We start from the raw sequence: 461,373 nt of genomic DNA on the forward strand, positions 1-461,373 counted from the left end.
TTTCAGAAGGAACAACAGGAAATAGTTGCATTAATAGGCGCACTTCTTGTTTCTTTAAAATCTTTGAATGACATGATTGTGGAAAATGTAGATTTAGCTAGTGTTAGAAGGTTACAACCAATTGTAAGTGGTTTCATATCTAAAGCCGGTGAGATGAATAAATTTTTCACTAAATATCATTATCCAACATATCACAAAGCGATTTTTAGACCTCCTAGCAATATAGCTACTTTACTCGGAAATCAAACACTTCCAAGCAAGCAATTGACTGTAGATGAATTCAAAAAACAATTAAATACTCAAATTGAAAGCCTCAGTGAGGTAATGATAGCCACAGCTCAAATCGTATCACCACCAATTGATGCTAACGTGAAGGCAAATAATCCTTTTTCAGCATATTGCTTTCTTGCATCAATGATGGACGCAATTAGTGAGGAAATGATTATTGTTGATCCATATATAGATCAAAGTATTTTTTATAGATATTTATCTAGATTATCTAAAAAAGTAACAATTAAGATTGTTTCCGACATAGATAAATTAAAAGGAACCAAGCTAAGTCATTTTGAAGATGTAGAAAATCTATTTAAGACAGAATACCCTAATTATACTAGGGAGCTTAAGAGTTCACTTCATGACAGGTATTTAATAAACGAAACTAACGCTTATACATTGGGGGGCAGTATCAAAGACGCTGCAAAGAAATCTGATTACTCAATCGTACAGCTAAGTGATGAAAAAAGATTAGAAATACGTTTAATATACGCCTAACAACAGCAATTCAACAGGGACAATGATTGAGCGTTAGGTTTTCCGATATCTCGGCACATAAAGTTTTAACTAAAGAGGTTATATGTATAAAAAAGTCCTTGGCTTAATAATATTAGTTTGTAGTACTGGACTTATTTTCTATGGCCTTTATTTCGTAGGTTTAAAATTGTGGGGAATATTTTCTTCAGTAGATCCTAAATTAGGGGCCGGTTTAATTACAGCATTCGCTACTATCATGGTGTCTTTATTTTCAGTGTTAGTTTCAAAGAACCTAGAAAGAAAAGGAAATATTCAAGCCCAATTAAGGGAAAAGAAAATACCAACCTATGAAAAATTAATGGACTTCATGTTTAAAATGACTGTTGGGGAAAAGCTTGGTGGGAAAAAGCATTCAGCAATAGAGAAACAGGCTGTTTTAACTGAAATTGTTCAAGAGCTTATTATATGGGGATCTGACGATATGTTATGTGCATTTTATAATTTCAGACATGGAATTTTAAATAACAACGAAAATATTATAACTAATAAAGACCTATCTGCTCACAAAGGGGTTCCCGCATTATACTTAATCGAAGAGATACTAATTGCGATAAGAAAAGATTTAGGTCATAAAAATAAAGGTATACATAGAGGTAAAATTTTAGGAATGCTTGTAAATGACCTTCCTCAGCATACTAAGAAAACCTAACAAGAGACTATGGTGATTTTTCAATACAAAATATAATGTAAAATAAGTATTTCTATATTGAAGCTAATGTCTCGAATGTGGCAAAAGTTAGTGTTTTACTAATACTTATCACTGACGACTTTGAGCTTAACCCCGCCTTTGACTCAAGTCTTATGTATCAGAACACAAGCACCTAGATACTCTTTATTGACATCATTTTTATTATTTTTAACAACTCAACATTTGTTTTTATTGGGTTAGGTATTTTTGATAATCATTAATACCAAAATACCTAACCGATTTTTTCTGAGTTAACTTTTTAGCAATAAGCATCTCGCCACAATAAATTCTCACCACTTGTTTATCACCGTTTGAATCTGTGTCGTAACAGTGATTGTCGTTGTCTCTGAGGTTATCAAATTCAGTTTTCATGATTAATTTCATGGGGTTACTCGCTACAAATTATTAATGTCTTTTTGTACTTGGTAGCCTTCATCAGTCACTATTTTTTCAAGCACTTGTACTCGCTCAGTTAATTGGTCAACTTTTTGCTTTAATTGAATACTGTATTCGTCTGATGTTTTATTATGTTGTATCGTTTTTGTTTTAAATTCTAAGTGTTTTTTATACATTTCATACAATACGCCAAACACGACACAAGTAATAACCACAACCATGGTAGTTCCACTCATATTCTTCTCCTTATAACTTTATGTTAATCAAGTTAATTTGTTCATGTTTTTTTGTTTATATTCATAACGAAAATAAACAACATTGATTATAATTAATATTACAATAAATGGCAGACTCGTTAATACAACATAGTTCCAACCACTCGTAAATAACACCCAACCGACCATTAAAGAAGCAAAGGCCTGAAAACCAAATAAAATAAAATCGTTGGCTGCCTGCACTTTATGGCGTTCGCAAGGTTGATAACTTTGCGGTAAAAGCGAGGTGCCAGTTAAAAATAGAAAGTTCCGCCCAATACCAAGTAAAATTAGTGCCCACCAATAATGCATGACTTCTTGACCTGAAAAAGCAATTACGGCAACCACTATATAAATGAAACTACCAAGGAAGAGTAACCCCTTTAATGCTATTTTTTTCACTAACCAAGGTGTTAATAAAGAGGGTAAGTACATTGCAGCAATGTGGCTTTGTATAACCCACTTAGTTTCGTTTAAGCTATGCCCTTGCATATGATGCATACTGAGAGGTGTGGCTGTCATTAAATAACTCATCAGTGCATAACCTATGGTGGCGGTGCAAATAGCAATAATAAAAAGTGGTTGTTTAGCGATAATCGATAATGGCCTAGCCGCACCATTATTGGATGTTTGTTTCATGTCAGGCTCTTTAAAAAATATCATGATCATAGCCGCTAAACAAATGAACAAGGCTAATAAAAAGAATGAGCCTGCATAACCATGGGGTGAGCTAAGCCAGTTTTTAGCGGTAACCGCAATTTCAGGACCTAAAAATGCAGCAAAGACACCACTTAGCATTAAAATAGATAATACTTTGGGAATATCTTCTTCGTTTTTGACACTTTCTATTGCTGCAAACCTCAGCTGTTGTGTGAATGAACCACCCATGCCAAATAAAAAGCCGGCAACAGCAAAAAGTTCGAATACGGCAAGTTTAGTGGCTAAAATAGCGAATAATGACGCAACTAATAAACAGCTAAATCCAGTGAATACCGCAAACTTTCTTCCTTTTATTTTAGCTATCATAGCAGCAGGAATAGAGGCAGCAGCGACACCTAATATCATTAAGGTAATGGGAAGAGTAGCAAGTGAAGCATTACTGGTTAGTTCACTTGATAATAAACCACCAATAAATACAATAATAGGCGCCGCGCACGTTACTAAAGGTTGAGCTATAAACAGTAAACCGATGTTTCTAGGTAATTGAAATTTTTGGGTAAGCAAAATAGCGGAAACAACAATCAGCCCCATAACGACTAAAATAATAGTCATTGTTAACCTGATTCCATGGCTAAAATCATTTTAACGTCGAGTTCACCTTCATATTTAATAAGACTTGTCTGTTTTTTTACTCGGGCTAAAACAGCCATTCGATCAGATAATTCATTACCCTCAATATTAGCATGTCCTTTTACGTGACTGATGATAAGCCGGTCTTTAATTTCTTGGTAATGAGAAAAGCACAATTTTATTAATTCTAAATTTTTAATTTCTTCACCTTTACCGCGAGTCCAACCTTTTGCTTGCCAACCTTTTGCCCATTTTGTGATACAGTCTATTGAATATTTTGAGTCAGACAGTATTTGAATTTTCCCCGTTTTGTCTAAATATTGATTAGCGAGTTTAAAAGCATAAAGTAGGCCATTTAATTCGGCGGTATTGTTAGTACCATTTTCCTTAAATAAACCATAATAAAGCGAATGTATTTTACCTTGATGGTACACGGCTAAACCCGTACCTGACTTTCCTGGATTGGGAGAACAGGCTCCGTCACAATATATTTGAATTTCTGCCGCTTGCGATCTAACTAAGTGGCTAGTCTCACGGTTAGGATGAGGTGTTGTTTGAGCATAAGGTGTGCTTGCTTTATTGTCTAAAGCACGTTTCATTAAGGCTTTAGTATAAGTTGAAGCAAAAGCAGCTTCTGCGTCATTTTTTGAAGGAAACCCCATAAATTGTGCATCAGATCGTCCATGTGTGTGTTTTTGAACTTCACTCCAAGTTGAAAAAACACCTGTTTTAGCACCTTTCCAGATCACGTAAAATTTCTTACTCATACAAAAAGTTATCTATCTTTTATTAATAATATAGGTGGATATTATCAATAAAATAATTGCTTTTAGCTAGAGAAAAAGTGTTATTAGTTTAACTAACTTGAGTTCAGCTTACTAAAGTTATCTCTAGCAGCAATTTTTCCTACTACGTCGTTAAATTTATTTATAATAGATCCCTATTGTGACGCGAAATTTAGACGCGAAATTTTCCTTGAATTAAGAAAAACTGTCAAACTTGCGTGTAAGTTAGAATATTATTTATATATTTCAATAAATTAAAAATAACTTAAACCGAGTTCAGGTTAACTAGATTATTATGCGTAATTCTTTTTTATGGCGACGGTTCTTATTTAGACGCGACTCAACATAACGTCCTCGATCCTGGTCCTCTTTACGCCTATCATTACCTGCACGGCGATCGTTTTCTTGTTCGATATTTTCTTGTTCGATATTAGGAGTAGTTTCTACCAATTCTTCAGGTTCATTTTCTGAGATTGAGTCGTCATTCAACAATACCGTTTGGCGATATTTGTTCTTTTGTTTTTTATCTTTAACCAATTGTTTCGTTTGTGCAATATGGCTGAGATAGGTTAAATCGTTTATATACTTCATCTAATTTACATTTATACACAAGAGATTTAAGGTTTATCCTTGAGTATACCCCCATATTTTTGATACTTGTATAATTAATCGGCACGTAAATGAAAAAGTTTAATGTTTAAAGACAATTTTTATTTTAGTTTTCGATTAACCTTTGTACACAAGCTAAACCTTGCTAAAATTCCGTTACAAACTTCGCACAACGTTAGGATATTTCATGGCAATTAACTGGTTTCCCGGTCATATGCACAAAGCTCAAAAAGAAATCAAAGAAATTTTGCCCCAAATAGATGTAGTAATCGAAGTATGTGATGCGCGATTACCATTTAGTAGTGAAAATCCCATGATTACTGAAATAAGAGGCGATAAGCCTCTTATCAAAATTCTCAATAAAAGTGATTTGGCTGACCCTATAAAAACGGCTATTTGGTTGAGCTATTTTGAGTCTCAGCACAATGTTAAGGCTATTGCCTTAACGACTGAAAATGCAGCAATAGCCAAAACCATTCCCAATTTGATTAAAAAATTGGTACCCAATAAAGATGAAGATGGTAAACAGATTAATGCCGTAATTATGGGTATTCCGAATGTAGGAAAGTCAACTTTAATTAATACCTTAGTCGGTAAAGCTAAAGCAAAAGTAGGTAATGAACCCGCAGTCACAAAAGGGCAACAGCGTATTAAACTTGAGGAAGGTTTATACCTTTTTGATACGCCAGGGATGTTATGGCCAAAAATTGCTAATGAGAATAGTGGTTATCGTTTAGCTGTTTCTGGTGCTGTTAAAGATACGGCATTTGATCATGATGATATCGCTTATTTTGCGGCAGAGTACTTACTTAAAGCCTATCCTGAACGTCTGATGGAACGCTATAAATTAAACGAGTTACCCATACACGAAGAAGATTTAATTGAAGCGATTGGTAGAAAACGTAGTTGTATTAAAAATGGTGGTCATGTTGATATGCATAAGGCTTCAGTGATCTTGATTAATGAAATCAGAGACAAAACGCCGGGTGCGATTACTTTTGAAATGCCAGAAAATATAGAAGATGAAAATGCTTACTTTGCAGATAAAGAAGCTAAAAAAATTGCTGCCCGTGAAGCTAAAAAATTAGCGCGTGGACGCGGAAGAAAAAATAAAAGATAGTTTCAGTATTATCATTAATACCCGTAACACTACCTGAGGAAAATACAATGTCAGAAAATGCACCGTTAAAAAATACCCAAGCATCAGACACGTTTGCTTTACATCCACAATTAGCTCATGACTGTTTTGAATTAGCTGAGTTTCCTCTTTGTAAATTGTTGTTATGTAATGATAGTACTTACCCTTGGTTTATTCTGGTTCCAAAAGTGGCAGGTGTTACTGACATATACCAGTTAGAATGGCAACAGCAACAACAGCTATTAAATGAGTCAAGCTTGTTAAGCGAATTACTTATGCAGGTATTTGAGGGGGATAAAATGAATGTGGCAGCCCTTGGTAATGTTGTAGAACAATTACATGTACATCACATTGTTCGCTTTAAAACTGATAGTAGTTGGCCTAAACCTATTTGGGGTCAACTACCCTTAACCCCTTATACAGGAGAGGGATTAGCGAGATTAAAGGAAAAATTATTACCTAAGTTAGTTATTATCTTTCAAACTACTTAAGTTGTTTTGAATAGAAAATTCAACTATTTAATTTGTATTTCAGCGAGAGTGTAACAAGAGTATAACATTAGGATTTTTCTAGAATTATACATACATAGAATAATATTGGGAATGAGGCGGGTCTCAATGTTTAATGATGATTTAAAATCATTTTTAAACATGAGACAGCACTATTATATATTTTCTACCGATTAAAGTCTTACTTTAAGTATTAATCAGACAGTTCAGCTACACTTTCATCGTTTGACGCGGGGAACTGTTGTCGCATATTGACTAAGTTGCTGCTCGTAATAGGATTGTTATCAATAGCAAAAGCTGCTTCAAAATCTGATAATGCTGCCGTTAGTTGTTTTTGTTTAAACCGAGCTACACCACGGTTACTATAATTAAGAGCAGTTAGGTACTTCACTCTATCTTTTGATTTAGGCATTGACTCTAAGCTTTTTATTGCTGATGTACAGGCTGATTCAGATTTAGCATTGTCATCTGAGTGTAAATAAGCAACACATAAATTCATTTTATTAGCGTAGAATTCTTTTTTCATTTTGTTAGCAGTCAACTTTTGAATACTTGTCGCTATTTCACCTTTCGTGAGATCTACCGTGCCAACAGCTCCTTTTACTACAGCCACTTTAAATGCTGTTTCACTTGATGTTGCACTTACTGTCGCACTACCCATTGTACTTAATAATAAAGTAGTCAATATTGTATTTTTAAACAAAGACTTATTCATGTTCATTTCTCCATCAAATTATGTATCCAATCGATACAAGACGAACTATAGAGATAGGGTTAACTACTGACAAACGATTAAAATAAACTCGTTAAGTGAATAAAACTCATGTATAGCTAACCCTATGAATATATTTAATAATTAAGTGGAAAAGTTACTTTTAACCCATTCTGCAAATAATGCCAATTCTGGTCGTTCATCCATATTCTCATGCTGAATGAGGTAATATTTATCATTAGTGAATAATTCTTCGTCAAATAGCTTGATTAAAAGCTCTTCACTAAACCAGGCTTTACTCATAGGTAAAGGAATTAACGCTATACCCATACCTTGTTGTGCTGCTCTTGCGACGCCAAACATGCTATCAAATTGAATAATTTGTTTGGGATCAAAATCATCAATACCATTTTTATCAGCCCATTGATGCCATGACCAAGGGCGCGAACTGTGCAAAATTAATGGCGTAGTTTTTAAAGCTGAAAATCCAGAGCTTTTTAATTTTTTATACAATTTTTTATTGCAAGTCGGAGCATAACGTATAGGAAACAATTCATGCACTATATTGGCGTTAGGTTTTCCATTAGCAAGCACAATGGATAAATCAGCTGATTGCGATTGTTCTTTACTTGATTTAACTGTTTCTAGTTGCAAATTAATTGTAGGGTTACTTTCAGACCATAATGTAAGGCTTGGAACAAATAACTCACTTGCAAAAAATTCAGGCAAACTAATGATAATAGTTTGATTTTGTTGTTTTTGAGTAAAGTCAGATATCGTTGATTCTAACTGGTGAATTATAGGTTGAATTGATTGATAGAACTGTTTTCCTGCACTGGTGAGCTTAATCGTACGTGTACCACGTTTAAATAGTGGTGTGCCTAATTGTTCTTCTAGTTGCTTTATTTGATGACTTACTGCGGATGGTGTTAAGAATAATTGCGAAGCGGCATGTTTAAAGCTCAAACATTTTGATGCTACGCAAAATGAACGGAGGCCGCGTATGGGGGTTTGTATTGGCATAGTAACTATTTTTTTTGAGAATGAAAAACTGTAATAGCAAAACTCGAGCCGTATTTTAATTGGTTGATTTATAAGTGTTTGTTTGGGTTTTTGTTTGTGGCTAAAGACTATTGCACTATAGTGGTGCTTTAAGGGATATTTAATTGCACCAAAATAATATAATTATTCAGTATTTAAGCGGTAAGTAAAAAAAGGACATCAATTGATGTCCTAAAATAAAACAAGTTAATCATATAAAAACGTTTTAAAAATCGGGGAGACTTAAAAACAAGGTAATCTTATGGTTATTTTTTATTGGTGACAAACGAGATAAATTCACTTAACAGGTTAGTTATTTTCACCTATAAAGTCGTATTAGCAAACTTATGACAACAAAGTTTGTTTTTTGAGTATTTAATTTATTTATAGCATACTTGGGTATTATGGTATGGTTAAATACAAGGACGCTTACACGACTTACTAAAAGCATTATTTATTAGGGTTAATAAAATTAAAGGTAACGTTTAGTGAAAAAATTATTACTCGTTTTTTTTCTATTTGTATTGATGAGTACAAAGACAGAAGCCAATGCATTTAAAGAAAACGATGCATTCTCACAATTAAATAAGCATATTTCGCAGAATGAAAATGATATAGCTTGGCAATATGCTCGAAATCTTGAAGATGAATATTTAGGCGATGCTGATTTTGATTTTCTGTATGGCCTAGTCGCGCTTAGGGTGAATGAAAATGAGCGGGCTGTGTATGCCTTCGAGCGAGTGGTAGCCAATAAATCAAATTGGCTAGATGCTCAATATTACCTTGCTATTTCATATTTTAAGATGAAAAACTATCATGCAGTTATCGCTATAATAAGTGGACTTGAACAACGTGATAATCTGTCAGATAAATTGAAAAGCTCACTCAATCAACTCAAACAACGCACTCTAACATTATTAGACAAACAATCACTTTACCTAAATCAAGCGGCCAATATTTCTTTAGGGCATGACTCAAATATCAATGCAGGAACCAGTGAAGATAAGATATTCCTTCCTCTATTAGGAGAAGAAGTATTGTTATCTGACAGTAGTCGTGAAAACAGTGATAATTATATTGCTGTTGATTACCAATTGCATGGTAGTAAAGCCTTAACACAATCGTCAGAAATAAAATTCTCTGGCATGGGGCAGTTACATACTTTTACTAATGAATCTGATTATAACCGCGTTATAGTGAATACGAATGTGGAATATATAAAAGAGTTTGATGCTTTCAAAACAAGTATCGGCCTCAGAGTTACTCCGCTTTGGTTAAACGATTGTTTTTATCGAACCCAATTTGGTATGACATTAGGATTGAAAAAAATAATTAATGACCGCCGGGCTTTTGCTGTAGATACTTATTTAGGAAAAACTAAAAATGAAGTTAATGATCTTCTAAATACTGACGATAAATTAATACAAGCCTCGCTACAGTATACTAATGATACATGGCAGCATGTATTATCGATTGTCTATTCTGAAGAAATTAGTGAATCTGATTTAAGCAAGCATAATGATCGTAAAATTAATGGCGTAAACTATTCGTCGTATTGGGCTATAACCCTTGAAGATTGGCTTTTTAATACAAGTATTAGTTACCAACAGCAGGCTTACCAATTTGAACACCCTTTTTATTTCGAAAAACGCACTGATGATATGTGGCTTTTGGCAGTAGCTATTCAATACCAAGCTTCGAACATGTGGTCTTACCGTTTCAGTGCTAATATTCAAGATAAAGATAGCAATTTATCACTTTTTTCCTATCAACGAGCAGACATAAGCTTATCGGCACGCATGAACTTTTAGGGTATTACTATGACATATTTAAAAACAAATATTACAAAGCAGTCCCATCTGATAAAAATTGCATTTGTGCTGTGCTTTTCAATAGCGAGTATCTTCTCGATTAATACTGATGCAAGTGAGCTAGTTGCAGGTAAAACGATATTAGCAAAAGGCAATGTACAGGCTATTGATCAAGCAACTAAAGAAACCAGAAAACTTAAAAGACGTTCTAACATTTTTGATGTTGATAACATTACCACGGGCGAAAAAAGTAAAGCGCAATTTAGTATGTCTGACGGTGGTTTGATCACATTAAAAGCCAATACAGAAATTATTATCAGCGAATATAAATTTAATGATGAAACGGGCGAGGGCTCAGCAACATTAGAAATAGTTAATGGCGGCTTGCGCTCTATTAGTGGGTTAATAAAAAAATCAGGGGGCGATTACCAAGTTAAAACACCTGTGGGTAGTATCGGTATTCGAGGCACTCATTTTTCGGTTGATGTTGTTGGTGAAAATGTTTTCTTTGGTGTTTATAGTGGCAATATTGACGTTAAATTGTCAAATCAGCAAACTTTGTCATTAGGAGCATCTGAAGATTATTCTTTTGCTTCGATTAACTCCTTAGGTCAGATAACACCAATGACACAAGCACCAGAGGTAACATCTTTAGGCTACTCAGATAGTAATATAGATGACTCAGCTGCCAATGAATCTGATGAGGACTCAGCGAATGATACATCCATCGTCGATGATACCACGAGCCCTCAAGTGGCATCACAAGTTACTGAAGAAACTGAAGATCTTGAATATGGTAGTGTTTATAACGAATCTGAATTGCAAGGGGTGAGTAATTCACCTATTGCAGAATTATTGTCTACTCGCACTGGCTCTTTGTCTTATCAAACTGTGATACAAAGTGCGGTAAACTCGAGTGTTGGACCGGCCGCCGATTTTAATATGAATATGGTTGTTGATTTCGATAATGCCTCAGTTCCAGGGGGAAGCTTAAGTTTTTCAGATGAACAAGGGGAATGGTTTGCTGCCTATTCGGGCCTTATCAATATTGATAAACTTGATCTAGGGATAAATTTTGCTTCCCATGGCAACAACAAGGCAAATGGAAAAATATTTGCAGCTTTCTCAAATGGTTTAGATGAGATAACCGGTGGATTTAATTTACAGGAAACAAATAACCCCTCAGTGAATGCTGATGGTTCATTTAAGTTACAGCCATAAGTAAAAAGGTGCTCAATAATGAATAATTTTAGAAGTATATTGGTTATTGGTTTGCTTACCTTAACAGCATGTGGAGGCGGAGAGTCAGAAACATCAGCAGGTAATGTCGATAATTCATCTAGCAATAGCACTGCAACGTCCAAAGTAGACCTTGCCGGTCAGGCGGGTGCTAATTTGTCATCAGCCAAAAAAGTAGCGGGAGTCACATCTTTTGACCGAGCTACGGTAGACAATAGCTTTTCAAATGCGTCAGGCACGTTAAGACATGCAAGCGCTGATGAAAACGTACAGGGAAACTTAACCTTAGGGGTGACTGCCTCAGATACTGACCAACTTCAAAAAGTATCACTGTTTCTGCCAAGTGTTAATCGTACTTATACATTATGTGATAATACTTGTTCCACGGCTTTTCAATCTACAATATCAGGGTTTAGTCCACAGCTAGCTAATATGAGTGCAGGACCATTACGGATAGAACTTGTAGTTGAAGACAGCGCGGGTAATAGTGTTATTGTTGATGCACTTAATTTAAATTGGCAGCCAATCCAAATATCATCAGTAACGGCAACACGTGTGAAAATGGCATAGTGTCAGTATCATGGTCGGGCGATTCTAATCTTCAACGTTATAATTTATTTGCTGCAACCAATCATCTTATCACTTCATCTAATGCGCTTTCTTTAGATAATGGGGTTCAATTGCTTGCTATTTCAGGAACATCGGTCGAGTTTCCTGACAATGATCCGTCTAAATATTACCATTTACTTATAACGGGTATTGATGGTGGTGGCGAAAGTGGTGTTTCTTCACTTTTTAGTATACCGCGTATTGATGGTGCTCCAAATCTCCCCCCAATTGCTAATAACGACACTTACCCGATTAACGAAGATGAAACAATATCGGTTAATTTTTTAGATAATGATCAAGATCCAGAAGAACAATTGTTGTCGTTTGACAGTATTGTGCAACAACCGCTTAATGGGACGATTGAGCTTGATGAATTGGGTAATTTTATTTATACGCCACAGGTAAATTTTCACGGTAAAGATACTGCCCGTTATCGGATTGTCGATTCAGAAGGAGGACTATCTGAAGGCGCAGTTAGTTTTGAAGTTGCGCCAGTAAATGATGACCCCATTGCCCTTGATGATGTTTATGGTGTTGATGTTAATGGGCAAGTAAGCTCACAAGATAATAATGTGTTATTAAATGATTCAGATATTGATGGTGATGTATTATCTGTTTCAACCTCCATTGTTGAAAACCCTATTCATGGCACAGTTACCATGAATGCTAATGGTAGCTTTTCATATATATCAACTGATGTGTTATTGGAAAACGATCAATTTGTATATCAAATATCAGATAATAATGGCGGTGTAAGTAATGCAACTGTCACTATTTTACCTAATGTAGAACTGCTTGCCCCTGTAGCAAAAAATGATGATTATCTGATAGATGAAGATACTACATTGCTTGTTAGCCAAGTTGCCAATGGGATACTAGCGAACGATAGTGATCCCAACAACTTTTCGTTTGAATTAAATACTACCTTGCTTGTTCAACCACAACACGGACAGCTTAACTTATCGTTAGATGGCACTTTTACTTATATTCCAGACAGTAATTTTTATGGTGTTGATCAATTTCAATACCAAATTGAAAATGTAGCAAATATTGTTTCACAGGCCTTTGTTAGCATTAATGTGAATAGGGTAAGTGATATACCCATTGCCGTAGATGATAATTATCAGGTAATAGAAGACGAAACTTTAACGGTAACTGACGTAATTGGTGTTCTCGCTAATGATAGCGACATAGATAATGAAACCTTAAGTGCAACCATTGTTAGTTCACCGCTAAGTGGTACAGTAAATTTAGCAGTGGATGGTAGTTTTACTTATTTACCTAATGCGGATTTTAATGGTGTTGATAGTTTTACCTATAAAATCACGAACGAGGGAGAATTAAGCAGTACCGGCATTGTCAATATTGTTGTTGATGCCATTAATGATGCACCTACTACGGTTACTGATAATATAGTGGTTGATGAAGACAGTAACGTTATTGCTGATGTGCTTGCTAATGATAGTGATAAAGAGGGCGATTTACTTAGCCTAGATTCCGTTGACGTTGACAATGGTACAGCCGTTATTGTCAATAATTCCATTAGTATTACCCCACAACAAAATTTTTATGGCGTTTTAAATGCTAGCTATATAGTGTCTGATATTCATGGTGCCACAAGTGTTGGTGATATTGTCGTCTCAGTTAGTCCGGTAAACGATCTCCCTATAGCAAATAATGATAATTTCAATACACGAGAAAACGATGTACTCAGTATAGCATTGGCACAGTCATTACTAAGCAATGACAACGATATCGACAACGATACACTCACGGTCAATACCACACCTATTATCAATGTAAGTAACGGCAGTTTAGTACTCAATAGTAATGGTACATTTAACTACACACCCAATATGAATTTTGATGGAACGGACAACTTTACCTATCAAATTAACGATGGTATGGGAGGTACCTCACAAGCCAATGTTGTACTAACCATTATAGATACAGTAACGCCAAACGTCGCTCCTATCGCGGTAAATGATAACTTTACAATAGATGAAGGTAGTTCGCCGGTTATTACTAATCTTGTTTCTAATCATTTACTAGCAAACGATACTGATTTTGAAAACAATCAACTGACTGTCAATACAACGCCTATTTCCAATGTGAGTAATGGTAGTTTAACATTGAGTAATGACGGATCGTTTACTTACATACCTGGTATAGAGTTTAATGGAACGGATAGTTTTACTTACCAAATTAGTGATGGTTACGGTACATCACAAGCAACGGCTACTATCACAATAAACCCAATTAACGATCTGCCCCAAGCCGTAGCAGATACTTACACCCTTAACGAAGATATAACCTTTGAAAGGCTTGTTAGTGATGTTGATCAGCTATTAAGTAATGATACTGACATCGACTTGGATACATTAACTGTTTATACAACACCCGTAACCAATGTCGCACACGGTGGTTTAACACTAAATGCGGATGGCTCTTTTACTTATATCCCTAATGCTGATTTTAACGGCACGGACAGTTTTATTTATAAAATTAGTGATGGTAATGGTGGTACTAGCCAAGCCAGTGTCGATTTGACTATAACGGCTATTAATGATGCGCCTACAGCAGTGAACCAGGTGTTTAGTATTGATGAAGATAAAACTAATAATGATGTTGTTGGTACGGTAATCGCGACAGATAAAGAACTAGATAACCTTTCATTCGCACTTACCGGAGGCGATACGGGGTTATTTAATATTGGTTCAACAACAGGGGTTATCACTGTTAATGGATTAAGCCCGCTAGATTATGAAACCAGTATTCAACATAATTTAACGGTGACTATTGCTGATGATGGAGTTCCGCTAAATGAATCAACTGAAATTGAAGTTACTATCAACTTAATCGATACAACTGAACCTGTAACATTAAATGAAACGGTAGGTTTTGGTCGTCCGACCATTGGTTTTGTTGAATTAACAGGGATTAAAACCCAAGCAAAATTAACGGATTCTGTCCGTGTAGGTAGTCAAATTTATTTTGTTGGTAATATAGATAATGTCGACAAAGATATTTATATCATTGCTTATGATCAAGATGGCAAGTTAGATAGCGGATTTGGTAGTAGTGGCATTCAAACCTTTGATTTTGGTCATGATGAATATGCTACCAAGCATTGTTGAAACAGGTGGCAAATTTTATGTTGCCTTTAACAGTAACGACGGTACTTATACTGAAGTGTGTTTTTTAAAAATTGATAACGATGCTGATTTAGTCACTGATTTTGGTTTAAACGGTGTTCGGTGTACTACTGAAAAATCTTCTTTATCTGTAAACGACACAGCGTATAACGGAAAAGATATCTTTGCAGTTGGCAAGGTAGAGGCGGGTGATAACAACCTTTTAGTTATCCAAATAGATAAAGACGGAGATTTTATTGACCATACGCCTGGTGATCTTGCCGATTCTCCACATATTATGCAGGATATTAGCGGCATTAATCTTAATGACGAAGGTATGGCGGTTTATAACCCAAACAATAACGAGATACTCGTTGTCGGCAATGTTGAAACTTCTGATGGTGACAAAGATGTCTTTGCCTGGTTACTTGATGAAGATGGTATAGCAATGTCAACCTTTAACGGTGGTAATGCCCGTTTTTATGATGTGAATAGTACTGATGATACGGTGAATGCTGCTGTTAGTAAAAAAGAAAGTGACTTTACGGCACACCTTGTAGGTGCAACTGTTTTAGCAAATGGTAAAAAAGAAGCGCTTATTATTGCGCTAGATAAAACAAGTGACTTAGAAACAAATTTTGGTGGCTCAGGTATTGTAACTTACGATGCTGACGGTGATTTAGGCGCGGGTACCGGCTCTAGTGAATTTACCGACATTGTCTTTGAGGGCTCAAAACTCTATGTCAGTGGTACTTTATTTGATTCTCAAACAAAGCAATTTGCAACGCATATTAAAATGTCTGATGGCACCATTGATGATGAAGATCTACCTGCAAGTGGCTATAAAAAAATTAGCTATGGTGGCGATAGTGCTTTCGCACAATCTATTAGCCTGGATGGCCATAAAACAATGTGGTTATCTGGCTATGTGGAAGCGGGTGGCGAAACCGACATGATCATTAGTGCCGTTGATGATGAAGGGGATTTGTGTAATAACGACTGCGAAAATGACTTTGCTGATGGTAAAGAGACATTTTCTCATTCGGCACTGCTTCAAACGATAGTGTAGCGGGCATGATTCAAATCCAAAATGGCACGCAACAAGGTAAGTTCTTAATTGCGTCTGTCGCTGATGATGGCACTAATGATCATATTATACTTAGCCGAGTGACCAATACGGGAGCATTAGATACTAGCTTTAGTGGTGATGGTCATAAACAGCTAAAAATAGGCACTAATGCAACAGTTAAAGGGCTGTTTGAATTAGCTAATGGCAAGTTTATTGTTTATGGTAATGTCACCGAATCAACTGTGGTTAACGGATTTATTGCCCGTATTGATCAAAATGGCGTGCTCGATAACAGTTTTGCTGATAATGGAATTTATACTACTGCGGCAATCAGCGCGACCAGTATTCAATTTAGTCAGGCAATTAATGATAATTCGGGTAAGTTTATTGCCGTTGGCAATTTAGAAAGTGGTAGTACGCGATCTTTTATTCTACGTTTAACGAGTACAGGTGTACTTGATACCGGCTTTAATAGCCAAGGATATATTATTGGAAACTCTACAGACGATTTTGCTAGCGTTATAGTTGATGCGAGTAATAACCTCTATGCAGCAGGAAGCCGTACTAGTCTATTTAAAGATATGTTAGTCATTAAATACTTAAATAATGGTTCAATTGATACCTCATTTAATGGTTCTGGTGTTTTAACGGTTGATGTTAATATTTTGACAAATGATAGCGTTAAAAAAATTACTTTTGATAATAGCAACAACTTATATTTAATTGGGAACGCCGCAGCGTTATTATCTGCGAAAGTAGCGGTCGTCAAAATATCAACAACGGGAACATTAGACACAAGTTTTTCAGGTAATGGCGTTGCTAGTTTTATTATGGCACCACTTTCAGGTAAAGCAGGCGTTTATGATGCGGTAATCGATAATAATAACAATATTGTCGTTGTGGGGTTCGGCCGAGTTTTAGGTGAGGATGCTGAAATGATTGGGCGAATAAAAGCTAATGGCTCCCTTGATACTAGCTTTAATGGCCAGGGCTATTTTGAAGCAAACGTTTGTACAAATGCAGCGCAATTAACCTCAGTGCTTTTGTTGAGCAATAACTCTTTGGTCGTTGCGGGTCAGTGTTATATTGATGCAACCTTCAGAAATGATATTGAATTTAGCCAATATCAACTGAATTAACATTTTCTATAGTAATAAGTGATTATATGAAAATTGAATTTTATGGTGTTCGTGGCTCACCAACACCAGGTAAAGATACCGTAATATTTGGGGGTAATACATCTTGTGTGTATGTTTGCCTAAATGATGGTAATGATGTGATTCTCGATGCCGGTACAGGTATTATTGGATTAGGGAGTAGATTATTTGAAAAGGAAAATTCGATTACTATCTTGCTAACACATAATCATTGGGATCATATTCAAGGATTTCCATTCTTCAAACCCATCTATCAGCCAAGTAGAAAAATATCAATAATAACAGGAGCTGTTGATTTTGAAGATAAGGATATGATATTAAAACAAATGTCTGGTTCTAGTCATCCTGTTAAATTTGATCAGTTACCTGCTGATATTGGTATTGATACGAAAATCACGCTAAATAAAAGGTTCAATATTCCAGGTTTTACGGTTGAAACACAAGCGTTAAATCATCCTGACGGAGGCACCGCTTATTGTCTATATGCTGACGGTAAAAAATTGGCTTATGTAACTGATAATGAACTGAACACACCAACTACACCTACGACAAGCCGGCAACAATGGCTTGATTTTATTGCCGATGCTGATGTGCTTATTCATGACGCACAATATACCGAAGATGATTTACCCTTAAAGTTAGGGTGGGGACATAGTATTTTTGAAGAGGTAGGCAGGCTTGCTCGTGAAGCAAATGTCAAAACGCTTTTCATTATTAGCCATGACCCCGAAAGAAAAGACGACGAATTATTACGCGAAGAAAAAAATTACAAGCTAAGTACCGAGATGAATTACGTATATATTGCGCAAGGGAAGGTACGCTGTTTGATTTGGACAATTCAAGTTATACATGATTAATCATTTACGCTCAAAAGACTTTTTTGTTGGTTTAATCATCACGCTACTCGTGATTAGTTTGAATTTTATTAAAGTAGACAATATTCAAAAAGTATTACAACGTATTGAAGGGATATTATACGACGCACGGCTAATAATTACCTTACCGGATGAAAAACGTCAATTTGATGAACAAGTGGTTATTATTGATATTGATGAAAAAAGCATGAGAGAGCAGGGACGATATCCTTGGAGCCGGAGTAAAGTTAGCGAGCTAGTTGAAAAATTAATGGCGGCAGGAGTTGTCGTTGTTGCCTTCGATATCTTTTTTTCTGAGCCAGAGAAAAATCCCATTGATGTCATTATTGACAAAAATAAAGAGCTTGATGAACAGTCGCGTCAAACACTTGCGGTTTATGCAGATTCTGTCAATTTTGATAAAGAATTTTCTAACACACTTAGCCAATCAGAAGTCGTACTTGGTTTTCTGTTTGATAATAGTGCACAAACGTCTGGAGAATTACCTAAAAGTGTTATTGAGTGGAATCTAACTCCGCAAACGTCAGAAATAGGTACATTTAAACAGGTTTTAGGAAATATCGCAGTATTACAGTCTTCTGCCACGGGTGCCGGATTTATTAACTCGGTTCCTGAAAGTGATGGCTTTATTAGAAAAGCCTCATTGGTATTAAATTACCAAGGACAATTATATCCATCATTAGCCTTAGAGGCAGCCAGAGTGTATACGCCGGCAGATACTATTAAAGCTGAAACAATTAGTAGTGGTAATGCTAGTTGGTTACAAGGTCTTAGTTTCGGGAAGCATTTCATACCGACGAATGAAAAGGGGCAAATTTTTATACCTTACAAAGGGGTAAAACATAGCTTTCCTTATATTTCTGCGACCGATGTATTAAATAATCGAGTCGCGAGTGAAGTACTTGACGGAAGTATTGCTTTTGTTGGTACTTCTGCCGTGGGTTTGTCTGATTTAAGAACTACTTCTGTAGGTGTGCAATACCCAGGGGTAGAAGTGCATGCCAATGTATTCGAAGGGCTTATTCATCCTGAAATACTCCCGATAGAATTAGATATTACCCTAGCGATAGTGTTTACTTTATTACTATTTACAGGGGTTTTACTGTCCTTATTCATGACAAAGCAAGGACCGATTAAAATTTTAATGATTTGTCTTGTGAGTTTATTTATTCACATCGGTTTGAATTGGTATTCTTTGGGCAGTGTTGAAAATAAGTCTGCCATTGTTTCAGGTATTATTACTCATTGTTGTACTTACCGCGTATTACGGTGCTACCGGGTTTTTATCTGAAAATATCAAAAGAAAGCAAATAAAGGATATGTTTAATCAATATGTACCTCCTGCCTATATTGAAAAACTCATTCATTCAGCCAAGGGAACAGAGCTTAAAACAGAGCGCAGAGAAATGTCAGTACTGTTTGCAGATATCAGAAATTTCACCACGCTATCAGAACAATTTACGCCTGAAGAGCTCAGTGATTTTCTAAAAGAATATTTAACGCAAGCTACAGGGATTATATTTGAAAACAAAGGTACCATTGATAAATATGTTGGCGATATGGTTATGGCCTTTTGGAACGCGCCGTTAGAAGATGCTGACCATGCACTGAACGCGGTTGTGAGTGCATTAAATATCATAACGCTAACAGAAACGCTAACCCCTATTTTTCTTGCAAAAAAATGGCCCGCCATACGTGTAGGCATTGGTATCAGTACCGGAGATATGGTCGTGGGTGACATGGGGTCAAACTATAGAAAAGCCTATACAGTACTTGGCGATGCCGTTAATTTAGGTTCTCGAATTGAATCACTTACTAAATATTACGGTGTTGATATTTTGATTACAAACAGTACGTATAATGCTATTTTATCTAAAGGAATTATTTGCCGAAAAATTGATAAAATACGCGTGAAAGGGCAAAAGGCTGTTGTTGATGTGTATGAACCGCTCGGCTTTAATCATCAGTTAGATGATATGACACTCAAAGTGCTTGATATGCATCATGATGCACTTAACAAATACTTAGCAGGAAACTGGCAAGAATCCCAAGCGCTTTTCATAAAATTAAAGCAAAACACTTATTTATCAACTATTATCTATGATATATACCTAGCGCGTATAGAAACAATGGCAAATAAACAAAATATTAAAGATTGGGATGGTGTTTATAGCCATGAAAGTAAATAATTATGAAATATAGATCACCAGAGCAAGCGGCATTCGAACATTTATTGAATATTAGTATTGAACTAAGTAAAGAAGACGATAGTGATATTTTAATGGAAAAGATTCTTTTGGCTGCGGTTGAAGTATCCAATGCTGATGCGGGCTCCATCTATTTAGTGACTGAAAGTAAAGAATTAGAATTTCGTACTATCTACAATAAAAGTTTAGGTCTGCATCTAGGGGGCAGTTCATCTCAAGAAATTACTTTTCCGCCTATCCCCTTATTTGTCGATAATGAGCCTAATCAATCGGCGATTGTTGCCCATGCAGCAAATTCTGGTGAAGTGATTAACATTGAAGATGTGTATGCAACGGTGCCATTCGATTTTAGTGCCGCAAGGAAAATGGACAGTAAGACAGGGTATAAAACGAAGTCGATGCTAACGTTTCCTCTCAAAGATCATACTGATGATATTATTGGTGTTATTCAGTTGATAAATGCAATGGATGGAGACCAAATTACGACTTTTTCAGTCCCGATAGAACGACAACTTTTATCTTTTGCTTCGTTAGGTGCTATTGCTTTAACAAACAAAGCCTTAATTTCAAATATGGAAAAGCTCTTTGAATCGTTTGCCAAAACTATTGCCATAGCCATTGATGCAAAATCGCCTCATACGGGGGGGCATTGTAAGCGTATTCCTGAGTTAACCCTAATGATTGCTGATGCTGTTCATGACTATAAAGAAGGACCGTTAGCCTCATTTACATTGACGGAAGAAGAAAGATATCAGCTTAATATTCTTCGGTTGGCTTCATGATTGTGGCAAGATAGCTACCCCTGATCATGTGATTGAAAAGTCGAGAAAATTACAAACTATATTTGACCGTATTGATTACGTAACAGCTAAACTGGAAATTGCTAGCAGAGATATAGATATTAAAGTGCAAGATGAAATTATTGCCGCATTAAAAGAAAATAAAAAGATTAGAGTTCAGCAATTAGAACGTGAAAGAGACGTGGCTCAAAAACAATTACAACTCGATCGATCTTTTCTGCAAAGAATTAATATTGGTGGAGAATTTTTAACTGATGACCAGGCAGAAAATATTGCAGACATTGCCTCTCGTTATCACATTTCTATCGACAGCAAAAATCAGCCATTACTAACAGACGATGAAGTGCTTAATTTAAGTATTAAGCGTGGTACGTTAAATAATGAAGAAAGACTCATAATACAAAAGCATATGGATGTAACTCTCGATATTCTTGAAGCATTACCCTTTCCTAAGCATTTATCCAATGTTGCCGAGTATGCCTTGGGGCATCATGAAACTTTGGATGGAAAGGGATACCCTAGAGGTTTAGTAAAAGCGCAAATGTCTGTTCCTGCTAGACTAATGGCAATTGCCGATATTTTTGAGGCATTATCGGCGTCAGACAGACCTTATAAAAGTGCAAAACCGGTCAGTGAATGCTTATCAATCATGAGTAATATGGTAAAAAATAATCATCTTGATCCTGATTTATTTACCATCTTTGTTCGTTCAAAAGTATATGAAAAATATATACAAAAGTTTGCAGATGTTGCTCAACTTGATCATGTTGATATTGACGCTATTTTGCCTTAAATGGCCAATGTTAGTGTTAGTGTTAGTGCGAAATCTCAAGTTGTTTACAATAATAAGATGACGTAAAGGAATAGTATTTAAAAAAAAGGACATCAATTGATGTCCTTAAAATAAAACAAGTTAATCATATAAAAACGTTTTAAAAATCGGGGAGACTTAAAAACAAGTTAATCTTATGGTTATTGCTAACCCTTGACAAACGAGAAGAATTCATTCGACAGATTAATTTTTTTCACTTATTAAATTTTATGAGCATGTTTTATTGAACGATCGAGTTGTCGTGACAAGTTGTGCCAAAATTGTTACTTCAAGCATGTATATGACAATAATCCTTAAAATGACTCGTTCCTAGATATGATAAAAGACAACATTATATGATCAAAGACAACCTTGAACTTTTCCAATATTCTAATACCAATTTACTCACGGTTTCAGAATATGATCCTTTGTTAGTTGTATTATCAATTTTTATTGCAATTTTTTCTTCTTACATGGCCATTCAAGTTGCTTCTCAGGCTGCAAGAGCCTCATTTGCACGTAAGCAAGTTTATTTATTTATTGGTAGCTTGGCGTTAGGGGGTGGTATTTGGTCTATGCACTTTATTGGTATGTTAGCACTAGAGCTCTGCACATCAGTATCTTACCAATTTGATTTGACAGTAATATCAATATTACCTGCTGTTTGCGCTTCTTGGGTGGCATTGAATTTGATTACTCGAGGTAATTTAAAATATTTTCAATTGGTTATTGGTGGAGTACTTGTTGGTGGTGGAATTGGCGCAATGCATTATATCGGTATGGCAGCGATGGAAATGGCGCCGCTGCTTCGCTATGATTTGCCAATGTTTGTTGTTTCTATTTTAGTGGCTATTATTTTGGCTATTTTGTCGCTTTGGGTGAGGTTTGGCCTTGACGATATAGGTAAAATTCAACTCAGCCGAACTCTAAAAGTGACAGTATCAAGTTGCGTAATGGGAATAGCCATTTCTGGTATGCACTATACCGGTATGGCAGCAGCACGATTTGTTCTACCACCTGGTTTTGAAGCATCAAAACAAACGGATGATATTTCACTTTACTTAGCACTTGGTATTACTATTGTTACCACTTTTGTTATTTCGGTAGTATTAGCCGTTAATTTGATTTTTAGATATAAAAATATTTCTGCTAAAGCGCTACAAAATGAAAGACGACTTTCCGCTATTATGGAAACTGCCGTGGATGGCATTATAACTATTAACGCGAAGGGTATCATTGTTAGTGTTAATAAAATGGTGACAATATTATTAGGTTGGAAAAGTGAAGAGTTACTCGGTAATAATGTAAAAATGATCGTTCCAATGCCGTTTCAACATAACCATGATCAATATATTGAGAACTATTTACAAACGGGTGTTGCAAAAATAATCGGTACTGGACGTGAAGTAGAAGCCATGACAAAAAGTGGTGAGAAAATACCAATGCGTCTTGGTATTGGGCACGTTGAAGTAAATGATCAACATATGTTTGTTGCTTTTATCTCGGATTTACGTGATAGATTTAAAATGGAATCAACGTTACGTGAAAATGCGACAAGAATTCGCTCCTTATTGACTAATATTCCTGGAATAGCTTATCGATGCCTTGACACACCCGGTTGGCCTAATCTTTTCATCAGTGATGAAGTTGAAAAAATAACGGGATACCCGACCCAAGACTTTTTGTTACCTGATCCTAAACGTAGTTTGAGTGATTTTGTGCATCCAGATGACTTTAGCATCATTGAAGCAACAGACTTACGTCATCCTGATGGCTATCAGATTGAATTTAGGTTTATTGATCGATATAACACAGTAAAATGGATGTTGGGTTATGGTCGCGCAACTCAAATTGAAAACAGTAATAACCACTATCTTGATGGCTTTATTATGGATATAAGCGACCGAAAAAAAATGGAATCTGAGATGGTGTCGGCTAAAAATAAAGCCGAAAAAGCAGCGGAAACACGTGCCGCATTTTTAGCTAATATGAGCCATGAAATACGAACGCCGATGAATGCTATTATTGGTTTTAGCGATATTTTGCTTGATAGCGAACTTAATATTAAACAACATAAGTATCTTAATACTATTAATCAATCAGCTAAATCATTACTACATATTTTGAATGATTTATTAGACAGTGCAAAATTAGAAAAAGGGAAATTTCAATTAGAATTTCGTGATTTTTCACTTGTTGAAGAGGTTGATGCCGTTGTTTCTACTTTATGGCTAGAAGCTCAGAATAAAGGATTAGTGCTTAATCTTAATATTCACCCTAAAGTACGAGGATATTATAATGGAGCACCTGATCGTATCAGACAAGTATTAACCAATTTGCTAGGTAATGCCATTAAATTTACAGAGCAAGGCACAATCAATATTAAAATTGAAACACTGCCAGATCAAATGATTCAATTTATTATTAAAGATACTGGTATAGGCATGACGCCCTCACAATTAGAGACAATATTTGATGCATTTGCACAAGCAGATGAGTCAATGAGTCGACGTTTTGGTGGAACCGGACTTGGTACAACCATAAGTAAACAATTGGTTGAATTAATGGGTGGTAACATTATGGCAACCAGTATTGAAGGAAAGGGATCTGAATTTAGATTTACACTACCTTTAAAAGCGATTGAGTCTATGGATAAGGTAACAGATCAGCAAAGTTTTCAAACATTGCCCAATCTTCACATACTTGTTGTTGATGATATTGACCAAAATATTGAATTACTCACTCTCATACTTAAACGACATGGTCATACTGTATTTGAAGCAAGAGATGGGGAGCAAGCATTAGTACAAATGGAAAATAACTCGATTGATGTTGTATTAATGGATATTCAAATGCCAGTGATGGACGGTTTAATGGCAGCAGAATTACGCAGAAAATTTGAAACAGATCATCACTTAAAGAGAATACCTATTATTGCCTTAACAGCGAGTGTTTTACCACAAGATAGAATTTCGGCAGAACGAGCAGGTATGGATGGCTTTGCTAATAAGCCTATTAATATACGAGAACTTTTTAATGAAATTGCGAGTGTGCTTAAGCTACAAAATATACCCGTTGAAACAAATGAAATCGGGGACAAGTCGACATTAAAAATCGATGTTGATATGGGCATGACTTTATGGGGTTCAAAAACTAACTTTTACGCAGAAATAAGTCGATTTATAAAAAATGCCGAATCCGAAGTATGTAGTTTTAAGCAATATTTAATTGACAATGATTGGCAAACATTAGAACAATTAGCGCATAAATATAAGGGAAGTGTAGGAAACCTTGCTTTAAACCGTTTGATGAAGATGTTTGAGTTATTAGAACAGACAGCCAAAAACCGTGAGATTAAACCTAGTCAAATAAACATTGCCAATATTGAAACTGAAGTACAAATTATTAAAGATTGTGTTATTAAAATGAGTGATGGCACAGATGAAATTATTCAAGTTGATCCAAATGTTAGTGACGAGAGTATAAATAGCCTGATTGAACTTTTACAACAGCTTCAATATAGTGTACAAAATAATGAATTTGATGACGCGCTTTTGGATAAGCTGCAAGCTTTAAATCCAGTAAGACCAAAAGAAATTAATGATATTATTAATGCATGTAATGATTTTGAGTTTTTAGATGCCGCCAATTTAATTAATATATTAATAAGCGAGTCGGGATAGATAAAGGAAAAGTCTATGGAGAAAAATATACTACATAATAGGCCACTTGTGTTAGTGGTTGATGATGAGCCTGCTAATTTACGAGTACTGAATCAATTATTAAATGATACCTACAAATTGGTGTTTGCAAAAAGTGGTCAAGAAGCGATACGTTTAGTTGAAAAAGAGCGACCAAATTTAATTTTGCTCGATGTTATGATGCCAGACATGACCGGTTATGAGGTCTGTGAACAACTTAAGAAAAATATAAAATTTAAATCTATTCCAATTATCTTTGTTACCGCGTTAAGTGATCCTATCGATGAAGCTAAAGGGTTAAACCTTGGTGCTGTTGATTATATCTCTAAACCTATTTCTCCTGCAGTAGTTAAAGCTAGAGTGAAAACTCATTTGTCTTTGGTTGATTTGAGGAACTTAAAAAAAGTCGATTAGAAGTTATACAGCGTCTTGGAAGGGCTTCCGAATATAAAGATAATGAAACCGGTATGCATGTTATGCGCATGAGTCATTATTCTCGCGTTGTTGCTGAAGCTTATGGTTTTTCAAAAGCAGATACTAATAACTTATTTAGTGCGGCACCCATGCATGATATTGGTAAAATAGGCATACCTGATAGCATTATGTTAAAACCGGGTAAGCTTACTGAGGAAGAATTTTCTATTATGAAAAAACACCCTGAGATTGGAGCAGAAATTTTAGGGGAGTCTGACTCTGGATTAATTGCGCTAGCCAAGGTAGTGTCATTAACACATCATGAAAAGTGGGATGGGACGGGCTACCCAAATCAGCTTAAAGGAGAAAATATACCAATAGAAGGAAGAATTGTTGCATTAGCTGATGTGTTTGATGCACTCACAAGTGTGCGGCCCTATAAAGACGAATGGCCAGTAGAGAAAGCTATGGAATTTATTCATAGCCAAAAAGGTAAGCATTTTGATCCTGAATTAGTTGATTGTTTAGAACAGCAGTTAGATAAAATTCTTGATATCAAAGAACGGTGGAAGGATTAAATTTTTGTTGAGATATAAGCTAACGTGATGATCCATACACAAACAGGGTAACAGTCGAATCAGGTGTTTTCCAATATTACCCTAGTACTAAAGCACTGGACTTGATTAACCGCGGGTACTATTATTAATACAATAGATTCCGAAAGATATGGAGAAGTTATGGTGAATCAATTTTTACTTGTGTTATCACTTTTATTGGCCTGTTACTTTATTCGTGTTGCAGTCACGAGTGTTGCAAAACGTGTAGCATTGCCATTATCACTCTTCCAATCTATCTCTATATGAAGGCTGAATTTCCTACAAATGAAGCTTCACGTATCGTGGCCATACACAAGTATAAGGTATTAGATACACCCCCCGAGCCTAGTTTTGATGATTTGGTGCTGCTCGCGGCACAAATTTGTCAAACACCCATGGCGCTAATGTCGTTTGTTGATGAAAATCGACAGTGGTTTAAATCCCAGATTGGGTTGAATGTTACTGAATTTTCACGTGATGATACCCTGTGTTCGCATACTCTATTAGTATCTGATGGGATATTTGAAGTTTATGATGCGAGAAAGGATTCTCGTTTTGCCGATAACCCCTTAGTTATTGGCGATCCAAATATCGTTTTTTATCTTTGGTGTACCCTTGATAACACAAGACAATTATGTACTTGGAACAATCAGTGTCATGGATATTAAGCCCAAAAAATTGAGTGAAGATCAAAAGCTAGCCTTACGTGCGCTAGGCCGACAAGTAATGTCACTACTTGAGCAACGTAAAAAAATCAACCAATTCCAAGAAGCACAAAATCAACGTGATCGCTTATTTAACTATGCACTAGATTTATACTGTATTGCCGGATTTGACGGTTATTTCAAACAGATCAATCCTGCGTGGAAGCGCACTTTAGGTCGGAGCAACGAAGAACTACTTGCTAAACCGTATATGGAATTTATTCACCCTGACGATTATGAAGAAACCTTAAATGCTTTTACTACAATGAAAAATGGTAAGAATTTATTGTTATTTGAAAATCGTCATCGATGTAAAAATGGCAGTTATCGATGGTTAAGTTGGGTTGCTTCCCCAGAGTTTGAAGAAGGATTGATTTTTGCAGTTGCTCGTGATGTCACTAGCCAAAAACATGCAGAAAAACAACTTCAAAAAATAACGGAGCTTCATCGTGCTATTCAAGAAAATGCCGGTTATGCAATTGTCAGTACAAGTTCTGAAGGCGTAATCACCTCCTTTAATCCTGCGGCAGAACACATGTTTGGATATTCTGCCACAGAAGTGGTTAACTTGAAAACACCTGCTTTATTCCATAAATCGTCTGAGGTTGTGGCCCGTGCTCAGGAATTATCAAATGAGCTTAGTAAAACAATAACGCCAGGGTTTGAAGTTTTTACTGCGAAAGCAAGACTGAACTTACCCTGTGAAGATGAATGGACATACATACGTAAGGATGGCACGCATTTCCCTGTAATTCTTTCAATTACAGCACTACGGGATGAGTCTGGTGAGATCAATGGTTTTCTGGGCATTGCCATTGATATTACCGAGCGAAAACAAATGGAACGGGTGTTAGAACAATTCAAATATACGTTGGATCAAACGGTTGATTGTGTTTTCATTTGTGATTCAAAAAATTTTCGTTTCGAGTATGTTAATGAAGGTGCCAAACAACAAGTTGGTTATAGTGAAGCCGAGCTGTTTGAGATGACGGTACCAGAGATTAAAACACAATATTCTTTGGACGAATATCGTGTCTTGGTACAGCCACTACTCGATGGTAATAAACCTTCCTTAACCTTTGAGACAATCCATAAGCATAAATCTGGTCAAGAGATCCCCGTTGAAGTTACCATGCAGCTTGTGCGTCAGGAAAACGAAAAGCCTCGATTAGTTGCGGTTGTCCGTGATATTTCAGATCGTAAACGAGTTGAAAAATTATTACGTACTAAAAATGAAGAATTAAAGAGTTTTGCTTATACCGTCTCCCATGATCTCAAGGCGCCATTGCGTGGCATTTCGGGATACGGACAAGAGCTTATTCGACGCCATCAAGAGGGATTATCTGAACGTGCCCAGTTCTGTATTGAGCAGATTATTACGGCTTCACACAACCTAGACCGTTTGATTGAAGATTTACTTATTTATTCCCGCGTTGATAGTGAAATGCCTACCACGACAGAAATTGATCTTTGTGTATTAATACAGGGAATTATGCAAGACCGTAGTTTAGTAGTTACTGAACGGGATATTGATGTAATTATTGACGTACCCGCTATCAAATTAAAAGTATGGGAACGAGGGCTGCATCAAGTGTTGACTAATTTAATTGATAATGCCATCAAATATAGTTGCAATGCTAAACCGCCGCGTTTAAGCATTAGTGCTAAACAAACAGCCACTCATTGTATTATTTCAGTCAAAGACAATGGTGTTGGCTTTAACATGAAATATCATGATCGTATCTTTGGATTGTTCAACCGTTTAGTGCGTGCTGATGAATTTGAAGGCACGGGAGCAGGTCTAGCAATTGTTGCCAAACTGCTCAAAAAGCTTAATGGTAAAATCCACGCTGAATCGAAAGTAGAGCAAGGAGCAACTTTTTTTGTTGAATTACCTATTAGTGCTATGAGTGTTTTAAGGAAACCTGAGTTATGAATTTAGTGAAAAACTTGCATTCATCTTTACGACCTATTCTTGTTGTTGAAGACAATGATATGGATCTAGATTTCTGCCTTCAGGCTTTTGAAGAAAATGCGGTAGTTAACCCTGTGATTGCTTGCCGTGATGGTGAAGAAGCGTTGGACTTTATTGATAGCCATTCGACATATGAAGATAAATTTTTACCATTATTGGTGTTACTCGATTTACGTTTACCGAAAATAGATGGTATTGAAGTACTGCGACACGCGCGTCAACATCCAGTGTGGAAACAGGTTCCTTTTGTGATACTTACCACGTCAAGGGAGAACATTGATATTAATACTGCTTATAATTTAGGGGTTAACTCATACATTGTTAAACCAGTGGATTTTGTTTCTTTCACTGAAGTGGTAAAGCATATCAAAATGTATTGGGTGCTCACTAATGAGTTACCATTTTCACCCCATATTTAATACCAAATAATGTGAGTAATATGATCCACTTATTATATATTGAAGACAATTTGCAAGATGTTGATCTAACCAGAATGCATTTCGAAGAAACAACCACTGATTTTGAAATTGAAGTTGTTAGCACCGGAGAAGATTGCCTTAAGTGTTTAGCTGAACAATCATTTGATATATTACTACTTGATAATCGACTCCCTGATATGGACGGCATCGATTTGTTAGGGCAATTACGTACGAACGGCCATATCATGCCCGTGGTCATGGTGACCGGGATGGGCGACGAAGAAACCGTGGCACAAGCATTACGCTCCGGTGCCGCCGACTATGTTTCTAAATCTGAGCCAGACTACTTGATAATGTTGCCAGATCTGCTGCGCCAAGTAGTGGCTCGTCAACATCGTCGAAACAATAGAAATGATGCTGAACAACGTAAATCCCAAATACTCTATATCGAGCCAAACCCGATGGATGTGGAGTTGACCGAACAACATTTTGCTAGTGCTGCACCGCATTTACAGTTACATATTGTCAACTCAAGTCGTGAAGCCTTGGCAGTGTTAACGAATGAACATAATTTTGATTTGGTATTGACAGATTTACGGGTGCCAGACATGAATGCATTAGAGTTGCTTCATGAAGCGCAACATCGTGGTATAGATCTTCCCTTTGTGGTTATTACAGGTAGAGGCGATGAGGCGACGGCTGTCGCAATATTACGTCTTGGTGCTTATGATTATATCGTTAAACGAAGTAATTATTTGATGCAACTTCCGCATGCAATAGATCATGCACTCCATCGTTTTGAGTTTGATCAAACAGCGTATCGCCTCAATACCGAGTTGACAGAACTTAACGCGTCCTTAGAGAAAAAAATAGAAATACGTACAGCCCAGTTGAGAAATGAAGTTATCGTTCGTAAAGCGGCAGAGCTAAAAGCGCGCGAACGTGAGTTAAAATTTGCTGCTGTTATCGAAAATCTGACCGAAGGACTGATTATTGCTGATCTTAATGGCCATATTGTACATTGTAATCAAGCCGCATTGAATATTCACCGTTTTAATCCTAGACAGAAATGGCATTCCTCTTTTTAGAATTTGCTGATATATTTGAATTATCGACACTTGACGGTGAACAACTTACGGTAGAGCAATGGCCGTTAGCTCGAGTTTTACGAGGTGAGACTCTAAGCGAGCTTGAGTTATGTGTTAAAAATTCGCGAGATGGTTGGCAAGGTATTTTTAGCTTTGGCGGCACAATTGTCAATAACGATATCGGTAATGCTTTAGTGGCTATCATAACCATAAACGACATTACCGAAGAAAAACAAGCTGAAATAAATCTACGTATTGCTGCCGTATCCTTTGAGTCACAAGAAAGTATCATGATCACTGATGCAGAAAATAGAATTTTACGGGTTAATTCAGCATTTACCGAAACAACCGGTTATTCTGCAGCAGAGATCGTCGGTAAATCACCAAGTTTACTAAAATCAGGTCGGCATGATGCGGAATTTTTTCAAGCAATGTGGGAAAGTATAAATGATACGGGAAGTCGGGCAGGGTGAAATATGGGACAAACGAAAAAATGGCGAGGTATATCCTAAATGGCTTACCGTTACTGCTGTTAAGGGGGATGACGGCATTATTACTCACTATGTTGGCTCTCACCTTGACATTACTGAGCGTAAATTAACGCAAGAAAAAATTCAACACTTGGCCTTTTATGATCACCTAACAAATTTACCTAACCGCATGTTGTTAACAGATCGGCTTAAAAAAGCATTAGCTACCTGCACTCGAAGCAAGCGAAAGGGCGCATTACTGTATATCGACTTAGATAATTTTAAAAACCTTAATGATACTTTAGGTCATGACATTGGTGATCAATTACTAAAACAGGCTGCGCTGCGATTACAATCTTGCATTCGTGAATCCGATACGGTGGCCCGTTTGGGGGGTGATGAGTTTATGGTGATGTTGTGTGATTTAAATGTTCAAACACTTGAAGCTGCAGCGCAAGCCGAAGTTACGGGCGAAAAAATTCTAGCTATGCTTGACCAACATTATCAGTTGGGTACTTATTCACACCATTGTTCTGCAAGTATTGGTATTACCTTATTTGAAGATCATCAACAAAACACTGAAGAATTATTAAAGCAAGCTGATATTGCCATGTATCAAGCCAAAAACGCCGGCCGTAATACCTTGTGTTTCTTTGACCCAAAAACGCAGATTAATATAGCTGCCCGAGTTTTAATGGAGGAAGAATTACGCACAGCACTTGAACTGCAGCAATTCCAATTACATTATCAATTACAAATTGATAATTTAGGAAAACCATTAGGGGCTGAGGCATTAATACGCCGGCACCATCCAGAGCGGGGGATGGTGTCACCTTTAGATTTTATCTCATTAGCAGAAGAAACTGGCTTGATTTTACCCATAGGAAATTGGGTACTGGACACCGCCTGTGCCCAACTAAAGACGTGGGAACAAACGGCACGAACTTGTGATCTTATTTTAGCTGTAAACGTGAGTGCTAAACAATTCCACCAGACAGAATTTGTGAAACATATAAAAGCCATGTTGATGCGCTATGCAATAAAGCCCGGAAGGCTCAAGTTAGAGTTAACAGAAGGAATGTTGTTGGAAAATATTGAAGATACTATCGCAAATATGAACGCGTTGCGAAAGGTAGGGGTTAAATTTTCTTTAGATGATTTTGGCACGGGGTATTCGTCACTTCAATACCTTAAACGCTTACCGCTTAATCAGCTTAAAATTGATCAATCCTTTGTGCGCGATATTATTACAGACAGTAATGATAGGGCAATTGTGCGTACCATTATTGCCATGGCAAAAAGTATGAGGCTAGATGTGATTGCTGAAGGCGTAGAATTGGAAGAACAACAGCAATTATTGGTTAAAAAAGGTTGCACAAATTTTCAGGGGTATTTATTTGCTAAACCTCTACCAATAGCACAATTTGAGGCGTTATTAGGTAAATAAAAATAGATAACCTCAGCTAAGCTTAGTAAACCTTTCTATAGTGGCTGTTTTTACTAACTTCTACGTTGAATTTGTTGCATACTAACTCTTTGGTATGCAACATTTACTTTATACTCAATACATATTAATCAATTAAGAATTTTTTAGTTTTTGGTAAATTTCGCCACCAATAAATTGTGCTTTACTAGCTAATTCATGCTGTATACGTATTAACTCATTCCATTTTACCATGCGCTCACTGCGAGTGAACGAACCTACTTTCAGTTGGCCTGAATTAGTAGCAACGGCTAAATGACTAATAAAAGCATCTTCAGTTTCACCCGAGCGGGCTGAAACAACAGGTAACCAACCGGCAGATTGCGTTAAATGTATTGCATCAATAGTTTCACTGACGGTCCCTATTTGATTCAACTTTATTAAAACACTATTGGCTAATTTGTTTTTAATACCGTGTTCAATGCGTGTTGGGTTGGTAGTAAATAAATCATCGCCAATAATCTGTACTTTATCGCCAATTTGTTCTGTTAGTGCTTGCCACATTTTATCATCAGTATCAGCAAAGGGATCTTCAATTGACAAGACATGATATTTTTCACACCAGGTTAATATTTGTTGTAAAAACTCTTCTGAAGTGAAGGATTTTCCATCTAAAGGTAAATGATATTTATTGTCTTTATATAAATCACTGGCGGCAATATCTAATGATAACGAAACATCTTTACCTGGAATATAGTTCGCTTCCTCAATGGCTTCAATAACAAACTCGAATATTTCATCATGAGAATTAAAGCTTGGCCAAAAGCCTCCTTCGTCAGCACAACCACCAATAAATTTCTGGATTTTAGTAATTTCTGGCCTGCTTGATATACATTGTATGTGACTTCAAGACATTCATCGTAGGTTTTTGCACCATTAACAATTAATAAAAAATCTTGAATATCGGTACGCCACTGAGCATGTGCGCCACCACCAACAAGTTGTATCTCGGGTAATGGGATCAAGGTGTTGTCACAATTTATATCTAATGTTTGATACAAAGGTTTGTTCTGATTTTTTGCTGCTGCACTAGCAACGGCCAAAGAAATCCCTAAAATGGCATTAGCGCCAAGGCGAGATTTGTTTGCTGTACCATCTAGTTCACACATGCTTTGATCTATTAGTCGTTGATCGTTAACATTTTGGCCAATGACTATGTTAGCTAAATCGACCTTAATGTGTTTTATTGCTTTTGTAACGGCTTTACCCGCAAAGTATGTTGAATCACCATCGCGCAATTCTAATGCTTCAAATTGACCAGTAGAAGCACCCGACGGCACCAAACCATAGCCTTTAACGCCGTTTTCTAATGTCACAACCGCTTCTATGGTAGGTTGTCCGCGTGAATCAAAAATTTGATAAGCATCAATGTCTTTAATTTTCATTTTTTATCTCTTCTTGTAAGTCTGTATAAGTTGTTATTTGCTTAGTAAATAAAGCCAGTGCTTTTGCTCGAACATGTTGGCGATCTATTTCAGATAAATATTCAACCGGTGATTTTCCGTCAATACGCGCAATCATTAACAATGCCGTAATTTTTATAATATGTGCAAAGGCTATTTCACTGAAAAGCTCTTCACCTAGCGCTGATTTATATGCTGTTATAAAGGCGTAGCTTAAATCTAATAAGGCGGTTTGTTTAAAGTGAAAAAATTTAATCAATAAATGATGTAGCATGAAGGCAATATCAAATGCCGGGTCGCCATACCAAGCTACTTCACAATCAATAATTTTTATATCACCTTGTTTAACGAGTATATTTTTAGGACTGAAATCGCCATGCACCAGACAATATTTATTCTGTTGTATTTGTTTACACAAGGCTAAAATCGCTTGGCTATGTTCAGGATAAATATCCACTAAGGTCATAAAGTAAGGCGATAACCTTAACTGGTTAAAATTCTCGTCAGAATCAAATAGTGTTGCAACAACAGGATCTAGCCAACTCTTTTTATGAATAAGCCCTAGTGCTTTGCCAATCAGCTCTGCGGTGTGTATATCAAACTTGCTTTGCATGAGATCTTGCTTCCAATCACAGTATTGGTCACCTAAATATTCCATCACAAACAAGTTTTCATTTTCAAAAGAGGCAAGCACTTTTGGCGCATAATCAGGTAGTATTTTGTTAAGATACTTAAGGTACCTTTGCTCATACATATTACGATTAGTATCTGCAAACCAATCTTGTTTCACTTTCAATTTGGCTAATGCTTGTTTTACCACATAGCTGTGCGAACCATCTCGAACTAAAGCAATATCACAGCTTACCCCGCCAGAAAGCGAAGTAAGTGTGGTATTTTCTGATAGCTCAAAACCTTTGGATTTGAGTAATTCAATCATTTGACTACCTTCTAACGAATTGATGCAATAGATTGATGACGTAAATAACCTTCAAAAGTTGCCACGCTATTAACGCCACCACCGCAACCACTTTGATTACACGCACCATAATTTAAGCCGTATTCAAAAACGTTATGAGCGTTAATCCAGGTATTGCCACCAACCAGTTTATGGGCAAGTTTAATTGCTTTGTCGCTATCTTTTGTCCAAATACTGTTTGCTAAGCCGTAGTTGTTTTTATTTGCACGATCAATAACTTCATCTTCATCGTTAAATTTTAATAAAAAGGCAACTGGGCCAAATATTTCTTCTTGTGCCCATTGGTTGTCGTCGCTGCCGCCGAGCAAAGTAGGCTCAATAAAGTAGCCATTTTTATAATCACCTTCGGTTAACCGGTTGCCACCGCAAAGAATAGTCGCGCCTTGTTTTTGAGCATCGTCAATACAGTGAAGCACGCGGTTTAATTGTTTTTCAGTACAAATAGGCCCCATTTCTGCGTCTGGGTTGGCTCCGTTGTGTACCTTGGTTGCATTAAAGGTTGCAATGGCTTTTTCAACAAATTGATCATAGATATCTTCATGAATATACCAACGAGACGCGGTACAACATACTTGGCCTGCATTTAAGGTGACAGCGCCACACAAACCTTCAACGGCAAGATCTACATCGCTATCGCTGCATATAATTGCTGCGCCTTTACCACCGAGTTCAAGTTTTGCCGGCACCAAGTTTCTACCACACACTTCGCCCACATGACGACCCACAGCGGTTGAGCCGGTAAATGACATTAATTTAATGTTTGTGTTAGAAATTAACGCTTCACCTGCCTCATCACCAGTCCCTGGTAATACGTTAACAACGCCTGCAGGAAAACCTGCTTCTTGGCAAAGTTTAGCTAAAAATAGGGTTGATAATGGCGTTTCAGACGCGGGTTTAACTACCACGGTATTACCTGCCGCAAGGGCTGGTGCAATACCCCAAGCACATAAGGTTAAAGGGAAATTCCACGGGAATACGAAACCGCCCACACCATAGGGTATCTTAACTACATGGCTGTCAGTAGTAGTGAGATTATTGTCACTGACATATTGATATTCTTGGGCGACATCAGCGAAGTAGGTAAAACAATCTGCGGCAAAAGGAACATCGAACCCTAGTGCTGCTGATATCGGTTTACCAACATCAATACATTCTAGTTCAGCTAATATCTGCGCATCTCTGGTGATTAAATTGGCTAATTTACGTAAACACGTTGCTCGATATTCAACACTTTCAGTTGACCATGTTTTAAAGGCAATAGCAGCTTTATCTACCGATTCATTGATGTCGTTTGCTGTAGCAAGTGCTATGGTTGCTATCTGTTGAGTTGTTGCCGGATTAATAACCTCAACGGTTGAAGAAGAATTAACCCATGAACCGTTTTGGTAAAATGGCAATTGTGTTGGCTCTAAAAAATCCAAAGTAGATTGACTCAGTTCTGTCGTTTTCATTTCTTTCCCCAATGCTAATTATTATTGACTCCATCATTCTGCCATTAAGAAATTTAAAAGAAGCGGCAGAAAGTAACCAATGTCAGTCTAAAATTAGCCAGTTAGTACCATATATCACTTGAACTTTTGTAAAAAGTTAACCATATTGGAGTCCATTTCTTGTGCGTTTAATGTGTTAATTCAATTATTTTTATATGAAAGCTATAAAAGAAGATGTGTTGTATCAGTCAGGTTCATTTAGTGCCTACCTTTATGAAGGTAGCTCTTTTGATCATCCTTATCATTTTCATATTGAATATGAAATTGTATTGGTTGATAAAGGGGATGGTAAGTTAATAATGAATGAGCAGGTTTGCGAATTCGAAGAAGGCGACATTTTTATTTTAGGTTCAAACACCGCCCATTCATTTATCAGCAAACCCGATACCGATAATGTAAGGTCTTTAGTGATTCAATTTAGTGGTACTTGTTTTGGCGAAACGTTTTTTCAACTGCCCGAATTTAAAAATATCGGTAAAATGCCGGAAAACTCAAAGTATGGCTTAAGAGTTAAACGCAATAAATCGCCGGTCGGCGAGATGATTGAAAGTACATGTGCCTCTAAAGGCGCGTTATCTGTGGTGCATTTGTTAACCTTGCTGACTAATATTAGCCAACTGGATAATATTGAACAGATCATTCCAACGAGTTCATTTTCTTCTGGGCAGTTAGAGTCACATAAACTTAACGCGGCAATAGACTGGATTAATACCAATTATTTTAGCACTATTCATTTAAATGAAATTGCTAAAATTACCAATTTAACGAAAAATGCTTTTTGTCGAAGTTTTAAAAAAGCGACGGGCAAAACTTTCTTGCAGTATTTAAATGATAAACGTATAGAAGAAGCGGCGAAGAAATTAATTCAGACTGATGATTCAATTTTAAAAGTGGCTTACGATGTTGGCTTTTCGAATATTAGCAGTTTTAATCGTTACTTTAAAAAAGCCAAGGGAACGTCACCCACTTTGTTTAGAGATAACTTTCTCAAGATGGTAAATTAAATTATTTCATTTAATTGATGATTTAATTTGCAATCAATCCTAATGATTTACGATATAAAGCAGGCGTTGTACCCATCATTTTTTTAAATCGCCGATGAAAAAAAGCCATATTATTGTAGCCACATAAAAAAGCGATATCTTCAACTTGTTTGTCACTGTTTCTCAGTAAAATACAGGCTTTACTGATACGAAGTTCATTAAGATAAGCGGTAAATGTTTTTTGAAATGTTTTCCTGAAAAACTTTGAAAATGAAGAAGGTGTTAAGTAAGTTATGCTAGCTAAATCAGCGGCGGAAATCTGATTTTGATAGTTATTCTCAACAAAATCTATTAACTTATCAATACGTTTAGACACTTGGTGATTGATAGCAAAATCCGCTTCATGACTAATTGTTTCGGTGTCGTAAGCCGAGAGTGTGTGTAAAAGATCGACAAAATGCCATAAGCGTTCAAACGGCTGAAGTTGATTGAGAGACTTTATTTTATCTATTACGTTAGCCGCTGCTTTAGTGCTAAATAATACCCCTTTATGGCTTTGGTTTAATAAATAAGCAATGGCATGAAATTCAGGATGCTCTAACCAGTTTTCGCCTAATAAATTTTCATCCCATTGAATAAATACAGATTCTACCGTTTCGCCTTTAATTGTTTCATTTCGCCAACAATGAGGTAAATTTTGCCCAACAAGCACTAATTCGCCTTCACAAAAATTTCTAATAGTATTCCCTATATATAAAATACCTGTACCTTTTGTGATATATGTCAACTCCCATTGTGGATGATAATGCCACGGCGAATTAAACTGTAACCCTTCATGTTTAGCACAATGAAAAGAGTGCCTAAAGTCTTGTGTGATTTGTTCTAGAACCGCTTTCATCAAGTTTTATTCTGTTTGAATTATGCTTTTTATTAAAGCTAATTTAAGTCAATTAGTCAATTTATTGAATAGGGCAAAATAGTACATGTTTACCCAAAATAAGTGTTTATAAAGAAATAGCTTTTTATTTTATTGTTATAACCAGTATTTAACGGTGGGAAAAGCAATGAAACGCAAAGTTATTGTTTCAGGGTTAAATGTTGTTGATTTACTCATAACATTACCTAAAGAAATAAATATTGGTGGTAAACAACAAGTTGATGATTTAATTATTCAAGGTGGCGCCCCTGCAGGTAATGCTGCTAGCGTTATGGCGCAGCTTGGTTTGCAAACGTCATTTATTGGCTATTACGGTGAAAGTACCCTAAATAAAATTGCGTTAGGTGAACTTGAGCGCTGTAATGTTGACACGTCATTAATGATTAGAAATGAAAATCATGATCCTGCGGTTGCGTTGGTAGAAGTTAATCCAATCAATGGTGAACGAACCGTTTTCTATTCTTTAAACAATTATCAAGCACTCGAAAAGGAAGATATTAACAATGATCTTCTTGACAATACTCAGCCGGTTTTTGTCGATGGTTATGATATTGAAGGCAATATTGCCTTGCTTACCTTGGCTAAAGAAAGAAATATTCCTACCGTTTTAGATATAGAAACAGGGGAAAGAGCGCAGCTAATAGAGATGCTTGCTTTAGGAAGCCACTGTATTTTACCCCTAGAAGGCGCGCAGTTTATTGCCCAAAGCCATGATATGAATGTGTGCTTTGAATATTTGGCAAGCATTACCTCTGGGCAAATTATCATTACCGATGGTGGTAATGGTAGTTGGGCCAACACACCACAAGGTATTCATCATCAAGCTGCGTTTAAAACAAATGTAGTTGACACCACAGGTTGCGGTGATGCTTTTCATGGCGCGTACGCGTTTGCACTTTTATCTGGCAGAGATTTACCTGCACGTATGCAGTTTGCATCAGCTTATGCCTCAATTGTTGCTCAATACCTTGGTGGCCGTACGTTTCACCCAAGCGAAGAGCAAGTTGTTAATTTTATCAATTCTAATTATTAGGACTCATTATGACCGTAGATTTTTTATCACGAAAGGGCGTTGTTGAAGATGAAATGAACGCACTGATTGCTGCGCCGAAAAAAGAAAACAAGTACCCATTGGTTTAATTGGTATTGGTTTTGAAATGCATTTTGACTGGGCAAAAGCAAAAGAGAGTTTTACCGAAGCTGTGAGCGAAACAACGCAATTGATACCAAAAAACGCTCAGCTGCTACATGGCACAACGCCAGTTCAAACTAAAGACGACATCTTAGCGATGCTAAATGATTATAAAGCGGTAGGCGTAAAAGGGATCATTATCTATCAAGCCTCTTATATTGCGGGTGATTTAGCATTAGCTATTGCTACATGGCTTCGCGAAAACGACATGCCGATACTAAGTTGGTCACATACGGAAGTAACGGGGGGAAATTTAACGGCGAACCGTTTTTGTGGGCAAAACTTTTTATTGAATATTTTATCCTCTATGCAAATTAAATATTCTTGGATTTTTGCTGACTTAGGATCTGACGAGTTAAAAACACAGTTAAATCGTTTTGCGAGAGTAGTTTGCGCGAAAGCAGAAATGAAATATTCTAAATTGTTAATGATCGGCGGTATGCGAGTACCCGGTTTTTACGATTGTGAACTCAATGAAATGTCAATTGCCAGACACTTTGGTTTGGATATTGAGCGTATTGATATTGAAACTATATGGCAATACAGCAAAAAATTTGATGCTGAGCAAGTGAATCCTGTGGTACAGAAACTGATCAATTCGCCAAGCTGTACTCAATGTCAGGTTAACGACAATGAACTATTTTTATCGGTTCGACTGGGCGGCAATTGCCGATTATACGCGTGTTAATGGTTACCTTGGCGTTGCACTAAAAAACTGGCCTGAATTGTTCGAGCGTTATGGTATTGCCGGCGATGGTGCAGGTGGTTTGGTACAAGATTTAGGTATTCCTGTTGCCGATGAGTCGGATATGGGCGGCTTATTAACCATGGTTACTTTTAACGAGTTATGCCAAGGGAAAAGCTTACCTACCTTAATGGATATGTCTTATTTAGATCCCAAAGGCGACAAAGTAGGTATGTGGCATTGCGGTGGTTCAGCCACTAAATTGATTAAAGAGGGTAGCCAATTTCAAGTACGTAATCACAGTATTTTAGATAATTACGATGAAGATACCTCGTGCGGTATGTTGTTTGAATTTTTACAAGAGTTAGGGCCAGTAACGATTGCCAAATACCAATACCCGCACGCCTCATCTATTTTAGCGTTTGAAGGCGATATTGTTGAATCGACCATGCGCTTTAGAGGTTGTTATGGTGAAGTTCAACCTAAAGATACGGATACCCGTTCAATTATCAACACCGTATTAAGTTCAGGCCTTGACCATCATTGGATTGTTGGTCGAGGGTATTTTATGGAAGATTTACATGAATTTAACCACTGGATTGGGGTAACTAAAACCCCGATGATGCCGTCGCAAATTAGCGGACGTAGCGTAACTAAAAATATGGATTACTAGGAAAATTATAATGATGAAATTAACTGACTTATTAAAACAATATCGCCGCGAGCATAAATGTTTAGGGGGATTCAATGTCAATGATATTTACGATATGCATGCTGTTGTTGATGCGGCTAATATCATGGAACAACCCGTAATGATGATGACATACGGCCCTGTAGTTGAACTAAACTCAACCTACTTATGTCGTAAAATGGTTGATGGTTTTTTGCCCCAATCTAAACATGGAATTTACCTTCATTTAGATCACTGTACTTCGGTAGATTTATGCAAGCAAGCAATTGATGACGGATATGATTCAGTCATGATTGATGGCTCACAAGAAAGTTTAAAAAAGAATATTGCCATGACCAAAGAAGTGGTTGAATATGCTCGTAGTGCAGGCGTGGCAGTAGAAGCTGAAATTGGTAAAATAATGGGACGTGATGTGCAAGTAAACTCTGAAGAGGACTACTTGGCAAGTGTTGCCGATGTTGTCGCCTTATATGAAGAAGCGGATCCAGACTCTATTGCTGTTGGCATTGGTACGGCTCATGGCTTTACGCCAACAACCCCTAAAATTCATTTTGATCGTCTTAACGAAATTGCAAACGCTGTACCAAAGACCGCTTGTTTTACATGGGGGAACTGGCATTCCAGATGCCGATATACAAAAATCAATTCCTATGGGGATCGCCAAAATAAACGTCGGTACCATAGTACATACTACTTATATGCGTGCTATGTATGAGGAAATAGGAAAAGATATTCAAGGAGCCTATCCTCCGTTTATCATTAAAAATATTTTACCTGAACTAACTGAAGTGATTTGTTCAAGGTTACGTGCTATTTCTTAAGTACTTTTTTCTTAAGTAATATTGGGAACGTGAAATAGAGATTTAGTGATAAAACATAAAAGGTGAGCGATAATAGTATCGTACACCTTTTCTTTTAAGTTTTAATATTTAGATAAATCAAGCACTTAGTTTGAATTGGTTGTTTCTATTTGATCAAAGAACCAGAGCGTTTTTGCTAAATTATTATGCCAATATGGCCATTCGTGACTGCCGGTTAATGCTTCAAACTTATAGTTAACTCCAAGGCTGTCGAGTGATTCACATAACAGTAAATTACTTTGAAATAGGTCGTCACTCTCACCGCAATCAAAACGTATTGGCGGTAATGATTTAGCATTTTTATCAAACCAAAAATTGAGTTCAGCTTCTTGTTCAAAATCACATTGATAATCTGTTATTGGGTTTTCAATAAATGTTTGCAAATCATCTAATGACGTTACAGATGAATGAGCTGAAATACCTTTAAATTTTTCAGGGTATTTTGCCCCTAACCTTAAAGCACCGTATCCGCCCATGGAAAGGCCACAAATGTAGACATTACTTTGCCGGCTTAACCCGTCAATGTTTTCAATAACGCCATTAATTACATCTTCGACAATCCAAAAGCGCTCAAAGTCTCCATGTTGAGTTAACGGAAGATACCCAGAACCCTCCCATAAACTACCGTCAGAAGGCATCACCAGTACAAAATCATTTAAACCTTGTTGCTTTAACTGTTCATATACAAGATGAGCGCCACCGAGTTCCATCCAGACCCAATGAGCACCATACACACCATGTAATAATACTATAATGGGAGTGTTGTTACTTAGGTGTTTTGAGTGGTAAATAGTGATATTTTCACGTTTGCCAAGAAAACTACTATACAAGGTTAATGTTGTTGTATTTTCCTGGGTATAAGCAGAATTAGATTTTTCTACGCGTAAAATTGCCATAGGATTTAAGCCTGTTCTTCCGTTGATGAATCAATCACGATCACGCCCTTAGCGATTCGCCCATTTAGCATATCGTCAAATCCGTCAGCAAGGGTTTCTAAGGTATAGGTTTTCGTGACTAATTCTTCAAGTTTCATGTCGCCGTTGTCATATAATTGAAGAATACGGTCAAAGTCACGGGCAGGGTTACACATGCCATAAAGTGGATTGATATAAATTTTATCCCATTCAAACAATTCACAATCAAAATTAATGCGTTGTTCTATACCACTGACTTGAACTGCGGTACCCGCATTACGAATTAGCGCAAGTGGGGCAGACCCTAATCCGGAATGGCAGTACATTCAAAGGCGTAATCTGCACCACGGCCATTCGTTAATGCGCGCACTTGAGCTTTAACGTTAACAAAATCAATATCGTCTTTAGTTGAGATTACACCGTGAGTTGCACCAAATGTTTTGGCTTGCTCAATACGATCTTCGTTTAGATCAATAGCAATAATTTTTGTAGCACCGGATTGTTTTGCTGCTTGAATAACATTTAAACCCACGCCACCACAGCCAATAACACAAACGCTACTTCCAACGCCAACTTTGGCAGCGTTAACCACAGAACCCCGCCCGTCATTACCCCACAACCAACGATAGACGCTGCGGTGTAGGGTATTTGACTATGTATTTTTATTGCAGCTTCTGCTTTAACCACAGCATATTCACACATAGTGCCTAAATGAAAAGAGCGCTCAATGGGGGCTTTGTTATGAATTGTACTTTCGACATGTGCATGTCCGGCTAATTCACAGCCACAAACGGGAGAGTTCTGCTCGCATATGTGCAAATTACCCTCGTGACATTGAAAGCATTTACCACAGGGGATGGCCCAATTTAAAATAACTTTGTCGCCAATAGCTAAGTCAGAAACACCTTCACCGATGCTTTCAACAATTCCTGCTCCTTCATGCCCCACAATAAAGGTTTTATCCCAATGCTGAATTGAATCCCAATCTGTGTGACAAATACCAGAGGCTTTAATTTTAACACGTACCTCGCCAATACCTGGCTTGCCAATATTTACCGTTGTTAATTCAAACTTTCCTTTTCCATTTGAAATAACTGCTTTTGCTTTTATCATTGTAATACACTTCTTGGTATTATATTTTTCTGATTTAATCATTCAATTCTATTAACTACGACTCTGTAGACGACGGTTGTAAACAAGAATAAAAATGAAAAAACGATCAATATATGCTTTGTTTTAAGAATTTAATAACACTGTTGCCTTATCAATTTATTGACTTAATGTTTCTAGGCTCAGTGCTATATCGCTATTAGATAATGAATTTTTATTAATTATCATTTGGTTTTTTATTATTTTTGTGCCTAAAACATAGGCTTTAGCATGATTAATGGTGTCAACTGAAAGTAATTCTTCATCTTTAAAATACCAGACAGAAAATTTTTCTTCATCATCAGCTTCTTTTCGAACAATTAAATTGTTGTAGCCTGTTGATAAACCAACAATCTGTAATTTTATGTTGAATTGATCAGACCAAAACCAAGGTAAAGCATCATAACAAGCATCTTGTTTGCATATAGATAAAGCGGCAACTTTGGCTTGATCTACCGCATTTTGTACTGACTCTAGTCGCAACCAACAGTTATAATGTTTGTTGTGGTGGTAAGCACAATCGCCAATAGCATAAATGTTCTGGTGACTTGTTTGGCATTGGTCATTAACTACAATGCCATTATCAATGGTTAATCCCGCTTGTTGAGCTAGCGCTTGATTAACTTTAACGCCAACACCAACAATAATTATATCATTTGGGTATTCACTGCCATTTTCACAAACAATTGTTTGAGTATTTTCTGTGGTTTTAATTGCTTGTACATTTTGTTCTGTACTAATAGTAACGCCATTATTTTCATGTAATTGGTGAAAAAAAGCTGACATTTCAGGTGAAGTAACACGGGCAAGCAAACGAGGTTCTCGTTCTAGTACGCTAACATCTCCCCCCATTTTTTTTATAGATGCGGCGGTTTCAAGGCCTATATAACCGCCGCCAATAATAACAACACGTTTTTGTTCACTGGCCAGAAAAGCGGAACGAATATTTTCGACATCTGCTTGGGTACGTAATGTAAACAGATTCTGAGCAGTGTCGATACCAGTAATGGGCGGAATGAATGGACTAGCACCTGTTGCCAAAATAAGTTTGTCGTAACTCAGTAAGTCACCGTTTTGTAACGTGATGTTGTTATTACTACTGTCAATTTTACTCACTTGCTTACCTAGCATTAGTGTAATATTGTTTTTTTCATAACTCGCGATGGGTTTTAATAGGGGAGGGGTAACCTCATTACTATTGGCTAAATAAGCTTTTGATAAGGGTGGTCGATGATAAGGAACCGCAGGGTCACTATCAATCATAATGATTTCACCTTGCCAACCCTCTTTACGAAGCGCAAAAGCCGCGGTAACACCACTATGGCTAGCACCAATAATAATACAGGTTTGAGTAACTGATAATGGCATTGTTTTATCCTTCATAGTCTATTTTGGTGGAATAATATTAAACAGCAACGGTTAAAATAATGCCGTCAATTTCATCAGATACATCTATCTGACAGCATAGTCGACTATATTCGTTAACATTGTCATCAAGGGATAACATATCCTGTTCAATTTCACTTGCCGCACCTATTTTATGTTGGTGCTCTGGTGCAACGTAAACATGGCAGGTTGCGCAAGAACAAACCCCACCGCAGTCACCGTCAATACCCTCAATACCATTTTCAACCGCAAGTTGCATGACTGACCCAGACTCTGCTTCAACAGTGATCTCGTCGTTGCTTTGTGTAATAAATGTAACTTTAGCCATTGTTTTTCCTTTTTAATTTTAATTGGTTTATCTTTAACGTTAGTTTTTTACGATGATCTTATTAACGGTTGAATGAAACGTTGAGTGAGTGAAACCCAACCTTACGTTGAAACTGCTGTAAATCTTCTATGTTTTCTTCTTTATTGATAATATCAATAGAGCTTGTTTTTTCTGATAACGAGCCTATTAAAATGGCAAGTAATTGTCTTGCATGAGTAGCACCTAAACAATTATGGGTACTGAAACCAAAACCCACGTGTGGATTTAATTTACGATCAAGCACTACATCATTAGGGGTTTCAAATACAGAAGCATCACGGTTTGCTGACGCCCAAGACAGTGAAATTCTGCTGTTAGCTTTTGCCGCATGTTCGCATACTTGCGTGTCTTCTGTTACTACTCTACCCATTTGAGTTAATGGAGAGAAATAGCGCACAAGTTCTTCTACTGCCTTGGTCGTTATTTCGGGTTCTTTCTTCAAGCGTTCTAACGATTCAGGGTGTTCTGCTAAATACGCAACTGTATTGGTAACCGCATTAATTATTGTGTCTCGACCACCTGCAAACGTTAGACTTAATACACCTTTTACCTCTTCTTTTGTAAGAGGTTTACCATTGACTTCACTTCCGAGTAAAAATGAATATAAGTCTTCACCTGGCGTAGCAATCGCTTTTTCTATTTGTTCATCTAAATAATCGTAAAGAACGTCGGCTTTATCTTTGTTTAATTCTGTGTCTTTACTACGAAAAACATGTGTTCCCCAACTAATCCAAAGTTTAGATTCTTCATAAGGGGTGTTTAATAATAAGGTTAATGCCCGTGATTGTAGTTTAAGTGAAAAATCTTCGACGACTTCAATAGTATCCAAACTAACCGCTTCATCAATCAGTTCATCAATGATCTTTTTGAGTTTACGTTGGTAGTCAGCCTGCAGTGGTCGTTTAAACCATGGTTCTATTAATTTTCTATAGGAACCATGTTCCGGTGGATCCAGTTCAAATGGAATTTGGCGTGTATCTCTAATGGCTGCTTCAGAAGGCACGACGATCCGCCCAACTTCTTCTCCACCAGATTGAAATGTTTTCCAATTATGAGCACATTTGCGTACATCTTTTAAGCCTAAAACCATTGTTACTGGATCGTTTTGATCATCAATTGTACTCGTACCCTCGTTTAGTCGAGCTTGTTCGAATGGATCAGGGAAAGTGCTTGTTGTCATAAATGCCTCAATTTATTTAATAGGTTATTTTGTCAATTGTTAACCATGTTACTGCATGTCGGTAGGCTGAAATACAGTATTTTTAGTCAAAAATATCAAATTAATGCTTTTTCTTACGTTTGTTTCGCAAGTTTTTCAATTTAGTTGATTCAGGTAATAAAATTAGGTGTGCCAATCTGAACAGCACAACGTGAATTAAACTTGATTACCGGTTATCGTTTTATAAAAAGATGACGAATTAATTATTTGAACTCGTCATCCATTGTTAATCTTTGCGGATTATTTTTTAAAGATATTTTGGTCGTTACCACCAAGTACTATAGATAAGTACTAAAATAATGACGCAACCTAATGCGGCAATATTAAATGACTTCTCAGTTGCAAAATTGATCGTGTCCATATGAACAGAAGTATCGTGATCGCTTGGTTTATCAATTAAAGATACTAATACCGAAATTAAAATGCATAGAATAAAGACAACACCAATGCGATCCATAAAGGGTAATTCTGGCCATAAAAATTTGAACGCGATAGAAAATAAAGCTGAACCAATTGCAGCCGATAACGCTCCGCTTGAGGTCGTTCTCTTCCAAAACATGCCCATAATAAATATGGCCGTAATACCTGGCGAGAATAAACCAGTAAACTCTTGAATGTATTGGAAGGCTTGATCGAATTTACCTAGTAATGGTTCAGCAGTCATTAACGCTAAAGCAAGTGAAACCAGTGTTGCTATTCTCCCTATATGAACATAATGACGTTGGCTTTTATTTGGTTTAAGGTTTCTATAAATATCCATAGTGAAAATAGTAGAAATACTATTGGTCATAGACGCGAGAGATGAAACGATTGCTGCGACTAAGGCCGCAAACACTAAGCCTTTAATACCGGAAGGCATTAATCCCATCATAGAAGGGTAGGCTTGATCAGATGCTGTGAGTGTGGGGAATAATATCAAGGCAGCTATGCCTGGAAGTACTACTATAAAAGGCATTAGTAGTTTTAAGTATGCAGCAAATACAATACCCTTTTGTGCTTCTTGAATGCTTTTAGCCGCTAAAGCGCGTTGAATAATATATTGGTTAAATCCCCAATATCCTATGTTCATTACCCATAAGCCACCAATAAGCACAGATATACCCGGTAAACTCATGTAATTTGGGTTATCTGAACTTAAAATCATATCAAAATGACCGGGTACTTTTTCTGTTAACACCTTAAACCCGGCGATAACACCTTCGCCATTTGATACTTGCGTTAGTGCAAGATAACTTAAGAATAGGCCGCCAAAAACTAACAAAACTACTTGGATAATATCGGTAAACGCAACAGCTTTTAAACCGCCATATAACGAGTAAGCAACAGAAAAAACAGCAAGAAAAATCATACCGAACATCCAATCTACACCCGCAACCGTTTGTATTGCTAGCCCACCTAACCATAAAACAGACGTTAAATTAACAAAGATAAAAACTACTAACCAAAACAATGCTAAGGTGGTTTTAACTCGTCCATCAAAGCGTTGCTCAAGGTATTGTGGCATGGTGAATATTTTATTTTCTAAAAATATTGGCAATAGATATTTTCCCACTAATACCAAAGTAATAGCGGCCATCCATTCATATGATGCAATGGCTAACCCAATAGCATAACCCGAGCCAGACATGCCTATGATTTGTTCTGCAGAAATATTTGCTGCAATCAACGAAGCACCAATTGCCCACCAGGGCAGGGATTTACTGGCAAGAAAATAATCCTCAGTATTTCGATCCCCTTTATGGTCGTTACGTGAAATCCATAAAGCGATACAGAGTAGCCCTATGACATAAGCGATAAAAACAGTGAAGTCTAAGTTGTCTAGCATTATTGGCATTACCTTTATTATGATTAAATAACGGACAGAGTAACGTTATTTAACTATTTATTGAAAGGTAATTGAAACATGAAAACCAAGGGTTTTATATCAACTGTCTACCTATAAATATCAAATATTTGCTATATTTATGTTGTAAGTCGTGTTATTCATAATAACTAGTATCAGATATATGTCTATTGATGTCATTTTTACTTCGAGGGTTAGTATGAGCAAAGAACAAGTATATTGTGAACCTTTTTGTATTGAAGAGGGGTATCAGTTTGAAATTCATAAAGTGCAATATGAGCCTAATGCACCTTATTCTTGCTTTATGCACTTTCATGAAGTACATGAAATTATTATCTTTGAGCAAATCGAAGGGAATTATTTTTATAGTCAGGGTGAATCTGAACTACGCGATAATGATATTGTTTATACACCTGCGCTTGAAACCCATGATTTTGAGTTAAACAATAAGCAAAAATCATGGTATATCATTCAGTTTACACCTGAACTTTATACGGAAGCTGAATTAAAAAAAGTCGCTAATTATTTTGAACACGGACAGCATTTACGACTTGAAGATGATCACCTAGCCATTGTACAAAACCAAGTTAAATGGTTGCATCAAAGTTATCTTGAAAACCCTATGAGTAGTATTAGCTTAACGTTATTACGATTATTAATTCTTTGGATTGCGGAGCATGCACACCCAGTCAAACCTCCTAACACCGAAACCGATATACTCGAGTGCGGGCTATAAAAAGTTATCACCAGTTATTAATTTATTTCGTCAAAAATCCTGTGTTGAAATAACCCTAATTGAAGCAGCAGAGATGTGCTTTGTTTCACCATCTCACTTTTCTCGCATGTTTAAAACGGTTTTTAGGTGTAATTTTTCTGAATATTGTTTACGTCATAAACTCTATAGTGCCGCAAGATTAATTAGCCAAACTGAACGTTCTATTACCGATATAAGTTATGAATTATACTTTTCTAGCCCCTCTCATTTTATTGCTCAATTTAAAAGACAATTTGAAGTAACCCCTTTTAAATATAGGCAAAATGTCCAAAAACGAACACGAACAAAGCCCCAATAATTTTTTTGTTTTACCTGATATTTGACATTTTTAATTTAACTACTTCTTTAGGAAGGTGGGTTATGTTATGTGACTGGTATGTAATGCATTGTTTTAATTGGTTTTATTGTTAGTCTTTTTGTTTTTCATCATTGTTTTATTTTTAGTTATGTGATTGCAAAAGCAAATATGTGTTATTTCTTGATTGTATAATGTTAGTTTTGTTTAGTGCCTCGCTATAGCATGAAATGGTGTCTGGTAATTGTTTCATCAATTAATTTTAGGTTTTACCTAACAGGCAATGCATGACTTAAGTCATTTTTTCCATGGATTGATCAAAAAAATATTACAAATATGATGATAAAAATAGAGGGGAAGACATGAAAACATTAGGTAAATTCAATTTATTGCCAATAAGTATTGCAATTTCAACTGCATTAGGTGCATTTCAGGCTACAGCTGAAGAAGTTGACAAGGCAAAATCAGAAGCGTCAGTAGAAGTTATCCAAGTAACTGGCATAAGAAGTAGTTTAACGGAAGCGATGGATTTAAAGAAAAATGCTTCATCAATTCAAGACAGTATTGTTGCTGAAGATATTGGTAAATTTCCCGATCAAAACGTTGCAGAATCATTACAGCGTATTCCTGGGGTAATGATTTCTCGAACGAATGGTGAGGGTACAGCGATTACTGTTCGAGGTTTAGGTCCTAAATTCAATGCAGTTAAATTAAATGATAGAACTATGGCTACTTCTGAGCGTGGTCGTGAGTTTGATTTTCAAATACTGCCTTCAGAGCTTATATCGGGTGCGAATATAATTAAAGCCTCTCGTGCCAATATAGCAGAAGGTGGCATTGGCTCTTACGTAACTATTGATACGGCAAGACCATTGAATAGCCCAGGGCAACATATTGCAGGTTCAGTGAATTTAAAGTATAACGATTTAGCTGAAGAAACCACACCAAAGTTTTCAGGTATTTATAGTAATACGTTTAATGACGATACGGTCGGTTTCTTATTTGGTTTTTCTCATGTTGAAACCACTAATCGCATTGATGCGCATGAAACTGCTTTTTGGGATAATTTCCAAGTGGGTGATACTCAAAGAGCGCCTGGTCCTGTTCAATATGAAGACGGTACAGAAGTTACATCAGGTTCTACTGTATGGTATCCAGGTCGTGCGCAATTTATGAGTGATGAAGAAGAACGCTCACGAACCAGTGCTAACTTAACATTACAGTGGTCACCAAACAGCGATATTATTCACACAATTGACACTTTCTATACTGATTTCGACCGTGATGCCTTTAGTAATGGAATGCAAGCACCACTGCACCGAGATGGTTTTGAAGATGTTGTAATCTCTGAAGATAATACAGTACTTGCTGCTACAAAAAGTGCAGATCCACTTGATGGCTTATTTCAAACACGTTCTGAAGCATCAAAAACCTATGCATTTGGTTATAATGTTATGTTTTTCTATGATAAATGGACATTTGAAGGGGATGTTTCTTATTCAAAATCTGAATCTACCCCACAAAGGGATTGGTATGTGCCAAATATTATCAATGAAGGTGGTTTAACTGACGCAGATTATATTCGTTTTGATAGCCGAGGCACAGATGTTATAAACATCGACTCTTCTATTGCTTGGGATAATCCCGCAGGTGCAAAAGCCCATTGGAACTCGATTACTGACGATAAATTAGAAGATGAAGTTACTGAAGTTAAATTTGATGCAAATTACGAACTAGATACGGGTATATATCGCTCTGTTGACTTTGGTATTGCTTATACAGACCGTACAAAAACGGTTGATAAATATGATTCAATAGATACGCAATGTGGCTCAGTGGTTAACACGTGTGGAACATTGATTGATATGAGTGATAGCATATTCTCTGTTAATTCAATGGGTGACTTCTTGTCTGATGTGGATGGTGAATTCCCTCGTGATTTTCTTTTCATCAATAACCTATCTGACTACGTTGCTGAAATGAAAACTATTTCTCAAGATAATGCTTGGGGTGATGCTTTATTACAACAAAATGCCTCAGTAGAAAATACCGAAGAAATTTTAGCGCTATATGCTCAATTAAATCTTGAAGGTGAAACCGACAGTTTTGCTTGGCACAGTAACCTAGGTTTACGTTATGTCGACACGCAAAGTGACTCGAATGGTTATGCTATTGAAGTATTAGATATCAGCATGAATGATCAAATACAAGATGATGGTGAAATTATCGATGTTACCACGTCTGCTCCAGTGTTTACTGCTGCAAGTAACTCATACACTGAACTTTTACCTAGCATTAACGTTAGCCTAGATTTCTTTAATGGTATCTTTCTTAAAGGTGCCGCGGCGAAGGTAATGACACGTCCTGCGCTTGTAGATGTGGGTGTTGATATGACCGTTGCAGGCGTACGTTTAACCGATTATAGCCGTACTCAGGGTAATCCATACTTATCGCCTTATACTGCTAATCAATTTGATTTGTCACTTGAGTACTACCAAGAAAATGGTAATAGCTACAGTGTGAATGTTTTTTACAAAGATTTCAGTGATTGGATTTCTACACAAACGTTTGTTCAAGATTCTGAATTTATGGTTGACCGAGATTTTGATGGTACGGATGATTGGGTGGTTAAAGAAACCGTTACACAAAAAAGTAATCGTAGCGGTGTAACCCTGAGTGGTTTTGAGTTAGCAGCATTACACTATTTTGATTATTTACCGGGTTGGTTAAGTGGCTTTGGTATTCAAGCTAACTATACTTACACTAAAAGTAAAGACAGCGAAGCAGATGTGTTTGAACAACCTGGTGTAACTTCTCCAGGTAGTGGTGTAGAAGGTTTCTCACCTAATGCTTATAACATTATCGGTTTTTACGAAAAAGATGAATTTCAAGCTCGTCTTGCTTATAACTGGCGTGAATCATTCTTAATACAACGTCAAAGTGACGTAGGCGGTGGTTTACCGAAACACGCAGATGATTATGGTCAGTTTGATTTTAGTGCTTCGTATGATCTTAATGAAAATTTAACTGTAAATGTTGAAGCAATTAACCTAACAAATGAAAACATCCTTGAATTTGCCGATGTTCGTGACAGAGTTACGTTGATTCAGTACTCAGGACGACGTTTCCAAGTAGGGGTTTCATTTAAGTTCTAACCTTATCTTTCTCAATCAATTAAAGCGCTTTGTTCATTTGAATTAAAGCGTTTTTTTGATCATTTCTACTTGCTAAAACCTCCAACGACATCTTTATTTAATAATAGAACAACTCGTTATTGAAATAAATGCCTTGTATTTAGCGATTTTTTCAACAGGTTAACCATGTCTTAAGCCGAGTTCAGGTTAATTAACATTTTTCTAGATAATTCAGCATTGTAAAAACGTTCATGGATGTGTATATTGTTTAATGTTAACAATTTATATTAATCATACCGGTGATTCAAATGAAAGCAATGATAAAAAAAATACTTTGCGTGCTACTGCTCGTGCAAATTTCTTCACAACTTCAGGCAAGTCATTTTGATACTAGTCAGCATATCAGAGAAACTGACTTTAATTTTGACTGGAAATTTACCTTGGTTGAAAACACTTCTTTACCCGCCAATATACCGTTAGCTGATACTAGCGGCGAGAAGTTCGTTTACCTCATGACTGGAGTGTCGAAGCCTCTTTTGATAAAAACCTTGAAGGAGCAACGGGGTATTTACCGGGAGGGGTTGGTGTTTATCAAAAACATTTTCTTACCCCTAAAAAGTCTGAAAATAAAAGTACCTATATTTTATTTGATGGTGTTTATAACAATGCAACTTTTTGGTTAAATGGTCAGTTGCTAGGAGAAAACCCTTACGGATATTCTCCTGTTTATTTTGATTTAAGTAAACACCTAAAAAGCGATGGTAGCGATAATGTGATAACGGTACATGTAGACCATTCTCGTTATGTTGACAGCCGTTGGTACACCGGAAGTGGCATATATCGTAATGTAAAACTGATCACAGTGAGTAAATTACATATTCCCATTTGGGGAACTTTTATTACTACGCCTGAGGTATCGAGTAAACAAGCGACAATAAATTTATCAGTCGAGATTAATAATGAATTTAACAATAGAAAATCACTGACTGCTACAACTCATATTATCGATAACCAAGGTAATATAGTTGCTAATGCAAGCAAAAAATAAGCGTGAAAAGCAAAAGTAAAAAGGCGTTAGCGCAAAAATTTGTAGTGAACAATCCTCAACTTTGGGATGTTGATAGTCCTACCATGTACAAGGCGATAACCGTATTAGAAAATGATGGACAAGTACTTGACCAATATGAAACCCCCTTTGGCATTCGTAGTATAAAATTTGAAGCTAAAAAAGGGTTTTTCCTTAATGGCAAGTCAACCCTAATGAAAGGGGTTAGTTTGCATCATGATGGTGGTTTAGTTGGATCCGCTGTTCCTAAGGGAGTTTGGAAACGCCGTTTACAAGCTTTAAAAGATCCGGCGTTAATGCGATAAGAACCACTCATAATCCTTATTCACAAGAGTTTTTAGATTTATGTGATGAAATGGGATTTTTAGTACAAAATGAATTTTTCGATGAATTTGATTATGCCAAAGATAAGCGATTAAATTATCACGAAAGACATGATGATGAAATATCCAAAGGTTATGTTGAGCATTTTCAAAAATGGGCAAAAAGTGACTTAACCAGAACTATGTTGCGTGACAGAAATCACCCCAGTGTAGTGCAATGGAGCATTGGTAATGAAATAGAGTGGACGTATTTACATTATCGTTACGTTACTGGTTTTTGGGAAGATCCAAATGATCCTCAAAACTCTGGAAAGTATTGGGGCAGTGCACCAATCTTTTCACCAAAAGAATTAAAAGAACGCTTTGAAGCCTCTAAAAAAGGTGAATACATTCTGGCAGATACAGCTAAAAAGCTAAGTGCTTGGGTAAAAGAACTAGACACTACAAGACCAACAACCGCTAATATGATCGTTCCGCAAGTTAGCCATGTTAGTGGCTATGCTGACACCGTTGACATTGCCGGTTATAGCTATCGTAATGTCACTATTCCATGGGCGCAAACACATTTTCCGGATAAACAAGTAACTATTAATGAAAATCCCGGCACTTGGGATGATTGGAAAAACGTATTAGAGAATCCGGGGGTTTTCAGTATTTTTATGTGGACAGGCATTGATTATATTGGTGAGCGCGACCAGAAATGGCCTGAAAAAAGTGGTTGGGGTGACATACTTGATTTATCTGGTTTTAAACAACAAGGCCGGAATTATTTTAAAAGTATTTGGGTCAATGAGCCGCACCTTTCCATTGGCACGCTTTCACTAACTAAGTCAGGTTTTAGCGCTGATAAGTTATCAGGGTTAGCTGTTGCTAATGATCAAGGAAGTTATAGATGGAGGCAATCTAATGAGCACTGGAATTATAGTAAAGGTGAGCCAATTTTAGTTGAAGTGGCTTCTAATCATGCCACGGTTGAATTATTTATTAACGGTCGTTCATTAGGCTATCGAAGTATGTCAGAAAGCCCAGACCGTTTATTGCGTTGGGTTGTACCATTTGAACAAGGTACACTGACCGCTAAAGCGGGGTTTAAGGGACAAGAAATACAAACTCAAGTTGAAACGACATCTAAAGTTGTTGGTTTTAATTTAACGGCAGACAAAGCTACGCTAAGTGCTGATGGTTATGATGTTGCGCATCTTGTTGTTCAACTACATGACCAAAAAGGTCGAGCAGTCAAAACAAGTAACGCAAAAGTATCTTTCGAAATACAAGGAGACGTCAGATTGTTAGGTGTTGATAATGGCGCGCCAGATAATATTCAAAATTTCAAATCAGATACCTTAATCACGTCAAAAGGTAGGGCCTTAGCTATTATTCAATCAAACCGATCTGGTGGGGTTGCTAAAGTTACTGCGAAAATAAAGGGGCTAAAAGCGCAATCGGTGTTCATAAACGTGGACTAATTCTATTTTATTTTAATCAAAGAAATAACAGCTCAATAAAATATTAACGGAATTATTTATAATTGAGCGTATATGCATTGTCAGATTTAAAGCTGCTTGCTATTAGATACACTAATCCCATCCAAACGGATGGGATTATGTTGCTCTTGAGTTAGCGGTTGATAATTAAATCAGCGATAATTTAAAAGGGTAACTTTGGTTACCGCGCCATTGACCCACATATAAGTTACCTTCGTCATCAACACACATACCATGGCAATGTTTGAATACATCCCAAGTGCTTGACATGGTTTGTAATTTACCATTTTGATAAACTGGCTCTGTGCCACCTAAATTAGCAACAACCTTGTTATTTTTATCAAATACACTGATAAAACCAGAATCTTCAGCATTTTCATCATTAATATGTGACCAACATACCGGTGCAAAAAAATTATCACCACTAAATACCGGACCATGAATATAAGCGCCCGGCGTATCTATACGGCCGCGATAACTGCCATCAAAATTAAATAGTTTTAAGCACTGCTCCCAACGAGAGCTAACAATTAAATGAGTGTCATCTGGATTACGAATATCAACACCTATACCATGTGTGTTGATTAAGTTGTAATTTGTGTCTTCATTTTTCTGCCCTCCCCAATGGTGAATATAACGGCCATGACAATCGTATTGAATGACAAAGTCTGAACCATAGCCATCAGTAACATAAATATCACCGTTAGGTGCTACGGTAATATCTGAAGGACGAAAGGGCATATCTGGCTGATAAATACCAATGGTCATTGGATGACCAATGGTATAAACCAAACGACCATCAAGGGTAAGTTTGGCGACAAAACCTTGTTGAGCAATTACCTTATTGTAATGAGAATCCCACTCATCGGTGCTTTTTCCATCCCAATGACGATTTAATACCCGACCATGATCGACAACATATAAAAATTCTTCGCCATTCTCATTCACAATTTCTATGGAGTGCGCTCCAGGAAATTCACTGCCCCAAGCTTCAGCCAAACTGCCATCTTTGTTATAAACAATAAAGTTGTTTTTCGTGTTATCCGTTAACATGATAATACGACCTTTCGCGTCTATTACCATATCGTGGCAGTTTTCCACAGGGGTTTGGTTTGGGTCAAGTTGTCCCCAGTGAGCATCTACCTTATATTGAAAATTGCCTTGGCCAACAATTAATCCGTGTGGGTCTTTTTGCGACTTTGGAAAATAGCTCGTCATACTAAGATGCTTGCCAATTTATTATTGCATCGTCATCGACACGGTTTAATGGATAATAAACTGCTTCATTTTCTTGCCAAGGTTGATTGGTCATAGCGTTATAAGCACTGATCATAGACCATCGCGGATGATCAGATTTATTTTGGTTTGATTTATGTAATAAATTACAGTGAAAAAACAAAGTATCGCCAGGTTCTAATTCAACAAAAACTAACTCGTGATCTTTCATTGCTTGTTCAACAAACATTAATTCAGCGCCTTTTTGATCACCGGTTTTATTGTGATTTAAACGGCCCAATTTATGTGAGCCTTTTAATACCTGTAAGCAACCATTTTCTTTCGTTGCCTTATTAATAGCAATCATGCAGCTTATCGCTTTCGGATGAAGCATTAGGTTGTCGTGATGCCAGTAACCAAAATCTTGATGCCATTCCCAAGCACCACCAACCTTTGGTTCTTTCATCATAACTTTGGTACTCGTGTGATACATTTCTTCACCGATAATCGCTTCACATGAATCAACTAAACGACGACTGCGTGAAAACATGCTATATAAATCGTCAGTGGTTTCTTGCCAAATACATACTTTACTGACGGCACCTGTACCATCTTTTTGAAGCCAAGCATTGTTATGCAAACGAGGATCATTAAAAGCGGTTTCAGTTAAACGATCTATTTCAGCTTTATTGAAATAACCACGGGCAATAACGTAACCGTCATCATTGAATTGTTTAATTTGTTCGGGTGATAATTTTATGCTCATGGTATGTCCTCTCTAATAATGGAACCGAGAAATAATAAAGGAATGTTAAGCGCTAATTATAAAATAAATTTAATAAAATATAAATGAATTATTCATATAAAAATACTTTATTTATATTTAAATCTTCGTTTGAGTGGGGTATATTCATTTTTATTGTTTTTTATAAGACTGCTCTCTTTAAATACAAAAGGCTTTTGATCTAATCAAAAGCCTTTTATTCGGTTCTTATTGTTTGTTCGTCGTTATTATTAACCTGCTGCTCGTGCTAATTTAGCGGCCTGTTTTTCATTTTTATGGGCTAAACGGCCGCCGAACATTTCTTCTATTTCTTCAATCGTTCTGCCTTTGGTTTCTGGCATCATTTTCGCCACGAACAGTAAACCACTGACACAAAAGCCTGCGTAAATCAAAAAGGTGGTTGCTGCGCCAAAGTTTTCTAATTGCCAAGGGAAAAGAGTTGGAACCAAAATACCACCAAAAATAGTAGCAATAAGTGCACTTGACGTTATGGCAACCGCACGAACTTTTGTTGGAAATATTTCAGAAAATAATATCCATAAAATAGGACCTAGCGAGAAGTTAAAAGAGCAGACAAAAACAATAATACCAATAAGTACTAACATGCCTTGCATATGAGTTGAAGAAACTAATAATGCATTTTCTATTATTGAAAAACTATCTGCACCTGTTAAGGCTAAAACTGCCTGTTTGAACGCAACATCATTTGTATATTCAATTCCCACAAGTGATGTTAACACTGAGGTATCTATCATAGGTGCTAAGCTAGTTAATGATTCTGAAGTAATCATGTAGGTTGCTTCATAAAAGCCATAGCCGACAACAGCTAAGCTTAATGTACATACTATTAAACCACCAATTAACATAATTCTGCGGCCAATTTTATCAATATACATTAAGGCTAACACGGTAAAAAACGCACCAATAAGATTTACCCAAATTGCTTGTGCAAAGGCAGACTCCCCCGCACCTACTTGCTGAAATATCATCGGTAAAAAAGTTAATATTGCATTCATGCCAGACAAGGCTTGTACTGCGGCCATTAACATTCCTATAGTTAAGGCAATGCGAATGTTTTTACTAAACAATAATTTTATTTGCTCAACATAACTTAATGAATGACCTGTATCTTTGAGGCTGTCTACAATTTGATTAAATTCAACGTCAACCTGTGCATCATCTTCCCTAGAAGAGGTGAGTTGATGGATAACCTTACGTGCTTGTTCCTGTTTATTGTTAAGCACTAACCAACGAGGGCTTTCTGGAATTAAAAATAGTAAGGCAAACCAGATAACAGCGGGTAATGTTTCAATGCCTAACATCCACCGCCATACATTAGCATCTGTTAGGTTAATTGCTTGGGTCCAAGTTGCGCCTGAGTTTGCAAATGCAACGAAATAGTAATTCAATATAGCAGCAACCAAAATACCTATAACGATATTTAATTGGTTAAGGCCAACTAATTTTCCGCGTATTTGAGGTGGCGCGATCTCACCAATGTACATAGAAGCTAAGCTCAATGAAGTGAACGCTAAGCCACCGATTAATCGGGCTGAAAATAGCCATGCATAACTGGGTGCTAATGCCGAGCCAACCGCTGATACTATATATAATGCCGCAATGATCATTAATGTTTTTTTACGGCCCCAATGTTCACAAAAATATCCGCCTACAATTAAAGCAACTAATGCGCCGTAACCCGGTGCAGCCCCAATGTTACCTTTTTGTATCGCGGTTAAGCCAAATTCGATAGTGGTATACTCAAAAGTACCTGATATCAACATGATATCGAGTCCAAAGATAAAACCACCTATGGATACGATAAATGCGTATAAAAACGCTTTGTGATTTGATTGATGCATTTTAATTTTACTCTTTTTATTATGGTGGCAAATCTAGTTAACTAGCAGCAAATATAGAAATTGTTTATTCATAATTTCATGCATTAACATCAATCTTACAGCTATCAATATTCTAAACCTTTTTAGAACCTGAAATGTATCGGAAAAATATAAACATTTAAAAACAAATTAACATTATATTGTAAACAAAATACAATTAATATCGTCGCTATTCAAGTTATTAATATAAATAAGCCAATAGCGAACTAAAATTGTGGACGATTAAATCATATTACAGGTTATAAATTCCTAACTGATTTACAGCATTGGAGCATAAATTCTGCTGATGTTTGATGGTGTTTTACCGCTTGTATTAAGTGTTTTTATTAGCTCTACTGATAATTTTTATTATTAAACTAATTTATTAAAAATGTAATTATTAACGCAATATACTAGCATGAATATAAGATTAAAAAAAGTTATGTTGACTGTTAATTGTTAACAATGTAATGTGTTGAATAATTAATTATCGCTAATTTTATAAGAAATATTTAATGAATATAAATAATAATTTAACAAAAAGAACCGTTTTAAACACGCTGATCGGCGGTTTAATTTTTGGCCTATGTTTGTCTGGTTGTAACAGTGCATTGCCAGGAAATAAAAGTACCGTTTCTAAAGCGGACCAAACCGATGCCTTTGCCAATGAACAAGTGATAACCACATTGGTTGATTTTGATTCATCAAAGCAGCAATCATGGATAAATTCAACAACGGCTAAGACGTTAGTTAACGAATTGAAAAGTAATAGTCAGTTAAATATTAATTTTCTGGCAAGTGATAACATTTCCAAGGTGACGATTAAACCAAGTCAGCCGTGGCAGATGACAAAATATCAAAATTATAATCTTGCGTTTGATGTAACTAATGAACAAAATAAGTCTGTTCATTTTTATCTTAATGTTGAAAATGAACTAGGCCAATATCAAAGTCGCTCTATCAGTTTGCCGGCCTAATTTCTCTGGTACAGTCTATTTCCCACTGACAGGTAAAGAAGCTGAGACTGAAGCAGGTTTATGGGGGGATGCGCCGCCATGGCAAACAAAAAATAAACTGATGATTTGGCGCTCATGGCGCTCTGATAATATTAATTTAAATGAAATAGCAGCACTTAGCTTTTTTTCTATTGGTTTATTAGAAGATAAAAAAATTGAAATTGATAATATTCGTATCAGAAAGAATCCTAAATCTGATCCTAACTGGATGAAAAACATTATTGATAAATTTGGTCAGAATGCCAAGTTACAAAGTTCAATGAAAGTAGAATCTCAAGCGCAACTTCATGAAAGAACCACTAAAGAACTTGAACAACTTTCTCGTTCTAAAGGAATGCCTGATCGATCAACCTTTGGCGGCTATAACGCAGGGCCAAAATTAGAAGCCACTGGATATTTTCGAACACAGAAAGTTGATGGTAAATGGTGGATGGTGGATCCAGAAGGGTATTTATACTTCTCTCATGGACCCGCCAATGTTCGTATGGCAAATTTATCAACACTTACCGGGGTAGATTTTAAAGATGACAATGTTCGCATTCGTCATGACCACGAAGTAACACCCGAAGATTCTATGGGTATAGTAAATGTTTCAGATGATGTTAGAAAAACACGTTTTATTCGTTCAAAGATTCGTAATGATATGTTTTCATGGTTACCTAATTACAATGACCCATTAGCAAAACATTACAGTTACCGCCGTTCTACCCACAAGGGACCTGTACCTCATGGTGAAACTTTCAGTTTTTATCGTGCTAATTTAGAGCGAAAATATGGCGAACAATATCCTAATTCTTTTGAGGATAAATGGCGTGATGTAACGTTAGACCGCATGAAGGACTGGGGGTTTACCTCGTTTGGTAATTGGGTTGACCCAATGTTTTATCCAACTAACAAAGTACCTTATTTTGCAAATGGTTGGATTATCGGCGATTTTAAAACCCTTTCAGGAAAGAAAAACCACTGGGGTTTAATGCCTGATGCCTATGACCCATTTTTTGCTGAGCGGGCGCAAATCACTATAAAAGAAATTGCTCAACAAGTTAAAAATTCACCTTGGTGTGTTGGTATTTTTATTGATAACGAAAAAAGTTGGGGAGAGCGAGAAGGTAGTATTGAAGCTCGATACGGAGTGATCCTCGACGCACTTTCAAAAAGCGAACAAGAAAGCCCGGCTAAAAGTGCTTTTATGACGTATTTGCAAACAAAATATAAAAATATTGGGCAATTGAATCGTTCATGGAATACTCAACTGGCAAATTGGCAACAACTTGCTAGCGGAGTTGAGTTTACCCAATTTACCAAAAATCATGAAAGTGATTTATCCACCATGCTTGAAATGTTGGGTGAGCAATATTTTAAAGTGGTACATAATACTTTAGCAAAAGTACTTCCTAATCATCTATACATGGGAGCCCGTATGGCTAATTGGGGAATGCCAGATGAGATTATTAAAGCTTCTGTTACTTATTCTGATGTACTCAGTTTTAATATTTATGAAGAAGGTGTGCAAGATCACTTTTGGAAGTTTCTTGAAAAAGTAGATTTACCTGTAACCATAGGTGAATTTCATATTGGCACAGCGACCGACTCGGGTTTATTTAACCCCGGCATTGTTCATGCGAGCACACAAAAAGATCGCGCTGAAAAATATAAAGCGTATATGGAAAGTGTACTTAACAAACCTTATATGGTGGGTGCCCACTGGTTTCAATATGTAGATGAACCTATCACTGGTAGGGCTTTTGATGGTGAAAATGCCAATATTGGTTTTGTTGATGTCACTGACACACCTTATCCTGAGCTCATCAATGCGGTTAAAGATGTCACCTCAACAATGTACCAAAAAAGATTTGGAAAATAACATGATAAATAATAAGTACTCATTAACTATAGTTCTTGGCGCTATAATAGCATTGATGGGCTGTTCAGATAATTCATCGCCTAAAATAGACAAGACGATAGCAGCCGTTGATTCAAATAGCGTTATTTATTCATTTGAACAAAGTGATGAATTAGCCGATGTTAACTTAGTCAATGCCCGTAAGGTGTTGCATAATGTAGATGGCAATCAGGTCTTAAAAATCGATTTTCTAAGCCAATCTAATCACGAATCTTCAGTTGAATTTTCTGCCCAACAGCCCTGGAACTGGAACGAGTTAGGTGATTTTGGTTTAGCTTTTGATATTACAAATCCGTTAACCTCCTCAACTCATGTTTATGTTTCAGTTACTGATAGTGATGGTAAAACCCATAATAGAAGCTTTGCGGTGCCTGCACAATCAAGTGACAGTTATGTTGTGGAATTAAAAGGAGCTGAACTTAACCAAGAAGCCGGTATAAGAAGTAATCCTGACAGTTGGAAAGACAAATACACACCGATAATTTGGCGTTATGGTACTAAAGAAATTAATTTAGCTGAAGTAGATAAAATTACCTTTAAAGTGATTGGCGTGCCAGAAGATAAGTCTCTTACGTTTGATAATATTCAGCTTGTGACGCCTAAGGCAAAAGATAGTAATTATCTTGTTGGTTTAGTGGATAAGTTTGGTCAAAATGCCAAATTAAACTTTGACAATAAAGTATCGACGGTTGAAGAACTGATTGAAATTTCAAATCAAGAGCAGAAGACATTGCAGAATACGGTTATTCAAGGTCGTTCACAATTTAATGGTTGGGCTGACGGTCCTAAGTTAAAGGCCACGGGTTTTTACCGTGTTGATAAGTATCAAGATAAATGGACGTTGGTTGATCCTGAAGGTTATTTGTTTTTCTCTAATGGTATAGCCAATGTTCGCATGGCAAATACTTCCACCATTACAGGATATGATTTTGATGCTAGCCTGATCAAACAACGAGAAGCAGGTGATTTAACCCCTGAAGACTCTATTGGGTTAAATCGTGCCCCGCAAGCAGCATGGTCAAGTAGGCATGTAAGCTCAACGCTGCGTGCTGAAATGTTTAATTGGTTACCAAAATACGGTGATCCCATGGCAGATCATTTTGGTTACCGAAGAGAAGTGCACTCTGGTGTTATTCCTCATGGTGAAACCTATAGTTTTTATCAGGCTAATTTAGCAAGAAAATATCAGGCTAATGACGGTGTTGAAATAGATAGTTTAGAAATAGATAAGCAATGGCGAGAAACCACGATAAAACGTATGCAGTCTTGGGGATTTACCTCATTTGGTAATTGGATCGATCCTAAGTATTACGATATGGAGCAATTTCCATACTTTGCTAACGGTTGGATAATTGGTGATTTTAAAACAGTGAGTAGTGGTAACGATTATTGGGCACCATTACCAGATCCTTTTGATCCTAAATTTAAAGAACGTGCGTTTGCAACCGTTAAACAAGTTGCAAGCGAAGTAAAAAATAGTCCTTGGTGTGTTGGCGTGTTTATCGACAACGAAAAAAGTTGGGGACAAATGGGCAAAGTTGAATCTCAATATGGACTTGTGATCAGTGCGTTAGGTTTAAAAGCAAATAATAGCCCTGCTAAAGCGAAATTTAGTCAAATGGTTAAAGAAAAATACCAAACCATTGGGGCGTTAAATACTGCTTGGCAACTTAACCTACCATCATGGGAGTTATTTGATCAAGGTATTGAGCTGAAGGTGTTTAATGAGGCAATCATTGCCGATCTTTCAAATATGCTTTATGTCTTTGGTCATCAATATTTCAGTATAGTGAATAATGCTATGGATGCGTTAATGCCAAATCATCTTTATATGGGGGTCAGGTTTGCTGATTGGGGTATGACGCCTGAACTTAGAGCTGCGGCAGCAGATGTTGTTGATGTGGTTAGTTATAATTATTACAAAGAGTCAATTAATGAAAGTTTTTGGGCTTTTTTAGCTGAAATAGATCGCCCAAGTATTATTGGTGAATTCCACAATGGCGCTCTAGACTCAGGCTTGTTGAACCCCGGTCTTATTCATGCATCAAGTCAAGCAGATCGTGGCAAGAAATACGCAGAATATGTGAATAGCGCTATTGATAATCCGTATTTTGTTGGCACACATTGGTTTCAATACATAGATTCTCCGCTCACTGGGCGGGCACTCGATGGTGAAAACTATAATGTTGGTTTTGTTTCTGTTACTGATATCCCTTACCAACCATTAGTTGATGCGGCTACCCAAGTAAATAAAAACATTTATCAAAGAAGGTTTGGTAAAAATGGAAAATAGTACTGCTGTTATTTAACACAAAGCAGCGCTAACAACACGAGTACACTCTAGGTATCATCAAGGGGTATTACCAAAAGGTATCATCACATAGCCATCATGTTTAAGCGTCATTTTGTTAATACAAAATGACGCTTAATTCAGCTAACGATTAGTTTTTGTTAAAGCTTAGGTTTTGTTTTAGCCTTATCATCCCTGAGATAAAACAGTCATCTCCATTCAAGCAAGTTGCGGGTATTGCCAAAATATCACAGGCAAGCTGATAACTATTACACAGGTTAGGGCTACCAATTAAATAAACAGGTTGTTTGGCTACGTGTTGAAGTTCATTCCCGATCAGTAAACCAGATAAGTAACTCTCAACATACTCATTCTCAATAATATTAAATAGCTTATGTGTTCGTGCTTGAAATAATACGCGGGTTAACTGTGTTGTTTGACCTTCTTTAACACCTAAGCTAAAAGCATCAGAGTTGAAGTGCTGAACTGAGAGATCTTTACTTAATATGGTGTGTTGACTAATAACTGAAAATAATTCTCCTGTCATGAATGAGGATATTTCAGTAATTTCATCTTGATATACGCTAACATGCTTACTATGTGTACCGGGTAATATGGCGGTTAAGCTATTAGTTTTACGATTATTAATGCCGATGTGTTCAAGTAAACCAAAAACTTGTACTTCCTCACCACGCATAACGTCTTTAGTATTATTATTACAATGCACAATACCGGGCACAATGGTGGCAGGCGCAGACCACGGCAGATCAAAATGATAACTTTTATTACTTAATTTACGTAAATTAACGTGAGTTTCAACATAATCTACAGCAAACCAACCGTTAGCTGATCCAACCATGCCGGCCATGAAAATTGGAAGTTTGTGAAAATTTGGTAACCAATCCATAAGAATGCTTTCTAGCACGGCGGCAAAGTTACCATTTTCTACTTTTAACAAACCCATTACCGATTCTTTTTTACTGAGCAAGGTATCATTGTCGCTCATTAAGAAAATGCGTAGGTTGCTAGTTCCCCAATCTATAATTAAATATTCAGGGGTGTTTTTGTTAGTCATATTTTTATTCGCTCAAGTTTAAGGTTTGAGATAAAACAAAAATATTAATAGTTATTGTTAACACAGACTTTAATGCAATGATTGAAGCTTATGAATGTCTCGACCAGTATTTTCCGCTATTAGAAATATGTTTTTTTAATATGGATAAAGACAAGTCAACATCTCGACTTTCAATTGCAGACATAATTTCTCTGTGTTCAATTAAACTTTGTTCGACTCTAGCTTGGCTTATAGGTAAATTAACATGCATAATTTGCAAAACAATTCTCTTTTGTCGCCATAACTCAACCGCACTTTTATTATAGTGTTGGCTATACATTGTCCAATGAAAATAGGTATCTAAATTACGATAGGTAACATGGTCGCCTTCCTCAATCTTTTCCATCTCACTTAATATTTCTTCAAGTGTTTGTATTTGCTCTTTAGAGTGTTCTAAAACAAACCACTCAATAAGGTAAGGGTCGAGCAACTGTAAAATTTCAAAAACATCACGCATAGCATTGTGTTCAAACTTAGTTACTCTCGCACCGCTATTAGGGCTAACCGTAACAAAACCCTCGCCTTGAAGTTGCTTTAACGCTTCTCGAATAGGATTGACACTCGTGTTATATCTTTTCGATAATTTTGTGGTTACTAATCTGTCCCCGCCGACGAAAACACCATCCGCTATATCTTTGATTATTAGAGTATATATTGATTTGTCATCAAACAATAATGGCGACAACAAACCTTGATCTTTGGCTAAAAACATATTTTCAAATATTAATATTTATTTTGTAAATAAATATTCTAACAAAATTACTAAATTAACAACCATTAACTTTGTTTTATCCCTTAATAATTAATCTTCATTGTTTGGTTTTGTATTTATAGCACATAAATAAACCATATTATACAACAAATATATATTTGAATGGTTGATTTGTTTAAAATTGTGTGCAATATTGTATTGGAATATATGTTAAGCATTTACTTAGTCACATTAAAAATATAAATAATGGGGAATTATGAACAACTTTAGTTTGAGACTTAAATATAACAAGGTAGCTTCAGCGATAGCATTAGTAACGTTGGGGGCTATCGCGCCATCGTCTTATGCGTTTACTGAAGATAATCAAGAGACAGAAGTCATTGAAGTGCGTGGTATTCGGGGCGCTTTAGCAAGTGCAGCTAATATTAAACGTGAATCGAGTGGTGTCGTTGACGCGATCACCGCTGAAGATATTGGTAAATTTCCAGATACTAACTTAGCAGAATCTTTACAACGCATCACGGGCGTTTCTATTGATCGTGCTAATAATGAAGGGAATCAAGTGTCTGTACGTGGTTTTGGTCCAACATTTAACTTGGTAACATTAAACAACAGACAAATGCCAACCTCGTCAACTTTATTATCAAATGGCATTAATCGCAGCTTTAATTTTAGAGAAATTGCAGCAGAAAGTGTCTCTGGTGTTGAAGTTTACAAAACAGGTAAAGCCCATGTAGCCTCGGGTGGTATTGGTGCCACAATTAACGTGCAAACGGCTAAACCGTTTAATTATGATGGTTTTAAAGCTGTTGCAAGTGTTAAAGGGGTTGTTGATACCAGTGTAGATAAAGGTGATAGCGTAACACCTGAGATGTCGGGCATGATAAGCAATACATTCATGGACAGTAAGTTTGGTGTTTTACTTGCTCTATCTCATGCTGAAAGAGATAGTCATAAAGAAAGAGTTGGTTCACAGGGGTGGATTCCTGAACGTGGTTCAAATGTCAATAAAAGTGGTATCGATTCTTCTTTAAATCCAAATGGAACCCATTGGGCGCCATTGACTATGGATGCTGATAATCATGATTACGAACGCGAAAGACAAAATGGGCAGATAGTACTTCAATATGCCCCTACTGATACGTTAACAGCAACAGTCGATTATACAATGTCTCGTTTCAAAGAAATAGACAATATGACGCGAACTAGCTTTTGTTTGGATGGTGATACAGGGGGGGATGCGGATGCAAATGGCACCGTAACTAATCCATTTAGAAATGATGATGAATTAAACTTTTGGGCGTTTCACTTTCTTAATGAAACAGAGAATGATTCAATTGGTTTAAATTTAGAGTGGATTGCCTCTGATTCCTTGAGCTTTAATTTTGATTATCACGACTCAACATCGCATGCTCAACCTGATGGACAAAATTCAGAATTTATTATTAATTTAAAAAATCCGCGCGTCAACGATACAAATAACGACGGAATACCAGATAGAGGCGGTGTTGATGTTGGTTATACAACAAGCCCTGATGGTCGTCCGAGTGTTTTTTTTGATGCTGCAGATTTACCAGGTCAAGATCCGTTTGCAAAAGAAAATATTGAATTTGATTTATTTCAGAATCGTGGTTTAGAAATTGAAAATAATATTAAGCAATTTCAACTGCAAGGCGAATGGGTTAATAACGGTGATGGTGCACTGGCAAAAATTAGCTTTGGTGTGATGAATACTGATTATCAAATTGACACTAAAATGAGACGTACGATTGCATTTGTACCGGTAGATATATCGACACTCGATCTTCAGTTTAGATCAAGTGAAGGATTTGGAAGTCAAATTGGAGGAAACCAAAATCTTTTTCCTTTACTTGCTGATTTTAATGCACTTGAAGCGTTGGATTTAGTCAAAGAACAAGGTCATTTTTTTGAATTAGACCCAGTATTTAACTCTGTGCAAGAAGAAACTTTTTCAGCCTTTGTCGCCTTTGATTTTATCGGGGATTTCAACGACATTCCTTACACGCTGAATGTTGGTGTACGTTGGGAAGATACCGATGTTAAAGCCGTGTCATTACAACGTGAAATAACAGCACTTAATTATGTGAATACTGTTGGTAGGTTTAGTGAAGTCTTTACACCCGATGTAAATAGTGTGAGCCTTGAAGGGGGCTATACACGTTTATTGCCGAATGTTGATTTCAGCTTAGAACTTACTGATGAAATAATGGCAAGGTTTTCTTATAGTTCAACATTAAGCCGACCGGATATCTCGTCTTTGTTCCCATCAACAACTATCGATGCGCGTCCTACAGGGCCTTATAATGCTTCTGTCGGTAATCCTAATTTAAAGCCGTTAGATTCTCAGAATATAGATTTAAGTCTTGAGTGGTATTACGACGAAGGAAGCTATATTTCTGCAGGATACTTTATTAAATACGTAGAAAACTTTATTGGAGTTACGACTAGAGAAGGCACAATGCCTGATGTCAATGGTAATCCGTTAACTGATCCGAGTATTAATCCTCGTCCTGGTTGTCCAGATGAAGTGGTAGGTGGTAACCCTGCTTGTTTCTCGACCCAAGATGATCCTGCTATAAACTTTCAAATTGCAACACCGGGTAATCTAGATGATGCCCAAATTGATGGTTGGGAATTGAACTTACAGCATATGTTCGGAGAATCGGGCTTTGGTGTTGTTGCAAACTATACCGCGGTTGATGGTGATGTTGTATACGACGTATATGATGTTAATAATACTTTTGCGTTAACTGGTTTAAGTGACTCAGCTAACCTTATTGGTTTTTATGAAAAAAATGGATTGCAAATTAGGCTTGCCTATAACTGGCGAGATGATTTTTTATTAGCTTTATATCAGCCACAACGTGGCGAACCAACCTTTGTTGAAGAATATGGCCAATGGGATATCAATGCGAGTTATGAGGTATCTGAAGCAGTGTCTGTTTTTGTCGAAGGGATAAATATTACGGAAGAAGTTACAAGACAGCATGGACGTTTTAAAGATCAATTATTAAGTTATGATCAATACGGTGCTCGTTATAACGTAGGTGTTACAGTTAAATTTTAATAGTTAGCTTATAGCATGTGCCCTAGCATGCTTTTTGAGGTTACTACATTGGTGTAGTAACCTCTTTTTACTCAATTACGACTACCAACGTTGTACCATTATTTCTAATGTACGCAGTAAATAGGACAATGAATATGAATAAAAAGCCTTATACATTTCGAACCTTATTAAAACTTATTAGCTTGTTAAGTTTTGTTTTTATTTTTTCAATTCAGGCACAAACACAACCAAATATCATACTAGTAATCGCTGATGATTTAAGTTGGGATGATTTAGGTGCGTATGGTCATGAAACTGTAAAAACACCTAATTTAGATAAAATGGCTGAAAAAGGAATGAAATTTGACAACGCCTACTTGACTGCTAGTTCATGTAGCCCTAGCCGTTCAAGTATCATCACAGGCAGATATCCTCATAATACTGATGCAGAACAGCTACATTGGGCGTTACCTGCTGCACAAATAACCTTTAGTGAAAAGTTACAAGAGGCGGGTTATTGGACTGCTGCTGCAGGTAAATGGCACTTGGGTGATGAAGTTGTTGACCGGTTTGATGTTGTTCATGAATCTCGTTTCGGTAAAGATGAACCTTCAGGAACTGATAAGTGGTTAGGTTTACTTGATGAACGCCCTAAAGATAAACCATTCTTTCTTTGGTTAGCTTCTTGGGATGCACACAGACCCTTTTTTGAAGGAGAACATCCGGTTAAATACACTCAAGAGGATGTAAGAATGCCACCTTATTATCCTGCAACTGAATTATACCTAAATGACTTTGCCGCTTATTATAATGAAGTGTCTCGTTTAGATTATGTTGTTGGTCAAATTGTTAAAAAATTAGAAAACCAAGGAGTAGCGGATAATACATTAATTGTATTTATTGCTGATAACGGCAGGCCATATGCTCGAGATAAAGCAACATTATATGATTCAGGTGTAAAAACACCTTTTATTGCTTATTGGCCTAATGGGATCTCTCTTTGCCGGTACAGTCAGCAAAAGTATCATTAGTTCAATTGATATTGCGCCTACCTTTCTTACTTTAGCGAATGCTGAACTATCTTCTACACTAGAAGGTAAAACACTAACGCCATTATTTAAAGCACCAAATACACCTTTTAGAAAATATGCATTTTCTGAACGTAATTGGCATGACTTTGAAGATCATGGTCGCTCTGTTCGATCAGAAAAATATCGTTACATTCGCAATAATTATAACGATTTACCTGCAACTCCAAGTGCAGACACTGTATATCATAAAACATGGGCAGAACTTGTTAGATTAAATAAGCAAGGAGCTTTAACTAACGCCCAGTCAAGACCATTTTTAGCACCTCGTCCTAAAGAAGAGCTATACGATCTTACAAGTGATCCTTATGAGTTAAATAACTTAGCAAGCAATAAAGAATATTCAAATATTTTAATGGAGCATAGCGAAGCACTAGAACAATGGATAAAACAAACAAACGATTTTATTCCAAGTTTTAGAACCCATGATGATTTTGATAGAGAAACGGGGGCTATTACTAAATATAGAAAAAGAAATCCTCGTCCTTCAAAAATGCAAATGTATAAGGCAACAGGAAAATATTAAGCGATTATATTAATGGTCAATTTATTGTAACAACGATGAATTAACAGGATAGCTGTTAGCTAAAATAGTTACTGTAAAAGAATGTCAGAACAGAGTATATAGCTATTGTTGAAAGTAAAAAAAGGGAGTATTCAATAGATTACTCCCTTTTTTTATATTTATTTTACAGGTTGATTTTATAAGAGAACATATTGTTCATTTATATGTATTGTTGTATTGTTTACAATTAATAGTTTTCAATATGTCAAAAGGTTATTTATGAAAACCAAAAAACACTTTGTCGTTTCTATTATTGCACTCTCAGTGTTATCAGGGTGTCAATCTAGTACGGTAAATCAAGATAAAAGCCAAAAGATAAATACAGATATTTCCTTTATAGATGTTTCTAAACAGATAGGTCTTATTTCACAACCTGCTTGGAAATACGGAGGGCCTTCCGTGTCGGATATTAATAACGATGGATACTACGATTTTCTCCTAACAAATCATGATACCACGCCAATTCGTTTGTTTATGGCAAACGGTGATAATACCTATACACGTGAAAATGATATTTTTAAAAAGGCTGATTTGCATGGTATTTCGGCAGGTGATTATGATTTAGATGGTGATAATGACGTACTTATTTCGTTGGGGGGAGGAAACGGAAAAACACCTCAACCACAACGTTTACTACGTAACGATAACGGCAATTTTGTGGATGTAACGGTTGGCCGGTATTTCTAAAATGGGGGCTCGTGGGCGTTCAGTAAGATGGGTTGATTTGGATAATGATGGCGATTTAGATTTTTTACAAATTAATGCTGAAAAAATGGTGAATGAAGCAGCGCCACGAAATATCTTATTTGAAAATAATGGTGATAGTACCTTTACTTATCGAAAAAATTCAACATTTGAAGATATTGATGCAGAACGTGTATTAATAACGGATATTAACAATGATAATTTTGCAGACATGATTGCATTCAACACCTATGCAGAGGCAAGTGTATGGTTAGGGAATAATGATTTTACTTTTAAAAACGTAACTGAAGATTATTTTCCCAAAGCATCAGATAACTACACTGGCGTTGTATCAGTTGCACAAGCCGATATTGATAATGATGGTGATTTAGATTATTACTTTGCTAGAGGCAAACTGCTTTACACTATTGCTAACAACAGTCTATCGTTTAACAAGGAAGAAGGGAGATTAGATATTCGTGATGAAGGCAACAAAAGCCATGATGGTATAACGCTGCATGCAAAAAGTGATATAGACTTATCAGGCTTCTATCATTTTCCGCGTGCGAGACGGTTAAAAAGTATGCCTGTGTTTATAGGCGCCACTAAAACAGAAATTGACACACCCGTTAGTACCGTTAAAATCACCCAAAAGCAAGCATTAGGCTTCCCTGAGAAAATAGATAAAACGGGATGGTATTTAGGATACACAGGTAATGGTACATGGCGCTTAGAATGGATGCTTACAGATAATGTTGCGTGGGATGTACGAGCGTCTATTAAAGGATTAACTCATTATACCCCAGACTGGACACCACAAAACAGAAACATTCAAGATGTACTTTTACGTAACGATGGCAACAAATTTACTGATATTTCATCTGTTTTACCGCCAGAAACCAATCATAACAATTGGGGCGTAACCCCAGGCGATTTCAATAATGATGGCTTTAATGATTTTTTTGTTTATCGATTTGGTGAACTAAAAGAACGTATCGCAGATGTGATGTTACTTAATAACGGAGACGGAACATTTACAACACAAGTGATGATAAATGCGACAACTGAAATAGGCCAAAACTCTCATGGTGATATGGGAACGGCATTTGATTACAACTTAGATGGTAAAATAGATTTGTTGAGTGGTGATGACGATAATGGCTTATGGCACTTATATGAAAATAACACACCGATGGATGATAATCACTTTTTACTCACACGTATCGGTTATTCAACAACTGGAATTGATCCTCTTGGTGCAAAGGTAACGATAGTTACTGATTCTGGCCTGCAAACAAAACTTATAGGCTCTACGAGTGCATCACATTCTCAAAGTGTATTAAACATTGCTCATTTTGGTTTAGCTAATGACAACCTGGTGAAATCTGTCAATGTGCGGTGGCGTGATGGTAGTGAAATTACTCTTAACAATGTGTTAAGTGATCACATAAGTAATATTGGAAATATTAATCCTAAAAAATAAACGATTGATTAGTAAGATATATTTTGTGTGGTTAACTAGGGGCTGTTGAGCTTTCGAGATTGTTTTTGCAGCATTTTTGTTGGGTATTTATACAAGGCTGAGCCTTTGTAATGTGGTTGTTCCACATAAAAAGGCGATAACGCCGTAAAAATGACCAACAAACGCTGTCCGAAGGATTCGGCTAAAAACGTTTTACTCTTTGTTGAGTAGTATTTGCTTAGAATGACTAGGCTACACACTACTCGCCGCGATTAAAACGTTTTTATCTCGAATAAAATTTAACCGCGAAAGATCAACAGACCCTAGTGTTTAATAAATAGTTGACTGCACTATTTAATATTGTTTTGTAAACTGAATTTTTGTTGAATCTAATTATACTTTCCCAGATAAAATATTCCTGCTAAGTTAACGCTGAAAAGTTAATCCTGTTAAGTTAATCGTGAAAAGTAGGGAGTTGCATGAAAGGAATAGTTGAAACAGATAGATTGGTTATCAGACCATTCAACCTCGATGATGCAGAGTTTATTGTTAAATTATTAAATGAAGAATCTTTCATTCGTTATATAGCCGATAAAAATGTACGTACGAATGCTGATGCGATCAACTATCTAATCCAAGGTCCTATTGCTAGTTATCAAACACATGGGTTCGGTTTAAAACTCGTGCACTTAAAACATTCAGGCCCGCCAATAGGTATGTGTGGTTTACTTAAACGAGCTGAGTTAGATTATCCTGACTTAGGTTATGCTTTTTTACCTGAATTTTGGGGGTGTGGATATGCAAACGAGGCGGCGAATTTTATACTTAAAGAAGAGGTTGATACTTATTCTTTACAAACTGTTTTGGCATTAACCTCACGTGACAATCATAGCTCTAACAACCTATTAAAAAAGGTTGGTTTCACTTTAATAGGAACCCAAGAACTCTATGGTTTACAAAACAACTTATATGAATACCAATCTTAAATCACACTCGTTAATTTTGATGTTGAATATAAAATAGCAGTGTAAAAGTTACACTGCTTTTGTTTTACAGATTTTAATTATTATTTATCATTACTAATAATAGTAATAGGGTAGATATGATTGTTATACATATCGCCATTACTGGAGGTAAATGAAACATTTAGATAATAAAAGTGACCTGTCGGCAGTTCAGCTGTTGGTGTTAACCCTTCAAGTGAAAAGGTCATACTTGAGCTACCTGATTCAGTATTTAACGCGCTCGCATCTGTTTTAATGATGTCTTTAGCGGGTATCCATTTATACTTGAACTCGCGTAACCAATAACGTATGCCACCTTCATCAGCGGAGATAACATGGTTATCTATACCCGCATGATAATTCGCCGTTAATTTTATATTGTCTCCAACCTTAAAGGCAGTGTTCTTGATTTTATCTGCATCAACAATTTCAATGTAAGGTTTAATTAAAGGTGCTACTGTCAGTTGAATTTCATCTTGAATACGTTCATCACTTTGTGATGTAGCCTTAATTGTGACTGTACCGGCAGTGATGGCAGTGACATTACCGTTGGGGGTAACTGTGGCAATGTCCTCGTTAGTGCTTGTCCAATGTAACTTAGCGTTATCTGGAAATTCAGGCGTTATTGTAGTGTTGAGTTGTAGCGTGTTTCCAAAGCAACTAAATGTAACTTATTGGTTTTTATAGCGACGGATTCTATGGGTTTTGGATACCATTTAACCACACGAACTTCATTACTAGTTGACAAGTTATTGGCAGGACTTGTCGCGGTAATCGTTGCTGTTTGGTCAACGATATTGCTTGCAGTATCGTTAATCGAACCTGTCGCGGATAGTACACCATGCTTATCAATAGTGACGATGGACTTGTTACTTGAAGACCATATTATACTTTGATTCGCATTTTTGGGTTGAATATCAGTAGATAATTTAATTGATGTGCCTTGACGAATTTCTTGTATCGGTGTTGTTATGTTAATAACGTCTGGATCTACCTTGTCTGTAGCAAAGAGTTGATTGGCTTTTTTATTTTCAATTACAACAGTTTCACCATTTCGCCACCTTACCTTGATACTTTCAATTAAAGTTTCTGTTCCAAGTCCAAAATGGACGATATTTAGTAAACTTTGTGAAAAAATAGCACCTGCTGAGCCAACGCGTTTGCGATACTCTTTTGTAGACGTTTTAACAATAACTTCTGCAGAAATAGGATCTATGTTAGATGTTGGCGAATATCCAACTTTGACAAGTGCATAATGATTATTATTCTGCTCAGTGTTTGTAGTAGGGGAAGAATTGTTGAGATTTATTTCATCATTAGCATACAAATACCATTCACCATCTTCGCTACCATTGAGTAAATCAAGATCGCCATCTAGATCAAAATCAAAAGCCTGACCCATATCACCATTACCTGGTCCGCCAACATCATTAGCGCCATGCATAGTGACTGTTTCAAAATGTCCTTTACCTGTGTTTAATAACATGAAATCAGAGATTCTTTTACCGATTAACCCCGATATACAAATAAGTCTTGATAACTGTCGTTATTGAAATCACCTGTAGTTACACCTAATGCATTGCCGCCAGAAGGAATATTCCATGCTTTTGTTACATCAACAAATTTACCATTGTCATTGCGCAATAATACGTCAGAAATATTTCTATTTTCAGGTTCAAATTCAAGATTTACGTTGTTAACACCTGACAAACTAAATTTAAAAGTCCAAAAAATATTATCGTTACGTACTAACGCGGCTTTCCACTGTTTAGTACCGTTATCGTTATCTCCAACGTAACCAAAATACACACCATTCGCTGAGATATCGTCAGGCCAACCTTGCGCGTTTGTCGCTTCAATATTGAATTCTTCACCTGGAGAAAGTACAAATGCAGATTTTTTTCTGCCTAAATAGATTGGGTAATCTTTACCCTTGAAAACGCCTTGAGTTAAGTAGTTATATTGATGAAACTTTATTGTGTCGTTGGTAGTAAATTCAAATTTATCCACCCCTTTGTAACCACGAGGTTTTATCGAAAATTCTTTTGTTATTGGGTCATGGTCAACTGAAGGTGCTTCGCCAAAACCATGTTCAAAAACTTTGCCTCTAGCGAGGTACAAGTCAAGATCGCCATCGTTATCTATATCAATATCCGTTAGTGCCATAATATTACTCATTTGGGCAATATTTCCAGGAATTTGCTCTGTTATATCAGTAAAAGTAAAGTTACCGTTGCCTTGCCAAATAGACAACGGACTATAAAGAATAATATCGTCTATATTGTCGTTATTAATATCAGTGATTAGCGCGCGAGATGGCTCTTGATCTTGTAACCCTTGCCTACCGATGTATATTCAAATGTGCCGTCACCTAAATTTTTATAAAAAAAATGTTGAGGTTTAGCATGCTTAAGACTTGCTTCATTAATCAGCATTAAATCCAGATCGCCATCAAGATCCATATCTGACCATTTTGCACCTCGACCTCTGCCACCTTTGTCAATGTTAACATCGCCGGTATTAAGAACTAGTTTTCCGTTTTTGTTAGTATAAAAAAGCGCCTTAGATGGGTTAGTGCCATTACCACCACCCATAGTTAATACAAGGTCTAGATCACCGTCGTTATCATAATCACCCATTGCTGTGCCATGTAAATCATGCATAAACCAAGCGCGATAGGTTTTTATTGTGTTTGGTCACTGTACCATTACCATTGTTCCAATACAGTTTGGTTTCTTTATTATGATTATTGACGATAAAGTCATAATCCCCATCGTGATCAATATCAGCAATGGTTGGGCCGCCATATTTAAGTGAACTAACTTTATCGATCCCCGCTTTAACTGAAATGTCTTTATAGGAAGGTATAGAGAAGTCATTCACGTCTTCTAACGTTAAGCTTTCTATGGTTAAGGCTGCATTAGTTGTTTTTAACGTTAAATTAATATCACCTAAGGTACTAAATTGCACAAGTGCATTTAAGGTATGCTGCCCCTTTGATGGCACGTTTAAGTTGTCTATCAATAAAATGTCATTTTCATATAAACTAAGTTGTGCATAGGTTCCAGGGTTATTTAGATGAATATTAATTTTTTTAATAAACTACCACTCGCGGAGTAATTTATGGTTACCGGCTCATTCGGTTTAACCACTGTATTATGGGAGATTACTGTTGAGTTATCACAGGCAGTTAATGTGAGCGCACATAAAAAAAACCAAATGTATTTAGTGATTTGAAAGGGGGTGTTTTTATATATCATGTTTAATTTAAACTTATTGTTTATTATTTATTGTTTACAATTTATACCTATAAATGTGGTGGTAGTCCGGCGTTAAATCATCGAACTGTTTATTGTTGATTGTTTACAATTTGTGTAGTATGTTGTGGTCACAATTAAAGCGCATAAATACATGAGTTACATTATGGATAAAAACATTTCACGCCGATCGGTTTTAAAGTTTGTTGCTCTTTGGGGTTGCAGCAACAGGGGTGAGTAGTTGCACAAATTTATCAAACCCTCATTCGTCAGTGGACCGTAAAAAGGCATCGTCTATCAAAAATGGCATTTTGGCTGTAAAAGATAATTGGGCAAATACCCACGACCGAGTATGGTTAGGTGGCGAGTTTTGGGCTAACCCCATGGAAAACTGGTGTGTAAAAAATGGTGCTGCTGAATGTGTATCTCGTGGAGGCAATCGTAGTATTCACTCATTAACCCATCAATTGGCTGATTTTACAAAAAATTTCGAAGTATCTGTTGTTATTCAACGCTTAGAAGAAAATAAAAACGATGGTGGTCTTGGTATTCGTTTAGGTGCTCGCAGTGATATAAACGAATATCGAAGTAACTGTTTTGAACAAAGTGGTTATGATCTTGGAATTAAAAATAATGAGTTAGTGTTAGGAGATAAAAGTACAGCATTAAGCGATAGTATTAATGATAATGACATAAAATTGCAGTTGATTGCAAAACCCGCCTAGGTGCTGTAATACTGTCCTTAACCGCAAGTTTTGCCGACACTAATCAAGTAATTGGTCAACTGGAGCAGTTAGCCTCGGTTGATGAATTACGTGGCAATATCGCATTAGTCAGTAATTTTGCTATACCAAACACTGGACATTCCTAATGCCCCTGAAGATAAATTAGGTTGTCGATATCGATTTAGTGACTGGATAATGCAAGGCGAAGCGTTTTCAGTGAATGAGCAACAAAAATTTGGTCCTATTTTATGGACCATGTATACCTTGAGTGATTCACGAAGCGAAGAAGGTTTTGTGATGAACCTCAGTGCGTTTACTGGTCCAATGGGAGTATATGACAATAACACCATAAGTTTGCAAGTTATTAAAAATGGTGCTTGGACAACATTGGCGACTGAAAAATTAGATCCTGATGCTTGGGTGGCAACTTTCCGCGTGCCAAATTGGAATGAAACAGTAGTAACACCTTATCGCGTTGTATACCTCGAAAAACAGCGTGATGGTAGTGAAAACCTTGATATTTATTTGGGTAATATTCAAGCAAATCCCGTTGGCAAAAAATTGCGTATGGCATCATTAACTTGTCAAAATGATTATGCTTTTCCTTACGCACCTGTCGCAGACAATGTTGTAAAAATGAAACCTGATTTGGTGTTTTTCTCTGGTGATCAATTGTATGAATCACACGGTGGTTTTGGTGTTGTACGAGCACCAAGCAAGCTTGGCTATACTTAATTATCTGCGTAAGTATTATCAATTTGGTTGGGCATTCCGCGAGGCAATGCGTAATCAACCCACTATTTGTTTGCCAGACGATCACGATGTATTGCAAGGTAATTTATGGGGGGAGGCGGGCGCACCTATGCCACAAGAGGCGCCGGCAAATAATCATGTAGATAAATCAGGTGGTTATATTGAACCTATTCGGATGGTAAATGTGGTTCATCGTACGAATACCGCTCATCACATGGATCCGGTTGACCCAACTCCGGCCTCGTGGGGATTAAGTGTCTATCATGGTGAAATAATTTATGGCAACGTGGGTTTTGCAATTGTTGCGGATAGACAGTGGAAAAGTGGGCCAGAGAACTTAAACATTATTGTTGGTACATCAGGGCAAGAAGAAGATCCAAACGTATTTAATCCGACTTATGATGATCCAAATCTTAATTTATTAGGTAAAAAGCAAGAAAATTTTTTAGCAAAATGGAGTAAAGACTGGCGAGGCCATGAACTTAAAGCACTATTAAGTCAGACTATTTTTGCCGCCCTTGCAACACATCAAGCAAATCCAGATTTTTATCTTAAATATGATTTTGATAGTGACGGTTGGCCTGCATCGGGACGAAATAGGGCAGTAGAAGCAATACATGAATCGATGGCATTACATATTTGCGGTGACACACATTTAGCCAGTGTTTCTCAATATGGGCTTGATAAATCTCGTGATAGTAATTGGGCATTTTGTGCTCCTGCAATCGCGGTAGGGTGGCAACGTTGGTGGAAGCCTGATAGCGTTGATTTGTTGTATAAAAACAGACCAACACACGGATTAGATAACACCGGAGAATATCAAGATAGTTTTGGAAATAAAAACTATGTTTATGCGGTTGCAAACCCTATTTATAGCACAGCGAAAAATCGTTATGTTAAAGCCCATGAAAAGGCCAGTGGTTTTGGCTTTATCACCTTCGACACTCAAGCTAAAACATATACTTTGGATGCGTATAAGTTTTTGGTTGATGTAACTGATTCAAACCCAAACAATCAATATGAAGGTTGGCCAATAACCATTCATCAAAAAGAAAATAAGGGTGAAAATATTATAGGTTAATACTTAATTTACGTATTTTGTTACTTAAAACGAAAAAGGAAAGCCGTGATGACTTTCCTTTTTTATTATAAATTTTATGTTAAATTACTATCGCAACACTATCAGTGGTACTGGTGTTTTTTCTAACATTTTCATAGTATTACTACCAACAAAAAATTGTCTAATTTTAGAATGTCCAAATGCTCCCATGATGACGAGTTCAATATCATGGCTTTTTTGATAGGTCATCAATGCTTCGTTAATATTGCCCTCTAAAAATGCAGTGGTAACGGTAAAGCCTTTTGTCTGTAGTTTTATTTTGGCGCTTTCAAATTTACTCATTAAAGCCGGTTCGTTATTTTTTACTGACACTAAATGACAATCAACGCCATTTAATAGGCCAGAATCGAGCACTTTTTGTAATGCTCTTTCGGCAGATGCTCGGCCATCATAGGCAATCATAAAAGATTTTGGGGCCGAAAACGTCTTTGGAACAATAAACACAGGTTGTGCAGATTTTCTTAATAGCGTTTCAATATGAGATCCTAACGCTTTAAAATCACTATTGTGCTGTAAACCGCTTCGACCGATAACAATCAGCCGAGTGTCTTTTTCTAAATCTAATAAGGCTTCCACAACATCGCCATGGCGCTGCAGTGTTTCTATGTGCTCAATACCAGACGTTTTAGCGGATGAAGCAACGAATTCAAGTAACTCTGATCCTAATTGCAATGCTATTTTACTTTTTTGCTCATCTAGCTTGGTCATTTCTTTTAATAAGCTAGAACGTGCCCCTAAACCAATAGTTCCGGTAAAATCATCGGCACCATGTTGTTGCTCTTTTTCTATGGTATGTAAAAAACAAAGGGTTTCATTGAGTTTTTTTGCAGCCCAAATTCCCGCGTCAGCCACTGACTGGGTGATAGAAGAGCCATCTATACAGGTAATAATTTTATTCATTGTTATCTCCTTAATGTCCACCCAGTAGTTTGTCTACTTCATTTGGATCGTTGTGCACGCCAAATTTATCTACTACCGTTTCAGTCGCTTCATTCATACCGATAATATTCACCGTAGCCCCTTCACGGCGGAACTTAATTACCACTTTATCTAACGATGACACGGAGGTAATATCCCAAAAGTGAGCATCGGTTAAATCAATAACAACATGACTTGCTGCTTCTTTAAAGTCAAATGATGCAATAAATTGTTCAGCCGAAGCGAAGAAAATTTGTCCTACCACTTTATAAGTACGCTTATTTTCTTCAGGGGAGAAATGTGACTTAACCGCCATAAAACGGCCAATTTTATTAGCAAAAAATAAGGTCGCTAACAATACACCCATCAAGACACCCATCGCTAAATTGTGCGTTACCACCACAACCACCACTGTTGTGATCATAACAATATTTGAGGATAGCGGATGTTTACCTAAATCTGTTATTGATGACCATGAAAAAGTACCTATGGAAACCATAATCATTACGGCAACCAATGCTGCCATCGGAATTTGTTTTAACCATTCATCAAGAAATACAACCATTACCGGCAGAAAAGCACCAAAGCAATAAAGGTAGAAAGTCGTCCTCGACCACCAGATTTCACATTAATGATAGATTGACCTATCATGGCACAACCTGCCATGCCACCAAATAAACCTGCGCCAATATTAGCAAGGCCTTGGCCTTTACATTCCTTGTTTCTGTCGCTAGTCGTATCGGTTAAATCATCTACAATGGTCGCTGTCATCATGGATTCAAGTAAACCAACAATAGCAAGGCCTACCGAGTAAGGGAAAATGATTGTTAGTGTTTCTAGCGTAAGGGGAATATCAGGCCATAAAAAAATAGGTAAGGTGTCAGGTAATTCGCCCATATCACCTACGGTACGAATATCTAATCCAATAATCATAGAAAAAATGGTTAAACTCACAATACACACCAGTGGAGAGGGTAATACCTTGCCCACTTTAGGTACATAGGGGAAGAGATAAATAATACCTAGTCCCGTTGCTGTCATGGCATATACATGCCAGGTTACATTGGTTAATTCAGGTAATTGTGCCATAAATATTAAAATAGCTAACGCATTAACAAAACCCGTAACCACTGAGCGCGAAACAAAACGCATTAATTCACCAAGCCTTAAAAAGCGGCAAATATTTGTAATACACCCGTTAATAATGTGGCTGCTAGCAAGTATTCAAGCCCATGGTCTTTAACTAACGTAACCATTAAAAGTGCCATTGCACCCGTAGCAGCAGAAATCATTCCAGGCCGTCCACCAACAACAGCAATAATCACAGCGATACAGAAAGAGGCATAAAGTCCCACTTTGGGATCAACACCTGCAATAATAGAAAAGGCAATGGCTTCGGGAATAAGGGCTAAGGCCACAACAATACCCGCAAGAACATCACCACGAATATTAGAGAGCCAGTCTCTTTTAACGTGTTCGAACATGCTAAACAACCTAGTTTTTAAGTCCTCAAATGTGAGGAATGAATAAAGCGTAAACGCAAGTGGATCGCGTAATATACGAGCTGAATGCTCAGTATAAACGAGCTAATAGGAAAGAAATAAGTCTAGGGTGGCGTAAAGATCAAGGTTAACTCCAGACAATAAAAATTTAGATGAATAATATACAAATATACGGTGTATTACAACCCAATACTCGCGTGTTGTTTACGGTTAATTGTTATTGTTTGTTTTGTTATTCAATTGGTTATGTTTATATTTTTAGTTTTTTATTGTGTTTTGCTATTCACAACTTATAGATCTGTTATCGGTTATGTCTAGGGTTATAAATCAACCGATAAAACTACGTTTTTATTCTTTATTAAGTTAAGTTTGACTTTATTTCATATTGATGTTGTCTGTGCATAAATACAGCCAAGACGTAAATTATGTAATTTGCGTGAAAAAAGGTTTTATCAACCTTTTGTAGCAACTTGTAGCAACGAGAATGGTTTTAATTAATGAAATTAGATCTAAAGAAACATTGTTTGCTCTTAAAGCCGGCACGAGTCGTTTCATGATACTTCCGAATAAACTTTTGTTGTTTTGTATATTTTATATTATGCTTCGCTAGTGTAAATACATAACTAGCAGCAGGTGCGTTTAAAACGCTATTATTATTTCTTTAAAACTTAATAATACCGTTATTATAACGATAAACTGTCTGTATTCAGAATAAAATACAACTATATTTATAGAATAAGGATTTATATGAAATTCGTTCGGCTTTTGTCACTAATTTTACTTAGTGTTATTTTTACCGTGCAAGCGAACACAAATTTTACTGACTTTACTGCTAACAAAACAATTCAAAAGGGGTATTTCACTTTTTATTTAGATGAAGTAACCGGCAAAGTATATTTACAAATAGACAAGTTTAATCAAGATTTTCTTTTTCAAAGTAGCCTACCTAAAGGGATTGGCTCTAATGATATAGGTCTTGACCGAGGGCAATTAGGTGCAACACGATTAGCTCGGTTTGAACGCGTTGGCAGTAAGGTTGTTCTTAGGCAACTTAATACCTATTATCGCGCTAACTCTGACAATCCATTAGAAAAACAGGCAGTCGATGAAGCATTTGCCTCATCAATTATATGGGGTTTCACCATTGAAAGTGAAGATAATACACGTGAACAAGTGATTATTGATTACACACCTTTTTTACTTTCTGATATCCATAACATTACAGATACACTTGCTAAAGGCAAAGAAGGCAAATTCTCAATTGATGAGAGTAGAAGTTTTGTTTATCAATCGCGCAGCAAAGCATTTCCAAATAATACAGAATTAGAGGCAACGGTAACGTTTAAAGGAAGCGATGCAGGTCAATACTTACGAAGTGTTAGTCCAGATGCTAAAGCATTCACTGTCAACTTACATCACTCATTAATTAAATTACCTGATGATAAATACAAACCAAGAGTCTTTCATCCATATAGCGGATATTGGGCAGAAAGCTACGCTGATTATGCCAGTGCTATTGATGAACCATTGATTAAACGTTTTATTCCTCGCCATCGTTTAGCCAAAAAAACACCTAGCGCGGCAATGAGTGAAGCCGTTGACCCTATTATTTATTACATCGATCCAGGAGTGCCAGAGCCAATAAAAGGAGCACTTTTAGATGGTGCGCGTTGGTGGGTTAAAGCTTTTGAAGAAATAGGATATAAAAATGCATTTCAAGTGAAAATATTACCCGAAGATGCCGACCCTATGGATATACGGTATAACGTAATTCAATGGGTGCATCGTGCAACACGTGTCGGGTCCTATGGCTCTTCAGTTATAGACCCAAGAACTGGCGAAATTATTAAAGGCCATGTTACGCTAGGCTCGCTTAGAGTACGACAAGACTATCTTATCGCACTGGGGTTAACCTCTCCCTTCACCGGTAAAAATACTGACACAAGTCAAATGAAAGAAATGGCTTTAGCGCGTATTCGACAACTATCAGCGCATGAGGTTGGTCATACGTTAGGCATAGCACATAATTTTGCTGCCAGTGTCAATGATCGGGCGTCAGTGATGGATTACCCACACCCACTAATTAACTTGATAGATGGTGAAATTGACTTATCAAATGCGTACGATGATAAAATTGGCGTATGGGATAAACATGTTATTGCATATGGTTATTCAGATGTGATGGCTGACAAAGAACAAGCCTATTTAGATACTGTAATAAATACAGCGAAAAACAAAGGGCTGCTTTATGTTTCAGACCCTGACGCCAGATCAAGTTCTAGTGCACATAATACAGGACATTTATGGGACAACGGTGAAAATGCAGCCTTAGAATTAACACGAATGTTAACCATAAGAAAGAAAGCATTGGCCAACTTTGGTTTAAATAGCATTCCTTTAAATACCCCGTTATCTGAATTAGAAGAGGTGCTAGCACCCATATACAATTTTCATCGCTACCAAGTTGAAGCTGCAGCGAAATTAATAGCGGGCGTTGATTATAGTTACCAAGTTAAAACGCAAGAAAAGCAGAGCCCAATGCGTTGGGTAGATGGTAAAACGCAGCAACAAGCTATTGCGGCATTATTACAAAGCATAAGCCCTGAAGAGTTAACGTTACCAGTGCATATAGTGAAGTTAATACCACCCAAAGCTTACGGATATAGTAAAACGAGAGAAAGCTTTAAAAGTAATACAGGGCTAACTTTTGATCCTATTTATGCGGCGGAAGCTAGTGTCAAGAAAACACTATCATTGCTTTTTAATGCACAACGTTTAACGCGTTTACAACAACAAGCCGTTATGGAAAGTACAATTCCGTCTGTTGCAAACTTGTTTGAGCAAATTATTTCGCATAGTTTTAAAGTATTACCTGAATCTGGTTTGTCATTGTTAGTTCAGCAACGGGTGAATCAGCAGGTTGTTGAGCATTTACTTTCGCTCTGGCATAACCAAGAATTGGTAACAGAAGTAAGAGCAGAAGTGTATGCCACACTTAATGACTTGAAAGAATTATTAGCAACAAATAGTCGCGCGAAAAAATACAAATCTATGGCCGCTCAATTTAATTTATTAAAAAGCCAAATTACGTTCAGCCTAGCGCAAGGAAAACTAGCAACACCAATATCTACTATTGATATGCCGCCAGGCTCACCAATAGGTAATTAATGCAAAACAAAAAACACAAAAAAGGCATAAAAAACGACATAGTACGGAAGGCGAAAAACTTATCAGGCTATCCATGATAAATCTTCTTTTTAGTTGAGATGTTTGGTGATTGTTTAATTTATTGTTGACTGTGCATAAAACAAACTAAAGTCGAAGATTATGTAATTTGCATGAAAAAATGTTTTTACTAACCTTTCACTCATCAACCAGTTAACGGAATTATGATTAACTAATTGATGAGTAGAGGTAATTGGAGTATTGTAGATTTTTAAATTTACATGATAGAAGGATCAATGTCGTGTTTAAACATGACATTTATCCTTCTAATATAGCTGTTATAAGCACCTAGAATTTGGTGTTGTATTCAATCAACGAGGAACTAATGGAAAGTCAAATTGAGATTGTTGAGAGGTTAATTGAAGAAGGCGAAAAGTTCACTTTTCAAAACTTTTGTTTAAACATAGGCGATTATCAAGGACGTTACGGTGGCCCTGACACTCCAGAGTGGGGAACGTTCAAAGTTAGAACTCAAAACATAGTAGCCAAACACCTTTCAGATAATTCCCCTGCAATGACTCTTGTAGCTGAAGGACTTACTCAGTATACCGAAGGAAATGAACCTGCCAAATTTGAAATTGCCAAGTCTAATTTAGTCAAGGCATTACAAATACTTGCGGGAACTTTAAAAAATGATGTTTACGGAGAACTAAAAAAAGAAAAGAGCACATCTACATCCGTTGCATTATCAAATAAAGTTTTTATTGTTCATGGACATGATCAAGGTTTAAAAACTGATGTTGAACGTTTTGTACATGAAATAGGTTTAATACCTGTTGTACTTCACAGAGAAGCTGATGAAGGCGCAACAGTAATTGAAAAGTTTGAAAAACATAGTGATGTTGGATTTGCATTTATCCTTCTAACACCGGATGAAGTCGGTTATACAGTTGATCAAATTGATATTCCTGAATCAGACAAAACCGTTGAATTTAGGGCGAGACCTAATGTCATATTCGAATTTGGTTATTTTGTTGGTAGGTTAGGACGAAATAGAGTCTGCTGTTTACACAAGGGGGATGTTGTTTTACCTAGTGATTTGAATGGTCTTGTATATAAAAAAGTAGATGGTTCCGTTGACCCCCAAGCTTACGCAATAATAAAAGAGCTTAAAACGGCAGGTTACAAGATTAATATGTAAACAGTGGATAAATACTAAGCCGATTAAAATTAGTGCGTCAAATGCGCTAATTAATATGAAATACTGGAGAATAAATGGAACTTGATAAATTTGTGGCTAAAACACTTGTAATGATTTGCAAAGGAGTTAGTGAGGCGCAAACTACAGCGAAAGAATTTGGTGGAAATGTTAACGAAAGGCCTCAGACAGCTAAGTCATCTGACTGGGCAAAAAACTCAACACTTTTACAGCAAGTTGAGTTTGATGTTGCAGTTACAACTGAAGATACTTCAAATGGTGAAGGTAAAATTTCAGTTATAGGTATGGGGTTAAATACTGGTAATAGTTCAAAAGATACAATTAGCTCCAGAATTAATTTTAAGGGAAGAATTATACGGACACCCATTCTAAATTGATCAAATCACGATCCTTTACTACACTTTAATAATTTCTCACATCAATAAAGGATTATTGCGATGACCACCGCCAGAAAAAACTTGATCAGTTTAGTTGATACCCCTTATTACCATTGTATTTCACGTTGTGTTAGACGAGCCTATCTTTGTGGTGAAGACAAACTATTAGGAAAAAGCTTTGAGCACAGAAGGCAATGGGTAGAAGATAAACTCATTGCGCTAAGCAAGGTATTTGCCATTGATATTTGTGCCTATGCCGTGATGAGTAATCATACACACCTTGTATTGTTTATTGATGCAGACAAAGCCAAACATTGGTCAACAACTGAGGTTATTCAACGTTGGCATCAATTATTTAAAGGCACATTACTGACCCAACAATTTATGCGTGGTGAAGCGCTTTCAGAACATTTACAACAAAGCTTAAAAGAAACAGTTGAAGCATATCGACATCGATTAACCGATATCAGTTGGTTTATGCGCTTACTCAATGAAAGTATTGCACGACAAGCGAATCAAGAAGATAACTGCACAGGGAGATTTTATTCGCAGCCATCCTTGGCGCTCACCCTTCGGGCCGCCTAAAGCTGTTCAAATTTTTTCCATACAAATTTGTTGGAAGGACGATTTAAATCACAAGCCTTATTAGATGAATCTGCACTTGCCGCTTGTATGGCATATGTTGATTTAAACCCCGTTAAAGCGAACATGGCAACAACACCAGAAGCATCAGCCTATACCAGTGTTAAACAACGAGTAGCACAAGCTAAAACAGCAAAACAACCTGAGCATCTATTGCCTTTTGTTGGTAACCCTAAAAAACACATGCCTAAAGGCTTACCGTTTGAATTATTGGATTATCTTTCATTAATAGAAGTTGTCCCTGCAAGCGATCTTAAGCTCTAATCCTATACTTGCTTGGCTAACTACCTCTTTTTCTAGTGCTTGTATAATTGACTCGCGTGACGAAAGGTTCACCGTTAATGTGTTATCTACGTAACATACAGTACCAGAGGTTTTTGTTTGTTTTTGGCGTCCTTCGGTTAACAATATGGACAAACGAAACAGCTGCAATAAAAAGAGTAAACGTGGATTGGTATGTAATGACAAATCACACTTTATATCTTTTTTAAATTTCCCTTTATGATTACGAATTAAAAGGGCTACAGATTGTTGTTCATCCAAACTAAAACCTGGCATGTTACTATTTTTAATAATATAGGCTCCATGCACTTGATGTTTTTTAGAGTTAATTGCAATACCTATTTCATGTAACCTTGCCGCCCAATACAATAATTGTAAATCGTCATTAGATAAATGTACGGGGGAGTGTTTTAAATTATTTTTAAAGGTGTTAATTTGATGGACAATCCGTTTACTAAATACATGATCAATATGATGTAAATTAATTAAGTTTTGGATCGTTCGTTCTCGAGTATCAATGTCTGTACGAGAGTTGCTTAAGCTATATAAAACACCTTCGCGAACACCTCCGGCACTAAAATTGATTTCATCAATATTTAAATATTCAAGACAACTTGAAAGGATCGCCACTGCACTTGCCAGTAAGGGCCGTCTGTGGGGATCTAGAGATCTGAACCTAATATTGTCACAGTGTTGCCATTCAATTAACTGTTTTGATAATTGCCTTAAACGTTTCTGATTAATCACAATATCATCAAAAAGCTCTAACATGGTTTGAGAAATTGCTTTTACAGAACCAGACGTTCCTAGAACTGCTCCCCATTTATGTTTATGAAACTTTTTGGCTAGAGAGGTTAATTGCTCAAGTGCGAATTGCTTAGCTTGCGCCATATTGTGTTGTGATATTTTCCCACTTGAAAAGAATTTTTGTTTAAAAGTAACGCAACCCATTTCTATACTATCAGCTATTTGATGGTTAAAACCTCGGCCTAAAACAAATTCAGTACTACCACCGCCAATATCTATAATTAACGTTTTTCCATACAAGTTTTGTGTATGAGCAACGCCTTTATAAATCAATTCAGCTTCATGTTTTCCTGAAATAATTTCAATAGGGTAAGGAAATACTTTTTTTGCTTCATCAAGAAATGTTTGAACATTTTTGGCTTTACGTAGAGCATGAGTAGCGACGATCCGAATTGCATTACCCGATAAATGATTTAAAGACAGGTTGAATTCTCTCAAACATATCATTGCTCTTTTAATGGCTTCTGCACTAAGCATATTATCATTATCTAGACCCGCGGCTAATCCCACTGCATTTTTTTGCCGAAACAATACTTGCAAACAGCCGAAGCGCTTTCTTGAGCAATAATAAGATGAAAACTATTTGAGCCTAAATCAATAGCGACAAGGTGGCTTTTAGTTTGATGTGATTTCTCATTATTCTTTATATGGTTACTTTCAATAACACTATTTAATTCAGTGACTTTACTAGGCATGGTCTATAACACGTTTATTAATATTAGAAGTAAAAGAGACTACTTTAGACATTTGTTGCTCTTCTAAATAATGGTATATTTCAATTTGAGAGCGAACACTCATGTTTGATGTTTTATTTTGATAGTCATTATTTTGAGAAGAATTAATGATTCTTGCTTTACAGTTATCATTTAATTGGATGGTAATAATATCAATTATGTTTTGTTTTATTTTAGGGCAATAAATTGGACACCCCACTTCAACGCGTTCATCAATATTTCGGTGCATCCAATCTGCCGAAGAAATATAAACAGAGGGTTCTCCACTATTTTCAAATATTGCTACTCGCGGATGTTCTAAAAACCTATCCACAATACTAATGGCGGTAATATTTTCACTCTGGTTGGGAACCCCTGGTAATAAGGAACAAACACCACGAACAATTAATTTAATTTTTACACCTGCGTTGCTTGCTTGATATAGTTTTTTAATTAACCCCGTGTCTACTAAGTTATTAATTTTTAATGTAATACCACTTGTTCTCTGTTGTTTAGCGGCATTGATTTCATTATCAATAAGGCTTTCAAACTTATTTCGGGTATTCAAAGGTGACACAATTAAATGATTAAACTTGAACTTAAGGTAAGGGGCTTTGATGAACTCGAACACCTTTTCAACTTCATTGGTGATGTCTGTGTTACACGTAAATAAGCTAAAATCTGTGTAAATTTTAGCGTTTTTTTCATGAAAATTTCCTGTACCAACATGTACATAATGTACTAATTCATTTTGTTCACGGCGGCTAATTAAACAAATTTTAGCATGTACCTTTAAATTAGAAATGCCAAACGAGACTTGAGCCCCTGCATTTGATAAGGTTTCTGCCCAGTGAAGATTTGCTTCTTCATCAAATCTTGCCCTTAACTCAACATTAACAAAAACCTTTTTACCATTTTTCACGGCTTCAATTAACGAGTCAACAACACGAGATTTTTTGGCTACACGATACAGTGAAATCTGAATTTTTTCTACTTTAGGGTCATACGCTGCTTGACGTAGCCATTCAGTAAAATATGAAAACTTATGGTAAGGGTAATGTAACAAAATATCATGCACTTTAATGGCCAAAAATGCATTATTAAATCGAGTGAAGTAATGGTTATCTAAAGCGGGAAGTTTGTCATGTTCAAGGCTTTTATCATTAAGGCTTGGAAATTCAATAAAGTCTTTAAAACTATGATAACGTCCACCTGAAATCAATCCTTGATTCGATGTTATATTTAAACGTTCTTTTAGCGTTACCAACATGTCAATTGGCATTTTTCTATCGTAAACCAATCTGACAGGTTCAGCTTTAATACGTTTTTTTAAACTCGACGACATTTGCTCTAAAAGGCTCTGATTAAATTCATTACTTAAGTCGAATTCAGCATCCCTTGTTAGCTTCATTGAGTAAGCATTGATGGAATCAAATTCAAAAAAGCCACCAAAAATTTCAATTAAACAATGGCGAATGACATTATCAAGCAAAATAATGCTGATGTTATTTTCACCTGCTTTATTTGGTAGAATAATAAAACGTGGCACACTACAACTAGGAACTCGCACAAAGGCATATTGCTTTTGCTTATTTTTAGACATAGATACCATTAAATAGGTCGCATCATCACTTATATGATCGGCTAAATTAGTCGTTTTGGTCAAAATTAATGGAAAGATATGACGTCGAAGTTTATTTTTAAAGTATTGCTTTAACCATAAACTGTGTTCGTCAGTGAGTTGTATTTCATTAATAAGATAAATGTGTTTTGTTTTCAATTTTTGCAATAACAGTATATAGGTTTCATCGAAAACGTCTTGGAGCGCTATTACTTTTTGTTGTATTTTTTCAAATAATAATATGGATTCTTCTTTATGTGCTGTGGAATTTGAAAGTAATACTTTTCTTCGTACATTGGCAACTCTCACACGATAGAATTCGTCCATATTACTTGAGTAAATCCCCAAAAAGCGTAAACGTTCCAAAGAACGGAACTGTCTCATCTTGAGCTTCTTGTAGAACTCTGTGATTAAACGATAGCCAACTTAGTTCTTTTTCAAGAAAAGTCATATTTTAAACACTCCATATACATCATTATAGATAACACGGGCACTGTAATAGATAGATGTTGCATTTTTATGATGACTTGCAGATTTTATTCTGCTGCGTGAAATAAAACCGTCATATTTATCTAACTTAAGAGTTACATTTACTCATTAGAAAGAATTAGCGTAATTATTATATGACAAAAGATGGGTAATCGATGAAATTAACCCATCTTGTCAAAGCAAGCTTTATAGTTGCATGCTTCGGCCTGAATGTTACAACCCTCCGTGGTGCTCACCCTTAGAGTCAATTAAATCTGTTCAAATGTTTACTATAAAAACCTGTGGAAGCCTTCTGCACAAAATATTACCACTTTAATTAGGTCGATTTAGGAAATAGTGTTTTTCATTGTTAACATTTATTCGCTAAAAATAAAAAAGTATACTTATGTCATTATCATTTTAGGTATTAATTTTATTAGAATAAATTAACCTAAGATCAACTAGGTATATTTTAATAAGGATTTAATTTGTGATCATTTCATCTCCATCAGATTATCGTAAAGCGGCAAAAGCTAAACTCCCTCCATTTTTATTTCATTACATAGATGGCGGTGCTTATAATGAACACACGCTTCGTAAAAACACTGAAGACTTAGCTAATATTGCGTTAAAACAAAGAGTTTTGAACGATATGTCTAAACTTGACTTAAGTACGGAATTATTTGGTGAAAAATTAGACTTACCTTTAATCTTAGCCCCTGTTGGTTTAACAGGCATGTACGCACGTCGTGGTGAAGTTCAAGCAGCTAAAGCAGCAGATAAAAAAGGGGTACCGTTTACTTTATCTACTGTTTCTGTATGTCCTATTGAAGAAGTGGCTCCAACAATTCAGCGTCCTATGTGGTTTCAACTTTATGTACTTAAAGATCGTGGATTCATGAAAAATGCATTAGAACGAGCTAAAAGCCGGCGTTAATACGCTAATTTTTACCGTAGATATGCCCGTTCCTGGCGCTCGTTATCGTGATATGCATTCAGGCATGAGTGGTAAAAATGCAGCTATACGTCGTGTGCTGCAAGCCATGTATCACCCTGAATGGGCATTTGATGTAGGTGTATTTGGTAAACCTCATGATTTAGGTAATATTTCTGCTTATCGTGGAGAAGTTACAAAATTAGAAGATTATATTGGTTGGTTAAGTAATAATTTTGACCCATCAATTTCATGGAAAGACTTGGAATGGATTCGAGAATTTTGGGATGGTCCAATGCTTATTAAAGGTATCTTAGATCCAAACGATGCGAAAGATGCAGTAAAGTTTGGTGCTGATGGTATTATCGTTTCAAATCACGGTGGTCGCCAGTTAGATGGTGTTTTATCATCTACTAAAGCATTACCAAGCATTGCAGACGCAGTAAAAGGTGATTTAAAAATAGTGGTTGATTCAGGTATTCGTTCAGGATTAGATGTGGTTAGAATGTTAGCCTTGGGGGCCGACTGTACAATGTTAGGTCGTTCATATATTTATGCATTAGCAGCAAAAGGACAAGCAGGTGTTGAAAATCTGATTGATCTTTATGAACAAGAGATGCGTGTTGCAATGACATTGTGTGGTGCAAATACACTTAAAGATTTAACTAGGGAGTCTTTAATTAATATTTATTAAATAGTTTCAAGGAACATTTTTATCTGTAATAGTTTATAAGACATAAATTTACTTTTCTTGGATAAGATTTATTAGATCACAGCAAAAGATCAGATTTATTCTTTCACTGGAATGTCATTCAGTATTTTCAAAATCTCTTGGTTATTACCTAATTTGGCTAGGTCGATGAGGTAGATTTTTTCAAGGTTTAGCATCGATTGGTCTGCCAGTAACTCTTTAAGCCGTTGTTCCTCATTATTGGCTATAGTAGTTTTGATGGCAGCAAAGTTTGCAATGCTTTGGTTTTTCTCGTTGGGCTTGTTGGTTTCCATATACGCGTTCCCTTTTTCGTTGATGAATTAAAGGCTTAGCAGAACTTATCATAGGCGTTTGTCTATAAAATGCAACCTTCGTCAGGTTTTAGGTGTGTTGATCCTTTTTATATTTACCTTTCATGTAAATGGAAGCTGAACCTATGCTCATTAATAAAAGTGACATCCTAAATTAATAATTATGTCACTTTTCTTCCCATTTTTTGTCATATTTGTATCGTATATTTCCCCGCAATTATTATTATTTAACTATTTGTTTTTAAGGGAAATCATGCGTAATTCATATAAAAAAACATTAATCGCTTTAGCTGTTTTATCCACGCTAACAACGAATGTATTAGCTGAACAAGTAACTGATGAAAATGAGCTTATTGAAGAGGTTACTGTAGTCGCTAAAAAGCTCTCACATGCTAATCATGAAATAGACGTAAAAATGACTCAACAGCAATCTAATATTTCTAGTGTATTAGCGGTAATGGATAATTTACCTGGTATTAGCATAAATGAAGGGGATGCGTTTGGTGGCGATGACTGGTCAACGTCAATTACTATGCGCGGCTTTAGTATTGATGGTAACCAACAACAATTAGGGATGACTGTTGATGGTATTCCAAATGGTGGCTCTAACTACGGTGGCGGTGCAAAAGCTAATCGGTATCTTGATTCAGAAAACATGGAAACAATTGAAGTGTCGCAAGGGACTTCAGATATTTCGTCTGCGTCATTAGAGGCATTAGGCGGCACCTTTAATTTTGTTAGTGCCATGCCTGAATTTGAAAAAACAACCAAATTTGCACTAACAACGGGCGATCATGATGCGTCTAGATATTATGTTCGTCACGACACCGGTTTAATTTTTGATAATACCTATGCTTATGCTAGTTATTCTACAACCTCTACTAGCCGTTGGGTGGGAGAGGGTTCTAACGGTGGCATGACAAGAGAGCATGCAGAATTAAAATTTGTAACCGACTTAGGCAAACTAAACATAACAGGACGCTTGTCTTACGATGATGCCGATGAAGATAATTACAATTCAGTAAGTAAAGAGCAGTTTGAGCAAACGCCTGACTGGGACCAACTTACGTGGAATTGGACTGGTATACCTCACTTTGATCAAATGTTTGCAGAAGAATTTGGTCTACATTACGCGAAAATACCTTAGGTTATGTAAAATTTGAATACGATATTTCAGCTAATATGCATTTTCAAATAACCCCTTATATACATAAAAATGAAGGGAGAGGTGATTGGATTCCCCCTTACTTAGTAGCGGCTGTTGATGCGGAAGGAAACCCTACAAATGAAGGGGGATCTATTGCGGGATCATACGGTTTTACTGACCACCTGGGTAACCCATTAACACCCGCGGCAGATTGTACTGATAACTTGTCTTGGCCGTGGGATTCAGGCTCAGGTTTAGCACCTTCATGTTACGACCGAAATGCGGTGCCTGTTATGTCTTATCGTCATACTCATTATCAAAAAGATCGCTTAGGTTTAACGGCTAACTTTGAATGGTCAGTTGGCATAAATGACATTGCTTTTGGGTTATGGGCTGAAACTAATGATCGTGATGAATCTCGTGATTGGCATAAAGTGATAGATGCTCGTGTATATCATCACTTTGATGAAACACCGTATTGGACACAATACAGCAACAGCTTTCAAACCGATACGTTAAAACTGTATGTGCAAGACACCCTTGATTTTGGCGACTTTACAGTTAACCTTGGTGTTCAGCAGTATTTTGTTGATTTAGAAAAATATGACAACTTTGCAAAAGCTGTCACAGCTAAAGTAAATAGCGATTCAGATACCTTATTTAGTACAGGTGTTATATATCAAGTGAACGCTAATTTAGAACTATTTGCAGGTTACAGTGAAAACTTTTCAGCAATTAAAGACGGTGTTTTAGAGCGCGGTTCATCAACATTAGATGAAATAGAGCCTGAAACTGCTGAAAATATTGATGTTGGCTTTCGTTATAACAATGCAAATTTAGATTTATCAGCCACTTTTTATTCAATAACGTTTGATAACCGTATTACTTTTATTGCACCAGGTAGCGACACATCAGGTATTGACTACACAATAGGTACTAATGGAACTTACCTTAACGTAGGCGGTATTGAGTCAGAGGGTTTTGAATTAAGTGCAAGCTACCGATTCAATGAAAATTGGGATATTTACACATCATACACCAACAACGATTCAACCTATGTTGGTAATGCACCAGGCTTTGAAGCAGGCACTAAAGTGGTTGATTCAGTTGAAGACATGTTTGTTTTTTCAACTAACTACACCTTTGAAAAGTTCCGTCTTTGGTCTTTCAGCTAAGTATACAGGTGAACGAGGTGTGGCTGATTCATACACTGTATTAGACTTCAATCTTTGGGTATAACAGCATACTTGATAACAACATATTTAAATCATTTGATGTTGCTTTTGTTGTGAATAATCTTACCGATGAAAGTTACTTATCAACGGGAACAGGCAATGGTACATCTTTCTTTATCGGTGCTCCACGTACGGCGTCGATGACGGTAACGGTTAGTTTTTAATTATAAAAATTTAACTGAAAATTGTAATACCTAAATGATAACCAAGCGATATTTATTGCTTGGTTATTTCTATTTAAACTCATTATTTATTGGTTATTTAAATGTCTAAATACTTAATTATCGCAATACTCTGTTTTAGCGTTAGTATGGCTAGCAAAGCAGAAAACACCACAAAATCTGACCATGCAACAGCAGGGGTTGCTGAAAACTTAATTTTGATCACTATTGATGGTTTACGTTGGCAAGAACTGTTTAGCGGTGCTGACGAAAACTTACTTAACAATGATAAGTTTGTACGCCAAAACAGACACACAAAAGCACATTTTTGGGACAAAAATCCAGAAAAAAATCGTGCGTTGTTAATGCCTTTTTTTGGAACACAATTGCTGAAAAAGGCATTCTTATTGGTAATAGAAACATAGGTTCAACAATGTCTGTGTCGAATAAATGGCATTTTTCTTACCCTGGCTATAGTGAAATCTTTACGGGTATTGCTGACCCAAAACTCAATAGCAATAAAAAAGTACCCAATCCACATATGTCATTTATTGAATGGCTAAATAATCAAGCACCGTTTGAACATAAGTTAGCGGCTTTTGCTAGGCCGGGATGTGTTTCGGCTATTTTTAATGTGGAACGTAATAAAATGCATGTTAATGCCGGGTTTATGCCTGCACAGGGTTACCCATTGTCTAGCGAGATGACATTACTTAATTCACTGCAAAAAGAAATTCCTAGCCCTTGGCACAATGTAAGGTTAGACAGCTTTACTTATCGTTATGCTAAAGATTATTTATTGCAGCAAAAACCTAAAGTAATGGCTATTTCATTTGGAGAAACGGACGATTTTGCTCATGATGGACATTACGATAGTTATTTAAGCTCGGCACATCAAACCGATAAGTTTATTGAGGACTTATGGAACACGATTCAATCAACACCTGAATATAAAAACAAAACCGTATTATTGATTACTACCGATCATGGCCGTGGTAGCAATGCTGAAGATTGGCAACACCATGCGTCAGCAGATGCAGTTAAAGAATATATGAAAAATTTAAATACATTCCCTAATGGCATTGTCGGCTCAGAAAACATTTGGTTTGCGGCCATTGGCGCAGGTATAAAAGCCAAAGGGCAGGTTATTACTCAAGGTGAAGTTAAGCAAAAGCAAATAGCTGCTACGGCATTAACCTTACTTGGAAAAGATCCTAAAGATTTTAATCCTAACATAGGGTCTAAAATTAAGGAGATTTTCTAATGAAAAAATTAACCTTGGTTATGTTTTGTATTATCGGTTTCATGATTAGTGCTTTTTCAGTGCAAGCAAAAGTACAAAAAATACTCTTTGGCTCTTGTAGTCATCAAGATAAAAGTATGCCTATTTTGGATGCGATCAATGCTGAAAATGCTGATTTATTCATATTTTTGGGAGATAACATTTATGGCGATACTAAAAATATGGCAGATCTTGCTAATAAATATAAACGCTTAGGCAATATACCGGGCATTAAAACATTACGTGCCACTACTGAAACCATTGCTATTTGGGATGATCATGATTACGGTGAAAATGATCGGCGCTCAATATCCTGAAAAAGAAGCCTCACGCAAATTGATGTTAGATTTTTGGCAAGAGCCGAAAAACTCAATGCGTTATTCCCGTGATAGCGGTATTTATACTGCTTATATGTATGGGGAAGGTGAGCAGAAAGTTCATGTAATTTTACCTGACTTACGCCGAATAGAGACACACTAAACCATGTTTCTAAACAAGAGTATACCCTTGAACGTAAACCAAATAATATGGGGCCGTACTCACCAAGCACCGTAAAAAATGCCTCTATGCTTGGCGAAAAGCAATGGTTATGGTTAGAGGAAGAACTGAAAAAGCCTTCAGCCATTAAAATTATAGGCTCAAGCTTACAACTATTACCTGAATTTACTGGTTGGGAATCATGGGCTAATTTTCCAAAAGATCGAGAACGGTTGTTTGCTTTGATTAAAAAACACAAAGTTAATGGCGTTTTGATCATTAGTGGCGATACCCATTGGGGGGAAGTATCTAAAGTTTCACTTAAAGGGGGATATCCTTTGTGGGAGGTAACAAGCTCCGGATTAACGCAAGAATGGAAGTTTGTAAGCCCGAATAAGCACCGAGTTGGTACCTACACTAGTGATGTAAATTATGGCGAAATATTAATTGATTGGGACGTAAGCGATCCTAAAATTTCGTTGAAAATTAAGGATGTAAAAGGAGATATTTTTACTCAACATACTATTAAATTGTCAGATATTAGTGTGTATTAATTACGCTGAAACTTGACGTTATCATCTAAGGATCATTGCAAGTAGAGATAAATCCATTATATTAAATGTAAAACCAAGGCATAAAATATCTTGGTTATGTTAAAGTTATACCTGTTTCATTAATTAAGTTATCTATTTTATACGTAGAAATGATCACATAGTTATTGAGATTGGTATTAATTATGATTAATTATATAAACGAATTAAAAGGATTTTAAATTATGCGTAACATATTGATGTTAATATTAATGGTAAGTTGTGTTAGTTGTGTAGTATTACCTGAAACATCCAACACACAACAATACGAATGTGCATTATCTACAGATATGAAGGTTTTGAAACTCGTTAATTTAACTGATGGTGACACAAGTTTTTATGAATGGAATGATGAGATGTTAGCCGTTATCACCATTCCAACATCAGCTATCATTTCAGCCAGTTATGTATTAGTCAATAATATCTATCATATCGGTGAAAAAAATATAAAGTGTGGTTCAGCAAAAACTAAAGAACTAAAGAACTAAAGAACGACTAGTAGGTTGTCTGTTAGCGCAACCTACTAGCCTTGATATCATCAAGGTATAATATTATCAAGGTATAATATTACCAAGGTATAATATTACCGAGTTCATCATAGAAATTACCACTTTGTGAAATGGTTAAGTTTTCTATGGTGTTGGTGATGTCATTTACTGCTTGGCTAACACTTGTAGGCGCTTCATCACCGCCCATGGTGGTTTTTACCCGCCCAGGACTAATTGAACAAACAATAATTTCCCTATCAAGTAATTTGGCTGACAACCGTTTACTCAGCATATTAACGGCAACTTTGCTCATACTATAACTGTCAAAATTTTCTAATGGTCCTAGGTTTTGCTCAATCGACGCGAGCCCAGAAGTTAATTGAATAACTTTAGCGTTATTAGTTAGTAATGAAGAGAGTGCTTGCGTTAAGAGGGCAGGCGCTATGGTGTTAACTGTAAAACTGTTTAAAAAGGCTTGCTGCGTCCACTGACCAAAGTTTTCATGCTCTGCAACGCCGGCGTTATTAATTATTAGGTCGACAGATTGAGAAATTCCTTCTATTTTCTCCAATGAACTATTAATCGATGCTTCACTTAATAGATCAATGGCTAAATGATGAAAATTAGACTTTTGCTTCTCTGTTATTTTATTTGATACCTCTATCTCTGGTTTGATTCTAGATAGCGCAATTACTCGCCAGTTGGTTGACAAATAGTGTTTACAAAAACCTAAGCCAATACCTCTATTTGCACCTGAAATTACAACTGTTTTCATTTAATACTCTCTCATTAAGTCGTTATTGAATCACTGACATGATCCGTTTAAAGGGTGGATAGGTAGCTAAAAAACTGACTTTATTTGTTCTAAAGGCACGCCAAACAGCTGCCTTGTGAGTATGTTTAGTGATGTTTCATCTGCCTGAAAATGCATGGTTGTATGCCGATGTTGATACTTTTGCTTTGGTGTAAGTGCTAGTGCAATTGAACTCGTTTCTAATTCATAAAATGGTCCAAAGGGTTTACTTTGCTCATCGGGGGCACCATCGTTAAATACATTAATAATTTCACCGTTATAGGCATCTCCTTCGAAGCGCCAAATACCATTAACGTAGTCAGCATCTGTGTCACTTGTCATTGAAAAGGTTACTACAGTGAGGAGCTTTCTTTCTTCATCGTAACTACCAAAGATTGGCTTTGTGTGCTCAACAGGAATGCCTATTTTATTCATGTAGTTTGCATCAGCTTTGTAGTACACCATATGGTCTATTATTTTTGTATGACTTTCTTTTATATCACTAAAATAACGAGTTGCTTTTTTTAATGGTTCGCTATTTTTAGTTTCTATCGACTGGCGTAATGGAATGATAACGGTTGTTTTTTTACTCGGATAAAAGGCGCCTAAATCCCAAATTGAAAAAAGGCCGGTTTCTTTTGTCCAAGCTTGTGTACTGATATTTTCAACTGACGTTGTTGTGCTATAACCAACCCAGTTAATATCAGCAGGCAAGGGCATAGGAAGCTGTGTTTTGTCTAACAGTTGAATGGTTCTGTCTACTTTAAACTTAAAATTAAAGCCTTGATAGTTTTTCATCGCTAAAGCTTTTGTTAAGGTGACACTGTCATTAGCTTTAGAAATAACATCAAAAGGGGTCATGGAAACCGCGATTGGTACGTTTATATTTTCTGGGATTGTTTGCACCCCTGGTTCAAAAAATAAAGAATACTTACTTGCGTCGGGACCAAACCATAATCTATCAGCTCCTCCCATTGCTGCATTTCGATCGTGATGTGGCTTAGACAGGTATTCATAATTAAACCGGCCATAGCCATTATACTTATCTCCTTGGTCGGTACTACTCATTACTCGCCCTTGTAACTCAGCAAGCACAATCACTTTTTGTTTGTCGCGAGAAAGTATGATGGGAGAATAGTGTTTTTTTAGTAGTTGTACTTCATTTGCGAAAGAAAGCTGTGTTGATAAATCTTGCCCTTTTGCACAAAAGGTAAAAAAAGCACCAAATAAAAAGAGTAAATTGGTCTTTTTGTTAAAAGTCGCCGAAGCTTTGGCTATAGAGTGATTTATCATAAAAATTCCTGTTTATAGCTAACTAAACTATGTTCAGCTTAGTTAAAGCAGCTTTAGCATCATTCTGGCTGCTTTCTAAATGTTTTATCAGTGTTTTTAGTTACGTTGTTTTTACTGCGCTGTACTAGCTAACGATATTCGTTTTCTTTTTAACGAAATAAGTTTTTGTACATGGCCAATAGAAGCCAGTAATAAATAGCAGGCTTGCAAGTAACTTTTATTATTTAACTCTTCAAGTACGTCGCCACTGAGCTGCTTAAGGTTTTCCTCATTAATGGTGTAAATACCATCAAAACGCTGTTCTTCATGATCAATAAAATTAACCGTGAGCTGAATAGGTTCAATTAAATTATGTTCTGATAGCGTTTTAATAAATGATTCTGTGTGAATAATACCCGTAACTAAATTTGAGAGTATGTTGTTAATGTTTTGCATATAGGGTGTGATGTTACCTTCGTCATCGAAAATCAACTCGCCTTTGGTTTCTTGAACTCGTGTGCTTTTAGTGTTGATGGTAATCACGGTGTTTTCGGCCGATGGTTTTTCATCTTCATTAGTATTCATACCAACCATGAAAGGCTGTCGTCTGATGTGCAAGGGTAAATAACTTGCTAACCATTCATTGTTTTGTAAAAATAAGTTTTCGCCTACTTCAAATCCTAATAGCGCTTGTAAGCCGAATTGTCCTGTTTCATTATTCTTAATAAAACAGACAGGGTACTCAAGTACTAACTTGTCTAGTTCACTAATAATGACAGGAAGCAAATGAATATTTTCGCCAAACTCAGCGCCTCTTTCCGTGATAATACGCGTATTTTTATGCTTTTTTTTATCTAGTACTATAAAGTTACTCACATTTATTTCCTTTTTAAACTTTTTGTAAACCATATTGTTTTATTTTATTAATGAGTTCACGATTACTAATTAATGATGACGTTAATTCTTTACTATGTTGACTATTTTTTAAAAATTGTTGTTGTGCCTGTTTTATACTTTGTTCAGACATGCCTAAGTGATTCGGCGCTGTTTTAAATCCCATACCATATAAAATATATTGGTAACTAGCGGCGGGGAAAATTTCTAATGATTGTTCAAAGTCATTGTCACAAGGAAATTGATGTTTCCATAAGCTGAGTTGTTCTTGTAAGCGTTCAGAAATGGTATTTGGATTACGATTGTCTATCCAAAATTGGTTGTCAGTGCGTTTGCTTAATGCGTAATGAAGCTTTAAAAAATCAATAATTCGTTGCCAACGGTACGTGAAGGTTTTGTTATATCGTTTGGAAACTATATCCATGGTTACTCTATTTGCCGGCATTTGATTAGCAATCATTTGAGCTGAAATTTCAATTAACAGTAATGCTGAAGCTTCCAGTGGCTCTAAAAACCCGGCGGACAACCCGATAGCAACACAATTTTTTTCCCAAAAACGTGCTCTATGACCCGCCTTTAATTGCAATATTTCTAAAGGTTAGTTTTTCTGGTTCTGATACCATAGGTTTTAAGTAATTAAGTAGTTCTTGATGGGCTTGATCTTCAGTAATGTGATTACTTGAATAAACACTGCCTATACCACGTCTACTTGGTAAACCTATATCCCAAATCCGGACCTGCTGATTGGGCTGTTGATAGCGTGTGAGATTGAATAGGGCTATCTTCATGTTCATAGGGTACTTGAACTGCAATGGCCTGATCGATAAATAAAGTATCTTCACAAGAGATAAAAGGCACTTTAAAATGTTGTCCCAGTAATAAAGAATTAAACCCTGTACAGTCAATGAATAAATCACCCGAAATCAATCCATTTGATTTTGTTGCTACTGACCCTATATCACCGTTTTCAGTACTATTGATATGTGTTACGTCATCAATAATATGGTTAACGTCAAGCTTGGCTATACAATGGTTTTTAAGAAATTCAGAAAACAACTTAGCATCTAAATGATAGGCATAATTGGCTTGTGCAGCATACTCTGGCGTTGTTATTTGTTTTGGCGCTAATCCCAATTCGCAAATTGCTTGTTGTGGGCAAACTGCTTGCGCATAAGAATGGTTAGTTTTTGATGCTAGCCAATGAGGTGTTAGGTCTATTTCGTCATGACCTTGTGGTAGAACCGGCGGATGATAATAAAAGTCATCGTTTTTACCTGTAACCCATTTAGCAAACTTTGCACCTTGCTTGAAGGAAACATTGCATTGCTTTATAAAATCTGTTTCACTGATTCCCATGTTTTTTAAGGTATTGCGCATAGTCGGCCACGTGCCTTCACCTACGCCAATTGCAGGTACATTGGGTGATTCAACTAAGGTAATTGTATAACCAGAATTAACTTTTTGTTTCAACTTGGCTGCTAGTGTTCCTGCTGTGATCCGACCTGCTGTACCACCACCTACTATCACAATATTTTTTATTACAGTGGTCATAACCTAAGTCCTATTTACTTATATAACTGTGTTTGTCGCTTTATTTTTGATGAAAAAAGGGGATCTTACTTTGTAGGATCCCCTTTTTTCATAGTGTTTTAATGGCTAGCCACTAAAATTTAGCTCTAATACCTATGTTATAACGAGCACCATACTCTTCATAATCAACAATTTGATTAGTAAATCGACCATGTCTACGTGTACTTTCATCGGTAATATTTATGCCATCGATAAATACAGATACTGAATCGTTAATATCATAATTAGCTGATAAATCAATTTGAGAATAAGCTTCGGTAAATATTGGTTCAGAACCACCTTTTAACAAGAAGTCGTCACGCCAGTTGTAAGCAATACGAATAGAAAATTGATCTTTTTCATAAAATGCTACTAGGTTAGCTGAATCACTTAAACCAGTAACTGCAAAATCATTATCTAAACTATGAATGTCGTAATTATCTGAACTATCAACCGTAGTGTAGTTAGCAATAGCGCCAAAACCAGAGTCACCAAACATATGTTGAATGTTTAATTCCCAACCATCTACTGTGGTATCCCCTTGATTTATTGGTGTAGTAACTTCCCATGCTATGGCAGGGTCACCGGCTTGTGAAACACAATCAGGATTTGGGCTTGCAACGCTTCCTTCAGGGCAAGTACCACGAGGGTTTACGCTTGGGTCAGTTAATGGTCCATTAGGTCCTTCAATAACTCTATTCTCTTCACCTAAACCAATATAGTTATCAACATCTTTACTGTAATATCCTGCAGAAACATAGCTGCCTTCACCATAATACCATTCAAGCGAAAGATCTATATTGTCTGATTCGTAAGGTAGTAAGCTCGGGTTACCTTGTGATGCTCTGAATGGTCCACCTGAGAAGTGATTGTTAAGTGATGTTGCAGGAAACATCGCATCAATGCTACTGCGAGCGATTGTTGTACCATAAGAGAATCGAGCTACTAGGTCGTCACTTATTTCTAAACTCAAATTTAGGCTAGGTAAGGTATTAGTATAATTGCCTGATAATTCGCTTGAAACTTGATTTTCAGAGCGTATTTTTGACATTTCAAGTGGTGTTATCCAATTAAAGCCAGTAACAGGGATTTCAATAGAATATGACGATACATCGGTGTCTTCATATCGAACACCTAAATTCGCTTTGAATGCCATTCCTGAGATTTCAGTTGCTAAATCAACAGAAACATATATTGCTGTGGTATCTTCCTCGATACCATTAGTTGATATACCTTTAGGGTTTAGTAACCCCTGAGCTTCAACTAAATCAAGAAATTGTGCTGCACTATAGTCCGAACGTTGCGCAAAACCAATATCACCTTCTGAAAAACTTAAATCAAGGTTACTAGTATCTAAAGCGCCATTACCTAAACCAAAGTTAGCACCATAAATTTTTTGACTGTCTACTTTGTAAACTGTATTTGAAACACCAAAATTAATTGAATCTAAAATACTATCGCCGTCACTTTCCCAAGTACCAAAGCAAGCAAAACTTGTTGAATGTTATTTTCAATTTCGTAGCCACGCTCTTGGTATAAATCGCCTTCAATATTACTTTGATCAAAAGCACCACCAGGTACACCTGAGTCATCATATGATACTGAAGGGATATTGCCAGAAAAATCGGCTGCAATATGTACCGGAGCGGCTTCACCAAAAGGGTTTTTTAGGTTGGCAATACGTTCTCTTGGTAGGGCACCAGGGTTAGCATGAGATGTTGAATCGTGAGCATCTAATACGAATGCTAAAGAGTCTGTTGCTTGCCAGTCAATATTAATACCAATAGAGTCATTTTCAGTTTCATAAGCGTATTCCCATGCCCAAAAGTTTAACTCATCATTTTGTCTGGCAGGGTTTATAATAGTGCCGTTAGCATCTGCAGTACCTGTTTCTATGTTATCAAACCAAAAACTAGTTCGATTCATCTTACTTTTGATGTCTAAACGTGACATGGTATAATCGGTTGAAACGATAAGTGAGTCTGTAGGTGCCCATTGCAAAGCTAATTGTGCATTTTGACGTTCACGTTCAGTATTTTGACTATCTAAATCAACCGTGGGAACACCCCAAGTATTTAAATCTGGATTTTTAGAAGTATCAATAGCACTTTTATCAATATCTACTTGGCCAGGATAACCTCTATTCCAATTACCCGAAGTACCTATTCGATCGGTGTGGCTGTCTCTTTCTGCATGAGAAACTGAAAGTAAAACACCAAAAGTATCATCCATGAAAGTATTACTTATCATACCCGATATTTCAGGGGTTACAGAGCTGCCTGTATCAACACTGGTATCAACAACACCTTTCACACTCACGAGTGATTTAAAACCATCGTAATCAAAAGGTTTAGCTGATTGAATATTAATTGTGGCACCAATACCACCAGAATTAATATCTGCTCTTCCAGTTTTAAATACTTGCACCGCGGATACTGATTCTGAGCCAATTTCGTTAAAATTAAAACTACGTGAAATACCATCTGATTCTAATGCCGATGAGTTAGGCATTTGTCTACCATTTAACGTGACTAAGTTAAAGCTTGGGACCAAAGCCACGTACGGTAACTTGGTTACCTTCATTATTGGCACGGTCAATTGAAACCCCTGTAATACGTTGTAACGATTCAGCTAAGTTAGTATCTGGAAATTTACCTATATCTTCAGCCGATATTGCATCAACGATCCCTTTACCGTCACGTTTCATGGCTGCTGATTTATTTAACGAACTGAAAATACCTGTTACTTCAATTACTTCTATTGTTGTAGGTTCTTTTTCTTCAGCATGTATTGATGTGATAGAGCCGGCACTTGCAAGTAAAATTGCAGTAGAAATTGCTGTTCTCCTAAATTTTTGGGCTGTGGTATTCATGTTTCTTCCTCTTATTAGTTTTAAAATAATCGCATAAGGATGTTGTTTTTATTTATCACAGAGTTTTGTTTTTAAGTTATTTGTAGAAATAGTGTTTTTATATGTATTATTAATTGTTAACAAAATTCATGCAGTGTTTATATTGAACTAAATTCAATATTTGTCAACCGTTAATTGTTAACAAAGTGGTGTTTGTTATTATTAGATAATGTTTAATAATTGTATTAATGCAGAGAATTTATTCTATTGAGGATAGATATGCGTTAATTTAAATAAATTATATTAATTTATTGATTTAATAGCGTTATTTATATTAAATGATGGGGTGGTAGTGCTGAGGGCTATTCATGGTTGAATAATAATTTGGTTAATTGAATGGTAGTCTGGAGAATAACGGTGAGGATTGTATTGCTAGTTATTATATTATAAGTAAGGCGCAGTTATCTCCGTCTTACTTATATAAGTGTTTTTTGAGCTGAAAGCGTAAAATCAGCAGTATTTATTACTTAATATTTGACTTGATCGCTTTACTCGCCTTGCTTAGGTCTGAATCTCTTAACGCGTCAAGGATCAACTTATGCTCTGCAACACATTCAGTACTTGATGTAATTCGTTTATAGTTTAAACGCATTCTCATTACATAGGGGTACCAGAGGTTAACAAGTTCGTCACCACCTGCTTTATTGATCAAGTATTTGTGAAAAGCGATATCACTTTTAGTTACTTGAGTATAATCTTCTTTGTCTAAGGCTGTTTGTAACTCAGAAAGCAAAGTATCTAGCTCGGAAAATTCAGCGTCTGTCAGTTTATCTTTTAATTGTTCAATGGCATAAACTTCAATATCTCTACGAAGTTTAATCATTAATCTTTGAACTTTAGGCTCAAGTATACTATTAACTGAGGCGCCACAATTATTTTTAGAAATGAGCAAACCTTCTTTGCTAAGTTGCAAAATAACATCCCTAATCGGACCTCTTGATACGCCAAACCTATCAGCCATTTCTTTTTCATTTAACTTAGTATTGGGAGCTAAATCTCCTGAAATGATATCAGAGCGTATTTGATCAGCAATTTGATCCTTTACCGACAATATTTTATTTGGCTTGCGTGCATTCATGGTTATACCTTATGTTCATTTATACGTGTTATTTTATAGTCTAAATATAAGATTACAATCGTTTTATGATTGATTGTTTACAAAAAACATAATTATTTTAAAGTAAATCGACACCTATAATTATTGCCATATCATTGTGTGTGTTATCGTCGTGTTTACTTGTGGTCAATAAATAGTCAAAAAATAGTCAAAAAATAGTCAATAAATGATGAGTATACGGTCGATAATGGTCAAGAGAAGAATAGTGTTTAACTTAGTCTGACTTAAACAACTATTCTTTTTTGAATTAAAAAATTCACTATTGATTAAATCGTCGTTCGTACATTGTTGAATGTAACGCTTTAGCTGCTTTAACCATTGGCGCATATGGTGTGTCAGTTACGGTAATAAAACCAACATTATAATTTTCACCATCATAGGCTCTACCTGTAATGGGTGAATCTATATATTGAAACCAATGAGCGCCAATAAAATAAGGATTATCAATTACTGAGTTCATGTATTCTTGATACATTTTAGCACGATCTTCTTGATCACTCGCCATGATTAATCCGGGATGATATAAACCTGAATCGGTTGAGCCTATATGAAATTCGCCAATGATACTTGGTTTGTCTAATTCACTCAAAAATTGCCATTTACTGTCTGATAGACCTTCTTTATATGAATTGTAACTGACAACATCAACATATTTAGCCGATGCTTTAACAACTTCATCTGACATACCCCAATCAGGTAAACGAGCACCCATATATAAATGGTTTGGCATGTGCTTGTTTAAAGCATCATCAACAATCTTAAAATATTTTTCAACGTAGCTAGACAATAATGTTGAGTAATCAGCAATTTGTTCTGAATTATTAATTGACGAATCTATGCCTTTATTAAAGTCGTCCCAACTAGCAATATTTTTCTTCCATACCTGGTTTAATGATTCTATATCAGAGTACTTTTCTTTCATTAATTTAGTAAAATTAGCTTTTGTTGGTACGTTATTACCATCGCGTTGTAGCGTATTAACTACGATGCCATAAGTACTTTCAATACTGTCTGGTCGACCAAAACTCTTTTCATTATCAATAAATACTCCAACACACCAAGGATTATTTTTAACTTGTTCGGCAACCGTTTTAACAGTGAAGTCGGCACGTTCTTCAAATTTTGGATCAAACACATCAGGCATGGCGCCCCAAAAGTCATTACCACTTGAAACAGTTTTGAAATCACCAATAATCCAACCATTAGCAAAGTATGGCACTTTGTTGTTGTCATAAAAACTTGGATCATTCCAATTACCTAGCGAAGTAAAGCCCCAATCTATCATGCGATTAAGTGTAACTTTACGCCAAGTACTCATAAAATCTTGATTGTCATTACCATATTTTCTTTCTAAATTGGCTGAATAGAAGCTGTAAGTTTCGCCGTGTTTCATAGGACCTGAATGGGCACTGTTACGATAACCAAAGTGTTTCCCTAACGGTTCATCATAAGAAGGTAACCATTCAAATAAACCTTGTCTTGTTTTTGAAACTAATTTTCTTGTTTTACTTATAGTGTCATCCACTCTGTTTAATCCTTGAGAATCTTCAGGGATAACATTCTCGGCTGAACGTTTAGCGATAAGCGCTTGATTAAAATCATAGCCTGTCATGGTAGATGAGTTTGATAATCTGATAACATCAAGACCTGTTGCAAAATATAAATAACCTGCGGGATCAACTAACGACCATTTGCCATTAACTTTTTCAGTTCTAAAATAGCCTGTAGCTTTTAATTTTGGCCCGTTTTTCCAACCACCATAGATAGTACGATTACTAGGTAATTGGCCGGTTAAATGTTTAGCCTCTTCATTTTTTTGATTTTGTAAGTCTTGGTCGTTATGAATTTTATCAACAAAATCAACTGTTGCATTTTGACCATATTTATCAACTATGTTAGTTAAATAATTATGATTGAACTCAGGGTTTTTTCTTAACCTTAAGTTGCTTATAGTGACTGTTTTATCAAAAAGATTATGCTGAACGCTTAACGCAATTTTTTGAATACCTTTAAGGTTTAAGTTTTTCTTGCCCCATAACGAGATGAATTGAGTTTCATTCGACTCCCAAGTTGCAGGGTTTCCCCTTAAACCGGATTTAAAATTTAGTTCCACTGATTCATCGCCTTCAGGCGTACCTAGATCATGACCACCATTTTTGCATAATAAGTGTTAGCTGCTCCAATAGGTATGTTGACGCTTCGAGTGTAATTCCCTCCGTCTATATCTGTAATATCTAAGTAAAGCTGTACGCTATGTTTACCACTATTACTAATATCAAAAGCAAGATTGAAATCTTGATAATGACTCCAATCCCAGGGGGTTTTTGGTGTGAATACAATTGCGCTGTGGGTATGTTTTTTTGAATCAAAGTAGACAGTTAATGCTTGATCATTCATCATTTTATTTGATGAAGCATTGACAAGTTTTACTTGATTTAGCGCATCTTTACTATTGAAATTAATTAATGTTTCAATCTCATTCGAAACACTTTGTTGTTCTTTATTGCTAACGTGTTGCTCAGCTTGACAAGCAATCAAGGTTGTTGCTGCTAAACTAGAAAAAAGAAGCAAGGTTTTTGTATTCATTAATAACCCCTTATTGTTTTATTTAACAACTAGTATACATGGTTTTTGTCTAAAGTAAATTGTTAACAATTCATCTGTTTTCTTTATTTTAGCTCTGTTTTTCAGGTTGATTTTGCAGTTAGCTTATTTGATTTAGCTTATTTTAAAGTGATTAAATACGCAAGTCTTCGTAAATGGTTAATTGTGTATTGTTAACAAAAAAATATTGACAAGTGGTGCGAGCTAGGAATACAGTGAAGGTATAATTAATAACGTCAAGTTATATTTGACTATTTTTTATAGCGTGAAATCTAAAACAAATAATAGATACATAAAAGTATAAAAGCGTGAATTCAAGATACCTAGGGGATCTAAAATGAAAAGTTTGAATAAAAAATTCAAATTAAGTCCTGTATGCATAGCCTTGCTTGCATCAACAAGCCTTAATATAGCTGCTCAAGAAGTTACTGATAAAAGTAGCAATGCAAATGATAATGAAGAACAAATTGAAGTCATTGAAGTTACTGGTTTAAAAGGTAGCTTTAGAAAAAATATCAACGATAAACGGTTCTCAGAAAATATTTCTGATACGATCAATGCCGAAGATATCGGTAAAAGTACCGATCAAAACATCGCTGACGCGTTAGGTAGGGTTACCGGTGTTACTGTTGTCAGTTCAGATGGTGAAGGTACACAAATTACAGTTCGTGGTGCTGATGCTAACCAAAATAGCATCACACTTAATGGTCAAACATTGACATCCACCGATTTTTCCCAAGCCGTTGATTTAAGTTCTTTCTCGGCAGATATCCTATCTAAATTAGAGGTGATAAAAACTTCTAGTGCAGATCAGGATGAAGGTTCATTAGGTGCGTCAGTTAATTTGGTTTCCGTTCGACCTTTAGATCAAATGGAAAGTGTGCATTCAGTAACATTACAAGGTCGTTATAACGACTTTTCAGACAAAACAAACCATAAGTTTCAACTCGCTCTTTCTGAAAAATTTTTAGATGATACTTTTGGGGTTGCTTTCACGGCATATGACGAAACAAATGCCTATCGTAAAGATCAATACAATGCTCAAAATTTTAAGGCATCACAAGAGTATGCGCAGGCAGTCGATCAAAATGGTAATGTAATTTCTAATGTAAAAGTCATCGAGCCTGAGGTGGTGAGTTACGAGCTTCACCAAAATGAAAGTAACCGTTATGGTGGTTCACTAGGACTTCAGTATTTATTAGGTGATGTGACAGAATTTATGTTTGATGCCACCTACAGTAAACAAGAGTTAGTTAGAACTCAGGATTCTGTTCAAGCAAAAAGCTTTGCAAATAACCCTAACTGGGTTGAAGGTCAATTAGTGACTAGTTTTGTTAGACCGCCTAATCCATATAGCGACCCTATTGATTGGCTCCAAGTAGATACTGACACCTATGATATGACTAAACGTATTAACCGTTTCGGTAACGGTAATATGCGTCGTTCAGATGGTGGCCAAGATAACGAAAACTTTAGTGCAACGCTAAATTTCAAAACAGAACTTACAGATTCATTCCGTGTAGAGGCACAAGTAGGCCACTCTTCGAGTAAATCAGAAAGCTTGCCAAATGCTAATACAACGATGGAAAATTATGTCCAAGTGCCCGGTTTTGCATTATGGGATGCAGGGGCCAATGTTGAGCCAGTAGGTGTTGACTGTACTAGCGGTATGTGTGGGATGGTTTACGGTAACTCTTTGGTTGATTTAGGTGATAACTTATATGCGTATGTTGACGAAGGTGGCGTTAACCGATTAGGTAATTATGACAATGTTGCTTCTACTGGTTTTAACCCTCAAGACATTTCGTCTTTTTTCTTAGGTTCTATTAATGAAATCGAACGTAACGTTGAAGATACCATTACCAATGCACAAGTAGATTTTGAATGGGATATCTATGAATATGGTATTACTTCGATAGAATTTGGTGCCAAAACTTCTACACGTAATAAAGTCGTTGACGATCAGAACTACAGCTTCCAGTCATTGCAAGCAACTGAAATAATCACTGACCCTGATACCGGCGAAACTATCGTTGAACTTGGCGGCTCTTTAGCTGACATTCGTGGTGACTTAATCGCCGGTGATCCAATTGAGTATGATGATTTTATGGCGTCACTTGGTTACGGTCGTGAAGGCGCAACTGTTGGTTGGACGCCTATTGATGTAAAATTGGCAAAAGAAATGGTGTTAGGTGACGGTGATGTGATACGTAATGTTGATAACACAGCCACTCGTGAAACTGATTTAGATACTAAAGCGTTTTATTTTAAAACTAATTTCGAATTTTTAGATGGCAAACTAACCGGTGACATAGGTGTACGTTATGTTGAAACCGAAGTAGAAGCACGTGGTTATTCTGGCGTTAGTTATTACGAACAGGATGGATCAGACTTAGAGCGTGAAGGTGATCGTATCACCTTAAGCCAATTAGCAGATAGAACATTGCCAGAATGTCCGGCAATTAATGCCGGAGCTGATGGTATTATTCAAGACTATGATCTGAAATATCAACGTGTAGATGGTTTAGGTTGGGATACGAGTGCAGGTGCAGATCCATCAACGTGGACAAGAATTGCTGATTCAGGTCCATGCCATGATGCAAGATTTGCAGACTACGCAGATGCATTAGGTAGTTTCCGCGCAGGTGAAGGTGCACAACCAACGTTAGGTGACTATGATTTGTTATGGAAAAGCATGTGGCGATATGCTGATGTAAGTACCGACCGCACATATGGTTGGGATAATTTACCTGAGTGGAACGGTTCGTCTGATGGCACTAACACCAATTACTCATGGGGGAGCTTCACTAATAATCAAGTGGCGGCAATACCGGCATTTAAAACACACAAGTATGAAAATATACTGCCTAGTTTAAATCTAAACTATGCATTTTCTGATGAGTTTGTTGGTCGTTTTGCTGTGTCTAAGACCATGACTCGTCCAGAAATAGATTTATTACGTCCTGGTTATAAAGTAACCGAACAAGGTTACTGGGCAAATGGTAACACGAATAGTGGTCGTGTTGATATGTATAACACTCAATTAGAGCCTCTAGAATCAAACAATTTAGACCTGTCAGCAGAGTGGTATTTCAGTGATACGGGATTGTTAAGTATTGCTTACTACAGAAAAGATATGTCTAATTTTACTGATCGTGAAACTACATTATCTTTAGTTAACAGTGTCAGAGATCCTGCTGATGCTCCGGTAAGTGGTGATGATCTAATTATGACAGACAGTGCTAATGTTGACGACTGTCATCCGATACGAGCCACTACCGAATTCGCCTACCAAGCAGGTGATCCTACTACCTTTAGCGATGACCCAAGTGATCGTTGTGCAAACATGACAGTGACTAAAACGGTTAATGCTAAAGATGCTAAAATTGAAGGCTTGGAAATTGGGTATATGGATACCTATGACTTTATACCTGAGACTTTTGGTTTACCTGAATGGACAGGTGGTTTCGGTGTATCAGCAAACTATACTTATCAACAAAGTGAATATGAGTCTGAATATTCATCGATTAATCCTAATCTTCTGCTACCTTCATACCCAGTAGCTGATACACCAGAGCATAGCTACAACTTTACTGGTTTTTGGGAACATGAGGGTCACCAGATTCGTTTGAGCTTTAGAGGAACGTCTGACTCACTCGTAGGTAAAGATTGGGCAAATGGTCAGTATGGTCGCAGTTGGAACCAAGGTTCTATCTGGAACGAGGGACGAAATACGTTAGATATTTCGGCTTCCTACAAAGTGAATGAAGATATTTCAGTGACATTCCAAGCAATCAATTTAACCGATGAACCTTATCGCACTTACTTCACAAGTAGAACTTTAGAGGTAGTAAAAGTTGCTGCTGATAATGACGCGGGTTATGACTTTGCCGCGTTAGAAGAAGGGAATCCACTTGATGGTGATGCTCCAACACATCGTACTTACACTAAGTACAAAGTGGGTGCTACTTACCGTTTAGGTGTGCGCGTTAATTTCTAAAAATTTAAAGGTTAGGGGTAGCTAAAGCTGTCCCTAATCAAAATATAGGTGTTAAATTATGAAAACCTTTAAAAGTTCAAAAATGTTATTAGCAAGTTCAGTGATACTTGCACTATCTGGTTGTGGTTCAGACGATTACACCCCAGAAGCTAAGGCGAATAAAGCTGCCCCTACACATGGTGGTGACATAAGTATTGCATTTCATGAAAAAGAGGCAATTAAATTTGTTAACTTATTAGGCACACTTTCCGGTGCTTCTTCTGGTGAAGGTGTTGCAACTGATACTGATGGTAATTATCTGTCTGTTACTGATGTAACTTTTCAAACCTCTGGCTCTAGGGCTGATGAAATTGCCGCGTTAGGGGCAGAATTGAATGGTAACCAAATTGCCATTCGTCCATCGGCAATAGCGCCATATTTGGATAATGATCAAAGCCACACTATTGTCGTTAATTACAATATTTCTGATGGCCAAAATAAGACGCCTAGAGCGGCAACGTTTACTTTTACAGGTGAAGATACAGCACCTGTTGCTACAGGAGATTTAGTGGGTAATTTCACTAAGGATCTTGGAACGGGTTTATTAAACTTATTTACCAATGTGTTTGATGAAGATCTTGAGCCTCTAGCAGTAGACGAGAATTCGATTATTGCAGATGGCGCTAACCCCTTTGATTTGGGATTAACCATTGTAGATAACCTTCTGAACATAGATATTGCATCAGTGTCAGAACAAATTCCGGATGGTAATAAAGTCACGTTTAATTACACTTATAAAATTAAAGATCATAATCATGAAATTGAACGCAATATGGTCATTAATATTCTTGGTGTTAAAGATGTACCTGGTGCACCATTAATTCCTGACTACTTTTTAAGTAGTGAAATTAATGAAACTGATACCGTGCAGATATATGACCTTGCGCAAGATGTTGTGGATCGTGAAGGTGATAACGTTATTGTGCATGATATTACCTTAGATGGCTCAACTGATTTACCTTATGGCGTAGAAATTGAAAATAACACGCTGTCTCTAGACCCTCACGCTTATTTTAACCAAGTTAATCATGGTGAATTTAAAGAGTTATTGTTTTCTTTCAAAGTTTCTGATGATCAAGGCAATACTTCAGATGGCGAGAGAACTCTTACCGTGAAGTTAAATGGTGAGCAAACCAATATGATTGCTGCATCGGGTTTTAAAGCGGGCTTTGAAGATGAAGCGCAAGTTGGTCCTTTAGATCAAAATGCTAATTCAGGTGGTTTTGTTTGGGGTTGGGTGGTTGGGCTTGTCCTGAAAAAGCTTTTCAAGCCGAATCAGCAAGAACGGGTAATTACGGTATGAGAATGGTTGGTTCATTCTGTCATTTCGAAATTCATAATGTTATCCCTGAAATTGAAGATAATCAAAAATATGCAATGTCTTATTGGCTAAGAAATGAAGAATCAAATGGTGTTGCAGGTAATCCTTACGTACCGCTATTTGCTAATGTTGGTGAAACAGGATTAGATAATAAGTTTTGGGTAGGAACTCGCTATTTTGATCAAGGTTTGGCTAAATGGATGGAGCATGTACAAATGATCAATACCAATGAGTCAGGTAATTGGGATGGATATGAAAACTTATCGATGAACTTTGGTTTACTTAAATACGATGACTCCTACGCCGGTGGCTCACATGATATTGATGACTTAAATCTTGTTAAGTTTGGTCATTTTGATACTGCAGTTCATGATATGTTAGTTGCTGACGCAGGTTTGTTTGAAAATGCTGAAACGATAGTAAACACAGGTGGTGTTGTTGAAATTCGTGATGATGCAGGTGACCACAAGCTTTATGTTAATACATCAGGTGAAGCATCGGGTGTAACCATAAGCATACCAGTTAAAGCCGGTGCTATTAGAGTGGGTGAACGGTATGCACTGTCGTTAGATGCACAACTGATTAACCATGATACACTTTATGCTGTAGATGCAGCGACAAAAGTTAACTTTAATGTTGCGCTATCAAATGGTACAGACTCTATTGCAGGCAATGGCGAAGGTACTACTGTGGGACCAAATGATTCAGCGATTGATATTATTATCACTGAAGAGCATGGTCGCAGTGCAGCAATTGATTGGTCAACTGAGATGATGACATTGAATATCACATTCACTGAGGCTAACGCAGAATATTACATCAATAATGTAAGATTGATTGCTATCCCATAAAATCAGTATGTTAAGCGACTGATTAATTAAAATGGGGCCTAGGCCCCATTTTGTTTTCTGTAATTTAAGGTATTCAAGATTATGAAAAACGTAATTAAATCCATTGTTATTGTTGGTGGTGGTACCGCAGGTTGGTTAACGGCGGGTATTGTTGCTGCTAGACATCAATCTCGTATTAGTAATGGCGAATTAACCATTACTTTAATTGAATCAAAAAATATTTCTACGGTTGGTGTGGGTGAAGGCACTTGGCCTACTATGCCAACAACGCTGCGTAGTATGGGAATATCAGAAACAGATTTTATTCGCGAATGTGATGCTTCATTTAAACAAGGAACAAAATTTGTTAATTGGGACAGTGAAACCACAACAAATCATTACTACCATCCTTTCGATGTACCCAAGGGGGCGTTAGAAGGAGATATAGCCACTTATTGGTTAAGTCATGAGTCTGACAAATCATTAGCCGAGTTATTTACTAGCCAAGCTGCGTTATGTGACGGTGAGTTTGCGCCTAAAACTATTTCTGCTCCTGAATATGCAGGTTTCGCAAATTATGGTTATCACTTAGATGCAATTAAGTTTGCTGCTTTTTTGCATAAACACTGCGTAAATAAACTAGGGGTTCAGCATATCGTAGCGGATATTGAAGAAGTACAACTTTCTCCATCTGGTGACATTAATATATTACAAACAATTGATGGTAATGCCATTACGGCAGACTTTTTTATTGATTGCAGTGGCTTTAGTTCTATTTTACTTGGCAAAGCTTTAGGTGTTGGATTCAAGAAAATTGATGACACGTTATTTGCTGATACAGCACTAGCTGTTCAAGTTCCGTATGCAAGTGGTAACGATACTATTGCTTCATATACGAAATCTACAGCACAGTCTGCAGGTTGGATTTGGGATATTGGTTTACCATCTCGTCGTGGTGTGGGTTATGCCTATTCAAGTAAATATCAATCACGTGAAGGTGCCGAACAGGAATTGATGGCTTACATCAAAAGTAGTGGTGCTCATAGCGAAGGCTTGAAATTTAAAGAAATTAGCTTTCAAGCAGGGCATAGAGAAAAATTTTTTCACAAAAACTGTGTCGCTATAGGTTTGTCGGCAGGGTTTTTAGAGCCTTTAGAAGCCGCTGCACTTGTTATGATTGAACTATCGGCAACGATGATTGCTGAACAATTACCTAAAACAAAAGACACTTTAACTATTATTGAAGGCCGTTTTAATGAAACGTTTCATTATCGATGGGAAAGGGTAATTGAGTTTTTAAAACTTCATTATATTGTTAGTAACAGAAGTACCCCCTTTTGGTTAGACAACAGAAAAAAAGCAAGTATTCCAACGCGTTTACAAGAGCAAATGGCGCTTTGGCAATACAATGTACCGACACAGTTTGATTTCAATAGGATCGGGGAGGTTTTTCAAGCAGCTAGTTATCAATTTGTACTTTATGGAAGCCAGTTTAGAACAGAGTCATTATTCTCTATTGAGCCCGCCATTGAAAAATTTTCAGCAGAGCAAATAACACAAAACAAATTGCGTACAGAAAAATTACTCACATCATTACCCTCTAATCGTGAGTTAATAGCACAAATTCATACTTACGGTATGAAGAAGATATGATCGATTAACCAAGCTAATTGAACAAGTTATAATAAATAGAACCAAGCAGAACTAATTTTTGGAGAATGTATGACCGCACAAACTGTTGAAATGTTAGATTCAATCAAACACAAGCACCTATGCGTAAATTCAGCTAACTATAATTGTGCTCAAAACCATATCAATGTGGCAGCTGTTATGGTTAGTGAATTAAGCACACTTGTACATGAATACCCAATTTTTATCACCAAAAACAGCTCAACGGGTGAATTTCAATTAAGTGCTGTATTGGGCTTTTCGATGGGTGAAAACCTTTACTTAAAAGGGGATTCCTGGCAAGCAAAATACTTACCATTAGATATTTTAAGAAGACCCTTTCAATTGGTAAAGCCAGAGCCAAATTCAAAAGCACAGGGGCATTTAGCGATTGATACAGCAAGCCCACAAATACAAGAAAAATTAGGTGAACGTCTTTTTGAAGCGAGTGGTAATCCAACCCCTTATTTACAGCGTATTCAGAAAACATTCTCTCAATTAATGCAAGGGGTTGAACAAACGAAAGCGTTATTAAAAACAGCTGATGAGCAGGGGTTAATTGAACCTGTGACTATTAATATTGAACTAAATGATGAAGAAAAAACCAGTTTAAAAGGCTTATATGCGATAAATCAAAAAGCAGTAACCGCCCTAAAAGGTAAAGCGTTAGAGGTTTGTCATCAAAGCGGTGTATTGCAGGTGTGTCATTTATTACTTTCGTCAGGACTTCATCTTGAAAAGTTGATAAAATGGAAAAATGCTCAAATAAGCATTGAATAGTTAAACTAAGAGCTAAGTTAAAATTAGTGCCAGAAATTTTATTACGTTCTTTAATGCATTCAATAGAACCTTTTTAAACGTTGTTTAAAAGAGAACGTTATGTCTAAACCAAATAATACGCTTAACACAGATAAAACCACTCGCAAATATTCTCCACCCCCGGTGGTTGGGGGGCGCTAAAAAGCTCGGCTAAGCATCTTATGCAGAGTGAAAACTCAGTAAAAAATGTCAAAGCGTTACTAAGAGCCAATCAACCTGGCGGTTTTGATTGTCCAGGCTGTGCTTGGGGCGATTCTGAAAAGGTAGGCAAAATTGATTTTTGTGAAAATGGTGTTAAAGCTATTGCGTGGGAAGCTACAAGCAAGCGTGTTGACGCCAACTTTTTCAAACAGTATTCCATCACTGAACTCAAAGGTTGGGATGATCACTCGCTCGAAAAAAGCGGCCGTTTAACTGAGCCAATGTTTTACAATGGTGAAAATGATCATTACCAACCTATTAGTTGGCAGCAAGCGTTTAACGTTATTGCCGACCACCTTAAAAACCTTTCATCTCCTAACGAGGCTATGCTGTATACGTCTGGCCGTGCCAGTAATGAAGTAGCTTACTTGTATCAGTTATTTGGCCGTGTGTTAGGTACAAATAATTTTCCTGATTGTTCAAACATGTGTCATGAAGCCTCTGGAGTAGGAATGACCCGAAGCCTTGGTACAGGAAAAGGCACCGTAACCATGGATGACTTTGAGCACGCCGATGCTATTTTTGTTTTTGGGCAAAATCCGGGGACAAATCATCCGCGCATGTTAGGCACTTTACGCAAAGCCAAAGCAAACGTGGTGCAACCATTGTTTCAATTAATAATTTGAAAGAACGTGGGCTACAAAAATTTACCGATCCGCAAAGTGCGAAGGAAATGATCCTTTTCACGGGAACAACAATCAGTGGTTATTATTTTACGCCACGATTAGGCGGTGATATGGCGTTATTACGCGGTGTTGCTAAGTGTTTATTTGAACGATTTGAACAAGATAAATCTGTACTTGATATAGATTTTATTACTGAACATTGCCTTGATTTTGAAGCTTATAAGCACAGTGTTGAGTTAAGCGCTTGGGATAAAATACTTAATCAATGTAGCTTAAGCAGAGCCGATATAGAAAAAATAACAGATATCTATACAAGCAGCAAAAAGGTAATTTTTACTTGGGCGATGGGGATCACTCAACACCGTCATTCGGTAGCAACGGTACGTGAGCTTGTTAACGTATTAATGTTAAGGGGTAACATAGGTAAAAAAGGCGGCGGCGCTTGTCCTGTTCGGGGGCATTCAAACGTGCAAGGTAATCGTACGGTTGGCATTAACGAAAAGCCATCGATAGAGTTTCTTGATTCGTTAGAAAAACAATATGCCTTTACTGTGCCCCATAGTTCAGGGTTTAATACGGTTGAGTCTATACAAGCCATGCTAACGGGTAAAGCTAAGGTATTTATTGCACTAGGCGGCAACTTTGCTGCGGCAACACCCGACACACAACGTACATATCACGCATTACAACAGTGCGATTTAACCGTGCAAATTAGCACTAAACTAAATAGAAGCCACTTAATGGCAGGGAAAAATGCCTTAATTCTTCCTTGTTTAGGGCGAACTGAGATTGATCGCCAAACCAGTGGTGAACAGTGTATTACCGTGGAAGACTCGATGAGCATGGTGCATAGCTCAACAGGCCAAAATGAACCAGCCTTCAACGCTTTTACGTTCAGAAACAGCAATTATTGCCGGCATGGCAACAGCTGCGGTAGGTAATGATATTGTAGATTGGCAGAACCTTGCTAGTGATTATGCGTTAATTCGCGATGAAATTAGTGCGGTGATCCCCGGATTTGCTGACTACAATGAAAAAATAAAAGCAGGGCGCGGTTTCTATTTACAAAACTTAGCCGCACAGCGGCAATGGAACACAGCTCAGAAAAAAGCCCTATTTTCTACGGCAGAGTTACCCGTACAACTCGCTTATGAAATTGCCCAAAATAACACAAAAAATCATGTGTTTACTTTGCAAACCTTACGTTCACATGATCAATACAATACCAGTATTTACGGCTTGGATGATCGTTATCGTGGTGTTTATGGGCAGCGAAAAGTTATTTTTATCAATGCCAATGACATGGCTACACTCTCATTAATCTCGGGTGATTTGGTAAAAATAACCACAGTTTCAACTGATCAGGTAACGCGTTCAGTCACCGACTTTAAAGTGATGGAATACGATATTCCTGCCGGCTGTATTGCGGCTTATTACCCTGAAACAAACCCATTAGTACCGTTAGAAAGCACGGCTGAAGACTGTGGTACACCCACCTCTAAATCGATTCCTGTTACGCTAGAAAAGCTTAGTTGATTGCTGTAAGTTGATTGCTGTAAGTTGATAGGTGTATGTATATAGGTAAACTAATAGGTAAGTGCTATTATTTAGTAAACTTACCTATTAACTTTGCCACTAGCAATGTCAATATCATGGGCACACCAATCAGTACAATTTCTTTAACAAAAGGTAAAATATACCTTAGTAATCCTAAACCATTTTTGGCTTTACCATCACCCTCGCCATGCGCATAGCCTTGTAAATTTATCTGATCAGCCCAACTGGTTTGATCTAAAGTAATCAAAAGTATGCTAACCAAAATAGAAACAACTAAAATAATAGTAGTACGTAATTTCCATTGTTCTTTTAAATATTTCATACGGTTGCCTTCTTTACACGTATCTTGTTGGTAAGTTTAACTATCCGGTACCTCCAATGTAATGCTAAATGAACTCCTAACATGGGCATAATAAGTGTGGCTGAGTCATGATGAATCTTCGACCAAAAATCTTGTATTTGAATGGTTATATTTAAATCGGGTAACAACACTTCTGACACTAAAAAACCACTTGCGATAACAATTAACATCATCACGTACAACAGATAGTTCCAAACGGTATTGAAACGCTCCTTGGCTGATATATTTGAACACAATCGTTTAAAGCTTTGTTTGATCCAATCCCAGTGCAACAATAAATGAATTATAAAAGGTATGATAAACACAATACTGAGCCATTCATGTAACAAAATACCTGTTGATTGTGGTGCTGAAATTATCATAAAACTAATAAGGAATATTAGATCCATAACGTAACGAGTTTTTTGTAAACTTTGTTTCCATTCAAACATATTTTTTAGCCTTAATTTGCCTTAATTTGTTATGTATTGTACTGCTAATTATTTTTTGTGGTTCCAATAAGCACTGGCATATAGTAATTTTTTATCATATTGGCAATGCTCGTTAAGGTAAGATTTTAATTGCCTTACCACACTCGCTTCTGCTGCAATAAATATAGCTGTATTAACCATGCTTTTTGGTTGTGATGCTAAAGCGATTAAAAATTCTTCAGTAAACTTATCAGGTGTAATTATCCAATTTATAGTGATGTTTTCGGGTGCATTAAAAGCCTGAATATCTGATGACTCTGGCACTTGTATCCACACATTGCCTTTAGCATCACCAGGTAACTGCTCTATTACCGCAGCAATGGCAGGTAATGCTGTAATATCGCCCATAAGTAAATGTGAATCAGCGTATAAGTCAGGATGTTTGGTATCACCAGGACCAACAATACCTAGATGATCATCCGGCTGTGCATTGCCGGCCCAGTTTGTTGCTAAACCTTGATGATCATTGACCGCAAAGTCTAACGTGAGTTGTAACTTTTCTCGGTTAAATTCTCTAATAGTGTACGAACGCATCCACTTTTTAAAGCCAAAATACATGCCTAACTTAGGTATTTTAGTTTCAGCATTTGGATTAGGAAAAATAGCTTTAACGTGCGCACTTTTTTTATCATCAGGAAAATCAAATAGTTCGCTACCTGTTACAATAATTCGTTTCATGTGAGGAGACAAGTTAGTCACTGACTCAACCGTTGTCATACGCATATTAGGACCCATAATATTCTCCTATTAAGTTGTTTTTACATAATTTTTAATATATCTAATGGCTTAGTTTGCATTACCAAGCGTAATTGATTATAGTTGACTTTATCAACTAGGTTGTATGTTAGTTTAAAGTGGTTGATAAAGTCAACTATATTTTTAGTTATTAACCGTGGAGAAAAAATGGAGTTAAGTGAAGCACTTTTTAGCTTGTTACATTCGGTACGCAATAACATTAGCCAACAAGTAAAGATATCTGACATAGACCTATCTTTAATGCACTTAAAATCATTAAAAATGATTTCAATGATTGATGAGTGCACAGGACAAAAAATCACTGAATTTATGGGGCGAGATAAAGCACAAGTCAATCGTTTAATTAAAGAGTTAGTCAATCAAGAATTGGTGATTAAAACTGATAACGTAAATGATGGACGCAGCCAGATTTTATCGTTGTCAGCGCGTGGCAACGAATGTATAAAAAAGTTTAAAATAATAGAAAATCAAGTAACAAGTAAAATGGCCAAAGATATTGCGCCTGAGGATATCGAAAACTTTATCCGACTAGCTAAAATATTTAAAATGAATTTGATGAAATAAATCACACAAGTACTTTTATGCCCAATGCTCTTTCTATTCGCTCATATAGTACAAAGCCGAGTCATAGCCACCATTTTAATCAGTTGGTTTTACCATTAAAAGGCGTAATCCAAATTAGCGTGGCTAATTTTAATGGTAAAGTTGCCCCTGGTGAGTGTGTTGTAGTTAAGGCAGGTGAAGAACACCTTTTTACCGCAAACTGTGAAGCAAGATTCGTTGTTGCTGATTTGGATGTTTTACCTATTAACCTTTCATCTTCAGAGCAAATAGTCTTTGCTATCAATACATCACTTGTCAGTTATTTAGTTTTCATTGAGAAACAATTAGAGAACCAAATCAATGCTGCACTTGAAAATTCAATGTATGAAACATTTTTTCTACTACTTAAAGAACAGTCTTTACTACCGGTAATAGACACTAGAATTGGAAAAGCTACCACTTACATCGAACGCAATATTACAGAGAAGTTGGCTATTAGTCATTTAGCGAAAGTTGCCTTTTTAAGCGAAACACAATTTAAAAAATTATTTAAAACGCAAACGGGTTATACAGTATTGAGTTATATAACAATGCTTCGTATGGAAAAAGCACAAGCGCTACTTAGGCATACAGATTATTCTTTTCAATTGATCGGCGAAAAAGTTGGCTACCATGATCTGTCAACATTTAGCCGAAAATTTTCACAGTATTGCGGGTTATCACCAACGCAATTTAAAAAATAACATTAGAGCCTTAATTGTCAATAAAAGCGTCTGAATGGTCAAATTAGTAGAAGAATAAGTGGGTATAGTTTATAGCACTGTTCAATATTTAATTTAACTGATTATGGCAAATAAAATTGATATTTCTAAAGGCATTATTGCTATTGTTATTGCGAGTTTTTTGTGGGGAACTACAGGAACCGCAGCAAGTTATGCTCATCAAGTGAGCGCATTAGGTATTGGCGCTTTTTCGACTGGTATCGGCGGTATTTTGCTATTTGTTGCAGCACGTAAAAAAATACAGATCGATCTTTCATGTTTATTTTCTAGACCTATGGTTATTCTATTTGGTAGTGCATGTGTGGCGATTTACCCACTTGCCTTTTATAGCGCTATGCGTTTTTCAGGAGTAGCAATTGGTACGGTTGTGTCTATTGCGAGTGCACCATTTTTTGCGGTGCTTTTAGAGCGTCTGATCAGTAAAAAATCGGTATCAATAAAATGGGTTGTCAGCTTTATAATCGGTGTTCTGGGTATTGTGCTTTTGGTAATGGGCAGGTCGCATGAAAACAGTACGTTAGCTAATGCAATGCTTCAAAATATAGGGGTTATGCTAGGTCTACTCGCCGGTTTAGCTTATGCGGGGTATTCTTGGGCAGCAAAACACTTAATTGAAAAGGGCGTGCACTCGCAATCAGCTGTAGCCGTGCAGTTTGGCATAGCTTCATGTTGTTTAATACCATCGTTATGGTTTACGGGTGACAATATTTTAGCAACAGTTACAAACGCCTCTGTAGTTGTTTATATGGCTATTGCCCCTATGTTTTTAGGCTATTTACTTTTTGGTTTTGGTTTAAAAGTCATTGATGCAAGCAGGGCAACCTTAATTACCTTAATAGAGCCCTTAGTGGCAACTTTGCTAGCAATATTTATTGTTGGTGAAAGTTTTAAAATGATTGGTCGGGTTGGCATGGGGTTAGTCACCTTGTGTTTGTTATTACAAACACTCCCGTTTACTTTTAATACACAAAAAAAGGCAAGTGTTTCTACCCCGTTAATACAATAAAAATAGCTATTTTATATAAACTTACTCAACACTTTACAAATAAAAAAAGTGACAAAGACATTGATCTTAAACCACTCGTTTGAAATTGATGCGTGTGTCGATGTTATTATTCAATTAGCTGTTTATGCCGGTTTTCCGGCTGCTTTAAATGGCATGTTTGTAGCTAAAGAAGTATTTATTGAGAGATCAATAATCAAAGCCTAATAAATAAAGGGTAGGTTGCGCTTGCCGCAACTTAATCCTGTTGTTGAACAATGGCGGTGTAGCTGAGTCATCTTATAAGTAAATAAATAAAACTGAGAATACTTATCTGGCTTACTTGTCTGACCACACACGATAAATCAAGATAATATCAAAACGTAAATTAGGTTTTTTATAATTAAATCAATTCACATCATGATCAGGTAAATGGATCGGATAACAGTTTTATTAAGTGTAAAAAACTATTATGTGTGGCTTGATAAGTTATAAGTTAACACTAGAGAATTGAAGCATTTATTTAATGGTAAACAGGCAAAGAATAAAAGTAACAAAGGTTAATTATTTTTAGTTTGTTGTTATAAAATCATTTTTTATTCAAAAATCCTATTAATATTTGGATGTGTAGGGTTTTATATGAATTAAATTTTCAAGCATATTGATATTAATGTGAATATTGTATACAGTTTGTTTCTGTTTACTTTTTGATTGCTTGATCATTATGCTTAAAAATCTTATCACTTTTCTATTTCTGTTGATGATAGCGCTGATAACTTCTAGCTGTGCTGATGAGCAAAATTTATCACAGGAAAACCCCGCTATGACAATAGATTCAATAGCAGAAGGTTATGTAAAATTGTCATTATTAATAGGCCAACACCATGATGCCTATATTGATGCCTATTATGGACCTAAAGCATGGCAACCAACAGGGCCACGTAAACCTCTTGAGGAACTGCTTACCCAATCACGCCAACTCAGTAATTCATTATCACATTTAAAGATAGATGATGAGTCTACACAACGAGTTGCGTTTTTAAAGATTCAAATTGACGCAGCAAGCTACTTTATTGAACACCTACTTATGGTGGATGAAAAAAGTGCTTTTGATGACGAATCAAAAGGGCTTTATGATGCTATCTCGCCAGATGTTAATTTAGTCCAATTAGATATTGTGTTGGTTGAATTAGATCAATTACTGGAAGGTGAGGGGAATTTAAATAGTCGATTAAGCCAATTTAATGATCAGTTTGTTATACCTAAAGATAAACTTGAGAGTGTTTTTAGTGCAGCAATCAATGAAGCAAGAAGCCGAACTAAACGTTATATCAACTTGCCATCCAATGAGCATTTTACCCTTGAATATGTCACCGACAAAGTTTGGAGTGGTTACAACTGGTATAAAGGTAATAATTATAGTCTTATTCAAATTAATACGGATTACCCCATTCATATTGATCGAGCCATCGATTTAGCTAGCCATGAAGGATACCCAGGTCACCATGTTTTTAATTCATTAATGGAGCAGCATTTAGTGAATAAAAACGGTTGGCTTGAATACAGTGTATATCCGTTGTTTTCTCCTATGTCATTATTAGCTGAGGGCAGTGCTAATTATGGGATTGAAGTGGCTTTTCCTCATCATGAACGTAGGGACTTTGAACGTAATGTGTTATTTAAGTTAGTCGATCAATCCTGAAAGCGCTAATTTATATTATCAAGTGCAAGCACTACTCACAAAATTGTCGTATGCAGGAAACTATGTCGCTAAACATTATTTAGATGGCGATATATCAAAAGAAAAAGCGGTTTCTTTACTGATGAAATATAGCTTAAGCACAGAAGAAAAATCGCTTCAGCGTATTGGTTTTATCGAAGCGAATAGAGCCTATGTGATTAACTATAATTTAGGACAAGATATCGTCAAAGCGTATATTGAAAAACAAGCGCAAGGAGATGATGAAAAACGTTGGCAAGTGTTTTCTCAGCTACTCGCATTTCCTAAAACAGCTTCAATGATGAAAAACTAAACCATCCACTGTTACGTTAATAAGAACAAATTAATCATGATAAATAAATTTACCCAATATAGCGTTATTTCGTTGAGCCTAATAGCAACGACATGTTTTGCAAATGACAATGCTGAAGATTCAATTGAATCTGTTTTAAGTCAAGTTAATGTGTGTAGTCCTACAATTACGCTTCGATCTGAATCTTTATCGAAGAAACAAGTCAATGATGCATGCCTTATGCTCAGTAAACAAGAGGCAAAGTTTCATGCCTTGTTTCATACAAAAGGGAAGCCTGTCGCCAATGATAATAATACGAGTATGCGTGCTAATATTTACTCCGATCGTGACTCGTACGTAAAACATGTGACTAACCACTTTAATGTACCTAGTGATAATGGCGGCATGTATTTAGAAGGTTTACCACATCTAACCAGTAACCATGCGGAATTTGTTGCTTATGAACGTAATGGTGAAATTTGGAACCTGAGACATGAATATGTTCATTACTTAGATGGACGGTTTAATAGTTATGGTGATTTTTGTGCTTCGTTACATGACAACCACTCCGCACCTGAATATTGCCCGGAGCCAAGCCCTGTATATCCACATCTAGTATGGTGGGGAGAGGGGATTGCAGAGTATATTGCTCAAGGTGATTATGTGCCTAAAACGATAACAAAATCAGATGACAAACGTTATAAATTAAGCGAACTCTTCAATACCAGTTATGAGCATAATGGTGGTTCAGTGCGGGTATATGAATGGGGGTATTTGGCAACGCGTTTTATGATGGAAAAGCATCGCGATGAAATTGAAAAAATGTTGCAGTTAACAAGAAAAGGTTACTATGCTCGATACCAAGCATTAGCGGCTCAATGGGGAACTCGTTTTGATGATGAATTTATTGATTGGCCGGAGAAATTAACACAATAAAATAAATGTAAATTTAAATTGAACTAAAGCGAAAAAGTACACTCTTAACTATTAGTAATGTTATTTCCCTTAGTGTTTTATGTTTTTATGCGTCTATGTTTATAGACGCATTTTTTTGCCTATTATTTACACAACACCACTAATGTTGAGTAAACGTCCGGCAAACAGCACATTGATTGATTTAGCATAAATATTTGCAAAGTTAATATTTTGACCTAACTTTATTGATGTTGAGTACTTATCAGGGCAACCACGATAAATCAAAATAATATCAAAACGTCAATTAGGTTATTCATTATTAAATCAATTCACATCATGGTCAGGTATATGGTTCGGATAACAGGATTAATAAGTGTAAAAAGTTATTATGGGTGGCCTGGTAAAATCCATAAAGTTACTAGACCACTATTTCGTTAAGTTAACGATGTAAAAAATAATATCGCTAAAAACGTACACGTTTTTGATTGTTAAAAGAAAATAATCCAGTTAGAGTATTTTGATTAATAAATAATATAAAAACGAGTTAATCTACAAGCTCGTTAAGTTTCACCCCGAGGAAGTATTGTTCTTAATGGAAAGTTTAAAAATTTTGGCATTGTCGGGGAGCCTTCGTAAACACTCATACAATTCCGCAGCAATAAATGCACTAAAGATATTAGCGCCCAAAGAATGTTGAAATAGTTGTCGGTGACATTGGTGATTTACCTTTATTCAACCCAGACCGTGAGAATGAGAGTATTCCATCTTTAGAAAACCTGAAAAAATTTCTAAATAAATCATCAGGGTTAATATTGGCAACACCCGAATATGCTCATGGTATTAGTGGCCCGTTAAAAAATGCTCTTGACTGGTTGGTAAGTGGAGTAGAATTTCCATACAAGCCTATAATGCTTATAAATACATCACCACGAGCATCTCATGCGCAAACGCACTTACGAGAAGTCCTTATAACTATGTCTGGTAACATCATTGAAAAAGCTTATGTTTCCATACCGTTGCTCAGCAGTGGTTTAGATTGTGATGGGATCATTAAAAACAAGGCTATCGCAAGTATTTTACAGGAAGGTCTCAATAGATTTTGTGACGAAATCCAAGCTCAAAAACTTAACAAACGCGTCAATTAGTACGCTCACAAGCTCACACCTATTTCGTGAGCGTTAGCAATATTCAAGAGTCCGTATGCAAATTAATTTTAAAGTGGCTAAATTAGAGGATTCAGAGGTCATCGGTTCTCTGGTTGTTGATCTTACAAATGAAATATGTAAATTAACCAAAGCACAGCATTTTGATATTAGCCTCAGTAGCACAATTAAGCGTTGTCGTGAACTAATTCGTGACGGACATTACGTTGCTATTATTGGTGAATATCATAATAACCCCGTTGCCGTTGTTACTTTTACAGAAGCATATGCTTTATACGGTGGCAAAATTGGTGTGATCCAAGAGTTCTATGTTTCTCCTGAATTTAGGGCTTCTGGTGTGGGTTCTATGTTAATAGAACAAGTTAAAAAATACGGAAAGCAAAATGATTGGTCATGCATAGAGTTATGTACTCCACCTTTACCCGAATTTGAGCGAACATTAAACTTTTACCAAAAAAATGGTTTAATACCTGTTGGTGGTCGTAAAATGAGGCAGGCATTGGAGTAAAATATTGCTAACAGAATTAATCAGGCCACCCATGATAAATCCTTGACTCGGTTACCTGATTTTTTAGGGATGAGTGATGGGGCAACGATATCGCAACAATGGTTAAACTGGTTAATAGTCGGTAAATCCAGTACCCACATGGGTCAACTCAATAAATGTAATGTTGTCTTTGGGTATTTGGACTGTAGTTGCCTTGCAAGTTTAATAAAGGATGATTTATTGGTGTTCATTTTACCCAAGGACTCAGGTTTAGCACCACGGTCATCTTTTAAAACAGCAATTTGGGTAAACGTTTTAAGTGTATAGAATCCGATAAAAATTATGTTAAAGTTATTCATGCTAGCCTCGTGAAATCAATATGTCTCGTGTTTTAATCAAACTAAGGAGTGTTAAATGGAATTAGGTGCATTTTCAATAAGCTTGTCGGTTAGTAACATCGAAGAGTCTAAAGTCTTTTATCAAAAATTGGGTTTTGAGATAGTTGGGGGAGATCAATCTCAAAATTGGTTAGTTCTAAAAAACGGAAATCATAAAGTAGGATTATTTCAGGGAATGTTTGAAGGGAATATAATGACATTCAATCCTGGTTGGGATCAAAGCCGTAAAACATTAGAATCATTTACAGACGTTAGAGAACTTTTAAATGAGTTTGAGGCTCAAGGTGTCAATATAATACAAAAATCTATTAACGGTGAAAGTGGCCCTTCTAGTTTCTCTTTTAAAGATCCTGATGGTAACTCAATCCTAATTGACCAAACATGTGTAAACAACTAAACTACATTGACAAAATGAAAGTTAAAATAGATAGCCCAATAGGTCGTCCGCTATAGAGCAAGCGTTTGGGTGCAATTGAACCGGTATTTGGCAACATTACCGTTAATATAGGCATGAACAAATTCACCTTACACGGACAAAAAAAGTCAATACTCAATGGCAATTGTACTGTTTAGTACAAAAAAATAAAATTGCCAAAAACGTAAACGTTTTTGATTGTTAATAGAAAAAATCCAGTTAGAGTATTTTGATTAAATAAATAATATGAAACGAGTTATTCTACAAGCTCGTTATAATTTTTACAAAGGTTCGCCGTTAATTAACATTTACAAGGAGTTTAAATTGATTAAATTTGAAGATTTATGGGAAGCACATGCAACAATAAGTGATGTTGATAATCCATGTATAGTTGATAATAAACCCGCTTTTTCAAACCAATGCGCTATCCGTGTTGGGAATGCTTTAGCTAAATGTGGATTTAACACCACAACACTACCTGGAGCAGAGCATTGCCGGCACCACCCTAAATCAGAGGGGCATATACTAAGAGCTGAACAATTTGCTAATGCTCTTAAAAAAGTTAGACCACAATCCTTTGAGAAAGGAGTAAGTGTTCCTGCTAAAGACTTTAAAAAGTATATTTCAGGTAAAAAAGGAGTAATCTACTTCAAAGATTATTGGTTAAGAAATAGCGATCCAGTTAACTATCCAACAGGGGATCATATTGATTTATGGAATGGGTCAAGATTAACTGACTGGACATCATGGTTAAGAATTTCAACAGGCTATCTATAGAGGGCGTATGGTCTGATTTTGAAAAATCGAAAGAAATAATTTTCTGGAGATCAATTACGTGAAAAAAATTATCATAGCCTTATTAGGTGGCATTTTTGGGATCGGGGTAAGCATTTTATCTTTTTATCTTATTGGCTTTCTATTTGGACCTATATCTCAAGGTGAAGATGATGCAGCTAAATATTTCAAAGTTTTTTTGGGTGTTTCATGTGTATTATTTATACTGGGTGCTTTAGGTGCATCTAAATATTATAAAAGTGTGATGCAAAAAAAATTATAACAAATAAGAATAGGTGTCGCGTCAGCCGATACCTTATTCGAACAAGCATTTAAATAGGGATAAATAATAGTTGGCTTTTGCTCGTGCGTCGCTTATTTTAACCAATTGATATTTGCCTATTGCTGAGGCGTTTAATTCTAGGGGGAGTCATGAAGTCTATTGATGTCTCGAAATGTAGGGACTTTCTTCTTTTCCTCGTTTTTGGTTTTCATTTTAGCCATTATCCTTATACTATTCGCCTTTCGGCTACCTCGTTCGCGTGATACCAATACAATGCATTTTATGTTGATAGCATGGGCATATTCTACTGGCGCGGGTTATTACCTCACTATTTGGTGGCAGCCAATTGTGGTTAGGCATTAACAGTAATTGAATAAGCAATCGCAGTTTTTTAGCGCCTGACGACAACAACCCGTAATCACGCACGCGCTGTAATCCTTTGGGTAACACATGTTGTAATATCAGTAGTAAAAACTTGAGTATGGGCAAAATTTAAAAGGAGGTGGTACACATAATTTAATTTGTACCTGACCCCATTTATCTACGATCAAAATAAAAACAAAGGATTCATTTGAATCACTGTTCAAAGTCAGTTAATGTTTCAGATATTAGCAAAGACAATAAAAATCGAGTAATTCAACAGCCTCGTTAGCACTCAAATCAAGGATAGTTTCATGAACAATAAATGGAATCAGTATAACCTAAAAGCATATAAGGTTTTTTTAGGTTTTGTTGGGCTTTCTAATGATAATACTTCAAGAAATTTATTTCGATTATTTCAAGTTGCTACTTATTCAGTTCTGGTTATTTTTGTAACTAACCTTTTTTCTTTTTTTGACGATAATAAAAGTTTTGGTGCATTTGGTGATTACTTTGGGGGAATGCTAAATCCTGTTTTAACTTTCCTTACATTTATGGGATTGTTGATAACAATTGTCCTACAGCAAAAGGAGCTTCGGTTAACAAGGAGTGAAATAAAAACATCTTCGATTGCTCTTTCTGAACAAGCTATTACACAAGAAAAGCAACGCTTCGAAAATACATTTTTTTCATTGTTTGAACAGCATAACCAAATAATGAGTCTATTATGCACAGCCCGTAAAGACAAATGGAGTGATGGTGGGTCTGATTTAAAACAAGTTTATACCCAATGTACACGAGACGATAAAGTTACTTTACGAGATGCTAAAGCCAAACTTCAAAGCCAAAATGAATTGGTTGGTCATTTTTATCGAACCATGTACCAACTTCTCAAGTTAATCGCCACAAAACATCCAGGTAGTCAAATAGGACTTGAATGCCCTGAAGAGTTATTAAAGAGAATTCCTGTTTCTAATGAAGAAAAGTTTTACTCAAATTTGGTTCGTTCTGTGCTTAGTTATGAGGTTACTCAGCTACTTGCCATTAACTGTTATAGCGATAACGATTCATTCATTAAATTTAAGCGGTTAATAATTAGGTATCAATTTCTTGAGCATATGCCACTCAAAGTTGGCAATAAATACAACCCTGCTCTAATTGAGTCTATTGATCATTTGGGAAATGAAGCATTCGGTGATAGCCAGTTTGTTAAAGAATATCTGGCCACCCTTGATAAGTAGCAAACGTTATTAAGTTATTATGGGTGGCCTGATCAGAGTGCTCGGTTAACATCCATAGTTTTGTGTAATATTCTAACGACTAAAATATGGTTTTTTTTGCGTTCTTTATAATAAATTACGTGACTAGCTTGAGGGAGTTTTCGATAACCCTTTCTTAAATAATCGCAATTAACGCCTAGCATAGGTTCGTTGGCTAATTGATGGAAAGTATTATCTAACAGTTTTAAATAATCATTTCTTTGTGCTGTACCCCAAGTTAACTGTGTATACTTGGCAATTTTTACTAAATCGTTTTTGGCTTTTCCTGATAATTCGAATTTAGACATTAGTGGTTGTCTTTGTCCAACTCTGATATCAAAGAATCATACGAGTAATCTGCGACGCCACTGTTTTCACCTTCAATTAGCATATTGCGTATATTCATTATCTTTGTTTCTTGATCTTCTAAGGCTCTTAAACCAAGACGTACTACTTCACTTGCTGAGCCATAACGGCCTGAATTAAGTTGCTGATTTATAAATTGATCGAAATGATCGCCTAGTGTTACGCTTGTATTCTTAGCCATAATGTAAAACCTTTAAAGTACCAATATATATTGGATTATGGTATAAAAAATATAATAAGACAATTATATAGACAATAAACAGTTGGCTTTTTGCTCGCAGCTAATCAGGCCTCCCACGATAAATTCAGGCCACTCACGATAAATTCAAACTATGAATAAAATTCGAAATAAACCATGCTAGCCCCTAAAAAATAGGGGCCTACTGCCTGACGAGGTACACGCTTTTCGCTCATTCATTCTTCCAATGCAATCAATATTGTTTTACTGACTTCTGGTGAGTAGTTTACTTGTTGTAAATACTTGTAATGCCGCGGTGCTAACAAAACCGCCAGTATCAGAAAAGTTAACGGTGATGGTATTGCTAGTTTGAAGTGTAACCAGTGGTACGGGGATTTCAATCACACCAAAATAGTTATCACGGCCAGAATATTTTTTTCCTTGGATTTGATCATAACCCCTAAAATCAGCAGGAACAGTAAGGGTTGTGTTATTAACTTTAACAGTTGGTAGTAATGATTTACCGTGGTCGCGACCAATGCCTAAACGTAAAACAGCTTCACCATTGGTACCCATTACAACGTCGTTAATGTTAAAGGTAATGTCTGAGTTAGCTGATATTGCTTGTTTAAAGTTATTTGAAAAATATTTAACTTCTTGGCTCGTTTGATCAACCGTTATATTCCGGCATAGGTGACTTTGATAATCATAGTTCCTTCAGCATCAAGCGTAATTGTGTTAGGTAAACTGTTGCTAATTGACTCATTAATTGATGATGCTTCCATCGCGTCGTCGCTAGTATGTAGATGTTTGAGCGTTACAGAGCTGATATTTGAAGTATCAAGTCCATAAGCATTTAGCTTCACTTCAACATCAGTAAACTCTAAATTATTTAAAATAATAAAAGCATCGTCACCGTCAACATAGGCATCCGTTTGTATATCTAAATCAGATGACCATGTGTCTACGCGTGTACCGTTAACCTCAGACCATAAGTTATAAAACAGCGCTAAATCTGAATAAACCCAATCAGTTTCAGTGTCGACGCCAGAACGCTCAAATTCTTGAATCATAAGACGAGGGCCATAAGGTACATCTGTTCTACCCCATTCAGCTTTAACCACAATAAACGGAATGGTTTTAGCGATCACGTTTGGGCGTTCTAAAAAACTCATTAACAATGAGTTAGTTGCTCTTAAAACATAAGTATCTTTACGCGGGCTCCAACCTTCATTTCTAACACAATGGCTAGCAGCACCATATTCAGAAATAATATAGGGTTTCATGCTACCTATCGCAATACGGCTATAATTTTCCATCATATCCAATGTTGCTTCAACATTGCTGCCGGAACGATATTTTTCCGTGTTTTGATGGCAAGGGAAGTCATATAAGTGAATGGAATAGAAATCCATTTGAGCGGCAGAGGTATCAATAAATAATTTATCGCGTTCTTCCCAACGTTGAAAATTATCTTTATCAAAGTCTGGAAATGCAGTTGTGTAACCTCCTACTAAAATATCATCATTTTCTGCAATTTTACGAATTTCAGCTTTGGTTGTGTTATGAAAGTCAAATACTTGTTTTGGTGAAACATAATCAGCATTGTTAGGGTTTCTTACTGTTGTTAAATCGTATAGCGGCTCGTTCATTATCTCAAAATATTTTGGTTTGGGCTCCCATGATTCAACATCACTATTTCTAAAAAATTTAGCAAGAAACAGTCCCATATAGTGTCCTGTTGCTGTACCTAAAGGCTCAGCATTAGTATCTGTTTGTGAAAATGACCACGTATTACCATTTATTGGTGAAATACTTGTTCCTTCAGGCCAATAGGGGTGTTGTTGTCCTCCTTTGATCATATCCAGACCACGGGATTCTATTTGAGGTAAGCGAGCGTCAGAGTATTTTTTTGCTGTGCTATTGGCATAGGTCCAACGAAAGTTTCCACCTACCGTCGATGCGATAGCTTCATCGACAAAGCCAGGTTTACCGGGTCTTCATTAACATTACGAAGAGCCCAACCAATAGAACCAGTATCTCGCCCAAAATAAACATCATTATCAGTTACAAAATTAACCATTAGGTTCGGATCTTTATTTGGTGCATTTCGGCTATGTGCATCGTTTTCACCCCAGTCATTTTCTGATGCTGACGCATGGATGGTTATAAACTTCTGACGATCAAAACTTTCTATTCCACCAACACTATGCTTAGTATTGAAATTTATATCAACATTTACACCGGTAAAGCTTTTTACCGCTTTAGTGGTGATGCGAAATGTACCAGAAGTACCACCTATCGTTAATTGAGCTATTGATTCAGTAAGGGGGTTACTTGAACTGGTAATGCTTATTTGTATTTTATCGTTGTTCTTAATCGTGCCGGCAGCAGAAGTAAAGTTAGCATTGTTTATCGAGTATTCCCCGCCAGTGATACTAATACTGGCGGGAGCATTTATGCCTGAAATTGTGATTTGTGCAGATGCTATTAATGAATCTGGCTCAACGTTACCTTTAGCCGAAAAGTCAAAAGCATTGGGAGTTGTATCTGTAATAGGCTCTGTAGGCGTAGTCGGTGTTTCTACTGATTTTTCACCTGTACTTGAACCACTACCACCACAGCTGACGAGTGTTATTACAAGTATTATAGCCAATACTTGCTGTAACACAGTAAGCTCCTTAATTGTTTTTATCATTTCATCACCTTAGTTGATTTATTTGGTTTTTATTATGTTGGTTTAAAATGTTTATTGGTAATTAGCATACACTAAAAAGCCATATAAAATACAATTAATTGTTAACAATAAGTGTATGTTAAGTTATGATTAAAAACTATAACAACACTATTAATGCGATTCTAAACATACTAATTGTTTACAGTGTTTAGAATGCGCATAAAAAGAGAACTAAAATATGCCAACATTATTAGCGATTGGTGAATGTATGATGGAGTTAACTCGCCAAGGTGAAGATAGCTATTCACGGTCGTTTCTTTGGAGATACGTATAACGCTTTAGTCTATGCAAAACGTAACAGTCCAGACCTCGATGCCTTATTTTTTACAGGCATTGGCAATGATGACATCAGTAAAACAATGGTGTCTCAGTGGAGAAAAGAAGGTATCTGTTCTTCTTTTACGCTAATGTCAGACAAACATACAATTGGTATTTATGCTATTTCTACTGATGACAAGGGAGAAAGGAGCTTTAGTTATTGGCGTAAAAATTCCGCAGCAACGCAAATGATGGTAATGAAACCTGTTAAAACATTAATTGAAACCTGTCCGGCTGTAGATTGTGTTTTTTTTAGTGGTATTTCATTCGCTATTTTATCTGATTTAGATAAAGCTCTGCTGATTGAATTTATTCAAGGTTTGAGTGATAAAGGAATTAAAATTGCCTTCGATCCTAATTATCGTTCTGCAATGTGGCAAAGCAAAGAGCATGCAATTCATTGGTTGGAAAAAGCGTATTCGGTGAGTGATATTATTTTACCTGGTGAAGAAGACCATCAAGCATTGTTTAATCATAATGGGCATAGTGAAATAGCACAATATTGCCAACGTTTTAACGTACAAGAAATTGTCATTAAATGCGGTGAAAAGGGGACGTTTGTTTATTTTGAAAATGAGTTTGTCGTTCATCTGCCTTTTGAACCTGCACCAATTCAAGTCGATTCTACCGCAGCAGGTGACTCGTTTGCAGGAACTTATTTATCACAACGCATCACCAATAATGATATTGCGTTGTCTTTAAACCAAGCTGCAAAAGTAGCAGGGCTAGTGGTGCAACATCGTGGTGCTATTATGCCTACAGCGCTGTATAACCAAGTAATCAATGAGATATAAAGGTTAATAAAATGAAAGATATTAATAAAAAATTAAGTTTAGCGACCAACGCGCGATTGAAAGAGGTTACGATGAAAAAGACTCTTCTTGGATGGTTGAGTTTGATGTTGTTGAGTTGCAAGGTGATTTTGCTTTTGAAGAAGGTGTTATTCGTCGAGACCCATCATCCGTTATTAAAGTGGATGGTATTTACCACTATTTGGTATACCAAAGGTCAAGGTGAAACTGTAGGTTTTGGTTCTGACAATCCAGACGATAAAGTGTTTCCTTGGGATTTAACTGAAGTATGGCATGCTACCTCAGAAGACACCGTTGTTTGGAAAGAGCAGGGCGTGGCTATCACTAGAGGTACTATAGGCAGCTTTGATTACAGAGCTATTTTTACGCCGGAAGTATTACATCATAACGATCGCTTTTATTTGGTTTATCAAACGGTACAGTTTCCTTATACCAATAGACAAATTGAACAAGTTGCATTGGCTAGCGCTGATTCACCTTATGGTCCTTGGCAAAAGTCGAATGAACCAATTTTAAGCCCAAGCCAAGATGGACAATGGAAAGGTGAAGAAGACAGTCGATTTATAGTACATGAAAAAGGCAGCTTTGATAGCCATAAAGTGCATGATCCTTGTTTGCTATTTTTTAATAATAAATTCTATTTGTATTACAAAGGTGAAACCATGGGAGAGTCAATGAACTTCGGTGGGCGTGAAATAAAACACGGTGTTGCCGTTGCTGACAACATTGAGGGGCCTTATATTAAATCAGAACTTAATCCTATTTCAAATAGCGGTCATGAAGTAGTGGTATGGAATTATCAAGGTGGTGTTGCAACATTGCTAACAACTGATGGTCCTGAAAAGAATACTATTCAGTTTGCCGCTGATGGGGAAAATTTTGATATAAAGGCTCATATTAAAGGGGCTCCTGAGGCAATAGGGTTGTTTAGAGATGAAAGCGGCAAAGAACTAGCTACACCAGGTTTATCATGGGGGCTTTGTCATAAATATGATTCAAGTTGGAACTGGAATTATATCTGTAAATTTTCAATTAAACGGCAAATACTCGATGTAGGCACCTTTCAAAATATTAGTTAATTTTTAAGCACCTATTTATTAGGTGCTTTTTTAAATCAATTGGCTGAGTTAGTATCACTATATTAGGTTGTTTTTGTTATTTTATTGTAATCATTGTAATAGCATAAACATTTAACAAAAATAGAATATCTAGTAGATGTTGATCTAATTTTCTCAATAGTAAATATCTTAGTCGCTAGGTCTAAACTCAAAGGTCATATATTTTAATGAAAGAATTACAAACAGTGTGTCTGGAAAACAATCAAGGAATGACAGTAGAAATTATTAATTACGGCGCTCGTATTAAATCTATTCATTTTCCGGTAAATGGTGTAGCAACAGAGATGACAGTGGGTTACCCTGATCCAAATGGTTATTTAGCAGATGCTTTTTATTTAGGAGCAACGTGTGGCAGAGTTTGTAATAGAATTGAAGAAGGAAAATTTGACTTAAAAGGTGTTAGCTATCAGTTAGCCCAAAATGAAAATGAACATTGCCTTCATGGTGGGGGTGATAATTTTTCCTATCGATATTGGCAAATAGAGTCATCATCAAGTTCTGCAGTCACTTTAACGCTTAAATCGCCCGATGGCGACCAAGGTTTTCCGGGTGAATTGAATTTACAAGTGATGTACCATTTAACGGAAAATAATGCACTTGAGATGCGTTATCATGCCACTGTGGATGTACCAACCCCTATTAATATTACCAATCATGCTTACTTTAATTTAGGCGAAAACAGTTGTGAGTTACTTGATTTGCAACTAGATGCTTCTAATATGCTTGAACGAAAAGATAATGGTTTGCCAAGTGGCAATATTCTACCCGTAGCAAATTCGGATTTTGATTTTACCGAGTTCGCTAATATAGGAGATAAACAAAGCAATACAACAGATAGTAATTTAATAGAAATGGCCTGTTTTGATCACTGTTTTGTATTAGACGATACCGAGATAACAATCCCTAAGGCGGTATTATTATCAAAAAACAATGGTGTTAAAATGACGTTGTTTACCGACCAACCGGCTGTGCAGTTGTATACGGGAGTAGGGCTTAGTGGTGAGTTTAGGGCTTATCAGGGCGTTTGTTTAGAAGCCCAAAATTATTCTAATGCTGTGAATATTAGCCATTTTCCTAATAGTATTTTACAACCTAACGAAGAATATAAACGCACAATTATTTATCATTTTGAAAGCATCGACTTAGATAAAAAATAGTCTAGTTTGTAAAACCCATAGTTAATATATGTAATTTATGCCTTCATGGCTTTTAGTCGTAAGTTGCTTGGTTAATCCTATACAGGTCTGTTTGAAAAGGGATTACTTGGTTATCCCTTTTCGTGGTTGACTCTCGTTTAACCATACGTGGAATATATTTATAGCCATTACCCTTTAATTGACTTTTTTTACAAGAGAAATCTAGCGACAATAAGGCTGCTTGCTGTGCCATTTCATTGATAGGGTAATGAAGTGTGGTTAATTTAGGTCTGGAATAACGCGAAATTAACACATCATCAAAACCAATCACAGAAATAGCCTGAGGTACTTTATATCCGTTATCTTCTAAGGTAGAAATTGCACCAATAGCCATTGCATCGTTGTAGACAAAGATAGCTGAAAAGGCTTCTTTAGAGGCAAGTAAACGTTGCGTAGCTATTTCGCCCCCTTGTTGGTTTGGCTCGGCATATTCTATATGAGCGTCATTAATAACTATGCCTGCTTTGTTATATTCCTGCGAAAAGCCACTTAATCTTAAGGTAGGATCTTCAATTTGATATTTACTACTTATGCAGGCTACCTGTTTATGTCCTAATGACATGAGATGCCTAGCGGCAATTTTTCCGCCTTCTTCATTGTCTAACCAAACGCATTTGTCTTTTATGTCTTCAATTACTCGGTCGATTAATATAAGCCCAGGAATTTTGTCACACAAACTGATTAATTCGGCATCAGAAAGTTTTTTACTATGTAAAACAATAGCTTGGCAACGTCTTTCTATCAGTAAGTTAATTGCAGCTCTTTCAGATTCTGCACTTTGTTGAGCAGTACTGAGTAATAATTGCATGTTGTGATCGCGGGCTATTTTGTCTACTCCGCTAGCAAGAGAAGCAAAAAATGGATCCGTTAAATCAGGTATAACCACGCCTATAGTGGTTGATTTTTGGGTTACTAAAGCTCTTGCATTAGCATTGGGGGTATAGCCAAGATCAATCATCACTTGAGTGACTTTTTCTCTGGTTTTTTTGCCCACCTTAGGGCCATTATTTACCACCCTAGAAACGGTAGCTATTGATACTCCTGCAATGCGAGCAACATCTTTAATAGTTGACATAATGTAAACGTTTTATATTTAGTTGATAATTCATTATACCCTTTGTTTTAGCAATATAAAGATTATTTTATTAGAAATAAAAATATATATTGATTTAAAAAATGAAAACGTTTACCCTTTTTGTATTGAAAATTATTTTAAATAACATTTGAGGTTTCTATGGATACTATTTTTGACCCCACCGAGCATCCACATCGTCGATTTAACCCACTAATTGAAGAGTGGGTATTAGTGTCTCCGCATCGTGCTAAAAGGCCGTGGCAAGGGCAAGTAGAAACCATAGATGAAGATGAACGACCTAGTTATGATGAAACGTGTTTTTTATGTGCGGGAAATACACGAATTAATGGCGAAGTGAATGATAATTATGAAAAAACCTTTGTTTTTACTAATGATTTTGCTGCGTTAAAAACTGATACGCCAAAGGCTGAATCAAATGATCCGCTTTTTAAAATGGCAACAGAGCAAGGTGAGAGTCGTGTTATTTGTTTTTCACCTGATCACAGTAAAACATTGCCACAACTGAGTGTTGATGAAATTGTTGAGGTGATTTCTACATGGCAGGCGCAATGCCAAGAATTAGGTCAACATTATCAATGGGTTCAGGTTTTTGAAAACAAAGGTTCAATGATGGGCTGTTCAAACCCTCATCCTCACGGTCAAATTTGGTCTCAACAACAATTACCGACGTTAGTGAGTAAAAAACAAAAAGCGTTATCGGCCTATTATCAAGCACATAGTAGTAACTTATTATTCGATTATGCTCAACGTGAAGCCGAACAAGGCGAACGTGTAGTTGTACAAAATGCCGATTGGTTAGTTGTTGTTCCTTATTGGGCGGGGTGGCCTTTTGAAACCTTATTAATTCCACGTTTTGCCATCTCGCGTATGACAGAGTTAACTTCTGAACAACAACGTTCATTGGCTGATGCTATTCAGCAAATTACCATACGGTATGACAATTTATTTAATTGTTCATTTCCTTATTCAATGGGGCGGCATGGCGCACCTTATGATGGTGAAGAACACCCAGAATGGACATTACACGCAAGCTTCTTTCCGCCTTTATTGCGTTCAGCGACTGTGCGTAAATTTATGGTTGGTTATGAAATGATGGCAGAATCTCAACGTGATTTAACGCCAGAGCAAGCTGCTCAAAGGTTGCGAGATGTTTCTCCTATTCATTATAAGGAGTCAAAATAATGGCCAGAACACAAATGATCACTGAATTATTTATTCAACATTACCATTGTCAGCCTGATCAAGTTTTTCATGCCCCTGGGCGTGTTAACTTAATCGGTGAGCATACTGATTATAATGATGGTTTTGTACTTCCCGCAGCTATCAATTTTGGTACAGATATCGCAGCCAAATTACGTTCTGATCGTACTGTGAATGTGTTAGCTATAGATTGTAATGGCGAAACTAACAGCTTTAGTTTAGATGATCTTCAATTTAGTCAGCAGCACATGTGGGTAAATTATATTCGCGGTTCTATTGGGGTTTTATTAGCAACGTATCCAGAAATTAAGGGCGCAGATCTTGTCGTGTCAGGTAATGTACCACAGGGCACAGGACTTAGTTCTTCAGCAAGTTTTGAAATGGTTGTGTTGAAAACGTTTGCGAGTTTAAACAAACTTCCACTTGATGGAGTTAAAGCTGCTTTAATGGGGCAAAAAGCTGAAAATGATTTTGTTGGCTGTAACTGCGGCATTATGGATCAGCTTGTTTCTGCTATGGGTAAAGCAGACCATGCCATGTTATTAGACTGCCGTAGCTTAGCATTTGAACATGCGCTTATTCCCCAAGGTATGTCATTAGTTATTGTTAATTCGAATGTTAAACGTGGTTTGGTTGACAGTGAGTACAATACTCGACGTAAGCAGTGTGAAGCTGCAGCAAAACACTTTCAAAAACCTGCTTTGCGTGACGTTACTTTGATTGAATTAGAGAAAGAACAAGCTAATTTAGCGCCAGACATTTATAAGCGTGCTAAACATATCATTACTGAAAATGCACGTACCACACAAGCGCTAGTAGCATTAAACGCTAATGATATGGAGACCATGAGTGATTTGATGGCAAAATCTCATCTTTCAATGAAAGATGATTTTGAAATAACAACGTCAGAATTAGATTTTTTGGTTGAAATTATCGACGTTACTCTGGGTAACCGTGGTGGTGTTCGTATGACAGGTGGCGGATTTGGTGGGTGTGTTGTTGCATTAACTCCTGATGATTTAATCGCAGAAGTACGCACTAGCATAGAAGAGCAATATCAAGCTAAAACAGGTTTACAGGCAGACATTTATGTTTGTGTTGCTGTGGATGGTGCTTTTAGTGTTAAATGACTAATGTCTAAGGTTATAAAATGAAAATTTTAGTTACAGGTGGTCTTGGTTATATAGGCTCACACACCGTATTAAGTCTGCTTGAAAATAATTTTCAGGTAGTAGTGTTTGATAATTTAGTTAATTCCAGTGAGGAATCTTTAAACCGTGTTATGAAACTGACAGGGAAAACAGTCACGTTTATTGAAGGGGATATAAGAGACGCTTCGGCACTCGATAAAGTGTTTGAACAGCATGATATTGCCTGTGTTATTCACTTTGCTGCATTAAAAGCGGTTGGTGAATCCAGTAATATTCCTCTTAGTTATTATCAAAATAATGTATTTGGAGCACTTAACTTATTAGAAGTCATGGCAAAACATCAAGTACATAATTTTATCTTTAGTTCATCGGCAACGGTCTATGGCGAAGAAAACGAAATACCCTATGTAGAAACCATGAAACTAGGCACACCTTCAAGTCCTTATGGTGCAAGTAAAGTGATGGTTGAGCGTATTATGGCAGATTACGCCATTGCAGATCCCGAATTTAGAGGTGTTTCGTTACGTTACTTTAACCCCATTGGTGCACACCAAAGTGGTGAAATAGGTGAAGATCCAAGTGGTATTCCTAATAATTTACTACCTTTTTTGGCACAAGTCGCTGTTGGTAAACGAGATAAATTGAACGTATTTGGTGATGATTATCCAACCAAAGATGGTAGTTGTGAGCGAGATTATTTACATGTGATGGATTTAGCCGAAGGTCATGTTTGTGCTTTAAATTGGTTAAATGATCATTCTAATTTTAACGGGGTTGAAGCATTTAATTTAGGCACTGGGAATGGCACGTCAGTTTTTGCAATAATAAAAGCATTTGAGCAGGCCACCGCCATAAAAATACCGTTTGAAGTAACCCCAAGAAGAGCTGGTGATCTACCTGCTTTTTGGGCAGATGCACATAAAGCGACAACACAACTTAATTGGCAAGCAACCCGAAGTTTAGAAACTATGATGGTGGATACTTGGCACTGGCAATCTAAAAATCCTAACGGTTATCTTTAATCATCTTTAATTGCTCAATACCCTATCAATATTGGGCAATTAACTTTGTTTTCTTTTTTCAAAATTTACAATAATGCCAATCTCACTAACTATGCGACCATTTCTACTTGCCAAAATCATCAACTACTTCGTTATTTATTTCATAATTAGAACAACTCGTTATTGAAATAGATGCTTTGTATTTGGCAATTTTTTCTATGTATAAAATAGATCACTTTATTAATGAAACTAATGGTATAAGAGGTAAGTATAGACGTTTAATGGCGGATACTTGCCTCTTTAGTTATTTTATGAGGACACAATGTTTAGTGTTATAGAAACGGGCTATTTATTACTTTATCATTTAAAATGGTGATACACAGACGCCTTCATATTACCCTACAGCTTAATACGGATTTTTCATGATTACTGATCTCTTTTTTTATCTTTGCGCAATTCCTGCGGTATTGTTGTGTGGCATGAGTAAAGGGGGCTTTGGCGGAGGCATATCAATTCTAGCTATTCCCTTGATGGTCATAGCAATACCTCCGGTTCAAGCAGCAGCTATTTTACTACCAATTTTAATCGCAATGGATATGTTTGCGCTACGTAATTTTCGCAGCCAATGTAGTATAGAAAACCTTAAGATTATTCTACCAGGCGCTATCATCGGTATTTTGATCGGAACCTTTACTTTTAGTTATCTTTCAGCAGATATGATTCGTATTATGATCGGCGCTATTGCCCTAGTTTTTACTCTAAACCATTGGTTTAAAAAACGAGTGACGCAAGGGAGCAAGCTGAATAAAATCAAAGGCATCTTTTGGAGTGCTATCGCCGGTTTTACTAGCTTTGGTGTTCATGCCGGTGGCCCCCCTATTAGTATTTATCTACTCCCTCAAAACTTGGATAAAAAAAATACTAATGGGTACATTTGCTTGGTTTTTTACCGTGGTTAATGTGGTTAAATTGATCCCATACACTTGGCTAGGTGCATTTGATGATACCAATATTGCCACGTCACTAATTTTGATGCCTTTAGCGCCTGTTGGTGTAGCGTTAGGCTATTTTTTACTAAATAAGGTGAGTGTTACTATGATTTATCGCATTAGTTATTTTTTCTTATTTCTGGCGGGGGTTAGTTTGCTTTATAAGGGGGGTGTAGGACTTTTGACATAAAATTTTACTAAAATGTTTGGTATAGCAGGGCATTGGTATGATTTTTAAAAGGTAAATTCAGTTAAATAAGGTATATTAAAAGTAAGAGTTAAATTTATATTATGTTTAAAGGTAATTTATATGAAACACAGGTTCAAAATAGTCGCTATTCTATTTTCTCTATTCACGAGTTTTAGTTTATACGCCACTGACCTAAAGGTTGGTGAACGGCGCCAGACTTTAATTTACAAGCCACGACAGGTGATTTTTATCAGTTAAGTGATTACAAAGGGAAACAAGTTGTTGTTTTAGCTTGGTATCCTATGGCTAATACGCGCGGTTGTACGTTTGAGTGTAAATCACTCGTTGAGAAAGGGCACTTAATAAGAGAGTACAACGCAAGCTATTTTATGGCCAGTGTTGACCCCCTTGATGATAATCGAGATTTTGCTAAAAAAACAGGCGCAGATTTTCCGATGCTTAGTGATCCCACCAAAGAAACGGCGAAAGCATACGATGTGTTGAATTTTGTGCGTGTTGCGAGCCGTGTGACTTTTTATATTTCAAAAGAAGGTAAGATATTGAAAATTGATGATGATATCAACCCGAAAACGGCAGCAGAAGATATCGCTAACAATTTAAAAGCGTTAAATGTTGAGTTAGCGCGGGTAAAATAAATACTTATATTTTTGTAAAAACCAGAAGACGATTATTGGCGGCATAGCATGATCGTCAACTAAATTAAGCCCCGCAGCATTGGCTAGTGATATAATATCTTCAATATTACGAATCCCGCTCTGACTATCCCTATCTTTAAGCCATAAATCAAAATTAGCATTGCTGTCGCTAGTGAACTTACCATGATAATTAAACGGGCCATATATACAAACCGTAGCCGATGACGTTAAATTATCTTTTATCGCCTCAAAAAATTTAACCACTAACGGCCGGCTAATAATATGCAGTGTATTGGCAGTGTATAAACCATCAAGGGGGAAGTTTTCTTGAGGAATATGCCACGGTTTATTTAAATCAATAACAATTGGTCTGAGAACATTAGGGCAGGCTGCTTCATCTAACCATAAGTTAATACCTTGATGGTTTTCTAATAAATCACTGGTTTGCCATATTAGGTTAGGTAGATGCTCACCAAAATAACTGGCGTGTTGCCCCGTACCTGATCCAATCTCCAGTACCTGTTTTTTGTTGGCAAAAATACCGGCTAAATGTTTTAAAATTGGACGTTTATTATTTTCACATGCTTGCGAGAAAGGTTTATTCATTATTTTTTCTTATGTGGTTGAGTGTTGCTTTTGAAAGGTAATAACTGCTGACATTGTTGTTGATAAGTTAACATATGTATTTGCTCTTGTTGACAAAAGTTTTTAATCGCTTCTTTAAAGTCGGGGTGTTTGATCCAATGATATGAATGCGTTAAAACGGGTTCGAATCCTCGTTTTATTTTATGTTCCCCTTGGGTGCCAGGATTAAATGTATTTATCTTATTTTTGATACAGAACTCTATACCTAGATAATAACAAAGTTCGAAATGTAAGTTACTATACGCTTTAGTACAGCCCCAGTAACGCCCATAAAGATGTGAGTTGTTATACAAAAACAAAGCACAGGCAACATCTTCTTGAGCATCATTAGCAATGATTAATAAAATATTTTCTGGCATGTTATTAAATATCTGTTTAAAAAAATCGTAGCTTAAATGAGGTTGATGACCACGTTTTAAATAGGTAAGTTGGTAGGTTAAATAAAAAAAATCTATATCTTTAGGGGTTACTTCATTGCCTTTTAATTGGCGAGTTTTTATCCCTTGTTGACTGATTGAAAGCCTTTCTTTTTTAGTGCTTTTTCGCTTACGCGAGGTAAAACTATGTAGAAAATCGTCGAATGATTGGTAATTACGATTAAACCAGTGAAATTGCACGGTGTTACGTTGATAAACATCATCAGGTAAAACAGACTTTATTTCATCGCAGAATAAAATATGCCGACTATTAATCTCTTCTTGTTGGCAATGTGTAATTAAGGAGGTAAATAAATCTTTAATTTGCAGTGTTGAAGAGAAAACCTTATCACTACAAATTGGTGTAAATGGAATGGTAGCAACTAATTTAGGGTAATAATTAATATTGTAGCGCTGAAAAGCATCAGCCCAATCCCAGTCAAAAACATATTCGCCCCAAGAATGACTTTTTAAATACAATGGCATAAAGGCCATTATTTCTTCATTTACAGACGCGACCAGATGGTGAGGTTCCCATCCTTGCTTAATACTCACGGACTGGCTTTCTTCAAGCGCGCTAAAAAAATCATAAAAAAGGAAAGGACAAGTTGATTGGTTTACATTTTGCCAATCGGTAACTGATACTTGGTTAATACTACGTAAATAATCAATTTTTATTTGGGCATTCAATCGTACTTTCCCATGCTTTTGCGTAAAGTGTTTATTTTATTGCAATATGGGTAAATTAGGTTAACTATTTTGTTAAGTATTGTTTCGTTAAGTATTGTTTCGTTAAGTCTTAATTCGCCAAGCAGCATTTAAACTTAGGATTTTTAGGTTTAAGCCCGTCAATGAATCAAACGATTAGAACTCAAGATACTGAATCGGCTGCTGTAACTGCTTTAGGCTTATTTTATCATAGAGACGATGCAGTAAAATTGGCAGAGATGTTAAATACAGATAGCGGCCAAATAAATGGTGTGCAGGTTTTAGATGTTGATATGGTAAATGCAGCATTACAACGTGATAGTAGTGATCGTGGTTTAGCAACAGATTCTTCTGAGAGTACGCCAACCAGTATGTATAATAATGGTTTTTGGGCTTATGACCTAAGCGCGTCATCTGTCATGGATAACTGTAGTTCAGAAACTTGGATTCCTTATATGTCTGGCTATGGTGGTATTGGTATTCTTATGTTACAGGCCAAGTATTTCTTTTAAATTGGTAAAAAAAGGGTTTAAATAACAAAATGATTAGTCGATTAATACATATCAATCATAAAGCTGAGGAAAGTTTACAAAGCCAAATTCGTACGAAAATGGTGGAAGGTATTCTTGTTGGCTCTTTTCCTTCTAATAGTAAACTCCCTTCATCTCGTAAGCTTGCAAAACAACTTAATGTTTCGAGAAATACTATTGTTTTAGTGTATCAAGCTTTAATTGACGAAGGTTATTTAATTTCAAAAGAACGAAGTGGCATTTTTGTTAGTAATGATATCCATAAAGGTTATGTCACTATTACTCCCAAACTGTCAGAATTAGAGAGTGAAAACTATAATCAAAAAACGAAATCAGTTAGCACTGTCCGCGCTAATAACCCACGAAGAAACAATTACAAATTTAAAGGTGCCTTATTAACTACCAGTGAAACCTCTTGTCCCGTAAATTGGAGGCGATATAGTTTTCCTTTTATTGACGGTAAATTTGACTCGTCACTTTACCCAATTAAGGAATGGCGTGATGTAAACAATCGCGCTAATGCCAGTGGTGAAATTTATCAATGGTCTGAATTGCAAGGTTTGCAAGATGACCCTATGTTGCTTGACGAAATCAGAAGTAAGATTTTACCTCGTCGAGGTATTCAAGCAAGTAGAGAAGAAATATTAATCACGGTTGGTACACAACAAGCGTTACATTTAATCAGCAAACTGTTTGTTGATGATTCTGTCACGGTAGCAGTGGAAGAGCCAGGTTACCCTGAAATGAGGGAGTTATTATTACAACAAGGGGCTAAGTTGGTTTATCAAGAAATTGACGATAAAGGAGTAGTAGTGGATGACAAACTCAATGACTGCGACATTATTTACACAACACCAAGCCATCAAACACCTACCAGTATTACTATGTCAATGGAACGGCGTGATCAATTACTTAAAAAAGCCCAAGAACATGACTTTTTAATTATTGAAGACGATTTCGAATTTGAGAGTAATTTTTTGGGGCACCCTCATCCAAAGACTCCGTAGTTTAGATAAGAATAATCGTGTAGTTTACATTTCTTGTTTATCAAAAGTATTAGCTTCTGGCGTACAAATAGCATTTATTGTTGCGGATAGGACGGTTGTAATTGAACTTAAAAAACTACGGAAAATGGTAATGCGTAATCCACCTTTGTCAAATCAACGGGCTGTTGCTTATTTTTTATCTTTAGGCTATTACGATGCGTTTATGATGCATTTGCATAAAGTGTTTTTTGAGCGTTGGTTGGAGTTAAGAGAAGCCTTAAACATTTACTTGCCTAATTGTATCGATACTGGGCCTATTCAAGGGGGGACTGCGTATTGGATTACAGGGCCTAAGGAACTTGATGGTGATTATTTGCGAGAAAAAGCAGCTGAAATAGGTATTTTAATAGAGCCAGTTAAGCGTTATTTTGCCAGTTCAGCCTATCCTGAAAACTGCTTCCGTATGGGGATTACTAGTATTCCCACCGATAAAATTCGATCAGGGGTTAGTAAACTTGCTGAGTTGATTCACCAATTGATCGCTGAATTTGAAGAAAAGTTATCTGATGCCAAAGGTCATTTATTAACCCATTATTCACTAAAAAAAATATTATCAGGTGCTGTTTTGGAGTGTCAGATGGTTTATGGCGTTCCCTGCATTATAGAACTCTTAAATGACGGTACTATGGTGGGGCAAACAGGAGGAAAGAATAGTGAATCTGATATTGGTCGATGGTGGGTAGACGGGGATATTTATTATCGCCAGTGGAATTTATGGGGCTATGGTGAAGTGAAAGGCTTTTATGTCATTATGGACGGTAATGAAATGAAATGGTTTGATCAAAATTACTGCTTTGTTCGTCAGTTAGATTATCTTAACCGTTCCCCCTCGCTTATGGCACAAAAAAAATGATGTTATACCTTATTCAAATCTGGACCCACAACCAGTAGTCATCTGGCACTATCGTTTTATCAATTAAACTTAGTACAGTAGATTTAACTTAAATTAGCTTCATAAATATGACATTGAGAATTACTTAATGAGCCATTTTTCCATTGCAGGTATGCAACTTTCACTTCCTTGTGGTGATAATTTAACAACCATTGGTGAAGAAATTACTAAAACTAAAAAACGTTTTCCATGGGTAGATATGATTGTTCTCAGTGAACTTTTAACTTACGGCCCGGAAAAAAAATATGCTGAAAAACTGCCCAGTAAAGCAGAAATATTTTATTGTGAGTTAGCTAAAAAGCTTGATATCTGGCTTATACCAGGCTCAGATTATGAAATAGATGGTGATGATATATTTAACACAACATCTGTGATTAATAATCAAGGTGTTGTTATTCAACGTTATCGTAAAATATATCCATTTTGCCCTTATGAAACGGGGGTTTCTTGCGGTCAGGATTTTGTTGTTTTTGACGTGCCTCAAGGTAGGATAGGTGTGGCTATCTGTTACGATCTTTGGTTTCCAGAAGTAGCACGCAGCTTAGTTTGTTTAGGCGCTGAGGTACTTATTTACCCAACGCTCACCGGCACGATAGATCGGAACGTTGAATTATCAATAGCAGAGGCTACAGCAGCAATGAATCAATGTTATGTGATTGCTGTTAATGGCTTAGGTGACTATGGCAATGGAAAGTCTATCATCGTAGCACCTGATGGTAGCGTTATTCACCAAGCAGGTATCAATAAAGAAATATTTCCCGTTGAAATTGATTTTGCTTTGGTTCGTCGTAATCGAGAGCGAGGCCTGCATGGTTTAGGGCAACCACTGAAGAGCTTTAGAGATAACTCAATATCCTTTGCTTTTGCTACGAAAAATAATCGTAAAAGCAGTGAGTTAAGTAAACTTGGCGAATTAAAAATCCCAAAAAGCTAATCACTAAATCTGGACCTATAACAAGTCTAAAACTGGCACTATGCCATGTGGTTTGATTGCTCTAACCTAAATTCAGTCTAAAAATACAACAATAGATTCTGGGAAATATCATGAACAAAACAATATTTAGTAAATCAGTAGTATCAAGTGCAGTTAGTGCTGCCTTATTGATGTCTTTTACATCGATTGAGGTTAATGCAGCCGATGCGCCAGTAGCAGAAAAAGGTAAAATCGAAATAATAGAAGTTACCGCAAACCGCCGTGCACAAACCATTCAAGAAATTCCGTATAATATTTCAGCCGTTTCTGGTGAGGAACTTGAAAGTCTTGGTATTATTGACGCTTCAGATCTTATGCGTAATGTGGTGGTATTACCGTAGTTGACCGTGGTTATCGAAATTCTGGCGCTGTTAATGGTGTTATTATTCGTGGGGTTAATGTTGATGGTGGCTCAAATGGTGATGTTGCTTTGTCTGCTGTACCGACCGTTGCTTCTTATATTAATGACACGCCGATGTTCGCCAATTTCATTTTAAAAGATGTTGAAATGGTTGAAGTATTGCGTGGGCCACAAGGCACCTTATATGGCTCAGGCTCTTTAGCGGGGACGGTTAAATATAGAATGAATCGTCCTGATGTAGATGAGTTTAGTGGCTCTGCCAGTGTTAACTTGGGGCAAGCTGAAGGCTCAGATGGCTTTAATTTAAATACTGATGTTATGCTTAATTTACCTATTTTAGATAATTTTGCCATTCGTGCTAATGTTGGAAAAATTGATAATGATGGCATTGTTGATTATACGAATGTATATAACTTAAATGATAATTCCCGAGCGCCGATGGCATCTAGTCCTTCGGCTAGCTTTGATCCAACAGGTGGTTTTATTCCTTCGAGTGATTACAATGCCCTGACAAGTAATGGTGATTTAGCAACGGGTGGCAATACTTTTAGAAGTGTCAAAGATGCGGATACTGTTGATATTACTTATGGTCGAATCTCAGCATTGTTCGAAGCTACAGATGATTTGAAATTATTATTAGCTTATCAATTCCAAAATGATGAAATTGGTGGCCGACGTCAAGTGACACGTGGCACAAATTGGACTGAAGGAAGCGAGCAATCTTACGGTGATTATGAAAATGGTGCCGTATTATTAGAGCCATCAGATCGTGATGTATCATTAACAACGTTAGAAGTAGAGTGGAATTTAGGCTTTGCAACGTTGACTTCAAGTTCGTCGAAATATTCACATGAAGGTAATTCGATTAGCGATAACACAGGGTTTTACGCCCAAAACGATTGGTTTGGTGACCTTTATTATGGTTCTCCACGTCCTTTAGCAATGGCTGACCGTGGTTACAAAGAAGATGCATTCGTGCAAGAATTACGACTAGTATCGAACAAACGAAAAGCTAATATAGACTGGGTTGTTGGGGCCTATTATATGGATCAAGATACCCTATCAACACAAGACAGTTATATGCCAGGATATCAGGAGTGGGCATTTGCTGCTTATCCATCATGGTGGGATACCATGGGGGATTTTGGTATGGTTTATACTGACAATGATTTTCATTATGTCAGAAACCAAAACTTTAAAGATACCGCTATTTTTGGTGAACTCACTTATCATTTTTCAGACAAATTACGGACAACCGTTGGCGCTCGTTATTTTGATAATACATTTACTAACAATACCGTACTTTCATTGCCTATATGGCCATTTTTAAGTGATGAACCAAACTTTGATACTGATGAGAGTGATACCTTGTTCAAAGGGAATATTTCTTACGATTTATCTGACGACACCATGTTATATGCAACTTACGCTGAAGGTTATCGTCGTGGCGGAGCCAACGCTGTACCGTTAAGTGGCTCTTTACAAGAAAGGCCTGAGTGGCAGCAATATACTTCAGATTCGGTGAACAACTATGAGTTTGGTGTTAAAGGTTACTTAGATGGTGGCGCACATAGTTATACCGTTTCAGCCTTTTTAATTGATTGGCAAGACCCACAGTTAAATACGGCAACGTCATGGGGATTTTTTGCTGTAGCTAATGGTCAATCGGCTCAAACGTCTGGAATTGAATTAGAGTTGCAAGGTTACTTAACAGACGATTTACATTATGTTGTAGGTTATGCGTATGCTAAAGCAGAATTAACTGATGATTTTTATGCGCCTTCAGGGATTAGTGCAACGGATCCAACGTATTTAGTCGCGTCTGATGGTACTCGGTTACCATCAACACCCGAAAGCACGATCAGTGTTTCACTCGACTATACTCATACACTGGATAATGACATGTACTGGATTAGCCAAATAAATGGTTATTTTCAATCTGATACAGTTAATGCTTTAGGTGAGGGTAAATATCAAGCAGATATTGATGCTTTTTCTATCTGGGGAGTAAGCACCCGTATTAGTGCGGATGATTGGGATGTAACGCTCTACGTTAAAAATTTATTTAATGAAGACGGTGTAACGGGCATTATTCCTGAAAGTGCGATGGGCACAGACCCAAACAGAAAACTTTTTAGGTAACTCATCTAAAGATTATATCAGCCGACCAAGAACTATCGGCTTGTCGGCAACCTATAAGTTTTAAATGATTGCTAGCAGCAGCGTCGTTGGTTTTGTTAACGAATGTCCCAGTTGCTAGCGATAACACAAAAAGTTATGTTGTTGTAACACTTTTCTTTTGCTGAGTATTGTATGCTTAATAATAATAATTTCTTTAACGCTAATCTGCCCACTAACCAGAATGATATTGAGTCAAGGCTAGATCAAGCTTGGACTTATATTAACGAAAGAAACGTGTCTTTAGCGCAACAAGCTTGTCAAAACATTAATCAAGATTTTCCAATGAATGCAGATGGCCGGTACGCGACTAGCTTTTTAGCTTTTCAGCTCAAACAGCTATCAATTGCTATTAATACCATTGATAAGGCAATTCACTTACAGCCTAATAATTTACAATGGCAATATCAAAAGGTGATGACTTTATTATCGATGTCTGACAAAGTTCAAGCCATAAAATTGGTGGAAAATCTTAAAAACCAATCATTGAATAACATTAGAATGTGTAGTGATTTTGCTGTTATGTTCACTCAGCTAACGGATTATAAGCAAGCAAGCTTTTATTACCAACAAGCCTTAATTCTAGTTAGTGAAAGCACTGTTAATGAAAAGCAGCAGGCAAAGCAAAGCGCTCAACTTTATTTTAATTTAGCTTCAATTGAACGCTATCAAGGTAAAATCGAGTTAGCAGAGCAACATTTAAATCAAGCTATTTTGTTGAATCCACAAGATTATGAAGCTTATCTTTTGCGTTCTAGTTTGAAAAAGCAGACTCATGAGAACAATCATATAGAACAGCTTGAACAACTGTTATCAGAAGGGATTACACATCCTATTGCTAAAGCACAAATACATTTTTCTTTAGCAAAAGAATTAGAAGATTTAGCTTTGTATTCACAAAGTTTTAATCAGCTTAAGCAGGGCGCAAAAACGCGACGTGGCCGAATGCAGTATGATGTTGAGCATGATTTGTCTACTTTACATGAGATCAGAAAAACCTTTAACACTTCCTTATTTAGAAACAAAGCAAACGTCATTACAAATTTGTGATAATAATGAGGCTATTTTTATTTTAGGTTTACCTCGAACGGGTTCAACGTTAGTTGAGCGCATTGTAGGAGCGCATAGTGATGTTTTTAGTCTTTGGAGAGCTTAATAATTTTGCTTTGTGTTTGATGGATGAAGTAAAAAAAGTAACAACAATACCGCCAAAATCTAGCGCGGAATTAGTGGCGTTAACCAGTAAAGTTAATTTTAAAACATTAGGTGAAAGTTACATTAACAGCACTCGGCCTGAAACAGGACACACCAAATATTTTATCGATAAACTACCGTTAAATTCTTTATATGTAGGCCTAATACATTTAGCACTTCCTAAAGCTAAAATTATTCATGTTACACGCCATCCTATGGATACTTGTTACTCTATTTATAAACAACTTTTCACTAATGGTTATCCATTTTCTTATGATCTAGTTGAACTCGCTCAGTACTTTATTGAGCACCATAAAATGATGCAACATTGGTATGCTGAACTTCCGAATGTAATACACCCCGTGGCCTATGAAGATGTGGTTAATGACTTGTCGGGGCAAGCACAGAAATTAATAACTTATTGTCAGCTTGATTGGCAAATACAATGTAGTGATTTTCAAAATAATCCTGCACCCTCAACAACAGCAAGTGCAACACAAGTACGGCAACAAATTTATAAAAGCTCAACAGGAAAATGGCGTCAATTTGAAAAAGAGCTTTTACCCATTAAACATTTATTAGAACAGGCGGGTATCTATTGTGATTAATAACCCCTGTTCGGAGCATTCAATGTCAGAGCAAAGTAGTAAAAGTATTAACAGTCAGTCCGTAAATAACCATTCTCCGACGCCGCAAAAGGTAACAAATTATTTTGATAAAATAAAAGTAACACCCAACGGTATGTTTGCACGGATTATTTTGGCATTTTTAACTACGGCCGGTATTTTTTACATTAATATTATGCCTGCAGTGGTTAATGGTTTAAAAGAAGGATTGGCGTTTACTAGTCAACAAGTTTGGTTTTGTTAGCTCTGCCAATTTGTATGGTGCAGCAATTGGCGCATTATCTGCTGTGTTTCTCATTAAACACATTTGTTGGCAACGTTGGTGTTACGTCTTATTATTAACGCTTATTGTAATAGATACTTCGTGTATTTTTATTACGGAGCCTATTACCATGATCTCGATAAGAGCAATACACGGCTTAACAGGAGGTTTGTTGGTAGGGATAGGCTTTAGTATCATATCAAGAACATCTGAAGCAGATAAAACCTTTGGTTATTTACTTTTAATTCAGTGGGGATTAGGTGGGTTGGGTATCATGTTTTTACCTGGCCTAGTGCCAGAATACGGCACTAGTGCTTTATTTGCTTCTTTGGTCACCTTTACGATAGTGACCTTGATTATGCTGCCTTTTTTACCTCACTATACAATTGAAACGTTAGCTAAACCAACACTAGGTGAGCAGCTAAATAAACAGAAGTCGTCATATTTACCCTTACAGTTAAACTTGTTTGGTATTTTCTTATTTCAAGCTGCCAATATGGGATTATTTGCTTATATGATCAGTTTAGGTAAAGCGGATGGTTTATCGATGGAATTTATGAGTAATGCCTTAGGTGTTGCCAGTTGGGTTGCATTAATAGGCGCATTTTTAGTGATAATTATTGGCACTAAGTATGGTCGAACCATACCTTTGGTTATTGCTATTGTACTTACCGCTTTTTGCAGCCGGCTTTTACATTTTAGCAGCAGTGAGATGGTTTATTTGATGGCAAATATAATTATTGGCATCACGTGGGCATTTGTTTTGCCCTATTTGTTTGGTATTTGTTCAGAGCTTGATAAAAGCGGTCAAATGGCTGCACTTGGTGGGTTTGCCTCGAAAATGGGGTTGGCATCAGGTCCTATGGTTGCCGCGCTTATGCTTCATGGTGAAAATTATCAACAAGTCATCAATTTTGCCGTAGTTGGACTTGTGTTATGCGCTATTGTCGTTTTCAAACCGGAGAAGGCTTGATATTAACTAATCATCATATTTATTTGTTCTAACTCTATTTAAGCTCAATTTTGTTTAATAATACCTTAATTTATTGAAAGTTAAGGTTAATTATACTCTATGTTCTATTCACTATGGTGAGAAAGTTCTTCATAATTCAAGGTGAATTTACGTGTCATTAGCCGGTTTATTGCCAGTAAGCCAAGTATGGTCATTTTTCATCCTGATATTCCTTATGGCACTAAAGAGCCACTTATTTTTGTCTTTTAATTAGCTAATCTAATGCAGTTCTAATTTTAATCGATTCGAACATTTTATGGAGAAAATAACACTAAAAAAGTCAATAATAAAACAACAATAGGCTCTTTATGAAACAACACATATTAAAAAAACTACAACACCATAAATCGAAATTATTAGCCAATGCTTTAATTAGTATATTGGTACTTTTTTCACCTCAAAATTTGGCGGGCAGTTGGCAACAAAATGTTGCTATTGGGGGATTTAATAATGTTCATATCTACACACCTGACTCAAACTCAACTATAGGCACAGGTAAATCTTTACTGATAGTTCTACATGGTTGCGTTCAACCCATTAATAATTATCTAACGGCAAAATTAGAAGACGCAGCTGAAGCTCATGGCATGGTTATCGCGCTACCTGATGCTATGAATAAAGCAGGTTACAGTTGCCGGTCATATTGGCAAGGAACGGTATCTCGTACCTCTGGCGACTATCAAAATCTCATTAGTCTAGCCAATACCTTAAGTGGCGATACTAGTAGAAGTATTGACCCTGACCAAGTTTATATTCCGGCTTATCTTCTGGTGCGGCAATGTCAGCGCAAACCGCTTGTTTAGCACCCGATATTTTCTGCCGGAGTCGCGCCAAGTCTTGGCCCTACCATTGGCACAAGCTCAAATGGTGCTATTACTACTTGTGAAACTGTATCAACTTCAACGTTTAAATCTCGATGTGAAGGTTATCTTTGGCTCAGCTAAAAGTCATTTTGCTACACAAATAGCAGCAATAGGGCATGGTACAGCAGACACTACGGTAAACACTTGTTATAACCAACAAAATGCTAATGGCTTTGCTACAGTTTATGGGGTTAATCAACTGTCAGGCACGAATAATATTAGTGAAGGTGCGGGACATACTGCTTCAGAAACCTTATGGGAAAACAATCGAGTAAGCATGCTATGGTTTGATAACTTAGATCATTCTTGGTCTGGTGGTGCCGGCGCTTCGGGTGATTACATTGCTGATGACAGTATTAATTTTGCTGATTATCTAGGTCAGTTTTTTGCTGACAATAACCAACGTGTTGATCGAAATTCTGGTCCTGTAGTTAGCAATCATAGCGCTATTGAAAATAATAGTACTCTAATCATTAGTGGCAATGCTATTGATACTGAAGGTAGTGTGACTAATGTTGCTTTAACTGTTTCTGCGTTAGATTCTGGCTTGCCAGTAGTGATTGAAACGTTAAATAGCAGCGTAAATAGTAGTAACAATTCGTATAGCGCTACTACAAGTGTGTTAAATGATGGTTTATATCAAATTACGGCCATTGCAACAGATAATGAAAATAAAGCAGGAGATGCTGTTTCTATCACAACCAGAGTAGGGCCAGAGCCTCCGGCAACACCACCTACGTTATCAGGTATTAGTGCAGCAGTTTCAGGACAATGCGCCACGATTACCGGTGTAGTGATTGACGTTAACCAAAATCTAACCCAGGTTGTTGTTAATTTTGCCAATGGCAATATCACTGCCGCTCTTAACGGAAATCAATATACTGCAGAAAAATGTAGCTTACCTGGTGGCAGTAATACCGCCACAGTAACTGCTACCGATGCTAGCTCATTATCAAGTACAGACAGTGTTCAATTTACTATTGATGCAGGTGTTACTGGTGATTACAACCTTCATATTAACGAAGGACACATTACATGGGGCAATGGTTATTCAGCCTGTTACCTTGAATTTGGCACCGCAGCCTTTACTATGCGTGAATATCCTTCGGGTACTAATCAGTGTCAGTGGATAGCCGATGGTGCGCCAAGCTGTCTTTGGTTTAAGCCAAAATTGTAGCGGTGGAGGTAATGGTAACCCAGACACTGACAATGATGGCATTGCTGACAGCGCGGACAATTGTCCTAACGATATCAATGTGGATCAAGCGGATAATGATAACGACGGTATAGGTAATGTTTGTGACAGTACGCCTAATGGCGGTGTTGTTGATACTGACAATGATGGCATTGTTGATAGTGTCGATAATTGCCCAAACAATGCTAACGCAGGTCAAGCGGATAATGATAACGACGGTATAGGTAATGTTTGTGACAGTACGCCAAATGGCAGTTTTACTTGTACTGACATAACGTCGAGTAACTATGCCCATGTGCAAGCAAGCAGAGCGACCACAAATGGTTTCTATACGTTCTCGATAGGTTCAGGAGAAAATATGGGATTCTACAATATCTATTCTTTAACAACTTTGGCAGAAACATCAGCAAACTACTATGAAATTGGTAGTTGTCCTTAATTGTTAAACTAAGTTTTGGTTAGTTAACCTGAACTCGGTTTAAAAGATAGTTAACAAATTGAAATAAAAGTAAAAATTATTTTAATATATCTCTAGCTTGATAGTTTTTCTTAATTCAAGGAAAATTTCGCGTCAATAGCCGGCCTATTGCAAGAAAGTTTAACGCAGAAGTAAGGAAAAATAGCTGCTAGAGAAACATTTGTTAAGCCGAGCTCAGGTTAGTAATGAAATACACCACGTCTGATGGCGTGGTGTCATTAGCCATGGTATTTAGCAGCAAGTATTTTTACTCCATTGTATATGTGACGTAGGAAACTAACAAAAGTTAAAAAACAAGCTGATATCTATGGGCACACATGGCTTATATTATTAAATACATCGGTAACCGTTTTTCCTAAACCAATAGCGCCACTATCTGTCATCTGGGTGATAATGACTTCGGGTAAAATCAAGCTAGTATGCCCACCAAAACCAGAAAGCATAGGTGCTTGTGTAGCTCTACCACAGGCACTCATGTCAGTAATAGCACCAATGTGTAAGCGCCAAAAGCCATTGTCATAATGTAAATTATTAGTATTAGATGGCAGTCCTTTAATTTCACCTGTTATCACTTCATTTATCATGACAGGGTCGAGTAAATCACCACTTACCCCTTCATCTCGGATGTATTGAACAACACGAACGACATCATTTAATGTCGCCGAAAGGCCATAACCTCCCCATGCTTCATGAGTATCCGTAGTTCGTTGTGTACCACGAATATAATGACTTAACCCTATCTTATTATAAAGTGGAATTAAGATGTCATTAAAGGCATCTTTGTCTTTTCCTAATTTACTTTTGATAAAGGCTGTAGCGGCATAACCTACTAATTCAGTATCTGTGGTGTGATAAACACTGTAAGTGCCTGGAGAAACTTGCTGTGGCCGGCCATTGCATGCGAAGTATGCCCGCTCTTTTCTTGTCGTGGGAATAAAGTAATGATCAATAATTTCATGACTTGCTTCATCAACCTCAAAAATGGGGGATTGATAATTTCCTGTTGCCATATCGAGTGCATGCTCAATGGTTACTCCGTCCCATCGGTTATCTGAACATTCGGGTACTAATTCTTTAATAAATAAATGTTTAAATCCTGGGTATTGTTTTTCAATAGCGGCAACTACAAGAAAACCATGAAGTGTTTTAGTAAATGAATAAATACCTATCGTTTTTTCAGCGCAATATGGGTGGTCGCCATAGCGTGTATTGCAACCTTTGCTATAGCTAATATTATTAACTAAAATGCTATAACCATTTAAGTCTGCTGCATTAATGGCATAGGCATAATTTGCTAAATCAACACCAGGATAGTCGATGACTAGCTCAGACAAAGGCTTAGTAGGGATTCTTGCAGCCTCTTCAATATCTCTATCCTTGATTACTTGAGCTTTGTTTTCGATAGTATAATTATTGTAATGGGCAGTTAACGTACCATAAAATTCGAACCCGTAAAATTTGCAAGTTTCGCTCACATTTTGTACGTGAACATTAGAGATTGAGCCATCATTTTTAAACAAAAAGGTTGCTAATCCATTTGCTTCACAGTTTTGATTGTTTTCTTTAAGCGTATATGGAAAGGCGGCTCTAGTAAAACCCTTGTCATCTGCTTCATCCCAAACGGCTCCCACACCGGTGATAGACCAAGCAGCAGTACCGATAAAACCATGGCCCCTATCGACAGGAATTAAGCGTTCGCCGTCTTGTACAAAAGCATAAGAAAAGCTAGGCCATTGCCGATATCCTTTTGGTAAATCACTAGATGAACCATAGTTTTGTTTAAATATAGGGGTACCCGTTATTGTTAAATTTCCCTCGAAAATATTAGTCGCTTTTAAAGGATTGTCAGGTAAAAAAGCATTTGTTGAGAAGGCATTATTTGAATCTGAGTCTGTATTTAAATAATCAAAGCTTGCTTCGCTTCTTGTAGGTGCTGCTGTAGGTGCGGATATAGTTGGTTGAACTACAGATGGTGAATTCTTGACATTCTGGTCGCCACCATTGCCACAGGCATTTAAAAGAAAAAGGCTAAAGAGAGTAATTGATTTTAATACATTCATTTAAATACCTAAATTAAAAAACTAAATTCATGATCTTGTGAGATTTGTGAGATAGCTAACATACAAGCTTACAACTATCATAAAGGTTGTCATATTAAGTTGTAGTACCAGAACATAAAGAGGGGTAGTGCCAGTTGTAAGGAAGTTAACGTTAAGATTTGTCCCCAACAGCGACTTTTAAGCATTGAAAAAAAGCATTGGTAATTAATTCATTTGTTCCTTTTTTAAGTCGAATTGCCTTAAAGGTATTTTGATAACCATAAAGCTCGTCAAATAAAGGCTTCATTTTATGTTTTACCCCCCAATTAGCAACCATATGCTTAGGTAGAATACCAAGATACGCCCCGCTTAAAATAAGTGTAGCTCTTGCTTCTTGATGATGTGCTTTTGCTGTTTTTTTCCATAACATCATGTCTGGGTGGGGTTCACGCCCGTGCATTAAGCGCGGTGATTCAACAAAAGAATATTGCTGCAAATCTTGTGGCGATATTTTATTTTGGTGATAAAGTGGATGCCCATCAGCACAGTACACAAGCATTTTTTCTGAAAATAGGGATATGGATTCTAATTCATTAAATCGTTCGGATAAGACGGTAACCCCAACATCAACTTTTTTATTTTGCACAGCAGTAGTTACTTCATCAGAGCTCATGGTGCTTATTTTTACTTCTACATCGGGTGCTATATCAGTAAAGGCTCGCAGAGCGCTAACTAGGCAAGAACCATGTACACCTAACATGTGTTCAGCAAAGGCTATGTGTAGAAAACCTAAAAGTCGATGATGTGATTGATTTATTGTTGTGCGAAATTGTTCCAGTGCAGCTAATAAATCCACCGTAGCGTTATAAACAATATGCCCATGTTCTGTTAGTCTAAAACCGGCACGTCCGCGTTCGCATAAGTGCATATTCAACCTTTTCTCTAAATCAGAAATATAATTAGAAATAGTTGAGTTAGCTAAATTGAGTGGAATTTCTGCAGCACTAAAACCGCCAAAATCTACAACGGCTTTAAATACATTCAATAAACGTAGATCAATATCGGCAAGTTGCCTTGATAATGCTGCTTTCTTTTTCCCCATGATTATCCTTAAATTAAACTAACTATTACATTTGTATATCCAAATGTAAGTTATAGCAAGTAATTATATAAACGAACTGATTATCCTTTTATCCTTTAGGAAACCTAATCAATAAAGTAATTCATAATCATGAGCCCAATTATCTACCCAACGACCAACTTAAAAAAACCAAGTGACCTAGTTATAGAAAGAGGCGATGGTATTTATATTTTTGATAATAAAGGTAAAAAATATTTAGAAGGCATGGCCGGTTTATGGTGTGCTTCATTGGGGTATAACAATCAAGAAATAATTGATGCAGCAAATGCACAAATGAGTAAATTATCTTTTTCACATATGTTTGGCGGTAAAACGCATCAAGTTGGTATTGATTTGGCGGAAAAATTGTCATCAATGGTACCAATGAAAAATGCAAAGGTATTTTTTGGTAATTCAGGAAGTGATGCTAATGATACGCATATTAAAATATTACGATATTACTTTAATGCTATTGGTAAACCACAGAAATATAAAATAATTGCCAGAGAACGTTCTTATCATGGTGTTACAATTGCCTCAGCATCGTTAACGGGGCTCCCTGTAAATCATACTCATTTTGATTTACCTTTTGATGCGTTAGGTGTTTTACGAACAGATGCACCGCATTATTACCGTGGCGCTCAACCACAGGAATCTGAAACTGAATTTGTTAACCGAATTACTAATAATTTAGAACAACTTATTATTAAAGAAGGCCCTGAAACTATTGCTGCTTTTATTGTTGAGCCTATAACGGGGGCTAGTGGCGTTATTGTCCCTCCGCAAGGTTATTATGAAAAAGTGCAAGCTATCTTGGCAAAATACGATATTTTGTTTTGGGCTGATGAGGTGATCACAGGATTTGGCAGAACTGGAAATGATTTTGGTAGTACTACTATGGGGATCAAAACTCCTGATTTAATGACATTAGCAAAACAGCTATCGTCAGCATATTTCCCTATAAGCGCATCATTGGTTAGCGACGACATTTATCAAGCGTTAGTTGAACCGAGTAATAAGGTTGGTGTTTTTGGACATGGATTTACCTATACCGGACACCCAGTGGGGTGTGCGGTAGCATTAAAAACGTTAGAAATATATCAACGAGATAATATTTTTGATCATGCTGCTGATGTTGGCGAATATATGCAAACTAAATTATTAACCTTAAAAGATCATCCGTTAATTGGTGAAATTAGAGGAAAGGGCATGATTGCTGCGGTTGAGCTTGTGGCCGATAAAAAAACAGGTTTAGCATTCTCTCATGGCGAAGTGGGGAATTTTGCCATGAAGTCTTGTCAACAACTCGGCATGATCACTCGTGCAATAGCCGGATCCTCTTTAGCTTTTTGTCCACCTTTAATCATCACAAAACCGGAAATTGATGAAATGATATTTATTTTGCAACAAGCGTTAGATGAAACCTTTATTTTTGCTTCAAAAAATAAATATATTGTTTAAGCTGTGTTGTTAGTTACAGTTAGACTAGTTACCAAAATGTTCGAATAATCGCTTTGTCATAACGATATTCAAACCACCTCAAGATGCAAGAAACGAGCATCTTGAGGTGGTGTGGTATATAAACGTTTTATTTTTGAGCTTAGCTCAAGAGTATGACTTGCCACCCATCCCCAAGATTTAATCAGATTTTAATCCTATTCTTTCATACGGTTGCCAAGTTCATTGCGCCCCGTTTATTCATTACAGATTAGAAATATTACCTTTTGTATTTAAAATGTATTTTTATATTGTTATAAACGGTGTTTTAACGACGGTTTTTGTGTTTTAAAGCGTTTATATAAGTATCTAATAAAATAATACAGTGTAGTTTTAAATATAAAAACACACAAAATGATTGACGGAAGTTATTTTTGATGATTAAATCATAATTCGATTGAAGCTGACTCAATGGTATGACTTAGTTTTTTAGTACTTATTGGGTGCGCACAAACGTTAAAAATGTGCAATAGCAATAAATAATTTTAGTTGGGACTTTGAAATGATTAATAAGCACTTTGTCTTATTGAATGATGCAGATAATGTTTTTGTTTGCTGTAAGCAGTTACTTGCCGGTGAATCAACAAACTTAGAAGGTGTTGATGTGACTATGACTGCTGATATAACCGTTGGTCATAAAATTGCCAGAAAAGCGATAGTAAAAGGCGAAAAAATTATTAAGTATGGCGTGTCTATTGGATCTGCAGTTCAAGATATTACGTTTGGTGAGCATATTCATATGCACAATATGAAAAGTGATTATATAGCTAGCCATACCAGACAAAGCAAAGTAGGGGAAGAATAGTGAAAGGTTATTTAAGATCTGATGGACGCAAAGGCATACGTAATGTTGTTTTAGTAACCTATTTAGTTGAATGTGCACATCATGTTGCTAGAGCTATTGTGAGTGTCTCAAATAATAGTGACGTGCAGTTGATTGGTTTTCCCGGCTGTTATCCAAATGAATACTCTTTAAAAATAATGGAAGGGCTTTGTACTCATCCTAATGTATTTGGTGTGCTTATTGTTTCGTTGGGCTGTGAAGGATTTAACCGTGAACAACTAGCCAATGCTATTGAGGCAAGTGGTAGAAAAGTTGACACCTTAGTTATTCAAAAATCAGGTGGTACTAAAAAAACAATCGACGCGGGCATTGAAAGTGTTCGTGAACTGTTGGTTTCAGCTGAGTCTACTGAAATAGTGCCAATGGATATGAGTGAATTGGTGGTAGGTACTATATGTGGTGGCTCAGATGGTACCGGTATTGGCGCCAACCCAACCGGTAGGTCATTGTTTTGATAAACTTATTAAAGATGATGCTATTTGTATTTTTGAAGAAACAGGTGAGCTAATTGGCTGTGAACAAATTATGGCAGAGCGTGCTATCACACCAGAGCTTGGCGAAGAAATAATGAAATCGGTTGAAAAAGCCGAACAATATTACACCAAAATGGGTTACGGCAGCTTTGCTCCCGGTAACGCTGAAGGCGGTTTGTCTACCCAAGAAGAGAAATCTATGGGAGCTTACGCGAAATCTGGAAGTTCTAAAATACATGGGTTAATCAAGCCAGGTGATATTCCAAGACAAGGTGGATTATATTTGATGGATGTTGTTCCAGATGGCGATCCTATGTTTGGTTTCCCCAATATTGTTGATAGTGCAGAAATTGTTGAAATGATAGCTTCAGGCTCTCATTTAATTCTGTTTACTACTGGCCGAGGTTCAGTCGTTGGCTCTGCCATATCACCGGTAATAAAAGTATGTGCAAATCCAGAAACCTATGAGAACTTATCAGACGATATGGACATTAATGCCGGTAAAGTTATTAATGGCGAAGCAACAGTACAACAAGTGGGTGATGAAATATATAAACTGGTAGTAAAAGTAGCGCAAGGTCAGCAGTCTAAATCAGAAGTCTTAGGCCATCAAGAGTTTGTATTAACCTATAAAAAGTTTGAAGCTATTGGTCCTTCATGTTTACCCACAGTTAGGTAGTTGAGTAATTAACGATGTTTAAAAAAAGACAAATAGGCAAAACCAGTTTACAAGTTACCGAGTTAGGTTTTGGGGCTGCTACTTTGGGTAACCTTTATCATCCAATGCTTGATAGTGCGGCTGATGAAAGTATTAACAAAGCAATGGAATTAGGACTTAATCAATTTGATACCGCACCTTATTATGGTTTTGGCTTAAGTGAGCGCCGTGTAGGTAATGCTTTAAGAAATTATGATAGTAAAGATTACGTTTTATCAACAAAGGTGGGGCGAATTCTAGAGCCTTGTGCCAAAGCCGAAGATAAATACGGTTTTTGCTCACCCATGCCATTTGAGCCTAAGTATGATTATTCTTATGATGGCATTATGCGCTCTTTTGAACACAGTATTCAGCGTTTAGGTCTATCAAAAATTGATATTTTGTATATGCACGACATTGGCCGAGCAACGCATGGAGATGATCATGAACGTTTATTCAAAATAGCCATGGAAGGTGGTTATAAAGCCATGGACGAGCTACGTTCACAAGGCTTAGTCTCTGCTATTGGTTTAGGCGTTAATGAATATGAAGTGTGTGAACAAGCTATGGATCATGGCTACTTTGACTGCTTCTTACTAGCCGGTCGCTATACGTTATTAGAGCAAAAATCTTTAGAGAGCTTTTTACCAAGGTGTATTAAAGAAAACAGTTCTATCATCCTTGGTGGCCCTTATAATTCAGGAATTTTAGCTACAGGTGTTCGTAAAAAAGGTGTTGTTCCACATTATAATTATGAGCCTGCGAGTGAAAGTATTATTAAAACTGTGGCAAGAATTGAAGATATTTGCCAAGAGTTTAATGTGCCATTAGCCTCAGCTGCACTGCAGTTTCCGTTAGCACATCCGGCTGTTGTCAGTGTTATTCCAGGGTTAAGTTCAGCGAGCCGTGTTGAAACAACCGTAGCGCAAATGCAAATAAATATTCCTACCGAGTTCTGGCTTGCCTTACAAAATGCAGGTTTATTATATCCAGATGTTCCTGTACCAAAAGGAGCTGCGGAGTAGTTTATGAAGCGCATTGATTCTCACCAACATTTTTGGCAATTATCTCGTGGTGACTATACCTGGCTCACCAAAGATTTAGGTGTTTTATTCCGTGATTATATGCCTACAGATCTAAAGCGTGAGCTTTCACACGCCAATGTCAGTGATACCATTTTAGTGCAAGCTGCGGAGACGTTGGCTGAAACTGATTTTATGTTTCGTCAAGCATATACCCAAAGTTTTGTTTCAGGTGTTGTTGGTTGGGTAGATATGGAAGGCCCTGAAGTATTGGAGCAGTTAACTTGGTTTATGGAGAACCCTTATTTTAAAGGGATCAGGCCAATGATCCAAGAGATAGATGATGTTAACTGGATGCTTAAATCTGAGTTAACGCCAGTATTTGCCTTTTTAGAAGATAATGAGTTGAGTTTCGATGCCTTAGTACTACCAATGCATTTAGAAAACTTACAAAAACTATTAATACGCCACCCTAAATTGCATGTTGTTATTGATCATGGTGGTAAACCACAAATAGCGGAAGCGTTAGGTTTTGATATTGCTAACTCGATAAACCGACAGTGGGCAGAAGATATTGCACAGCTAGCTAAAAACAAGAATGTTTTTTGTAAATTATCTGGTTTAGTCACCGAGGCAGGTGATAAGGCAAGCTATGCTGATATTGAGCCTTATATGACGCATCTATTGAATTGTTTTGGTGCGAATAAATTGATGTGGGGCAGCGATTGGCCAGTAGTCAATCTAACAAGTGACTATTCATCGTGGTTTGATATTGCTGCCAAGTTTATTGCAAAACAGCCTAAACAAGATCAAGAAAATATTTGGTCGGGTGCTGCGAAAAATTTTTACCGACTATAGCAAAGCGTAATAATTTTTCAGTTGACGCTTTGAAGTATTTATCGACACATAAATTCTGAAGCATGAATTTTGAAGTATAAATTTTAAAATATGAATAGAAAACATTTTCTTAAAGGAAAAAAATGAATCAAAGATTTAATAATAAAGTAGTAGTTATCACAGGTGGTGGTAGCGGTATAGGCCAAACAGCAGCAGTAAGATTTGGTAGTGAAGGCGCACACGTTGCGATTTTAGACCTTGATATGGTCGGTGCACAAGCAACTCAAATGCTAATTGAAGCAGCAGGTGGAAATGCCTCGGTTTATGAATGTAACGTGGGCAATGCAGAACAAGTAAATAACGTTGTTGCTAGCATTCTCAAAGAAAGAAAAATTGATATATTAATCAACAATGCGGGTATCGCACATATTGGTAATATAGAAGCAACATCAGAAACTGATTTAGACAGAATTTATCAAGTGAATGTAAAAGGCTGTTACAACATGATGAAAGCCGTTATACCTTCGATGAAAGAATACCAATCAGGTGTTGTATTAAACCTTGCATCGGTTGCTTCTTCTGTTGGTATTGAAGATAGGTTCGCTTATTCAATGAGTAAAGGCGCAGTGTTAACCATGACGTATTCTGTTGCTAAAGATTACATTAAAGACGGTATTCGTTGTAACTGTATTGCTCCTGGTCGAGTACATACACCCTTTGTTGATAACTTTTTAGAAAAAAATTATCCCGATGATAAAGAAGAGATGTTTGAAAAATTATCAAAATCTCAACCGATAGGGCGCATGGGTAAAGTGGATGAAATTGCAGGGTTAATTGTTTACTTATGTTCGGATGAAGCTGCCTTTATCACGGGCAGTAACTTTCCAATTGATGGTGGTTTTGTCACGTTAAATAACTAAAGTAAAACATCAATACCGATTAATTAAATAATTATAAAAAGGTCGACTAATGAATAAGCCATATGCAACAGTATGTGATAGTGAAACGCTCCACAATGGTAATGTGTCTACTTCTGAAGAAGTGGTACCTAAAGCTTATCTCGTTTCATTCATTTTAATAACGTTATGCTTTCCATTATGGGGCTTTGCCAATGATATCACTAATCCGTTAGTGAAAGCCTTTTCAAAAGTATTACAAATGTCTACGGCAGAAGGTACTTGGGTACAAGTTGCATTTTATGGTGGTTATGGTGCTATGGCTATTCCTGCTGCTTTATTTATAAAGAAGTTTTCTTATAAAGCGGGTCTTATGATGGGGTTAGCTTTTTATGCTTTAGGGGCTTTTTTGTTTATTCCGGCTGCTGAAACACAAACGTTTATACCATTCTTATTTGCCTTTTTTGTGATGACTTGCGGTTTATCATTTTTAGAAACCAGTGCGAACCCTTACGTGCTTTCTATGGGGCCGGCTGGCCACAGCCACTCAACGATTAAACCTGGCACAAGCATTTAACCCCGTTGGCTCATTGCTAGGTATGTTTGTAGCGACACAATTTATTATTCAAAAGCTTAAAAACCAGTGACGAAGAACGAAGAGCGCTAGTTGCTGACGGTTCATCAACAGCATTGGATCAGCTGAGTGCTATTACAGCAAACGACTTGGAAGTGATCAGAAATCCTTATTTAGCCATTGGGGTTGTTGTATTGGTAATGTTGGCGGTTATCGCCTTTAAGAAAATGCCTCGTACAGAAGAAAAATCTGAAAGTTTAGATATTAGTGGTACCTTTAAGCGCTTATTAGCTAATCGAAACTATCGTGAAGGAGTTATCGCACAAATGTTTTATGTGGGTGCACAAATTATGTGTTGGACCTTCATCATTCATTACGGTACGGAAGTATTTGTTAAATTAGGTTTAACAGAGCAAGCGGCAGAAGCTAGGTCTCAAATGTTGAATATTTACGCCATGATTATCTTTTGTTTGAGCCGATTTGTTTGTACTTTTTTACTCAAATATATTAACTCTGGTAAATTATTAATGTTACTTGCTGCAGGTGGCATGCTATTTACTATAGCAACTATTTTTCTTAATGGTGTAGCGGGTGTTTATGCGTTAGTGGGTATTTCAGCATGTATGTCATTAATGTTTCCAACCATTTACGGTATTGCCTTAACAGGTACGGGAGATGATGCAAAATTAGGTGCTGCAGGTTTAATCATGGCTATTGTTGGTGGTACTTTTTTACCTATGGCTCAGGCCAGTATTATTGATATGAAAGTAGTTTTTGATGGTTTTTCAGCGACGAAAGCCTCATTTTTTTTACCGTTATTATGTTTTGTAGTGATTGCTATATACGGTAAACGTTCACAAAAACATTTACCAAAGTAAGGAAAAAATGTGGCTACTCGACATTGTTTAGCGTTAGATTTAAAAGATAATCCCGCGTTAATCGAAAAATATAAACAATATCATCAAGTCGGCAATGTATGGCCCGAGATTATTGACAGTATCAAAGCCTCTGGTATTGAGCAGGCAGAGATTTACTTGGTAGGTAATCGATTATTTATGATACTTGAAGTGAGTGATGATTTTTCTTTTGAAGCAAAACAAGCAGCTGATTTAAGTAACCCTAAGGTTGTTGAGTGGGAAACATTAATGTGGACATTTCAACAACAACTGCCTTTCGCTACGAGTGAAGAAAAGTGGTTGTTGATGGATAAAATTTTTACGCTCTAGTGGTTAGCCTGTAACTATTCGAGTATTTTTGTTGTAAATAGGATTGAATAAAATGAAATTAATGCGTGTTGGAGCATTTGGATTTGAAAAACCAAAGCAATACTAGATAACGATGGTGTGATCAGAGATTTGTCTGCTCATGTAGATGATATTAACGGTGACTTTTTTGCTGACAATTCAGTTAACAAAATTGCAGCATTAGACTTAAGTACTTTGCCTGCAGTGGACAAGAATGTTCGTGTTGGCCCAGTTGTATCTAAAGTTGGTAAGTTTATTTGTGTCGGCTTGAACTATGCAGATCACGCGGCTGAATCAGGTATGAAGGTACCTTCAGAGCCAGTATTATTCATGAAAGCAACGTCTTCCATTGTTGGGCCTAATGATACCGTGGTAATGCCGCCAAAATCAGAAAAATCTGACTGGGAAGTTGAGTTAGGTGTGGTTATTGGTAAAGAAGCTAAATATATATCAGAAGACGCAGCCTTGGATTATGTTGCGGGTTATTGTGTTATTAATGATTTATCTGAAAGAGAATTTCAAATAGAAAAAGAAGGCCAATGGTGTAAGGGGAAAGGCTGCGATACCTTTGGTCCTATTGGTCCATATTTAGTAACCACTGATGAAGTGGCAGACTCAAATGAATTAGATATTTGGTTAGAACTCAATGGTGAACGTGTGCAAGATGGCAATACTCGTACTATGGTGTATAAAGTGCCATTTCTTGTGTCTTACATCAGCCAATTTATGAGCTTGCAACCGGGTGATATTATTAGTACAGGTACACCTCCAGGTGTAGGTTTAGGTTTTACACCACCTAAATATTTAAAAGAAGGTGATGTAATGCGTCTAGGTATTTCAGGCCTTGGTATACAGCAACAAACGGTTGAACGTTATAAGCTTTAATCAAAATACCAAGGTAGTGCTGAATAAAAATCCACTGTATTTTATAGTGGATTTTTATGTTGGTGTCCTTAATTATAGATTGTATTACAAACGTTAAATGTATAAGAAGAGAATAGCTGTTTATTAATATATAAATATACTTTTTATAACCTAATCCTTATTAAACTAGTTTTGTTGGAAGAATAGTTAATATAAGGGGGATGAACTGCACAACCAAAGAATACTTAACTTTCTAAACCGTGAACACAGCGAAGTAAAGTAATTTCAGCCGTTTGTAAATGGCGCTCTAAACTCATAATAGCACCTGCATTGTTATGGGTGATTAAATTATTTAATAAATCTATATGCTCATTGATAGCAATAGTAAAACGTTCAAGCTCTCCTGTTTTATCCCATTGGTAATGATAGTGACAAACAAAAGAAACAATATCAAAAAATTGTTGAGTAAACCTATTTTTAGCACTTTGTAAAATAATATAATGCAATGCTCTATCTAAGTCAGGAAATTCCAAATAACGATTTTCCATATCATCACTAACTTCTTGGTGTTTAATTAGTAACGTTTGTAGTTCTTGCCAAACGGCATGTTCTTTTGGAAATTTTAATAGTTCAGTGATGGCGCGCATTTCAACCATTTCTCTAAATGACACTAATTCACGGGCGAATTCTTCATCAAATTTTACCATTTTCCAACGACCACGAGGGATTTTCTCAATTAAGCCATTGTTAGAGAATTTAATGAGAAATTCACGTACTGTAATGGTGGTGCAGCCTGAATTCTTAGCTAAGCTAAGCTCTGAAAACCTATCACCAGGTAAAAGTTGGCCAGTATTAATCAAGTTTAAAAAGTACTTTTCAATTTGTACATCTTTGGTTGAAACTTTATCTTTAATATCAAAAAATTCAGTTGGTTCTGGTGGCGTAATACTACTTTGTTAGAACCATCTCGTTTAACAATACCCTGTTCAATTAAGTACTCAACGCAAGAGCGTACTGTTGTGCGACTAATACTTAACAGTTTTGTTAACTCAATATCGTTAGCCATAATATGCTGATCTTCAGGAAGATCAATAATAAGCTGAAGCATACGGTTGATCGATTGTTTAAATAGATAAGTTTTTTTACTCACACCAAGTTCCTTTAGAGCGATAAATCGATTAGTGAATCATTAAAGCGGTTTTTATACTCAATTTTACAGATGTTTATATGAAATTGTACAGTTTTTAATTTTAATGTCTGTGTTTTTAAATGGCTATATATATTTATAACAAAAAAAACTGAGAATAAATAGTTAATTTTATACAGTAAAAATAGATTATAAGTAGTATGAAGCAGCCATCCCTGAATTAAGCTGATATTCTTGACAAACAAAATACACATGATTATATTATATGTAATAATACATATGATCGATTCATATATCTGTTGTGATCTATAAATAATATGAAAACGAAACTATTATTATCGTATTTGCTGCTGTTCTTAGTTTAGGGAGTAAGTTCATTTGACTTAGAACAAGATCCGTTTGAACTTTTCAATATTATTACAGTGCTAATTGAATAAAGATGTTGTTAAAAGTTAAGTACGCGCAAAATATGCTTAACTGGTAAAAGAATACCGTGGTAATAAACTATTGAATACCTATATTAATCAACAAATAACAACTTACTCTTTGAGTAAAATGGGAAGATTTATGAATAATTTAAAGTTGGTGGTGCAAAAGAGCGTTAGAGCTTTTAGCCTGCTATTAATTTGTGCTTTCGGTGCTACTGGTTGTGATTCGACTGAACATGCACAGCAGCCCAAAGTAACCTCAGTAGAAACACCTGTAAAGCAAGTAAAGCGTCCAAATATTGTTTTACTGATGACCGATGATCAAGGTTATGGGGATTTCAGCATGAATAACAATCCACTGGTTGAAACCCCTAAGATTGAGAAACTAGCTTCGCAAAGTCAACGCTTTACTAATTTTCATGTTGATCCGACTTGTTCGCCAAGTCGTGCTGCTATTATGAGTGGTAAATATTCATTACGAGCCGGCGTATGGCATACAGTTATGGGCAGACACATGCTGTCTGATAAGCATCGTATTTTGCCTGAAATATTAAAAGAGGCAGGTTATAACACCGCTATGTTTGGTAAATGGCATTTAGGTGAAAATTATCCATTTAGACCACAAGATCAGGGCTTTAATCATGCACTTATTCATGGTGGCGGTGGTGTTGGTCAATCTCCAGATTATTGGGGTAATGATCAATTTGACGACACGTACTTCTTAAATGGTGAAGAAAAGAAATACACAGGTTACGCGACTGACATATGGTTTAGTGAGGCAATAAAGTTTATTCAAAAACAAACAAACGAAGATTCACCATTTTTCATTTATTTATCTCTTAATGGGCCGCATATTCCTTGGCGTGCACCGAAATATGTTGAGCCTTATACCGCTTTAGGCTTACCTGATGATATGGCTAAGTTTTACGGTATGATTGCAAATATAGATGAAAATGTCGGGCGACTTCGTTCTACTTTACATGATGAAAAAATTGAAGAGGATACTATTTTTATTTTTATGACAGATAACGGTTCATCAATGGCGGCTAAAAGTAATGGTGAACCATTAAATTGGCTGTCAGATGATGTAAAATTAGCTGTTGAAGAAAAAATAGGTAAAAAAATTACTACGTTGAACAGCTATATGCGTGGCGGTAAAACTTCAGCATATGATGGTGGCCATAGAGTGCCATTTTTCATTCACTGGCCAAATGGACATTTAGGCGAACCAAGTGATATTGACGATTTAGCTTCCCATTTTGATATTTTACCAACGTTATTAGATTTAGTGGAAATTGAAGTTGATGATCTTGATACAGATGGTATTTCATTGGCTCCAGTATTGAAAAATATCAGTAGCCTTACTGATAGAACATTAGTGGTAACCAACCAAAGAGTGTTGAACCCAGATCCTCAACGTCCCTATTCAGTGATGCAAGGTAACTGGCGCTATGTTCATGCAGAGCAAACTGGCGGTGTTGAGTTATTTGATATCACCAATGATCCAGGTCAAATTAATGATATTAGCGCGAAATATCCAGAGAAAGCGGCCGAGCTAGCAAAAGCTTATGAGCAATGGTGGGAATACACTACAGGTAAAGGTACACCAACTACACGACCTATTATTGGTAGTAAATATGAAAATCCATCACGTTTAACGGGTATGGATTGGTTATCACCTAATACCGACCAAGTACCATGGTGGCCAGGATTTGGTGATGATAAATGGGGTAAAGGCCATGGTTGGGTTGGCAATGAAGAAAAATTCATGGTGTCGCCTTGGGCTTTAAAAGTTGCAGAAACAGGCACTTATAATATGACGCTTTATTTGCATGATATTCCGCCGAATGCAGTAATCCCTAGAAAGTTTGCTCATATTCAATTAAATGGTGATGTTAAAACAATGCCTGTACCTACGGGATCTAGTTCAGTGACCTTTACTGTTGCATTAATGGAAGGTGACATAGATATTAGAGCTTGGTTTGATGAACAAACAGATGATAGTGGCTTAAATACTGGCTTACCAAGCCTTTTTATATGTATGTTGATAAACAGAATCAGTAGAAGTATTAGAAGTAAATAGAGATTTAAATGAATAACTATCCTGATGAACTTGCTTTAGGATATTGGGTTTAATGTTTTGGTACAAGGTATTGTATAGTTGAAATACATAATAATATTATTTCAACTAATACTTTTGCTGAAGAGTTTTATAGTTACTTAATAGTTTTCTTAATTCAAGGAAACTATTTTAGGAATGATATTGACTAATTGATACAATACTGCCAACTGATCCTATTGTTTTGCTAAAGTAAAAAATTAAGTGCGATTTTCGGTAGATTTTGCAAGCCAATATTTCAATAACATTTCTTCGTCAGGCGATAAACCTCGATCAAGCTTCGCTAACTACAGGGAACCTTCTTCTTTCATTTTATTTATATCGGGTAGCTTTAATATTATGCGTCATCATTACTTGCTCCTAGCCTTGAATTCTGACGTAATAGAAATTGCTTCACGTTGTTTTTCATCGAGTTTTTTATCCAAAAAGTCATTGCACTTCCGCATTCCATTAACCGTATGATTTTCCACAGTGAATTGGCTTAAATTGAGCTCTTTAGCTATTTCTTTTTGTGTGAAACCATAAATTTTACGCATAACAAATACTTTTCTACATTGTATGGGTAAGTGTCTTACAACCTCACAAAACCGGCCAAATTCATCATTAGTTAACATTTGCTGAAAAGTTTCATCTGTATCACTAATTTCATAGTCACTTTCATCAACAGCGTTGTCTGACAATTTAACTTCTGATTTTTTATTAAAATCATGTGCTAAATTTCTAGCTATTTTATATATAAATGCTTTTGGGTATTTTATCAGTTTGTTATCAGAGCTTATCTGAAATGTTTTCACGTAGGCATCTTGTGCTATATCTTCAACTTCAGCAGAAGGCGCAATTTTACCTATTAATTGTAACAATGCGTTTTATAAAATAGCAGTGTTTTATAAAGTGACTTTTCAACATTGTTCGAAGTTTCTGCTTTATTTAAAAATACCATAGACCACCTCAATTATCTTAGAAATTATTAAGTTCAGAGTTAGGAAATAATTCAACTACTAACATCAGTTAAAGGAAATATCAGATTGTTAGTGCTTTTAATGAAAAAACTAGAGACTATTGCGTTTTTTTTTTATATACTACCAAAACAAGGTGTAGTTTTATAGGTAAAATAACACTTTGATTTGTTTTTAAGGTTTTGAGTAATTTTATAATAGGTTGAATTTAATAGGTTTTAATTTTTTGTTTTTTGTTTTTAAAATTATTTAGTGATTTATTATGTTTAATCGTCTGGTAAATGCATCAAGTGTATTTTGATGTATACAAAGATCATGAAGATCTTTCTTTTTATTAGTGTCACTGTATTTACAGTATTTTGTTGTCATGCTTTTTCTCAGATCGAAGCAGAAAAGTTACTTCGTTTTGAAGATGTAAAAGACCAGGCAACTAATCGTGTTGTTGGCTCATATACAATAGATAAAGCGTCAAATAACCTTGTGGAAAACAGTGAAATAAAAGCAACAATAAATAAGAAAGGTTAAATGGTCATCAATACAAACTTAGATGAAAATTTGGGGAATAAAATGATTAAAAAATCAATACTTACGAGTGCAATAATTACAGCACTTACTGGCATTACTGCACTACCCGTTATGGCAGAAACAGAAGCAAAAGCCAATCAAAAGGATGTTGAGGTTATTGAAGTAAAAGGAATACGAAATAGTATTCTTAAAGCTCAGCACCTAAAAAGAAATGCTGACTCTGTTATTGATGCAATTTCGGCCGATGATTTAGGTAAATTTTCTGATGCCGCTATTTCAGATGCCATGCAGCGAATCCCTGGTGTGCAAATTGAACGTAATGATGGAGGGCAGGAAGGTGATCGTGCTTCTATTCGAGGGTTGGGACCAACGTATGTTTCTACAACCGTATCAGGTCGCACTGTATTATCTTCTGGTACTGAAGGTTTATCAAATTTACGTGCTTTTAATTTAGAAGTTATCCCAACAGATGTTATTACCAGTGTCATTGTTAAGAAAACGCCAACTGCATCTGATCCTGAATCTGGCCTTGCCGGCAGTGTAGAGTTACAAACCCGTAAACCTTTAGATAATGCACAGTTCCGTGATGGCAGTAATACCTTTGGATCACTTACTATACAAGGAGATAAAGGTAGTATCGGTGATGAACAAGGCACACGTTTTAGTGGCATCTTTGGTCAACGGTCTGAAGATGGTAAATTAGGTTATTATGTTTCATATTTAAATTCAGAATCTCATCCGGGCCGTGACCAACTTTTTCCACAAGTGAGCCAACGAGATTTAAAACTTGATACCACAGGTGATGGCCAAGCTGACACTGTTGCAGAAGATGTTTACACAATACATAAAATTGATTTAGAGCCTATTCGTGAAGACCGTTCACGTGAGTCTTTTGCCGCCGCAGTGCAATGGCAAGCTTCTGATGATCTAGAAATCACCGCCGATGTTGTATTTACCTCTTTTGATAATACTTCGATTCGTAATCGTGTAGCGCCAGTATTTAGTTCGGCTTTTGATAATGGTGTGCTAGATGCGAGTAAAATTACTATTGATGATAACAATACATTACAGGCAATTGAAAAAGGTGCATTTCTTGGGGATCAAGAAATAACCACGCAATTTATTCCATTTCTTTACGCTAATAAAACTGAATCAACAGTAGCAGGCATTAATTTTGCCTATATTATCAATTCAGATCTTACGATGAGTGCTGATTTTCACTATTCGGGCGTTGATTATGAACAAGACTTAGATTTACCTATATTATTACAAGATATTCCTGCAAGTCAGGTCAGCTTTAACAACAGCAATGGTTTATATAGTGTTGATTTAGGTAATGTGCCACTTGATCAGTATCGCTTATCACAGGATACAGGCTTGACTCGAGATATTTTCTTGGATGGAGAGCAATTTGGTGCAAGGTTTGATTTTGTGCAAACACTAGACAATGGATGGTTAGAATCAATTGATTTTGGTTTTCGTTGGACAAGTGAAGAAGTAGACTCTGTACGTACTAATATGAAAAGTCAAACAACAGGGTTTACGGATGAAGAGTTAGCAGATATTTCAATTGCAGCTATAGATCAAACGGGAACTTCGTCGTATAACTTCTATCCAGATGATAATGTTTTTTCTCAGTTTCCCATTGGCGATTTAAACGCTTTATATAGTGCAATTCCAAATTTAGGTAATCGTATTGATTTAGGCGTTGATCCAAACCGCATCCTTTTCATATCAGGAAGATGTGTTTGCTATTTATGCGGAAGGTAATGTAGTAGGGGAAATTAGCGAAATGGATTACAGCGCTAACTTTGGTGTACGTGCCGTATATGTTGATTTTTCTGGTGATGGTGCTCGTGTTGACACAGATGGCAGTATACAACCTACCTCTACTTCAAATGATTATATAGAATTACTTCCAAGTGCTAATTTTAATTTAGATATCAATGAAAATTTAGTATGGCGTTTAGCTGCAGCTAAGGTAATGTCTCGTCCTAACCCCTCTGACTTGGTACCACGTGAAGCGGCTAACTTGACCCTAGTGGTGTGGGTGATATTCCGACAGGGCAGCGCGGTAATGCAGATTTAAAACCAACAATTTCATATATTTTTGATACAACGCTTTCTTATTATAACGATATTGAAGGGGCTTATGTTGCCGCCTTTTTCTATAAAGATGTGAATGATTTTATTTTTCCTGTTACAACTCAAGAAACGTTACCTGGCTACGGGGATCAGATCTATGATGTACGTAAACCAGAAAACTATTCTGACGGTGATGTGCTAGGCTTTGAGCTTGGTTTTAACCAACCATTCTTATTCCTTCCTGCGCCATTTGATGGTTTGGGCTTGCAGGCCAATTATACCTACTCAGATAGCAGCTTTGATGAAGATGTTGGTGACAGCGGTTATGGATTTCCTGGCTCATCTAAAAATAACTTTAATTCTATTTTATATTTTGAGAAAGGTGATTTTGGTGTTCGCTTAAGCTATATATATCGCGATGCCTATTTCCGTAATTTACCAGGCCAAGGGGCTCAAGCGAAAAATGCAACACCATTATGGAGTGGTGATGATGAGCGTATTAACATTAACGCAAGTTATAATATTAACGAACACTTTAGTGTGTTTGTTGATATAAATAATCTTACTGAAGAAGGGCGCCGTGATTTTTATTTAGAAGAATCAATTTTTAATGGCTCATTCAATCGTGAACGTACAGTAACTGTAGGTATTACGACTCGTCTGTAACATTGCTATAGCAGGTAAGGTAACTTACCTGCTAATTTTTATTTAGTGTAAATACTTGTGTTAACGTCACTCAATAAAGTACCAATTTCAGCCTCATTATAAAATATATTTTCCTTTCTTCTTCAGCTTATATTAATGACAAACCTAATATAAGTTCGAACTTTGATTTACTTAAATACAATAAAAGTATAGAGCAGCATTACTAAGAATGATCAAGTCATTTCATAGATAAGGCATTGTCCCTTTTGCGATAAATGTTTATAACAAGCAGGGTTAACGTTTTCACTAGCTTGTTTCATTTTCTTTATTGTTATAGCCTACGTCTTTCGTGGTTAAATGGAATTCAGTTTGCATCTGAAACTTGGTGGCAGATGGGTAAATTGACTGATATTGTGAATTGTTTTAACTGTGTATGAATGGCGATGAGCTTTAATGAGAAAAGTCTTCACCAAAAACTGAATTTAAGGTTAATAATAAATTGAAATCTTTTACTATATTTACATTGTGTTTTACATTTATCTCGTTTGTTGCATCTGTTCAAGCAGATATGGCTGCACAACACCAATTTGAAAAAAGCGCTCCAGTATCGAATCAACAATGTATTTCATGTCATAAACAAGTAGAACAAGCATGGCAAAAATCTGATCACGCTAAGGCCATGGCGATAGCAAATAAAGCCTCAGTTTTAGCTGATTTTAATCAGAGAAAAGTGGAACATTATGGTCAAAAAGCGTTGTTCTTTATTGAAAACAATCAATACAAAGTCACGATTTCTTATGATGATAAAGCGGACACTTATCAAATAAAGTATGTTTTTGGGCATTTTCCACTGCAGCAGTACCTAGTTGAAACGGAACCCGGTAAATTACAAGTACTACCTTTTGCATGGGACAGTCGAGCGAAAGCGCAAGGTGGTCAGCGTTGGTATCATAATTATAGCCATGAAGAAATTAGGCCTGAAGATAGATTGCATTGGCGTCAGCCGTTGCAAAATTGGAATGGAATGTGTGCCGATTGTCATTCTGATGGACTCGTTAGAAACTACGATATTGAAAAAAATAGTTTTACGAGTCAATTCGACAATATTAATGTTGGTTGTTTGTCCTGTCATGGTGATATGTCAGCACATGCAAAGAAACTAGCCAAAAGAAACATAGGTGCTGATGTGACTTCATCTACTCATCCTACTGGCCGTTGGTTGCGAGCAGTTGGTGATAAAATAGCACACTGGGAAGGAGAGAAGCGCGATAATGCTTTTATGGATAATTGCTTTTCGTGTCATGCTTTACGCGCACCATTAACCGATGGTTTTAAAGCGAATATCCCTTTTTTAGATCAATTTACGCCGCAATTTCCTTCAGCTCCAAACTATCATGCTGATGGCCAAATAAAAGAAGAAGTGTATGTTTATGGCTCGTTTTTACAAAGTAAAATGTTTGCTGCAGGTGTTAACTGTTTAGATTGTCATGACAAGCATACGATGAAGGTGAAAGTTGAAGGTAACGGGTTGTGTCTGCAATGTCATGGCGCGGAGGTTTACAACGTAAAAAAACATCATCAACATCAAGAAAAATCTGAAGGTTCACAATGTGTTAATTGTCATATGCCAACTAATCGTTATATGGGCGTTGACGATAGACGAGATCATAGTTTTAAAATTCCACGGCCAGATGTTTCTCAACTATTCAATACCCCCAATGCATGCACAAAATGTCATGAAAACAAGTCTAATCAATGGGCAAGTGATACATTAAAAGTATGGCATGGTGAACCGAAAGGTATTTCATCAAGCAAACAACTGTTAATGAAAATAAATAGTGGACAATCAATAAGCTTGGCACAACACCTAAGCATTATAGCGGATGAAAAGCTTGATGTGATTAGTAGAGCAACGGCTATTCAGTTATTAAGTTATACCGTGTCATCTGTGAATGCTGATGCACTTGTGCCTTATTTATCACATAACGAGCCTTTACTTAGATTAAGTGCTACCAGTGTGGCAAATTTACTTTCACCTTCGCAAAAAATAACCTATGTAGCACCGTTATTAAACGATAAATATAAAGCCATTAGAGTTTCAGCTGCACGAAGTTTACTAAGCAGCGACGTGTCTAAAATTGATAAAGAATTGTTCGATAACGCGTTTAGCGCTTTGATTCTAGCAAATAATATAAGCAGTTGGCGTGGTGAGGGGATTGTAAATAATGGACTACTCGCTATCGATTTAAATAATCTAAAAGATGCCGAGCAATCATTTAAAAAAGCGATTGAAATAGAACCCTACTTTGATGCAGCTTATATAAATTTAGCTGAAGTGTATCGTAGCCAACAAAAGCCATTTCTTGTTAATTCTGTTCTAGCAAAAGGGATAAAAAATAACCCTAATTCTGCCTCATTACATTATTCATATGGGTTGTACTTTGTACGACAACAAAAGATGGATAAAGCCATATCTTTATTTAATAAAGCAAGAGAATTAATGCCTGATAACCCTCAGTATGCTTATACGTACGTACTCGCATTAGATGGAATTGAGCAAAGCAAACAAGCGTTGGAAACGTTAAAAGCATTAATTGTAACGTATCAAGATAAATCTCAACTTAAAGAACTGGGGTTGTATCTATCACAAAAATTAAATATGAGAGCAGAATACGATTGGTTTAATGCATTATAAATACCTTGTTTTATACCTGTTTAATTAAGTGACTATTTTATACGTAAAAAAAATTGCCAAATACAAGGTCTTTATTTCGTTAACTAGTTATTTTAATGATTAAATAAGTAATGATGTAGTTGGTGATTTTGGTAAGTAGAAATGATCACATAGTTAGTGATATTAATGGTATCACTAACTTTATCAGTCGAGATTGGGCTTGAATCATTGACTGGTGCGGGCTGTAAAGAGTAGAAGGTGCTTTTACTTTTGTTTTGGTTTTGTGTTTGTATTTAAATAATGATGGTGGACGATACTGGGCTCGAACCATTGACTGGTGCGGGTTGTAAAGAGTAGAAGGTGCTTTAACTTTTGTTGTTTTTGTTTTGTGTTTTTATTTAAATAATGATGGTGGACGATACTGGGCTTGAATCATTGACTGGTGCGGGTTGTAAAGAGTAGAAGGTGCTTTTACTTTAGTTTCTGATTATATTTAATTAAGATTTCAAAATTATAATAGAGATGATGGTGGACGATACTGGGCTTGAACCAGTGACCCCCGCCTTGTAAGGGCGGTGCTCTCCCAACTGAGCTAATCGTCCATATATATCAGATAGTGATATGAATCTAAGGGGATGATGATGGTGGACGATACTGGGCTTGAACCAGTGACCCCCGCCTTGTAAGGGCGGTGCTCTCCCAACTGAGCTAATCGTCCGATATATCATTTACAAATGAGTTGTTACGGTGCTCTAACCTTGATAAATATAAGTGGCGGAGTGGACGGGACTCGAACCCGCGACCCCCGGCGTGACAGGCCGGTATTCTAACCAACTGAACTACCACTCCGCAATATATATTTACCTTCGAGTTTACCACATAAAGAGTGGACGGGACTCGAACCCGTTTCAATAAATATAAGTGGCGGAGTGGACGGGACTCGAACCCGCGACCCCCGGCGTGACAGGCCGGTATTCTAACCAACTGAACTACCACTCCGCAATATATATTTACCTTCGAGTTTAGCACTTTGTCACAAGTGTACGGGACTCGAACCCGTTTCAATAAGTATAAGTGGCGGAGTGGACGGGACTCGAACCCGCGACCCCCGGCGTGACAGGCCGGTATTCTAACCAACTGAACTACCACTCCGCAGTATATATTTATCTAAGAGACAACATGTTTTAAGTATGGTGGACGATACTGGGCTTGAACCAGTGACCCCCGCCTTGTAAGGGCGGTGCTCTCCCAACTGAGCTAATCGTCCGTCTCTGTGGGGGCGTATTATAGGCAGTTCCAAAAAGCTGTCAACATAAAAGCTATTAAAATCACTAATTTTTTTCAAAAAAGGGGTTGTTTGATTTTTTTGTGCATAACGGTGTTTTTGTCGACATTAGATTTTAAAAACATTCGCATTATTAGCGATTACTTGTAAACAAGTCTTGTTAAAAGGTGAATTAACCCAAGCACAATGATAAAATGCAGCCAAATTTTGGACCTATTTGTTTTTCTAAGCTGTTTTATTCATTAGCTTAGTCTTTTTTAATGAGAATCTTATGACTTTAACTACTCGTTTTGCTCCAAGCCCTACCGGTTATTTACACGTTGGTGGCGCACGTACTGCTTTATATAGTTGGCTTTATGCACAAAAAAATGGCGGTGACTTTATTCTTCGTATTGAAGATACTGATATAGAGCGTTCAACTCAGGCTTCTGTTGATGCCATCATGGACGGAATGAATTGGTTAAACTTAACGTGGACACATGGTCCTTACTTTCAAACAAAGCGTTTTGATCGCTATAAAGAAGTGATAGCGCAATTACTTGAATCTGGTCATGCTTATCGCTGTTATAGTACAGCGGAAGAAGTTGATGCTATGCGCGAAGAAGCCAAAGCCAAAGGTGAAATAGAAAAGTACAATGGTTTATGGCGCGATCGCACAGACTATCCAACCGATAAACCCTTTGTTATTCGTTTTAAAAACCCACTTGACGGTGACGTGGTAATTAAAGATATGGTTAAAGGTGATATTACTATAAGTAATACTCAACTTGATGATTTAATTATCGCCCGCTCTGATGGTACACCAACCTATAACTTAACGGTTGTAGTGGACGATTGGGATATGAAAGTTACCCATGTTGTGCGTGGCGATGATCATGTTTCTAATACACCAAAGCAAATAAATATTCTGGCAGCATTAGGTGCGGATATTCCAGTGTATGCACATATACCAATGATTTTAGGTGATGATGGTAAACGTTTATCTAAACGACATGGTGCTGTTGGGGTTATGCAATATCGCGATGATGGTTATTTGCCTGAAGCCCTACTAAACTATTTAGTACGTTTAGGTTGGTCGCATGGTGATAAGGAAATTTTTTCTCGTGAAGAAATGATTGAACTTTTTGATTTGAAAGATTGTAACCGTGCTCCATCAGGTTTTAATACAGACAAACTTATTTGGGTAAACCAACATTATATGAAAACGATGGACCCTGAGTACGTGGCTGAACATCTTGCTTGGCATATGAAAGATCAAGGTATAAATACTGATAATGGGCCTGCATTAGCAGAGATTGTGAAAGTTCAAGCAGATCGTGTGAAAACCTTAAAAGAAATGGCTGAGATTTCTCGTTATTTTTATGAAGATTTCTCTGAGTTTGACCCAAAAGCTGTGAAAAAACATTTACGCCCAGTAGTAAAAGAGCCGTTAGTGTTAGTGAAAGCAAAATTAGCTGCGTTAACAAACTGGGAGGCTGCACCAATTCATGAGGCGATAAATGCCGCTGCTGAAGAATTAGAAGTAGGTATGGGTAAAGTAGGTATGCCGTTGCGTGTTGCTACCACAGGGGGAGGTAATTCACCTTCACTTGATATTACGTTAGCTCTGCTTAATAAAGAAAAAGTACTTGAGCGTATTGATTTAGCTTTGGCGTTGATCGAAGAGCGCATTGCTGCCGACTAATGAATTGGTTTAAGGAGAAGATAACGTGGGAGAAATAAGTGCAATTTAGTGATTTTGGATTAGAAAGTCGTTTAATGAGTACGGTAGAGCATTTAGGCTTTGCCGAGCCAACTGAAATTCAACAGAAAGCGATACCCGCTGCAATGCAGGGGCATGATTTGATTGCCTCATCAAAGACAGGCTCAGGTAAAACCTTAGCCTTTATTATTCCTGCATTGCAACGGCTAACAAAAAACCGTGCTTTGTCCAAAAGAGACCCTCGTGTCGTTATTTTAACGCCAACTCGAGAGCTTGCTAAGCAAGTATTTAGTCAATTACGCTTATTTACGGCTAATACGCAGTTTAAGGCAGTGCTTATACTAGGTGGTGAAAACTTTAATGACCAAGTCAATGTATTAGAGAAAGACCCACACTTTATTGTTGCTACCCCTGGTCGTTTGGCTGATCATTTAACACAAGGGCACTTTTATTTAAATGGCCTAGAATTGTTAATTTTGGATGAAGCAGATCGTATGCTTGATTTAGGATTTGCCAAACAGCTAAGTCAAATTAATAAAGCTGCCGATCACCGTAAACGTCAAACCTTGTTATTTTCAGCTACTTTAGATCATGCACAGGTGAACGAGTTTGCAATAGAGTTATTGAAAAAGCCAAAACGTATTGCTATTGGTGGTGCTTTTACCGAGCATAATGATATTACTAAACGTTTTTATTTAGCAGATAATCTTGACCATAAAGAGGCACTATTAACGCACTTTTTAACGAGTGAAACGTATCAGCAAGTGATTATCTTTACAGCAACGCGCAGTGATACTGAACGTTTAGCTAACTTGCTTACCAGTAAAGACTTTAACGCAGTTGCCTTAAGTGGCGAGTTAAATCAAGGTCAACGTAACCAAATAATGGATGGTTTCAGTAAAGGCCACCATAAAATATTGGTAACGACAGACCTAGCCTCACGTGGTTTAGACTTGGTGAATGTATCTTTGGTTATTAATTTTGATATGCCCAAACATACAGAAGAGTTTATTCATCGTATTGGTCGTACGGGGAGGGCGGGGAGTAAGGGGGATGCCATTGCGTTTGTTGGCCCTAAAGATTGGTTAAGTTTTAAAAATGTTGAAGGATTAATAGAGCAAACCGTTAAATTTGATCAAGTTGACGGCTTGAAAGCTAAGTTTAAAGGATTAAAACCTAAAAAAGATAAAACAAAAGCGGTTATGGCTAACGTGAATAAAGCGTCTAAAACACAAGCGCCTAAAATGAAAAAAACCACTAAAAAGGTATTTCATGCAGCTAAAGATGTTGGCGACATGCCGATAATAAAACGCAAAAATACATTACCAAGCAACACAAATCGAAGACAGCGATATAGATGAAGTGGATTAATGGTTAATAAAAAATAGTGATAGCGTGTGGTAGCTTATACTTTAACTGACACTTTTCAGTTTTGGACTTGACCTAATCAAACAGTTGATTAGGTCAGAAATGAGCTGTTGCGCATTGCTAACTTTAGCTTTGTCTTATCTAGCGACAGGTGAGCCGACAAAGTGGTCGTTAAATCTAATTAATAACAACTAGTTAATTAGTTTTTTTTATGAAATCTAACCAAGCTAAATCTAACCAGGCCACCAATCTAAGAAATCTAACCAGGCCACCCATGATAAATCTACTCACGTGTAAAGTCACTTTTTCTGAAGTTTAGGTGAGTGAGGGAGTAGCATTAGCGAAACTGCTTTAGAAGTAAATAAATAAAAGTGAGTTGGGTTGTCTATTTACGGTGCTTTCTAATATTTTTTTAAAGCTGCGTCCTGAACAGACAATCAAAAGGTTTGGATTACTTTTCTTCCATTGAGTGCATAAGTCATTTAATATTAAGCTAAGTTTCAAGCTTATCAATAAGTAGTTTTTAATGTTTGCAAGTTTTATCCGCCCAAAGAATCTATCAAAGAAAATGATGCGGGTTATCTTTTTTATCTATTTGAGCGTAACTTGTCTAATCACAAGTATGCAGTTCTTGACCGAATATTTAAAAACGCAGAATTCAATTTTAAATGAATTAAAACAGTTGGAAGAAACAGTTCATAAACCTATAGCGACAAGTTTGTGGCAATATAACCATAATCAATTAGATGCACTTATCGCAGGTCTTGTCAAAATGCCAATTATTGAGGGTGTTGATATTATTGATAATAATTCACAAAATATTTTTTTAAAAGAGCCTACAATCTGTCATCGCCCCCCTTATCACTTTTTGATACCTCTTCAGATTTAAGTTGGACGCTTAATGAAGAAAATATAATTCTTGGAACAATTATTCTTTATTCATCGTCAGAAGTTGTTTTAGATCGTGTTTTATTCGGTTTTTCCTTAATTGCAATTACGGAAATTATAAAGTTGTCTATTTTGTTTTGGTTGTTTATCTGGGCGTTTGATCTCTATTTAGCACGTCCTTTGAAACAATTAATGTCGCAATTGGATGAGGTTCAATTGAGCCAAAACATAAGTAAACGTATTGATCTTTCGAACATTGAAAAAAACGAACTCAGTCAACTTCAAGAACATATAAATAATATGCTCTCTGCCATGGAAAAAGATCGAGAACGATTATTGGAAGACGAACAAGCTAAACGAATTTGGTTAGAAAAGGCTGTTGAAAAGCGCACAGAAGCTTTACAAATATTGAATGAAAAACTCAAAGTGCTAGCCACCAGGGATTCTTTGACTGGCGCATTAAATAGGGGAAGTTTCTTTGAAGCTGCGCAACATTTGCTCGATCTTTCTCATCGCAAGAAGTTGCCTGCCTCTTTTGTATTGATGGATTTAGATCACTTTAAAATAGTTAACGATACTTATGGGCATTACATTGGTGACAAAGTACTCATTCATTTCACAAATACACTTCAAGGTTTTTTAAGAAAATCTGACCTCATAGGGAGAGTTGGCGGAGAAGAATTTGCTATATTTCTCTATGATACCGGAATTGATGACGCTTTTCTCATTGCGGATAAAATAAGACAGGCGATTGGTAGTTCTATCCTCGAAATAGAGGGTAAAACAATCACCTATACTGTGAGTCTTGGCATTGAGTCATCTGAGCCACAAGATCATTTAATTCAAGATTTATTTAAACGCGCTGATTTAAAACTTTATGGTGCAAAAGATAAAGGCCGTGACCGTATTGAAAAATAAAAAAATGCACAACCTATTGTTCCTTGCAAGCTTCTTAATAGGAAACATCATATTAAACATCAGTCATGCTGCGATATTAAAAGTTTGCTATGACCAATGGCCCCCAATGACAATATTTCCTTCAGAAGGTTCTTCTGCACGTGGTTTTGTAATAGATATATTGCACGAAATATATACATCAAAAGGCTATGAAATTGAATATTATGAAGTTCCTTTGGCAAGAGGACTAGATATGGTAGCAAATGGTAGTTGCGATATGTTACCAGAATACCTATTTTCAAAAAATGCTGAAAAAGGTTTTGAGTATGCAGCTCAAGCAACTTTTTCATACACTGCAGCCTTTATCGTTAGACACGACGATCCTTGGATCTATAATGGTGTAGAATCTCTAAAAGGAAAGCGCATCGCAACGGGCCCGAATTTGGGACTACAGTTCAGTGAGTGTCGACTATCAAAATTATATCAACGACCTGAATAATTCAAGCTTCGTTGAAGTACTCTCTGGTAATGATGATGTGGTTGAACGAATTTTACACATGATCAAAGAAAGTAGAGTTGACTTATATGCTGATAATATACTTGTTCTTCAGTACATTATAAATAGACTGAATTTGAATAATGAACTTAAGATTGTTCAGCCTGGCTTAGAAAATAAAATGGTTGAAATGCCTATTTTCTCAAAAAACATACCGACTAAAAAAAGAGAAGAACTTATAAAAATTTGGAATGATGGACGCTTATCAATAAAAGGTAAAAAGAAAAAATGTTTATCAATAAATATAACGTAACATTTTAAGTGTTCGACAATCTTTTGGAAGTTTACCGTCTAAAATTGCATGAAAGTTAACGTTAGTCTTTAGCGATTAATAGGGGTTGCCTCTAGTTTTTACACAGCCTGCCACCAAAGCGTTTATACGGCATAGCAATAAAAGGACGTTTTCTATTCTGACTAGCAATTAATTAATTGTATTAACTATTCCCTAAGATAAATATTTTCATTTTTCAAACGAGATTACTCATCGTTATAGCCCCAAGGTGCTGCAGGTGGCGTAATTGGTTTGGTTAAATCAAAGTCTACTCTAAATTCACGTCCTTCTCGAATCATGCGGTAGGTGAATTTTTTAGGGTAAATAAACATTTGCCACGTATTACCATTTGATTGTGGAATACCTTGTTTTACAAACAGTTCTTTTGAATATTGATCAACTGGAAAAGATTGCACTCGCTCCCGTAGCCTGCATCCAAGGTATGGCCACCATACATAGTAGATCTATCGTAACTTCCATCTGCTTGACGATGATCATGCTTTAGAGAAATGCCGGAATTCGTTTTAGTTAAAATCCACGTGCGTGAGGCATCTTTTCCTACATGAAATGGAATTTGCAGCTGACGCTCAGTACATTTGCGGACATGCATTACTAATTTTTTATTAGCAAAGCTGTCACCAATAGCATTGTCGACTGTAACTTTACCCTGATATGCTTTGCCGCAGTGCTTTTTAAAATGTTCGAAATAAGCATCATGGGTTGAAATAGAAACTTGTGGAGCCGGCAAAATAACGGCCTTGCCATCAGTGATATTTGTGCCGGATTAACCGTTACGCTAATACTTACAATAGCTGCGCCAACAATACCAGTAAAAAGGCTCGATAAAATAGAGGTTCTCATGATAATTCTTTTGCATTTAATAGGTGATAACCACTGATGTTATCAGCTTTTGAATATCATACACAATATGCTTGAGTATTCTTAGATAATTCATTGATCCACAAAGAAGTAAATGTGATTTCTGTTTCTTTTGAAACTAACACATACCTACTGCGTAATGGGGGTAGCGTTTTGCTAGCACTGTTGACTAATTGATAAGTGTAATGAAATTATAAATCTTTATGGGTTATACGCTAAAATACCTTATCTAAAACTGATTTCGCTGCGCGGATTTCTTTAAATCGTTCAACGCATCCGCCTTTGTCGGGGTGATGCTTTTGAGCGAGACGCAAATATTGAGCTTTGATCATTTTAGCATCAGCATTACTGGGCAAGGCTAAAATTTCAAGTGCCTCTTTTTTATTGTCTTGTGCTATATATTGTTGCCAAAATGATTTTAGCAGCTCAGTTATTTCTTCTTCTTGTGTATCATAATAGTGTTTTGCATTGAGATAATAACTTTCGAGGGGATCTGGGGTTTCAAGCGCTGTTTTTACATTATAATTGTTTGACGTGGAGTTGTTTAATGCAATTCGCTGAATTCGCACTGATTGAATAATTAACGTGAATTTTTGCGAAAGCTGATATTGATTTTTTAAATGGTAGAGCCCATGCATGCATAAAAAATGTGCGCTAAATAAATCTTTTGTATTTGCTAAGTTAAAACGCTCAAAAGGTGTAATTTTATTCTTTTGTAAGTGCTTGATTATTTGGTGTTCACTAGTCACAGAATTACAATTTAAAAAATGATCTAGTTCATTCAAAATAAGGGCTAAATATGGGTTTAATGTGGCCACGTTCATTTTAATTATCAGTTTTTAATTATCAGTTTTTAATTATTTAGTACAATAGAGAGTAACCAGACCGTGTTACATGAAACGTTATTAAATGATCTGGTCAGCGTAATTTCACTCTGCAATTAATTGTTTTAAAGTGAACTGAGTTTCGCTACTACCTAGTTTTTCTTTTAAGTAAGGTAGCACTTCTGCCATTTGTTTTGCCAATTGCCAAGGCGGATTAACAATAAATAATCCAGTGCCTGTCATACCATATTCATCGGTGTCTGGTGATAAACAAAATTCAAGTTGTAAAAGGTTTTTAACATCGCTATAAATGAAAGCTTGTTCCATAGAATTCACCTGTTCTCGTTTAACAACAGGATACCAAAGGATGTATGTACCCGTAGCGAACTTTTTATAGGCTTTAACAATAGTATCTACGGCTTTGTGATAGTCTTCTTTAAGTTCATACGGTGGGTCTATTAATACAACACCACGACGATTAGGAGGGGGTAATAAACCTAAGATGCCCTGATACCCATCACTTTGTTTAACAAAAACCTTTTTCCAACGATAACAAAAATCGTTTAAATGTTGTATATCCGTTGGATGTAATTCAAATAAATGGGTACTGTCTTGGCGGCGCATAAAACGCTTGGCAATACCAGGTGAACCAGGATAAAGGTCAAGTTCGTTTTTTTTGTTTAAATCGTTAGTTGGATTTAATTCTTGTATTAAATTTATGTAAGGCTGCAGCGCATCAGGAAAGTTTGGTTCATTAACTAATTTAGCAATACCGTCTTTGTATTCCCCTGTTTTTTGAGAATATTCATCTGTTAGTTGATACATACCTGCGCCAGAATGGCTATCGATATAATGAAAGCCTTTTTCTTTACGGCACATATAATCAAGCACAAGTGTTAATACACTGTGTTTTAGTACATCAGCAAAATTGCCTGCATGAAAGGCGTGACGGTAACTTAACAAAGATAATCCTTAATATTTGAATATGGCTATAAAGTGTTTTTCTATTAAGCCCAGAGTAAATAGTTTGTTCATTTTTATTTATTCTGGGCGACTTGACGTTTTAACTTATGCTTGACTCGCTAAGTATTCATCGTAGGTGCCCGCAAAGTCATTATAACCTTCAGCGGTTATTTCAATAATACGGGTAGCGATAGTTGATACAAATTCTCGGTCGTGACTGACAAATAACAAGGTGCCTTCGTAGGATTCTAGCGCCATGTTTAATGATTCAATTGACTCCATATCCATGTGGTTAGTTGGTTCATCAAGTACTAATACATTGGGTTTTTGCATCATCAATTTACCAAATAACATGCGACCTTTTTCACCACCAGAAAGCACTTTAACCGACTTTTTAATATCGTCAGCAGAAAATAATAGTCTACCTAAATAGCCGCGAACAGCTTGTTCATCGTCGGTTGGTTGACGCCATTGGCTCATCCATTCAAATAAGTTCATATCGGTTTCAAACTCGTATTCATGGTCTTGAGCATAGTAGCCAATATTAACATTTTCAGACCACGTAAATTCGCCAGACGATAGTTCATAACCCACATCATTCATTAAGGTACGTAAGAACGTCGTTTTACCAATACCATTCTCACCAATAATAGCAATGCGTTCACCCACTTCAATCAGTGCTGAAATGTCTTTAAGGATAGGTGTGTCATCAAAACTTTTGCTCAAATTCTCGATAACTAACGCATTACGGAATAATTTCTTTTCTTGTTCAAAACGAATAAATGGGTTACTCCGACTTGAGGCCTTTACTTCATCAAGTTGAATTTTATCTATTTGTTTAGCGCGAGAGGTGGCTTGTTTTGCTTTGGACGCATTTGCTGAGAAACGAGCAACGAACGCTTGTAACTCACCAATCTGTGCCTTTTTCTTTGCATTGTCTGCTAATAAACGTGCTCGTGCTTGTGTTGCGGCAAGCATGTACTCGTCATAATTACCTGGGTAAACACGTAACTCACCGTAATCTAAATCAGCCATGTGTGTACAAACACTATTTAAAAAATGTCTATCATGCGAGATGATAATCATCGTTGAATCACGAGCGTTTAATGTTTCTTCAAGCCATTGAATAGTGTGAATGTCCAAGTTGTTGGTTGGTTCATCCAGTAATAAAATGTCAGGGTCTGAAAACAAAGCTTGAGCTAGTAGAATACGTAATTTAAAGCCTGGCGCTATTTCACTCATCAAACCATAATCTTTGGTCTACTGGAATGCCCACGCCAATTAATAATTCACCCGCACGAGCTTCTGCACTATAACCGTCCATTTCAGCATATTCAGATTCTAAATCACCTACACGCATACCATCAGCTTCACTCATTTCAGGTAATGCATAAATACGATCACGCTCTTCTTTAACTGCCCATAGTTCGGTATGTCCCATTATAACGGTATCAATAACGCTAAATGATTCAAATGCAAACTGATCTTGACGTAATTTACCCAAACGTTCGCCAGTATCAAGGTTAACATTACCTGAAGTTTGCTCTAAATCACCCCCTAAAATTTTCATGAAGGTCGATTTGCCACAACCATTTGCGCCGATTAAGCCGTAGCGATTTCCGCCACCAAATTTTTGTGAAATGTTTTCAAATAATGGTTTTGCGCCAAATTGTTGAGTTATGTTGTTTGCTGCTAGCATGTACTTTTATCCTATATATCGTCATCAAACGGGTAAATTCAGTGTTAGAAGTGTCGGTTGCTTTTGGCAATTTGTTCTTCTTTGTTTAATTTATCGTATTGATTTTGAACTAAACTTATAAAGTAAGGTTTTAGCTGTTTAGTTCAAACATTCAAAAATTAATTAAGTTTATTTATTGCTATGTTGAGTATTTGCATTGTTAGGGTGTCGTTTTTTAGGGGCTTTATTTGGTGAACGATCAGTAAACTGATCATCACTAAAGCGAGTTAACCCTTTTTTTGCTGTTTGACTATTCGTACCTGATTTGTTGGTGCTATTAGGTGTATTTCGTCTTTTTTGGCCTGGGTTACTTTTAAAGCCTTGGGCATTATTCTTACCTTGTCGTCTATCACTGTTTTGATTGCGTAGTTCGTTACGTGTTTCTCTCGGCACTAAACAGGTTGGTGATGAGCCAATGAGTTTACTCAAGCCCATTTTTGTTAATGCAACACGTATTTCAGGCCAATTAAGAGGATCGTGATAGCGTAAAATAGCTTTATGCAAGCGTCTTTGTATTGCCCCTTTAGGGACAACAATTGCGCCATCGTCTTTCGCTAAATTTTTACTGGTGACATTACGTAGTGAATTTAATTCAGTATGATACAGCGTTGTGGCATTCGCTAAAGGTGAAGGGTAAAAATTTTGTACTTGATCTAATTTAAAGTCATTTTCTTTAAGCCACAATGCCAAATTAACCATATCTTTATCTGTAGTACCCGGGTGTGCGGAGATAAAATAAGGAATTAAGTATTGTTTTTTACCCGCTAATTTTGAGTAATGGTCAAACATTTCTTTAAATTTGTCGTAACTACCCATACCTGGTTTCATCATATTATTTAAAGGACCAGTTTCGGTATGTTCGGGCGCTATTTTTAAATAGCCGCCTACATGATGGCTTGCTAATTCTTTAACATATTCAGGATCTTGTATTGCTAAATCGTATCGGACGCCAGAGGCTATGAGTACTTTCTTAATGCCTTTAACTTTTCTCGCTTTACGGTACAACTCGATAGTAGGTGTATGATCTGTGTCTAAATGACCACAAATTGTTGGCCAGACACAAGACGGTTTTCTACAGGTGGCCTCGGCTTTTTCACTTTTACAATTAAGCTGATACATATTCGCTGTAGGGCCACCTAAATCTGAAATAACACCAGTAAAACCAGGAACTTTTACTTTTATATCTTCGATTTCGGCAATAATTGATTCATGTGAACGTGACTGAATAATACGGCCTTCATGTTCTGTAATAGAACAAAAAGTACAGCCGCCAAAGCAACCACGCATGATGTTGATTGACGTTTTAATCATGTCGTAGGTCGGAATTTTTGCTTTACCATAACTTGGATGCGGTACGCGTTGGTATGGTAAGCCAAATACACCATCCATTTCATCTTGCGAAAGTGGTTTAGCAGGGGGATTTAACCAGATAATTCGGCTACCATGAGCTTGCACTAATGGTTTAGCTGATGTTGGGTTTACCTCTTGATGGAAAATACGCGACGCATGGGCGTACATAATTTTATTGTCTTTAACTTGCTCAAAGGTGGGTAAGTTAATGTAGGTATTTTCCCAAGGTTTTGCTTTGTCTTGCCAAGTTTTATTTTTAGTGTATTTGAATTCTGAAATGTTCACGACTTGTGCTGTTTTAGTGATATCTTTTTCTTCACTTGCTATATCAGTGGTTGTTGCACTGTTTTCACTACAACTTGTTGATGTTATTTCTGCGTATGGATTTGGAATAGGTTCTATTTTTCCTGGTCTATCAATATCGCGAGAATCAATACCTTTCCGGCCGGGGAGGGCTTGATTGGCTAAAAAAGCACTACCACGAACATCGGTGATATTTTTAATATCTTCACCCTGAGCGATACGATGGGCAATTTCAACAAGTGGACGTTCGGCATTTCCGTAAATTAATAAGTCGGCCTTTGAATCAAATAATACAGATTGACGTACTTTATCAGACCAGTAATCGTAATGCGCAATGCGTCGTAAACTTGCTTCTATACCACCAATAACAATAGGTACGCCTTTAAAAGCCTCTTTACAGCGTTGAGTATAGGCAGTTACCGCACGATCAGGACGTTTACCACCTTCATCATTTGGTGTGTAGGCATCATCATGGCGCATACGACGTTCAGCTGTATAGCGGTTGATCATTGAATCCATGTTACCTGCGGTTACACCAAAAAATAAGTTGGGTTTACCAAGGGCCATAAAGGCATCTTTTGAACGCCAGTCAGGTTGTGAAATCATACCAACGCGAAAGCCTTGGGCTTCTAACATTCTGCCAATGATCGCCATACCAAAGCTAGGATGATCTACATAGGCATCACCAGTAACGATTATAATATCGCAGCTATCCCGGCCCAAGGTGTCCATTTCTTTTCTGGACATAGGGAAAAATGGCGCAGTGCCATAGCTTTCAGCCCAATATTTAGGGTAATCGAATAAGGCTTTTGGCTGAGATTTGCTCATAGATAGGCTCAATTTGGTTTGTTATTGGGTTCGTTGTTTGAGTTACTATTTATTAGATTATAATCGAAAGAATAAACGGCTAACTCAATTGACCGAAACTTAGCGCGCGATTATAGCAAAAATAACGCAGGTTTTCTAAAAGAATCTATTATCGTCAGCAGATTTAATGGGGGTTTATATTTACAGTCTATTGTATACTATTTTGGTGTTGTATATTTACAACAAGTAACGCTTTTGTTTTAATCAGATTACAAAATGATTAAAGAGAAGAATAATGAAATTAGCATTGATCACTTGCGCTGTTGTTTCAGCACTGAGCCTGTCTGGTTGTAATGAAACGGAAAAAAAGTTTCCGTTGAATCTATTCACCAGAGCAAAGAAAGTAGTTCAATTAACGTTGAAAATCAAAGCAAAATCACAATCAATGAATTATACACTCAAGCAACACAAACCCTATTTGGGCAAAGAGCGCTTGAAGCTTCAATGTATGGGTTATCCGTTGATGAAGTGGGTGCGGAATTTAAAGATAAACTAGAAGATTTTAGCCCGCAGAATGAAGCAAAGCTGCGCCAACAATTAGCTAGCTTATCGGCGAAAATCAATCATTTTATACAATCAGAAGTCACTAGCACAGCGCTTGACAACCAAGAGGTTATGACAAGTATTACCCAGTATTACGCGGTCATAAAGATTTCCCCATAGGCTATATTGATGTATGGATGGGCTTATCGCCCTTTATTGTCAATCAGATCAATGGGCCACTAATCGATATTCCTCGTATTATGCTTAATGATCAGCCAATCACTACAGAACAAGAGGCACTAAATTATATAAACCGTTTAGGAAAGTTTGGTGAAATGATCTCGAGTATAGAGGAAAAACTTGCCTACGATACTGCTCAAAATTGGTTACCACCTAAAAGTACGGTTACTGGTGCCATACGTTACTTGAAAGGATTTATCAGTGAAGACCCAAGTAAACATACGTTTGTGAGTAATTTTACAAGTAAAGTAAACAAGATCGAATCGCTGTCGGAGGTTAAAAAACAACACTTAACTGCGCAAGCTCTCGCACAAGTGACAAAAGTGGTTTATCCCGCATATCAGTCAATAACGAAAGCAACAGAGCAATTATTAACGAAAGCAAGAAAGGAAGGCGGAATTTGGGCACAACCTAATGGTGAGGTATATTATCAAGAAGCGATCTTCCAGTTAGGTAATAGCTCACTCAAGGCAGATAAAATTCATCAAATAGGTTTGGATGAAGTAACCCGTATCAGCAAACAGATGGATACTATACTTTCAAACCAAGGATATAAAGAAGGTAGCGTAGGTGAGCGTATGATTGCGCTTACTAAAGAGCCACGTTTTTTGTATGAAGATTCCAAAGCAGGACGGGATAAACTACTGAATGATCTCAATGGCTATATTAATGAAATTACTCAAAAAATGGCACCTATTTTTAAAACAAAACCTAGTTATAACGTTGAAGTGCGTGCTTTTCCGGTAGAAATTCAAGATGGTGCCCCAGGGGGCAATATAGCCCACCTTCTCTTGATGGTTCGAAACCTGGCATTTATTGGATCAACTTACGTGATATGAAAGCTAATCCAACCTTTAGTTTAAAAACATTAACCTATCATGAAGCTAACCCAGGACATCATTGGCAAGTCGCTTTAAATATGGAGCAAGCATCATTACCTTTTTTACGGCGTATTGCTCCTTACAATGCATATATTGAAGGTTGGGCCTTATATAGTGAACTAGTTGCCAGTGAATTAGGATTATATGAGAATGACCCTTTCGGTAATTTAGGTCGATTACAGGCTGAACTATTTCGTGCGGTACGTTTAGTGGTTGATACCGGTATGCATCATAAACGTTGGACGCGTGAACAAGCTATTACTTATATGAGTGAAAAAACGGGTAACGCAGAGTCAGATGTCATTGCTGAAATTGAACGTTATATTACCTGGCCGGGACAAGCATTGGGATATAAATTAGGCATGTTGAAAATATTGTCATTACGTGAACATGCAAAGCTTGAACTCGGTGAACAATTTGACTTAAGTGCTTTCCATGACGTGGTATTACTTGGCGGTGCGGTACCAATGACTGTGTTAGAGCGGAATGTGAATCGTTGGATTAAATCACAAATATAGAGGCAACGTTAACCTACTAATGTTTATCATTTTCACGTTAATATTTCTTATGTTAACGTGAAAATATTAAGGTAAACAACTATTCAAAAAGACTACCAACGACTTTAATTGATATATTTTCGTCGTTATTTTTTAAATTATTGCTAAGTTTCTTTAATGTAATTGACATTGTTTTATTAAGAAACAATGTGTTTTTCCAAGTTCTGCTGAACTTTCAAGTTGCGCAATTTCATCAGCCGCAAAGATGCTATCTGATAAAATTACCGCTGAACAATTACCTTTACTTAATACAGAGGTTATTTGTTTTAATTCAACTTTCGCTCGATTAGTGGCGCTAGTTTTATAGTTCACCATCAGTATTTTAGATGCATCAATTCCATGCGTTTTAGCTAATTTTTCTATTGAATTTTCTTGTGGATTTATAAATAAAACCCATTTTTTATCTTGCTTATGCTGATGGCAAATACTCGCATATTGACTAGTTAAGTCAAAGTAATCAGAGACATTTGTATGCTGTAACCAATTAATACTTATTGTTTTGTTATTTGTGTATCTATTAGTTAAGGTGCTGATATTGCTATTATTTGTGTTAAACATTGTTGCTTACCTCTGTGTGTATCAAGTAATAAATATAAGTACTGTATGTATGTACAGTATATGTAATTTGATTAATATTCAACCTTTTTTTAACTAATTTAAAATAAGCTTTGCTGTGATGTATAAATAATAAAAGTGACACATGTAGGTAGCAGATTTATGAAGATTTTGTTATTGTGTTTGTTATCTAGAAAGTTTTCATTTAACAAGTCTTGATCGTTCAAAATAAAATTATAATCGATTAAGCTGTGAGACTAATTATGTTTAATAACATGAAAATAATATTGGCGGATGATCATCCTTTATTTCGCCAAGCGTTAACACTTACCCTGAAATCTCATTTTAGCGATGCTGAAGTTTTTGACGCACAAACCATCCCTGAACTTGAACAGCATCTGCAAAAAGAAAATGATGCCGATTTATTATTACTTGATTTAGATATTCCTGGCGCTCAAGGTTTTAATAGCTTGATTACTATAAGACGAACATACCCCAATTTAGGGGTGGTTATTATTTCTGGTTTTGAGGATAAAGAAACTATTTATAAGGCCATGAGTTTTGGTGCTGCTTGGTTTTATACCAAAATCTACGCCCGTATCAGATATGGTTATTGCTATTAAAGAAGTGCTTAATGGTAAATTATGGACGCCTGACGGTGAGTTTACTGGTCAAGCTAAAACAAGTATTGCAGAAGACAAAATTGCGTCGTTAACGGCTAAACAGCATGAGATTTTACTGATGTTTGCTGATGGTTTATTGAATAAACAAATAGCTTATGAGTTAGGGCTATCTGAATCGACGATTAAAAGCCATGCAAGTACAATATTTTTAAAACTAGGTGTGCGAAACCGTACCCAAGCAGTAATAGTGTTAAATGAATTACAGCTAAGTCAAAGTGCTTTTGGTCACGACATGAGCGAATAAACGTTTTTTATTTGCCTATTATTTATAAACCGTTGTGAGAATAATTATTTGCTAGCTCTTTAGTAAGCAATGAGCTAATTAAAGCACGTAGGGCAAGTGGTTTAATAATTTTTCTTAAATAGCTAACGTTATGTAGTTTTGCTAGCGACATAAGATTTTCATCGGTTGTTGCCGTAATCAGTACGGCAGGTAATGAGTATTGGCTCATAAGTCTTAATTGTTCAATGAGCTCTATACCATTTATTTGATCAATAGTGCGATTTTTTAAATTTCTTTCATTTAACAAACCATCCACATTTAACACCATATCATCCGATTTACTATCGCTAAGTTGATAATCAACCAGTAAGATATCTATCTCATCTTCATGTTTTTTATATATGTTTTTAGCTTGTTGAGCCGTTTTAGCTGTAAATACTCGGCATTGCCAAGTTGTTAATAAGGTAGACATACCGTCAAGTATCGATTGCTCGTTGTCTACGCATAGAACCCCAACACCTTGCAAATTCATACTCGCCTTAAGTAATGGTTGATCTGTTTTGATGTTATATTTGGTTACTGGCACATTAACGCTAAATAAGCAGCCGTGACCAGGTTTTGATTTTAAATTGATATTATGATTTAAAATATGGGCTAAACTTTGGGCAATGTTTAAACCTAAACCGAGTCCTTTAGGGCCCATCGAATTCAGACTATTTAGTTGGGTGAATTGCTCAAAAACTTGTTCTTGTTTTTCTAGCGGAATTCCAGGGCCATTATCAAACACTTGAATACTTAGTTCATCACCTTGTCTACGACAGCCTAGCAATACTTTATGTATTTTATTCCGTGTGCCTGTGTGCGCATAACGGAAAGCATTACTGAGGAAATTTTGTAAAATTCTTGATAGTAACGTTATATCACTGACAATGAATAATTTACTTGTTTTGCAGTGAAATTCAATTTTATATTCATCAGTAAGGGCATTAAACTCGCTTGATAGCATATCGCAGATTTGTTTAACTGAAAATGCTTCAATGTTAGGTTTGATATTACCACTTTCGATACGCGCTATTTCGTTAAGATCAAGCAATAAGCTATTGGCAATCTCCAAAGAATTATCAATTTGTTTTATCTGATCACGTACGTCACGGGAAACTTTTGGGTTTAATGATGCTGAAGATGAGAATAATCGGGCAGCAGACAAAGGTTGTAACAAGTCATGGCTACATGCTTTTAAGTATTGGCTTTTTTTCACATGTGCTTGTACCGCTTTTTCTTGTGCTTGTGCTAATTCTGCATTGGCTTGTGCAAGCTCTTTATTCGCTTGTTCTAATTCTGCAGTACGAAAACGCACTCTTGATTCAAGATCGGTATTTTCGTCCTTTAATACTTTTTCAGTTTGACGATACTTAGTTATATCTGAAAATATCATCACGAAGCCACCACCAGGTATTGGATTACCTTCTATATGAATATTTTTACCATTTTTTAATTTATATTCAGAGTTATGTCGGCTGCCGACTTTGATAAATTGAATACGTTTATCAACCTGTTTTGCAATATCTTCTATAAAATACCCTTGTTGACTAAGGTTAAAATGAATTAATTGACTAATAGGGCAGCCAATATAAATAATTTCATCCGGGTACTTAAAAATATCTATATATTGTTTATTCCAAGCGACTAACTTAAGTTCGCTGTCTATAACAGATATGCCTTCGCTGACATTCTCAATAGCACTTTGCAATACCGTACGACTGAACTCTAACTGCTGAGTTGAGTTGTCTTCAACTAATTTTGCTACTTGATCAAACGCCATGTTTTGCCCACTAATAGCAAAAGACGTAACTAATTTAGCTGACGCTGAGCCTAATACGCGTGCAAGCGTTGTTTCGGCATGCAGCAATATTGCCTCATTAAACTTTTTGCTGTTTTTATTACCGTGATGACGATGAAATTGTTTAAAGCATTGTTGGGCTTTTTCTTTACCAATAAATCGGGCAACTAAAAATTCTAACTCAACCAAATCAACTTTAGGTTGAATGGGTAGGTTCCATTGAGTGTTGGTTCTATCTTTATAAAAGAACTTACTTTGCATTTGCTCTCGGATGCTTTGCCTTGTTAATAAGGATACTAACCAAAGAGAGATAACGTTAATAAGTAACCCCAACAAAGTTATAACAGTAGTTTTTGGTAAATCAGTGTTTACCAATGGATGATCATATATCCCTAACTGTGGTAGTAAATTAAATAATACCCAAATAGCAAAGCCACTGCTTATGCCTGTTAAAACACCGGCAAGTGTTGCTTTTCGCCAATAGAAAGCTACAAATAATGACGGACCTACTTGCGCTATCGCACCAAAAGCAACTTCACCTAATGAAGATAACGTATCTGGAGGAGATAATAATAAGAGGCCATAACTTAAGAAAACAACAAATAATACAAGGGCTTTACGAATGAGTAAAAGTTGAGATTGAAAATGATTAAAGTCGTGTTGTTGTTGACGAGAATATTTAAACATTAAAGGGAATACGATTTCATTACTTAGCATAGTACTCAAGGCGATTGTTGAAACAATCACCATTGAACTGGCTGCTGAAACAGCACCTAAAAATGCAAATAAAGACAACCATACTTGCCCATGATAAGCGGGTAAGAAAAGTACATAAGCGTCAGCAGCTAATGAATTTCCATAATTTAAGTTACCGGCTAAACCAAGTGGAGCAGCAAAAAAAGCAAAAATAATGACATAAACAGGTAGCAGCCACCTTGCCATACTACTGGTTTTTTGATCTTTTATTTCAACAAACATCACTTGAAATTGTCTTGGCAAACATAAAAAAGCAGACATTACGATAATTAACATACCGAACATGCCAACAAGACCAGAAAATTCAAATTGTTTATCTAGATTTAGTTGATCTTTTGATAACTCCCAAATGGCTGAGGGTGAATCATATATCAGGTAACAAACGAACATGCCTACAACAAAGAAAGCAATCAATTTCACCAGTGATTCAAAAGCAATAGCAATCATTACACCCGGATGGCGTTCTGTGATATCGATGGTACGAACACCAAAAATAATAGTAAATACAGCAAGAATAATACTAACAATGAGTCCAAGTTGCCAAATAGGTAAATCGGGAGTTTCTTGTAATATTTGATAGGAATAGATAATGGCTTTTAGCTGCAACGCTATATAAGGCATAGTACCAATGAGCACTACAATAGTAATAATGACTGCTAAATTTTGTGATTTACCAAACCGTGCTGATAATAAATCAGCAATAGAGGTAATTTTAAGCTGTAAGCTTGTTTTTATTATGCGTTGAATGAAAGGCCAAGCAAAAATAAATAATAAAATAGGTCCTAAGTAAACTGAAAGATAAGTATATGACTGATTAGCAGCTTGCGCTGAGGTGCCTAAGAATCCCCAAGAAGTACAGTACACGCCTAAAGATAGGGCATAAATAACAGTTTGCTGTTTACTTTTAAGCTTATTTCTATATTTACTGCCTAAATACGCAATAAGAAATAACAAACTTATATAGCCAATGCTAACACAAACTAATAACCAATTTGAAAACATACCCATTCCACAGCACTAAACACCCATAATGAATTTATCATAGTTCAGCCTTAAAGCATCCCTCATATTTCTAGAACTTAAGTACTAGTACTTCTCACCTATTATTAGATTACGACTAAAGGACTAAACCCTAGGTGCTAAGTCTTATTGCCGATTGTTAGATTTTTGTACTGTTCTATTATGTTTTTGGAAACAGAAAATGAATAAATAAAAAGTACATATCAATAGTACTTAACGACATAGATATAAAAACACAAACAAAAATACATATAACTAGGGGAAACAACAATGATTACCAAGTCTAAAAATTTATTACTCGCGTCAAGCTTACTTGTTGCAGCAGGCGTTGCCAACGCCGGATACGACATTAAGTTATCGGAAGACGATAAAATATCTTTTGGTGGTTATATTAAAGTAGATGCACGTTATGTTGATGGTGATGTGGCCTATAGACCTTATTGGATTGGTACAGGATCTAAGCTTGATAATAGCGCTTCACAATTCAACTTATTCGCTAATGAAACGCGTTTTAATATGAAATATACCCATGGTGATGTGATGGGCTTTATTGAAATGGATTTTTGGGGCGGTGGCGGTAACGAAATCGTTTCAAATTCTGCAAACCCTCGTATTCGTCATGCATTTATCAAATACAAAAATGTACTAGCAGGACAAACTTGGTCAACGTTCATGAACACAAGTGCTATTCCAGAATCAGCTGACTTTGCCGGTGCAACGTTAGGTTTAGTCTTTATTCGTCAAGGTCAAATACGTTATACCATGGGTGATTTCCAGGTATCACTTGAAAACCCTGAAACTTGGGGTGGTGATACAGCCAACGACAATGTTCCAGATGTTACTGCACGTTATAACTTAAAAGGCGATTGGGGTAATGTGTCGTTCTCTGCATTAGCGCGTCAATTAAATACAACCCTAGGTAATACTGAAACAGCTATTGGGGCTTCAATTCTTTGGTCGTATTAAAACGGTTGGTAAAGATGATTTTAGATTTCAATTCCATCAAGGTGAGTTAGGTCGTTATGTAGGTGCCGCTTTTGCTACTGATGTTATTGGTGAAGAAGTTGAAGATGTTACCGCCTACCTTGCAGCTTACCGTCATTATTGGACAGACACTTTACGAACTACTGTACTTTATGGTGCAGCAGAAGCGGATGTTTCTGGCGCTGATAGAAGTCAATGGGGGGTTAACTTATTCCAAGACTTAACTAAACAATTAGCGGTAGGTGTTGAAGTAGGTAATTTCAAAATGAAAACTCTTGATGCTGATTCAAACTATGCACAGCTTTCATTGAGGTATGTACTTTAGTTTTATAACAAAACTTTGTTGACGTAACAGTTCCCATTTGTTGTTACGTTTTGGAGGGGGATATTCCCCCTCCCTTTTTTATCGACAGGACGTACGATATATCGCGATGAAAGGATGTCAAAGAGCGTGTATTACGCACATATTATTTATATTAATTTAGGAGAGTGAGTATGACTGAGTCAATACTCAAAGTAGAACATGTTTCATTGGCGTTTGGTGGTGTTAAAGCACTGACTGACGTTAGCTTTGAGGTTCCCCGAGGCTCTGTATTTTCCATTATCGGTCCTAATGGGGCAGGTAAAACATCCATGCTTAACTGTATTTCTGGTCGTTATCGTCCTAATTCTGGCGCTGTTATTTTTAATGATCAAAATGTGACTAAGTTAAGTCCTAACGACAGGGCAGATCTTGGTATGGGACGTACTTTTCAAAATTTAGCCCTTTTTGGTCATATGTCAGTATTGGATAACATCATGGTTGGTCGTCACCATTTATTGAAAAATAACTGGTTAACAGGGCCATTATATTGGGCATCATCTGCACAAAAAGAAGAGCTTGCCCATCGTCGTTATTGTGAAGAAATCATCGACTTTTTAGAAATTTCACATATCAGAAAATCTGTTGCCGGTACGTTATCTTATGGTTTACGTAAACGTGTTGAGCTTGCACGTGCAATGGCTTTAAAGCCCGAATTAATTCTTCTTGATGAACCTATGGGCGGTATGAATTTAGAAGAAAAAGAAGACATGGCGCGTTATATCCTTGATTTAAACGAAGAATTTGGCATCACAGTTGTGATGATTGAACATGATATGGGCGTAGTGATGGACATTTCTCATAAAGTAATGGTACTTGATTTTGGTAAGAAGCTCATGGCGGGATTACCTGATGAAGTAATGGCTGACCCACATGTTAAACGTGCTTACCTTGGTATAGAAGATGATGAAGTAGATGATATCTATGAAGAACAGGAGGCAAGTTAATGTCGAGCCAATTAAAAATAAATGCTTTTAAAGCAAGTAACGATTTTGATATGGGGGAGTTAGATACTTTCCCTAAAATACTAAGACATAATGCTAAAAACTGGCCTAATGATATTTCCATGCGTGAGAAAGAATTTGGCATTTGGAACGAATTTACTTGGCAAGATTATGAAAACCGCGTTAAGTGGCTTTCGCTTGCTTTACGAAAATTAGGTGTTCAACCTAAAGATGCCATCGCATTATTAGGTGATAACCGTCCTGAATGGGTTTGGGGTGAAATTTCGGCCCACGCGATGGGGTGTTATTCTATTGGTATTTTCCAAGATTCATTACATGAAGAAGTGGTGTATTTACTAAATAAAAGTAACGCCACCGTGGTTATTGCCGAAGATGAAGAACAATGCGATAAATTGCTTGAACTTGGTGAGCAAGTATCAGAGGTAAAATTTATTGTTTATTGCGATCCTCGAGGTATGCGTAAATATGACGATAAGCGTTTAATTAGTATTGAAGATATTTACAAGCAAGGCCAAGAAATAGATAAAAAATTTCCAGACTTATACAACACATATGTTGATTCAACTAACGCTGATGAAACGGCTATTTACTGTACAACGTCAGGTACAACTTCTAAACCTAAAATTGCTTTTTTAGGTGGCGGTAATTTTGTTAAACACTGCAGCTCGTATTTACGTGCTGATCCTCGTCAAGCCGGCGATAATTATGTATCAGTACTGCCATTGCCTTGGATTATGGAACAAGTATATGCCGTTGGACAAGCCTTAATTGCCAGACAAATAGTTAATTTTGTGGAAGAACAAGAAACTTTAATGGCTGACTTACGAGAAATAGGCCCAAGTTTTGTGTTACTTGCTCCACGAGTTTGGGAAGGTATTTTAGCGGATGTCAAAGCTAGGATGATGGACTCAACGCCACTAAAACAAAAATTGTTTGATTATGCATTTGCTATAGCAGAGAAAGCGCAAAACCAAGGAAAACGTTCATGGTTTGCCGACTTGTTATTGATGAAAGCGTTAAAGGATAGGTTAGGTTTTACTTTTCTTAAATCGGCTGCAACGGGTGGCGCCGCTATGGGACCAGATACGTTTAGATTTTTCCAAACTATCGGTGTACCACTACGTCAGCTATATGGTCAAACAGAGCTTTGTGGTGCATACACAGTGCATCATGCCGAAGATGTCGATTATGACAGTGTGGGTATTGCTTTTGACAGTGCCGAAGTAAAAGTTATTAATGCTGATAAAGAAGGCGTTGGTGAAGTTATCGCGAAAACAGTGGGTATGTTCACGGGATATTTAGATAATCAAGAAGCTTATGACGAAGATGTAATTGATGGTTGGATGCACACAGGTGATCTTGGTTATGTTAAACCTTCAGGCCATTTAGTGATTATTGACCGTATTAAAGATTTGGCGAAAACCGACAATGGTGTGCAGTACTCACCTCAATATATTGAAAACAAATTGAAATTTTCATCTTTCATTGGTGAAGCCGTGATCTTAGGTAAAGATAAACCTTATTTAAGTGCGTTAATTTGTATTCGTTTTTCTATTGTATCTAAATGGGCTGAACAACAAGGTTATGGTTTTACTAACTATACCAGTCTTGCTTCATTACCAGAAGTTTATCAAAAGCTGACAGATGAAGTTGAAAAAGTAAATGCAACCTTACCAGACGCTCAAAAAATCAATAAATTTATCTTATTGTATAAAGAATTAGATGCTGATGATGGTGAGTTAACGCGTACCCGTAAAGTGCGTCGGACTGTTATTGCCGATAAATATGGCGACATTATTACTTCAATTTATGACAACAAAGAGAAGGTGGATGTTGATACTGTTATTACCTTCCAAGATGGCGGTAGCTCACGAATTCAAACGCAGCTTAAAGTGGCTACGTTAATTGAAAACGATGGGCGAGCAGTGTCGAAATCTAATAACAACCCATCACAGAGGAAAGCATCATGAATTTTGAACTCTTACTTCAATTAGTCACCAATGGGCTTATTGTTGGTTTGCTATACGGCGTTATCGGTATGTGTTTTGTGTTGGTGTATAAATCAACACAAATCGTTAACTTCGCCCAAGGTGAATTTTTACTTATTGGTGCCTGGGTTTGTTGGGCATCTCTGATTTATTTAGAACTACCATTTTTTGTTGGATTTTTGTTAACGCTCGTGTTTATGGCCGGTTTTGGTGTGCTGCTCCAAATGATAGTGCTACGTCCTATGATTGGTGAACCAATTATATCAGTGATTATGGTGACTATTGGCTTGTCAATATTCTTCCAAGCTTTAATGAAATGGATATTTGGTGTTTCGCCTCAAAGTTATCCGCAGGTATTTGATACTCAAAATATTAATATTTTTGGCCTAAATATCGAAATGGCTTATCTCATGAGTACGATTATTGCACTGTGTATCATGGTTGCCTTCTTCTTATTCTTTAAGTATTCAAGACATGGTTTAGCGATGCGTGCCACAGCTTTTGATCAACAAGTGTCACAAAGCTTAGGCATATCTGTAAAACATGTATTTGCGATGGTGGGGAATTGCAGCCACAGTATCAGGCACTCTTGGTGTGGTTATTGGTATGGTAAATGGTGTATCTGATTCACTTTCTATTATGGGGATTAAAGTCTTTCCAACCGTAATTCTAGGAGGATTAGACTCTATTGTGGGCGCTATCGTTGGCGGTATAACCATCGGTGTTTTAGAAAATGTCGCTGAGTTTTTTGATAGTCAATATTTACATGTGGGCAATATGTACGACATCGCACCATTTTATGTGCTGTTAATTATTCTTTGGTTCAAACCATACGGTTTATTTGGCACGAAAGATATTGAGCGTATATAACGCCAATTAACAGACAATAACAATTTTTTAGGAGTGATTTATGTCTAGTTTAACTATGCGCCCGTGCGGAGATTTTCGTACTAGCTATAAACAAGATAATACAATTTTTGAAACAAAAACTATTCGTTGGGTGACTATTTTAACCATAATTGCCTTGTGTTTTGCACCCTTTGTACTCGGTGGGTACTTTATTACGTTACTCATTCAAATATCCTATTTGGGGATAGCCGCTTTAGGTTTGAACATTTTAGTGGGTTACACCGGGCAAATTTCACTAGGACACGGTGCTTTCTTTGGTTTTGGTGCATTTGCCTCAGCTTGGTTAAATACAAGTTTTAATATACCGGTGTTCTTATGTATTCCCTTAGCCGGTTTTTTAACCATGGGTGTTGGCATGATGTTTGGTGCACCGGCTGCGCGAATTAAAGGCTTATATTTAGCGATAGCGACCTTAGCAGCACAATTCATTATTGAAGATTTTTTTGCACGAGCAGAATGGTTTTCAGGTGGCGCTCTTTGGGTCAATGGCTGAACCCTTAAACTTGTTCGGTTTTATTTTTGATACCGATAAAAGTTTTTACTATGTCGCACTTTTTGCTTTAGTTTTTATGTTTATTTGGGGCTGTAACCTAATGCGTAGTCGTGATGGAAGGGCATTCGTCGCTGTACGTGACCATTATTTGTCAGCTGAAATCATGGGCGTTAAATTAAATAAATACCGTTTATTATCTTTTGGTATTTCATCTTTTTATGCCGGTATTGGTGGCGCACTCTATGCTCATTATTTAGGTTATGTTTCAGCTGAAGGCTTTACCATCATGATGTCTATTCAATTCTTAGCCATGATTATTATTGGTGGTTTAGGTTCAATAAAAGGCACATTAATGGGCGTTATCTTTATGGTCTTTTTGCCTGAAGTTTTAGGCAATATCGTTGGCTTAATGAAAATGACTGACTGGGGCAATATTCCCATGGTTGTTGATGGTTTAGCTTATATCAAAGAAATGGCTATTGGTTTGGTCATTATCGGCTTTTTGATTTTTGAACCTGAAGGCTTAGCACATCGTTGGGCTCAAATTAAAAATTACTGGAAATTCTATCCGTTTGCTTATTAAACATTTTAATTTGAATAAATTAATAACGATTTAAAAAGTAATGGAGAATAATGCGCAGTTAAATTGATGGGGAGAGCAATTTATTTAACTGCGTAACGTAAAGCAAGCAAGCATAAAAATAATATTTACCTCACTTATCTGTGGGTAAGGTAACAACAATTTAAGGAACATCACATGAAAAACGTTATGAATAAAAAATTATTACTAAGCTCAATTGCAACCAGTATTGTGTTAAGCATTACTAGTCAGGCGCAAGCGCAAGATTCAGTGTTTGTTGGCCATTTAGCTGACATGTCAGGCCCTACCGCTTTTGTTGGTAAAAACTACGCAGATGGCGTGCGAGATTCTCTTGCATATATTAATGCGCACGGTGGTATAAATGGTACAAAACTTGAGTCTGAAACCATCGATTACGCTTATAAAGTGCCACAAGCGATAGCATCTTATAAAAAATGGAAGACCCGTAAAAAAATGGTGGCGATGCAAGGTCAGGGGAACGGCAGATACAGAAGCATTAATTTCCTTTGTTGCACGTGATAAAACGCCAGTGTTTTCTGCTTCTTATTCTGGACATTTAACTGATCCAACAGGAAAAAATCCGCATACAAAAAAACCGGCACCTTATAATTTCTTCTATGGCGCTTCTTATTCAGACGCGTGTCGTGGTCTAGTACAATGGGCTGCGGAAGACTGGAAAAATAAAGGTAAAACAGGCCAACCGAAATTTACTCATATTGGTGCTAACCACCCATTCCCTAATGCTCCGAAAGCAGCGTGTGCCGAATATGCGGAAGAATTAGGTTTTAACGTGTTACCACCAGTTGTGATTTCAATGAAGCCCGGCGATTTTAAAGCACAATGTTTAAGCATTAAAAGCTCTGGTTCGAATTACGGTTATATAGGTAACTTAGGTGGTTCAGTACTGTCTTTAGTGAAGTCTTGTAACACTGTAGGTGTTGATATTCAACTTATGTCAAACATTTGGGGGGGTGATAAAGAGGTATTTGAAGCGGGTGGTGAAGGCATTAAAAACTATATATTCCCAACGATGACACCTTTTTGGAATGACCAAGTACCTGGTATGAAGTTGGTTCGTGAAATTTCTAAAATGTCAGATGAGTCAGGTGAAAAAGAACGTGTACATCATTATATTCGCGGTGTTTGTTCAACTTACTTTATGAAAGAAGCAATGGAATGGGCAAAAGATAATGGTGGCATTACGGGTGAAAACATTAAAAAAGGTATGTATGTTCATAAGGACTGGGTACCAAAAGGCTTAGAGGGTGTGTGCTTAGCAGCTAACTGGACCAATGAAGATCACCGTGGTATTAACCAAGTTAATATTTACAAAGGCAACTATGTCGACGGTAAAGTTGAGATAGAAAAAGTGTCACAAGTAACTTTAAAGCGTCGTGATGACTGGTTAGGTTATTAATCCTGTCTTATTTGATAATTGTTGGAACACATAACGTTCCTATTATCTGATAACTATCTCGCTTTCAAAAGCGGGATAGTTATATTTTCAACGGAGTAAATATTATATGTCACAGGCGGCAGCAAAAATTAAAACAGCTTCACCTATGCTTTCAGTTAACAATATTGAAGTGGTTTATGACGAAGTTATACAAGTGCTTCGTGGAGTGTCTCTCGATGTGCCAGAAGGTGAAGTGGTTACTTTACTAGGGCCAAATGGTGCAGGTAAATCAACAACATTAAAAGCTATATCCGGTTTACTTAAAACTGAATATGGTGAGGTTACTAAAGGTGATATTACCTTTATGGGTGAGCGTATTGATAAGAAAAATGCAGAAGATGTAGTACGAAGTGGACTTTTTCAGGTCATGGAAGGACGTCGAATTATTGAAGACATGACATCTATTGAAAACCTTAAATTAGGGGCTTATACCCGTAAAGATTCGCAAATTAATCAAGATATCGAAATGGTATTTAATTATTTTCCTCGCTTAAAAGAACGTACAGGTCTTGCAGGTTATTTATCAGGAGGGGAGCAACAGATGCGGCGATAGGCAGAGCATTAATGGCGCGTCCTAAAATGATTTGCTTAGATGAACCATCCATGGGGTTATCACCATTATTAGTAAAAGAAGTTTTCGGTATTATTAAAAAAATAAACCAAGATCAAGGTATTACCATGTTGTTAGTTGAGCAAAATGCTAACTACGCCATTAAAGCTGCAGACTATGGTTACATTATGGAATCAGGGAAAATTGTACTTGATGGTACGCAAGAACAACTGCTAAGTAATGAAGACGTAAAAGAATTTTATTTAGGTGGTGGTAACGAGGAGCGTAAAAGCTTTAAAAACTTAAAATCTTACAAACGACGTAAACGTTGGTTGTAAGCATCTGAGACGTTTGTAATTTATCTGAATTTTAAAATAATCGAGTTACCATGAAACAATATTTTTATGAGAGAGAGTGCCAAAACCCAGAATTGCGCGAGCAATCATTATTGGCGCGCTTGTCTGATTTTATCACTTATGCAAAGCAAGAATGTCCACATTATCAGCAAACTTTAGCGCATATTGATGCTGAAAAAATAACAACCCGAGAACTACTCGCACAACTTCCCATTACGAGAAAATCAGATCTAGTGCGTTTGCAGGCAAAAAATTCACCTTTAGGTGGGTTGAATGCTAAAAACGCCAAGATAGGTCGAATTTTCCAATCACCGGGGCCGATTTATGATCCTGAAAATACCAGTGATGATTGGTGGCGAATGGGACAAGCCTTTTATTCTGCTGGCTTTAGAAAAGGCGATTTAGTACAAAATTGCTTGTCTTATCATTTGACCCCGGGAGGCTTTATACTCGACTCAGGCGCTAGAGCATGTGGTTGTGTGGTGATCCCCGCAGGGCCGGGGCAAACCGATTTGCAACTTGATATTATTGAACACCTTAAACCGCAAGGTTATGCAGGTACGCCCTCATTTTTAAAAATATTGCTTGATAAAGCTAAGGTTGATAACCGAGATATAAGCAGTTTAACTAAAGCTTTGGTTACTGGTGAAGCATTACCATCAGCACTTCGATCTGAATTCAATGCAGCGGGCATTGCAACACTGCAAGCCTATGCTAGTGCTGATGTGGGACTTATTGGTTTTGAATCAAAAAATGATGATGGATATATTATTGCCGAAGATTTATTGGTTGAAATTGTTCGTCCGGGAACCTTAGAACCTGTTGCTGAAGGTGAAATTGGTGAAGTAGTGGTAACAAGTTTCAATCTAGATTACCCACTTATTCGTTTTGCTACAGGTGATTTATCTGCAATAAAAACCGGTGTGAGTGACTGCGGTCGAACGAATATGCGTATAAAGGGCCGGATGGGGCGAGCAGATCAAACTACTAAAGTGAAAGGGATGTTCGTCCATGCCGAGCAAATAGAGAAAGTTAGGTTGGCTTCTGCAAATATTGAAAAAATGCGTTTGTCAGTAACCCAAGTTAATTACAATGATCAAATGCATTTACAATGTGAATTAGCCTCTAATAATAACTCTGAAGCTGAACTCGCAGAAATTGTTGAAAATATTAGTGCAACATTGAAAAAAATAACTAAATTAACGGGCTCAGTTGAAATTGTTGCTTTAGGCACTTTAGCAGACGATGGTAAAGTGATTGATGATTTACGAACCATTGGTTGAGTTGTGTGATACCCAATTGGCACTATTATATTAAACCGTAAATGTAAAGGATTGAAAATGAATAAAAAAGCATTTCAAGATTGTTACCCAGAAGAGTTAAGCCATTGTTATGGTTGCGGTAAAAATAACCCTGACGGCCATCAATTAAAAAGTTTTTGGCAACACATTGATCAAAATAACTTGCTAGAAAGTACGACTATTGCTCATCATATGCCCGATAAGGTATACACGGCTATTCCCGGCTTTGTCTACGGTGGTATGATTGCCTCATTAATTGATTGCCATGGTACAGGCAGCGCTTCTGCTATGGCTTATTTGTCTCAAGGACGTGAAATGGGGAGTTTACCGGCATTACGCTTTGTTACCGGAGCACTTAATGTGAGCTTTTTAGCCCCTACACCACAGGGCGTTGAATTGGAATTAATTGGTCGTTTTAGTGAAATAAAAGAACGAAAGGTTATTGTTGATATAACCTTATCAGCCAATGACATAATTTGTGCTAAAGGGCAGGTTATTGCTGTGTTAATGCCAGATAGTATGGTTAAGTAAAGTAAAATAACCTGAGCTCGGCTTAACAAATGCTTCTCTAGCAGCTATTTTTCCTTACTTCTGCGTTAAATTTACTTGCAATAGACCGGCTATTGACGCGAAATTTGCCTTGAATTAAGAAAAACTATCAAGCTAGAGATATATTATAAAAAATTTTATCAATATTTCAATTTGTTAGCTATCTCTTAAGCCGAGCTCAGGTTAAAATAGTAATAACAACCTAATGTTGAGTTGTTATGAATTTAATTGTTTTATATGGTGCAGAGCGATGTTGTTAGGGTTGTTTTTTGGTAAATTGCCAAGCGACAAAACGACTTATTTTTTGTCCCTGCGCCATATTAATAACGTTAACCTTCGAAACCTGTGCTTTTTTCAAATACAGTTTTATTTTAGATAAATGTTCTTTTTTAGACACTAAGCAAGTAAACCAACCAACTTGCGTTTGATATTTTTTACTCTCACTGATCATTTGCTGAATAAACGCCAACTCACCACCATGACACCATAATTCAGCTTTTTGCCCACCAAAATTTAAGGCTCTTTCATTACTTGTTTTTTTGCCTTTTTGTAAATTCTGCCATTTTCGGTTAGTGCCTGAACTTGCCTCCTCTAATGATTTATGAAAGGGCGGATTGCACAGTGTTAGATGATAGTATTCTCCTGTGTTAATAATACCTTGAAAAATATGTTCGCTATTATTTTGTAAACGGCAAGTAATGTGTTTGGCAACCGTTTTATTGGCATTAACATTTAAATTAGCCGTGTTGACAGAAACAGGGTCAATATCAGAAGCAACAAAATGCCAACCGTATGCACGTGCGCCTAACATGGGATAAATACAAGTTGCTCCGGTACCAATATCTAAGACTGAGATCCGTTTTGTAGTTATTTTGTCTTCTTTTAATAAATCAGCAAGGTAGTGAATATAATCAACCCGTCCTGGAATAGGAGGGCACAAATACCCTTGCGGAAAATCCCAATGTTCAATTTGATAATATGTTTTCAATAAAGCCACATTTAATGCTTTTACTGCGCTAGCGTTGCTAAAATCTATAGTGTCTTGTTGATTATATTTATTTTTTATAATAAACGGAGATAGTGATGGATTTGCTTTTTTTAACGTAGCAAAGTCGTAGCCAGAACGATGTTTATTACGAGGATGCAGTGCGGTTTTTATAGTCATTATTTAGGTTTGTTACCTATTTTAAAATAACCATTACTGGTGAATTGCACGACTTGTTGTCTTTTTTTCCCGATAAGAATAGGGCCATCATCCATAAATAAAAAATTTTTCCAACAGCGTTTAAATACCACCCATGTTGTTTCAATTATATTGTCTCGGCTAGAACAATAATAAACAACCGTATTATTATCCCAATCTATATGTGTGTTAATAAGTTCAGGTAAGCTCTCATCAGTACTATCCCAAACCCCTTCCCATTTTCCTTGCTCTATCCAATTGCTTTTGTCAAATGGCCAATCACCTTTTTTGAAAAAATCGGGGTGATCAGCTTGGCGACTAATGAAAGTATCCCACAAAACATTCGCGCGATCCTTTGCCATAGGTTTGATTTTTGCTAAATCATTTTCATGAATAGGTAGGCTTTTATGCTTAAAAATCCAAGCATTTTTTAATTGTTCTAATGGGATGTAGCTCATTAATTAGTCTCTACGATGATACTAAGGCATATAAGTAGATTATACGGGAGTCAGTATATATTTATAATGAATTTGAACAATATTTTTCTAAAGGGGTATAAAGAATATCACCAGATAAGTTTTCAAAAAGCACATGCACTTGTCATATAGGGTAATTCAGTGAATACTAAAACTAGTTTAGCTAACTCGGTGTTGGCAGTATCGGTAATAAATAAAAAGTATTCCTCGTATCTAAAGCGTACTTATCATTATGGAAATCAAGAGCCGAGTAGTCGTTATTATTATTCGAAAGTTTAAAGGAGTGTTTGGTGGATAAATACCTAATTACTAAAAAAGAAATTGAAGAGATGGAAGGGGTATCAAAAACTCATTTCGTTAATGAAAATGCACAAAGAGTAAATAAATCACTTGGTGATCATACCGGTTTAACGGGCTTTGGGTTTCATATTATCGAAATACAGCCTGGTTATGACTCTACAGAACTTCATAAGCATTATTATGAGGATGAGTGTGTTTATATTCTAGAAGGTGAAGCTACGGCTGAAATAGGTGATGAGACTTATTTAGTACAAGCGGGCGATTTTATTGGATATCGTGCTGATGGCTTAGCCCACAAGTTAACCAACAATAGTGATTGTGTTTTAAAGTGTATCGTCGTAGGCCAAAGGTTAGATCACGATGTGGCTGATTACACAAATATTAATAAACGTATCTATCGCAATAAGGGATTAAAATGGAATTTAGTAAATATTGACGATATTGAGGAGCCTGTTGCGGGTAAGAAAGTATAACAAGCTGAGTAAATGTGGAGAAGAGTCGGCATTATGTACACAACCATACTGCAGACACTTGTTTTAATTTTACTGTTTGTGCATACATCCTTGGTACTTTTTTAAACACTAGTAGTACAAGGATACAGCGAAAGATTTAGTATTATTTACTATCCATTGCATTGTTTTCATAAATCCGTATTATGCGCGACTTTCACTATTATTTTTAGCTAATACTCGCTTGTGTTACTGGAAATATATCATCAATAAGAGTGTGTAAATTTTAATGAGAAAGTTGTTGTCGTCACCTGTAAAAATGCCATTATCTGCTGCAGAAAATCAGATTTATCAAAATACACTTAAATATGTTACTCCCTTAAGTTTGAATTTAATGGCGGTTAAAGTGATAAATAGACCCGAAGACTTCACCGGGTGGTGTGGCGAAGTCATTAGGCTATGTCGTGAAGATCTTAAAATTGAATTACTTGATGATGAACAATTTGCTCCATTAAAGAAATTGCAGCAGACCCTTGAAGAGGGGTTTACCATTGGTCAATGTAAAATGGCGCGGATTGCACCGTGGCCTATATTTGTTGATTTTATTGAAGAACAAAACACCATACACGCCTTAGATGAACGCTTACGTCTTTTAAATTATAGTAATAAGTATTGCCAAAAACCTTTAGCTGACTTATCAACTGAAGACCGTTTAGTCTTTGCGGGTAAACACACAAACCATCACAACTACCAAACGTATGATTTTGATTGTGAATGGTTTGCTAGTACTAAAGGGGCTAAGGTTTTCCATGGATTACTTGAGCAATTCCCTGAAAAATTTGATGCAGCATTATCTCATATTCCATTGGTTGGTGAAGTGAACTATGACCATTATCAAAACTTTGTAAGTGATTTTCAGGCGATTTTTTTAGCAAATACACCAGATAACTCACAGGGAAATAGCACAAAAACTAAAGCTCCCTTAACTGTTGCAACTCGTTTATTAGCGATGCGACGCCCAGATCAATTTATCGCCTTAAATAATAGTAAAATTGATATATTCTGCAAAGGACTATCTATCGTTAAATTCTCTAACACGGACTTTTCATCTTATTGGCATGACATGATAGGAACCTTACGTACTTTACCTTGGTGGAACCAAACCGAGCCGCTGCCTTCGGTTAATAATAGTGTTAATAACAGTATCGAAAGCATTATTGGTAGTGCCCCTGAAATGGTTACTGAGCATGACGAAACAACCATTGAACAAGAAAATCATAATACTAGTCGTGAACTTACATTATGGAATAACCGAGCAATTTTAATCGATTTATTTTTGTTTGCTGATCCTGCTTTAGCACAAAACTCAAACTATGTTCGTGCTCGTGATAAAGCGCTAAATAAGCCAGTAAATAAGTTACAGTCAAAATCACGCACTACATTCAGAAAGAATAGTACTGAGTCTATCGAATCTTTGGTTGATAAAGCACTTATGGCAGAAGATTTACCTGAGTATATGATTTCGAAACGAGACTCTATAATAAGCCAAGTTAAAAAAGGACACAGTGTTGAAAAAGCCATCAGTTTAATGCGTGCTATTTTTGGTTAAACTTATCTTTTCAATATAGGAAAGTTAGTATTTTATGTGTGTTATCTAGCAAAAATAAATACCCGCTTTACCGCTTAATATTTTGTGTCCGCTTTATACTAAACGGACACTCTAATGTCCGAACGGACAATTTAAACAATTAAAAACGGACACCTAAATTGTTTGGTTAAAATAATTCCTTTATTTAACAATATCTTATCTTTTATTTCGGTGTTGGCATAGAACTAGCTGTAGTAATGGTATGTAAAACTATAGCGAAGTGAATATGATTAGCTCTACTGCAAACATTTAATTAGGCAACATTTAATTAGGCCACCCATAATAACTTTTGTAACATTTAATTAGGCCACCCATAATAACTTTTGCAACTTTCCCAGCATTTAATTAGGCCACCCATAATAACTTTTGCAACTTTCCATCATTTACCATCATTTAATTAGGCCACCCATAATAACTTTTGCAACTTTCCCAAAGATAAACTACACTTAGTTTACCTCAATCAAGTATGGACACTATTGTGTTATCAGGCCACCCATAATAACTTTTGCAACTTTCCCAAAGATAAACTACACTTAGTTTACCTCAATCAAGTATGGACACTATGATGCCTAAACCACGCTCACAACAAATTAGTTTACTCAATACCCCTTATTACCACATTTGTAGCCGCACTGTACGCAAAGCCTTTTTATGCGGGGTCGATAAAGAAACTGGCACTAGCTTTGAACACAGACGCGGTTGGATTGAAAAACGCCTGTTTCAATTATCCCAATCTTTTGCTATTGATATTTGTGCCCATGCTATCATGCACAATCACTTACATTTAGTGCTGCATGTGGATTGTGAGCAAATAAAACAGTGGTCCACAGCAGATATTCTTCAACGTTGGCATTTAATTAGGCCACCCATAATAACTTTTGCAACTTTCCCATTTAATTAGGCCACCCATAATAACTTTTGCAACTTTCCCATTTAATTAGGCCACCCATAATAACTTTTGCAACTTTCCTAGTATAAACTACACTTACCTTACCTTAATCAAGTATGGACACTATGATGCCTAAACCCCGCTCACAACAAATTAGTTTACTCAATACCCCCTATTATCACATTTGTAGCCGCACTGTACGCAAAGCCTTTTTATGCGGGGTCGATAAAGAAACTGGCACTAGCTTTGAACACAGACGCCGTTGGATTGAAAAACGTCTGTTTCAATTATCCCAATCCTTTGCTATTGATATTTGTGCCCATGCTATCATGCACAATCACTTACATTTAGTGCTGCATGTGGATTGTGAGCAAATAAAACAGTGGTCCACAGCAGATATTCTTCAACGTTGGCATCAACTTTTTAAAGGCACGCTCCTCACACGCCAATATTTAAACAAACAACCACTGGCTGACTATCAACTCACCATGGTTGAACAAACCGCTAAAGTATACAAAGAGCGTTTAATGGATATTAGTCGGTTTATGCGCTCCTTAAATGAGCCTATCGCAAGGCAAGCCAATCAAGAAGATAAATGCACAGGCCATTTCTGGGAAGGACGGTTTAAATCTCAAGCCTTGCTTGATGAAGGTGCTTTATTGTCGTGTATGGCTTATGTTGATTTAAACCCAGTACGTGCCGCTATCTCCCCTACACCCGAGCAATCAAGTTTCACCAAACATTCAATTACGTATTAAAGCGGCTATTAACGGTGAGCAACCCAAGCAGTTACTCCCTTTTACTGGTAATGAACATCAACACAAAACCCAGGGCATAAGCTTCAGCTTGAAAGACTACTTAACCCTTGTAGATGAAACGGGGAAAGTAATTCGAAACGATAAACGTGGCGCGATTAACCCAAAAGCGTCTAACATTTTAGCCAGACTACACATCAGTGATGAAAGTTGGTTAAAACTCACCACACAATTTGAATGTATTTTCACGGGCGCTGTCGGAACAGCTGAGCACTTAAGTGAATTTAGTGAACATGTAGGCTTAAAGCGAACACATGGCATAGCCAATGCCCAAGCTTGTTTGAATAGTGCTTAATCACGTCACTTAGCGACAAAACTATAAAACCATAGCCTAGATAGCATTTTGACAATGTTACGGCACACACTCACCTAAAATTCAGAAAAAGTGACGTTAGAGCTAAGAAAACCGATCTCCGAGCCATTTACCTGATCATTACGTCAATTATTTTAATAAAAAATAATCTGATTTACGTGTCGCTATTACTTTTGTATATCATGGGTGGCCTAGTTAATTCTCTCCCTTTTACTGGTAATGAACATCAACACTCCCAGGGCATAAGCTTCAGCTTAAAAGACTATTTAACCCTCGTTGATGAAACAGGGAAAGTAATTCGGAACGATAAACGTGGCGCGATTAACCCAAAAGCGTCTAACATTTTAGCCAGACTACATATCAGTGATGAAAGTTGGTTAAAACTCACCACAAAATTTGAATGTATTTTCACGGGTGCTGTCGGAACAGCTGAGCACTTAAGTGAATTTAGTGAACATGTAGGCTTAAAGCGAACACATGGCATAGCCAATGCCCAAGCTTGTTTGAATAGTGCTTAACCACGTCACTTAGCGACAAAACAATAAAACCTTAGCCTAGATAGCATTTTGACAATGTTACGGCACACACTCACCTAAAATTCAGAAAAAGTGACGTTAGAGCTAAGAAAACCGATCTCCGAGCCATTTACCTGATCATTACGTCAATTATTTTAATAAAAAATAATCTGATTTACGTGTCGCTATTACTTTTGTTTATTATGGGTGGCCTAGTTAATTACGTGTCGCTATTACTTTTGTTTATTATGGGTGGCCTAGTTAATTATCGCTATTACTTTTGTTTATTATGGGTGGCCTAGTTAATTATTTATTATGGGTGGCCTAGTTAATTATGGGTGGCCTAGTTAATTATTATGGGTGGCCTAGTTAATTGGCCTAGTTAATTGTTAATTAAATTAGTTAATTAGTTAATTAGTTAATTCTTTAACAACCGAGTCTTTTGAGTATTTTAGTTGAATCGCTAAAGCTCGGCATAGTGTATGAGATTATACCGTTTAGTTCTTTGTTTTTAATCATTTGCTGACAATATTTAGTATTTCTAGGTAAGTCTTGATCAAATAAAAAACTTGCACTATTGCCTTTTAAATCATAGATAATTTTAAAGTATGCTGATGGAATAGTGTGTGATTCATCAGCGCCTGGAAGAGGCTCTTTATCTTCTAAATATAGCGTGCCAGTTATCACATAAAGTGAATTTCTAAAGCTGACAGCATTGCGCACAGCAATTTCTAATGCAACCCATGAACCTTGATTTAACGCTGATTTTTGAGGTGTTATATTGGATAGGTAGTTTAGTTCTGTCCAATTTTTATGCCCAGAAAAACTCGCTAATGGGGCTTGATGTCCTCTGTCAGTTTTTAATTTCTTAAAAGCACCTTTATAATCAGACTCCTCCAAAGATTCATCATCATCAATCAAGATATCATTCCCCCAGTTTCTACCAGGGCTATCACCAAAATTAGTTACATTGACTTCGTAGGCCACCCAATCTGCAAATTTTGTCTTTGGGTTATTACTTAAGACATAAGTATGGTTGAACACTACGTCATTATTTATGATATTCAGGCTAGGGCAACCTAAAGGACAACTTACGCTTCTAATTTCTGCATTCACTAAAGCGCTACAAAGAGTAAGTGGTAACAGTACAAGTTTTTTCATTTTAACCTTTAGTATTTTTTACCTATATCAAAATAACTTCACATCTACTATCGGTTAATGTTGCAGCAAAAGTATCCTTTAACTTATATGAATTTATATCACAAAAAACGACCATGCGAACTACGCAGAGTGGTCTTAGTAAATGAACATTCCTTTGAGTGATTTTTTTAAATTTTTGGTGATTGGTATTTAGGTATTTAATTAATTTAGATCAGGGAGTAAGTAACACCTGATACAACGTTAGAAAGCAAAAAGAGCTACCCTAAGGTAGCTCTTTCAATAAAATGGTGCGCGGTAAGTGATTCGAACACTTGACAACTCGCAAGTCAGGCGAGGACTCTACCACTGAGCTAACCGCGCAAAAGTGGTTTGTTGAATAACTCAACGGGCGCTATGTTAGCCGTCAACTAATGTGCTTGCAAGTGCTTTTGTTCAATTTAGCCCAAATAAAGTTTAATTGCTTGTTTTTAAGTCAATACGTCGTTGCACTACGCGTAAACGCCAAGCAAGCAAGATAGCAGCGGTTGTTAAACCGGAAATAACACCTATCCATAAACCATAAGCACCCATTTTTGGAACAACTAAATCGGTGATACCTAAAATCACGCCAACGGTTAAACCAACTAACCAATAAGAAAAAAAGGTGATATATAAAATAGACTTAGTATCTTTATATCCTCTGAGTGCGCCTGCAGACACTACTTGAACCGTATCAGAAAACTGATATAAAGTTGCTAATAGCATAATATTAGCGGCAAGCTCAATAACGGGAAGCTCCGCCGTGTAAATACTAACAATTGGAACCCTAAAAACGACTGTAATAATGGCTGTGAATACGGCAAGGAATAGTCCCAATGTTATAGCATGAGCAGTGTAGTCTTTCGCTTTTTGATGATCATTATGGCCAATAGCATTACCTACTTTTATGGTTGTTGCCATCGCTAAACTTAAAGGAATCATAAAAATTAAACCGCTAAAATTCAGCGCTATTTGATGACTAGCAACGGTTTCTGCACCAAACGGTACTAAAATTATTGCTACAACAGCAAATAGACTCACTTCAAATAATAGTGATAAGGCGATAGGTATTCCTAATGTCAGAATACCCTTAATTTCGATGAAATTGGGCCAGTAAAATTTTTCAAAAAGTGGTGCTTCTTTTAATCTTTTAGAATTAAAAGCATAAATAAGCATACCAACAAACATAACCCAGTAAACAATGGCTGTGGCAATACCACAACCCGCTCCACCTAATGCCGGTGCGCCAAACTCACCGTAAATGAAAATATAATTGGCGGGAATATTAATTATCAAGCCAACAATACTAATGATCATGGTTGGCTTGGTATAGGAAAGGCCTTCAGCATAATTTCTTAAGACTAAATACAAACAGTACCCAGGAGCGCCCCAGATAATATAGCGTAAGTAATCTAATAATAATGGTTTAAGGTTACCTTCTAATTCTAGAGACGGTGCAATAATAGGAACAAGTAAATAATATAATCCGATGAGAGATAAACCTAATATCAAGGCAATCCATGCTGTTTGATAAGTATGTTTACTAATAGCTATATAGTTTTTGGCACCATCAAATTGAGACACAATCACTGAAAGAGCCATGATTAAGCCGTAAATTGTTAATATAAGTGGTAACCAAATACTATTAGCTACGGCAACAGCTGCCATGTCGATAGCACTCACACGACCACCCATAACAATATCAACAAATCCCATCAAATTTTGAATCAGTTGGGCGATTAAAATGGGGTATGCAAGTTTTACTAAACTTTTTGTATGAGAGAAAAAAGAGGTAAAATTCATTAAGTGCTTAAATAGATAATTTAAAAGAGAAAATAGTTTCGCCATCATATTGAATAAGGTAGATACTGGCAACTAATAAAAAATGTATTATTCATTACTTCTGATCAAGGCAAAGCTTAAACTAAAAAGTCAAAATATTGGTTTAGAATTGTTATATTTATAGAAGAATATTTACTTTTTATCTTGAACATCGAGGTATTTTAATTTGTTTTCAATACCATCCCATTCGTCGGCATCTATCGGTGCTGCTTTAACTTCTGTGATTCGTGGCCATACTTTGGCTAAATCAGCATTTAATTGAATGAACTCTTTTTGATTTTCAGGTACATCATTTTCTTGATAAATAGCACCGGCAGGGCATTCTACTGGGCATAAGTCACAATCAATGCAGTCGTCTGGATTGATAACAAGAAAATTAGGTCCCTCAAAAAAAGCTTCAGCAGGGCATACCGCCACGCAATCAGTATATTTACAACGAATACAATTATCTGTTACCACAAAAGCCATGTTTTTAAATTCTCACTAAACAATATTATGTAGATCATACCTTGCTTTATTTTAAATTCAATCAGTTGTTTTCATTGGTATGAGTCTCACTATCAGGTAAAATGCCGCCATTATTTGTATGCCCTCTACTTTTGGATATAAAACCATGCTGCGTTTAACTGATATTAAATTACCTTTAAATCATTCTGATAATGCTATCGAGCAAGCAATAGTTCAAAAACTAGGAATTACTCAGCATGAATTAGTTGACTTTACCGTATTTAAACGCGGTTATGATGCACGTAAAAAAAATAAAATTGTTCTTATTTATACTTTAGATGTTAATACAACTAAAGATGCCGTTTTACTGGAACAATTTAACAAAGACTCGCAGGTAAAATTAACACCTGATATGGCCTATAAGTTTGTTGCACATGCACCTGAAACCATGAAAAATCGCCCTGTAGTCATTGGTATGGGACCTTGTGGTTTATTTGCCGGTTTAGTTTTAGCTCAGATGGGCTTTAAACCAATTATTTTAGAGCGTGGTAAGGAAGTAAGAGAGCGCACCAAAGACACCTTTGGTTTTTGGCGTAAAAAAATACTCAACACTGAATCAAATGTACAATTTGGTGAGGGGGGCGCAGGCACATTTTCTGATGGTAAACTGTATAGCCAAGTAAAAGATCCCAAACATTATAGCCGAAAAGTACTACATGAGTTTGTTGATGCCGGCGCGCCTGCTGAAATATTGTATGTGAGTAAGCCGCATATTGGTACGTTTAAGTTAGTAACCATGGTTGAAAAAATGCGGGCAAAAATTTTTGAGCTTGGTGGTCAAGTACGATTTGAGCAAAAAGTTGAAAGCATTCATTTTAAAAATGATGAAACCATTACTTTTGATGATAACGTATTGTCAGGCTTTAAAGCTAAAGAAGTGGTTGGTTTAACTTTATCAACAGGTGAATATATTGCTACTAACCATATTGCCTTAGCTATTGGCCATAGTGCTAGAGATACCTTTAAAATGCTTCATGAGCAAGGCGTTTATATTAAAGCTAAACCATTTTCTGTGGGTTTTCGGATTGAGCATGAGCAATCTGTTATTGATGAAGCCCGTTTTGGTGAAAATGGTAACGAAATTTTGGGCGCGGCAGACTATAAATTAGTTCACCACACAAGTAATGGTCGAAGTGTATATAGTTTTTGTATGTGTCCTGGTGGTACAGTCGTTGCGGCAGCATCTGAAGAAGGGCGTTTAGTTACTAATGGTATGAGCCAATACTCCCGTCATGAACGTAATGCAAACAGTGCGATTGTGGTTGGTATTGAACCTAAAGATTATACCGAAGGTAAATTTGCAGCGACCACTGATTCTGTATTAGCAGGTATTGAATTTCAGCGTCGGTTAGAGGAGCAAGCTTTTAGTATGGGCGGAAGTAATTACGATGCGCCAGTACAACTCGTAGGCGATTTTCTAACTGGTAGAAAGAGTGGTGAACACGGTAGTGTCATCCCATCATATAAACCAGGTGTGACTTATACTGACTTAAGTGAAGCGCTACCCGACTATGCTGTTGAAGCGATACGTGAAGCGTTACCTGCTTTTGAACGTAAAATTAAAGGTTTTTCGATGAATGAGGCAACGTTAACCGCCGTTGAAACACGTACATCATCACCTATTCAAATAACGCGAGATAGAGAAACTTTCCAGAGTATCAATGCTAAAGGATTATACCCTGCAGGAGAGGGCGCGGGTTATGCCGGTGGTATTTTATCAGCAGGCATTGACGGTATTAAAATAGCCGAGGCAATAGCATTGTCGATCTGTAATGAAGACTAAACGAAGAACAAACATTACTTTAGAACTTAATGAGTAATTAACTAGTACTCAAATCAAAAGAAAGTAGAGGTTAGCTCACCCTACTTATTATTGATGAGGGTTTTGGCTGCCAAACCCCAAGACCATTATGTGCTAAATGATTAGACTTTTGGGTGAGCACTTTAGTGCCAATGTTGATTGAACTTTCGGGCGGGCTAATTAAAAATCCTTGAATGTGTTTAACCCCTAAGGATTTTAATAACTCGAGTTGTATAATATCTTCTATACCTTCAGCAACAACTTTTAAGTTCAGTTGTTGCGCCATATCGATAATAGATTTAAGTATTTTTTTATATTTAATACTGTTTGTTGCTTCATTGACAAACATTCTATCAATTTTTAACACATCCACGGGTAAGGTGGCTAAGATTGATAGGGAGCTAAACCCTGTACCAAAATCATCTATGGCAATACAAATGCCTTCTTCACGAAGTTTTTCTAATTCATGAATAATATCGTCCGATACGTCAAGAAAACAAGATTCAGTTATTTCTAGCATTAATGCTGAAGGGGGTAATCCTGTCGATAAAAGAGTGTTCATTACCCATTGATGAATAGGACGGTGTTTTAGTTGTATAACTGAAACGTTTACCGATATTTTGGTTTTTTTCATCCCCGCATTATACCAAGCAAACATTTGACGGCAGGCTTCAGTTAATATCCAATCACCTAAAGGTAGAATTTGATTAGATTCTTCCGCAATTGGGATAAACTCTGTTGGTGCAATAACCCCTTCTATCGGATGTTGCCATCGAACAAGCGCTTCAAAATAGCTTATAATACAACCGTCAACATGAATAATAGGCTGAAAAGTGAGGTAAAAATTATTACTGGTTATTGCCAGTCTCATTTCTTCAAGTAAATAATGATAGCGCCTCAATTGGCTTCCCATTTCAGGAGAGTATACCTTGTATATCCCTCGGCCATCTTTTTTTGCCCTGAACATTGCAACATCGGCTAATTGTACAAGTGTGACAGGTTTGCCGGCACTTTCTGGATATAAAGCAATACCAATACTTGCACTGATTTTAATTGTTTTATTGCCCAAAATAAAATCACGCTCTAACTCTGTTAAAACATATTTAGCGATGCTTACTGCAAACTCAGCATCAACTATATTATGAAGAAATATCGTGAATTCGTCTCCACCTAATCGTGCTAAATTCTTTTCAATATTATTTGGTGAAGAGTGAACGTTAAGTTTATTACTTCTTACAATTGATTTAAGGCGTTCTGCTACTTGAATTAAAATTTCATCACCAAATGAATGACCAAAAGAGTCATTCACTTTTTTAAAACCATCAAGGTCAATAAATAACAAAGCACTATGTATGCTTTTATCGTCAATTGTTAGTTGTTCTTCTATATGTTCTAAAAAAGTATGACGATTTGTTAACTGGGTGAGTTTATCGCAAAAAGCACGTTGCTCGGTGTCAATTTTATATTGTGTCGCATGTCGGGCGATGTCTTCTAATGCATAATTAAGATTTGTTAAGATTGAGTGCCTCTTTTGAGGAGGCTGTTGTTGTTCAAAGGTTAGTGCTATGTTGTTCGCCGTATCGAGCATGTTATTTAACATGCTTTTTAACTTGGATTTTTGATAATTTGATATTAAAACATAAGCGATGAATGCGAAAATAAGTAATGCAAGTGTAGGGTAGAAAACACTTAATATAATCTCTAACAAAATGTAATTTAGTGGAATAATTAACCAGTTGTCATTTTTTTGCTATTTTAACAACTAGCTTATGTTCATCACTTTGCGCCAAATTATCAAGAAACAATAACTGTGCAATATGTTCATTAGCACTTAATAATTGTTTTTCAGGTAATTCGTAAGCAGTGGCAGGGGGAATTGCTTTAAGGGTGAGTACTTCTTGAGATAGAATAGAAACGAAGAAAATATATATCGTGATTACAAATAACAAAAATAGAGATATTAATGTTTTCCAATATTTTGCCGTGATGCCATTCATACGTTAATACAATCCTTATATAGGAAGATACTATACGTTATATCGTTAATCTAAAGTGCATAAGATACAAAGATCTTTAACTGCGCGATACATTACAAATTCCTTATCAATATCCGTATAGTTACTTTGTGATAACAGCATAGCTAATATTTGCCTTTGTATCAAGTAATTAGCGCTTGCTCGGGTTTATTTATTATTTGATTATGTCTATGTCATTTTAGTTAAACTTTATCTTAATGTCGCATTAATAAACTTGGTTTCTGCCTGCATCCTTAGCTTTATATAAAAGAGTGTCAGCACGGCCTATCCACTTTTCAGGGGTATCGTCGGGTTGATATTCAGCAACGCCTATTGACAAGGTTATTTTGATATCACAATCGTATACATGATTTTCAATGATACAGCGTATTTTTTCTGCCACTTGTTTTGCTGACTTTAAATCCATGTTTAATGGCATAACGACAAGTTCATCGCCACCAAACCGATATAATGAATCGAGTACACGGGTGTGCTGTTTTATTAAATTACAGGTTGTAACGAGAACGTTATCACCAACAGCATGTCCGTAATTATCATTTATTTTTTTAAAATCATCTAAATCAATCAGAATGAGGCACATATCATAAGTTTTTCTATGTCGGCTAGCGATTACGTCAGCTAACCGTTTATCCAAAGCACGTCTATTACCCGTTGATGTTAACTGATCGATTGTTGCTAATGCTTCAAAGTCCAGAATTTTTCGTTCATATGAACGAAACATAATAAATGAAAATGTTGATGTCATTAACGTTGTTAATAATATAGTTAAAACATTAATCAAATCCGTTTCTATTGAGATTATAAAGGACGTGGTTGTGATTAATAATAAGCAAAGGGCCGTAGCTGATTTTGGGGGGATTAAGTAGTACATTGTAATAATAATAGGATACAGCCAATAGACTTGAAGCAACCCTTTTATTGCGATACTAGCGGTACAAGCTATGACTAAAAATATAGCAAATAAGAGTTTAGTAACGTCAACTTTTCGAGTTTTAAAAATATAGAGACAGAGAATAGCCATTGTTATTGAAATTATAAGATCAATAATCGCAATAGTTATATCATCGTTGTACCGCCGAATAGCTGAAAACACACTGACAATTAACGTAGCTAAGGCGGTTAGTAATAATAGTACAATTTCAGTTACTGTTCTTTTTGTTTCCATGCAATCCTGCTTCTGGTTTCTTGATGCTGTCTTCCATACGCGCTATCTATTAAACATTAGAATTAGCGGGAGATTTATTTTGTATGTAGACAAAATAAATCTAAGTATAAAATATACTTACTTTAAAATAATATAGCACAGACATTTAGACAATGTGATTCTTACCATAATATTGGCAAAATATCTGCCATATTAATCTAGGTGTTATTTTTGGTTAGTAATAAAAGTAGTTAGTATTTCATCTATTTTTAATCAAACATTTACAATGCGCATTAAATGGACCTGTATTGTATGCATTTAATACCGTAATAGTGCATGCATATACTTGATTCATTTGCTATAATCCCGTGCCTAATTTTAGACAGTGTGTTTTTAATAGCAATGGTGTTTTTGCGTATTTTTTCTCATATATCAATTTTTAGTATTTTTACATACTAAAATATGGCACCAAGGTTTACATAATAAATTGAAATATAAAGGTTTTAATAGATGCCGATAATAACTCTCCCTGATGGCTCACAACGTTCATTTGAAAATGCCGTATCCGTAATGGATGTTGCTCTTGATATAGGTCCTGGTCTTGCTAAAGCAACGATAGCCGGTCGTATTGACGGAAATCTTGTTGATGCATGTGAGTTAATTACTCAAGACGCTAATTTGCAACTTATTACGAGCAAAGATAGTGAAGGACTTGAGATCATTCGACATTCATGTGCGCATTTATTAGGACATGCGATTAAGCAACTATATCCTAATGTTAAAATGGCTATTGGACCTACTATTGAGAATGGCTTTTATTATGATGTTGACCTTGATGAATCTATAACTGAAGATGATTTAGTTAAACTTGAAAAACGTATGACTGAATTAGCGCGTACAGGTTATGAAGTTGTCAAAAAAACTGGCACTTGGCAAGATGCGTATGATGCATTTACTGAGCGTGGTGAAACCTATAAATTGGAAATTCTTGATCAAAATATTGAAAAAACAGATACTCCTGCTTTATATCATCATCAAGAATATATCGACATGTGTCGGGGCCCTCATGTACCAAGTATGCGTCATTGCCATCATTTTAAATTAATGAAAGTTCGGCGCCTACTGGCGCGGTAATTCTGACAATAAAATGTTACAGCGTATTTATGGCACTGCTTGGGCTGATAAAAAACAACTTAAAGCATATATAGTACGTTTAGCTGAAGCTGAAAAACGCGATCATCGTAAAATTGGTAAAACATTAGACTTATTTCATTGGCAAGAAGAAGCGCCGGGCATGGTGTTTTGGCATAATGATGGTTGGACTATTTATACTGAACTTGAAAAATTCGTCCGTGAGAAATTACGCGAGTATGATTACGACGAAGTAAAAGCGCCAATGATGATGGACAGAAGCCTTTGGGAAAAATCAGGGCATTGGGAAAAATATGCCGATGGTATGTTTACCACAGAATCTGAAAAACGCGAATATGCGATAAAACCAATGAATTGCCCTGGTCATGTACAAATATTTAACCAAGGTTTGAAATCTTATCGTGATTTACCATTACGTATTGCTGAATTTGGCTGTTGTCATCGCAATGAACCTTCAGGCTCATTGCATGGTTTAATGCGAGTGCGCGGTTTTACCCAAGATGATGCTCATATTTTTTGTATGGAATCACAAGTTCAAGCTGAAGTAACAAAATGTATCGAGATGGTTTATGATATATACGGTTCGTTCGGTTTTGAAGATATTGTTGTTAAACTGTCTACTCGCCCAGAAAATCGTATTGGTAGTGATGAAATTTGGGATAAAGCTGAAGCAGGTCTTGCTCAGGCATTAACCGACAGCAACATCAAATTTGAATATTTGCCAGGTGAAGGTGCTTTTTATGGACCAAAAATTGAATTTACCTTAATGGACTGTTTAGGTCGTGCTTGGCAATGTGGTACAGTACAACTTGATTTTGCATTACCAGAACGTTTAGGTGCAACTTATGTAGGTGAAGATAACGAACGTTATATTCCTGTCATGATTCACCGGGCTATTTTAGGATCACTTGAGCGTTTTATCGGTATTTTGATTGAAGAGTTCACTGGGAAATTTCCAACGTGGTTATCGCCAACTCAAGCAACAATTATGAATATTACCGACAAACAAGGTGAATATTGTGAAAAAATTGCTAAAAAACTAAAAGAAAGTGGATTTAGAGCAAAACTAGACTTGAGAAATGAGAAAATAGGCTTTAAAATCCGCGAGCACACTTTAAATAGAGTTCCTTATCTTTTAGTTGTCGGTGACAAAGAAATGGAAGCAGGGGAAATTGCTATCAGAACTCGAAGTGGTGAAGATTTAGGAAAAATGTCTGTTGATGATTTTATCGCTAAATTAAGTGAAGAAGTTAAAACACGGGCATAACTGAAGTTTGAGTAGCGAGTATAGAATATTAAACTCGTTTAGTTAAAAATTAAAATTTATTGCTATTTAGTTTACACTGTTTTGTAACTTAGATACTGAGATTTGATTTTATTTGTAAGTGTATGTGCACAGTTGATTCAAATCAATAAACACAACTCACAATGAAGTAAAATTAAATAGCAATTATAGTAAGTCAAAAAAAGAGTTTCTGTAGGAGGAACATGGCTATTAAAGGTGGACAACGAGGCGGGCAAAAAGAGCCAAGACATCGTTTAAATGAGTTAATCACAGGTATTGTTGATAACGAAGTTCGTTTGATTAAGTTTGACGGAGAAGCAGGTGGCATTGTTTCATTAGATGAAGCAATGGATCAAGCCGAGGAAGCGGGCGTAGACCTTGTAGAAATAAGCCCTACCGCCAAACCACCCGTTTGTCGTGTTATGGATTACGGCAAGTTTATCTACGAAAAAGCCAAAGAACAGAAAGAACAACGAAAAAATCAAAAACAAATTCAGGTTAAGGAAATTAAATTCCGACCTGGTACAGATGAAGGCGATTATCAGGTGAAATTACGTAGTCTGAAACGCTTTTTAGAAGGCGGCGACAAGGTCAAGGTTACATTACGTTTCCGTGGTCGTGAGATGGCCCACCAAGAGCTTGGTTTAGAGCTTTTAACTCGTGTTAAAAACGATTTAGAAGAATTGACTGTGCTTGAGTTCTTCCCTCGTAGAGCGGAAGGGCGTCAAATGGTGATGGTTCTAGCCCCTAAAAATAGATAATCTTTGGTTTGACAAGTAATTAAGTGTGATTAATTTAACACTTAATTCACCAATTTTATCTTTACGGTAGTACGGCTTGCAAGTAAATTAATTATTCGCACTTCTGTGTGAAAAATTAATTTCGCCCTCGCTACTTAATATTTGGCATATACCCCCATTTTTAATGGTAAGGTATAAATTAAAGAGTTATAAACAATGCCTAAAATGAAAACCAATAAAGGTGCTGCAAAGCGCTTTAAAAAAACAGCTTCTGGCTATAAGTTCAAACAAGGCGGCTTACGTCATATTTTGACTAAACGCCGTACTAAAGTTAAGCGTCACTTACGTGCTAAATGTATGATCGCTGCTTCTGACATTAAGTCAGTTAAAAAACTTTTACGTCACGGTTAATAGGAGAAATAGAAAATGGCAAGAGTAAAACGTGGTGTACAAGCTCGTGCACGTCATAAAAAGGTTCTAAAGCAAGCTAAAGGTTACTACGGTGCTCGTAGTCGCGTTTATCGCGTTGCTTTCCAAGCTGTAACTAAAGGCGGTCAATACGCTTACCGTGACCGTCGTCAACGTAAACGTCAATTCCGTCAACTTTGGATTGCTCGTATTAATGCAGCAGCTCGTCAAAATGGTTTATCTTACAGCCGTTTCATTAATGGTCTTAAAAAGGCTACTATTGAAATCGATCGTAAGATCCTAGCTGATATTGCAGTATATGACAAAGCAGCTTTCACATTCTTAGTAGAAAAAGCACAGGCTGCTTTAGCTGCATAAGAATTGAAAAAAGCTTGACTAGACAAGGACGCCATTAGGCGTCCTTTTCTTTTATAATTATTATTATATTCACTATTATTTTATTAGTGCAAAAATGCTATTGAATATAATTAATTTAACTATTGATAATTAAGGTCTAACCCCATGAATTTAGCTGATAAAGTTTTAGCGATAAATAATGATTTACCTATTCGCACTGATGCTCCTGTACATAGTGGCAAAGTGCGTAGTGTTTATTGGTTAACAGAGGCTGATAGTGCACGCCTTGTTGAAGAAAAAGGTTATAACGTACCTAGTGACACACCATTAGCCATTATGGTTATTAGTGACCGAATTTCTGCATTTGATTGTATTTGGCAGGGTGAGGGCGGTATGAAAGGTGTTCCGGGTAAAGGAGCCGCATTAAACGCTATTTCAAATCACTGGTTTAAACTGTTTAAAGAACAAGGGGCGGCTGAAAGTCATATTCTAGATATTCCTCACCCGTTTGTTTGGATTGTACAAAAAGCCAAACCCGTTATGATTGAAGCTATTTGTCGTCAATACATTACTGGTTCTATGTGGCGTAGCTATGTTAAAGGTGAGCGAGAATTCTGTGGCATTGAATTATCAGAAGGTTTAACGAAGGATGCTAAGTTGCCAACATTGTTACAAACTCCTTCAACTAAAGGTATTTTAGATAATATTCCTGGTGTACCTGCGGTAGATGATGTCAATATTACGCGTAAAAACATTGAAGATAACTTTGAAGCGTTTAATTTTAAATCATTAGACGATATCACCTTATATGAAAAATTGTTGACTGAAGGCTTTGATGTTATCTCAAACGCATTGAGTGAACTCGATCAGATATTTGTTGATACAAAATTTGAGTTTGGCTATGTTAAAGACAAAGCCGGAAATGACAAACTTATTTATATGGATGAAGTTGGGACACCTGATTCTTCGCGAATTTGGGATGGCGAACAATACCGTGCAGGAAAGGTTGTTGAAAATTCAAAAGAAGGTTTCCGCCAACTCTTATTAAATCATTTTGACGATGCTGATATTTTATTGAATAAAGATCGTATGGATGAGCGTGAAGCATTAGCACGCGATAATGAGTTACCTTTATCAGTTTTAATGGATGTTTCTAAAACTTATACTGAGATTGCTGAAAAAATAACTGGCAGCAAAATCGAATTAAGTGAAAACCCTAAAGCTGAAATTATTAAAATACTACGTGAACAGTACCAGTTGATTGATTAGTTTCTATTCTCTTCATTCTATTGCTGCTTGACACTTTATAATGCCGTTCGCTAAAAAGAACGGCATTAGTCAATTAATGGTAAGTAAGTAAAGGTTATTTACTTGCCTGCATTTTTAATTATTTCACGTGCCATTTCATCAGCAATCATACCCGTAGGTTTATTCTGCTCATCAGCTTTAGTGAAAACATCCAATAAAGTATCGTAAATCTCTTCAACTTTTTTAGTGGACTTCTCAATACTATAATTTTCTTCAAAAGAAACATTAATGATGCCACCAAGCATTAATAACATAGTCAGGTGCGTATAAAATACCATTATCTACTAATGCTTTATCATGACGAGGTTCAGCCAATTGATTGTTAGCACAGCCGCCTATTATTTTCGCTTTTAAACGACTAATTGTTTTATCATTGATACTTGCGCCAAGTGCGCAGGGGGAGTAAACGTCAACATCTTGATCGTAAATTTCATCTAAGCTCACAACCGTTGCGTCAAATTCAACAGCAGCTTTATCTAATGCTGCTTGATTGATATCTGTTACATAGAGTTTAGCACCTGCTTTATGTAAATGTTCGCATAAGCCATAACCTACACTGCCTAAGCCTTGTACAGCGACTTTTAAGCCAGTTAAATCATCACGGTTAAGTTTGTGCTTTACGCTAGCTTTTATGCCTAAAAACGTCCCTAATGCGGTAAAAGGGCCTGGGTTCCCACTTTTACCTTCAGTACCGGTAACAAAAGGTGTAACTGTATTAACAATAGCAATATCGCTAGTCGTTATATTGACATCTTCAGCACTTAAATAACGACCATTGATTCGGTTTAACGCTTCACCGAAGGCTTTAAAGAGTGCTTCAGATTTAATTGATTTTGCATCACCAATGATAACGGATTTACCTCCACCCATTTTCAATCCTGCCATAGCGTTCTTGTATGTCATACCTTTAGATAATCGTAAAGCATCAACTAAAGCTTCCTCATCGCTAGCATAATCCCACATTCTGCAGCCACCAACAGCGGGACCTAAGTTGGTATTATGAACAGCAATAATAGCTTTCAGACCTGATGCTTCATCGCTACAAAAAACAACTTGCTCATGATCATCAAAATCAGCTAAATCAAAAAAAGCCATGCTTGTATTTCCTCGTATTTCTGTGAAAGAGTAATTATAGAATTTGATCGAACTCTATCACTTCATATTTGTGTACACTAGTCGTGACAAACTTATTGTCGGCAAGGTTTGCATAGTAAAGTGTCCACATTTTGATACAGACGATTGAAAGGAAGAAATTTTTGTAAGTTATATCAGAGGAAGGGGGTTAGGTTTAATTTTTTATGAAATGGTGCGGGTCAAGAGACTTGAACTCTACCGCTTGCGATACTTGAACCTACTCTACCTAGCATAAGACCTAACATAAGCAGCGCGTCTACCCATTCCGCCAATGAGAAAAATTATTATCTTATGAAGGTGGTTTTGTGTGTAACTATTGAAGAGATTATATCTGAATGGTACGGGTCAAGAGACTTGAACTCTCACATCTTGCGATACTGGAACCTACTATATCTAACATAAGCAGCGCGTCTACCCATTCCGCCAATGATAAAATTATTATCTTATGAAGGTGGTTTTGTGTGTAACTATTGAAGAGATTATATCTGAATGGTACGGGTCAAGAGACTTGAACTCTCACATCTTGCGATACTGGAACCTACTATATCTAACATAAGCAGCGCGTCTACCCATTCCGCCAATGATAAAATTGTTATCTTATAAAGGTGGTTTTATGTGTAACTATTGAAGAGATTATATCTGAATGGTACGGGTCAAGAGACTTGAACTCTACCTCTTGCAATACTGGAACCTACGATACCTAACATAAGCAGCGCGTCTACCCATTCCGCCAATGATAAAATTATTATCTTATGAAGGTGGTTTTGTGTGTAACTATTGAAGAGATTATATCTGAATGGTACGGGTCAAGAGACTTGAACTCTCACATCTTGCGATACTGGAACCTACTATATCTAACATAAGCAGCGCGTCTACCAACTCCGCCAATGATAAAATTGTTATCTTATAAAGGTGGTTTTATGTGTAACTATTGAAGAGATTATATCTGAATGGTACGGGTCAAGAGACTTGAACTCTCACATCTTGCGATACTGGAACCTACTATATCTAACATAAGCAGCGCGTCTACCAATTCCGCCAATGATAAAATTGTTATCTTATAAAGGTGGTTTTATGTGTAACTATTGAAGAGATTATATCTGAATGGTACGGGTCAAGAGACTTGAACTCTCACATCTTGCGATACTGGAACCTAAATCCAAGCGCGTCTACCAATTCCGCCAAACCCGCATTTTACTCGACTTTAAAAAGACTTGAACTCTCACATCTTGCGATACTGGAACCTACTTTTTTAAAAGATAAGCAGCGCGTCTACCAATTCCGCCAAACCCGCATTTCACTCGACTTTAAAAAGACTTGAACTCTTACATCTTGCGATACTGGAACCTACTTTTCTAAAAGATAAGCAGCGCCTCTACCAATTCCGCCAAACCCGCATTTTATTAAATTTAAGTCTTTATTAAGACTTAAATTTTTTAAGGTTGTATATATGATTTATATGGCAGGGATAAGAGGATTTGAACCTCTGAATGACGGGATCAAAACCCGCTGCCTTACCGCTTGGCTATATCCCTACAGGGAGTAATTACATTAAATTTTATTTATATTCATTAAAATATTAAATAAAATGGCAGGGATAAGAGGATTTGAACCTCTGAATGACGGGATCAAAACCCGCTGCCTTACCGCTTGGCTATATCCCTGCAATGTATTTACTTTTTACTACTGCAACTAATGTTGCTTTGAAATGGTACGGGTCAAGAGACTTGAACTCTCACATCTTGCGATACTGGAACCTAAATCCGGCGCGTCTACCAATTCCGCCAAACCCGCATAATTTCAATTATTCATAAAACCTAAGTTATATGAAATGGTGGCTACACCGGGATTTGAACCTGGGACCCCATCATTATGAGTGATGTGCTCTAACCGGCTGAGCTATGTAGCCTTCCATCTTGCCTCTCAGCAAGTGGCGCGTATTATGCAAATCTGCTTGGCATACGTCAACCGTTTTTTTTCAAAAAACACGACTTTTTGTTTGTTTGCCTATTGCATGTGCAATTTGGCCGTTATCTACACAAAAAATGCATGTAGAGGTTACTAATCTCTGCATGCATTTTATAAATAAATATGAACTGTCTGAAGTAGCGTTAAATAAAATTATCTATTTCTTGCTTCTTCTGCTAATAGTATTGAATGTTTAGCAATAGTATCTATTTCATTTTGTACTTTTTTCTTTGGTAAATTACCAATAATAAATTTACCCACTTCTAGCGCGTTAGATTTAGCTGCAAAAACTAACAAATTATCACTATTACACGTTAGCTCATCGTAAAAGTTACGAATTTTAATTTTATTTTGCTTTAAAAACGCTCTTAAACGGTTTTTGTCATTTGCTTGGACGTATTCACATATGCGTAATGATATATCATCGGCTTTAACTGTTGGTGCAATAGATGAGCTAAGCACCAGGAAACTCGCTGTTAAAAAGACTTTTTTCATAAAAAACCTTAAATGTATTGTTTAGATAAACAGTTGTGGATATTAATTGATTGTTAATTGCACTATCAAAGTGTAGCTTAATATATAAAGTGTAACTCAATATAAAATATCTTTATAAGCTTTATTATTTATTTTTAAACGTTAAAACGGAAATGAATCACGTCACCATCTTTGACTAAATAATCCTTACCTTCTAATCGCCACTTTCCGGCTTCTTTTGCGCCAGACTCGCCATTAAATTCAATAAAATGTTCAAATGCTATAACTTCTGCTCGGATAAAACCTTTCTCAAAATCAGTATGTATAACCCCCGCAGCTTGAGGAGCCGTGGCATTTTGTTTAACTGTCCAGGCGCGTACTTCTTTAACACCGGCGGTAAAATACGTTTGCAGGTGCAGTAAACCATAGCCAGAATTGATAACACGGTTTAATCCAGGCTCTTCTAAGCCCATCTCTGCCATAAATTCAATTCTGTCTTCATCATCCATTTCAGATAATTCGCCTTCAATTTCAGCACATACAGCAACGACTACAGCACCTTCTTTTTCAGCAATAGCATTAACTATGTCAAGGTATGGATTATTTTCGAAGCCATCATCATTAACGTTGGCAATGTACATTGTTGGCTTAATAGTTAAGAAATTTAAATAAGCAACAGCGGCTTTTTCTTCTTTAGTTAAATCTAAAGAACGAACCATATTGCCTTCTTCCACATGCTTCAATATTTTCTCTAAAACGGGCACTTCAAATTTGGCATCTTTATCGCCGCCTTTTGCGCGTTTACTTTGACGGTGAATAGCTCTTTCGGCGGTATCCATATCCGCTAACGCTAATTCAGTATTGATAACATCGATATCATCTGCAGGATCAATTTTATTAGCAACGTGTATGATATTATCATTTTCGAAACAACGTACCACATGACCTATTGCGTCTGTTTCTCTAATATTGGCAAGAAATTTATTTCCTAAACCTTCACCCTTTGACGCACCTGCTACTAAACCCGCAATATCAACAAACTCCATTGTGGTAGGAAGTACACGTTCAGGTTTTACAATAGCGCTAAGTTGATCAAGACGAGGGTCAGGTACCGGCACAACACCGGTATTGGGTTCAATAGTACAAAAAGGGAAGTTAGCAGCTTCAATACCTGCTTTAGTTAGTGCGTTAAATAAAGTTGATTTTCCAACGTTGGGTAAACCAACGATGCCACATTTAAATCCCATAATTATTACCTGTCTTTTATTTAAATTTAATTTCAATGATAATCATCAGTTAAAAACGATTATCAAATAAATTCTATGTTACATGCCTTTATAAGCGTGTAAGCGTTGTTGCGCTTTAACTAAGCCTTGAGTTTGCCATATTTCAAAACATCGACTTGCTTCATCAATAGCGCTTTCAATTAGTGTTTGTTCATTGCTTGGTGCTTTGCCTAATACATGACCCGTTACTTTATCCCGATGTCCTGGATGACCTATACCAATGCGTAAACGATAAAATTCTTTATTATTTGCCATGCGAGCAATAATATCTTTTAAGCCATTATGACCACCATGACCACCACCTTGTTTTATTTTAATAGTACCAGGGGGGATGTCTAATTCGTCATGAGCAATGAGGATGTTATCTACAGAAATGCGGAAAAAATTAGCTAAAGGAGCAACTGCTTGACCACTTCTATTCATGAATGTGGTGGGAATTAATAAGTGAACGAGTTCACCACCAATTTCACCTTTACCATAAAGCCCAAGATATATTTTTTTCAGGACGGAGAGATATATTATTGCGCTGTGCTAGTTCTTCAACAAACCAAGCACCTGCATTGTGGCGTGTTTTTGCATATTCGGGGCCAGGATTTCCTAGCCCCGCAATCAACTTGATAGTCATATTAACTATTCATCTTTAAGTTAAATAGCTAACTGAATAAAGTTTGATTATTCAGTAGCTGCTTCTTCAGTAGCGGCTTCTTCTTCATCGTCATCACCTTTGCCTTTAGCGGCATTAGCAGTAACAACAGCTTGATCGTGAGCTTCGCCTTTCGCTAATTCATCAGATGTTACGCCTTTTGGCAATTTAATGTCTGATAAATGTAGTGTTTGACCAACTTCTAAATCAGCTAGGTCAACTTCAATAAACTCAGGCAAATCTTTTGGTAAACAAGAGATCGCAATTTCTGTCACATGATGAGCTACAGATGCGCCAAGTTTAATAACGTTTTCTTCGTTAATGAAATGAATAGGCGCGTTAGTTGAGATAGCATGTTTTGCATCAATGCGAATGAAATCAAGATGCATAATAATGTTTTTGAACGGATGACGTTGCATGTCTTTAATTAGACACTCAACTGGTTTTCCGTCAATTTTCAATGTTAACACGTGTGAATAGAATGCTTCTTCTTGTTGAGCACGAAGAACATTTTTGTGCTCTAAAGTTAAAGAAATAGATTCTTTTCCTTCACCGTAAAGGATAGCAGGAACTTTATTCGCGTGACGTAGGCGGCGGCTCGCACCTTTCCCTAAATCTGTACGTACTTCTGCATCCAAAGTAAATAAATCAATCATGATATATACTCTTATATTGTATAAAAAATTAAGTCTTGTTTTTTGCGACCAAAAACAAGGATGTTTGCTTTTTTATGAATCCCGCTATCAATAAATGAAAACTAGTTTGATAAAAAAGGCGCGGCATGATAACACTAGCGCCTTGTTAAAGCTATTGATAATCACGTTGAAATGATAAAAAAGTGAATTAAAACCAATAAAAAAGCAGATAATAAAATAATATCTGCTTTTAAGGTAAACTGTTATGCACTAAGGGTTAAAGTTCAGGTATTGTTATGAACTTCAACTAGTGATCAAACATTGCTGAAATAGATTCTTCATTACAGACACGACGTATTGCTTCACTTAACATGCCGCTTAATGTTAATTGACGAACCATTTTAAGTTCTTGAATTTCTTTAGACAATGGAATTGAATCTGTTACTACTACTTCATCAATGACTGAATTTTTAAGATTTTCAACAGCGTTTCCTGATAAAACAGGGTGAGTAGCGTAGGCAATAACACGTTTTGCACCATGTGCTTTTAAAGCTTCAGCCGCTTTTGCTAAAGTGCCACCAGTGTCAATCATATCATCAACAATAATACAGTCTCGGCCTTTAACATCACCAATAATATGCATAACTTGGGCTACGTTGGCTTTTGGTCGACGTTTATCGATAATTGCAAGGTCTGCATCGTCTAATAATTTTGCTACCGCACGGGCACGAACAACACCACCAATATCTGGGGAAACCACAACGGGGTTATCCAAGTCAAGGTTTTTCATGTCTTCTAATAAAATAGGCGTACCAAAGGCATTATCAACAGGTACGTCGAAAAATCCTTGAATTTGCTCTGCATGTAAATCAACGGTTAGTACTCGGTCAACACCGACACTTGATAGGAAATCAGCAACTACCTTGGCGGTAATCGGTACACGAGCACTACGTACTCGCCTGTCTTGACGTGCATAACCAAAATAAGGAATTACAGCGGTAATTCTCCCAAGAGATGCACGACGAAACGCGTCGATCATCACAATGAGTTCCATTAGGTTATCGTTAGTTGGTGCACAAGTCGATTGAATAATAAAAACATCGCTACCGCGAACATTTTCATTAATTTCAAAGCTTATTTCACCATCGCTAAAACTGCCAATTTTGGCATCGCCTAACGTAATATATAGGCGATTTGCAATTTGTTTGGCCAGTTCAGGGGTGGCATTACCCGCAAAGATCTTCATGTCAGGCACAGTCAGTTCCTCAGAAACTTTTGACATTAATAGTAGTAGCTAAATTTAATACAACAGAGTATTTAGTTTAGCCAATTATTTGATTCGTTTTGTCTATTTTCGATAATCTTTACAACAGAGATAAGCGGTGATTTATTTTGCCCTTGCGCAACAAAAGAGTAGATTCCGTTAGGAAGTTTTTTTTGTAGTTCAATAGCTTCTTTTTCACTAGAAAAACGTGAAAACACACATGCACCTGTACCTGTCATTCTAGACGGTGCGTATTCTACCAACCAAGCGAGTAGGTTGGCAACCTCATCGTAATGTTTAATTACCATGGTTTGACAATCATTGTGGTATTTATGGTTGTCGAATAAGTATTCGTCACGGTAATATTGATTAAAATTGTCACTAGTTAGTTGGGGAGTATCTCTAGGTAAATCGGGTGAAGAAAAAACACTGGCAGTGGCAATGCTAATTTGAGGTTTACTTACTAAATACCAATACTCTTTAGGGGTTGCGGGGGTTAATTGTTCACCCACACCTTGAGCAAATGCTGAAAATCCATGGATAAAAATGGGAACGTCAGCACCTAAGCTTAAACCTAATTCAGCTAATTTTTCAGTTGAAAAATCGCTTTGCCACAGTAAATTTAACGCGACGAGTATTGTAGCGGCATTTGACGAACCGCCACCTAAACCACCGCCCATGGGTAATATTTTATTGACACGTATTTGTGCCCCCATTACTACGAGAGGATTAGTATTAATTAAACAGATTTTTTCCTGAAGTAAACGAGCGGCTTTGACAATTAAGTTATCATCGTTTTTTACACCTTCAATAGGTGTTAATAAGGTGATCTCCGTGCCCTCAGTAACGGATATTTCTATGTTGTCACTGTAATTTAAAAATTGAAACAATGTTTCTAATTCATGATAGCCATCTTTTCGTTGTCCCACGACATGTAAAAATAAGTTAAGTTTAGCGGGGGACGGAAATTGAAATGTTTTGCCAGTGTATTTGTTCATGTTATTTGCTTTAACTTAGGTAATAGAAAATCGTTAATCATTAGGGTTACTCATTAAATGACCAGTTTTTGATTGAAATTTTAATGAGTAGCTCATCCTTTTCAATTGTTAATTGAGTTGCCATGTTGATTTGATTAAAAGGGCGATAATTCTGGTAGTTAATTTTCCAACTTGAATTGTTATATTCACTAGACATACTTATTGGTAACTGTGTTTTTTCATTTATTTCAACTTTATCATCTTGGTTAAATGGTATGCCTTTCACCCAAAAAATTAAGGCTTCAGTGGGTAGAGTAAGTTCAGTGAGTGAATAAATTAATTCAGATAAGTTTGTTCCTCGATATTCTTTACCGTCTATTTTAATTAAATGTTGTTCTTTATTAGAAATCAAATTAAGCACATTAATCCCTAAATAACTGGTTAGGTTTAGTTCCTGAGTTCGACTTTTTTCGTTAACTTCCCAACTAATTGCTGCGCTTTCTCGTTTGTTTTTTGTTTTGATTTGTTGAATAAAGGCAATTTTACCTTGTATGCGCCAGTTTTGTTTGTTTTTTAATTGTTGGATTCTTTGTTCTGAAGTAACAAGTTGTAAGGGATTTTCAGGTGTTGTGTTTGGTTTGTTAGCACAGCCAGATAATATTATGGTCATGATGAGCATCAAAGGAAATAATAAAGCGTATAATGATGAATTTGAGGTTGTCATTTGTTCTAGTACCATTGAATGAAGCGAGTATTGGAACACAGCAAATTAGGCAATTCAACTGGTTAAGTTTTTTTACTCATTGGTAATGTCTTTAAATTATGTAATATATTTTGTAAAATACATATTCATTACCGTGATTTTTGTCACAGATCATATTTTATAATCGGTGTTTGCAGTATACTTACACTGTTAATAAGTAAAATATCAATAGGTTTATTACATTGTCCATAGTTGCTGTTGGAATTAATCATAAAACTGCACCTGTCGCGGTAAGAGAAAAAATTTCTTTTAACCCTGATAGGCTTTCTGTTGCCCTTAAAGAAATGCTACTGGCTGTACAATGCCGTGAAGTTGCCATTTTATCTACTTGCAATAGAACTGAACTTTATATTGTTCAAGACGGGGACTTTAAACTGACCCAAGAACGTTTGGTGCAGTGGTTAGAAAGCTATCACAATGTACCTGCTTCGGTTATTTTACCAAGCCTTTATTGGCACCAAGATCAACAAGCCGTTAATCATATGATGCGGGTTGCTTGCGGTCTTGATTCGTTAGTGTTGGGTGAACCCCAGATCCTGGGTCAAATGAAACAAGCTTATAACCAAGCAAAAGCAGCGGGTTCTATGGCTTTAGTGATGGACAGGCTTTTTCAGCGTACTTTTGGGGTTGCCAAACAAGTACGTACTGAAACTGAAATTGGCACCAGTGCCGTTTCGGTTGCTTTTGCCGGCGTTAATTTAGCTAAACATATTTTTGCCGACCTTAATAAAACCAAAGTTTTACTTGTGGGGGCAGGTGAAACAATAGAGCTTGTCGCTAAACATTTATATGAAAATAATGTGGGTAAAATCACAGTGGCTAATCGCACCATTGAGCGTGCTGAAAAAATGGCCAAGCAAATTGGTGCAGAAGTTATCACATTAGCACAAATTCCTGAGCATATGAGCCAAGCTGATATTGTTATTAGCTCAACGGGTTCTACTCTACCTATTATTGGTAAAGGCATGGTTGAGCAAGCATTGACTAAGCGTCGTCATAAACCTATTTTTATGGTTGATTTAGCTGTACCTAGAGATATAGAAGAGCAAGTAGGGGATTTAGAAGATGTCTTTTTATATACGGTCGATGACCTACAAAGTATTATTGCAAAAAATCTTGAAAACCGCCGAAAAGCCGCAGTTGAAGCTGAAACTATTGTTAATAAACAATCAGGTAGTTTTATGTCGTGGTTGCGAGGTTTAAATACACAAGATACTGTTATTAATTTTAGAAAACAGTCTTTGCATGAACGAGATCAATTACTTGAAAAAGCATTAGTACAATTGAAAAATGGTAAAAATCCTGAAGCCGTTGTTGGTGAGTTAGCGACTAAATTAGCAAATAAGTTTATGCATGCGCCAACGAGTGCCTTGCAATCAGCAGCGCAAGGTGGTGAATTAGATAAGTTAATTTATCTACGTGATGTTTTTAATATCGACGATCCAAATTAACTTGCAACAGTAATCAATATAAGTAGTATACGAAGTTGTTTAAACATCTATGTAAATCTGCTATAAATTCAAATACCTTTGACCATAAACTAGCAGCTGTAGAAAAATAATGGCTGTGCTAGAATAACGTTAATTTAATTTCCCTAGTTTAATTACTCCTTTTAAAAAGATATTTTAATGAAATCGTCCGTTTATCACAAACTTGAAGCTTTAGCTGAACGCTTTGAAGAAGTTCAAGCCTTATTATCAGATCCTGACACTATTAGTGATCAAGACAAATTCCGTGCATTATCACAAGAATTCAAGCGTTTAGATGAAGTTACTTCTGTATTTCATAGATATCAAAGCGCCGAAGATGATTTTTCTACAGCAGAATTAATGCTTAAAGATGATGATCCTGATATGCGTGAAATGGCGCAAGAAGAATTTAAAGAGGCTAAAAAAGCGGTTGCTGATTTAGCGGATGAATTACAAATTTTACTGTTACCACGTGATCCAAATGACGATAACAATTGTTTTGTTGAAATTCGTGCCGGTGCAGGTGGTGATGAAGCTGCTATTTTTGCGGGAGATTTGTTTAGAATGTACAGCCGATATGCTGAAAAGCAAGGTTGGAAAGTTGAAGTGATGAACTCTAATGAAAGTGAACAGGGCGGCTATAAAGAATTAATTATAAAAATTAATGGTGAAGGGGTGTATGGGCAAATGAAATTTGAATCAGGTGGGCATCGTGTACAACGTGTACCTGAAACTGAATCTCAAGGCCGCGTACATACTTCTGCTTGTACTGTAGTTGTGATGCCTGAAATTCCAGAATCACAAGCGATTGAAATCAATAAAGCTGATTTGAAAGTTGATACATTCCGCGCATCTGGCGCCGGTGGTCAACATGTTAACAAAACCGATTCGGCTATTCGTATTACACATATTCCATCAGGGGTTGTGGTTGAATGTCAAGACCAACGCTCTCAACATAAAAACCGTGCCCAAGCTATGTCTGTATTGCAAGCCAGGTTACAACAAGCTGAAGATGAAAAACGTCGTAGTGAAGAAGAGTCATCACGTCGCAATCTAGTGGCTAGTGGCGATCGTTCTGAACGCATCCGTACGTATAATTTCCCCCAGGGGCGCATGAGTGACCACCGTATTAATTTAACACTCTATCGTTTAAATGAAATAATGGAAGGAAATTTACAATTGATCATGGAGCCAATTATGCAAGAAAATCAAGCAGATTTATTGGCCGAACTTGCGGAACAGCATTAATTGGTCAGCAAAACGTTAGATTTACAGATTCGAAGGCTTAGTTTAATTGGCGATAACTCTATCGCCAATTTAATTACTCATGGTCAAAAATTGTTACAAATAGGGTCAGATAGCGCTAAACTTGATACTGAAATTCTATTAAGCTTTGTGCTTGATAAAGATCGTAGTTTTTTACTCACTTGGCCTGAAAAAAAGCTTAACGATACGCAATTGCATGATTTTTTCCAGTTGTTAATTAGACGAATTCAGGGTGAACCGATTGCCTATATTGTTGGTGTGAAAGAGTTTTGGTCATTGCCGTTATGGGTATCTAAAGCAACACTCATCCCTCGCCCAGATACAGAAACACTAGTTGAATCAGTATTGGAACATTATAGTGGTCGTAAAAATATTAATTGCCTAGATTTAGGTACGGGCACGGGTGCAATTGCATTAGCGTTAGCAAGTGAAAACCCAACGTGGAAAATTGATGCGGTAGATTTCAGTATGGACGCTGTTGAATTGGCGCAACGTAATGCAAAAAAATGTCAATTAGCGCACGTTAATATATTTCAGAGTGATTGGTTCTCTCAAATTGAGAATAACAAGCAGTACGATTTAATTGTGTCTAATCCGCCTTATATTGATGGTAACGATAAAAACTTAACAGAAGGTGATGTTCGATTTGAACCTGCATCAGCGTTAATTGCTACTGATAATGGTTTGGCAGACATCAAACATATTGCCAACATAGCCAGAAATTTTTTAACGGCTCATGGACAATTGTTTTTTGAACATGGTTTTGAACAAGGTGATGATGTGCGTAGTATATTAGAAAATCTGGGGTTTCTAGCCCCTCAAACAAAGCAAGATTTAAATGGCCATGATCGGATTACTTGGGCAACTTTTTCTTAAAAATTAAATTAATCATCTCAATAGGAGTAAGTTGTGTTTAAACACCTTCATATGACATTAGCCGTAATTAGTATCAGTTTGTTTACTTTACGTTTTATTTGGACTTTAGCACATTCTGCTAAATTACAAGCTAAATGGGTTAAAATTACCCCTCACATTGTTGACACCTTTTTGTTAGCTATCGGTGTGATAATGGCGGTACAATATGCTATTAATCCGCTAGAACAATTATGGTTAGGAGAAAAAATATTAGCCGTATTTGCGTATATTTTTACGGGTTACTACACGCTAAAACTTGCCAGAAATAAGACAATGCAAATTATTGGTTATCTAGGTGCAATGGGTTGGATAATGTTAATTGTTCGATTAGCCATGACGCGCGAACCACTTTTTTCTAATAAATAATATAACGAGCCAATAATTTAACCTTTATGAATACACTGTTGCTATCAGAACTCCAATCAAAAGAAAAAGATTTATTACAAACACTCGTGCTACTTGAAGAGACTATTTTCAATCCTTCTTCAAGTGCTGTAGATAATAACGAATTATCATTTGATGGTTTATCATTAATAATTGAACAGTGCCAAGCTGTAATAGCAGATATTGAATCGCCATTAGAGCAAGCTGAAGTATTAATGAACGAATTATATTATCAGCATCTCTTTATTGATAATCATAAAACAAATTGGCCAATAAGTGCTTTTAAAGTCGCTTTAAGTTTAAGTCAACGTTTAATGTCGCCCATAGTGAAAGCCGTGGTAGTTTGTGAAATTATTAGTGCGTGTGGATTTAATGCTGATTTGGTTTTTGTACCTAACAAAGTAATGGTACGTTTATGTTGTGATGAGCAATATGCCATTATTTTTGATGCGGTCACAGGGGAGTCATTAGACTGGTATGAGCTAGACAAACGTCTTGAAGATCTGGAAGGTGATCCTAGTCAGCACGATTTCCCTAGTATGAATAGACAAGCAGTGTTAGTTGAATACCTAAGTTTATTAAAAAGTACGTTGATTAGAGAACAAGCATTCGAGCAAGCATTATTATGTGTTGATGTATTATTGTCATTAAATCCTGACGATCCAATGCAACGTCGTGATCGTGGTTTTTTGCTTCACCAGTTAGATTGCTTTAAAGTAGCGGTTGATGATTATCGTTATTTTGTTGAAAAATGCCCAAAAGATCCGGCAGCACAATTATTAAAAATTCAATTGGATAAAATAACATTGAATGATCCCACCTTTCATTAGTCTCTTCGTAAGATTACGTATAGATAACGAAGAAGAGTAATCATAAATAATAGGAAATTAAATGTCTGCACCATTGGCCATGCCATTAATCACAAATGATGCTGCCGTATTAGGTATACTCTCATTATTATTGGGCTTTGTTTTTTATAGTTCAAATAGCCAACATCCCGTTTGGAAAAAATTCTATCAATATGTTCCGGCACTCCTTATGTGCTACTTATTACCCTCACTACTGAACACCTTCGGTATAGTAAGTGCAGAAATTAGTCAGGTTGATGATGTGGCAAAATACTATTTATTGCCGGCTTGTTTGGTTTTATTAACGTTAAGTATTGATCTAAAAGCCATTGCATCACTTGGGAATAAAGCCATTATCATGTTTCTTACCGGTACTATTGGTGTTGTTATTGGGGGACCCATCGCGTTATTGGTTGTTTCAGCTATTTGGCCCGAGTTGTTAGGAGTAACAGGACCTGATGCCGTTTGGCGAGGTATGGCGGCATTGGTGGTAGCCGGATTGGTGGTGGCGCAAACATGCTCGCTATGAAAGAAATTTATGGCGCTGATGGCAAAATATTTACGGTAATGGTCACGGTTGATATTGTGGTTGCTAATTTGTGGATGGCTTGTTTACTGTATTTTGCCGCAAATCATAAACGTATAGATGCTAAAAGTGGGGCAGATACTTCCGGTATAAATAAGCTAATTGATAAAGTTGAAGCGTTTGAACGAGCTCATGCTAGACGACCAGAATTAAAAGATTTTATGTTTATTCTCGCTATTGGTTTTGGTGCTGCAGGCGTAGCCCATTTAGCAGCCGATTTTTTAGTACCATTTTTCAAAGTTAATTACCCCGCGCTAGAAAAATTCAGTCTGCATAGTAAATTGTTTTGGATTATTGTGTTGGTGACAACAATAGGCTTATTACTTTCTTTTACTAAGGTAAGACAACTAGAAGCCGTTGGTGCCTCAAAAGTTGGAAGTAGTTTTCTGTATATTCTAGTGGCGACCATTGGTTTACATATGGATATAACACAAATAGTTGAAGCGCCTAAATATGTGGTCATTGGTTTAATCTGGATGGCAGTGCACGTAGCACTTCTGTTCATTGTTGGTCGAGCGATTAAAGCACCTATATTCTATTTAGCGGTTGGCAGTAAAGCAAATATTGGTGGTGCAGCATCAGCGCCAGTTATCGCTTCAGCATTTCATCCGTCATTAGCGCCTGTTGGTGTGTTGTTGGCCGTGCTAGGTTATGCACTGGGTACCTATATGGCATGGATGTGTGGACAGCTATTACGCATTATTGGTAGCTAAGTAGCTAAGTTGTTAAGACGCAAAGTTCATCTGCTGCGACTTTTTATTTATAACACTTTTAAGTTGCTTTTTTTTAGGAAATATTATGACAATTAAAACAGTTTCAGTGAATGGTATTCAGGTCGCTAATGATCAACCGTTTGTACTCTTTGGCGGGATGAATGTACTTGAGTCTCGCGATTTAGCGATGAAAATTGCAGAACACTATGTAGAAGTGACGCAAAAATTAAATATCCCTTATGTTTTTAAAGCATCATTTGATAAAGCCAACCGGTCATCAGTTCATTCTTATCGAGGACCAGGTCTTGATGAAGGGTTAAAAATATTTGAAGAAATCAAGTCGACTTTTAATGTGCCTATTATTACCGATGTTCACGAACCCTATCAAGCTCAGCCTGTAAGTGAAGTAGTTGATGTAATTCAATTACCTGCATTTCTTGCCAGACAAACCGACTTAGTCGTTGCTATGGCTAAAACAGGTGCGGTAATTAATGTGAAAAAACCACAGTTTTTAGCTGCACATGAAATGAAGCATATTATTAAAAAATTTGGTGAAGCAGGAAATGAAAATATTATCCTGTGTGAACGAGGAAGCTGTTACGGTTATAACAACTTAGTAGTGGATATGTTAGCTATGGATGAAATGCGTCACTATGCGCCTGTCATTTTTGATGCAACCCATTCGCTACAAAAGCCTGGTGGACGCAGCGATAGTGCTGATGGTAGAAGGGCACAAGCGGCTCAGTTAACACGCAGCGGTATGGCTATTGGTATTGCCGGTTTATTTATTGAAGCACACCCAAATCCCGGTTGCTAAGTGTGATGGGCCTTGTGCTCTACCACTTGATAAGCTTGAACCTTACTTGGTGCAAATGAAAGCGATTGATGATTTAGTCAAAGGTTTTGAACCATTGATAACAGAATAGTAATACCAGTTTCATTAATTGAGTGATCTACTTTATACGTAGAAAAAATTGCCAAATACAAGGCATTTATTTCAATAACTAGATGATGGTTCAAATTATTAAATAACAATGTAGTTGGTGGTTTTAGCTAGTAGAAATGATCACATAGTTAGTGACATTGATATAAAACGGGTATAGTTTTCTTAAAAGTAAAAGGGGCGCAATACTTAAAGTATTGCGCCCCTACTCATTTGAATGTGCGAGCATTTAGTTATGAGTTTTATTCACTAAGTAGTGTTTGGTTTAGTGATATTACATTATCTTTATTTGTTGAAACTTGTTTCATTGCTATCATGTTTTTAGCATTATTTTGTGTTGTACTAGTACTAACGCTGATAGTTGAGAATGTTAGTGCTAAGTTATCTTGTGCTTGGCTAATAAAAGTCTCATGCTCAATTGGGTCGGCTTTTAGTAATTCAGTTGCTTGTGCAATTGTTGCTATGCCTGTTGCAAAGTAAACCATAACGAGCGATGTAGCTAAAATCACTAATTTGTATAAGTATATAGTAATGTTTTTCATAGGGTTATTCCTGTTTGACCTAATAATAAATTTTTGTTTATGCCGTTATTCGGGCTGATAGATTTATTAGGACCTTTTCTCGCGCTTGTTCTTTTTTAAAGTATAGGCTGTGGGTTGGGTGACACAGCTTATATTACTTTTTAGAACCTTGAGATGATGTCCTTCATCTACGGGGGCTATAATACGTAATATAACTATAAATATAAAACGACAAATAATAATGTTATTCATTAGAATAACTAATGGATAATTGTTATGCTGTGTTTTTGATTTTATATGCAGTTAATTTGATAATTATAAACAAGGAATAGGTGTAACTTGGCAAGTAGATTACCACCACTAAACGCATTGCGAGCATTTGAAGCGTCTGCTAGGCAATTAAGCTTTACCCGTGCAGCGGAAGAGTTATTCGTAACTCAAGCAGCGGTTAGCCACCAAATTAAAGCATTAGAAGATCATTTAGGTCTAAAATTGTTTATGCGAAAAAATCGCTCGTTGTTACTCACCGAAGAGGGACAATCATACTATCTCGATATAAAAGGTATTTTTAATTCATTGTATGAGGCAACTGAAAAGTTATTAGCACGTGGTGCCAAGGGGGCAATAACCGTCAGTTCACAGGCCAGTTTTGCTATTCAGTGGCTAGTACCTAGGTTGAGTGCTTTTAACGCATTGCATCCAGATATTGATGTCAGAATAAAAGCAGTCGATCAAGCTGAAAACTCATTAACCGAAGATGTTGATGTTGCGATATATTATGGTCGAGGTCGGTGGCCCAACATACATGCTGATAAATTACATACTGAATACTTAATACCTGTTTGCTCACCTTTACTAATGCAAGAGGGAGCGGCAAGTGGTAAACCGCCATTACGCTCTTTAGATGATTTACAACATCATACTCTACTTCACGATACCTCTCGTAAAGACTGGAAACGCCGGTTTAAACAAGTAGGTGTTAAAGGCGTAAATGTTAATCATGGCCCAATTTTCAGTCATTCGGCTATGGTGGTTCAAGCGGCTTTATATGGGCAGGGTGTTGCTTTAGCCTATAGCGTATTGGCTAAGCCAGATATTGACTCGGGACGTTTAATCTGTCCATTTAATGACGTCTTTGGTGAGTAAAAATGCTTATTTTGTTGTTTGTCGAGAAGTACAAAAAGATATTGGGAAAATTGAAGCGTTTAGGGATTGGTTACTTGATATGGTTGAATCAGAACAAGAACAAGTAAAGGATGGGCAAATTACTTAGCTTAATGAGTCAATCAACAACACTTTTATTTAATAGCGTAATAAGTAAACATGATCTCTACAATAGAAAGTAATGTAGAAAACCCCATAGCTCAGGTAATTTTTGCGCATGGTGTTGGTGCTGATATGCATCATGAATTTATGACACAAATAGTATTATTATTTAACCAAGTTAATATCAATGTTGTTAGGTTTAATTTTCCTTATATGGATAAACGTTTGGCACTAGGAAAACGTTACCCACCTGATAGAATGCCAAAACTGCTTGAGTGTTATAAACAGGTAATTAATGAATTGATTTCAACTAATGATAGAACAGAGTTACCATTATTTATTGGTGGTAAATCGATGGGCTCTCGTGTTGCTGCAACCCTTGCAAGTGATGAAGATATTTGCTTATTAATACAAGGAGTGTTTTGTGTAGGGTATCCTTTTCATCCTGTGAATAAGGCTGATAAATTACGATTGGAGCCATTACAAAACACCCGTAAGCCTATTTTTATCGTACAAGGAGAACGTGATACATTAGGGTCTCAAGCTGAGATTGTTAATTATAAAATATCTAACCTTTGTCGATGCATTTTTTTAGCTGATGGTGATCATAGTTTAAAACCTCGAGTGAAATCTGGGTTCACGCTTGCTCAACATATGGAAAGTGCGGTCAATGGTATTAAGCTATTCATACAGGAACATAAAACGAATGCAGCAACCAATATCTGATAAAACACAAACCCTGCAGCGAAACGGTATTATAAAATATTTAATGATATTTGTTGGCGTTAGCGGTTGCTTTTCTGTACTATTCGGCGCTTGGCTTGCGCATGCCGGATTGTCATTACCTGTTAACGTGCAAACAACATTAAAAACAGCATTGCAATATCAATTATTGCATACAATAGTGTTGTTAATTGTTCTCGTTTGGACTACAACACGTTTATCAGCCAATAATTCTTGTAAATTATTGTTAGCTGCTTGTATTGCTTTTGCGATCGGTATCTTATTTTTTAGTGTAAGTATTTATATTAAAACATTTTTCAGCATTGCCATTATCGGTAAGCTAACCCCCATTGGTGGAATATCATTAGCAGTTGCTTGGCTGCTTTTGTCAATTGAAGGTAAAAGAAATTTATGACAGCTATTGTTTTATATTGCCGTCCAGGCTTTGAAAAAGAGTGTGGAGCCGAAATCCAAGAAAAAGCTTCCTGGAATGAAATGTATGGTTATCTGGAATTGAAAAAAAATCAAGGTTTGGTTTTTTTCCATTTACATGACCCACTTCATGGTGAAGCGTTAATGCAAAAATTGCCGTTAAAACGACTGATTTTTACCCGTCAATGGTTTGTTACTTTGCATGAAAAAGTTGATTTACCTGACTACAACCGGGTAGAAGCCATAATGGAATCATTAGATAGCGAGTGGCAATATGATGATTTACGAATGGAAACGCCTGATACAAACGAGGGTAAAGAGTTAAGTAAATTTTGCCGTAAATTAGCGGTACCTTTACGCCAAAGTCTACGTAAAGCTAATATTCTCACCAGTAAAAAGGATGTGTTTGATGCAAGGCAAGGTGGTGCTGTCTTGCACGCTCTTTTCTTATCAGGTCAAGAGTTGATTTTAGGTTATTCACTAGCACATAACAGTTCGCCACATGTCATGGGAATTCCACGTCTTAAATTTCCAAGCCAAGCGCCGAGTAGATCAACATTAAAGCTTGATGAAGCCTTTTTATACTTTATTCCTCGTGATGAATGGGATACTCGTTTAACTTCTGGAATGAATGCCGTTGATTTAGGCTCTGCGCCTGGTGGTCGGACCTATCAACTTGTACGCCGAGGTATGATGGTAACTGCCATTGATAACGGCCCTATGGCTGAATCTTTGATGGAAACAGGGCAGGTTAAACACAAAATGATGGACGGTTTTAAATATTTACCAAGGAAAAAGAATGTTTATTGGTTAGTATGTGACATGATTGAAAAACCGCAACGCGTTGCTAAATTAATGAGTGAATGGTTGTTAAATGGCTATTGTAAAGAAGCGATATTTAATTTGAAATTGCCGATGAAGGGCCGTTTTCAGCAAGTAAATGAGGATTTACAATCGATCAAAGATGCGTTCAGTGAACACCAAGTAAAGTATGAACTATATGCTAAGCATTTGTATTATGATCGAGAAGAAATCACCGTACATGCAAGATTAATTTAGCGGTTTTGTAGAAGTTAATATATAGAAGTTAATGAAAAGTTGCGAAGAATGAATTATTCGCAACTTTAGTTTTATCGTTTATTTACGGTATTATAAACGCTCTAAAAGCGCTTCTGTAAAATCAGTTGTACCATGTGTTCCACCTAAATCACGTGTTGCGCGGTCACCACTAGCAATAACATCAATTAGTGCATTTCTGATTTTATCTGCTTTATCACTCATTTCTAAATATTCAAGCATTTGTAATGCAGCTAAAATAACAGAAGTTGGATTAGCTATGTTTTTACCGGCAATATCGGGTGCACTACCATGAACGGCTTCAAAAATAGCACAGTCTTCACCAATATTTGCGCCTGGAGCCATACCTAAGCCACCCACTAAACCAAAGACAAAGATCAGACAAAATGTCACCAAAAAGGTTAGTGGTAACAATTACATCAAACTGTTCAGGATTCATCACTAATTGCATACAGCAATTATCAACAATCATTTCTGTTGACTCAATGTCAGGGTAACGTTGTGCTACTTCACGAGCAACTTTTAAAAATAATCCCGAGGTTGATTTTAAAATATTGGCTTTATGTACGGCTGTTACTTTTTTACGACCTTCTTTACGAGCAGTTTCATAGGCAAAGGTTAAAATCTTTTCTGCGCCTTCACGGGTAATAATACTCATTGCTTCTGCTTGGGTACCATCTTCAGAAGTATGTTGTCCAAGACCTGAGTACATGCCTTGAGTGTTTTCGCGAACGGTTAAAATATCGATATTTTCATAACGCGCTTTAGTCCCTTTAAAAGATAAAACAGGACGTAAGTTTGCATATAAATTAAATTGTTTACGTAACGTAACATTAATTGATGTAAAGCCTTCACCAACAGGGGTAGTTAAAGGACCTTTTAACGTAATTTTGTTTTTTTCGATAAGATCAATAGTTTCTTGTGGTACTAATTCACCGTGATTTTCTAACGCAGTTAAACCCGCATCAGCAAATTCATAATTGAAGTCGCAACCGGCTTTATCTAGTACTTTAAGGGTTGCATCAATAATGCTTGGGCCAATTCCGTCGCCTGGAATTACTGTGATAGTTTGCTTGGTCATATTCTTATGCCTTGTGAGAGAAGAAAAATTTTACTTTAATTTACTTTAAATAGTTTTAATAAAATTATTTATTTTTGCCGTTTATATTACGGTTAATTGCAGTTTAGCATTTACTTAGTGCCTTACGGCACGCTTTATATCATGTAAGCGTTTACGATGCGTATTCAGCGTTTCTATTTACAATATTTTAACTGTGAATAACTACTTGTTTCATCTGCTCAACGAGTTTAGAGGGTTCTTTTAAGGGTATCAAGATTACTTTAGTCTATAGGTAAGTCCTACTATAATATGTGCACATTAATTGTGAATATTGGTATCAATATCAAGGACAATAGACAAGTGCAGGCTGTGATCTTATATCTGGGAATTTAGCATTATTGGGAGTTTCATTGATAGCTTTCAACTATCCCCCAATTTTTAGGGTAATTGTCGCCAAGTCCTATTTCTTTAAGAATGCCATTTATAAATAGTAAAAAGGTGCATTCATCTTGAGTCGTGATGCCATCAGATTTTACATGTTGTGTACGATAAAACATTACCTGAAATTTATCACTATCAACTTTTCGAGCTTCCGTTATATCGGGGCTACCAAGTTCATTTAATGCTTGCTCAAAGGTGAATTGTTCGAGTTGTAGTTTTGCGATAAATTGCCTGTTGTAAGCTTCCCTATCTTCCCATTGCATTTTATCCGGACTGTCATCATAGAATGACATAACCAATATAACAAAAATGCCATAAGCTGCTAACGCAAGAAAAATTCGGGTGATAACCTTTTTATTCATTGTTGTTCTCTAAGGTTTATTATTGTACCAATCTCTCTAATTACGTGATCATTTCTACTGCAAAAATCACCAATTACATTGTTATTTATTTAATAATTAGAACAACTAGTTACTGAAATAAATGCCTTGTATTTGGCAATTTTTTTACATATATAATAGAGCACTTAATTAATGAAATTTGGTATTAGTGTTTATATTGTTAACGAAATGATAACCAGTTGTAGGCTAGTTTTAAAGAACTTATTGTAGTTTTGTGTAGAGTTTGGTTAATCAACCTGAGCTGTTGTTTGTTCTAATCTGATATCTTTCAGGTTAAAACCAAGCGGAATATTTTGTTTTAGTGTAAGTAACTGTCTACTTAATGCAATTTGTTCTTTGCTACCGCTTAACTTGTCTTGAATAGAGGGTTTAAGGTTGTCGCTTTTTAAAATACCACTAAGGGAGCCATATTCATTAAGCAGACTAGCGGCAGTTATTTGTCCTATACCCGCCACGCCTGGTATCTTATTTGTATTGTCGCCAGTTAATGTCCATAAATCGACCAATTGTGCAGGTTTTATATCAAACTTCTCTTTAACGTAGTTTTCGTCTAAATAACGGCGATTAAAATAGTCATAAACATAAATATGAGGACTTAAAAGTGATAGAAAGCCTTTGTCAGTAGAAACAATGGTAACGTTTTGCCCATGCAATGCCATTTTTGTGGCTAAAGTTGCGATAAGGTCATCTGCTTCGTCTTCTTCAGATAACAGTGAATCAACACTGAGTTGGAGAAAAGCATCTTGTATATTGGGGAGTTCGTTGGCCAAATGCACCGGCATTTTTTTACGACCTTTTTTGTAATCAGCATAAAGCTTGTTACGCCAACAAGGGTTATGACTATCAAACACAGCAAGTGCATGACTAGCTTGCACTTGCTTTAGTATGTTTTCTAGCGCTGTGATAGACGCTTGTTGTGTGTTGAACAATACCTGTTGTTGAGTTTTTGCAGCAAGTTCACCATTTAGCTGATCTTTGCTTTGAATAAAAGGACGCTCTTGCACAGCATAAATGCGTCGAATTAGATTTAAGGCATCAATTAACACTAAATGAGCGGACACTTTTACTCCTCTATTACTTGATAGCAAGGAATATACTTGCTTCCAGGCAGCTTCATTCGTTGTTGACTAACAAAGGAAGCAAGCAATTTATCCATCAACACCATGATTTTCTTATCACCCGATATTTGAAACGGACCAAAGTCTCTTATATCCTTAATACCGCTTGATTTTACGTTCTAAAGAACAATGCCAGAGAATACACGGCGTAAATTTGCGGCTAGCTCTGCGGTTGAAACTTCATGACTGATGTTTAATTCAGACATGTTTTTATGATTTGGCTCAAAAGGTTCCGGAAATCATTTTCGATAACCAATGACCAGTTGAAATGAAAAGCATCCCCCGTTTCTTTTCGGTAGGCAAGTACGTCTTCTAAAGAATGCGACATCATTTGCGCGACTTGTTCAGCATCATCAATAATTATTTTGTAAAGGCTTTGGGCTTTACTACCTAATGTTGCTCCAATAAAAGTATCTATTTCGGTAAAATACTCACTTGCACTTTGCGGACCGGTTAAAATAATGGGTAATACTTGATTTTCATTTTCTGGGTTTAGCATAATACCTAAAATATACAGCAGCTCTTCTGCTGTACCTGCACCCCCAGGAAAAATGATGAGACCATGTGACATTCTAACAAACGCCTCTAAACGCTTTTCAATATCAGGCATTATAATTAATTCATTCACTATTGCATTAGGTGGTTCAGCTGCGATGATGCTTGGCTCAGTTAATCCTAGGTATCTACCTTCTTTATTTCGTTGTTTTGCATGTCCAATAGTTGCACCCTTCATTGGTCCTTTCATAGCACCTGGACCACAACCGGTACATATATTAAAGTCGCGCAATCCTAGTTGATAGCCAACTGATTTAGTGTACTTATATTCATTTTCTTTTATTGAATGTCCACCCCAACAAGTGATTAAACGGGCTTTTGTTTCAGGTAAAATAGCATTAGCATTTCTTAAAATACCAAAGGTAGCATCGGTTAATGAACCTGGAACACAAAGGCGTTTTTGATCACTGTTATTAATAAATAAGATATCACGTAAAACTGCCGATAAATGTTCACGAATACCTCTAATTATTTTGCCATCGACAAAAGCATGTTTAGGGGCATTTTTAAGATCTATTTTAACACCACGTTCTCTTCTGAGAACTTCAATAGAAAACTCTTTATGTTGTTGATAAATAACTTCTGCATCGTCAGTATGACTTCCTGCGTTGAGTACCGCAAGAGAACAATTTCGGTAGAGGTTGTAAAGCTCACTGGTGGATGATTGTTGAAGTTGATCAACTTCTGCTTGTGACAGAATGTTCATATTTCCGACAGGGTTAAGCTGAGTATGCATAGTGAATCCCTTGTTTCTAAATGATAATTTCACCAAGTGTTAAGTTTTTGTTATTCAGTTTTATTTATTTCATTAATCAGACAATGTTAAAAATAAACAACTTGGTTCTTTCCTTTTTCTTTCGCTTTATACATTGCTTCATCAGCACGTTCAAAAGCAGTATGAATATTGTCTTCACTGGTGATATGAGTAGCACCGATGGATAGGGTAATACTCACCTTATTATTTTTAAATTGAAAAGGTAAGTGAGCAATGCTTTTATTGATTGAATTAAGTTCATTTATCAGTTCAGATTTTTTATGTTTACTGTAGATGAGTACAAACTCTTCTCCGCCATATCGTGCCACAAATGCATCTTTACTAACTTTTTTACGTATTGTGTTTGCTATTACTTGCAAGGTTTTATCACCGACCGTATGTCCGTATCTGTCATTGATTTGTTTAAAATCATCAACATCTATAACAGCCAGTGCAAGATCAAAAGGGTTGTGATGAAAACGAACCATCGATTGCGTGAAGTATTCGTCAAAGGCGGCTCTATTACTTAATTTTGTTAACGCATCAAACATACTTTTACGTTGCTGTTCTGCGAGTTTTACTTCAAATTCTTGACTCTGTTCTTCGAGTTTTTTAACTTTAGCCGCCATATCTTTTAACTGATTCGACAGGGCTTGTTGATTTTGTTGTTCAAATATTGTTTTCTTTTCAAGCGTTAAAGCAATACTAGCTAATTTACTGTTTATATCTACTTTTACTTGATCTAACGACATGGCTTTTTCTACAGAACCCGTCATATCTAGCAACTGCTTTTGTAATTTTATATTGATCAAATCGTTGGTGTGTTGTGCTTTTTCACAGGTAGATAATGTTTTTGAAACAGCATTTTGTACAATGGCTAACGTCTCATTTAATGACGTTAAAAAGTTTGTTGCGCTATTTCGTTCTCTTTGCAAGTCGGCAACAATAACATCAAATATTTCAATGAAATGCTGTAATACATCATCATTAGACGTGTCTTTCAGTAGTTTTTTATGGATCGTAAGTAATTCTTGGGTATATTGCGCTGATAAATGCAATTTATTTAAACAACTCGATAATTGTTTAATAAGCACATTATTAACCGTAGACGAATTGTCTTGTGAAGTGTTATCAATTGCTCTTTCCGTTTGCCCCGTGGTAGTTACACTATCAGTTTTTCCGCGTAACGCTATAGTATAAAATTCTAACAATTGACTTATTAATGGGGTGTATTGGGTTAAACTTTCTTTAGTTGATTGCGTCTGTGTTAATAATCCGCGTAATTTTCTTCGTAACTCATTTGGTAACCCATTTATTTTTTGTAAGTTAAGACAAGATCATTAAATTGTTTGTGTAATTGAGTAATGTTTTGCGCATTTGTTACGGTATGGTTTTGGAGTAATTTTGATATTTCATTTATTTTACATTCAATATCCGCTATTGGTGCTGATGTAGTTAATAGACCTCGAAGTTGGGCAAGGCGATTATCTAACTTAATATCCATACCTTTTGACACTTGAGAGAGTTTATTAATAAACTCAATTAACATACTCGATTGAGTTTTAAAGTCTTCTTCAAGCGAGGCCCTAGATGCTATTGCTGCATTAAGTTTACTTTGTAATGCTTGTGACTGCTTGTCAGCAACAGTTTTAGTACTCATATCTTAAGGTAATCCTTATCTTGTAATCTATCTACATTAAGCAATATATTTATTATTATAGCAGCTGATAATTTACAGTAATATCAGCAGTATAATCAATACAATTGTGATAATTAATGTCTTTACCTTTGAAAACATTGACCAAAACAAGCTTTTTTCTTACTTAAAGCTGTTTAACTCGCTAAACTATAACGATCTAATTTATTACCTAAAGGAAGTTTAGTTGAATATGACAAAAATATCCCTATTAATTCGAATCTTTTCAGTGCTTGTAGTTACTTTTTACGCTACGGCTATAAAAGCGAATGTTGTTGTAGATATCTCTATTGTAAATCCCCAACACCATTATGCTGAAATCAAAATTGAGTTTGATAAACTCAATACAGCACAAGCTAATTTTCACCTACCAACATGGCGAACAGGACGGTATGAAATTATCAACCTTGCTAATGGTATTCGTGACTTTACTGCTCTTGATAGCAAGGGTAATGAGCTTAAATGGCAAAAAGTAGATAAAGATACCTGGCAAGTTCAAAACACATTAAATAAAAAAGTGACCTTAAGTTACCAGGTATATGCGAATCAATTAGGGCAAAGAACACGTCATATTGATGATAGCCACGCCTTTTTAGATGCCTCAACGGTCGTGATGTACCATGATGATTTTCGGGATGATAAACATATTATTGACTTACATGTTCCTAAAGATTGGCGTAGTGTTTCTGGCCTTGAAAGCGGAAAAAAATCAATTTTTTCAAGTCGTCATAAACATCAATTTATTGCGAAAAACTATGATGTATTGGTTGATTCACCAATTGAAACTGGCATAAACGAGCACCATGAATTTAGTGTTGAAGGTCGTGACTATGAGTTAGTTATTTGGGGAGAGGGTAATTATGATAGTGCGAAAATGGTCGCTGATTTAACTGTTTTAGTACAACAAGGTAAACATATTTGGGATGACTATCCTTTCAAACGTTATGTGTTCATGGTACATGCCACTAGTGGTGCCCGTGGCGCCACGGAGCATTTAAATTCCACTATAATTCAAACGTCTCGTTTTAAATTTTCAGATAGAAAAGACTATTTGCGCTTTATTTCAACAGCAGCTCACGAATTTGTTCACACATGGAATGTTAAGCAATATCGTCCGAAAGGATTGGTACCGTATGACTACCTAAAGATGAGAACTATTCAACCTTACTTTGGCTGAGCGAAGGTTCAACGAGTTATTTGCAAAATCAACTGCTATTACGTGGCGAGTTAATGTCTAGTAAAGAATTTCTTGAAAGCTTAGCAAAACGTATTACAGGGTATCAGCATAAACCTGGAAGAAAAGCTCAAACTATTGCGCAAGCCAGTTTTAATAAATGGTTAGAAGAAGGTGGTGATTATGATGCTAATCATAGTGTTAATATATATTCAGAAGGCTTTTTAGTTTCATGGTTGTTAGACTTTTCTATCATAGAAAAAACAGCATTATCGAAAAGTTATCGAGATGTTCATAACATACTTTACAAAGACTATAAAATTCCTAAAGGGTTTGATGAAAAAGACTTGTTAACCATTTTGAAAGAGGTAACTCAAAATGATTACCAATCGTGGTGGCAAGAGAATATTAACGGTTACGCTGATGTTGATTTCAATGTCTTGTTAGCAAAAGCCGGTTTGACTATGTCTTATGGTAATAAAAAGCCTTATGGTGATAAAAACAAGCTAAAACAAATTGCTTGGACTGGCATCAAAACTAAACCGGTTACGCATGGTTTGAGTATTACTCATGTTGAAAAAGACAGTCGGCTTGGCAGGGGCGGCTTAGCAGTAGAGGATATCATTATCGCTATCGATGATTTACGCATGGTTGATAAAGAATTAACAGGCAGAATTAAAAACTTTAAACCTCAAGACTCTGTACGTATTACTTTTTTCCGTCGGGACGCACTAGCAACACGAACTCTGGTTTTAGGTGAACAACCAAAAGATAAATTAAAAATCATTCCTTTGGATGTTGTTACCGATGAACAAAAAGCATTTTTTAAACAATGGACAGGTATTGATTTCCCTAGCAATACGGTTAAAACAAAAGCATAGGTACTAGAGAAATATTGATCAAACCAAACTGAGGAACACTTATTGTCTTAATGTTCTAGCGTGAGGAGCACAACGTATGTGTGTGCTCCTAAAGGGATTTATATCCAACCCCCTCGACGAGTGTAACGGGCAAAAATAGTTAATTCCTCTAACTGACAATGTTGTTGAAGATCACAAAATATTCGTTCAACACACTGTTCATGAAATTCATTATGCTGACGAAAAGAGATTAAATACTGTAATAGCACGCTATGTTCTATCGGTTTTCCCTTGTAGCTAATATATACACTTGCCCAGTCAGGCTGATTAGTAATCAAACAATTAGATTTTAATAAATGACTGACTAATTTTTCAATGATTATGCTTTCATGAGCCGTAGTTTTGGCTGAATTTTGCTGTGCATTTTTAAGTATGTCAGCACTATATTGGTAATTATCAACAATAATGTCTTCATCATCGATACATTTAACCTTTTGCTCTGTTGCTTTAATTGATAGCCGGGCATTGGTCGACAGCGAATAAGGTAACTTGTGCTTTTACGCCCGCAACGGCTGATAAATCTTTAGTCAAGATTTGTTCAACAGCAGCAAAGCTATCAAATTTACTTTGATTAAAGCTATTTAAATACAGTTTAAACGATTTTGACTCAACTAAATTTGGGCTTATGCAAGCAAAGCGAAACTCAGCTACCGCAACAACTGGTTTTCCTTTTGTATTTAACCACGACAATTCATAACCATACCAAACGTCCTCACCCAGAAAAGGTAAAGTGCTCCCAGTAAGAGATAAATCATTTCTATTTAAGCTTCTTGGTACCCCTTGTAATAAATTTGGGTTATATTCACTACAATATTCAGTAGTTTTACCAAGTGTTAAACCAGTAAGTTCTTGAGAGTTTTGGTCAATTGCCATCGCTATTTCTTTTGCTGAATTAAATTTTAATACGTTATTTTAAAGGATCTATGAATTAGATGACATCATCAAATCAAACTAAGATAAATTTAGTCGATGTATTACAGCAATTTTCTGTGCAATATATCGAACAATATCAACTTCTACACAAGCATTTACCATTAATTGAACAGGATGAAAATTGGCCTTCACCCTGCGAATTAACATTAAGCGATGATGACACTATTAATCCTCCGCCCTTATCAACACAGGTTTTTTGGCGACCAACACTGATTGAAAAGGAGAAAGAATTAAATTTTGATAATGTTGAATCAGCTTTAGAAATCATACTTCATGAGGATATTAAACGTTATTTTACCGCTCAATTTAGCGAAAGTCTTGATGCTAGCTGTGAAGAAGGGCAATTAACGCTGTTATTTGCATGGAATGAAGCCGACTTTGAGCGCTTGCAAGAAAATTTAATCGGCCATATTTTAATGAAACGAAGGTTAAAACAAGCCGAAACTGTTTTTTTTGCGGTGACGGATGAAGAAGATATGATTATTTCAGTGGATAATGATTCAGGCGCTGTATGGGTAGAACGTGTTGGTTGTAAGCCACACAAAAAGTTAGCCGAGTCATTACCACAATTTATAAGGACGCTAATACCACGGGTAAGTTAATTTATTTTTTTTGTTGGTTTATTAATCCTTGAACTAGTGCTTTTAACTCGCGTATTTCTTCTTTCATATCCGATAGTTCGTGATGAAGCCGATCCTCCAATGATGTTAAATCAGCAATTGATGTATTCTTTTCTTTAGAGTCCCTGTCATTTTGTTCTGTTGGTAAAGAGATGAAACTTGGTTCATGCTGCCAAGTTTTTAACACAGAAATGATCACAGGCAAGGGAACGCGTGTTTTAAGTTTTGTTTTAATTAAAGCAACAGTAGGCTTGTTACCTTTGTTAGCAATTTGGTTGGCTATGATTGAAATTTCATCGTTTATTGTCATTTTGATTAATCTATTCGTTATATTAACTACATTTTAGCCAATGTTACTACGTATGTCAGGTGGTAAATATTTGTTTTTAATTTTATATAATATAATCAAACGATTACAAGGTTTTTCATGTTGGTTTACTTTTTGCTTTTGTTATAAGGCAAATACTTAACTAACTAGTATTAATAACAATATTTTATTATTCGGAGTAAAACATGAAAAAATCACTTTTAGCCCTTTTGCTAGTCTTACCGTTAACTTCCACATTAACTGGGTGTGTTATTGCCGTAAAAGATGGGGAAGTAGATCATTCATTTATGAACGATAGTGGTGATAGAAGTTATGAAAATCGTAAAAAAATAGCTCAAGTGCAATTGGGCTCAAGTTTTATCGATATGCAAGAAAAATTAGGCGTTGCCGACTTTTCAGAAACATATAAGCTTAATGAAAAAACCATTCGAGTTTTATATTACAGAAGCCGCCGTAAACATAAAGATGGTTTAACGACTAAAGATGAATGTACGTATTTAGAATTTGTGGATGGAGAATTAGTTCAAACCGGAAATGGCGGTGAATATACAAGAGTTGTCGCTAAATAACCTCATTTCAGCTCGGCTTAATAAATTTTTAGAAAGTGAATAGGGACGAATTAAATATTAATTTTCAATAGGTTAAAAGCTTTTTAAATCATACGTCGAACTGAGGTTAAATAGTCTGGGTGAATATAGATCTTAGATAACCCTCTTATTTAATAACCTAGAGGGTAAAATGTGTTTGATAATGAATTGGTATGGATAACTTATACTAATTCATTTTTTTGTACATCGTAAATTAAATCCTGTTCAAGTTATCTTCAACTAACCTTGTTTGCGCTTGTACCAAACAAATGTTCTGGTACAATCAGTTTTATCAATTTTTTTAAGGTACTTAAACCCCTATGGTTATCAAAGCCCAAAGTCCGGCCGGATTTGCTGAGCAATATATTGTTGAATCTATTTGGAATGGTGGTTTCCCCCAGGCTCAATATTACCAAGAGAGAGCGTGAGTTATCAGAGTTAATTGGTGTTACTAGAACAACACTAAGAGAAGTGCTGCAACGTTTAGCTCGTGATGGATGGTTAACTATCAAGCATGGTAAACCAACAAAAGTGAATAACTTTTGGGAAACATCAGGTTTAAATATTTTAGAAACATTGGCCCACCTTGATCAAGAAGGGGTTCCTGATTTAGTCGACAATTTGTTATCAGCACGAACAAACATAAGTGCTATTTATGTTCGTGGAGCGATAAAAAATAATCCAGAAAAAGCGATTGAATTACTCAGTGCTTATACTGAAGTGGCTGATAATGGTGAAGCATTTGCTGAATTTGATTATAATTTAAATAAAGAATTAGTGGTTGCCTCAGGAAATTCTATATATTTACTTATTTTAAATGGTTTCAGAGGCTTATATTCTCGTATTGGTAGTTTGTATTTTACCCACCCTACTGGGCGAGAAATTTCTCGTACTTATTATCAGAAACTTATTGATTTAGCCAAAGAAAATCGATTTGATGATTCAATTTTTGTTGTGCGTAAATACGGTATTGAATCAGGTAAACTTTGGGCTGAGTTAAAGGAAGACGTGTTAAAAGAACTCACAGAAGATTAGTCGACTATAACTATATTGTTCATTGCTTTGTGGTTTATCAGATTTACCAATAAAGGCGACAATCATCGCCTTTATTGTTCATTAAACTACTTTAAATTATATGACAGTAGTAGTCTCTTTATTTCCACAACTTTCAATAACCTCGTCCATACCTTCTTTATTTTCTTGAATAATTTTTATATCAAATTGCCATAAATAATGTAAATGTTTTAAAACTTCCGTTTTAGAATCGCCTAACGGAATGTTGTTGTGAGGAATATAACGTAACGTTAACGCTCGGTCTCCTTCAATATTTGCATCAACAATTTGTATATTCACTTCTAAATTGCTGAGGTTGTATTGCTCTGCTAATTTTTGTCTTATTTTTCTATACCCTTGTTCATTATGTATTGCGCCAATTTCAACATAATTATTATTTTCATCATCATGAATATGAAATAGTTTAAAATCACGGATCAATTTTGGGGATAAATATTGGCTTATAAAACTTTCATCCTTAAAATTTTCCATAGCAAAATGTAAAGTGTCTAACCAATTACTCCCTGCAATATCAGGAAAGTATTCCTTATCTTCTTCTGTTGGCTGTTCACAGATACGTCTGATATCAATAAACATATTAAAACCCAATGCATAAGGATTAATACCAGAATAATAGGGACTGTTATAGTCTTGTTGTGCCACCACATTAGTATGATTATGCAAAAACTCTAACATAAATTTATCGGTTACTAAGCCTTCGTCATACAGGTGGTTTAAAATTGTGTAATGCCAAAAGCACGCCCAAACCTTCATTCATCACCTGCGTTTGTTTTTGTGGATAAAAATACTGTGAAATCTTGCGAACAATTCTCACTATTTCTCTTTGCCATGACTTCAAAAGTGGGGCATTTTTTTCAATAAAATAAAGAATGTTTTCTTGTGGTTCAGAGGGAAACTTATACTTGTTCTTTTTTTTATTTTTATGGTTATCAGGCATAGTACGCCACAGGGTGTTTACCTGCGATTGTAAATATTCTTCACGTTCGGTTTGACGTTTTAACTCCTCATCAAGTGATATTTTTTGTGGTCTTTTATACCGATCTACACCGTGATTCATTAACGCGTGACAGGCATCTAAAGTTGCTTCCACCTCATCAATGCCATATTTATCTTCACATTTAGCAATATAATGTTTAGCAAAAAGTAGATAATCAATAATTGAGTCAGCATCAGTCCATGATTGAAATAAATAATTGCCTTTGAAAAAAGAATTATGTCCATAACAGGCATGTGCCATAACCAAGGCTTGCATCGGCATAGTGTTTTCTTCCATGAGATAAGCGATACAAGGGTTAGAATTAATCACTATTTCATAAGCTAAGCCCATTTGCCCACGTTTGTAAGTTTGCTCGGTTTGAATAAATTTCTTACCAAATGTCCAATGATTATAGCCGATAGGCATGCCAACCCCGGCGTAAGCATCCATCATTTGTTCAGCGGTGATTACTTCAATTTGATTGACATAAGTATCTAGCCGGTAGTGTTTTGCTACACGGGCAATTTCAGTTTGGTATTGGGCAAGTAATTCAAATGTCCAGTCTGGAGAATCATCTAAAGGAGTCACAGACTGCTTTATTTTTTTGTCTAAAGTCCCATTGGCTTTTACCATAATTTCACCTATTCTTTCGTCTTAAGGGTTTTATGCTGCACGCTTATTACTCTTTTTAAATAACTCTCTAAATATTGGATAAATATCTGAGACTTCTTTAATGTGTGCCGTGGTAAAGTTTGAATGTGAATCTTTGAGTTGTTGATATTCCTGCCATAAAGTTTGATGTGAACGCTGAGTTATTTCGATATAACTAAAATAACGTGTTTTGGGTAAAATTTGTTTGGCCAGTATAGATTTGCACAAAGGAGAATCATCAGCCCAGTTGTCGCCGTCAGAAGCTTGAGCTCCATAGATGTTCCATTGACTATCATTGTAACGCTCACAAATTATGTCATTCATTAGCTTTAATGCACTTGATACAATCGTCCCTCCCGTTTCTTGAGAATAGAAAAACTCATGCTCATCTACCTCTTTGGCTTGGGTATGATGTCGGATATAAACAACTTCAATATTCTTATAAGTTCGGCTTAAAAATAAATAGAGAAGAATATAAAAGCGTTTAGCCATTTCTTTTGTGGCTTGGTCCATTGAACCCGAAACATCCATTAAACAAAACATAACAGCCTTCGACGTTGGCATTGCTTGTTTCGCATAGTTTCTATAGCGAAGATCGAAGGTATCGATAAAAGGTACTTTGGCAATTTTACTTTCTAACTCAGCTATTTGTTTTTTTAACTCATCTTCTTCTTTGTGTTGAATTGAGTCGTGAATGTTAGTGTTTTGCTTGAGTAAATTTAACGCTTGATTACATGCGTTAAGTTGTTTTCTTTTAGTTGCTGTCATGGCAATACGTCGGGCAATAGAGCCCTGTAATGATTTTACGATATCAATATTTGATGGTATGCCTTCCGCGCAAAAACCTGAGCGAACAGTTTTATATTCAATGAGTTTGTCGAGTTGATTTTTTTCTAAATTGGGAAGCTCTAAATCTTCAAAAAGCAGATTTAAATATTCTTCTTTCGAAATAGAAAAAGTAAAATCATCATCACCTTCGCCACTGTCACTTGCATCACCTTGCCCTGAGCCTTGTCCTTGTTGGTTGGGCGGTTTCTTAATTTTATCACCACTAACAAATTGATCATTACCTGGGTGAACTTTGTCACGAATACCGCCATCTCCTTGATGAAATATGGGCTCGGACATATCTTTTTTTGGAATAACAATGTTTTCACCTGAACTGATATCAGTGACACCACGTTGGTTGATCGCGTCAGACACAGATTTTTTTATCTGGTTTTTATAGCGCCTTAAAAAACGTTGACGATTTACAGTGCTTTTATTTTTACTGTTCAACCGTCTATCAATAAAATTAGCCATTGTGACTCCTTACCTCTTTATTAAAGTGCTTTACCTATTTACTGTAAAATAAATAATAGCTTTTACGTATCGAGGTACAACTTAAGAAGACTTTCTTACACGTAAATACCACTCAGATAGTAGCCTTACCTGTTTTTGCGTATATCCTTTACTCATCATACGTTCTACAAAGTCGTCATGTTTTTTCTGATCATCTTTTGACGTTTTAGAATTAAAAGATATAACAGGTAATAAGTCTTCAGTATTCGAAAACATTTTCTTTTCAATCACTGTTCGAAGTTTTTCATAACTAGTCCATAAAGGGTTTTTGCCGTTGTTATTGGCTTTTGCCCTGAGAACAAAATTAACAATTTCATTACGAAAATCCTTCGGATTACTGATACCTGCGGGTTTTTCTATTTTTTCTAACTCATCATTTAGTGCTTGTCTATCGAAAAGTTGGCCCGTTTCTGAATCACGGTACTCTTGATCTTGAATCCAAAAATCTGCATAGGTAACATAACGGTCAAAAATATTTTGTCCGTATTCAGAATAGGATTCTAAATACGCGGTTTGAATTTCTTTACCAATAAATTCAATATATTTTGGGGTCAAATAACCTTTTATAAATTCTAAGTAACGTTCAGTTGTTTCTTTAGGTAATTGTTCACGTTCAACTTGTTGCTCTAATACATAGAATAAATGCACGGGGTTTGCCGCAACTTCGTTATTGTCAAAATTAAAAACCCGAGATAATATTTTAAACGCAAAACGTGTAGAGAGTCCTGACATACCTTCATCAATACCCGCGTAATCTCGATACTCTTGATATGACTTGGCTTTGGGATCAGTATCTTTTAAGGTTTCACCATCATATACACGCATTTTTGAATAAATACTTGAATTTTCTGGATCTTTTAGCCTTGACAATACCGAAAATTGGGCAAGTGTTTCTAAGGTGTCAGGAGCACATTGCGCTGATTTTAGTTCACTGTGTTCAAGTAATTTTTTGTAGATGTTTACTTCTTCAGAAACACGCATACAATAAGGCACTTTAACGATATAAACCCTATCTAAAAATGCTTCGTTGTTTTTGTTATTTCTAAACGTTTGCCATTCAGACTCATTTGAATGTGCCAGTAAAATGCCATTAAAGGGCAGGGCTGATAATCCTTCTGTTGGATTGTAGTTTCCCTCTTGTGTGGCAGTAAGCAATGGGTGAAGCACTTTAATAGGCGCTTTAAACATCTCTACAAATTCCATTAATCCTTGGTTTGCCCTACATAGTGCGCCTGAGTAACTATAGGCATCAGCATCGTTTTGAGCATAGTGTTCCAGTTGTCTTATGTCAACTTTACCAACCAAAGCGGAAATATCTTGATTGTTATCATCGCCAGGCTCTGTTTTTGCAATAGCAATTTGATCAAGAATAGAAGGGTAGACTTTTACCACGGAAAACTTAGCGATATCACCTTTAAATTCATGTAAGCGTTTTGCTGCCCAAGGCGAAATAATATTATTAAGATAACGCGCGGGTATATTGAATTCTTCTTGTAATATTTTACCGTCGGAATGCACGTCAAACAAACAAAATGGGTGGTCGTTTACTGGGCTTCGAACACCATTAGCGCATAAAACATAAATAGGCTCTTGTTGCATTAATGCTTTTAATTTTTCAGCAATGGATGATTTCCCACCCCCTACAGGACCTAATAAATAAAGGATTTGTTTTTGTTCTTCCAAACCTTGAGAAGCATGCTTAAGGTATGAAACAATTTGTTCAATAGCGTCTTCCATACCATAAAAGTCTTTAAAAGCAGGGTATCGATTAATGACTCTGTTAGAAAATATGCGACTTAATCGAGGATCATTCGCTGTATCTACCTCTTCTGGCGTACCAATAGCACTGAGTAGCCTTTCTGAAGCACTTGCGTAGGAAAGTTTGTTTTCTTTACATAGGGTTAAAAACTCTTGTAAGCTAAACTCTTCTTGTTGAGCTTGTTCGTAACGTGCTTGATAATGTTTAAAAATACTCATAATCATCTCCAAAGCTTGAGTTTAAAACGGACAAAAATAATTTATTAAGTCTTAGTTATAAGGTTAGTTGCTTTGGCTGATTTTGCGAATTTTATAAGGTAAATAATTATTTCTAATTGATAAAAAATAAATAAGATCAATTAATTAATTTTGAGTTTTACGGTTTTCTAAAGGGAGGATAACTCTTTTTTGTAGCAGGATGTCACAGGTTGCCGTAGGTTTTCAGAGCTTTGGTCGAAGCTTATTTAAGATTTGTCAGAGAGTAGCAAGATGGTCATAGGAATAAAGGAGTAAAAATAAATGACCCCAACGTTGAGGTCAAATATAAACGATATGGCTTAATACATTAGCCAATCATAAAATTAGGCGAAATTTGCTTGTGCAAAATCCCAGTTGGCTAATGCCCAAAATGCGTCCATATAGCTAGGACGTAAATTGCGGTAGTCAATGTAATATGCATGTTCCCATAAATCGACAGTAATAAGCGGAGTGACTGTTTCATCTGTTAAAGGTGTTGCTGCATTAGACGTATTAACAATAGCTAAACTACCGTCGGCTTTTTTAACTAACCAAGTCCGGCTTGAACCAAAGTTGTTAATAGCACTGTCAGTAAATTTTGCTTTAAAGTCAGCAAAAGAACCGAAGCTAGCAACAATAGCATCTGCTAAAGCGCCTGTTGGTTCACCACCGCCATTTGGGCTTAAACTATTCCAATAAAATGTATGATTCCATGTTTGTGCTGCATTATTAAAAATACCCGCTGAAGAAGTTTTTACTATTTCTTCTAAAGACTTATCAGCAAAATCAGTACCTTCAATCAATCCATTTAATTTTACAACGTAAGTATTGTGATGTTTTCCATAGTGAAATGATAAAGTTTCTGCTGAAATATGTGGTTCTAAGGCCGTTTGTTCGTAAGGTAATGCAGGTAATTCAATAGCCATTTTGCTCTCCAAGTTTTCGATTTTTTTAAAAGTTACGGTGTATTCGTGAATAAGAGTATATTTTACAATAAAACTTGAGTAAAATACTCAAGTATTAAGTTTATACTATATTGAATGCATACTCTATAGGATTTCTTTAGTTAGTTTCAAGTATGTATTTTATTTTTAAGTATTTATTATATTGAATTGAAAAATAATTTTTTGTCGCCATTATATTTCTAATGGTAAGTATGAACAAAAATTAAGTTAGGTAAATTCAACTTAGCGCCCAATTCAGTTTAGTATAATGAATATTATTATTTAGAGGATATTATGGAAACAATTGAACGTATTAAAGAACAAATTAGTGAAAACACCGTTTTACTTTATATGAAAGGTTCTCCGAAATTACCTAGCTGTGGTTTCTCATCTCAAGCATCACAAGCATTGATCTCATGTGGTGAACAATTTGCTTATGTTGATATTCTGCAAAACCCAGATATCCGTGCAGAATTACCAAAATATGCAGATTGGCCAACATTCCCTCAACTATGGGTTGAAGGTGAATTCATTGGTGGTTGTGACATTATTATAGAAATGTTTCAACAAGGTGAATTACAAACATTGATAAAAGAAGCAACAGCTAAAAATGCTTCTGAAGAAAAAAACGCAGAATAAATTGTATTCTGCATGAATTAGATATTGAAATTTTTCAAATAAGCACAATAACTAGTTGTGACTATTTGTAAGCGCAATAATATTTTTAATCATTAATAACATAAATATGGAGCATATAATGAGTGTATTAGTTGGTCGTCCAAACCCCGGACTTTACTGCAGCAGCAGTTTTAGGTACAGGTGAAATTGTTGATAGTTTTTCATTAAGCGAAGCAATCAAAGGCAAAAAAGCGGTAGTTTTTTTCTATCCTCTAGATTTTACGTTTGTATGTCCTTCTGAGCTTTTAGCTTTTGATCATAGAATGGAAGAATTCAAAAGTCGTGGTGTTGAAGTTATCGGTGTTTCTATTGATTCACAATTTTCTCATAACGCATGGCGTAACACACCAGTGAATGATGGTGGTATTGGCCCAGTTCAATACACATTAGTAGCTGATGTTAAACATGAAATTTGTAAAGCTTACGATGTAGAGCATCCAGATGCAGGTGTTGCGTTCCGTGGTTCATTCTTAATTGATGAAGAAGGTAATGTTCGTCATCAAGTAGTTAACGATTTACCACTAGGTCGTAACGTTGATGAAATGATCCGTATGGTTGATGCTTTACAATTTCATCAAGAACACGGTGAAGTATGTCCTGCCGGTTGGAATAAAGGTGATAAAGGTATGACTGCCTCTCCAGATGGTGTTGCAGCGTACTTAACTGATAATGCTGATAACCTTTAAGTATTATTGAGTTAACCATTAATAAATTTATCTAAATTTTTTGATAATATTATAAAAAGCTAGCGTTAATTGACGCTAGCTTTTTTTATGGGTAATTTTTTAATCGCTAATCGCTAATCGCTAATCGCTAATCGCTAGAGGCCACTCGCCTAATGCCTGCCATTTATTTACTATATGACAAAATAACTCTGCTGTTTTTTCCGTATCATAAAGTGCAGAATGTGCTTCGCTATTATTAAAATCAATCTCTGCTGCTTCACACGCCTTAGCGAGTACTGTTTGACCCAAAGCAAGACCTGATAATGTTGTCGTATCAAAACTAACAAACCCATGAAAAGGGCTACGTTTAATTTGACAGCGTGCAGTTGCGGCATTTAAAAAGCCTAAATCGAACGAGGCATTATGGGCAACAATAATGGCTCGTTGACAACCCGCCAGTTTCATTTTTTTTCTAACTAATTTGAATAATGCTTTAAGGGCAACGTCTTCATCAACAGCCCCACGTAAAGGGTTTGTGGGATCAATCCCTGTAAAGTCGAGTGCTTTTTGTTCTAAATTTGCGCCTTCAAAAGGGTGAACATTAAACTGAATTGTTTCATCAATAGACAATTTTTTTGAATTTTCATCAAGCGTTAAAACAGAGGCTGCAATTTCAAGTAATGCATCTGTTTGGGCATTGAACCCTGCTGTTTCTACGTCAATAACAACGGGAAAGTAACCGCGAAACCGTTGAGCTAATAGTGGTTTGTCATTGTTTTTGCTTTCTTTATTTATATTATCTTCTTTTGCTTCTACTGTATCTTGCATATTATTACTTGAATTTTAGCGGGGAAACCTAGAGATTGGATTATCTCAGAAAACAACCTAAAACACGATAGTAATGGTAATATCATTGGGTTAGTTCAGCTAATAATGAGAAAATAGCGCAAAATAAGTAACAAAGTGCTAAAGTTATATTAGTTTGAGACGATATAACGAATGTCACTAATTAATTGTGTTACCAATATTATGAAAATATATTCTCCTAATTCTAATAAATTCTTATTTACCTCGACATTTTTAGTGGTCGTTACGCTTGCGCTGTTTTTCACTTTTATGGCGAATCAAGCCAATGCAGGGATCAGACAATACAGTGCAGATCTCAATAGTTCTTCATGGCAACTTGCTAATGACTCTCGTTTACAATGTACATTAGCACACCAAATTCCTCATTATGGTCAGGCGCGTTTTTCAGCGAAGGCAAGTAGAAAACTCAATATGGAATTTGAACTAGACATGATGCTTTTACCTGATAGCTATTCACTTGCACAAGTTCGAAGTGAGTCACCTAATTGGCGGCCTGGTAATGGCGGCAGAGTGTTAGCTGATATGAAGTTGCATAAACAGTTTAATCCTAGTTTACCTAAAAAAGTGGCTTGGACTATGTTAAGTGAATTAGAGCAGGGCATGAGCCCAACGTTTTATTATAATGATTGGTACAGTGAACAAGACAAAATTTCAGTTGGTTTATCAACTGCCCGGTTTAAAGGTGCATATCAAAATTTTGTAGCCTGTGTTAGCAACTTATTAAACTACAGTTTTGATGACATTGCTTACACTGTATTAAATTATCAATCTAATAGTGATAAGTTTACCAAAGCATCTCAGCGCCGTGTGGATATGATTAAAGAGTATTTAAGTTTAGATCCTGAGCTTGAATTAGTACTCGTTGATGCGTACTCAGATAGTTATGGTGGTCGTTGGGCTAACTTTAAATTATCGGAACGTCGCGCATTACAAATTCGAGATTACTTTGTTAAGAATGGCATTGACGCCAGTAGAATAGAAGCGACAGGGTATGGCGAAAAACGTCATATTGCATCAAATGAAACGACACTTGGTCGTGGAAAAAACCGTCGAGTTGTTATTCAAATGCAAAAAATGTAAATAATTCTTTATATATTGTCAAAATATTGAATAATTAATCAATTTATTTAGTTGTAGAGGCCTGTTGATTCGAAGTAATCTACAGGCCTATTTTTTTTGTGAATTTTGTTAGGATTATCCAAATGAAAATTTTTAAGCGCTTTTTTATAGTATTAGCAACACTAACACTATCCCAGTTTGCTGCAGCAGACGTGTCGACCAATAAGTCTACACTAAATGATGCATACACCTATGCAAACTATGACCAAGTTGTTACAACCCATCTCTATTTAGATTTAGCGGTTGATTTTGAACAAAAATCTTTATCAGGTTTTGCTGAACTTACGTTAAAGTGGCTTGATGATAGTACCAAAACGATTATTTTAGATACCCGTGATTTAGTTGTTCACAAAGTACTTGCTCAAAATAGCCAAGGAAACTGGAAAAAGGTTAATTTTTCCCTTGCAAAACGTGATTCTGTACTTGGCTCAAAGCTGTCTATAAAACCTTCATTTAAAGCCAGTAAATTACGTGTTTATTATAACTCAACCGAGAAGGCCTCTGGTTTACAATGGTTATCAGCCGAGCAAACAGCGGGTAAAGAAAAACCTTTTTTGTTTAGCCAAAACCAAGCCATTCATGCGCGTTCATGGATCCCTATTCAAGATACGCCAAGTGTTCGCGTAACTTACACAGCACGAATTTCAACCGATAAAGACTTACTTGCCGTGATGAGCGCTAATAATGTGCCAGATACTGAGCGCGATGGTGATTACTTCTTTTCTATGCCACAAGCTATCCCTGCATACTTAATTGCAATAGGTGTGGGGGATTTACATTTTAAAGCCATGAGCCACCAAACAGGTATTTATGCAGAATCCAACATTTTAGATGCCGCAGTAGCTGAATTTGATGATACCCAAGCGATGATTGATAAAGCAGAAAAAATGTATGGAAAATATCGTTGGGGTCGTTACGACTTATTAATTTTACCTCCTAGCTTTCCATTTGGTGGAATGGAAAATCCACGTTTGTCTTTTATAACCCCTACTGTTATTGCGGGTGATAAAAGTTTAGTTAACTTAATTGCCCATGAATTAGCACATTCATGGTCAGGTAATTTAGTAACAAATGAAAGCCGGCGTGATCTATGGTTAAACGAAGGTTTTACTAGTTATGTTGAAAACCGCATTATGGAAGCTGTATTTGGCAATAAAAGAGCGACCATGGAGCAAGCACTTGATGCACAAGGCTTGAATTATGAAATAGCTGAATTAGCCCCGGGTGATACACAATTATATATTGACTTAAAAGGTCGTGATCCCGATGATGCTTTTTCAGGCGTTCCCTACACTAAAGGTCAATTGTTTTTAATTTACTTAGAGCAAAAGTTTGGTCGTGAACGTTTTGACTCCTTTGTATTAGAATATTTTGATAGTCATGCCTTTCAAAGTTTAGGTACTGCAAACTTTGTGAAATACCTTAAAGCGAATTTAACCCATAAATACCCTAATATTGTTAGCGATAAAGAAGTGAATGAATGGATATATGAACAAGGACTACCTACTTATGTACCCAAACCTACTTCAACAGCATTTGCCACAATTGACCAAACAAATTTCACAATGGTTAGCAAATAAAATAACATTAGCGCAATTACCTACAGTAGATTGGACATTGCATGAATGGTTGCATTTTATCAATAACCTACCTACGGATATTAAAATTGAACGTATGGCAGCACTTGATCAAACCTTTGATTTAACCCATAGTAAAAATGCTGAAATCGCTCATGCTTGGTATTTATTATCTGTTAGAGCGGGCTATGATGTTGTTTATCCGGCCATGTCTAAATATTTAGTTGCTATTGGTCGTCGTAAGTTAATTGTACCTTTGTATAAAGAACTAGCTCAAACCGAGCAGGGCAAAGTATGGGCACTTAGTGTTTACCAAAAAGCTCGTCCTGGCTATCATGGTTTAGCACAAGGCACTATTGATGGTATTTTGAAAAAATAACCACAAAATAAGCATAGTGAATACAATCAAATAAATTAAAGGCTCTGTTGAGCCTTTTTGCTATTCGTTGCTTATAACTCTTGATATAATGCCGCCAATTTAGTTACTTTACTTTAGAGGCTCAGTGGATGTCGGAAGTTGAAAACCGCCCAACCAATTTTATTCGTCAAATAATCGATGCGGACCTTGCCAGTGGCAAACATAGCTCAATTCAAACACGTTTTCCGCCAGAACCTAATGGTTTCTTGCATATTGGTCATGCCAAAGCTATTTGTTTAAGTTTTGGTATTGCGCAAGATTATAATGGTTTATGTAATTTACGTTTTGACGATACTAATCCAGAAAAAGAAGACATTGACTATGTTAACGCCATTCAAAAAGATGTGACATGGTTAGGTTTTGAATGGGGCCGGTGATATTCATTATTCCTCAGATTACTTTGAGCAATTGCATGACTTTGCTGTTGAACTCATTCAAAAAGGCTTAGCTTTTGTCTGTTTTTTAAATGGCGATGACATGCGAGAATATCGGGGTACATTAAATAAACCTGGTAAAAACAGTCCCTATCGTGACACTTCAGTTGAAGAAAACTTAGCGTTATTTGCAAAAATGCGTAATGGTGAATTCAAAGAAGGCGAATGTTCATTACGAGCTAAAATCGACATGTCGTCTAGCTTTATGTGTATGCGCGACCCTATTATTTATCGTGTTCGTTTTGCACACCATCACCAAACAGGTGATAAATGGTGCATTTACCCTATGTATGATTTTACTCATTGTTTATCTGACGCGATAGAAGGCGTAACACACTCTTTATGTACACTAGAGTTTCAAGATAACCGTCGTTTGTATGATTGGGTTATTGACCATGTTTCAGTACCAACTAAACCCCATCAATATGAGTTTTCACGTTTAAACCTTGAATACACGTTAATGAGCAAACGTAAACTCAATACCCTAGTTGAAGAAAAGCTTGTTGATGGTTGGGACGACCCACGTATGCCAACAATTGCTGCTTTTAGACGCAGAGGTTATACACCTGCATCATTAAGAGAATTTGCAAAACGCATTGGTGTAACTAAAATGGAAAACACCGTTGAAATGAGCGTATTAGAAGCTTGTATACGTGAAGATTTAAATGACAATGCGCCGCGTGCAATGGCAGTGCTTGATCCCATTAAATTAGTGATAGAAAACTATCCTGCGGGTAAAACTGAAGATTTAATCGTTAAAAATCACCCGAGTGATGAAAGCCAAGGGACACGTATTGTGCCATTTAGTGCTGAACTATTTATTGAAGCGGAAGATTTTAAAGAAGAAGCCAATAAAAAATACAAACGTTTAGTATTAGATAAAGCCGTACGTTTACGTGGTGCTTATGTTGTTACAGCAACACGTTGTGATAAAGATGAACAAGGTAATGTTACTACCGTTTATTGCACGTATCTGGAAGACACATTAGGAAAAAACCCTACCGACGGTACTAAACCTAAAGGTGTTATACATTGGGTTGATGCTGATAAATCACTTGATGCAACGGTACGTTTATATGACCGATTATTTACTGTACCTAATCCTGCGGCAGAAGATGACTTTCATAAAGTAATGAACCCAGAATCGCTTATCGCAATAGAAAAAGCCAAAGTAGAGCCATCATTAGTTGATGCTAAACCAGAGCAAGTGTTTCAATTTGAACGTCAAGGCTATTTTTGTTTAGATAATGACATTAAAAATACTGGTGACCTAGTCTTTAACAGGACCGTAGGTTTACGTGATACTTGGGCAAAAATATCTCAGTAATCTGTTTTCATCATTCATAAAAAAGCCCTAAGTTTTATATTAACTCAGGGCTTTTTAATAAAGTTAAAATCTTATACCAATTTCATTAATTAAGTGAGCTTATTTTATACGTAGAAAGCAAGTAGAAATAATCACATAGTTATTGAGATTGCTATTAATCGCTTAAAGTTTAGGAATACGAATTTTTTTCTCTTCACTTTCACGATATATAACTAATGTTTTACCAATTACCTGTATCTTTGTTGATTTAGTTTCACGGCAAATAGCTTCAACAATTAAGGCTTTAGTTTCTCTGTCATCAGTTGGTATTTTCACTTTGATTAATTCATGATGATTCAGAGCATAATCAATTTCAGCAACAACAGCTTCAGTTAAGCCATTATTTCCCAATAACACAATGGGTTTCAGTGGATGAGCAACACCTTTTAAGTATTGAATTTGTTTTTTATTTATAGTCATTACAATTTTTCGATAGTGGTTAACTTGAATTACCGCTATTTTACCCTTATCTAACACTTAATATCCATTAATAGTCGAAAAAACTCTTAATATGGCAAAGAATATGGCAAAAAATACAGCAAAGAAAAAACATACTAACAGTTCTCAACGATGGCTTGATGAGCATTTTGAAGACGAGTATGTAAAAAAAGCACAAAAATTAGGCTTGCGTTCACGTGCTGTTTTCAAAATTGAAGAAATTAATAACAAAGATAAATTAATAAAACCCGGTATGAAAGTGGTTGATTTAGGCGCTGCACCCGGTGGTTGGTCTGAATATGCCGTGAAAGCCGTTGGTGATAATGGTCTAGTTATTGCTTGTGATATCTTGGCTATGGACGCCATTGCAGGTGTTGATTTTCTGCAGGGTGATTTTCGAGAAGAAGCCGTACTTGATGCATTGTTAACACGTATTGATGGAAAAAACATTGATGTGGTTATGTCGGATATGGCGGCCAATATGACTGGTAACGAAAGTGCCGATTCAGCCCGTAGCATGTATTTGGTGGAGTTAGCCTTAGACATGTGTCATCAGGTACTTAAACCAAATGGTGCTTTTGTTGTTAAAGTATTTCAAGGCGGCTTTGAAGAATTCATGAAAACTGTGCGTTCAGTCTTTAAGGGCGTAAAAACGCGAAAACCCGAATCTTCACGCGCGCGTTCGCGCGAAGTTTATTTAGTAGCAACAGGTTTTAATGGTTAATATAACCTGATAATGTATTCATACATTCTAAACTTGCCTGGGCAAAGTTGTTACTAGTTGTAAATACCGACTAAAGTAAATTAGCAGCAAAGCTTGAATTGTAGTAAATTAGGCACAACATGATAGTTTGGGTTGGCATTTATTCCGACCAAAGTATATTAAATTTTCAAACCCAATGAGGTCATTAAGTTGAGCGATATGGCAAAAAATCTTATTTTATGGTTAGTAATAGCCGTTGTTTTAATGTCTGTTTTTCAGAGTTTTTCTCCAAATACAGCCAATGAATCACAAATGGACTATACCCGTTTCATCACCGATGTTCGTCAAGGACAAATTCGTGATGCTAACGTAGACAGAAATGGTGTGATTACAGGTGAAAAACGCAGTGGAGAAACTTATACCACGACAATTCCTGGTGGTTATGATCGTGACTTAATCAATGATCTTGTTAAACAAGGTGTTCGTGCCCAAGGTAAATTACCTGAAGAAACGAGTTTCCTAACAACAATTTTTGTTTCTTGGTTCCCAATGATCCTATTAATTGGCGTCTGGATTTTCTTTATGCGCCAAATGCAAGGTGGCGGCGGAAAAGGCGCTATGTCTTTTGGTAAATCAAAAGCTCGTCAATTAGGTGAAGAACAAATCAAAACTACCTTTGCTGATGTCGCCGGTTGTGACGAAGCTAAAGAAGACGTGGCTGAGCTAGTTGAGTACTTGCGCGAACCAACGAAGTTTCAAAAACTGGGTGGCCGTATTCCTTCAGGTATTTTACTTGTTGGCCAACCTGGTACAGGTAAAACGTTACTAGCAAAAGCTATTGCGGGTGAAGCAAAAGTACCTTTCTTTACTATTTCAGGTTCAGACTTTGTTGAAATGTTTGTTGGTGTTGGTGCTTCTCGTGTTCGTGATATGTTTGAACAAGCGAAAAAAGCAGCCCCATGTATCATCTTTATCGATGAAATTGATGCAGTAGGTCGCCAACGTGGTGCAGGTATGGGAGGCGGACATGATGAACGTGAACAAACCCTAAACCAAATGCTAGTAGAAATGGATGGTTTCGAAGGTAATGAAGGCGTTATCGTTATCGCTGCTACTAACCGTCCAGACGTATTAGACCCTGCTTTATTACGCCCAGGTCGTTTTGACCGTCAAGTAACTGTAGGCTTACCTGATATTCGTGGTCGTGAACAAATTTTAAAAGTACATATGCGCAAAGTACCATTGGGTGATGATGTTAAAGCGGCGGTTATTGCACGCGGAACACCTGGTTTTTCTGGTGCTGACTTAGCTAACTTAGTTAATGAAGCGGCTTTATGGGCTGCACGTACTTCACGTCGTACGGTAAGTATGCACGAATTCGATAAAGCGAAAGATAAAATCATGATGGGCTCAGAACGTAAGTCTATGGTGATGAGCGAGTCAGAAAAAGAAATGACCGCATACCACGAAGCGGGTCATGCGCTTATTGGTCGACTAGTGCCGGATCATGATCCTGTTTACAAAGTCAGTATTATTCCTCGTGGTCGTGCGTTGGGCGTTACCATGTATTTACCAGAACAAGACAGATTCAGTCACTCTAAACAGCATTTAGAAAGTAATATTTCTTCATTATATGGTGGTCGTATTGCTGAAGAAGTTATTTATGGTAGTGATAAAGTGTCAACAGGCGCATCAAATGATATTGAGCGCGCTACAAATATTGCCCGTAAAATGGTAACGCAATGGGGACTTTCTGAAAAGTTAGGACCCATGCTTTTCGCTGAAGAAGAAGGCGAAGTATTCTTAGGTAGAACGTCTGCGAAGTCATTACATATGTCAGACGAAACGGCTAAATTAATTGATGAAGAAATTAAGTCAGTAATCGATCGTAACTATCACCGCGCTGAAAAAATAATTAATGATAATATTGATATTTTACATGCGATGAAAGATGCGCTAATGAAATATGAAACTATAGATGCATTACAAATTGATGATTTAATGGCAAGAACAGACGTTAGACAACTTGACTGACTGGGATGATAGTGACTCTGATATCAATTCGAGTTCAAACTCAACTAAAGGTGGCTCTGCTAAAAAACCAGAAAAGCCTGATGTTAAAGTAACACCAGATTTAACTGAGCCAAGCAGTGATACACCGGCTAAATAGCTAGTTATTTCACAGTGATTAATAAGCCTCGATGTTTACCTATATAACGTAAACATCGAGGCTTTATTTTTACACACAATGTTTAAAATATTTATATAACCCGTACTCATAGAACCATGTCTGAAACATCGTTAAAAAATCAAACCAAACGCACAACGCATAATAAAGCCGAATCAAGTCAACACATCACTGATATTACCCCATTGTCACACCTAAAAAGTGTTCAAGTCATGGGGATAGTAAATGTTACCCCAGACTCTTTTTCAGATGGCGGAAAATTTGCTCATATGGATAATGCCTTAATGCAGGTTGAGTCAATGATAAACAATGGTGTTGATATTATTGATATTGGTGGTGAATCCACACGTCCTGGTGCATCCGCTGTAAGCGAGCAAGACGAAATAGCCCGTGTTATTCCATTACTCAAAGCCATAAAATCTCGCTTTAATGTTAAAGTGTCAATTGATACCAGTAAAGCAGGGGTAATGAGTGAATCGATTACTCACGGTGCAGATATCATTAATGATGTGCGAGCGCTGCAAAATGATGGTTGTCTTGAGATTGTTGCACAAAGCAATATTTTAGTTTGTTTAATGCATATGCAAGGCATGCCAAGAACAATGCAAGAAAATCCATATTACGAAAACATAATACTTGATATTATCGACTTTTTTAAACAACGTATTCAATGTTGCGAAGCAAAAGGCATTGAAAGAAGCCGACTAATTTTAGATCCCGGTTTTGGTTTTGGTAAAACGTTAACTGATAATTATAAAATGCTTGCGCAAATGAACATGTTTAAAACACTAAATTTACCATTACTGTCTGGTACATCACGTAAATCAATGCTCGGTAATTTATTAAACCGTGATGTTAATCAACGTTTAGCGGGTAGTTTAACGTCTGCCATTATTGCTGTGCAACAAGGAGCCAGTATAATACGTGTACATGATGTGGCAGAAACAGTTGATGCAATAAAAATTTTAACCGCAGTAGCTCAACAGGAAACGTAAGCAGCTACTCGCGAGATGATTAGTTTATCGCTAATAGCAAGTAAGTAATAAGCTAAAAAATTAAATATAAAGATAAAGGAAAAACAATGTCTAGTCGTAAATATTTTGGAACTGATGGTGTTCGTGGGTTAGTCGGTCAATACCCCATTTCACCTGAATTTGTTATGAAGTCGGGTTATGCCGCAGGTAAAGTGTTAGCTGCTCAAGGCACTAAAAAAGTATTAATTGGTAAAGATACGCGCATCTCAGGTTACATGCTTGAATCTGCTTTAGAAGCCGGATTTTCTGCTGCAGGTATCGATATTGGTCTTTTAGGGCCTATGCCTACACCAGGTATTGCTTACTTAACAAAAACATTCCGTGCAGAAGCGGGTGTTGTGATCAGTGCATCTCATAATCCTTACTATGATAACGGCATCAAATTTTTCTCACAAGACGGGCAAAAATTACCGGATGAAGTTGAACTAGCCATTGAAGCAGAATTAGATAAACCTATGGGTTGTGTTGAAAGCGCTAATTTAGGTAAAGCTTACCGAATTGAAGATGCAGCAGGGCGTTATATCGAATTTTGTAAAAGTAATTTTCCAAGCCAAATGTCATTACAAAATCTAACCATCGTTGTTGATTGTGCTCATGGCGCAACCTACCATATTGCCCCTAATGTTTTTCGTGAATTAGGCGCCAATGTTATAGAAGTAGGAGCATCACCGAATGGTATCAATATCAACGATGGTTGTGGTGCCACCTCAATGAAATTGATCAGTGAAGCCGTGGTTGAACACAAAGCCGATTTAGGTATTGCACTTGATGGTGATGGTGACCGTTTAATGATGGTAGATCACACCGGTTACGTTATTGATGGCGATGAAGTGGTATATATTATTGCCTGTAACGATTTAAAATCGGGCGTTTTTGAAGGTGGTGTTGTTGGCACACTGATGAGTAACATGGGGCTAGAGCTAGCATTAGAGCAACTAGACATACCATTTGCGCGCAGCAATGTTGGCGACAGATATGTAATGGAATTACTCAGAGAGAAAGGCGGCAACTCGGTGCTGAAAATTCAGGTCATATTATTAACTTGAACCATACCTCAACAGGAGATGGTATTATTGCCGCTTTAAACGTGTTAACCGCGATTAAGCAGCAAAATAAATCATTATTTGAACTACGTCAAGGCATGACCATGCTGCCACAGATATTAGTTAATGTACGTTTTACTGGTGATAGTGACCCAATCAATTCTTCTAGTGTAAAAGCATCAGTAGAGCGGGTTAATGAAGTGTTGTCAGGGCGAGGGCGCGTATTATTACGTAAGTCTGGTACTGAACCGTTGATTAGAGTGATGGTTGAAGGGCCAATGATGGATGAAGTAACCGCATTAGCAAATGAAATTGCCGACGCCGTGAAATTAGCAAGTTAATTCAATAAACATATTATATGTTTGAAAAAACAGCAATTACACAAAAAATTGTAATGATATTTGATAGATTTTAACTTATCACTTGTAAGTTAATCTCAGGTTGGTTAATATCTCGCGGCTTCATTTTACAATGCATTGAAAAGTGGATAGAGGATATTTTATGACTAGACGAGCAATCGTTGCAGCTAACTGGAAAATGAATGGTGATTCAGCTTTAGTTAACACCATGGTTTCGGGCTTAAATAACGTTGAACTACAAGACAATGTCAATGTAGTGATTTGTCCTAGCGCCCCCTATTTATCAGCATTAGTAGTAAAAGCAAAAGAAGATAAATTAAATGCAGCCATCAGTATAGGCGCTCAAAATGTCAGTGAACATGACAATGGTGCATTTACTGGTGAAATTTCTACAAAAATGTTGCAGGAATTGTCGGTAGAATTTGTTATTATAGGGCACTCTGAACGTAGATGCTTATATCATGAAACTTCTACCCAAGCCGCTCATAAAGTTAAGGCTGCACTAAATGCAGGTTTAACGCCTATTTTATGTATTGGCGAAAGTGAAGCAGAGCGAGCAACGGAACAAACAGAAACAGTACTTGCCTCACAATTACAACCCGTGATTGATGAAGTAGGTATAGAAAAATTTATTGATGTTGTTATTGCCTACGAACCCGTTTGGGCTATAGGTACAGGAAAAACAGCATCAAGCGAGATGGCACAAGAAACACACCAATTTATTCGCCAATTTTTAGCGAAAGCTAATGAAAATGTCGCGGCTAAAGTGCCTTTGTTATATGGTGGCAGCGTTAACGCGTCAAACTGTGAAGAATTATTTGCACAACCCGATATAGACGGTGGTCTTATTGGCGGTGCTAGTTTACACGTTGAACAATTCAAAGTGATTTGTTCAGCAGCTAAAGGAAAGTAAAAATGTTGTATCAAGTTTTAATTATAGCCTATGTACTTATTGCCTTAGCCCTAATCGGCTTAGTGTTAATTCAACAAGGTAAAGGTGCTGATATGGGCGCATCGTTTGGTGCCGGTTCATCAGCAACGGTTTTTGGCTCAGGCGGCTCAGGTAACTTTTTAACTAAAATGACAACATGGTTAGCCATAGGCTTTTTTGTTATCAGTTTAGTACTAGGTAACCTAACGGCAAACCGTACTAAATCGGTAGAAGAATGGAATGACCTAAGTGCCCCCGTTAGCGAGAAAACTATTGCTACAGATGCTATTCCAAGTGATACAATTGATGCAAGCGCAGAGCCTCAACAAATAATTGAAAACTCAGACGTACCTGTAGCAGACGCGCCTATTACTGAAAAAGACGAAAGCGATATTCCTAAATAACGCAAGTATCGCGGCTAGTATAAATAGCACAAAAGTAACTTAGCTAAGTAACCTCAATAATAGCAAGTTAACATAAATAACAAATAGAATAAATTTAGTATTGCGCGGATGTGGCGGAATTGGTAGACGCGCTTGACTTGAGGGGTCGGGTGACTTAGGTCGTGGGGGTTCAAGTCCCCCCATCCGCACCACTAGATTTAACAAAGAAGAACGAAATAGACCGTTAAGCCTTTAAAAATAAAGCTTAGCGGTTTTTTTATGAATTTTGATGGTAAGTTTGCTGTTCTTGGTTGAAATAAATTTTACTTATATTCTATAAGTTGTTGAATAACAGTTAAATGAGATAACCATCAACCAAAGCACTTCACGTGTTAAAGTAGTAGTTGTTGATAATAACGTTGTAATACTTCGGCGAAAGCTTGTGCCGTTTTAGATAGTGGATATCTACGACGAGTAATAATGCCAACTCTACGACTGATTACGGGTGATGATAGCTCTCTAAACTCAAGGTTTAACGCTTGCATTTGTTGTTTATAAAGCGATGGCATAACACTTACGCCTAAGCCGGTTGCTACCATTTGAACAACCGTGGCTAATTGGTTGGTTTCAAAACTTACATTTAAGAATATATCTTGCTCTGCCAGTATATTGTCCATGAGTAACCTAATACTCGAAGGGCGTTTTAGGGTGATAAAAGGATAATCAATTAAATGTTGCCATGCCACTTGATTAACTTGCATCAAAGGGTGGTTTTTTGGAAAAACAGCAACAAATCTATCAGAATATAAAGTCTCAAACCTGAGGTCGTCTGACGTTCCAGGATCAAAGCTTATTGCAAATTCTACTTTACCCGTTTGTACCATTTCAATAGCATCTTCAGCGATAACATCGTGAATTTTGACCTTGATGGCAGGATACTTTTTGTTAAATTCGAAAAGATGCTGCGGTAGATGTGTACTTGCAAAAGAGGGCATTGCAGCGAGTGATAAATTACCGCGTTGTAATGAAAATAATTCATTAAGCTCAATAAAAGCATTATCAAAATCTGCGAGTAACCGCTTAGCCACAGGTAAAAATATTTCTCCCTCAGGGGTTAGCGACAGTGTTCGTGTTGATCTTGCTAATAGTTTTCCGCCAACACTCTCTTCTAAGTTTTTAAAGGTAGTGCTTAACGCGGGTTGCGATATATGCAGCAGTTCGTCGGCTTCAACAAAACTGTTTACCTCAACCACCGCTAGAAAAGCTCTAATCTGTTTAATGGTTACATTCACGTTACATCCACAAAGTTTATTTATAAAAACAAGTTATCAATTATTAATATTAATCAATTTTACAAAACTATTCAATTGTAAGATGCTTAGGCCCTAGTTTTTACAAACATAAGGGCTCTTCTTACATAATAAGAAAAGTAAAATAATATGGCAGGGTTTAATAAAGTAGTGCATAGCTATGAAGAAGCTATGGCAGGGTTAACAGATAACATGACTGTTATCGCGGGCGGTTTTGGTTTGTGCGGTATTCCAGAAAACTTAATTACCGAGATAAAACGTAAAGGTACTAAAGGCTTAACACTTGTATCTAACAACTGTGGGGTAGACGATTTTGGCTTAGGCTTGTTGTTACCTAATCGCCAAATAAAAAAAATTGTGGCCTCGTACGTGGGTGAAAATGCAGAGTTTGAACGTCAGATGATGTCAGGTGAACTTGAGGTAGAACTAACACCCCAAGGCACGTTGGCTGAAAAAATGCGTGCAGGCGGTCCGGAATCCCCGCTTTTTATACGGCAACGGGTGTGGGTACGCCAGTTGCTGAAGGGAAAGATGAACGTCAGTTTAATGGTCGAGATTATATTTTAGAAGAATCGATCACGGGTGATTTTGCCATTGTAAAAGCGTGGAAAGCTGACAAGTATGGTAATTTGGTTTTTAGAAAAACAGCGCGTAATTTTAATCCTATGGCGGCAACGGCCGGTAAAATAACCGTGGTTGAAGTAGAAGAAATTGTAGAGCCAGGTGAGTTGAACCCTGATGAAATTCATACTCCCGGTATTTATGTAAATCGTTTAATTCAAGGCACATTTGAAAAACGAATTGAACAACGAACCACCAGACTTTCAGGAGAATAATCATGGCCTTATCCAGAGAACAAATTGCGCAACGTGTCGCCCAAGAATTGCAAGACGGTTATTATGTAAATTTAGGCATAGGTATTCCAACGTTGGTTGCTAACTATGTACCTGAAGGTGTGGAAGTTATGCTGCAATCTGAAAATGGCCTGTTAGGTATGGGGCAATTTCCAACCGAAGAAGAGATAGATGCTGATTTGATTAATGCGGGTAAACAAACAGTTACCATGGCAAAAGGCGCGTCTTTGTTCGATTCAGCTGAATCATTTGCCATGATTCGTGGGGGCCATGTTGATCTAACTGTATTAGGTGCTTTTGAAGTCGATGTTAATGGCAACATTGCGTCATATATGATCCCAGGAAAATTAATTAAGGGAATGGGCGGTGCAATGGACTTAGTTGCAGGGGCAGACAATATTATTGTCACCATGACTCATGCGTCAAAACATGGTGAATCAAAACTGTTAGCTGATTGTACCTTGCCACTAACAGGCAAAGGGTGCATTAAAAAAGTACTGACTGATTTGGCATTTCTTGAAATTAAAGAAGGTAAATTTCATTTGTTAGAACGTGCTCCTGGGGTTTCGGTTGATGAAATTGTTAAATTAACAGCAGGGGAATTGGTTGTTCCTGACAATGTACCTGAAATGCAGTTTTAACCGTTGTTTATTGCGTTTGTATCTATAATTTTGAAAATAAGAGAATATTATGTCAGATCGTGAAGTGGTTTTTTTAAGTGGTGTTCGTAGTGCTATTGCGGATTTTGGTGGTTCATTAAAAGATATTGCACCAACAGACTTGGGCGGGATTGTGGTCGCTGAAGCGGTTAAGCGCTCAGGTGTAAAGAGTGAAGATGTTGGTCATTGTGTTATTGGTAATGTGACTCACACTGATCGTCGCGATATGTACATGAGTCGGGTTGCTGCACTTAAAGGTGGTTTGTCTGAAGCAACGCCTTCGTTAACGGTTAATCGCCTATGTGGTTCAGGTTTACAAGCCATTGTATCAGCGGCGCAGTTATTGTTATTAAATGACTGTGATTTAGCTGTTCTTTGGTGGAGCAGAATCTATGTCTCGTGTACCTTATTGGGTACCAACAGCTCGTTTTGGTAGCAAAATGGGAGATGTTCAAATGGTTGACCCTATGGTGGGTGCGTTAACGTGTCCTATTGGCGGTACACACATGGGGGTTACGGCTGAAAATGTTGCTGAGCAATGGGGCATTACTCGAGTTGAGCAAGATGAAGCTGCAGTAGAGTCTCATCGTCGTGCACAACGTGCTATTGAAGAAAATCGTTTTGGTGATCAAATTGTTGATATTGAACTGAAAACGCGTAAAGGCGTAACGGTTTATAATACTGACGAGCATGTTCGTTTTGATTGTACGTTAGCCGATATGGAAAAACTGCGTACAGTATTTAAAAAAGACGGTACCGTAACGGCAGGTAATGCTTCAGGTATAAATGATGCGGCAGCCGCAGTGGTAATGGCAGATAGTGAATATGCTAAAAGAAATGGTTTAAAGCCAATTGCTAAGTTAGTGGGTTATGCTTTTGCCGGTGTTGCACCTGAAATTATGGGAGTGGGTCCTGTACCTGCGGTAAATAATTTATTAGCAAAAACGGGCATTAGCAAAAATGATATTGATGTTTGGGAAATTAACGAAGCTTTTGCCTCGCAAGCACTAGCAGTATGTCGTGATCTTGAACTTGATATGAGTAAAGTAAACCCGAATGGCTCAGGTATTTCGCTTGGTCATCCTATTGGCGCTACAGGCGCATTAATTAGCGTTAAAGCCATTTATGAATTACAACGCATTCAAGGTAAGTATGCTGTTGTTACTATGTGTATTGGCGGCGGACAAGGTATTGCTGCGTTAATAGAACGCTGTTAGTCTAACTTTCAATGTCAGGTATTATCAGGTAAATTGCCTTGATAAAAAATTTTGAGTAACAATGACAAACAAAAAATCAGCGTTAATGCCCGTAGGTGAGGGAATACTGTATTTATTACGCCACGGTGAAATACGTACACCGGGTATTTTAGCGGGTAAAACTAATGTTTCCTTGTCTGACGTTGGAATGAAGCAGTTATCGCAAGCGACAGAGTCACTTCAGGATATCAATCACTGTATTAGTTCACCTTTAATTCGCTGCCATGCATGGGCAAAAGAGTATTGTCAGCAACATAACTTATCCCTCGACGTTGATAATCAATTACAAGAAATGGATTTTGGTGATTGGGACGGTCAACGCTATCAATCGTTATGGGATATGCCCAAACAAGCTGAAACAAGTTCTATTGGTGATTTTTGGCAAAACCCTTGGCAACATCAACCACCCAATGGTGAAATGATGGCGAGCTTTGTAAGCCGCGTTGATAGTTGGTGGCAAGACTATTGTGCAGACAAGCCGTTACAAAATACCTTGGTGGTTACTCATGCCGGCGTAATCAAATATCTATTGGCTAAAGTCTTAAATTTACCAATTCCTGGTACTGTGCATATGGCATCAATTGATGTGCCATATGCAAGTTTGATAAAAATATCACTATATAGGGATGAGTTAGGTAAAGTTTGGTCAAAACTTGTGTTATAAATTATATTGATTTGTCATTGATTTTGGTTAATTAATGGCAAATAACACTTGCTATTTTTGCTCAGCCGCCGATAATCTCGTGCTGTAAAGAATAGTCATTAAATTTTAATGTTATCGCATCAATACTAACGTTTATCAATATAAACTAACGTGCGATATTTGGGAATGTGGTGAAAGACCACAACTGTACCCGCAACTGTAAGTCAGTGTTAAATATTTACCCAAGTTAAACTTGTGTAATAGTCTGATAAGTCAGGATACCCATTAAAAGTTAATCACCTATATTAATTCGAGCGGGTTACTCGAACAGTGTATATTCATTCAGTTGTGACGTTATTTTTAGTTAACAACAAAGAATCGATTGTGCGTTGTTTGCCCGCCTTATAAAATAAGCGAGCAAACGTTGAGTCAAGGCACGGGAAACCCAAGATCTGAGTTATTAGCTGCAGAACACCTTACTTGGTGTACTGACGGCAATGTGATCCTCGATGATATTAGTTTTTCAGTTAAAAAAGGTAGTTTTACTGGTATTCTTGGGCCAAACGGTGCCGGCAAGTCAAGTTTACTTCGCTGTTTATACCGTTATGTTAAGCCTGAACAAGGTGTTGTAAAGTTTAATTATCAAGATATTTGGCAGATAAAACCGAGTGATTTTGCCAAAAACGTTGCTGTTGTTCTTCAAGAAACACCCTCCCATTTTAATTTAACCGTTCATGATGTTGTCGCCTTAGGGTTAATTCCCCATAAAGGGATATTTGCACGGGCAAATAAAACCGATGATGAAAAAATAGTTCAGGCGATAAAACAGGTCGGTTTGTTACATAAAACACAACAAAATTTTGAGCATTTATCTGGGGGAGAAAAGCAACGAGCATTAATTGCTCGTGCCATTGTGCAATCACCCAGTTTATTGATAATGGATGAACCCACCGCCCATTTAGATGTACGTTATCAAATTCAGATAATGGAATTAGCAAAATCTCTTGGTATCACTATTATCGCCTCCTTTCATGATCTAAACCTTGCTAGCGCCATGTGCGATAATATTCTTGTTTTAAATCAAGGGAAACTCGTATGCCAAGGATCACCGAAAGCCGTGCTCACTCGAGAAATGTTATCAGATGTTTTTGGCGTTTGTGCACATATAAGCGAACATCATCAACATAAAGTTCCTCATATTTCTTATTACTATGGTTATATCCAAAATGAGCAGGATAAAGGAGATAACCATGTTTAAAGCGGTTGCGAATAAAAGCAATACGCCTGTTGCTGTCACCATTAGTAAGCCGCAGAGGGCACTGTTACGGAAGGTCCATATTAGCCAACCTATCATCATGGTACTTGTACTATGTTGTTGTGTGTTTAGTTTGTTTTGTGCACTTTCACTGGGAGCTGCTGATATATCTTTTACGGATGTGTGGCGTAGTATTTTTCCCTCAGAAACAACGACTGACACAGGTTTTGTACAGCGTATAATTTGGGAATTACGTATGCCCAGAGCCATACTTGCGCTATTGGTCGGTTGCGGCTTAGCTATCTCTGGTCTTATCTTACAAATAGTAACACGTAACCCTTTGGCTGACCCGTATCTGTTTGGTATTTCATCAGGTGCATCCCTTGGCGTCGTTATTCTTATTGCCTTTACAGGCGGAATTTTCACAGTGTTTACTCCCATTGCCGCTTTCGGCCGGCAGCTTGGTTGCTATGGTGATGTTAATGCTAATTTCTGGGCGCAGACAAAGTCAGCAAGTTGAATCAATGTTGTTAGCGGGCGTCGCTTTATCTTTTTTATTTAGCTCCTTTACTAGCTTACTGCTTTACCATACCGACCCGCAAGCAGTGACAGCAGTGCTGTTTTGGACCATGGGGAGTTTTTCACGTGCACAGTGGGAAAACTTGTTATTTCCCACGTGTGTGATCAGCACCTGTATTATTTTTATGTTGGCTTATCGGCGTCAACTCAATGCCATGTTATTAGGTGATGAAAGTGCTACAACTTTAGGGATTAAGGTTAATCGCTTTCGTATTATCATGTTGTTACTCAGTTCGTTGATTACCGCTACATTGGTTTCTATGTGCGGTGGTATTGGCTTTGTTGGTTTGATGATTCCACATATCGTTCGGTTTTTTATCTCGCAAGGCACTGTTTTTGGCATAGTGTTAACAGCTTTGATCGGCGGTATATTTATGATTTGGGTTGATATATTGTCACGAACTCTTTTGGAGAATCAAGAATTACCCGTAGGTGTCATTACTGCAGCAACGGGAAGTTTGTTTTTCCTTACCTTGTTATATTTTAGAAAAAACAGACCAAGTTAAGTTGTAAGTTAATATGTTAGCCATAGTGAACGAATAAATATTTGTTAACTCGTGACTTTTTAATTAAAGAGAAAAAAATGACACATACCATTACATCCGTTACTACGCAATTCGATGAACTAATCCAAGCGAAGATTGATGGAAAAACGAAACCATTAGGTGCGTTAGGGCAATTGGAAATAATCGCTAAAAAAATAGCGAGAATTCAATTAATGAATGCGACCCAATCAAACGCATTGGTTATTAATAATCCTAACCTTTTTGTGTTTGCAGGAGACCACGGTGTAGCGGCTGAAGGTGTGTCGATAGCACCAAGTGAAGTAACGGGGCAGATGGTTGCTAACTTTGCGACAGGGGGAGCAGCAATCAATGTGTTTTGTAAACAATTAGGTTGGCAGTTAAGCGTTGTTGACGCGGGAATACTCCATGAACCAAAGCAGCAAACTTAAATGTAATTAATCAACGATTAGGCTCAATTACACAACCACTGCATCAAGTTCCTGCTATGTCATTGGCAACAGTAGAGCAAGGCTTTGTTTTAGCGGGTGATTTAATAAAAAAAACAAAAGCTAGCGGATGCAACTTAGTAGCTTTTGGCGAAATGGGCATTGGCAATACCACCTCAGCCTCAGCGATTATGGCTGCTGTAATGCACCTTTCACCAGAAGAAACTGTTGGTAGAGGCACCGGCGTGTCTGACGATATTGTACTTAAAAAACAACAGGTAGTTGCGCAAGCGCTAAGTTTGCATTGTAATAATTTGGCTGATCCTATGCAATTACTTGCTTGCTTAGGTGGATTTGAAATTGTACAAATCACAGGGGCTATCTTAGCTGCTGCAGAGCAAGGGATGTTGATACTTATAGATGGTTTTATTTGCACTGCGGCAGCGATGGTTGCTAAGCAGATAAACCCGCCGGTATTAGATTACATGATATTTGCCCATTGTTCGGGAGAGCAGGGGCACGAAAAAATGCTCAAATGGCTTGGTGTTGAGCCGTTATTAAATCTTGGTTTACGCCTAGGTGAAGGCACAGGTAGTGCCTTAGCCCTTCCACTTATTCAAGCAGCTGTTGCCTTTTATAATGAGATGGCAAGTTTTGAACAAGCCGCGGTAACTAAAGTTGTATAAATAATAATGATAAACATAAATAAGAATTTACAGGTAAAAGAAGAGGCAACATTGTTTTTGTTAGCAATGAGTTTTTTTACACGTATACCTATATGTTTACCTGCTGAAATTACGCCCGAGCAGTTAAATAAGGCCACCGTTATTTTGCTTTGGTTGGTTTATTAGTCGGACTTATTTGTGCTTTAGTGTATACGGTAAGCGCTGATTTTTTACCTAAATCAATTGCCATTTTGCTTACCATGGCCGTCAGTTTATTACTTACGGGTGCTTTTCATGAAGATGGTTGGGCAGATGTTTGGGATGGTTTTGGTGGCGGTTGGACTGTTGAGCAAAAGCTAAATATTATGAAAGATAGCCGTTTAGGTACCTACGGCGCTGCTGCATTATTTTTGATTTTATTTTTAAAATTTCAGAGTTTACAGTCGTTAGCTTCACCGTTTGTTGCATTGATCGTTGCGAATACATTAAGCAGAGTTGTTGCAACGAGTTTAATTTTCAACATGACTTATGTGGCGCTAGATGCTACCTCGAAAGTCAAACCGCTAGCTCAGTATTTATCAAGCAATAGTTTACTTACTTTATTGGCAACAGGGCTGCTAGTGAGTTTATGGTTTTTGCCTATAGGAGAATGTGTCTTATTGTTTGTTATTCTCTTTATTTTTAGAGCCTTATTAGCTTTTTGGTTTACGCGCCAGTTAGGTGGCTACACGGGTGATTGTTTAGGTGCAGCCCAACAAAGTAGCGAAATCGTTATTTATTTGAGTTTATTGGTTTTTGGTTCTGGAGTGACTAACTAATGTCTATTCATTTGATTTTAGGCGGTGCGCGCTCTGGAAAAAGTTCGTTTGCTGAGAGGCTTGTCCAAAGAATATGAAACAGATCTTAATGCCCAAGTTATTTATATTGCAACCGCACAATCGTTAGATAAAGAAATGTCAGCGCGAATTAAACAGCATCAAGCACTACGTCCTAAGCATTGGACGTTAGTTGAATCGCCTACTGATTTAGGCAAGGCTATTGAGCAGTTAGTATTAAAACACACGTGTGAGCATGAAAAGCCGATTACTATTTTGGTGGATTGTCTGACGTTATGGTTAAGCAATTGTTTATGTATAACTGACGGTAATTGCCGGCAGTATGAAAAACAATCTTTTCTTAATGTTCTTGCCGGTTTTACTCATACGAGTAATGTCCATTTAGTGTTAGTGAGTAATGAAGTAGGACATGGGATTGTACCTTTAGGGGAGTTATCTCGACATTTTGTGGATCAAGCCGGTTGGTTACACCAAGACATTGCCGCAATAGCAAACAATGTTGATTTTATAATGGCAGGCATAGCATTGTCACTTAAGTCAAATCCAATGGAATAAAGGAGCGTAAATGAAAACGTTAATGATACAAGGAACTACCTCTGACGCAGGTAAAAGTACGGTGGTTGCCGGACTTTGTCGGGTGTTTGCCAATAAAGGTGTGAAAGTCGCGCCTTTTAAACCGCAGAATATGGCGTTGAATAGTGCCGTTACGGATGATGGTGGTGAAATAGGACGAGCACAAGCGCTACAGGCAATCGCTGCAAAAGTAGCACCACGTGTTGATTTTAACCCGATATTATTGAAACCCAATAGTGATACTGGTGCACAAGTGATTGTTCAGGGTAAAGCGCTTTCAAATATGGAAGCGAGTAGTTATCACGACTATAAAAAAGTAGCGATGAATGCTGTGCTTGAGTCTCATCATCGCCTCGCTGATGACTTTGATGTACTGATTGTTGAAGGCGCAGGTAGCCCTGCTGAAATTAATTTACGTGCTCATGATATTGCGAATATGGGGTATGCCGAGAAAGTTAATTGTCCCGTGATTATCGTAGCGGATATTGATCGTGGCGGTGTGTTTGCGCATTTAGTGGGCACCCTTGAATTATTGTCTGAGTCTGAAAAAGCGAGAGTGAAGGGATTCATCATCAACCGTTTTCGTGGAGATATTGCCTTACTTGAATCAGGATTAACCTGGCTAGAAAAGCGTACTGGCAAACCAGTGCCTTTGGGGGTTTTACCTTATCTACATGATTTAGCGCTTGATGCTGAAGATGCTGTTGCTATGGAGAACAATATTAGTTCACCTAAAATTTCAATTGCTGTGCCTTTGTTACCCCATATGAGTAATCACACTGACTTTGATCCATTAAGGCTTAATCCCGAAATAGATTTGCGTTATGTTAAAACAGGTGAGCGAATTGAAAATTATGATTTAGTTATTATACCCGGTAGTAAAAATGTTATTGCCGATTTAACGTTTATAAAAGACCAAGGTTGGCAAGACGATATTAATCGTCATTTAAGATATGGAGGCAAACTGCTTGGTATTTGTGGTGGCTTACAAATGTTAGGGCAAAAAATAATGGATCCTCATGGTATAGAATCAAGTTTTAGTGATAAAGACACGATCGAAGAACGGTCGATTTCAGGATTGGGGCTAGCTGACTTTACGACGACCTTAACAACAGAAAAAATTCTTACCCGTGTGTCAGGAAAATTAAGCTTATCAGGGCAGCACTGCAACGTGAATGGTTATGAAATCCACTGTGGAGAATCAGAAGGTACAGCGTTTAATAAACCGTTAATAGGTGAATTGTCTGTTGGAAGTTCGGGGAATGATGGTTTTATTTCTGACGATAATCAGATTGCAGCAACCTATTTACATGGTTTGTTTGATCACGGCAATGTTACTAGTGCAATTTTACAGTGGGTTAAGCATAACCATGGTGTTCAGTTTGAAATTGATATTGACCAACACAGGGAAGCGCAACTAAATCGTTTAGCTGATATTTGTGATGAGCACTTACGCATGGATATGATTGAACAAATTTTACAGGCAGGTGTGACCACTGAGCCAAGTAAAAGTAAAGAACATAACGCAAGTAATAGTACAACTGCTAACACTCCAGAGAAAACCATATGAAGAAAATAATTCAGATTTGCACCTTGGTCAGTTTACTCTTGGCCTGTTTTTCAAGTGTTGCGAAAGAACAACGGATAGTTGCTCTTGCGCCGCATATTGTTGAAATGTTATTTGATATAGGTCTTGGTGAAAATATAGTGGGGACGGTGGAATATGCGGATTACCCTGAAGCGGCATTAACTATACCTCGTGTTGGAGGATATCATGGCATTCAAATTGAAAAACTGCTCGCCTTAAAGCCTGATTTAGTCATTGTTTGGCAATCAGGTAACAAGACGTCAGACATTGAACAAATGGAAAAAATGGGGCTGAATATTATTTATAGCCTTCCACATAACATTGAAGATGTGGCAAGTGAACTTCGACACCTCGGAAAAGCTATAGGTCATGAAGCGCAAGCCGAAGTAGTAGCTAATAGTTACACCAAAAAGCTTGAAAAATTACGTCAAGACCATGTCAATACCAAACCAATGAAAGTTTTTTATCAACTTTGGCCAGAGCCAATGCGCACTATTAATAAAGAGACAATAATCAACCAGATGATTGAAGTGTGCCAGGGGCAGAATGTTTTCGCTAGTAACCCAACGCCTTATCCACAAATTGGTATTGAAAATGTGATTGTGGCGCAGCCTGAAATTATTATTTATCCGGATGAAAAATCTGCGATAGAGCTACCTATTATTGACTGGCGAAAATGGCCCGAAATACCTGCGGTTAAACATAACCGTTTTATTCATGTTAATGCAGATTTATTGCATAGATTCAGTACTCGAATGTTAGAAGGTATTGAAGATATGTGTGAAAAAATTGATGAGTTTCGTTGAGCACTTCACAAACTCATTAAATAGACTAACGAGTGAAAATTCTTTCACTTTATTTTAATAAGCAATGAGGGAAATCTATGAAATTTAGATACTGCCCCCGCAACGGTAATAACTTGAGGTTAATTGACAAGTTTAAGTCCGACACCTTGTACTTATTTAATTATTATTTGGCGTAATCAACGCGGCCAAGTAATCAAGATGATGCGGAGGGCATCATAGAGTGGGGTAATATGATAACTAAACAATTTAATAAAACATTAATTCAACTAGCTGTTTCTTCGGCAATACTTTCTAGTACATTGATGTCTTCTGTCTCAATTGCAGCAGATAATCTCAACGAAGTAGAAGAAGCTAATTTAGAGCAAATTGTTGTAACGGCAAATCGTTCTCAACAAGAACAATTTTTATCACTTTCATCAACGCAAGTGATCGGTAAAGCTGAAATTGAAATGATTCAGCCACAAAATATTACCGAATTACTTAATACCGTTGCAGGGGTAACAGTTGCCAACTTAGGTAGCGCAGGTCAAGCTGCCTCTGTATATATGCGTGGTACAAACAGTAATCACACCTTGGTATTGGTAGATGGTGTACGTGTTGGTTCAGCAACATTAGGCACAACCAGTTTTTCTTCAATGTCGGTGGGTTTAATTGATCGTATTGAAGTTGTAAAAGGTCCTCGTGGTGCACTTTGGGGATCTGACGCTATTGGTGGTGTTATTCAAATTTTCACTAAAAAACTGCAATCAGGTGAAGGTTATGTTACTGCCGGTGTAGGCAGTAATGGGTTTTGGAAAACTGAGGCAGCCGTCGGTTTAGGTAATGAAAAAAATTCGTTAACTATTTCTTGGTGCTTTAGAAGAAAGTGATGGTTTTAATGCGACGGATTACGATGGTCAAATGGATGATGATGGTTACGACCGTCAATCGTTTAGCATTAATGGTCAAAGTCAGTTAACTGATGAGTATTCACTTAATTTAGTTTCACGTTATGAAACAGGTGGTTCACTGTATGACACTCAGTGGGGCGGAGCAGATGAGAATGAATATAAAAACTATTCTGTTAAATTGGGCGGTGTTTACCAGGGTGAAAAACTCTTAGTTGAAACTTCTTTTGCTAAGTCACAAGATCAAGCAGGTACCTTTGAAGGTGGTGTTGATCCAAAAGTGGTTAGTGATATTACTACTAAGCGTGATCAGTTTGGTTTGTTGGCTGAGTATGGGCTAAGTACAGATACTAGCTTTGTTGGTGGATTTGATTGGTACGAAGAGCGTGTTGCTAACACTGGCTCAGCGTATGTTAAGGATAAACGACATGCTAATGCTATTTTTGTTCAAGCACGTCATCAACTGAATGCTTTTTTATTTGAAGGCGCAGTACGTCAAGATGACATTCAAGGATTAGATAAAGAAACTACCTATAACATTTCTCTTTGGTTATCAACTAAATCAAGACTGGTTGTTAAGTATAAGCCAAGGTACAGGTTTTAAAGCGCCTACGTTTAATGACTTATATTGGCCTGGTTCAGGTAATCCGGCACTTAAACCTGAGAATGTTGAAAGTAAAGAAATACTATTACGTAATTCATTTTCTAATGGTAGCGTTGAAATCAGTGTTTATGATGCAGATATCGACAATTTAATTAATTGGGCACCAGATGCCGAGGGCAATTGGTCACCCGCTAATATTGATAAAGCGTCCGCTAAAGGGGTTGATTTAACCGTTGCATTACAATCGGGTGACTTCTCTCATTTACTTGCTGCGGGTTACGTTAAAACAGAAGATGAATCAACAGGGAATGAATTGTTACGCCGTCCAAAAGTGAAAGCAACATATACCTTGGGATATCAAATTGAAGCGTTAACCACGAGTATTACTCTTGATTATCGCGGCAAAAGTGAAGATAACAAATATGTGCCAATAACATTAGATGCTGCACTATTAACAAATGTTTCGGTTAACTATCAATTTTCTGATAAATTTTCAGTTATTGCTAAGTTAAATAATCTTTTTGATAAAGATTATGATGTTGCCGAGCATTATTATACTGATGGTGTAAATTATCAGTGGCTGCAACTTACACTTTTTAGCTTGCTTACTGATTTATTTGCGCTTTTTACCTTATAATAAAACACCATAATTTAAATACTTGTTTTGGTTATGGTGTTTTTTTAATGTAGTAATTGTAGTAAAATCCCCTTTATCTCAAGAGTACACCCGCCTAGCGTATACCCGCCGCAGAAAAACAGGAATCATCGATGTTCAAACTTTCTAAATTTGGAGAAAAATTTTCCCAAGAATCAGGTATTGTAAGTTTAATGGATGATTTGGGTACTGCACTCAATGAAAACCCTGAATTAATTTTTATGGGGGGAGGTAACCCTGCTCGTATTCCTGAAATAGAAGATTATTTTCACCAAAGACTCAAACAAATTACAGAAAGTGACGATGATAGGTTTAACCTCTTAAGTGTTTATCAATCACCCCAAGGTGAATTAAAATTACGTAAAGAGATGGCAAGTTATTTGAGCCGCCGATTTAATTGGCAAATAACTGAAAAAAACATCGCTTTTGCAAACGGTAGCCAATCGGCCTTCTTTACAATTTACAACATTTTGGCAGGTGAAATGCCAAATGGCGAGAACAAGAAAATACATTTTCCATTGGCACCTGAGTATGTGGGTTATGCCAATGCAGGTTTAAGCGAAAGGTTCTTTTCATCAACCAAACCTGATATTGAACTGATTGGTGATGATATGTTTAAGTATCACGTTAATTTTGAGCAATTAAACATTAACGAAAATATTGCCGCTTTATCCGTGTCAAGACCAACAAACCCAACAGGTAATGTGTTAACTGATGAGGAAATCAATCAGCTTGATGCCATAGCACAGCAGCATAATATACCATTAATTATTGATGGTGCTTACGGTTTACCTTTCCCTAACATTACGTTTGTCGAAGCAAAACCACACTGGAATGATAATACTATTTTAGTGCTGAGTCTCTCTAAGCTTGGATTACCCGCAGTTCGCACAGGCATTGTTATTGCTAATGAAGAATTTATTGGACAATTTACTCGGGTAAATACGATTTGTAATTTAGCCACTAGCAGTACCGGACCTACGTTAATATCGGGCATATTCAACAATAATGAAATAACAACGTTAACCGAAACAGTACGTCATTATTATCGAACAAAAGTTGACCTTGTTACTCAAGAGCTTAAACAGGCACTAGCAGGAATACCCTATAGAATTCACGTTCCAGAAGGGGCTATTTTTATCTGGTTATGGTTACAAGATCTACCTATTACCTCAAACGAGCTGTATCAAAAATTGAAGTCTAAAGGTGTTTTAGTGATACCAGGAGAAGAGTTTTTTATCGGGTTGGATGACTGGCAACACAAAAAAGAATGCATAAGAATATCTTACGCCCAAAGCCCAGAGAAAATTACAGCGGGTATCAACATTATTCAGGAAGAATTAAAGGCGTTATACCCGTTTAATTAAACATTAACTCAATAATTTCTTTTAATAACAATTTAATAAAGCATTTTTCAACCGTTCATGTTGGTTTTTCTTCGCTAAGCCAAACCTTAATGCTTGTTTGTCATCAGTTAAACGTGCATATACCGCTTGTTGACATAATGAAGCATAGTAATTTTCAGCGCGGCTTTTTGTTTCAGTGCTTTCGGTAAAATAAACAGTTTGAAATAAATCCGTTCCCGTAATTTTATTAATGTATTCACTGGGAATACTTTTAGTGAGTATTGTACGTAAGTCAGCACTTAAAAGTTGAAGCTTTTGTTTTTGTTGCTCATGCCATTGGTAATCAGACAACGCACTTTGTGCAATAAACTGTGCAGGACCATTGACTTGCCAAGGTCCGAGTTGGTCATTAAATTTTTCTATCCAAGTTTCGCTGCCTATTAAAAAACCGATGCGAATACCCGCTAAGCCAAAAAATTTGCCAAAAGACCGTAAAATTAAGGTGTTGTTAATGGTATTGGAATTACTGTTGATTGTATGCGACATAGAGTGAGAGGGACTTACTACATCAATAAAGGCTTCATCAATGACGAGTAGACCGTTACTTTTTTCAAGTTTTTCTTGATATTTAATTAGGGTAGATTGTGAATATAACTGACCTGTTGGATTATTAGGATTAATGATCACTAGAACAGTATTGTTTTCAATGGGCTCCTGTTCAAGTAACTCATTTTTATACCAGTAAACGGTAAACCCGGCGGTTTGCCACGCAAGGGCATGTTCTTTATAACCTTGTTCTGGTAAATAAACGGTAGTTGAAAGCGGATTTTTTTTACGCCAAAGTGTAGGTAATAGCTTTATAATGGCTTGACTACCATTGGTAACAAGTAAATTATCGGCATTATAGTAACGCTTTGCGGCAGTTTTTAAATCACTGCTTGTTTGTGGTAGTGATTGGTATACTTTTTCAGGAATAGAGGGAATAGGGTAGCTAAATGGTGCTATGCCAGTAGATAGATCTAACCAGTTCTCTGCAGGAATATTGTATTGTTTTGCTACTTGTTGTAATTGTCCGCCATGGATCAAAGCCAAAATTGATTCACCTGAATGTCAGTTTCAAAATAGTGTTAATTATACAAGAAATACCCCCCCCATTTATACGAAAATATAGAAGGTTAATTGATAAATAAAAATGAATAAAACTAATAACATAGCTGCTCGTTTTACTACTGTTATACTGCGTGGGATATCAGTTACTTTCACTATGGTATTTTCATTTAAATTTAAGCCTAAGGTAGGAGAAGTTATTATTTTATTGTGGTAGGTAGCATTACCGCCCAGAGAAATCTGCATCACAGTAGCACCTGCAGCCATAACCCAACCACCGTTGTGACTTTTATATTGATCACCTTGTTGATAAGCATTTTTTAATGCCTGAAAAAATGGCTGTTGTAGGGCATATAAAAGAGTACAAACTTTGCCTGTGAGAAAACCTAAAACATCATCGGCTCGTGCAGCAAAAAAGCCAAAAGAATTAAAACGGTCTGTTTTATAACCCCACATAGCATCAAGTGTATTGGCAAGGCGATGTAATATAACTAAAGGAATTCCCCCAATCAGGTAATAAACCAATGAAGCGATAACTGCATCATGACCATTTTCAAGCATAGATTCTACTGTGGCGCGTGACATGTCGTTGGCTGATAAGTTATCTGTTTCTCGACTGACTAGATAACTGGTATAGTGTCTCGCTTTGCTTAAGTCACCTTGGTTTAATGGCGTGAAAACTTGCTTTGCATGAACATCTAAACTGTTGAGTCCTAATGCTGCATACAAAAATAAGACCTCTAGCAAAAATTGCAAATTGGTAGGAATTAAATTGAGTAATATATAGGTAAAGTAGCTAAAGGGTAGTATAAGTAAGCACCAAGCCAACAAACCACGTAGGGCGTTTTGTTTTGAAAAAACATGTCCTTGATTAGCCTTTTTATTTAACCACAGCTCAATTGTACTCGCCAAAAAACCAAAGCCAACTAATGGGTGATATCTTTTAGGCTCCCCTAAGAAATGATCAAGTAATAAGGCTAATATCAGCGTTAAGCTCAGTTTAAATTGGGTTACCAACAAGAAAGCAGAGGTTAAAAAACTGTTATCAAACATTTTGAACTGCTTCTATCTCTGTAAATGTGAAGTAGGGTGCTTTGCTGTGAAAATCGACAGCAATAATGCAACCATTTTTGTATAAATTAAAGGCATTACTTGTTTGCGTTTGCCCCAGTAAATACAGAAGGCAACGAAGTGCTTCACCATGAAAAATGATTAATATATTTTCGCCAAGGTGTTCTGTAGCGAGTTGCTGTAACGTATATAAAATTCGCTGTCCACAGGCTAGAGCAGACTCTGAATTTTTAACGGTTAATGAGGTGACTTGATTAAGTAACTCATGATATTGAGGTAGCATTTTCAGTGTTGATATTTCTTTTCCTTGCCAACAACCTAAATTTCGTTCCATTAAATTGGTAGAAGTTTGATGAGGTACATTTAATTTTTTTGACAAATAGTGGCGCTTTTCACTGCTCTACCAAGGGGAGAAGAAATAATAAGCTGAATATTTTTAGTCACTAATTCATCAGCTATTTGTGCAGATTGTAAATTACCTAAATCGGTTAACTCACTGTCGAGTTGTCCTTGTAAGCGCCGGGTTCTATTCCACAGCGTTTCACCGTGGCGAGCGAGATAAAGTCTGGTTTTCATTATTTTTTATGTAAAGTAGAATCTTGGGCAGAATAGCGAAATTCTGACAGAAATTCTCGCAGTAGTACAATCATATAAGCCTATATTTTAAGAACAGAGATGGAGAAATTAGTAAAGAATCCGACAATTTAAGAGGAAATACCCTAAAGCAGCTTAAGTAATCATTTTATTTTGAGATAAAATGAAAAACTAGTTTACTTATCCATATATTACATATATAGTTGCTACGTTATTTACTCTCCTCTCGTTTATTTAACTGGTTACCTGTTAATATTTATTAAGTGGTAAACCCTGTTTTGTCTTCCCTTTCACAGTTAGCCAACACTCAAATTATTAAGCTTAAATTATTGTCTGAGTTATCAAAATATAGTCTCGAATTGAGTTTCTATTTTAAAATACCTAAAAGTTTTCATACAATTTTTCACACAATAATATAGCTTTTATTATTCATGCGCTTTGACGCAAATTAAAAGAGTTCTATTATGTCTTATACATACAAAGGTATGGTTTATTCAATTAAATCACCAGTAACCTCAATTTCAGTTAACAAACATAATGTTGTTGTTACAGATCAAGATGGTTCAAAATTAATCAAGTTTACTAATGTAAATGATTCAAAATGTTTTTTAGCATGGGTTTATAAAGCCTAAGCAAATAACAAAAAGTAAACTGTAATGATTTGCAGTTACTTTATTTCAATTTTGTTTACACACACACCAGATAAAAAAAAGCCGCTAGTATAATACTAACGGCTTTTTTTGTACGCTGTTCGGTACTATTTTGTTAAATGTTTTTTAGCAATAGTAAGAACTTTTAACGTGTTTGAAGCACCAACGGTTTCCATTAAGTCACCATGAGTTAATATGATTTTATCACCTATAGCTAAATCAGATTTTTGACAAACTTCTTTTAAAATATCATCACTCAATGTTTCATGACTGCTTGTTGTTGAATCAAAAGCAATTGGGTAAACACCACGGTAAATAGCCGTTTTATTTAATGTTTTAGCATGACGTGATAATGAGTAAATAGGTAGACCAGAAGTAATTCTAGACATTAATTTACTGGTTTGTCCTGACTCAGTAAGTGCAATAATTGCTTTAACACCGTCTAAATGATTAGCGGCGTACATTGCTGATAAAGCGATAGTTTCAGACGTTTCGGTAAACGTAAGATCCATTCTGTGATTAGAAATATTAACAGAACGATGCTTTTCAGCACCAAGACAAACATTTGCCATCGCAGTTACTGTTTCTACTGGGTATTTACCTGCAGCTGTTTCAGCGCTTAACATCACTGCATCAGTACCATCTAACACTGCGTTTGCTACATCCATTACTTCAGCACGTGTAGGCATAGGTTGCTCGATCATCGTTTCCATCATTTGTGTTGCTGTTATAACAACACGATTTAAACGGCGTGAACGGGCGATAATATGTTTTTGTTTACCAACAAGCTCGGCATCACCAATTTCAACACCTAGATCGCCACGAGCAACCATTACAACATCAGATGCTAAGATAATACCATCAAGAACATCGTCATCGTTAACCGCTTCTGCACGTTCAATTTTTGATACTAAACGAGCATCACAACCTGCTTCTTGTGCAAGTAAACGCGCTTCACGCATATCTGCAGCATCACGAGGAAAAGAAACAGCAAGGAAATCAACATTGATTTTTGCCGCGGTTATAATATCTGCTTTATCTTTAGTTGTAAGTCTTTGGGGCTGTTAAACCACCACCTTGGCGGTTAATGCCTTTATTATTTGAAAGTGGGCCACCAACCGTTACTTCTGTAAATACTGATGTATCTGAAGTAGATAATACTTTCAGTTGTACACGACCATCGTCTAGTAATAATATATCACCAAGACTCACATCTTGAACTAATTTTTTATAATCAATACCAACTTTTTCTTGGCAACCTTGGCCTTTTTCTAATACAGCATCTAATTCAAACTTATCACCAATAGCAAGTTTGATAGGGCCATCTTTAAACGTAGATATACGAATTTTAGGACCTTGTAAATCACCTAGAATACCAACATAAATGCCTAATTCTTTTGCAATTTCACGTACATTATTAGCGCGATCAATATGATCTTGTGCCACACCGTGAGAGAAGTTAAGTCTTACAACATTTACACCTGCAGCTAGTACTGCTTTTAATTTTGCTTTGTCATCAGTTCTTTGGCCCAAGGGTAGCAACAATCTTTGTTCTTCTAGGCATTTTAATCCTTATAACTTTTTAAGAGTGTTTTACAATGGAAGTTAAACATTTCTTTGTTCAACTTATAAAATCTTAGTCTTTACGTTCAAAGCGCGAGCTTCTCAGACTATCTTTTACTTTTTTCAAATTATCTCTAAATTTACTACCGCGTCTTAGCGTAAAACCTGTTGCGAGCACATCGATTAATGCTAATTGTGCTATACGTGAAGACATGGGCATGTAAAGATCGGTGTCTTCTGCTACATCAACGGATAAAACAATGCTGCATTCTTTCGCTAATGGCGTATCTGTTGTGGTAATTCCAATAACAGTCGCATCATTTTCTTTGGCTAAACTGGCCACTTCTACCAATGATTTTGTTCGACCGGTATGTGAAATTACAATTACAACATCACCTTGTCGGCTATTTATAGCACTCATACGTTGCATTAATATGTCATCAAAATAGACAACAGGAACATTAAAACGAAAGAATTTGTTTTGTGCATCATGAGCGACAATGGCAGATGCACCTAGACCAAAAAATGAGATTTTATTGGCTTGAGTAAGTACATCAACAGAACGGTTGATCAAAGCAGGGTCTAAACTTTTACGGGCTAATTCAAGACTAGCCATCGTTGATTCAAAAATTTTATCGGTGTAATCTTCTGCGGTGTCATTTTCGTCCACATGTCGATTAACGTAAGGGGTGCCATTTGCTAAGCTTTGAGCTAAATGTAATTTAAAGTCTGGATAGCCTTTAGTATCTAAACGACGGCAAAATCTATTTACCGTAGGTTCACTGATATTCGCTTGTTTAGCGAGTGCCGCTATACTTGAGTGAATAACTGTGCTTGGAGAAGATAATATAACTTCAGCAACTTTACGTTCAGATTTACTTAGCGTGTCTAGTTCGTTAGTGATCTTTTCTAATATATTCATTATTTTTTGATCCTAGATCTACTCATTTTTAAGCCAACGATTTGGCGTATTAATATTGATATTTAACTATCTATAATAGCAAGTACAATGTCACTGTATTTAACTACTGTAATTTATTTTCTGTTTTAGTAACAGAAATAATGAAATTTTATTTCATAAGTTAGCCATAATATAAAGCAAAATGTAGTATATTTGCAAATGTTTAATAATCAAACACAGATATAAATAACATTTCTGTTGGTTTTGTCAGATAAATTTCAGTAAATCATCAGTTAATTTGTCAAAACCGCTCATTTCAATATTTTTTTGTATAAAATGTAATAAAATTACAGAAAGTTCTTTACTGATTAACAGTCAGAGGCTAAATTAGATGTATATGTAGTTTAGTTACAGTGCCACTTTATTACTTTTTAGGTTACGTCTTAATCTGTATTCCTTGTAATAAGCGGTTTTAAAGAATTGTGTACGATGAATTTAGCTTTCATAATGCAGCAATATTATTTTCAAACAGTAACTATCATGCAGTTATTATACTCAGATACGAGGTCAGAACGTTTTTATGAATAAATTAGATTGTCAATCAGCTAGTGAAATCGTTATTTTTGGTGCGTTAGGTGATTTATCTCGACGAAAATTATTACCCGCACTATATCAATTAGACGCCTGTGGTTTAATTAACGAAGAAAGCCGAATTGTTGGCGTAGCACGAAATGAACATACCGATGAAGAATTTAAAGCAACTGTACTAGAAAATATTAATACTTTTGTAAAAGAGTCGGTTGACGAAAGTGTGCTAGCGCGCTTTATGGCGCGATTTGTTTATGTAAAACTAGATATGAAAGAAGTTAGTGATTACGCAAATCTAGCGGCAACACTAGCAACAAGTGATAAAACACGCGTATATTATTTTTCTACACCACCGGTTATATATGGTGATATTTGTGATGGATTAAATCATGCAAACTTAATTGCTGATAATGATCGCGTTGTTATGGAAAAACCTATTGGTCATTGTTTAGAATCATCTAGAGTGATTAATAATCAAGTGTCTCGTTTTTTCAATGAAAACCAAATTTATCGTATAGATCATTATTTAGGTAAAGAAACAGTTTTAAATTTATTGGTGTTACGTTTTGCGAATTCTCTTTTTACGAATAATTGGGATAGAAACAGTATTGATCATGTACAAATTACTGTTGCTGAAAGTGTTGGAATAGAAGGTCGTTGGGGTTTCTACGATGAAGCTGGTCAGATGCGCGATATGATTCAAAACCATTTATTGCAAATTTTATCGTTATTAGCAATGGAACCGCCAAGAGATTTGAGCGCAGAAAGTATTCGAGCTGAAAAGTTAAAAGCAGTGAAAGCACTATGTCCAATTGATCGTTCGAATATAAAAGATAAAACGGTACGTGGTCAATATGCAGATGGTTTTTTAAATGGTGTTGCTGTACCTGGTTATTTAAATGAAGAGGGTGCTAACACGGTTAGTAAAACAGAAACGTTTGTTGCCATTAAAGCAGAAATTGATAATTGGCGTTGGTCAGGCGTACCTTTTTACTTAAGAACAGGCAAACGTATGCCTGTTAAACATAGTGAGATTGTTGTTCATTTTAAAGCCCAACCACACAACATTTTTAAAGAAAGTTATAGCGATTTACCTGCCAATAAACTCACTATTCGTTTGCAGCCTGATGAAGGTGTTGAATTGCAAATGATGAATAAAATACCGGGTATTGCTTCGCAAATGAATATCCAAGAAAACAAACTGGATTTGAGTTTCACCGATACCTACAACGACCGCCGTGTTATTGATGCTTACGAACGTTTAATGCTTGAAATACTTAACGGTAATCAATCGTTATTTGTAAGCCGTGATGAGGTTGAGGCGGCTTGGACTTGGGCAGACAGTATTATTGATGCTTGGCATGCAACAAATGAAAAACCGAAACCTTATGCTGTTGGTTCTTGGGGACCTGTTTCTTCTATTTCGTTAATTGCGCGTGATGATCGCCAGTGGGTGGAGTAGTTATGTATTCCCTTAACGATTTTGAAAACAAAGCATTATTAGACGAAGCATTAGCTGAAGAAGTTTGTCAATTGTTGCAATCAGCGATTGCCACGAAAGGTAAGGCGAGCATTGCTGTGTCAGGTGGTTCTACGCCGAAAGGTTTTTTTAAAATATTGTCTAATAAAGCAATTGACTGGAAAAAAGTTACTGTAACTTTAGCCGATGAACGTTGGGTTGAATTGAGTTCAGATGCCGGCAATACTCGCTTAGTACACGAAAACTTATTACAGAACAATGCTTCTAGTGCCAAGTTTTTTCATTTAAAGCAAGGTGAAACGCTGTGTGAAGAAACCTTAGCTGATTTGAATCTTGCTGCAAACAATACGTTATTGCCGTTAGATGTTGTTATCTTAGGTATGGGTGAAGACGGGCATACCGCATCACTGTTTCCTTGTAGTGATCAAATAGCAGAAGGGTTAGACGAATCTAATAAAAGTGCTTTAATGATGGTTCAACCTAAAACTGCACCAAATCAGCGTATCACTTTTAGTTTTGCGGCGTTAAAACAAAGTAAACACGTATTTTTACATATTTGTGGTGACAGTAAAAAACAAGTGCTAGATAAAGCACTTAGTAGTAAAGATATTTTTGAAATGCCCATTAGGGCTTTTTTACACAATGATGAAATTGATACTCAAGTCTATTGGGCTAATTAAATAATCATCAGATCAAAAATTAAATTTATAACTTAACAGATACATATTAAGAAGTAGGCTTATGAAAGTAGCAATGAAACAAGAAATAGTAGACATTACGGAGCGTATTATTGCGCGAAGTGCTGCAACACGTAAAGACTATCTAGCTAAAATAGAGTCAGCTAAATCGAATACTGTACATCGTGCGAGTTTATCTTGTGGTAATTTAGCGCATGGTTTTGCTGCTTGTAATAAAGAAGATAAGCAAGCGATCAAAGGGCTTAACCATTCTGATATTGCCATTGTTTCAGCTTACAATGACATGCTAAGTGCACATCAGCCCTATGAAACATACCCGCAAATAATCAAAGAAGCGGTAAAATCTACGGGGGCGTAGCCCAGTTTGCGGCAGGTGTTCCTGCGATGTGTGACGGTGTTACACAAGGGCAACCCGGTATGGATTTAAGCTTAATGAGCCGTGATGTCATTGCAATGGCAACAGCTGTTGGTTTATCCCATAACATGTTTGACGGTGCCTTAATGTTGGGTATTTGTGATAAAATCGTTCCAGGTTTACTTATCGCTAGTATGACGTTTGGTCATTTACCTACTGTATTTGTACTGACAGGTCCTATGCCTTCAGGTATTCCAAATAAAGAAAAAGCGCGTGTTCGTCAACAATATGCTCAAGGTGAAGTTGATGAAGTGGCTTTATTAGAAGCTGAATCAGCCTCTTACCATTCTGCCGGAACTTGTACCTTTTTTGGTACTGCTAACTCCAACCAACTTGTGGTTGAAGTGATGGGTTTACATTTACCCGGCGCTTCTTTTGTTGCCCCTAATACACCGTTGCGCCAAGAATTAACTAAAGCGGCTGCTCGACAAGTAACACGTTTAACACCGCAGTCAGGTAATTATATGCCTGTGGGTAGAATGATTGATGAGCGTTCAATAGTGAATGCCATTGTTGCGTTATTAGCGACAGGTGGTTCAACTAATTTAACCATGCATATTATTGCGTTTGCTCGTGCTGCCGGCATTATCATTAATTTTCAAGACTTTAATGATTTATCTCATGCAGTGCCGTTAATCACCAGAATTTACCCGAATGGACAAGCAGATATTAACCATTTTCAAGAAGCGGGTGGTATGGCTTTATTGTTCAAAGAGTTAATTGGCGCAGGATTATTGCATGAAGATGTAGAAACGATTTGTGGTCGTGGTTTAACTCGCTATACCCAAAAACCTGTATTTGAAAATGGTCAACTTATTTGGGTTGATGGTGTAGAAAAATCGTTGGATGAAGAAGTTATTGCTACGGTTGCCAAACCTTTTAAACACGATGGTGGCTTGAAAACATTAAAAGGTAATTTAGGTACGTCGGTATTAAAAACGTCATCTTTGCGTGAAGGCAGTTATGTCATTAAAGCGCCTGCGATTGTTTTTGAAGATCAACATGAATTACAAACTGCGTTTGATAAGGGCGAACTAGAAAAAGACTTCGTTGCTGTTGTTCGTTTCCAAGGTCCTAAAGCGCGTGGTATGCCTGAGTTACATAAGTTAACACCACCATTAGGCGTGTTACAAGATAAAGGCTTTAAAGTAGCGTTAGTGACTGACGGTCGTATGTCAGGTGCGTCAGGTAAAGTTCCGGCGGCAATCCATTTATGCCCAGAAGCGTTAGACGGAGGCTTGATCGCCAAAGTACAAACGGGCGATATGATCAATTTAGACGGTGAAACTGGCGAGTTAACTTTGTTAGTTGATGAACAAACATTAGCGGCGCGTGATAATTCACTATTCCAAATGAATGGTCATCATCAAGGCATGGGGCGTGAACTGTTTGGTTTTATGCGTCGCAACTTGAGTTCAGCTGAAACAGGCGCGTGTTCTTTATTTGATGAATAAAGAATGAGAAACATGATGTTAATTTAAAACAAATTAACTGTAATTACGTATGAAATATTATTAAATGTAAAAAGAATAGAGGATTTATGACAGCATTAAAAAATTGGCAAATTATGCCAAAGGAACTTTTCGCTATGGGACCCATCGTTCCAGTATTAGTGATTAATAAAGTAGCGGATGCCTTGCCAATAGCAGAAGCACTTTTAGCTGCCAATATTAAAGTACTCGAGGTGACTTTACGTACACCGGCAGCGCTTGATGTTATTAGCATTATAGCTAAAGAATTACCAGAAGCTATTGTTGGGTCAGGTACAGTGACTAATCGCCAACAATACCAACAGTCGATTGATGCAGGTGCTAAGTTCGCTATTAGCCCAGGTTTAACAAAAGATTTATTGCAAGCGGGTAATGATGGTGAAATAGCTTTAATTCCAGGTATTTCTTCAATCTCAGATTTAATGGATGCATCTGATTTAGGCTATGATCACTTAAAGTTTTTCCCTGCCGAAGCGTCTGGCGGTGTGAATGCTATTAAATCAATTGGCGGTCCTTTTCCAGATATTACTTTCTGTCCAACAGGGGGAATTAACTTGAAAAATATACGTGATTATTTAGCGCTGTCCAATGTAGCGTGTTGTGGAGGCTCATGGTTAGTCCCTAACAGCGCTGTTGAAAATAAAAATTGGTCTGAAATTACAAAATTGTCTAACGAAGCGTTGGCATTTGTGAAATAAACTTTTATTGTCATTTAAAAAGAAATCGGCTTCCTTTTATGCTGTTTAGCAGTTTCATCTTTTGGTGATACTGCTTTTTTTTGTTTATCATTTTGTTGTTGGTTTGTTTGAGCATAAGTACTTGGTTGAATTACCTCAATAAAATCATCGTCAACTTGGTTTTCATGTTGTAGATTTTCATCGACAATAACTTGTATTACCTCCCCATTAAATTCAACAATATCATTATGATATACTTTTTTTTTTTTGGTATTCAACCTCCCCATTGAGTAATACGTACCCCTCACTAATCACAATTTTTGCTTCTCCGCCACCAGTAACTAAATCAGCAATTTTAAGTAATTTGCATAATTCAATAGGTTGTTGATCAAGTTGGATTTCTAAATAGCTCTCTGACATTTTGTTCTCAGTGTTGTAAGTAATTTACCTAGGGATAGTATTTTATCATTTTTGAAAAAATATACGTTTAATATTTTATTAATAGTAACAATGAGTTAATAAATAAATTAGTGACGTTTATTGAAAAATATTAAAAATAACTTGTATAAGTGGTACGACCAGTGTTTTAATCAGTATTATATCGGTACAGCACAATAAATCATTTCGGTGGTAGGAGTAAATAATGCTTAGTTATAAAGCACCCATAGCAGACATAAAATTTTTAATTGAAGATGTATTTGACTTTTATGGTCATTACAAAAAATATCCTGAATTTGAAGAAGCAACCCCTGATTTGGTTGACGCTATTCTTCAAGAATGTGCAAAATTTTCTGAAAACGAATTATTACCGCTATATCAAAGTGGTGATAAAGAAGGTTGTACCTTTGATAATGGTAGAGTAACTACACCTAAAGGCTTTAAAAAAGCATATGATCAATATGTTGCCGGTGGTTGGCAGAGTTTATCGCACCCTGTTGAGCATGGAGGACAGGGTTTACCTCCATCGTTAGGTATGGCTAAATCAGAAATGATGGGTACAGCTAATTGGTCATGGACTATGTATCCAGGTTTAAGCCATGGTGCAATGAATACGGTGCAAACACATGGCAGCGAAGCTCAAAAAGAATTGTATTTAACGCGTTTAACAGAAGGTACATGGACAGGAACAATGTGCTTAACAGAGCCGCATTGTGGTACTGATTTAGGACAAGTGAAAACGAAAGCTGAGCCGAATGACGATGGTACGTATAATATTACGGGGACCAAGATATTTATTTCAGCAGGTGAACATGATTTAACCGATAATATTATTCATATTGTATTAGCAAGACTTCCGAATGCGCCTCGGTACACGGGGGATTTCACTTTTTATTGTCCCTAAAATGAAAACAGATGCTCAAGGTAATGTAGGTGAATCTAACCATGTTACTTGTGGTTCAATTGAAGATAAAATGGGTATCAAGGCTTCTTCTACAGCGGTATTAAACTTTGATAATGCGGTGGGTGAATTAATTGGACCTATGAATAAAGGGTTAGAATGTATGTTCACCTTTATGAATACTGCACGCGTAGGCACAGCGTTACAAGGTGTTTGTAGTGCAGAGTTAGCATTCCAAAATTCGCTTATATATGCAAAAGAACGTTTGTCTATGCGTTCACTTACAGGTAAAAAATATCCTGAAAAAGTTGCCGATCCTATTATTGTGCATCCTGATGTACGTAAAATGTTGATGACACAAAAAGCCATTTCTGAAGGTGGTAGAGCAATGATCTACTATACTGCCAAGATTGTTGATGACATCGAAATGGCTAAAACAGATGCAGAAAAAGAAGCAGCAGATGAACGTTTAGGTTTTATCACGCCTATTCTTAAAGCTTTTTTAACAGAGCTAGGCTCTGAAAGTGCTAACCATGGCTTACAAATTTTTGGTGGTCATGGCTTCATTAAAGAGTGGGGCATGGAACAGATTGTTCGAGATGCGCGCATTGCAACACTTTATGAAGGAACAACGGGAATTCAGGCGTTAGATTTGTTAGGACGTAAGATTTTGCTTACTCGTGGTAAATCATTAAAAGCTTTTGCGAAAGAAGTCTTAATCTTCTGTAAAGATAGCAGTATGATTTCTAGTAATCCACATAAACGTCAAATGAATAAATTTGTATGGCCGTTAAGTAAAGCCGTTGCAAATTGGCAGCAGTACTCCTTACGATTAGCGATGAAAGCAAAAAATGATAGAGATATCGTTGGCTCAGCATCTGTTGATTATCTGATGTATTCTGGATATATTGTGATGGCATATTTTTGGGCTCAAATGGCGCAATCAGCTTATGAAAAATTAGCAACCGACGTAGAAAATCGTGATTTTTACCGTGCAAAAATTAAAACGGCTGAGTTTTATTTTGAACGCATGTTACCTAGAACAAAATCACTTGCCAAAACAATGATGGCAGACCCTAAAACCTTGATGCATTTGGATCAAGAGTTGTTGTCTTTTTTATAGAATAAATAATTATCCAATAAAAAACGCACAAGCTAACACTTGTGCGTTTTTGTTAACTTCCTATTAACCTTACCTAATGTAAATGTTACCTAAAATGAATTAATTGCTAGGTCGACACTGTTATGATGTTACGGATAGTTCACTACTATCAAAATCATCAACGCTAATAATTGCTTTTCTGCCATGCTCAGCTTTTATCAGTAACTCAGCCTCTCTTTCGGTAATAGCATTAGCAGCTAAGCCAAGTGCAGCCGCGTTATCTAAGTCATAAAAAGGAGTTGTTTATCTAGAGCAATGCACACTTTTGCAAATATTGGCTCACAGGCAATAATATCTTCTAAGGTTTGTTCTAATACACCAAAAACATTCTTACCATCTCTTGTTAAATACTGCCATTTACCTAATCGGTTCCTTGCATCACTGGGTGTTTGTAATAACTGAGCTACTTGATGATCTAAATCATCTGAAGGTTTTGTTAACCATGTACCGAAGGGAAATATTATTCCTCGCAACAGGTATGCAACCCATTTATTAGGAAAGTTACTGAGTAATTCATCAATCGCTTTTTGAATGTTGTATAGTGAATCTTCCACCGCCCATTGTAATAATGGTAAGTCGTCTTGTTGTCTACCTTCATCATTAAATCGTTTAAGGCAAGCACTGGCAAGATATAGGTGACTGAGTACGTCACCTAACCGTGCAGAGATACGTTCTTTTCTTTTAAATCAGCGCCGAGTACTATCATAGCGATATCACTTAACATAGCTAGATTTGAACTAAAGCGAGAAAGTAGTTGATAATAATGCTTCGTTTGATCGTTATAAGGAGTAGGTAAAAAACGTGCTCCAGTAAACGAACACCATAAGCTACGACTAATATTGCTAATACTAAAACCAATATGACCAAATAATGCATGGTCAAAGTCAGTTAATGCTTTATCTGAATTTTCTTCATTTGCCGCTTCTAATTCAGCCAATATATAAGGATGACAACGGATTGCCCCTTGGCCGTAGATTATTAAGCTGCGGGTTAGAATATTCGCCCCTTCAACGGTAATTGCGATAGGTGCACCTTGGTAACCTCTTGCTAGATAGTTGCTAGGTCCCATGCATATACCTTTGCCGCCATGAATATCCATTGCATCAATAATAGAAGCGCGCATTTTTTCGGTTAAGTGATATTTAGAGATTGCTGACACAACAGAGGGCTTTTCACCTGATCAATCGCCCCAGTTGATAATGTTGTAACAGCATCCATTAAATAAGCATTACCACCAATACGGGCTAATGGTTCTTCAATGCCTTCCATTTTACCTATCGGTAACTTGAATTGACGACGAATTCGGCTGTAAGCTCCGGTTGCTAACGCCGCTGTTTTGATACCACCAGTACTGTTAGAAGGTAATGTTATTGCTCTTCCAACGGATAAACATTCAACTAACATACTTGACCATGGCCGACCATTTCTTTACCACCAATGATGTAATCTAAAGGAACAAAAACGTCTTTACCTTGAGTAGGGCCATTTTGAAAAGGAATGTTTAATGGAAAATGTCGACGACCGATAGTGATACCTTCCATATCTGTAGGAATTAATGCACAGGTAATACCAAGCTCTTTCTCGTCACCCAATAAGCCATCAGGATCTTCAAGTTTAAAGGCTAAACCTAACACTGTCGCTACGGGAGCAAGGGTTATATAACGTTTATCCCAATTTAATTTTATCCCTAATATTTCCTCATTTTCAAAAGTTTGTCGGCAAATAACACCCGTATCAGGAATCGCGCCTGCATCAGAACCTGCCTCTGGACTTGTTAAGGCGAAACAAGGAATTTCTTCACCAGTAGCTAGACGGGGTAGGTAATAGTCTTGTTGTTCTTTTGTGCCATATTCTTGTAATAATTCACCTGGGCCAAGAGAGTTAGGAACGCCTACTGTACTTGCTAGCACGGAGCTAACACCGGTTAATTTTTGTAAAACTCTAGACTGTGCATAAGCTGAAAAGTCGAGGCCGCCATATTGTTTTTTTATGATCATGGCAAAAAATTTGTTATCTTTTAAAAATTGCCAAACTTCTGGAGATAAATCAGCTAATTCATGGGTGGTTTGCCAATCACTAACCATGGCACAAACTTCTTCGACAGGCCCCTCCATAAACGCTTTTTCTTGCGCACTAAGGCGGGGTACAGGGTAACTATGGAGTCTTGACCAATTTGGGTTTCCGCGAAAAAGTTCAGCTTCAAACCAAGTTGTTCCTGCGTCTATGGCTTGTTGTTCAGTTTCAGACATTTGAGGCATTATTTTTTTGAATAATGTCAATATCGGCATACTGATAAATTGTAGTCGAATACTATCTATATTTAGCGGTAAAGCGATTACGCCAAAGAGTAACCAAGACACAAAACCTATAATATTAAAAAAAGTACCAACAGCCATTAAGGCAATGAAGGCAAACGTAAATGTTGATAAAGAAACCCTTGAGTAACTCATAAACCAAATGAGTGAAAGTGCTGCTATTATCCAGATAAAAGTATCCACAAAATATCCTTGTTGTTAAATAGAAATAAAGAAACTGAAACTATTTTTATGTTTAGTTGTATACTCTATTTATAGAGTAAAATAGCAATATTACCAAGCATTTGTTTTGGATATTTATATATTGTTATTGTTTTTAGACGTTCAGGTTTTATTAAAGGTTTAGTTATGTGTGAACTGTTAGCAATGTCAGCTAATGTACCAACCGATATTTGTTTTAGTTTTAGTGGTTTAATGCAGCGAGGGGGTAACACTGGTCCGCACAAAGATGGATGGGGAATTACCTTTTATGAAGGAAAAGGGTGTCGTAGCTTTAAAGATCCTCAACCAAGTGCACATTCGCCTATCGCAGATTTAGTCACCCAATATCCAATTAAAAGTGAATCTGTGGTTTGTCATATACGTCAAGCTAACTCAGGGGGTATGTTTAGAGAACACTCACCCATTTATTCGACAAATGTGGGGGAAAAACTGGACTTATGCTCATAATGGTCAGCTCAAAGATTTCGAAGAAACTTTACCGATTAAGTTTCATCTACCAATAGGTACAACAGATAGTGAACATGCCTTTTGTTGGATTTTAGATCAACTGCATTACCAATTTGGTGCTAAGGAACCAACATCAAAAGTATTATTTAAATTTATTGCGACCTTAACCCATAAAATTGATGCGTTAGGTGTAGCTAATATCATTATTAGTGATGGTGAATGTTTATTTGCCTATTGCTCAAATAATTTACATTGGATAACACGATGTGCCCCATTTGGTAAGGCTAGTTTAATTGATGCTGAAATGGCAGTTGATTTTCATAAAGAAACAACGGCTAACGATATTGTTACTGTGATCGCCACTCAACCACTAACTGAAGATGAAACGTGGCACAAAATGAGTCCAGGAAGTTGGCATTTATTTCGCTTAGGCGTGTCTATTTGTTGTGGTGAATAAAGGTATTGATTGTAGTCTAGGATAAAGCAAGCTACTTTTAGTTTTAAATATAATTAAGAAAAGGGATTCATTATGCGTACAAAGTTTTCCATTGTTGCACTAGCGGTCATATTATCTGGTTGCCAACCTGATACAACCACTAACAATCAAAGTGTTGGTTCATCAAACAATTCTATTAAAACGGTTGCGGTAACTCAAACTGAAAGTGAACGTATCAATGAATGGTTTGCTAAAAAATATGAAGAACAATTGCAAGCCAGTCCTATGATGTTAACTTTTCTCGGTCGTAAAGATCATTATGATAAAATTGACATAATGACTGAGGCAGAAGAAAAAAGACAACTTGCATTACAGAAACAGAGTGTAGAAGAGCTAAAAGCAAACTTTGATTACGATAAACTGAATGACGAAGCTAAAATATCTTATGATATTTGGGTTCATCAATATAACGAAGCCGAAGAAAGACAGCAATATAATCAAAATGCTTATATTTTTACTCAGATGCAAGGTATTCAAGGTTTTGCAGCGCAATTTTTAATTAATTTTCATAAAGTTGATCAAGAAAAAGATATGCTTGATTATATCTCGCGTATTTCTGGGATATCACAAGCTATTGCCGACTTACTTGTTAGAGCACAGGTTAATGCAAGTAAGGGGTTAGGCCTCCTAAATTTGCTTATGAAGGCGTAATTGAAGAAGCACAAGGGCTTATTACCGGTGCACCTTTTACTAGTGAAGGGGGCGATTCTGCCTTATGGGCCGATGCTAACCGTAAAATAACAAATTTGGTTGATGCTAAAAAAATTGATCAAGCTAAAGCTGAAAAATTGCTAGCACAAGTTAAGGATGCATTAAATACTCGCTTTTTGCCAACTTATCAATCACTTATTACTTGGTTTGAAAAAGATATTGTTAATACAGATAAAATAGCGACAGGTGTAGGAAGTCAACCTAATGGTGAGAATTTTTATAATTTTCAACTTAAAGCCTCAACGACAACAGCGCTAACAGCGAATGAAATTCATGAAATTGGCTTAGCTGAAGTTGCCCGCATAACAAAAGAAATGGTTGCTATTAAAAATAAAGTCGGCTTTGAGGGGGATTTACAAGCCTTTTTTACCTTTGTCAAAACGGGATCTCAATTTTTCTATCCAAATACTGATGAAGGTCGAAAAACCTACATAACCGATGTTGAAGTCTACTTAGAGCAGATTAATAAGCAGTTACCAAATTTTTTCGGCATGTTGCCTAAGGCTGAGCTTGTTGTTAAACGAGTGGAAGCATTTAGAGAGCAAGATGGTGCAGCTCAACATTATTTTCCTGGCGCGCCTAACGGTTCAAGACCCGGTACCTATTATATCCATTTATCAGATATGAACTCATTACCTAAAAATGAAATGGAAGGTGTTGCCTACCATGAAGGTAATCCTGGGCATCATATGCAAATTTCGATTGCTCAAGAACGAACGGATATTCCTCAATTTAGAACACAAGCAAGCTTTACTGCTTATCAGGAAGGTTGGGGGCTTTATGCTGAATTATTAGCCAAAGAAATGGGAGGGTATAAAAATGATTTTTCTGATTTTGGTCGTTTGGTTAATGAAATCTGGCGAGCTGTTCGTCTAGTGGTAGATACGGGCTTGCATTCTAAAGGATGGACTGAAGCAGAAGCTATTGCATATTTTGAAGATAATACACCTGTATCACCTCAGGCGATTATATCAGAAGTAAGACGCTATATTGTTATACCAGGGCAAGCAACTGCCTATAAAATAGGTATGTTGAAAATATTAGAATTACGTGCCCATGCTGAAAAAGAGCTTGCGGATAGATTTGATATTAAAGCATTTCATGACACTATTTTGGGGGGAGGTGCTATGCCTCTGTCTATTTTAGAGCGTCGAGTTAATACCTGGATTGCTAATAATAAGTAATAAATAATACATGATAAATAAAATGAAAAAACCTAAAGTCATCACTTTAGGTTTTTTATTGATAAGGTTTTATTGAGCGAATTATTTCAAAGTTGCATCGTCATTCATTTCAATGCTTGATAGCTGCGCTTCAAATTGGCTATTCCCACCTTTTACTTGATAGAGTTTTACTAATAAATAATTAAGCTCCGGCGCAAACCATGCGTAAGTAACACGTTCTTTTTCTTTCACTTCACGTTTAAAACGGATAGTTTTAACTAGGCCATAGGGTAAAATTAATTCTTCTTCGGTGTCATATTGGTACACATGATCAGAAACAGTGCCTGAGGTATTAACAACAGAGTAAACATATTGTTTCTGTGTAGCGTCAGCAATTAAATTTAATCTGTGTTGTAAGTGATAACTCAGTTTATCCTGAAGGTTATGAGAAAAATCTAATGGCGCTATTTTACGCTTTCGGCCTAGATCCTGTGCGGTATTGTCTTCAGCATGATAGGCCCACTCATAATGTTTATCTTTGCCGGCACCTTCACGGTTGTAGGTATAATGTTGTGGGGTTACTTGGTTATTATTAATGGAAAGTATGGATGTTTCGCTACGCGTTTGAGAAAAAATTAACCATTCTACTTGTGTTTCATAATGATAGTTAATACTACCATCTTCTTGATAGCTCAATTGTCTCACTGCCGTACCTACAACATCTGACTTATGTAGAATACTATAATGCGCGGTAAAAGTTCGGAAGTGGTTGTTTTCCATTACCAGTTTGCTCCACTATTTCAGCATTAGCAAAGCAAGTGGGTAATAAGAGGGTGAATAAAAAAATAAGGGCGATTTTTTCAACACAAATAATCCTATAAATATATAAAGGTAACAAACATTAGTTACCTTTATATTAACAGCTTATTAGTCGTTCGCATATCCAGAAATTGGTAAAGTATTTCCGTCTAAAATTGCATATTCAGTTTGGTCTTTTGTTTCCATAGAAAGTCGCTTCTGACAAAGCCATTTTACCACTAGAGGGTAAATTCTATGTTCTTGCTCATGTATGCGAGCAGCTAAATCATCACTGGTATCACCGTCAAATACAGGCACTTTGGCTTGTAAAATAACAGGTCCGCCGTCTAATTCTTCAGTTACAAAATGTACGCTTACACCATGAACTTTATCGCCCGCATCAATAGCGCGTTGATGTGTATTAAGACCTTGGTATTTAGGTAATAATGAGGGATGAATATTGACTAACTTACCTTGATAATGTTGTACGAAATTAGGCGTTAATATACGCATAAACCCAACAAGCACTATTACATCAGGTTGTAATTGGTCGATTTTTGTAATCAGCGCATTATCATAATTTTCACGACTATCAAAATCATGATGTGAAAGTTCAATCGTTGTTATATTGGCATTTTTGGCGCGGGTTAGACCGTAAGCATCACTTTTATTTGACACGACACCCACAACAGAACCTGGGTAATCAACCGATTTACAGGCATCAATAATTGCCTGTAAATTAGTGCCGCTACCTGAAATTAACACAACTATCCGGCTAGACATTGCTGTTCCTTTTGATTGATATTGAACGATAAGACGTCAAGTTAAGAGAAAACAACCTGTTCTTCGCCATCAGCTTTGTCAGCAATAGCGCCAATGTGCCATGCATTTTCGCCGTGTGCGCTTAATATATCTATACTTTGCTGCACTTTATCCTGAGGAACGACAATGATCATACCCACACCACAGTTAAATGTGCGATACATTTCGTGTTCAGTAATATTACCGTTTTCTTTTAGCCAATTGAAAATTTCAGGCCATTCGGCTTTCACCATTAATAACTGCTTGTGCAGTGTCAGGTAAAACACGTGGGATATTTTCCCAAAAGCCACCGCCAGTAATGTGAGACAGTGCATGTACTTCAACATCTTTTAATAAAGCTAATACTGATTTAACATAAATTTTTGTTGGTTCAAGTAAATGTTCGCTAATTGCTTTACCGTTAAGTAATTCACTGGTATCCGTGTTATTCACTTCTAACACTTTACGAATAAGTGAAAAACCATTTGAATGTGGACCAGAAGCACCTAATGCAATTAATTGATCACCTGTCGCTACTTTAGAGCCATCAAGTAATCTTGATTTTTCTGCAACACCAACACAAAAACAAGCAATGTCATAATCGCCTTGATGATACATGCCTGGCATTTCCGCTGTTTCACCACCAACCAAAGCACAACCTGCTTGAATACAACCTTCAGCAATTCCTTCTACAACCGATGATGCTACGGCAACGTCAAGTTTAGCTGTTGCATAATAATCAAGGAAAAATAGAGGTTCTGCACCTTGTACAATTAAATCATTAACGCACATAGCCACTAAATCAATGCCTACGGTGTCATGTTTTGCTAAATCAATAGCTAAACGTAATTTGGTTCCTACACCGTCAGTGCCGGCAACTAATACTGGCTCTTTATAGCCTGTTGGTAATTGACAAACACTACCAAAACCACCTAATCCACCCATAACTTCAGGGCGGGTAGTGCGCTTTACTGCACCTTTAATGTTTTCAACAAGGGCATTACCGGCATCTATATCAACACCAAGCATCCTTATAACTTAAAGATTGTTTTTGTTCGCTCACGAGAAACCTCAAAAAATTATCGATAGAATGTTACCTTAGATAAGCGTAAAATTTACATTTATCTAAGGTTTAAAAAGATGCGTATTCTACCAGTGCAAGGACACATACTCAAAATCTTTATCTCAAATAAATAAATATTTTTATTTGGCGGTAATGATTGCATTGATTATGATAGTATCAGGATCACAAAATTGCTTATTTTTCTTCATATGTTTAAAAAATTTACTTTTTTACTGTTTGTTATTGTTGCCTTTTTAACTTCTATTGCCATTAAAGCGGTTGAAGTAAAGGATCTGTATCAAGCGAGTATTGCTATTGATTCTCAAAGTAGCAAGGATAGAGCAGGCGCATTAAAAAAAGCGTTAGCAGCCGTATTGCTTAAAGTGGGCGGTGAAAAAAACGTTTTAGACAATGATGTGATTAAAAACGCATTAGGTAATTATAATTCATATTTAAGTCAATATCGCTATCAACAAAAGTCACTTCAAATAGTTGATGAAAAAGGAAGTAACAAACTACTCTTTTTGTTGGTTAGTTTTAATCAAGAAAAGATCAATACTTTATTTCAAGAGGCTAACCTCGCTTTATGGGGGAGTTTACGACCTAAAATATTACTTTGGTTAGTTGATGAACACGGTTTAACACGTAATATTATTTCAAGTACGTCAGCCTCGAATTTACCGTTAGTGATTAGTGAGTTTTCATCACAACGTGGTTTACCTATCATGTTACCCTTGATGGATTTAACCGATGCTAATCAGATCAAACTGAGTGATATTTGGGGACGTTTTCAACAACCGATCAAAGATGCATCGAACCGCTATCTTCCAGAAGCTATTGCTGTAGTAAGGATATCAGATTCAAGTTTAGTTGCGTTAGATTATGATAATGGCACAACGGAGTCAGACAATTGTGGTTTACTGTGCACAGAGTCTAGAACAAAAATATCTAATTACGTGTTGGATTGGAGCCTATTAGACTGGAGCTTAGTTGAAGGGCAACAAAAGTTTAGTCAACAATATCAAGGTAATGATCCACAAGCACTATTGCAGCAAGGGTTGGCAGATATAACTGAGTTGATTTATCAGTATTATGCATTATCAGCAACCAGTGACAATGATTATATAATAGACGTGGAAAATATCGATTCTTTAAATACTTATGTAGAAGTTTTTCATTTTCTGGACGAGTTATCGTCGGTCAAATCCGTCATATTGGTAAGTGCTAAAGGAAGTAAAAGACGTTTTAAATTACAACTGCTTGGCACTCAAGAAGCTTTACTCGCGTCTCTGAAGTTAAATAAAAAACTTACGCAAGTTATCGATCCGTTAGCCCAGTTTAATGAGCCGGCAGACGAAAACGATGAGCCATTGGCCCCCGTTTTTAATTGGGATAAATAATGACCAACACAGCACAGCTTGCTTTGTCTGTTCAGTTACCTGACGATGAGGTTTTTGAAAGCTACTTAAGTAACACAAATAGTGCAGTAGTAAGTCAACTTTCCATTTTTGTCGAAGATATTGCAAAAAAACAATCTAGTCAGCCAAGTTGCTTTTATTTATTCGGCTTAACCGGTGTTGGCAAATCACATTTGCTGCATGCTAGCAGCGCCTATGCTTCACAGCTTGGAAAAACCTCAGTGTGTTTATCTTGCGCTGAGTTATTAAAACTATCAGTAGAAGTGTTAGACGGCTTAGAACAAATTGATTTTATCTGTTTAGACGATATTCAGCTCATTGCGGGCAATCAAATTTGGCAACAAGCGATATTTGATCTTTATAATAGGGTTTGCGAACAAAATAATCATTTACTGATTAGCGGTGATCAAAGTGTTACTCAGCTAAAGCTAACCTTACCCGATTTACTTTCTCGTTTGAGTTGGGGGTTAACGGAACAACTTAAACCCTTAAGTGATAGTGAAAAAGTAATGGTGTTACAATTTAGAGCACTAAAACGAGGGTTAATGCTCAGTGATGAAGCGGGAAATTTTTTAATTAACCGATTATCTCGCACCATGTCAAATTTAATAACGTCTCTTGATATTTTAGATAAAGCGTCAATCAGAGAGCAGCGTAGAATTACGATCCCTTTTATTAAAGATGTGTTAAATATTTCTTAACCTCCTCTATTTCATAAATTAACAAAAGAGTATGCGATGAAAACAGTCAATTTTGGGGGAAAAAAATAACCCCGTCTAAAATCATTTGTATTGGGCGTAATTACGTTGATCATATTGCTGAATTAGGCAATGAGATACCTGATGAAATGGTTGTCTTTTTAAAACCTAATTCTGCTATCTCTGAAGTGTTACATGCGACCCATCAAGAACCTTTGCATTATGAAGCTGAGTTATGTTTCGTATATGAAAAGGGACGTTTTATTGCCGTTGCAGTTGGATTAGATCTAACTAAACGAGAATTACAGAATAAATTGAAAACAAAGGGATTACCCTGGGAACGAGCAAAAGGCTTTGATGGGGCGGCTTTGTTCAGCGACTTTGTTGAAATTAACACAATTGATGATGAATTAAGTTTAGAGCTAAAAATTGACGGCAAAATAGCGCAAGCGGGTGGTGTAGAGTTAATGATGTACAAACCTGAAGTTATTTTGACTCAACTCAAAAGTTTTATGAGCCTAGAAGATGGTGATATTGTTATGACGGGCACGCCAAAAGGTGTAGGTCAAATAATTGAAGGGGCTGAATTTGTGGCTAAAGTAACAAGAGGCGATAAAACACTGACATCAGCCTCTTGGTTAGCGAATTAAATTATTTTTAGCAATGTATAATCAAAGTAGCAAGTTTAAAAATTTGCTACTTTTCTTTTTTTGGCTTGCGAATACTTAATCCCAACTCTTGCCCTTTATATTTTGCATAGTAACTACAGCCTAAAAACATGGTTGACGCAAAGATAAGTTCTAAAATTGCCCAAAGTCGATCATCGGGTAGTACCCATAAGGTGGTCAATGAGTGTAAAAAGTAGATTAACACAATAAAATTAGACCAAGCGTAAGTAAAGGGATTTCCTTGTAACAGTCCTTTTAAAGGAAAAAGTAGCGGTAAGGTAAAAAGTATTAGCGTAGTTAGTGTGCTTAATCCTTCACTAGGCGACAATACTAATAACCATAAAGGCATAAAAATAAGTAAAGAAAAATAACCGAATAAGGCCATTTTTTTTAAATTATTGGTAGAAATTCTTTGAGTCGTCATGGGGTATTTACAACACTATAGTTAGCATGAAATAGTTAGCATAAAGCTAAGGCATTTTGGGGAGGTCTACCAATAACCGCTTTTTTGCCATCAGTGACAATAGGGCGTTCAATTAGCTTGGGTGTTGCTGCCATGGCGGCAATTAACGTTTTGTCATCTGCTCCCTTAAGGTTTTGCTCTGTAAATTCAGTTTCTTTTACACGCATCATTTCAATAGGAGAACAGGCTAATAAGGTGAGTAATTTTTCTATGGTTTCTTGATTTATTGGATTTTTGAGGTACTCAATAACATTAATTTCTTTATTGGAATTTGTTTTAATCAACTCAAGGGTTTCTCGGCTTTTTGAACATCTTGGGTTGTGGTAAATGGTTAACATAGTTGATCCCTTGCTTCTTACTGAGTCTATTAATTAGCACAGTTTGTGAGTAAATTTTTTATTGGTGTATTATAAAGAATATGTGTTGAGTTATAAACGTTTGAGTTTATTTTCTTGTTCTTGTAGTTGCAATATTCTTGCTTTTATTCGCTTTTGTAACAATGGTTGTTCTTCCACAAAGTCATAACTAGTTTGTAATTCATCTACTGCTTTGTTGTATGCGCCTAATAAAGCATATACTTCAGCTTTTGTGATATGCATTAACCCTTTTTTTCCTTGTTTACGATAAACCGTGGTTAAAAGATCATAAGCTATATAGTTACCAGGGCTGATTATTAAAAAGTCTTGTAAGACCGATGCCGCATGTTCATAATCACCTGATTCAAGTAACGCGTTGCCATAATTAAGACTGATAACTTGATTGTTTGGCATTAACAAACTTAATTCCGATAGCATGGTTAATGCAGCATCATTCATCTTTAAAGCAAGGTAAACATCAGTTAGTGCATCAATATAAAATAAGTTATTTTTATCAGTCTTTAATAAAAACTCTAAAAGATCTTTTGCTTGTTTAAAGTCTTTATTTTCAAAGTAAGAGAGCGCTAAACCATAATTTGCGGCTGCAGGTAAACTATAACTTTGCTTTTGCAGTTGTTGTTTGAAATTGGCAATATTGTCTGATGGTGTACTTTGGTATCGCGCTTTTATTCTTGCTTTTGCTAATTCAAAACTAAGATTTGGCGATAATTGCTTTACAGGAAATTGATGTGCTCTTTGTCTTGCATCCGCAATGCGAGATTCTGGTAAAGGATGAGTTAATAGCATTGCCGGTGGTTTGCTAGCATAACGATACTTTTCTGACATTTTAGCAAAAAAACTGGGGGCACCTTGCGGGTCAAAGTTGCTGTTTGCTAATAAGGCAATTCCTACTCTGTCTGCTTCTTTTTCATTGCTTCGAGTATAATTAATACTGGCTTGTTGAGATGCAGCCATTGACGCACTTAATGCAGCCATACCAACTGTTGGATTAACCAAAGCAATTAAAATACCTGATACCAATCCGGCCATATTTAATGCTTGCGAATTACTTTGAGATTCTAAACGACGTGCTAAATGGCGTTGAGTAACATGCGATATTTCGTGAGCAATGACTGAAGCAAGCTCACTTTCATTCTCTGCAGTCGTTAATAAACCGCTGTGTATACCAACGTGACCACCAAAAAAAGCAAAAGCATTTAACTCATTGTTGTTTATTAAGAAAAATTCAAATGCATAATTAACATCTTGAGCATTTTTAACTAACTGATTACCTAAATGATTAATATATTCAGTTAAAACAGGATCTTGGATGATAGGTTGAGTCGCCCTAAGTTGACGCATCATAGCTTCACCAATTTGGCGTTCTTTATCTAAAGAAAGTACGCTAAACCCTGAAATACCAATTTCAGGAAGTTTGTTTTTATTATTTTGTTCACTGGCCTTAACGTCAAAAGTAAACAGTTTAGCTATTATAATTGTCAGGGTAATGCTAATTAACAGCGGTTTTTTGTTAAACAATATATGATCCTATTACTTCTATTTCTATTATGAGATTGATATGCGTAAAGTTATGAGAGTCTGATGATAAATATTCAAGATTAATTATAGAATATTTACGATTTGATACATATCAATGTATCGTTATAAGATATTAATCAAAATAGATAATCTTATGTACTTTGACCACTGCTAGGTTAAAAGATTCGGTTAAAATTGAAATTTCTTTATAATCAGCCTAACTTAGCGATTAATTTAACTATTTATATCAGTATAGTTAATATAAGATAACGACATAATTGTCGCAGATAACTTTGTTAAAAAAAGAAATAATTAATGATTTTTCAATACGATGCTAGTCATGAAAAGTGTCCACTTCCGTTGGTTAATTTACGTATTATTTTGAAAAAAATGAAAAAAGAAGATGTCTGTGTTTTAAAAATAAGTGATATTGGCTCAAAAGAAAGTATTCCTAATTTATTGGCTAAATTAGGTTATCGCTATCAGCAACGTATTATTGATAATAATATTGTTGAAATCACTTTATCTAAACACAATGTAAATTATTCTTAATAGACAAAAGGAAAGATATGTTTAAGCTGTTCAGCGACTGGTATACACGTAAGTTTTCAGATCCTCACGCGGTAACGCTTGCGGTTATTTTAGTCTGCTCATTTTTATTTATCGCTTTGTTTAGTCAATTGTTGATGCCCGTACTTGTTGCTTTGTGTATTGCATTCTTGCTTGATTTACCTGTAAATAAATTAACTAATTTAAAGTTATCCAGAACGGGCGCAACTATCATTGTTGTGGGAGCGTTTGTTGGCATGACTTTGATTGCTATGTTTGGTTTAATGCCAATTATTTGGAAGCAAAGTAGTAATTTATTACAAGAAGTTCCTCACATGGTTTCAGAAGGGCAAAAGTACTTATTAACTTTACCTGCACAATACCCTGATATATTTCAAGCATCACAAATTGAAACCTTTATTTCAACGATTAAAGATAAACTGCTTGAATGGGGGCAAGTAGCTTTAACGGCATCACTTAATTCAATTTTTGATCTTGTCGCTTTACTGGTTTATTTAATTTTGGTGCCTTTAATGGTGTTCTTTTCCTTAAAGATAAACGAGATCTGTTTGCAAATTTTAGCCGTTTTTTACCTAAAGAAAGACGAATGGCCATTCAAGTAGGTAAAGAAATGAATCAACAAATTTTGAATTACATTCGCGGTAAAGTAATCGAAATACTTATTGTTGGCATTTCAACAACTATTGCTTTCATCTTTTTAGACTTACGTTACTCGGTATTATTAGGGGTGTTAGTTGGCTTGTCTGTGTTAGTGCCTTATGTTGGCGCTACTGTGGTTACCATTCCTGTATTTTTAGTGGCTTTATTCCAATGGGGCTTAAGTAATGAACTAGGCTATGTAATGTTAGCGTACGGTATTATTCAGGCGATCGATGGAAATGTGATTGTACCTTTATTGTTTTCAGAAGCTGTAAACCTTCACCCAGTCACTATTATAATTGCGGTCATACTATTTGGAGGTTTATGGGGTTTTTGGGGGGTATTTTTTGCGATTCCTTTAGCAACTTTAGTAAAAGCTGTTATTAATGCTTGGTCTTGTACCCAAGAAGATTATGAACCCGCCCAATAATGCCCAATAATTTGACATAATCTTTTATTAGTAAATGGCAAAAAATCTGTTTGCCATTTTCCTCGTGTTTTACTTGCTTACTAACTCGCCACTCATACGAGGTACAAGCTATGTTCGGTCTTTTTAAACGTCATACAGTTGAAATGTCACCTGAAGTACGAGGACGCATTATTGATGGTATTAGATTTATTTGGCTAATTCTTTAAGCGTGTCTATCACCACTTGGTGATGATCTTTCGTTTTAAATTTATTAAATACGTGAGAAATTTTACCATCAAGTCCGATCAAAAAACTTAAACGGTGGATACCATCGTACTCTCTGCCCATGAATTTTTTTAATCCCCATACACCAAAATCATCAGCTACTTTGTGATCAACGTCAGATAGTAAAGTAAAGTTTAATTCGTCACGGGCACAAAATTTTGCTAAACGTTTTGGCTCATCGGGTGAAATACCAAAAACCACGGTATTTAAATCATTCAATTGGCTTTTACTATCACGTAAACCTTGAGCTTGAACCGTGCAACCGGGAGTCATTGCTTTGGGATAAAAATAAACTAACACTTGTTTTTTGCCTATGTAATCTGCAAGGGCAATGTCTTTTTCGTTTTCATCTTTTAGGATAAATAATGGCGCTTTATCGCCAACAGTTAAGGTATTCATAGGTGCCTTTTCTTAATCTTGGTAAGGGTTGATAGGATGAAGTGTTTATACATGGTTTTATATAAAATTATGAGGGGCTTCTTTAATACAGCCTTGAACGCCAAATTGCTCACAAAGTTGTAAGAAATCATTTTCAATTTCATCAATACTGATCTTTTGTGTTACAGCAATAGAAATACTGGCACTCATATTATGCGTTTGAGGGTTTATTTTGGATCTTAAAGAAGAAATATCTATTTTCCGAGTAGCAAAAAATGCAGTCATTGCTTTTAAAATCCCGGGTTGATCTGTACCTGTATAGTCTGCTTGATAATGTTCTACGAGATCGTAAGACTTATGACCTGACGTTCGTTTCATCATGGTAACTAAATCTAGATTATGAGCCACCATAGGTAGCCTTACTTCAATCTTGTTAATTGCACGGTTATCACCATTTAATAGCATGATAAAAGTGAATTCTTGCCCGAATATAGCCATTCTACTATCTAAGATATTACAGTCACATTCACTGGCTAACTTAGTGAGTTCACTAACACAGCCAGTTCTATCTGAGCCCATAGCGGTAAGTACTAAATATTGAGACATTGTTTTACCTTGTCGATAAAAAAAGAATTATAACGCATCTAAAAAATAAAAATAACCTTCACCAATGATAATAATACGCTTGTGTTTGCAAAAACAGGCAAGTACCATGGAGCGCTAACAAATTGATGCTGTTTTTAGGTTGTTTTTAATCGAGACAATTGAACCATTTAGGGTTTAAACCATCAAAAGAATACTATTTTATTGACCCAACGTGGGTTTTTCAGGAGTTTTAATGAATCGTCAGTTGTTTTATTTTTCTGTGATTACTTTTACATTGTCGGCATGTAGCAATGTTGATAATAAGCGGGCACAGGGAGATTTTGATTATGCAAACAAACAAGAAGCTAAAGTGTTTGTTGTACCTGAAAATTTGGACAAGCCTGCAGTACAGAAAGAGTACCTAATTAACAAAAAAATTAATAATAATGGTCCAATAGGAAAGAATATGGATATCAGGGCACCATCCTTGGTATTACCTGTTGCGGCTTCTTCTCGAATATTAACAGAGACAAGTGATCCAATCATTTGGTTTGACAAAGTATTAGAGAAGAGAGACTTATTAGTTTTTGTTGAAAACGCATTATTTAGTCAATTGAAGTCAGATGGCGTTGATTATGAGGAAGTTAAGAAAACTGAACCTACTCAAGATAAATCTATAGCAAGACATAAAACGTATGAATCTCAATGGTATCACCATGAAGTTGAAACAGGTTGGCTTTTTAAAGATCTTGAACTTTCTACCAGTATGCGGTTTCGTTATGAATTTTATCTTAAACCACATGGGCGTAGTTTGTCATTACAGGTTTCTTTGATTGATTATATGAAAACGGATAGTCGTGGTGGCAGTAAAACGATAGACCCTATCGATAAACAACGTGCTGAAATGAATATGCTTAATGAAATTGTGGCGCAGGTTGACTATCAATATCGATTAGAGCAAAGAGAAAACCGTTTGATGCGTGCTAATCAAAAACTCGTTATTATTGGTGAAAATAAAGCAACTGAACCCGCTTATATTGTTGAAATGAGTTTAGACAATTTGTGGGAAAATATGCCTATTTTCTTTGAGAAGCATGGTTTTACTATTAGTGACTTAAATGAAACAAATAAAATTTACTACGTAGATTTTGTTAAACCAGAAATGAGTATTTGGGACAGCATTTGGGGTGATAATCAGCCTGTAATTGAAGTTAGTGATGCTAAATATCAATTTGTGCTTGCGCCAATGGATGACAAAAATCAAAAAACATCGGTGACTGTGTATGATTCAGAAGGTGTACCTTTGTCGATGGATGTATTAGATCGTATTTTCCCTATTGTAGAAAAAGGATTATCGTTTAGAAATCTTTATTAAAATTGATATGCAGGAAATTTAAAAATAAAAAACGCTGAATTTTCAGCGTTTTTTTTGTTTACACGTTAATAATACCAGTGTCATTAATTAAGTGAGCTGTTCTATACGTAAAAAATATACGTAGAAAAAATTGCTAAATACAAGGCATTTATTTTAATAACGAGTTGTTTAATAATTAATGGTATAACCTATTCTTTATTGTCACTCTTAATCGTTGGCATTTTATGATCAGTACGATGAGTTCTGGGTAAGGTTTCTTCACGGTCATTTAAATTTTGTTTACGCATTTTGTGATGAGTACTTTTTTGGAAAGTACTGAAATTTCCAATAATAAGAACTAATGCGATGCCTATTATTAAATAAGCTATCCAGTTATCCATGTTTAATCCTATTGCCTTTGTTATTTAAAATATGATGGATATATCTTAATAATCAATTGTCTGAATGTTATTTATGTATTGTTTAAAAATAGTCGGTAGATTTTCAATAATGGTTGTTTTTCCAGATATATCTGTTTTTTCTAATATTGTTTGAAGTAACTCATTATTCGATTGTGATTGATATTGCTTAGCAAGTGGCACATAAGATAAATGCCAAGGCTCTGCGGCAACACCACCTCGGAACACATCGTAGGGAAAATAAAATCCATGCTTTGTTGCATTAGCTGCTAACTTGACTTGACAGTCTTGCCATCGGTCCGGTACTCGCATATTCCCACGGCTCTAATGTTAATGACGCCCCGTTTAATAAATTTTCAGCATAAATATCAATGTCGCAGCCCCAATGATGTCTACTTGCACCAGGCAGGGCTGAGAAAAGTAAAATAGCTTTAATGATATCAATTTCATTAAGTTGGCTAATATTGACTGAATCTCCCGCCATATTTTTAACAGCAGTTTTACCATTAAATTTATTATTCCAAATGAGAAGTTGCCGTTCAAATGAGCGAAAACCACTCGCAATTTTGATTTCAATATCTGCTTCAGCAGCACTGGTTACCAGTGATTGAAAATCATCAAGCATAAGTTGATGTATACCTAAATTTTTACGATGACCTGTTTGTTCAAAATAATGAATATGCTGATCTGTTAAGCCCAAGCATTTGTGCCGGTATATCACCTGTTAAAGTATGATTTACCGCTTTTTTACTGTTCATTTGGTAATAGCACCTGTTGTAAGCAAGCATAGTAAATATCGCAAAGTTTATCTAAATCCTGACATACAACAGATTCATTTACTTGATGAATGGTGGCATTACATGGGCCTAATTCAATCACTTTTGCACCGGTTGGGGCAATAAATCGTCCGTCAGAGGTTCCACCCGAGGTTGATAATTGTGGATTAGTACCGGTTACACTACTAACAGCTTTTGTCACCGATGTTAGAAAATCACCAGTTTTGTCGCCAAGTTCAGTAATAAATGGTTTTCCATTGAACGTCCATTTAATATCGAAATCTAGTTGATGTTTATTCAATATTGTTTCAACTTGTTCCACAATTATTTGATCGGTTAGCTCTGTGCTATAACGCAAGTTAAATAATGCCGTTAAATGGCCTGGAACAACGTTAGTTGCGCCTGTACCTGAATTAATATTAGAGAGTTGAAAACTGGTGGCCGGAAAATATTCATTGCCATTATCCCAATGCAATTGACTTAGCTCCGCTAAAGCAGGCATGGCCATATGAATTGGATTAATAACATGATCTGGATAGGCTACGTGTCCTTGCTTACCTTTAATATCGACCTCTGCAGAAATAGAACCACGACGGCCATTTTTTATGATATCGCCGACAGAATTTGTGCTAGATGGTTCACCAACAATACAATACGTTATTTTTTCGTTGCGTGCTTCCAATGTGTCAATTACACGTGTTGTACCATTAATAAAAGGACCTTCTTCATCACTGGTGATTAAATAAGTAATAGCACCGTGGTAAGTTGGATGATCTGTAACGAAACGCTCAGTTGCAACAATCATGGCAGCAAGGCTACCTTTCATATCTGCAGCACCACGCCCATAAAGCACACCATCAATAATGGTGGGTTGAAAAGGGGGAGTGTGCCAAAGTGCTAGGTTACCCGCCGGTACAACATCAGTATGACCAAAAAACAAAATACAGGGGCATTATTATCAATGCTGCTTTCATTCCCATCACGTCTGGACCATAAGTTGATTGTATCTTCAAACACCATCGTTTCATTAACAAAACCTAATTTTTCAAGTCGATCTTTCATTAATTGTTGGCAACCTGCATCTTCAGGAGTAACCGATGGACGAGAAATTAAATCGATAGCGAGTTTTATTACATCACTGGTTTGCGTTGACATGTGTACCCTTAAAATATAAGTAATTAAATTGAAAATTTAATAGGAGTGTTAAGTTAAGCTAGATAATTATTTTTGAAAAATACGTTGGTACATCTCAGCTTTAAATCCTAAAAACAATTGTTCTTCCTTAGTGTTTTCATCAGATAACTTACTCGTCTGAATCAGTAATAAAGGACGTTTTAACAAAGTAGGCTGTGCCATTACTTGAGCAAAAGCTACTTCAACCGTTAGATTGTTTTTTATATCATCACTTAAGTTTCGGTAAGTTGTACTGCGTTTATTTAATAATGTATCCCAATCGTTTAACTGAACAAAACGTGTTAGTAATGCTTCAGTTAATGGCTGTTTTTTAAAATCATAAAATTCATAAGGTATTTGATTAGCAATCAGCCATTTGATTGATTTTTTAACAGTATCGCAGTTGTTGATACCGTATAAAGTGATATTTGTAGTCATATTATTTATTTGTTTTCCTTATTTTAATCATATTCACAACAAGATGAATAACTAGGTTGTGATTATTTCGTCATTACTTTCGTACAGGCTTTTTTACTCTCATGAAATTATTCTCGTGAAATTACTTCCTTTAAGGGTAACGACGACGTCCTGTAAATTTTCATTAGCCACTTATTTGCAGGTAAAGCCAAGTTAACGGCAGTGAAGGTCACTACTATAACTATTTTTTATCATTAACTCTAGCAGAGGCTTAGCAGTTTATCAGTGTAACAGAGTATCCACAAAAGCTGTGGACATCTCTGTGTGTAATCTTTGTGTTAAAAGTTAACTTGTTGATTTTAAATAAAATATGTTGTTAGTTTGTTTTTTGTCTCTTCTATTTAATATCAATTTTATTGTAGTACTACATTGCTTGAATGGCAGTAAGTGCGATGGTGTAAACAATATCATCTACTAAAGCACCCCGTGATAGATCATTCACGGGTTTGTTCATACCTTGTAACATAGGGCCAATACTGACTAAATCAGCAGAACGTTGCACGGCTTTATAGGTAGTGTTGCCAGTATTAAGGTCTGGAAAAATAAAAACCGTTGCTTTACCTGCCACAGGGCTGTTTGGCGCTTTTTTCTTAGCAACATTTTCCATGATGGCTGCATCATATTGCAGTGGCCCATCAATAATAAGATCAGGTCTTTTCTCTTGCGCTATCTTAGTTGCTTCGGTCACTTTTTCAACGTCTGCACCATAACCTGAGCTACCTGTACTGTAACTGATCATGGCAACCCGTGGTGGTATGCCAAATGCTGCAGCTGAATCAGCAGATTGTATTGCTATATCGGCAAGTTGTTCTGCATTTGGTTCAGGATTAATGGCACAATCACCATAAACAAGTACTTGATCGGGTAGTAACATGAAGAAGATAGAAGACACCAACGAACAACCGGGTGCCGTTTTTATTAATTGCAGTGCCGGTCTTATTGTATTGGCTGTTGTGTTAACAGCGCCAGAAACTAAACCGTCTACTTGACCAAGTTTTAGCATCATGGTTGCAAGCATTACATTATCTTGAAGTAATTCATTAGCAATTACTTCAGTTACCCCTTTATTTTTACGTAATTCCACCAATGGGTTGATATAATTATCACGAATATTCTCCGGGTCCGTTATCAATAAACCATCAGGTAAATTTATACCTTGGTGCTCAGCAATACGTAATATTTCCTCTTTATTACCAATGAGCTGACAACGTGCGATATTGCGCTCACAACAAATAGCTGCGGCTTTAATAGTGCGTATATCAGTACCTTCAGGTAAAACAATCAGTTTATTCGCCTGACGGGCAAGTTCAGTTAATTTATGTCTGAACGCCGGTGGAGATAACAAGTAATTTGACTCAACTTTCGAAGAAAGCTGCGTGATCCAATCTTTGGATAAATTATCAGCAACATGCTGTTTTACTTTTTCATGGCGTTGAAGGTCGTCTTGCGGAATTTCAGGGTTAAAATTCATAATATGACGAGAGGTTTGCCATGTATCCGAAGGTACTGATAATACAGGTAAGCCAGAATCAAGTGCTTGTTGGCAAAGTTCCCATACTTGTTTCGAAGGTTCGTAGCCATTTGTTAGTACTAAGGCACCGAGTTTAGTTCCGTTTAATGCAGATAAACAAGTGGCAATGATTATATCGGTACGATCTCCAGGGGTTACAATTAAGCGGCCAGGTACCAAATAACTCACTAAATTACTAACACTACGAGCGCAAAAAGCGACGCTACGGAAACGTCTGTGTTCCATTTCACCTTGATTAATGATTTTTGCATCGAGATAATTACTAATATCTTTAATGCGTGGGGCAACAAGATCCATTTCCCACGTAATGGCACCTAATAAATTAAAGCCTTTGTTTTTGAAAATAGGTAACTCTCGCCAAAGGGTAATATCAAAATCTGTATCTATATTTTCTTCATAAGGCAATAAGCCAAATTCATCTTGATCAGGTGAATTGAGCTTATTCACTATACAACCGAGTAAATGTTTGTTTTTAGTACCGCCATAAGTTTCAGCACTGACTTCTAGTCTTTCTTCAAACTCTTTAGCTGAATCATTTCCTGGGGCTGCAACCAATACAATATCTGCACAGAGTGTTCTGGCTACATCCCTATTGATTCTACCAAAGATAAGGTTGTCGAGTTGTTGGTATAAGCCCTTCAATAATGACAACATCTTGGTCTTTATTAAAATCATCAAAATTTGCAACAATATCCTCTAACACAATACCATGTTCGCCTTTCGCCATTTTCTCTTCAAAGTAGTTTAACGAAATACAACGACTGTTTTGAGAAAGGCTGATTGCTTCAATCGTTTTATTTTTTTTGGCTAATGAGTTTCTTGACGGTTGGCTAATCGGTTTAAAATGACCTACTTTAATGCCTTTTTGTTCACAAGTGTGCAATAAGCCTAACGCCACACTAGTTAAACCAACCCCTGAGCCAACCGGAATTAACATAATTCTGTGTGATTGGTTTTGTGTTGTATTGATATTTGTTGTTTGATTGTTTTTTGACATGTTACGTCTCTTGAATTTTGTCTATAGTGGCTATATCAGCGTTAATTTATGCTTTGTTAGGTGTTCTGTTTAACTAAGTAGCAATGCTGATTGCTGTGCAATCACTAACTCTTCGTTAGTTGCAATTACCCAAAAAAGAGAGAGAGAGAGAGAAGAAGGCCTTGATGATTCTGCTGCGATATTACCACTAGCACCAAAACGAGTTGCTAGGTTGCTTACGTCGCAAATTTTAAAATTTAACAAACTCAGTTGCGCGATAATTTGTTGTCTAACCCAGGATGAATTTTCACCTATACCACCTGTAAAAATTAAGCCATCTAATTCAGTTAAACTCGCACTAAAAGAAGCTATGCTCTTAGCGATACGATAACAAAATACGTCGAGCGCTAATTTCGCTAGCGCAGAGTCATTGTTTTTGCCTTCTAACATGGTTGTTTCTAATGTTCTACAGTCATTACTCAATTGTGATATACCTAACAAACCACTTTTTTTATTCAATAATGTATCCACTTGCTCAAGTGTATAACCAAGTCGCTCCACTAGATGGAAAATAATGCCCGCGTCAATATCGCCGCATCGGGTGCCCATCATTACGCCTTCTAGTGGCGTCATGCCCATACTGGTATCAACACTTTCACCATTCTTGATCACCGTCACACTGCATCCATTACCTAAATGCGCGCTAATTAAATTACAGCTAGCTAATGGTTTGTTTAGTAATTTTGCTACTTGGTTTGCTACAAAGTAATGACTAGTTCCATGAAAACCATAGCGTCTAATGCTATGTTGATTATACAGTTCAAATGGAATGCCATATAAATAGGCTTTTTCAGGCATAGTTTGATGAAACGCTGTATCAAATACGGCAATTTGAGGTAACGAAGCAAACGCCTTTTCACAAGCATTGATACCTATTAAATTGGTCGGGTTATGCAGTGGTGCAAGCTTAGCAAGATTCTCAATAGTGCTTTTAACATCTTCATTGATTAAGGTTGGTTGTGAGTATAGTTCACCCCCATGCACAACACGGTGTCCGACAGCACAGATATTTTGAACAAGGTTTAAAATATTAAGTTGTTTTACTAGGTTATTTAAGGCTTCTTGGTGATCATAGGGAGCGGCTAACGCTTTTGTTTTAGTTGATATTCCCTCGCTATTAGCATGGTATTTTATTTTAATACTTGCATCTTCTGTTGTTAAGCATTCAGCTAATCCTGATAATAAGGTGGTTTCTGATTCAGGTTGTATTACTGAAAATTTTACTGAAGAGCTGCCGCAGTTAATCACTAGAATGGCGGGGTTATTTATGAGCGTGTTAGATACGTTAGAGGAATTCATCATTCTTTACATATGACCTTAAAATAGTGAAGCAAAACAGTGTACGTATGACTATTATACCAGTTTCATTAATTAGGTGATTTATTTTATACGTTGAAATGATCACATAGTTAGTGAGATTGGTATTATAACGGTTAGAGAATAAAAATAGTTGATACAAGGCAAAATTTATATTAAATATGTATTACTTTTTAGAGTCACTTTTCCAAGTTATGCTTTAATGCTATAGTTATCTTATGAACTTATCTGTTGTTGAACTTATCAAGCTAGGCCAAAGGTATTGTAAACTTTGGCCAGAAAAAGCTGAATTAGCTAGGTACTTTGCCGACTATCGTGCTGTGCAAAGCGCTCGTTTTGTGTGTCGTTATTTTCCTGCTTTAGCGTTATTTACTGTGGTGATGCAACTTTATTTTGCGACAGGTTTTTTTACCGGTACAGGTAAAATAAATAATGCCTTAAATGCGTTACCTCAAGCCTTAGTATATGGTGTGTTTTTGTTGTCAATTCCTGTTCAAGCTTTGGTTATTTTGGGCGTAAAAGCGGATAAGTTTTTACCTCCTTCACTAGCTTCGTGGTATCGCAACGGGTTAGAAAAAGCGAAAGAGCAAGGTAGCGTTAATAAACTAACAGAGTTAACCGTTTCTAAACCTAAATACATTGATTTAGCTCAATTGTTACAGCTTACTTTCTCTTCTCGAAATTAATAATATTTAATTGTAGTGGTTAAACAATGTAGTGGTTAAACAATGTAGTGGTTAAACAATATAGTGTTTAACCACTGTTGTTAGTGTTATTTTTGATATAAACGCAGAACAAAATCTGCCTGACAAGTAAAAGTTGTCATGGAACTAATTTGTTTAATGAGTGCTTGTGATGCTTTAAAGGCGAAAGGTGTCATAGCAAGTAAATTTAGCACGTCATCACTTCCGTTAAAATGCATATGATAGGTTAATCTTTTTTCTTCAACGAGTGTTAATTTTTCTATTGGTTTTTTACTGGTATCATGCTCGTTAGCTTGTTTATATATAAGCGTCTTTAATTCAAATAAGTGTTGCTCGAGTGGCGTTACCGTTAAAAGAAAACCATCTTTTGCCAGTAATCGCGTGAATTCAGTTTCTAAAATTGGCGCATAAACAGAAACTATCCAACCAAAGTAACTATCTGCAAAACTTAATTTAGATAAAGTCCCGACACTAAAATGACATTGTTGATATCGTTTAGCAGCAATCTTTATTGTTTCTTTGGCAATATCGACACCATATACTTTATTTGTACTTGTTTTATATTGATGTGTATAAAAACCTTCACCACAACCTGACATCTAATACTGGCGCGTTTGAATTGCCATATTGTTGGTATAGCTCCAAACATTTTATCAACCAATGGTTGGTAAAAACCTTTATCAAGAAACGCACGTCTAGCATTGACCATGTCTTTATTATCGCCCGGTGCTTTTGAATGTTTAAACTGCACAGGGAGTAAATTAACATAACCTTGTTTAGCCCGATCAAAGCTATGATTATTAATACAACGGTAAGTATTGTCATTCAAAATCAAAGCTTGCTGACAAAGGGGACAAAGGTAGTTTTCTAATTCAGACATGCGTGACCTGTTGATCTAATTTTTGAAAGTTGACCAAATAGGTGCGTGATCAGATGGCTTTTCTATGCCACGTAATTCGTAATCTATGTCTGATTCTATACAATGTGTACTTAGGCTTTGTGTTGCTAAAATGACGTCAATACGTAAACCACGATTATCATCGAAACCACGTGAACGGTAGTCAAACCATGAATATTTTTCACTTAGATCGGGATGAAGTTGTCTGAAAGTATCAGTAAATCCCCAATCCATTAAGGTGGTTAACCATTCACGCTCTTCCAATTGAAATGAACACTTACCCGTTTTTAGCCAACGTTTGCGGTTTACTTCACCAATACCAATATCTAAATCCAGTGGTGAAATATTAATATCACCCATAACAACAATATTTTCGTCTTTAGTGTGATGCTCATTTAAGTAAGTCATTAAATCTTTATAAAATTGTCTTTTGTACGGATATTTTGTTTCATGGCTAATGTTCTCTCCTTGAGGAAAATAACCATTTAACACGGTGATCTTTTCGCCTTGGTCGTTTATGGTTTCTACCATAATCATGCGACGCTGAGCATCGTCATTATCAGTAGGAAAGCCTTTTTGAACTTTTATGGCTTCTTTTTTACATAACATAGCAACGCCGTAATGAGCCTTTTGACCATGAAAATAAACGTGATAACCCATGGCTTCAACTGCTTCAAGTGGAAACACTTCATCATGGACTTTAATTTCTTGTAAACCAATAATATCAGGTTGATGTTTATCAATAATTGCTTGTAATTGATGGAGGCGAGCGCGAAGGCCATTAATGTTGAAAGAGATAATTTTCATAAATAAAGCTCAAAAAAATTTGTTGAATATGCTACCAGAAACCCATTTAAAAAACTTGCGTTATTCTCTTTAACTCGGGGCTAATTGTCATTTTTTTGATAATAATACTGACTTATTTCAATGTAAATAAAGTGAGAGCTTATTAAAGAAACAAACAAATAAATTTAATTTTTTGTCATTTGGATGTTTTGTTATTTGGTATGTGCACGCAAATAAACAATATAAATAGCAAATTAAATTCATATAATTTGCTATTTATATTAAAGCTTTATGTAAAAGTGTCGATAACGTCTTTACTAAACACATGTAAAATGTCTTTTCATTAAATATTTTCATGGCTTCAGCATCAAACTAAGAGAACGAACCTTTGGCTGTAAACGTAGTAGATGACAACGTTAATAATAACACAGCAACGGTAAAGCCGTTGCTGCATGAATTGCAATTGGGTGAACAATTAAACCAATGCATTCATGAGTCAAGACGCTCAGACTTTTCCTTAATGTTAGCGATGTTATGCGATGATGTAAGAGAACAAAGCCAATTTGTGTTACCTAAATCTTTATCTGCTGATGGCTTGCCCGTAGATAAAAACACTCATGATAATATAACGCTAAGAAAATATTTTGACCTCCCTGAACAAGCTCCTTTATCGTTAGGGTCTATGCAGCAAATTGATGAGTATAATCAAGGACAATTGATTGCTAACAACGATTTGATAACGTTACATTTGTCAGACGCATTATCACCTAAACCACTTTCTTTTAGAAATGAACCTAATCATATACCTGATATTATTGGTAATACTAGTTTAATTTGCCAAGAGAAACATGCAAACCCTCAAAAAGAAGTACTTAATAAACCATTAAACATGCAAGTAGAACAATGGTTGAAATTGATTCAACATTCAGTTGTTAGTTCAAAGGTTGTAGATGTGGCAGCCTAAGCCTGCGGTTAACGTCAAATTATTTACCGCAACATTTTACCGCAACATTGTTTATATTTTTTCCCTTTTTTGGGTAACCAACCGGTAGCGTAGTGGTTACAAGGGCAAAGATCTTTTCGCTTTATTTCTGTAAGTTCACTGTGCTTAATAATATCACCGTCTAGATATCGCCAATGTAAGTTTTGATCTTTATCTTTTTCCTCAATAGCAGCTTCTAATACAAAACGAGAGTTTTCATGTAATTCAAATAATCTGTTGTCGTTAATGTAAAAAGCAGAAAACTCAACAAAATGTTCCGGTGAATCATTCGTTGTAACATGACTGTTGGGGTTTGTATTATGTACTTGCAAAGCAATCCATACACATGCATTGGCCCAGTCTTCAATGTCTTTTACGGTTTGTAATTCTTGGCTAGTTTTAGCATATGTATCATAAATATATTGGCTATTACCGCTAGCATAAGCACTAAAACGAGAACGCATCAACTGCTCAGCAGTTTTAGGGAAAGTTTGTGGGCCATGTTGCTCTGTAATATATGGCTGACAACAGTTGGCAAAGGTTTCACTGCTGCCACAGAAACATCTGTTTTTAGAGGTCATGGTCAATGGTAAAATTCTAGGTTTGATAATATTACGTTTTATTTTAGCATAAAACCATTTATCGCAGAAAGGCGTTAACTGGTGGTTTTCCCTTACACTTTCAAGCAAAAGTAAAATATTCTATTAGGCTATGTATATTGATCATCATTAGTTTGATCAGTATAACTATTACCTAAGCAAATTTAATGTTTTATATACATTCATTACAATTAATTATTCCTCAAAAATAAAGAGCCTATAAATTGATGAAATTAAAATTAATCGCTGCAACGTTTAGCCTTTCTTTAGTTGCTTGCGTTAACACACAAGAAACATCACAGAGTCAACCTAACCCGGTGATATCTCCTGCACCTGTGATGATCAGTTCAACCAATGTTCAGTCGTTACAAACCAAAACTAAAGTGATTACACTTGAGCAGATTATGGCGGATCCTGATTGGTTTGGTCGTGCACCTGAATCATGGTATTGGGGAGATGATAGTAATACTGTTTATTATAAGCAGAAGCAATTAGGTAATCCATTAAGAGATTTATGGGTTAAAAAATTAGATCACGGAAGTAAAGTACAGCAAGTCACTATGTCTAATCTACATAAGGTTGCTGATAATCGTGCAAAAATAAATCAGGACAAAAGTCTTGAATTGTATACTTTTGAGGGCAACGTTTTTGTTAAAAACCTTGCTAACAAATCAGTTAAACAAATGACTTACACTTCAGTCAATGAAACAGACGTACAGTTTTTAACCAACGGAAATATTGCTTACAGGGTAGACAATGTTTTTTACAGTCATGATTTAATAACAGGGCAGGTGATTGAGTTAGCTAATTTGCAAATGACTGAAAAACCGAAAGAGACACAAGCACCAGAAAGTTACTTAGCCAAAGAACAACACAAACTCATTAATTATATTGCTTTACAACAACGTAATGACAAATTGCAAGCACAACACACAGCAACGTTGGCTGATCAAAATAATACCGTTACATCAACAAAATATTATTTTGGTCAAGACAACCGTGTAAGCCATGCCAGTTTATCACCAAGCAGGCGATAAACTATTAGTGAGTATCACCACCGTTGTACCCAATGATGACACTGATATCATGCCTAATTACATCACTAAAGATGGTGTTATTAAAGCTGAAAAAGTACGTGCTCGCGTTGCTGATAATCGTCAATATAAAGAAGAAATTTTTATTATTGATTTAACCAAAGGTGAGAAGTCGGCATTAAGTTATGAAACTTTACCCGATTTTGATACCGATGTTTTAGCCAAAGTTAAAGAAGAAAACTATGCCCGTTCAGGCAAAACTTATCAAAGCAAAAAACACCCCCGAAATATTCATTTAATGCAAATGTGGTTCCCGGTTAAATGGAATGCACAAGGCAACCAAGTTGCCTTAATGCTAGAAGCTTGGGATAACAAAACCCGTTGGTTAACAACGGTTGACTTTGCCAACAACAAATTAGTAAACCAAGATAAACTGCACGATGATGCCTGGATTAACTATTCAATGAATGAATTTGATTGGGTCGGTAATGATGCGCTTTATTACCTTTCTGAAGAAACAGGGTATTCACATCTTTATCATAAAGCACTGAATAGCAAGAAAGCTAAGCAGCTCACTAGCGGTAAATTTGAAGTGAGTAATGTAACGTTAACTCAAAACCAACAAGGCTTTATTTTTAAGGCAAATAAAAAACACCCAGGTATTTATGAAATATACCAAGTGGATTTAGCTAAAAACGTTAAAACATTAACTGATTTAGGAGGTATGAACGATTACGCGCTTAGCCCTGACGAGTCAAAATTACTTATTGAGCATTCTAGTTTAACTATGCCACCAGAGTTATATGTTCAGCCGTTAAATGACAATGCGCAAGCGACTCAAATTACTTATACCGTATCTGAGCAATTTAAATCACTGCCTTGGGTTGCACCAAGTATTGTGGCTATTCCATCTTCTCACCAAGAAGAGCCAATATATTCGCGCGTTTATTTACCACACAATTTTGATAATAAGAAAGAAAAAAATCGTGCCGTAATGTTTACTCACGGGGCAGGGTATTTACAAAACTCTCACCTGGGTTGGTCAGGTTATTTTCGTGAATTTATGTTCCATTCACTGTTAGTGCAACAAGGGTATGTTGTTATCGATATGGATTACCGTGCATCAATTTGGTTATGGTAGAGATTGGCGCACAAGTATATATCGTCATATGGGTAAGGTAGAAGTTGAAGACATGCGCGATGGTGTTAATTGGATTGTAGAAAACGCCAATGTTGACCCAAAACGTGTAGGTACTTACGGTGGCTCTTATGGCGGGTTTTTAACGTTAATGTCAATGTTTACAGACCCAACGTTATTTGAATCTGGCTCTGCCATTCGTTTGGTGTCTGATTGGGCATATTATAATCATGGTTATACTTCAAACATACTGAATACACCAGAAGATGACGCAATAGCCTATGAGCGCAGCTCACCTATTTATTTTGCACAAGGTTTAGCAAAGCCATTATTAATCAACGCACCGATGGTTGATGATAATGTGTTTTTTGAAGACACCGTACGCTTAGTACAACGCTTAATTGAATTAGAAAAACAAGATTTTGAAACGGCTATTTACCCTGTAGAGCCGCATGGCTTTGTTCAACCAAGTTCATGGTTAAATGAATATCGCCGTATTTATAAATTGTTTGAAAATACGCTTTAAATACACATTAAAAACAAATATTAAACACATTTGGGGCAAGTACAGGTAAAACTCTGTACTTGCCCTGTTTATAAATAAAATTATGGTCAGTTCAACGTAAGCTTGTTAGCAAAAATCTCGTCTTACCATTCTCAATTCACGCACATTGATAGTCATCATAAATATCATCAATTCGTAAGTTAAAAACTGTATTAATTCTTGTTACAACCATACAAGCAAGTACAGTTCGTTAACTTTATGTGCCTTTAACCACTTTTTTACTAGTTGATCAAATGTAAATTACTTAGAGATAATTCAAATAATTCAGCTAAGGTTTTGGTATTAAGTTATTGATGACAAGTGATAATAAGAGTATTGTGGATTTTAAAATTTACATGGTAGAAGGATGAATGTCGTGTATAAACATGACGTTGGTTCTTCTAAAAAAGCTGTTATGTATTTTCTGGATAATAATATGAACATTGACGTTAAGTGGTTGGGTGAAAATCATCCTGAAGCAGGTGTACAAGATGATTTAGAAGTTGCTGTTAGAGAAGATCTTGGTTTTGAAGCAAATGATAGGGCAAAACCTTGTCATGATGGAACTCTTCATGTGGAGCTTAGTCTTGTTGGGCCACTGCTTGACGAAATTGTCGGTAATGTGAAATGTAATTGTGGTAAAAGTTATTTAAAAATTCATGGTACCGCAACTCAAAGTATTAGTTACAGCAGATTTTGAAGGCGAATGAAATTAATCAGCCCGACCATGATTATTATCAGGCCACCCATGATAAATCTTCTTTTAGTTGAGATGTTTTGTGATTATTTAATTTATTGTTGACTGTGCATAAACACACTAAAGTCGAAGATTATGTAATTTGCATGAAAAAAGGTTTTTACTAACCTTTAACTCATCAACCAGTTGACGGGTTACTATTAACTTATTGATGAGTAGAGGTAATTGGAGTATTGTAGATTTTAAAATTTACATGATAGAAGGATCAATGTCGTGTTTAAATATGAAGTTAATCCTTCTAATAAGCGTTAGGCTATCAGCATGCATCGCACCTCAATGGATCTCTCTTGAATAAAAATATTTTTCTTTTGTGGCAAGGACAACTAATAAGCCAGTTAGGAATGCAAGCCTATTCTATTGCGATGATGTTTTGGTTTATGGAGAATACTAACTCATCAGCCTTGATGAGTATTATATTAATATTATCTATATTACCCAGTGTTTTTTTTGGGCCGATCGGTGTGATAGCCGATCAATATTCACGTAAAAACATCATGGTAGTCACTGATCTTATTCGGGGGACTGCTGTTCTTGTTCTATCCCTAACTATTTTAGGTGAATATGGTAGCCAGTTTTTTATCATTATGCTGTTTGCTATGGTCTCTTTAATAAACGGAATATCAAGAGCTTTTTTTCAACCGACTGTAGATGCTTTCATTCCAGATCTTGTTACAACTGAAAAGCTTTCTAAAACAGTTGCATTCTTCCAGTCCTCGACCCAATGCACAACAATAGTAGGTCAAGCAATGGGAGGGATTCTTTATCGTGCCTTAGGTGCGCCAATTTTACTTTTACTTGATGCTATCTCATATTTTATATCTGCTTTTAGTGAATCTTTTATCAAACACGATTTTGAAGAGCATAAAAATAGAATTGGTATTAGCAACAAATACAAACAGCATAAAGCAGATTTAATTGAAGGATTACGTTATGTCAAAAGCTGTAAAGGGATGCTTCAAACGATGATTTTTGCATCATCTATTAATTTTTTTATCGCTCCAATTATGCTCCTTTTACCCTTTTATGTAACTGGGCAATTATTAGAAGAGGCTCAATGGTACGGTTTTTTACTAGCAGCAATGGCACTTGGTAGTATTTTGGGGTATTGGCTGACTGCGACTATTAATGTACAAGGTAACCGCAGAACTTTTATAATGTTTGCTTCAATGTTTTTATTTTCATGCAGTTTAATGTTACTTAGTCAGAGTGAATCACCCATAATTGCATTATTTGGCTTATTTATTGCGGGGTTAAGTCTAGGGGTGTTCAATCTACAGGCGATGACATTATTTCAAAAAAACACACCAACAGAGTTACGTGGGCGAGTTATGAGTTTATTAATGACTATATCTAGTGGGTTATTACCATTAGGATTATTAATTGGTGGTGTTTTAGGTACATTAACTAATAATAACACTCAGTTAATTTTTGGGCTTAGCTCTTTTAGCATAGGATTACTCACAATATTTACTAGTTTCAATTTAAATATAAGGAACTATATGTTTAACTCTGAAAGTGCTGAATTAAGTAAAACCTGAATCGGGTAGCCGGAGGTTTCTACCCTCCGGCCCCCACACCACCCTGCATGCGGCTCCGCACAGGGCGGTTCATTAACCATGATGGATTTTAATCCAGATATCCCTAAGTGATACTAAACCTGCATTGGCTAAATACTCGTTGCTCAATGCTTGATTTATCCCTTTGGTTTTCGCACTTCGCCATACCCCTTTTCTTGTCGCTCCACAGCTAATTGCTAGCGCTAGTGGAACCCCCGTTTTAATAGATTTTTCACTTTGGATCTTGGCTTGCGCCATTGTCGCCAAAAACACATCCGTATTCTTCGGCGGATCCATTGATCTAAATCGACACACAACTGATAACCGTTGGCGATGAGGAAGTAGTTTCCCCATCCTCGCAGGTATCGGTTAAGGCTCGCAATTTGCTTGCTCATGGCAATGCCCCAATTTCTGTTAGTTAACTCTCGCACACGGTATTTAAAACGCTGCAATGAATTATCATGTATTTTGATGCGTCCGTATTTGAAACCAAAACCTAAAAACTTGGTCTCTTTTACCGCGCCTACACGACTTTTCTTCTCGTTAACGACGAGTTTAAGGATTTGCTTTATAAACAAGCTAATACTCGTTAAAACGCGTTCGCCTGCTCGCTTACTTTTCACCAAAATGGTGAAGTCGTCCGCATAACGGGCGAAGTGATGTCCTCGTTTTTCCAACGTTTTATCAAGCTCGTCAAGCATGATGTTAGAGAGTAACGGTGACAATGGCCCTCCTTGTGGCACGCCTTGGGTTGGTTTTACTCGTTTACCGTGTTCAACAATTCTTGCGCGTAAGTACCGCCCAATCAGTTTCATCAATACTTTATCTTTTACTTTTAACCCGAGTTTATGCATGAGTAAATCATGATTAACTCGGTCAAAGAACTTTGATAAATCGATATCAACAGCTATTTTACGACCCGATTTAATACCTGTTTGCAAATGTGTTACCGCTTGTGCTGCATTGCAGTTTGGGCGAAAACCATAGCTGTAAGGTGAAAAATGCGGGTCGAATAGTGGATTGAGTACTTGGTGGATTGCTTGTTGGATAAACCTATCGAGTACGGTAGGAATACCCAGTTTTCGCGTGCCACCATCGGGCTTAGGAATGTTGACCCGTAGCACGGGGCTAGGTCGGTATGTTCCTTGAGCTATCTGTGTTTTGATGTGTTCCCAGTTTGCGTTAGCAAAAGTGGGAAAATCATCTATCGTCATCCCATCAATACCTGCACTACCTTTGTTGGCTTTTACTCGTTTCCAAGCATTATCCAAGTTAGCAGGGCTTAACAGCTTTTCGATGAGATTTTCATGTAAGGTGGGGTTGATATGCCATGCTCAATAACATCATTACTTGACGGTAATTTTGATGTATTCAAATGCATAAATGTTCCTCCTTAAGTTAATGTTCAGGCCTTCACCGTGTCCCAACCATTACGAAAGAGAGGGGCATTGGCGCTTTTACCTAATATAAAGTGCCGTCTGCTGACTTTTGCTTAATCACCATTGACGTTACCATCATTGGCGCTATCGGTTTACATCTCATTCGCTCTTCGTCGTCGATGCATTCAACGAAGCCAAGGCACTTATTAACCAGAGCCTTACTGGTTTAATGCCGATTGCGTGTTAAGCAGATCTCCCCAGATAAGAGCATGTACTTTCTTTGCACTGCTGCACCATTTACGGTGACCATTAGATCACATGGTTTCGTTATGCTTGGCTAACTCACCTCTAGTCTACGCCTCATATGATGTTCTTGTTCATCAGCTCACAAATTTGCTAGCGGCTTCCTTCAGACCATTCCTCACAGAAAAGCCCTTGCCATTCGCTAGTAGTTAGCGTTTAATAAAACTCATTAAACGGTGATCTTTGCCCATGGTGGGCGTACCAAACGCATGTTGTCGGATTGGTTTTCCGCTGCGCTCCAAACCAACCGCAAATGCGGACGTTAGCATTCAGGAGTGTTTAATAAACGTTAAGCACATTTTTAGAGTAAAAAGGAAGAAAGGAAACATTATGCATCATCAAATGGATTACAACGGACAAATACTAAAATGGGGAAGTAGAGGTGATTTTAAGGCTACATCGGGTCTTCCAGACTCACAATTACCGAAAAACCAATGCACACCAGATAATGGACCAATACCAGAAGGGTTTTATAAAATATTTCTTGGAGATCATGGTCTTGCCAAAGATGATGGTAGAGGAATGTGCGCATTAAAACCATCTTGGGGTATTCAAAGTATTTCAAGTGGAAAAGCAGCGGTGAGTGTGCCCCATATTGGGCTAACTGGGGAAAAAATAGAGCAAGAATGGAGCCTGCTGATTTAGAAACAAAATCAAAGTGTAGCCCTATTATGAGAGGTGGTTTTTATTTACACGATTCAACAAAGGGTTATAGTCACGGTTGTATTGAGGTAGAAACAAGGATTTTCCCATTACTAAGGGCTTTTAATAAAGCCACAAAAAATAACACTATAACCATAAAGGTAAAGTATAACAAAGGAGTCGCTACAAATGGCGGAACTAAGATATAGCTTCTTACTATTTTTTATGATTTCAGCTTGCTCGCAAGCTACTTCAAATACAAAAGTTTCGATAAACAATCAACTATCAAATTGCATAAAGATCGGTAATCCAGAAGTTATATATAAAAGTGGTATCCCGATGCTAGGTATATCACATCAACAACTAAAATCCACATCACAATGTGGATGTAAGTCTGCAATTTCTCAGTACTCATCCCGACTTGAAATGGATGGTTATAAATCTGAATTGCTTACGGCTAAACTCACATTCCGTGACAAGCCACTTATTATACCTTTGGCTACTAGCAAAGAAATAATAGGTGATTACTCCGTGTTAGTTAACTTTTCTTGTGCTTTAGCAGACTAGAATGCTAACATATATGAGCCCATCTCGCGTCAATAGACAGTAGTGTTCTTTTAGCTACCGCTAGGTAGCTAATTGTTTTCAATCAGTCATTCGTCTTCTTCGTTATGTCAGTTAACCTTTAAACGCTCGTTTACGGCAAACACATATTGAGGCTCTCTTAGTGTAATCTCATCACTGCCTGCTTTTCCTTAATCCTTTTTGGTCGCAGGGGCACCAGACATTCATGACAAAATGAAAGTGAAAATAGACAGCCCAATAGGGCGACGGCAATATAGCAAGCGATTAAGTGCAATTGAACCCGTTTTTGGCAACATTATCGTCAATAAAGGCATGAATAAATTGACCTTACGCGGTCAAGAAAAAGTAAACACCCAATGGCAACTGTATTGCCTTGTTCATAATATTGAAAAGTTAAGAAACAACCTGCATTAAGGGTTAAAAGCCCAACGCCACACCATACAAATCGTTATAACACTAAATTATCAGCTACTAAACCACTATTTTGTTAAGTTAACGATGTAAAAATAAAAGCGCCAAAAACGTAAACGTTTTTGATTGTTAAAAGAAAGCAATCCAGTTAGAGTACTTTGATTAATAAATAATAGAAAAACGAGTTATTCTACAAGCTCGTTATATTTTTATCGACGAGTGATGCGCATCGCGCTATACTTGTGTCATGATTAAATCTTTCAAACACAAAGGCCTCAAGAAATACTTCCAAACAGGAAGTGTTCCGAATTCAGGCAAAGCATCAACGTAAATTACGTATGCAACTAACTGCAATAGATACCGCGCAAGAAATTGATGATATCAATTTACCCGGTTTTAAACTGCATCCTCTCAAAGGGGATCGTGATGGGATTTGGTCTATTACTGTAAATGGTAACTGGCGCATTACTTTTGAGTTCATCGATGGTAATGCATACATTCTAAACTATGAGGACTATCACTAATGACTATGCATAATCCGCCGCATCCTGGAGAGTTTATCTACGATGTATATCTAGAACCCGCAGGTTTTAGTTGTCGTTATTTGGCTAAACAACTAGATGTAGCATCATCTACATTAAATAGAGTTCTAAAAGGTCAAAGTGCAATCTCACCTGAAATGGCACTTCGCTTATCAAAAGCAATCGGCAGAACACCTGAAAGTTGGCTAGCAATGCAAGATAACTATGATCTTTGGCACGCTAAACAACAAATTAACTTAACAAATGTCCACGCGGTAAACTTTGCAGTGGCATAAAAAATATAACAAATAAGAATAGGTGTCGCGTCAGCCGACACCTTATTCGGGTGTTGAACAAGCCCGAAGCGCTACTTATTGTGTAAATAGTGATTTTTTTGTTGAAGGGTTCACAAGCAATTACTTGATCGCAAGACACACGAAGTTAAGACGTAAAATAAAGGCTATTTTTCGTCTGTTTTTTAATGAATTTTTCTTTATTGTCTCATAGGGTCTTTCTTCTTTTCCTCGTTTTTGTTTTTCATTTTAGCCATTATCCTTATACTATTCGCCTTTCGGCTAACTCGTTCGCGTGATACCAATACAATGCATTTTATGTTGACAACAAGGACATATTCTACTGGCGCGAGTTATTACCTCATTATTTGGTGCCGCCCAATTGTAGTTAGGCATTAACAGTAATTGAATAAGCAATCGCAGTTTTTTAGCTCCCGACGACAACAACCCGTAATCGCGCACGCGCTGTAATCCTTTAAAAAAGGGGTCAGGTACACATAATTTAATTTGTACCTGACCCCATTTATCGATAGTGTAAATAGTGATTTTTTTGTTGAAGGGTTCACAAGCAATTACTTGATCGCAAGATGCACGAAGTTAAGACGTAAAATAAAGGCTATTTTTCGTCTGTTTTTCACTGAATTTTTCTTTACAGTCTCATAGGGACTTTCTTCTTTTCCTCGTTTTTGTTTTTCATTTTAGCCATTATCCTTATACTATTTGCCTTTCGGCTACCTCGTTCGCGTGATACCAATACAATGCATTTTATGTTGGCAGCAAGGACATATTCTACTGGCGCGAGTTATTACCTCATTATTTGGTGTCAGCCAATTGTGGTTAGGCATTAACAGTAATTGAATAAGCAATCGCAGTTTTTTAGCCCCTGACGACAACAACCCGTAATCGCGCACGCGCTGTAATCCTTTAAAAAAGGGGTCAGGTACACATAATTTAATTTGTACCTGACCCCATTTATCGCACATAATTTAATTTGTACCTGACCCCATTTATCGTGACCCCATTTATCGCTACATTTGTAACGTCTTCAGGTTTAGATACTTGGCAAATAGTAGCAAGCACCGTTTGGTTTTATGTTGGCATTTGTTTTGTCGGCGGTAGTATAGAACAATATAGGGTTGGTAAAATTAATCAGGCCACCCATGATAGTTCATTCTACAGGCTCGTTATACCCACTAAGCTAAATTGCATTGAATCATTTTTTGATGAATGGTAGTCTTAAAAAATGCAAATAAACAATACTTACAACTACATCACAGTTACATGGTGGCGCTCTATTTTATAGAGCGGCGCTGAATCACATTTATTCAAAGCCGTCGGAAGACTGCTTATGAATAACCTTATTTATGTCTCCGATGGTATTATTAGGAGTCATACTATGAACAATCCAAGAAAAAGCTTAAAAAAAGAAAAAATATTAACTGGAGATCGAGCAACCGGTCAGCTTCACTTGGGGCATTTTGTTGGCTCGCTTCAGCAGCGAGTCAAACTACAACACGATCATGAACAAACCATTTTAGTTGCAGATTTACAGGGCTTAACTGATAACGGTCATAATCCACACAAGGTATCGTCCAATATTTTGAATGTTGTCGCTGACTATTTGGCTGTTGGCATTGAACCTCTAAAAACAACTATTTGTTTGCAGTCAGCTATTCCTGCGTTATCTGAATTGACAATGTATTATTCAAACTTAGTCTCTGTTGCTAGATTACAGAGAAACCCCACTGTGAAAAGTGAAATTTCAGCTAAATCATTTGGTAGCTCAATTCCAACAGGTTTTTTAACATACCCGATTAGCCAAGCTGCAGATATTACCGCATTTAGAGCAACTTTAATTCCTGTTGGTGAAGACCAATTGCCAATGATTGAGCAAACTAATGAGATAGTGAGGAAATTAAATCATATTGCACAAGATGACATTCTAGTGGAGTGTCGACCATTATTAAGTAAAGTGCCACGCTTACCAAGTTCCGATGGTAAAAGTAAAATGTCAAAATCTATGGGTAACTGTATTCTCTTGAACTCTAGTGAAAAAGGAATATCGAAAGCAGTAAAGTCTATGTATACCGATCCTAATCATTTAAGTGTTGAAGACCCTGGACAAATTCGTGGTAATGTTGTTTTTACATATTTAGATGCATTCCACCCTGACTCAGTTTATATTGATGAGCTAAAGGTTAGGTATCAAAACGGTGGTCTAGGTGATGGAACAACCAAAAAAATTCTAGAAGAGTGCTTACAAGATATATTAAAACCAATTAGAGAGCGTAGGGAAATATTTATGTCAGATAAAGCTCAATTAATAGACATTCTTCGAATTGGTAGCCAAAAATCGCAAGAAGAATCAAATCAAGTGTTAAATAATGTTAAGCATGCATTTGGTCTTAACTTATTTAATTAACAAAAATCAATACGGTAGGTATAACAAATAAGAATAGGTGTCACGCAGCTGACACCTTATTCGGGTTTTGAACAAGCCAGAAGCCTGCTTTATATAGTAAATAGCGTGATTAGTTTTTAAGGAGGGTTGGCATTATCTATAGAATCTAATCAGGCTAATCTAATCAGGCCACCCATGATAAATCATGAAAATCCCGCTCGTAATTGATAAAAATGTACTAGTACCTCACCAAAAAGACTAAACTCTCTTAAAAATCGCGATTAAAAGTTGTAGTTTAGCAAGCATCTTAGCCATATTAACTAACAAAACCTGTCTACAGTAACGTACCACGCTCAATATATGTACCTTGCTTATGGCTACTTTTCATTTTACTGTAAATGCCTAACATCCCTCGTTCAAGTGTCATTATTTCAGGGCTGTCACAAGAAAACAAATCCATTGTTTGCTCTAAACCATCCAATATTTTTACCATGTTTGGATGAAATAGCATATTAGAAGCATTACTTAATGCGCGAGAAGGACCTGTTTGTCCGCAGATTTCATTACACATCTGAGTCATTTGGTGGGTATTTTGTAGTCACTATAAAGTGCGACACTGTCAACATCTTGTACGGTGTTGCCAAAACCATCAACAATAGAATACGCTTTGGTGTCTGAACGAATACTCAACTCTGTGGTTGCTCGATTACAGTTTGGATACTTTTTATCAAACACATGCAAATAGTGCTCTGCAAAAAATGGAAATAGGCTGAGCTGTTGTTTGTTTGGTCTCTTTAAACCCATGGCATCCAAAAATGCATTAGTGACGGTTATATGGTCTTTATAACGCTCGACTAAAGCTGCAGAATACTTCTTATTTTGATTTATAAAGCCACCATAATTATTATTGTAAATAGCAGTAATAAAAGAAGCGGCAGGAAAGTTACAAAATTCTTTTGTTAAACAAGTGTTGCTAAAGGCTTTTTTTCCTTCGTTAATAGCAAGGTCATTTTTATCAGGAGTTAATTCTTTATATAGCGTGATCGCAGCTTGTTCATTATGCGTTATATATATTTGATTGGCTTTCAGGCTTTCTTCATACCCTAAACAAGTATAATTACCTGGGCTTCCTGACCATTTAGGGCACACTTGGTCACTCCCTTTACCTCTTGTGAGTAATGTTAATACAGGAGCATTTAGGCGAGCAGATACCTCTTTGCTCGGCACAAAAAAAGCTTCTACAAACTCATCTTTATCACTAAATACTTCACCAGTTGCAGAGTTTTTGTATTTAGGCATCTGGTAAGCTTTTTGAGTCTCATTTTTCCAGTTAAATAAACGGGTTTCTTCATTAGGAGAGAACAAGTCGGGTTGCCCCAATTTACGGATGGCTTGGTTGTAGTCTCGTTTAGGTGGAATGTAATCAAGCCTACCCGGTTCAACAATGAAAATGGTTTGGCGTTTGGTAATAAAATATTTTCCGTCAATAGCCGGTTCGCTTTTTTTGACATATTTTTTAATAAGAGTAAGTACAGCATCGCTGCCCAATATTTTTGCTTGATTACAGGCATTCTCACCAATCACGTAGCTATCAAAATGGTAATTAAAAAACTCCCACTGCTCAGCCGACAACGATGCTGATTCTGCCGCGGTAAGTTTAGATTCTGTGTAAAGATTCATAGAAAAGCGTTTGAAACGCAGAAATTTATCTCCGTTTAAGTCGTAACTCGCTATATCTTCTACGTCCATACTTTGCAGAAGCGTACTTATTTCGTTGTAGTTTCTGTTACAGCTAACTGGGCGCAGTTTTTCGGGAATGAGTGCTTGCGAAGGTGTGCTTAAAACGAGTATTTCTACTTTGCTAGGTTTGCCAAGGTCATAGCTTTCGTGATTTTTTATGTAGCTCTGCATAAGTACAGACGGTGCAGAACGCTGAACTATCCCTGAAAATTCTTTTTCCTTAATACGTCTATTCTCATGCCTGTTAAGTAGTTGTATTTGAAAACCCTGCTCAGCATTCCCTACTAATGCGAGTTGCAAAAAAACACCGTTATAATATTTATGCATCCCCAAGCGTGTACAGGGTTTTTGTTGGCCAATAAGGTTTATGTCTATAATAAAAACCAGTAAATCATTAGTCTTTTTAAAGACGCCTTTTGCTTTGTCTAAAAAACGCTGTCGATTCGGACCGCTTAAAACTCTGCCTTTTCGTAAAGAAAATACACAGCCTCGATCACCAACAATAAAAAAACCACCCAAATATACATCAGGCATTATTGCGCCCTTGTCTTCAAACCATAATGAATATTCGACAGGTTCTTTTTTCTTAAATTCAACAAAGCCAGAATAAACACCCATAGCCTGTATTTGTTTATCTATGCTAGTCGTGTCGGCGGCAAAGCTAGTGCCGCAAAATAGATTGATGAATAATAAAAAAGAAAAGTTAAATAGTACTCGTATCTTATCCATGAATTGACTCCTAGCTTTGAATTTCAAGCCCACTTATAAAATTATAAATTACCAAATTTCATACTCTAACTTGTAACCTATAATGTGTCCAATTATTGAGCAGGTAGCGATCTGAACAAAGCATAATAGCCTTCATTGTTACATAATATCTTTAGGATTAAATGCAGAGCAAACTCTCCATCAGTTCGCTGCCATTAGCAAGTTTAAAGTATGTACAGGATACTTAATATGACATTCACCCCAATTAAAGTCTGGGATTAACAATCTACTAACCGTGGCCCTGAACTGCCGTTAACAAAATTTGGTCGTAAATAATTGCTTATCTGTCGAGCATTGATTGATTTAACCATGAAAATATAGGCAAACTATGTAAAATTTTAATAAATAAAAATTATCTAATGATGTTAAAAAAATCCCTACTTGTTATTGCTATATCAAGCGCCTTGTTAAGTGCTTGTACTGAAAAACAAACCACACCCACATCTAACATTGGCAATGCCATTTCACAAGAAAAAAGCACCAATGTAGTCATGTCAGAGTCTGAAAAGGCCAACAAACTATTTGACGCGATATTTGACGCAGGTGTTGACCGCAACCCGGTAAGACAAACATATCTTGGTATTAAAAAAGACTACGATAAATGGAATGATTTATCAGAAGAAAATGCCGCCAAAGAATTATCTTTTGCAAAATCAGACTTAGCAAAAATTAAAGCATTAGATAGCAGTAAGTTAGATGCTCAAACATTAATAAGCTATCAACTCTATATACAAAAGTTAGAAAACAAAATAAGTGATCATAAGTGGCGTTTTCATAATTACCCTGTAAATCAAATGTTCGGCACACATTCACAAGTTCCTGCTTTTTTAATAAACCAACATTCAATTAGTAACCTAAAAGAAGCACAAGACTATATATCACGTGTAAATGGGGCTAAAAAGCTGATGGAGCAATTGGTTACTCAACTTAAATTAAGAGAAGACCTTGGCATAATCGCCCCTAAATTTGTTTTTGAACACGTTATTCGTGATTCTAAAAATATATTAGTTGGTGCACCATTTGATGAAGGTAAAGACAGCACCATTTTGGCTGACTTTACCAAGAAAATTAATAAAATAGATCTTTCAGAGAACGATAAATTAACACTTTCTAATGAGATTAAAACCGCATTAACCAACGAATTAAAACCTGGGTATGAGCAGTTAATTAGTTATTTAACAGAACTTGAAACTAAAGCAGACAATCGCGATGGCGCATGGAAATTCCCTGAAGGAGAAGCGTTTTTCAATAATGCGTTAAAACGCACAACAACAACAGATCTTACCGCGGATGAAATTCATAACATAGGGTTAAGTGAAGTTGAACGCATTCATAACGAAATGCGTTTGATCATGAAAAAAGTGGGCTTCGAAGGTGATTTAGCTGAATTTTTTGTGTTCATGAGAACCGATAAGCAATTCTATTACAGCGCAGATGAAGCGGGACGTAAACAATATTTAGATGAGGCCGTTGCCTTAATTGACGATATGAAAGGGCGGTTGGATAGCTTATTTTTAATGAAACCCAAAGCTGAGGTATATGTTAAAGCTGTTGAAGCTTTTCGTGAAAAGTCGGCGGGCAAAGCTTTTTATCAAAGACCGACTCCTGACGGGTCTCGCCCAGGTGTTTATTATGCCAACCTTTACGATATGGAAGCCATGCCTTCCTATCAAATGGCAGCTTTAGCTTACCATGAAGGAATTCCTGGGCATCATATGCAATTTGCAATTAATCAAGAATTAACGGGCATTCCCAAGTTCCGAAAATTTGGCGGTTATACTGCTCATACCGAAGGTTGGGGCTTATATTCAGAAATGATTCCTAAAGAAATTGGCCTATACCAAGACCCTTATTCTGATTTTGGCCGTTTAGCGATGGAATTGTGGCGCGCATGTAGATTAGTTGTTGATACAGGTATTCATACAAAAAAATGGACTAGAGAACAAGGCATAGCATATTACGCAACCAATACCTCTAATGCTAAATCTGACACAGTTAAAATGGTTGAGCGACATATAGTAATGCCATCGCAAGCAACAGCTTATAAAATTGGTATGCTAAAAATTATTGAACTACGCGAAAATGCCAAAGTAGCTTTAGGTGATAAATTTGATATCCGTGAATTTCATGATGTTGTGTTGCGAAACGGTCCAGTACCTTTAAACATATTAACTCAACTAGTGGATGAATACATAAAAGCAAAACAAGCGTAAATTCAAATGAGCCCAATTAAGTCCTTTGATTCCAATTTATTTTCACTTAATTGGGCTTTGTAATAGAGCATCGATTGATGTTTTGAGTAACATAGCTCAACACTCTATTTAGAATTAAGCGTTAACCTATGTGATGCCAGACCAATCAAAGCAAATGCAAAAATGAGTAAATGGCTGAAGTAATATGGACGTCACCGCTTGATGATTTAGATGATTTAGCGGAATACATTGCTTTAAGTAATACTCAAGCGGCTAAACTATTGACGCAAAAAGTTTTTGATAAAATCTCCGGGTTAGAAAGCCACCCCGAATCAGGAAAAAGACCACGAGAGTTAATTAACTTAAATTATCGTGAGCTTAACGTTAATCCATGTCGTATTTTCTATAAAGTGGACAGTGACAAGGTTTATATTTTACATGTCATGCGGCAAGAACGAGAACTTCTTATATTTCTTCTACAGAGTTAAATACGGCTAACAAATAAGAATAGGTGTTGCGCAGCCAAGACATTATTCGGGTGTAGATATTTAGGTTGGATGTCCTATGATTCTATGTTTTATGATTCTATACTCAATAACGCTCTTTTTGTGGTTAGCAACCGCTAGTATCCATCGTCACAGTTGCCGCTGTTGTTGCATCAAGCGCATGGGTGTAAACAACTTGGCAGGTACCGGCTGTCTCTGGTGAATACCCTGACATGGTGAATGTTACTGTTAGCTCAGGACGAGAAAACTCCATCCCCCATTCACTATCTGTATCATGGGTATTTTCAATGGTATCTAAGTTCATCCAAAGAGATAGTTTATTATTACCGTTAGGCTGATTAGAGAAAGCGTTATTTGCGTTGTATTCACTTATATGTAAACGAGGATAACCATATCGAATTGGTACCGCTTCGTCATTGATAATGACAGAACTTTCTTGTTTATCTTCTTCGCCATGGATTAGTGCTTTGTCATGAACCAGAATAATACCAAGCACTTAGTGCACCTTTTAATCTTGCCATTTCTGCTGTTCTGGCTTCAGAAGAAAGGCTTAAAAATTTAGGTACCGCAGTAACAGTCAATATACCTAAGATTACAATAACAATAACGAGTTCAATTAAAGTAAAACCTTGGTTTTGTTTCATTATATTTTCCGTTCAAAAGGCTAAGCAAAACAATCATAGCAGTAATAGTAATAATAGTAATTAAATAACCAATTGCAAAACAAAATGTCGATTTTGAACATAATATGAAGCGGAAATGAATAGTCGTAGGTCCTAAGAGATTTATTGCGATGATATGCACCATAAAAAATTAAACAGTTTAGTTTATACTTCGTATCACTATTGTATTTCACGTTGTGTTAGATGCGCCCATTTATGTGGTGAAGACAAGGTGTTATGAAAAAGCTTTGAGCACAGAAAACAAAGGGTCGAAGAGAAAATAATTATTTATAAAAACAAAGGATTCATTTGAATGACTGCTCAAAGTCAGTTAATGTTTTTATTGTTAACTAAAACGAATAAAACGAGTCATTTTACGGACTCGTTAAGCACTGAATATAAATACCACTAATGAGGAATAATTTATGTCAAATGAAGGCTATCACGAACCAATAGACGAACTTTCTAATGAAACCAGAGATATGCATAGAGCAATCACTTCGCTAATGGAGGAGCTAGAGGCAGTGGATTGGTACAATCAAAGAGTAGACGCATGTAAAGATGAGGAGTTAAAAGCAATACTTGCTCATAACCGAGATGAAGAAAAAGAGCATGCTGCCATGGTGCTTGAATGGATTAGAAGAAAAGATCCAATGTTTGATAAAGAACTTAAAGATTACTTATTCACAGAAAAACCAATAGCTCATAAATAGTTATGGAAACAAATAAGAATAGGTGTCGCGCGTCGACACCTTATTCGGGTTAGATAAGGCCTAAGCCGTCAATAGTGATTTACTTTTGAGTAGACTATCAATGACTTGAGCGCAAGGTGTACGAAGTTAAGTCGATTTCCCTGATATAACGATAACACACCTATTTTTTTGACTTTAATTTAATAAAAAAAAGATAAACCATAGTAAAAAACAATCCTCCTATTGCACCCCATAAATGAGCGTCAACAGCGACATTGGCTTCAATTAAATTACTTACATCTTTGCCGGCACCATAAATCTGCTCGTGGGCGATTTTTAACCAAACGCCCAGAAATAATAAATACCCTGTTTTATCTTTCGACATAATATCCATAATCGCGCCATAAACAAATATACCATGCAAAACCCCTGATAATCCCACATATTGAATTAAGGATGGCGAGCTATAAAAAACACCCACACTAGTACTTAAACAGCAAAATAAAAATAATGCAGAATAGTTTTTGATGGTATAAAAGCGACCATGTAAGGCCCATAACATTATTAATGCAGTTAAATTTAGTAATAAGTGATAACCATTGGTATGTAATAAATGACCAGTTAAAAGCCGCCAGAGCTCACCTTGAATAATCAAGTTTCTTTGGTAAAAAAAGGCTTGTGCAATTGAGTTACCAATAAAATACTCCCAAACAAATGCAAGAATAGATAATAAGGCAATCACCAACACAATTGCTGAATGTTTTGAAGCAAGAGGGAAAGAACTTAATTTCATTTATGTTTGTACTTTAGGCTGAACTCGTTAAGGGTTGAGTATACAATGTCGTCTTATTAATTTTAATACCTTGGTGCTTTTCTTCTATGGCTAGAGATTTATGTTTACAATGCCAACGACCAATTGTAGCGTGTATTTGTGCTTTTATTGTAAAAACTTATAATAAAATCCCCGTGTTGGTGTTACAACATCCTAATGAAGTCTTACAAAGTAAAGGAACTGTTGCAATATTACAGCGTTCTCTCAATGATTGTCATGTATTGATAGGTGAAAACTTTACTGATAATGGCGAGCTAAATGATATGTTGGCAATGTACCAACCAATACTCCTCTATCCTGGCGAACAGGCAACAGAATTAACGATGGCTTGTAATGAAGAGGTGACTGAGTTCACGCATAATGCGTTTAAGCATAATAACACAAAACCCTGCTTACTTATTATTGATGGAACGTGGAAAAAAGCTTATCGCATGTTTATGCTGTCAAAAAACTTACATAACTTAAAGCAAGTTTGTTTACCTACTGTTTTTGCTGATAACGGCCAATATTTAATACGAAAAGTTAATAAAAAAAATGCATTATCAAGTTTAGAAGCAACTTGTTATGCTTTAGCCTTGCTTGAAGGTGAATTGCGAACATCAATTTTTGATTTGGCAATTAATGAAAACAGCCAAAAAATTGATTGTGGGCAATATCAGCCACTTTTGAATAAGTTTTCACAATTTAATCAATTTCAGTTATCGTTTAGAGAATAATTATTTCATCAATAATATAGCCATTTTCCTATTTCAATTTAAATAATAAGTGCACTTTAATGACCTTTAAAAAAATATTTACAGTATCTACAGTCTGTTTACTTTTATCCAGTAATGCTCTTTTCGCTAACCCTATACCTAGTGAAAAAATACCTAACACTCAAAGGGAAGCGCGCGAGCCAGAAGCAGCAACAGGTCTTGTTGAGAAAAAAGCAGCGAAAAGCAAAGAATTTATGGTTGTTGCCGCTAACCCTTATGCCAGTGAAGCCGGTTTTAAAATTCTAGAACAAGGTGGTAGCGCTGTGGATGCAGCAATTGCGGTTCAACTTGTCTTAGCTTTAGTTGAGCCTCAATCGTCAGGTATAGGCGGTGGTACGTTTATGCTGCACTGGGATAATGTAAATAAAAAAATGACTACTTATGATGGAAGAGAAACAGCACCGAGTTCGGCAACTAGTTCATTATTTTTAGATGCACATGGTAATCCATTAAAGTGGATTGATGCGGTTGTTGGCGGTAGATCCGTTGGGGTTCCAGGGTTATTCGCAACCTTAAAAAAAGCACATGAACAGTATGGAAAGCTTGAGTGGGCAAAGCTGTTTGAACAAGCGATAGCATTAGCTGATAATGGATTTGTTGTGTCAGCCCGATTAGAGAAATTGCTAAGTATGAATTTTAACCCAGGTTTACATGTTTTGCCTGAGATTAATCACTATTTTTTTCCTAACGGAACATCAGTAAAAGCGGGAGATATTCTCGTCAATAAAAAATTGGCGAAGGTTTTTCGAAGTGTAGCTAAAGAGGGCATTGATGTTTTTTATAAAGGGTGGATTGCTAAAAAAATTATAGAAAAAATACAACATTCAGCTATCTCTCCTGGGTTACTTTCAATGCAGGATATGGCCACGTATCAAGTTATTGAGCGCGATCCTGTTTGTGGCGATTACCGTGAATTTAGGGTTTGCGGTATGGCGCCGCCAAGCTCTGGAGGTATTGCTGTAATTCAAATTCTTGGTCAACTAGAGCGTTTTGAACTCGCTAAATATCGACCTAATGGTCTAGATGCTATTCATTTATTCACGCAGAGCTCACGACTCGCTTTTGCAGATAGAAATCGATATGTTGCCGATGCAGACTTTGTAACAGTACCTGTATCTGGACTTATTAACCCCAGTTATTTAGCTACTCGTTCAGCCTTGATAAATTCAGATAAAGATATGGGGTTTGCTGTTTCAGGTACACCTGAAGGGGCGGTAGCATTAGCGGATGATAATGCTATAGAACGTCCGTCTACTTCTCACTTTAATGTTATTGACGGGCAGGGTAATGCTGTATCTATGACTAGCAGTATTGAAAATGGTTTCGGCTCAGCATTGATGGTCGAAGGTTTTATATTAAATAACCAATTAACTGATTTTTCTTTGGCACCTAAAAAGAATGGACGATGGGTTGCCAATAGAGTTCAAGCGAATAAACGCCCGAGAAGCTCTATGTCTCCAACAATGGTTTTTAACAAAGATAATACGTTAAAGTTACTTGTGGGTTCACCAGGTGGTAGCAGAATTATTAATTATGTCGTACAAACTATCATTGGTGTACTTGATTGGCAATTAGACCCTCAAGAAGCAATAAACCTCTCTAAAATAACCAATCGAAACGATGTGACGACTCTGGAACGTGGCACTAATGCTGAATTGTTAAAACCTTTTTTAGAAGCAAAGGGGCATAAAGTACAACTTCGTGATTTAAATAGTGGTGTTCATGCTATAGAGGTTACTGCGTCTGGATTTATTGGTGGTGCCGACCCACGAAGAGAAGGGGTTGCCCTGGGAAAATAAAGATAAGTGTCAGTAATTTTTACAATTAATCTAATATTAAAACCCGACCAATGAAATAACCCTTTAATATCAAGTGGTTGTGGTGTTGGTATGATATTTGCTCTTTTATAAAAAGGTTTAAGGAAAAGAATAGATATTTATCATATGCTTAAGAAGATAATGATAAATATCAAACAGTTTTTAATCACCGTAAAAATAATTTCATAATAACATTAGGACAACTGTAACTATGAACACAAAAAATATCATAGCTGCTTCGGTTTTTGCAGCGCTAACAGCATTCCCCTCTCAAGCTAACATTATATTTGAATTTAATTATGTGGATAACGCTTCTAATCCAGGAGTAGGCTTTTTAGATGCCACCTATGGTGCTGCAAGACAACAAGCAATGGAAGAAGCAGGTACATTGTATTCTAATTTATTTAGTAATTATTTTAGTAATTCAGGGACTATTTATCTTGATGCGACATCAAGCGATGATGCAGCTAGTAGTACATTAGCATCAGCAGGCTCTTATTTAACATCAGGTTGTTCAGGTACTGGTAATTGTGTGATTAATGAAGTTGTTAAAACCAAATTACAAACAGGTGTTGACACTAATGGTGATGGTTTTGGTACTATTTTGTCAGATGGTACAGGTAACAATACAGATGGTAGTGTTGATGTAAATTGGGGGTCAGAGTGGACTGTTGATCCCAATGATACTGATCCTAACAAGTTTGATTTTTTTGCAGCAATATTTCATGAATTAACTCATGCGCTTGGTTTTAGTTCGATGATCCATGAAGATGGTTCTGGTGTTTTCAATAACGAATGGAGTATGTTTGATACCTTTTTGCAAAATGCAAACGGTGATAGTATTATTCAAAGTGATTCTACGTTAGATCAAACCGTATGGGATGATGCAAAAACTGGTGGTACTGGTAGCGGTATCTTTTTTGGTGGTGCAAATGCTGTTGCTGCTAATGGTGGTGACTTAGTTGGTATTTATAGCCCAACCTCATGGGCAGGCGGTAGTAGTGGTAGCCATATAGACGGCGCTCCATTCCCTACAGATATGATGAAGTATGACCGTGGTTACGGACCTGAAACACGTACCTTTAGTGCTATAGATGTTGGCGTATTAACTGATATTGGTTACACGAGAAACGCTACAACAAGTGTTCCTGAGCCTAGCACCCTTGGTCTTGGTTTATTTGGTTTATTATGTGGATTATTTATTCGTCGTAAGAATAGCTAAACACAAATAAATACAATAAGAATACAGAATAAAGAATACAGAATAAATTAATGTGAGGGAGCTTTTTAAGCTCCCCTTTTATTTCTAGTGAGGTAACTATCATTTCAACTTATCTACGACGTATATTAACGAGTGTAATGGCAAGTGTACTATTAACTGCAGGGACAAACGCTATGGCTACCGATGGTATAGGTAATAACCGTTCGCAGGTAAATAATTTTCCGCCCAATAAATATCTATTAAGTGACCTTGAAATTAAGTTTACTCGCCATCCGGTATGATTAAAGGGTCTACAAAAAAACAAATTATTATTTCTGGCAATGGATCTTCTATTATTGAGTTAAAGGGTAAGGAACAGCCATTTAAGTATTCATCTACAGAGGTAGTAGCGCTGATTAACTCTTTTTATAAAATTAGATTTTTCGATCTTCCGACACATTACAACACCAGTTTCTCAGTATTCTTAAATAATGATGGTTCAGTAGGTACTAGAGCTTTGCGTATGATGGACAGTGCAAATACAACGATTTGTTTTAGCCTACCAACGTATAAAAAATGTGTTAATTACGGTAAGGATAAACCGTATGAGTTAGAAAACCTTGTACAAGCTATCTTTAATAAAGCAGCGCAATAGCTATAAATTAATAAATGCTGATAGATGAAACTGTTCTTGTCACTCTTTTTTAGCTAGTTATGTTCTAGCATCATATCTTAATATGGCGTAACTTTGACAACTTCTACCTTATCAAAATTTATCATTCGCCATTGGATATTTAAATCATATAACCTCATGCCATAGATTTTATCATCAACGTGTTTTTGTTTATATGCGGGACGTGGATCTTGCGATAAGACTTGTTCGATGAGTAAGGTTAAATCAGGTAAGTCACTTCTCATTTTTTCTAATGCTTTATGTGCTTGTATGGCAAATGTTACCTTGAGTTTAACTTGTGGCTCTTGTTGTGCAAATCCTGCCAGAGAATTTTCAAGTGCGTCTGAGTAGGGAATATACGGTTTGATATCAACAATAGGTGTTTGATCTAATAGATCCAAACCAGAAATATGTATTATAACCCCTCGTTCCATGTGTTCTACTTTATCAAGTTTGACTACTGACATGCCAATAGGGTTTGGCCTAAAGGTTGATCTGCTTGCTAACACACCCACTTTTTTATTTCCCCCTAATCGTGGTGGTCTCACTAAGGGTTTCCACCTTGATTTTGAGTACCATGGAAAATAAACAAAAGCCAAATATGGCTAAACTGTTCAAGTTCTCTAACACTGTCAATATTATTGACTTCGTTTAACAGTGTTATGGTGCCTTTAGCTGCGTTAACTAAACCAGGTTGCCTTGGTATAGCAAACTTCTCTTTGTAGGGGGAATTTACAATGCCAATGGGGTGTAAAGTTATCTTGGGGATTTGGGACACGACGCGTGTATCGCCTTAGTTGTTTTCATTAGTTGCGGTATCAACAGCATAAGCTTTGCCGTAACAGACAACAAGTGAATTACATTGTTTCGCATCATTACTTTCACTTAGTTGTAAAAGCTGCTCTTGCGTTAAAAGGGTACAGGCTGTGAAAACAATAGCATTTGCTTGTAGACTAAATGCTTTCTGTCTTGCTTGGGTACGGGCATTAATTTCATCTGGTTGAGCATGATGGGGTTTTACTTGGCAGTCTTGTCCTTCAACGGCTCCAATATAATGATATTGACCAGGAAAATCATTTTCGCTTTTGTATATTTTTACATTTGAAGCTGAAAAATACTGATTAAAGTTATCTTTATCTAAGTTAGTTGATACATAACGATTACTGCAGCTGACAGTCAATATTAGTGAACATATGATACAAATGATTATGGGCGTTTTTATCTTCATGCGCGTTGGTTTCCAGTGTACTTGTTGTATTGCTGTAATCTTGAATTCACGTGACAAAATGTTAACGCCATAATGTTAACGGCATAATACTACACTGTTTACAATTCAATAATAAAGTATTGTTATTGATACACAGTGTAGCGTAGGTGTTTATACCAATCTCACAAACTATGTGATCATTTCTATTTGCTAAAATTACCAATTACATCGTTATTTATTTAATAATTAGAATAACTCGTTATTGAAATAAATGCCTTGTATTTGGCAATTTTTTCTACGTATAGAATAGATCATTTAATTAATGAAACGGGTATTATTTAACTCGCATACCTGCTTTTGCACCATCATCAGGATTTAATATCCATAAATCTTCACCACCCGGTCCTGCGGCTAGTACCATGCCTTCAGACATGCCAAAGCGCATTTTACGTGGTGCTAAATTAGCTACCATTACCGTATGCTTACCAATTAAAGCTTCTGGCTGATAAGCTGATTTTATCAAAGCAAAAACCTGGCGAGTTTCTGTACCTTCGTCATCAAGCGCTAATGTAAGTTTCAATAATTTGTCAGCTTTTTCAACATGCTCTGCATTGATGATCTTAGCGATACGTAAATCAATTTTAGCAAAATCATCAAATTGAATTTCTTCACTAATAGGATCGTCTGCTAATGGATTTGCTAAAGCAGCACTATTGTCAATAACTTTGCTTGTTTTAGGTTTGTTAGCCGGTATTTCTTTTTTCTTTTTGTCTTCTGATGTGGCTAAGTTTTCTTTAGAAGCATCAGTCATCGCATGAATTTTATCCATCTCTACACGTTGTAGTAATGCTTTAAATTTATTAATTTTGTGATTGGTTAATAAGGTTTTATGACCTTTCCAAATTAGCTCATCATTTAAAAATGCTGCTGTGCTGTCAGCTAAAACTGGTAGTACAGGCTTTAAATAAATCATCAAGGTGCGGAACATATTAATTCCAAGAGAACAAATATCATGCACTGCTTGTTGCTGAGTTTCGTCTTTTACTAGCTGCCATGGTTCTTTTATAGCAATGTACTCATTTACTTTATCTGCCAATGCCATAATTTCACGCATAGCTCTACCATAATCACGGCTGTCGTAATGTGCTGCAATGTTATCACCGGCATTCATCACTTCATCAGCTAGCGCTTGATCATCAATATTCGTAGATAACATACCATCAAAACGTTTAGTGATAAAACTTGCACATCGAGAGGCTATATTCACTACTTTACCGACTAAATCAGAATTGACACGTTGTGCAAAATCTTCAAGATTTAAATCTAAATCGTCAATTCTATTAGTAAGTTTAGCAGCATAGTAATAACGTAAGTATTCAGGATTCAAATGTTCTAAGTACGTACGGGCTTTAATGAAGGTTCCTTTCGATTTTGACATTTTGGCACCATTTACGGTAACAAAGCCGTGGGCATAAACACTTGTTGGTTTACGATAGCCTGAACCTTCAAGTACCGCAGGCCAAAATAGACTGTGAAAGTATATAATATCTTTACCAATAAAATGGTAAAGCTCAGCATCTGAGTTTTCAGACCAGAAACTGTCAAAATCAATATTTGGGTTTTTATTACACAAATTTTTGAAGCTACCCATGTAACCGATCGGCGCATCTAACCATACATAGAAAAATTTACCCGGTGCATTAGGTATTTCGAAACCAAAATAGGGCGCGTCACGACTAATATCCCACTGTTTAAGGCCTTGTTCAAACCATTCAGAGAGTTTATTGGCCATTTCTTCTTGTAATGCACCGCTTCGAATCCATTCTTTTAACATGCCTTCAAAGGCGGGTAAGTCAAAGAAATAATGCTCTGAATCTTTTAATACGGGTGTAGCACCAGAGACAACAGAACGTGGATTAATGACTTCCGTTGGTGAGTAGGTTGCGCCACAATTGTCACAACTATCACCATTTTCGTCTTCTGATTTACATTTAGGGCAAGTGCCTTTGATAAAACGGTCAGGTAAAAACATACCTTTTTCTGGATCATAAAGCTGAGAGATAGTACGTGTTTTTATATGACCTTTTGCATGTAGTTTATTATAAATATCACTAGCTAAGGCATGATTTTCCTCAGAATGTGTAGAATGATAGTTGTCAAAGCTGATATGAAAATCAGCAAAATCAGCCATATGTTCTTCACGTACGCCATTGATCATTTCTTCAGGTGTCACGCCTAACTCTTGTGCTTTGAGCATAATTGGTGTGCCATGAGCATCATCAGCACAAACAAAATATGTTTCATGACCACGCATTCGTTGAAACCTTACCCAAATATCTGTTTGAATATGTTCAAGTAAATGGCCTAAGTGAATTGAACCATTGGCATAGGGTAATGCGCAAGTCACTAATATTTTACGTTTTTCTGGTCTTGTTTCTGATGAAGTCATTGTCGGCATGAATAAATTGAGTATTTTGATGGTAATAATGGCTGCAATAGTACAGAATTTAGCATTTATTCTCAAATGATTAATGTCATAATATGTTCGGTAAGTTATTCAATAATAAAAGTGAAAAGCAAAAATCTTCCATAAAACACCCAGAAGTTACTCTTGGTCAAAGTGAATCAGTTAATACCGCTTTATCAGCATCAGAAAAAGTGCAAGTGATCGAAGAAACGTTAAAATCCTATCAATCACAAAATTTTCCTGTGGGTGTCTATGAAGTGTGTTCTGATATTGCAGTGAACACGAAAAAGGCGAATACAATATCAGTTGAACTCACCCTGCCTTTTCCTTGTCAAGGTGAAATAAACTGCATTGCTGACTCGTTAACAGAGCGGTTAAACTTGCGCGTGAATATTAAAGTAAATTTAAATATTAATGCCGTACGCTCCTTTTCACTTAATGGCAGTGGCAATAACATTAAAAACATTATCGCAATTGCGTCAGGAAAAGGTGGGGTAGGGAAGTCTACAACCGCGGTCAATATTGCGTATGCATTAATTGCAGAAGGCGCTAAAGTCGGCATTTTAGATGCTGACATTTATGGTCCCTCAATACCGACATTGTTGGGTTTGAAAGCGGCGAAACCTAGCTCAAATGATGGTAAATTAATGTTACCGATAGAAGCCAATGGTTTACATGCTATGTCAATTGGTTTTCTTGTAGATGAGTCTGATGCTACAGTTTGGCGGGGACCTATGGCAAGTGGTGCTTTTAGTCAATTATTGAATGAAACAGCATGGCCTGAGCTTGACTATTTATTAATTGATATGCCACCAGGGACTGGTGATATTCAGTTAACGTTAGCGCAAAAAGTGCCAGTAGCAGCTGCGGTTATAGTAACAACACCGCAAGATATAGCATTAATTGATGCGGCTAAAGGTATTGCTATGTTCGATAAGGTACAAGTACCTGTACTTGGTATTATTGAAAATATGAGCTACCACTTATGTGAAAATTGTGGTCATAAAAGTCATATCTTTGGTGAGGCAGGTGGTGAGCAGATGGCTAAATCAAAGCAAACTCAATTACTTGGTCAATTACCCCTTGATATCAATATTCGCCAAGATGCTGATTTTGGTCAATCTCCGGTTCTTGAAAATAGCACTAGCGATTTAGCCTGTTTGTACCGTAGAATAGCGCGTAATATTACGGGACAGTTGTTTTTACAACTTGATAATACTAGTCCATTAACGCCAACGATTGAATATAATAACTAATTGGTATTTTATAGCGATATGAACGTTATTAATTATTACAAACTTTTACCATTGACTCTAACAAAAGAAAATAACACAAGAAAATAACTATGAGATTAAGTGATCAAGATATAGAACAGTACCTTAGTGAAGAAAAAATAATTATTTCACCTAAACCCGATAGTTCTATGATTTCAGGCGTTAGTGTTGATATTCGATTAGGTAATGAATTCCGTGTATTTCAAGCCCATGCGGCTCCCTTTATTGACTTAAGTGGGCCAAAAGTTGAAATGCAAAAAGCTATGAATTCAGTTATGAGTGATGAAATTTTAATCGCGGATGGTGATGCTTTCTTTCTCCACCCTGGTGAACTAGCACTAGCAGTAACTTATGAGTCAGTGACATTGCCTGATAATATTGTTGGTCGGTTAGATGGACGTTCCTCTTTAGCTAGGCTTGGATTAATGGTGCATGTTACTGCACATAGGATAGATCCTGGCCGGTCAGGTCAAATCGTTCTAGAATTTTATAATTCGGGCAAATTACCATTAGCTTTGCGACCAAAAATGAAAATAGCAGCACTTAACTTTGAAACCATGTCATCAAGTGCTTTGCGCCCTTATAATAAGCGAGAAGATGCTAAATATAGAGATCAGAAAGGTGCTGTTGCTAGTCGTATCAGTGAAGATAAACACTCAGAGAACTAATAAGTTTTCAAAGCATAATTTTTGGCGTAAATAAACCAAACTAACCTCAACCCGGTTTAAGAAGTTTTTAACGAATTGAAAGTTAACACTTAATTTTCAACTATAGAAAGATTTGTTAAGCCGAGCTGAGGTAAACTAGTTTCTTTTATCATTTACGCTTTGAAGACACTCATTAAGCGCGTTAATCAGTTTTTGTTTATCGTGATGATGAGGCACGAGGTTATGGGCTAAATCTCGACAAATAATATTAACCTTGTCTGATTTAGTCTTTGGATCTTGGCATATAACACTATCAATAAACTGACAGCCTACGTTATCATTTATCCAGTTTAACTTCTCGTCTATCAATAGCTTGGCCGGGCTGTTTTCTGAGACAACATTTTCAATAAAAACACAATGACCTTTACTGTTAGCAATTGCATTACTAATATCTCTAATGAGAAGGGGAGGTACTATACTCGTTAAAAAGCTCCCTGGGCCTAATATAATAAGGTCGGCATTTTTAATGGCATCTATGCAAGGTTTCAACGATTTTACCACGGGGGCTAGCATTAAGTTTTTGGGCATAATAGGCATATCATCTACAGACAACTCCCCAACGCGGCAACGGCCCTCAGGATAGAAAGCCATTAAGTCAGTGGGAGTTTCAGACATAGGTAATACTTGTGTTCGAACTCGTAATAAACGTCTCACCGACTTTATTGAATCAAGCGGACGTGATTGTATTTGCCCTAAACCAAATAAAATTAGATTACCTAAATTATGCCCGCCTAGTTCATCGTTACCATCAAAACGAAAATTAAACAATTGGCTGCCAATAGAGTTACTATCAACAAGTTCTGTTAAACAATTTCTTAAGTCTCCCCAGGCAATCGAGCTGCTGCGTTTTCTTAATTTTCCGGTTGAACCACCATTATCTGTAGTTGTTACTATGCCTGTTAACTTATCTTCCATAAATGAAAGTGTAGACAATACCCTACCTAAGCCATGACCACCGCCTATAGCAACAATATTTAATTCATTTAATTGCATTGATACTTTATAACTCTATATAGTACTAGATTATACTTTACGTACTTGGCAGGCAACAATACCTGTAAATGCTTGAAAAGGAAAGTAGCTTGGTTTGAAGCACAACTTATTTATATTTTGCGTTAACCGGAATTAATCACAGTAACTAAAATGATGAGTTTAAAAATTGTACAGACAAACAAGCAGTTAGGTAAAAAACAACCAAGTTGCCGCTAATGTAATCATTTAAACCTTTTTTTACCATGTTTTGATGTTTTTTTTAAAATAAGTGTTGACAGTTTCGAGGCTGCTGCTTAGAATGCGCCTCGTTTTCAGCAAGTGTTCAACTCTTATAAGTTGCGCATTAATGAAAATTAATTCTTATCTTTTTATATAATTTAATAATAAGGTAGGAATAATGTTTAATCGCTATTAGGCCAGTGATTATACATAACCGTTTGAATTGCTTCTTTTAAGAAGAGTATTTAAACAAGCGGGGCTATAGCTCAGGCGGGAGAGCGCTTCGGCAGCGAAGAGGTCTGCGGTTCGATCCCGCATAGCTCCACCAAGATTAGGTTTTCTGTTTTAGATGTTTAAATTAAAACAGGGAATAGATAGTTTTAGTGTCCCTATCGTCTAGAGGCCTAGGACACCGCCCTTTCACGGCGGTAACAGGGGTTCGAATCCCCTTAGGGATGCCACTATTTTTATTAGTAACTGAAATAGTTATTCATAAAATATAAGTTTGCTTATACTTATCAAATAATAAGCGCTGTTAGAAATTGGTAAATTATCAGTTTTAGTATTGGGTAATGTCGTTCGGCTTTGCAGGCTTAGCACTCACCTAACACTAAAACAGCGAATATATTCGCTACTAGTTTTAGTGTCCCTATCGTCTAGAGGCCTAGGACACCGCCCTTTCACGGCGGTAACAGGGGTTCGAATCCCCTTAGGGATGCCACTTTCTTTTTATAAAGATAGTGCATATAAAAGTGAAGCAGTTTCTTATACTGCCTATTCATCTACGATGAATGATAAATAAGAATTTAGAGTTTGAGTTTATTTTTAATTATATCAATAAGCTGAATCACCAGAGTGATCTGGTAGATAGTTTGTATTAACGTAGTGTTAAATTATAGTTAATTCAGTGTCCCTATCGTCTAGAGGCCTAGGACACCGCCCTTTCACGGCGGTAACAGGGGTTCGAATCCCCTTAGGGATGCCACTTTCTTTTTATAATGAGAGTGTACATAAAGTGAAAATAGAAAGCCCACGCAATAGTAAAGTATTGCGTGGGCTTTTTTGTGTCTAAAAATCAATAAAACCTAGAATTGTCGACAATAATACTTAAGTCTACTTGCATTATTATAATTATTCGCTATTATCTTTAATGGAAATTAAATGTGTCGACAATTTTGATCGTTTAAGCAATGTAATTTCAATAAAACAATTACAACAAAGCAACGTAAGGTTTTACCACTATGTATTTAATAAATCCTACCCAGACTGCAGCGGTAACCACTGCGGATAAAGTTTTTGAACAGATCCAATATGCCATTGTTGAAGGTGATATACCTGCAGGAAGTAAAATCAGTGAGCCTGAGTTAGCTAAACGATATCAAATTAGTCGCTCAACTTTGCGAGAGGCGTTAAATCGTTTAGAGACGTGCCATTTGATTGAGCGTAAAGCCAATGTTGGTTCAAGGGTTGTTGATTGCACAATTGAAGGCTTACTTGAACTTTATATTACCCGAGAAGCACTTGAAGGTATGGCATGTCGTCAAGCAGCATTAAATATGTCTGATGTTGAAATTGATAATATGAAAGCTATGCTTAATCTTCATAGCCAAACACAAGAGTTAAAAGATGGCGTTGCTTATTATCAAGAAGAGGGGGATCTGGATTTTCATTATAAAGTCATTTTAGGCAGCCATAATAAACAGTTAATTAATTTGATTTGTGGTCAGCTATATCACTTAGTACGTATGTACCGTTGTCAATTTGGTATGAATAGTCCTAGAGCTAGTCGTGCGTTTAATGAGCACTCTCAAATTATTCAGGCCATTAGTGATAGAGATGGTGAGTTAGCAGAATTATTAATGCGTCGTCACATTGCAGCTTCAAGAAAAAATATTGAAAATAAAATTTCACAACTAGAGTTGTCAGAACTTAACCTTAAAAAGTAGAGGAAATATTATGTCTAAGCAAATATCAGCAGGCGCTAAGTTTCGCCAAGCATTAACCAATAATAAACCACTTCAAGTCGTTGGTACTATCAACGCTTATTGCGCCATGATGGCAGAAAAACTTGGCCATCAAGCTATTTATTTATCTGGTGGCGGTGTTGCTAATGCTTCATATGGCTTACCAGACTTAGGCATGACGTCATTAAATGATGTGGTGGCCGATGTTGCACGTATTACCGCTGCATCTTCATTACCTTTATTGGTTGACATTGATACAGGTTGGGGTGGGGCATTTAATATTGCTAAAACCATTCGAGATATGGAAAAAGCCGGTGCAGCAGCGGTTCACATTGAAGATCAAGTGGCACAAAAGCGTTGTGGCCACCGTCCAAATAAAGAAATTGTTTCAACGGAAGAAATGGTTGACCGTATTCGCGCTGCTGTTGATGCTCGTATTGATCCTGATTTTTTCATCATGGCGCGTACTGATGCTTTCGCTCAAGAGGGTTTAGAATCAGCACTTGAACGTGCCAAAGCTTATGCTGCTCTTGGTGCTGATGGGATTTTTGCTGAAGCCATTAAAACAGAAGAACATTACCGTGCCTTTACACAAGCATTAGACGTACCTGTTTTAGCAAATATTACAGAATTTGGTGAAACTGAATTATGGAATAAAACGCAATTGGGTGAGTGGGGCTGTGCAATGGTGCTTTATCCTTTATCAGCTTTTAGAGCAATGAATAAAGCAGCTGAGTCTGTCTATAAAACATTACTCGTTGATGGCGACCAAAAAGCAGAAATTGACAATATGCAAACCCGTATGGATTTGTATGACTACCTTGGTTATCACGACTATGAACAGAAATTAGATTCTCTGTTCGCAGAAGGTAAGAATAAGTAAATTAATTAAATAAACATGTTTATGTGGCTGTATCTTGGGGTAAAGCCATCAGTACCTTGAATACCAAAGTGTTGACCGACCAAGTGTAAGCATAAACATGACAATAAGTATGACATATAAATGAGGAGAGAATAATGACTGATAAAGCTATTGATAAGAAACTAAGTGGCGCAGGATTACGTGGTCAAAGTCTTGGTGAAACATCACTATGTACTGTTGGTAAGTCTGGTAGTGGTTTAACCTATTGTGGTTATGATGTGGCTGATTTAGCTGAAAATGCAACCTTTGAAGAAGTCGCTTATTTACTTTTTAACGGTGAATTACCAACATCAAGTGAGTTAGCTGAGTACAAAGCTGAATTACTTGCTATGCGTGATATTCCACAAGCACTTAAAGAAGTATTGAAACTTATCCCCAAAGAAGCGCATCCAATGGATGTTATGCGTACAGGTTGTTCATTCTTAGGTAATGTAGAACCAGAAACTGATTTTTCACAACAAAATAAAGCGGCTAACCGTTTACTTGCTGCTTTCCCTGCCATTATGTGCTTCTGGTATAAATATTCACATGAGGGCGTAGAAATAGATTGTATGAGTGACGAAAGCTCTTTGGGTGGTCACTTTTTACGTTTATTAAAAGGTGAAAGTCCTTCAGCTCAACATGAACGTGTTATGGATGTTTCATTAATTTTATATGCAGAGCATGAATTTAATGCATCAACATTCACTGCACGTGTTTGTGCGTCAACGTTATCAGACATGTTCTCATGTATCACAGGTGCTATTGGTACCTTACGTGGTCCACTTCATGGTGGAGCTAACGAAGCAGCCATGGATATGATAGAAAAGTTCAAATCACCTGAAGATGCAAAAGTACAAATGGGCGGTATGCTTGAACGAAAAGAAAAAATTATGGGTTTTGGTCATGCTATTTACCGTACATCAGATCCTCGCAACGTTATTATCAAAGCATGGTCTGAGAAATTAGCTGCAGAAAATGGTGATACGTCGCTTTATGATATTTCTGTTGCCTGTGAAGAATTTATGTGGGATACCAAAAAATTATTCTGCAATGCTGATTTTTTCCATGCATCTACTTATAACTATATGGGTATACCAACTAAGTTATTTACCCCTATTTTTGTTTGTTCGCGTTTAACTGGTTGGGCTGCACATGTTATGGAGCAACGCTCTAATAATCGTATTATTCGTCCGTCAGCAGACTACGTAGGTGCAGATCCTCGTACAGTTACGCCAATAGCACAACGATAGAATATTAGTGCCGAGTATGCGTGTTAAGTGCCAAAGTACATTGTAAACACGCTGCTCGATCTTCACTCACTCTTATACTAGGGATGAAATTATGAATTACAATTATCGCAAACCATTGCCGGGTGCAAATATAGATTATTTTGACACCCGATCAGCAATTGAAGATATAAGCACTGGTGCTTATGCAAAATTACCTTATACATCGCGAGTATTAGCTGAACAGTTGGTTCGCCGTTGTGATCCCGACACATTGACGGACTCATTGAAGCAAATTATTGAAGGTAAACAAGATTTAGACTTTCCTTGGTATCCTGCTCGCGTGGTTTGTCACGATATTTTAGGTCAGACAGCACTGGTTGACTTAGCCGGCTTACGTGACGCTATTGCTGATCAAGGTGGCGACCCTGCTAAAGTAAACCCTGTTGTTCCAACACAATTAATTGTTGATCACTCTTTAGCAGTAGAAGCACCGGGTTTTGATCCTGAAGCTTTTGAGAAAAATAGAGCAATAGAAGACCGTCGTAATGAACACCGTTTTCATTTCATCGAATGGACTAAAACCGCCTTTAAAAATGTTGATGTAATACCCGCCGGTAACGGTATTATGCATCAAATTAACTTAGAGAAAATGTCACCCGTTATTCAAGCACGTGATGGGGTTGCATTCCCTGATACTTGTGTTGGTACAGATAGTCATACACCGCATATTGATGCCTTAGGTGTTATTGCTATTGGCGTTGGTGGTCTAGAAGCTGAAACAGTAATGTTGGGTCGTCCATCGATGATGCGCTTACCTGACATTATAGGTGTTAAGTTAACAGGCAAACGTAAACCAGGTATTACCGCTACCGATATGGTTTTGGCAATAACTGAATTTTTACGTAATGAGAAGGTTGTTTCGTCATATTTAGAATTTTTTGGTGAAGGCACAAAAGAATTAACCATAGGCGATCGCGCAACCATCTCAAATATGACACCAGAGTATGGTGCTTCAGCCGGGATGTTCTATATTGATGAGCAAACCATTGATTATTTAAAAATGACAGGTCGCGAACCAGAGCAAGTTTCGTTAGTAGAAACTTATGCAAAACAAACAGGTTTATGGGCTGATGATTTAACTGAAGCTCAGTACCCGCGTGTTCTTGAATTTGATTTATCAACCATCTGTCGTAATCTCGCAGGTCCTTCTAATCCACATCGTCGTTTAGCGACAGCAGATTTGGCCTCAAAACATATTGCACAAAATCTAGATAGTTGTAAAACACAAGAAGCAAACGGCGAAATGCCAGACGGTGCAGTAATTATTGCGGCAATTACGTCATGTACTAATACCTCAAACCCACGTAATGTTGTGGCTGCGGGTCTTATTGCTAAACGTGCTAATGAATTAGGTTTAGTACGTAAGCCTTGGGTTAAAACATCCTTTGCACCGGGATCAAAAGTTGCAAAACTGTATTTAGAAGATTCTGGATTATTGCCAGAAATGGAAAAATTAGGTTTTGGTATTGTGGGTTATGCTTGTACAACCTGTAATGGTATGTCAGGAGCGTTAGATCCTAAAATTCAACAAGAAATTATAGACCGAGATTTATACGCAACAGCGGTATTATCAGGTAATCGTAATTTTGATGGGCGTATTCACCCTTATGCAAAACAAGCCTTTTTAGCATCCCCTCCATTAGTGGTTGCTTATGCTATTGCCGGAACGATGCGTTTTGATATTGAAAAAGACGTATTAGGACAAGATCAACAAGGTAATGACATTAGATTAAAAGACATTTGGCCTAGCGATGAAGAAATTGATCGTATTGTGGCAGCTAGTGTGAAACCTGAGCAATTTAAAAAGGTTTACACGCCAATGTTTGATTTAGGCGCATTTGAACCAAAGAGAAAGCCCGTTATACGCTTGGGATGAAAGCAGTACTTATATCCGCAGACCGCCCTATTGGGAAGGTGCTTTAGCGGGGGAACGTACTATGAAAGGTATGCGACCGTTAGCTGTACTTGGCGATAACATCACGACTGATCATTTATCTCCTTCGAATGCCATTCAATTGAACTCTGCTGCAGGGGCTTATTTACATAAAATGGGCTTACCTGAAGAAGACTTTAACTCTTACGCAACACATCGTGGCGATCACTTAACTGCACAACGTGCAACTTTTGCTAACCCGAAATTGTTCAATGAAATGTGTAAAGATGACAATGGCGAAGTGAAGCAAGGCTCGTTGGCTCGTATTGAGCCTGAAGGTACTGAATCACGTATGTGGGAAGCCATTGAAACTTATATGGAACGCAAGCAACCATTAATCATTATTCCGGTGCTGACTACGGTCAAGGCTCTTCACGTGATTGGGCTGCGAAAGGGGTTCGTTTGGGCGGCGTTGAAGTGATTGTTGCAGAAGGTTTTGAACGTATTCATCGTACTAACTTAGTTGGTATGGGCGTGTTACCGCTGCAATTTGTGAATGGTGAAACTCGCCATACTTATAACATTGACGGTACTGAAACCTATGATGTTGCAGGTACAACTGCACCGGGTGCGGACATGATTGTGGTAATGACTCGCAAGAACGGTGAAGTCGTTGAGATCCCTGTTAAGTGTCGTTTAGATACCGCAGAAGAAGTTTCTGTCTATGCTGCCGGCGGTGTGCTTCAAAAATTTGCGAATGACTTTTTAGAATCTAATGCTAGTTAAATACCGCTAACATAATCATTTAAGCGGTACTTAACTTTAGGTTAGTGCCGCTTTTTTATTTAATAATGAATAAGGAGAACGAGATGTCTCACGTTCCTCAAGTACACTTACCCCAAGTAAAAGTTCCTGCTACCTATATACGCGGTGGTACATCTAAAGGGGTATTTTTCAACTTAACTGACTTACCCGAAAGAGCTCAGGTACCTGGCGCTGCCCGTGATAATTTATTGTTACGTGTTATTGGTAGTCCTGATCCTTATGGTAAACAAACCGATGGTATGGGTGGGGCAACATCAAGTACCAAAGAAACAGTTATTTTAGCTAAATCAGAGGAAATTGATCACGATGTTGATTATTTGTTTGGCCAAGTTGCTATTGATAAAGCTTTTGTTGATTGGAGTGGAAATTGTGGAAATTTAACGGCTGCAGTTGGTTCATTTGCTATAAGCTCTGGTTTAGTAGATAACGACCGTATTCCAGAGAATGGTATTTGTACTGTTCGTGTTTGGCAGAAAAACATTGGCAAAACAATAATCGTGCAAGTACCTATTGTTAATGGTGAAGTGCAAGAAACAGGTGATTTTGAACTTGATGGCGTAACATTCCCTGCTGCAGAAGTTCCTGTAGAATTTATTGCACCAGTTGATCCCAGTGAGGCCATGTTTCCAACGGGTAACTTAGTTGATGATCTGGATGTTCCCGGCATCGGTACGTTTAAAGCGACTATGATCACTGCAGGAATTCCAACTATTTTTTTGAATGCTGATGAAATTGGTTACACAGGCACAGAATTACAAGAAGCCATCAATGGTGATGACGAGGCTTTAACACGCTTTGAAACGATTAGAGCTTATGGCGCTCTAAAAATGGGCTTGATTACAGAGTTGTCTGAAGCGCAAGGACGCCAACATACGCCTAAAGTTGCTTTTGTTTCGCCATCTAAAGATTATACCACTTCAAGTGGTAAATCAGTGTCGTCAAAAGACATTGATTTGCATGTTCGGGCGCTTTCTATGGGGAAATTGCACCATGCTATGATGGGAACAGCATTGCCATTGGTACCGCTGCGGCAATTCCTGGTACGCTTGTTAATTTAGCTGCGGGCGGTGGTGACAAGGAAAGTGTTACATTTGGTCATCCTTCAGGTACGCTAAAAGTTGGCGCTCAAGCAACTGAAGTTGCAGGAAAATGGACCGTAAACAAAGTTGTCATGAGTCGAAGTGCTAGAGTATTAATGGAAGGTCGGGTTCGCGTTCCTGCAGACAGTTTTTAGTACTCAGTTAATGCATCTAACTAGTACTTTAGCCTAGTTATGCAAAATAATTGTTTGCATTCAAGCCTAGTCAGTTTATAAAAGAACTTACGATAATATTATCAGTAAGGAATTTTATTTTGATTAGGTTTATTTTTGCACTATGTTTGTTTTTAGTCGCTTCAGTAGTTTCATTTACCTTGTGGGCGACAACACTTACCGTTGGTGATAATTTAGTTATTAGTCAAATCAATAACAAAATTGTTGAGCATGGTTTTCTTGATCAAACGTCTGAATTTTCACTTAAACCGGGTCAATATGCATTTATAGTACACTATAAAGATGTTTTTGAAGATTTAACTTTTGCAGAAGACCGCGTAGTAAAATCGAAAGAGTTTGTTGTAAAACTCACCGTAGGGGCAGAAAAAAAACTTCATTTGATGACTGCCGCAATTAAAAATCTCGCACAAGCCGAAGCTTTTTCTAAATCACCCACGTTAATGTTAAAAGATGAAAATAATCAACAATTGCCAATAGAACTGGAAAGTGTTGCCGATTACAAAATTGCAGAACAAGTAGAATTGGCAATCACCTCTTATACTTCACAACAAGATTCTCACCATGATAAAGCAGCAGAAACTACTAAAATAAAAAAAGCAAATCAGACAGTAACGTCGGTGAAAGAAAAGTTATCGGATAACAAATTGATACAGATTAATGCATTGCCCATGTTAAAGTATTGGTGGCAGAACGCTTCAGACGAAGAAAAGAAGCATTTTAAACAGTACATAAATCGCAATAATTAACCGAAAAGTTTTATCAACGCAATGAACGCAATGTGTTAATTTAGTAAAATAACGAATTAAAAGGATGAATATGTTTAAAATTAACACGTCACTTATCAGACATGCACTTGCTTTAAGCACATGTTTGATACTATCCAATACAGCGTTTGCAAATACGCAAGAATCTGGCATTGAAGTAACAGGACAAGCGACTGTGCTAGTTGAGCTTAATCAATTTGTTTTATCGATATCAATCGCTGAAAAAGGTCATTTTACTGATAAAATAAGAGCTATTGTTGATAATAAAAGTAATCAAGTGATTGATGTCGCTACAAACATTGGTGTTAAACCAAGAGATATTAATTCAGCACGGGTATACTTACGTATTATTAAAGAAGACCCTAAAATGAATATTCAAGGGGTATCGATAAATCAAGCGTTATCGAATACACAAAAAGGTAAGGTTCATCTCGGTACTAATTCCACAAAAACGGTTGATAACGTTGCTCAACAGTTTTTTGAGTTAAGCCGAAATATTACCGTAAAATTTTCAGATATTGACGATTACGATCGTTTTTTAAATGCTGTTATAAAAATTGGGGTTACCCATATATCTCCACTGACAATGACGGTAGATGATACAGATAAATATTATGAACAAGCATTATCGCTTGCTATAAATAATGCGAAAGCCAAAGCATTACAAATTGCGAATCAAGCAGGTCAATCATTAGGGAAGTTGGTTTACCTAAAAGAGGTGAGTAGTAATCATTATAGTGCTAGGTTTAGTGCTTCAAGGATGGTTAATTCATCTTTTGAGCACAGTTCGCAGATTGGCACAAAAGAAATTAATGCGAGTGTTTTAGTTAATTATTCCATTGAATAGGTAGTAAATCCTTGTATATTCTAGTTTCACTGATATAAAAGCTTTAATTAAGGTAGCTTTCAAGGTATGTTATGCCTTTTTAAGCTACATTTAAATCGTTGGAATATCTCATTGGATAGTAAAACAGCGTTTTATCAAGAATTATTAATGCAAACAAAAGCGTTAATTCAAGATGAAACAGACCCAATCGCCAATATGGCAAATATCTCCGCCTTACTTTTTGATGCGTTAGAACAAGTTAATTGGCTTGGTTTTTACCGAGTGATTGAAAATCAACTTGTTTTAGGTCCATTTCAAGGTAAAGTGGCCTGTATTAGAATTCCGTTAGGTAAAGGAGTTTGTGGTACAGCAGCACAATCTAAAACTACTCAACGCATCCTTGATGTTCATCAATTTGATGGACATATAGCTTGTGATGCATCAACGAATGCTGAAATTGTTATCCCCGTTCAAGTTAACGGTGATATAATAGCAGTTTTGGACATTGACAGTACTAGCTTCGAACGTTTTGACCAAGAAGATCAAGATGGTTTAGAAGCAATAGTTGCAGTGTTTGAGCAAAGCTTATTGGCAGTAAAATGAACTTAGTGCGATGAAAATAAAAGTATTATGAAAGAATTTGTAGTCATACATGATTACCTAGTAACCGAAGCAATAATTGGTGATTGGGATGGTCAAGAAGAGCAAGTTGTAGAGAAAATCAATGAGTTTTACCATACCTTCTATGATTTAGCGGAAGAAGATATAGAAACTGAGGTATTAGAGCAGTTATTAGCTTTGATATGGGATACTTGGATTGGGCAGGATGAATTACCCGATTTAGCATCTGAAGATATTTATGATTGGTGTCGGCATGTTTTAGAAAACAGAGATCAACACCTACAAAACCAAGATTATTAATTTAAACTATTTAACTGAAACTGTATAAAAGTTGTATTTATGGAAACTCAAATTAAACGAATAAGCACCAAAGACATCATTTCCTATTTAGTCGAAAAATTCCCTGCGTGTTTTTCACTAAAAGGACCAGTAAAACCTCTGAAAGTTGGCATATTTCAAGATTTAGCTGAAAAATTAGATGATGATGAAACGATTAGTAAAACTCGATTAAGGCAAGCATTAAGACATTATACGAGTAGTTGGCGCTACCTTAAAGCAATTAAGGTAGGGGCTTTTAGGGTTGATATTGAAGGTAATGACGTTGCTGAAATTGATGAAGAGCAAGCTAAATACGCTAGTAAAACCTTAAAAGAAAGCCAAGAAAAATTTGGTAACAATTCTTTGACTAATAAAAAGCCTCAAGAAAAAGGTGATAAAAAGCCACTGAAGTCAATAAAAATAAAGGCTCTGAAGCAGCTAAGCGTGATGGCGGTAAATTCAAAACTGTTAAATCGACCAAGCGTCCAAAGAGTGAAAAAAGAATTACCGCTATTGAAACAAGTAGATTCCGCTACAATAAATATAGGAAGTAAAGTTAAAGTTCAGTTAGGTAATGCACCTATGAATGCAACTATTACAGAAATTGCCGGTAAAGATGTCAGTGTTCAACTTGACTCAGGCATGACAATTAAAACACAGATGCAAAATATATATTCATAATTCAATATGTTTATTTATTTTAATCAGTAAAAAATAGTACATCATTTGTGGGGGCTTTTTTACCGCCGGTGGTTAAAAGTTTACCCCACAAAGAGAATTAAGGTTTAGCAATTTAATAAGTATTATTGTTGAGCCTGAATGTTTATCATCGTTTGGAGTAGCGTGCATGCAAAAATTTTGTCGTATAGCACTTGCCGTATCATTGTCGGTAAGTTTTTCATTAAGTAGCTATAATGCGTTTGCATTTGATGATATAACCAAAGATACCCCCTTACCGATACTTAGCCCCGAAAGCCAACATGCAACCGCGAGTAAACGAATTGCAGCAAGTTTTACCCGCGGGCACTACAAAAAAATCAAGATTAACGACGAACTATCCAAAGAAGTTTTTGAACGTTACATAAAACAGCTCGATTATTCACGGAATATATTTTTAGCTTCTGATATTACCGCGTTAGAAAAAAATAGTGATGGGTTTGATGATGTGTTTGCGCGTGGGAAATTGTCAGCCGCGTATGATATTTATAACTTGAATATGCAAAGACGATTAGAACGTTACCAATTTGCACTTAATTTACTTAACTCACCTGTTATTTCTACTAAGACCGACGATGAAAAATCACAAAAAACACCGTTTGATTTTAGTAAAGATGATGTTTATGAATATGATAGAGAAGATGCACCCTGGGCAACTTCCACAGCTGAATTAGATGAATTATGGCGGATAAAAGTTAAATCTGATGTGTTAAATTTACTTTTAACGGGTAAAGAGTGGACTAAAGCGAAAGAAGTACTGATTAAACGTTATAAATATGCGGTTAAAAGAATTAAGCAGAGTGAGAGTGAGGATGTCTTTCAACTTGTCATGAACAGTTTTGCTCGTGTTGTTGAACCCCATACTTCGTATTTATCGCCGCGTAATGCAGAACGTTTTCAAATGGAAATGAACTTATCCCTTGAAGGCATTGGCGCCGTACTTCGTGCAGAAGAAGATTATACCGTTATTCAAAGTGTTATTAGCGGTGGACCAAGCAGATGCATCGAAAGGTTTGAAGCCCAAAGATCGCATTGTTGGTGTAGCTCAAGGCGAGAAAGAATTTGAAGATGTTATTGGATGGCGACTAGATGATGTTGTTGATAAAATAAAAGGTCCGAAAGGAACAACTGTTCGATTACAAGTTTTATCTGGTGAATCAGATGATATTTCAGATATTAAAGAAGTTACTATCGTTCGAGATAAAATTAAGTTAGAAAATAAAGCCGCAAAGTCAGAAATTTATTATGAAGGTATCGGCATTGAAAAAGCTGAAACGGATGACGAAAAAGCTGAAACTAAAGACTCCGTTAATGCAGAACCAACTAAATTAGGAAAAAAATTAGGTATTATAACAATTCCTAGTTTTTATAATAATTTATCACGTGATGTCAAAAAAGAAATTGCTAAACTTAAAGAGCAAGAAGTGCAGGGCATTATTGTTGACTTACGTGGTAATGGTGGTGGCTCTTTACCTGAAGCAACATTATTAACTGGCTTGTTTATAGATAAAGGCCCAGTTGTTCAAATTAGAAATGGTGCAAACCGAGTGGATGTTCATCGTGATAAAGACGGTATAAGTTATTATGATGGGCCATTGACCGTGATGGTTGACCGATACAGTGCTTCTGCTTCTGAAATATTTGCTGCTGCAATTCAAGATTATGGTCGTGGTGTTATTGTAGGTGAACACACGTTTGGTAAAGGTACAGTTCAGCAACACCGTGGTTTAGGACGTGTTTACGATTTGTATGAACATCCTTTAGGTAGTATTCAATACACAATTGCTAAGTTTTACCGCATCAATGGTGGTAGCACACAACATAGAGGTGTTTTACCCGATATTGCTTTTCCAAGTGCTGTAGACCCGGCTGATTGGGGTGAAAGTAAAGAAGAAAACGCATTACCTTGGGATCAAATAGATAAAGCTGACTATGCTAAATTGAATGATGTTGCCCATGACGTCACCTATTTAACTTCTTTATATCAAGCAAGAATTAAAGATAACAGCGAGTTTAACTATCTACTTGAAGATATTAAAACGTATAAAGCTGAAAAAGATGATAAAGTAATTTCTTTGAATCTAGAGAAACGTAAGACTGACCGTGAAGAGCGTAAAAGTAAGCGACTTATTCGTATAAATGAACGACTTGTTAAGCTAGGTAAAAAGCCGGTAGATGATCTTGAAGATTTACCTGATGATTTAGATGAGATGGACCCATTTCTAGATGAAACGGCACTAATTACTTTTGACCTAGTTAGTTTAGGCAAAATAGCCAAAAAATAAGAAATATATAAATAAGAAAGCCGCCCTAAGGGCGGCTTTCTTGTCTCTTAATACTGGTATTTATATTTAATTAAAATGAATAAATAATCGACTCGATGAGTGTGAATTATATAACAACTATTATAAAAGGATAAATTCATAAAATGTCAAATCAAGCACCAATAAAAAACAGAGCGTCAAAAGATCCTAGTATGTTAGACTCTGTTATTCCTCTGGTATCGCTCGTTATCATGCTGACAGCTTCTGTTGGCTATTTTTCAGATAACTCTTCTTTTGGTCCAAATCAAATCGCACTTTTATTAGCAATGGGGATTGCTATTGTTATTGGTCTTAAAAATGGTTATCAATGGGAAGGTATTGAGAAGTCGATAATCAAAGGGATATCCATCTCATTGGGTGCTGTTTTAATATTATTAACGGTTGGCGCTTTAATCGGTACGTGGTTATTATCAGGTACGGTACCGACCATGATTTATTATGGTTTACAGATAATAGACCCCAGTTGGTTTTATGCAGCTTGCTGTATAGTTTGTGGTATAGTAGCAATGAGTATTGGTAGTTCATGGACAACCGCTGCAACAGTTGGTGTTGCTTTTATTGGTATTTCAAATGGCTTTGATATGTCGACTGCTGTCACTGCAGGTGCTGTGATTTCAGGTGCATACTTTGGCGATAAATTATCACCATTATCTGAAACAACCAATCTAGCTCCTGCTGTTGCCGGTAGTGAATTATTTGACCATATACGGTATATGTTATGGACGACTATTCCTTCTATCTCTATTACCCTCATTTTATTTTTAATTATTGGTTTTAATCATTCTTCATCTAATATAGAAAACACAGGAAGCATTGAAACATTAACATCAACCTTAGAAGCAACGTATGATATTTCTGTCGTTAATTTAATTCCTTTGTTGATTCTATTAGTATTGGCTTTTAAAAAAATGCCTGCTTTTCCTGCTGTTGCAATAGGCGCCATCATTGGTGCTATTTGGTCAGGAATTTTTCAGCAAGACTTAATTTTGAGTATGGCTAAAGAGGGGGTTTCAAATACCACGGCTAATATAACAGTTATTTGGACTGCTTTTTTTGATGGTATTGTTGTTAATACAGGTAATCAGGAAATTGATAAACTGCTTAGTCGTGGTGGTATGTCAAGTATGTTAAATACTATTTGGTTAGTTATTTGCGCTTTAAGCTTTGGTGCGGTTTTGGAACACTTAGGCATGTTAGCTAAATTTGTAGAATCTATTTTGAAAACAGCTAAGTCGGTAGGTAGCCTAATCACTAGTACTATACTGACTTGTATAGGTACTAATCTAATTACTGCTGACCAGTACATGGCAATTGTTATGCCTGGTAGAATGTTTAAAGCAGAATATCAACGTCGTGGATTACACCCTACAGTTCTAAGCAGAACACTTGAAGACTCAGGTACCATTACTTCTCCTTTAATCCCTTGGAACACCTGTGGTGCCTTTATGTTTGGTGCTCTTGCTTTGACATCGTACGACTATATTTTTTACTGTTTTTTTAATTTAATAAACCCCATAATTGCCGTAATATATGCCTATTCAGGTTTCAAAATTAAAAAACTAACCAGTGATCAATGTGATTAGCTCAAGAAAATGATTAAAGGCTTGCTAGGTAGGGTTATTGCCCCTTTTCCGGACTATAGTTATATAGCTCACTCTAGTTCACCTTGTAATTAAATAAGAATTATTACCTCATATTTGGATTTTTATGACTCAGTCAACTTCTCGATTTTTAGCGGATTACAAACCCGCATTTTATACAGTACACTCTATTAAGTTAACCGTTGAATTAGATGACACTCAAACGCAAGTTACCAATGAAATGTCTGTATCCCGTCAAGGTGAACATAATGAACCTCTTGTGTTAGATGGAGAACAACAAACCTTACTCTCTATTACCCTAAATAATAACAAGCTTTCACCTGAGCAATATACGTTATCAGAGAATAACGTGACGTTGAACACAAATGAAGACAGTTTTACCCTTACTATTGTGACGCAAATAGACCCTGAAAATAATACGTCACTTGAAGGTTTATTTAAATCAGGAAATGCATTCTGTACGCAATGTGAAGCAGAAGGTTTTCGTCGTATAAGCTATTATTTTGATAGACCAGATGTCATGTCGGTTTTTACAACTAAAATTATTGCAGACAAAACCTTATATCCTTATCTATTATCAAATGGTAATAAAATTGAAGAGGGTGCTCTCGATAACAATAAACATTTTGTCACCTGGCACGACCCTTTCCCCAAACCTTGTTACTTATTCGCGTTAGTTGCAGGTGATTTTGACTTATTAGCAGACACTTTTACTACCTGCTCGAATAGAAAAGTGGCCTTAGAAATTTTTGTTGATAAAGGCAACTTGCATAAAGCCGAACATGCAATGGCTTCGTTAAAAAAATCGATGCAATGGGATGAAGAAACGTTTGGTTTAGAATATGATTTAGATATCTATATGATTGTTGCCGTGGATTTTTTCAATATGGGCGCAATGGAAAATAAAGGCTTGAATGTATTTAATAGTAAATACGTTTTGGCAGATAAAAACTGCGCAACGGATAGTGATTATTTTAATATTGAAGCTGTAATAGCACATGAGTACTTTCATAATTGGACCGGAAATAGAGTTACCTGTCGAGATTGGTTTCAGTTAAGTCTAAAAGAAGGATTAACTGTTTTCCGCGATCAGCAATTCAGTGCAGATATGCACTCGAGTGCAGTAACTCGCATTCAGAACGTACGAGTATTACGTTCACAACAGTTTGCTGAAGATGCAGGACCAATGTCGCATCCTATTCGACCTGAAAAAGTTTTAGAAATGAATAATTTTTATACGTTAACCGTTTACGAGAAGGGTGCTGAAGTTATTCGGATGCTGCATACCTTGTTAGGTAAAGATAATTTTAGATTAGGAATGGATCTCTATTTTAAGCGTTTTGATGGTATGGCCGTTACCTGTGATGATTTTATTAATGCAATGAGTGATGCATCCGGTAAAAGTTTAACGCAATTCAAACGTTGGTATAGTCAATCAGGCACACCTACTATAAGTGTAAGTGAACATTTTGACCCAGAACAAGCTACGTACAGTTTAACCCTATTGCAAAGGTCACCAGTTACCAAAGTACAAGTTGCCCCAGATGCATTGCATATTCCAATTAAGATTGAGCTAATAACAGATAGCAATGAAGCAAAAAATGTACAGGAGTTCATGGTTGAGTTAACAGAAGAATCGCAAGTGTTTACTTTTAGTGGATTCGAATTAAAACCCACAATCGCTTTATTAGCTGACTTTAGTGCGCCAGTAAAAACTGATTTTGAACAGACCGATGAGGAACTATTTACTATCATTACTAGTGCTAAAAACAGTTTTTGTCGATGGGATGCAGGACAAAAATTATTAATGTCCTACTTAAAATCTTTAACTTTAATGCCTGACTTTCAGATACCAACACAGCTTTTAACGTGTTTTACCGATATTTTAGCCTCTGATGAAGATCCCGCTTTTATTGCCGAACAGTTGATATTACCAAGCTTTGATGAAGCAGCAGATATGATTGACGAAGTTAACCCGATAGCGATAGTTTCAGCAATAGAGACCCTCACATTATTCATTGCTCAAGGGTTAGAACAACCTTTATTAGATAAACTTCATTATTGCAAAACGATATTACAGAATAACGAGCTTACTGAAGCCGAGATTACAAGTAATAAAGCTTTAAAAAATATTTGTTTGCATTATTTAGCGCCCCTTGAACAACATACACTGTTGGTGGAACAACAATTTGATGAATCAGACAACATGACTGACTCCCTTGCCGCATTAAGCTGTAGTGCAAAATATAATCTTGCTATTTTTACTGAACAAATGCAAAAGTTTGAGTCTCAATGGCAAGACACGGCACTTGTAATGGATAAGTATTTTTCACTATCCGCTAGCCTAGTTAGTGAGGATATTTATCGTCAATTAAATAACTTAACGGAACATCATTTATTTAGTTTAAAAAATCCTAACCGAGCAAGGTCATTAATTGGTGCTTTTGCAATGAATAATCCTAAATATTTTCATCATAGTTCGGGTCAAGGTTACGAGTTTTTAGCAGATAAAATTGCAGCGCTTAATACGATTAACCCTCAAGTCGCGTCTCGATTAATCACACCACTCATTCAATTTAATAGTTTTGCTAATCCACATAAAGCTTTAATGAAGGAACAGTTAGTGCGATTACAAAACTTACCGAATTTATCGAATGATCTAAAAGAAAAATTAGATGCTTCTCTGGCAATTTAATCTCGATAACCCTTCTCGATAGACTGACATGTGCATTTATTCACATTTCAGTCTATATTTTAAAATAATGATCTAGTATCAAACGAATATAAAACGTAAATGAAGTATTATTTCTCAATAAAGTTATCGGCGAATGAGTTTCTACCCTATTACCGAGGCGAAATTCAATCGATTGTAGTGATGAGTAATTTAGGCACAAAGGTTAAATTTCGGCAATGCATTTGCGAAAGTATTTAACAAGCCATGGCATTACGGGTCATTTTTGTTTAGAAACACAAAATAATAAATTTTTATCCTTAATAAAAATTTCTTAGTTTGTTTTTTTAATACATCTAGAGTAATAGCTTTAAATAGTGGTCAGACCATCGACCGTTTGATTCATGCCTTTTTTTTGTCACAAATAAGCTATATTTCATTAACTTAGTAGAAAGTAAAATCTGTTACTGGTTTTGGTTTAAAACACGCGTTTTAAACGTTTGGCTGTTTTTGGCTGTAAGTTAAATGCAAATCATTATAATACAGTCATTTATCTATTGTTTTTTACACTTGCTACCGAGTTGAAATGATGCAATTATTGTTTAACTGTCAATTGTGAATTAACTATCGCACTTGTTAGTTGATAAATAATAAAACAAATAACGATGTAAGTTTTGTTCAAGATGTTGCTCTAGATGTGCGTAGTCACAGAGTCGCATTACATATTACTTGATTTGCTTCAGGGGAGAGTATAAATGAATAATAACCCTCGCAGGTTTTCTAAAAAACCTTTAGCCGTTGGTATTGCCGCAGCACTTTCAATGACACTTTTAGGCGCAAGCCTAAACAGTGCACAAGCTGCAAGGTGGAATTTTGGCGATGTAGATGTTAGTTTTGATTCTACATTCAGTGTTGGCTCTAGGCGGCGTGCTGAAAACCGTAATTGGAATGACAATGTTGCTAAAGCCAATAACTTAAATAATGGTTTTGATTTTAGTAAATACAACGCCGCATTAAATGCAAATCCGAAAAACGTTACGTTATGGCAGGGAGCAGGTGGTTATTCCTCTAACGGCGATAATGGTAATTTAAATTATGATAAAGGCGAATCTTTCTCCCAATTGATAAAGGGTACACACGAATTAGACGTGCATTATGATGGCATGGGGGTTTTTGTTCGTGGTATGTACTATTACGATTTTGCCATGATGGATAATGACAGAAGTTGGACAAACCCAACTAGCGGTCAGGTTAATAATCCTTGTGATGATAGTGAAGCGAAGAAGCAAGTATGTACGGATATTAGATTACTTGATGCGTATGTTTATGGAAACTTTGATTTAGGCGAAATGCCGTTTTCAGTACGTGCGGGTCAACAAGTTATTATTTGGGGTGAAAGTACACTGATTGGTCATGGTATCAGTGAAATAAACCCGGTAGATATAGCACGCTTAAAAGCCCCCGGTGCTGAGTTAAAAGAAGCCTTTATTCCTTTTGGTGCTGTTTGGGGGTCATTAGGTGTTACGGATAACTTTAATATTGAAGCCTTTTATCAATATTCGTGGGAAAAAACTATTTTACCACCGCCAGGCAGTTATTTTTCTACCAATGATTTTTTGGTGATGGTGGTAATAATAATAATGTTCAACTTGGGTTCTCTGGAAATCCAGACATTGATGTTAACACCCTAATGGCAGGCTTAAATCAAATAGGTGGTTTGTTAAGAACAGGCGCAATTGATAGTGCTACTGCAGGTCAAATGTATTTAGCGTACTCAACTAAAGTTACGCTGCGTTCACCTGGGGAAACGGCAGAATGGCAACCTGATGATGGTGGTCAATATGGTTTACGTCTTTCTTGGTACTTACCTGAGCTAAATGAAACAGAGCTAAGCCTTTATTATGTAAATTATCATAGCCGTAGACCAGTTTTTCTTGGACAAACAGCTAATTATAATGCGGCTTCAATCGGAGCTGATCTTGCTTATATTCTTGGTAATCCTATCACTCAAGATAATCTCTACGATCTTGGCACTTTCTCACAAGTAAAACTGCAATATCCCGAAGATATTAAAATGTATGCGTTAAGTTTTAATACTACATTAGGTGAAACGGCAATAGCGGGTGAAATTAGTTACCGTCAAGATGAGCCACTGCAAATTGATGATGTTGAATTGCTTTTTGCTGCCATGCCGCAACAATTGTATAACGCAGGTCTTCGAGATGATCTAAATAATATTTCCGAAGCCTTAATGATCCTACAACGGGGCAACCATTTGAGTCAGGGATAACTGCAGACGGTTTTGTTTTATCAGATACAGTTCAAGCTCAAATGACGGTAACGCATTTGTTTGGTCCTATGCTTGGAGCAAGTCAATTTGCCGGTGTATTTGAAATTGGTGGTATTAACATTAATGATATGCCTGATGAAGATGTGCTTCGCTTGAATGGACCCGGAACAGCCAGAAATGGAGGTGTTGCAGCAGCACCCGGTTTAGAGTTAGGTTTACAAGATGGGATTGAAACTAATCCATTCCCAACTGATTTTGCTTGGGGCTATAGAGTAATAGCCAAACTAGATTATTCTAACGTTTTCTCAGGCATAAATATGAGTCCGCGCGTAGTGTTTTCTCATGATGTTAAAGGTATCACACCCGATCCATTGTTTTTGTTCATCGAAGACAGAAAATCTGTGGCACTGGGGCTAACGTTAGACTATCAAAGTACTTGGAAAGCAGAAGTAAATTACAACAGTTTCTTTGATGGTGTGGGTACAACTAACCAGATTGAAGATCGTGATTATGTATCTTTAAGTATTAGTTATTCAATTTAAGAAAAGGCAACAACGATGAAAAATCAGATTTTTAAGACTTATTCCTTCAATAAAAGTAGCATGAAGAAAAGTACAATATTATTAGCTGTAACAGTTGCCCTTACATCCAATGTCGCGATGGCAAAAATTTCAGCTGAAGAAGCCGCTAAATTAGGTAATGAACTAACACCTATGGGCGCTGTGAAAGCGGCTAATAAAGATGGTTCTATTCCAGAGTGGACCGGTGGTATTACTAAAGCTCCTGCGGGCTATACCGTAGGTGATCATCATTTAGATCCCTACCCAAATGATAAAGTTAAATTTACGATAACCGCAAAAAATGTTGCAGACTACAAGAGTTTATTAACGCCGGGGCAAGTAAAGTTATTCGAAACTTATCCCGATACGTATAAAATGAATGTTTATCAAACACGTAGAAGTGCATCATTTCCTGAACATGTATACAAGGCTGTAAAAGTGAACTCCACTAGAGCAGAACTTGTTGAAGAGGGTAATGGTATTAAAAATGCAGCTGTGGGTATTCCTTTTCCAATTCCAGAGAATGGATTAGAAGCCATTTGGAACCACATTGTACGCTATCGTGGTGAAGCAATTGTTCGTCAAGGTGGTCAAGCAGCCCCAACAGCATCAGGTGACTTTACTTATGTTGGTTTTGATGATCAATTATTGCTACCTTATGATGTTGAAGGAACAACACCTGCAGCGCTAGAAAATACCAATATTTTGTTTAAATTCAAGCAGAAGGTAACTGAACCGGCACGTTTAGCCGGAACGGCTTTATTGGTACACGAAACGATGGATCAAATTAAAACTCCTCGTCAAGCATGGACATATAACACTGGTCAACGTCGTGTAAGACGTGCGCCAAATGTTGCTTATGATGCCCCAGGGAGTGCATCAGATGGTTTACGTTTGACTGATGATTTTGATATGTATAACGGTGCACCTAATCGATATAATTGGACATTAAAAGGTAAGCAAGAGTTGTTTATTCCTTATAATGACTATCGATTACATAGCGATAAAGTTAAATATGAAGATATTATCCAACCAGGTCATATAAATCCTGAATTGGTTCGATATGAAAAACATCGTGTTTGGGTAGTAGAAGCTAACTTGAAAGAAAATACGCGTCATACCTATAAAAAACGTGTTTTCTATATAGATGAAGATAGGCGGCAAGTTGCTGTCGCTGATATTTATGATAATCGTGATGAATTATATCGGGTAGCTGTTGCTCATGGTTTAAATTACTATGAAGTTCCAACACAGTGGTCTACTCTTGAAGTGTTCCATGATTTTCAATCAAGACGATATGTTGCTATGGGCTTAGATAATGAAGCTAAAATGTATGATTTTTCTGTGGAGTTAGCGGATGATGATTTTACACCAAGCAGCATTAAGACGAGAAGGTAGAAGGTAGAAAGTAAACTCTTTTTATCAAAAAACGGTGGCTGATGCCACCGTTTTTGTTATTACTTCTGCTTAATTTGCTTCTGTTTCAGTTTACTTTTATTATTGTGAATGTACATTTGTAGTTATTGTTCTTTTGTAGTTATTGTTCTTTTGTAGTTATTGAATAGCTTTTTGTCCTTTTTTTGTCATTAATGTCGAGAATTTCAACAATGCGTTTTGTTTCCTTTCCACTTTCTATTATTTTACTTTTAAGCACTTTAGGCCAATTCAGTTATGCTGCTGAACAGCCTGTAAAAGTAACTAGCTCAGCTAATATTAATCCCTCTGTTAAAGCGCGCTTAGCGAGCAAATCCTTATTGTTAGGTATTACCAAGGCCGGACCTGACAAACTTGTCGCCGTTGGTGAACACGGTCATATTATTTTATCGTCAGATGCTGTGAACTGGCAACAAGCAGATGTCCCATTACAAACTACTCTGACAAGTGTGTTTTTTTTAGACGACTCTCTTGGTTGGGCTGTTGGTCATGATGCAACAATATTGCATTCAATTGATGGTGGTTTAACCTGGAAAATACAGCAGTATATGCCTGAACTACAAAAGCCGCTGTTTGATATTGTTTTTAAATCCCCTACTGAAGGAATTGCGATTGGCGCTTATGGCCTAACTTTTCGTACAAATGACAGTGGTAATACTTGGCAAAGTGAATTTCATAGTGAAATCCTTCCACCAAGCGATGCTGAATATATGGCAGAATTAAAAGCAGACGATGAGGATGCTTATTTAGATGAAGCCGCTTTTATCTTGCCTCACTTTAACCGTATGTTTATGGACGGCAGAACACTATATATGGTCGGGGAAGTTGGCTTAATTGTTAAAAGTAATGATTTTGGTAAAAGCCGGCAAGCCTTTGATAGCATTTATCAAGGTTCATTTTTTGATATATCAAGAACGCAGCAAGGAAATTTGCTTGTTGTTGGTTTACGTGGTCATGTTTTTCGAAGCTTACTCAATGGTAGACCTTGGAAATCAAGAGAAACTAATGCAACAGCACTAATTAATGATATTGTACTCAGTGATGACGAACGTATATTCCTCTTAGCCAATAATGGGGTTTTACTCGAAAGTATTGATGATGGACAAACTTACCGTTTGAAAACACAAAGGGATGGAAAATCATTAATCGGCGGCATTTGGTTTAAAGGGCAATTAGTTGCTGTGTCTGATGTAGGCATAAAAATAATCTCTTTATAAATAAGTCTAATAATAATATCTAAATGATTCTAAAGTTTAGAATTTGATTAGATAAAAACGTAAACCATAAAAAGTTGGGTCGTAAAAAATTATGAAAATTTCTCTCGCAAACCGTTTAGAAGTAGGTCTGTTTCGTCATAAATTTATTGTATTGATGTTGTTTGTGCTTGTCAGTGCATTTTTGCTATTTCAAGCAACACAAATAAAGTTAGGCGCATCATTCACTAAAAATATCCCACTTAACCATAGTTATATGAAAACTTATCTAAAGCATCGGGAAAATTTTGGTGGCGCAAATAACATTTTAATTTCTGTTTGTAATAGTGATGGCGACATTTTTACACCAGATTTCTTTGGTGCGTTGAAAGGGGTTCATGACAAGTTATTTTTTATACCCGGCGTGGATCGTATTCAAGTTAAATCTTTATACTCTCCAAGTACTCGATTTGTTGAAGTGGTAGAAGATGGTTTCGCAGGGGGCCCCGTTATTCCCGCTGATTTTCAACCAAACGAACGTGGTTTAGCAACAGTTAAAGCCAATATTGAAAAAGCGGGCATTGTCGGCAGTATTGTTGCAGATGATTACAGTTGTGCCATGGTTAAGGCTTCTTTATTAGATTTTAACCCAGAAACAGGTGAAAAACTTGATACGCTAATTATCGCTGCTCAACTTGAGGAAGAAGTGCGTAAACCCTTTGAAAAAGATAATATTACCGTTCATATTATTGGTTTTTCAAAGATGGTTGGGGATGTTGCTGAAGGAGCGAAGGGTGTTGTTACATTCTTCCTCATTGCTATTGTTATTACCGCTATCATGGTTTACTTTTTCTGTCATTCTGTCAGTTTAACCTTATTACCTATTTTATGTTCTTTAGTTGCCGTGATTTGGCAAATGGGAATGTTGTCTACACTGGGTTTTGGCTTAGACCCTATGTCAATCTTAGTGCCTTTTTTAGTGTTTGCTATTGGTGTAAGCCATGGTGTGCAAATGATCAATTCTGTCGTAAAACAAGTCAGTTTAGGTGTTACGAGTCAGGCTGCTGCACAAATAAGCTTTAGAGCATTATTAATTCCAGGTGGGATAGCGTTATTATCTGATACAGTAGGTTTTATGACCTTACTGTCAATTGATATAGGCATTATAAAAGAATTAGCAATTACCGCATCTTTAGGTGTTGCTATGATTATTTTAACTAACTTGATTTTATTACCCTTGTTGGTTTCATATTTAACAATTACACCGAAAGACAGAAAGAATCATGCGGGTAATATTGGCGAAGGGAGTGGGTTTTGGCGCTTTATGGCCAGTTTCTCAACAAAGAAACCGGCGCTTATCATTTTGTTCTTCACTGTCATTATTTACGCCGCCGGATTTCTTAATTCCCAAAATTTAAAAATTGGAGAATTACATGCAGGAGCGCCTTGCTTTGCATGAAACATCACGATATAATCAAGATACCTTTCTTATTACCAATCGTTATGCCATTAGTGTTGATTATATGTCAGTTATTATTGAGTCAGTACCTGATGCGTGTACTTATTACGAGACAATGGATACTATTGATAGATTTCAATGGCGTATGGAAAACGTTCCTGGAGTTCAATCAGCTGTTAGTTTAGCCTCGATTTCTAAATTAGTTAATGCAGGTTACAATGAAGGTAATCCTAATTGGCGTGTTATTCCTCGCAACAAACAAACATTAGTGCAATCAATTGCTCGTATACCGTCCTCAAGTGGCTTGTTGAATAGAGATTGTAGCGTTATGCCGGTGATTTTATTTTTACAAGACCACAAAGCAGATACCATTGAGCGTGTTGTGAATGAAATTAAAATAGCGGGTAAGGAACTGGGTAGTGATCAATTACAATTTAAATTAGCCTCAGGGCCTGTCGGGGTGATGGCCGCGACTAATGAAGCAGTAGCAGATGCGCAATTACCTATGATGTTGTATGTCTATGGTGCTGTCATTGTTTTATGTTTATTGAGCTTTAGAAGTATCAGAGCCACAATCGTCGTCGTGTTACCATTATATGTGGTTTCAACATTGGCTCAATGGTTAATGACGGTATTGGATATTGGTTTAACTGTGTCAACCTTACCAGTTATTGCATTAGGTGTTGGTATTGGGGTTGATTATGGTATTTATATTCTATCAACCATGAGTAGCGAATTAAAAAATGGTGCCAATGTACATGATGCTTACCTTGCTGCATTGAAAGAGCGTGGGAGTGCCGTGTTAATAACAGGGGTTACACTCGCCATTGGTGTATCAACTTGGTTCTTTTCTGATTTGAAATTCCAAGTAGACATGGGAATACTACTAACCTTTATGTTTTTAGTGAATATGTTAGCCGCTATTATCGTGTTACCTGCCTTAGCTGCATTTTTATGGCCGAATAAAAAAGCTAAAGTTTAAAGCGTTTATTTACTCTTAATCAGAAGTCTTCACAGCCATTAGTTTTATAAGCTAATGGCTTTCGTTTGCAGCTTTAGCAATTCCTGTATAAAAATCATCGTAAGAGGTCAAAATAATAAAAAATTTATTATTATTTTTTACTGTTATTTATACTTTTTTATTATGTGATATTTGCATATTTAAACGCTAAAAAGTCCTAAACAAGTATTTTTATTTACCCCTACTGCATAAACCTCAATTGCTTTAAAAATAACACCTTAGTTATGTACAATTAATTTCGTAGTTAAGTGAAAATAATTCTCGCAATACCTTAAATTTCTACATAAAATCTGTACTATACTATAAAAGGTTTTACTTATGGTTTTACGTGATACTTTATATAGTGATTATGAATAGTGTCATTTGGCATATTATTAGAAAAATAAAAACAATATTTTAATTCAATTATTACAAGCTTTCTTTTTAACCTTCGATAAAAAAAGCAAAGGAAAATAGCATGGCGTTAGTGAATGGTTCTCCCTCCGTTATACTCAAAAACGTAGCAGAATTGATAAAGAAAAAAGTACCTTCCGAATCTGCAGACTTAGTTGCACAATTTGCAACCCTCTTATATAAAAACATCTCGTCGCTTGATTTAACTGAGCGAAATGAGAGTGATATGTATGGTGCAACATTAAGTTTGTGGAGTGCATTTAATGAGCATACAGATAAAGAACCTGTTATCCATGTTTTTAACCCGTCAGTAACTAAAAATGGTTGGAAATCAAGCCATACTGTTATCGAGGTGATTGTTAAAGATATGCCATTTTTGGTTGACTCTATACGTATTGCGCTAAATCGTTTGGGACTTTCACCTCATCTTATTCTTAACTCTCCTTTAAAAATTGTCAGAGATAAAGATAAAAATATCATTGAAATGGCGTCAAATATCGATAAAAAAATTAAAGCGACGTCACAAGAAACCGTGTTTTTTATTGAAATTGATAGCCAATCAAGCCAACAAGAACTTGATAATATTAAAGAAGAGCTACTTAGTGTTGTAAAAGACATCACCTTAACGGTTGATGATTGGCAGCCTATGCTTGATCAACTAAATAACACCATTGCTGAAGTCACAAAAGGTAAATTACCCGGTGGTAAACAAGCTAAAGCAGACACAATAGAATTTTTAACATGGCTTGCCAATAACAATTTTACTTTAATGGGCTATCGTTCTTATGATGTAGAAGCAGTCAAAGGTGATATTAAACTCAAAGCGAAGGTTGAATCTAGCCTTGGTTTGTTAAAAAATTCTAATACAGTTAAAAGTCGCTTAATATCTACGTTAAGTGCTTCAGGTCGTGAAGTTGCTTTGGGTAGTAACCATCTTATTCTGACTAAAACCAATTCTCGTTCTCGAGTTCATAGACCCGTTCAACTAGATTATATTGGTGTGAAACGTTTTGATGATAAAGGTAATGTTATCGGAGAAGAGCGTTTTATCGGCTTATTTGGCTCTTCATACTATACGAACAGTGCTTTAGACTTACCACTAATTAAATCTAAAGTGCAACAAGTGTGTGATTCATCTGGTTATGCACATGGCACACACGCTTATAAAGCGCTCATTAATATTTTAGAGACTTTCCCTCGTGACGAAATACTGCAAAGTAATGTTGTAGAGTTATTACAAAACGTGTTAGGCATTTTCCAAATGCAAGAACGTGATTATTGTGGCTTGTTTGTTAGACGAGATGCTTTTGATCGTTTTTATTCTTGCATGGTGTATGTACCTCGTGAGCGTTATACCACTAAGTTACGTCTTGAAACTCAGCTTTTACTACAAGAAGCCTTTGGTAGTGATGAAGAAGTTGAATTTACCACTTATTTTTCTGAATCAGTGCAAGCGAGAACGCATTACATTGTTAAAGTTAAATCAACAAAAGCAGATATTGATGTGAAAGAAATTGAGAAGAATTTAAATGAAGCTGCGCGAAATTGGGATGATAAATTAGCTAGTGCACTTGCCGCAAATAAAGGTGAAGTAGCCGCTAAAGCATTATGCAATAAATACATTAAGTTTCCACAATCATATAAAGATGAAGTATTACCGGGTTCAGCAATTGTTGATATTGAAAAACTGGAAAGAGTTAGTTTTTCTGATAGTTTAGAAATGTTATTTTATCAACCAGTTGAAGAAAGAGCGGGTAGCCGTTTCGTTAAATTAAAACTGTTCCATAAAGGTGATCCTATTCATTTGTCTGACATTTTACCGATGTTGGAAAATTTTGGTTTGCGAGTTATTGGCGAAAGTCCATATGCGATCAGAACTTCTGAAGGGGAGACTTTTTGGATATTAGATTTTTCTATGCTACTAAACGGTAATAATGCTTTTGAAATTTATACCGTACAAACGCTTTTCCAAGAAGCATTTGCTAAAGTATGGGAAGGAGACCTTGAAGATGATGGCTTTAACCGTCTTATTTTAGGAGCAGGGCTAAGAAGGACGCAGTGTTTCAATTTTACGTGCTTTTGCAAAATATGAACGTCAAATTGGTGGTCGTTTTAGTCAAAGTTACATTGAAGATGCCTTTGCGCGTTATCCTGATATTGCGCAGTTATTAATTAACCTCTTTATCGGGCGTTTTGATCCAAACAATACATCAAGTGACAGTGCAAAAGAAAAAGCACATACCAAACTTTTAGAAGCTATAGAAAGTTCATTAGATAATGTGGCTAACTTAGATGATGATCGAATCATTAGACGTTTTGTTGAAATGATTTTGGCAACCATCAGAACTAACTACTTCCAAGTAGATAAATTAATGGGTGAGAAATCTTATATCTCATTTAAACTCATTCCTTCAAAAATTAGTGAGATGCCACAACCTGTCCCTAAATTTGAAATATTTGTCTATTCGCCTCAAGTTGAAGGGGTACATTTACGCGGTGGTAAAGTCGCGCGTGGTGGTTTACGTTGGTCTGACAGACGAGAAGATTTCCGAACAGAAGTACTCGGACTAGTTAAAGCACAGCAAGTCAAAAACAGTGTTATTGTACCTGTTGGCGCAAAAGGTGGTTTTGTTTGTAAACAATTACCTAATGGAACTCGTCAAGAAATATTTGAAGCAGGTAAAGAATGTTACCGTACCTTCATACGAGCGTTACTTGATATAACTGATAACATAGTTAACGGTGAAATTGTACCGCCAATTGATGTGGTTCGTCTTGATGAGGATGATGCTTACTTAGTGGTTGCCGCCGATAAAGGTACAGCAACATTTTCAGATATTGCTAACGGTATCTCTGATGAGTATAACTTTTGGTTAGGTGATGCCTTTGCTTCAGGTGGTAGTGTGGGCTATGATCACAAGGCAATGGGCATTACAGCTCGTGGTGCTTGGGAATCTGTTAAACGCCACTTTAGAGAAATGGATATTGATTGCCAAAGTACTGACTTCACCTGTATTGCAATTGGAGATATGGCAGGTGATGTGTTTGGTAATGGTATGTTGTTATCGAAGCATATTTGTTTACAAGCTGCCTTTAACCACATGCATATTTTTATTGACCCAACGCCTGATTCAGCAAAATCTCACGTTGAACGTGAACGTTTGTTTAACTTACCAGGTTGTAGGCGGGAAGATTACAATAAAAAATTAATTTCTCTTGGTGGCGGTATTTTCAGCCGTCATGTTAAATCAATAGCATTAACACCACAGATTAAAAAAATGTTAGGCACACAAAAGCAGTCACTATCACCTAATGATTTAATTCAAGCTCTTTTAAAAATGGAAGTTGATTTGTTATGGAATGGCGGCATAGGTACGTATGTTAAAAGCTCGAAAGAAACACACCTTGAAGTGGGTGATAGAGCAAATGATGCCTTAAGAATTAATGGATGTGAGCTACAAGCTAAAGTAGTAGGTGAGGGCGGTAACTTAGGCTTTACACAACTTGGCCGAATTGAGTTTGCAGCCAAAGGTGGTCGTATTAATACGGATGCCATTGATAATGCAGGTGGCGTTGATTGCAGTGATAATGAAGTTAATATTAAAATATTACTAAATAGCCTCGTACAAAATGGTGACTTAACCGTTAAGCAACGTAATAAACTACTTTATGATATGACCGATGCTGTTGGCGATTTAGTGATTGAAGATTGCTATCGTCAAACACACTCGTTATCGATTACGGCTATGCGTGGTGTTAACCAATTAAAAGAGCAAGTTCGCTTTATTCAAGAGTTAGAACGTACAGGTAAACTTGACCGAGCCTTAGAATTCATCCCTGATGAAGAAGAAATTGCACACCGATTGTCTAAAAACATTGGCTTAACTCGCCCTGAATTATCAGTGTTACTTGCCTACAGTAAAATGGTGCTAAAAGAAGATCTTGTTCACCCTGAAATAACGGATAACCCGCATCATAATCAGTTGTTGATCAATGCGTTCCCTCAGCTATTACAAGATAAATATCAAGATCAGATGCAGCAACACCCGCTTAGAGCCGAAATAATTGCGACGAAACTTGCAAATAAAATTGGTAATGACATGGGCTTTAACTTTGTTAACCGCATGAGAGAAGAAACAGGCGCGACTGTTGTTGAAATAGCGAACAGCTATACAATGGCTTGTGCTGTGTTTGAGCTTGAAGAATTTTGGAAGAAAATAGAGGTATTAAATAATAAAATTTCAACCGCTATTCAAACTGAGATGTTATTCCAATACCGTAGAACAGTTCGACGTGCAACACGTTGGTTCTTACGTCATCGCAATAAATCCTTGAGCATTACACAATCAATAGAATTGTTTAAACCAACATTTGCTATTATGTCGGAAAAACTTAATAGTTTTATTATTGAGCGTGAAGGCAAAGAACTAAAACGTGTTGAAGATGATTTAATTGCTGCCGGCGTACCTACGGATATTGCTGTGCGTATTTCACAATTAAGCACAATATTTTCTGCCTTAGATATTACTGAAATTGCAGAAGAAGATGGTAGGGACGTTGAGTTAGTTGCGAACTTATACTTTAAACTTGGTGTGCGATTAGAGCTTCATTGGTTCTTGGATCAAATTACCCGTCAACCAGTGGGTAATCACTGGCAAGCACTGGCAAGAGCATCGTTTAGAGAAGAGTTAGATTGGCAACAACGTTCACTGACTTCTGTCGTTTTACATTGTGACTGTACAGCCAAAGAAGAAGATATTGATAATATGCTTGATACTTGGGTTGATACAAATTCACAACCACTAGAACGTTGGAAACACTTGTTGTCTGACTTTAAAGTGGGGCAAACCCATGAGTTTGCCAAGTTCTCCGTTGCTTTACGTGAATTAATGTTGCTTAGCTTAAACTGTCAGAGGTTAATTAAAGAAAGTTAATCTTTTACTCGTAAAAGCAATGTATATAAAATGCGGAAACTGATAAAATCCTCGCGCGACTAAATTCTTTACTTTAGTAAAGTTATTTAAGTCAAACGGGGATTTTTTATTGCTACGTTGTACACTTAACTAATTTGAGGTTTTATGTTTTATCCGGCTATCCGTAAGGTACTCTTTCAATTTGATGCTGAAACTATTCATGAGTTGACTATTAAAGGCTTGAAAAGCACCGGTTCATCACCTTTAAATGCTTTTTATAAGCAACGCGTAGCTGAAAAGCCTGTTAAGGTTATGGGAATAACATTTCCGAATCCGTTGGGATTAGCAGCCGGGTTAGATAAGAATGGTGAATGTATTAATGCATTTGATGCCATGGGGTTTGGGTTTATCGAAGTTGGCACTGTAACGCCTCGTCCACAACCAGGTAATGATAAACCACGTATATTTAGACTACCAGAAGCTAATGCGATTATAAATCGTATGGGTTTTAATAATAAAGGCGTTGACTACTTAGTATCACAAGTACGTTCGGCCAATTTTTCGGGTGTGCTTGGCATTAATATTGGTAAAAATAAAGATACACCAGAAGAAAAAGCAAAAGATGATTATATACACTGTATGCGAAAAGTTTATGACTTTGCTACGTATATCACTGTAAATATATCATCACCCAATACACCAGGCTTGCGAGCATTACAATACGGTGATGCGTTAAATGAACTATTATCTGCGTTAAAAATAGAACAAAGAAACCTAGCTAAACAATATAATAAATATGTACCTGTCGCTGTTAAAATAGCCCCGGATTTAACAGAAGAAGAAGTACTTTCTATAGCACAATGCCTTTTAGATAATGAAATTGATGGCGTTATAGCGACCAACACTACCTTATCTCGTGAAGGTGTAGAGCAACTTCAACATGGAAATGAACAAGGTGGGTTAAGTGGTGCACCTGTAAAAGAGAAAAGTACGACGGTTATTCGTATATTAGCGAAAGCACTTGATAATAAACTTCCTATCATTGGTGTTGGAGGCATTGCTTCGAGTGATGATGCTAATGAAAAATTAGCTGCTTGGTGCCGGCTTGGTTCAAGTGTACACTGGCTTTATTTATCAAGGTCCGCCACTGATAAAATCAATAGTAAATGGATTATAGTTAAATAACTTATTTAACTTATTAAAGTGTTAATGTGAGTGTGTTAAAGGGTTTTATTATCAGTAAAACCTTCGCCTTCAAGCGTTAATGCTACGGGTTCAATAAAGTCAACTTGCGGTAAGATAAAATTTGCAAAATTTATTTTATAACCATTAGGAAGGGTCGTTTCTACCAAGGTTTTACTTACATAATTTGTCTTTCTATATGGCAACGTTTTAGCTGAAAATTCAAATTCATTAAAGCTTAGAATATCAAATGATAACGGGTTTAAAATATCAATAAATAGTGGTGCAAAAGCAATCAAGTCGATATTAGATTCAAAGCTGATATAACTACTGTTTGCTTGAGGTGTTACATGAATTGTTAAATATTTATCATCTTTTATCGCATTCAATGAATAGCCATAGGGTTTAAAAACAAAATCATCAATAATAAAGTCAGGTAGTATTGTCTCTAATGACAAAAATTGCCGTATTTCTTTTGCAGAAATACCTGACGTCGTTAATAGCGCAGAAGCTTTTTCACTTATTTGATAAGCTATAAATTCATAGGATTTATCTTCAGGATTTGCATTAAATGCGTTGTCGTAATTAAATAAATAATTATGGTGCCCATCAAGTTCCCCAAAACGATAAACACTTCCGTTTAGGTATTGTGATAATTGTTTTATATCATCACTAAAACAACTGGGTTGAGCATGGGCGAAATATTCGTTTTTACGTTGATAGGTTAGTTGCTGTATTTTTTCTTTACCAATGTGTTCAATGAAGTACTCAATCGAATTAACAAGTTGTGTTTCACCACAGGTTAAAATCAACAGTTTATCATGCCAAACAAATAAACTTGATTCTGAAAGTAAGAATGCTTTGCATTGCCCGTTATTTGTCGAAGACAGTATTTGAGCATTACAGCGCATAACAAGTACTTGCCAAAATTCATCACTAATGTCATTTAATAATGATATTTGACTTCTATCAACTTGAATCTGTGCTTTCTTTTCTGCGCCTTCAAAAAACAATGGGTAATCCTCTTTTACTGTCTTTAGTCAGTATTTGAATAATGTCTATTTATAGAGAGAAATGGATTCTAGTATGTTATTCAAGGCATAACAAATATATTTATTCATATTTGTATTAGTATGTGTTGATTTAATAAAGGGGGTCAGAGCTTTGATAGTACGCAGGAAATAACGTAATTGGTTTGGTATAAAAACTAGGTTGAATCAATAATGAAACAACCTAGTTTGTGTCTATATTTAGTCTAATATGGCAATATTATAACGAATAATTAAACTTAATAACTTTCGTTATGTACACTTAAAACAGCACGACCCGAAGGATCGGCATTATTACTAAAACTTTCATCCCAAGCAAGTGCCTCTTGTGTACTACAAGCAACAGATTTTCCACCAATAACACAATCTGCAGCAGAAGGTAACGGGTATTTTTCTTCAAAAACACAACGATAAAAATACGCTTCTTTACTGTCTGGTGTATTAACTGGGAATTTAAATGCAGCACTTTCCAATTGTTGATCGGTAACTTGTGATTCTACATAATCTTTTAAACCATCAATCCAAGAGTAACCTACACCGTCAGAAAATTGTTCTTTCTGGCGCCATAAAATTTCTTTTGGTAAATAGCCTTCAAAGGCAGAGCGTAAAATGGCTTTTTCCATTTTACCATTACCACACATTTTATCTTCGGGATTGATGCGCATCGCAACGTCCATAAAGTGTTTATCTAAGAATGGAACGCGGGCTTCAATCCCCCAAGCAGACATTGATTTATTAGCACGCAAACAGTCAAACTTATGAAGACGATCAAGTTTACGTATAAGCTCTTCATGAAATTCTTGTGCGTTAGGCGCTTTATGGAAATATAAATAGCCACCAAAAATTTCATCAGCACCTTCACCAGACAATACCATTTTAATACCCATAGCTTTGATCTTACGAGCCATTAAATACATGGGTGTTGAAGCGCGAATGGTGGTTACATCATAAGTTTCTAAGTGATAAATCACTTCTTTCAGTGCATCAATACCTTCTTGCTCAGTAAAAATAACACTATGATGAATAGTACCAATGCTGTCCGCAACGGTTTGTGCTGCTATAAGATCAGGAGAGCCTTCTAAACCACAGGCAAAGGAGTGTACTTTAGGCCACCAAGCTTCACTTAAATCGTTTTCTTCAATACGACGTGCAGCAAATTTTTGCGTAATAGCAGAAATTAACGATGAATCTAAACCACCTGAAAGTAACACACCATAAGGTACATCAGTCATTAAGTGACTTTTTACCGATTCTTCTAATGCTTCACGAATTTTAGTTTTGCTAGTTGTATTGTCTTTTATCGCGTCATACTTTTGCCAGTTACGTTTATAATAACGTTGTAATTCGCCAACGTTACTATCAAAAATATGTCCAGGAGGAAATTCACTAACGGTTTTACATACCGGCATTAACGCTTTCATTTCAGAGGCAACATAAAAGTTACCGTCAGCATCATAACCTGTATACAATGGAATAATACCAATATGGTCACGTGCGATTAAATAGGAATTATTTGTTTCATCATAAATAATAAACGCGAACATACCTTGTAATTTGTCAACAAAGTTAACACCATGTTCTTTGTATAAAGGCAGAATTACTTCACAGTCAGAGGCTGTTTGAAACTCATAATCAACGGTTAATTCACTCGCAAGCGTTTTATGATTATAGATCTCACCATTGACGGCTAAAACGTGGGTTTTATTCTCGTTATATAGGGGTTGAGCGCCATGCTCAGTATCAACAATAGATAAACGTTCATGCACTAAAATAGCATGTTCATTATTGTAAATTCCAGACCAATCAGGTCCACGGTGACGTAAAAGACGAGAACATTCTAAAGCTTTTGGACGAAGTGCATCAGCACCTGTTTTTATATCTAATATACCAAAGATCGAACACATTGAAGCGCTACTCCTTTAATTAATAGTAAGTCAAATTGTGAGAGGATTAGTGCAACAACACTAATCGCTGAGTGACACTGTGCCAGTTCGACAAAAAAAAGCAACCATAATCTGAATAATTACGTAATTTAATTACTATTTGTCTATATATTAACAAATTTAGGTAAATTTAAGAAAACTTATCTTTTTTAAGAATTCGTTAAGAAACCGATATTAAGATGTGTTTTAATTATGAAATTATATAACTTTTTCTATCGGGTGCTACATTGCAACATTCATTAAAAAAACTCTATATCGTCTTTTTTGTACTGACCATATCTTTGATCAATATTACTAAGGGGTACGCTCAAGATATTTTGAACAGTCAAGCTGCTCTTGAACAAGCATTAAGTGAACATAAAGGCAAAGTGGTTTATATCGACTTTTGGGCATCATGGTGTGGTCCTTGTCGAAAATCATTTCCTTGGATGAATACAGTCCATGAAAAGTACAAACAACAAGGTTTTAGTGTTATCAGCATTAATTTGGATGCAGATAAATCATTAGCCGAAAAATTTCTAGTTGAAACGCCGGCAAATTTTTCTGTTATTTATGATCCTAAAGGCAAAATAGCAAAACATTTTAAAATACAAGGTATGCCAAGCAGCATGCTTATTGGACGAGATGGTAAGATAAAATCTCGACATACTGGATTTTTTACTAACAAAATTTCTACATATCAAGAAGAAATAGAACAATTATTAGCAACTCATAACGAGTAAAACAGACAGGTGAATTAAATGATGAAAACAAAAATACAACGTATGTTACTCATTTCAACGTTTATCGCGATATCAGGCTGTTCTAGTTTAGGCGTAGAACCATGGGAACGTGACTTACTAGCAAAAGATGAAATGTCTTTAAATGCCGATCCTGTAGATGCGGCACTTGATGACCATATATATTTCAGTAAAGAAGCATCTAGTGGTGGTAAGGGGTTTGGCGGCGGTGGATGTGGTTGTAATTAATATCACACGTTCTGTCGTCACGTTTTAGTAAATACCCTAAGAACAAATAACTGGTAAGCATAATATGAAAAGTAATATAGATAAAATAAATATCAAATCAGCATTAACCGTTGCTACCGTGGCACTGTTAGGCACAAGTAGTTTAGCGCAAGCTGAATCTTCTGTAACGTCAAGTGCCCAAGATAGTTCATGGGAATTTGACAGTGCATTTTTGTTCTACAGTGAAGTAGACAGAGTGAGTGCAGGTGAGGCGATTTTAAATGCTAAAAAGACGTTTGATAACGACGAGATATTGAATCTTAAATTAACTATTGACACGTTAACTGGTGCATCAGCAAATGGTGCGGTAGCTCAACCTACCGTTCAAACTTTCACTCGTCCTTCAGGCAACGGTCAATATGATATAGCGGCAGGTGACACACCACTTGATGATACTTTTCATGATACTCGTGTTCAACTTAATGGTCAGTGGACCCAACCTTTAGCACCTGATTATACGGCTAGTGGCGGATTTCATATTTCTAAAGAATATGATTATTTATCTTTAGGTTTAAATGGCAATATAGCCGTTGACTTTGATCGTAAAAATTCTACATTTTCTGCAGGTTTTAGTTATTTTCAAGATACGTTTACACCAGAAGGGGGAATTCCAAAACCTTTAGCTTCTATGCTTATAGGGGATAGCGATTCCTCAACGTGGGACGAATCCTTTGCTCAAAGTAGAATGGGTAGCGAGGATGACAAAACAACAACAGATATATTACTTGGTTTCACCCAAGTGATTAATCGTAGAATGTTAATGCAGTTTAATTATTCTTACTCAATGGTAGATGGTTATTTAACTGACCCTTTTAAAATATTATCAGTCGTTGATAATACTGGAAAAGCGCAAGATTATTTATACGAGTCACGGCCTGACTCACGTGTTAAACAAAGTGTGTTTGCTCAATCCCTTTATCATTTTGATTCCTCAGTATTAGATGTGTCTTATCGATATATGTGGGATGATTGGGAAATAACTTCTCATACTATTGACTCGCGTTTTAGAATTCCATTAGGGGATGGTTTTGGTAAAGAAAGTTACATACAACCACATCTAAGAATTTACCAACAAAGTGCTGCTGATTTTTACCGTCCTTTTATTACAGACGGGGAAGCATTACCGGCTTTTGCGAGTGCTGATTATCGAATAGGTGAAATGACAGCGATTACAGTTGGATTCAAATACGGTATGTTGGTAAATAATGGGCATGAATTATCATTTCGATTAGAGTATTACCGTCAAACACCGACAAATGCGGGTTTTGATGAACCGGGTGTATTAAATGATGTTGAACTTTATCCAACCGTTGATGCTATTATAGGACAAGTAACTTATTCATTTTAGTGTTGATTGATTAATCTGCAATAGAATGCGATTAAAAATTTTCACCTGTGTTTAATTAGAGTCTTAATTGAAAAATACTAGAACAGTTAACTTAGAAAAAAACGAAGACAGCTATAGCCTTAAATTTAATGCTATGGCGAGTCCTTGTGAAGTTATTATACAAACATCGAATGAAGAACTCGCTGTAAAGCTTGGTAAACTCGTGTCGGCTGAAGTTTGGCGTATTGAAGATAAATATAGCCGATACGATAACCGTAGTCTTTGTTGTGACATTAATAGCAAGGCAGGGCAGTCAATTGCAATAGATGAAGAAACCTTTCAACTATTAAGTTTTGCTGATCAATGTTATCAGCTGAGCGAAGGTTTATTTGATATAACCTCGGGTGTTTTACGCAAAATTTGGTCTTTTAATTCTCAAACAGAATCTAGGTCTAATTTCCCTACAGCTGCACAAGTTAACGAGACCATGCTAAACGTAGGTTGGGATAAAGTTAATTTTGATCCCAAACAAATAACGTTAGCCGAAGGAATGGAAATAGACTTTGGTGGTATTGGTAAAGAATATGCGGTTGACCGTGGTATTATTGTAGCTAAAGAATTAACCAATCAACCAGTATTAGTGAACCTAGGCGGCGATTTGGCTGTAACGGGTGCTAGGCTTAATAATGAAACATGGCAAGTGGCTATAGAGCCACCAGACATCGATAGTGATCATACTAATGACTATGAAAAAACCATTGATATGATCGTTTCGCTCAAAGCAGGCGCACTTGCTACCGGCGGTGATTCAAAACGTTTTCTAATTAACAAAGGTAAACGTTATGGGCATATACTCAATGCTAAAACTGGTTGGCCTATTTCAAAAGCACCACGTTCGATAACTGTTGTTGCACCGCAGTGTATTCAAGCGGGGATACTTGCAACATTTGCTTTATTACAAGGGTGTGATGCCGAAGAATTTTTAACGAACCAAGAGATTAAATTTTGGGCAAGAAGGTGATGTAAAGGGGTAATGGAGATTATATGCGTATACTTTTAGTTGAAGATGATATGCCACTTGCAACTGCATTACAAAAATCGCTGCAAGATGAAGGGTTTGTTGTTAATCATGTTAACCAAGGTAAACTGGCCTTAAATGCGTTGTCTACGTCTGATCAAGACATGGTTATTCTTGATTTAGGTTTACCAGATATCGATGGTCTTGAGATCCTAAAACAACTACGCGACAAGAAGTCTAGTTTACCCGTTATCATTTTAACGGCACGAGATTCAATTGAAAGCAAAGTTAAGGGGCTTGATTATGGGGCCGATGATTACTTAACAAAACCTTTTGAAATATCCGAATTAATGGCTCGGTTACGTGTTATAGAACGTCGTTTAGGTACGGCAACGTCGTCGATAATATCAATTGATGATGTAAAACTGGATACTTTTGCTCATAAAGTGTTTATGTACGATCACGATACCAATAAAGAAAATGAAATTATTTTTTCTAAAAAAGAATTTATGGTGCTTAAGGCGTTAATGGAAAACGCCGGGCGTATATTGTCTCGTGAAAAAATAGAATCAAAGTTATATCACTGGGGTGAAGAAGTACTTAGTAATGCCGTTGAAGTACATATACATAAATTAAGAAAATATTTACCTGAAAAATTTATTCAAAATGTCCGAGGCGTCGGCTATATCATTAATAAAAAGGGTTAAATGCACTTATGAGCATACGCCGGTATTTAGTGTTAACTTTATTTTCTGCCTTAACATTAATAACGTTTATTGCTGCCATTCAAGGCTATAAAAAAAGTATGTCCCAAGCGGAACAACAGTTTGATCGTCAATTATTAGATCTTGCTAATACCCTACTGACAATTAATTCCGTACCCACAATACTTTCAACAGCAGAGCCAACACAGAAAACGCTTCAAGTTACCCAAGACAGTAGTTTTGCTTTCCAAGTTTGGAAAGATCAACAACTCGTGTTAAAAAGTAATAACGCACCCGATCATCGTATTGCTAATAGTAATTCTAGAGAAACAGATACGACGGATTTTTTTGAAGTTAATTTTCTGCAAACACGTCGGCGTGCTATTGCATTAAAACAGGATATTGGCCAAGAAACGTTTGCTAATTTATATATTATTGTTGCCCAACCCTTAAGAACACAGTTTGCTTTGGCACAAACTTTAATCTTAGCCGCGGTAACCCCAATGATTATTGCCGTAATCGCGTTATCAATATTAATTTTTATTATTATTACACAAGGCTTAAAACCATTACATCAATTAACCAAAGAGCTCAGTAAAAGAAGGAGCAATGATTTTTCACCGTTGAAAATTACCGTGCATAATAATGAGTTGGCTGACATAGTTGCGACATTAAATGAATTGTTCTCTCGTTTAGCGGCGGCATTTCAACGAGAGCGACATTTTGCTTCAGATGCGGCTCATGAATTAAAAACACCGTTAAGTGTACTTAAAATTGATACCCATAACCTTATTCAAGACTTAGTAAAACGGTCATCGAACAATCAAAACACAGTGTTAACATCTTCAGAAGTGGCAAAATTTGAATCAATACGAGCTTTGAGTAGCAGTGTTGATAGAATGGGGCATGTTATTGATCAAATATTAAATCTTAATCGAACTAATCCAACACAAATAAGTAATGCAAGTTATTGTTTTAATGTTAATATATTGTTGAAACAAGTGATTTCAGATTTATATAATGATATTTTGAATAAAGATCAAACTATCACGCCGGAAAGCGATGATATCATCTTATCTGCACATGAATTTTCAGTCAATTTACTTGCCGTTAACCTGATTTCTAATGCCAATAAATATACGCCCAATGGTGGTGAAATTAGGGTGAGTGTTAAACAACAGAAAGAGATGACAGCGAATGTTCAAGGTAACACTTCGCGGCCAACTTCCTGCAATAAAGTAATGCTGATCGTTGAAGATTCGGGACCAGGAATAAAGTCAAACGAATATCAACGTGTTTTCGATCGATTTTACCGAGTTGGGGGGATCAGCATAATTCAACTATCATGGGATGTGGATTAGGATTAGCCATAGTTAAACATATTGCAGATTTACATGGTGCTGAGATTGCTTTATCACGGTCAGAATCATTAAAAGGCTTAAAGGTTGTGGTGACATTTCCAGGTAATGTTAATGACAAGGAAATTGGCAATGACTAACGCTTATTTTACTCGTTTAACTAGTATCCTTATCAGTGGTTTATTACTACTGTTTGCTATCAATGCGAAGGCACAACAACGTCCTGAATACCATCTTAAAATTGAAAATCATTTATTTTATCCCGCTAAAATCGATATTCCGGTTAATACAAAGGTTAAGCTCATTATTTCAAATTATGATGAAACGGTTGAAGAGTTTGACAGTTTTAGCCTAAATAGGGAAAAAGTTATTTTTCCTAATCAAAAAGCTATTATTTTTATTGGTCCTCTTCCTGAGGGTGAATACAGCTTTTTTGGGGAATACCATCCGCATAGTGCTCGTGGCACAGTTGTAGTAGTAACAAATCCATTGACTCAAACTACAGACAGTGGAGCACAACATGTTAATTAATACGGTTATTTTGTTCTTACAAAATGCACTACCCATTTTTGTTATCACCACCTTGTTATTAATTTCATTTTCAACAAAAGAACTAGCATTGATCAGCATAAAATGGATTATTTCTGGCGTGATATTTACCGCCGTTACAACATTTATTCTTAGTAACAATTTGGAAAATATATCACAAACATTTGATGGTATGGGGGTAGAGCTTTTCCTCTCGTTCGGCTACTTATTGATTTACCTTTTTAGCATATTTTTATTTGTCTTTAATGATAAACATTATACAAAACAATTAGGTTTTCTTGTTTTATATATCATCACTGCAATCAATGGTTCTCATTTTATCATTTATTTAGCAAATTACTGGACCCAAGCTCAACAAGTTGAGTCCATGGTTTTAGGTATCATATTAGGTGGCGGGATTTGTTTAAGTATTTCAATACTATTATATTTTTTATTGAAGTCTGCTGATCATAATCTTTATTTTCAAACCTCAAAGTATTTTTTATTATTATTTTCATTAGGTCAATTAATGCACGCTATCGTACTTTTACAACAAGTGGATATATTGTCGAGCAGCCGACCTTTATGGGATAGCAGCCGTTTAATTACAGAAGACTCAGAAGTTGGACAGTTACTTACTGTATTATTCGGCTACGAAAGTACCCCATCATTGTTACAAGTTATTATTTACATCATTGCATTTAGCATTCCTGTGATGATTTGCAAGTTAACTACTATTCGCTTATACATTCGCGGAGAAAAATCATGTTAAACCGTTGTTTACCCATATTTTTTATCTTTCTTGTAGCATGGGGACCAAACGCATATGCTGACGGTGTAGTGGTTGATAAAGTTTATCATCCCTATGTTTTGCCCTATGAACAAGAAATTGAATGGCGCCTATTTTCTCATAGAGAAAGTGAAAATAACAAATTAGCCCAACGCTTAGCTTATGGTCAATCAGTCAATGAAAACTTAATGTTAGAATTTTATCTTGTGGGGGAACGCGATAGACTTAATGACTTTACGTTAACGTCTTATGAAATTGAAGCTCGTTGGATGCTAACAGAACAAGGTGAATATTGGGCTGATTGGGGACTACTTTTCGAAATAGAAAAAGACAAACAATATCAAAATTGGGAAGTTACGACGGGGGTTCTGGTAGAAAAAGAATTTGGTCGAGCAAGCTTAACCCTAAATGCTTTTATTATTTATGAATGGGGTAAAACCCTAGTGAGTGAGTTTGAAACAGAATTTCGGGTAAAATATCGATATCGTTATCTAGAACAATTACAACCAAGAATTGAATTGTACTCAGGCGAAAATTACCTAGGTATTGGTCCTGCCTTCGAAGGCTTGCAGCGTTTTAACGGACAAAAACAATTAAAGTGGGAGTTTGGTTTTATAACTGGTCTTGATAGTCGAAGTAAAGGTCATGTCTTTAGGGTGGCTATTGAATATGAATTTTAATGGTTGATTCTAAATGGTTGAATATTACGGTCATGAACCTATTTCATGACCGTATAAAGCAGGGATGTTAAATATATCTACACTCAGTTAATTAGCTATCTGTTAAATAGTAACCCACATGTTGATGAAGTCTAACAAGCATTTCTTCTTTGTCATTAATAAAGTCTAGACTTTGGGCTATCGAGCGCAGTGCTTGTTGTATTTGATTAACAAATTTACCATAACCATGTGGTGTTTTATTTTTTTCACTGGCAACAAAAATTAACTGAACAGTATCAACTAATTTATCCGCATTCCATTTACAGGTATAACCACCTGTAGTATTGCTTGGGTTGTAACCTAACATCAGTAACTCACCGCTAGCGATGACGTTTTCATCTAACGCACTTCTCACTATAGGTACTAACCCATTGGCAATAACAGCACCATTATTTAAATGAAAATGTTTAGCCGAACTAATAAAAGCATCGGCAATTAAGTTATAGAGTTCGCTATATCGTTCAGCAGAATTTTCTTCAATAGTCACTAATGAGCGAATACGACGATTGATGGGTAAATCTACCACCGCATAGGTTAACGCATCTTTTGAATCCGGAATTTCAAGACCGTCAGTTGCGTAGCGGTTTGTCATTGGACGGAATTTGTGTACCTGTTTACCTTCTACGCCTTTATCGCCTGCAAATAAATCGTAAGTTAAATGTTGGTGATCACAGATACGAACGGTTGTTGTATCTAATTCTAACAATTTGGCATACTCAGAGACGACTTGTTTTACTTGCGCATGAAATTTAGCTGATTGCGCACGAACATCATTACCATTTGCAAGGAACAATAAAGTTATTTTTTTGGTACGCTTTGCACCATCAAAATAACTATTTTGACTCGTATGGTAATTTGGGTTGTATAAAAATAATAGTTGTTGTTTGGTTTCAGACGTCATTTTTTCAGGACTATAACGAACACGCGCAAACTTATCATTGGCAATAAATTGCGTGTTATCAAGCTGTGCAATATTACATAAATCAAAGTATTTCTTTGATAACTCTTGATATAACTGTGTATAAGGATCAGACGCACTTTCGTCAACTAACTTACTAAACTTTGATATTAATTGATCTGTTAACGGAAATTTGACCATTAAATATTGGTTTTCGCGAACAGAATTGGGGATGTGAACTTTATGTTGAGCATTTCTCATACGTGTAATAGACATTTTAATACCTGTTTGATCAATTATAATTATGAATATGACTTTGATTATATATGTACGAAGAATGATGTAAATGAATTTCGACAAAATATTGTTTACAAAGTTATATTGTATGAAAAAACATAATTTAGATGATAATCAATAATTAGGCTTGTAATTCTATTGTTTTTAACGCATCGTTATAATCAATAAGTCGTTTAAATTTCCATATTTATAGAGTTGTATTACAAATGAAAAAATTAAAAAACGAAGCTGAATTATTAAAAAAAGCCCTTGTGATTGGTGAGAAATACGCTATAAACAGAGGCTATAAGAGCTTTTCTGCAACCAATTCAGCGAAAGATAAAGTTGAAAGTTTATATCGTTTGTTAGTGAATGATAAATTAATTCAGCCATTACCTATTGATAATGAAGATCAACCAAACATGAAGCATAAATTAGCATTATGGATTGCAAAACAATTACCATACCGCCATGCTTTACTTGGGTAGATTTTATACAATAAAGTGATGGCAAAGTATTAGTGGTGACATATTAAAAGCGTAATTGAAGGAGTAATTAAATCCGCTTTGCCACAATTTATCATAAATTGCCATTAGTTTGCCATAATCTTGGCGCCCTCGAAACATAATTACTCTTCATTATATAGCTTTACTTTCTTGTAGAGCTTTATATGAAAAACATCAACGGCTTAACTCATTGCCAACCTTCAATTCGTTATAATACACCTTGGAAAATGTTTTTCCTTGTCGTATTGATTACTTTAGTTAACCTACCAAATAATGTCATGGCTGAAGAACAGTCAACCCAAACTATTCCCTATGAAGATATTAGTTCTGGTAGTTTGTATTTTAAAAAGGAGAGAGACTATTATGCCGCGATAACGCAAAAAAGTGATTACCAAGTTAATGTTAATGGTCTTCTTGCTCAGGTGAATTTTACTCAAACGTTTAAAAATTCAAGTGATAGTTATGTCGAGGCGGTTTATGTATTCCCATTAATTGATGATGCTTCCGTGTCATCCATGATCATGGAAATAGGGGAACGACGAATTATTGGCAAAATCAAAGAAAAGCAACATGCTCAACAACTCTACACCAAAGCTAAACAGCAAGGCAAGAAAGTAAGTTTAGTATCACAACAACGTCCTAATCTGTTTACGACCAAATTAGCGAATATTGCGCCGGGCGAAACGATTAAAATATCATTAACTTATATGCAATCAATAAGACTAACCGATGAAACCTTCGCTTTACGTATTCCGCTCACTTTAACGCCAAGGTATATTCCAAGGGAAAGGCATGTAGACCGTGAAAACACAGAAGAAAAAATTGCGGATACAGCTAGTCCAACCAAATTTACCACATCAGCCACTACAAAGATCAATGTTAATGGTTGGGCAATAAGCAATGCTAGAGTCCCCGATGCGAATGAAATAACCCCATACCAAACAAGGATCACTACAGGTAATCCTAATGAGCAGTTAAACCCTCAACAACGGGTTTCGCTTGTAGTTAACCTTGATGGTGGAATACCGGTTGCTAATATCACCAGTTTGTATCATTCAATCGATGAAACGCAACAATTCAATAAACGATTAATTACATTAACGGATAAAACAGCGCGTCTTGATCAAGATTTTGTTTTGCAGTGGCAACTCGCTCAGGGAAACACACCGAAAGCCGCTTTCTTTCAGCAAGTAGATAGTCAAAACGAATATCAGTACGGTTTATTAATGCTGATGCCACCAAAGGCTGTTAACGAAAAAAACATTAAAAAAGATGTTATTTATATTATTGATACGTCTGGTTCAATGGGGGGTGTTGCAATAAAACAAGCTAAACAATCTCTTAATGAAGCCCTTAATTTTTTGAACCCTTCAGACACTTTCAATATTATTGCTTTTAACACAAACACTCAGCATTTGTTTAGTGAAAGTGAAGGTGCGAATTCCTCAAATATTGATCATGCAAAGCATTGGCTTTCAACCTTAGAAGCGGGTGGTGGCACTAATATGTATCCCGCCATTGAACTCGCTTTAAAAGCACGTCAACGTGAAAGTTATTATCGACAAGTTATTTTCATCACTGATGGTAGCGTTGGCAACGAAGCGGAGCTATTAAGTTTAATTCATACAAATCTCGCAAACACACGTTTACATACTATTGGTATAGGGTCGGCTCCTAATGGATATTTCATGTCTGAAGCGGCGAAAGTAGGGCGTGGCACTTATCGCTACATTGGTAGTATTAATGAAGTTGATGAGCAAATGACACAATTATTCAGCCAAATAAGTAAACCGTTAATGCATAATATCGAATTAGCATGGCCGATGGCTGATGTTGAAATGTTTCCAAATAAAATCCCCGACCTCTATGCAGGACAACCGTTGTTAATTAGTGCTCGGTGGTTAAAACAACAAAATCAAACGTCTATTAAAAACAAAAATAATGAGCAGACACTTAATCAATTAATCAAAATAACAGGGCAACTAGCCGATAAACCTTGGCAAGAGAATATTGCATTGAACATTGCACCATCTGTTGTCGACAATAGCAAAGAGGAAAGCAATGGCGTTGCACAATGGTGGGCCAAAAATAAACTTGATCATTTAATTAGATTACGCCACCGCAGTGATAGCCGAACTCAAGACGTGTTACAAACACAAATAACCGAATTAGCAATTCAGCATCAATTATTGTCACCATTTACCAGTTTTATTGCTGTTGAAGAAAAGGTAAGCCGAAAAAAAGACCAAGTATTAAAAAAACAAGCAGTAAAAAACTTAATGCCTAAGGGGTCAACACAAAGTATACCTTTAGCAAATACCGCACTGGGTATTGCGCAGTATTATTTAATTGGTTCGCTTTTAATTATCATGGCGATGTTTATGCAGTTATTTAAAACGTTAAATAATAAAAAACAAGTGAGTTAGCATGTTTATAAACACATTTAATGATGAATTAAGACAAAAGATAACAAAAAAAAACCTTTTGTCTTATTTAATAGGGTTAATGCTAATTATCGCTTTTATCACCATTGCTCGGGGAAGTTACATGGTTTTGAAGGCGCATGTCGCACAGTATTTATTAGCTCAAGCTTGGCAAACGCACTCTACTAATGATAAAAATCACATAAGCCAAAAGGATAAAGGAACAAAAGTTAAGCCTTGGTCTTGGGCTGATTTTTATCCCGTGGCTAAACTTCGCTTTGATGGTATGGATATTACCCAAATTGTCTTAAGCAATGATTCTGGTCAGGCATTAGCATTTGGCCCGGGTTTAAATCAATCGTTATCAGCCGATATTGACAGTAATAAAGAGGTTGTTGTTATTTCTGCTCACAAGGATACGCATTTTAGTATTTTAAAAGATTTAAAGCTCAAGGATCATATAACCCTAACACTTAAATCAGGATTGAAGCAGACTTTTACAGTAAATAATATGTCGGTAATTGATTTAGAAACGGAACAATTAGTTATCACAAGGCAGAATACAATAGAGGGTAGAAAAGATGAAAAAAATCAAAATAACAAGCTCATTAAAGAGCTTGTTTTGGTAACGTGTTACCCATTTTATGGTGTAGGTAATGATACGAAGTTAAGGTATGTTGTTTATTTAACATAATTATTTGATTTAAATTATTGTTTTTATGGGTAATAGTGTTAATGATTTATAAAAGTGGTACGTATTCTTTAAAGTGAAGTCGACACAATGCTTGATAACGTTCGTTACCACCGACTTCAACTTGTTTTCCACCGGTTGCCGCATTACCATCGCTGTTTAAACGGATCACAAAGTTAGCTTTACGACCACAATGGCAGATGGTTTTTAACTCAACAAGTTTATCTGCCCATGCGAGTAGAGCGGCACTGCCTGTAAAAGTTTGGCCTAAAAAGTCAGTGCGAATGCCATAAGCCAAAACAGGAATATTTAACTCATCAACAATATCGGTTAGTTGTTTAACTTGAAATTTCGTTAAGAATTGGGCTTCATCAATTAAGACACAAGCAATTTCCCTTTTTTGTTTTATTTCGGTAACTTCAGCTAATAGATCCGTTTCTTTATCAAATAGTTCAGCATCAGCATTAATGCCTAAACGAGAAGATACTTTCCCTTTTGCATACCGATCATCAATTTTAGCCGTATAAAGCACTGTGTTTAAACCACACTCATTATAATTGTAGGACGACTGCAATAAATGCGTGGATTTTCCGGCATTCATCGAAGAATAATAAAAATAGAGTTGTGCCATAAATGCAACCTACGTTTAATAATTTGCTGCTGAATTAGTATCAGTGCTTTGTTCAAGTTCAAGTGTGGAAAGTAAATTTCCTAATAAACTACTCGCCCCAAATCTAAAATGCGAACTTGTGGCCCAGTTATCGCCTAAAATATTGGCGGCTAAATCTAAATAAACTTGCGCATCAACAACATCTCTAACGCCACCCGCAGCTTTAAAACCAGTGTCTACTTTAGGATTGTTTGTTGCTTTAATGACTTCAAGCATCACTTTAGCTGCCTCTGGCGTTGCGTTTACACTGACTTTACCCGTAGACGTTTTAATAAAATCAGCACCGGCACGTATTGACAGCTCACTAGCTAATTTGATTAATTCAGGTGTTTTTAACTCGCCACTTTCTATAATAACTTTCAATATTACACCACGAGGACAGGCTTTTTTACAGGCTTCTACTAGCTCTAATCCTGTATGGTAATCGCCACAAATTAGTGCTTTATACGGAAAAACCACATCAACTTCATCAGCACCATAAGCAATAGCTGCTTTTGTTTCTGCTAGGGCAATCGCAATGTCGCCATTTCCGTGTGGAAAATTTGTTACTGTAGCAATTTTTACCTTGGGCGTACCTTGTGCAGCTAACAGTTTTTTAGCTAAAGGGATAAAACGCGGAAAGATACAAATAGCGGCAGTGTTGCCCGCGGGTGACTTTGCTTGTTGGCAAAGTTTTTCAATATCTGCCGGGGTTTCTTGATCAGTTAAACTGGTTAAATCCATTAAGCTGATGGCTTGTATAGCAATTTCTTTTTGTGTTTTAGCTTGTGTTTTAGTTTGTGTATTAGTAGTCATAAGTCAATTTTAAAAGTTGGGTTTATAATTAAGTTGAATAGTGTACTGCATTAATTTTATTCAACTGTGTTAACGTTAAATATGCCTAAAGAGATAAAAATAAACAAGAATCGCTGCGCTCATTAAGTTAGCAAGAGTAGCGGCAATCATTGCTTTTAATCCTAATTTTGCTATATCGGGTCTTCGGTTAGGGGCCATAGAACCAATACCACCTAATAAGATAGCAATAGAAGATAAGTTGGCAAAACCACACAAAGCAAAAGTAATAATGGCCTGAGTTGGTATACTCAAAGTGTCTTTAATTTCGACAAAGTTAACGTAAGCAAAAAATTCATTTACAACAATTTTTTGACCAATAAAGCTGCCGACTTGTAACATTTCAGCACTAGGTACACCGATAATGAAAGCAATAGGCGCAAATAAATACCCTAATAACCATTCAATTGTAATACCTTCAAAGCCAAATAAACTAGCGGTTCCACCAACAAGCGTATTTAATAATGCAATCAGCGCGATAAATGCCAATAACATGGCTCCAACATTTACCGCTAACTTTAAACCAGAGGCAGCACCTGAAGCGGCGGCATCTATAACGTTAACAGGTTTTTCGCCACTATCTTCCGTAATTAAATCTTCTTGTGCTAATTTTTCGTGTTCAGTTTCAGGCAAAATAATTTTAGCCATTAGCAAACCACCTGGTGCTGCCATGAAAGAAGCAGCAATCAAATATTTCAGGTCAATGCCTAACCAAGATAACCCGCTAGAATAGAGCCGGCAACTGAGGCTAAACCACCTACCATGATGGCAAAGAGTTCAGATTGAGTCATATTAGCAATATAAGGACGGATAACTAACGGAGCCTCCGTTTGACCAACAAAAATATTAGCAGTTGCTGATAATGATTCTGGTTTACTCGTTTTCAGTAATTTTTGTAATCCGCCACCGATGATTTTAACTACCCATTGCATTATGCCAAGATAATATAAAACGGCGATAAGTGATGAAAAAAAGATAATGACGGGTAATACACGAACAGCGAAAACAAAGCCAACACCGTTGCCAAACATGGCGTCTGTACCTAAACCACCAAATAAAAAAGCAATCCCCACATTTGCGCTATCAATTACCTGCTGAACGCCACCAGATATCGAGGTTAATACATCTTTACCAAACGGAATGTAAAGTACGAAAGCCCCCAAACTCACTTGCAGTATAAATGCCCACCAACGGTGCGAATATTTATCGATTTACGTTTTTTGGAAAAGCATACTGCAATAGCAAGCAGAGCTAAAATACCTAATACACCGCGAAGTACTGTTAAATCCATGGAAACCTCAAGTTGTTTTTGTTGATTATTATTATAATTTTATTCGTCAATTAAATGAGTTATTTTCTAAGTGATAATTGACGAATTTTAGCTTTTATTACTTCTATCGCCATTCTGTTTTTCCCACCACGGGTGATAACGAGATCAGCCCATGCCTTAGAAGGTTCAATAAACTGGTGATACATTGGACGCACTGTTGTTAAATATTGATTAGTAATAGACTCTAAACTACGTTCGCGCTCTTTTGTATCGCGTTTTATGCGCCTAATTAAGCAAATATCTAGGGGCGTGTCCATGTAAACTTTAATGTCAAAGCAATCCCTAAGTTCAGGGTTAGACAATAACAATATGCCCTCAACAAGAATTATTTTAGTTGGTTTTATCGTAATTGTATCTTTGGTTCTTGTATGAGTTTTATAACAATAAACTGGGCATTGCACTTCTGTTTGCTCAATGAGTGTTTTTATTTGGCTACTGAGTAATTCATGCTCAAAGGCTTTAGGGTGATCATAATTAGTTTTATTCCTTTCATCCATGCATAAATTTGACTGATCACGATAATAAGCATCTTCTTTGATTATAGAAATACCATCGGCTCCAAGTTCGGGTAATAGTTCTTGAAATATGGTTTCGGCAAACAGTGATTTACCTGATGCAGAAGCACCTGCAATAGCGATTACGGTGGTTTTACTTGGTTGAGTCATTAATGATTCCGTGAGTTGTCAGTTTAGACATGAAATATTTAAATATTAACGTTGTTAATGAGCTAAATGTTGAATTAGGACATTTACTATTTTTATTGAAGCATAAATTACCACAAGTTGACTAAGTGGTCATGTTTTTTAATTAAATAAAAATTGAATCAAGTGAGCATTTTTAAGTAAGTTTAAATACAAAAAGGTCGAAATGCCTTGCTAATTATCTTAAAACCATTAAATTATCATAAGTTGACACAACCGTCATGTTTTTTATAAAAGGTATCTATTCACAATGACAAGAGCGATAATTTTAGTCCTTGATAGTTTTGGTGTTGGTTATTCAAATGACGCCTCTAACTTCGGAGACGTTGGTGCAAATACTTTTATCAATATTGCTAAACACTATTTCAAAGAAAATAATAAAGTTATTCAATTACCTAATCTTGGTTCATTAGGTTTACATGCACTAAGTAAACAAGCGAGTAGTGATACTATATGGCAAGAATATAGGCAGTCGTTATTAAATGCGAACATTGATATTAATAAATTTTATGTCAAACCTACAAAAGGTGCTTATGGATATATGGATGAAATAAGTACAGGAAAAGATACGCCCAGTGGTCACTGGGAAATGGCGGTGTGCCTGTACTTTTTGATTGGACCTATTTTTCTAATAAGCAACATTCGTTTTCTGACGAACTGATTTCAGCGATCAATAAGAAAACAGGCCTTGATGGAATATTGGCTAATTGTCATGCTTCAGGAACCGATATTATTAACCGTTTAGGATCTGAACACATCAAAACAGGTTTACCTATATGTTATACCTCTGCTGATAGTGTGTTCCAAGTTGCGGCACATGAAGAATATTTTGGTTTAGATAATTTGTATCAATACTGCGAACAAGTACGTGAATTATTAACCGATAGTGATCTAAATATTGGTCGTGTCATTGCTAGACCCTTTGTAGGTGAAGTACTTCCTAGTGGAGAAAACACCTTTGAACGTACGGGCAATCGACGTGACTATTCTGTTTTACCCCCTGCAACCACAGTATTGGAAAAAATAACAAAAGCAGGCGGGCAGGTGATCAGTGTTGGCAAAATAGCAGATATTTTTGCACACCAAGGTATTACCCAAAAAACCAAAGCTACCGGTATTGACGCATTAGTTGATGCCACTATAGATCATATAAAAACAGCACAAGACAACACGCTTATTTTTACCAATTTAGTGAATTTTGATCAAGATTTTGGTCATCGTCGAGATGCTATTGGTTATGCGCAAGCATTAGAAAGTTTCGATAAACGATTACCTGAAATATACGCACAAATGAATGACAATGATATTTTATTGTTAACTGCAGATCATGGTTGTGATCCAACCTGGTCAGGTAGTGATCACACGCGTGAATTTGTACCCTTGTTAGCGTATCACCATCAAATACAATCAGTAGACCTAGGTCAAAGAACAACCTTTGCCGATTTAGGCCAAACATTAGCTGAACTATTTAATGTAAATGACATGCTCTATGGTAAAAGCTTTCTGTCTGACTTATTTAATAAATAAGAAGATAGTAAACATTGTTATGACACATTCTTGTGTCATAACAATGTAGTACAAGAAAAATAAAACAAGATAATGTAGAACATAAAATTGCGGTATAAGCAATAAAACCAAAAAATAACTAGCACAAAATAATAAAAGATCAATAAATATTACTTGGGAGTAAACCAATGAAAATTTTAAAAAAAATGCATTATCACTATGCGTTCAAGCCTCATTATTGGCGAGTATGGCAAGTGTTTCTACGCATGCTTTAGCCGCTGATGCAACTGCGAAAGAAAAAGTGGTTGGTATTGAAGTTATTGAAGTTACGGCACGTAAAAGGACTGAAAATGTTAAAGATGTTCCTATTTCAGTGTCAGCGTTAACGCCTAAAAAATTAGAGGTGTTAGGTTCGTCAGGTATGGATGTTAGAGCATTATCAGCCAAAGTACCTAGTTTATTAATTGAATCATCATTTGGTCGTACTTTTCCACGTTTTTATATTCGTGGTTTAGGTAATACTGATTTTGATTTACTTGCTTCACAACCTGTTTCTTTAATTTATGATGACGTTGTTCTAGAAAATGCTTTAACTAAAGGCATGCCCATGTTCGATATTGAACGGGTAGAAGTACTTCGTGGCCCACAAGGAACATTGTTTGGTCGTAATACCACAGCAGGTATTATAAAAGTTCAATCTAAAAAACCGACACAGGATTTTGATGCATCGATCTCAGCATCTTATGGTAGTTTTGACTCAACTGATTTACGCGTTGCGGTTGGTGGTGGTTTAACCGATACATTATCAGCTCGTGTTTCTTTTTTACAGCAAGATAGAAGCGATTATATTGATAACATAGCACCAGGTTTTGAGCAAGATGACCAACTAGGAGGTTACGGTGAAACTGCAGGTAGAATTCAGTTTTTATGGGAGCCTAGTGATAACTTCTCTGCATTATTTAATTACCACTTTAGAGATGCAGAAGCAGATGCACGTGTTTTTAGAGCAAACATTATAAAACCAGGCACAAACGAATTAGTAGACGACTTTGATCGCGAAGTGGTTTATCACGATGCCGCAGTACGAAACAACCAAACTATTGACATGAAAGGGTCTAGTTTGAAATTAGACTATGACTTTGGTGATTATACCCTAACTTCTGTCACGGGTTATGAGTCAGCTGAAATGTTCTCCGTTGGTGATATTGACGGTGGCTATGGTGCAGCTTTCTTAGTGCCTGATGGTGCAACTGCAGAAGAAAGTGCTGCAATTATGGGACCTGGATTTATACCATTTCCTTCAGAAACAGGTGCTAGAATGCCTGATCACTCACAAATCACGCAAGAAGTTAGATTTTCTAGCAATGATTTAGGCAAGTATGATTATCAAGTTGGTTTCTTCTATTTCAACGAAGATTTAACGATAAACAACCTAAGCTTTGATACGCTTGGTGGTGGTGTTCAAAATGGTATCGCCATACAAAATATGGAAACAACCGCTTGGGCTATTTTTGCCTCAATCGATATTGAATTATCAGAAAAAATGAATTTGACTGCCGGTATTCGTTATTCTGATGATGAACGTGAATGGGACGGTACTTTAGTACAATCACCTTTTGGTGCGCCTAGCTTTAGTGAAAATGCAAAAGTTGACGATTCTCAAGTTAGTGGTGATATTAGTGTTAATTACCGTGTGACAGAGGAAACGAACCTTTATGCACGTTTAGCAAAAGGCTATCGTTCACCGAGTATTCAAGGTCGAAGTTTACTGTTTTCTGAATCACATACCACAGCAGATTCAGAGTTAGTAACCTCAATTGAATCCGGTTTTAAATCTACCATGATGGAAAATAAAGCCCGTATTGACGGTTCAGTATTTTATTATGTTGTTGATGATCAGCAGTTAACAGCCGTTGGTGGTACAAGTAACGCTGCAAGGTTATTAAATGCAGATAAAGCGGTAGGTTATGGTTTTGAACTTGACTCAGAGCTTTGGGCAACTGACAATTTAGTGTTTGGCGCAAGCTTGAGTTATAACCACACTGAATTGCAAGACGATAACATTGCCGTTCTTGGTTGCGGTGGTGGTTGTACTATTACAGATGAAGTCAATAGCGATGGATTTGTGTTAATTGATGGTAATTCATTACCACAATCTCCTGAATGGATTGGTAATATAAGTGCGCGTTGGACAAAAGAAATCGGTGATGGTGAGTTATACGTTTATACGGATTGGTCTTATCGCAGCGAAGTTAACTTCTTCTTATATGAATCAATTGAATTTACTGGTGATGCAATTACCGAAGGTGGTGTACGAGTAGGTTATGAATGGTATGGTGATGGTGCAGAATATGAAGTAGCTGCTTTTGCTCGTAATATTTTAGATGAAGAGCAACTAACAGGTGCCATTGATTTCAATAACCTAACCGGTTATACCAACGAACCACGTTTTTTTGGTATAGAGTTTAAAGCTAATTTCTTTTAACCGTTTGTTTAAGTAAACAAGGTTAAATCGTTAATTAAACAATAAAGAAAAGGGCTAATCTCACTGATTAGCCCTTTAATTTTAAAGTAAGTTCTCGCTATGTTTCAAGCCAAGTCATAAATAGAGACCAAGCAATAAACCACATAACCAAGCCGATCATAGAATCGATAATACTTTTAATTTTTGGTTTACTCAAATATACCGAAAGTTTTGCTGCGCTAAACGCTAACGTTGAAAACCAAACAATTGATGCCGCAATAGCACCCATTAAAAAGTAAATTTGTGCCTCACCTGAATATTGCCCACCAACACTACCAATCACCATTACGGTGTCAATATATGCATGAGGATTTAAAAAAGTAACAACTAAACTCGTAACAAAAATAATTTTCCAAGATTTAGGTGTTTGAATCTTATTTTTTCCTGTTTTTATACCATCAATAGCTGCTTTGAATGATAGTGCACCGTAGGTAAATAAAAATAAGATCCCACCCCATGTCAGTAACGTGAATAGTAAGGGGTTAGCTGACAATATTAAATTCCCACCTAAAACCCCCAACGAGATTAAAAACGCATCGTAGAGTATAAATAATCCTGCGGTCATTAAGTGATGGTTTTTATTTATTCCTTGAGAAAGTAACATTGAATTTTGACTTCCGATAGGAATGATCATACTCAAACTGAGCGTAAACCCTTTAAGTGCTGCTAAAATGATCATACTAATTACCTTTGAAATGTGAACATGTCGAATATGGTTATTGGTGAAACTTACTTGTTATTGCAAGTCGTTTGATAAAAGAGAATGCAGTTTGCATTATTTACAATAATAAATATAATTAATAAATCTTAATTATTATAAGTAAAACTTATGCAGAGGCGGATTCATTGGATTACAAGTTACTCGAAGCACTCGCAGTTATTGTAGAAACGCAAAATTTTGAATTAGCGGCAAATAAATTACACATATCGCAATCAGCAATCTCTCAACGTATTAAACTACTGGAGGAGAACTTTGGTCATCCCATGTTAATTCGCAGTCAACCAATAGAATTAACGTCAATTGGTGAGCAATTATTGAGCCATTATAAAAAAGTTCAGCAATTAGAAAATGAAATTTTACCAGAACTACTGCCTGACAAACCAACTAAACCAATGAAAATAACCCTTGCGGTTAGCGCTGACAGCATTGCGACTTGGTTTCTAAAAGCCGTCACACCTGTACTAAAAGAGCATTTAGTTGAGTTAAAATTACTGATAGAGCATGAAGAACGCACTATAGATAAGTTACGTTCAGGGGAGGCTATTGGAGCGGTTTGTACATATAAAACCCCGTTGAAGGGTTATCGATCTTTTGAATTAGGCAAGATGAATTATTGTTTAGTGGCTTCTAAAAGCTTTCGACAAAAATACTTTAGTAGCGGCGTAACCCGTGAAAGTTTAAAAATGGCACCTGCGATTAGTTTTGATCATAAAGACGACATGCACGTACGTTTTATTGCTAAGCATTTTGACTTAGCAGCGAGTGAATATTATTGCCACAGCATTCCCTCGTCAGAAGCATTTGTTGAGTTAGCAAAACAAGGGGTTGCCTATTGTTTATTACCTGAGTTGCAAATTAAAAAGGAAATAGCGTGTGGAGATCTGGTAAGGATTTGTCCAGATAAACAGCTTATTGAAACACTGTATTGGCATAGTTGGGTTTTAGTCAAAGGAATCAATAAGAAAATATCACAAGAGATAATAAGAGTAGGGCAAGCAATGCTCAATTAACCTAACCTTGGTTTACCTATTTCAACAAGTTAACCATATCTTAAACCGAGCTCAGATTAAGTAGAAATGCTCATATAGTTAGTGAGATTGCTATACATTGCGTTTAAGCTCACAAAAGAGCTTAAACGGCTTAAATATATCGGTATTGCTATGGAAAAGAGTCGTTTATAAAACACTTTCTAATGTTAATTCCATCATATCTTTAAACGTATTTTCACGTTCTTCAGCGGTTGTTTTTTCACCTGTTTTAATATGATCAGACACGGTAAAAACAGCTAACGCTTTTTTACCTAACTCAGCAGCAACTCCGTATAAGCCGGCAGCTTCCATTTCCACGGCTAAAATGCCATATTTTTCCATTACCGCAAACATTTCAGGTTGCGGTGTATAAAATAAATCAGCGGTAAAAATATTACCAACATGAACAGGTTGTTTTAAGCGTTCTGCTGTATTAACCACTTTATGCAAAAGTGAAAAATCAGCAATAGCAGCAAAATCATAGTTGTTAAAACGTTGACGGTTAATATTAGAATCTGTACTTGCGCCCATCCCAATAATAACGTCACGAATTTTAATATCATCCCGTACTGCGCCGCAAGAGCCGATACGAATAATATTTTCAACGCCAAACTCGTTATAAAGTTCAGTGGCATAAATGGAAATTGATGGGACGCCCATGCCTGATCCCATAACTGAAATGCGTTTGCCTTTATATGTGCCTGTGTAACCAAACATGTTACGAACACTGGTTACGCACTTTGCGTCGTCTAAAAAGTTTTCAGCGATGAATTTTGCTCTAAGTGGATCGCCAGGCATTAATACGGTTTCGGCGAAATCGCCTAACTCTGCGGAAATATGTGGTGTGCTCATGAAAATATCCCTTGTTTAAGTCTTTAATTGTAAAGACGTAAGTTATCTGTAAATCAGTAAGTTTTTAGCCTGAATTTTTAACATGAATGCCTTATTAAAGGTATTTTGATAAAAACCGCTATCAAGGGTGTTTCACTGATCTTGTCGTTTTCAAAATGAATTTTAGCAACTTGATTGTAAAAATCAAACGCTAGTTATATTTTTGTTAAGTTAATTATGTGATGACAATAATGCTTTTTTCTCACTATCAGATAAGAAGCAAACATCCAATGCATTTTGTTGTAATTGTCTAATGTTGTCTTCACTAAGTTTTAATACTTCCTGCGCCACAATGTATTCATTTTTTATTTCAATGCCTTGAACAGCAGGATCATCGGTATTTAAACAGGCTTTAATTCCCACACTAAGAAAAGTTTTTAACGGATGTTGGCTTAAATCGGTAACAGTACCTGTTTGATAATTTGACGTTAAGCAAGACTCTATAGCAATGTTATTGTTAACCATATAAGTCATTAATTTTTCATCTTCAATAGTCGCTACGCCATGCCCAATGCGTGTTGCACCTAAGTCGTTAATGGCTTGCCATACACTTTTCGCTCCGCCGGACTTCCCGGCGTGAACCGTTACTTGTAACCCTGCATCGCGAACTTGTTTAAAATGGTCAACAAATAACTCGCCAGGAAAGTTAAATTCGTCACCTGCTAAATCAACAGCTACAAGCTCATTTTTATGAGCTAATAAAGCGCCTAATTCCAATTGACATTGTTCGACGCCAAACGTGCGGCTTAAAATACCAATAAGTTTAATTTGAATGTTAAAGGTTTGCATGCCTGTTTTAACGCCATCAATAACCGCGGCAACTACGTCGCTAATAGGTAAATTGTGGTTCATCGACATATAATAGGGCGAAAAACGTAGTTCAGCATAGTTTAAGCCGGCATTATGCGCATCTTCTACGTTTTCAAAAGCAATACGTTTTACATCATCGAGTGTTTTTAAAACGGCCACGCCCCAATCTAATTTTTTTAAAAAAGCCAACAAATCAGATTCACTTCCTTGAATTTGTACATGAGATATAAAATCATCAAACTGAGTAGCAGGCAAAACAATGTCGTTTTGCGTCGCTAATTGCCAAATAGTGGCGGGCCTAATATTACCGTCTAAGTGTCTGTGAAGATCAAGCAGTGGCAAAGTGGTGTCAATCATAGTTTATTTCCGTCTTTAGTAAATATACACCGATCAATTATAACGTTTTTTACTGGCTTGACCATGCGAATATACTAGTAATAACGCCTTAACACTGGTAAATTGATTGCGGGATTATTTATTTGGATGTCTAGACGTAAATAAAGACAAATTAACCTACTCCATACCTTCATACAGCAATGAGTAGATCAAAGAAAAGAGAATGAATTATGTATCAAACTGACGATGTGCGCATCAATAAAATCAAAGACTTATTACCTCCTATCGCATTACTGGAACGATTTCGGCTGTCAGAGCAAGCCATTAAGTCGGTCGTTTCTGGACGAGCTGCCATTCACAACATATTTAACGATAAAGATGATCGCTTATTAGTTGTGATTGGGCCATGTTCTATTCATGATCCTGAAGCGGCACTTGACTATGCTCAGCGATTAGTTGAACTACGTAATAAATATAAAGATAGTTTAGAAATTGTTATGCGCGTTTATTTTGAAAAACCAAGGACAACCGTTGGTTGGAAAGGTTTAATCAATGACCCGTTTATGGACAATAGCTTTAAATTAAATGACGGTTTACGCATCGGCCGACAACTACTACTTAAAATTAATGAACTTGGTTTGCCAACGGCAGGTGAATTTTTAGATATGATCACCCCACAATACATGGCTGATTTTATGTGTTGGGGCGCAATCGGTGCACGTACAACAGAATCGCAAGTTCATCGTGAATTAGCTTCTGGCCTTTCTTGTCCTGTTGGTTTTAAAAATGGTACTGACGGAACAATTAAAATAGCAATTGACGCCATTGGTTCAGCGGCAGCTTCTCATCACTTTTTATCAGTAACAAAGTTTGGTCATGCTGCCATAGTTGAAACAACGGGTAATAGTGATTGTCATATTATTTTACGTGGTGGAAGAACCACAAACTTTGATGCACAAAGTGTTAGAGATGTTACTCAAGAGCTAGAAAAAAGCGGTTTAAATACTAAAATCATGATTGATTTCAGTCATGCTAATTCAAGCAAGAAATTTGAAAACCAAATGTTAGTATCAACAGATGTTAGCAAACAAATAAGCCAAGGTAATGAAAATATCTTTGGTGTTATGGTAGAAAGCCACATAGTTGAAGGAAATCAAAAACTTGTTAACGGTAAAGCAGAAGTTTATGGTCAAAGTATTACGGATGCTTGTATTGGTTGGGATGATACAGAAACTTTATTAGCCCAATTAAGTGATGCCGTAATAGCCAGAAGAAACGTTTAACAACCTTTCAGCTCTGTTTTAAGCTATTAAAAAATTATAAATCGTGTTACAAAGTCTACTGAAATTAATTATTTAAGTAGACTTTTTTATCTCTGAATTGACGCCTGAGATGATGCAAAAAACTATTAACGCTATTTTAGAAAAAATAGAATCTGTTGTATTAGGTAAACCCCAAGAATGTCGTTTAGCACTTACTTGTATACTTGCTGAAGGGCACTTACTCATTGAAGACTTACCTGGTATGGGTAAAACTACATTAGCGCATACTTTGGCAGAAACTTTAAACTTAAGCTATCAACGCACACAATTTACCAGTGACTTACTTCCTGCTGATATTGTCGGTATTTCAATTTTTAATACAACTAACCATGCTTTTGAATTACACAAAGGTCCTATTTTTAATCAAGTTGTTTTAGCGGACGAAGTGAATCGTGCCGGCCCTAAAACACAAAGTGCATTGCTTGAAGCAATGGAAGAGCACCAAGTGAGTATCGATGGCACAACGTATCAACTACCCACACCTTTTTTTGTCATTGCTACACAAAATCCATTGTTTCATGCAGGTACTTATCCGCTACCTGAATCTCAATTAGACCGTTTTATGATCCGAATTTCATTAGGGTTTCCAGATGTAGACGCAGAAAAAAACATTCTACTTTCTACTTCTGGACTTAAAAATAAAGTAAAGGTTAATGATGATAAGCTCACCAATGTAGATGATTTACTTGCAATGCAAACGGCAGTTCAGCAAGTACATGCATCTGAAGTGATTATTGAGTATATCATTGCACTTTGCCATGTTAGCCGTAACGAAAACACAATAGCTTGTAATCCTTTATCACCACGGGCGGGTAAAGCACTTTTGTCTGCTGCTAAAGCTTGGGCATTTATAGATAACCGAGATTATTTATTACCTGATGACATTAAAGCTGTTTTTCATAGTGTATGTGAGCATCGTCTGGTTTTAAATACCCATGAGCAAGGGTCAGAAATAAGCATTAGCGAACAAATTTTACAATTAGTTAATGTATTAAACCCACTTAATCGTTAAACACTGAGTTATTGTAATGAGCATACTTAACTCATTTTTTGGCCCTATTGTTAATCCAATAACACAAACAATTAAAGGCTTTATTAGTAAACGTGTTGATCGATGGCTTAGTAAACGCGTGCCGGGTAATTTTGAACATAAATTGTCTAGTCGTAATATTTTTATTATGCCTACACGCTTTGGCTTTGCTTATTTGTTTTTCGATGTTTTGTTATTTTTACTGGGCACAAATTACCAAAATAACACAATATTATTATTAAGTTATTTACTGGCGAGTTTGTTTATCACTGTGATGATGCACAGTTTTTATAATTTTTCGCAGTTAACTTTTTCATCAACAGCAACCCAATATACTTTTGCTAATCAACAAGCATTTTTCCTCATCCATATTAAAGCGAATAAGCGACATTTTGATCTTAACTTTCTTTTTGCAGCTCAACGACAGTATTCAAATGCAACACTAGCACCTAATGAAAAGGGTGATAAAAAAATGCGCGAAAAAATGTTAACTCAAAAAGCAATATCAATAACCGTTGAGCAATGTGAGGTTGGGGAATGCCAAGTGGCATTACCTTATTTAGCCACGAAACGCGGTATAATAAATTTAGGTAGAGTTAAGGTATATAGCGAATACTCGTTAGGTCTTTTTATTTCTTGGGCAATGTTAGATTTTTCTCATCAACTTGTCGTGTTTCCTCAACCAAAAAAATTAATGAATAGTCAAAACTATTTGTCAGGCCTGGAGGGTGACGACAAACAAAACCAAAGCAATGTTAATAATGCGTCATCAGGAACCGATGATTTCACTGAACTAAAAAACTATATAACAGGAGAGTCGCAAGCACGCGTTGCATGGAAACAGCTTGCACGTGGTCAAGGTAAACTCAGTAAACATTATGAAAATGAAGAAGGCAGCTTACGTTGGTTAAAATTAAGCGACATGCCAAGTTTAGAGATAGAAACTAAACTAAGTTATTTATGCTATTTAATTGTTGAGTATAGTAAAAGTGAACAGGACTTTGGTATGTTATTAGACGTTAATTCGTCTGGTGTGGCCAATAATACCGCAATAAAAATAATGCCCGGATCTGGTTACCAACATCAGCAAAACTGTTTAATTGCTTTAGCTAAATTTAACCCTACAGGTGCTAATTAAATAATGATGTTGATTAAAACAGTAAATGACAAAAAGCATCAGCAAATGTTTAAGTTAACACACCATAATACCTGGTTATTATGGTGTTGCCAGTTAATCAATATAGGCTTCCTAGTTGATGAAATTAGTAGTTGGATGTTAGCCATTTTAGCCTTGTGTTTAGGTTGGCAAGCGCTTTTCAATATTAGAAAAATTAGTAAAAGCAAAAATATTACAAAGACTAACCAAACAACTAAAATCAAGACTGAAACCAAAATCAACCTATCATCTATTGTGTTAACGCTCTTTGCATTAAGCGGTTGTATGGCAATTGCTGTTACAGCCGGCAGTCTTGGCATATTAATCAGTATGATACACCTACTGACATTTGCTTACGTGCTAAAATCGTTTGAAATACAACAAAGAAAAGACTTTTATCAAGTTTGTTTACTTGGCATATTTTTATTGGCATCAGCATTGATTTTCAAACAGAACTTATTGTTTTCTGTTTTTGTTGTGCTAGGTTTAATCGTGAACTTAATGGTTTTATTGCAAGTCTTCTCACCTCATAAATCATTAATGGCAACAGCCAAAACGATTTCAATTTTACTATTACAAAGCTCACTACTCGCGATTGTTTTGTTTGTGGTATTTCCTCGTTTAACACCATTTTGGCAAGTTCCTAATGCACAATCTGCGCAAACAGGCCTTAGCGATGAAGTGCAACCGGGGGATATTGCAAAGCTTGCCTTATCAGGTGATTTAGCTTTTAGAGTCGACTTTAATGGCGCAGATATTCCTCAATACGATAAGCTTTATTGGCGTGCAATGACTTTAGAGCAATACGATGGTAGAAAATGGTCACGCGTTACAAAAAATATCAATAATCAACCTACGTCATCACAAATACCTTTCATACCTGATACTTCCGGAAAAGGTATAAATTACAACGTGATAGTAGAGCCTAGCCATCAAGTTTGGTTGTTCGGGTTAACCGTTGCTACTAGTGAAGATTCATCTTTACGTTTTATGGACGATTATACGGTTCAAAGCCGAAATGTGTTAAGCCAAACGCGTCATTATCAATTAACAAGTTACTTACAAGCACCTGTAGACTTAATCATTAGTAAATCAAAAAAACAGCGTAATTTAGCCATTGTTCAAGGAAGTAACCCGAGATTAGAACAATTAGGTAATGAACTAAAACAACAATATGCGAATCCTGTAGACAGATCGAATGCGGTACTAAAATTATTTAGAGAACAAGCATATTTTTACACGTTAAAACCACCACTTCTAATTAACAATAGCTTAGACCAATTTTTCTTTGACACAAAAGCCGGATTTTGCGTTTATTACGCAAGCGCTTATACTTACCTAATGCGTGCTGCTTGGTATTCCTTCAAGAATTGTTACGGGCTACTTAGGTGGTGAATATAATAATGCCAGTAGCTCACAAAATACAAATAGTGAAAATACCCAACAGGGCGGTCATTTAAGTATTTATCAATATGACGCTCATGCGTGGTCAGAAATTTGGTTAGAAGACATTGGGCGGCAAAGAGTTGACCCTACCGCTGCGGTTGACCCTCAACGGGTAGAAAGTGGTTGGTCTACAGAGTTATTATCACAACAATCAGCGTTAAGTAGTGATTTATTCGGACTCTATAAATTTAGAAAAACAGCCTGGTTAAATACAATTCGTTTGCAATTTGATGCGCTTGATTATCAATGGACTCGTTGGGTATTGGGCTATTCTAACGAGCAACAATATGATCTACTAAAACGATTGTTTGGTGGCAACATACAATGGAAAGCAACCGCTATAGTGGTTGCAACACTTATTGCCATAATGACGATATTCACCTTGTTTTATCGTTTTGATATAAATGCCTTTAAACGCAAAAAATTACCTTTGTGGTTAAATTTATACCAACAAGCATTGGCACAACTTGCTAAAAAAGGCACAAAAAAAACTACTGATATGTCTCCGTCAGACTTTGCGCAGGTAGTTGCACAGCAACACCCAGAAATAGCAACACAATTTAGAGAATTCAGTACAACCTTTGAAATACTCATGTTTAAAAATTTAAATAGCAAACAACAAGTAATGTATTTAACACGTCTTAAACAACAATTTAATAGGTTAAAACCTAATTAAACGACCTTTTTAGGTAGAAACGCCACGTTAAAGCATAGGACAATACGTTGGGTAAAGTGGCAATATCGCTAACAATAAGGGTAATTTACTTAAATTGTCATTTTTATTATGGTTTTGTTAATTAATCCTTTACAAATAAGTTGTTAGTATTTAATATTCGCACCGTCTTTTGGCAAGCGATTGTTGCATTAGATAATTGGTGAGATGGCTGAGTGGTCGAAAGCACCGGTCTTGAAAACCGGCAAGGGTTTGTAGCCCTTCTAGAGTTCAAATCTCTATCTCACCGCCACATTTTATAGATAAGCCTCTGTTTTTACAGGGGCTTTTTTATGTCTACAGGTTTCTGAACCGTCAAGAAGACCGTCAAATACTCGCGTTACAATAAAAAACTACCTCAAAAGGCTAATCAGGCCACCCATGATTAGGGCTAATCAGGCAAAGGCTAATCAGGCCACCCATGATTAGGGCTAATCAGGCCACCCATGATAAATCTTTGCTTTTCACGGCTAGGCTAATTAGGCTAGGCTAATTAGGCAGGCTAGGGCTAATCAGGCCACCCATGATAAATCTTTGCTTTTCACGGCTAGGCTAATTAGGGCTAATCAGGCCACCCACGATAAATCAGGTTGTTTTCTTATGATGGCTAATCAGGCCACCCAAGATAAATCTAAGTATCAACAGCACGTTAATTATATTTTTTTATTAAAAAATTCATATCATGTGGGTAATTAGGCCACCCACGATAAATCAGGTTGTTTTCTTATTAATAGGGCTAATCAGGCCACCCATGATAAATCTTTGCTTTTCACGGCTAGGCTAATTAGGCAGGCTAATTAGGCCACCCACGATAAATCAGGTTGTTTTCTTATTAAAATAATCCACGTAATGACTAGGTAAATGGCTCGGAGATCGTTTTTCTTAGCTCTAACGTCACTTTTTCTGAATTTTAGGTGAGTGTGTGCCGTAACATTGTCAAAATGCTATCTAGGCTAAGGTTTTATTGTTTTGTCGCTAAGTGACGTGGTTAAGCACTATTCAAACAAGCTTGGGCATTGGCTATGCCATGTGTTCGCTTTAAGCCTACATGTTCACTAAATTCACTTAAGTGCTCAGCTGTTCCGACAGCGCCCGTGAAAATACATTCAAATTGTGTGGTGAGTTTTAACCAACTTTCATCACTGATGTGTAGCCTGGCTAAAATGTTAGACGCTTTTGGGTTAATCGCGCCACGTTTATCGTTTCGAATTATTTTCCCCGTTTCATCAACGAGGGTTAAATAGTCTTTCAAGCTGAAAGTAATTCCTTGTGTTTTGTGTTGATGTTCGTTGCCAGTAAAAGGGAGTAACTGCTTGGGTTGCTCACCGTTAATAGCTGCTTTAATACGTAACTGAATGCCGGTGAAACTTGATTGCTCGGGTGTAGGGGAGATAGCGGCACGTACTGGGTTTAAATCAACATAAGCCATACACGACAATAAGGCACCTTCATCAAGCAAGGCTTGAGATTTAAACCGTCCTTCCCAGAAATGGCCTGTGCATTTATCTTCTTGATTAGCTTGCCTTGCAATAGGCTCATTTAAGGAGCGCATAAACCAGCCTAATATCCATTAAACGCTCTTTGTATACTTTAGCGGTTTGTTCAACCATGGTGAGTTGATAGTCAGCCAGTGGTTGTTTATTTAGATATTGTCGTGTGAGGAGCGTGCCCTTAAAAAGTTGATGCCAACGTTGAAGAATATCTGCTGTGGTCCACTGTTTCATTTGCTCACAATCCACATGCAGCACTAAATGTAAGTGATTGTGCATGATAGCATGGGCACAAATATCAATAGCAAAAGATTGGGATAATTGAAACAGACGTTTTTCAATCCAACCGCGTCTGTGTTCAAAGCTGATGCCAGTTTCTTTATCGACCCCGCATAAAAAGGCTTTGCGTACAGTGCGGCTACAAATGTGGTAATAGGGGGTATTGAGTAAACTAATTTGTTGTGAGCGGGGTTTAGGCATCATAGTGTCCATACTTGATTGAGGTAAAGTAAGTGTAGTTTATGCGGGAAAGTTGCAAAAGTTATTATGGGTGGCCTGATTAAGTTTATTTGTTGTGAGCGGGGTTTAGGCATCATAGTTTCCGTACTTGATTGAGGTAAGGTAAGTGTAGTTTATGGGAAAGTTGCAAAAGTTATTATGGGTGGCCTGATTAAGTTAATATGGGTGGCCTGATTAAATGATTAAATGATTAAATGATGGGTGGCCTGATTAAGTTACAAAAGTTATTATGGGTGGCCTGATTAAATGCTAAGTTGCTTACCATATCTTCAGGACCAAGTTTTGAATATAGAGCATTATGAGGTGTATTAAAAATTATGGCGTCAGTAGGATACTAAGTTGTTATCAATGAGCAGTAGAAAAATTCATAGAAGGATTGGTTTAATATTAATATTGCCAATGCTTGGTTGGGCTCTTACAGGCATCGTATTTTTTATAAAACCTGGATACAGTGAGGCTTATGAACAATTAGTCTTAAAAACCTACCCTGTAGAAACACAATTAACGATAGTCCCTGAAAATAAATGGGAAAAAGTTACCTTAATTAAAACCATTTTAGGACATCATCTACTTGTAAGTACCGGCAATAAACTTGAACATTTAGACCCTACAACGTTTGAAGAAAAAAGCTTTCCATCTAGTTCACAATTTAAACGTCTTGTTGCTGATGCTATTTCAGGTAAAAATGAACGTTATGGCGATATAGTGTCTATTAATGATAATCATGTGCAAACAAGTACGGGTGTAGAAATAGAGCTTGATTGGCTAAATTTAAAATTAAGACAAAAAGGTGATGATACAAAACTAATAAATCTGCTATATAAAATTCATTATCTTCAGTGGACTCCTTTTAAAGGCGTGAATCAGCTCCTCGGTATTATAGGATTATTGTTACTTATAAGCTTAACCGTATTCGGTTTGACTCTGTATGTAAAAAATAGAGAGAAATAATCGCTGTTAAGTATTTATGACGAGTACAACAAAAATAGTTAGTTGGTGATAAAATTATTACCAACCATTACAAGTCACATATTGTGACGTTATCTAGACAAATTAATCAAAGTAAGGAACACTTTTGAAAACAATTACAAAATTACTACTATTACCTTTAACGTTTGTTGCCTCATCTCAAGTTTTAGCAAACAATAATTTTACTTTTGGTATAGGTGCCGGAAGTTTTTATAGTGGTGTTGGTGTTAATACGGGCGTTCAATCTAAAACTGATTTAAAATATTTATCAATTGGTTGTGTTAGTTATTCCTCTTTACACGGTGAAACTTGTGGCGTAGGTGTTGGTTGGGTAAAAACTGATATTTTTGATTTTCAAACACCAAAGCATGGCACAAGCGTTTATGTTGGTATTGTTGGAAGTGAATATGCCAATTTTGATCACGAAGCAATATATGGCGTAGGTTTAGGATATCATTATTTTTTACGTGGTATTGATAAGTCTGGCTTTAACTTCGGTTTGACGCTTACTGCCGGAGATGAAAACAAGGGAGTAGGAATGGGAGGTATGTTTCAGGTTGGCTATCAATTTTAAACATAAGATTAATCAAACACAAAACAGTTATATTTGCTCTTTAGTCATTATCAAAAGCAAAGTTAAAACAAAGTTAAAAGCGGTTCACTGTAGCGATATGTCCTTTAAGAGGTAACATTTAATTTTTTAAATTAAGAAATAGAGGTGTTAATGATGAAAACAAAAAAACATGGATTATCAATTGGTATTGAAAGAGTAGATAATGACCTTTTCCTTTCATTGAAAGCTATCGGTAAACTTAATCATCAAGACTATGAAATTATTACCCCAATGCTAGAATCAGCTTTAGCAGAGATTAAACAACCCAAAATAAAAGCGCTTATTGATGGAACCGAATTAGATGGTTGGGAGCCAAGAGCCGCATGGGATGATTTTAAAATTGGCTTAAAACACGGTAATGAATTTGAAAAAATTGCGATTTACGGCAATAAAAATTGGTTGAAATTAACTGCAAAAATCGGATCATGGTTCGTTTCTGGCGAAGTAGAGTATTTCGATAATTATGAAAGTGCATTAAGTCGGGTTAGAACATAGTAAACACATAACGGGTAAAGCATTATGCATATGTCAAAAAAACCAATAGGATTTTGGTCTGCTGTTTCCATGGGAATTGGCGCTATGGTTGGCGCAGGAATATTTGCGTTGTTAGGGGAGGCCAGTGCTATTTCTGGTAGTGCCGTGTATATCTCATTTATCATCGGTGGAATCATAGCTTTATTTAGCGGGTACTCATTAGGTAAATTAGGGGCTCGTTATCCTTCGTCAGGCGGAATAATTGAATACTTAACTCAATCTTATGGTGTTGGTTTTTTTACCGGCACAATGGGTATTATGCTTTATTTTTCTGCAATAGTGTCTCTAAGTCTTGTTGCAAAAGCCTTTGGAAATTATGCGGCAACTTTTTTACCTGCTAGTGCTGACGCTTCATCACTTTGGCATCATGTGTTTTCTAGTGGAATAATAATTCTGTTTGTATTGATAAACTTGAAAGGTGCTAAAGATGTTGCGGTTTGGGAAAGAGCAACCGTAGGTATTAAATTCATCGTCTTAACAGGATTATCTGCCGTAGGCATAATGTATTTAAATCCTTCTTTACTATCACCACAGTATTACCGTACCAGTAAAGATATCTTTTTCAGTCTTTCAATCACTTTTTTGTTTTTGAAGGCTTCAGAGTTATTACTAATACCGCAGAAGATATGCCTGATCCAGCAAACACGCTGCCAAAAGCAATGATGACAGCGATTTTACTGGTTATGGTACTTTATGTAGGCATTTCATTTGCTGTGTTTGGTAACTTACCCGTTGAAAAAGTTATCGCAGCAAAAGATTTTGCACTTGCCGAAGTAGCATTACCTATATTCGGTCAGGTTGGTTTTACGGTCGTGGCTATTACGGCATTAATTGCGACAGCGTCTTCCATAAACGCTAATTTATATGCTGTTACTAATGTAACTTATCAATTAGCAAAAGATGGTGAATTACCTGCGCAATTTGGGAAACCTATTGCACATAGCCGAGAAGGGTTAATCATAAGCGGTATTTTTATTATCTTCTTATCTTTGTTATTCAATTTATCTGAAATTGCAGCAATTGGCTCTATATCAATATTATTTGTGCATACTATTACTCATATTGGGCACCTTAAAATAATTTCTAAAACTGGCGCCTCCGTGGTGTTGGTTAGTATTGCTGCATTATTAAGTTTAATTGCCATGATACTTGCGCTTGTTTATGTAAGTAAGCAGTCTAATCATGTTATATATATTCTAGCCGGGTTTTATTTTAATCGCTGCAATGACCGAAATTTTACTTAAAAAAATCACCAAAAGAGAAATAACTCCTAGGATTGATTGATGCGTAAAGCGATTAAGCTAACAAACATACTCAGAAAATACTGTTAAAGTAAAATTCCTTATTTTATGCACATTGCTTGCACATTCATATACTATTATTAATAGTATATTATTAATAGTGTTGACCCTTTGGAGGGTATGGATAATGAAACAAAATATTGTAGGCAATACGTTAGTCAGTTTTTTGGTAGCTTGTACACTTAGCGCTTGCGGTGGTAGCAGCAGTAACAGTAGTTCTGATGACTCAGATGACAATGATATTACTGTAACTAATACAACGCCCATCGCCAATGTTGGTGATGATCAAGCGATATTTGTGGGCAGTACTGTTACATTATCGGGTGATCAAAGTAGTGATGCCGATGGCGATACCCTTGGTTATTCGTGGAGTTTATCTACCTTACCCAATGGCAGCGTTGCTATATTGTCTAGCGATACTGACGTTGCACCTTCATTTGTAGCAGACGTTGTAGGCACTTATGTTATTTCTCTTATCGTTAATGATGCCGAAGTAAACAGTGAATCCGACAGTGTTGAAATTGTTGTGTCAGCGGTGGTTAATGGTTCTACCGCCAGTGTTTTATGTGATTATAGTTACGACGCATACAATGATTCTGATTCAGTACAATTAAATAGCACGGTAACGTGGAGCTGTACAGATGAAGAACGTGAACTAGCAGCTAACGGTGTACCTGATCACGCCGTAGGTACATTTCCTAATAATAACAACCCTAATACGATAACAGAACAAGATGTTGCTGATAGCTTTACATTAGAGCCACTTGAAACGCAAACGGCAACCACACTGGGAGGACCGGCCGGTACTACAGGCTACGTTCTTAACGGTGTGAAAATTGATGCGAATACAGCGGGTAGCTGTGACGATACAGGTGATAATTGTAGTTTAATTGGCAATACTGGTAATTGGCATATCGAAGCATTAGGTCATAATAGTTTTGATTTTGGCACTGATGATAACAATGCGCATGTGCAACCCGGAGGTGTTTATCATTATCATGGTATGCCTGAAGGTTTTGTGACTAAACAAGGTGGTAGTGAAACTAAAATGACAATTATTGGTTGGGCTGCTGATGGATTCCCTATTTATGCACGTTATGGCTACACTATTGCTAGCGATGCAAGTTCAGAATTAAAAGCCATGACAGGTAGTTACCAATTAAAAACTGATGTACCAACTTCTCGTCCGTCAACAGACACCTACAGCCTGGGTACTTTTGGTGAAGACTGGGAATATGTTGCTGACTCAGGTGATCTAGATGAATGTAATGGCCGATACGGTGTTACCCCAGAATTTCCTCAGGGCATTTATCATTATTTTGCCACCGACACCTATCCCTATTTTCAACGTTGTGTAAAAGGTGAGGTCGAAGCTACAGCAGGCGGCATGCCACCACCGTAGTCCTAAGTATTGCTTAACTTAATCCATTAAACTTAATCCATGAAATTTAGTGCAGAATATTAAGTGCTTTATATTTACAACCTTCAACGTACACTAAAGAATTACCCTATGAAACATATTAAAAACAACTTGATTTCGACCGCTATTTTTATCACTAGTATTTTTCTATCGCAAGCTTTATCAGCGCATGTGATGGTGGCACAGCACGGCACATTAAATGTGCTTGAAAAGGGGGCATTTATGGTGCTTTCGTTACCTATTTCAGCGTTTGAAGGAATTGATGACGATAATGACGGAAAACTTTCAAACACTGAATTTAATCGCCACCGTAATGCTATTGCCAAGGTTATTCATAACAAGATTGTGTTAAAAGATGAGCAGGGCGTACGTGTGTTAGAAGATATGATGCTTTCACCCGTTGTTTCTCACGACTCACCTAATGCACCTGTGTCACAACTTGTTGTTATGGGACGTTATAGTTTAACTAATTTACTTAGCCCACTAGAATATACAGTAGAAATATTCGGTACGTCCCCTACAGAAAACTCATTAGATATTGTTGCTACTCGTAAAAGCGATCACAAAAAACAGCGGGTAAAACTCACCCCTAAAAACCCAAGTGTTTCTATATTTTGATTAAAATAGGGTAAGAGTCTTTTACCAGAAAATAAGATTGCTGAATAACCTCAGCAATCACAGTATAATACTACGATGAGTATTAAAAGTAGTTAAAATCCCGATGGCAGAGCAAAAGTATCCTCCTGAACTAACCGTTACGCAGCTCCCCATAGCGGAAGGTAATTCACGTCAGTCTGAAAAAGCACTAAAACCAAAAGCAGAGTCACCTAAAATTGTACTTGCGACACTTAACGCAAGATACTTTCATACCAGTTTTGGTTTACGTTATCTTTACGCCAATTTAAAAGAATTACAGCATTTTTGTGAAATTCAAGAATTTATAATCCAAACCCGTGCTATTGATATCGTTGAACAAATATTAGCATCAGAGCCTGATATTGTTGGTTTTGGTGTTTATATCTGGAATATTGTTGAAACAACTGATGTGGTGAGTTTACTAAAAGTTATTGCACCTGAAATTAAGATCATATTGGGCGGACCTGAAGTTAGCTATGAAACGGAGCAACAAGCGATCGTTGCCAGTGCAGATTATGTATTAACAGGGCCTGCAGATTTAAGCTTTTATCAACTGTGTAAAGACATAATAAATAATACACCACCCGACAAAAAAGTACTTAAATCACAACCGGTTGGGCTAGAAGAAATAGCCTTACCTTATCAATATTATACTGATGAAGATTTAAAGCACCGTTTGCTTTATGTTGAAGCATCTCGTGGATGTCCCTTTAAATGTGAATTTTGTTTGTCATCTTTAGACAAAGCTTCTACGCCTTTTGATCTCACCTTATTTCTTGAACAAATGGAGATCCTCTATCAACGTGGTGCACGAAATTTCAAATTTATTGATAGAACGTTCAATTTAAACATCACTACCACCATGCAAATAATGCAGTTTTTCTTAGACCGAATGACTGACGATCTCTACCTTCATTTTGAAGTAGTGCCTGACCACCTCCCAAGAAAGTTAAAAGCGTTACTAACACAGTTTCCAACGGGTAGTTTACAATTTGAAATCGGCATTCAAACGTTTAATACTGAAGTACAAGCTAATATTAGCCGTAAGCAAAATAATGCTAAGTCTAAAGATAACTTAATTTGGCTAAGAGATAATACCTCGGCACATATTCATGCAGATCTCATTTTTGGTTTACCTGGGGAAACTTTTGATACTTTTAAAGACAGTTTTAACCAACTTTATCATTGCCGACCACATGAAATTCAAATGGGAATATTAAAGCGGTTAAAAGGAAGTCCGATCATTCGGCATACTGAAACGTTCGATCTGCGGTTTAATCCACTGCCACCATTTAATATATTAAGTACAGACCGAGTTAGCTTTGCTACCATGCAACGCATTAATCGCTTTGCGCGATATTGGGACATGATTGGTAATTCTGGTCGCTTTAAATACTCATTGCCCCACGTATTGTCTGATAAACCTTTTGATGATTTTATGGCAATTACCGAGTGGATTTTCAATAAAACTGGGCAAATTCATAAAATTAGTTTGAAAAAATTGTTTGAACTGATATCACAAGCAGTAGAGGCGTTATTTGCTGAAAAGCATCCTCTGGTTATCGAAAAATTAGCACTAGACTATGATGCAGCAAAACTCAAAAGTCTTTTTAGTAGCCTAAAACTTTATGCCGCACCACAAGTAGAGCAAGTAGTTAAAAATAAATCATTACAACGACAACAACGTCACATGAGTTAATAGGAAAATTAATGAAAAAAACAGTACAGGGAACTTTGTTATTATCTACCTTATTACTAGGATCACAAGTTAATGCCAATAAATATGATGCTTCAGCTGAAAAGCATTGGAGTATAGGGGCGGGATCATACGCTTTTACGTTAGCAAATGATGACGATTCTAATGATTCGCTAGATTTTGGTGGTTATAATTTAGTCGGTTATGCGGTTAATAATCACTTTCAAATTAGAGCGACATACTTTTCACTCGAAAATGATGATTATAATACTATCGACAGTAAGGGTTACGAGTTAATGGCCTACGGCGGTGTAGGTTTTTCAAAGCCTGGATTTAGAGGATATGGTGGCGGTTTCATTTCTGATACATGGAGTGGAAGATATGAAAGCGATTCAAACTCAGGCTTTCAATTAGGAGGGGGTTGGGTTACAACTGGGGATTAGTCGCTTTAGATTTTGTTTTAACATTACGCCAAGCAGACGAATATGAAGAATATGTCTATAAATCCGGAACTTATATTGCCATGTCTGGCAATCTATCTGTTTCTTATTTATTTTAATCATAGTTAGTTATCAAACGCTAAAGTGAGCTTTAGCGTTGTATTTTCTTCGAGTACGTTTTTTATTTGAGAGAGGCAAGTAAACCGACGAGTTTTTCAATTTTAATATTTGATAATTGTCGGTAATCAAAATAGGGGCAGACGATAAGATTATTCTGCTTATCAATAGCAAATTCGCTATCTAGCCATGTTAAATCTACCGATAACTGTTTGGTTGCTATTAGGTGATTAGCGTATGTTTTTCCGCAAATAATATGTAGAGAATCTTTATTTGTTAAGGGCTGAGGAGCAGAAAACAACAACGCTGTGCGTGAGTTTGTTTGCAGTAGAAAACTTTCTCGATACGTTTGCCAAGTAGCTTCGTTTGATGAATAATTAAAATAGCTTGTATCAAGGGCATAAAGTAATTTTGCATACACATTAAATACTTTGCGCCAACCATTGCCACAGTCTGTATTAATAGCACTTATTTCATGTGAAGACAGTGGCATTATATTTGTTAATTGCTGATATTCAGGCATATTAGGCTTGTTTGCTATATATACCGCGATAGAAAAATTTTCACAGCCTAACCCAATATTGTTCAATTGATATTACCCACGTTGAAAGGTGATTTTAAGGTATTAGCTGTATTGTAAAGCTTAATAATGGGAAGTAAACCCTGTTTTACAGGTTGTTAATAACGTTAAAAAACAGGGTGGTTTCATTATTTCAATTAATAGTATGGCTTAATTTTTGATTAAGTGTTTATTGAATTGAATCTGGAATAGCCATACGGTAATCATTCAATACACGTTGGTACCAAGTGTATACAGGATCATCTTCATTTAAGAAGGTTTTATTGCTTGAATTAGCGATCCATAAAAAAGTACCAAGCAAACATATATCACGATAGTCAGCGGTATCACCACCTAAATAATCTTGCGTTGTTAATATCTCTCTGACATCGGCTAATTCATCTTGTAACCCTTGAATATGTTTTTCGGGGGTTGCGCCAAACACTTCTAAACTAGCGCCAAGTCGTTCTTCTCTTGTTTTGCGAAAATAGTCCTTATCTTGTTCAGCAAGTAAATGATAAAGATCTAAAATAAGAATACCGGGAATATGTTTAGACAATTCAGTTGATACCCATTGATTAAACAATTCAGCTTTTGCTCTGGTATCGTCGTCGGCAAATAAACGAGGCGAGTCATGGTATTTAGCCTCTAAATACTCAGCGATAGTCCATGAATCATTGATGATCTTTTTACCATCGGTAATTACGGGTAATAAAGGTTGTTTAGACATGGCGAACTTTTCTTTTTCAGTAAACCAAACAGGCTCTGTTTTATGGGGAAGCTGTTTATGTACTAAGGCGAGTTTAGTTTTCCAACAATGTGGAGAAAAGAATTGATTACGATCTGAACCTGATAATTCATAAAGAGTAATGGTCATGCTATTTCCTTAAAATGGCTTTTTTTAAGATGGTTTGTCTTAAAATGGGTTATATGTGAAGTAAAAGATTTCAGTCTTATTATTTCAATAACTATTTAATGAAATAATTATTGTAAAATTAATCTTTGACAAGTATGTCAAAAATGACAGCAATGTCAACAATAAGGTATGATACGTGTTATATGAAAACCTATTCATGTAATTAAGTAGAGAAATAATGGTTGGTATACGTAAATTTGATGAAGAGAAAGTATTAGATATAGCGATAGCCGTATTTTCAAGTAAAGGCTTTAATGCCACTACAATGCAAGATCTTGCAAAAGAAACAGGTGTGCAACGCGGCAGTTTATACAATGCTTATCAGAATAAGAACGTGCTTTTTCTAAAGGTTTTTAGTCATTACACCGATAAATTTTTGATATTTATTGAAGGCGAATTACAACACCCAGATGCTAAAAAGGCCTTTACTCAATTATTTAAAACAATAGAAAATCGTTTATGCGGTGATCAAGAAAAAAGAGGATGTTTTAGTACTCGTGCAATTATGGAGGCTGCACAACAATGTCCTGATATTCATTTATCCCTAGCCCGTTTTCTTGAAGGCCTAGAAGTTATTATGAAAAAACGTTTAGAGCAAGCAATTAAAGATCAGCAATTTATAGGTGATGCGCAATCAACTGCCCGATATCTAGTTGCTTTAACCAGAGGCATTGCGGTAATTGAACGGGTATATCATGACAACGCTAGAATGACAGAAATCTATCAAACAGCGTTAGCATTTATGCCTTTTAGAAAAGTTTAATGTATGAAAAAACCTAACTTATTAATATTTTTATAAAAATTCTAGTCGCTTTTAAGTGGTACAAGTAACACAGGTTTAGTTGAACGATTGACCACTTTGTCGGCTACAGAACCAATAAATAAATTGTTTAATAAGCTATGAGCGTGACTTCCCATAACAATCAAATCAACATCTCTTTCTTCTGCTATTTTTATAATAGTAGTGGTGGAGAACCTTCAATAATATCGGCCACAGGTTTACCGCCAGGAAATTCTGCACCCTCTAATTCTTCTAAACAAAATTTATCAATACGTTCTTTAACTTTTATGTGTAAATCATCAATTGAGCGCTGATATATCTCTTCTATCGTGCCTTCCGCAATATAAGAATTAATTATCGAAGCTGAATTAGGATTGATGGGTTCAATTACATACAAAAAATGAATTTTTGCATTCATTTGTTTCGCTAAACTCACCGCCATACGGAAAGCAGGTCTGGTGTGTTTACCAAGATCTGTTGCATATAAAATTGTATTGATTTCTGTCATGATCGTCTCGTTAGTTATTTCGTTAATTATTGATTCAGGTATATGTTAAGAATACAAAGTACACAAAAAACTTATTTGATTCATATCAATGATAATACCAGTTTCATTAATTAAGTGATCTATTTTTAATGTAGAAATGATCACATCTTAGCTGAGATTGGTATAACCTTTACCATTGAACTTTTTAATGAAAATCACTATTCATTTGCTTGGTGTAATGGTAAGGATTTTAATTTGGTCTTGCTTGCCTCATAGCGATAACTAATTGGTCAACCGAGTCTGTATTGAAAAAGTTCTCCAATGAAACGGGTAATTTTTGTAGCCAGTTAGGGTGTTCATCAATTGTGCCTGGAATATTCACTTGTTCTACAGATTCAATCGCATCTTCAAGGGGGATCAGTTGAATATAACTGGGTGCCTCGGCTAAATATTTTTGCACCGCAATCGTTAATTCCGTTGTCATTTCTGGTGGATTTTGTGCAGGTGCTTTATTTATATCGAGCACTTGCATGTCATTTAACGCGTCAATAAGCATTGCTCTTTCGCTAGCTCGGCCATTGCGTTCATGTTCACCTGCCTCTGCACTTGGATAAAGATTAAGTAATTCACGCCATTGTAAATCACGTCCTTGCCACCAACCCGTTAATGTAGCGGTGTCATGGGTTGAAATAGTGACTACTGATTGTTCTGGATATAAATCGGGACGCTTAAATAACCCTGATTCCCAACGTTCAAAAAACATAACTTTAAAAGATAACAAACCAAAGATTATGCATTATTTCACTGAAGCCATCAGGTACGTTCCCTAGATCTTCACCAATTACAATACATTGATTTCGTTGTGATTCTAGCGCAATAATTCTCAGTATTTCATCAAATGGAAACCTTATATATATACCTTCGTTGGCGGGCATGTTTGGGGCAATCCAATACTGACGCATTAAACCTAAAATATGATCAATGCGAAGTGCACCGGCATATTGCATATTGCTTCGTAGGGCATGTACTAAAGGTTGATATCCTTTCGCTTTTAACGTGACAGGGCTCATAGGGGTTAAGCCCCAATTTTGTCCTAATGCATTCATACCATCGGGTGGCGCTCCGATAGCGGCACCGGCGACATATAACTCTTGATCTGACCAAACATCAACACCTGAACCATCACAGCCAACAGCTAAATCTAAATACAAGCCAATTTTCATTTGTTTAGCTTTGGCAGCTTTTTTAACTGCTGTTAATTGATGATGGGCTATCCATTGTATAAAACAGAAATACTCAATACGTTCTTGATGAGTCTTTTGAAACTCAACAACCTCTGCGCTGTTTACCCTCTGATAGGCTTCAGGCCATGAAGTCCGGCCATAGGCATGTTCGTTAATGTTTCTAAAATACTCATACAGCGCATCAAAGGTAGCAAATTGCTGTAAGTTTTCACCCTGATCTTGCTTAAATTGTGAATAAGCCTGATGTTGTTTTAAATTACTGGTTGTTTTATTGGCAATGAAATCATTAAAGATTAATCCTAACACCTCAAATTTTAAAGCGGCAACGGCTACATAATCCACCTGTTCAGATGCTTTTGCTTTTAATAGTTTTTGTTGAAAATCAGCACTATTCACTCGGTTTTGAACCTGCAGACATGATGAAAACTGTGCTACAGCAGTCACGTCTATATAAAGTGGATTTAAAAAGCATCGACTTGACGGAGAATAAGGGCTTCTATGTCTTGCCGGATTGTTTTGATAAAGCGGATGTAATGGGTTTATGCCAATAGTTGCAGCACCTTGTTCAGCTGACTGCTCAACCAAGGTATGCAAATCACTAAAATCACCAATGCCCCAATTGTTTTCACTTTTCAATGAATATAACTGTGCTGTAAAACCCCATACCTTTTTATCACTGGCTTGTTTTGGACTATAACAGCATTGAGGGGCATAAATTAATGTACAGTGTTGTGTTATTTCGCCTAAAGTTACCGCCAGTTGGTGGTATAAAACTTGTAGTGCAGGTAAGGGTAGTTGATACAAAGAATAGTGTTTGTCATTGAGTTGTTTATTATCAAGCAAATGCAATTCGTTGACTAAAATACAACCTGTAATTTGTTCATCAAATTCTGTAATTATTTTCCAGTTAACTGTCGTATTGCTGTCAGTTAAAACAAGCGAGTCAGGAATGCTTAACTTAATGAAATGTTGTTTTTCTTCAAGCTTGGCTATATGTGTTGTAGGCAGCATTGTTTGCCATTGAGCATTTTCTAATTTTTCTATTGATGCAATAAGTGACTCATCATCTAATGAGTACCCCATAGCCGATAACAAGGCTCGTCTTGCTTGGTCTTTAACAAAGACTTGTTCACCAAATGTGCCTGTGTAACTCGAACAAAATCCGACTAATTCGGCTAGTCTTTCAACTAAATGCATTTATAATCCTTTTTGGTTATGAAATAAAATTACATTTAATGTAGTTTAAACAACAATTAGGTTAAAATATCATCGTTTTTTGTTTTGATAATAACGAAAAATATTATATAGCTTATAAAATGTTATTTTGCTACAAAAGGTATTTGATAGATAATGCTCATTAATAACGCCACTCAATAAGTAGTTTATACTAGTTTTGAGGTTTATTTACTATTCATTTTACACCAATAACAAATTACTGGAGAAAATAATGTTAACTAAAAAGTTTTTTAAAACCAAAGATGAAGCGGAAGTTACTTTTGAATTTACTCGTAGTGATGTTTCATCGGTTGCCTTGTTTGCAGATTTTAATGATTGGCAAGCTATCGAAATGAAGTTCAATAAAAAATCGAAAAGTTTTAAAACTAAAGTGCGACTACCCAAGGATGGTACTTTTCATTTTAAGTATTTGTTGAATAATACTGAATGGGAAAATGATTATAAGGCGGATCAGTATCAACCTAATGCGTTCGGTACTGAGAATAGTGTGGTGACTACCGTAAATTAAAATTAAAATTAAATTTTTATTAATTTATGTATTTTTTGATAAAATAATGCTTAACTAGTTTTAGGTTATACATTTACCAAATTTTTATGTAGTTAATGTTGGATTTAAAAAAACAAGTTTCCTGTATTTAATTTAGTTTTATACTGGTTATAAGTTGAAACGGGACATTTATGGAAATGTATAAGATGGAACCGGGTAGTGCTTATCCTATAGGCACTACTGTAGACGGTTCTGGTGTGAATTTTTCATTATTTTCAGCTAATGCTGAAAAAGTAGAATTGTGTATTTTTGATGATCTAGGTCAGCAAGAATTAATGCGCTTCACCCTGCCTTTATGTGAACATAATCTGTGGCATGGATACCTTAAAGGTGCAAAAGTAGGCCTTGTTTATGGTTACCGTGTATACGGACCTTATCGACCAGAATTCGGTCATCGTTTTAATCATCATAAATTGTTATTAGATCCTTATGCTAAAGCATTAACGGGTCGTTTTTCTTGGTCGGACCGTCATTTCGCTTATATAGTTGGTGATCCCAAAAAAGATTTATCTTTTGATGAAAGAGATAATGCCGATGTGATGTTTAAAGCGGTTGTTGTCGATCCCTCGGCTTCGGGAATACCAAGGAAGCCCATAGCTTGGCAAAATACTGTCATTTATGAAGGGCATGTTAAAGGTTTAACCGCAATTAATGACAAAATACCTAGCGAATTAAGGGGGTCATTTTTAGGAATAAGTCATCCCGCGATGATAGCGCATTATCGGGCTATTGGTATTACTACAATTGAATTACTACCCGTTCAGCAGTTTATTTCAGAACAATTCCTAACAGATAAAAATTTGTCTAATTATTGGGGATATAACTCATTAGGTTTTTTTGTTCCCCATAAAGATTATCTAAATCAGCATCAAATCATTGAATTTCAACAAATGGTAGACCAATTACATCAAGCCGGATTTGAAGTCATTATTGATGTTGTCTACAACCATACGTGCGAAGGCAACTGGCTTGGTCCAACGTTAAGTTTTCGTGGTATAGACAATAAATCGTATTATCGATTAAATCCTACCGAGCCTCGCTATTATATTAATGATACAGGATGCGGTAATACCCTTAATATTAGTCATCCTCGTGTTTTGCAAATGGTTATGGATAGTTTGCGATATTGGGTAAATATTATGGGTGTTGATGGCTTTAGATTTGATTTGGCGACGATTTTAGCGCGCGAAGTAACAGGGTTTGACCCAAGTAATGGCTTCTTAGATGCTATTTTACAAGATCCAGTGCTAGCAACGGTTAAGGTAATTGCTGAACCTTGGGATATTGGTCCTGGTGGCTATCAATTAGGTGCTTTTCAAAGACCTTGGTCTGAATGGAATGACCAATACCGTGATGCTATTAAACGGTATTGGCGTGGTGATAAAGGTATGTTACCTGAATTTGCACGACGAATTCATGGATCTAGTGATATTTTTGAACACAGTGGTCGCCAACCTTATGCGAGTATTAATTTTCTTTGTAGTCATGATGGCAATACCTTACGTGATTTAGTAAGTTACCAAAAGCGACATAACGAGGCCAATGGTGAAAATAACCGTGATGGACATTCCGAAAATTTTTCAAACAATTATGGCGTTGAAGGTGAAACTACTGACACTACAATTTTAGCAATACGTCTAAGGCAAATTAAAAATATGTTGACCACCTTGATGTTTTCTCAAGGGGTTCCTATGTTGCTTGCGGGTGATGAATTAGGACGTACACAACAGGGAAATAATAATTCATATTGTCAAGACAATGAAATCAATTGGCTTAATTGGCAAGATAATTCAGCGTTTAGTGAAGAGCTTATACCGTTTGTTGCCAGTTTAAGCCAATTAAGATCACGTTTTCCCATGTTAGCTTATCGTCGTTTTATCCATAAAGATGAGAAAGATTCTCAAGTAGGCATAACTTGGCTTCATCATTCTGGACTTCCTATGCTCAAAGATCACTGGCATGCGCATCATGAAGCAACGCTAGGCTATATGATACATGAAAAACCAGAAAATTCTCCTGTGCTTTTATGTTTATACCATGCAGGAAAAGAGCCTATAGAATTTCAGTTACCAGAGATTGAAAATGTGACTCATTGGCAAGTTGTAATAGATACCAATGCTAGCGCTATTCAAACAGAAAAACGCCATTTAGCCGCCGAGCGGAAGTTAACTATGGTGCCTTTTTCAACTATAGTTTTATTACATGAACTCAATGATTGCTAAACATGAATGTAAATATTTACAGCAGTCATTATAAATAGGAGTTACTAACTCGTGAACAAAAAAAATACGCTATGTGAAATCGCTGAAACAGATAGCAGTGTATTAATGAATGATCATACATTCTCTGAAGATTTGGCCCGTCATTTTCACTTTTCATTAGGCCGAGATACGGTACAAGAATCACATTTATACCTTTATAATGCGCTTGCCATTACCATTCGTGATCGCTTAGTTGCACAATGGAGAAAAACGCGCACAGATAGAGTAGGGCAACGACGCGTAGCCTATATTTCACTTGAATTTTTAATGGGCAGAGCACTCAATAATGCTATTTTAAATTTAAACTTAGATGATACGGTACGTAAAACGTTAAACGACTATTGTTGTGAATTAGAAGAAGTAGAGCAAGCCGAACATGATCTTGGTTTAGGTAATGGTGGTTTAGGGCGTTTGGCTGCTTGTTTTTTAGATAGTTGTGCCAGTTTAGCCTTGTCTGTTATTGGTTATGGCATTCGTTATGAATACGGCATGTTTAATCAACAAATTAAAAATGGTAATCAAGTTGAACACCCTGATAATTGGTTAAGACATGGTAATCCATGGGAAATACCCGCTCCAGAAAAAGCGGTTAGAGTGAAGTTCTTTGGCAATGTTGATGTGATTACCCAAAAAGATGGTAAACAATATAGACAATGGAATAACACTCATGATGTATTGGCTGTTCCTTATGATATGCCAATTCCGGGTTATCAAAATGGTATTGTTAACACATTAAGATTATGGAAGTCTGAAGCAACGGATGAATTTGATCTTGATGAGTTTAATGCCGGTAGTTATACCGAAGCTGTAGCTCGAAAAAACCTTGCCGAACAAATCACCATGGTTTTGTATCCAAATGATACCAGTGAAAATGGTAAAGAATTACGTTTAAGACAACAATACTTTTTGTCTTCAGCGTCGCTTCAAGATGTAATAAACACACATATAGAAATACATGGTATCAATTTCGATAATTTTGTAGAGTTTAATGGCTTTCAATTAAACGACACGCATCCGAGTATAGCGGTTGCCGAGTTAATGCGAATTCTTATGGATGACTATGAAATTTCGTGGGATAACGCATGGCAAATCACATCGCAAACCATGGCGTACACTAACCATACTTTATTACCAGAAGCACTTGAAAAATGGCCGGTAAGGTTATTTGAAAATCTTTTACCACGAATTTTAGACATTATTTACGAAATCAACGCCCGGTTTTTACTACAAGTTGCCGTTTGTTGGCCTGGCGATAACGAAAAACAACAAACGTTATCCCTGATTGAGGAAGGACCAGAGCCTCACGTAAGAATGGCACATTTAGCGATAGTAGGTAGTTATTCGGTTAATGGTGTTGCAGCTTTACACACGCAACTACTAAAAGCAGGTTTGTTCAGTGATTTTTATAAACTATGGCCTGAAAAATTTAACAACAAAACCAATGGGGTTACACCCCGTCGCCGGTTGTCACATTGTAACAAAAGCTTATCCACTTTAATTAGTAGTAAAATAGGTAAAGAATGGGTGGGTGATTTATCACAAATTGCCAAGTTATCTGAATATGCTGCTGATAAAACTTTTCAAAAGGAATGGCAAGAAAGTAAATTAACCAACAAAATTGCCCTTGCTGACTTTGTTGAGCAATCAACAGGTGTAGTATTTGATGTCAACATGATGTTTGATGTTCAAGTCAAACGTATTCACGAATACAAACGTCAATTACTTAATATTTTACACGTTATCGGATTATATGACCGTATACGTAAGGGCGATACCGACGATATTACACCGCGTTGTGTTCTAATTGGCGGTAAAGCTGCTCCGGGTTATGCTATGGCAAAACAGATTATTAAATTAATTAATAATGTTGCTGATACTATTAACTTAGATCCTAAAGCATCACCGTACTTACGTGTCGCTTTTATTCCAAATTATAATGTATCAGCAATGGAAATTATCTGTCCGGCTACTGATTTATCAGAACAAATTTCAACTGCCGGTAAAGAAGCTTCTGGCACGGGAAATATGAAATTTATGATGAACGGTGCATTAACTATTGGCACCTTAGACGGCGCTAATATCGAAATTAGAGATGCGGTTGGAGAGGATAACTTTTTCCTTTTTGGTGCTCACGCTGATGAAGTAGCGACGATTAAAGCAAACTATCAACCCAATAACATCATCGCAAATTCACCGACTTTATCTGCCGTGATGCAATTATTAGAAAGTGGTCATTTTAATTTATTTGAACCAAAGATCTTTGATTCAATTATTCAAACCATTCGTGACCCACATGACATGTGGTTAACAGCTTATGATTTTGACACCTATTTTGAAGCCCAACGTAATGTAGACCAATTGTATAAAAATAAAACGTTGTGGACCCAAAAGAGTATTTTAAACACGGCGGCAAGCGGTGTGTTTTCGAGTGATCATACGATCAGGCAGTATCGAGATGAAATATGGAAGCTATAGTTAAATAATACCAGTTTCATAAATTAAGTGATCTATTTGGTGATATTAGCAAGTAGAAATGATCATGGAGTTAGTGAGATTGATATAAGTGAACTAAATAAATAGGCATGTTTTATTGCTTGTTAAATACAGTTTGTAAAGGAGGCACTATGCCCAAATATGAAGAAAGAAGAATTAGTAGTTTAACAAAAGAAACGTATGCGCTGATTTTAGGCGGCGGGCGTGGTTCTAGGTTGTTTGAACTAACTGATAAAAGAGCAAAACCAACTACTTTTTTTGGTGGTAAGTTTAGAATCATCGATTTTCCTTTATCAAATTGCATTAACTCTGGCATAAGACGCGTAGGTATTGCTACTCAATACAAATCTCATTCACTCATTCGTCACGTCAATCGCGGTCGTGGGACACTTCAAGAAAGAATTGGGTGAATCAATTGAAATTCTTCAAAGATCACAGCAAAAAGGCGATGGTTGGTATTTAGGTACAGCCAATGCTGTTTTTCAAAATATCGATATTATCAGACATGAATTACCAAAATATGTCATGATTTTATCGGGTGATCATGTTTATAGAATGGATTATGGTCCATTACTAGCTGAACATGTTGCTAACGGTGCAGATATGACAGTGTGTTGTATTGAAGTACCTGTTGCTGAAGCTGTTGGATCCTTTGGTGTAATGACTGTGGATGAAGATAACCGTGTATGTCGGTTTGATGAAAAACCGGCTGTTCCATCTGAAGTACCAGGTAAACCAGGTATGACTTTGGCCTCCATGGGTAATTACATTTTCAACACTGAGTTCTTATTTGAACAATTAGAAAAAGATGCGGCTCAAGAAGCATCAAGTGGCGATTTTGGAAATGATATTATTCCAAAAATCATTGAATCCCACCGTGTGTTTGCCTATCCATTTAAAGATCCTGATAGTAGCAGGCAGCCATATTGGCGCGATGTAGGTACACTCGATTCATTTTGGGAAGCGAATATGGAATTAGTCACGCCTGTGCCTCAACTTGATATGTATGACGAAAATTGGCCTATTTGGACTTTCCAAGAACAAACTGCGCCGGCCAAGTTCGTGTTTGACCAAGATAATAGACGAGGTATTGCCATTGATTCTACTGTTTCCGGCGGAGTTGTTGTTTCTGGCTCAACGGTTAAACGGTCTTTGTTGTTTTCAAAAGTGCGTATTAATTCGTACTGTGATATTGACGAAGCCGTTATATTGCCCAGTGTTGTGGTAAATCGTAATTGTAAAATTAAAAAAGCCATTATCGATCGCAGCTGTGAAATTCCAGAAGGTATGGTGATTGGTTATAACCATGACGATGACCGTGCTAATGGCTTTAGAGTAACAGACAAAGGCGTGGTTTTGGTTACGCGAAGTATGATTATGGCTATGGATAAATAAGCCAATGATACATGTTCAGGTTTTTTCTGAACGTGAAAATCAACGCTCTTACTATCTATTGAATAATTGACATTGATTTTCAACACTGATTTACCGGTATATTAGGAAAATATAATGAATAATCTCGCATTAAGTTTGTTGAATGCTGAAGACCTAACTGCATTAATTAATGCCCGACATCAAGACGTTTTTTCTGTACTTGGCATACATAAACATCCAACTGAAAACGGCTTAATTGTGAGAGCATTTTTGCCAGAAGCGTTGAGTGTTGAGGTAATTGATTGTAAAACTAATCAATGTGTTGCCGCTTTATCTTTAGTGGATACTGCAGGGCTTTTTGAAGGGAAGCTTGGCCGCCGTAGAAACGTATTTACTTATCGATTAAGAGTTTGTTATAAAAATGACACCCTATTAATTGATGACCCTTATCAGTTCCCATCTCTGCTTAATCAAGATGACTTGTATCTTTTTTGCGAAGGAACTCATGAGCATGTCTATCAATGGATGGGTTCACATCAAATAACTTTTAATAAGGTTAGTGGTACGCA

At 36.5% G+C, this 461,373-nt stretch carries 371 protein-coding genes, 19 tRNA genes, 77 pseudogenes and 2 riboswitches (2 of these 469 only partly in view); of the genes and pseudogenes, 294 read left to right on the top strand and 173 right to left on the bottom strand.

Features of this window, described 5'->3' with window-relative positions:
* Together L3081_RS11180 and L3081_RS11185 are read left to right on the top strand one after the other, a co-directional pair.
* Positions 1 to 771, top strand: partial view of a hypothetical protein gene (locus tag L3081_RS11180; protein WP_242286150.1) — the 3' portion only. 24 nt of this gene lie to the left of the window's left edge; the window shows 771 of its 795 coding nt (coding positions 25-795); the start codon falls outside the window, past its left edge; the stop codon is at positions 769 to 771.
* An 82-nt stretch (positions 772 to 853) separates the two neighbouring features.
* Positions 854 to 1,459: a hypothetical protein gene (locus tag L3081_RS11185; RefSeq protein ID WP_242286151.1), complete on the top strand. Its 606-nt coding sequence runs from the start codon at positions 854 to 856 to the stop codon at positions 1,457 to 1,459.
* 228 nt (positions 1,460 to 1,687) lie between these two features.
* Here L3081_RS11185 and L3081_RS11190 read toward each other — a convergent pair whose 3' ends face one another.
* From L3081_RS11190 to L3081_RS11210, 5 genes are all read right to left on the bottom strand, one after another.
* Positions 1,688 to 1,870 carry a hypothetical protein gene (locus L3081_RS11190; protein WP_242286153.1) on the bottom strand — a complete coding sequence of 61 codons (183 nt, stop codon included), beginning with the start codon at positions 1,868 to 1,870 and terminating at the stop codon, positions 1,688 to 1,690.
* 23 nt (positions 1,871 to 1,893) lie between these two features.
* Positions 1,894 to 2,130, bottom strand: a complete 237-nt coding sequence (locus tag L3081_RS11195) for a hypothetical protein (protein ID WP_242286155.1) — start codon at positions 2,128 to 2,130, stop codon at positions 1,894 to 1,896.
* Positions 2,131 to 2,157: 27 nt separating this feature from the next.
* Positions 2,158 to 3,420, bottom strand: a complete 1,263-nt coding sequence (locus tag L3081_RS11200; protein WP_242286157.1) for an MFS transporter — start codon at positions 3,418 to 3,420, stop codon at positions 2,158 to 2,160.
* Positions 3,421 to 3,422: 2 nt separating this feature from the next.
* A complete protein-coding gene (locus L3081_RS11205; RefSeq protein WP_338027303.1) occupies positions 3,423 to 4,187 on the bottom strand; it encodes a ribonuclease H family protein in 765 nt (254 codons plus the stop codon).
* Between the two features lie 321 nt (positions 4,188 to 4,508).
* On the bottom strand, positions 4,509 to 4,814 hold the full coding sequence (locus L3081_RS11210; RefSeq protein ID WP_242286160.1) for a hypothetical protein: 306 nt from the start codon (positions 4,812 to 4,814) through the stop codon (positions 4,509 to 4,511).
* A 205-nt stretch (positions 4,815 to 5,019) separates the two neighbouring features.
* On the opposite strand from L3081_RS11210, the gene ylqF reads away from it, so the two are divergent.
* A complete protein-coding gene (gene ylqF / locus L3081_RS11215) occupies positions 5,020 to 5,952 on the top strand; it encodes a ribosome biogenesis GTPase YlqF (RefSeq protein WP_242286162.1) in 933 nt (310 codons plus the stop codon).
* 47 nt (positions 5,953 to 5,999) lie between these two features.
* Positions 6,000 to 6,461, top strand: a complete 462-nt coding sequence (locus L3081_RS11220) for an HIT domain-containing protein (protein ID WP_242286163.1) — start codon at positions 6,000 to 6,002, stop codon at positions 6,459 to 6,461.
* A 211-nt stretch (positions 6,462 to 6,672) separates the two neighbouring features.
* Here the strand turns inward: L3081_RS11220 and L3081_RS11225 are convergent, their stop codons facing one another.
* Both L3081_RS11225 and L3081_RS11230 read right to left on the bottom strand, forming a co-directional pair.
* Positions 6,673 to 7,194 (bottom strand): hypothetical protein, encoded by a 522-nt coding sequence (locus tag L3081_RS11225; protein WP_242286165.1) that lies wholly within the window; start codon positions 7,192 to 7,194, stop codon positions 6,673 to 6,675.
* 141 nt (positions 7,195 to 7,335) lie between these two features.
* Positions 7,336 to 8,208: a LysR family transcriptional regulator gene (locus L3081_RS11230; RefSeq protein WP_242287021.1), complete on the bottom strand. Its 873-nt coding sequence runs from the start codon at positions 8,206 to 8,208 to the stop codon at positions 7,336 to 7,338.
* A 512-nt stretch (positions 8,209 to 8,720) separates the two neighbouring features.
* Between L3081_RS11230 and L3081_RS11235 the strand changes: the two genes are divergently transcribed.
* From L3081_RS11235 to L3081_RS11325, 20 genes and pseudogenes are all read left to right on the top strand, one after another.
* Positions 8,721 to 10,043, top strand: coding sequence for a surface lipoprotein assembly modifier (locus L3081_RS11235; RefSeq protein WP_242286167.1), 1,323 nt, complete (start codon positions 8,721 to 8,723; stop codon positions 10,041 to 10,043).
* 9 nt (positions 10,044 to 10,052) lie between these two features.
* Entirely contained in the window at positions 10,053 to 11,264 is a 1,212-nt protein-coding gene (locus L3081_RS11240; RefSeq protein WP_242286169.1) for a FecR family protein, read from the top strand.
* Between the two features lie 18 nt (positions 11,265 to 11,282).
* Positions 11,283 to 11,852 (top strand): hypothetical protein, encoded by a 570-nt coding sequence (locus tag L3081_RS11245; protein WP_242286171.1) that lies wholly within the window; start codon positions 11,283 to 11,285, stop codon positions 11,850 to 11,852.
* On the top strand, positions 11,852 to 15,028 hold the full coding sequence (locus L3081_RS11250; protein WP_242286173.1) for an Ig-like domain-containing protein: 3,177 nt from the start codon (positions 11,852 to 11,854) through the stop codon (positions 15,026 to 15,028). The genes L3081_RS11245 and L3081_RS11250 overlap by 1 nt, the downstream gene beginning before the upstream one ends.
* Entirely contained in the window at positions 15,000 to 16,094 is a 1,095-nt protein-coding gene (locus tag L3081_RS11255) for a hypothetical protein (protein ID WP_242286174.1), read from the top strand. Before L3081_RS11250 ends, L3081_RS11255 begins: the two co-directional genes overlap by 29 nt.
* 5 nt (positions 16,095 to 16,099) lie before the next feature.
* Positions 16,100 to 17,233, top strand: coding sequence for an NHL repeat-containing protein (locus L3081_RS11260; protein WP_242286176.1), 1,134 nt, complete (start codon positions 16,100 to 16,102; stop codon positions 17,231 to 17,233).
* Between the two features lie 26 nt (positions 17,234 to 17,259).
* Positions 17,260 to 18,108, top strand: coding sequence for an MBL fold metallo-hydrolase (locus tag L3081_RS11265; protein WP_242286177.1), 849 nt, complete (start codon positions 17,260 to 17,262; stop codon positions 18,106 to 18,108).
* Positions 18,101 to 19,417, top strand: a complete 1,317-nt coding sequence (locus L3081_RS11270) for a CHASE2 domain-containing protein (protein ID WP_242286179.1) — start codon at positions 18,101 to 18,103, stop codon at positions 19,415 to 19,417. The genes L3081_RS11265 and L3081_RS11270 overlap by 8 nt, the downstream gene beginning before the upstream one ends.
* A 28-nt stretch (positions 19,418 to 19,445) precedes the next feature.
* Entirely contained in the window at positions 19,446 to 20,315 is an 870-nt protein-coding gene (locus tag L3081_RS11275) for an adenylate/guanylate cyclase domain-containing protein (protein WP_242286181.1), read from the top strand.
* Positions 20,316 to 20,317: 2 nt separating this feature from the next.
* Positions 20,318 to 21,115: a GAF domain-containing protein gene (locus L3081_RS11280; RefSeq protein ID WP_242286182.1), complete on the top strand. Its 798-nt coding sequence runs from the start codon at positions 20,318 to 20,320 to the stop codon at positions 21,113 to 21,115.
* Positions 21,116 to 21,143: 28 nt separating this feature from the next.
* Positions 21,144 to 21,926 carry an HD-GYP domain-containing protein gene (locus L3081_RS28225; RefSeq protein WP_242286184.1) on the top strand — a complete coding sequence of 261 codons (783 nt, stop codon included), beginning with the start codon at positions 21,144 to 21,146 and terminating at the stop codon, positions 21,924 to 21,926.
* A 374-nt stretch (positions 21,927 to 22,300) separates the two neighbouring features.
* Positions 22,301 to 25,627, top strand: a complete 3,327-nt coding sequence (locus L3081_RS11290) for an MHYT domain-containing protein (protein WP_242286186.1) — start codon at positions 22,301 to 22,303, stop codon at positions 25,625 to 25,627.
* Positions 25,628 to 25,642: 15 nt separating this feature from the next.
* Positions 25,643 to 26,637, top strand: a pseudogene (locus L3081_RS11295) (response regulator).
* 159 nt (positions 26,638 to 26,796) lie between these two features.
* A complete protein-coding gene (locus L3081_RS26880; protein ID WP_274620504.1) occupies positions 26,797 to 26,922 on the top strand; it encodes a hypothetical protein in 126 nt (41 codons plus the stop codon).
* Positions 26,919 to 27,323, top strand: a complete 405-nt coding sequence (locus L3081_RS11300) for a hypothetical protein (RefSeq protein WP_242286188.1) — start codon at positions 26,919 to 26,921, stop codon at positions 27,321 to 27,323. The genes L3081_RS26880 and L3081_RS11300 overlap by 4 nt, the downstream gene beginning before the upstream one ends.
* Entirely contained in the window at positions 27,313 to 29,295 is a 1,983-nt protein-coding gene (locus L3081_RS11305; RefSeq protein WP_242286190.1) for a PAS domain-containing sensor histidine kinase, read from the top strand. The genes L3081_RS11300 and L3081_RS11305 overlap by 11 nt, the downstream gene beginning before the upstream one ends.
* Complete coding sequence (locus L3081_RS11310; RefSeq protein WP_242286192.1) at positions 29,292 to 29,753, top strand: response regulator; 462 nt, start codon at positions 29,292 to 29,294, stop codon at positions 29,751 to 29,753. Before L3081_RS11305 ends, L3081_RS11310 begins: the two co-directional genes overlap by 4 nt.
* Before the next feature lie 20 nt (positions 29,754 to 29,773).
* Positions 29,774 to 30,841, top strand: coding sequence for a response regulator (locus tag L3081_RS11315; protein WP_242286195.1), 1,068 nt, complete (start codon positions 29,774 to 29,776; stop codon positions 30,839 to 30,841).
* Positions 30,823 to 31,314, top strand: coding sequence for a PAS domain-containing protein (locus tag L3081_RS11320; protein WP_242286197.1), 492 nt, complete (start codon positions 30,823 to 30,825; stop codon positions 31,312 to 31,314). Before L3081_RS11315 ends, L3081_RS11320 begins: the two co-directional genes overlap by 19 nt.
* The gene (locus tag L3081_RS11325) at positions 31,289 to 32,758 is read left to right on the top strand and encodes a putative bifunctional diguanylate cyclase/phosphodiesterase (protein WP_242286199.1); all 1,470 of its coding nucleotides are present in this window, start codon (positions 31,289 to 31,291) and stop codon (positions 32,756 to 32,758) included. The genes L3081_RS11320 and L3081_RS11325 overlap by 26 nt, the downstream gene beginning before the upstream one ends.
* Positions 32,759 to 32,890: 132 nt before the next feature.
* On the opposite strand, the gene L3081_RS26885 is transcribed toward L3081_RS11325, so the two are convergent.
* Genes L3081_RS26885 through L3081_RS11340 form a run of 4 tightly spaced genes read right to left on the bottom strand, consistent with a single transcriptional unit; the run spans position 32,891 to position 36,624 of the window.
* Positions 32,891 to 33,529, bottom strand: a complete 639-nt coding sequence (locus L3081_RS26885; protein WP_338027351.1) for a phosphopyruvate hydratase family protein — start codon at positions 33,527 to 33,529, stop codon at positions 32,891 to 32,893.
* A complete protein-coding gene (locus L3081_RS26890) occupies positions 33,457 to 34,179 on the bottom strand; it encodes a phosphopyruvate hydratase family protein (protein WP_274620505.1) in 723 nt (240 codons plus the stop codon). The genes L3081_RS26885 and L3081_RS26890 overlap by 73 nt, the downstream gene beginning before the upstream one ends.
* On the bottom strand, positions 34,169 to 35,134 hold the full coding sequence (locus L3081_RS11335) for a phosphotransferase family protein (RefSeq protein WP_242286201.1): 966 nt from the start codon (positions 35,132 to 35,134) through the stop codon (positions 34,169 to 34,171). Before L3081_RS11335 ends, L3081_RS26890 begins: the two co-directional genes overlap by 11 nt.
* Before the next feature lie 11 nt (positions 35,135 to 35,145).
* Positions 35,146 to 36,624, bottom strand: a complete 1,479-nt coding sequence (locus tag L3081_RS11340; protein ID WP_242286203.1) for an aldehyde dehydrogenase family protein — start codon at positions 36,622 to 36,624, stop codon at positions 35,146 to 35,148.
* A gap of 194 nt (positions 36,625 to 36,818) precedes the next feature.
* On the opposite strand from L3081_RS11340, the gene L3081_RS11345 reads away from it, so the two are divergent.
* Positions 36,819 to 37,667, top strand: a complete 849-nt coding sequence (locus L3081_RS11345) for an AraC family transcriptional regulator (RefSeq protein ID WP_242286205.1) — start codon at positions 36,819 to 36,821, stop codon at positions 37,665 to 37,667.
* A 22-nt stretch (positions 37,668 to 37,689) separates the two neighbouring features.
* Here the strand turns inward: L3081_RS11345 and L3081_RS11350 are convergent, their stop codons facing one another.
* Positions 37,690 to 38,544, bottom strand: a complete 855-nt coding sequence (locus L3081_RS11350; protein ID WP_242287022.1) for an AraC family transcriptional regulator — start codon at positions 38,542 to 38,544, stop codon at positions 37,690 to 37,692.
* Between the two features lie 166 nt (positions 38,545 to 38,710).
* On the opposite strand from L3081_RS11350, the gene L3081_RS11355 reads away from it, so the two are divergent.
* The 4 genes and pseudogenes from L3081_RS11355 to L3081_RS11370 all read left to right on the top strand — a co-directional run bounded on the left by L3081_RS11355 (position 38,711) and on the right by L3081_RS11370 (position 41,972).
* The gene (locus tag L3081_RS11355) at positions 38,711 to 39,616 is read left to right on the top strand and encodes a carbohydrate kinase family protein (protein ID WP_242286207.1); all 906 of its coding nucleotides are present in this window, start codon (positions 38,711 to 38,713) and stop codon (positions 39,614 to 39,616) included.
* Between the two features lie 124 nt (positions 39,617 to 39,740).
* A complete protein-coding gene (locus L3081_RS11360) occupies positions 39,741 to 40,463 on the top strand; it encodes a hypothetical protein (protein ID WP_242286209.1) in 723 nt (240 codons plus the stop codon).
* Positions 40,408 to 41,133, top strand: a complete 726-nt coding sequence (locus tag L3081_RS11365; protein ID WP_242286210.1) for a hypothetical protein — start codon at positions 40,408 to 40,410, stop codon at positions 41,131 to 41,133. Before L3081_RS11360 ends, L3081_RS11365 begins: the two co-directional genes overlap by 56 nt.
* Before the next feature lie 13 nt (positions 41,134 to 41,146).
* Positions 41,147 to 41,972: pseudogene (locus L3081_RS11370) on the top strand (class II fructose-bisphosphate aldolase).
* 125 nt (positions 41,973 to 42,097) lie between these two features.
* On the opposite strand, the gene L3081_RS11375 reads toward L3081_RS11370, so the two are convergent.
* From L3081_RS11375 to L3081_RS11400, 6 genes and pseudogenes are all read right to left on the bottom strand, one after another.
* Entirely contained in the window at positions 42,098 to 42,907 is an 810-nt protein-coding gene (locus L3081_RS11375) for an alpha/beta hydrolase (protein ID WP_242286214.1), read from the bottom strand.
* 5 nt (positions 42,908 to 42,912) lie between these two features.
* Positions 42,913 to 44,038: pseudogene (locus tag L3081_RS11380) on the bottom strand (Zn-dependent alcohol dehydrogenase).
* 156 nt (positions 44,039 to 44,194) lie between these two features.
* Positions 44,195 to 45,442 (bottom strand): NAD(P)/FAD-dependent oxidoreductase, encoded by a 1,248-nt coding sequence (locus tag L3081_RS11385; RefSeq protein WP_242286216.1) that lies wholly within the window; start codon positions 45,440 to 45,442, stop codon positions 44,195 to 44,197.
* 37 nt (positions 45,443 to 45,479) lie between these two features.
* A complete protein-coding gene (locus L3081_RS11390) occupies positions 45,480 to 45,788 on the bottom strand; it encodes a 2Fe-2S iron-sulfur cluster-binding protein (protein WP_242286217.1) in 309 nt (102 codons plus the stop codon).
* Positions 45,789 to 45,849: 61 nt separating this feature from the next.
* The gene (locus L3081_RS11395; RefSeq protein WP_242286218.1) at positions 45,850 to 47,007 is read right to left on the bottom strand and encodes a cytochrome P450; all 1,158 of its coding nucleotides are present in this window, start codon (positions 47,005 to 47,007) and stop codon (positions 45,850 to 45,852) included.
* A gap of 304 nt (positions 47,008 to 47,311) precedes the next feature.
* Entirely contained in the window at positions 47,312 to 48,880 is a 1,569-nt protein-coding gene (locus L3081_RS11400) for a sodium/sugar symporter (protein ID WP_242286219.1), read from the bottom strand.
* A 208-nt stretch (positions 48,881 to 49,088) separates the two neighbouring features.
* Here L3081_RS11400 and L3081_RS11405 point away from each other — a divergent pair, with 208 nt between their 5' ends.
* The 7 genes and pseudogenes from L3081_RS11405 (at position 49,089) to L3081_RS11430 (ending at position 55,948) form a co-directional block, all read left to right on the top strand.
* A complete protein-coding gene (locus tag L3081_RS11405) occupies positions 49,089 to 49,625 on the top strand; it encodes a hypothetical protein (protein ID WP_242286221.1) in 537 nt (178 codons plus the stop codon).
* 106 nt (positions 49,626 to 49,731) lie between these two features.
* On the top strand, positions 49,732 to 49,962 hold the full coding sequence (locus L3081_RS11410) for a helix-turn-helix domain-containing protein (RefSeq protein WP_242287023.1): 231 nt from the start codon (positions 49,732 to 49,734) through the stop codon (positions 49,960 to 49,962).
* A gap of 359 nt (positions 49,963 to 50,321) precedes the next feature.
* Positions 50,322 to 53,114, top strand: a complete 2,793-nt coding sequence (locus tag L3081_RS11415) for a TonB-dependent receptor (protein ID WP_242286223.1) — start codon at positions 50,322 to 50,324, stop codon at positions 53,112 to 53,114.
* Between the two features lie 287 nt (positions 53,115 to 53,401).
* The gene (locus L3081_RS29370) at positions 53,402 to 53,776 is read left to right on the top strand and encodes a hypothetical protein (protein WP_476728550.1); all 375 of its coding nucleotides are present in this window, start codon (positions 53,402 to 53,404) and stop codon (positions 53,774 to 53,776) included.
* Positions 53,725 to 54,141 (top strand): annotated as a pseudogene (locus L3081_RS11420) (sugar-binding domain-containing protein); the annotation flags it as partial. The gene L3081_RS29370 and the pseudogene L3081_RS11420, both read left to right, overlap by 52 nt.
* Before the next feature lie 2 nt (positions 54,142 to 54,143).
* Entirely contained in the window at positions 54,144 to 54,464 is a 321-nt protein-coding gene (locus L3081_RS11425) for a hypothetical protein (protein WP_242286224.1), read from the top strand.
* Positions 54,416 to 55,948, top strand: coding sequence for a glycoside hydrolase family 2 TIM barrel-domain containing protein (locus L3081_RS11430; protein WP_242286226.1), 1,533 nt, complete (start codon positions 54,416 to 54,418; stop codon positions 55,946 to 55,948). Before L3081_RS11425 ends, L3081_RS11430 begins: the two co-directional genes overlap by 49 nt.
* 165 nt (positions 55,949 to 56,113) lie before the next feature.
* Here the strand turns inward: L3081_RS11430 and L3081_RS11435 are convergent, their stop codons facing one another.
* From L3081_RS11435 to L3081_RS11445, 3 genes are all read right to left on the bottom strand, one after another.
* Entirely contained in the window at positions 56,114 to 57,184 is a 1,071-nt protein-coding gene (locus L3081_RS11435) for an NHL repeat-containing protein (protein WP_242286228.1), read from the bottom strand.
* Position 57,185: 1 nt separating this feature from the next.
* Positions 57,186 to 57,947 carry a phytanoyl-CoA dioxygenase family protein gene (locus L3081_RS11440; protein ID WP_242286230.1) on the bottom strand — a complete coding sequence of 254 codons (762 nt, stop codon included), beginning with the start codon at positions 57,945 to 57,947 and terminating at the stop codon, positions 57,186 to 57,188.
* Between the two features lie 248 nt (positions 57,948 to 58,195).
* Positions 58,196 to 59,827 carry an MFS transporter gene (locus L3081_RS11445; protein WP_242286232.1) on the bottom strand — a complete coding sequence of 544 codons (1,632 nt, stop codon included), beginning with the start codon at positions 59,825 to 59,827 and terminating at the stop codon, positions 58,196 to 58,198.
* A gap of 533 nt (positions 59,828 to 60,360) precedes the next feature.
* On the opposite strand from L3081_RS11445, the gene L3081_RS28230 reads away from it, so the two are divergent.
* The 3 genes from L3081_RS28230 to L3081_RS11455 are packed head-to-tail and all read left to right on the top strand — an operon-like array spanning position 60,361 to position 65,057.
* Positions 60,361 to 60,822 (top strand): hypothetical protein, encoded by a 462-nt coding sequence (locus L3081_RS28230; protein ID WP_338027304.1) that lies wholly within the window; start codon positions 60,361 to 60,363, stop codon positions 60,820 to 60,822.
* 25 nt (positions 60,823 to 60,847) lie between these two features.
* Positions 60,848 to 62,725 (top strand): agarase, encoded by a 1,878-nt coding sequence (locus tag L3081_RS11450; protein ID WP_338027352.1) that lies wholly within the window; start codon positions 60,848 to 60,850, stop codon positions 62,723 to 62,725.
* 1 nt (position 62,726) lies between these two features.
* Entirely contained in the window at positions 62,727 to 65,057 is a 2,331-nt protein-coding gene (locus L3081_RS11455; protein WP_242286234.1) for an agarase, read from the top strand.
* Positions 65,058 to 65,205: 148 nt separating this feature from the next.
* On the opposite strand, the gene L3081_RS11460 is transcribed toward L3081_RS11455, so the two are convergent.
* Both L3081_RS11460 and L3081_RS11465 read right to left on the bottom strand, forming a co-directional pair.
* Positions 65,206 to 66,129 carry a 2-dehydro-3-deoxygalactonokinase gene (locus L3081_RS11460; RefSeq protein WP_242286236.1) on the bottom strand — a complete coding sequence of 308 codons (924 nt, stop codon included), beginning with the start codon at positions 66,127 to 66,129 and terminating at the stop codon, positions 65,206 to 65,208.
* An 88-nt stretch (positions 66,130 to 66,217) separates the two neighbouring features.
* Positions 66,218 to 66,880: a GntR family transcriptional regulator gene (locus L3081_RS11465; RefSeq protein WP_242286238.1), complete on the bottom strand. Its 663-nt coding sequence runs from the start codon at positions 66,878 to 66,880 to the stop codon at positions 66,218 to 66,220.
* Between the two features lie 256 nt (positions 66,881 to 67,136).
* Between L3081_RS11465 and L3081_RS11470 the strand changes: the two genes are divergently transcribed.
* From L3081_RS11470 to L3081_RS11490, 5 genes are all read left to right on the top strand, one after another.
* On the top strand, positions 67,137 to 69,968 hold the full coding sequence (locus tag L3081_RS11470) for a TonB-dependent receptor (protein ID WP_242286241.1): 2,832 nt from the start codon (positions 67,137 to 67,139) through the stop codon (positions 69,966 to 69,968).
* Positions 69,969 to 70,102: 134 nt separating this feature from the next.
* Positions 70,103 to 70,978 (top strand): sulfatase-like hydrolase/transferase, encoded by an 876-nt coding sequence (locus L3081_RS11475; protein WP_242286243.1) that lies wholly within the window; start codon positions 70,103 to 70,105, stop codon positions 70,976 to 70,978.
* On the top strand, positions 70,935 to 71,561 hold the full coding sequence (locus L3081_RS11480) for a sulfatase/phosphatase domain-containing protein (protein WP_242286245.1): 627 nt from the start codon (positions 70,935 to 70,937) through the stop codon (positions 71,559 to 71,561). The genes L3081_RS11475 and L3081_RS11480 overlap by 44 nt, the downstream gene beginning before the upstream one ends.
* Positions 71,562 to 71,819: 258 nt before the next feature.
* Complete coding sequence (locus L3081_RS11485; RefSeq protein ID WP_242286247.1) at positions 71,820 to 72,287, top strand: FG-GAP repeat domain-containing protein; 468 nt, start codon at positions 71,820 to 71,822, stop codon at positions 72,285 to 72,287.
* Complete coding sequence (locus L3081_RS11490) at positions 72,271 to 73,767, top strand: CRTAC1 family protein (RefSeq protein WP_242286249.1); 1,497 nt, start codon at positions 72,271 to 72,273, stop codon at positions 73,765 to 73,767. Before L3081_RS11485 ends, L3081_RS11490 begins: the two co-directional genes overlap by 17 nt.
* A 31-nt stretch (positions 73,768 to 73,798) precedes the next feature.
* Here L3081_RS11490 and L3081_RS11495 read toward each other — a convergent pair.
* A pseudogene (locus L3081_RS11495) lies at positions 73,799 to 74,006 on the bottom strand (hypothetical protein).
* Between the two features lie 219 nt (positions 74,007 to 74,225).
* Between L3081_RS11495 and L3081_RS11500 the strand changes: the two are divergent.
* On the top strand, positions 74,226 to 74,732 hold the full coding sequence (locus tag L3081_RS11500) for a GNAT family N-acetyltransferase (protein ID WP_242286251.1): 507 nt from the start codon (positions 74,226 to 74,228) through the stop codon (positions 74,730 to 74,732).
* Positions 74,733 to 74,812: 80 nt separating this feature from the next.
* Here the strand turns inward: L3081_RS11500 and L3081_RS11505 are convergent, their stop codons facing one another.
* The 6 genes and pseudogenes from L3081_RS11505 to L3081_RS11525 all read right to left on the bottom strand — a co-directional run bounded on the left by L3081_RS11505 (position 74,813) and on the right by L3081_RS11525 (position 77,774).
* Positions 74,813 to 74,959 (bottom strand): hypothetical protein, encoded by a 147-nt coding sequence (locus L3081_RS11505; RefSeq protein ID WP_242286253.1) that lies wholly within the window; start codon positions 74,957 to 74,959, stop codon positions 74,813 to 74,815.
* A gap of 342 nt (positions 74,960 to 75,301) precedes the next feature.
* Positions 75,302 to 75,376, bottom strand: a pseudogene (locus tag L3081_RS29055) (hypothetical protein); the annotation flags it as partial.
* Positions 75,373 to 76,236 (bottom strand): ASPIC/UnbV domain-containing protein, encoded by an 864-nt coding sequence (locus tag L3081_RS11510; protein WP_242286255.1) that lies wholly within the window; start codon positions 76,234 to 76,236, stop codon positions 75,373 to 75,375. The gene L3081_RS11510 and the pseudogene L3081_RS29055, both read right to left, overlap by 4 nt.
* 23 nt (positions 76,237 to 76,259) lie before the next feature.
* Entirely contained in the window at positions 76,260 to 77,003 is a 744-nt protein-coding gene (locus L3081_RS11515) for an FG-GAP repeat domain-containing protein (RefSeq protein WP_242286256.1), read from the bottom strand.
* Between the two features lie 50 nt (positions 77,004 to 77,053).
* On the bottom strand, positions 77,054 to 77,413 hold the full coding sequence (locus L3081_RS11520) for an FG-GAP-like repeat-containing protein (RefSeq protein WP_242286258.1): 360 nt from the start codon (positions 77,411 to 77,413) through the stop codon (positions 77,054 to 77,056).
* Entirely contained in the window at positions 77,406 to 77,774 is a 369-nt protein-coding gene (locus L3081_RS11525) for a hypothetical protein (RefSeq protein ID WP_242286259.1), read from the bottom strand. Before L3081_RS11525 ends, L3081_RS11520 begins: the two co-directional genes overlap by 8 nt.
* Before the next feature lie 436 nt (positions 77,775 to 78,210).
* Between L3081_RS11525 and L3081_RS28235 the strand changes: the two genes are divergently transcribed.
* The 3 genes from L3081_RS28235 (at position 78,211) to L3081_RS28245 (ending at position 80,566) form a co-directional block, all read left to right on the top strand.
* Complete coding sequence (locus L3081_RS28235; protein ID WP_338027305.1) at positions 78,211 to 78,732, top strand: hypothetical protein; 522 nt, start codon at positions 78,211 to 78,213, stop codon at positions 78,730 to 78,732.
* 117 nt (positions 78,733 to 78,849) lie between these two features.
* Positions 78,850 to 79,467: a hypothetical protein gene (locus L3081_RS28240; protein ID WP_338027306.1), complete on the top strand. Its 618-nt coding sequence runs from the start codon at positions 78,850 to 78,852 to the stop codon at positions 79,465 to 79,467.
* Positions 79,430 to 80,566: an alkaline phosphatase D family protein gene (locus tag L3081_RS28245; RefSeq protein WP_338027307.1), complete on the top strand. Its 1,137-nt coding sequence runs from the start codon at positions 79,430 to 79,432 to the stop codon at positions 80,564 to 80,566. The genes L3081_RS28240 and L3081_RS28245 overlap by 38 nt, the downstream gene beginning before the upstream one ends.
* An 87-nt stretch (positions 80,567 to 80,653) precedes the next feature.
* Here the strand turns inward: L3081_RS28245 and L3081_RS11535 are convergent, their stop codons facing one another.
* Together L3081_RS11535 and L3081_RS11540 are read right to left on the bottom strand one after the other, a co-directional pair.
* Entirely contained in the window at positions 80,654 to 81,505 is an 852-nt protein-coding gene (locus tag L3081_RS11535; protein WP_242286261.1) for a universal stress protein, read from the bottom strand.
* A 10-nt stretch (positions 81,506 to 81,515) separates the two neighbouring features.
* A pseudogene (locus tag L3081_RS11540) lies at positions 81,516 to 83,007 on the bottom strand (SulP family inorganic anion transporter).
* Positions 83,008 to 83,772: 765 nt separating this feature from the next.
* Here L3081_RS11540 and L3081_RS11545 point away from each other — a divergent pair.
* The 4 genes and pseudogenes from L3081_RS11545 to L3081_RS11560 all read left to right on the top strand — a co-directional run.
* On the top strand, positions 83,773 to 86,193 hold the full coding sequence (locus L3081_RS11545; RefSeq protein WP_242286263.1) for a zinc-dependent metalloprotease: 2,421 nt from the start codon (positions 83,773 to 83,775) through the stop codon (positions 86,191 to 86,193).
* Between the two features lie 382 nt (positions 86,194 to 86,575).
* On the top strand, positions 86,576 to 87,391 hold the full coding sequence (locus tag L3081_RS11550; protein WP_242286265.1) for a TIR domain-containing protein: 816 nt from the start codon (positions 86,576 to 86,578) through the stop codon (positions 87,389 to 87,391).
* A gap of 74 nt (positions 87,392 to 87,465) precedes the next feature.
* Positions 87,466 to 87,786 carry a hypothetical protein gene (locus tag L3081_RS11555; protein WP_242286267.1) on the top strand — a complete coding sequence of 107 codons (321 nt, stop codon included), beginning with the start codon at positions 87,466 to 87,468 and terminating at the stop codon, positions 87,784 to 87,786.
* A 60-nt stretch (positions 87,787 to 87,846) separates the two neighbouring features.
* Positions 87,847 to 88,665, top strand: a pseudogene (locus L3081_RS11560) (transposase); the annotation flags it as partial.
* Here the strand turns inward: L3081_RS11560 and L3081_RS11565 are convergent.
* The 3 genes and pseudogenes from L3081_RS11565 to ppk1 all read right to left on the bottom strand — a co-directional run bounded on the left by L3081_RS11565 (position 88,654) and on the right by ppk1 (position 92,302).
* Entirely contained in the window at positions 88,654 to 90,027 is a 1,374-nt protein-coding gene (locus L3081_RS11565) for a Ppx/GppA phosphatase family protein (protein WP_242286269.1), read from the bottom strand. The pseudogene L3081_RS11560 and the gene L3081_RS11565 overlap by 12 nt on opposite strands.
* A complete protein-coding gene (locus L3081_RS11570; RefSeq protein WP_242286271.1) occupies positions 90,018 to 90,212 on the bottom strand; it encodes a hypothetical protein in 195 nt (64 codons plus the stop codon). The genes L3081_RS11565 and L3081_RS11570 overlap by 10 nt, the downstream gene beginning before the upstream one ends.
* A pseudogene (ppk1, locus tag L3081_RS11575) lies at positions 90,205 to 92,302 on the bottom strand (polyphosphate kinase 1). Before ppk1 ends, L3081_RS11570 begins: the two are co-directional and overlap by 8 nt.
* Positions 92,303 to 92,809: 507 nt before the next feature.
* Here ppk1 and lldD point away from each other — a divergent pair.
* A pseudogene (lldD, locus tag L3081_RS11580) lies at positions 92,810 to 93,947 on the top strand (FMN-dependent L-lactate dehydrogenase LldD).
* A gap of 95 nt (positions 93,948 to 94,042) precedes the next feature.
* Here lldD and L3081_RS11585 read toward each other — a convergent pair.
* Positions 94,043 to 94,258 carry a hypothetical protein gene (locus L3081_RS11585; RefSeq protein ID WP_242286273.1) on the bottom strand — a complete coding sequence of 72 codons (216 nt, stop codon included), beginning with the start codon at positions 94,256 to 94,258 and terminating at the stop codon, positions 94,043 to 94,045.
* 271 nt (positions 94,259 to 94,529) lie between these two features.
* Between L3081_RS11585 and L3081_RS11590 the strand changes: the two are divergent.
* The 5 genes and pseudogenes from L3081_RS11590 (at position 94,530) to L3081_RS11610 (ending at position 99,656) form a co-directional block, all read left to right on the top strand.
* Positions 94,530 to 96,822, top strand: a pseudogene (locus tag L3081_RS11590) (TonB-dependent receptor domain-containing protein).
* Between the two features lie 101 nt (positions 96,823 to 96,923).
* A complete protein-coding gene (locus tag L3081_RS11595; RefSeq protein WP_242286275.1) occupies positions 96,924 to 97,244 on the top strand; it encodes a hypothetical protein in 321 nt (106 codons plus the stop codon).
* 8 nt (positions 97,245 to 97,252) lie between these two features.
* Positions 97,253 to 98,083, top strand: a complete 831-nt coding sequence (locus L3081_RS11600) for a sulfatase-like hydrolase/transferase (protein ID WP_242286276.1) — start codon at positions 97,253 to 97,255, stop codon at positions 98,081 to 98,083.
* Between the two features lie 20 nt (positions 98,084 to 98,103).
* A pseudogene (locus L3081_RS11605) lies at positions 98,104 to 99,132 on the top strand (alkaline phosphatase D family protein).
* 221 nt (positions 99,133 to 99,353) lie between these two features.
* Positions 99,354 to 99,656 carry a hypothetical protein gene (locus L3081_RS11610; protein WP_242286278.1) on the top strand — a complete coding sequence of 101 codons (303 nt, stop codon included), beginning with the start codon at positions 99,354 to 99,356 and terminating at the stop codon, positions 99,654 to 99,656.
* Positions 99,657 to 99,735: 79 nt separating this feature from the next.
* Here L3081_RS11610 and L3081_RS11615 read toward each other — a convergent pair whose 3' ends face one another.
* From L3081_RS11615 to L3081_RS28250, 8 genes and pseudogenes are all read right to left on the bottom strand, one after another.
* Positions 99,736 to 100,431, bottom strand: a complete 696-nt coding sequence (locus L3081_RS11615) for an SDR family NAD(P)-dependent oxidoreductase (protein ID WP_242286279.1) — start codon at positions 100,429 to 100,431, stop codon at positions 99,736 to 99,738.
* A 66-nt stretch (positions 100,432 to 100,497) separates the two neighbouring features.
* Positions 100,498 to 101,742, bottom strand: coding sequence for a DUF6786 family protein (locus tag L3081_RS11620; protein ID WP_242286281.1), 1,245 nt, complete (start codon positions 101,740 to 101,742; stop codon positions 100,498 to 100,500).
* Positions 101,743 to 101,853: 111 nt separating this feature from the next.
* Positions 101,854 to 102,597: a SapC family protein gene (locus L3081_RS11625; protein WP_242286282.1), complete on the bottom strand. Its 744-nt coding sequence runs from the start codon at positions 102,595 to 102,597 to the stop codon at positions 101,854 to 101,856.
* 13 nt (positions 102,598 to 102,610) lie between these two features.
* Positions 102,611 to 104,166, bottom strand: a pseudogene (locus tag L3081_RS11630) (tryptophan halogenase family protein).
* Positions 104,167 to 104,278: 112 nt separating this feature from the next.
* Positions 104,279 to 107,056: pseudogene (locus tag L3081_RS11635) on the bottom strand (TonB-dependent receptor).
* A 502-nt stretch (positions 107,057 to 107,558) separates the two neighbouring features.
* Complete coding sequence (locus tag L3081_RS11640; protein WP_242286284.1) at positions 107,559 to 108,173, bottom strand: GntR family transcriptional regulator; 615 nt, start codon at positions 108,171 to 108,173, stop codon at positions 107,559 to 107,561.
* Positions 108,174 to 108,471: 298 nt separating this feature from the next.
* Complete coding sequence (locus tag L3081_RS11645; protein ID WP_338027309.1) at positions 108,472 to 110,325, bottom strand: beta-galactosidase; 1,854 nt, start codon at positions 110,323 to 110,325, stop codon at positions 108,472 to 108,474.
* A gap of 23 nt (positions 110,326 to 110,348) precedes the next feature.
* Positions 110,349 to 110,798, bottom strand: coding sequence for a hypothetical protein (locus L3081_RS28250; RefSeq protein WP_338027310.1), 450 nt, complete (start codon positions 110,796 to 110,798; stop codon positions 110,349 to 110,351).
* Between the two features lie 355 nt (positions 110,799 to 111,153).
* Here L3081_RS28250 and L3081_RS11650 point away from each other — a divergent pair, with 355 nt between their 5' ends.
* From L3081_RS11650 to L3081_RS29060, 6 genes and pseudogenes are all read left to right on the top strand, one after another.
* Positions 111,154 to 114,816, top strand: coding sequence for a TonB-dependent receptor (locus tag L3081_RS11650; RefSeq protein ID WP_242286286.1), 3,663 nt, complete (start codon positions 111,154 to 111,156; stop codon positions 114,814 to 114,816).
* 58 nt (positions 114,817 to 114,874) lie between these two features.
* Positions 114,875 to 116,158, top strand: coding sequence for a hypothetical protein (locus L3081_RS11655; protein WP_242286287.1), 1,284 nt, complete (start codon positions 114,875 to 114,877; stop codon positions 116,156 to 116,158).
* Positions 116,083 to 117,027 (top strand): hypothetical protein, encoded by a 945-nt coding sequence (locus L3081_RS11660; protein WP_242286289.1) that lies wholly within the window; start codon positions 116,083 to 116,085, stop codon positions 117,025 to 117,027. Before L3081_RS11655 ends, L3081_RS11660 begins: the two co-directional genes overlap by 76 nt.
* Positions 117,028 to 117,108: 81 nt before the next feature.
* Positions 117,109 to 118,659, top strand: a complete 1,551-nt coding sequence (locus L3081_RS11665; RefSeq protein ID WP_242286291.1) for a tryptophan halogenase family protein — start codon at positions 117,109 to 117,111, stop codon at positions 118,657 to 118,659.
* A gap of 69 nt (positions 118,660 to 118,728) precedes the next feature.
* Positions 118,729 to 119,454 carry a SapC family protein gene (locus L3081_RS11670; protein WP_242286293.1) on the top strand — a complete coding sequence of 242 codons (726 nt, stop codon included), beginning with the start codon at positions 118,729 to 118,731 and terminating at the stop codon, positions 119,452 to 119,454.
* Between the two features lie 200 nt (positions 119,455 to 119,654).
* A pseudogene (locus tag L3081_RS29060) lies at positions 119,655 to 121,856 on the top strand (FdhF/YdeP family oxidoreductase).
* 67 nt (positions 121,857 to 121,923) lie between these two features.
* Here the strand turns inward: L3081_RS29060 and L3081_RS11685 are convergent.
* Genes L3081_RS11685 through L3081_RS11695 form a run of 3 tightly spaced genes read right to left on the bottom strand, consistent with a single transcriptional unit; the run spans position 121,924 to position 123,443 of the window.
* The gene (locus tag L3081_RS11685) at positions 121,924 to 122,199 is read right to left on the bottom strand and encodes a hypothetical protein (RefSeq protein WP_242286297.1); all 276 of its coding nucleotides are present in this window, start codon (positions 122,197 to 122,199) and stop codon (positions 121,924 to 121,926) included.
* Positions 122,196 to 122,669, bottom strand: a complete 474-nt coding sequence (locus L3081_RS11690; protein WP_242286299.1) for a DUF4405 domain-containing protein — start codon at positions 122,667 to 122,669, stop codon at positions 122,196 to 122,198. The genes L3081_RS11685 and L3081_RS11690 overlap by 4 nt, the downstream gene beginning before the upstream one ends.
* 48 nt (positions 122,670 to 122,717) lie before the next feature.
* Positions 122,718 to 123,443, bottom strand: a complete 726-nt coding sequence (locus L3081_RS11695) for a siderophore-interacting protein (RefSeq protein WP_242286301.1) — start codon at positions 123,441 to 123,443, stop codon at positions 122,718 to 122,720.
* Positions 123,444 to 123,611: 168 nt separating this feature from the next.
* On the opposite strand from L3081_RS11695, the gene L3081_RS11700 reads away from it, so the two are divergent.
* From L3081_RS11700 to L3081_RS11730, 7 genes and pseudogenes are all read left to right on the top strand, one after another.
* A complete protein-coding gene (locus tag L3081_RS11700; RefSeq protein ID WP_242286303.1) occupies positions 123,612 to 124,028 on the top strand; it encodes a MarR family winged helix-turn-helix transcriptional regulator in 417 nt (138 codons plus the stop codon).
* A 119-nt stretch (positions 124,029 to 124,147) separates the two neighbouring features.
* A complete protein-coding gene (locus L3081_RS11705; RefSeq protein WP_242286304.1) occupies positions 124,148 to 124,750 on the top strand; it encodes a helix-turn-helix domain-containing protein in 603 nt (200 codons plus the stop codon).
* 103 nt (positions 124,751 to 124,853) lie between these two features.
* Entirely contained in the window at positions 124,854 to 125,795 is a 942-nt protein-coding gene (locus tag L3081_RS11710) for a DMT family transporter (protein WP_242286305.1), read from the top strand.
* 96 nt (positions 125,796 to 125,891) lie between these two features.
* Positions 125,892 to 125,999, top strand: a pseudogene (locus tag L3081_RS11715) (carboxymuconolactone decarboxylase family protein); the annotation flags it as partial.
* A gap of 595 nt (positions 126,000 to 126,594) precedes the next feature.
* The gene (locus L3081_RS11720) at positions 126,595 to 127,473 is read left to right on the top strand and encodes a hypothetical protein (protein WP_242286307.1); all 879 of its coding nucleotides are present in this window, start codon (positions 126,595 to 126,597) and stop codon (positions 127,471 to 127,473) included.
* A 22-nt stretch (positions 127,474 to 127,495) separates the two neighbouring features.
* A complete protein-coding gene (locus L3081_RS11725; protein ID WP_242286309.1) occupies positions 127,496 to 127,804 on the top strand; it encodes a hypothetical protein in 309 nt (102 codons plus the stop codon).
* A gap of 36 nt (positions 127,805 to 127,840) precedes the next feature.
* Positions 127,841 to 128,719, top strand: coding sequence for a collagenase (locus tag L3081_RS11730; RefSeq protein WP_242286311.1), 879 nt, complete (start codon positions 127,841 to 127,843; stop codon positions 128,717 to 128,719).
* A gap of 126 nt (positions 128,720 to 128,845) precedes the next feature.
* On the opposite strand, the gene L3081_RS11735 is transcribed toward L3081_RS11730, so the two are convergent.
* A complete protein-coding gene (locus L3081_RS11735) occupies positions 128,846 to 128,983 on the bottom strand; it encodes a hypothetical protein (RefSeq protein WP_242286313.1) in 138 nt (45 codons plus the stop codon).
* A gap of 428 nt (positions 128,984 to 129,411) precedes the next feature.
* On the opposite strand from L3081_RS11735, the gene L3081_RS11740 reads away from it, so the two are divergent.
* Both L3081_RS11740 and L3081_RS11745 read left to right on the top strand, forming a co-directional pair.
* Positions 129,412 to 129,843: an NADPH-dependent FMN reductase gene (locus L3081_RS11740; protein WP_338027353.1), complete on the top strand. Its 432-nt coding sequence runs from the start codon at positions 129,412 to 129,414 to the stop codon at positions 129,841 to 129,843.
* Positions 129,844 to 129,898: 55 nt separating this feature from the next.
* Entirely contained in the window at positions 129,899 to 130,369 is a 471-nt protein-coding gene (locus tag L3081_RS11745; RefSeq protein ID WP_242286315.1) for a GNAT family N-acetyltransferase, read from the top strand.
* 41 nt (positions 130,370 to 130,410) lie between these two features.
* Here L3081_RS11745 and L3081_RS11750 read toward each other — a convergent pair.
* Positions 130,411 to 130,707, bottom strand: a pseudogene (locus L3081_RS11750) (IS110 family transposase); the annotation flags it as partial.
* A 55-nt stretch (positions 130,708 to 130,762) separates the two neighbouring features.
* On the opposite strand from L3081_RS11750, the gene L3081_RS11755 reads away from it, so the two are divergent.
* The 4 genes and pseudogenes from L3081_RS11755 (at position 130,763) to L3081_RS11765 (ending at position 132,218) form a co-directional block, all read left to right on the top strand.
* Positions 130,763 to 131,143, top strand: coding sequence for a VOC family protein (locus L3081_RS11755; protein WP_242286317.1), 381 nt, complete (start codon positions 130,763 to 130,765; stop codon positions 131,141 to 131,143).
* Positions 131,134 to 131,366 (top strand): annotated as a pseudogene (locus L3081_RS29065) (transposase); the annotation flags it as partial. The gene L3081_RS11755 and the pseudogene L3081_RS29065, both read left to right, overlap by 10 nt.
* A gap of 119 nt (positions 131,367 to 131,485) precedes the next feature.
* Entirely contained in the window at positions 131,486 to 131,938 is a 453-nt protein-coding gene (locus L3081_RS11760; protein ID WP_242286319.1) for a type VI secretion system amidase effector protein Tae4, read from the top strand.
* Positions 131,939 to 131,996: 58 nt separating this feature from the next.
* Positions 131,997 to 132,218, top strand: coding sequence for a hypothetical protein (locus L3081_RS11765; protein WP_242286321.1), 222 nt, complete (start codon positions 131,997 to 131,999; stop codon positions 132,216 to 132,218).
* 246 nt (positions 132,219 to 132,464) lie between these two features.
* On the opposite strand, the pseudogene L3081_RS11770 reads toward L3081_RS11765, so the two are convergent.
* Positions 132,465 to 132,707 (bottom strand): annotated as a pseudogene (locus L3081_RS11770) (transposase); the annotation flags it as partial.
* Between the two features lie 185 nt (positions 132,708 to 132,892).
* Here L3081_RS11770 and L3081_RS11775 point away from each other — a divergent pair.
* Positions 132,893 to 133,819, top strand: a complete 927-nt coding sequence (locus L3081_RS11775; RefSeq protein WP_242286323.1) for a putative phage abortive infection protein — start codon at positions 132,893 to 132,895, stop codon at positions 133,817 to 133,819.
* A gap of 32 nt (positions 133,820 to 133,851) precedes the next feature.
* Here the strand turns inward: L3081_RS11775 and L3081_RS11780 are convergent, their stop codons facing one another.
* The 5 genes from L3081_RS11780 to L3081_RS11800 all read right to left on the bottom strand — a co-directional run bounded on the left by L3081_RS11780 (position 133,852) and on the right by L3081_RS11800 (position 137,079).
* Complete coding sequence (locus L3081_RS11780) at positions 133,852 to 134,145, bottom strand: type II toxin-antitoxin system RelE/ParE family toxin (RefSeq protein WP_242286326.1); 294 nt, start codon at positions 134,143 to 134,145, stop codon at positions 133,852 to 133,854.
* Positions 134,145 to 134,384 carry a type II toxin-antitoxin system ParD family antitoxin gene (locus L3081_RS11785; protein WP_242286328.1) on the bottom strand — a complete coding sequence of 80 codons (240 nt, stop codon included), beginning with the start codon at positions 134,382 to 134,384 and terminating at the stop codon, positions 134,145 to 134,147. The genes L3081_RS11780 and L3081_RS11785 overlap by 1 nt, the downstream gene beginning before the upstream one ends.
* A 261-nt stretch (positions 134,385 to 134,645) precedes the next feature.
* A complete protein-coding gene (locus L3081_RS11790; RefSeq protein ID WP_242286330.1) occupies positions 134,646 to 134,957 on the bottom strand; it encodes a hypothetical protein in 312 nt (103 codons plus the stop codon).
* Positions 134,958 to 135,058: 101 nt separating this feature from the next.
* The gene (locus L3081_RS11795; protein WP_242286331.1) at positions 135,059 to 136,243 is read right to left on the bottom strand and encodes a cellulase family glycosylhydrolase; all 1,185 of its coding nucleotides are present in this window, start codon (positions 136,241 to 136,243) and stop codon (positions 135,059 to 135,061) included.
* 89 nt (positions 136,244 to 136,332) lie between these two features.
* On the bottom strand, positions 136,333 to 137,079 hold the full coding sequence (locus L3081_RS11800; RefSeq protein ID WP_242286332.1) for a hypothetical protein: 747 nt from the start codon (positions 137,077 to 137,079) through the stop codon (positions 136,333 to 136,335).
* 269 nt (positions 137,080 to 137,348) lie between these two features.
* Between L3081_RS11800 and L3081_RS11805 the strand changes: the two genes are divergently transcribed.
* The 3 genes from L3081_RS11805 (at position 137,349) to L3081_RS11815 (ending at position 140,523) form a co-directional block, all read left to right on the top strand.
* A complete protein-coding gene (locus L3081_RS11805; RefSeq protein WP_242286334.1) occupies positions 137,349 to 138,230 on the top strand; it encodes a sugar kinase in 882 nt (293 codons plus the stop codon).
* An 11-nt stretch (positions 138,231 to 138,241) separates the two neighbouring features.
* The gene (locus L3081_RS11810) at positions 138,242 to 139,327 is read left to right on the top strand and encodes a glycoside hydrolase family 117 protein (protein ID WP_242286336.1); all 1,086 of its coding nucleotides are present in this window, start codon (positions 138,242 to 138,244) and stop codon (positions 139,325 to 139,327) included.
* Between the two features lie 206 nt (positions 139,328 to 139,533).
* Positions 139,534 to 140,523, top strand: coding sequence for an aldose epimerase family protein (locus tag L3081_RS11815; RefSeq protein ID WP_242286338.1), 990 nt, complete (start codon positions 139,534 to 139,536; stop codon positions 140,521 to 140,523).
* A 52-nt stretch (positions 140,524 to 140,575) separates the two neighbouring features.
* On the opposite strand, the gene L3081_RS11820 is transcribed toward L3081_RS11815, so the two are convergent.
* Positions 140,576 to 141,637: a LacI family DNA-binding transcriptional regulator gene (locus L3081_RS11820; protein WP_242286340.1), complete on the bottom strand. Its 1,062-nt coding sequence runs from the start codon at positions 141,635 to 141,637 to the stop codon at positions 140,576 to 140,578.
* Between the two features lie 159 nt (positions 141,638 to 141,796).
* Between L3081_RS11820 and L3081_RS11825 the strand changes: the two genes are divergently transcribed.
* From L3081_RS11825 to L3081_RS11850, 6 genes and pseudogenes are all read left to right on the top strand, one after another.
* Positions 141,797 to 142,840, top strand: a complete 1,044-nt coding sequence (locus L3081_RS11825) for a UDP-glucose--hexose-1-phosphate uridylyltransferase (RefSeq protein WP_242286342.1) — start codon at positions 141,797 to 141,799, stop codon at positions 142,838 to 142,840.
* Complete coding sequence (galK, locus tag L3081_RS11830) at positions 142,840 to 143,988, top strand: galactokinase (protein ID WP_242286344.1); 1,149 nt, start codon at positions 142,840 to 142,842, stop codon at positions 143,986 to 143,988. Before L3081_RS11825 ends, galK begins: the two co-directional genes overlap by 1 nt.
* A 20-nt stretch (positions 143,989 to 144,008) precedes the next feature.
* Complete coding sequence (gene galE / locus L3081_RS11835) at positions 144,009 to 145,031, top strand: UDP-glucose 4-epimerase GalE (RefSeq protein ID WP_242286346.1); 1,023 nt, start codon at positions 144,009 to 144,011, stop codon at positions 145,029 to 145,031.
* Positions 145,032 to 145,432: 401 nt separating this feature from the next.
* Complete coding sequence (locus L3081_RS11840; RefSeq protein WP_242286348.1) at positions 145,433 to 145,969, top strand: sulfite exporter TauE/SafE family protein; 537 nt, start codon at positions 145,433 to 145,435, stop codon at positions 145,967 to 145,969.
* Positions 145,935 to 146,189, top strand: a complete 255-nt coding sequence (locus L3081_RS11845) for a hypothetical protein (RefSeq protein ID WP_242286350.1) — start codon at positions 145,935 to 145,937, stop codon at positions 146,187 to 146,189. The genes L3081_RS11840 and L3081_RS11845 overlap by 35 nt, the downstream gene beginning before the upstream one ends.
* A gap of 120 nt (positions 146,190 to 146,309) precedes the next feature.
* Positions 146,310 to 146,845: pseudogene (locus L3081_RS11850) on the top strand (peroxiredoxin family protein).
* A gap of 4 nt (positions 146,846 to 146,849) precedes the next feature.
* Here the strand turns inward: L3081_RS11850 and L3081_RS11855 are convergent.
* Positions 146,850 to 147,451: pseudogene (locus L3081_RS11855) on the bottom strand (DUF938 domain-containing protein).
* Entirely contained in the window at positions 147,451 to 148,596 is a 1,146-nt protein-coding gene (locus L3081_RS11860; RefSeq protein WP_242286353.1) for a GNAT family N-acetyltransferase, read from the bottom strand. Before L3081_RS11860 ends, L3081_RS11855 begins: the two are co-directional and overlap by 1 nt.
* A 161-nt stretch (positions 148,597 to 148,757) precedes the next feature.
* Between L3081_RS11860 and L3081_RS11865 the strand changes: the two genes are divergently transcribed.
* From L3081_RS11865 to L3081_RS11925, 14 genes are all read left to right on the top strand, one after another.
* Complete coding sequence (locus tag L3081_RS11865) at positions 148,758 to 149,126, top strand: hypothetical protein (protein ID WP_242286355.1); 369 nt, start codon at positions 148,758 to 148,760, stop codon at positions 149,124 to 149,126.
* 29 nt (positions 149,127 to 149,155) lie between these two features.
* Complete coding sequence (locus L3081_RS11870; protein WP_242286356.1) at positions 149,156 to 150,151, top strand: aminotransferase-like domain-containing protein; 996 nt, start codon at positions 149,156 to 149,158, stop codon at positions 150,149 to 150,151.
* A gap of 130 nt (positions 150,152 to 150,281) precedes the next feature.
* Positions 150,282 to 151,043, top strand: a complete 762-nt coding sequence (locus tag L3081_RS11875; RefSeq protein WP_242286358.1) for an aminotransferase-like domain-containing protein — start codon at positions 150,282 to 150,284, stop codon at positions 151,041 to 151,043.
* Between the two features lie 127 nt (positions 151,044 to 151,170).
* On the top strand, positions 151,171 to 152,016 hold the full coding sequence (locus tag L3081_RS11880; protein WP_242286360.1) for a carbon-nitrogen hydrolase family protein: 846 nt from the start codon (positions 151,171 to 151,173) through the stop codon (positions 152,014 to 152,016).
* A gap of 110 nt (positions 152,017 to 152,126) precedes the next feature.
* Positions 152,127 to 152,396, top strand: a complete 270-nt coding sequence (locus tag L3081_RS11885) for a hypothetical protein (RefSeq protein WP_242286362.1) — start codon at positions 152,127 to 152,129, stop codon at positions 152,394 to 152,396.
* Positions 152,397 to 152,440: 44 nt separating this feature from the next.
* Positions 152,441 to 154,558 (top strand): TonB-dependent receptor, encoded by a 2,118-nt coding sequence (locus tag L3081_RS11890; protein WP_338027354.1) that lies wholly within the window; start codon positions 152,441 to 152,443, stop codon positions 154,556 to 154,558.
* Between the two features lie 171 nt (positions 154,559 to 154,729).
* A complete protein-coding gene (locus L3081_RS11895; protein WP_242286366.1) occupies positions 154,730 to 155,644 on the top strand; it encodes a tetratricopeptide repeat protein in 915 nt (304 codons plus the stop codon).
* Entirely contained in the window at positions 155,577 to 155,750 is a 174-nt protein-coding gene (locus tag L3081_RS29070; protein WP_420839727.1) for a sulfotransferase, read from the top strand. The genes L3081_RS11895 and L3081_RS29070 overlap by 68 nt, the downstream gene beginning before the upstream one ends.
* Positions 155,725 to 156,396 carry a sulfotransferase family protein gene (locus L3081_RS11900; RefSeq protein WP_242287025.1) on the top strand — a complete coding sequence of 224 codons (672 nt, stop codon included), beginning with the start codon at positions 155,725 to 155,727 and terminating at the stop codon, positions 156,394 to 156,396. Before L3081_RS29070 ends, L3081_RS11900 begins: the two co-directional genes overlap by 26 nt.
* A gap of 22 nt (positions 156,397 to 156,418) precedes the next feature.
* Positions 156,419 to 156,658, top strand: coding sequence for a hypothetical protein (locus L3081_RS11905; RefSeq protein WP_242286368.1), 240 nt, complete (start codon positions 156,419 to 156,421; stop codon positions 156,656 to 156,658).
* A 10-nt stretch (positions 156,659 to 156,668) separates the two neighbouring features.
* Complete coding sequence (locus L3081_RS11910; protein ID WP_242286369.1) at positions 156,669 to 157,649, top strand: MFS transporter; 981 nt, start codon at positions 156,669 to 156,671, stop codon at positions 157,647 to 157,649.
* Between the two features lie 347 nt (positions 157,650 to 157,996).
* The gene (locus tag L3081_RS11915) at positions 157,997 to 158,491 is read left to right on the top strand and encodes an alpha/beta hydrolase family protein (RefSeq protein ID WP_242286371.1); all 495 of its coding nucleotides are present in this window, start codon (positions 157,997 to 157,999) and stop codon (positions 158,489 to 158,491) included.
* Positions 158,492 to 158,537: 46 nt separating this feature from the next.
* Complete coding sequence (locus L3081_RS11920) at positions 158,538 to 159,728, top strand: alpha/beta hydrolase family protein (RefSeq protein ID WP_242286373.1); 1,191 nt, start codon at positions 158,538 to 158,540, stop codon at positions 159,726 to 159,728.
* Positions 159,688 to 160,185 carry a thrombospondin type 3 repeat-containing protein gene (locus L3081_RS11925; protein WP_242286375.1) on the top strand — a complete coding sequence of 166 codons (498 nt, stop codon included), beginning with the start codon at positions 159,688 to 159,690 and terminating at the stop codon, positions 160,183 to 160,185. Before L3081_RS11920 ends, L3081_RS11925 begins: the two co-directional genes overlap by 41 nt.
* Positions 160,186 to 160,529: 344 nt before the next feature.
* On the opposite strand, the gene L3081_RS11930 is transcribed toward L3081_RS11925, so the two are convergent.
* Together L3081_RS11930 and L3081_RS11935 are read right to left on the bottom strand one after the other, a co-directional pair.
* Complete coding sequence (locus tag L3081_RS11930) at positions 160,530 to 162,284, bottom strand: hypothetical protein (protein WP_242286377.1); 1,755 nt, start codon at positions 162,282 to 162,284, stop codon at positions 160,530 to 160,532.
* Positions 162,285 to 162,435: 151 nt separating this feature from the next.
* Entirely contained in the window at positions 162,436 to 163,365 is a 930-nt protein-coding gene (locus L3081_RS11935; protein ID WP_242286378.1) for a LysR family transcriptional regulator, read from the bottom strand.
* Positions 163,366 to 163,494: 129 nt separating this feature from the next.
* Between L3081_RS11935 and L3081_RS11940 the strand changes: the two genes are divergently transcribed.
* The 11 genes from L3081_RS11940 (at position 163,495) to L3081_RS11985 (ending at position 172,352) form a co-directional block, all read left to right on the top strand.
* On the top strand, positions 163,495 to 164,844 hold the full coding sequence (locus tag L3081_RS11940) for an aminotransferase (protein ID WP_242286380.1): 1,350 nt from the start codon (positions 163,495 to 163,497) through the stop codon (positions 164,842 to 164,844).
* Positions 164,845 to 165,382: 538 nt separating this feature from the next.
* Entirely contained in the window at positions 165,383 to 165,685 is a 303-nt protein-coding gene (locus L3081_RS11945; protein WP_242286382.1) for a UxaA family hydrolase, read from the top strand.
* Positions 165,685 to 166,179, top strand: a complete 495-nt coding sequence (locus L3081_RS26900) for a UxaA family hydrolase (RefSeq protein ID WP_338027314.1) — start codon at positions 165,685 to 165,687, stop codon at positions 166,177 to 166,179. The genes L3081_RS11945 and L3081_RS26900 overlap by 1 nt, the downstream gene beginning before the upstream one ends.
* A complete protein-coding gene (locus tag L3081_RS26905; RefSeq protein ID WP_274620509.1) occupies positions 166,145 to 166,876 on the top strand; it encodes a UxaA family hydrolase in 732 nt (243 codons plus the stop codon). The genes L3081_RS26900 and L3081_RS26905 overlap by 35 nt, the downstream gene beginning before the upstream one ends.
* 14 nt (positions 166,877 to 166,890) lie before the next feature.
* Complete coding sequence (locus L3081_RS11955) at positions 166,891 to 167,919, top strand: aldo/keto reductase (protein WP_242286384.1); 1,029 nt, start codon at positions 166,891 to 166,893, stop codon at positions 167,917 to 167,919.
* A 3-nt stretch (positions 167,920 to 167,922) separates the two neighbouring features.
* A complete protein-coding gene (locus L3081_RS11960; RefSeq protein ID WP_242286386.1) occupies positions 167,923 to 168,774 on the top strand; it encodes an amidohydrolase family protein in 852 nt (283 codons plus the stop codon).
* A gap of 122 nt (positions 168,775 to 168,896) precedes the next feature.
* A complete protein-coding gene (locus L3081_RS11965) occupies positions 168,897 to 169,673 on the top strand; it encodes an SDR family NAD(P)-dependent oxidoreductase (RefSeq protein ID WP_242286389.1) in 777 nt (258 codons plus the stop codon).
* A 49-nt stretch (positions 169,674 to 169,722) separates the two neighbouring features.
* Entirely contained in the window at positions 169,723 to 170,226 is a 504-nt protein-coding gene (locus L3081_RS11970; RefSeq protein ID WP_242286391.1) for an MFS transporter, read from the top strand.
* A 113-nt stretch (positions 170,227 to 170,339) separates the two neighbouring features.
* Positions 170,340 to 171,101 (top strand): L-fucose:H+ symporter permease, encoded by a 762-nt coding sequence (fucP, locus tag L3081_RS11975; RefSeq protein WP_242286393.1) that lies wholly within the window; start codon positions 170,340 to 170,342, stop codon positions 171,099 to 171,101.
* Positions 171,102 to 171,110: 9 nt separating this feature from the next.
* Complete coding sequence (locus tag L3081_RS11980; protein ID WP_242286396.1) at positions 171,111 to 171,449, top strand: L-rhamnose mutarotase; 339 nt, start codon at positions 171,111 to 171,113, stop codon at positions 171,447 to 171,449.
* A 129-nt stretch (positions 171,450 to 171,578) separates the two neighbouring features.
* On the top strand, positions 171,579 to 172,352 hold the full coding sequence (locus L3081_RS11985) for a fumarylacetoacetate hydrolase family protein (RefSeq protein ID WP_274620510.1): 774 nt from the start codon (positions 171,579 to 171,581) through the stop codon (positions 172,350 to 172,352).
* Positions 172,353 to 172,576: 224 nt separating this feature from the next.
* Here the strand turns inward: L3081_RS11985 and L3081_RS11990 are convergent, their stop codons facing one another.
* The gene (locus tag L3081_RS11990; RefSeq protein ID WP_242286398.1) at positions 172,577 to 173,191 is read right to left on the bottom strand and encodes a GntR family transcriptional regulator; all 615 of its coding nucleotides are present in this window, start codon (positions 173,189 to 173,191) and stop codon (positions 172,577 to 172,579) included.
* Between the two features lie 2 nt (positions 173,192 to 173,193).
* A complete protein-coding gene (locus L3081_RS11995; RefSeq protein ID WP_242286399.1) occupies positions 173,194 to 173,481 on the bottom strand; it encodes a GntR family transcriptional regulator in 288 nt (95 codons plus the stop codon).
* 564 nt (positions 173,482 to 174,045) lie between these two features.
* Here L3081_RS11995 and L3081_RS12000 point away from each other — a divergent pair.
* Positions 174,046 to 175,989, top strand: a complete 1,944-nt coding sequence (locus L3081_RS12000; RefSeq protein ID WP_242286401.1) for an arylsulfatase — start codon at positions 174,046 to 174,048, stop codon at positions 175,987 to 175,989.
* 386 nt (positions 175,990 to 176,375) lie between these two features.
* Here the strand turns inward: L3081_RS12000 and L3081_RS12005 are convergent, their stop codons facing one another.
* Entirely contained in the window at positions 176,376 to 176,885 is a 510-nt protein-coding gene (locus tag L3081_RS12005; protein WP_242286403.1) for an RNA polymerase sigma factor, read from the bottom strand.
* A 411-nt stretch (positions 176,886 to 177,296) separates the two neighbouring features.
* Here L3081_RS12005 and L3081_RS12010 point away from each other — a divergent pair, with 411 nt between their 5' ends.
* The 5 genes from L3081_RS12010 to L3081_RS12025 all read left to right on the top strand — a co-directional run bounded on the left by L3081_RS12010 (position 177,297) and on the right by L3081_RS12025 (position 182,931).
* Positions 177,297 to 177,506, top strand: coding sequence for a hypothetical protein (locus L3081_RS12010; protein WP_242286405.1), 210 nt, complete (start codon positions 177,297 to 177,299; stop codon positions 177,504 to 177,506).
* A complete protein-coding gene (locus L3081_RS12015) occupies positions 177,507 to 179,276 on the top strand; it encodes a TonB-dependent receptor plug domain-containing protein (RefSeq protein WP_242286407.1) in 1,770 nt (589 codons plus the stop codon).
* Positions 179,251 to 179,595 (top strand): TonB-dependent receptor domain-containing protein, encoded by a 345-nt coding sequence (locus L3081_RS26910; RefSeq protein ID WP_338027315.1) that lies wholly within the window; start codon positions 179,251 to 179,253, stop codon positions 179,593 to 179,595. The genes L3081_RS12015 and L3081_RS26910 overlap by 26 nt, the downstream gene beginning before the upstream one ends.
* Complete coding sequence (locus tag L3081_RS26915) at positions 179,553 to 180,257, top strand: TonB-dependent receptor domain-containing protein (protein ID WP_338027316.1); 705 nt, start codon at positions 179,553 to 179,555, stop codon at positions 180,255 to 180,257. The genes L3081_RS26910 and L3081_RS26915 overlap by 43 nt, the downstream gene beginning before the upstream one ends.
* A gap of 478 nt (positions 180,258 to 180,735) precedes the next feature.
* Positions 180,736 to 182,931, top strand: coding sequence for a multiheme c-type cytochrome (locus tag L3081_RS12025; protein WP_242286409.1), 2,196 nt, complete (start codon positions 180,736 to 180,738; stop codon positions 182,929 to 182,931).
* A 505-nt stretch (positions 182,932 to 183,436) separates the two neighbouring features.
* Here the strand turns inward: L3081_RS12025 and L3081_RS12030 are convergent.
* From L3081_RS12030 to L3081_RS12055, 6 genes are all read right to left on the bottom strand, one after another.
* Positions 183,437 to 183,512 (bottom strand) — tRNA-Val (locus L3081_RS12030).
* A 40-nt stretch (positions 183,513 to 183,552) separates the two neighbouring features.
* Positions 183,553 to 183,628: transfer RNA gene (locus L3081_RS12035), tRNA-Val, on the bottom strand.
* 54 nt (positions 183,629 to 183,682) lie between these two features.
* A tRNA-Asp gene (locus L3081_RS12040) sits at positions 183,683 to 183,759 on the bottom strand.
* A gap of 73 nt (positions 183,760 to 183,832) precedes the next feature.
* Positions 183,833 to 183,909: transfer RNA gene (locus L3081_RS12045), tRNA-Asp, on the bottom strand.
* 76 nt (positions 183,910 to 183,985) lie between these two features.
* Positions 183,986 to 184,062: transfer RNA gene (locus L3081_RS12050), tRNA-Asp, on the bottom strand.
* Positions 184,063 to 184,101: 39 nt separating this feature from the next.
* Positions 184,102 to 184,177: transfer RNA gene (locus tag L3081_RS12055), tRNA-Val, on the bottom strand.
* A 289-nt stretch (positions 184,178 to 184,466) separates the two neighbouring features.
* On the opposite strand from L3081_RS12055, the gene gltX reads away from it, so the two are divergent.
* From gltX to L3081_RS12085, 6 genes are all read left to right on the top strand, one after another.
* On the top strand, positions 184,467 to 185,879 hold the full coding sequence (gltX, locus tag L3081_RS12060) for a glutamate--tRNA ligase (RefSeq protein WP_242286411.1): 1,413 nt from the start codon (positions 184,467 to 184,469) through the stop codon (positions 185,877 to 185,879).
* Between the two features lie 38 nt (positions 185,880 to 185,917).
* The gene (locus L3081_RS12065; RefSeq protein ID WP_242286413.1) at positions 185,918 to 187,258 is read left to right on the top strand and encodes a DEAD/DEAH box helicase; all 1,341 of its coding nucleotides are present in this window, start codon (positions 185,918 to 185,920) and stop codon (positions 187,256 to 187,258) included.
* Positions 187,259 to 187,896: 638 nt separating this feature from the next.
* Complete coding sequence (locus L3081_RS12070) at positions 187,897 to 188,154, top strand: hypothetical protein (RefSeq protein WP_242286415.1); 258 nt, start codon at positions 187,897 to 187,899, stop codon at positions 188,152 to 188,154.
* A gap of 122 nt (positions 188,155 to 188,276) precedes the next feature.
* Positions 188,277 to 189,071 (top strand): GGDEF domain-containing protein, encoded by a 795-nt coding sequence (locus L3081_RS12075; RefSeq protein ID WP_242286416.1) that lies wholly within the window; start codon positions 188,277 to 188,279, stop codon positions 189,069 to 189,071.
* Positions 189,061 to 189,549, top strand: coding sequence for a substrate-binding periplasmic protein (locus tag L3081_RS12080; protein ID WP_242286418.1), 489 nt, complete (start codon positions 189,061 to 189,063; stop codon positions 189,547 to 189,549). Before L3081_RS12075 ends, L3081_RS12080 begins: the two co-directional genes overlap by 11 nt.
* Positions 189,550 to 189,607: 58 nt before the next feature.
* Complete coding sequence (locus L3081_RS12085) at positions 189,608 to 189,859, top strand: hypothetical protein (RefSeq protein ID WP_242286419.1); 252 nt, start codon at positions 189,608 to 189,610, stop codon at positions 189,857 to 189,859.
* Positions 189,860 to 190,083: 224 nt separating this feature from the next.
* Here L3081_RS12085 and L3081_RS12090 read toward each other — a convergent pair.
* From L3081_RS12090 to L3081_RS12110, 5 genes and pseudogenes are all read right to left on the bottom strand, one after another.
* A pseudogene (locus L3081_RS12090) lies at positions 190,084 to 190,649 on the bottom strand (hypothetical protein).
* Positions 190,650 to 190,971: 322 nt separating this feature from the next.
* Positions 190,972 to 191,505 carry a DNA-J related domain-containing protein gene (locus L3081_RS12095; RefSeq protein WP_242286421.1) on the bottom strand — a complete coding sequence of 178 codons (534 nt, stop codon included), beginning with the start codon at positions 191,503 to 191,505 and terminating at the stop codon, positions 190,972 to 190,974.
* Between the two features lie 180 nt (positions 191,506 to 191,685).
* Positions 191,686 to 192,543 carry a 23S rRNA (adenine(2030)-N(6))-methyltransferase RlmJ gene (locus L3081_RS12100; RefSeq protein WP_242286423.1) on the bottom strand — a complete coding sequence of 286 codons (858 nt, stop codon included), beginning with the start codon at positions 192,541 to 192,543 and terminating at the stop codon, positions 191,686 to 191,688.
* Between the two features lie 105 nt (positions 192,544 to 192,648).
* Positions 192,649 to 194,242, bottom strand: a pseudogene (locus L3081_RS12105) (ABC-F family ATPase).
* A 168-nt stretch (positions 194,243 to 194,410) separates the two neighbouring features.
* On the bottom strand, positions 194,411 to 196,762 hold the full coding sequence (locus L3081_RS12110) for a YgiQ family radical SAM protein (RefSeq protein WP_242286425.1): 2,352 nt from the start codon (positions 196,760 to 196,762) through the stop codon (positions 194,411 to 194,413).
* Between the two features lie 483 nt (positions 196,763 to 197,245).
* On the opposite strand from L3081_RS12110, the gene L3081_RS12115 reads away from it, so the two are divergent.
* Positions 197,246 to 197,464: a hypothetical protein gene (locus L3081_RS12115; protein ID WP_242286427.1), complete on the top strand. Its 219-nt coding sequence runs from the start codon at positions 197,246 to 197,248 to the stop codon at positions 197,462 to 197,464.
* Between the two features lie 80 nt (positions 197,465 to 197,544).
* Positions 197,545 to 198,923, top strand: a pseudogene (locus L3081_RS12120) (DUF885 domain-containing protein).
* A 153-nt stretch (positions 198,924 to 199,076) separates the two neighbouring features.
* On the opposite strand, the gene L3081_RS12125 reads toward L3081_RS12120, so the two are convergent.
* Positions 199,077 to 199,520 carry a hypothetical protein gene (locus tag L3081_RS12125; RefSeq protein WP_242286429.1) on the bottom strand — a complete coding sequence of 148 codons (444 nt, stop codon included), beginning with the start codon at positions 199,518 to 199,520 and terminating at the stop codon, positions 199,077 to 199,079.
* Between the two features lie 272 nt (positions 199,521 to 199,792).
* On the opposite strand from L3081_RS12125, the gene L3081_RS28270 reads away from it, so the two are divergent.
* Complete coding sequence (locus tag L3081_RS28270; protein ID WP_338027317.1) at positions 199,793 to 200,140, top strand: response regulator; 348 nt, start codon at positions 199,793 to 199,795, stop codon at positions 200,138 to 200,140.
* Complete coding sequence (locus tag L3081_RS28275) at positions 200,124 to 200,444, top strand: response regulator transcription factor (RefSeq protein ID WP_338027318.1); 321 nt, start codon at positions 200,124 to 200,126, stop codon at positions 200,442 to 200,444. The genes L3081_RS28270 and L3081_RS28275 overlap by 17 nt, the downstream gene beginning before the upstream one ends.
* Positions 200,445 to 200,466: 22 nt before the next feature.
* Here L3081_RS28275 and L3081_RS12135 read toward each other — a convergent pair whose 3' ends face one another.
* Positions 200,467 to 204,021, bottom strand: coding sequence for a hybrid sensor histidine kinase/response regulator (locus tag L3081_RS12135; protein ID WP_242286431.1), 3,555 nt, complete (start codon positions 204,019 to 204,021; stop codon positions 200,467 to 200,469).
* Positions 204,022 to 204,309: 288 nt separating this feature from the next.
* On the opposite strand from L3081_RS12135, the gene L3081_RS12140 reads away from it, so the two are divergent.
* From L3081_RS12140 to L3081_RS12190, 14 genes are all read left to right on the top strand, one after another.
* A complete protein-coding gene (locus L3081_RS12140; RefSeq protein WP_338027319.1) occupies positions 204,310 to 205,005 on the top strand; it encodes a DcaP family trimeric outer membrane transporter in 696 nt (231 codons plus the stop codon).
* Positions 204,977 to 205,348 carry a hypothetical protein gene (locus tag L3081_RS28280; protein WP_338027320.1) on the top strand — a complete coding sequence of 124 codons (372 nt, stop codon included), beginning with the start codon at positions 204,977 to 204,979 and terminating at the stop codon, positions 205,346 to 205,348. Before L3081_RS12140 ends, L3081_RS28280 begins: the two co-directional genes overlap by 29 nt.
* Positions 205,349 to 205,518: 170 nt before the next feature.
* Positions 205,519 to 206,331, top strand: a complete 813-nt coding sequence (locus L3081_RS12145; protein WP_242286432.1) for an ABC transporter ATP-binding protein — start codon at positions 205,519 to 205,521, stop codon at positions 206,329 to 206,331.
* Complete coding sequence (locus tag L3081_RS12150; protein WP_242286434.1) at positions 206,331 to 208,319, top strand: long-chain fatty acid--CoA ligase; 1,989 nt, start codon at positions 206,331 to 206,333, stop codon at positions 208,317 to 208,319. Before L3081_RS12145 ends, L3081_RS12150 begins: the two co-directional genes overlap by 1 nt.
* Positions 208,316 to 208,963: a branched-chain amino acid ABC transporter permease gene (locus tag L3081_RS12155; protein WP_242286436.1), complete on the top strand. Its 648-nt coding sequence runs from the start codon at positions 208,316 to 208,318 to the stop codon at positions 208,961 to 208,963. Before L3081_RS12150 ends, L3081_RS12155 begins: the two co-directional genes overlap by 4 nt.
* The gene (locus tag L3081_RS29375; RefSeq protein ID WP_242286437.1) at positions 208,944 to 209,207 is read left to right on the top strand and encodes an ABC transporter permease; all 264 of its coding nucleotides are present in this window, start codon (positions 208,944 to 208,946) and stop codon (positions 209,205 to 209,207) included. The genes L3081_RS12155 and L3081_RS29375 overlap by 20 nt, the downstream gene beginning before the upstream one ends.
* A 40-nt stretch (positions 209,208 to 209,247) precedes the next feature.
* Positions 209,248 to 209,739: an ABC transporter permease subunit gene (locus L3081_RS26920; protein WP_274620513.1), complete on the top strand. Its 492-nt coding sequence runs from the start codon at positions 209,248 to 209,250 to the stop codon at positions 209,737 to 209,739.
* Positions 209,714 to 210,322 (top strand): branched-chain amino acid ABC transporter permease, encoded by a 609-nt coding sequence (locus tag L3081_RS26925; protein ID WP_338027321.1) that lies wholly within the window; start codon positions 209,714 to 209,716, stop codon positions 210,320 to 210,322. The genes L3081_RS26920 and L3081_RS26925 overlap by 26 nt, the downstream gene beginning before the upstream one ends.
* A gap of 174 nt (positions 210,323 to 210,496) precedes the next feature.
* Complete coding sequence (locus L3081_RS26930; RefSeq protein WP_274620514.1) at positions 210,497 to 210,859, top strand: ABC transporter substrate-binding protein; 363 nt, start codon at positions 210,497 to 210,499, stop codon at positions 210,857 to 210,859.
* 10 nt (positions 210,860 to 210,869) lie between these two features.
* Positions 210,870 to 211,757 carry an ABC transporter substrate-binding protein gene (locus L3081_RS12170; RefSeq protein ID WP_338027322.1) on the top strand — a complete coding sequence of 296 codons (888 nt, stop codon included), beginning with the start codon at positions 210,870 to 210,872 and terminating at the stop codon, positions 211,755 to 211,757.
* 106 nt (positions 211,758 to 211,863) lie between these two features.
* Complete coding sequence (locus tag L3081_RS29380) at positions 211,864 to 212,349, top strand: ABC transporter ATP-binding protein (protein WP_242286439.1); 486 nt, start codon at positions 211,864 to 211,866, stop codon at positions 212,347 to 212,349.
* Positions 212,350 to 212,360: 11 nt separating this feature from the next.
* Entirely contained in the window at positions 212,361 to 212,684 is a 324-nt protein-coding gene (locus L3081_RS29385; protein WP_242286441.1) for an ATP-binding cassette domain-containing protein, read from the top strand.
* Positions 212,685 to 212,734: 50 nt separating this feature from the next.
* Positions 212,735 to 213,985 (top strand): phenylacetate--CoA ligase family protein, encoded by a 1,251-nt coding sequence (locus tag L3081_RS12185; protein WP_242286442.1) that lies wholly within the window; start codon positions 212,735 to 212,737, stop codon positions 213,983 to 213,985.
* A gap of 57 nt (positions 213,986 to 214,042) precedes the next feature.
* Positions 214,043 to 214,534: a PaaI family thioesterase gene (locus L3081_RS12190; RefSeq protein ID WP_242286444.1), complete on the top strand. Its 492-nt coding sequence runs from the start codon at positions 214,043 to 214,045 to the stop codon at positions 214,532 to 214,534.
* 274 nt (positions 214,535 to 214,808) lie between these two features.
* Here L3081_RS12190 and rlmF read toward each other — a convergent pair whose 3' ends face one another.
* Complete coding sequence (rlmF, locus tag L3081_RS12195; RefSeq protein ID WP_242286446.1) at positions 214,809 to 215,717, bottom strand: 23S rRNA (adenine(1618)-N(6))-methyltransferase RlmF; 909 nt, start codon at positions 215,715 to 215,717, stop codon at positions 214,809 to 214,811.
* A complete protein-coding gene (locus L3081_RS12200; RefSeq protein ID WP_242286447.1) occupies positions 215,717 to 216,193 on the bottom strand; it encodes a DUF2947 domain-containing protein in 477 nt (158 codons plus the stop codon). The genes rlmF and L3081_RS12200 overlap by 1 nt, the downstream gene beginning before the upstream one ends.
* Before the next feature lie 308 nt (positions 216,194 to 216,501).
* Between L3081_RS12200 and L3081_RS12205 the strand changes: the two genes are divergently transcribed.
* From L3081_RS12205 to L3081_RS12225, 5 genes and pseudogenes are all read left to right on the top strand, one after another.
* Positions 216,502 to 216,984: a cupin domain-containing protein gene (locus L3081_RS12205; RefSeq protein ID WP_242286449.1), complete on the top strand. Its 483-nt coding sequence runs from the start codon at positions 216,502 to 216,504 to the stop codon at positions 216,982 to 216,984.
* A 277-nt stretch (positions 216,985 to 217,261) separates the two neighbouring features.
* A complete protein-coding gene (locus L3081_RS12210) occupies positions 217,262 to 218,569 on the top strand; it encodes a hypothetical protein (RefSeq protein WP_242286451.1) in 1,308 nt (435 codons plus the stop codon).
* 604 nt (positions 218,570 to 219,173) lie between these two features.
* Positions 219,174 to 219,461 (top strand): annotated as a pseudogene (locus L3081_RS12215) (transposase); the annotation flags it as partial.
* 164 nt (positions 219,462 to 219,625) lie between these two features.
* Positions 219,626 to 220,607, top strand: a pseudogene (locus L3081_RS12220) (transposase).
* A 176-nt stretch (positions 220,608 to 220,783) separates the two neighbouring features.
* A complete protein-coding gene (locus L3081_RS12225) occupies positions 220,784 to 221,143 on the top strand; it encodes a hypothetical protein (RefSeq protein WP_242286453.1) in 360 nt (119 codons plus the stop codon).
* Between the two features lie 423 nt (positions 221,144 to 221,566).
* On the opposite strand, the gene L3081_RS12230 is transcribed toward L3081_RS12225, so the two are convergent.
* The 4 genes from L3081_RS12230 to fdxA form a co-directional block, all read right to left on the bottom strand.
* Entirely contained in the window at positions 221,567 to 222,301 is a 735-nt protein-coding gene (locus L3081_RS12230; RefSeq protein ID WP_242286455.1) for a DNA/RNA non-specific endonuclease, read from the bottom strand.
* A gap of 285 nt (positions 222,302 to 222,586) precedes the next feature.
* Positions 222,587 to 222,661 (bottom strand) — tRNA-Val (locus L3081_RS12235).
* Between the two features lie 93 nt (positions 222,662 to 222,754).
* The gene (locus tag L3081_RS12240) at positions 222,755 to 224,122 is read right to left on the bottom strand and encodes an MATE family efflux transporter (RefSeq protein ID WP_242286457.1); all 1,368 of its coding nucleotides are present in this window, start codon (positions 224,120 to 224,122) and stop codon (positions 222,755 to 222,757) included.
* 171 nt (positions 224,123 to 224,293) lie between these two features.
* The gene (gene fdxA, locus L3081_RS12245; RefSeq protein ID WP_242286459.1) at positions 224,294 to 224,629 is read right to left on the bottom strand and encodes a ferredoxin FdxA; all 336 of its coding nucleotides are present in this window, start codon (positions 224,627 to 224,629) and stop codon (positions 224,294 to 224,296) included.
* Between the two features lie 145 nt (positions 224,630 to 224,774).
* Here fdxA and L3081_RS12250 point away from each other — a divergent pair, with 145 nt between their 5' ends.
* Positions 224,775 to 226,451: an NAD(P)/FAD-dependent oxidoreductase gene (locus L3081_RS12250; RefSeq protein ID WP_242286461.1), complete on the top strand. Its 1,677-nt coding sequence runs from the start codon at positions 224,775 to 224,777 to the stop codon at positions 226,449 to 226,451.
* A gap of 70 nt (positions 226,452 to 226,521) precedes the next feature.
* On the opposite strand, the gene L3081_RS12255 is transcribed toward L3081_RS12250, so the two are convergent.
* The 3 genes from L3081_RS12255 to L3081_RS12265 form a co-directional block, all read right to left on the bottom strand.
* Positions 226,522 to 228,057, bottom strand: coding sequence for a putative bifunctional diguanylate cyclase/phosphodiesterase (locus L3081_RS12255; RefSeq protein ID WP_242286462.1), 1,536 nt, complete (start codon positions 228,055 to 228,057; stop codon positions 226,522 to 226,524).
* Between the two features lie 151 nt (positions 228,058 to 228,208).
* Positions 228,209 to 228,466 (bottom strand): hypothetical protein, encoded by a 258-nt coding sequence (locus L3081_RS12260; RefSeq protein WP_242286463.1) that lies wholly within the window; start codon positions 228,464 to 228,466, stop codon positions 228,209 to 228,211.
* Between the two features lie 244 nt (positions 228,467 to 228,710).
* Entirely contained in the window at positions 228,711 to 229,670 is a 960-nt protein-coding gene (locus L3081_RS12265) for a GGDEF domain-containing protein (protein WP_242286465.1), read from the bottom strand.
* Between the two features lie 489 nt (positions 229,671 to 230,159).
* Here L3081_RS12265 and thrS point away from each other — a divergent pair.
* The 5 genes and pseudogenes from thrS to L3081_RS12290 all read left to right on the top strand — a co-directional run bounded on the left by thrS (position 230,160) and on the right by L3081_RS12290 (position 234,860).
* Positions 230,160 to 232,068 (top strand): annotated as a pseudogene (thrS, locus tag L3081_RS12270) (threonine--tRNA ligase).
* Positions 232,069 to 232,289: 221 nt separating this feature from the next.
* Positions 232,290 to 232,847 (top strand): translation initiation factor IF-3, encoded by a 558-nt coding sequence (gene infC / locus L3081_RS12275; RefSeq protein ID WP_242286467.1) that lies wholly within the window; start codon positions 232,290 to 232,292, stop codon positions 232,845 to 232,847.
* A gap of 195 nt (positions 232,848 to 233,042) precedes the next feature.
* A complete protein-coding gene (gene rpmI / locus L3081_RS12280; protein WP_242286469.1) occupies positions 233,043 to 233,237 on the top strand; it encodes a 50S ribosomal protein L35 in 195 nt (64 codons plus the stop codon).
* Positions 233,238 to 233,252: 15 nt separating this feature from the next.
* A complete protein-coding gene (gene rplT, locus L3081_RS12285) occupies positions 233,253 to 233,612 on the top strand; it encodes a 50S ribosomal protein L20 (protein ID WP_242286471.1) in 360 nt (119 codons plus the stop codon).
* 144 nt (positions 233,613 to 233,756) lie between these two features.
* Entirely contained in the window at positions 233,757 to 234,860 is a 1,104-nt protein-coding gene (locus L3081_RS12290) for a phosphoribosylaminoimidazolesuccinocarboxamide synthase (RefSeq protein WP_242286472.1), read from the top strand.
* Between the two features lie 98 nt (positions 234,861 to 234,958).
* On the opposite strand, the pseudogene L3081_RS12295 reads toward L3081_RS12290, so the two are convergent.
* From L3081_RS12295 to lolB, 14 genes and pseudogenes are all read right to left on the bottom strand, one after another.
* A pseudogene (locus L3081_RS12295) lies at positions 234,959 to 235,994 on the bottom strand (Leu/Phe/Val dehydrogenase).
* A 1,144-nt stretch (positions 235,995 to 237,138) separates the two neighbouring features.
* Positions 237,139 to 237,224: transfer RNA gene (locus L3081_RS12300), tRNA-Leu, on the bottom strand.
* Positions 237,225 to 237,232: 8 nt separating this feature from the next.
* A tRNA-OTHER gene (locus L3081_RS12305) sits at positions 237,233 to 237,325 on the bottom strand.
* A 168-nt stretch (positions 237,326 to 237,493) separates the two neighbouring features.
* Positions 237,494 to 237,568: transfer RNA gene (locus L3081_RS12310), tRNA-Gln, on the bottom strand.
* A gap of 54 nt (positions 237,569 to 237,622) precedes the next feature.
* Positions 237,623 to 237,697 (bottom strand) — tRNA-Gln (locus L3081_RS12315).
* A gap of 45 nt (positions 237,698 to 237,742) precedes the next feature.
* Positions 237,743 to 237,827 (bottom strand) — tRNA-Leu (locus L3081_RS12320).
* 38 nt (positions 237,828 to 237,865) lie between these two features.
* Positions 237,866 to 237,942, bottom strand: a tRNA-Met gene (locus L3081_RS12325).
* Positions 237,943 to 238,154: 212 nt separating this feature from the next.
* On the bottom strand, positions 238,155 to 238,496 hold the full coding sequence (locus L3081_RS12330) for a DUF3718 domain-containing protein (RefSeq protein WP_242286474.1): 342 nt from the start codon (positions 238,494 to 238,496) through the stop codon (positions 238,155 to 238,157).
* Between the two features lie 134 nt (positions 238,497 to 238,630).
* Complete coding sequence (ychF, locus tag L3081_RS12335) at positions 238,631 to 239,722, bottom strand: redox-regulated ATPase YchF (protein ID WP_242286476.1); 1,092 nt, start codon at positions 239,720 to 239,722, stop codon at positions 238,631 to 238,633.
* A 78-nt stretch (positions 239,723 to 239,800) separates the two neighbouring features.
* A pseudogene (gene pth, locus L3081_RS12340) lies at positions 239,801 to 240,386 on the bottom strand (aminoacyl-tRNA hydrolase).
* A gap of 47 nt (positions 240,387 to 240,433) precedes the next feature.
* A complete protein-coding gene (locus L3081_RS12345; protein ID WP_274620515.1) occupies positions 240,434 to 241,060 on the bottom strand; it encodes a 50S ribosomal protein L25/general stress protein Ctc in 627 nt (208 codons plus the stop codon).
* A gap of 286 nt (positions 241,061 to 241,346) precedes the next feature.
* Positions 241,347 to 242,294: a ribose-phosphate pyrophosphokinase gene (locus L3081_RS12350; RefSeq protein ID WP_242287027.1), complete on the bottom strand. Its 948-nt coding sequence runs from the start codon at positions 242,292 to 242,294 to the stop codon at positions 241,347 to 241,349.
* Between the two features lie 62 nt (positions 242,295 to 242,356).
* Positions 242,357 to 243,301: a 4-(cytidine 5'-diphospho)-2-C-methyl-D-erythritol kinase gene (gene ispE, locus L3081_RS12355; protein WP_242286479.1), complete on the bottom strand. Its 945-nt coding sequence runs from the start codon at positions 243,299 to 243,301 to the stop codon at positions 242,357 to 242,359.
* Between the two features lie 46 nt (positions 243,302 to 243,347).
* Positions 243,348 to 244,004, bottom strand: coding sequence for a lipoprotein insertase outer membrane protein LolB (lolB, locus tag L3081_RS12360; protein ID WP_242286481.1), 657 nt, complete (start codon positions 244,002 to 244,004; stop codon positions 243,348 to 243,350).
* Between the two features lie 221 nt (positions 244,005 to 244,225).
* Between lolB and hemA the strand changes: the two genes are divergently transcribed.
* From hemA to kdsA, 7 genes and pseudogenes are all read left to right on the top strand, one after another.
* Entirely contained in the window at positions 244,226 to 245,494 is a 1,269-nt protein-coding gene (gene hemA, locus L3081_RS12365; RefSeq protein WP_242286483.1) for a glutamyl-tRNA reductase, read from the top strand.
* 177 nt (positions 245,495 to 245,671) lie between these two features.
* Positions 245,672 to 246,760: a peptide chain release factor 1 gene (gene prfA, locus L3081_RS12370; RefSeq protein WP_242286485.1), complete on the top strand. Its 1,089-nt coding sequence runs from the start codon at positions 245,672 to 245,674 to the stop codon at positions 246,758 to 246,760.
* Positions 246,761 to 247,654 (top strand): peptide chain release factor N(5)-glutamine methyltransferase, encoded by an 894-nt coding sequence (gene prmC, locus L3081_RS12375; RefSeq protein ID WP_420839728.1) that lies wholly within the window; start codon positions 246,761 to 246,763, stop codon positions 247,652 to 247,654.
* Between the two features lie 33 nt (positions 247,655 to 247,687).
* Positions 247,688 to 248,059 carry a SirB2 family protein gene (locus tag L3081_RS12380; RefSeq protein WP_242286487.1) on the top strand — a complete coding sequence of 124 codons (372 nt, stop codon included), beginning with the start codon at positions 247,688 to 247,690 and terminating at the stop codon, positions 248,057 to 248,059.
* Between the two features lie 26 nt (positions 248,060 to 248,085).
* Positions 248,086 to 248,907 (top strand): SirB1 family protein, encoded by an 822-nt coding sequence (locus L3081_RS12385; protein ID WP_242286488.1) that lies wholly within the window; start codon positions 248,086 to 248,088, stop codon positions 248,905 to 248,907.
* A 79-nt stretch (positions 248,908 to 248,986) separates the two neighbouring features.
* Positions 248,987 to 250,224, top strand: a pseudogene (locus L3081_RS12390) (DUF819 family protein).
* 85 nt (positions 250,225 to 250,309) lie between these two features.
* A pseudogene (gene kdsA, locus L3081_RS12395) lies at positions 250,310 to 251,150 on the top strand (3-deoxy-8-phosphooctulonate synthase).
* A 259-nt stretch (positions 251,151 to 251,409) separates the two neighbouring features.
* On the opposite strand, the gene L3081_RS12400 reads toward kdsA, so the two are convergent.
* Positions 251,410 to 251,709: a hypothetical protein gene (locus L3081_RS12400; RefSeq protein ID WP_242286490.1), complete on the bottom strand. Its 300-nt coding sequence runs from the start codon at positions 251,707 to 251,709 to the stop codon at positions 251,410 to 251,412.
* 318 nt (positions 251,710 to 252,027) lie between these two features.
* Between L3081_RS12400 and L3081_RS12405 the strand changes: the two are divergent.
* The 4 genes and pseudogenes from L3081_RS12405 to rlmM all read left to right on the top strand — a co-directional run bounded on the left by L3081_RS12405 (position 252,028) and on the right by rlmM (position 255,168).
* A pseudogene (locus tag L3081_RS12405) lies at positions 252,028 to 252,961 on the top strand (transcriptional regulator GcvA).
* A 50-nt stretch (positions 252,962 to 253,011) separates the two neighbouring features.
* Positions 253,012 to 253,680 carry an alpha/beta family hydrolase gene (locus L3081_RS12410; RefSeq protein ID WP_242286492.1) on the top strand — a complete coding sequence of 223 codons (669 nt, stop codon included), beginning with the start codon at positions 253,012 to 253,014 and terminating at the stop codon, positions 253,678 to 253,680.
* Positions 253,661 to 254,092 carry a DUF423 domain-containing protein gene (locus L3081_RS12415; RefSeq protein WP_242286493.1) on the top strand — a complete coding sequence of 144 codons (432 nt, stop codon included), beginning with the start codon at positions 253,661 to 253,663 and terminating at the stop codon, positions 254,090 to 254,092. The genes L3081_RS12410 and L3081_RS12415 overlap by 20 nt, the downstream gene beginning before the upstream one ends.
* Entirely contained in the window at positions 254,089 to 255,168 is a 1,080-nt protein-coding gene (gene rlmM, locus L3081_RS12420) for a 23S rRNA (cytidine(2498)-2'-O)-methyltransferase RlmM (protein WP_242286495.1), read from the top strand. Before L3081_RS12415 ends, rlmM begins: the two co-directional genes overlap by 4 nt.
* Before the next feature lie 90 nt (positions 255,169 to 255,258).
* Here the strand turns inward: rlmM and L3081_RS12425 are convergent.
* The 6 genes and pseudogenes from L3081_RS12425 to L3081_RS12450 form a co-directional block, all read right to left on the bottom strand.
* Positions 255,259 to 256,267, bottom strand: a pseudogene (locus L3081_RS12425) (isocitrate dehydrogenase).
* A gap of 386 nt (positions 256,268 to 256,653) precedes the next feature.
* Positions 256,654 to 257,049, bottom strand: a complete 396-nt coding sequence (locus L3081_RS12430) for a DUF3192 domain-containing protein (protein ID WP_242286497.1) — start codon at positions 257,047 to 257,049, stop codon at positions 256,654 to 256,656.
* Between the two features lie 266 nt (positions 257,050 to 257,315).
* Positions 257,316 to 258,149 carry a flap endonuclease Xni gene (xni, locus tag L3081_RS12435; protein ID WP_242286499.1) on the bottom strand — a complete coding sequence of 278 codons (834 nt, stop codon included), beginning with the start codon at positions 258,147 to 258,149 and terminating at the stop codon, positions 257,316 to 257,318.
* Positions 258,150 to 258,151: 2 nt separating this feature from the next.
* Positions 258,152 to 259,497: pseudogene (ppnN, locus tag L3081_RS12440) on the bottom strand (nucleotide 5'-monophosphate nucleosidase PpnN).
* 86 nt (positions 259,498 to 259,583) lie between these two features.
* On the bottom strand, positions 259,584 to 260,831 hold the full coding sequence (locus L3081_RS12445) for a GGDEF domain-containing protein (protein ID WP_338027356.1): 1,248 nt from the start codon (positions 260,829 to 260,831) through the stop codon (positions 259,584 to 259,586).
* Complete coding sequence (locus L3081_RS12450) at positions 260,828 to 261,175, bottom strand: hypothetical protein (RefSeq protein WP_242286504.1); 348 nt, start codon at positions 261,173 to 261,175, stop codon at positions 260,828 to 260,830. Before L3081_RS12450 ends, L3081_RS12445 begins: the two co-directional genes overlap by 4 nt.
* Before the next feature lie 229 nt (positions 261,176 to 261,404).
* On the opposite strand from L3081_RS12450, the gene L3081_RS29390 reads away from it, so the two are divergent.
* Together L3081_RS29390 and L3081_RS29395 are read left to right on the top strand one after the other, a co-directional pair.
* Positions 261,405 to 262,388 carry a M61 family metallopeptidase gene (locus L3081_RS29390; protein ID WP_338027357.1) on the top strand — a complete coding sequence of 328 codons (984 nt, stop codon included), beginning with the start codon at positions 261,405 to 261,407 and terminating at the stop codon, positions 262,386 to 262,388.
* Positions 262,389 to 262,408: 20 nt separating this feature from the next.
* Positions 262,409 to 263,266, top strand: a complete 858-nt coding sequence (locus L3081_RS29395) for a M61 family metallopeptidase (RefSeq protein ID WP_338027323.1) — start codon at positions 262,409 to 262,411, stop codon at positions 263,264 to 263,266.
* A 39-nt stretch (positions 263,267 to 263,305) separates the two neighbouring features.
* On the opposite strand, the pseudogene queF reads toward L3081_RS29395, so the two are convergent.
* Positions 263,306 to 264,178 (bottom strand): annotated as a pseudogene (queF, locus tag L3081_RS12460) (NADPH-dependent 7-cyano-7-deazaguanine reductase QueF).
* 59 nt (positions 264,179 to 264,237) lie between these two features.
* On the opposite strand from queF, the gene syd reads away from it, so the two are divergent.
* Positions 264,238 to 264,840: a SecY-interacting protein gene (gene syd / locus L3081_RS12465; RefSeq protein ID WP_242286506.1), complete on the top strand. Its 603-nt coding sequence runs from the start codon at positions 264,238 to 264,240 to the stop codon at positions 264,838 to 264,840.
* Between the two features lies 1 nt (position 264,841).
* Here the strand turns inward: syd and L3081_RS12470 are convergent, their stop codons facing one another.
* Entirely contained in the window at positions 264,842 to 265,168 is a 327-nt protein-coding gene (locus L3081_RS12470; protein ID WP_242286509.1) for a hypothetical protein, read from the bottom strand.
* Between the two features lie 203 nt (positions 265,169 to 265,371).
* On the opposite strand from L3081_RS12470, the gene L3081_RS12475 reads away from it, so the two are divergent.
* Together L3081_RS12475 and fadR are read left to right on the top strand one after the other, a co-directional pair.
* Positions 265,372 to 265,755, top strand: a complete 384-nt coding sequence (locus L3081_RS12475) for a DUF3192 domain-containing protein (RefSeq protein ID WP_242286511.1) — start codon at positions 265,372 to 265,374, stop codon at positions 265,753 to 265,755.
* 338 nt (positions 265,756 to 266,093) lie between these two features.
* A pseudogene (gene fadR / locus L3081_RS12480) lies at positions 266,094 to 266,808 on the top strand (fatty acid metabolism transcriptional regulator FadR).
* 96 nt (positions 266,809 to 266,904) lie between these two features.
* On the opposite strand, the pseudogene L3081_RS12485 reads toward fadR, so the two are convergent.
* The 4 genes and pseudogenes from L3081_RS12485 to L3081_RS12500 form a co-directional block, all read right to left on the bottom strand.
* A pseudogene (locus L3081_RS12485) lies at positions 266,905 to 268,456 on the bottom strand (SpoVR family protein).
* A gap of 30 nt (positions 268,457 to 268,486) precedes the next feature.
* Complete coding sequence (locus L3081_RS12490; RefSeq protein WP_242286512.1) at positions 268,487 to 269,776, bottom strand: YeaH/YhbH family protein; 1,290 nt, start codon at positions 269,774 to 269,776, stop codon at positions 268,487 to 268,489.
* A gap of 81 nt (positions 269,777 to 269,857) precedes the next feature.
* Positions 269,858 to 271,792 (bottom strand): PrkA family serine protein kinase, encoded by a 1,935-nt coding sequence (locus L3081_RS12495; RefSeq protein ID WP_242286514.1) that lies wholly within the window; start codon positions 271,790 to 271,792, stop codon positions 269,858 to 269,860.
* 362 nt (positions 271,793 to 272,154) lie between these two features.
* The gene (locus tag L3081_RS12500; RefSeq protein ID WP_242286516.1) at positions 272,155 to 272,736 is read right to left on the bottom strand and encodes a Fe-Mn family superoxide dismutase; all 582 of its coding nucleotides are present in this window, start codon (positions 272,734 to 272,736) and stop codon (positions 272,155 to 272,157) included.
* Positions 272,737 to 273,048: 312 nt separating this feature from the next.
* Between L3081_RS12500 and L3081_RS12505 the strand changes: the two genes are divergently transcribed.
* Complete coding sequence (locus tag L3081_RS12505) at positions 273,049 to 273,393, top strand: Grx4 family monothiol glutaredoxin (RefSeq protein WP_274620518.1); 345 nt, start codon at positions 273,049 to 273,051, stop codon at positions 273,391 to 273,393.
* A gap of 118 nt (positions 273,394 to 273,511) precedes the next feature.
* Positions 273,512 to 274,118, top strand: a pseudogene (locus tag L3081_RS12510) (peroxiredoxin).
* Between the two features lie 120 nt (positions 274,119 to 274,238).
* Here the strand turns inward: L3081_RS12510 and rnt are convergent.
* Positions 274,239 to 274,925: a ribonuclease T gene (gene rnt, locus L3081_RS12515; RefSeq protein WP_242286518.1), complete on the bottom strand. Its 687-nt coding sequence runs from the start codon at positions 274,923 to 274,925 to the stop codon at positions 274,239 to 274,241.
* A 288-nt stretch (positions 274,926 to 275,213) separates the two neighbouring features.
* On the opposite strand from rnt, the gene L3081_RS12520 reads away from it, so the two are divergent.
* The 3 genes and pseudogenes from L3081_RS12520 to glnS all read left to right on the top strand — a co-directional run bounded on the left by L3081_RS12520 (position 275,214) and on the right by glnS (position 279,839).
* A complete protein-coding gene (locus L3081_RS12520; RefSeq protein WP_242287030.1) occupies positions 275,214 to 276,044 on the top strand; it encodes a flagellar protein MotY in 831 nt (276 codons plus the stop codon).
* A 146-nt stretch (positions 276,045 to 276,190) separates the two neighbouring features.
* Positions 276,191 to 278,039, top strand: a pseudogene (locus tag L3081_RS12525) (M1 family metallopeptidase).
* 128 nt (positions 278,040 to 278,167) lie between these two features.
* Positions 278,168 to 279,839 (top strand): annotated as a pseudogene (glnS, locus tag L3081_RS12530) (glutamine--tRNA ligase).
* A 162-nt stretch (positions 279,840 to 280,001) separates the two neighbouring features.
* Here the strand turns inward: glnS and yhbY are convergent.
* Positions 280,002 to 280,298, bottom strand: coding sequence for a ribosome assembly RNA-binding protein YhbY (gene yhbY / locus L3081_RS12535; protein WP_242287031.1), 297 nt, complete (start codon positions 280,296 to 280,298; stop codon positions 280,002 to 280,004).
* A 103-nt stretch (positions 280,299 to 280,401) separates the two neighbouring features.
* Between yhbY and rlmE the strand changes: the two genes are divergently transcribed.
* The 8 genes and pseudogenes from rlmE to L3081_RS12575 all read left to right on the top strand — a co-directional run bounded on the left by rlmE (position 280,402) and on the right by L3081_RS12575 (position 287,169).
* Complete coding sequence (rlmE, locus tag L3081_RS12540; RefSeq protein ID WP_242286520.1) at positions 280,402 to 281,040, top strand: 23S rRNA (uridine(2552)-2'-O)-methyltransferase RlmE; 639 nt, start codon at positions 280,402 to 280,404, stop codon at positions 281,038 to 281,040.
* 189 nt (positions 281,041 to 281,229) lie between these two features.
* Positions 281,230 to 283,189: pseudogene (ftsH, locus tag L3081_RS12545) on the top strand (ATP-dependent zinc metalloprotease FtsH).
* 230 nt (positions 283,190 to 283,419) lie between these two features.
* On the top strand, positions 283,420 to 284,202 hold the full coding sequence (gene folP, locus L3081_RS12550) for a dihydropteroate synthase (protein ID WP_242287032.1): 783 nt from the start codon (positions 283,420 to 283,422) through the stop codon (positions 284,200 to 284,202).
* Positions 284,203 to 284,288: 86 nt separating this feature from the next.
* Positions 284,289 to 285,319: pseudogene (gene glmM / locus L3081_RS12555) on the top strand (phosphoglucosamine mutase); the annotation flags it as partial.
* A 69-nt stretch (positions 285,320 to 285,388) separates the two neighbouring features.
* On the top strand, positions 285,389 to 285,625 hold the full coding sequence (locus L3081_RS12560) for a hypothetical protein (RefSeq protein WP_242287033.1): 237 nt from the start codon (positions 285,389 to 285,391) through the stop codon (positions 285,623 to 285,625).
* 160 nt (positions 285,626 to 285,785) lie between these two features.
* Positions 285,786 to 286,556: a triose-phosphate isomerase gene (tpiA, locus tag L3081_RS12565; RefSeq protein ID WP_242286523.1), complete on the top strand. Its 771-nt coding sequence runs from the start codon at positions 285,786 to 285,788 to the stop codon at positions 286,554 to 286,556.
* 2 nt (positions 286,557 to 286,558) lie between these two features.
* The gene (secG, locus tag L3081_RS12570; RefSeq protein ID WP_242286525.1) at positions 286,559 to 286,978 is read left to right on the top strand and encodes a preprotein translocase subunit SecG; all 420 of its coding nucleotides are present in this window, start codon (positions 286,559 to 286,561) and stop codon (positions 286,976 to 286,978) included.
* A gap of 104 nt (positions 286,979 to 287,082) precedes the next feature.
* Positions 287,083 to 287,169: transfer RNA gene (locus tag L3081_RS12575), tRNA-OTHER, on the top strand.
* Positions 287,170 to 287,349: 180 nt separating this feature from the next.
* Here L3081_RS12575 and L3081_RS12580 read toward each other — a convergent pair.
* Positions 287,350 to 288,249: a LysR family transcriptional regulator gene (locus L3081_RS12580; protein WP_242286527.1), complete on the bottom strand. Its 900-nt coding sequence runs from the start codon at positions 288,247 to 288,249 to the stop codon at positions 287,350 to 287,352.
* Between the two features lie 147 nt (positions 288,250 to 288,396).
* Here L3081_RS12580 and L3081_RS12585 point away from each other — a divergent pair.
* From L3081_RS12585 to L3081_RS12655, 17 genes and pseudogenes are all read left to right on the top strand, one after another.
* Positions 288,397 to 289,103, top strand: a pseudogene (locus L3081_RS12585) (CoA transferase subunit A).
* A 2-nt stretch (positions 289,104 to 289,105) separates the two neighbouring features.
* A complete protein-coding gene (locus L3081_RS12590) occupies positions 289,106 to 289,762 on the top strand; it encodes a 3-oxoacid CoA-transferase subunit B (protein ID WP_242286529.1) in 657 nt (218 codons plus the stop codon).
* A 49-nt stretch (positions 289,763 to 289,811) separates the two neighbouring features.
* Positions 289,812 to 290,216: a thiolase family protein gene (locus L3081_RS28300; protein WP_338027324.1), complete on the top strand. Its 405-nt coding sequence runs from the start codon at positions 289,812 to 289,814 to the stop codon at positions 290,214 to 290,216.
* Positions 290,173 to 290,997: an acetyl-CoA C-acyltransferase gene (locus tag L3081_RS12595; protein ID WP_338027325.1), complete on the top strand. Its 825-nt coding sequence runs from the start codon at positions 290,173 to 290,175 to the stop codon at positions 290,995 to 290,997. Before L3081_RS28300 ends, L3081_RS12595 begins: the two co-directional genes overlap by 44 nt.
* Before the next feature lie 61 nt (positions 290,998 to 291,058).
* A complete protein-coding gene (locus L3081_RS12600; protein WP_242286531.1) occupies positions 291,059 to 291,700 on the top strand; it encodes a histidine phosphatase family protein in 642 nt (213 codons plus the stop codon).
* Between the two features lie 118 nt (positions 291,701 to 291,818).
* Positions 291,819 to 291,981, top strand: a riboswitch (cobalamin riboswitch).
* A 122-nt stretch (positions 291,982 to 292,103) separates the two neighbouring features.
* Positions 292,104 to 292,937: an ABC transporter ATP-binding protein gene (locus L3081_RS12605; RefSeq protein ID WP_274620519.1), complete on the top strand. Its 834-nt coding sequence runs from the start codon at positions 292,104 to 292,106 to the stop codon at positions 292,935 to 292,937.
* Between the two features lie 97 nt (positions 292,938 to 293,034).
* A pseudogene (locus tag L3081_RS12610) lies at positions 293,035 to 294,019 on the top strand (FecCD family ABC transporter permease).
* A 62-nt stretch (positions 294,020 to 294,081) separates the two neighbouring features.
* Positions 294,082 to 295,151: pseudogene (gene cobT, locus L3081_RS12615) on the top strand (nicotinate-nucleotide--dimethylbenzimidazole phosphoribosyltransferase).
* 6 nt (positions 295,152 to 295,157) lie between these two features.
* Positions 295,158 to 295,948, top strand: a pseudogene (locus tag L3081_RS12620) (adenosylcobinamide-GDP ribazoletransferase).
* Positions 295,948 to 296,025 (top strand): bifunctional adenosylcobinamide kinase/adenosylcobinamide-phosphate guanylyltransferase, encoded by a 78-nt coding sequence (locus L3081_RS28305; protein WP_338027358.1) that lies wholly within the window; start codon positions 295,948 to 295,950, stop codon positions 296,023 to 296,025. Before L3081_RS12620 ends, L3081_RS28305 begins: the two are co-directional and overlap by 1 nt.
* Positions 296,009 to 296,521: a bifunctional adenosylcobinamide kinase/adenosylcobinamide-phosphate guanylyltransferase gene (locus L3081_RS12625; RefSeq protein ID WP_338027326.1), complete on the top strand. Its 513-nt coding sequence runs from the start codon at positions 296,009 to 296,011 to the stop codon at positions 296,519 to 296,521. Before L3081_RS28305 ends, L3081_RS12625 begins: the two co-directional genes overlap by 17 nt.
* 10 nt (positions 296,522 to 296,531) lie before the next feature.
* Positions 296,532 to 298,109 (top strand): cobyric acid synthase, encoded by a 1,578-nt coding sequence (locus tag L3081_RS12630; protein ID WP_242286533.1) that lies wholly within the window; start codon positions 296,532 to 296,534, stop codon positions 298,107 to 298,109.
* Positions 298,106 to 298,933 (top strand): cobalamin-binding protein, encoded by an 828-nt coding sequence (locus L3081_RS12635; RefSeq protein WP_242286535.1) that lies wholly within the window; start codon positions 298,106 to 298,108, stop codon positions 298,931 to 298,933. Before L3081_RS12630 ends, L3081_RS12635 begins: the two co-directional genes overlap by 4 nt.
* A 28-nt stretch (positions 298,934 to 298,961) precedes the next feature.
* Positions 298,962 to 299,098: riboswitch (cobalamin riboswitch) on the top strand.
* Positions 299,099 to 299,163: 65 nt separating this feature from the next.
* On the top strand, positions 299,164 to 299,802 hold the full coding sequence (locus L3081_RS12640; RefSeq protein ID WP_242286540.1) for a TonB-dependent receptor: 639 nt from the start codon (positions 299,164 to 299,166) through the stop codon (positions 299,800 to 299,802).
* 31 nt (positions 299,803 to 299,833) lie between these two features.
* Entirely contained in the window at positions 299,834 to 300,424 is a 591-nt protein-coding gene (locus L3081_RS12645; RefSeq protein WP_242286541.1) for a hypothetical protein, read from the top strand.
* Positions 300,393 to 301,061: a TonB-dependent receptor domain-containing protein gene (locus L3081_RS12650; RefSeq protein WP_242286542.1), complete on the top strand. Its 669-nt coding sequence runs from the start codon at positions 300,393 to 300,395 to the stop codon at positions 301,059 to 301,061. Before L3081_RS12645 ends, L3081_RS12650 begins: the two co-directional genes overlap by 32 nt.
* Positions 301,062 to 301,192: 131 nt before the next feature.
* Positions 301,193 to 302,446, top strand: coding sequence for a valine--pyruvate transaminase (locus L3081_RS12655; RefSeq protein WP_242286543.1), 1,254 nt, complete (start codon positions 301,193 to 301,195; stop codon positions 302,444 to 302,446).
* A gap of 21 nt (positions 302,447 to 302,467) precedes the next feature.
* On the opposite strand, the gene cobD is transcribed toward L3081_RS12655, so the two are convergent.
* The 3 genes and pseudogenes from cobD to L3081_RS12670 form a co-directional block, all read right to left on the bottom strand.
* A complete protein-coding gene (gene cobD, locus L3081_RS12660; protein ID WP_242286544.1) occupies positions 302,468 to 303,517 on the bottom strand; it encodes a threonine-phosphate decarboxylase CobD in 1,050 nt (349 codons plus the stop codon).
* Between the two features lie 63 nt (positions 303,518 to 303,580).
* The gene (cbiB, locus tag L3081_RS12665) at positions 303,581 to 304,585 is read right to left on the bottom strand and encodes an adenosylcobinamide-phosphate synthase CbiB (RefSeq protein WP_242286545.1); all 1,005 of its coding nucleotides are present in this window, start codon (positions 304,583 to 304,585) and stop codon (positions 303,581 to 303,583) included.
* Positions 304,578 to 305,179: pseudogene (locus L3081_RS12670) on the bottom strand (histidine phosphatase family protein). The gene cbiB and the pseudogene L3081_RS12670 overlap by 8 nt, the downstream one beginning before the upstream one ends.
* A 482-nt stretch (positions 305,180 to 305,661) precedes the next feature.
* Between L3081_RS12670 and L3081_RS12680 the strand changes: the two are divergent.
* Positions 305,662 to 305,829 (top strand): hypothetical protein, encoded by a 168-nt coding sequence (locus L3081_RS12680; protein WP_242286548.1) that lies wholly within the window; start codon positions 305,662 to 305,664, stop codon positions 305,827 to 305,829.
* A 125-nt stretch (positions 305,830 to 305,954) separates the two neighbouring features.
* Here the strand turns inward: L3081_RS12680 and pyk are convergent.
* Together pyk and L3081_RS12690 are read right to left on the bottom strand one after the other, a co-directional pair.
* A pseudogene (pyk, locus tag L3081_RS12685) lies at positions 305,955 to 307,411 on the bottom strand (pyruvate kinase).
* Between the two features lie 72 nt (positions 307,412 to 307,483).
* Entirely contained in the window at positions 307,484 to 308,332 is an 849-nt protein-coding gene (locus tag L3081_RS12690; protein ID WP_242286549.1) for a MurR/RpiR family transcriptional regulator, read from the bottom strand.
* 559 nt (positions 308,333 to 308,891) lie between these two features.
* Between L3081_RS12690 and zwf the strand changes: the two genes are divergently transcribed.
* The 4 genes and pseudogenes from zwf to L3081_RS12710 all read left to right on the top strand — a co-directional run bounded on the left by zwf (position 308,892) and on the right by L3081_RS12710 (position 313,680).
* A complete protein-coding gene (gene zwf, locus L3081_RS12695) occupies positions 308,892 to 310,361 on the top strand; it encodes a glucose-6-phosphate dehydrogenase (protein ID WP_242286550.1) in 1,470 nt (489 codons plus the stop codon).
* 2 nt (positions 310,362 to 310,363) lie between these two features.
* A complete protein-coding gene (gene pgl / locus L3081_RS12700; RefSeq protein ID WP_242286551.1) occupies positions 310,364 to 311,059 on the top strand; it encodes a 6-phosphogluconolactonase in 696 nt (231 codons plus the stop codon).
* Positions 311,060 to 311,132: 73 nt separating this feature from the next.
* Positions 311,133 to 312,946 (top strand): annotated as a pseudogene (gene edd / locus L3081_RS12705) (phosphogluconate dehydratase).
* Between the two features lie 86 nt (positions 312,947 to 313,032).
* Positions 313,033 to 313,680, top strand: a complete 648-nt coding sequence (locus tag L3081_RS12710; protein ID WP_242286552.1) for a bifunctional 4-hydroxy-2-oxoglutarate aldolase/2-dehydro-3-deoxy-phosphogluconate aldolase — start codon at positions 313,033 to 313,035, stop codon at positions 313,678 to 313,680.
* A gap of 14 nt (positions 313,681 to 313,694) precedes the next feature.
* Here the strand turns inward: L3081_RS12710 and L3081_RS12715 are convergent, their stop codons facing one another.
* Together L3081_RS12715 and L3081_RS12720 are read right to left on the bottom strand one after the other, a co-directional pair.
* Entirely contained in the window at positions 313,695 to 313,937 is a 243-nt protein-coding gene (locus tag L3081_RS12715; RefSeq protein ID WP_242286553.1) for a hypothetical protein, read from the bottom strand.
* Positions 313,906 to 314,079, bottom strand: coding sequence for an RNA-binding S4 domain-containing protein (locus tag L3081_RS12720; protein WP_242286554.1), 174 nt, complete (start codon positions 314,077 to 314,079; stop codon positions 313,906 to 313,908). The genes L3081_RS12715 and L3081_RS12720 overlap by 32 nt, the downstream gene beginning before the upstream one ends.
* A 223-nt stretch (positions 314,080 to 314,302) precedes the next feature.
* Between L3081_RS12720 and L3081_RS28310 the strand changes: the two are divergent.
* Positions 314,303 to 316,121, top strand: a pseudogene (locus tag L3081_RS28310) (acyl-CoA dehydrogenase C-terminal domain-containing protein).
* 120 nt (positions 316,122 to 316,241) lie between these two features.
* Here L3081_RS28310 and fadE read toward each other — a convergent pair.
* Positions 316,242 to 318,658 (bottom strand): annotated as a pseudogene (fadE, locus tag L3081_RS12730) (acyl-CoA dehydrogenase FadE).
* A 165-nt stretch (positions 318,659 to 318,823) separates the two neighbouring features.
* Here fadE and L3081_RS12735 point away from each other — a divergent pair.
* Both L3081_RS12735 and L3081_RS12740 read left to right on the top strand, forming a co-directional pair.
* A pseudogene (locus L3081_RS12735) lies at positions 318,824 to 319,601 on the top strand (class II glutamine amidotransferase).
* 315 nt (positions 319,602 to 319,916) lie between these two features.
* Positions 319,917 to 321,535: pseudogene (locus tag L3081_RS12740) on the top strand (DUF885 domain-containing protein).
* Between the two features lie 81 nt (positions 321,536 to 321,616).
* On the opposite strand, the gene L3081_RS12745 reads toward L3081_RS12740, so the two are convergent.
* From L3081_RS12745 to purM, 3 genes and pseudogenes are all read right to left on the bottom strand, one after another.
* Complete coding sequence (locus L3081_RS12745; RefSeq protein WP_242286555.1) at positions 321,617 to 322,294, bottom strand: DUF3108 domain-containing protein; 678 nt, start codon at positions 322,292 to 322,294, stop codon at positions 321,617 to 321,619.
* A gap of 147 nt (positions 322,295 to 322,441) precedes the next feature.
* Positions 322,442 to 323,095 carry a phosphoribosylglycinamide formyltransferase gene (purN, locus tag L3081_RS12750; protein WP_242286556.1) on the bottom strand — a complete coding sequence of 218 codons (654 nt, stop codon included), beginning with the start codon at positions 323,093 to 323,095 and terminating at the stop codon, positions 322,442 to 322,444.
* A 41-nt stretch (positions 323,096 to 323,136) separates the two neighbouring features.
* Positions 323,137 to 324,176 (bottom strand): annotated as a pseudogene (purM, locus tag L3081_RS12755) (phosphoribosylformylglycinamidine cyclo-ligase).
* A gap of 191 nt (positions 324,177 to 324,367) precedes the next feature.
* Between purM and L3081_RS12760 the strand changes: the two are divergent.
* The 3 genes from L3081_RS12760 to L3081_RS12770 are packed head-to-tail and all read left to right on the top strand — an operon-like array spanning position 324,368 to position 326,942.
* Positions 324,368 to 325,576 carry a DUF2066 domain-containing protein gene (locus L3081_RS12760; protein ID WP_242286557.1) on the top strand — a complete coding sequence of 403 codons (1,209 nt, stop codon included), beginning with the start codon at positions 324,368 to 324,370 and terminating at the stop codon, positions 325,574 to 325,576.
* Positions 325,576 to 326,295 (top strand): DnaA regulatory inactivator Hda, encoded by a 720-nt coding sequence (gene hda / locus L3081_RS12765; protein WP_242286558.1) that lies wholly within the window; start codon positions 325,576 to 325,578, stop codon positions 326,293 to 326,295. Before L3081_RS12760 ends, hda begins: the two co-directional genes overlap by 1 nt.
* Positions 326,296 to 326,312: 17 nt before the next feature.
* A complete protein-coding gene (locus L3081_RS12770) occupies positions 326,313 to 326,942 on the top strand; it encodes a fumarylacetoacetate hydrolase family protein (RefSeq protein ID WP_242287035.1) in 630 nt (209 codons plus the stop codon).
* A 46-nt stretch (positions 326,943 to 326,988) separates the two neighbouring features.
* On the opposite strand, the gene L3081_RS12775 is transcribed toward L3081_RS12770, so the two are convergent.
* From L3081_RS12775 to bepA, 3 genes are all read right to left on the bottom strand, one after another.
* On the bottom strand, positions 326,989 to 327,384 hold the full coding sequence (locus tag L3081_RS12775; RefSeq protein WP_242286559.1) for a DUF2069 domain-containing protein: 396 nt from the start codon (positions 327,382 to 327,384) through the stop codon (positions 326,989 to 326,991).
* A 35-nt stretch (positions 327,385 to 327,419) separates the two neighbouring features.
* On the bottom strand, positions 327,420 to 327,761 hold the full coding sequence (gene arsC / locus L3081_RS12780) for an arsenate reductase (glutaredoxin) (protein WP_242286560.1): 342 nt from the start codon (positions 327,759 to 327,761) through the stop codon (positions 327,420 to 327,422).
* Between the two features lie 90 nt (positions 327,762 to 327,851).
* Complete coding sequence (bepA, locus tag L3081_RS12785) at positions 327,852 to 329,318, bottom strand: beta-barrel assembly-enhancing protease (RefSeq protein WP_242286561.1); 1,467 nt, start codon at positions 329,316 to 329,318, stop codon at positions 327,852 to 327,854.
* Positions 329,319 to 329,633: 315 nt separating this feature from the next.
* Between bepA and L3081_RS12790 the strand changes: the two genes are divergently transcribed.
* Positions 329,634 to 329,870 (top strand): sulfurtransferase TusA family protein, encoded by a 237-nt coding sequence (locus L3081_RS12790; protein ID WP_242286562.1) that lies wholly within the window; start codon positions 329,634 to 329,636, stop codon positions 329,868 to 329,870.
* A 17-nt stretch (positions 329,871 to 329,887) separates the two neighbouring features.
* Positions 329,888 to 330,957, top strand: a pseudogene (locus L3081_RS12795) (AI-2E family transporter).
* Positions 330,958 to 331,143: 186 nt separating this feature from the next.
* Here the strand turns inward: L3081_RS12795 and bcp are convergent.
* Together bcp and L3081_RS12805 are read right to left on the bottom strand one after the other, a co-directional pair.
* Positions 331,144 to 331,620 (bottom strand): thioredoxin-dependent thiol peroxidase, encoded by a 477-nt coding sequence (bcp, locus tag L3081_RS12800; protein ID WP_242286563.1) that lies wholly within the window; start codon positions 331,618 to 331,620, stop codon positions 331,144 to 331,146.
* A 57-nt stretch (positions 331,621 to 331,677) separates the two neighbouring features.
* Entirely contained in the window at positions 331,678 to 332,205 is a 528-nt protein-coding gene (locus tag L3081_RS12805) for a glycine cleavage system transcriptional repressor (RefSeq protein ID WP_242286564.1), read from the bottom strand.
* Positions 332,206 to 332,437: 232 nt separating this feature from the next.
* Between L3081_RS12805 and bamC the strand changes: the two genes are divergently transcribed.
* The gene (gene bamC / locus L3081_RS12810; protein ID WP_242286565.1) at positions 332,438 to 333,559 is read left to right on the top strand and encodes an outer membrane protein assembly factor BamC; all 1,122 of its coding nucleotides are present in this window, start codon (positions 332,438 to 332,440) and stop codon (positions 333,557 to 333,559) included.
* A 188-nt stretch (positions 333,560 to 333,747) separates the two neighbouring features.
* On the opposite strand, the gene L3081_RS12815 is transcribed toward bamC, so the two are convergent.
* From L3081_RS12815 to L3081_RS12840, 7 genes and pseudogenes are all read right to left on the bottom strand, one after another.
* Entirely contained in the window at positions 333,748 to 333,939 is a 192-nt protein-coding gene (locus tag L3081_RS12815) for a DUF2897 family protein (RefSeq protein ID WP_242286566.1), read from the bottom strand.
* A 45-nt stretch (positions 333,940 to 333,984) separates the two neighbouring features.
* The gene (locus L3081_RS26950) at positions 333,985 to 334,269 is read right to left on the bottom strand and encodes a M15 family metallopeptidase domain-containing protein (protein WP_274620523.1); all 285 of its coding nucleotides are present in this window, start codon (positions 334,267 to 334,269) and stop codon (positions 333,985 to 333,987) included.
* The gene (locus L3081_RS26955; protein WP_274620524.1) at positions 334,220 to 334,657 is read right to left on the bottom strand and encodes a M15 family metallopeptidase; all 438 of its coding nucleotides are present in this window, start codon (positions 334,655 to 334,657) and stop codon (positions 334,220 to 334,222) included. The genes L3081_RS26950 and L3081_RS26955 overlap by 50 nt, the downstream gene beginning before the upstream one ends.
* 47 nt (positions 334,658 to 334,704) lie before the next feature.
* Positions 334,705 to 335,888 (bottom strand): annotated as a pseudogene (gene dapE, locus L3081_RS12825) (succinyl-diaminopimelate desuccinylase).
* 66 nt (positions 335,889 to 335,954) lie between these two features.
* Entirely contained in the window at positions 335,955 to 336,344 is a 390-nt protein-coding gene (locus L3081_RS12830) for a Spx/MgsR family RNA polymerase-binding regulatory protein (protein WP_242286567.1), read from the bottom strand.
* Between the two features lie 403 nt (positions 336,345 to 336,747).
* Positions 336,748 to 338,911, bottom strand: a pseudogene (pta, locus tag L3081_RS12835) (phosphate acetyltransferase).
* 69 nt (positions 338,912 to 338,980) lie between these two features.
* A complete protein-coding gene (locus L3081_RS12840; RefSeq protein WP_242287036.1) occupies positions 338,981 to 340,219 on the bottom strand; it encodes an acetate kinase in 1,239 nt (412 codons plus the stop codon).
* A gap of 266 nt (positions 340,220 to 340,485) precedes the next feature.
* Between L3081_RS12840 and yfbV the strand changes: the two genes are divergently transcribed.
* Complete coding sequence (yfbV, locus tag L3081_RS12845; protein WP_242286568.1) at positions 340,486 to 340,953, top strand: terminus macrodomain insulation protein YfbV; 468 nt, start codon at positions 340,486 to 340,488, stop codon at positions 340,951 to 340,953.
* Positions 340,954 to 341,039: 86 nt separating this feature from the next.
* Here the strand turns inward: yfbV and L3081_RS12850 are convergent, their stop codons facing one another.
* Genes L3081_RS12850 through xthA form a run of 3 tightly spaced genes read right to left on the bottom strand, consistent with a single transcriptional unit; the run spans position 341,040 to position 342,676 of the window.
* Positions 341,040 to 341,570 carry a methyltransferase domain-containing protein gene (locus L3081_RS12850; RefSeq protein ID WP_242286569.1) on the bottom strand — a complete coding sequence of 177 codons (531 nt, stop codon included), beginning with the start codon at positions 341,568 to 341,570 and terminating at the stop codon, positions 341,040 to 341,042.
* Complete coding sequence (locus L3081_RS12855) at positions 341,480 to 341,851, bottom strand: putative RNA methyltransferase (RefSeq protein ID WP_242286570.1); 372 nt, start codon at positions 341,849 to 341,851, stop codon at positions 341,480 to 341,482. The genes L3081_RS12850 and L3081_RS12855 overlap by 91 nt, the downstream gene beginning before the upstream one ends.
* A gap of 15 nt (positions 341,852 to 341,866) precedes the next feature.
* Entirely contained in the window at positions 341,867 to 342,676 is an 810-nt protein-coding gene (xthA, locus tag L3081_RS12860; RefSeq protein ID WP_242286571.1) for an exodeoxyribonuclease III, read from the bottom strand.
* A 367-nt stretch (positions 342,677 to 343,043) separates the two neighbouring features.
* Between xthA and L3081_RS12865 the strand changes: the two genes are divergently transcribed.
* Complete coding sequence (locus L3081_RS12865) at positions 343,044 to 343,619, top strand: VC2046/SO_2500 family protein (protein WP_242286572.1); 576 nt, start codon at positions 343,044 to 343,046, stop codon at positions 343,617 to 343,619.
* Positions 343,620 to 343,642: 23 nt separating this feature from the next.
* Here the strand turns inward: L3081_RS12865 and L3081_RS12870 are convergent, their stop codons facing one another.
* Complete coding sequence (locus L3081_RS12870) at positions 343,643 to 344,326, bottom strand: YchJ family metal-binding protein (protein ID WP_242286573.1); 684 nt, start codon at positions 344,324 to 344,326, stop codon at positions 343,643 to 343,645.
* Positions 344,327 to 344,463: 137 nt separating this feature from the next.
* Here L3081_RS12870 and L3081_RS29080 point away from each other — a divergent pair.
* From L3081_RS29080 to L3081_RS12885, 3 genes and pseudogenes are all read left to right on the top strand, one after another.
* Positions 344,464 to 346,934 (top strand): annotated as a pseudogene (locus L3081_RS29080) (S9 family peptidase).
* 394 nt (positions 346,935 to 347,328) lie between these two features.
* Entirely contained in the window at positions 347,329 to 347,652 is a 324-nt protein-coding gene (locus L3081_RS12880) for a hypothetical protein (protein WP_242286574.1), read from the top strand.
* 344 nt (positions 347,653 to 347,996) lie between these two features.
* On the top strand, positions 347,997 to 349,247 hold the full coding sequence (locus L3081_RS12885; protein ID WP_242286575.1) for an MFS transporter: 1,251 nt from the start codon (positions 347,997 to 347,999) through the stop codon (positions 349,245 to 349,247).
* Between the two features lie 72 nt (positions 349,248 to 349,319).
* Here L3081_RS12885 and L3081_RS12890 read toward each other — a convergent pair whose 3' ends face one another.
* On the bottom strand, positions 349,320 to 349,523 hold the full coding sequence (locus L3081_RS12890) for a Retron-type RNA-directed DNA polymerase (protein WP_242286576.1): 204 nt from the start codon (positions 349,521 to 349,523) through the stop codon (positions 349,320 to 349,322).
* Positions 349,469 to 350,536, bottom strand: a complete 1,068-nt coding sequence (gene ltrA, locus L3081_RS12895; RefSeq protein WP_242286577.1) for a group II intron reverse transcriptase/maturase — start codon at positions 350,534 to 350,536, stop codon at positions 349,469 to 349,471. Before ltrA ends, L3081_RS12890 begins: the two co-directional genes overlap by 55 nt.
* Before the next feature lie 741 nt (positions 350,537 to 351,277).
* Between ltrA and L3081_RS12900 the strand changes: the two genes are divergently transcribed.
* The 5 genes and pseudogenes from L3081_RS12900 (at position 351,278) to L3081_RS12920 (ending at position 353,402) form a co-directional block, all read left to right on the top strand.
* Positions 351,278 to 351,592 carry a hypothetical protein gene (locus L3081_RS12900; RefSeq protein ID WP_242286578.1) on the top strand — a complete coding sequence of 105 codons (315 nt, stop codon included), beginning with the start codon at positions 351,278 to 351,280 and terminating at the stop codon, positions 351,590 to 351,592.
* Positions 351,593 to 351,778: 186 nt separating this feature from the next.
* A complete protein-coding gene (locus L3081_RS12905) occupies positions 351,779 to 352,156 on the top strand; it encodes a DUF2195 family protein (RefSeq protein WP_242286579.1) in 378 nt (125 codons plus the stop codon).
* 225 nt (positions 352,157 to 352,381) lie between these two features.
* A pseudogene (locus L3081_RS12910) lies at positions 352,382 to 352,588 on the top strand (transposase); the annotation flags it as partial.
* Between the two features lie 244 nt (positions 352,589 to 352,832).
* Positions 352,833 to 353,109 (top strand): annotated as a pseudogene (locus L3081_RS12915) (type II toxin-antitoxin system RelE/ParE family toxin).
* Positions 353,109 to 353,402: a HigA family addiction module antitoxin gene (locus L3081_RS12920; RefSeq protein WP_242286581.1), complete on the top strand. Its 294-nt coding sequence runs from the start codon at positions 353,109 to 353,111 to the stop codon at positions 353,400 to 353,402. The pseudogene L3081_RS12915 and the gene L3081_RS12920 overlap by 1 nt, the downstream one beginning before the upstream one ends.
* Before the next feature lie 279 nt (positions 353,403 to 353,681).
* On the opposite strand, the pseudogene L3081_RS29085 reads toward L3081_RS12920, so the two are convergent.
* Positions 353,682 to 353,876 (bottom strand): annotated as a pseudogene (locus L3081_RS29085) (IS91 family transposase); the annotation flags it as partial.
* Between the two features lie 254 nt (positions 353,877 to 354,130).
* Positions 354,131 to 354,325 (bottom strand): annotated as a pseudogene (locus L3081_RS29090) (IS91 family transposase); the annotation flags it as partial.
* 470 nt (positions 354,326 to 354,795) lie between these two features.
* Here L3081_RS29090 and trpS point away from each other — a divergent pair.
* Positions 354,796 to 355,821 (top strand): tryptophan--tRNA ligase, encoded by a 1,026-nt coding sequence (trpS, locus tag L3081_RS12925; protein ID WP_242286582.1) that lies wholly within the window; start codon positions 354,796 to 354,798, stop codon positions 355,819 to 355,821.
* A 313-nt stretch (positions 355,822 to 356,134) separates the two neighbouring features.
* On the opposite strand, the gene L3081_RS12930 is transcribed toward trpS, so the two are convergent.
* On the bottom strand, positions 356,135 to 356,380 hold the full coding sequence (locus tag L3081_RS12930) for a hypothetical protein (protein ID WP_242286583.1): 246 nt from the start codon (positions 356,378 to 356,380) through the stop codon (positions 356,135 to 356,137).
* On the bottom strand, positions 356,377 to 358,269 hold the full coding sequence (locus L3081_RS12935) for a hypothetical protein (protein ID WP_242286584.1): 1,893 nt from the start codon (positions 358,267 to 358,269) through the stop codon (positions 356,377 to 356,379). Before L3081_RS12935 ends, L3081_RS12930 begins: the two co-directional genes overlap by 4 nt.
* A gap of 401 nt (positions 358,270 to 358,670) precedes the next feature.
* On the opposite strand from L3081_RS12935, the gene L3081_RS12940 reads away from it, so the two are divergent.
* Positions 358,671 to 360,521 (top strand): DUF885 domain-containing protein, encoded by a 1,851-nt coding sequence (locus L3081_RS12940; RefSeq protein ID WP_242287037.1) that lies wholly within the window; start codon positions 358,671 to 358,673, stop codon positions 360,519 to 360,521.
* 170 nt (positions 360,522 to 360,691) lie between these two features.
* Positions 360,692 to 360,988 carry a type II toxin-antitoxin system RelE/ParE family toxin gene (locus tag L3081_RS12945; RefSeq protein WP_242286585.1) on the top strand — a complete coding sequence of 99 codons (297 nt, stop codon included), beginning with the start codon at positions 360,692 to 360,694 and terminating at the stop codon, positions 360,986 to 360,988.
* 124 nt (positions 360,989 to 361,112) lie between these two features.
* Here L3081_RS12945 and L3081_RS12950 read toward each other — a convergent pair whose 3' ends face one another.
* Both L3081_RS12950 and L3081_RS26960 read right to left on the bottom strand, forming a co-directional pair.
* On the bottom strand, positions 361,113 to 361,502 hold the full coding sequence (locus L3081_RS12950) for a hypothetical protein (protein ID WP_242286586.1): 390 nt from the start codon (positions 361,500 to 361,502) through the stop codon (positions 361,113 to 361,115).
* Positions 361,477 to 361,650 (bottom strand): type II secretion system protein, encoded by a 174-nt coding sequence (locus L3081_RS26960; protein ID WP_274620526.1) that lies wholly within the window; start codon positions 361,648 to 361,650, stop codon positions 361,477 to 361,479. Before L3081_RS26960 ends, L3081_RS12950 begins: the two co-directional genes overlap by 26 nt.
* A gap of 443 nt (positions 361,651 to 362,093) precedes the next feature.
* Between L3081_RS26960 and L3081_RS12960 the strand changes: the two genes are divergently transcribed.
* The gene (locus L3081_RS12960) at positions 362,094 to 362,381 is read left to right on the top strand and encodes an encapsulin-associated ferritin-like protein (protein WP_242286587.1); all 288 of its coding nucleotides are present in this window, start codon (positions 362,094 to 362,096) and stop codon (positions 362,379 to 362,381) included.
* Between the two features lie 160 nt (positions 362,382 to 362,541).
* Here L3081_RS12960 and rrtA read toward each other — a convergent pair whose 3' ends face one another.
* Positions 362,542 to 363,153, bottom strand: a complete 612-nt coding sequence (rrtA, locus tag L3081_RS12965) for a rhombosortase (protein ID WP_242286588.1) — start codon at positions 363,151 to 363,153, stop codon at positions 362,542 to 362,544.
* 86 nt (positions 363,154 to 363,239) lie between these two features.
* Here rrtA and L3081_RS12970 point away from each other — a divergent pair, with 86 nt between their 5' ends.
* The 5 genes from L3081_RS12970 (at position 363,240) to L3081_RS12990 (ending at position 367,620) form a co-directional block, all read left to right on the top strand.
* A complete protein-coding gene (locus L3081_RS12970; RefSeq protein WP_242286589.1) occupies positions 363,240 to 363,908 on the top strand; it encodes a tRNA-uridine aminocarboxypropyltransferase in 669 nt (222 codons plus the stop codon).
* A gap of 59 nt (positions 363,909 to 363,967) precedes the next feature.
* The gene (gene ggt, locus L3081_RS12975; protein ID WP_242286590.1) at positions 363,968 to 365,746 is read left to right on the top strand and encodes a gamma-glutamyltransferase; all 1,779 of its coding nucleotides are present in this window, start codon (positions 363,968 to 363,970) and stop codon (positions 365,744 to 365,746) included.
* Between the two features lie 229 nt (positions 365,747 to 365,975).
* Entirely contained in the window at positions 365,976 to 366,986 is a 1,011-nt protein-coding gene (locus tag L3081_RS12980; RefSeq protein ID WP_242286591.1) for a PEP-CTERM sorting domain-containing protein, read from the top strand.
* 137 nt (positions 366,987 to 367,123) lie between these two features.
* Positions 367,124 to 367,267 (top strand): hypothetical protein, encoded by a 144-nt coding sequence (locus L3081_RS12985; protein ID WP_242286592.1) that lies wholly within the window; start codon positions 367,124 to 367,126, stop codon positions 367,265 to 367,267.
* Complete coding sequence (locus L3081_RS12990) at positions 367,264 to 367,620, top strand: hypothetical protein (protein WP_242286593.1); 357 nt, start codon at positions 367,264 to 367,266, stop codon at positions 367,618 to 367,620. Before L3081_RS12985 ends, L3081_RS12990 begins: the two co-directional genes overlap by 4 nt.
* A gap of 77 nt (positions 367,621 to 367,697) precedes the next feature.
* On the opposite strand, the gene L3081_RS12995 is transcribed toward L3081_RS12990, so the two are convergent.
* From L3081_RS12995 to metG, 4 genes are all read right to left on the bottom strand, one after another.
* A complete protein-coding gene (locus L3081_RS12995) occupies positions 367,698 to 368,186 on the bottom strand; it encodes a tRNA (N6-threonylcarbamoyladenosine(37)-N6)-methyltransferase (RefSeq protein WP_338027330.1) in 489 nt (162 codons plus the stop codon).
* A complete protein-coding gene (locus L3081_RS28330) occupies positions 368,186 to 368,416 on the bottom strand; it encodes a TrmO family methyltransferase domain-containing protein (protein ID WP_338027331.1) in 231 nt (76 codons plus the stop codon). Before L3081_RS28330 ends, L3081_RS12995 begins: the two co-directional genes overlap by 1 nt.
* Positions 368,417 to 368,431: 15 nt before the next feature.
* Positions 368,432 to 368,923 carry an Rcs stress response system protein RcsF gene (gene rcsF, locus L3081_RS13000; RefSeq protein ID WP_242286594.1) on the bottom strand — a complete coding sequence of 164 codons (492 nt, stop codon included), beginning with the start codon at positions 368,921 to 368,923 and terminating at the stop codon, positions 368,432 to 368,434.
* Positions 368,924 to 369,179: 256 nt separating this feature from the next.
* Entirely contained in the window at positions 369,180 to 371,294 is a 2,115-nt protein-coding gene (metG, locus tag L3081_RS13005; RefSeq protein WP_242286595.1) for a methionine--tRNA ligase, read from the bottom strand.
* A 92-nt stretch (positions 371,295 to 371,386) separates the two neighbouring features.
* On the opposite strand from metG, the gene apbC reads away from it, so the two are divergent.
* Positions 371,387 to 372,568 (top strand): iron-sulfur cluster carrier protein ApbC, encoded by a 1,182-nt coding sequence (gene apbC / locus L3081_RS13010; RefSeq protein WP_242286596.1) that lies wholly within the window; start codon positions 371,387 to 371,389, stop codon positions 372,566 to 372,568.
* Between the two features lie 89 nt (positions 372,569 to 372,657).
* A complete protein-coding gene (gene dcd / locus L3081_RS13015; protein ID WP_242286597.1) occupies positions 372,658 to 373,254 on the top strand; it encodes a dCTP deaminase in 597 nt (198 codons plus the stop codon).
* A gap of 135 nt (positions 373,255 to 373,389) precedes the next feature.
* Here the strand turns inward: dcd and L3081_RS13020 are convergent, their stop codons facing one another.
* The gene (locus tag L3081_RS13020) at positions 373,390 to 374,286 is read right to left on the bottom strand and encodes a gluconeogenesis factor YvcK family protein (RefSeq protein ID WP_242286598.1); all 897 of its coding nucleotides are present in this window, start codon (positions 374,284 to 374,286) and stop codon (positions 373,390 to 373,392) included.
* A 474-nt stretch (positions 374,287 to 374,760) separates the two neighbouring features.
* On the opposite strand from L3081_RS13020, the gene L3081_RS13025 reads away from it, so the two are divergent.
* From L3081_RS13025 to pyrD, 24 genes and pseudogenes are all read left to right on the top strand, one after another.
* Positions 374,761 to 374,833 (top strand) — tRNA-OTHER (locus L3081_RS13025).
* Between the two features lie 57 nt (positions 374,834 to 374,890).
* Positions 374,891 to 374,966: transfer RNA gene (locus L3081_RS13030), tRNA-Glu, on the top strand.
* 184 nt (positions 374,967 to 375,150) lie between these two features.
* A tRNA-Glu gene (locus L3081_RS13035) sits at positions 375,151 to 375,226 on the top strand.
* 188 nt (positions 375,227 to 375,414) lie between these two features.
* A tRNA-Glu gene (locus L3081_RS13040) sits at positions 375,415 to 375,490 on the top strand.
* A 256-nt stretch (positions 375,491 to 375,746) separates the two neighbouring features.
* Positions 375,747 to 376,451, top strand: a complete 705-nt coding sequence (locus tag L3081_RS13045) for a GntR family transcriptional regulator (RefSeq protein ID WP_242286599.1) — start codon at positions 375,747 to 375,749, stop codon at positions 376,449 to 376,451.
* A gap of 22 nt (positions 376,452 to 376,473) precedes the next feature.
* Positions 376,474 to 377,352 carry a methylisocitrate lyase gene (gene prpB / locus L3081_RS13050; protein WP_242287038.1) on the top strand — a complete coding sequence of 293 codons (879 nt, stop codon included), beginning with the start codon at positions 376,474 to 376,476 and terminating at the stop codon, positions 377,350 to 377,352.
* Positions 377,353 to 377,486: 134 nt separating this feature from the next.
* Positions 377,487 to 378,623, top strand: a complete 1,137-nt coding sequence (gene prpC, locus L3081_RS13055; protein ID WP_242286600.1) for a bifunctional 2-methylcitrate synthase/citrate synthase — start codon at positions 377,487 to 377,489, stop codon at positions 378,621 to 378,623.
* Between the two features lie 91 nt (positions 378,624 to 378,714).
* Positions 378,715 to 381,321 (top strand): annotated as a pseudogene (acnD, locus tag L3081_RS13060) (Fe/S-dependent 2-methylisocitrate dehydratase AcnD).
* An 83-nt stretch (positions 381,322 to 381,404) separates the two neighbouring features.
* Positions 381,405 to 382,594: pseudogene (gene prpF / locus L3081_RS13065) on the top strand (2-methylaconitate cis-trans isomerase PrpF).
* A 119-nt stretch (positions 382,595 to 382,713) separates the two neighbouring features.
* On the top strand, positions 382,714 to 383,379 hold the full coding sequence (locus tag L3081_RS13070) for a YccT family protein (RefSeq protein WP_242286601.1): 666 nt from the start codon (positions 382,714 to 382,716) through the stop codon (positions 383,377 to 383,379).
* Positions 383,380 to 383,449: 70 nt separating this feature from the next.
* Complete coding sequence (locus L3081_RS13075; protein WP_242286602.1) at positions 383,450 to 384,244, top strand: SIMPL domain-containing protein; 795 nt, start codon at positions 383,450 to 383,452, stop codon at positions 384,242 to 384,244.
* A 147-nt stretch (positions 384,245 to 384,391) separates the two neighbouring features.
* Positions 384,392 to 384,826 (top strand): GAF domain-containing protein, encoded by a 435-nt coding sequence (locus L3081_RS13080; RefSeq protein ID WP_242287039.1) that lies wholly within the window; start codon positions 384,392 to 384,394, stop codon positions 384,824 to 384,826.
* A gap of 27 nt (positions 384,827 to 384,853) precedes the next feature.
* Entirely contained in the window at positions 384,854 to 385,144 is a 291-nt protein-coding gene (locus L3081_RS13085; RefSeq protein ID WP_242286603.1) for a hypothetical protein, read from the top strand.
* Between the two features lie 39 nt (positions 385,145 to 385,183).
* On the top strand, positions 385,184 to 385,843 hold the full coding sequence (proQ, locus tag L3081_RS13090; protein WP_242286604.1) for an RNA chaperone ProQ: 660 nt from the start codon (positions 385,184 to 385,186) through the stop codon (positions 385,841 to 385,843).
* Between the two features lie 166 nt (positions 385,844 to 386,009).
* A pseudogene (gene prc / locus L3081_RS13095) lies at positions 386,010 to 388,164 on the top strand (carboxy terminal-processing peptidase).
* Between the two features lie 143 nt (positions 388,165 to 388,307).
* Entirely contained in the window at positions 388,308 to 389,786 is a 1,479-nt protein-coding gene (nhaC, locus tag L3081_RS13100) for a Na+/H+ antiporter NhaC (RefSeq protein ID WP_242286605.1), read from the top strand.
* Positions 389,787 to 389,910: 124 nt separating this feature from the next.
* The gene (gene pepN / locus L3081_RS13105) at positions 389,911 to 392,499 is read left to right on the top strand and encodes an aminopeptidase N (protein WP_242286606.1); all 2,589 of its coding nucleotides are present in this window, start codon (positions 389,911 to 389,913) and stop codon (positions 392,497 to 392,499) included.
* Positions 392,500 to 392,598: 99 nt separating this feature from the next.
* Positions 392,599 to 392,813 (top strand): annotated as a pseudogene (locus L3081_RS13110) (DUF2835 family protein).
* A 417-nt stretch (positions 392,814 to 393,230) separates the two neighbouring features.
* A pseudogene (locus L3081_RS13115) lies at positions 393,231 to 395,307 on the top strand (DUF1302 domain-containing protein).
* Between the two features lie 60 nt (positions 395,308 to 395,367).
* A pseudogene (locus L3081_RS13120) lies at positions 395,368 to 396,730 on the top strand (DUF1329 domain-containing protein).
* A gap of 202 nt (positions 396,731 to 396,932) precedes the next feature.
* Positions 396,933 to 397,976, top strand: a complete 1,044-nt coding sequence (locus L3081_RS13125) for a WD40/YVTN/BNR-like repeat-containing protein (protein ID WP_242286607.1) — start codon at positions 396,933 to 396,935, stop codon at positions 397,974 to 397,976.
* 91 nt (positions 397,977 to 398,067) lie between these two features.
* Positions 398,068 to 400,393: pseudogene (locus tag L3081_RS13130) on the top strand (efflux RND transporter permease subunit).
* 496 nt (positions 400,394 to 400,889) lie between these two features.
* Positions 400,890 to 405,759 (top strand): annotated as a pseudogene (locus L3081_RS13135) (NAD-glutamate dehydrogenase).
* A 144-nt stretch (positions 405,760 to 405,903) separates the two neighbouring features.
* Positions 405,904 to 406,915 (top strand): annotated as a pseudogene (gene pyrD, locus L3081_RS13140) (quinone-dependent dihydroorotate dehydrogenase).
* A gap of 43 nt (positions 406,916 to 406,958) precedes the next feature.
* Here pyrD and L3081_RS13145 read toward each other — a convergent pair.
* Positions 406,959 to 407,933, bottom strand: a complete 975-nt coding sequence (locus L3081_RS13145; RefSeq protein ID WP_242286608.1) for an S-adenosylmethionine decarboxylase proenzyme — start codon at positions 407,931 to 407,933, stop codon at positions 406,959 to 406,961.
* A gap of 275 nt (positions 407,934 to 408,208) precedes the next feature.
* The gene (gene asnB, locus L3081_RS13150; RefSeq protein ID WP_242286609.1) at positions 408,209 to 409,873 is read right to left on the bottom strand and encodes an asparagine synthase B; all 1,665 of its coding nucleotides are present in this window, start codon (positions 409,871 to 409,873) and stop codon (positions 408,209 to 408,211) included.
* 266 nt (positions 409,874 to 410,139) lie between these two features.
* Between asnB and L3081_RS13155 the strand changes: the two genes are divergently transcribed.
* The 9 genes and pseudogenes from L3081_RS13155 (at position 410,140) to L3081_RS13200 (ending at position 417,324) form a co-directional block, all read left to right on the top strand.
* Positions 410,140 to 410,634, top strand: coding sequence for a TlpA family protein disulfide reductase (locus L3081_RS13155; protein ID WP_242286610.1), 495 nt, complete (start codon positions 410,140 to 410,142; stop codon positions 410,632 to 410,634).
* A 21-nt stretch (positions 410,635 to 410,655) separates the two neighbouring features.
* Entirely contained in the window at positions 410,656 to 410,880 is a 225-nt protein-coding gene (locus L3081_RS13160) for a DUF4266 domain-containing protein (RefSeq protein ID WP_242287040.1), read from the top strand.
* A 64-nt stretch (positions 410,881 to 410,944) separates the two neighbouring features.
* Complete coding sequence (locus L3081_RS13165) at positions 410,945 to 412,267, top strand: DUF3570 domain-containing protein (protein ID WP_242286611.1); 1,323 nt, start codon at positions 410,945 to 410,947, stop codon at positions 412,265 to 412,267.
* Positions 412,268 to 412,334: 67 nt separating this feature from the next.
* On the top strand, positions 412,335 to 413,267 hold the full coding sequence (locus tag L3081_RS13170) for an FAD:protein FMN transferase (protein WP_242286612.1): 933 nt from the start codon (positions 412,335 to 412,337) through the stop codon (positions 413,265 to 413,267).
* A 23-nt stretch (positions 413,268 to 413,290) separates the two neighbouring features.
* Complete coding sequence (locus L3081_RS13175) at positions 413,291 to 413,971, top strand: response regulator (protein ID WP_242286613.1); 681 nt, start codon at positions 413,291 to 413,293, stop codon at positions 413,969 to 413,971.
* Between the two features lie 8 nt (positions 413,972 to 413,979).
* A pseudogene (locus tag L3081_RS13180) lies at positions 413,980 to 415,466 on the top strand (ATP-binding protein).
* Positions 415,459 to 415,857 carry a cupredoxin domain-containing protein gene (locus L3081_RS13190; protein WP_242286616.1) on the top strand — a complete coding sequence of 133 codons (399 nt, stop codon included), beginning with the start codon at positions 415,459 to 415,461 and terminating at the stop codon, positions 415,855 to 415,857. Before L3081_RS13180 ends, L3081_RS13190 begins: the two are co-directional and overlap by 8 nt.
* Positions 415,847 to 416,626: an FTR1 family protein gene (locus L3081_RS13195; protein WP_242286617.1), complete on the top strand. Its 780-nt coding sequence runs from the start codon at positions 415,847 to 415,849 to the stop codon at positions 416,624 to 416,626. Before L3081_RS13190 ends, L3081_RS13195 begins: the two co-directional genes overlap by 11 nt.
* Positions 416,620 to 417,324: a hypothetical protein gene (locus L3081_RS13200; protein ID WP_242286618.1), complete on the top strand. Its 705-nt coding sequence runs from the start codon at positions 416,620 to 416,622 to the stop codon at positions 417,322 to 417,324. Before L3081_RS13195 ends, L3081_RS13200 begins: the two co-directional genes overlap by 7 nt.
* A 91-nt stretch (positions 417,325 to 417,415) precedes the next feature.
* Here L3081_RS13200 and L3081_RS13205 read toward each other — a convergent pair whose 3' ends face one another.
* Positions 417,416 to 418,537 carry a DUF3083 family protein gene (locus L3081_RS13205; protein WP_242286619.1) on the bottom strand — a complete coding sequence of 374 codons (1,122 nt, stop codon included), beginning with the start codon at positions 418,535 to 418,537 and terminating at the stop codon, positions 417,416 to 417,418.
* 227 nt (positions 418,538 to 418,764) lie between these two features.
* Here L3081_RS13205 and L3081_RS13210 point away from each other — a divergent pair, with 227 nt between their 5' ends.
* The 3 genes from L3081_RS13210 (at position 418,765) to L3081_RS13220 (ending at position 422,160) form a co-directional block, all read left to right on the top strand.
* Positions 418,765 to 419,025 (top strand): DUF5062 family protein, encoded by a 261-nt coding sequence (locus L3081_RS13210; RefSeq protein WP_242286620.1) that lies wholly within the window; start codon positions 418,765 to 418,767, stop codon positions 419,023 to 419,025.
* Positions 419,026 to 419,207: 182 nt separating this feature from the next.
* A complete protein-coding gene (locus tag L3081_RS13215) occupies positions 419,208 to 421,469 on the top strand; it encodes a marine proteobacterial sortase target protein (protein ID WP_242286621.1) in 2,262 nt (753 codons plus the stop codon).
* 1 nt (position 421,470) lies between these two features.
* The gene (locus L3081_RS13220) at positions 421,471 to 422,160 is read left to right on the top strand and encodes a sortase domain-containing protein (protein ID WP_242286622.1); all 690 of its coding nucleotides are present in this window, start codon (positions 421,471 to 421,473) and stop codon (positions 422,158 to 422,160) included.
* 46 nt (positions 422,161 to 422,206) lie between these two features.
* Here L3081_RS13220 and L3081_RS13225 read toward each other — a convergent pair whose 3' ends face one another.
* The 4 genes and pseudogenes from L3081_RS13225 to udk form a co-directional block, all read right to left on the bottom strand.
* Positions 422,207 to 422,788, bottom strand: coding sequence for a thymidine kinase (locus L3081_RS13225; protein WP_242286623.1), 582 nt, complete (start codon positions 422,786 to 422,788; stop codon positions 422,207 to 422,209).
* 15 nt (positions 422,789 to 422,803) lie between these two features.
* Positions 422,804 to 423,622: a deoxyribose-phosphate aldolase gene (gene deoC / locus L3081_RS13230; RefSeq protein WP_242286624.1), complete on the bottom strand. Its 819-nt coding sequence runs from the start codon at positions 423,620 to 423,622 to the stop codon at positions 422,804 to 422,806.
* A gap of 75 nt (positions 423,623 to 423,697) precedes the next feature.
* Positions 423,698 to 424,949: pseudogene (locus L3081_RS13235) on the bottom strand (NupC/NupG family nucleoside CNT transporter).
* 59 nt (positions 424,950 to 425,008) lie between these two features.
* Complete coding sequence (gene udk, locus L3081_RS13240) at positions 425,009 to 425,653, bottom strand: uridine kinase (RefSeq protein WP_242286625.1); 645 nt, start codon at positions 425,651 to 425,653, stop codon at positions 425,009 to 425,011.
* A 286-nt stretch (positions 425,654 to 425,939) separates the two neighbouring features.
* On the opposite strand from udk, the pseudogene L3081_RS13245 reads away from it, so the two are divergent.
* Both L3081_RS13245 and L3081_RS13250 read left to right on the top strand, forming a co-directional pair.
* Positions 425,940 to 427,216: pseudogene (locus L3081_RS13245) on the top strand (phosphopentomutase).
* A 226-nt stretch (positions 427,217 to 427,442) separates the two neighbouring features.
* A complete protein-coding gene (locus L3081_RS13250) occupies positions 427,443 to 429,680 on the top strand; it encodes a TonB-dependent receptor (protein WP_242286626.1) in 2,238 nt (745 codons plus the stop codon).
* Between the two features lie 97 nt (positions 429,681 to 429,777).
* On the opposite strand, the gene L3081_RS13255 is transcribed toward L3081_RS13250, so the two are convergent.
* A complete protein-coding gene (locus tag L3081_RS13255) occupies positions 429,778 to 430,398 on the bottom strand; it encodes a LysE/ArgO family amino acid transporter (RefSeq protein ID WP_274620528.1) in 621 nt (206 codons plus the stop codon).
* Positions 430,399 to 430,565: 167 nt separating this feature from the next.
* On the opposite strand from L3081_RS13255, the gene L3081_RS13260 reads away from it, so the two are divergent.
* Positions 430,566 to 431,450, top strand: a complete 885-nt coding sequence (locus L3081_RS13260; RefSeq protein WP_242286627.1) for a LysR family transcriptional regulator ArgP — start codon at positions 430,566 to 430,568, stop codon at positions 431,448 to 431,450.
* A gap of 165 nt (positions 431,451 to 431,615) precedes the next feature.
* Here L3081_RS13260 and deoD read toward each other — a convergent pair whose 3' ends face one another.
* A complete protein-coding gene (gene deoD / locus L3081_RS13265; RefSeq protein WP_242286628.1) occupies positions 431,616 to 432,320 on the bottom strand; it encodes a purine-nucleoside phosphorylase in 705 nt (234 codons plus the stop codon).
* A gap of 210 nt (positions 432,321 to 432,530) precedes the next feature.
* Positions 432,531 to 433,526 (bottom strand): adenosine deaminase, encoded by a 996-nt coding sequence (add, locus tag L3081_RS13270; RefSeq protein ID WP_242286629.1) that lies wholly within the window; start codon positions 433,524 to 433,526, stop codon positions 432,531 to 432,533.
* Between the two features lie 206 nt (positions 433,527 to 433,732).
* On the opposite strand from add, the gene aroG reads away from it, so the two are divergent.
* The 6 genes from aroG (at position 433,733) to L3081_RS13300 (ending at position 439,424) form a co-directional block, all read left to right on the top strand.
* A complete protein-coding gene (aroG, locus tag L3081_RS13275) occupies positions 433,733 to 434,788 on the top strand; it encodes a 3-deoxy-7-phosphoheptulonate synthase AroG (protein WP_242287042.1) in 1,056 nt (351 codons plus the stop codon).
* A 112-nt stretch (positions 434,789 to 434,900) separates the two neighbouring features.
* On the top strand, positions 434,901 to 435,839 hold the full coding sequence (locus L3081_RS13280) for an AAA family ATPase (RefSeq protein WP_242287043.1): 939 nt from the start codon (positions 434,901 to 434,903) through the stop codon (positions 435,837 to 435,839).
* 16 nt (positions 435,840 to 435,855) lie between these two features.
* Positions 435,856 to 436,995 (top strand): DUF58 domain-containing protein, encoded by a 1,140-nt coding sequence (locus tag L3081_RS13285; protein WP_242286630.1) that lies wholly within the window; start codon positions 435,856 to 435,858, stop codon positions 436,993 to 436,995.
* A gap of 3 nt (positions 436,996 to 436,998) precedes the next feature.
* Positions 436,999 to 438,408 (top strand): transglutaminase TgpA family protein, encoded by a 1,410-nt coding sequence (locus L3081_RS13290; RefSeq protein ID WP_242286631.1) that lies wholly within the window; start codon positions 436,999 to 437,001, stop codon positions 438,406 to 438,408.
* Complete coding sequence (locus tag L3081_RS13295; RefSeq protein ID WP_242286632.1) at positions 438,359 to 439,135, top strand: DUF4129 domain-containing protein; 777 nt, start codon at positions 438,359 to 438,361, stop codon at positions 439,133 to 439,135. The genes L3081_RS13290 and L3081_RS13295 overlap by 50 nt, the downstream gene beginning before the upstream one ends.
* Positions 439,136 to 439,333: 198 nt before the next feature.
* Positions 439,334 to 439,424, top strand: a tRNA-Ser gene (locus L3081_RS13300).
* 735 nt (positions 439,425 to 440,159) lie between these two features.
* Here the strand turns inward: L3081_RS13300 and L3081_RS13305 are convergent.
* Positions 440,160 to 441,141 (bottom strand): annotated as a pseudogene (locus L3081_RS13305) (transposase).
* Between the two features lie 387 nt (positions 441,142 to 441,528).
* On the opposite strand from L3081_RS13305, the gene L3081_RS13310 reads away from it, so the two are divergent.
* From L3081_RS13310 to L3081_RS13345, 9 genes are all read left to right on the top strand, one after another.
* Positions 441,529 to 442,131: a PepSY domain-containing protein gene (locus L3081_RS13310; RefSeq protein ID WP_242286633.1), complete on the top strand. Its 603-nt coding sequence runs from the start codon at positions 441,529 to 441,531 to the stop codon at positions 442,129 to 442,131.
* Positions 442,132 to 442,255: 124 nt separating this feature from the next.
* Positions 442,256 to 442,723: a hypothetical protein gene (locus tag L3081_RS13315; protein WP_242286634.1), complete on the top strand. Its 468-nt coding sequence runs from the start codon at positions 442,256 to 442,258 to the stop codon at positions 442,721 to 442,723.
* Positions 442,724 to 442,876: 153 nt separating this feature from the next.
* Positions 442,877 to 443,257 carry a SpoIIAA family protein gene (locus tag L3081_RS13320; RefSeq protein WP_242286635.1) on the top strand — a complete coding sequence of 127 codons (381 nt, stop codon included), beginning with the start codon at positions 442,877 to 442,879 and terminating at the stop codon, positions 443,255 to 443,257.
* A gap of 30 nt (positions 443,258 to 443,287) precedes the next feature.
* Complete coding sequence (locus tag L3081_RS26965; RefSeq protein ID WP_274620530.1) at positions 443,288 to 443,959, top strand: APC family permease; 672 nt, start codon at positions 443,288 to 443,290, stop codon at positions 443,957 to 443,959.
* Entirely contained in the window at positions 443,923 to 444,540 is a 618-nt protein-coding gene (locus L3081_RS26970; protein ID WP_274620531.1) for an amino acid permease, read from the top strand. The genes L3081_RS26965 and L3081_RS26970 overlap by 37 nt, the downstream gene beginning before the upstream one ends.
* Before the next feature lie 184 nt (positions 444,541 to 444,724).
* On the top strand, positions 444,725 to 445,999 hold the full coding sequence (locus tag L3081_RS13330; protein WP_242286636.1) for a YHYH protein: 1,275 nt from the start codon (positions 444,725 to 444,727) through the stop codon (positions 445,997 to 445,999).
* A 108-nt stretch (positions 446,000 to 446,107) separates the two neighbouring features.
* Positions 446,108 to 446,635, top strand: a complete 528-nt coding sequence (locus tag L3081_RS13335; RefSeq protein ID WP_242286637.1) for a hypothetical protein — start codon at positions 446,108 to 446,110, stop codon at positions 446,633 to 446,635.
* A 103-nt stretch (positions 446,636 to 446,738) separates the two neighbouring features.
* Positions 446,739 to 448,352, top strand: coding sequence for a B12-binding domain-containing radical SAM protein (locus tag L3081_RS13340; protein ID WP_242286638.1), 1,614 nt, complete (start codon positions 446,739 to 446,741; stop codon positions 448,350 to 448,352).
* Between the two features lie 11 nt (positions 448,353 to 448,363).
* The gene (locus L3081_RS13345) at positions 448,364 to 448,792 is read left to right on the top strand and encodes a hypothetical protein (RefSeq protein WP_242286639.1); all 429 of its coding nucleotides are present in this window, start codon (positions 448,364 to 448,366) and stop codon (positions 448,790 to 448,792) included.
* A 178-nt stretch (positions 448,793 to 448,970) separates the two neighbouring features.
* Here L3081_RS13345 and L3081_RS13350 read toward each other — a convergent pair whose 3' ends face one another.
* Both L3081_RS13350 and L3081_RS13355 read right to left on the bottom strand, forming a co-directional pair.
* A complete protein-coding gene (locus L3081_RS13350; protein ID WP_242286640.1) occupies positions 448,971 to 449,495 on the bottom strand; it encodes a DUF6942 family protein in 525 nt (174 codons plus the stop codon).
* Positions 449,496 to 449,655: 160 nt separating this feature from the next.
* Positions 449,656 to 450,342, bottom strand: a complete 687-nt coding sequence (locus L3081_RS13355) for a glutathione S-transferase N-terminal domain-containing protein (RefSeq protein WP_242286641.1) — start codon at positions 450,340 to 450,342, stop codon at positions 449,656 to 449,658.
* 217 nt (positions 450,343 to 450,559) lie between these two features.
* Between L3081_RS13355 and L3081_RS13360 the strand changes: the two genes are divergently transcribed.
* Positions 450,560 to 451,144: a TetR/AcrR family transcriptional regulator gene (locus L3081_RS13360; protein ID WP_242286642.1), complete on the top strand. Its 585-nt coding sequence runs from the start codon at positions 450,560 to 450,562 to the stop codon at positions 451,142 to 451,144.
* A gap of 41 nt (positions 451,145 to 451,185) precedes the next feature.
* On the opposite strand, the gene L3081_RS29095 is transcribed toward L3081_RS13360, so the two are convergent.
* The 4 genes from L3081_RS29095 to malQ all read right to left on the bottom strand — a co-directional run bounded on the left by L3081_RS29095 (position 451,186) and on the right by malQ (position 454,090).
* A complete protein-coding gene (locus L3081_RS29095; RefSeq protein WP_420839742.1) occupies positions 451,186 to 451,299 on the bottom strand; it encodes a universal stress protein in 114 nt (37 codons plus the stop codon).
* Positions 451,300 to 451,334: 35 nt separating this feature from the next.
* The gene (locus L3081_RS13365) at positions 451,335 to 451,670 is read right to left on the bottom strand and encodes a universal stress protein (protein WP_242286643.1); all 336 of its coding nucleotides are present in this window, start codon (positions 451,668 to 451,670) and stop codon (positions 451,335 to 451,337) included.
* 229 nt (positions 451,671 to 451,899) lie between these two features.
* Entirely contained in the window at positions 451,900 to 452,430 is a 531-nt protein-coding gene (locus L3081_RS13370; protein WP_242286644.1) for a 4-alpha-glucanotransferase, read from the bottom strand.
* Positions 452,417 to 454,090: a 4-alpha-glucanotransferase gene (gene malQ, locus L3081_RS13375; protein WP_242286645.1), complete on the bottom strand. Its 1,674-nt coding sequence runs from the start codon at positions 454,088 to 454,090 to the stop codon at positions 452,417 to 452,419. Before malQ ends, L3081_RS13370 begins: the two co-directional genes overlap by 14 nt.
* 250 nt (positions 454,091 to 454,340) lie before the next feature.
* Here malQ and L3081_RS13380 point away from each other — a divergent pair, with 250 nt between their 5' ends.
* The 5 genes and pseudogenes from L3081_RS13380 to glgB all read left to right on the top strand — a co-directional run.
* Complete coding sequence (locus tag L3081_RS13380) at positions 454,341 to 454,637, top strand: isoamylase early set domain-containing protein (protein WP_242286646.1); 297 nt, start codon at positions 454,341 to 454,343, stop codon at positions 454,635 to 454,637.
* Between the two features lie 170 nt (positions 454,638 to 454,807).
* A complete protein-coding gene (gene glgX, locus L3081_RS13385) occupies positions 454,808 to 456,898 on the top strand; it encodes a glycogen debranching protein GlgX (RefSeq protein WP_242286647.1) in 2,091 nt (696 codons plus the stop codon).
* 105 nt (positions 456,899 to 457,003) lie between these two features.
* The gene (locus L3081_RS13390) at positions 457,004 to 459,412 is read left to right on the top strand and encodes a glycogen/starch/alpha-glucan phosphorylase (protein WP_242287044.1); all 2,409 of its coding nucleotides are present in this window, start codon (positions 457,004 to 457,006) and stop codon (positions 459,410 to 459,412) included.
* A 149-nt stretch (positions 459,413 to 459,561) separates the two neighbouring features.
* A pseudogene (gene glgC, locus L3081_RS13395) lies at positions 459,562 to 460,825 on the top strand (glucose-1-phosphate adenylyltransferase).
* Positions 460,826 to 460,939: 114 nt separating this feature from the next.
* Positions 460,940 to 461,373: pseudogene (gene glgB, locus L3081_RS13400) on the top strand (1,4-alpha-glucan branching protein GlgB) (it continues 1,814 nt past the right edge of the window).

It is taken from the genome of Colwellia maritima, from assembly GCF_022669015.1.
Taxonomy (GTDB): domain Bacteria; phylum Pseudomonadota; class Gammaproteobacteria; order Enterobacterales; family Alteromonadaceae; genus Colwellia; species Colwellia maritima.

What these genes read in the sequence shown, in the direction of transcription:
- L3081_RS11185 (WP_242286151.1), top strand. Translation starts at nt 854, where the DNA reads ATGTATAAAAAAGTCCTTGGCTTAATAATATTAGTTTGTAGTACTGGA.
- L3081_RS11190 (WP_242286153.1), bottom strand. Translation starts at nt 1,870, where the DNA reads ATGAAAACTGAATTTGATAACCTCAGAGACAACGACAATCACTGTTAC.
- L3081_RS11195 (WP_242286155.1), bottom strand. Translation starts at nt 2,130, where the DNA reads ATGAGTGGAACTACCATGGTTGTGGTTATTACTTGTGTCGTGTTTGGC.
- L3081_RS11200 (WP_242286157.1), bottom strand. Translation starts at nt 3,420, where the DNA reads ATGACTATTATTTTAGTCGTTATGGGGCTGATTGTTGTTTCCGCTATT.
- L3081_RS11210 (WP_242286160.1), bottom strand. Translation starts at nt 4,814, where the DNA reads ATGAAGTATATAAACGATTTAACCTATCTCAGCCATATTGCACAAACG.
- ylqF (WP_242286162.1), top strand. Translation starts at nt 5,020, where the DNA reads ATGGCAATTAACTGGTTTCCCGGTCATATGCACAAAGCTCAAAAAGAA.
- L3081_RS11220 (WP_242286163.1), top strand. Translation starts at nt 6,000, where the DNA reads ATGTCAGAAAATGCACCGTTAAAAAATACCCAAGCATCAGACACGTTT.
- L3081_RS11225 (WP_242286165.1), bottom strand. Translation starts at nt 7,194, where the DNA reads ATGAATAAGTCTTTGTTTAAAAATACAATATTGACTACTTTATTATTA.
- L3081_RS11240 (WP_242286169.1), top strand. Translation starts at nt 10,053, where the DNA reads ATGACATATTTAAAAACAAATATTACAAAGCAGTCCCATCTGATAAAA.
- L3081_RS11245 (WP_242286171.1), top strand. Translation starts at nt 11,283, where the DNA reads ATGAATAATTTTAGAAGTATATTGGTTATTGGTTTGCTTACCTTAACA.
- L3081_RS11255 (WP_242286174.1), top strand. Translation starts at nt 15,000, where the DNA reads ATGATGAATATGCTACCAAGCATTGTTGAAACAGGTGGCAAATTTTAT.
- L3081_RS11260 (WP_242286176.1), top strand. Translation starts at nt 16,100, where the DNA reads ATGATTCAAATCCAAAATGGCACGCAACAAGGTAAGTTCTTAATTGCG.
- L3081_RS11265 (WP_242286177.1), top strand. Translation starts at nt 17,260, where the DNA reads ATGAAAATTGAATTTTATGGTGTTCGTGGCTCACCAACACCAGGTAAA.
- L3081_RS11270 (WP_242286179.1), top strand. Translation starts at nt 18,101, where the DNA reads ATGATTAATCATTTACGCTCAAAAGACTTTTTTGTTGGTTTAATCATC.
- L3081_RS11275 (WP_242286181.1), top strand. Translation starts at nt 19,446, where the DNA reads ATGTTTAATCAATATGTACCTCCTGCCTATATTGAAAAACTCATTCAT.
- L3081_RS11280 (WP_242286182.1), top strand. Translation starts at nt 20,318, where the DNA reads ATGAAATATAGATCACCAGAGCAAGCGGCATTCGAACATTTATTGAAT.
- L3081_RS11290 (WP_242286186.1), top strand. Translation starts at nt 22,301, where the DNA reads ATGATCAAAGACAACCTTGAACTTTTCCAATATTCTAATACCAATTTA.
- L3081_RS26880 (WP_274620504.1), top strand. Translation starts at nt 26,797, where the DNA reads ATGGTGAATCAATTTTTACTTGTGTTATCACTTTTATTGGCCTGTTAC.
- L3081_RS11300 (WP_242286188.1), top strand. Translation starts at nt 26,919, where the DNA reads ATGAAGGCTGAATTTCCTACAAATGAAGCTTCACGTATCGTGGCCATA.
- L3081_RS11305 (WP_242286190.1), top strand. Translation starts at nt 27,313, where the DNA reads ATGGATATTAAGCCCAAAAAATTGAGTGAAGATCAAAAGCTAGCCTTA.
- L3081_RS11310 (WP_242286192.1), top strand. Translation starts at nt 29,292, where the DNA reads ATGAATTTAGTGAAAAACTTGCATTCATCTTTACGACCTATTCTTGTT.
- L3081_RS11315 (WP_242286195.1), top strand. Translation starts at nt 29,774, where the DNA reads ATGATCCACTTATTATATATTGAAGACAATTTGCAAGATGTTGATCTA.
- L3081_RS11320 (WP_242286197.1), top strand. Translation starts at nt 30,823, where the DNA reads ATGGCATTCCTCTTTTTAGAATTTGCTGATATATTTGAATTATCGACA.
- L3081_RS11325 (WP_242286199.1), top strand. Translation starts at nt 31,289, where the DNA reads ATGATACGGGAAGTCGGGCAGGGTGAAATATGGGACAAACGAAAAAAT.
- L3081_RS26890 (WP_274620505.1), bottom strand. Translation starts at nt 34,179, where the DNA reads ATGAAAATTAAAGACATTGATGCTTATCAAATTTTTGATTCACGCGGA.
- L3081_RS11335 (WP_242286201.1), bottom strand. Translation starts at nt 35,134, where the DNA reads ATGATTGAATTACTCAAATCCAAAGGTTTTGAGCTATCAGAAAATACC.
- L3081_RS11340 (WP_242286203.1), bottom strand. Translation starts at nt 36,624, where the DNA reads ATGAAAACGACAGAACTGAGTCAATCTACTTTGGATTTTTTAGAGCCA.
- L3081_RS11345 (WP_242286205.1), top strand. Translation starts at nt 36,819, where the DNA reads ATGAAAGCTATAAAAGAAGATGTGTTGTATCAGTCAGGTTCATTTAGT.
- L3081_RS11350 (WP_242287022.1), bottom strand. Translation starts at nt 38,544, where the DNA reads ATGAAAGCGGTTCTAGAACAAATCACACAAGACTTTAGGCACTCTTTT.
- L3081_RS11355 (WP_242286207.1), top strand. Translation starts at nt 38,711, where the DNA reads ATGAAACGCAAAGTTATTGTTTCAGGGTTAAATGTTGTTGATTTACTC.
- L3081_RS11360 (WP_242286209.1), top strand. Translation starts at nt 39,741, where the DNA reads ATGCATTTTGACTGGGCAAAAGCAAAAGAGAGTTTTACCGAAGCTGTG.
- L3081_RS11365 (WP_242286210.1), top strand. Translation starts at nt 40,408, where the DNA reads ATGAACTATTTTTATCGGTTCGACTGGGCGGCAATTGCCGATTATACG.
- L3081_RS11375 (WP_242286214.1), bottom strand. Translation starts at nt 42,907, where the DNA reads ATGGCAATTTTACGCGTAGAAAAATCTAATTCTGCTTATACCCAGGAA.
- L3081_RS11385 (WP_242286216.1), bottom strand. Translation starts at nt 45,442, where the DNA reads ATGCCATTATCAGTTACTCAAACCTGTATTATTATTGGTGCTAGCCAT.
- L3081_RS11390 (WP_242286217.1), bottom strand. Translation starts at nt 45,788, where the DNA reads ATGGCTAAAGTTACATTTATTACACAAAGCAACGACGAGATCACTGTT.
- L3081_RS11395 (WP_242286218.1), bottom strand. Translation starts at nt 47,007, where the DNA reads ATGACAACAAGCACTTTCCCTGATCCATTCGAACAAGCTCGACTAAAC.
- L3081_RS11400 (WP_242286219.1), bottom strand. Translation starts at nt 48,880, where the DNA reads ATGCCAATAATGCTAGACAACTTAGACTTCACTGTTTTTATCGCTTAT.
- L3081_RS11405 (WP_242286221.1), top strand. Translation starts at nt 49,089, where the DNA reads ATGAGCAAAGAACAAGTATATTGTGAACCTTTTTGTATTGAAGAGGGG.
- L3081_RS11410 (WP_242287023.1), top strand. Translation starts at nt 49,732, where the DNA reads ATGTTTAAAACGGTTTTTAGGTGTAATTTTTCTGAATATTGTTTACGT.
- L3081_RS11415 (WP_242286223.1), top strand. Translation starts at nt 50,322, where the DNA reads ATGAAAACATTAGGTAAATTCAATTTATTGCCAATAAGTATTGCAATT.
- L3081_RS29370 (WP_476728550.1), top strand. Translation starts at nt 53,402, where the DNA reads ATGAAAGCAATGATAAAAAAAATACTTTGCGTGCTACTGCTCGTGCAA.
- L3081_RS11435 (WP_242286228.1), bottom strand. Translation starts at nt 57,184, where the DNA reads ATGACGAGCTATTTTCCAAAGTCGCAAAAAGACCCACACGGATTAATT.
- L3081_RS11440 (WP_242286230.1), bottom strand. Translation starts at nt 57,947, where the DNA reads ATGAGCATAAAATTATCACCCGAACAAATTAAACAATTCAATGATGAC.
- L3081_RS11445 (WP_242286232.1), bottom strand. Translation starts at nt 59,827, where the DNA reads ATGCATCAATCAAATCACAAAGCGTTTTTATACGCATTTATCGTATCC.
- L3081_RS28230 (WP_338027304.1), top strand. Translation starts at nt 60,361, where the DNA reads ATGAATATAAATAATAATTTAACAAAAAGAACCGTTTTAAACACGCTG.
- L3081_RS11455 (WP_242286234.1), top strand. Translation starts at nt 62,727, where the DNA reads ATGATAAATAATAAGTACTCATTAACTATAGTTCTTGGCGCTATAATA.
- L3081_RS11460 (WP_242286236.1), bottom strand. Translation starts at nt 66,129, where the DNA reads ATGACTAACAAAAACACCCCTGAATATTTAATTATAGATTGGGGAACT.
- L3081_RS11465 (WP_242286238.1), bottom strand. Translation starts at nt 66,880, where the DNA reads ATGTTTTTAGCCAAAGATCAAGGTTTGTTGTCGCCATTATTGTTTGAT.
- L3081_RS11470 (WP_242286241.1), top strand. Translation starts at nt 67,137, where the DNA reads ATGAACAACTTTAGTTTGAGACTTAAATATAACAAGGTAGCTTCAGCG.
- L3081_RS11475 (WP_242286243.1), top strand. Translation starts at nt 70,103, where the DNA reads ATGAATAAAAAGCCTTATACATTTCGAACCTTATTAAAACTTATTAGC.
- L3081_RS11480 (WP_242286245.1), top strand. Translation starts at nt 70,935, where the DNA reads ATGGGATCTCTCTTTGCCGGTACAGTCAGCAAAAGTATCATTAGTTCA.
- L3081_RS11485 (WP_242286247.1), top strand. Translation starts at nt 71,820, where the DNA reads ATGAAAACCAAAAAACACTTTGTCGTTTCTATTATTGCACTCTCAGTG.
- L3081_RS11500 (WP_242286251.1), top strand. Translation starts at nt 74,226, where the DNA reads ATGAAAGGAATAGTTGAAACAGATAGATTGGTTATCAGACCATTCAAC.
- L3081_RS11505 (WP_242286253.1), bottom strand. Translation starts at nt 74,959, where the DNA reads ATGACCTTTTCACTTGAAGGGTTAACACCAACAGCTGAACTGCCGACA.
- L3081_RS11510 (WP_242286255.1), bottom strand. Translation starts at nt 76,236, where the DNA reads ATGTTATTAAACACAGGTAAAGGACATTTTGAAACAGTCACTATGCAT.
- L3081_RS11520 (WP_242286258.1), bottom strand. Translation starts at nt 77,413, where the DNA reads ATGCATGATTTACATGGCACAGCAATGGGTGATTATGATAACGACGGT.
- L3081_RS11535 (WP_242286261.1), bottom strand. Translation starts at nt 81,505, where the DNA reads ATGAATAAAATTATTACCTGTATAGATGGCTCTTCTATCACCCAGTCA.
- L3081_RS11545 (WP_242286263.1), top strand. Translation starts at nt 83,773, where the DNA reads ATGAAATTCGTTCGGCTTTTGTCACTAATTTTACTTAGTGTTATTTTT.
- L3081_RS11550 (WP_242286265.1), top strand. Translation starts at nt 86,576, where the DNA reads ATGGAAAGTCAAATTGAGATTGTTGAGAGGTTAATTGAAGAAGGCGAA.
- L3081_RS11555 (WP_242286267.1), top strand. Translation starts at nt 87,466, where the DNA reads ATGGAACTTGATAAATTTGTGGCTAAAACACTTGTAATGATTTGCAAA.
- L3081_RS11570 (WP_242286271.1), bottom strand. Translation starts at nt 90,212, where the DNA reads ATGCCTAGTAAAGTCACTGAATTAAATAGTGTTATTGAAAGTAACCAT.
- L3081_RS11585 (WP_242286273.1), bottom strand. Translation starts at nt 94,258, where the DNA reads ATGGAAACCAACAAGCCCAACGAGAAAAACCAAAGCATTGCAAACTTT.
- L3081_RS11595 (WP_242286275.1), top strand. Translation starts at nt 96,924, where the DNA reads ATGTCTAAATACTTAATTATCGCAATACTCTGTTTTAGCGTTAGTATG.
- L3081_RS11600 (WP_242286276.1), top strand. Translation starts at nt 97,253, where the DNA reads ATGTCTGTGTCGAATAAATGGCATTTTTCTTACCCTGGCTATAGTGAA.
- L3081_RS11610 (WP_242286278.1), top strand. Translation starts at nt 99,354, where the DNA reads ATGCGTAACATATTGATGTTAATATTAATGGTAAGTTGTGTTAGTTGT.
- L3081_RS11615 (WP_242286279.1), bottom strand. Translation starts at nt 100,431, where the DNA reads ATGAAAACAGTTGTAATTTCAGGTGCAAATAGAGGTATTGGCTTAGGT.
- L3081_RS11620 (WP_242286281.1), bottom strand. Translation starts at nt 101,742, where the DNA reads ATGATAAATCACTCTATAGCCAAAGCTTCGGCGACTTTTAACAAAAAG.
- L3081_RS11640 (WP_242286284.1), bottom strand. Translation starts at nt 108,173, where the DNA reads ATGAATGCACGCAAGCCAAATAAAATATTGTCGGTAAAGGATCAAATT.
- L3081_RS28250 (WP_338027310.1), bottom strand. Translation starts at nt 110,798, where the DNA reads ATGAATACAAAAACCTTGCTTCTTTTTTCTAGTTTAGCAGCAACAACC.
- L3081_RS11650 (WP_242286286.1), top strand. Translation starts at nt 111,154, where the DNA reads ATGAAAAGTTTGAATAAAAAATTCAAATTAAGTCCTGTATGCATAGCC.
- L3081_RS11655 (WP_242286287.1), top strand. Translation starts at nt 114,875, where the DNA reads ATGAAAACCTTTAAAAGTTCAAAAATGTTATTAGCAAGTTCAGTGATA.
- L3081_RS11665 (WP_242286291.1), top strand. Translation starts at nt 117,109, where the DNA reads ATGAAAAACGTAATTAAATCCATTGTTATTGTTGGTGGTGGTACCGCA.
- L3081_RS11670 (WP_242286293.1), top strand. Translation starts at nt 118,729, where the DNA reads ATGACCGCACAAACTGTTGAAATGTTAGATTCAATCAAACACAAGCAC.
- L3081_RS11685 (WP_242286297.1), bottom strand. Translation starts at nt 122,199, where the DNA reads ATGAAATATTTAAAAGAACAATGGAAATTACGTACTACTATTATTTTA.
- L3081_RS11690 (WP_242286299.1), bottom strand. Translation starts at nt 122,669, where the DNA reads ATGTTTGAATGGAAACAAAGTTTACAAAAAACTCGTTACGTTATGGAT.
- L3081_RS11695 (WP_242286301.1), bottom strand. Translation starts at nt 123,443, where the DNA reads ATGGGTCCTAATATGCGTATGACAACGGTTGAGTCAGTGACTAACTTG.
- L3081_RS11700 (WP_242286303.1), top strand. Translation starts at nt 123,612, where the DNA reads ATGGAGTTAAGTGAAGCACTTTTTAGCTTGTTACATTCGGTACGCAAT.
- L3081_RS11710 (WP_242286305.1), top strand. Translation starts at nt 124,854, where the DNA reads ATGGCAAATAAAATTGATATTTCTAAAGGCATTATTGCTATTGTTATT.
- L3081_RS11720 (WP_242286307.1), top strand. Translation starts at nt 126,595, where the DNA reads ATGACAATAGATTCAATAGCAGAAGGTTATGTAAAATTGTCATTATTA.
- L3081_RS11730 (WP_242286311.1), top strand. Translation starts at nt 127,841, where the DNA reads ATGATAAATAAATTTACCCAATATAGCGTTATTTCGTTGAGCCTAATA.
- L3081_RS11745 (WP_242286315.1), top strand. Translation starts at nt 129,899, where the DNA reads ATGCAAATTAATTTTAAAGTGGCTAAATTAGAGGATTCAGAGGTCATC.
- L3081_RS11755 (WP_242286317.1), top strand. Translation starts at nt 130,763, where the DNA reads ATGGAATTAGGTGCATTTTCAATAAGCTTGTCGGTTAGTAACATCGAA.
- L3081_RS11775 (WP_242286323.1), top strand. Translation starts at nt 132,893, where the DNA reads ATGAACAATAAATGGAATCAGTATAACCTAAAAGCATATAAGGTTTTT.
- L3081_RS11780 (WP_242286326.1), bottom strand. Translation starts at nt 134,145, where the DNA reads ATGTCTAAATTCGAATTATCAGGAAAAGCCAAAAACGATTTAGTAAAA.
- L3081_RS11785 (WP_242286328.1), bottom strand. Translation starts at nt 134,384, where the DNA reads ATGGCTAAGAATACAAGCGTAACACTAGGCGATCATTTCGATCAATTT.
- L3081_RS11790 (WP_242286330.1), bottom strand. Translation starts at nt 134,957, where the DNA reads ATGGGTACCAATGGTGAAGCTGTTTTACGTTTAGGCATTGGTCGCGAC.
- L3081_RS11795 (WP_242286331.1), bottom strand. Translation starts at nt 136,243, where the DNA reads ATGATCAAAGGAGGACAACAACACCCCTATTGGCCTGAAGGAACAAGT.
- L3081_RS11800 (WP_242286332.1), bottom strand. Translation starts at nt 137,079, where the DNA reads ATGATAAAAACAATTAAGGAGCTTACTGTGTTACAGCAAGTATTGGCT.
- L3081_RS11810 (WP_242286336.1), top strand. Translation starts at nt 138,242, where the DNA reads ATGAAAGATATTAATAAAAAATTAAGTTTAGCGACCAACGCGCGATTG.
- L3081_RS11815 (WP_242286338.1), top strand. Translation starts at nt 139,534, where the DNA reads ATGAAAGAATTACAAACAGTGTGTCTGGAAAACAATCAAGGAATGACA.
- L3081_RS11820 (WP_242286340.1), bottom strand. Translation starts at nt 141,637, where the DNA reads ATGTCAACTATTAAAGATGTTGCTCGCATTGCAGGAGTATCAATAGCT.
- L3081_RS11825 (WP_242286342.1), top strand. Translation starts at nt 141,797, where the DNA reads ATGGATACTATTTTTGACCCCACCGAGCATCCACATCGTCGATTTAAC.
- galK (WP_242286344.1), top strand. Translation starts at nt 142,840, where the DNA reads ATGGCCAGAACACAAATGATCACTGAATTATTTATTCAACATTACCAT.
- galE (WP_242286346.1), top strand. Translation starts at nt 144,009, where the DNA reads ATGAAAATTTTAGTTACAGGTGGTCTTGGTTATATAGGCTCACACACC.
- L3081_RS11840 (WP_242286348.1), top strand. Translation starts at nt 145,433, where the DNA reads ATGATTACTGATCTCTTTTTTTATCTTTGCGCAATTCCTGCGGTATTG.
- L3081_RS11845 (WP_242286350.1), top strand. Translation starts at nt 145,935, where the DNA reads ATGGGTACATTTGCTTGGTTTTTTACCGTGGTTAATGTGGTTAAATTG.
- L3081_RS11865 (WP_242286355.1), top strand. Translation starts at nt 148,758, where the DNA reads ATGAATCAAACGATTAGAACTCAAGATACTGAATCGGCTGCTGTAACT.
- L3081_RS11870 (WP_242286356.1), top strand. Translation starts at nt 149,156, where the DNA reads ATGATTAGTCGATTAATACATATCAATCATAAAGCTGAGGAAAGTTTA.
- L3081_RS11875 (WP_242286358.1), top strand. Translation starts at nt 150,282, where the DNA reads ATGCGTAATCCACCTTTGTCAAATCAACGGGCTGTTGCTTATTTTTTA.
- L3081_RS11880 (WP_242286360.1), top strand. Translation starts at nt 151,171, where the DNA reads ATGAGCCATTTTTCCATTGCAGGTATGCAACTTTCACTTCCTTGTGGT.
- L3081_RS11885 (WP_242286362.1), top strand. Translation starts at nt 152,127, where the DNA reads ATGAACAAAACAATATTTAGTAAATCAGTAGTATCAAGTGCAGTTAGT.
- L3081_RS11895 (WP_242286366.1), top strand. Translation starts at nt 154,730, where the DNA reads ATGCTTAATAATAATAATTTCTTTAACGCTAATCTGCCCACTAACCAG.
- L3081_RS29070 (WP_420839727.1), top strand. Translation starts at nt 155,577, where the DNA reads ATGAGATCAGAAAAACCTTTAACACTTCCTTATTTAGAAACAAAGCAA.
- L3081_RS11900 (WP_242287025.1), top strand. Translation starts at nt 155,725, where the DNA reads ATGTTTTTAGTCTTTGGAGAGCTTAATAATTTTGCTTTGTGTTTGATG.
- L3081_RS11905 (WP_242286368.1), top strand. Translation starts at nt 156,419, where the DNA reads ATGTCAGAGCAAAGTAGTAAAAGTATTAACAGTCAGTCCGTAAATAAC.
- L3081_RS11915 (WP_242286371.1), top strand. Translation starts at nt 157,997, where the DNA reads ATGAAACAACACATATTAAAAAAACTACAACACCATAAATCGAAATTA.
- L3081_RS11925 (WP_242286375.1), top strand. Translation starts at nt 159,688, where the DNA reads ATGGTGCGCCAAGCTGTCTTTGGTTTAAGCCAAAATTGTAGCGGTGGA.
- L3081_RS11930 (WP_242286377.1), bottom strand. Translation starts at nt 162,284, where the DNA reads ATGAATGTATTAAAATCAATTACTCTCTTTAGCCTTTTTCTTTTAAAT.
- L3081_RS11935 (WP_242286378.1), bottom strand. Translation starts at nt 163,365, where the DNA reads ATGGGGAAAAAGAAAGCAGCATTATCAAGGCAACTTGCCGATATTGAT.
- L3081_RS11940 (WP_242286380.1), top strand. Translation starts at nt 163,495, where the DNA reads ATGAGCCCAATTATCTACCCAACGACCAACTTAAAAAAACCAAGTGAC.
- L3081_RS11945 (WP_242286382.1), top strand. Translation starts at nt 165,383, where the DNA reads ATGATTAATAAGCACTTTGTCTTATTGAATGATGCAGATAATGTTTTT.
- L3081_RS11955 (WP_242286384.1), top strand. Translation starts at nt 166,891, where the DNA reads ATGTTTAAAAAAAGACAAATAGGCAAAACCAGTTTACAAGTTACCGAG.
- L3081_RS11960 (WP_242286386.1), top strand. Translation starts at nt 167,923, where the DNA reads ATGAAGCGCATTGATTCTCACCAACATTTTTGGCAATTATCTCGTGGT.
- L3081_RS11965 (WP_242286389.1), top strand. Translation starts at nt 168,897, where the DNA reads ATGAATCAAAGATTTAATAATAAAGTAGTAGTTATCACAGGTGGTGGT.
- L3081_RS11970 (WP_242286391.1), top strand. Translation starts at nt 169,723, where the DNA reads ATGAATAAGCCATATGCAACAGTATGTGATAGTGAAACGCTCCACAAT.
- L3081_RS12000 (WP_242286401.1), top strand. Translation starts at nt 174,046, where the DNA reads ATGAATAATTTAAAGTTGGTGGTGCAAAAGAGCGTTAGAGCTTTTAGC.
- L3081_RS12010 (WP_242286405.1), top strand. Translation starts at nt 177,297, where the DNA reads ATGAAGATCTTTCTTTTTATTAGTGTCACTGTATTTACAGTATTTTGT.
- L3081_RS12015 (WP_242286407.1), top strand. Translation starts at nt 177,507, where the DNA reads ATGGTCATCAATACAAACTTAGATGAAAATTTGGGGAATAAAATGATT.
- gltX (WP_242286411.1), top strand. Translation starts at nt 184,467, where the DNA reads ATGACTTTAACTACTCGTTTTGCTCCAAGCCCTACCGGTTATTTACAC.
- L3081_RS12085 (WP_242286419.1), top strand. Translation starts at nt 189,608, where the DNA reads ATGATCAAAGAAAGTAGAGTTGACTTATATGCTGATAATATACTTGTT.
- L3081_RS12110 (WP_242286425.1), bottom strand. Translation starts at nt 196,762, where the DNA reads ATGAGCAAATCTCAGCCAAAAGCCTTATTCGATTACCCTAAATATTGG.
- L3081_RS12115 (WP_242286427.1), top strand. Translation starts at nt 197,246, where the DNA reads ATGTATGGGTTATCCGTTGATGAAGTGGGTGCGGAATTTAAAGATAAA.
- L3081_RS12125 (WP_242286429.1), bottom strand. Translation starts at nt 199,520, where the DNA reads ATGTTTAACACAAATAATAGCAATATCAGCACCTTAACTAATAGATAC.
- L3081_RS28270 (WP_338027317.1), top strand. Translation starts at nt 199,793, where the DNA reads ATGAAAATAATATTGGCGGATGATCATCCTTTATTTCGCCAAGCGTTA.
- L3081_RS28275 (WP_338027318.1), top strand. Translation starts at nt 200,124, where the DNA reads ATGGTTATTGCTATTAAAGAAGTGCTTAATGGTAAATTATGGACGCCT.
- L3081_RS12135 (WP_242286431.1), bottom strand. Translation starts at nt 204,021, where the DNA reads ATGTTTTCAAATTGGTTATTAGTTTGTGTTAGCATTGGCTATATAAGT.
- L3081_RS12140 (WP_338027319.1), top strand. Translation starts at nt 204,310, where the DNA reads ATGATTACCAAGTCTAAAAATTTATTACTCGCGTCAAGCTTACTTGTT.
- L3081_RS12145 (WP_242286432.1), top strand. Translation starts at nt 205,519, where the DNA reads ATGACTGAGTCAATACTCAAAGTAGAACATGTTTCATTGGCGTTTGGT.
- L3081_RS12150 (WP_242286434.1), top strand. Translation starts at nt 206,331, where the DNA reads ATGTCGAGCCAATTAAAAATAAATGCTTTTAAAGCAAGTAACGATTTT.
- L3081_RS12155 (WP_242286436.1), top strand. Translation starts at nt 208,316, where the DNA reads ATGAATTTTGAACTCTTACTTCAATTAGTCACCAATGGGCTTATTGTT.
- L3081_RS29375 (WP_242286437.1), top strand. Translation starts at nt 208,944, where the DNA reads ATGGTAAATGGTGTATCTGATTCACTTTCTATTATGGGGATTAAAGTC.
- L3081_RS26920 (WP_274620513.1), top strand. Translation starts at nt 209,248, where the DNA reads ATGTCTAGTTTAACTATGCGCCCGTGCGGAGATTTTCGTACTAGCTAT.
- L3081_RS26930 (WP_274620514.1), top strand. Translation starts at nt 210,497, where the DNA reads ATGAAAAACGTTATGAATAAAAAATTATTACTAAGCTCAATTGCAACC.
- L3081_RS29380 (WP_242286439.1), top strand. Translation starts at nt 211,864, where the DNA reads ATGTCACAGGCGGCAGCAAAAATTAAAACAGCTTCACCTATGCTTTCA.
- L3081_RS29385 (WP_242286441.1), top strand. Translation starts at nt 212,361, where the DNA reads ATGGCGCGTCCTAAAATGATTTGCTTAGATGAACCATCCATGGGGTTA.
- L3081_RS12185 (WP_242286442.1), top strand. Translation starts at nt 212,735, where the DNA reads ATGAAACAATATTTTTATGAGAGAGAGTGCCAAAACCCAGAATTGCGC.
- L3081_RS12190 (WP_242286444.1), top strand. Translation starts at nt 214,043, where the DNA reads ATGAATAAAAAAGCATTTCAAGATTGTTACCCAGAAGAGTTAAGCCAT.
- rlmF (WP_242286446.1), bottom strand. Translation starts at nt 215,717, where the DNA reads ATGACTATAAAAACCGCACTGCATCCTCGTAATAAACATCGTTCTGGC.
- L3081_RS12200 (WP_242286447.1), bottom strand. Translation starts at nt 216,193, where the DNA reads ATGAGCTACATCCCATTAGAACAATTAAAAAATGCTTGGATTTTTAAG.
- L3081_RS12230 (WP_242286455.1), bottom strand. Translation starts at nt 222,301, where the DNA reads ATGAAAAAACTTGTACTGTTACCACTTACTCTTTGTAGCGCTTTAGTG.
- L3081_RS12240 (WP_242286457.1), bottom strand. Translation starts at nt 224,122, where the DNA reads ATGAATTTTACCTCTTTTTTCTCTCATACAAAAAGTTTAGTAAAACTT.
- fdxA (WP_242286459.1), bottom strand. Translation starts at nt 224,629, where the DNA reads ATGGCTTTTGTGGTAACAGATAATTGTATTCGTTGTAAATATACTGAT.
- L3081_RS12250 (WP_242286461.1), top strand. Translation starts at nt 224,775, where the DNA reads ATGCTGCGTTTAACTGATATTAAATTACCTTTAAATCATTCTGATAAT.
- L3081_RS12255 (WP_242286462.1), bottom strand. Translation starts at nt 228,057, where the DNA reads ATGCTCGATACGGCGAACAACATAGCACTAACCTTTGAACAACAACAG.
- L3081_RS12260 (WP_242286463.1), bottom strand. Translation starts at nt 228,466, where the DNA reads ATGAATGGCATCACGGCAAAATATTGGAAAACATTAATATCTCTATTT.
- L3081_RS12265 (WP_242286465.1), bottom strand. Translation starts at nt 229,670, where the DNA reads ATGGAAACAAAAAGAACAGTAACTGAAATTGTACTATTATTACTAACC.
- infC (WP_242286467.1), top strand. Translation starts at nt 232,290, where the DNA reads ATGGCTATTAAAGGTGGACAACGAGGCGGGCAAAAAGAGCCAAGACAT.
- rpmI (WP_242286469.1), top strand. Translation starts at nt 233,043, where the DNA reads ATGCCTAAAATGAAAACCAATAAAGGTGCTGCAAAGCGCTTTAAAAAA.
- rplT (WP_242286471.1), top strand. Translation starts at nt 233,253, where the DNA reads ATGGCAAGAGTAAAACGTGGTGTACAAGCTCGTGCACGTCATAAAAAG.
- L3081_RS12290 (WP_242286472.1), top strand. Translation starts at nt 233,757, where the DNA reads ATGAATTTAGCTGATAAAGTTTTAGCGATAAATAATGATTTACCTATT.
- L3081_RS12330 (WP_242286474.1), bottom strand. Translation starts at nt 238,496, where the DNA reads ATGAAAAAAGTCTTTTTAACAGCGAGTTTCCTGGTGCTTAGCTCATCT.
- ychF (WP_242286476.1), bottom strand. Translation starts at nt 239,722, where the DNA reads ATGGGATTTAAATGTGGCATCGTTGGTTTACCCAACGTTGGAAAATCA.
- L3081_RS12345 (WP_274620515.1), bottom strand. Translation starts at nt 241,060, where the DNA reads ATGATTGATTTATTTACTTTGGATGCAGAAGTACGTACAGATTTAGGG.
- ispE (WP_242286479.1), bottom strand. Translation starts at nt 243,301, where the DNA reads ATGAACAAATACACTGGCAAAACATTTCAATTTCCGTCCCCCGCTAAA.
- lolB (WP_242286481.1), bottom strand. Translation starts at nt 244,004, where the DNA reads ATGACAACCTCAAATTCATCATTATACGCTTTATTATTTCCTTTGATG.
- prfA (WP_242286485.1), top strand. Translation starts at nt 245,672, where the DNA reads ATGAAATCGTCCGTTTATCACAAACTTGAAGCTTTAGCTGAACGCTTT.
- L3081_RS12385 (WP_242286488.1), top strand. Translation starts at nt 248,086, where the DNA reads ATGAATACACTGTTGCTATCAGAACTCCAATCAAAAGAAAAAGATTTA.
- L3081_RS12400 (WP_242286490.1), bottom strand. Translation starts at nt 251,709, where the DNA reads ATGAAAAACATTACTATATACTTATACAAATTAGTGATTTTAGCTACA.
- L3081_RS12410 (WP_242286492.1), top strand. Translation starts at nt 253,012, where the DNA reads ATGATCTCTACAATAGAAAGTAATGTAGAAAACCCCATAGCTCAGGTA.
- L3081_RS12415 (WP_242286493.1), top strand. Translation starts at nt 253,661, where the DNA reads ATGCAGCAACCAATATCTGATAAAACACAAACCCTGCAGCGAAACGGT.
- rlmM (WP_242286495.1), top strand. Translation starts at nt 254,089, where the DNA reads ATGACAGCTATTGTTTTATATTGCCGTCCAGGCTTTGAAAAAGAGTGT.
- L3081_RS12430 (WP_242286497.1), bottom strand. Translation starts at nt 257,049, where the DNA reads ATGAATAAAAAGGTTATCACCCGAATTTTTCTTGCGTTAGCAGCTTAT.
- L3081_RS12450 (WP_242286504.1), bottom strand. Translation starts at nt 261,175, where the DNA reads ATGAGTACTAAAACTGTTGCTGACAAGCAGTCACAAGCATTACAAAGT.
- L3081_RS29390 (WP_338027357.1), top strand. Translation starts at nt 261,405, where the DNA reads ATGACAAAAATATCCCTATTAATTCGAATCTTTTCAGTGCTTGTAGTT.
- syd (WP_242286506.1), top strand. Translation starts at nt 264,238, where the DNA reads ATGACATCATCAAATCAAACTAAGATAAATTTAGTCGATGTATTACAG.
- L3081_RS12470 (WP_242286509.1), bottom strand. Translation starts at nt 265,168, where the DNA reads ATGACAATAAACGATGAAATTTCAATCATAGCCAACCAAATTGCTAAC.
- L3081_RS12475 (WP_242286511.1), top strand. Translation starts at nt 265,372, where the DNA reads ATGAAAAAATCACTTTTAGCCCTTTTGCTAGTCTTACCGTTAACTTCC.
- L3081_RS12490 (WP_242286512.1), bottom strand. Translation starts at nt 269,776, where the DNA reads ATGGCTAATTTTATTGATAGACGGTTGAACAGTAAAAATAAAAGCACT.
- L3081_RS12495 (WP_242286514.1), bottom strand. Translation starts at nt 271,792, where the DNA reads ATGAGTATTTTTAAACATTATCAAGCACGTTACGAACAAGCTCAACAA.
- L3081_RS12500 (WP_242286516.1), bottom strand. Translation starts at nt 272,736, where the DNA reads ATGGCTATTGAATTACCTGCATTACCTTACGAACAAACGGCCTTAGAA.
- L3081_RS12505 (WP_274620518.1), top strand. Translation starts at nt 273,049, where the DNA reads ATGGAAACAATTGAACGTATTAAAGAACAAATTAGTGAAAACACCGTT.
- rnt (WP_242286518.1), bottom strand. Translation starts at nt 274,925, where the DNA reads ATGCAAGATACAGTAGAAGCAAAAGAAGATAATATAAATAAAGAAAGC.
- L3081_RS12520 (WP_242287030.1), top strand. Translation starts at nt 275,214, where the DNA reads ATGGCGAATCAAGCCAATGCAGGGATCAGACAATACAGTGCAGATCTC.
- yhbY (WP_242287031.1), bottom strand. Translation starts at nt 280,298, where the DNA reads ATGACTATAAATAAAAAACAAATTCAATACTTAAAAGGTGTTGCTCAT.
- rlmE (WP_242286520.1), top strand. Translation starts at nt 280,402, where the DNA reads ATGGCAAAAAATACAGCAAAGAAAAAACATACTAACAGTTCTCAACGA.
- folP (WP_242287032.1), top strand. Translation starts at nt 283,420, where the DNA reads ATGGGGATAGTAAATGTTACCCCAGACTCTTTTTCAGATGGCGGAAAA.
- L3081_RS12560 (WP_242287033.1), top strand. Translation starts at nt 285,389, where the DNA reads ATGCTGCCACAGATATTAGTTAATGTACGTTTTACTGGTGATAGTGAC.
- tpiA (WP_242286523.1), top strand. Translation starts at nt 285,786, where the DNA reads ATGACTAGACGAGCAATCGTTGCAGCTAACTGGAAAATGAATGGTGAT.
- secG (WP_242286525.1), top strand. Translation starts at nt 286,559, where the DNA reads ATGTTGTATCAAGTTTTAATTATAGCCTATGTACTTATTGCCTTAGCC.
- L3081_RS12590 (WP_242286529.1), top strand. Translation starts at nt 289,106, where the DNA reads ATGGCCTTATCCAGAGAACAAATTGCGCAACGTGTCGCCCAAGAATTG.
- L3081_RS28300 (WP_338027324.1), top strand. Translation starts at nt 289,812, where the DNA reads ATGTCAGATCGTGAAGTGGTTTTTTTAAGTGGTGTTCGTAGTGCTATT.
- L3081_RS12595 (WP_338027325.1), top strand. Translation starts at nt 290,173, where the DNA reads ATGTCTCGTGTACCTTATTGGGTACCAACAGCTCGTTTTGGTAGCAAA.
- L3081_RS12600 (WP_242286531.1), top strand. Translation starts at nt 291,059, where the DNA reads ATGACAAACAAAAAATCAGCGTTAATGCCCGTAGGTGAGGGAATACTG.
- L3081_RS28305 (WP_338027358.1), top strand. Translation starts at nt 295,948, where the DNA reads ATGTCTATTCATTTGATTTTAGGCGGTGCGCGCTCTGGAAAAAGTTCG.
- L3081_RS12630 (WP_242286533.1), top strand. Translation starts at nt 296,532, where the DNA reads ATGAAAACGTTAATGATACAAGGAACTACCTCTGACGCAGGTAAAAGT.
- L3081_RS12635 (WP_242286535.1), top strand. Translation starts at nt 298,106, where the DNA reads ATGAAGAAAATAATTCAGATTTGCACCTTGGTCAGTTTACTCTTGGCC.
- L3081_RS12640 (WP_242286540.1), top strand. Translation starts at nt 299,164, where the DNA reads ATGATAACTAAACAATTTAATAAAACATTAATTCAACTAGCTGTTTCT.
- L3081_RS12645 (WP_242286541.1), top strand. Translation starts at nt 299,834, where the DNA reads ATGGATGATGATGGTTACGACCGTCAATCGTTTAGCATTAATGGTCAA.
- L3081_RS12655 (WP_242286543.1), top strand. Translation starts at nt 301,193, where the DNA reads ATGTTCAAACTTTCTAAATTTGGAGAAAAATTTTCCCAAGAATCAGGT.
- cbiB (WP_242286545.1), bottom strand. Translation starts at nt 304,585, where the DNA reads ATGTTTGATAACAGTTTTTTAACCTCTGCTTTCTTGTTGGTAACCCAA.
- L3081_RS12680 (WP_242286548.1), top strand. Translation starts at nt 305,662, where the DNA reads ATGTCTTATACATACAAAGGTATGGTTTATTCAATTAAATCACCAGTA.
- L3081_RS12690 (WP_242286549.1), bottom strand. Translation starts at nt 308,332, where the DNA reads ATGAATATATTAGAAAAGATCACTAACGAACTAGACACGCTAAGTAAA.
- zwf (WP_242286550.1), top strand. Translation starts at nt 308,892, where the DNA reads ATGAATAAATTAGATTGTCAATCAGCTAGTGAAATCGTTATTTTTGGT.
- pgl (WP_242286551.1), top strand. Translation starts at nt 310,364, where the DNA reads ATGTATTCCCTTAACGATTTTGAAAACAAAGCATTATTAGACGAAGCA.
- L3081_RS12710 (WP_242286552.1), top strand. Translation starts at nt 313,033, where the DNA reads ATGACAGCATTAAAAAATTGGCAAATTATGCCAAAGGAACTTTTCGCT.
- L3081_RS12720 (WP_242286554.1), bottom strand. Translation starts at nt 314,079, where the DNA reads ATGTCAGAGAGCTATTTAGAAATCCAACTTGATCAACAACCTATTGAA.
- L3081_RS12745 (WP_242286555.1), bottom strand. Translation starts at nt 322,294, where the DNA reads ATGGAAAACAACCACTTCCGAACTTTTACCGCGCATTATAGTATTCTA.
- purN (WP_242286556.1), bottom strand. Translation starts at nt 323,095, where the DNA reads ATGTCTAGCCGGATAGTTGTGTTAATTTCAGGTAGCGGCACTAATTTA.
- hda (WP_242286558.1), top strand. Translation starts at nt 325,576, where the DNA reads ATGACCAACACAGCACAGCTTGCTTTGTCTGTTCAGTTACCTGACGAT.
- L3081_RS12775 (WP_242286559.1), bottom strand. Translation starts at nt 327,384, where the DNA reads ATGACGACTCAAAGAATTTCTACCAATAATTTAAAAAAAATGGCCTTA.
- arsC (WP_242286560.1), bottom strand. Translation starts at nt 327,761, where the DNA reads ATGTTAACCATTTACCACAACCCAAGATGTTCAAAAAGCCGAGAAACC.
- L3081_RS12790 (WP_242286562.1), top strand. Translation starts at nt 329,634, where the DNA reads ATGATTTTTCAATACGATGCTAGTCATGAAAAGTGTCCACTTCCGTTG.
- bcp (WP_242286563.1), bottom strand. Translation starts at nt 331,620, where the DNA reads ATGAATACCTTAACTGTTGGCGATAAAGCGCCATTATTTATCCTAAAA.
- L3081_RS12805 (WP_242286564.1), bottom strand. Translation starts at nt 332,205, where the DNA reads ATGTCTCAATATTTAGTACTTACCGCTATGGGCTCAGATAGAACTGGC.
- bamC (WP_242286565.1), top strand. Translation starts at nt 332,438, where the DNA reads ATGAATCGTCAGTTGTTTTATTTTTCTGTGATTACTTTTACATTGTCG.
- L3081_RS12815 (WP_242286566.1), bottom strand. Translation starts at nt 333,939, where the DNA reads ATGGATAACTGGATAGCTTATTTAATAATAGGCATCGCATTAGTTCTT.
- L3081_RS26950 (WP_274620523.1), bottom strand. Translation starts at nt 334,269, where the DNA reads ATGCGAGTACCGGACCGATGGCAAGACTGTCAAGTCAAGTTAGCAGCT.
- L3081_RS12830 (WP_242286567.1), bottom strand. Translation starts at nt 336,344, where the DNA reads ATGACTACAAATATCACTTTATACGGTATCAACAACTGCGATACTGTT.
- yfbV (WP_242286568.1), top strand. Translation starts at nt 340,486, where the DNA reads ATGAACTTATCTGTTGTTGAACTTATCAAGCTAGGCCAAAGGTATTGT.
- L3081_RS12850 (WP_242286569.1), bottom strand. Translation starts at nt 341,570, where the DNA reads ATGTCAGGTTGTGGTGAAGGTTTTTATACACATCAATATAAAACAAGT.
- L3081_RS12855 (WP_242286570.1), bottom strand. Translation starts at nt 341,851, where the DNA reads ATGTCTGAATTAGAAAACTACCTTTGTCCCCTTTGTCAGCAAGCTTTG.
- xthA (WP_242286571.1), bottom strand. Translation starts at nt 342,676, where the DNA reads ATGAAAATTATCTCTTTCAACATTAATGGCCTTCGCGCTCGCCTCCAT.
- L3081_RS12890 (WP_242286576.1), bottom strand. Translation starts at nt 349,523, where the DNA reads ATGGCGCAAGCCAAGATCCAAAGTGAAAAATCTATTAAAACGGGGGTT.
- L3081_RS12900 (WP_242286578.1), top strand. Translation starts at nt 351,278, where the DNA reads ATGCATCATCAAATGGATTACAACGGACAAATACTAAAATGGGGAAGT.
- L3081_RS12905 (WP_242286579.1), top strand. Translation starts at nt 351,779, where the DNA reads ATGGCGGAACTAAGATATAGCTTCTTACTATTTTTTATGATTTCAGCT.
- L3081_RS12920 (WP_242286581.1), top strand. Translation starts at nt 353,109, where the DNA reads ATGACTATGCATAATCCGCCGCATCCTGGAGAGTTTATCTACGATGTA.
- trpS (WP_242286582.1), top strand. Translation starts at nt 354,796, where the DNA reads ATGAACAATCCAAGAAAAAGCTTAAAAAAAGAAAAAATATTAACTGGA.
- L3081_RS12930 (WP_242286583.1), bottom strand. Translation starts at nt 356,380, where the DNA reads ATGACTCAGATGTGTAATGAAATCTGCGGACAAACAGGTCCTTCTCGC.
- L3081_RS12935 (WP_242286584.1), bottom strand. Translation starts at nt 358,269, where the DNA reads ATGGATAAGATACGAGTACTATTTAACTTTTCTTTTTTATTATTCATC.
- L3081_RS12940 (WP_242287037.1), top strand. Translation starts at nt 358,671, where the DNA reads ATGTTAAAAAAATCCCTACTTGTTATTGCTATATCAAGCGCCTTGTTA.
- L3081_RS12945 (WP_242286585.1), top strand. Translation starts at nt 360,692, where the DNA reads ATGGCTGAAGTAATATGGACGTCACCGCTTGATGATTTAGATGATTTA.
- L3081_RS26960 (WP_274620526.1), bottom strand. Translation starts at nt 361,650, where the DNA reads ATGAAACAAAACCAAGGTTTTACTTTAATTGAACTCGTTATTGTTATT.
- L3081_RS12960 (WP_242286587.1), top strand. Translation starts at nt 362,094, where the DNA reads ATGTCAAATGAAGGCTATCACGAACCAATAGACGAACTTTCTAATGAA.
- rrtA (WP_242286588.1), bottom strand. Translation starts at nt 363,153, where the DNA reads ATGAAATTAAGTTCTTTCCCTCTTGCTTCAAAACATTCAGCAATTGTG.
- L3081_RS12970 (WP_242286589.1), top strand. Translation starts at nt 363,240, where the DNA reads ATGGCTAGAGATTTATGTTTACAATGCCAACGACCAATTGTAGCGTGT.
- ggt (WP_242286590.1), top strand. Translation starts at nt 363,968, where the DNA reads ATGACCTTTAAAAAAATATTTACAGTATCTACAGTCTGTTTACTTTTA.
- L3081_RS12980 (WP_242286591.1), top strand. Translation starts at nt 365,976, where the DNA reads ATGAACACAAAAAATATCATAGCTGCTTCGGTTTTTGCAGCGCTAACA.
- L3081_RS12985 (WP_242286592.1), top strand. Translation starts at nt 367,124, where the DNA reads ATGGCAAGTGTACTATTAACTGCAGGGACAAACGCTATGGCTACCGAT.
- L3081_RS12990 (WP_242286593.1), top strand. Translation starts at nt 367,264, where the DNA reads ATGATTAAAGGGTCTACAAAAAAACAAATTATTATTTCTGGCAATGGA.
- metG (WP_242286595.1), bottom strand. Translation starts at nt 371,294, where the DNA reads ATGACTTCATCAGAAACAAGACCAGAAAAACGTAAAATATTAGTGACT.
- apbC (WP_242286596.1), top strand. Translation starts at nt 371,387, where the DNA reads ATGTTCGGTAAGTTATTCAATAATAAAAGTGAAAAGCAAAAATCTTCC.
- dcd (WP_242286597.1), top strand. Translation starts at nt 372,658, where the DNA reads ATGAGATTAAGTGATCAAGATATAGAACAGTACCTTAGTGAAGAAAAA.
- L3081_RS13020 (WP_242286598.1), bottom strand. Translation starts at nt 374,286, where the DNA reads ATGCAATTAAATGAATTAAATATTGTTGCTATAGGCGGTGGTCATGGC.
- L3081_RS13045 (WP_242286599.1), top strand. Translation starts at nt 375,747, where the DNA reads ATGTATTTAATAAATCCTACCCAGACTGCAGCGGTAACCACTGCGGAT.
- prpC (WP_242286600.1), top strand. Translation starts at nt 377,487, where the DNA reads ATGACTGATAAAGCTATTGATAAGAAACTAAGTGGCGCAGGATTACGT.
- L3081_RS13075 (WP_242286602.1), top strand. Translation starts at nt 383,450, where the DNA reads ATGTTTAAAATTAACACGTCACTTATCAGACATGCACTTGCTTTAAGC.
- L3081_RS13080 (WP_242287039.1), top strand. Translation starts at nt 384,392, where the DNA reads ATGCAAACAAAAGCGTTAATTCAAGATGAAACAGACCCAATCGCCAAT.
- L3081_RS13085 (WP_242286603.1), top strand. Translation starts at nt 384,854, where the DNA reads ATGAAAGAATTTGTAGTCATACATGATTACCTAGTAACCGAAGCAATA.
- proQ (WP_242286604.1), top strand. Translation starts at nt 385,184, where the DNA reads ATGGAAACTCAAATTAAACGAATAAGCACCAAAGACATCATTTCCTAT.
- nhaC (WP_242286605.1), top strand. Translation starts at nt 388,308, where the DNA reads ATGTCAAATCAAGCACCAATAAAAAACAGAGCGTCAAAAGATCCTAGT.
- pepN (WP_242286606.1), top strand. Translation starts at nt 389,911, where the DNA reads ATGACTCAGTCAACTTCTCGATTTTTAGCGGATTACAAACCCGCATTT.
- L3081_RS13125 (WP_242286607.1), top strand. Translation starts at nt 396,933, where the DNA reads ATGCGTTTTGTTTCCTTTCCACTTTCTATTATTTTACTTTTAAGCACT.
- asnB (WP_242286609.1), bottom strand. Translation starts at nt 409,873, where the DNA reads ATGTGTTCGATCTTTGGTATATTAGATATAAAAACAGGTGCTGATGCA.
- L3081_RS13160 (WP_242287040.1), top strand. Translation starts at nt 410,656, where the DNA reads ATGAAAACAAAAATACAACGTATGTTACTCATTTCAACGTTTATCGCG.
- L3081_RS13165 (WP_242286611.1), top strand. Translation starts at nt 410,945, where the DNA reads ATGAAAAGTAATATAGATAAAATAAATATCAAATCAGCATTAACCGTT.
- L3081_RS13175 (WP_242286613.1), top strand. Translation starts at nt 413,291, where the DNA reads ATGCGTATACTTTTAGTTGAAGATGATATGCCACTTGCAACTGCATTA.
- L3081_RS13190 (WP_242286616.1), top strand. Translation starts at nt 415,459, where the DNA reads ATGACTAACGCTTATTTTACTCGTTTAACTAGTATCCTTATCAGTGGT.
- L3081_RS13195 (WP_242286617.1), top strand. Translation starts at nt 415,847, where the DNA reads ATGTTAATTAATACGGTTATTTTGTTCTTACAAAATGCACTACCCATT.
- L3081_RS13200 (WP_242286618.1), top strand. Translation starts at nt 416,620, where the DNA reads ATGTTAAACCGTTGTTTACCCATATTTTTTATCTTTCTTGTAGCATGG.
- L3081_RS13205 (WP_242286619.1), bottom strand. Translation starts at nt 418,537, where the DNA reads ATGTCTATTACACGTATGAGAAATGCTCAACATAAAGTTCACATCCCC.
- L3081_RS13210 (WP_242286620.1), top strand. Translation starts at nt 418,765, where the DNA reads ATGAAAAAATTAAAAAACGAAGCTGAATTATTAAAAAAAGCCCTTGTG.
- L3081_RS13215 (WP_242286621.1), top strand. Translation starts at nt 419,208, where the DNA reads ATGAAAAACATCAACGGCTTAACTCATTGCCAACCTTCAATTCGTTAT.
- L3081_RS13220 (WP_242286622.1), top strand. Translation starts at nt 421,471, where the DNA reads ATGTTTATAAACACATTTAATGATGAATTAAGACAAAAGATAACAAAA.
- L3081_RS13225 (WP_242286623.1), bottom strand. Translation starts at nt 422,788, where the DNA reads ATGGCACAACTCTATTTTTATTATTCTTCGATGAATGCCGGAAAATCC.
- deoC (WP_242286624.1), bottom strand. Translation starts at nt 423,622, where the DNA reads ATGACTACTAATACACAAACTAAAACACAAGCTAAAACACAAAAAGAA.
- udk (WP_242286625.1), bottom strand. Translation starts at nt 425,653, where the DNA reads ATGACTCAACCAAGTAAAACCACCGTAATCGCTATTGCAGGTGCTTCT.
- L3081_RS13250 (WP_242286626.1), top strand. Translation starts at nt 427,443, where the DNA reads ATGGCAAGTGTTTCTACGCATGCTTTAGCCGCTGATGCAACTGCGAAA.
- L3081_RS13255 (WP_274620528.1), bottom strand. Translation starts at nt 430,398, where the DNA reads ATGATCATTTTAGCAGCACTTAAAGGGTTTACGCTCAGTTTGAGTATG.
- deoD (WP_242286628.1), bottom strand. Translation starts at nt 432,320, where the DNA reads ATGAGCACACCACATATTTCCGCAGAGTTAGGCGATTTCGCCGAAACC.
- add (WP_242286629.1), bottom strand. Translation starts at nt 433,526, where the DNA reads ATGATTGACACCACTTTGCCACTGCTTGATCTTCACAGACACTTAGAC.
- L3081_RS13280 (WP_242287043.1), top strand. Translation starts at nt 434,901, where the DNA reads ATGCAAAAAACTATTAACGCTATTTTAGAAAAAATAGAATCTGTTGTA.
- L3081_RS13285 (WP_242286630.1), top strand. Translation starts at nt 435,856, where the DNA reads ATGAGCATACTTAACTCATTTTTTGGCCCTATTGTTAATCCAATAACA.
- L3081_RS13290 (WP_242286631.1), top strand. Translation starts at nt 436,999, where the DNA reads ATGATGTTGATTAAAACAGTAAATGACAAAAAGCATCAGCAAATGTTT.
- L3081_RS13310 (WP_242286633.1), top strand. Translation starts at nt 441,529, where the DNA reads ATGAGCAGTAGAAAAATTCATAGAAGGATTGGTTTAATATTAATATTG.
- L3081_RS13320 (WP_242286635.1), top strand. Translation starts at nt 442,877, where the DNA reads ATGAAAACAAAAAAACATGGATTATCAATTGGTATTGAAAGAGTAGAT.
- L3081_RS26965 (WP_274620530.1), top strand. Translation starts at nt 443,288, where the DNA reads ATGTCAAAAAAACCAATAGGATTTTGGTCTGCTGTTTCCATGGGAATT.
- L3081_RS26970 (WP_274620531.1), top strand. Translation starts at nt 443,923, where the DNA reads ATGCCTGATCCAGCAAACACGCTGCCAAAAGCAATGATGACAGCGATT.
- L3081_RS13330 (WP_242286636.1), top strand. Translation starts at nt 444,725, where the DNA reads ATGAAACAAAATATTGTAGGCAATACGTTAGTCAGTTTTTTGGTAGCT.
- L3081_RS13335 (WP_242286637.1), top strand. Translation starts at nt 446,108, where the DNA reads ATGAAACATATTAAAAACAACTTGATTTCGACCGCTATTTTTATCACT.
- L3081_RS13340 (WP_242286638.1), top strand. Translation starts at nt 446,739, where the DNA reads ATGGCAGAGCAAAAGTATCCTCCTGAACTAACCGTTACGCAGCTCCCC.
- L3081_RS13345 (WP_242286639.1), top strand. Translation starts at nt 448,364, where the DNA reads ATGAAAAAAACAGTACAGGGAACTTTGTTATTATCTACCTTATTACTA.
- L3081_RS13355 (WP_242286641.1), bottom strand. Translation starts at nt 450,342, where the DNA reads ATGACCATTACTCTTTATGAATTATCAGGTTCAGATCGTAATCAATTC.
- L3081_RS13360 (WP_242286642.1), top strand. Translation starts at nt 450,560, where the DNA reads ATGGTTGGTATACGTAAATTTGATGAAGAGAAAGTATTAGATATAGCG.
- L3081_RS29095 (WP_420839742.1), bottom strand. Translation starts at nt 451,299, where the DNA reads ATGGGAAGTCACGCTCATAGCTTATTAAACAATTTATTTATTGGTTCT.
- L3081_RS13365 (WP_242286643.1), bottom strand. Translation starts at nt 451,670, where the DNA reads ATGACAGAAATCAATACAATTTTATATGCAACAGATCTTGGTAAACAC.
- malQ (WP_242286645.1), bottom strand. Translation starts at nt 454,090, where the DNA reads ATGCATTTAGTTGAAAGACTAGCCGAATTAGTCGGATTTTGTTCGAGT.
- L3081_RS13380 (WP_242286646.1), top strand. Translation starts at nt 454,341, where the DNA reads ATGTTAACTAAAAAGTTTTTTAAAACCAAAGATGAAGCGGAAGTTACT.
- glgX (WP_242286647.1), top strand. Translation starts at nt 454,808, where the DNA reads ATGGAAATGTATAAGATGGAACCGGGTAGTGCTTATCCTATAGGCACT.
- L3081_RS13390 (WP_242287044.1), top strand. Translation starts at nt 457,004, where the DNA reads ATGAATGATCATACATTCTCTGAAGATTTGGCCCGTCATTTTCACTTT.